The following is a 435,246-nucleotide window of genomic DNA, read 5'->3' as shown; positions in this document are numbered from 1 at the left end:
CCGCTTCCGGGGTCAGCCGGAAAACACCCCTCAATGAAAATCGCGCGACTTGGGCAGGATGCGGACATCGCGTGGATGCCCATGTTTCGCCGCATGGCCGCGCGGCAGTTGCGGATGCCTGACCTCGTCGGCGCGGCAGACGTCGGGGTCGAAGCGCCGGTCGCTTCCCAGCGTATCGAGCATCGCGGTCCGGTCGACGATCCGCGTCGCCATCAGGTGGATCACCCCCTCCTTGCTCCGCTGCACCTCGCCCTCCGCAAGCATCAGTCGCGACGCCATGACGGCGCGGCGATAGCGTTCGAAGTGGCGCGCCCAGAGCAGGATGTTGACGATCCCGCCCTCATCCTCGAGCGTGATGAAGATCGCATTGCCCTTGCCGGGGCGCTGGCGGATCAGCACGACGCCCGCGGTGCGGACGATCGACCCGTTCTTCGCCGCCGCGACCTCAGTCGCGCTCAGCACGCCTTCGCGCGCGAAATCGTCGCGCAGGAACGCCATCGGATGGCCTTTCAGCGACAGCCGTGTCGTCTGGTAATCGGTGAGCACATGCTCGACGAGCGGGGTGGGGGGAAGCTGCGCATCTTCTTCGGTACCGAGCTCGCCCGCTTCGGCCGCGCCGAACAGCGGCAGCACGCCTTGCCGGACGCGCCGCGCGTCCCACAGTGCGGGGCGGCGGTCGAGCCCCATCGAGCGGCACGCATCCGCCTCGGCGAGCAGGCGCAGCGCACGCGACGGCAGGCTCGCGCGGCGCGCGAGTTCTTCGACCGAGGCGAAGGGGGTGCTGCGTGCAAGAGCGATCTGTTTCGCCCACTCCTCCCGAAACCCGTCGACCTGCCGGAAGCCGAGCCGCAGCGCGAGGCTGCCATCGTCCTTCCGCTCAAGGCTGTTGTCCCAAAGGCTCGCATTCACATCGACCTCGCGCACCTCGACTCCATGTTCGCGCGCATCGCGGACAAGCTGTGCGGGGGCGTAGAAGCCCATCGGCTGCGAATTGAGGATGCCGCAGGCGAAGACCGCGGGGTGGTAATGCTTGATCCATGAGGAAACATAGACGAGCCGCGCGAAGGATTGTGCGTGGCTCTCGGGAAAGCCGTAGCTGCCGAACCCCTCGATCTGTTTGAAGCAGCGTTCGGCGAAGTCCTGTTTGTAGCCACGGCGCACCATGCCGCCGATCATCTTTTCGCGGAAATTTTCGATCGTACCGACATTGCGAAAGGTCGCCATCGCGCGGCGGAGGCCGTTCGCTTCTTCGGGGGTGAAGTCCGCTGCGACCATCGCCAGCTTCATCGCCTGTTCCTGAAACAATGGCACGCCGAAGGTGTTCCTCAAGACGTTGCGTAGCTCATCGGGATCATGCGGTGGAGCCGGAGAGGGAAACTCGATCTTCTCCTCGCCATTCCGCCGTCGCAGATAGGGATGCACCATATCGCCCTCGATCGGGCCCGGGCGGACGATCGCAACCTGCACGACCAGATCGTAAAAGACTTTCGGGCGTAGACGCGGCAGCATGTTGATCTGTGCGCGGCTTTCGACCTGGAACACGCCGATGCTGTCGCCTTTTTGCAGCATGCCGTACACTTCGGGATCATCACAATCGATGTCGACTTCCAGCGTGTGGTTGCCGAGGTCATGCTCGCGCATCAGGTCGAAGCATTTGCGGATGCAGGTGAGCATGCCGAGTGCGAGGACATCGACCTTCATCAGCCCGAGTGCGTCGATGTCGTCCTTGTCCCATTCGATGAAGGTGCGATCCTCCATCGCGGCATTATGGATCGGTACCAGCTCGTCGAGCCGTCCTTCGGTGAGCACGAAGCCTCCGACATGCTGCGACAGATGGCGTGGCGCCTTGAGCAGTTCGCCGACGAAGCGGTGCAATCGCTCGATCTCGCCATTGTGCGGGTTCAGGCCAGCCTCGACCAGTCGCTCGACCGGCACCTCGTCGCCCCAGCTACCCCAACTGGTGTCGGCAAGGCGCGCGGTGACATCCTCGCTTAACCCCAGTGCCTTGCCGACCTCGCGGATCGTGCTGCGCGGGCGATAGTGGATGACGGTTGCGGCGATCGCGGCGCGATCACGCGTATAGCGATCATAAATATACTGAATGACCTCTTCGCGGCGCTCATGCTCGAAATCGACATCGATATCGGGGGGCTCGTCGCGTTCGGCCGAGACGAAGCGCGAGAAGAGCAAGTCGTGCTTCATCGGATCGACCGAGGTCACGCCAAGCAGGAAGCAGACGATCGAGTTGGCGGCCGAACCGCGTCCTTGGCAGAGGATCGGCGGGTCTTGTGCGCGGGCGAAGCGGACGAGGTCGTAGACTGTCAGGAAATAATAGACGTAGCGCCGTCTCCGGATCAGGCGAAGCTCGTTCCCAATGAGCTTGCGAACCTTGAGCGGAAGCGGCGTGCCATAGCGTTTCTCGGCTGCGATCTTCACCAGATGGTGCAGATAAGCGAAGGGCTTCCAGCCCGGCGGCACCGGTTCATGCGGATATTCGTAACGCAGGTTGTCGAGCCGGAAATCGATGCGCGCGAGCAGCTTCGTGCTTTCCTTGATCGCTTTGGGATGATCTTTGAAGAGCCGCGCCATTTCGGCAGGCGACTTCAAATGCCGTTCGCCATTGGCGCGAAGGAGCTTGCCGGCTTTCTGCACCGTTGTGCCCTCGCGGATGCTCGTGATGATGTCGTGCAAGGAGCGCTGTGCGATTGTCGCGTACAGCGCGTCATTGGTCGCGAGCAGCGGGACGCCCGTCGCGGCCGACAGGCGCTCGAGTTCGACCAGTCGCCGCGCATCGGCGCCCGACCGTGACATCGTGGAGGCAAGCCATACCGACTTTCGCCGGGCCCGTTTGAGCTTCCGGAGGAAGGCGGCATCGCCGCCGGTTGCGATCAGCAATAGATCGTCGCAATGCTCGAGGAGATCCTCGAGATTGAGGATGCAGTCGCCTTTCTCTGCCCGCAGATTTCCGGTCGAGAGAAGACGGGTCAGGCGGCCCCAGCCGTGCCGACTGACCGGATAGGCGACGATGTCGGGGGTGCCGTCGGCGAAGACAAGTCTTGCCCCGACCACCAGCCGGAAGTTTGCTACGGTTTCGGGCTGCTTGACCTGCAAATCCTTCAGGAACGCCCACGCCCGCACCACCCCCGCAACGCTGTTGCGGTCCGCAATGCCGATACCCGGCATGCCAAGGGCGATCGCCTCCGCTACCATCTCGGCGGGGTGCGAGGCGCCGCGCAGGAAGCTGTAGTTGGTCGCGGCGACCAGTTCGGCGAAACCGGGATTGGACGTTTCGGGGGCAGGCGTATCGCTCATGCGAAGACCCCGTGGATATACCAGCGCGGGTCGTCTTTCTCTTCGTAAAGCCCGTGGCGGAAGAGCCAGAAACGGCGGCCCTGCGCATCCTCGACGCGGTAATAGTCGCGCGTCAGGCCGCCATTGTCTCGGCGGCGCCACCATTCGGCGGCGATGCGCTCGGGGCCCTCGTAGCGGCGCACCGCGTGCGCCTGCCGGCGCCAGCGGAACTGGTGCGGCGGGCCGTCGGGTACCTCGGCGATCACCTCGATCGGCTGCGGCGGGTCGAAGAGGTGGAAGGGGCGCGTCGGGGGTTCGCCGGGATCGGGTTCCTGCCAGGGCAGCGGGGGCGGGGCGTCGGCCGCGGGCAGTTCGAGCTGCGCCTGTTCCGGAATATGCGTATCGGCGGGGCGGAGCCGCCGCACCCGTCCGCGCCCGAGCCGCGTCGCGAGCCGGTCGGCGAGCTCGTCGATCGCGGCGTCCTTCACGGCGCCGCTCTCGAGCTTGAGCTGGCTCGCGCCGAGCGCCTCGAGCCGCGGCACCGCGAGGCGGATCGTGTCGAAGCCGAAGCCGGGGTCGAGCGGGTCGGCGAGGCTGTCCATACGCTCGGCGAAGAGGCGCATCACGAGGCCCGTGTCGCGCGTCGGATGGCCGGTTTCGATCGCGATGCTGCGCGCGAGGCCGTCGCTGCGAAAGAAGGTCGCGCGGAAATGGCGCCCGCCCTTGCCGCGTTCGGACAAATCCCCGACTGCTTCGGCGACGAGCTCGGCAAGGATTCTGGTCGCATGGGCGGTGCTGCCGAGCGGCTCGGCAAAGCGGCGTTCGGCGACCACGGGCGGCGGCGTCACGCGCGGATCGAGCGGACTTGGCGCATCGCCGAGCAGGCGGCGCAGCGCCATCGCGGCATCGGCGCCGAAGCGCGCGGCGATATTCGCCATCGGGCGGCTCGCGAGGTCGCCGATCGTCTTCAATCCCGCGCGGACGAGCGCGGTCGTCGCCTCGGCTTCGAGTTCGAGCGCGGCGACGGGCAGGCGGCGGATCGCCTGCCCTTCGTCGGGAGCGGGGCGCGTCTGGTATCGCGCGAGCGCGCGCGCGGCATCGGCGGTGGGGCCGAGCGCATGGCGCAAGGTCAGGCCGAGGCGCGCGAGGCGGTGCTCGACATCGGCGACCAGCCCGGCCTCGCCGCCGAACAGATGCACCGCGCCCGCGATATCGAGGATCAGCCCGTCGGGGGCATCGAGCGCGACGAGCGGCGTGTAGCGCGCGCAGCCCTGCGCGAGCCGGTCGAGCCAGTTTTGGTCGAGCACCGGATCGTGCGGAACGACCGCAAGCTCGCCGATCTGCGCGCGTGCGTCGGCGAGCGGCATGCCCGGACGCAGCCCGACCGCGAGCGCCGCCGTATCGACGCTGGCAAGGCGCATCGCGCCGCGCTGCTTCACGGCGAAGACGAGCGGCGCGTCAGGCCGCTGCGGCGCCGTGCGAAGCCATCGTTCGGCGGGCAGGAAGGGGAAGAAGAGCGCCAGATAGCGCCGCTTCGTCGGCATTTGGCCCGAAAGCGTTTTCGTCATGGTTCCAGTCCAGTCGCCAGTGCGTGCCGGCGGGGCCGCCGCGCCAGCGCAGCAGTTCGAGGTCGAAGGCGGGCGCGCCGGGAGCATTGGCTTCGAGTTCGCGCGAGGGCGCGGCGGCGACGCTCCAGCGCGTTTCGGCGACACTCGGCGCGGGCGTGGCATTGAGGCGGAGCATCATCAAGGTCGTTCCCGCATCGCGCGCGCCAAGCGCGAGACGGCGGCCTGCGGTCAGGTCGAGCAAAGGGAATTTGCCCCAGCTTTCGACGATCACCGCCGCCGACCCGGCGCAGCGGATCGCATCGTTCGCGCAGGCGAGCAGCATCTTCGGATCGGCGGTCTCGACGAGCAGCAGCCGGTCGGGGTCGCCGCCGAGTTCGGCGATGCCGGGGGCATAGATATGACCGGCGCGCTTGCCCGCGTCACTCGTGCGCAGCCAGATTAGCGGAGCCTTGCCGGGGGTACGCAGCGCGATGAGTGCGGCAAAGGCCGCGGCGCTGGTCGCGTCGAGCACATCGGCGGCGAAAAATTCATGGGTGCGTCCGACCGCGAGCCCGCCGCCGAGCGCATCGTCGAAGGACGCGTGCCCGCTCGCCAGCCAGCCCTCGGCCCGGCGGCTTTCGAGACCGCCATGGGCGGCCAGCCGGGCGATGCGTTTGCGCAGCCCGGCGAGTAGGGGAGACGACTCGCGCATCATTTGTTCCTGATATGTTCTATTAGCGCTTTCGATATGGCGCTTGTCAAGAAGGGTCAGGAAACGGTGTTTTCGGAAAGGGTTAGGGCGCGCCCGTTTGGCTTCCCGCGTTGCTGTCGCCGCCGAGCGCACGGAAGAGCGCGATTCGCGTGCTGACGAGCAGAAGCTGTGTCGCGATCTCGCTGCGCCGCGCCGCATAGAGGCTGCGCTGTGCGTCGAGGCTCGACAGGAAGCTGTCGACGCCGCCCTTGTAGCGGGCGTCGGTGAGCGTCGCGGTGTCGGCGGCGGCGGCGCTGTTCGCGGCGGCAGCGCGGACGCGTTCGGATATCGTGCCCTGCACCGCGAGCGCATCGGCGACCTCGCGGAATGCGGTCTGGATCGCCCCTTCATAGCTTGCGAGCGCGGCGTCGCGCTGCGCCTCGCTGACCGCGACCCCCGCGCGGCGGCCGCCGGCGTCGAAGATCGTCGCCGTGGCATCGCCGCCCGCCGACCAGCTGAACGATCCGCTGTCGAACAGGCTGCCGAGCGCGTTGCTGGCAAAGCCGAGCAGCCCGGTGAGCGAGATCGACGGGAAGAGTTGCGCGCGCGCGACGCCGATGTTGGCGTTGGCGGCGCGCAGGCCATATTCGGCCTCGATCACGTCGGGACGGCGGAGCAGGATTTCCGAGCTGACCCCCGCGGGCAGCGACACGATCGTCGGCGTCACTTCGGCGAGGCTCGCGGGGAGCAGCGCGCGGTCGACATCGCCGCCGACGAGCAGGCGAATCAGATTTTCGTCCTGCGCGAGCGCGGTCCGTTGCTGCGCGATCGAATCCTCGGCGGTCGCGAGGATCTGTTCGGCCTGGCGCAGATCGGTGCGCGGCGCGACGCCGCCGTCGAGGCGCGCTTTGGTCAGCCGTACGCTTTCGCGCGCATTGGCGGCGGTGTCTTCGGCGATTTTGAGGAGGTCGCGGTCGGCGCCATAGGTCGCCCAGGCGTCGGCGAGGTTGGCAATCAGCGCGAGCCGCACCGTGCGCGACGCCGCCTCGGTACCGAGCGCGCGGTTGCGGTCGGCCTCGGTCGCGTTGGCGAGCTTGCCGAACAGGTCGAGCTCGAAGGCGGTGACGCCGCCGCGCAGCGAGAAATCGCCGGCGCCGTTGGTACTTCCACTGTCCGAATAATCCGCACCGGCGCTGATCCCGAGTTCGGGGAATTGCCCCGACCGCGTGACGCGCACCTGCGCGCGCGCCGCGGCGACATTGGCATAGGCGGTGCGGAGGTCGCGGTTGTTCGTCAGCGCCTGTTCGGTCAGCGACTGGAGGCGCGGATCGGTGAAGACGCTTTTGTACGAGAGGATCGGCAGCGCCGCTTCGCTTTGCAGCAGATAGGCGTCGCCCGCGGGCCAGCTTTGCGGGACGGGCGGCGCGGGCAGCACCGTCTTCGGCGCGAGCGAGCAGCCCGCGAGTGCGAGCGTGCTTGCGAGCAGGAGGGCGCGCGTGCCGGTCATGCCGGGACCTCCGCCGCGCCGTCACCCTTGTTCTTGCCGAAGCGCGCGCGCACCGCGGCGAGGCCGTCGCGCACGCCGCGGCGGACGAGAACGAAGAAGAGCGGGATGAAGAAGATCGCGAGGAAGGCGGCGGTGAGCATGCCGCCGATCACCGAGGTGCCGATCGCGACGCGGCTGTTCGCGCCCGCGCCGGTCGCGATCGCGAGCGGCAGAACGCCGAAGATGAACGCGAAGCTCGTCATCAGGATCGGGCGCAGGCGGATACGCGCCGCGGCGATTGCGGCCTCGATCACGCGCTTGCCCTTGCGTTCTTCCTGCTCGGCGAATTCGATCATCAGGATCGCATTCTTCGCCGCGAGCCCCATTGTCGTGAGCAGGCCGATCTGCAGATAGACGTCATTCTCGAGCCCGCGCAAATTCACCGCGAACACCGCGCCGATCAGCCCCAAGGGGATGACGAGCAGCACCGCGAGCGGGATCGACCAGCTTTCGTAGAGCGCGGCGAGGCAGAGGAAGACGACGAGTAGCGACAGGCCATAGAGCAAGGGCGCTTGCCCCGAGGAGAGGCGTTCCTGATAGGAGGAGCCCGACCAGGCGACGCTGGTCCCCGGGATTTCGCCCGCCATCCGCTCCATCTCGTCCATCGCCTCCCCCGAGCTGGTGCCGGGCGCGGGCTGGCCCGAGATTTCGAAGGCGGGCACGCCCTGGAAACGCGAGCTGCTGCTCGGCGTCGTCGACCAGCCGGTCTTGGCGAAGGCCGAGAAGGGCGACATCTGGCCGTCGGCCGAACGCACATACCATTGGCCGAGGTCTTCGGGGCGCGCGCGATAGGGGGCGTCGCCCTGGACATAGACGCGCTTGACGCGGCCCTTGTCGATGAAGTCGTTGACATAGCGACCGCCCCATGCGGCGGAGAGGGTCGCATTCACGTCGGCATTGTCGATGCCATATGCTGTCAGTCGTTGGGTATCGACGTCGATCTTCAGCGTCGCGACGTCGGGAAGGTCGGACAGGCGCACCGAAGTCAGCTTGGGGTTCGCGTTCGCCGCCGCGAGCAATTTCTCGCGCGCTTCGGCGAATTCGGCGCGGCTCATCCCGCTGCGGTTCTGGAACTGCATCGTGAAGCCCGACGAATCGCCGAGGCCGCGAACGGCGCCGGGGACGAGCGCGAAGATCTGGGCATCGCGCAGCCCGCTGAGCGCCTTGCGCGCGCGTTCGGCGATCGCGTCGGCGGTATTTTCCTTGCCCGGCCGGTCGTCCCAATGGGTGAGGTTGACGAAACCCTGCCCGGTGTTCTGCCCCGCCGCGGCGCCGCCGCCGCCGCCCGCGATCAGGAACAGCGCCTGCGTGTTCGCCTTTTCGTGGGTGAGCATATATTTTTCGATTTCGTCGCGGACTTCGAGTGTGCGCGCCTGCGTGGCGCCTGCGGGCAGGCGGAACTGGACCGAAACGCGCCCCTGGTCCTCATTGGGCAGGAAGCCGCTGGGCAGGCGCAGGAAGAGGACGACGAGGAGTGCGAGCAGGATCGCGTAGATGCCGAGGAAGAGCCATTTGCGGTCGACGACCTTGGTCACGCTTCCGACATAGCGATCGACCGAACGGTCGAAGCGGGTGTTGAAGCCGGTCTTGGCGCGCTCGAGGAAGGCGTGGACGCGGGGGAAGCGCCCCCCGTTGCCAGCCGCGTCGCCGTGCGCCTTGGGTTTGAGCAGGGTCGAGGTGAGCGCGGGGCTGAGGATCAAGGCGACGAGTACCGACAGCGCCATCGCCGAGACGATCGTAACCGAGAATTGCCGGTAGATGACCCCGGTCGAGCCGCCGAAAAAGGCCATCGGCATGAACACCGCCGACAGCACGAGCGCGATCGCGATCAGCGCGACCTGCAACTCCTTCATCGACTGGATCGTCGCCTCGCGCGCCGACATGCCCGGATTTTCTTCCATCAATCGCTCGACATTCTCGACGACGACGATCGCATCGTCGACGAGCAGCCCGATCGCGAGCGTGAGGCCGAACAGGGTGAGCGTGTTGATGCTGAAGCCCAGCATATAGAAAATGGCGAAGGTGCCGAGCAGCACGACGGGCACCGCGATCGCGGGGATCAGCACCGCGCGCCAGCTTTGCAGGAAGACGAACATGACGAGGATGACCAGCAAAATGGCCTCGAACAGCGATTTCTGTACCTCGCTGACCGACAGCTTGATGAAGGCGGTCGCGTCGTTGGCGTAGCTGTAGGTCAGCCCGTCCGGGAAATCGGCGGCGAGTTCCTCCATCCGCGCCTTCACCCGGTCGGCGGTTTCGAGCGCGTCCGACCCCGGTGACAGCGAGATCGACATGCCCGCGCCGGGATGGCCGTTGATGCGGCTGACGACGGCATAGCTTTCGGCGCCGATCTCGACGCGCGCGACATCCTTGATGCGCACGGTCGATCCGTCGGGCAGCGTCTTCAAGACGATATTCTGGAACTCTTCGACCGTCTGCATCCGCGACTGCGCGGTGACCGTCGCGTTGAGCATCTGTCCCTGGGGCGAAGGCAGGCCGCCGACGTCGCCCGCGGCGACCTCGCTATTCTGCGCGGTGATTGCCGAAATCACGTCGCTCGGCATCAGCGACATCGCGGCGAGCCGCTGCGGATTGAGCCAGATGCGCATCGCGTGCGGCGCGCCGAAGATATTGACCTCGCCCACCCCTTCGACGCGCGACAGCGGGTCCTGGATGTTCGACGCCATATAGTCGGACACGTCCTGGTTCACGCGCGTGTTGGTCTCGTCATAGACGCCGACGAGCAGCAGCGTGTCCGAGTTCGACTTGGTGACGCGCACGCCTTGCTGCTGGACCTGCTGCGGCAGGCGCGAGACCGCCGATGCGATCTTGTTCTGGACCTGCACCTGCGCGATGTCGGGGTCTGTACCCTTTTCGAAGATCGCGGTGATGTTCGCCTGCCCGCGCGAGCTCGACTGCGAGCTAAAATAGAGCAGGCCGTCGATCCCGGTCAGCTGTTGTTCGAGCACCTGCGTGACGCTGTTCTCGATCGTTTCGGCCGAGGCGCCGGGATAGGTCGCGCGGATATTGACCTGCGCCGGCGCGATGTCGGGATATTGCTCGATCGGCAGCGAAAAGAGCGCGCCCGCGCCGCCGAGCATGACGATGATCGCGAGCACCCAGGCAAAGATCGGCCGGTTGATGAAAAGGCGCGACATCGCCCGCTACTTGCCCTTCGCCGCGGCGGCGTCGCCCTTGGGCGCGCCCACGCGCTGGGCGCTGCTCGCCGCGACCGGACGGATATCGGCGCCCTGCCGCAGGTTGCCGAGTCCCTGCGTGATCACGCGTTCGCCGGGTTTGAGCCCGTCGGTGACGACCCAGTTCGCGCCGGAGGTGCGGTCGGCGACGATCTTGCGCCGCGCCGCCTTGTTGTCCTTGCCGACAAGGTAGACGAAGGCCGAACCGTCGAAATCGCGCTGCACCGCGGGCTGCGGCAGCAGGATCGCCGACGGGTTCACCACCTGGTCGAACAGCGCGGTGACGAACATGCCGGGCAGCAGGATTCCTTTCGGATTGGGGAAGCGCGCGCGCAGCGTGACGGTGCCGGTCGCCTCGTTGACCGTGATGTCGGAAAACTGGACCGTCCCGGCAAAGCCATAGGTGCTGCCGTCTTCCATGCGCAGGCGAACCGAGGTGCTGCCCGCGGTCACCCCGCCGCTTTCGATCGCCTGACGTAGCGCGGTGAGCTCGGCGCTCGACTGCTGCATGTCGACATACATCGGGTCGGTCTGCTGGATCACCGCGAGCGGGGTTGCCTGGCTCGCGCTGACGAGCGCGCCGGGGGTCGCGAGGCTGCGCCCGATGCGACCGCTGATCGGTGCGGTGATCGTCGCATAGCGCAGGTTGATCCGCGCGGTTTCGAGCGCGGCGCTGTTCTGGGCGACCGCGGCGCGCGCCATCCGCGCCTGCGCCAGCGCGTCGGTATAATCCTGCTCGGCGACCGCCTGCATCTTCGCGAGCGGTTCGAGCCGCCGCGCGCGTTCATCGGCGGCCTGCGCGCTTGCGCGGGCGCTGGCGAGATTGGCGGCGGCTTGGTCGACCCCCGCCTGATAGAGGCTTGCGTCGATCTGGTAGAGCGGCTGGCCGGCGCGGACGAAACCGCCCTCGGTGAACAGGCGGCGGCGGATCAGGCCGTTCACCTGCGGCCGCACCTCGCTCGTTTCAAAGGCGACGGTACGCCCGCCGAGCGATGTCGTGACGGGCACCGGCTGCACCGCGACGGTGACATAACCGACTTCGGGGGCGCCGCGTCCGCCCTTTTCCGCTTCGGCCGAGCAGGCGGCCAGCGACAGGGCCACGGCACACAGGGCTCCGGCACGAAGCAGCGGCCTCTTGTCCAGCATAGGGGTCAATCTCGTTTCAAGTCGCAGTCGGGAAGGGAGGTTTTGCGCCTATTCAACCCATTGGCCTGCTGCTGGCAAGCCCAATGGGTGCGATACGACAAATTGCGACAATTTTTCCGGCGCGCCTGCCGGTCGCCAAATAAATTATAGTTGTCATACAACGACATCAGTTGTCATACAATTATTGCTTGACACGGGCTCGGCAAATCCCGCATCATTCGTGACACCGGTTACCAGTTCCGGGCAACGATTATAGAAATGGAAGAGAGCCGCCGGGCGGACCCAAAGGTCCGGTTCATCTGGCGGTATCTCCGAGGGAAATCAGGGGCGAGCGGGCAGCAGGTCCGCCGCCCGCGTGGGAGGATGACGATGGCGATTCGGGCGGCGATTCAGGCAAGGCGGGGCTTTCGGACATGGGCGAAGCTGGCGGGCGGGGCCTCGCTCGCGGCGCTGATGGTGGCGCCGGCACATGCGCAGGATGCGGCGGCTCCGGCGGAGGATGCGATCGTCGTCACCGGTATCCGCGCCTCGCTCGAACAGGCGGCCGACATCAAGCGCGAAGCCGAACAGGTGATGGATGTCATCACCGCCGAAGATGTCGGCAAGCTGCCCGATGCCAATGTCGCCGAAGCGTTGCAGCGCGTCACCGGGGTCCAGATCACCCGCGTCTTCGGCGAAGGCCAGTCGGTGTCGGTGCGCGGCCTGCAGCAGGTCCGCGTCGAGGTCGACGGCCGCACCCTGCTCGGCTGGTCGGCGCGCCTGTCGCCGCCCGAGAATGACCAGCTCGGCCGTTCGTCGGGTCTCGACTCGGTGCCCTCCAGCCTGTTCGGCCGATTGGAAGTGCGCAAGTCGCCGCTCGCGAGCAATGCCGAAGGCGGGCTTGGCGGCACGGTCAACCTCGTGACGCCGAAGCCGCTGTCGTTCAAGGAACCGACGATCTCGGTGCGCGCGCAGGGGGTCTATTCGGAAAACAGCGACAAGTTCGAACCCGCGATCACGGGTTTTGCGACGACCAAATTCGCCGACGGCCGCATCGGCATCATGCTCGCGGGCGAATATCAGAAGCGCACCTCGACGACGCAGACCTTCGAGCGCAACAATTTCCTCAACCGGACCTATACGGGGACCGGCGGCGGCGTGCTGCCGACCCCGGTGCTGCTGCAATATGAGCAGTTCACCGTCGACCGTTCGCGCCTAGGCCTCAACGGCGCGATCCAGTTCGAGGTGACCCCCGAATTCACGATCACCGCCGATGCGCTTTATTCGAAGCTCAAGACCGGACGCCGCCAGGATTTCTTCGCATTTCGCCTTCCGACCGGCAGCAATCCCGTCACCAACCGCGTCGTCGAGGATGGCGTGGTGGTTGCGGGCAATGCCAATGGTACGGTGACCACGGCGGGACAGATCCGCAACGAGCCGACCGAAAGCTTTCTCTATGGGCTCAACGGCAAATATGAGGGCGATAACGGGCTGACGATCGAGGCCGACGGCTATTACAGCAAAGGCACGATCGACCAGACGATCCAGATCATCACCTTGCAGGGGACCGCGCTGGTTCCCGGCGCCTTCGATTTCCGCGACACGACCATCCCGTCGCTGACGCTGACCGGGCCGTTCAATCCGACCAGCTATGCGTCGTACAACCCCGCGAACAACGGCGTCCGCAGCAATCGCCTGATCGGCCTGCTCGAAGAATATACGGGCAAGCTCGACGTCAGTTACGAAACCGGCGGCGGTGTCACGATCGCGGCGGGGGTGCGCTATACCGACCTCCACGCGCGCTCGAACGCGTTCCGCAGCCAGGTCACGCCGACGCGCGCCGAGCTCGAACCCTATCTGAAGCTCGTCGATTCCGGCGATTTCCTGTCGGACATTCCGGGGACCTTCCCGCGCAGCTTCCTCAGCACCGCGCCGACCTTCGACTATGTCTTCACCCGTGCGCAGGCCGCCGAGCCCAATCCCGATCCGAACGGCAAGTCGACCCTGCTGCCCAATCTCCAGCGCGACTATGATTTCAGCGAAAAGACGCTCGCCGGTTATCTGATGGTGTCGGGCGAGGGCGAGATTGCCGGCATCCCCTACAAGGCGAATGCCGGGGTGCGCATCGCGTCGACGCGGCTGTCGGTTGATAGCTATGTCAACGTCGGCACGATCAGCCGGCTCGTCAATGACAAGAACCGTTACACCAACATCCTGCCCAGCGCGAATATCGCCTTCAACGTCACCGACGATTTCCTGATCCGCGTGTCGGGGTCGCAGACGATGCAGCGCGCGTCGATCGCCGACCTTGCGCCCTCGACCTTCTTCAACGCGACGAACCTGTCGGTCACCGGCGGCAATGTGAACCTCGAACCGCCGATCTCGACGCAGGCCGATGTCAGCTTCGAATATTATACGGGCAAGAGCTCGCTGATTTCGGGCGCGGTCTTCTACAAGGATGTGAAGAATTTCATCGCGAGCTTCGTGACGACGGGGGTCGATACCAACCTCGACCCGCAGGGCCGCGAGCTCACCTTCTCGCGCCCCGAAAATCTCGCCAGCGCGAAGATCAAGGGGTTCGAGGTCGGCATCCAGCAGTTCTTCGACTTCCTGCCCTCGCCGCTCGACGGTTTCGGCGTGATCGCGAACTACACTTACTCGGATTCGGAGGACAGCGCCGGCTTCCCGCTCGTCGCGGTGTCGAAGAACAGCTACAATCTCGTCGGGCTGTACGAGAAGGGGCCCTTCTCGGCGCGCATCGCCTATAACTACCGCGACGAGGCGGTGTTCGAATTTTCCGAAGGCCGCCCGAGTTTCGTGGGGTCGCGCTCGCAGCTCGACGCGCAGGTCGGGGTCGACATCACGAAGAATATCGCGCTGTCGCTCCAGGCACAGAATCTGATGCCGAAAAAATCGGCGACGACCGAGTATAGCAATTTCAATACGACCGCGCTCAACAGCTATGCGCTGTCCGAGCGGCGTTTTTCGGTCGGCGTGCGCGCGAAGTTTTAGCAGGGGTCCCCGGACCGGCGGTGCGGGGTCGTGCGCCGCCGGTCTACCGGATCGCAAGGAGTGTTACGGGTCATGATTTCGGGTGTTCGGCGCGCGCGCCTTGTTTCGGTTCTGGCGCTTGGCGCGCTGCTCACGCTCCCGGTTCACGCACAGCCGACGAAATTGCCGAAGATTCTTTCGGACCCGGCAACCGCGGCGGCAAACCCGCTGCCCGATTTCAGCTATGCCGGCTATGGCTTCGGGCTGGCGCCGATCCCCGCCGATGCGGGCACGATCATCGACGTGACCGCATATGGCGCGATTCCGGACGACGAGCTCGACGATACCAAGGCGGTGCTGCGCGCGCTCGCCGCGGCGAACGCGGTCAAGGGCAAGGTGACGCTGCGCTTTCCCAAGGGGCGCACGCAGATCACCGAAGTGCTGCGCATCACGCGCAGCGACATCGTCCTCGACGGTGCGGGCGATGGGCAGGGAGGGAGCGAACTCTGGTTCCCGCGTCCGCTGAAGCTGATCGACCAGAGCCATGATTATGACGAGCTGCGCGATTATCTGGTGCGCGAAAAGAAGCAGCAGGTCGAGCCCGAGCATAATATCGACTATCTGTTCACCGAATATAGCTGGGCGGGCGGGATGATCCTTGTCGCCCCCGAAAAGAGCCGGCCGGTTTCCTATGACGGGACGAAGGATGTGCGCGATCCGGCGCTCGCGACCGGGGTGACGGGCAAGCAGTTCACCCGCACGCTGACGGTCGACAATGCGGCCAAGCTCAAGGCCGGCGACGTCGTGCAGCTGCAATGGTTTTCGGTCGACGGTCCGAATAGCCGGATCCTGAAATCGCTCTATGGCGACACCGACCTGCCGATCGGGTCGCACCACTGGACGTCGCCGAACCGGCCGGTCGTGGCGCAGGCGACGCGCGTCGCGGCGGTGCGCGGGCGAACGGTCACGCTCGGCGATCCGCTGCTCCACGATATCCGCGCCGACCAGCCCGCGGTGGTCGCCGACTGGAAGCACCTCACCAACGTGGGCATCCAGAACCTGCGGCTGCAATTCCCCGATGCGCCGTCGTTCGGGCATCATCTCGAACAGGGTTACAACGGCATCTACATGACCGGCGTGTTCGACGGCTGGGTGAAAGATCTGACGATCGACAGTTCGGACAGCGGCATCCTCACCGACAATGCGGCGAGCCTGACGATCGCCGACATCACGACCACCGGCACGCGCCGCGCGCATTATTCGGTGCATGTCGGCGCGGTGCACAATGTGCTGGTCAAGGATCTGAAGGTCGCAAACCCCGCCGTCCATCCGGTGAGCATCAACACGCGCTCGACGCGGTCGGTGTTCCTGCGCTCGGTCGTCGATGCGCACGCGATCATCGACCAGCACAGCGGGTCGAACCACCAGAATCTGTTCGATGCGATCGAGATGCACATCGATCCGAAGCTGGTGAAGGGCGCGTGGCAGTATCAGTTGTGGGTCGGCGGCGGTGCGCCCTATTGGAAGCCGGGGCACGGGCTCTACAACACGCTGTGGAATGCGAAGCTCGTGATACCCGAAAGCGTGCCGGCCGATGCGACAGTCGCGATCACGAGCGGGCTCGAAGGTCCGGGCGAGCGGATCGTCGGGCTCCACGCCAACCGCAAGATCAGCGTCAGCTACAATCCCGCGCCCTATATCGAAGGCACGGGGCAGGCGGTGGGCGCCGCGCCGTCGCTCTACGAATATCAGCTCGCGCGCCGGCGGCGCTGACGGCTAACGCTCCGGCGCCGCGGCGACCGATTGCCGTTCGACGAAGGTCGAAGCCAGCACCGTGCTGTCGTCTTCGGCACCCTTGGCGCCGGGGCCGAGGAAGTCGGGGACGAGCGTCTGCGCGGCGCGAACGCCCATCTCGCGGATGGGCCAGCGCACCGTGCTGAGCGCGGGCCAGATATGCGTCGCGGTCGGGCTGTCGTCGAAACCGATGATCGAAAGTTCGCCCGGCACCTTGATACCCTTGCCATGCGCGACGCTCATCAGGCCCGCTGCCATCTCGTCGTTCGAACAGAAGACGGCGGTCGGCGGCGCCGACAGCGCGAGGAGCGCTTCGCCGGCTTCGATTCCTGCGGTGTATCGGTAGTTGCCCGGGGCATAGAGTTCGGCGGGAAGGTCGAGACCCGCCTCGGCGAGCGCCTCGCGGAACCCTTCTTCGCGCTCGGCGGCCGACCGGAAGCCGGCGGGGCCGCGCACGAAGCCGATGCGGCGGTGGCCGAGCGCGATCAGCCCGCGTACCGCCTCGGCGACGACCTCGCGGTCGTTCGACGAGATGCAATGTTTCGCATCGTCGATCCGCGCCGACCCGATGCGCACATAACGCACGCCAAGATCTTCGCAGAGCGCGGCGAGATCGTCATTCTCCGAAATCGGCGGCAACAGCATCGCGCCGATCGGCCGCTGCTTTTCGAGAAAGGTGCGGACGTCGTCGAGCATCTTGTCCGACCCGCGATCGACCGGGCGGACGAGCAGCGCGAGGTCGCTGTCCTTGATCGCGTCGAGCACGCCGCGCTGGAAGTTGAGCACGGTCTGCGCGTTCGGATTGTCGTGGAGCAGCGCGATCAGGAAGTTGCGGCGAAAGGCGAGCGCGCGCGCCTGCGGGTTCGGGACGAAGCCGAGTTGCTCGATCGCCTGTTCCACTGCCGCGCGCGTCTTGTCGGTCAGGAATTCGGACCGGTTGATCACCCGGCTCACCGTCTTTTTCGAAACCCCCGCAAGCGCCGCCACGTCGTTGATCGTCGGTTGCTTGCCTCCCGGCCCCTTGCCCCCCGGCCTGTCTTGTGCCGCCATAATCTTCTTTCCCCTGCAAGTCCGGCCGGAGCCGAGCTCGCCTTTTCTGTCTGATGGGCGCTCGAAAGCGTAAAATCAACCGCCCGGCGGGGGTGCCAACACCTCTTGACACCGGTTACCATCAAATCTAGCAAGGCGGCAAGCCAGAAATCTCGAGCGAGGATGTCACCCATGTTTTCCAAGACCTATTACGCCACCCATCCCGTCATGATGGAGGAAGTGTCGAACGCCGAGCTGCGCGATCGCTACCTGATCCAGGACCTGTTCCGCGAAGGCGAGTGCGTCCTCAACTACACCCACGCCGACCGCTTTGTGATCGGCGGGGTCGCCGTCGGCTCGGCGCCGGTCAAGCTGCCCGCGCAGAGCGAGCCGCCGTCGGCCGCGGGCCACCCGTTCCTCGAGCGCCGTGAGCTTGCGATCGTCAACGTGTCGTCGGTGGAAGGCACGGTGACCGTCGATGGCGAGAGCTTCACGCTGGGCAACAAGGATTGCCTCTATGTGACGATGGGCGCGACCGACGTCAGCTTCGCGGGCGAAGGTGCACGCTATTATCTGGCGTCGTGCCCGGCGCACAAGGCGTTCACGACGCGCAAGCTCGGCATCGCCGACGCCAATGCGCTCGACCGCGGCAGCCTTGCCGAATCGAACGAACGCACGATCTTCCAGCTCGTCATCCCGGGCGTCTGTGACAGCGCGCAGCTCGTGATGGGGCTGACCGTGCTCAAGGAAGGCAGCGTGTGGAACACCATGCCCCCGCACATCCACGAGCGCCGCAGCGAGATTTATTTCTATTTCGAACTCGACAATGTCGACACCGACCGCGTGATGCATTTCATGGGCGAGGGCGAAGCGACGCGCCACATCGTGATTCAGAATGAGGAAGCGGTGATCTCGCCGCCCTGGTCGATCCACATGGGTGCTGGCACCAAATCCTACGCCTTCATCTGGGCGATGGCGGGCGAGAACCAGGATTATACCGACATGAACGTCCTCGACATCTGTCAGCTGTCGTAATGGCGGGTCTCTTCGATCTTTCGGGCAAGGTCGCGCTCGTCACCGGCGCCAACACCGGCATCGGGCAGGGGATCGCGCTCGCGCTCGCCGAGGCGGGGGCCGACATCGCCGCCGCGGGCCGCTCGCCGGCCGACGAGACCGTCGGCAAGGTGCGCGGATTGGGGCGGAAGGGCGAAAATTTCGCCGCCGACCTGTCGAGCGTCGGCGCGGTCCAGCCGCTCGTCGATGCGGTGCTCGCCGAATTCGGGCGGATCGACATCCTCGTCAACAATGCCGGCATCATCCGCCGCGCCGACGCGATCGACTTCACCGAGGCCGACTGGGACGCGGTGATGGACACCAATTTGAAGACGCTCTTCTTTCTGTGCCAGAGCGTCGGGCGCCACATGATCGCGCGCGGTTCGGGCAAGATCATCAACATCGCCTCGATGCTGACCTTTCAGGGCGGCATTCGCGTGCCGAGCTATACCGCGTCGAAATCGGGGGTCGGCGGGCTCACCAAGCTGCTCGCGAACGAATGGGCGGCGAAGGGGGTGCAGGTCAATGCGATCGCGCCGGGCTATATCGCGACGAACAACACCGCCGCGCTGCAGGGCGACGAGACGCGCAACCGCCAGATCATGGAACGCATTCCCGCGGGGCGTTGGGGCGACCCCAGCGACATCGGCGGCGCCGCGGTCTTCCTCGCGTCATCGGCGTCGGACTATGTGCAGGGCCATATCCTCGCCGTCGACGGCGGCTGGCTCGCGCGATAACAGGAAAGGCCACCCGCCGGCACGGCCAGGGTGAGCGGGGAGTGAGATGACCGAAGGCCGCCTTGTCTTTTTCGGCGAACTGCTGATCCGCCTCACCGCGCCGGGCAACGAACTGCTGATGCAGTCGCCGTCGCTGGGGCTCCACGTCGGCGGCGCCGAGGCGAATGTCGCGATCGGGCTCGCGCATCTTGGCCATGACTGCGCGATGGTCAGCAAGATTCCGGCAAATGCTCTGGGTCGCGGAGCAGTGGCGGCGGTGCGCGGCGCCGGCGTCGATTGCGCCGCCGTCACGCCTTGTCCGGGCCGCATGGGCGTCTATTTCCTCAGCGTCGGCGCAGGGCTCCGCGCCTCGGAGATCGTCTACGACCGCGCCGGGTCGAGCTTCGCGGCGACGGGGCCGGAGGATTATGATTTCGACCGCCTGCTGGCGGGAGCGGGCCTGCTCCACCTGTCGGGGATCACGCCCGCGCTCGGGCCGCGTTCGGCCGAAGCCGCGCTGGCCGCGGCGCGCGCGGCAAAGCGGCTCGGCGTACCCGTCAGCTTCGACGGCAATTACCGCGCGATGCTTTGGGAAGCGTGGGACAGCGACCCGCGCACGATCCTTTCCGAGCTGATCGGCAGCGCCGACATCCTCTTCGGCAACCACCGCGACCTGTCGCTGGTGCTGGGACGGGAATTCAGCGGCGAGGGCGAAGACCGGCGCCGCGAAGCCGCCGAAGCCGGTTTCGCCGCCTTTCCGGGTCTCAAACTGATCGCCTCGACCGCGCGCCACACGGTCACCGCCGACCATCATCGGATCGCAGCGCGGGTCGACCTGCGCGGCAGCGGCTACCAGACCCCGGAAATCGACGTTACCGGCATCGTCGACCGCATCGGTGCAGGCGATGCCTTTGCCGCCGGGGTGCTGCATGCGCATCGCTCGGGCGGCGATGCCCAGGCGATGGCGGAAAGCGGCCTGGCGCTCACCTGCCTCAAACATTCGCTGCCGGGCGACGCGAGCCTTTTCGGGCAAGCCGACATCGACGCCTTCCACGGCGGCGGGCTGGATGTCCGGCGCTGACATGATCGGCCGCCGGGCGCTACTGGCAACGGCCGGCGGCGCGCTTGTTTTGCCCATGCTTGCCCGCGCAGAGATTTTTACGCCGATCGATCATATCGGTGGGGTCAGCGCGTCCGACGGCCCCTATCGTTCGGGCACGCATCGCAGTTTTGGCGACGGCCAGTCCTGGGCTTTCACGGGAATTCGCTATGGCCGCGCCGAGCGTTTTCGGGCGCCGGTTGCCGTGACGAAGGCCGAGCAACTGCGGGGCGACGTCTTTGGTCCAGCCTGTCCCCAGACCGGCGAAACTTATCGGCCGCAGAGCGAGGATTGCCTTTTCCTCAATGTCTGGACGCCGGAAATCGACAGGCCGGCGAAGCGCCCGGTGATGGTCTATTTTCACGGCGGCGCTTATTCGACGGGCAGCGTCACCGACGCGCTCAACGACGGGGCGGCGCTTGCGGCGCGGGGCGACGTCGTCGTCGTGACCGTCAACCACCGACTGAACGCGCTTGGCTATCTCTATCTCGCACGGCTCGACCCGCGTTTCCCCGACAGCGGCAATGCCGGGCAACTCGACCTGATCCTCGCGCTCCAATGGGTGCAGCGCAATATCGCGGGCTTCGGCGGCGATCCCGGCAATGTCACCCTCTTCGGCCAGTCGGGCGGCGGTGCGAAGATCGCGACCTTGATGGCGATGCCCGAAGCCAAAGGCCTGTTCCGCAAGGCGATCACGATGAGCGGGCAACAGGTCACCGCATCGGGGCCGCTCAACGCGACGAAGCGCGCGCAGGCATTCCTCGATAAATTGGGGCCGGGCGTTGATCCGGCGACCGCGCCGGTGGAGCAACTGGTCGCGGCGCTTTCGGCGGTCGATCCGGTCCTCGGCGGCAGCGTCTATATGGGGCCGGTGCTCGACATGAAGCATCTGGCGCGCCATCCCTTCTGGCCCGACGCCGCACCGCAATCGCTGGGCATCCCGATGATGCTCGGCAATGTCGTGATGGAAACGCGCGCCTTTTATGCGCCGGAAGGAAAGCAGCTTGCAGGGCTGACCTTCGACAACCTCGCCGTGCGGATCGCATCCGAGATGCGGATCGATATCGAACCGTCGTGGGTCGTCGGCCAGTTCCGTGCGCGTTACCCCGAAGCCGAACCTTCCGAATTGTTCCATCGCATCGTCACCGGGGCGCGCAGCTGGCGCGGGCAGGTCGAGGAGGCCGAGGCGCGCGCCCGCGCCGGCCATCCGGCGTTCGTCTACCAGCTCGATTTCGAACAGGCGAAGCACACCGACGATATCGGGCTCAGCTTCGGAACGGTCCCCGATCCCACTTCGGCGCAGCAGGCGATGAGCGACCGGGTGATGGACGCTTTTGTGCGCTTCGCGTGCACCGGCGATCCGGGCTGGCCGGCCTATGATCTGGCGAAGCGGCCGACGATGATCTTCGATACGGAGAGCCGCGTCGAGAATGATCCGCGCAAATGGGAACGCGAATTGTTCGCGCGCGTGCCTTACATCCAGCCAGGTAGCTAGACGATCTTGTGCGAGGCGAGCCAGTTCCACAGCAGCTCGGGCCAGATCGCCACGGGCAGCCCCGCGGTCTTCATCAGCCCGAAGCCATGCGCGCCGCGTTCGAAGAAATGCGCTTCGACCGGCGCCCCGACGGCCCGCGTCGCCTCGCGTAGGCGGACGCTGTTCTCGACCTTCACGACATCGTCGTCCTCGGCGTGGAGCAGCCACAGCGGCGGCTGGCCGGCGCGGACATTGCGCTCGGGCGAATAGAGTTTCTCGCGCGCGTCGTCGGGGTTGGCGCCGATCAGTTTCTCGCGGCTGACGGCGTGCGCGATCGCGGGGTCCATCGACACGACGGGATAGATGGCGGCGAGCGCATCGGGGCGCGCGGACAGTGTGTCGGCCGTGTCGACGGGATCGTAGACCTTCGCACCGAAACGCGTGAGCAGGCTCGCCGCGACCTGCCCACCCGCCGAAAAGCCGCCGAACGTGACGCGCGCCGGATCGATGGCGTCCGTCTTGGCGCGGCTGCGCACCAGCCGCACCGCGCGCTGCGCGTCGGCGAGCGGCACGTCGGCGCCGTTCGCCCAGCCGTCGCCGGGCAGGCGATAGAAGAGGACATAGACGGTGACGCCGCGCGCCCGCAGCCAGCGCGCGAGCTCATAGCCTTCCTTGTCGATCACGACGTAGCGATAGCCGCCGCCGGGCGCGAGGATCACCGCGGCGCCATTGGGTTTCGCCGGGCGGAAGATGTCGAGGCGCGGGCGCGTGATGCCCTGCAGCATCCGGTCGCTGGCGTCCGCGTCGTCGCTGCGCTGGACGACCGCTTCGACGAGTCCGGCGGGTGGTTCGATATGGCCGTCGGGCCAGAGCGCGATACTCGCGTCGGGCGCCAGGCCCGCGGGCCGCGTCCATGCCTCTTTCGCGGCCGCGCTCGCAAAGGGCAGCGCGAGGCTGGCCGTCAGCAGTGTGCGGCGGTCCACCGTCATGGCGCGGGCGCCTTGTTCGGATAGGCGATGATCAGGACCAGCGGCTCGCTCCCCGTCTGGCGGATGCCGACCTTCGCGCCCTTGTAAAGCCACGCGGCGGTGCCGGCCTTCAGCTCTTTCTCTTCGCCGTCCGAATGGACGACGCCGGTGCCCGAAAGGACATAATAAATCTCGTCATGGTCGATCGGATGGACGCCGATCGCGGCGCCGACGTGGAGCGCGCGCTTGCGAAACTCGAAACTGCGCGGCGCGGGGACCGCATCGCTGATCCGGTACGCGGTCGACAGGCCGATCGCGCCGTGCGGCGGCGCTTCTTCGCGCACCGTCGCGGTTTCGTCGATCACGACCATCGCCGGGGCGGCAGCGCCCGCGACGAGCAGCGCGAGCAGGGCGCTCATCGTCAGTTTCCGGTCCGTGACGCGCGGTCGCGCGCCGACAGATTTTCCTGCGGCAGCGGGGCGGTCTGGCCGGGGTAGGTGCCCGACTTCGGCTCCATCGTCGCGAGGTCCCATTCGCTTTCGACGAAGGGCGCGTGCACCTCCTTGACCTTGGGGTAGCCGCTGACTTCCTTCTCGTCGTCGATCACGTCGCCGCGGCCTTCGGCGACGAAAAAGAGCACGCGAATCTCTTCGCCGTCGCGCGCCCAGGGCCGGGCGCCTGCGGTCGACAGCACCGAGGTTTCGACGTCGCGCACGGGCAGGATATTGTATCCGCCGAGCGGCGCGAGCGGTGCCTTCGCGCGAATCAGCTTCGCCTGCGTTTCGCCATAACGGCCGAATTCGGGAAGCGGCGTGCCGTGGCGGTCGACGTGGAGATTGTCCTTGCCATAATATTCGAGGTCGCCGTCGCCGCCGAGCATCAGGAAGGGCAGATCCTTGTCGGTGTCGTTGCCGCCGCGCATCACATTGCCGATCGCGGTGATTTGCCCCGTCACATAATCATGCCCGACCCATTCGAGGTTCATCAGGTTGTAATGCACCGCGCGGTGCTGCGGGTTATAGATCAGGTTGTTGATCATCAGCGCCTGCCCGCCGCCCTTGATCAGCGGGTTGCGCTCGACATTATGCGCCCAGACATTGCGGTAAAAGACGATCCCGGTCGCATTGTCGTGGATCAGCGATCCCTTGCTGTGCTCGCCTTTCGGATGGCTCGCGTCGGCGAGGCCTTCGGCTGCAAGGTTGTTCGAAAAGGTGACGTTGTGGCTCGTGCCCTTGCGCCACTCGTCGACCGTCTTGCCGGTGAAGCGCGGTCCCGACGCCGACATATTCTCGTCGATGCCCCACATCAGCGTGCAATGGTCGACGATGACATTATGCGCCGCGACGGTCGAGAAAGTGTCGGCCTCCCAGCCGCTGCGCTTCGGCTGGCCGTCGACGCCGGTATAGATGCGCAGGTGGCGCATCACGACGTCGTGCGTCTTCACGTCGATGCCGGTGCGGATCAGCGTGATGCCGGGTCCGGGCGCGGTCTGGCCCGCGATCGTCAGATAGGGATGTTTGATCTCGATCGTGCTGCGGCCCATGTCGATGACCCCGCCGACCTCGAACACGATGATGCGCGGTCCGGGAGTTTCGATCGCGGCCTTCAGCGACCCCGGGCCATCGGGTGCGAGGGTGGTGACGCGCAGGATCTGGCCGCCGCGTCCGCCGGGGGTCTGCGCCGCCGGGCCGACCGCGCCGGGGAAAGCGAGCGCCGCCGTTTCGGTTGCAGCCGCTGCGCCCGATGACAGGGAAAGCGCCAGGAAAAGCGCAGTTATCCAAGGCTTTCTGGCCATCCCGTCTCTCCTCATCATTGGGGTATTGACATGTTCGTCACAATCCGCAATCTTTCTGACACCGGTTACCCCAATCGGTCAACGAGAAAATATTTCCAAGGGAGAGGGTCTGATCCGGTTCGCTGCAAAAGACGGCGGCCGCCATCAACCTCTGAAAAATCGACGGATGAAACGGTTGGCCAGATCGTTTTGTCCAGCAAAGTAACCGGTGTCATTCCTTGCGCGAGCGGGGGCAACGGGGCGATAAGGGAGGATGATAATGGCTATTCATGGAGCGCGGGGCGTTCGCACTTTGACCGGGCTGGCGTGCGGAGCGTCGCTCGCCGTATTGGCGGTTTCGCCGGCCTATGCGCAGGACGCGGCACAGGCAGCCGACGAGGCGGTGGCCCCCGAAGGCGAGATCGTCGTGACGGGCTTTCGCGCCTCGCTCGACGCAGCGCTCAATGCGAAGCGCGCCGACGGCGGGATCGTCGACGTCATCAAGGCCGAGGATATCGGCAAATTCCCCGACACCAACCTCGCCGAATCGCTCCAGCGCATTCCGGGCGTCGTGATCGACCGCGACGCCGGCGAAGGCCGCTCGATCGTCGTTCGCGGCCTCGGGCAGGATTTCACCCGCATCCGCATCAACGGGATCGAGGCGCTAGCGACGACGGGCGGCACCGACAGTTCGGGCGGCGCGAACCGCTCGCGCGGCTTCGACTTCAACGTCTTCGCCTCCGAACTCTTCAATTCGATCACCGTGCGCAAGAGCGCGTCGGCGAATGTCGACGAAGGCTCGCTCGGCGCGACGGTCGATCTGCAGGCGGCGCGTCCCTTCGATTATAACGGCCTGCGCATCGCGGGGTCGATCAAGGGGCGCTACAATGACCTCAACGAAAAGATCGATCCGCGCGCCGCGCTGCTGATCTCGAACACCTTTGCCGACGGCCGCTTCGGCGTGCTCGTGTCGGCCGCCTATTCGAAGCGCCGCCTCAACGAAGAGGGCTTCAGCACGGTGCGCTGGGACAATGGTCCGTCGTCGCAGGGTTTTTGCGCCCCGGTCGGGCTGACCTCGCAGGGCACCAACGCGACACAGGCGACGTGCGGCCCCGCCGCGCAAGGCGTCGCCCGCCTGCCGAACACGCCGGCGAACGTCGCGGCCTATAATGCGGCGAACGATCCCAATAATTTCCACCCCCGCCTGCCGCGTTATGGCCGCCTGACGCACGATCAGGACCGCCTCGGCGTCACGGCGTCGGTCCAGTGGGCGCCGTCGGACAATACGACGATCACCGCCGAATTCCTCTACGCGAAGCTGAAGGCGACGCGGCAGGAAGATTTCCTCGAGGCGATTTCGTTCAGCCGCAACGCGGCGCAGGGCGGCAAGCCGCAGACGAGCGTCGTCCAAGCCCAATATGACACCAACGGCGCGCTGCTCTATGGCGTCTACAACGGCGTCGACGTCCGCGCCGAATCGCGCTTCGACAAATTGTCGACGACCTTCACGCAGCCGACGCTGACGATCGAACATGCGTTCAGCGACAGCGTGCGGATCAATGCGCGCATCGGGCGCGCCGAATCGAAATTCCGCAACCCGATCCAGACGACGACGACGCTCGATGCGCTGAACGTCAACGGATACACGCTCGATTTCCGCGAAAGCGATCGCAAGCCGTTCATCGGTTACGGGTTCGACCCCACCAACCCGAACGGCGCGCTCCAGCTCGTCGGCGTGCCGGTGGTCACGTCGGGGACCCAGCCCGCGACGGTGCCGAACACCACGACCAGCGAAATCCGTATCCGGCCGCAGGGCGCGAACAACCGCAACGACGTTCTCCACGTCGACCTGGTGTGGGACATCGTTCCCGACGCGTTCAGCGTCAATATCGGCGGCGACTACAAGAAATATACGTTCGACACCTATGAATTCCGCCGCGTCAACCAGAACGACACGATCTTTGCGCCGGCGCCGGGCAGCAACCTCACGACGATGGTCGAGGGGTTCGGCAAGGGGCTCGGCATGCCCAATGGTTCGATCACCAACTGGCTGATCCCCGACCTGAAGGCGATCGCCGCCGCTTATGACATTTATTGCAACTGCCTGAAGAGCGGACCGGCCGGCGGGCCGGGCGACTTCACCCTGTCGTCGATCACCAACGGCAATGCGCGCGGCAACAACCGCCGGATCGTCGAAAAGGACAAATCGGGCTTCCTGATGTTCGACTTCAAGCAGGATGTCCTCGGCATTCCGGTGCGCGGCAATTTCGGCGTGCGCTATGTCGAAACCGACGTCACCGCGCAGGGCTATCAGGCAGCGGGCGGCGGGACGCTCGTCACCGTCGAGAACCGCTACGAAGACTGGCTGCCGTCGCTCAATCTCTCGGCGAACGTCACCGACGATCTGATCGTGCGCCTTGCCGCCGCACGGGTGATGGCGCGCCCGCAGCTCGGCAACCTCAATCCGGGCGGATCGATCACGACGACCGGCAACCTGTCGGTGACCGTCGGCAACCCGTTCCTCCAGCCGTTCCGCGCCAACACGCTCGATGCCAGCTTCGAATGGTATCACGGCAAGGGCGCGTTCATCGGGCTCGGGCTGTTCTACAAGGATATCGGAACCTATATCCAAAGCCTGCGGAACAATATTCCGTTCAACCAGACGGGCCTGCCGCTCAACCTGCTGCCAGCGAACTTCACCGGCGACGAAATCTTCCAGGTGACGACGCCGATCAACACCAGCGGCGGTCCGCTCAAGGGGTTCGAAATCAACGTGCAGCAGCCGTTCGATTTCCTGCCGGGCTTCCTGAAGCATTTCGGCATGACCGCGAACTACACGCGCGTGAAGTCGAAGATCGATTATCAGGTGTCGCCGACGAGCACGCAGATCATTCGCGACGACCTGCTCAACCTGTCGCCCGAATCGTGGAACGCGACGCTCTATTATGACGACGGCAAGTTCAGTGCGCGCGGCTCGGTTGCCTATCGTTCGGCCTATCTGCAGCGCGTGCCGGGGCAGAACAACAATGACGTCGAGGGCAAGAACAGCACGCTCAACGTCGATGCGCAGCTGACCTACAAGATCAACGACGTCTTCGAACTCACGCTGGAAGGCGTGAACCTGACCGACGAATATAATGATCAGTTCATCAGCCGCGATCGCAACAGCGCGGTGGTCTATAACCACACCGGACGCGAGTTCCTCGCGGGCGTGCGGTTCAAGTTCTGACCGGATGACCTTCGTACCAAAGGGGGGAAGGGCGCAGCTCCTGGTCTGCGCCCTTCTTTTTTGCCCCGCTGCGACGCTCGCGGCACCCGAACCCGACCCGCCGCTCGCCTTTGACGGCGCGGAAGGGGCGGGACGTTTTGCCGCGGGCGGGCGCGGCGGGCAGACCCTGCGCGTGACCAATCTCGACGACGACGGGCCGGGTAGCCTGCGTCACGCGGTCGAACAGGATTTCCCGCGGATCATCGTCTTCGATGTCGCCGGCACGATCCGGCTGAAAAAGGATCTGGTGATCCGCAACCCGCGCATCACGATCAGCGGGCTCGGCGCGCCCGCGGGCGGCATTGCGCTCGCCGACCACAGCCTGATCGTCAACGCCGACGACGTCGTCATCCGCTACATCCGTTCGCGGCTCGGCAGCCAATCGGGCGAGGAGGGCGATGCGATTTCGATCGCCGGCGGGCGGCGCATCATCCTCGACCATGTCTCGGCGAGCTGGTCGGTCGACGAGACGCTGTCGGTGTCGGCGCGCTACGACCGGACGCCGGGGATCTACGACGTCACGGTGCAATGGTCGATCATCTCTGAATCGCTGCGCCGCGCCGGGCACAGCAAGGGCGATCACGGCTATGGCAGCCTGATCCGCGGCGGCCGCGGGTCGCGCTTTTCGTTTCACCACAATCTGTGGGCGCACCACGTCCAGCGGATGCCGCGCCCCGGCAATTACACGCCGGTCGCCGACGATCCCGAAGGCCCGTTGATCGAGTTCCGGTCGAACATCTTCTATAATTGGGGCGGCACCGCGTCGGGCTATAATGCCGACACCGACAGCGCGGCGACCTATGCCTTCATCGACAATTGCTACATCGCCGGACCCGATACGCAGGGCGCCTTCATCTTCCGCGAGGAAAACCCGAACGCGAAGAGCTGGTTTTCGGGCAACAGCCTGAACGGCGCGATTCCCGCCGATCAGTGGAGCCTCGTCAAGGGGCTGCACAATATGCTCGCCAAGGCGCCCGACGTTGCGCCGGTGGCGCGCGACCCGGCGCCGAACGGCTGCGCGGCGGTGCTGGCGCACAGCGGGGCATCGCAGCCGCGCGATACGGTCGACGCGCGCGTCGTCGCCGATGTCGCCGCGCGCCGCGGCCGGATCATCGATACCGAAGAGGCGGTGGGCGGCTGGCCCGACCTGACGCAGAAGCGCTAAAGCGTCACGCCCGATTTCCAGATCGCGATATCGCGCTCTTCGTTGCTCTCGGCCCTCGTCGCCTCGCCCGACGCGGTCGCGACGATCAGGTCGAGCAGCGCGTCGGCGGCGGCGTCGAAACCCGCGTCGAGCACCTGCCCCGCGTCGAAGTCGATCCACCCCGCCTTGCGCGCCGCGAGCGCGCTGTTCGACGCGATCTTCAGCGTCGGCGCGGGGAAACCGAGCGGGGTGCCGCGGCCGGTGGTGAAGAGGATGATCGTCGCCCCCGCGGCGGTCAGCGCGGTCGACGAGACCGCGTCATTGCCCGGCGCCTCGAGCAGGGTCAGCCCGGGCAGCGTCGCCTCGCCGCCATAACGACGGACGTCGACGACGGGTACCTTGCCGCCCTTCTGCACCGCGCCGAGCGATTTTTCCTCAAGCGTCGTGATCCCGCCCGCGATGTTGCCGGGCGAGGGGTTCTCGCTCACCGGCTCACCGTTACGGATGAAATATTGTTTGAAATCCTGCACCAGCCGGACGGTTTCGTCGAAAATCCCGCGCGACACCGCGCGGTCCATCAGCAGCTGCTCGGCGCCGAAAATCTCGGGGATCTCGGTCAGCACGACCTTGCCGCCCGCTGCCGCGACCGCGTCGGCCATGCGCCCGACGAGCGGGTTGGCGGTCAGCCCCGATAGGCCGTCGGATCCGCCGCACTTTACCCCCAGCACCAGCACGGACAGCGGCACGTCTCGCCGCGGCGTCGCGGCACAGGCATCGACCAGTTCGTCGACGAGCGCGAGGCACGCCGCCTCGTCGTCTTCGACCGCCTGCGCCGACAAGGTACGGATATGCGCGCGGCGATCGGGCGGAATCAGGTCGAGCAGCGCGCCGAGCTGGTTGCTTTCGCACCCCAATCCGACGATCAGCACGCCGCCGGCGTTGGGATGCTGCGCGAGCGCCGCGAGCAGCGCGCGCGTATGGCCGAGGTCGTCGCCGAGCTGCGAGCAGCCGAAAGGATGTTTGAAGGCGTGAATGCCATCGATGCGCCCGGCATGGCGCGCGCCCGCGATCCGCGCGACACGCGTGGCGAGATTGCCGACGCAGCCGACGGTCGGGAGGACCCATATCTCGTTGCGCGTGCCGACGCGCCCGTCGGGGCGGGCGTAGCCGCGAAAGGTTGGCGCCGATCCGGTACCGGGGGGTGTTTCGCTCGTGCCGGGCGCATAACGATAGTCGCCGTCGCGACCGAGCGCGGTCGCGAGATTATGGCTGTGGACATGGTTCCCGGGCGCGATGTCGGCGGTCGCGATCCCGATCGGGAATCCATATTTGATCACCGCTTCGCCGCGCGCGATCGGTGCGAGGGCGATCTTGTGCCCGCGTCCGATTGCCACGGAGATGCGGATGTCGGGGTTCGCGAACGGGTCGTCGCCGGCGGCGAGGTCGGTGATCGCGGTCGCGACATTGTCGGCGTCATGGACGCGGATCGCACGGATTCGGCTGTTGCCGGTCATCGCCGCTCAGCGGCGCCCGACGCTGCGGGACGATTTGTCATACATCCGATATTCGCTTGCCTTTGACACCGGTGTCTCTTACACCGCTTCGCGGAAGAGGGAAATGAGAAAGATGCTGGCGACAAGCGATCAAGAGAATGTGGCGCGTGCACTAATCGACGCGCGCGCGGGAAAGACACCGCTTACCGTCTATCCCGGTGCGATGCCGCAGACGATGGCCGAGGCCTATGCGATCCAGGATCGCGCGATCGCGCTCGACGGGCGCCGCGTCGGCGGATGGAAGGTCGGGCGAATCGCGCCCGAGCTGGTCGATCATTATGGCGGCAACCGCCTCACCGGCCCGATTTTCACCGACGAAATCTTCGATGGCGCCGCCAATCCGGCGATGCCTGTCTATGCCGACGGCTTTGCCGCCGCCGAGGCCGAGGTGCTGCTCTGTTTCGGCGAGGTCGGGACGCGCGATTATGACATCGACAGCGTGCGCGAGTGCATCGCCGACGTCCGCACGGGCATCGAGATCGCGAGCTCGCCCTTTCCCGAAATCAACCGCCACGGCCCCGCGGTCACCGCGTCGGACTATGGCAACAACAAGGGGCTGATCCTCGGTCCGTCGATCGCCGACTGGCGTGATGCCGACCTGATCCGCATGCCGGTCGAAATGGCGATCGACGGCGAGACGGTGGGCGCGGCGACGATGGAGGGCATGCTCGACGGTCCCTTCGGCTCGGCGCTGTTCCTGATCGGCATATTGCGCGCGCGTGGCATCGCGATCCCGCCCGGTACCTGGGTATCCGCGGGGGCGATCACCGGTATCCATGAAATCAGGCCCGGCCAGCGCGCCGAAGCGCTGTTCGACGGAAAAATCCGCGTCGGCTGCTCGATCAAAAGCTACTAAGCAACATAACGGGAGAGGTTTATGGCACAGGCATTCGCGGACGGAGGTACGGCGACGCCGGTGCCACGGTCCGGCCGTTACCGCTGGCTGATCGTCGCGCTGCTGTTTGCCGCGACCACGGTCAATTATATCGACCGCACCATGCTCGGCCTGCTCGCGCCGACGCTCGGCACCGAGCTCGGGTGGAGCGAGAATGACTATGGCAACATCGTCACCGCCTTCCAGGCCGCCTATGCGCTCGGCTTCCTCCTGATGGGCTGGCTGATCGACCGCTTCGGGCCGAAGGTCGGTTACGCGATCGCGATCAGCATCTGGACCGTCGGCCATGTCGCGCATGGTTTCGCCTCGTCGGTCGTCTCCTTCATGATGGCACGCGTCATCCTTGGCGTCGGCGAAGCGGGGCATTTCCCGTCGGTCGTCCGCGCGTCGAGCGAGTGGTTCCCGCAAAAGGAGCGTTCCTACGCGATCGGCTGGGTCAACAGCGCGACGACGATCGGGGTGATCCTGACCGCGCCGACGATCTGGCTGTTCATGGTCTGGATGGGTTTCGACTGGCGCCAGACCTTCATCTACACCGGCGTTTTCGGCGTCGTCCTGTTGCTGCTCTGGCTCTGGCTCTACAGCAACCCGCGCGAGAGCGGGAAGGTCAGCGAGGCCGAGCTTGCGTGGATCGAACATGATCCGCCCGAAAAGATCGAACGCCTCGGCTGGAGCGCGATCGTCACCAAGCGCGAAGCGTGGGCCTATGCGATCGGCAAGTTCCTGACCGATCCCGTCTGGTTCCTCATGCTCTTCTGGCTGCCCAAATATTTCAGCACCACCTACAATGTCGACCTCAAGGTCGTGCTGCTCCCGATGATCATCATGTACCTGCTCTCCGACGTCGGCAGCATTCTCGGCGGCTGGGTGTCGTCGAAGCTGATCCAGACCGGGCACAGCGTCAATTTCGCGCGCAAGGCGACGATGCTCGGCGCGGGCTGCTGCGTCCTGCCCCTGCTCTTCGTTTCGGGCCTCGACAACATGTGGCTCGCGGTCGTGCTGATCGGCATCGCGCTTGCGGGGCACCAGGCCTTTTCGTCGACGATCCTCTCGATCCCGCCCGACATGTTCCCGAAGCGGGCGGTGGGCTCGGTGATCGGGCTCGGCGGCTTCGCCGGCGGCGTCGGCGGCATGATCATGGCGAAATCGACGGGGCTCGTGCTCGACGCGACGGGGGGCAATTATACGGTCATCTTCGCCGCCTGCACGGTCGTCTATTTCCTTGCGGTGCTGGCGATCCACCTCCTCAGCCCTCGCCTCGCGCCCGTGACCGTCGAAAGCAAGGCCTGATCCGATGCCGCGTCCGCTGCAGCTGTCCCCCGACCGCCTCTTTCCGTCCGACCCGGCGCAGCGCGACATCGCGCGCCGGCTCTATAAAGAGGTGGCGGGGCTGCCGATCATCAGCCCGCACGGACACACCGATCCGGGCTGGTTCGCGGGCAACGCCCATTTCGGCAACGCGGCGGAGCTCTTGCTCCATCCCGACCATTATGTGTTCCGGATGCTCTATTCACAGGGCATATCGCTGGATGCTCTGGGCATCCGGAACAAGGACGCCGACCCGCGCGAAAGCTGGCGGATTTTCGCGCAAAACTACCATCTTTTCCGCGGCACCCCGTCGCGGATGTGGATGGACTGGGTGTTCGCCGAGGCGTTCGGGTTCGACGTGCAATTCTCCGCCGAAACCTCGGACCTCTATTACGACCGGATCACCGAGGCGCTGGCGACCGACGCTTTCCGCCCGCGCGCGCTGTTCGACCGTTACCGCATCGAAGTGATCGCGACGACCGAAAGCCCGCTCGACACGCTCGAGCATCACGCCGTGATCCGCGCCGCGAATGAAAGCGGCGAATGGGGCGGGCGGGTGATCACCGCCTATCGCCCCGATCCGGTGGTCGACCCCGAGTTCGAGGGGTTTCGTGATAATCTGAGGCGTTTTTCCGAGCTGTCGGGTGAGGATGCGTTCAGCTACGCGGGTTATCTCGCCGCGCACCGCAATCGCCGCGCCTTTTTTTCGGAGATGGGTGCGACCTCTACCGACCATGGCCATCCGACCGCGGCGACCGCCGACCTGTCGGAGACGCAAGCCGAGGCCCTATTCGCGCGCGTCACCGGTGCCGATGTGAGCGCTGCCGATGCCGAATTGTTCCGGGCGCATATGCTGACCGTGATGGCAGGGATGAGCCTCGACGACGGCCTCGTCATGCAGATCCATCCCGGCGCCTTCCGCAACCACAACCCTTGGCTGTTCGCGAACTACGGACGGGACAAGGGCGCCGATATCCCCACCGCGACCGATTATGTCCACGCGCTGCGCCCGCTGCTCGGCAAATATGGCAATGAGGTGGGGCTGACGATCGTCCTCTTCACGCTCGACGAGACGAGCTATGCACGCGAACTCGCGCCGCTTGCCGGCCATTATCCGGCGCTGAAACTCGGCCCCGCCTGGTGGTTCCACGACAGCCCCGAGGGGATGCGGCGGTTCCGCAGCCAGATGACCGAGACTGCGGGTTTCTACAACAGCGTCGGCTTCAACGACGACACGCGCGCCTTCCTGTCGATCCCGGCGCGCCACGACGTCGCGCGGCGGATCGATTGCGGGTTCCTCGCGCAGCTCGTCGCCGAGCACCGGATGGAGGAATGGGAGGCGGCCGAACTCGCGGCCGATCTCAGCTACAACCTCGCCAAGGCGGCCTACAAGCTGTGAGGCTGTCGCCTCGGACCGACCTGCCCGCGGCCGTCGGGCGTCCGGCCTATGACCGCACCGCGCAGGCCGCTGGCATCGTCCATATCGGCATCGGCGCGTTTCACCGCGCGCATCAGGCGGTCTACACCGACGATGCGATGGGCGCGGGCGACCGCGACTGGGGCATCGTCGGCGTGTCGCTCCGCTCGGGCGACGTCGCGGCACAACTGAACCCGCAGGACGGACTCTATACGGTCAGCACGCGCAGCGCAGGGGGCAGTGAATTGCGGCTGATCGGTGCGGTGCAGAAGGTGCTCGTCGCGGCCGACGACCCGCAAGCGGTGATCGACGCCATCGCCGCGCCGGCGACGCATATCGTCAGCTTCACGGTGACAGAGAAGGGCTATCTGCGCCGCGCCGACGGCTCGCTCGATCTTGCCGCGGCCACCGAGCTGTCGAGCCTCTATCGCTTCGTGGGGGCCGCGCTCGCGGTGCGCAAGGCAGCTGGGCTTTCCGGACTGACTTTGCTCAGCTGCGATAATCTCGCGAACAACGGCTCGGTTCTGCGCCGGTTGATGCGCGAATATCTTGGATCTCAACATCCCGACCTCGTGGACTGGTTCGACAGCGAATGCCGATGCCCCGCGACGATGATCGACCGCATCGTCCCCGCGACGACCGACGCCGACCGCGCCGCGGTCGAAGCCACGCTCGGCGCGCGCGACGAGGGGGCGGTGGTTACCGAAGGCTTCAGCCAATGGGTGATCGAGGATGATTTCGCGGGCCCGCGCCCGCGCTGGGAGGCGGTGAGCGCCGAACTGGTCACCGACGTCGCGCCCTATGAAACCGCGAAGCTTAGGATGCTCAACGGCGCGCATTCGGCGCTCGCTTATATCGGCCTCGGCGGCGGGCATGAATTCGTCCATCAGGCGATTGCCGATCCCGCTATCCGTCCGGCCATCGAAAGGTTGATGCGCAACGAAGCGGCGCCGACGATCGACGCCGCGCCGGGGCAGGATCTTGGTGCCTATGCCGACGCCTTGCTCGACCGTTTCGCCAATCCCGCGCTTCACCACCGGCTGGCCCAGATCGCGATGGACGGCAGCCAGAAGATTCCGCAGCGCTGGCTCGAAACGCTGGCGTGGCATCAGGCGCGTGGGCATCGCTGCCCGTCGCTCGAGGCCGCGATTGCGGCATGGATCGCTTTCTTGCGCGGCGACCATCCGATCGACGACCCGCTCGCTGACCGGCTGCGCGAAGCCGCGGCTGGCCCCGATGCAATCGAAAGACTGTTCGGCGACGGCGGCCTGATCACTTCCGACTGGCGCCCCGCCTAAGTCGGAACCAGCAACCCCCGGCTTTCGCGCACCTCGGCGTCAAGCCAGTCGATGAACGCCCGGATGCGCGGCTGCGGTGCGACGTCGCGGTGAAGCGCGAGCCAGAAAGCGCGCGCGATCGCCTGTTCGGGCCGCACGCGCACCAGCGCGGGGTCGCCCGCGGCGAGAAAGCAGGGCAGCACACCGACCCCCGCGCCGCCCGCGATCATCCGCCGCTGCGCGAGGATCGAGGAGGAGCGCACGGTTGCGCGCAGCCCGGGTTCGATTTCGCCCAGATAATCGAGTTCGGGCGCGTAGAGGATATCGGGCATATAGCCGATCACGGGGATGCCTGCGCGCGACAGCGGCGCCGCGGCGACGGTTTCCTGCCAGTCGGGCCGGTCGGCGGGGGCGTAAATGCCGAGGCTGTAATCGGACAGCTTGCGCGTGATCAGCGGGCCTTTTCTGGGCCGCGCGAGCAGCACCGCCATGTCGGCCTCGCGCCGCGACGGATTGAGGAAGCCCGACGACGCGACAAGGTCGATTTCGAGTTCGGGGTGCGCGGCGACGAACCCCGCCAGCCGCGGCGCGATGAAGCTGTTGCCGAATCCTTCCGACACGCTGACGCGGAGTTGCCCCGACAGCGACGACGCATCTTCGCGCGCCGAGTGGATGCGTGCGGCCGCGGCGGCCATCGCTTCGGCGTGCGGGACGAGCGCCCGGCCCGCCGCGGTCAGCACGAAGCCAGACGGTGCACGTTCGAACAGGGTCTGGCCGAGCGCGGTTTCCAATGCGCTCACCTGCCGGCTGACCGTCGTGGCATCGACATGCAGCGCCGCGCTGGCACGCGCGAGCGTGCCGTGGCGCGCGACGAACAGGAAATATTGCAGTCTGTCCCAGTCCATAAGCTGCAAATATGCAGGATATCCCTGCAAGTCTATCCCTTGCAATCGCTCCGTAACTCGGCTGTGGCAGCGGCAACATCTTATGGGAGACTCGAATATGCGACAGATCGACCATCACATCGTCGGCGGCCCCGGCGGCAGTGCCCGCCAGGGCGACGTCTTCGACCCCAACAGCGGCGGTGTGCAGGCGCAGGTCGCGCTCGGCGACGCCGCGCTTCTCGAACGCGCGGTCGCCGCGGCGAAGAAGGCGCAGCCCGCCTGGGCCGCGACGAACCCGCAGCGCCGCGCGCGCGTGATGTTCGAATTCAAGCGCCTCGTCGAAGCGAATATGGACGAACTCGCGCATCTGCTGTCGAGCGAGCATGGCAAGGTGATCGCCGATTCGAAGGGCGACATCCAGCGCGGCCTCGAAGTCATCGAATTCTGCTGCGGCATCCCGCATGTGCTGAAGGGTGAATATACGCAGGGCGCGGGCCCCGGCATCGATGTCTATTCGATGCGCCAGCCGATCGGCATCGGGGCAGGCATCACCCCGTTCAACTTCCCCGCGATGATCCCGCTGTGGATGTCGGGCGTCGCGATCGCGACGGGCAACGCCTTCATCATCAAGCCGAGCGAGCGCGATCCGTCGGTTCCCGTGCGCCTCGCCGAACTCTTCCTCGAAGCCGGGCTGCCCGAGGGCATCTGCCAGGTCGTCCATGGCGACAAGGAAATGGTCGACGCGATCCTCGACCATCCCGATATCGGCGCGGTCAGCTTCGTCGGCTCGTCGGACATCGCGCATTATGTCTACAACCGCGGCGTCGCGAACGGCAAGCGCGTGCAGGCGATGGGCGGCGCGAAGAACCACGGCATCGTCATGCCCGATGCCGACCTCGACCAGGTGGTCAACGACCTGACCGGCGCCGCCTTCGGCTCGGCGGGCGAACGCTGCATGGCGCTGCCCGTCGTCGTCCCCGTCGGCGACGAGACCGCCGAGCGGCTCAAGGAAAAGCTGATCCCCGCGATCGCGGCGCTGCGCGTCGGCGTGTCGACCGATGCCGAGGCGCATTACGGCCCGGTGGTGACGCAGGCGCACAAGGAAAAGGTCGAAGGCTGGATCCAGAAATGCGCGGACGAGGGCGCCGAGCTGGTCGTCGACGGCCGCGGCTTCTCGCTGCAGGGGCATGAGAAGGGCTTCTTCATCGGCCCGACCTTGTTCGACCATGTCACCACCGACATGGAAAGCTACAAGGAAGAAATCTTCGGCCCGGTGCTGCAGATCGTGCGCGCCCCCGATTTCGAAACCGCGCTCGAACTGCCGTCGAAGCACCAGTACGGCAACGGCGTCGCGATTTTCACGCGCAACGGCCACGCCGCGCGCGAATTCGCTGCGCGCGTCAATGTCGGCATGGTCGGCATCAACGTACCGATCCCGGTGCCCGTCGCGTATCACAGCTTCGGCGGCTGGAAGCGCTCGGCGTTCGGCGACACCAACCAGCACGGTATGGAAGGCGTGAAATTCTGGACCAAGGTCAAGACGATCACCCAGCGCTGGCCCGACGGTTCGCCCGACGGCGGCAACGCCTTCGTCATCCCCACGATGGGTTGACGCCGCGTTGTTGCGGCGCTGGCTCCTGCCTCTGCTGATTCTGTTGCTGCTGCCGGCCCCGGCGGCAGCGCAGAAGATGATCGCGCTGTCGTTCGACGATGTGCCGCGCGGGCGCGGCGCCTTCTTCACCCCCGACGAGCGCACGCAGCGCATCATCGCCGAGCTGAAAAAGGCGAAGGCCCCGCAGGCGGCCTTCTTCGTCAACCCGGGCGCGATCGGGCACGGTGACGGCGTCGGCGGCGAAGAGCGCATCGCCGCCTATGTCGCCGCGGGCCATGTCATCGCGAACCATGGCAACAGTCACAAGCGGCTGAGCACGACCGACACCGCGGCCTATCTCGCTGACATCGACGCCGCCGAAGCCTGGCTCAAGGGCCGTCCCGGCTATCGCCCCTGGTTCCGCTTCCCCTTCCTCGACGAGGGCGGGAAGGACAAGGCGAAGCGCGACGCTCTGCGGCAGGGGCTTGCCGCGCGCGGCCTTCGCAACGGCTATGTCACCGCCGAATCGTCCGACTGGCACCTCGAGAGCCTGACGCGCGACGCGGTACGGGCCGGCAAGAAGATCGATCGCACGGCGCTCGGCCAGCTCTACGTCAGCTGGCATGTCGAGGCGGCGGACTTCGCCGACGCGATGATGCGGCGCGTCACCGGCCGCCAGCCGGTGCAGGTGATGCTGCTCCACGAAACCGACCTCGCGGCGCTCCACATCGGCGATCTCGTCCGCGCGCTGCGCAAGGCCGGCTGGACCGTGGTCAGCGCCGATACCGCCTATGCCGACCCGATCGGCACGGAAATGCCCGACACGCCGGTGGCAAATGGCACGCTGACCGAGGCGCTGGCTTGGGCTGCCGGCGTGCCGGCGCCGCGCTGGTACCGCTATAACCAGATCGATCTTGCGACTGCGGCATTCCGTGGCAAGGTCCTCGGCGAAGGGGGCGGTGAATGAAACCCGCACACCGCGCTGCGCATTTCTCCTTTCGAAGGAGATTGTCGATGACCCGCCTGATACTTCCTGCCGCGCTGTTGCTGCTTTCCGCGTGCAGCGGCGGCAAGGACGAGGAATCCGGACCCGAGGCGAGCGCCACGATCGGCCCGCTGCAGAAGGCCGAGCGCCCTGCGCCCGTGGCTGCGCCCGAGACGGTCGACGCGGACCTTCCCGAGGCGGCCGAAGAAAGCCCCGCGAAACCCGAAACCAAAACCGCCGGCGACGGCAAGGCCATCCCGCCCGCGATCCGCGGCCGCTGGGCACTGAAGGCGGCCGATTGCAAGGCGAAGAAAGGCACCGACCTCACCGCGCTGACGATCGACGCCACGAACCTGCGCTTTTACGAATCGCACGGCGAACTGGCGGGCGTTCGCGAGAGCGATGCCGGTCGCATCGTCGCCGATTACAAGTTCAGCGGCGAAGGCGTCGAATGGGATCGACGGATGCAGCTCGACCTCGCCGACGGCGGCAAGACGCTTGTTCGCCGTGATACGGGCGAGGGTGCCGCGGCGGGCGCGATGCGCTATACGCGCTGTGCCGAATGAAGGCTTTTTGAAAGGGAGACTGAAGATGGACATTCGCCTGCTCGCCATTGCCGCCGTCCTGCCGCTTGCCGCCTGCTCGAGCAGCGAGGCGCCTGTCGAATCGACCCCGCCGCCGCCTGCCGAAATGACGTGCAAGGCCGACGCGGCGCAAAGCTATGTCGGACAGGCGGCGACCCCCGACCTGGGCGGTGCGATCCTCAAGGCCACGGGTGCCCGCACCTTGCGTTGGGGCCCGCCGCGCTCGGCGATGACGATGGATTATCGCGTCGACCGTGTGAACGTGATGTACGACGACGCATACAAGATCACGCAGGTCACCTGTGGCTGAGGCGTCTCGCCGCAATCATAGCTCGGCGTCCCCGTTCGAACCGATTTACGGCTATAGCCGTGCGGTTCGGGTGGGGAACCGCATCGACGTGGCGGGCTGCGCGCCGATCGAACCCGACGGCAGCTCGACGCCGGGTGATGCGGGGGTTCAGGCTGCGCGCTGCATTGCGATCATCGGCGAGGCGCTTGAAGCGCTTGGCGGCAGCTATGCCGATGTCGTGCGCACGCGCATGTATATCACCGACGCCGCGGACGCCGATCTGGTTGGCCATGCGCACGGATCGGCATTCAAAAATGTCCGTCCGGCATCGACGATGCTGGTTGTGCCGGCGCTGATCCGGCCCGAATGGAAAGTCGAAATCGAAGCCGAAGCCATCATCGAGAAATGACCATGACCGACCAGTTCCAGCTTACCGACGACCAGCTCGCCATCCAGGATATGGCGCGCAAATTCACCGCCGACCGTATCACGCCCTTCGCCGCCGAATGGGACGAGAAAAGCCATTATCCCGTGGACGTGTGGAAGGCCGCGGGCGAACTGGGTTTCGGCGCGATTTACGTCGCCGAGGAATCGGGCGGTATCGGGCTCGGCCGGATGGAAGCGGCGCTGATCATGGAAGCGATGGCCTATGGCTGCCCCGCGACCAGCGCCTATGTCTCGATCCACAATATGGCGACATGGATGATCGACCGCTTCGGCGGTGCCGAGATCAAGGCGCGTTTCCTGCCGCAGCTCGTGAGCATGGAAAAGATCGCGAGCTATTGCCTGACCGAGCCGGGTTCGGGGTCCGATGCCGCGGCGCTCAAGGCGACCGCGAAGCGCGACGGCGATCATTATGTGCTGAACGGCACCAAGCAGTTCATCTCGGGCGCGGGCTATAACGACATCTATGTCTGCATGGTGCGCACCGGCGAGGAAAAGTCGAAGGGCATCAGCTGCCTCGTCATCGAAAAGGACACGCCTGGGCTGAGCTTCGGCGCACCCGAAAAGAAGCTTGGCTGGAACGCTTCGCCGACCGCGCAGGTGATATTCGAGGATTGCCGTGTGCCGGTCGAAAATCTGGTCGGCGCCGAGGGCGACGGCTTCCGCTTCGCGATGGCGGGGCTCGACGGCGGCCGCCTCAACATCGGCGCCTGTTCGCTCGGCGGCGCGCAGCGCTGCCTCGACGAGGCGATCGCCTATACCAAGGACCGTCAGCAGTTCGGCCAGCCGATCGCCGATTTCCAGAACACCCAGTTCATGCTCGCGGACATGGCGACCGACCTCGAAGCCGCGCGCGCCTTGCTCTACATGGCGGCGGCGAAAGTCACCGCGAACGCCCCCGACAAATCGCGCTTTTCTGCGATGGCGAAGCGGCTCGCGACCGACAATGGCAGCAAGATCGTCAACGACGCGCTCCAGCTCTTCGGTGGTTATGGTTATCTCCGCGACTATCCGATCGAGCGTTTCTGGCGCGACCTGCGCGTCCATTCGATCCTCGAAGGCACCAACCAGGTGATGCGGATGATCGTCGGAAGGGACCTGCTGCGCCAATGACCGAAGATGTATTGATTTCGACCGACATTCGCGTCGGCCGTATCTCGCTCAATCGCCCCAAGGCGATCCACGCGCTCAACCTCGCCATGTGCGAAGCGATGATCGACGCGCTCGTCAAATGGCGCGGTGACGATGCGGTCGAGGCGGTGATCATCGATCATAGCGAGGGTCGTGGTTTCTGCGCGGGCGGCGATATCCGCATGCTCGCGGAAAGCGGCGCGAAGGACGGTACGGAAGCACGCCTCTTCTTCCACACCGAATATCGCCTCAACCACCTGCTCTTCACTTACCCCAAGCCCGTCGTCGCCTTCATGGACGGCATCACGATGGGCGGTGGGGTCGGCATTTCGCAGCCGGCGAAATATCGCGTTGCAACCGAACATACGCGTTTCGCGATGCCCGAAACGGGGATCGGCCTGTTCCCCGACGTCGGCGGCGGCTGGTATCTGCCGCGCCTCGAAGGCCGCGTCGGTGTCTATCTCGCGCTCACCGGCGCGCGGCTCGACGGGGCGGAGTGTTTGGCGCTTGGTCTCGTGACGCACTATCTGCCTGCCGAAAAGCTCGCGGAGGCGAAGGAACGGATTGCGGTCGACCCGGCCCGCATCGGCGGCATATTGGGCGAGCTGTCGGTTACCGCGCCGCCCGCCGCGATCACCCAGCATCTCGAACGGATCAACCGGCTGTTCGCGAGCGATACCTATGAGGACATCCTCGCCGCGCTCGAAGCCGACGGGGGCGAATGGGCGACCAAGGAACTCGCGACGCTCCGCGGCAAGAGCCCCCAAACCTGCAAGGTCGCGCTCCGCCAGCTCAAGGAAGGCGGCGAGATGCACGACTTCGCCGCGCAGATGACGCAGGAATATGCCATCGGCAGCCGCGTCGTCCAGATGCACGACTTTATCGAAGGCGTGCGCGCGCTGATCGTCGACAAGGACAACAGTCCGAAGTGGGATCCGCCGACCCCCGAAGCCGTCACCGACGACTGGATCGACGCGATCTTCGCGCCGCTGCCTGACAACGAGAAATGGACGCCGCTCACCTAAGTTCGTCACCCCGGACTTGATCCGGAGTCCACGCGACCATGGATGCCGGACCAAGTCCGGCATGACGAGAATTTGGAGAATACCGAATGACCTACGAAACCCTCCTCGTCGAAACGCGCGGCGCCGTCACGTTGGTGACGCTCAACCGCCCGCAGGCGCTCAACGCGCTGAACTCGGGCGTGCTCGACGACCTGATCGCGGCCTTTGCGGCATTCGAAGCCGACCCCGGCCAGCGCTGCGCCGTGCTCACCGGATCGGGCGACAAGGCGTTCGCTGCGGGCGCCGACATCAAGGAAATGGCCGACAAGCCCGCGTCCGATTTCTACCTCGAAGATTTCTTCTCGAAATGGACGAGCGACTTCGTGAAAAAGGTCCGCAAGCCGTGGATCGCCGCGGTCAACGGCTTCGCGCTCGGCGGCGGCTGCGAGCTTGCGATGATGGCCGACTTCATCATCGCGTCGGACAAGGCGAAATTCGGCCAGCCCGAAATCAAGCTCGGCGTCGCCCCGGGCATGGGCGGATCGCAGCGGCTGACGCGCGCGATCGGCAAGGCGAAGGCGATGGAAATGTGCCTCACCGGCCGCATGATGGACGGCGCCGAAGCCGAACGCTCGGGTCTAGTCGCGCGCGTCGTCGCGCATGAAACGCTGGTCGATGAAGCGGTGAAGACCGCCACCACGATTGCCTCGATGCCGCCGATGGCCGCGATGGTGAACAAGGACATGGTCAACGCCGCGTTCGAAACGACGCTCGACCAGGGGCTGATCTACGAACGCCGCCTGTTCCAGATCCTCGCCGCGACCGAGGACAAGGCCGAAGGCATGGCCGCCTTCATCGAAAAGCGCGAAGGCGTGTGGAAGGGGCGGTGACATGAAAATCGCATTTATCGGACTCGGCAATATGGGCGGCGGCATGGCCGCGAATCTCGCGAAGGCGGGGCATGAGGTGCGTGCGTTCGACCTCAGCGAAGAGGCGCTCGCGCGCGCGGTCGAAGCGGGCTGCGCGCGCGCCGCATCGGCAGCTGAGGCGGTCACTGGCGCAGAGGCCGTCGTGACGATGCTCCCTGCGGGAAAGCATGTCGCTTCGGTCTATGAAAGCGAAGTCTTCCCGAACGCCGCGCAGGGCACCTTGCTTCTCGACTGCTCGACGATCGACGTCGCGACCGCGCGCGCCAATATCGAGGCGGCAACCGCCAAGGGCCTCGTCGCGGTCGACGCGCCCGTCTCGGGCGGCATCGCGGCCGCCAACGCGGGTACGCTGACCTTCATGGTCGGCGGCACCGATACGGGTTTCGCCGGCGCCGAACCGATCCTCGCCAAAATGGGCAAGGCGGTGATCCATGCCGGCGACGCGGGCGCGGGGCAGGCGGCGAAGATTTGCAACAATATGCTGCTCGGCGCCTCGATGGTCGCGACGTGTGAAACGCTCGCGCTGGCGCAGAAGCTCGGGCTCGATCCGCAGAAATTCTTCGACATCGCGAGCGTGTCGTCGGGGCAGTGCTGGTCGCTCACCAGTTACGCGCCGCTTCCGGGCGTCGGCCCGGCCACGCCCGCCGACAATGATTACAAGGGCGGTTTCGCCGCGGCGCTGATGCTCAAGGATCTCCGCCTCGCGATGGAGGCCGCGGCCAGCGTCGATGCCGACGTCCCCATGGGATCGAAGGCGCGCGAACTCTACGAAGCCTTTGTCGAAGCCGACAAGGACGGCCGCGACTTTTCGGCGATCATCAAGACGCTTCAGTAAAAATCCGCGGTCTCGCCGCCGTCGCGGCGTTCGGTGCGATGCACCTGCGTCGGCGCCTTGCGCTCGCCGGCGCGTATTTCGAGCCGCCCGTCGACCCGCCGCACCTCGGCGGGCGACAGGATGCGCGCGCGGGCGACCGCGACCGCCGTTGCCTGCGGGCCCGCGGGCGGCGCAGCCACCGGCACGCTGCCGGTGAGCAGGAGGACGGCGAGGAACGACATGGCGATCATGCTCTGCCGTAACGGCAGGTCTTGCCAGCGCTTTAACCCTGAATCGCAAGTTTTCGCTCACGCCTGCGGCGTCCACCGGACAAAAGAAAGGCCGCCTGCCCCGCACCGGGACAGACGGCCGTCTTTTCGTAAGCGAAAGGGGCTTAGAAGCCCGTCTTCGCGTCGGCCTTTTCCTTGAGCAGCGGCGCGATCTTGAAACCATGTTTCTCGAGCGCCGCGACGATCTTGTCGGTGCCTTCGAGCCCCGCCCAGAACATCGGGCCGCCGCGATAGACCGGCCAGCCATAGCCATAGATCCACACGACATCGATGTCCGACGCACGCTGTGCCTTGCCTTCGGCGAGGATCAGCGCGCCTTCATTGACCATCGGATAGAGCGTGCGCTCGATGATCTCCTGATCGGTGATCTCGCGCTTTTCGACGCCTGCCTTGGCACGGAACTGCTCGATGATCTCGGCGACGCGCGCGCTTTCCGACGGATTGCGCTTTTCGTCATAGTCGTAGAAGCCCGCCTGCTTCTTCTGCCCCCAGCGGCCTTCGGCGCAGAGCGCGTCGCGGATGCTTTCGATGCGGTTCGGGTCGCGGTGCCAGCCGATGTCGACGCCGGCGAGGTCGCTCATCTGGAACGGTCCCATCGGCATGCCGAATTCGACATGCACCTTGTCGACCTGCGCCGGGGTCGCGCCTTCCATCAGCAGGTTCATCGCCTCGACCTGACGGGGTTTGAGCATGCGGTTGCCGATGAAGCCGTCGCACACGCCCGCGACCACTGCGACCTTGCCGATCTTCTTGCCGATCGCCATCGCCGTCGCCAGCGCGTCGGGCGCGGTCTTTTCGCCGCGCACGACCTCGAGCAGCTTCATGACATTGGCGGGCGAGAAGAAGTGCATGCCGAGCACGTCGCCGGGGCGGCTCGTCGCGGTCGCGATTTCGTCGACGTCGAGGTAGCTCGTGTTCGACGCAAGGATCGCGCCGGGCTTGGCGATCTTGTCGAGCTTGCCGAAGATGTCCTTCTTGACGTCCATATTCTCATAGACCGCCTCGATGATGAGGTCGCAGTCGCCGAGGTCGTCGAGGCTGAGGCTCGGCGTCAGGATGCCCATCATCTGGTCGACCTGCTCGGGCTTGAAACGGCCCTTGGCGGCCGAGGCGTCGTAATTCTTGCGGATCACGCCGACGCCGCGGTCGAGCGCGTCCTGCGCCATTTCGACGATCGTCACCGGGATGCCCTTCTGGAGGAAGTTCATCGAAATGCCGCCGCCCATCGTGCCTGCGCCGATCACGCCGACCTTTTTGATGTCACGGAGCTGCGTGTCCTTGGGCAGGCCGTCGATCTTTGCGGCCTGACGCTCGGCGAAGAAGATGTGGCGCTGCGCGGCCGACTGGCTGCCGAACATCAGCTTCATGAACTGCTCGCGTTCGAAAGCGAGACCCTCGTCGAACGGCAGGCGCGTCGCGGCTTCGACGCAGGCGAGGTTGGCATAAGGCGCCTCGAAACCGCGCCAGCGCTTGGCGTTCGCGGTCTTGAGCTGTTCGATCACGGCGACATCGCCGAACACCGGGCGCTCGCGCGTCGGGCGCGGGCCGTCGGCGATCTTTGCGCGCGCAAAGGCGATGGCGTCGGCGGCCAGGCTGTCCTCGCCTGCGAGTTCGTCGACGAGGCCGAGTTCCTTCGCCTTTGCAGCGGGAAGCGGATCGCCGGTCGAGACCATCGTCGCCGCGGCTTCGACACCGACGACGCGCGGCAGGCGCTGCGTCCCGCCCGCACCGGGCAGCAGCCCGAGCTTCACCTCGGGCACGCCGAGCTTCGCCGACGGCACGGCGACGCGATAATGGCAGACGAGCGCCGTCTCCAACCCGCCACCGAGTGCGGTGCCGTGGATCGCCGCGATAACCGGCTTCGACGCCGCTTCGATGCTGTTGAGCACCGCGTTGAAATCGGGACCGCGCGGCGGCTTGCCGAATTCGCTGATGTCGGCGCCCGCGATGAAGGTCGCGCCGGCGCAGCGCAGCACGATCGCCTTGACGCTGTCATCGGCAAGCGCGGCGCCGAAATTGTCCTCCAGCCCCTGACGGACGTGCCAGCTCAGCGCATTCACGGGCGGGTTGTTGACGATGATGACGGCGACTTCGCCATCCTTTTCCATCGTGACGGAAACGGGTGTGTCTTCGGACATGGGAGAACTCCTTCAATCTATGACCCGTTCGCGCGGGGCGAACGGAAAGGGTGTTGCATTTCAGTCGTCGATGGCGGCGTGGACAAAGGTCTTGACCTCGCGCCGCACGGGATAGGTGGAGGAGGGCATGAGCTGGGTCATGAAGACCATGCAAATCTGTTCGACCGGATCGACGAAGAAACCGGTCGAGAACATGCCGCCCCAGTAAAAATCGCCCGCCGAGCCGGGGATGCCGGCGCGCGCGGGGTCGAGCGTGACCGCGAAGCCGAGGCCGAAGCCGATCCCGGCATTCTCGTCCTCGCTGAAGATGCCGACGCTGTGCTGCGTCAGGTCGCCGCCGCCTGGCAGATGGTTGGCAGTCATCAGCTCGAGCGTCTTGCGGCTGATGATGCGTGTATCGCCGAGCTTACCGCCGCCGAGCAGCATCAGGCAGAAACGGTGGTAATCGTGAAGCGTCGAGGCGAGCCCGCCGCCGCCCGAATGGAAACTGCGGTCCTTTGCCCAGCGGCTGCGCGCGCCGGCGTCGAAATCCTGCTTCTTGTCCTTGGGATGAAAGGCATAGGCATCGGCCAGCCGGTGCTGCTGGTCGGCGGGGACCTTGAAACCGGTATCGACCATGCCGAGCGGTGAGAAGATGCGCTCCTGCAAAACCTGCGCAAAGGGTTTGCCCTCGATCCGCTCGATCACGGCGCCGAGCACATCGGTCGCCATCGAATAATTCCAGTGCGCGCCGGGGTCGAACTGCAGTGGAATCTTCGCGAGGTCGGCGATGAAGCTGTCCATCGTGTAATCGGCATCGAAATCGTCGATCTTTGCCTTGCGATACGCGGCGTCGACCGGGGTCCGCTCCTGAAAGCCATAGGTGAGGCCCGCGGTGTGGCGCAGCAGGTCGACCATGCGGATCGGCGACGCGGGCGGCCGCGTCAGGAAGGGGACGTTGCCGCCGCCCGCGACGAACACGCCGGTATCACGGAACTCAGGACAGAATTTTACGAGCGGGTCCGACAGCGCGACCTTGCCCTCCTCGACCAGCATCATGAAGGCGATGCTGGTGATCGGCTTGGTCATGCTCGCGATGCGGAAGATCGCATCCTCTTTCAGCGCCTCGCCCGGCCGGCCCTCGCCGATGCACGACAAATGCGCGATCTCGCCGCGCCGCGACACGAGCGTCGCCGCGTGCGGCAACCGGCCGGTGTCGACATATTTGGCGGCGAGAAAAGCGGGGATGCGGCCCAGCCGCGCGGTATCGAATCCATGTGCCATGATGATCGGTCTATCAGTGCGAGGTCTGGCCGAGCAACTGGCGCGTCACCGGATGCGAACTGGTGAGGCCGCCATCGACGGCGATCGCCTGTCCGTTGACATAGCTCGCCTGGTCGCTCGCGAGGAAGAGCGCGACATTGGCGAGTTCCTCGGGCTGCGCGGCGCGGCGCAGCGGGTTCAATTGGCCGAGCTTGTGCGTGACTTCCTTCGCCTTGGCATAGTCGAAGGTCGGCTTGGTCATCCCGGTTTCGGTAAGGCCGGGGCAAACCGCGTTGACGCGCACACCGCTGGTCGAGAGCTGCTGCGCCGCGACCTTGGCGAGGTTGATCACGCCTGCCTTCGACGCCGAATAGGCGCCCGGGCCGGCGCCGGAATTGAGTCCGGCGACGCTGGCGGTCAGCACGATCGCGCCGCCGCGCCCCTGATCGACCATCGCCTTGCCCGCATGCTTCACCATCAGCGCGGGGCCGATCAGGTTGACGCGCAAGGTCTCGGCCCAGGCGTCGGGGTCGAAATCGAAGATGCCGCCCATGTCGCCGATGATCCCGGCGTTGGCGAAGGCGACGTCGAGTGCGCCGTAGGTGTCTTTCGCCGCGGCGACGAGCGAGGCGACATCCGCTTCGACGCCCGCATCGATTTCGAGCGCGACGACTTCGCCGCCGGCATCCTTCACCAGCTTTGCCGTATCGTGCACCGCGGCCGTCTTGTCGCCGATGACGAGCTTCGCGCCCTCGGCGGCGAAGCGCAGCGCGCTCGCGCGGCCGATGCCGCTGCCGGCACCCGTGATGATCGCAACCTTGCCGTCCAATGCGCCCATCATGCGCCTCCCGAAATCGTGGCCCCGCCATCGCACACGATGGTCTGGCCGGTGGTGAATGCCCCCGCCTTGCTGGCGAGGAAGACCGCGGCGCCCGCGATCTCGTGCGGTTCGCCGATGCGCTTCAGCGTCGAGGCGGCGGTCGATCGTTTGAGGTTTTCCTCATTTTCCCAGAGCGCGCGCGCCATGTCGGTGCGCACCAGCCCCGGCGCGATGCAGTTGACGCGCACGCCGCGCGGTCCGAATTCGACCGCGAAATTGCGCGCGACCTGCATGTCGGCGGCTTTCGAGATTCCATAGGCGCCGATGATCGGCGATCCCTTGAGCCCGCCGATCGAGCTGATGATGATGATCGATCCTTCGCCGCGTTCGAGCATCTCGGGCGCGACCATCGAAATCAGCCAGTGGTTGGACAAGATGTTGTTGTCCATGATCTTGCGGAACTGGTCGTCGCTGATCCCGAGCCCGGGGCCATAATAGGGGTTCGACGCGGCGTTGCAGACGAGCGTGGTGATCTTGCCGAAGACGCGGCGCGTCTCGGCAACGAGTATTTCCAGCTCTTCCTTCGACGAGATGTTCGCGCGCACCGCGATTGCGGTGCCGTCGCCGAAGCGCGCGTTGATCTCGGCCGCGGTTTCCTCGCACGCGTCGGCCTTGCGGCTCGAAATCACGACCTTTGCGCCCTGTTCGGCCATCGCTTCCGCTGTGGCCTTGCCGATGCCGCGCGACGATCCGGTGATCAGCGCGACCTGCCCGCTCATGTCGAACAGGCTCATGCGCCGGCCTTCTTTGCAAAGTTCCAGGCCTTTTCGGCGAGCGGACGGACGCGTTCGGACATGTCCTTCGCGTGCTGCGAAGAGGCGGTGCCCTCGATCACGCGCTTCTTGATGCCCTGGATGATGCCCGCGAGGCGGAAGAAGTTGTACGCGAAATACCAGTTCATGTCGGGCACGCCGTCGCGCCCCGTGGCGGCGCAATAACGTTCGACCATCTCGTCGAGTTCGGGAATGCCGAGCGCGGCGCGGTCGAGATCCATCACCCCCGACCGCCCGCCATTCTCGGTCACCCACGCCATCGCGACATAGGTGAAATCGGCGAGCGGATCGCCCAAGGTCGACAGCTCCCAGTCGAGCACCGCGAGCACTTCGGGCCGGTCTTTCGCATAGATCATATTGTCGATGCGGTAATCGCCGTGGACGACGCTCGTGCGCGTCTGTTCGGGCAAGGTTGCGGGCAACCACGCGATCAGCTGCTCCATCTCGTCCATCGTCTCGGTTTCGGCGAGGCGATATTGCTTGGTCCAGCGATCGACCTGCCGGCCGAAATAATTGCCGGGCTTGCCGAAATCGGACAGCCCCGCCGCTTCGACATCGACATTGTGCAGCGCGGCGAGCGTGTCGATCATCGCTTCATAGGTGGCGCGGCGGTTTTCGGGGGTCGACCCCGGCATCGCGCCATCCCAGATCGTGTGGCCGTCGACCATCCCCATCACATAGAACCAGCTTCCGACGACATCGTCGTCGGTGCACAGGCCGTATTGGCGCGCGACGGGGAAGCCGGTCTTGTGGAGACCCGCCTGCACCTTGTATTCGCGGTCGACAGCGTGCGCCGACGGCAGCAGCGGGCCGAAGGGCTTGCGGCGGAGCACATAATTGCCCGATGGCGCGCTGATCTTGTAGGTCGGATTCGACTGACCGCCCGCGAACTTGCTCTGCGTCAGCGGGCCGGCGAAACCCTCGACATTCGCTTCCATCCACGCGGTCAGTTTCGCCTCGTCGAGGATATCGGCGCCCTCGGGCGCGACCGTGCCGCTAAAGGCCTTTTGGGCGTCGAGCGTCATTGATCGAATACGATCACCGACCGCGCGGCGTCGCCCTTTCGCATCTTGTCGAACCCTTCGTTGACCTTGGCGAGCGGGATCGTCTCGGCGACGATGCTGTCGAGGTCGAGCAGTCCGCGCAGGTAGAAATCGACGAGGCGCGGGATGTCGACGGGGAAGCGGTTGCCGCCCATGATCGCGCCCTGCAATTTCTTGCCCGAAAGCAGGTCCATCGCGCTGAGCCCGACTTTCTCGGCGAGCGGCATCATCCCGAGGATCGTCGCGGTGCCGCCGCGGCGCAGCGACGCGACCGCGAGGTTCGCCGAGGCCGGACGCCCGACGGCTTCGATCGCGTGATCGACGCCGCCCTTGGTGAGCTCGACGATCTGCTTCGCGGCATCGTCGGCGAGCGCATCGACGACGTCGGTCGCGCCGAGCTTGACCGCCAGCGCGCGCTTTTCGGGCACCGGATCGGCGGCGATGATGCGCCCCGCGCCCGCGATCTTCGCGGCGTTGATCGTGGCGAGTCCGACGCCGCCGCACCCGACGACCGCGACGGTCTCGCCCGGGGTGACCTTGCATGCATTGAAGATCGTGCCTGCACCCGTCGTCACCGCGCAGCCGATGACGGCGGCGCGGTCGAGCGGCATGTCGGGGTCGATCGCGACGCATGCATGTTCGTGGACGAGCATCGTTTCGGCAAAGGCCGAGAGGTTGAGCATCTGGTTCACCGGTGACCCGTCGGGGCGCGTGATACGCGGGGCCGATCCGGCGGGCCGGCGCGTGTCGCCGCCCATGCACAGCGACATGCGGCCCGACACGCAGAATTCGCAGTGGCCGCAGAAGGCGCTGAGGCAGGTGACGACCGCGTCGCCGACCTTCACCGTGCGTACTTCGCTGCCGACCGCCTCGACGATGCCCGCGGCCTCATGGCCGGGGATCGCGGGCAGGGGATGCGGGTAGGCACCGTCGATGAAATGCAGGTCCGAATGACAGAGCCCGCACGCGGCGGTGCGGATGCGCACCTCGTGCGGGCCGCAGTCGGCAACGACGACATCCTCGATCGACAGCGGCTTGCCCGGCTCGATCAGAATCGCGGCTTTGGTCACAATATCTCTCCGAATTCAGATTTTAACGCGAAACGCCGATGTCGCCCGACGAAAAGCCCGGGTCGCTCGCCTCGCTGTGCTTGGCGAATTCGATCCGCGCGATCGCGCGTTCGTGGACCTCGTCGGGCCCGTCGGCGAGGCGCAGGGTGCGCTGGTGCGCATAGGCCTTGGCGAGTCCGAAATCCTCCGACACGCCCGCGCCGCCATGCGCCTGGATCGCATCGTCGATGATCTTGAGCGCCATGTTCGGCGCCTGAACCTTGATCATCGCGATTTCGGCCGCCGCGGTCTTGTTGCCGACCTTGTCCATCATGTCGGCGGCCTTGAGGCAGAGGAGGCGCGTCATCTCGATATCGATGCGCGCGCGCGCCAGGCGGTGCTCCCAGATGCTGTATTCGGCGACCTTCTTGCCAAAGGCGACGCGCGACTGGAGGCGCTTCGCCATCTTGGCGATCGCTTCCTCGGCGACGCCGATCGTGCGCATGCAGTGATGGATGCGGCCCGGCCCGAGGCGCCCCTGCGCGATCTCGAAACCGCGCCCCTCGCCGAGCAGCATCGCGTCCTCGGCGTTGACGCGCACATCCTTCAGCTCGATTTCCATATGGCCGTGCGGCGCGTCGTCATAACCGAAGACGGGCAGGTGGCGGAGGATGTTCACCCCGGGTGCGTCGAGCGGCATCAGCACCATCGACTGCTGCGCGTGGCGCTTCGCGGCAAAGTCGGTCTTGCCCATCACGATCGCGACCTCGCAGCGCGGATCGCCCGCGCCCGACGACCACCATTTGGTGCCGTTGATCACATAATCGTCGCCGTCGCGCTCGATCCGCGTCTCGATGTTCGTCGCGTCGGACGAGGCGACGCGCGGCTCGGTCATCAGGAATGCCGAGCGGATCTCGCCATTCATCAGCCGGCCGAGATATTTGTCCTTCTGCGCGCGCGTCCCGTAACGGTGGAACACCTCCATATTGCCCGTGTCGGGCGCCGAGCAGTTGAACACCTCGCTCGCAAAGCCGACGCGGCCCATTTCTTCGGCGCACAGCGCATATTCGAGGTTCGAAAGACCCGGGCCCTCGAATTCGAACGTCTCGTCGACATGATGGTGCGCGGCCGACTTGGGCGGCATGAACAGGTTCCAGATGCCGGCTTCCTTCGCCTCGGCCTTCAGATCCTCGACGACCTGGATCACCTTCCAGCGGTCGCCCGCTTTGTCCTGTTCATTATAGGTGGGGACGGCGGGACGAACCTTGCGCTCGATGAAATCGCGGACCCGATCGCGCCAATAGACCTGTCGGTCGGTAAGGTCGAAATCCATCTGCGCTTCCTTTCCCTTTACGTTCACGTAAACCATTGGACCGATTCGCCGGCCTTGCCAAGTCCTGCGGCCCGAAAATTACCTCATTTGGTCATTCAACGACACGATCGTTATGGATGTACGCCCGTGGCATCGGGTTCGGCGCGCGCGGCGTCGTCCAGCAGCGCCAGCCGTGCTTCGTGATCGGCGCGCGAGATCGGGAATTTGCGCATCACGATCAGCCCCAACGTGCCGATGACGAGCACCGCGAGTGCGTAACCGAGCGCGAGGTTGCCGAGCACGCCCGTGCCGACCTCGCCCGGTTTCGCATTGGCGGGAAAGGCCGCGAAGGACAGGATCAGCCCGGCGACGAAAATGCCGATGCCGGTCGCGCATTTCTGCATGAAGAAATAGCCCGCGAAGAACAGCCCTTCGGACCGGCGCCCCGTCTCGCTCTGCGACGCTTCGACGACATCGGCCATCATCGACGACGACAGGATCATCAGGATGATCGAGAAGGTGTTCGACACGAACACCAGCGCAAACATCGTCGCGACGCTCGGTTTGCCGGGCAAGCCGGGGAAGACGCCGGCAATCCACGCGAAATAGATGCCGCTGTTGACGAGCAGCGCGATTGCCCCCGCGACGATCGCGCCGTCGCGTTTGCCAAGCTTTGCGGACATCGGCGCGACCAACAGGAAGGCCGCGATCATCGTCCCGAACAGCAGGAAGACATAGGCGACCATCTCGACCTGCGTGAACTGCCAGAAGAATCCGAGCAGGTAATTGTTCATCGAAAAGGTAATGCCCTGATTGACGAAGCCGAACAGCGCCGCGAACACCAGCCACAGGAAAGCGCGGTTCGACAGCGTGTCGCGCATCTCGGCGAGAACCTGCCGCAGCGTTGTCTTCGGTTTGACATCGGCGACGTTCGACACCGCGATGCGTTTGTGCTGCCCCGCCGCCGAAATCATCACCGCGCCCGCCATCAGCAGCGCGCCGGTCAGCGCATAGGGGAAATAGCCGTCGGGATCGACGAGCCCCTTCGCTCCGCCGAAAAATACCCCATAGGCGAGCAGCAGGATCAGCAGCCCGCCGCCCCAGCCGAACAGGAAGCGGTAACGCATGACCGCGGTGCGTTCGTCATAATCGGCGGTGAGTTCGGGGACGATCGCGACCGACGGCACTTCGCACATCGACACGAGCGAGCGCACGATGATCGCAAAGCCGATCAGCCAGGCGACGGTCATCGAGTCGCTCATTTCGGGCGGATGCCACAGCAACATCCACATGATCGCAAGCGGGATCGGCGCGCCGTAAAGCCAGGGCAGGCGGCGGCCCCAGCGGCTGCGCGTGCGGTCGGTCAGTTCGCCGATCACCGGGTCGACAAAGGCGTCGGCGATCAGCGCGACCATGATCGCGGCGCCGACGATCCCGGCGTCGAGCCCGATCACCTGATTGTAGAAGAGCAGCAGGAAGGTCGAAAAGCCGTTGTCCTTGACGCCATAGGCGATGCTGCCAAGGCCGTGCGTCGCCTTCAGCCAGACGGGCAGGCGTTCGGGCTTCGGCGCCGCGATGTGCGCAGTGCTCACGCGCCGGTCCCGGCTTTGGCCGCTTCCTCCATCGCGAGCAGGGCGTCGAACATGCCCGGCGTTTCCTTGTCCCACGCGTGGCGCTGACCGATGGTCAGCCCGCCGTCGACGAGCAGGTGGGTACCCGTCATGAAGCTCGACTCCTCGCTCGCGAGATAGGCGACGGCGTTGGCGATATCCTCGGGCTGGCCGCCGCGCGCCACCGGCTGCGCCTGCGCGCTCATCTCGGCGATCACGGCATTGGCCTGCGTCTTGAACTCGCCCGGAACCTCGAGCGAGGCGGTGAAGATATTGGTGTTGATGAAGCCGGGGCAAATCGCGTTCACGCGGATGCCATATTGTGCGAGGTCGGTCGCCGCGACCTTGCTGAGGTGGAGCACGCCCGCCTTGGCGACCGCATAGGCGATCGGCGAATAGCCCGCGCCCAATGCCGCGACGCTCGCGGTGTTGACGATCGACGCGCCTTTCCGGCCCTTCATGTGCGGCGCGGCGTAGCGGATGCCCATCGCCACCGATTTCAGCACAAGGTCCATCGTCCGGTCCCAGCCTTCGGGGCTGATCTCGTCGATCGGCGCGCGGTCGCCGCCCGCGGCTGCATTGTTGAAGACGATGTCGATCCCGCCGGCTTTTGCTGCGGCGGTGTCCATCAGCGCTTCGATATCGGCCGGTCTGGTGACGTCGCAGCGCACGAAGTCGATCTTGCCGTTCGACTGTTCGGCGAGCGCGCGGCCGCCTGCCTCGTCGATGTCGGCGGCAAAGACATGTGCGCCTTCGCCAGCGAGCTTCAACACTGCTGCTTTGCCGATACCCGACGCCGCGCCGGTGACGACGGCGATCTTGCCTGCGAATCGCATTGACCCATTCTCCCGTTTTCTTTTGCCACTTAGCTTAGGCGCCAAAGGAGGCGCGTCAACGCTGGCCTGACGGACGCTACGGCGCCGTAACGGCAGGCCCGCACCGCCAAGTTGACGCTTGCGTAAAGCAGCGAAGCGGACGTAGATTTGGCCGCAGAAGAGGAGCCAAAAGGATGAGCGAACTGGACGCTTTCCGCGCCGAGGTGCGGGACTGGCTGGAGGCGAATTGCCCCGCCGAAATGCGCGAACCGATCCGCGACGAGGATGACGTATGCTGGGGCGGGCGCAATTTCAAATTCAAGAATGATGCGCAGAAAGCGTGGCTCGATGCCTGCGTTTCCAAGGGCTATACCGTTCCCGACTGGCCCAAACCCTATGGCGGCGCCGGGCTGACCCCCGAACAGACCAAGGTCCTCAAACAGGAAATGAAGCGCATCAAGGCGCGCTCGCCGCTCGACAGCTTCGGCATCTGGATGCTTGGCCCCGCGCTGCTGCAGTTCGGCACCGAGGAACAGAAAGTTCATTATCTGAACCCGATCGCGCGCGGCGAAATCCGCTGGTGCCAGGGCTATTCGGAACCCGGCTCGGGCAGCGACCTCGTCAGCTTGCAGACCTTCGGCGAGGACAAGGGCGATCATTGGGTCGTCAACGGATCGAAGATATGGACCAGCTACGCCGACAAGGCCGACTGGATTTTCTGCCTCGTCCGCACCGACAAGGCGAATAAATATCAGGGCATCACCTTCATGCTCTTCGACATGGAGAGCAAGGGCGTCACCACCAAGCCGATCCTGTTGATCAGCGGCAACTCACCCTTCTGCGAAACCTTCTTCGACGATGTCGAGGTGCCGAAGACGCAGTTCGTCGGCGAAATCAACCGCGGCTGGGACGTCGCCAAATATCTGCTCGGCCACGAACGCGAGATGATCTCGGGCGGCGGCGCGGGCGGCGACATGATCAGCATCGGCGGCGCCTTTGCCAAGGCGTTCGGCAAGAATGCGGCGGGTGAACTCGACGATCCGATCCTGCGCGCCGAAATGGCGGCGTTCGACGTCGATGTCTTCGCGTACCGCGCGATGGGCGAACGTTTCATGGACATGTGGAAGACCGGGCGTGCGCATCCCGCCAGCTCGAACATGATGAAATATGTCGGCACCGAGCTCAACAAGCGCCGCCACGAACTCGTCATGTCGGGCGGCGGCAGCGAAGCGCTCGAATGGGACAGCGAAGAAACCAAGGGCGGCGCGCGCGCTCGCGGCTGGCTGCGCACCAAGGCCAATTCGATCGAAGGCGGGACGAGCGAAGTCATGCTCAACGTCATCGCCAAGCGTATCCTCGACCTGCCCGGAGCCTGACCCATGCCTCTGTATCACAATGACGACCAGGCGATGCTCAAGGACAGCGTCGCCCCCTTCGTGGCCGAACAGGCTCCCGTTTCGCACCTCCGCAGCCTCCGCGACAGCGCCGATGCGACCGGTTTCTCGCGCGACCTCTGGGCGCAGTTCACCGAAATGGGCCTGCCCGGCATGCTCGTTCCCGAGGCGCATGGCGGGCTCGGCATGGGGCATATGGAAGCGGGTATCGTGCTCGAGGAAATCGGGCGCAACCTGACCCCGTCGCCTTTCCTGTCGACCAGCGTCGGCGCGGTTGCCGCGCTTGCGAAGGCGGGCGGCACGCAGGCGGGCCGCTGGCTCCCCGCGATCGCATCGGGTGAGGCGATCGTCGCGCTCGCGATCGACGAGGGCGCCAAGCACCGTCCCGACCGCATAGCGACGACCGCGACGCGCGCCGGCAACGGCTTCCGCCTCGACGGCAAGAAGAGTTTCGTTCTTCATGGGCATGTCGCCGATGTCAGCATCGTCGCCGCGAAGACCGACGGCGGCATCACTTTGTTCGCGGTGTCTAGGGATGCGAAAGGCCTGACTGCCGATCCGCGCCGTCTCGTCGACTCTTCGCTTGCGAGCCATGTCACCCTCGACGGGGTCGAGGTCGATGCCGACGCGGTGATCGGCGAGGTCGATGCGGGCGGCGAAATCCTCGACGCTTTGCTCGCCGCGACGCGCACCGGCGCCGCCGCCGAAATGGTCGGCGTCGGGCAGGGCGCGATGGACATGACGGTCAATTACCTCAAGGAACGCAAGCAGTTCGGCAAGCTGATCGGCGAGTTCCAGGGCCTCCAGCACCGCGCCGCGCATCTTTATGGCGAGATGGAAGTCGCGCGCGCGACCGTGATGAAGGCGCAGCAACTGCTCGACGAGGGCAGCGAAGGCGCGAAACTGATGGTCTCGGTCGCGAAAGCGAAGGCCGGCCGCGCCGCGAACCTCGCGGTGCGCGAAGGCGTGCAGATGCACGGTGGCATCGGCATGACCGACGAATATGACATCGGCCTCTATATGAAGCGCGACCGCGCGCTCGCCGAATTTATGGGCGATGTGCATTATCATATCGACCAGGTCGCCCGCATGAACGGCTACTAAGAGCCAGGAATTTCCAAACCCCGCTCGCCCTGAGCTTGTCGAAGGGCCGTCCTTTCTTTCGGACGCCGCGGGGGAAGAACAGTCCTTCGACAAGCTCAGGACGAACGGAAAAGGATAGCGTTATGAACCTCCAAAACATGTTCGGCCTCGACGGCCGCATCGCGCTCGTCACCGGCGGATCGCGCGGGATCGGCAAGATGATCGTCGAGGGCTATCTCGCCGCGGGCGCCGCGCGCGTCTATATCTCGGCGCGCAAGACCGCGCAGATCGAGGAAGCTGTCGCCGATTTCGAAACGCGCTATCCGGGCAAGGTCATCGGGCTGCCCGTCGACCTTTCGACCGTCGAAGGCTGCCGCGCGCTCGCAAAAGAACTTGAGGCGCGCGAAGAACGCCTCGACATCCTCGTCAACAATGCCGGCGCGGCATGGGGCGAACCGTTCGAGGGTTTCCCCGAGGCGGGCTGGGACAAGGTGATGGACATCAACGTCAAATCGCCCTTCTTCCTGACGCAGGCGCTCCACGGCCTCCTCAAGGCCGGCGGCAGCGCCGAACGCCCCGCAAAGGTCATCAACATCGGCTCGATCGACGGCCAGCGGCTTAACCCGTGGGAAACCTACAGCTATCATGCGTCGAAGGCCGCGATCCTCTACCTCACCAAGCGCCTCGCGGCGCGGCTGGTCACCGACCATATCCTCGTCACCGCGATCGCCCCCGGCGCCTTCCAGTCGGAGATGAACAAGGCGGCGCGCGACCATGGCGATGCGGTCGCAAAAAGCATCCCGGTGAAGCGCATCGGCGTGCCCGAGGATATGGCGGGCGCCGCGATCTTCCTCGCGTCGAAGGCGGGCGATTATGTCGTCGGCGACACGATCACCGTCGACGGCGGGCTCGTCCACGGCGATTTGAAGACCAGCATCGACGCCTGACTTCCCTTTTATCGTCACCCCGGATCAAGTCCGGGGTGACGAAAGAGGAATTTGACTCGGCTGTCTCCAAGGTGTATTATTTCACTAATTCACCAAGGAGATAGTCGATGCGTCTTGCGTTCCTGATTCCCCCGATGATGCTCCTCGCCGCCTGCGGATCGGACGAGAAGAAATCCGGCGACGGCACCCAGGTCTCGATCAACGCTGGCGACGAACATGGCGGGGTCCAGATCAAGACCGGCAAGGACGGTGGGAACATCAAGATCGGCGGCGACGGTGCCGCGATCGACATCGACATTCCCGATTTCGTCGACCTCGATGTCGAAAGCGATTTCGACATCGACGGGGTGAAGCTCTATCCGGGCAGCAAGGTCACGACGGTCGACGTCGATGCGAACGACAGGAATGGCGCCAGCAAGGCGACAGTGAAACTTGGCTTCACCTCACCCGCCGCGCCCGCGAAAGCCGCTGACTGGATGGCGGGCGAATTCGCCAAAAAGGGCGTCAAGGTCACGCGCACCGGCGACACGCTCGCGGGCAAGGACAAGGACGGCGCCGATTTCCGGATCAACTTCGCCCCCGACGGCGCGAATGCCAAGGGCGAGGTGGTGATTACCAAGGTCTGATCAAGGCTTCGATGTGAACCCCGGCGAAAGCCGGGGCCCAGAATTGCAGGGCGTGGCTGACCCCGGCTTTCGCCGGGGCTCACTTACTACCCGCTATTCCGCAGAGCCGTCGCGATCGCGTTGATCGTCAGCTGAATACCCTCGGCGATGCGCGGGTCGGTTTCGCCCGCGCGGTGGCGCTTCATCAGCTCGATCTGGAGCAAGTTGAGCGGCTCGATATAGGGCAGGCGGAGGCGGATCGACGCCTCGAGCGCGGGGTTCTTTTCGAGCAGGCGCGTCTGGCCGGTGATGCCCAAGAGCCCGTCATGCGCGCGGTTCCACCCGTCGCGGATGCGGCCGAAAATCTCGGCATGCCCGTCGATATGCCCCGCCAGTTCGGCATAGCGCGCCGCGATCCCCATGTCGGATTTCGCGAGGACCATCTCCATATTGCCGAGCAGCGCCGCGAAAAAGGGCCAGCCCGCCGCCATGTCGGCGAGCAGCGCCTTGTCCTCGAACGCCGCGAAACCTTCGCCGGTGCCGTACCAGCCGGGCAGCATCGCGCGCGACTGCGCCCAGCTGAACACCCACGGGATCGCGCGCAGATCCTCGATCGCGCTCGACTTCGTGCGGCTCGATGGCCGCGACCCGATCTTCAGCGTCGCAATCTCGGCGATCGGCGTCATCGCGCGGAAGAAATCCTTGAACGCCGGGGTGTCGTAGACGAGCCCGCGATAGGCCGCGAAGGCGCTGTCCGACAGCTGGTCCATCGCCGCGGTGAAGCGCGCCGCATCCTTGTCGCTCGTCGCCTCCGGCTCAAGGCTCGCGAGCAGGCTCGCCGACACCATCGCCTCGAGGTTCGTCGCTGCGCTCGCCGCGGTGCCATATTTCGCCGCGATCACCTCGCCCTGTTCGGTGATCCGGATGCGTCCCTGCACCGTGCCCGCGGGCTGCGCGCGGATCGCGGCAAAGGCGCTGCCGCCGCCGCGCCCGACCGCGCCGCCGCGGCCGTGGAACAGCTGCATCGCGGTGTCGGCTTCCTCGAACACCGGGGTCAGCGCCTGCGACGCCTGATGCAAACCCCAGGTCGAGGTCAGGTAACCGCCGTCCTTGTTCGAATCCGAATAGCCGATCATCACTTCCTGATGCCCGCGCTGCCCGATCTGCGGGCCGATTTCGGGCATTGCGAAATAACGCGCCATGATCGCGGGCGCGCGGTCGAGGTCGGCGATCGTCTCGAACAAAGGCACGACCGTCAGGTTCGACCGGCCCGCCGCCTCGCCGCTCCGCCACAGCCCGGCTTCGCGCGCAAGGACATGGACCTCGAGGAGGTCGGACAGGTCCTGCGCCATGCTGATGATCCACTGGCAGATCGCGTCATTGCCCAGCCGCGCACGCACGTCGGCGGCGGCGTGGACGATCGCGAGTTCGCCCGCGGTCTCCTCGCTCCACTCGTGCCAGGGCGCGGCGAGCGGGCGGTCGCTTTGCAACTCGGCGGTGAGCAGCGCGACGCGTTCCTCTTCGCCCAGCGCCAGATAGTCGGCGCACACGCCCGACACCGCCAGCAATTCGGCGAGCACGCGTTCGTGCACCGCGCTGTTCTGCCGCATGTCGAGCGTCGCGAGGTGGAATCCGAAGACTTCGACGGCGCGGATCAGCCGTCCGAGCGCACCGATGCCGGCGAACTGGCCCTTGCCGCTCGCCGACAGGCCGCCCGCGATGGTGACGAGGTCGCGGCGGAAATCGGCCGGGGTCGCATAGGGTTCGCCGGGCAGGGCCGACGGACGCGGTGGCGCGCGGCCCACGATCTGCGCGTATGTGGCGCACAGCCGTGCATAAATGCCCGACAGCGCGCGGCGATAGGGTTCGTCGCGGCGGCTTGGTGCGGTGTCCCCGCTCGCCTCGGCCAGCGCCTCGACCGCCTCGGGAACCGCGGCGAGGCTCGCCGATACCGACAGCTCGGCGCCGAGCGCGTGGACGCGGTCGATATAATGACCGAGCACCGCGGCGGCGTTGCGCGCGGTCGCCATGTGCATCGTCTCGGCGGTCACGAAGGGATTGCCGTCGCGGTCGCCGCCGATCCAGCTCCCGACACGCAGGAAGCTCGCAGGGCGCTGCCCCAGCTCGGCTTCCCAGCGCGCGTAGAGTTTCGGTACCACGGGCAGGAAGACGTCGCGCAAATAGGTCAGCGCATTGTCGATTTCGTCGGCGACGAACAATTTCTCGGTGCGCAGCGGGCGCGTCTGCCAAAGGAGGACGATCTGCCGCCGGATCGCATCCTCGACGACATCGCCCTCGGGCGTCTCGTCGGCGCCGGCGTCGCGCAGCAGCATCAGCTCGGCGATGCGGTTCTTGTGGTCGAGCACCGACTTGCGCCGCACCTCGGTCGGGTGCGCGGTCAGCACCGGCGCGACGAGCGAGGCGCTGAGCAGCGCCGCGATCGCGTCGCCGTCGATCCCGTCTTCGCGCAGCTTCTCGATCGCCGCCGCGACCGTCGCTTCGGGTTCGGCCGCAACCCCCTGCCGATCCTCGGCAAGGTTGGCGAGCATCGAGAACAGCATGAAACCGCGCACGAAGGCGATCGTGTCGTCGAGGCTCAGCGCGTCGAGCCCCGGATCGATCGCCTCGGCCCCCGCGATGCCGCGGTGCCGGTCGACGCTCGACGAGCGGATATATTCGGTCTGGCGAAACAATTTTTCGCCGCCATAGGCGCGGATGACGTCGCCGAGGATCCGCCCCAGATAGCGGATGTCGGGATTTTGCGAGATCTGGATTGGTGGGCCCATGGACCCAGCTTGCTGCACCTGCGAAGGCGCAGGGTCAAGCCGACGGGCGGGCGCGCATAGCTATGCGCCCGCGCCCGGCTGTTCCGTCAGCGGGTCCGGACCATCACCAACGTGCCCATGTCGATCCGCGGACGGCCGTCGAAGGTCACGCCATTATGCGTGTCGGTGATGAACATCAGCTTCCCCGATGCGTCGGTGATGCGCGCCGAGACCGAATAGCGGCCGCGCGGGTCGATCTTGCGCTCGTCGACGGTCAGCGAAAAGGCGAAGGGCACCTGCCGCCCATCGGCGGTGAACGACTGCTGCGCGATCGTCTTCGACGGCGCGTCCATCAGGCTGACGTCGCTGAGCTGGATTTCGACCTGCGCCGTCGGCGGCAGAGCCATGCGCTCGCGATAGGTGATGCTGCCGGTGACCGACACGGGCGCTTCGGACGGCGGCACGATCGTCGCACAGGCGGCGAGCAGAGGCGCGGCGACTGCGCTGACGGCGAGCATACGGGTGATGCGAACCATGATGTTTCTCCTTTTTTCGATGGTTGGCGGCCGCCTAGTCCCATCGAGGTGAACCCACGCTGTCGCCCCTGTTGTGCGCCCGTCAGCCTTCCAGTTCAACATCCCAGTAGAGCCAGTCGATCCAGCTCGTGTGGAGGTAATTGGGCGGGAAAGCGCGGCCATTGTCCTGCAGCTGCCAGCTCGTCGGGCGCCACGGCTGGCGATAGAGCGGCATATGCGCCTGTTGCGGCGTCCGGCCGCCCTTCTTGAGGTTGCACGGCGCGCAGGCGGTCGCGACATTTTCCCATGTCGTGCGCCCGCCGAGCCGGCGCGGCACGACATGATCGAAGGTCAGGTCCTTGCCCGACCCGCAATATTGGCACGCAAAGCGGTCGCGCAGGAACAGGTTGAAGCGCGTGAACGCCGGATGTTCCGACGGCTTCACATATTGGCGCAGCGCGATGACGCTCGGGATCGGCATCGTCCGCGTCGGCGAGTGAATCTCGCGTTCGTAATTTTCGACGATGGTGACGCGGTCGAGGAACACGGCTTTCACCGCGGTCTGCCAGGGCCAGAGGCTCAGCGGATAATAGCTCAGCGGCGTATAATCGGCGTTGAGAACGAGCGCCGGACAGCTATCGGGATGTCGGGCAAGATCGGGATGGAACATGGCTAAGTAACGCTGCCCCCTTTGCTCGCGGGATGGCGCGCCACTGCCTCCCGCGCGTGACACCATCATTACATGCCCTATCAGATCCTGACGTCAAGGGGGCTTCTGTCCGCAATATATGGAATGATTCACTTTGACTCGGCACAGCATATGGATTCAGGAGGGCGCCGATGCTGACGCGTTTCGCCCCAAGCCCGACCGGCGAGCTTCATCTTGGCCACGCCTATAGCGCGGTGCTGGCGCATGAGGCCGCGCGCGCGGCCGGCGGGCGCTTCCTGATCCGCATCGACGATATCGACGGCAGCCGCTCGCGCGAGGAATATGTCGGCGCATCGCTCGCCGATCTTGCATGGCTCGGGATCGGCTGGGACGGCGACCCGGTGCGCCAGTCGGCGCGGCTGGGCGACTATGCCGCTGCGCTCGACGTGCTTCGCGCGCGGGGCCTTGTCTATCCTTGCTTCTGCACGCGCGCCGACATCGCCGCGAGCCTGTCGGCGCCGCATGGACCGTCGGGCGCTGTCTATCCCGGCACCTGCCGGGGCCTTTCGGATACCGAGCGCCAGCGCCGGATCGCGGCCGAACCGCATTGCTGGCGCCTCGATACGGCGCGCGGGCTTGCGGAGACCGGCGAACTGCAATGGGAGGAGGCGGGGCAGGGGCTGCGGGCCGCCGATCCGCGCGCGCATGGCGATATCGTCCTTGCGCGCAAGGATGCGCCCGCGAGCTATCATCTCGCGAGTACGCTCGACGACGCGGCAATGGGGGTGACGCACATCATCCGCGGCGCCGACCTTGTCGCCTCGACCGACGTCCACCGGTTGCTGCAAGCGCTGCTCTGCCTGCCGACGCCGCTGTACCGCCACCACGCCCTCGTCTGCGGTGCGGACGGGAAAAGGCTGGCGAAACGCGACGCTGCGGCGTCGCTCGCCGCGCTGCGCGCCGCCGGGATCGACGGGCGCACCCTCGCCGCCGATTTGGCCGCCGACCGGCTTCCCGCTGGCTATTCGCTGCAAAATCCCTAAATTGGGGCGCATGGAAATCCTGCTCATCCTTGGCGTCGTGATCGCCGCCGGCTTCGTCCTCTTCTCGCTCGCGCGCGGGCTCTTCTATTTCTCGCAAGGCCACCGCGCCCAGATGGACGGCACCGCCCAGGAGAATCAGGTGATGCAGAACAAGATGATGATGGCGCGCGTCAAATGGCAGGCGATCACGATCATCCTGCTCGTGCTGATCGGCCTTTTCGCCGCGGGCAAGTAAAAGCCGGTCGATGGTCAAGCTCAACAAGATCTACACGCGTACCGGCGACGACGGCACCACCGGTCTCGTCGATGGTTCGCGCATCGCCAAATCCGACGCGCTGATGGCGGCGATCGGCGACGTCGACGAAGCGAACAGCGCGATCGGGGTTGCCGCCGCCGCGCTCGACCCGAAAAGCGACGAAGCCGCAATGCTGGTCCGCATCCAGAACGAGCTCTTCGACCTCGGCGCGGACCTTGCGACCCCGCCCGACATCCAGTTCGGTTTCGGCCCGCACGACATGGCGCTGCGCATCGTGCCGAGTCAGGTCGCGCGGCTCGAGGACGAGATCGATGGCATGAACGATGCGCTCGAAGCATTGCGGAGCTTCATCCTCCCCGGCGGGACCGAAGCGGCGGCGCGGCTCCACCTTGCCCGCGCGGTGACGCGGCGCGCCGAACGCGCGGCCGTGGCGGCGGGGGCGGCGCGCGATCTCAATCCGCTCGCGCTCAATTACCTCAACCGCCTGTCGGACCATCTTTTCGTGCTGACGCGGCATATCAACGCCGCGGCGGGCGGCGACATATTATGGAAACCCGGCGCGACGCGCTGATTGGCTGACGGGACATATGTTCCCTAAATGTTCTAGACATTCCATCGCGCTGTAACCATAATCGGCTCCAACGCGAAACCGAATCGCACCTCGGGGGATTGTCTCACCATGGCCAGCCGCACCGACGCTTCGCCGATCACCGACACGCCGGAGAGCCTCATACGGCGCTTCGCCGCGACCCGCCGCCTGTCGCTCGATCTCGTCCGCACGCTCTCCGACGCCGATGCGAGCGCGCAGTCGATGTCCGATGCCTCGCCCGCCAAATGGCATCTCGCGCACACCACCTGGTTCTTCGAAACTTTCATCCTGCGCGATCATGTCGCAGGCTATCGCCTCTTCGACGAGCGCTATCCCTTTCTTTTCAACAGCTATTATGAATCCGAAGGGCCGCGCCATGCGCGCCCGCGCCGCGGCGTGCTCACGCGCCCGTCGCTCGACGAGGTCTGCATCTGGCGCGCGCATGTCGACGCCGCAGTGCAAAGCGCGCTGTCCGACCTGCCCCCCGCAGCGCGCGCGCTCGTCGAGCTCGGCATCCATCATGAGCAGCAGCATCAGGAGTTGCTGCTCACCGACCTCAAGCATCTCTTCGCGCAGAACCCGCTCGGCCCGGCCGTGTGGGAAATGCGAATCGCGAGTGAAGTTGCGCAGTTTTCCGCGATGAAGTGGATCGCCGGTGCCGAAGGCGTCGTACAGGTCGGGCATGGCGGCACCGGCTTCGCCTTCGACTGCGAAGGCCCGCGCCATGAGGCGTTGCTGACCCCGCACGCGCTCGCCAACCGCCCGGTGAGCAACGGCGAATGGCAGGAATTCATCGCCGACGGCGGCTATCACAGCCCGTCGCTCTGGCTCAGCGACGGCTGGGCATGGGTGCAGGCCGATAATGTCGACGCGCCCGCCTATTGGGACGGCGACCGCCAGTTCACGCTGTCGGGCTGGCGCGAAATCGACCCCGCCGCGCCGGTCACGCACATCAGCTTCTACGAAGCCGACGCCTTCGCGAGCTGGGCCGGTGCGCGTCTGCCGACCGAGTTCGAATGGGAAGCCGCCGCGGCGGCTTTCGACCCGCATGGCGGGCAACAGCTCGACGCGGCGGGGCCGGTGCAGCCGGCCGCGCGCACCGATGACGCCGACCTTGAACAGATGTTCGGCAGCGTGTGGGAATGGACCGGCAGCGCTTATCGTCCCTATCCGCGCTTCCGCGCGGCGCCGGGCGCGGTTGGCGAATATAATGGCAAGTTCATGAGCGGCCAGTTCGTGCTGCGCGGCGGCAGCTGTGCGACCCCGCGCGGCCATCTGCGCGCCTCCTACCGCAACTTCTTCTACCCCCACCAGCGCTGGCAGTTCACCGGCGTGCGGCTAGCGAAGGATCTTTGACATGGGCGTTGTGCGTCAACTTCGGCAGATTTCAGCCGACGATGCGGGCGTCGATGTCGCCTTTCGCGCCGACGTCCGTGCCGGGCTGTCGCAGCAACAGAAGGCGATTCCGGCGCGCTGGTTCTATGACGCGACCGGTTCGGCGCTGTTCGAGGATATCACGGCGCTTCCCGAATATTATCCGACGCGCAGCGAGACCGATCTCCTCACCCGCCACGCCGCCGACATGGGGGTGGCGATCGGGCCGGGCCGCGCGGTGATCGAACTCGGGTCGGGCAGCTCGACCAAGACACCGCTGCTGCTCGATGCGATCGCGCCGGCCGCTTATGTGCCGGTCGATATTTCCGGCGATTTCCTGCGCGACAGCGCGCTCGCGCTCGCGGCGCGTTTTCCGGGGCTCGCGGTCTATCCGGTCGAGGCCGATTTCACCCAGCGCGTCCCCTTGCCCGACGAAATTGCCGACCTGCCCAAGCTCGGCTTTTTCCCGGGCAGTACGATCGGCAATATGGTTGCGCGCACCGCGGTCGACCTCTTGCGCAACTGGCGCTGTGCGCTCGGCGAAGGCGCGCTCCTGCTGATCGGGATCGACCGGATCAAGGATGTCGCGACGCTCGAGCTCGCCTATGACGATCCCGCAGGGGTGACCGCCGCGTTCAACCTCAACCTGCTCGAACGCATCAACCGCGAGCTGGACGGCGATATTCCGGTCGAGAATTTCACCCATCGTGCGATCTGGGACGATGTCCATGCGCGTATCGAAATGCATCTCGTCGCGGCGTGCGACATGGACTTCACCGTCGACGGCCGCGCCTATCATATGGCCGCCGGGGAGACGATCCACAGCGAGAACAGCCATAAATATGGCGCGCGCGATGCGAACCTGTTGTTGCGCGCCTCGGGCTGGACCCCCATCGCGACGTGGGACGACGCCGATCCCGCCTTCGCACTGATCCTCGCCGAAGCGACCGCGTTCCGTTCGGCCCCCTGATGCTGCCTACTTGACGCGTGGGTCCGATACCGTAGGGGCACGGGCACGGTTTCCAAGCGAAAGGACAGCATATGATCGTCGGCGTTATCGGGGCAGGGCAGATGGGCGCGGGTATCGCGCAGGTCTCGGCGGGCGCCGGGCATGACGTGCTCCTTTCCGACATCGACATCGCGCGCGCCGAAGCCGGCAAGACCGGGATCGCCAAGGCGCTCGGCCGCCTCGTCGCGAAGGAAAAAATGACGCAGGCCGACGCCGACGCGCTCCTCGGCCGCATCACGCCGGTTGCCGACCATGCCGCCTTCGCCCCCGCCGAGCTTGTCATCGAGGCGGCAACCGAGCGCGAGGAGATCAAGCGCGCTATCTTTGCCAGCGTCGGCCGGCATCTCTCGGCGACCGCGATCCTCGCCAGCAACACCAGCTCGATCCCGATCACGCGCCTTGCGCAGGCCGCGCCCGACCCGGAGCGCTTCATCGGCGTCCATTTCTTCAATCCGGTTCCGGTTATGGGTCTGATCGAGCTGATCCGCGGCCTCGCGACGAGCGACGACACGCTTGCGAAGGTCGAGGCCTATGGCCGCGGGCTTGGCAAGGAGATCGTCCACGCCAACGATGCGCCGGGCTTTATCGTCAACCGGGTGCTGATGCCGATGATCAATGAAGCGATCTTTGCGCTCGGCGAAGGCGTTGCGACGATGCAGGACATCGACGCCGGTTGCCGTCTCGGGCTCAACCACCCGATGGGGCCAATCACGCTCGCCGACTTCATCGGGCTCGACACCTGCCTCGAAATCATCCGCGTGCTTTACAGCGGCACCGGCGATCCGAAATTCCGCCCCGCGCCGCTGCTCGTCCAATATGTCGATGCGGGCTGGGTCGGGAAGAAGGCCGGTCGCGGTTTTTACGACTGGACGGGTGAGGCGCCCGTGCCAACGCGCTGACGCCAGGAAAAAGGGACCTTCCCCCGATTTTGTGACTGGACGATCCGCGCGGCATTGGCGACGATGCTTTCGGGGTCGGACATCCTTGTCTGTTGGGGGGAAATATATGCGCTTGGTTCTGGCGGCCGCGGCGGCAGCATTTTCGATGGCGGCGGCACCGGCGCACGCCCAGTGGGTTACGATCAAGAATCCGGCGGCTTTCGTAGCGACCCTGAAAGCCATGGGCTATGCGCCCGGCGCGATCAGCAACGTCGATACGACGCCCGAGGTCGATGTCAGCATCGATGGTTTCGGAACGACGCTTCGCCTGGTGGGCTGCTCGGGCGGCGCGGATTGCAAATATATCACGCTCGTCGCGTCTTATAGCGATGTGATCGATCCGCCGGCGGTGTGGGTGCAGAAAATGAACGACGAGTTCGACCTCCTGCGCGTCGGCAGGAACGAAAAGGGACAACTTTATATGTTCGGCGCCTATGTGGTCGAGGGCCTGCCGCGCAGCGAGCTCAAGCGTATTTTCGACTATTGGGTGGCCGACACCTCCGCGATCGGGACCGAAGCGATCAACGGCGGCTATACGAAGAAGAAATAGCGGAGCCGGCCGGGCCTTTATGCGTTGATTCGATGCGCCGTTCGGGCGCGCCAACAGAGGGAAAGACCATGCGCAGAATCTGGTTGATGAGCCTGTCCGTCGCGGCCTTCGCCGTCCCGGTCCATTCATACGCCCAGCAGGGCGCGCCCGAGGACTCGACGATCAAGGATACCGCCAATTCGGTGACCGAGCCGTTCGACGGCAAGGAAGTGCCGCCCAAGCTGCTGGCGATCCAAGGCGATCCCTATTCGCTGGCGGGGCTTGGTAAATGCGCGGCGATCATCCGCGAGGTGGACGAGCTCAACGCGGTGCTCGGTGCCGACGTCAACGAACAGGTCGACAAGAGCCGCGCCAAGAAGCGCGAGGAAACCGCCGGGCGCGTCGCCGGTACGGTCGCGGGGGGGATCATCCCGTTTCGCGGGCTGATTGCCGAAGTCACCGGCGCCAATGCCGAACGGCGGCGCTATGCGCTCGCCGTCTACGCCGGAACGGTGCGGCGCGGTTTCCTGAAGGGCGTCGGGCTCGAGCGCGGCTGCAAGGCGCCCGCCCGGCCCTGATCCGTCACAGCGGCGTGTAGACGACGCGGCAGCTTTCGGGCGCCGAACGCAGCGCGGTGTTCCACGTTACGTCATTGCCGTTGCGCTGCAGCCGCGCGCCGGTCTTGTTTTCATAGATCGCCCCGCCGTTCGACGGGGTCTGTTTGAGCACCATCGAGCCGCGGCCGTTGACGCGGACGATCGCGGTGTTGCCGACATAGTCGACCTTCAGCTTCGTACCGCGGTTGCATTCATAGGTCGTGCCCGTGTTGCGCGGCACCGACGAACAGGCCGCGAGCGCGATGACGGCGGCGCCTGCCGCGAAAATGGCAGTCGGTTTCATATCCGTTCCCCCTCAATAGCCCGAACGGACGCACAGCACGTCGGCGAGATAGACCCGACCGCTCACCGTTTCCATATGTTCGCGCGCCGACCCGTTCCAGCCGATCGAACGGCAGTAATTGTCGGCGGTCTGTGCCGCGCAATTGGCCGTTCCCGACCCATATTCGCACGCAAGGATGCGGGTGTTGCCGCGCGCCGGCTGGGTATGGAATTCGGCGAAATTGCCGCGTGCGACCTGATCGTTCGCGGGCGGCTGCCATCCGCCGCCGCCGCCCGAACCCACCGGCCGGATCGACTGGATCGTCAGCCCGCGCAGCACATTGTTCAGCATCGGCGTATCGCGATCGACCGTCCGGCAATTGCCGCGATAGCGCGATTTCTCGCAGAGCTCCCACCGGCCATTGGGAACGCGGATCGAATTGACCGGCCAGGAAAGGCCGAGGTTCGGCTTCGCCTCGCCGATGAACACCGCCGGGCCGCGATAGCCGGCGTCGCGATAGATGGTCGCCTCGGGCGGGCGGTCGGGACGGTAGCGTTCGGTTTCGACGGTCTGCGCATTCGAGGTGGCGAGGAAACCCGCCCCTATCGACGCCGCAGCCGCGGCAAGGATCGACAAACGATAAGCGGTTTTCATGGCGGCCTCCCTGTTGGCGAACGCGACGTGGGATTTGTTCTGCGGTACAGAATTTACGCTATTCAGGGTCCGCTTGCAAATAATCCCAACCGATGGAGGCGAATACTTGCTCGTGTCGTAACGTTTAGGTCAGGGCGCCTTGGCGGGCGCCGTCGCCGGGGGTGCCGCAACATCGGACTTCGGCGTTTCCGCCGGTGCGGCGACGGGCGTGGCCGGTTCGGGCGCGGGGGTCGCCAGCGGCGGGGCAATGCCCAGCATCAGCCCCGCGAGCGCCGCCGACATCAGGTTCGACAAGCTGCCCGCGAGCAACGCCTTCAGCCCCAGCTTGGCGATCATCGGGCGCTGGTTCGGTGCGAGGCCTCCGGTCACCGCCATCTGGATCGCGATGGAGCTGAAATTGGCGAAACCGCAGAGCGCAAAGGTCGCGATCGCGACCGCTGCCAGCGACATGTCGCCCTGCGCCTTGCCAAGGTCGATGAAGGCGACGAATTCGTTGAGCACGATCTTGCTGCCGAACAGGCCGCCGACCACCGCGCTTTCTTCCCACGGCACGCCCATCAGCCACATGACGGGGCGGAAGATCGCGCCGATCACGGCCTGGAACGACAGGTCGGGATAGCCGAACCAGCCGCCGATCCCGGCGAGCAGCCCGTTGGCGAGCGCGACGAGCGCGACGAAGGCGAGCACCATCGCGCCGACCGCGACCGCGAGCTTGACGCCCGTCTGCGCGCCCTGCGCCGCCGCCATGATGATGTTCGCGGGCTTTTCCTCGTCGTGACTCGCTTCGGGCATGATCACGGGTTCGATGCCGAGGTCCTTCGGATCGTCGGGCATCATGATCTTGGCCATCAGGATCCCGCCCGGCGCCGACATGAAGCTGGCGGCGAGCAGATAGGGCAGCAGCTGCTCGCCGATCATGCTCGCATAGGCGCCGAGGATCGTGCCCGCGACCCCCGCCATGCCGACCGTCATGATCGTGAAGAGCTGCGATGGGCTGAGCCCCGCGAGATAGGGGCGGATGACGAGCGGCGATTCGGACTGGCCGACGAAGATGTTCGCCGCGGCGCCGAGGCTTTCGACCTTGGTGATGCCGGTGATTTTCTGGATTGCCCCGCCGACCCATTTGATCACCAGCTGCATGATGCCGAGATAATAGAGAATCGAGATGAGCGAGGCGAAGAAGATGATCACCGGCAGCGCGGCGATCGCAAAGCTGTGGCCGCCCATTTCTGGCGTGGCGAGCGGGCCGAAGATGAAGTCGGTGCCGGCCTTGGCATAGCCGAGCAGGTTCGAGACGGCGTTCGACATCGCCTGGATCACCGCGCGGCCCCATGGTGTGCCGATGACGAGGACGGCGAATCCGGCCTGGAGCAGGAAAGCGGGCACGACGATGCGGAGCCGGATCCAGCGGCGGTTCGACGAAAAAAGCACGGCGATCGCAAGCAATGCGACGATGCCGACCAAACCGATAAGGCGTTCCATAATGCTGATGCGTCCCCCGCAAGTTAATGGGCCTGAATAACGGGCTTTGGCGCCGGGGCAAGCGCCGCGCGTCGAGCGGTGTTTCTCGGACTTTCCAGCACCCGCAAAACCGACTATCGGGCGGCATGACCGAACCGACCTCGGCGGCGCTGCCGCGCACGCTTTCGCCCTCGCTCTTCCTCTTCTCGATCGTCTATGGCGGCATGGTCGTGCTCGCCGGCGTGCTCGGGAACAAGCAGGTCGCGCTGGGGAGCTGGCTGGCGGTCGAGGCGGGCATATTTGCCTTCCTGATCCTTGTGGCGCTGTCGAGTGCGGTGTCCGAGCTCCACGGACAATCGACCGCGAACCGCCTCGTGCTCTGGGGTTTTGTCCCGCTCGTGCTGTCGATCATGCTGACCGCGCTGGTCCTCGCGCTTCCCGCGTCGCCCGAAATGCAGCCCGAGCGGCTCGCGGCGTTCGACATGATCCTCGGCCAGAGTCCGCGCCTGATGGCGGCGGGAATCGTCGCCTATGGCACATCGCAATTCCTGAACGTCACGATCTTCAGCAAGCTTCGCGGGCGCGAAGGCGCCGGCACCGGAGCGACATGGATTGCGATCCGCGGCGCGATCGCCAGCGCGCTCAGCCAGATCGTCGACACCCTGCTGTTCGTCACGATCGCCTTTTACGGCGTGTTCCCGATCGCCAACCTGATGGGCGGGCAGATGCTCGCCAAGGTTGCGCTGTCGGTGCTCGTCATTCCTTTCGTCATCACCGGCCTGGTCGCTCTCGGCCGCAGCCTCGATGCGAAGAACGCCGGATGATGTCGATGACCGATCCCTCGAAAATGCCCGACCTGCTTGCCAAGGCCGAAACGCTCGTCGAGGCGCTGCCCTATCTGCAGCGCTATGCCGGCGAAACCTTCGTGATCAAATATGGCGGCCACGCGATGGGCGACCCCGAGGCGCAGCGCGACTTCGCCGAGGATGTCGTGCTCTTGAAGGCGGTCGGGATCAACCCGGTCGTCGTCCATGGCGGCGGGCCGCAGATCGGCGCGATGCTGAAGCAGCTCGGGATCGAATCGACCTTTGTCGGCGGGCTGCGCGTCACCGACGCCGCGACCGCCGAAGTCGCCGAGATGGTTCTCGCGGGCAAGATCAACAAGGAAATCGTCAGCTGGATCGCCGCGCTCGGCGGGCGGGCGGTCGGGATTTCGGGCAAGGACGCGAACCTCGTCCTCGCCGAGAAGGTCAGCCGGACCGAGCCCGACCCCAATTCGGGGATCGAGCGCCACGTCGACCTCGGCTTCGTCGGCGAGCCGGTCGCGGTCGACCCGACGATCCTCGTCAACCTGACGAAGGATAATTTCATCCCGATCGTCGCGCCCGTCGCGCTCGGCGCCGACGGCGCGACCTATAATATCAACGCCGACACGATGGCGGGGGCGATCGCCGGTGCGCTCGGTGCGAAACGCTTTTTCCTGCTCACCGACGTCGCCGGGGTGCTCGACAAGTCGGGCGCGCTGCTCACCGACCTCGACCGCCCGGCGATCGAAGAGTTGAAGGGGGACGGCACGATTACCGGCGGGATGATCCCGAAGGTCGAAACCTGCGTCGCCGCCGTCGATGCGGGGGTCGAGGCGGCGGTCATCCTCGACGGGCGCATCCCGCACGCGATGCTGCTCGAAATTTTCACCGCGAGGGGTGCGGGGACGCTCATTCACCGCTAAGAGACGCGGCAAGACCCTTTTTCGGAGAAATCGCCTTGCTTCTCATGCTCCTCCAGATCGTCCACATCATCCTGACGGTCCTGTGGTGGTTCATCATCGCGCAGGCGGTGATGTCGTGGCTGATCGCGTTCAACGTCATCAACACGCACAACCAGTTCGTCGGCCAGCTGTGGACGGTGCTCGACCGGATCACCGAGCCGCTCTATCGCCCGTTCCGCCGCATCATGCCCGATTTCGGCGGGCTCGACCTGACGCCGATGCTCGTACTGATCCTGATCATCATCATCGACGGGCCGGTGCTGAGCTATCTCGCACGACTTGCCTACGCCAACGGGATGGCGTGATGACCGCGGCGCAGGTGATCGACGGCAAGGCGTTTGCCGCCGGCCTGCGGGCGCGGATTGCCGACGTGGTTCCGGCTTTCAAGGCCGCGACGGGTCGCGCCCCCGGCCTCGCGGTCGTGCTCGTCGGCGACGATCCGGCGAGCGCGGTCTATGTCGGGTCGAAGGGCAAGGCGACGGTCGCCGCGGGCATGGAAAGCTTCGAATATCGCCTGCCCGCGACCGCGACGCAGGACGAGGTCGAGGCGCTGCTCGCGCGGCTGAATGCCGACGATGCGGTCGACGGTATCCTGCTGCAATTGCCGCTCCCCGGTCATCTCGACGAACAGGCGGCGGTCGCGACGATCGATCCCGACAAGGATGTCGACGGGCTGACCCCGGTCAGCGCCGGGCGCCTCGCGCTCGGCATTGCCGGGATGGTGCCGTGCACCCCCTATGGCTGTTTGCTGTTGCTCCAGGACCGGCTCGGCGACCTGTCGGGCAAGGATGCAATCGTCGTCGGCCGCTCGATCCTCGTCGGCAAGCCGATGGGGCAATTGCTGCTCGGCGCCAATGCGACCGTGACGATGGCGCACAGCCGGACCAAGGATTTGCCCGACCTCGTCCGCCGTGCCGACATCGTCGTCGCCGCGGTCGGCCGCGCCGAAATGGTCAAGGGCGACTGGATCAAGCCGGGCGCGATCGTCATCGACGTCGGGATCAATCGCCTGCCGCCTGCCGAAGGCGCCGCGAAAGGCCGGCTGGTCGGCGACGTCGATTATGACAGTGTGGCGGCGGTCGCCAATGCGATCACCCCGGTTCCCGGCGGGGTCGGCCCGATGACCATTGCCTGCCTGCTCCGCAACACGCTCGTCGCCGCGCACCGCCGCGCGGGTCTCGTCGATCCGGAGGGGTTTTGATGCGCCGTCTGCTTGTCGCCGCGCTTGGCCTGACGATGCTGGCGGGCTGCGCCGCGCCGCACGACGAGTTCCGCAACCGCCCGCTTGCCGCGAACCCCAGCGCCTTCATCGCTGCCGAAATCGGCTTTGCCCGGCTTGCGCAGGAAAAGGGACAATGGACCGCGTTTCGCGAGACCGCGCATCCCGACGCGGTGATGTTCGTGCCGCAGCGGGTAAAGGCGCGCGACTGGCTGAAGTCGCAGAAGGACCCCGCCGAGGCGGTGAAGTGGCAACCGCACGCGGTCTATGTCAGCTGCGACGGCAATGCCGGCGCGACGACTGGCGCCTGGCAGAAGGGGCCCGCGAACGGCTTTTTCACCACGATCTGGGTGCGCGACGAAAAGGGCCGGATCAACTGGATCCTCGACCATGGCGATGAACTGAAGGCGCCGCGCGAAGCTCCCGATTTCATTGCGTCGAAGCAGGCGGTGTGCGGATCGCGTCCGGCGGTGCCGATCGAAGCCGGGGCCGAGGGTGACGATATGGCGGTGGGCCTGTCGGCCGACCAGACGCTGAGCTGGACCTCGACCGTCCGCGCCGACAAGTCGCGCCGCGTGACGATCCGCCTGTGGGACGGCAAGGATATGGCCACGGTCGTCGACGACCAGGTAGCGGTGCCGAAACAGCCATGATCGACCTTTTCATCTCGGCCTTCGTCACCTTGTTCGTCGTGATCGACCCGCCCGGCTGTGCGCCAATCTATGCCAGCCTGACGACGGGCGCGAGCGCGCAGCAGCGCCGCTCGATGGCGATCCGCGCAACGATCATCGCGGGGCTGATCCTCGTCTTCTTCGCGATGTTCGGCGAAGCCTTGCTGAGCTTCCTCCACATCGACCTCGACAGTTTCCGCATCGCCGGCGGGATCATGCTGTTCATCATCGCGATCGACATGGTGTTCGAAAAGCGCACCGAGCGGCGCGAGCAGCGCGCCGAAAAGCTGATGGCGACCCCCGAAGTCGAGGATGTGTCGGTGTTCCCGATGGCGATGCCGATGCTCGCCGGGCCCGGCTCGATTGCTTCGGTGATGCTGCTGGTGTCGCAGAACAACGGGCTCGACCGCGCTTTCGTCATTTTCGGCGCGCTGTTGCTCGTGCTGCTGCTGACGCTTGCAGCGCTTCTTTCGGCGGGGCCGTTGATGCGCTTGATCGGCAACAAGGGCGAAGCAGTGATCACCCGGCTTCTTGGCGTCCTGCTCGCGGCGCTGGCGGCGCAGTTCGTGATCGACGGGCTGAAGGCGAGCTTCCCGAGTCTGGCATAAAAAGGGGCGCCGCCTTTCGGCGACGCCCTTTGTCTTCCATGGGAATGGAACCTGTTTACCGCGCCGCGTTGACGTCGGCCTGGGTGACCGGCGCGATGCGGATTTCGACACGGCGGTTGCACTGATAATCGGCCTCGCTGCGTTCGGGCGAGCATTTGAGCTGCGATTCGCCATAACCGAGCGTTGCCATGCGCGCGCGCTGAATGCCGCGGCCGGCGAGATAGTCGGCAACCGAGGATGCGCGCCGTTCGGACAGGCCCTGATTATAGCTGTCGCTGCCCGTCGAATCGGTGTGGCCATAGACGTCGATATAGGTGCTCGGATATTCGGCGAGCGTCGAGGCGACATTGTCGAGCGCGCTGCGGAACTGCGATTTCACCATCGCGCTGTTGAGGTCGAAGGTGACGTCGCCGGGCATGTTGAGCACGAGCTGGTCGCCCTGGCGCTCGACGTCGATGCCGGTGCCCGCGGTGCGTTCGCGCAGCTTCTTTTCCTGCTGGTCCATATAATAGCCGACCCCGGCGCCCGCGACCGCGCCGATGCCCGCGCCGACGATTTCCTCGGTGCGGCTGTTGCGCCCGCCGATCAGGTCGCCGAGCAGATAGCCGCCCAGCGCGCCGCCGACGCCGCCGATCGCGGCCTTCGATATCTTGCGTTCGCCCGTTACGGGATCGGTGACACAGCCGGTCAGCGCGATCGCGCCGATGCTGGTCAGGATGGTGAGCTTGATTGCCTTGCTGTTCATTTTTCGCTCCCTTTATTCGGCGGTTGCTTCTGGTCCTGCATATACCACCCGTCCTGCGGATAACATATGGCGGGCAATCTGGTTCCAGAATTTGACTGAATGGGGCCTGAGCCGGAGGGCCCAGCGCGCGCCATTGTGCAACGCGGCGCCTTTCGCTTATAGGGGATACATGACCGAAGCTGACAGGGGCCGGGCGCCGACGCGCCGTACGACCGCCCAATGACCCCTTTTCCCTGGTCGGATGTTGCGATCATCCTGGTCCTCATCCTGCTCAACGGCGTTTTCGCCATGTCCGAACTTGCGATCGTCTCGTCGCGCGACCCACGCTTGCAGGCGGCGGAAAAGCGCGGTAGCCGCGGCGCGAAGATCGCGCGCCAGCTCGCGTCCGACCCGGGGCGCTTCCTGTCGACCGTGCAGGTCGGGATCACGTTGATCGGCGTTCTGACCGGCGCCTATTCGGGGGCCAGCCTGGGCCAGCCGGTGGCAGAACGTCTGCAGGCGCTGTTCGGCCTCGACGCCGAGACCGCCTTGTCGATCGCCTTCGCCGTCGTCATCGCGCTGACGACCTATGCCTCGCTGATCGCGGGCGAACTGGTACCCAAGCAATTCGCGCTGCGCGCGCCCGAACGGATCGCGATCATCGTTGCGCCGATGATGTATTGGCTGTCGAAGATCGGCGCGCCGCTCGTCTGGCTGCTCGACGCCAGCTCGGCGCTCGTCTTTCGCCTGCTCGGCCTCAACCGCGAATCGGAAGATCGCGTGACCGCCGAGGAACTGCACCTGATCGTCGCCGAGGCGTCGAAATCGGGGGTGATCGAGGAAAGCGAGCGCGCGATCATTTCGGGCGTCGTGCGCCTCGCCGACCGGCCGGTGCGCGAGGTGATGACGCCGCGCAAGGATGTCGACTGGGTCGATGTCGCGCTCGACGCGCGCGGGGTGCGCGACAAATTGCTCGAAACCCCGCACAGCCGCCTGCCGGTCGCGCGCGGCTCGGTCGACGATATCGTCGGCGTCGTGCAGGCGCGCGACATCGCCTCGGCGCTGTTCCGCGGCGAGGTGCTCGACCTCGAGCAATTGATGCGTCCCGCGAAGGTCATCCACGACCAGATCGACGCGATGGACGCGCTCGAGGCGCTGCGTGCCGCCGACGTGCCGATGCTGCTCGTCCACGACGAATATGGTCATTTCGACGGGCTGGTGACCCCCGCCGACCTGCTTTCGGCGATCGCGGGCGAGTTTGCGTCGGACCAGGATATCGGCAGCGAGCCCTTCGTCGTCGAGCGCGACGACGGCAGCCTGCTGATCGCCGGGTCGATGCCCGCCGACCAGATGGCCGAACGGCTGGGGATCGAACTCGGCGAAGACCGCGACTATGCGACCGCCGCAGGCCATGTCCTCGCGATCCTGAAGCACCTGCCGACCGAAGGCGAGAAATTCACCGACAGGGGCTGGCGCTTCGAGATCGTCGATATGGACGGGCGCAAGATCGACAAGCTGCTCGTCACCGAGGTCAGCAAGCCGAAGGAAGCGGAAGGCTAAAGCTCGCCGCCGAGCGCGCCATATTTGGCTTCGAACCCGGCCTTGTCGCCGCGTGCGAGATAGCCGGCCTGGTCGACGATAGCGTCGCGCGCGATGCGGCCCTGAAATGCGCCGAGCTGCGGGTCGATGCGGGCGACGTCGGCGTCGGTCCAGTCGGCGATCTGGCGGAAGCTGGTGACGCCGAGTCCGTTGAGCAACACGACGAGCTTCGGCCCGACGCCCTTCAGCAATTGCAGATTGTCGGCCCCCGATTTCGCCGGCGCTGCGGCGGGTTTGGCCGCGGGAGGCGGCGGCGGGACGGTCGGCTCTGCGGGAATGGCGGCGGCTTCGGCGGGCGTCGGCTTCGACGCGGCTTTCTTCGCTGCGGGCTTGGCGGCTGCCTTCGTGGCAGTCTTGGCCGCAGGTTTCGTTGCCGGATCCTTGGCCGCTGTCCTTTTCGCGGCGGGTTTTGCGGCGGTTTTGGGTTTCGCCGCGGGTTTCGGGGCCGGGGGCGGAGCCTCAGCGATCGGTTCGGCGACGGGCGCCGGTTCTGCGGCGGGGGCAGGCGCGGGCGCCTTGGCGGCTGGTTCGGGGGCAGGCGGTGGCGCGGCGGCAACGGGCTGCGCTTTGGGTTCGATCGGCTTGAAGCGCGCGGGTTCGGCCGCAATAATCTCGGGCTTCACCGGTTCGAGCGGTTTGGCAGGCTTTGCCGGCTCGGCGACGGGCGGTGCGATCTCCTGCGGTTTCGACCGGCCGAACAGCCACCACAGCAGCACGACGGCGACAACGAGTCCGACAACCGCGATAATCCAGTTTTCCTGAAGCCAGGTCATGATCTTCTCCGCTTGTGATTGGGGTCCAGCCTATGCGGCCTGCCGTGCCGCGTCCAGCCGCGCTTACTCTGCTTCGCGCGCAACCTCGCGCCAGCCGATGTCGCGGCGGCAAAAGCCGCTGGCGAAATCGAGCTTGTCGACCGCGGCATAGGCGCGCGCCTGCGCCTCGGTGACGGTGCGCCCCGTCGCGGTAACGTTGAGCACGCGCCCTCCCGCGGCGACGATCTGGCCGTCGGTGCGCGCCGTACCCGCGTGAAAGACGCGCACGCCGCCCGCTTCGGCGTCGGCAATGCCGTGGATCGCGCCGCCCTTTTCGGGGGTCGCGGGATAGCCGTTGGCGGCCATCACGATCGTCAGCGCGTAGTCGCTTGTGAAGGCGGGCGGCAGCGCATTGCCGAGCGCGCCGGTCGATGCCGCATGAAGCAGCGCGGCGAGGTCGCCGGCGGTGCGCATCATCAGCACCTGGCATTCGGGGTCGCCAAAGCGGCAATTATATTCGATCAGCTTCGGCCCTTCGTCGGTGAGCATCAGGCCGGCGAAGAGCACGCCGACATAGGGCGTACCTTCGGCGGCGAGCGTGGCGACGGTCGGGCGGATGATGCGGTCCATCACCGCGGCTTCAAGATCGGCGGTGAGCACGGGGGCGGGACTGTACGCGCCCATGCCGCCGGTGTTCGGTCCGACGTCGCCGTCGCCGACGCGTTTGTGATCCTGCGCGCTCCCGAACGCCATCACGTTCGTTCCATCCGACAGCGCGAAGAAACTCGCTTCCTCGCCGGTCATAAATTCCTCGATCACCACTTCGGCACCCGCGCTGCCGAACGCGCCGTCGAACATGTCGTCGATCGCCGCTTCGGCCTCTTCGCGCGTTTCGGCGATGATCACGCCCTTGCCCGCGGCGAGTCCGTCGGCCTTGATCACGACGGGGATCGAAAAACCCTCAAGCACGGCGAGGGCTTCCTCGGCGGAGGTGCAGCGAACATAGGCGGCGGTCGGGATCGAAGCGCGGGCGCACAGATCCTTGGTAAAGCCCTTTGAGCCTTCGAGCCGCGCCGCGGCGGCCGAAGGGCCGAAGGCGGGAATGCCGATTTCCCGCAGGCGATCGGCGAGGCCCGCGACGAGCGGCGCTTCGGGGCCGACGACGACGAAATCGATCGCGTGTGCCTTCACGAAGGCGATCAGCCCGTCGAGATCGTCGACGCCGATCGCAACACATTCGGCATGCGCCTCGATGCCGGGATTGCCCGGTGCGGCATAGAGCTTGGCGCAGCTTGGCGATTGTGCCAACTGCCAGCTGAGCGCATGTTCGCGGCCCCCCGATCCGACCAGCAGGATATTCATGTCAGTCCCTTTTCCCGATACGGCGTCCAACGATGGCACCGAAGCGCGGCTGTTAGCCGAGGCGGTGCCCGGCGACAATGCGCCAGCCTTGTCGGTCAGCCAATTGTCGGCAGCGATCAAGCGCACCGTCGAGGATGGCTTCGCGCGCGTGCGCGTGCGGGGTGAGTTGTCGGGAACGAAACGCGCGGCGTCGGGGCATTTCTATGCGGCGCTGAAGGACGATAATGCGCTGATCGACATGGTGATGTGGAAGGGGCAGGCGGCGCGCCTTGCCTTCCGGCCCGAGGACGGGATCGAGGTGATCGCGACCGGCAAGCTCACCACCTATCCGGGGCGCTCGAAATACCAGCTCGTCGTCGACACGCTTGAGGTCGCGGGCGAGGGCGCGTTGATGCTGCTCTTCGAAAAGCTCAAGGCGCGGCTCGGCGCCGAAGGGCTGTTCGACAGGGAGCGGAAATATGACCGGCTTCCCTATCTGCCGCGCACGATCGGCGTGGTGACCTCGCCGACCGGGGCGGTGATCCGCGACATCCTTCACCGCCTCGCCGACCGCTGTCCGACGCATGTGATCGTCTGGCCGGTGCTCGTGCAGGGCGACGGCGCGGCGGCACAGGTCGCCAATGCCATCCGCGGCTTCGATGGACTTGCACCCGGCGGGCCGGTGCCGCGCCCCGACCTCGTCATCGTCGCGCGCGGCGGCGGTTCGATCGAGGATCTGTGGGCGTTTAACGAAGAGGTGGTCGTGCGCGCGATCGCCGATTGCCGCATCCCGACGATCAGCGCGGTGGGCCACGAAACCGACGTGACGCTCGCCGACTATGCCGCCGACGTGCGCGCGCCGACGCCGACCGCCGCCGCCGAAATGGCGGTTCCGGTGCGCGCCGAACTGCAGGCACAGCTCGCGACATGGAACGGGCGGATCATCGGTGCGGCGAACCGGCATCAGTCGCTGGCAAGCGAGCGGCTGACCGCGCTGGCGCGACACCTCCCGAAGCGCGAGGCGCTCTATGCGCCGCAGCGCCAGCGGCTCGACGATGCCGGCGAGCGGCTCGACCGCAGCCAGCGCCACCGGCTGACGGTGGTTTCCGAACGGCTCGCGACGCGGGGCGCGGCGTTGCGCCCGGCGTTGCTCGCGCGGCGCTGGGACCGCGACCGCGCGCAGCTCGAAGGGCTGGGGCGGCTGCTCGACAGCCTCGATCCGCGCGCGCTCCTCTCACGCGGTTATGCGATGGTGCGGGATAGCGGCGGCGCGATTGTCACGACCGCGGCCAAGGCGCAGGATGCCGGGCATCTGCGGCTCCAGTTCGCCGACGGCGAGCTGTCGGTGCAGGTCGGGGATGGCCCGCCTCCCGCGCCGCGACCGCCGCGCAAGGCCCCCCCGACAGAGCCCAAGCGAGGGCAAGGCGAGCTTTTCTGACGCCGGCGGGGGTGGCCGCGCGCGGCGATGCTGTTATAGTCGCGGCCATGACACCCCGCCAAATGGACCAAGAATCATGCTGATCGCCAGCCGCAACCGCCTCGCCCGCCTCCAGTATGGACCGAACGGGTTCCGCGTCCTTGCCCCCGGCGATCATGTGCTGTGTGCGGTGAGCGGCGCGCCGATCGGCCTCGACGAGCTGCGCTATTGGTCGGTCGCGCGGCAGGAACCCTATGCCAGTGCCGAAATATCGGTGAAAGCCGAACTGGACGCTGCGCGCGAAACATGACGGTCGCGACGGATTGGCGGCGGCATGGGGCGGCGCTGGCGTTGCTGCTCGTCGCTGCCGCGTGCGTGCCGCCCGCCGAGACCGAAGCGAGGCCCGCGCCGCGGCCGGCCGCCGGATCCGTTGCTACTCCGCCGTCGCCGGCGCCGCCGCGCGCGCCGGTTCGTCCCGATTTCACGCTGGCGGGGCTCGCCGAACAAGGCGCGGTCATGGTTGGGCAGGCGCCTAGCGACACGCGTACCGTCACCTTCGACGGTAAAGCCGTTCCCGTTGCCGCCGATGGCCGCTTCCTGGTCGCATTCGATCGCGATGCCGCGCCAAGTGCGCGCCTCGTCGCGACGCTGGCCGACGGCCGCGCGGTCGAGCGCGTCCTCGCCGTCGCGGCGGGCAGCTGGCGGCTCGAGCATATCAACGCCCCCTATCGCGGCAGCGCCTCGAGCGACGCCGATTTCGCGCGGCGACGGCCTGCCGAACTCGCGCAGATCGCCGCAGCGCGCAACACGTCCGTGGAGTCCGACGGATGGCGGCAGGCATTCCGCTGGCCGGTGACGGGGCGCTTGTCGGGCTTCTTCGGGTCGCAGCGCGTGTATCAGGGCAAGCCCGGAACCTATCATAGCGGCACTGATGTCGCGGTCCCCGCCGGCACCCCCTTTGTCGCGCCCGCCGACGGCGTGGTCGTGCTCGCGGCGGCGACGCCCTTCACGCTCGAGGGTCATCTGCTGATCGTCGATCATGGCATGGGACTGAGCAGCGCCTTCCTCCATTGCCAGCGGCTCGATGTGAAGGTCGGCGACCGCGTCGTACAGGGGCAGCCGCTCGGGACGGTGGGCCGGACGGGGCGCGCGACGGGCCCCCATCTTCACTGGGGTTTGAAATGGCGCGACGCGCGCCTCGACCCCGGAAAGCTTGCAGGATCGATGGGCCGGTAGCGCACGGACGGTGCGCCGTGAATTCGTAACCATTGAAACAATATGTCGCGAATGACGCGCTGCAGCATATTGTGTTTCGCCGTTTTCCGCGTTTGTTGCAAATACGTCACAATGGCTTCCGAAACGGCCAATCGCGCCGGGAATTCCCTTTACTCGACATGAACGAAAGGTCATCCCGCACGCTATCGGGGCGTTTGTGTGCCGGCTTTTTGCCGTCATGTCGGGGGTCCGGGTAATTCAATCCACCAGTAGCAAGGGACTGCACTGTGAAGAAAACCCAATATTCCAAGCTGAAGCTAGGCGCTGCGCCGCTCGTACTGAGCGTCGCCCTGGTTTCGGCTCCTGCCTATGCGCAGGACGCCGCCGAAGAGACTGCCGCCGCGCAGTCGGAAATCGTCGTCACCGGCTCGCTGATCCGCAACCCGAATCTGGAATCGGCCTCTCCGGTCAATGTGACGACTGAAGACGAAATCAAGCTGCGCCAGGCGACCAACGCGGAGCTTCTGCTTCGTGAGACCCCCGGTCTCGTTCCGAACCTCGGCTCGAACGTAAATAACGGCTCGGTGGGTTCGGCGCGTGTCGACCTTCGCGGCCTGGGCGCGCAGCGCAACCTCGTTATGCTGAACTCGACCCGCATCGTGCCGTCCAGCACGTTCGGCGCGGTCGACCTTAACAACATCCCTGTCGCCCTGATCGAGCGCGTGGACGTCCTGACAGGTGGTGCTTCGACCACCTATGGCGCCGACGCCGTGACCGGTGTCGTCAACTTCATCACCAAGCGCGACTTTGCCGGTATCGACCTGTCGGCGACCCAGCAGATCAGCGAACGTGGCGACGCGAATCTGTTCAGCACCGATCTCGTCATCGGCGCAAACTTCGACGACGGCCGCGGCAATGCGGTTTTGTCTCTCGGTTATACCGAAGCTGACCGTCTGCTCTTCGGTTCGCGTCCGCAGGGCCAGTGCGTCATCAACTCTTTCTCGGGTATTTGCGGCGGCGACTCTCCGACGGCTTCGCCGACTTCGTTTGCGATTCCGGGTCAGACCAGCAACCTCCAGATCGGCCCCGACGGGCAGAGCCTGGTGCCGCAATATTCGCTCTACAACTTCAACCCGGCAAACATCTACATCACGCCCTATCGCCGCTTCAATATGTACGGCGAAGCGCGCTATGACGTGTCGGATAGCGTGACCGTCTATGGTCGCGGCCTGTTCTCGAAGAATACGGTCGACACGGAAATCGCTTCGTCGGGTATCTTTGGCGAAGAACTGACCGTTGCCGGCAACAACCCGTTCCTGCCGGCCGGCATCCGCGATCAGCTCTGCACCTTGTCGGGCATTGCGCTCGGAGCGGCTTGTAACACCAACGCGGCGATCCCGCTGGGTGCCGTATATCGTCGCTCGGTTGAGCTTGGGCCGCGCAAGTCGCGCTACGTCACCAACATCTTCGATATGAAGGCCGGCGCGACCTTCAATATCACGGACAAGATTTCGTTCGACATCTATGGCGCGTACGGCGAATCGGAAAACACCGAAACCCGTTCGGGTTATGTCGCGAAATCGCGCGTGATCCAGGCCCTTGACGCCGTCGACGCCACGACCTGTACCGACCCTTCGGGCGGCTGTGTCCCGTTGAACATCTTCGGCGGTCTCGGCAGCATTACGCCTGAAATGGGCGCATTCGTCGGCGGTCTTACCAGTTCGATCCAGCAATATTCGTCGCTGGCACAGGTCCATGGCGTGCTGTCGGGTTCGACCGGCTTCGCCCTTCCCTGGGCGAGCGAGGAAGTGTCGTTCGCGGTTGGTGGCGAATATCGCGACTATTTCGCGGCGCAGCGCCCCGACAACCTGGCGCAGGTTCCGGGCGAACTGGGCGGCGCCGGCGGTGCGGTCGTTCCGTTCGAGGGCGGCTACAACGCGACCGAGGCGTTCGGCGAGTTGATCATCCCCCTCGTCAGCGACAAGCCCTTCTTTGACGAACTGACGCTCGAAGGCGGCATCCGCTATTCGCACTATGAGGTGGCTGCTCCGAACAAGCCGAGCTTCAACGCGACGAGCTGGAAGGTCGGTGTGAACTGGGCTCCGGCAGATGCGATCAAGTTCCGTGGTAACTATCAGAAGGCTGTTCGCGCACCGAACATCGGCGAATTGTTCGCGCCGACGAGCACAGGCCTGACGAACCTGGCTACCGATCCCTGTTCGGGAACGAAGCCCGGCACCGTTGGTGGTGCGAACACGGGCGCGCAGAATGACTTGTGGGCCGTCTGTCTCGCGCAGGGCGCAAATCCGGCTGCGCGCGGCACGATCGCCGATCCGGCTTCGGGTCAGGCGAACGTGACGGGTGGTGGCAACACCAATCTGAAGCCTGAAACGGCGAAGACCCTGACCGTCGGTGTTGTGCTGACGCCGCGCGATCTGGTCCCCGGCTTTACGCTGTCGTTCGACTATTACCGCATCAAGGTGACGAATGCGATCACCGCGCCGCTGCCCGATGATATCATCAGCGCTTGCTTTGATAGCATCACGGCAGCTTCGGCGACCGACCCGGCTTGCACGACCATCCGTCGCAACCCGGCTTCGAGCCGTCTGAGCGGTTCCCCCGCGACGACTCCCGGCTTGCCGGCGCCTCTGACCAACGCGGGGCGTTTGCTCACCGACGGTTTCGACCTGGTCGCGAACTACAAGCGCAACATCGGTTTTGCCGATTTGGCGCTTAACTTCTCGGGCAACTATACGAAGAGCGCGAAGTTCGCGGCCTCGCCCACCTCGGGTTACGGCACGAACTGCCCGGGCGTCTACAGCGCCAACTGCGGTCTTTCGGTCGGCCAGCTTCAGCCGAAGTGGAGCTGGAGCCAGCGCACCACGCTGAGCTTCGACAAGATCGACATTTCGCTGCTGTGGCGCCACATGTCGAGCTTCAAATATGAGTTCATCGGAACGCCCGACGAACTGTTTGAGGGGCAGATCACGGGTATCGGTCCGCTCGTCGGCAAGCAGGTGAACCTGAACCGCATTCCGTCGTACGATTATTTCGATCTGACGACGCGCTTTGCGGTGACGGACAACTTCGACCTGACGCTGACCGCATTCAACCTGCTCGACAAGAAGCCGCCGCTCGTCGGCAACCAGGCGGGCACGACGACGGCCGGCAGCGGCAACACCTTCCCGTCGACCTACGACGTGGTCGGTCGCCGTTACAGCGCCACGGCACGTCTGCGCTTCTGATTTCTGTCAGAAGGCAATCATAGGAAGGGCGGATCTGCGGATCCGCCCTTTTTATTTTGTCTTGAGAATATCGGGCGCTGCGACGACCGAAGCGCGCGAGGTCTCCGAATGCGGGCGTCAGGCCACCCAAGCCTTTGGATTTATGGATTATGTACCGTTAGGGCGCGATCGCGGCCGGCAGATGTATCGCTATATCGCGAGCGGCAGCGACCTCGCGTGTCCACGCCGCCACTTTTTCAATCTCATCCCCGTGAATTGGCCGCATTCGTTCATATTCCGCCGCGCGATCCGCCGCATCGAAACGTCGCCCGCTCTTGGAATCGCGCGCGAGCGGGCCAGCTTCAATGGATGCGAGCTGGGCATTCGACAGATCGAGATTGAAATGGCTTGCCACATCGCGAACGGTCCGCTGCGTTTCCGACATGAAGGCGCTGCTGTCGAGTGACCGCACGCGACCGGGATGGTTTGCAATCAGCGTTCCGAACAGGCTTTGCTGTGCAAGCCAGGCCATCGCCGCGATCTGCAAATCGGTCTGTTCGAAGAAATCCGCATCGCTGAAGCCGAGCGATTGAACACAGCCTTGCGCGCGCAGTTTGACGAATAACGTACGCGCCCAGCGTCGCCCATCGAGACCCTTTTTTGCGATCGATATCAGGAAATCCTCCAGCGGGGCGTACATTGCAACCGCTTTGGCCGATGGCTGGATCGCCAACATGGCCATCGCGAGGCCGTTGAGGATGTTCGAGGGTTTTACGATCGCTGCGTGATCGCCGGGGAATGGACGGCCGAGAAGGCGCAGCGCGTCGGTCAATGCCATGGCGATGTCGTCCACCGCCGCACCGCGCAGGCGCCAGCCCGCTATGTCGTTCAGGATCAATGGTTCGCTGAAACTGCTGGCGAACCCGGGGAGGTCGAAACACTTGCCCAGCAGTGTCGAGCAGCAGAAGCCGGAATGAAAGATGAAATGCAGCGGGGCATGTTGGCGAAACGCTTTCACATCCCGTTGGGAGAACGAATGCCATTCGCGAGCGGGCAAATAATCGTCGGTCAGAAATGGAACCGAGGCGCGCTCCTCTCGACTGCAGGGAATGAAACGGAAAGCGCGGCTGCTTTCGTCGAAACGATGCGCCAACCATTCTGGGCCGAGCGGCTCCGGCATCGCCAGAATTCGATCGGTCATTTGCGTTTCAATCTCTGCTGCTTTGCGCCGAAACATGCGCTATGGTCAAGCATGAGCCTGACAGAGCCCGCCGCAGAAGTCCAGTCGCACATTGCCATGATCGCCGATGCCCGCCGTCGCGGCGATCGCATCGCGGAGGTGCGGCATCTTGACGCCGCGCTTCGTCTTTCACCGGGCGACCCCCAACTGCTGAACGCGCGAGGCATGTGCTATCTGCAAGATGGCGCTTGGACGGATGCCGCGGGTCATTTTACCAAAGCTGCGGAGCTTGACCCCAAAGAACCGATATTGTGGATCAACCTTGCGACGGCTCGGCGCGCTATGGGCGATGTCGAGGCGGAACGCGCGGCACTGGATCGTGCCCTTGCTAACGATCGCTTTCAACTCACGGCCTTGCTGCGAAAGGCCGAGCTTGAAGAACGTTTCGGTAAAGAGAGCGATGCGGCCGTGGCGTGGAATGCCGTAATTCAGGTTGCGGGTCAGATACCAGATGCGCCGCCACCCGTCCTGGACGCTATCCAGCGCGGTCAGGCTTTCATGGCTCGGCATGCAAGCGATCTTTCGGAACGCTATGATGCCAACTTTGGCATCGACCGCGCCGCAGATCCCGAAATGCGTCGGTTTAACCGCTGTCTCGACGTCGTACTTGGACGCAAAGGCGTTTATCGAAACGAGTGCCATGGTCTCTACTACCCCTTTCTTCCGGCTGACGAATATTTTGACAGGCGGTTGTTTCCCTGGTTTTCGGCCTTGGAAGCCGCGACTGCCGACATTCGCCGAGAAGGACTCGCCCTGTTCGAAGGAAGCGGGGACGATTTGCGTCCCTATGTGCGGATGGAAGAGGGCTCGCCCGAGAGCAAGTGGACCAGGCTGGATGGATCGCTCGATTGGACCGCCTGTTTCCTGTGGGAATATGGCACGCCAAACCAGCGGGTGCTCGATCGTTGCCCAGCCACTGCAGCGGCGCTTTCCCGCGCCCCGCTCGCCCCGATTCCGGGCAAGGCCCCATCGGCTTTTTTCTCCATGCTCAGGCCCGGCGCTCATATTCCGCCGCACACCGGCGTAACCAATACTCGCGCGATCATTCACCTGCCGCTCGTCGTTCCGTCCGGATGTGAATTTCGCGTGGGTGGGGAGACGCGCGTCTGGAAAGAGGGGGAGGCATTTGCGTTCGACGACACGATCGAGCACGAGGCCGTCAACCGCAGCCGGGAGAACCGCCTGGTGTTGATCTTCGACGTATGGAACCCCCATCTGTCGGAACGCGAATGTGCACTTCTTACCGAATTCTACGCGATGCAAAAATGATGCTATCCCAGAGTTTCGCCTAGCTCAGCGCGGGCGAAAACGAGCGCGTCAGCGTAGTTTTTCCAGCGCCCGGAAGATTGGCTGTTTACCGCTGAGCGGGCTTTCCAATTGCTCGGCGTACGAATGATCGAGGCGCCGCCGGCATCCGCCAAAGCATATCCCGAAATGCCGAGCCCCAGCTTGCGAAATGCCGCGGCCATGATGGAATCGGGATCTTGAACCATCAGATCATAGTCAACGGTCACGATGTCTTCGCCGAACACCGTCTGCCAGTGGGCCATCAGGCGACGATATTGGGCTGCATAATGGATGAGGTCTTCAATTCGATCAGCATAATTAATCGAATCTGCAAAATTAAGGAAAAAAGCGGACAATATATTGTCGAGTATATTCCGGCGCGTATGAAGAATTTTTGCATCCGGGAATAATTTCTTTATCAATCCGATGTGGATGAAATTGTCAGGCCGTTTATCGGTGACATGATGTGCCAACGGGAAATTCGATCGCACACGTTCAAAATATTGCTTGCGCAGATATTGTAACTTTTCTGTGCTGATATGCCGCAAGGCGAAAGGATAGGGCAGAAGATGGTCGTGCACCATCGCGGGGATGAGTTCAAGTTCTCCGCCGATCTGAACCAGCGGGTGGCGGCCGAGCAATTGTTCGATCACGGTCGACCCTGAACGGAACATGCCGCAAACGAAAATCATGCCGACATCGGTATCGGCTGTGACACGATCGGGCCGGACGGGAAACTGGGCAATGAGATCGTCGACGAGTTGCTCTTGCGCTCGTCTATCATAGCGCAGGGGGGTGGGCCGAAGCGCAGCGTTTATGGCATTTGCCTGGGTGATCGCGGCAAACGCCTCGGAATATCGTTCTTCTGCGTCTAGCGCGTTGCCAAGGGCAAAAAGCAGTTCGGCGCGGTCGTCTTCGCTGTCAACGCCCAGACGCAGCCCTTGTTCGAGGTCGTCGATTGCCGCGGCGCCTTCGCCTTTGTGGACACGGATTGCGGACAGCCGCGCTCGCGCTCGGCCGTTACCCGGCGCGATCCGCGATGCTTCACGATAAGCCCTTGCGGCGGCGTCGGCCTTTCCGACATCTTCCATTAGACCGCCGAGATTGAGCCAGGCCGGAAGATAACCGGGGTTCAACGCAATTGCGGCAAGCAATTCCTGTTCGGCCTGATCGATTTGTTCGAGATATTCGGACAGGATGGCCGCCCGGTTGACGTGGGCGGCCTCCGGATCGACCAGGTTCCGCCTTATCGCCTCATCATAAGCGGACAGTGCCTCGGGGTAAGCGCGCAACTGGCGCAGGGCATAGCCAAGATTGAACCAGCCATCGGCGTGATCGGGGTGGAGCGCCACGGCCTGCCGGAGCAGATCCGCGGCATCCGCATAGCGATGTTCGTCGATGCATTTTCCTGCGGCGGCATCGAGCCGCATCCACGATTCCAACAACTTATCCCATTCTTACTCAGGTTTTAATAGAAGCGCCCCGTCGCCCTCGTCGACCTTGATCGTCGACCCGTCCTTCACCTCGCCCTTCAGGATCAGGTCGGCGAGCGGATCCTGCAGATATTTCTGCACCGCGCGCTTCAGCGGCCGCGCGCCGTACACCGGATCATAGCCGACGCGGCCGAGCCATGCCCGCGCAGCATCGGTGAGGTCGAGCGTCACCTTGCGATCGGCGAGCAGCTTCTGGACGCGCGCGACCTGGATGTCGACGATGCCGCCCATATGCTGCTGCGCGAGGCGGTTGAAGAGCACGATCTCGTCGAGCCGGTTCAGGAACTCGGGCCGGAAATGCGCACGCACGACTTCCATCACCGCTGGCTCGGCCTGTTCGACCGGCGCGTCGTCGGGGAGCGCGGCGATCGCCTGGCTGCCGAGGTTCGAGGTCAGGATGATCAGCGTGTTGGTGAAGTCGACCGTGCGGCCTTGTCCATCGGTCAGCCGCCCGTCGTCGAGTACCTGGAGCAGGATGTTGAAGACGTCGGGATGCGCTTTCTCGACCTCGTCGAACAGCACGACCTGATAGGGCCGGCGGCGCACCGCTTCGGTGAGCGTGCCGCCCTCTTCATAGCCGACATAGCCCGGCGGCGCGCCGACGAGCCGCGCGACACTGTGCTTTTCCATGAATTCGGACATGTCGATGCGGACCATCGCATTGTCGTCGTCGAACAGGAACCGCGCGAGCGCCTTGGTGAGCTCGGTCTTGCCGACCCCCGTGGGGCCGAGGAAAAGGAAGCTGCCGAGCGGACGGTTCGGGTCCTGAAGCCCCGCGCGCGCGCGGCGGACGGCGGTCGAGACGGCGCGGACGGCTTCGTCCTGACCGATGACGCGCTGTTCGAGCGTGCTCTCCATGCCGAGCAGTTTCTCGCGCTCGCCTTCCATCATTCGGTCGACGGGAATGCCGGTCCATTTGCTCACCACCGCGGCGATATCGTCGGCGGTGACTTCCTCGCGGAGCATTGCATTGCCCGCGGCCGCCTGCGCTTCCTCGAGCCTCTTTTCGAGCCCGGGGATCGTGCCGTAGCTAAGCTCGCCCGCTTTCGCGAGGTCGCCCGCGCGCTGCGCCTGATCGAGCGCCGAGCGCGCGGCGTCGAGCTCTTCCTTGATCTTCGCCTCGGCGTGGATCTTGTCCTTCTCGGCCTGCCACCTCTGGGTCAGGCCCGCCGATTGCTGCTCGAGGTTGGCGAGTTCGGACTGGAGCGTCGCGAGCCGGTCCTTCGACGCGGCGTCGCTTTCCTTGCCGAGCGCCGATTCCTCGATCTTCATCTGGATGATGCGGCGGTCGAGCGTCTCGATCTCTTCAGGCTTCGATTCGACCTCCATGCGGATACGGCTCGCGGCCTCGTCCATCAGGTCTATCGCCTTGTCGGGCAGGAAGCGGTCGGAGATATAGCGGTTCGACAGCGTCGCCGCGGCGACGATTGCGCCGTCGGTAATCCGCACGCCGTGGTGCAGCTCGTATTTCTCCTTGAGCCCGCGCAGGATCGAGATCGAATCCTCGACCGTCGGCTCGCCGACGAACACCGGCTGGAAGCGCCGCTGGAGTGCCGGGTCCTTTTCGACATGCTTGCGATATTCGTCGAGCGTCGTCGCGCCGATGCAATGGAGTTCGCCACGCGCGAGCGCGGGCTTCAAGAGGTTCGACGCGTCCATCGCGCCCTCGCCCTTGCCCGCGCCGACGAGCGTGTGCATCTCGTCGATGAACAGGATGATCTCGCCCTCGGCCGCCTTCACATCGTCGAGCACGCCCTTGAGGCGCTCCTCGAACTCGCCGCGATATTTGGCACCCGCGATCAGCGCGCCCATGTCGAGCGACAACAGGCGGCGGTCCTTCAGGCTGTCGGGGACGTCGCCGTTGGTGATGCGCAGCGCCAGCCCCTCGGCGATCGCGGTCTTGCCGACGCCGGGTTCGCCGATCAGCACCGGGTTGTTCTTGGTGCGGCGCGCGAGAATCTGGATCGTGCGGCGGATTTCCTCGTCGCGTCCGATGACGGGGTCGAGCTTGCCCTCGCGCGCGACTTCCGTGAGGTCGCGTGCGAATTTCTTGAGCGCTTCATAGCGATCTTCGGCCGAAGCGGTGTCGGCGGTGCGGCCGCCGCGCAGATCGTTGATCGCGGCGTTGAGCGCATCGGCCTTCACGCCCGCGTCGGCGAACACCTTGCCCACCGGCGTGGTGGTCGAAAGCACCATCGCGAGCAACAGCCGTTCGACGGTGACATAGCCGTCGCCGGCCTTGGACGCGACCTGCTCGGCTTGATCGAGCAGGCGCACCGCGTCGTTATCGAGTCCCGGGGTCGCCTGCGCGCCCGAACCCGACACGGCGGGAACCTTGGCGAGCAGAGCGTCGATGCCCTGAACCGCACGCGCGGCGTCGCCGCCGCTCTTCGCGATCAGGCCCGCGGCCATGCCTTCATTGTCTTCGAGCAGCGCCTTGGCGATATGCTCGGGCGAAATCCGCTGATGGTTCATGCGGATCGCAATCGTCTGCGCCGCCTGCAAAAAGCCCTTGGCGCGGTCGGTAAATTTTTCGAGGTTCATTCAGAAAGCCCCTTTCTTGCCGAGCAAGATAGTGTTGCCATTGTGCAACACAAGGGGCCTTCCGATGTTCCGCAAAACTCTATTCGCTCCGCGCGAACTGGTCGAGCAGCCGCACGCCGAAGCCGGTCATGCCCTTGGGAACAAGCGAGGTCGCTTTCTCCGAACGGTTGACCCCGGCGATGTCGAGATGCGCCCAGGGGGTCGCCTCGTCGACGAAAAAGCCGATGAAATGCGCGCCGAGGCTGGCGCCCGGCCCCTGACCCGTCGCAGAATTGCGGATGTCGGCGATGTCCGACTTCATCCGCTCGGCATAATCCTTGTGGAGCGGCAGGCGCCACAGCTCCTCGCCGCTCGCGGTACCGGCGGCGGTCAGACGCGCCGCGAGCGCCTCGTCGCGCGCGAAGAGGCCCGCATAGCTGTTGTCGAGCGCGCCAACGACCGCGCCGGTCAGCGTCGCGATGTTGACGATCGCCTTGGGTTTGTAAGCCTTGGCGACATATTCATTGGCATCGGCGAGGACGAGGCGGCCTTCGGCGTCGGCGTTGACCATTTCGATTGTCTTGCCCGACATGGTGCGGGTGACGTCGCCCGGACGCTGTGCATTGCCGTCGGGCATATTCTCGGCAAGCGCGGCGACGCCGACGACATGGACCGGCGCGCGCGACTTGGCGAGCGAGACGACCGCACCCATCACCGACGCGGCGCCCGACATGTCGCCCTTCATATTGCCCATCCCGGCACCGGGCTTGAGCGACAGGCCGCCCGAATCGAAGGTGATGCCCTTGCCGACGAAGGCGGTGGGTGCGTCGGGCGAACCCGCCCCGCGATAGCGCACCAGAAGCAGTCGCGAGCCGCGCGGGCTGCCTTGGCCGACGCCGACGATCGTTCCCATGCCGAGCTTGCGCATCGCGGCTTCGTCGAGCACTTCGATGCTGACGCCCGCCACGCCGGCGAGGGACTTGCGCACCTCGGTCACAAAGGTTTCGGGGTAGATGACGTTTGCCGGTTCGTTGGCGAGATCGCGCGACAGGCGCACCCCGTCGGCCAGCGGCCTCCAGCGATTGGCGAAGGCGGCCTCCGCGCCCGACGGATTGGCGCCGACGAAGGTCGCGGCGCCGGTCGCGGGCGTTTTCTTGCCGACCGTCTGATAGCGGTCGAACCGATATTGTCCGAGCGCAAAGCCGTAAGCGACATCGGCAGCATTCGCATCGCCATAAGCACCCGCGACAACCACCGGCTGCGCTTCGCTCTTGAGTTCTTGTGCCGCTTTTCCGCCCGCTTCGGCGAGCGCGAGCGACGAGGGCGATACGCCCGCGCCGACGAGGAGGATGCGCGGATGCGCGCCAATACCGCGCAGCGACAGCGTCGAGCCGGCCTTGCCGTCGAAACTTGCCGCGGCGATGGCCGCTGTAATCGCCTGCCTTTCGCCGGCGCCCAGCGTCACGCCGTTGAGCGGCGGCAGCGCCGCGTCGGTCATGACGATGACGAGTGCGGCATCCGCGGGCGCGCTCGCAGCAAAGCCGATCGCGCGCTCGGCGCTATTGCCGATGGTTGCCGGAATGACGCCCGATCCGGCGATCGTCTGGGCCATCGCGGTGGGAGCGAAGGCGAGCGACAGGCAGGCGGAAAGGAGCAGGCTTTTCATGCGCATGTTTGGATATTCCCCGTTGTTCAATAACCTGACCCCTGCATAGCGGCGCAGCGCTCGCCCGCAAATCCGCCTCGACGAACGACAGCTGCTTGCCATCGGACGACATGCCCGCCACATAGCGCTGCGGGCGAGCCGCCGAAGAGGACCAGACATGCTGCGACGGATTTTGCTGGGTTTCCTGTTGCTGCTGGTGATCACCGCCGCATCGCTCGCGCTCTGGGAGCCGCTGACCGCCGAGGCCCCCGCGGCGCCGGCGTTCAAGCCAGGCGATGTCCGCATCGCGCGCGACAAGTTCGGCGTCCCGCATATCTTCGGCAAGACCGACGCCGATGTCGCCTATGGCGTCGCCTACGCTCATGCCGAAGATGATTTTTCGACGCTTCAGGAAGTGCTCGCGATGACACGCGGGCGCGCCGGGGCGATGCTCGGCGAGGATGGCGCGAAGGTCGATTATGCCGAGGCGTTGCTCGGCGTCCGCGCGACGACGAAACGCGACTGGCCGCGACTGCCTTCCGATGTGAAGGCGCTGTTCACGGCCTATGCGGCGGGGCTCAACCATTATGCCGACAAGCATCCGGGCGAGGTGCGCCTGTCGGGCCTGTTCCCTGTGACCGGCGAGGATGTCGTCGCGGGCTTCGTGCTGCGCTCGCCCTTCTTTTTCGGGCTCGATTCGGTGCTCGGCCAGCTCGTCGATGGCAAGGACATGTACCGTGAGGGTGGCCCTGCGCTCGATGCGACGGGCAAGCTTGTCCCGCGCGAGCTGACGCCGGTCGGCACCGATCCCGCCGACAATGGATCGAACGGCATGGCGGTCGGCCCCGCGCGCTCGACCGACGGCGCGACGCGGCTCGTCTCCAACTCGCACCAGCCGTGGACCGGCGGCGTCGCCTGGTACGAACTGGTCGTCCATTCGGAAGAGGGCTTGGACTTTGCGGGCGCGAACTTCCCCGGCTCGCCCTATCCGTTCCTCGGGCATAATAAATATCTCGGCTGGACCAACACGGTGAACCGGCCCGATTTGATCGACGTCTACAAGCTGACCCTCGACGACAGCGGCAAGAATTACCGTTTCGACGGCCAGTGGCGCCCGCTTGAGGAAAAGCGCATCTGGCTGAAGGTCAAGGTCGGTCCGTTCGTGCTGCCGATACCGCGCTCCGTCTATCGATCGGTCCACGGCCCGGTGGTGAAGAATGAAAAGGGCGCGTTCGCGATCCGCTACGCGGGGATCGACCAGGCGAATATGGTCACCCAATATTACCGGCTGAACAAGGCGAAGAGCTTCGCCGAATGGCGCGCGGCGATGGCAGGGCAGGGCGTGCCCGCGACCAATTTCATCTATGCCGATGCGAAGGGCAATATCGGGCTTTTCTATAACGCGATGTTCCCCGACCGGCAGCCGGGGTTCAACTGGCGCGGCGTGCTGCCCGGCGACACCTCGGCGGATTTGTGGACGAAGACGCTGCCGTTCGACCGCGTGCCCGCGCTGGTCAACCCGCGCTCGGGTTATGTGATGAATGCGAACAACACGCCGTGGGTCGCGGCGGGACCGGGCGACGAACTCGACGCCGCAGCCTTTTCGCCGCTGCTTGGGGTCGAGGACGATATGACCAACCGCGCTGTGCGGCTGATCGAGCTGTTCGAGGCATCGGGGCAGATCGACGAAGCGCGGCTGAAGGCGATCAAATACGACACCGCCTATGCGAAGACCGGATATGCGAAGGCGTGGATGGACCGGCTGCTCGCGCTCGATACCAAGGGCGATCCGGCGCTTGCACAGGCACAGAAGCTGCTCCGTCAATGGGACTGGAACCTCGATGGGAAAGGTAAGGGGGACGCGCTGGCGCTGATGCTATTGCGCCCCGCGAACGGCAGCCACTACCAGCGCCGCGCCGAACCCGACCCGCGTACCGTACTGAAAGAGGTCGTCGCGCACCTGCAGGATCATTTCGACGGGCTCGATCCGAAGCTCGGAACGGTGCTGCGACTCCGCCATGGCGAGGGGGCGAACCGTGTCGACCTGCCGCTCGATGGCGGCAACGACACTGTGCGCGCATCGACCTTGTGGGACGCCGAACCCGACGGGCGGCTCAAGGTGCGTCACGGCGACAGCTTCATCATGTTCGTCACCTGGGACCGGGACGGCCGGGTCCGGTCGGAGTCGATCCAGCCGTTCGGGGCAGCGACGACGCGGCCCGACAGCCCGCATTATAATGATCAGGCGCCGCTGTTCGTCGCGCACAAGCTGAAGCCGGTGCTGTTCGATCCGGCGGCGCTGAAGGCCAGCGGGGCGCGATTCTATCGGCCTTGAAAGCCGCGAAACGCTGTCCTAAACCATTGATACAGTGCCGTCCGGCACCCCGCTTTCGACAGGCTGTCCGTGCCTGCACGCTTTCAAGAGGATATCCATGCCCCGTTTCCATCGCTTCGCCCTTGCCTTGGCGGTCACCACCTCGCTTGTCGCTGCGGGTCCCGCGCTCGCCAAGGCGAAAGCCGGCGAGGCCGCGCCGATCGCCGACCTCGTGAAGGCGGTCGACATTCCCTATCAGGCGTTCACGCTCGACAACGGGCTGCGCGTGATCGTGCACGAGGACCGCAAAGCGCCGGTCGTCGCGGTGTCGGTCTGGTATCGCGTTGGGTCGAAGCACGAACCGAAGGGCAAGACGGGCTTCGCGCACCTCTTCGAACATCTGATGTTCAACGGGTCGGAAAATTCGCCCGGCGATTTCTTCGAGCCGCTGCAACAGGTCGGCGCGACCGACAGCAACGGAACGACCAACGTCGACCGCACCAACTATTTCGAAACCGTGCCGACGGGCGCGCTTGACCGCGCGCTGTTCCTCGAAAGCGACCGCATGGGGCATCTGCTCGGCGCGGTGACGCAGGAGAAACTCGATAACCAGCGCGGCGTCGTCCAGAACGAGAAGCGCCAGGGCGACAACAATCCCTATGGCCTGCTGCGCTATGAGATTTTCGAGAATCTCTTCCCGACCGGTCATCCCTATCACCACAGCACGATCGGTTCGATGGGCGACCTCAACTCGGCGAGCCTCGCCGATGTGAAGAAATGGTTCACCGACAATTACGGCCCGAACAACGCCGTCCTCGTGCTTGCGGGCGATGTCGATGTCGCCACAGCAAAGGCCAAGGTACAGGAATGGTTCGGCGACATCCCCCGCGGCCCCGCGGTGCAGATGCCCGCCGTTCCCGTCCCGACGCTGCCCGCGCCGCTCGCGAAGGAGGTCAAGGACCTCGTTCCGACGACACGCATCTATCGCATGTGGGCGATCCCCGGCCTCAACGATCCCGAAGCGGTGCCGCTCCAGATGGCGATGAGCGTGCTTGGCGGGCTGTCGTCGTCGCGGCTGGACAATGCGCTGGTCCGCAAGGACCCCGTCGCCGTCAGCGTATCGGCGGTGGCGCAGCCGTTCGAGGACGCGGGCATCCTGCTTGTCCAGGCCGATGTGAAGCCGGGCGTCGAACCCGCGACCGTCGCGAAGCGGCTCGACGAGGAAATCGCGAGCTTCCTCGCGAGCGGTCCGACTGCCGACGAATTGCAGCGCACCGCGGCTAGCTATCTGGCGGGCACGATCGCGGGACTCGAATCGGTGGGTGGTTTCGGCGGCAAGGCGGTGACGCTGGCCGAGGGCGCGCTCTATTCGAACAATCCGGCTTATTACAAGGTCGAGCTCGACCGGATGGCGAAGGCGACCCCCGATCAGGTCAAGGCGATCGCGAACAAATGGCTCGCCCGCCCGGCCTTTTCGCTGACCTACACCCCGGGCGAGCGCACCGAGGGCGGCGAAAATCGCGGCGGCGCCGTGACCGGCGGTAAGGTGACCGCGCCGGTCCAGCCCGATCGTTACTGGAACGAAGCGCTCGGCGATGTCGGCCCTGACACGGGCGGCGCATCGTCGTTCGCCGACCGTTCGCAGCTTCCTGCAGTCGCCGACCTCAAGGCGCTCGACTTTCCCGCGATCGAGCGCGCCAAGCTCAAAAACGGTGTCGAGGTCGTTTTTGCGCGCCGTACGACGGTGCCGACGGTCAATGTCGCGGTCAGTTTCGACGCGGGCTATGCCGCCGATCCGCACAGCGCTTTGGGCACCCAGTCGCTGATGCTCAGCCTGATGGACGAAGGCACGACGAGCCTCGATTCGATCGCTTTTGCCGAGGCGAAGGAACGGCTCGGCGCGCAGATCGACGCGACGGCTAACGCCGACGAGACGGTGTTCAGCCTGTTCGCGCTAAAGCCCAATCTTCGCGCCTCGCTCGGCCTGCTCGCCGATTACATCCGCAACCCGGCGTTCGACGGCAAGGAATTGGAGCGCGTACGCGCGCAGCAGCTCAACCGGCTCAAGGCCGAGCTGAACAATCCGAACGCCATCGCCTCGCGCATATTGGCGCCGGTGCTGTATGGAGCGGATCATCCCTATGGCATTCCGCCGTCGGGGCTGGGCGATGCGAAATCGGTCACGGCAGCGACGCGCGACCAGCTTGCGGCCTTCCACGCGACGTGGATTCGCCCCGACAATGCGCGCGTCTTCGTCGTTGGCGACACGACGCTCGCCGAGGTGAAAAAGCAGCTCGACGCGACGCTGGGTCAATGGAAGGCACCGGCGACCGCGAAGCCGGTCAAGCATTTCGACATCGCCATCCCGGCGCCGAAGCCGCGTATCCTGCTGTTCGACCGGCCCAAGTCGCCGCAGTCGGTGATCCTCGCGGGCAAGGTGCTCGCTGCCAAGGGCGGCGACGAGCTCGAAGTGCTGCGTTCGGCGAACGATATCTTCGGCGGCAATTTCCTGTCGCGGTTCAACACCAATTTGCGCGAGACCAAGGGCTGGTCCTACGGCGTGCGCAGCCGCATCTCGGGCGACAAGGACCGGCTGACCTGGGTTGCCGCGGCGCCGGTACAGGCCGACCGCACGGGTGATTCGATCAAGGAGCTGCGGAGCGATCTCAAGAGCTTCCTCGGCGACAAGGGCGTGACGAAGGAAGAGCTCGAGCGCACGATCAACGGCAGCGTCCGCGAACTGCCGGGCAGCTTCGAGACCTCGGGCGATGTGCTCGGCGGGCTCCGCCAGATCGTCAAGTTCGGCCGCCCCGACAATTATTACGAAACGCTGCCTGCCACCTATGAGGCGATGACCGCCGCCGAAATCGACGCTGCAGCGCGCAAGGCGCTCAGCACCGACGATCTCGTCTATGTCGTCGTCGGCGATGCCGCAGTGGTGAAACCGCAGCTTGACGGACTGGGCCTGCCTGTGGAAACGGTGTCCCTGTCTAACTAACATCAGTTTCAGTAAGGAGAGCCCATATGTCCCAAGTCGATGGCAGCTATGATTGCGTCACCAAATCGCCGATGGGCGACCAGAAGTCGGTGTTCACCGTGAACAGCGACGGCGGCAGCTTCACCGGCCAGAACGCCGGCACGATGGGTTCGCTCGATGTCGAAAATGGCAAGGTCGACGGCAACAAGCTGACCTGGACCATGAACATGAAGGTGCCGATGCCGATGACGCTCGAATGCGAAGCGACGATCGACGGCGACGCGCTGACCGGCACGATCAAGGCCGGCGCGTTCGGTTCGATGGCGATGACCGGCACCCGCCAGGGCTGAGCCGCCCTCTGCAAACACGCGAAGGGCCGTCCGCTCCTCTATGGGGGCGGGCGGCCCTTTTGCGTTGCATAGCAATGCCCTTTGCCTTGAGGGGCTATCCAAAGCGGTGGGTTAGGCGCATAGGCTGCTGCCATGCACAAACCGGCCCAATCCCCCCAACGGAGCCTGCCGGGCGCCCGTGAAATGGTCGTCATGATGGCGATGGTGATGGCGCTCAATGCGCTCGCTATCGACTCGATGTTGCCCGCACTGCCCGCGATCGGCGAATCGCTGGGGGTCACCGTTGCGAATGATCGCCAGCACGTCATTTCGGTTTACCTGCTCGGCATTGGTTTTGGCTCGCTGCTTTACGGCCCGCTATCGGACCGCTTCGGGCGCAAGGGGGTGCTCGTCCCTGCGCTATTCGCCTATCTGGCGCTGTCGATCGGTTGCGGTCTCGCGACGAGCTTTACCATGTTGCTCGTGCTGCGCTTCATCCACGGGCTGGTCAGCGCGGCGCTCGGCGTCATCGTCGTCGCGGTAATCCGTGACCTGTTCGCGGGCGACGCGATGGCAAAGCGGCTGTCGCTGATCTTCCTCGTCTTCATGATCGTGCCGATCATCGCGCCGACGATCGGCGCAGGGATTGCAGCGGTCGCGGGCTGGCGCGCGATCTTCATCGTGCTGGCGGTGATGTCGATCGTGATGCTGCTCTGGCTCCGCCGGCTTCCCGAAACGCTCGATCCCGCGGACGTGCGGCCGCTCGACCTCAAGACGATGGTCGCGGGCTGGGCGACGGTGACGCGCCACCGCCGCGCGGCGGGCTATATGATCGCATCGGGCATGATGCAGGGGGCGCTTTACGGCTATCTCAACAGCAGCGAGCAGATCATATCCGAAGTGTTCGGCGCGCAGGCGATGTTCCCGCTGATCTTCGCGTGCGTTGCGATCGGCATCGCGATCGCCAATTTCTCGAACGCCGCGATCGTCGAGCGTTTCGGCGCGCGGCGCGTGTCGCAGTCGGCGGTCTTCGCCTTCATGGCGACCTCGATCCTGCAGATCGTCGCGGCGCTGAGCGGGGTCGAGACTTTGTGGATGTTCACCGCGCTGATGATGGTCAACGTCGGCCTTGTCGGTTTCATCGGCAGCAATTTCGGGTCGATCGCGATGGAGGATTTCGGCCATATGGCGGGGGTCGCGTCGTCATATCAGAGCTTTGCGAAGACGCTGCTTGCGGCGACCGTGGGCGCGACGATCGGCCAGCAATATGACGGGTCGACGCTGCCGCTGGCCTATGCCTTCCTGATCAGCGCCGTCGTTGGTCTCGCCCTCGTCTTCTGGGCCGAGCGCGGCAAGCTGTTCACCCGGCCGGGAACCGCACCGAAAAGCCCCTACTGACAAAGAAAAGGGGCCGCCCCGGCATTCGCCCGGACGGCCCCTTCTTCTTATCTTTGGCTGACGCCTCAGTTGATCGGTGCGTGCGGCTCCAGATCATCCTCGTGCACCTCGACAATCCCGCGGCCAAGATGGCTGCGGTTGCGACTGTAGAGATAATAGATCAGCAAGCCGAGCGCACCCCAGATGGGCAGGACCAGCATCGCATCCAGCGGCAGGTTGAGGAACAGGAAGATCGTGCCGGCGATCGTGAGCGGACCGACCAGCCACAAGGCGGGTGTCTTGAACGCGCGCGGTTGGTTGGGGGCGGTCCGGCGCAGGATCATCACCGCGATGGCGACCATCATGAACGCATAGAGCGTACCTGCATTGGCGATGTCGGCAAGCTTGCCGACCGGCAGGAACGCGGCGGCGAAGGCAACCGCGACACCGGTGATCGCGGTGATCACGTGCGGCGTCTTCCACTTCGGATGCACCTTGCTCCACGATTCGGGCAGCAGGCCGTCGCGGCTCATCACGAAGGCGACGCGGGTCTGACCGAACAGCAGGATCAGGATGACTGACGGCAGCGCGACGAAAGCGGCGATGCCGAGCATGTTGCCCACACCCGACCAGCCGATCTGGCGGAGGACGTGCGCGAGAGCTTCGTTCGAGCAGACGAGCGGGAGTTCGTTCGCGGCATAGGTTGCACACTGGCGGGCCAGTTCTTCCGAACCGGCGGGGAAGGGAACACCGTTCGGCCCCATGATCGGCTGGCCGCCGACGGTGCCGATCGCGCCTGCGGCAACGAGGATATAGAAGATGGTGCAGAACAGCAGCGACCCGATCAGGCCGATCGGCACGTTGCGCTGCGGGTTCTTGGTTTCTTCGGCAGCGGTCGAAACCGCGTCAAAACCGACATAGGCAAAGAAGATGGTCGCAGCCGCGCCGACCGCGCCGACGCCCGAGCCAAAGCCGCCGAAGACACCGGCGGGGAGGAAGGGGTTGAACTTGTCGGTGGTGAAATAGTCGCTGGGCAGCGTCAGGATGATGAAGGCGGTGAGCGCGGTGACCTTGATCGCGACGAGGATCGCATTGACGCGCGCGCTTTCGGTGGTGCCGATCATCAGCAGCCAGGTGATGAGGAGCGCGATGACCACGGCGGGAAGGTTGATGAAACCGCCCTCGACGCCGCCGAGTGCCAGCGGTGCGCCGGCAAGGAACGAGGGAAGCTGTATTCCCAGGAATTCGTTCAATATCGTTCCTGTGAAATAGCCGGACCACCCGACCGACACGGCGGAGGCCGCCACAGCATATTCGAGAACGAGCGCCCATCCGACCGTCCAGGCGAGCATTTCGCCCATGGTCGAATAGGTATAGGTATAGGCGGAGCCGGCGACGGGGATCATCGCCGCGATTTCAGCGTAGCAGAGCGCCGCGACGATGCAGATCAGGCCGGCGATCGCGAAAGCGAGCATCAGGCCGGGGCCTGCCTTTTGCGCGCCCGCCGCCGTCAGCACGAAAATGCCGGTGCCGATGACGCAGCCGATGCCGAACAGCGTGAGTTGAAAGGCACCCAATGTGCGGTGAAGCGACTTTTTTTCCGCTGTCGCCAAAATGGCATCCAACGGTTTTACCCGGTCAAATAGCATATTCTTCCCCTTTGGGGCGGCTGAGCTGCCGCCCGTCTCATGGCGGGGCAGACTAGCCGCTCCGCGCGTCAGCGCAACTTAATTTCATAGGGCAGCCGCGGCTTACCGTACGGTAAAGCGGACCCGGTCGATCATCCGCCCGCCCGGATCGACGAGCGCGAGCATGTGGCTGCCCGGGCGCGGCAAGATCTGCTGGCCGGCGTCGGCGTCGCCGAGCGGCTGCTTGTCGAGGATCAGGCGGTATCCGGCAACCGACCCGCTGACGGTGACGGCCAAGCGCTGGCGGTCGATCGGGATGTCGGGGTCGAGCGCGTAGACGCTGCCGCTGACCGGGCTGGTGATGCGCGGGCGGCGGGCGGCCTGCGGTGCCGCCGCCATTTCGGACTGCGCGGTGCCGGTGAGGAAATATTCGCGGCGCGGCGGTTCGCGCGTGCCGGGGAGGGCGACCTGCCGCGCCTCGACGCCGTCGGGCATCGCAGGCGGCTTGCCGGGGTTGCCCGCGTGGAGCGCGAGCATCACATCGCGCCAGACGGGCGCGGCGCCCGAAGTGCCCGACACCGCGCGCATCGAATCGCCTTCGAGATTGCCGACCCAGACCGCGACGGTGAAGCGGTCGGACCAGCCGATGCACCAATTGTCGCGCATGCCTTTCGAGGTCCCCGTCTTGGCGGCGGCCCAGAAGGGGAGGCGCAGCGCGCTGTCGGCGCCGAATGCATCGGCGCGGGCGGAGGCGTCGGCGAGGATGTCGCCGACGATGAAGGCGGCGGCGGGACTCGCGATCTGGCGCGCATCTTTACGATCATCGCGCATATCGACGAAGTGGACGGAGGACCATTTTCCCATATTTGCGAATGTTCTGAAGGCGTTGGCTTGTTCGACGAGCGACACTTCGGCCGAGCCGAGCGCGAGGGAAAATCCGTAATATTCGCCGTCCTCGACGAGGCCGTGATAGCCCAGGGCCCAGAGGCGGTCGCGGAATTGCTGGACGTCGTCGATCACGAGCGCGCGCACCGCGGGGACGTTGAGCGACGAGGCGAGCGCATGACGGACGCTGACCGGCCCCTTGAAGCTGTGGTCGTAATTCTTGGGGACATAGAGCCCCGAGGCGGTGTCGAGCTGGACCGGGCTGTCGTCGAGGATCGATGCGGCGGTGAGCCAGCCATGCTCGATCACCTGCGCATAGAGATGCGGTTTCAAGGTCGAGCCCGCCTGCCGCCGCGCGTTGGCGCCGTCGACCGACGCCGCGGTCGATTTGAGGCCGACGCCGCCGACATAGGCGAGCACCTCGCCGGTAGCATTGTCGAGCACGACGACCGCGCCGTCGCGGACGCGGTCGGAGCCGAGGCCGGCGAGCTGGCGGCGCAGCGCGACGATGGCGGCGGTCTGGATGCGGCGGTCGATCGTGGTCTTGACGCGCTTGCCGGGCTTGTCGAGCAGGCGCACGGCGAGGTGCGGCGCGAGAGCAGGGTCGAAGCGCGCGGCGTGCTCGCCCGAAACGAGCGTTGCGGCGGCGGCGCGGATCGCGGTGCAGTCCTTTGTCTGCGCGACACGGCACGCACGGCGGCCGAGCGCGTCGGCGCCCGCGGCGGGGTTGGGAAGGAGGCCCGCGAAGAGCGCGGCGTCGGTGCGATTCAGTTCGGCGGGTTTCTTGCCGAACAGGCTTTGTGCGCCCGCGCCGATTCCCTGCGCCTCGCCGCGCAGCGGGAGGAGGTTGAAATAGGCTTCGAGCATCTGCTCGTGAGTCCAGTCGGCGGCGAGCGCCTGGCCCGCACGCATCTGGCGGAGCTTGGTGCGCCAGTCGCGCTTGCCGGGTTGCGCGAGGCTGGGGTCGAGAAAGGCGGCGAGCTGCATCGCAAGCGTCGAGGCGCCGCGCGAGCGGTCGCCGGTCCAGCGCGCGCGGATCGCACTCGCGATCGCGAGCCAGTCGACCCCGCCATGCGACCAGAAGCGGCGATCCTCGCTTTGCACGACGGCGGTGCGGACGGCGGGACTGATGTCGTTCAGCGGCACCCATGCGAGGCGGCGGCGCTCGAAATTGACGCGCTCGCTGTCGAGCAACTGGCCGTCGCGGTCGTAGAGCCAAGCCTCGCTGGATTTCCAGCCGGCGCGGACCTTCTCATACTCGGGCATCGCGGGTGGCTTCGTCAGGAGGTGTGCGGCGGTGACGAGGATGAGCGAGGCGAGGGCGAGCCAAGCCAGCGCGTCAAGCCAGCGACGTTTGCGGGATGAATCCATCGTCTAAATTAGCGCGTGCTCCCGCGACGGCGGGAGCCCATCTCCTGCCGGTGCGAGTTTGAGCCGACCGGAGATGGGTCCCCGCCTTCGCGGGGACACACAGATAAAAAAGCGCGCGCGTGTGAAGCCCTCACTGCCCCACACTCGCCACCGTCAGCGGGGCGTTCGGCCATTGGCCGCGGATCGCGGGCGAATACATCGCCTCGACGCGCGTCGGCGGCAGGGTGAAGCGGCCCGACCCGTTGAGGCGAACGACATATTCGACCGCGTGGGTGCCCGCGGGCATCCAGCCGAAATAGCCGCGCCAGCTGTCCTTGCCGCGCTCGACATAGCTCGGCTGCGCGCCCGATCCGCCCGCCTGTTCGGCGAGCATTTCGGACTGACCGCCGAGGTTGCCGACGATCGTCGCGCCGGGCGCGATCGGATCGTTGATGACGACCCATGTCCGGCCCGCGGCCGCGACGACCTCGATCCGCACCTTGATCACATCGCCGCGCGTCAGCCGGTCCTTGTTCGCCGCCTTGACGATGCTGACCGAACGCTTGATCCGGTAGCCCGCGTTGAGCGGTTCCTTCAATGGCACCGCCGCCTTGACGCTGACCGTCGCCCACGGCGTGCCGGTGCCTTCGTGGTTCAGGCTCATGGTCGCGGCATTCAGCGCGACGCGCAGCGGCGAGGGCGCCTCGGCGGGCAGCGGCCAGCTTTGCGAAGCGGTCGCGCCCGCAAGGCTGACATTGGTGACGCCGGTGATCGCGCTCGCCGGATAGAGGGTGGCGAAGCGGCGGACGGTGACGGCGCCCCATGCGTTGGCGGGGGTGGTATCCCAATGGCCCTTGCGCTGGCGCTGCGCGACCCCGACCATCAGCTTGCCCGCGTCATCCTCCCAGCCTTTGCGGCCGAGCACGGCTTCCAATGCCTTGATCGCCATTTCGTCGCCGCTCGTCATCATCCACCAGGGCGCCTTCGCGTCGTCGACGAGGTCGAGGCGCGTGCCTTCGTAGACGAGACGTTTGCGCAGTTCGGCCTCGGCCGCGGTGCGCAGCGCTGGGGCATTCCGCACGCCCGGCGTCTTTTCGATCGCGACGAGCCAGTCGGCGAGCGTGCCGGTCGCCATGTCGATCGGCGCGACGTCGATCGCCGCGACGAGGCTCGCGCTCGACGCATTGTTGCGCGCGAGTGCCGCCAAGGCCGCGATGCGGACGGGGCGGACATCCCATGGACCATAGCCCTTGCGCGTCAGCCGCCCTTCGACGACCGCCTGCAAGGCTTTCACCATCTTCGCTTTCGACGCCTCGGGGATCGCGAAGCCGTTCGCTGCGGTCACGTTCATGACATAGGCGGTAAGCTCGATCGAACCCGTCATGCGTTCGTTCGGCCAGTAGCGGAGCAGCCCGTCGTCATCGAGATAGGTCGGCATCGCGCCTGCGAGCGCCTGCCACCGCCCGACATCGCCGAGCGCGACCGCGCGCGACGTCTGCTGTTCGAAACAGGTGTAGGGATAGGCGGCCATATAGTCGCGTACGCCGGTGAGTGGCGGGGCGAGCGTGCCCGCGAGCGCGATATCGACATAGCCGCCGGGCAGCGCGCCCGCCGGGATCGCGATCGGCAGCGTTGTTGCGGGGCCGACGCGGAAGAGGCTCGCGGCCCAGGTTTCGACGGGCACCGCGGGTTCGACGACCTGTTCGAAGACGAGGCGGTCGCGCGCCTTGCCGCCCTTTGCGACTGCATCGACGGTCCATTGGATGGGGCCGGTCGCCTCGGGCGCGGTCATCGACCAGCTGATCGGCACCGCGCCGCCCGCGGGGATGGTGACGGTCAGCGGCGGCGCCGTCGCGACGGCGGGCGACAGCGTCGGGGTCGCGGTGACCTCCATCGGCTGGTCGGTGCCGTTGCGCAGCGTGAAGCGCGCGTCGTACGTGTCGCCGGTGCGCACCAGTTCGGGCATGCCGGCGAAGACGCCGAGATCCTGCACGGTGCGGACGGTGGTTTCGCCGGTGCCGAAATATTGCGACCCGTCGGTGGCGATCGCGACGAGGCGGAAGCCCGAGAGATTGTCGCTGAGCGGTACGTCGACCATCGCGCGGCCCTTGCTGTCGAGCGGGACATTGCCTTTCCACAGCAGGACGGGGCGGAAGTCCTCGCGCGTCAGGCCCGACAGGTCGCCGCCGCCACCACCGCCGGGTTCGAGCGCCTTGCGGCCGTAATGGCGCTTGCCGACGACCTGCATCTGCGCGGTCGAGGTGAGCACGTCGAGCGTGCGTTCGCCCATCATCGCGTCGATGACCTGCCAGCTTTCGTTCGGCGCGAGCTCGAGCAGCGCCTCGTCGACCGCGGCGAAGGCGACGTCGGCGTTCTTCGGCGCCTTGCCGTCGGGGGTCTTGACCTCGATCGCGACCTTCGCGGTTTCGCGAACCGAATATTTCTCCTTGTCGGCCTTCACCTTGACGCCGAGCTGATGGCCTTCCCAGCCGACCTTGATGCGCGCGATGCCCATGCGGTAGCTCGGTTTGGCAAGGTCGACGAGGGCGGTCGGCGGCGCGCCTTCGCTATTCTCGATCTTGAAGCCGACCGCGCGTTTCATCTGGCGGAACCAGCTTTCGCCGCCTGTCACACGCCCGCGCACCGCCATCACCGAGACATAGACGTCGGGCGCGTAGGTGGCGGGAAGCTTGACCTTCACGACGGGGTTGGTGCCCTTGAGCGGGACGACGAAGCTCGACAGCACGCCCTCGCGTTCGACGGTGACGAGCGCGGTCGCTTCGCGGAAGGGCATGCGGACCTGGAAATTGGCGGTATCGCCCGCGGCATAGCGCGGCTTTTCGGCGATCACGTCCATGCGGTCGCCATTGTCGCCGCCGAACCACCAGTCGTTATCGCCCGCAAGCCAGACCGAGCGGACGGCGCGCGCTTCGTTGCCGTCGGCATCTTGCGCCGTCGCGACGACGGTGACCTCGCCCGAGACGCCGGGTGCCATCGCGCAGCTCGCGCGGCCGAGCCTGTCGGTCGTCGCCGAGCAGGTCGCGTCGAGGCGCGTCGTGCGCATCTGGTTGTCATAGGCGTAGAAGCCACCGATCAGGCGGCGCCGCGCGGTGATGATCTCGCGGTTATAGACCGCGACCGAAATGCGCTTCCCGGCGATCGGCTTGCCGTCGAGATCGAGCGCGATGAAATTGAGGCGGAGGTCATTGTCGCGCATCAGCCAGCCGTCGGTCTTGAGCCCGAGGCGGACGGCGGAGGGATAGAGGGTGATGCGGCGGCTCGACGTCAGCGTCTCCCCATTCGCATCCTCATAATCCATTTCGGCCGCCATCAGCGTCGGTTCGGTGATCGGCTGGTCGACCGTGACATTGGTCGTCGCGGCACCATTGGCGTCGAGCTTGAGCGGCACCGAACGCGCGAGCGGCAGTTCGGCCGACGGTTCGTCGCCGCTGTCGTCGAGCTGGACGACGCCTTCCTTCACCGGCTGGCCGTCGAAATCCCAATCCCTATAATCTTCGGGCGGCGACCAGCTCGCGCGGAAATTGGTGCGCAGTTCGACCGGGATATTCGGCGCGGGGCCGCCCGAGAGATAGCCGACAAACAGGTTGAGCGGGACGGCAGCGGGACGCACGAGCGCAGTCTTTGGTCCGGTGATCGTCGCCTTCATCGTCGGCAGGCGATATTCGTCGACCTTGACCGACTGGCCCGACCAGATCGTCTTGTCCTCGCCGTCATTGTCCTTGGTGACGAAGACGAGCTCATAATCGCCCATCGGCGCCGAGGCGGGGACGTTCCATGTCGTTTCGCCGCTGCCCGTCGCGGGAATCGCGAACGGCATTTCGAATTCGGTGTCCGAACCGCGGTGGACGAGGCGGAGCTTGCCCGCGAGCGCTTCGGGGGTGCGGAAGCCGAGACCGACGGGGCGGCGCAGGATGTGCTTCATGTGGACGGTCTCGCCCGCCTTCACGAGCGCGCGGTCGAAGACTGTGTGGAGGATGTCGCTCCGTTCCGACCAGCCATAGGGGAGGTCGAAGTCATAGGGGCGGATGCCGTTGCCCCAGTCGGTGAGGGTGAAGCTGAAATCGTCGCCCGAGCGCGCGCTGACCATCAGTGCATGGCCCTCGCTGCTCGCCGGGTCGGCGTCGTCGCGGCAGCTCGAATAGGTTTCGGGCTGCGGCAGCCCGCCGGCGAAGGCGAGGCGGCCCGCCTTGTCGGCGGTGCCGCGCGCGAGCAGGCGGCCGGTGCAGCTGTCGGTGACGCGGATTTCGGCGCCCGAAACGGGGAGGCCGCTATTGAGCGACGTCACCCAGGCGAGCGAGCCTTCGCGGCCCCATTTGAAATGCACCGCCATATTGGTGACGAGCGCGGCGGTTGCGACGTAACGCGTCGATTTGCGGCCGAGCAGCGCGGCGCCGAGTTCGGGGCTCGCGATCTCGACGACATGGAAGCCTTTTTCGGCGAGTGGGATGCCGACGACCTCGAACTCCTTGCCGCCAGCCGCGGGCGCGAGCTGCATGTTGCGGCGTTCGCCATCGGCGGGGGCGTCCGCGAAGACTGATTTGGTGCCGGTGTAGTTGACGGTGACCTCTTTCCCCGCGGCATTTTTTTCCTCGCGGTAGTCGGTGTCGTCGGCGTCGGCGACGCGTTTCAGCCAGCGCGCGATCGCGGCATCGTCGTTGCCGACCTTGAGCGCGGTCGCGGGCATTTTGAGGTTCGACTGGACGAGGCTGCTTTCGACCCCGCGCACGGTGACGGGCAGCACGCCGCCCTCGCCGGCTTCGATTATGCCGAATTCGGCGGCGAATTTGACCAGCGGCGGCGCGCGGTCGATGTGGAATTTCAGCGGGAAGTTCGACTGGTTCTGCAGCTTGCGGCCGCTCTGGTCGGTGACGTCGGCGGGGAGCACGAGCGTCGCGTCGACATTCTGCGGCAGCGGGCCGGTGAAGCGGACGCTCGTCAGCCAGGCGTCATTCTTGTCGTCGTCGCCGATCTTCGGCGTCAGTTTCTTGCCGTCGGCGGTGTTGAGCGTCGCGGCGAGGACGGTTTCGCGCGAGACGGGCGACGCGAAGCTGAGCGTCACATCCTTGATCGGATTGCAGCCCGCCTGCGGATTGATGCGGCTGCACGACATCTTCGCGGTGAAGGCGGGGCGCACATCGTGGTCGAAGCGCTGGTCGCGGCCGGCGGTGCGGCCGGGGACGCCGGCTTGGCTGATGCGCGCGTCCCAGACGAGCGCCATCTCGCGGCCCGGGGGCAGCGGGCGGCGGCATTTGACGGGGACGATGCGGTCGAGCGCGGCCTCGCGGTCGGCGCCCGCGGCGGGGAAGCGCTGCGGCAGGCCGGCGTCGTAGGTGAAGGACTGGCGCGACCAGTTGTTGTCGCCGAGCCCGGTCAGAATCTCGGTCGCGGTCGTGCGCGGCAGGACGTCGACGGGAATTTTTTCGCCGATGCCGTCGACCGCGCAATAGGCGAAGCGGCCGACCGAGGCGCGGTCGGCGGCGACGTTGGTCGCGACGAGGAAGATTTGCTGCTCCTCGATATCGCCGTCCGTCCCGCCCGCGAGCACCGCGCGCGCCGAGGGGCCGCCGGTGTCGAGCGCGAAGCGGCTGTTGCCCGCGACCGAGACGCCGCGTGCGGTCTTGAGTCCGTCGCGCAGTTCGACATGACAGGCGAGCCCGCCGGGGAGCGGCTTGTCGAATTCGAGCACCCAGGTGCGCGTGTCGACCCAGCGGCCGGTCGAAGGGAGCTTGCAGTCGTTGGTCGCCGGGGCCGGGGCGCGGGGGTCGCCGAGCGGCACCATGTCTTCGGAGAAACGGAGGGTGAAGCGCGTGATCGTGCCATCGCCGGTGCCCGAACTGCCGGGCGTTGCTAGCGTGACCTGCGGGACGGTGTCGGCGGCGGTCGCGGCCATCGCGAGGGTGAGGGGCAGGACCAGCGCCAGTTTTGCCTTGCCGGCCAATGCCGTAGCGAGCGCGCGCCATCCCTTGCCCATCGTCAACTCCCCGTTTCGGTCCGAACGCTATCCTGCTGGAAACAGGGGACAGAGTCCACCCGTCGCCGCATATCGCCCACGGTTAATCGCGCTTGGGGAAATTGCTGTGACCGCCGTCATAGACAGCGGCGGGATTCAGCGTGCGAGCATCGGTCCGAGGGGCTGTCCCGCGAAAATATGGACGTGGAGGTGCGGGATTTCCTGATGGCTGTCGAGGCCGACGTTAGCGAGCAGGCGGTAGCCGGGCGCGACGAGGCCCTGATCGCGCGCGACCTTGCCCACGGCGCGGACGAAGCCCGCGATTTCGGCGTCGCTGCCGCGCTCCGAAAAATCGTCCCAGCTCACATAGGGGCCCTTGGGAATCACGAGGATGTGCAAGGGCGCCTGCGGATTGATGTCGTGGAAGGCGAGCGCAAACTCGTCCTCGTAGACGGTCTTCGACGGCAGTTCGCCGCGCAGGATGCGCGCGAAGATGTTGGTCTCGTCATAGGGGAGGGTGGCGTCGATCGGCATGCGAGGGGTTCCTATGCGTTGTAGTTACTTTGGGCGGGCGGCCTTTTCGGCGTGGCCCGAGGTGCCGTGGCGGCGGTCGAGTTCGGCGGCGATCATGTCCCACGACAGGCCGCGGTCGGCGAGCAGGATCGAGAGGTGGAAGACGAGATCGCTTGCTTCGCCGACAAGCGCGGCATCGTCCTCGCTGACCGCGGCGATGACCGCCTCGACAGCTTCCTCGCCGACCTTCTGCGCGATCTTGCCACGGCCTTTCGCGGCGAGGCTGGCCACGTACGAGGCCTCGCTTTCGCCCGCCGTGAGCCGGTCGCGAATGACCGCCTCAAGCCGCCCCAGCGTTTCGCCCATTGCCTTGCTCATTGCGCGATCCTTTTGTCCCAATTCTTCGCGAGCGTGCCTAGCCGCGACATGCCGCCGCGACAAGCGGGCGGCGGGCCTTCAAAAACTTACCGCCGCGTAAACCATATAGAAACGCACACCGCCTAGATTCCGAGCCGCCGGGGGGCGAGACAACTTTTAAATCGGACGAAGATTATGAAAATGGACACCACCCCCACGGTGTTTCTGGCCGCAACGGCCTCGGTCATTGCGCTGACGGCGAGCCCGGCGATGGCGCAGGCGAGCGACGAGATCGTCGTCACCGGATCACGCATCGCGAAGAGCGAATTCACCAGCGCCGACCCGATCCAGGTCATCGACCCCGAAAATGCAAAATTGCAGGGGCCGGTCCAGCTCGCCGATGTGCTGCAGCAGGTCCCGGCGGCGCAGGGATCGACCCAGGTCACCTCGGCGATCTCGAACCGTTTCGTCGCCAACGGCGGTAACGACGTGCAGACGGTGTCGCTGCGCGGGCTCGGTGCCGAGCGGACACTGGTGCTGATCAACGGCCGCCGCGCCGGCCCGGCGGGCATCCGCGGATCGGTCGCGCCGTTCGACCTCAATGTGTTGCCGCTGTCGGTGGTGCGGCAGGTCGAGATACTCAAGACCGGCGCCTCGTCGATCTATGGTTCCGATGCCGTAGCAGGCGTGGTCAACATCCTGACCCGCGACGACCTCGACGGGTTCGAGGGCGGCGGCTTCTCGTCGATCACCGAGCATGGCGGCGGCGAGAGCTATGGCGTCGATGCGAGTTTCGGCAAAAAATTCGACCGCGGCCACATCTTTGCGACGGTCGACTATTTTCGCCAGCAGAAGCTGACGCGCCGCGACCGCGGCTTCCTTTTCTGTTCCGAGGAATATCTGAAGCGCGAGGCCGATGGCAGCCGCGCCGACATCGTCGATTTCCGCACCGGCCGCCCGGCGTGCAGCAGCACGCAGGCCAATATGATCGTGTTCAGCGACTTTTCGGGGATCGACCAGAACGGCTTCCCGACCTTTCGCCCCGGGCTGATCGCGCCGAACGGCCAACCGATCTTTGCCGGCCAATATGGCGCCGAGTTCGCGGGGGTCGGCATCCCGATCAACGCCTATAATCCGATCGGGGTGTTCGGCCCCGCCAATTTCTTCGGGGTCAATTTCGACGGCCCGTCGACGGGCGCGCTCAACCAGTTCGAGCCGGCCGAGCAGGATGTGGACGTGTTTTCGGGGCTCAGCCGGGTGAGCGCCTTCGTCGAGGGCGCCTATGACGTGACCGACGGCATCACCGCCTATGGCGAGTTTTTGTTCAGCAACCGCAAGTCGCACAACAACGGCGTCCAGCGGATCGAGCTCGAACAGTTCACCGGCGCGTCGATGCTGCCTTTTGTTCTCTGCGATCCGACGCAGTTCAACTGCGATCCGAATGATCTGGGCGATCCGTTCAACGCCGAGTTCGGCGGCAATCTGATCCTGCGTCCGCGCGTGCTCGTCAAATCGGAAAGCCGCGCCGACGTCGATTATTATCGCGGCGTGTTCGGGCTGCGCGGCGAGGTCGGCGGCGGGTGGAAGTGGGACGTCCACGGCCAGCACAGCCGCTCGGACGCGAGCTATACACAGGACGTCATCTATCAGGACGCAATCGCATCGCAGACCTTGCGCACACGCTCGTGCGCCGGAACGGCGACCGCGATCCGCGGCGTGCCGTGCATCGATATCGACTTTACCGATCCGCGCGTGCTGCGCGGCGATTTCACCCCGGCAGAGCGGGCCTTCCTGACGGGACGCGAAACGGGGCGCACCTTGTTCAAGCAGACCTCGGCCGAGGCGCTGCTGACGGGCAAATTGTTCGACCTGCCCGCGGGATCGGCCGGGGTGGCGGTCGGTGCGAATATTCGCCGCGACGAAATCAATGATACGCCGGGCGAGGCAACGCTGGCCGGCAATGTCGCCAATTTCACGACCTCGGGCATCACCGCGGGCCGCACCGTGTCGAAGGAGCTCTTCGGCGAAATCGAAGTGCCGCTGCTCGAAGGCGTGCCGATGGTCGAGCGGCTGACGCTGTCGGGCGCGGCGCGCTATACGCATGTCGAGGCGACGCGCCGCGACGGGGCGAGCGACAAGTTCAGCGACACGACGTGGAAGGTCGGCGCCGACTGGGCGGTCACCGACTGGCTGCGCTTCCGCGGCACCTGGGGGACCTCGTTCCGCGCGCCCGCGCTGTTCGAACTTTTCCTTGAAAACCAGACGGGCTTCCTCGGCCAGCAGGCGATCGATCCGTGCGTCCAGACCGCAGCAAGGCTTACGGCGGGCGCGATCAGCCAGCGCATCTTCGACAATTGCGCCGCCGACGGCATCGCACCGAACTATGCCGGCGGGATCGGTCCCGCGACGATCGTGTCGGGGGGCGGGATCGGCCAGCTCAAGCCCGAAACCTCGACGGCGAAGACGGTGTCGATCATCCTGACCCCCGATCTGTCGGGGGCGCTGTGGGGCGGGCTGAAGACGCGCCTTGCGGTCGATTATTTCGACATCAAGGTGAAGGATGAAATCACTTTGCTCGGCGCGGGCAATATCCTGCGCGGCTGTTACGATTCGGATGTCGCCGACGAGCCGCTGTGCGGACTTTTCACGCGCACCGCGACCGGTCCCGACCGGCAGAGCATCGCGAGCGTCACCGACCGTTATGTCAATATCAGCCGCCAGCGGAACCGCGGCGTCGACCTGTCGCTCGCGATCGACCAGGATATCGGCAAGCTCGGCGCGCTCGCGTTCCGCGCGCAGATGACCTGGCAGGTCAAGGACAAGGTTGCGCTCTTCCCCGGCACCGAGATCGACGACAATGGCAAGATCGGCAACCCGAAATGGGTCGGCGACTTCAACCTCGGCTGGATGAAGGACGGCTGGACGCTGTTCTACGGGCTCGATGTGACGGGCGCCGCGTCGAACATGAAGGACCTGCTTCGCGCGCAGCGCGGCGATGCGTGCCGCACCTCGGGCTTCCGCCCCGGCGGGCGTTTCTGCCCCGACGTCAGCGTGCCCGCGACCTTCTATCACTCGCTGTCGCTGAGCCGCGATGTTGCCGAGCGCTTCCGCATCACGCTGGGGGTCGCGAACCTGTTCGACACCCCGCCGCCGCGCGTGTCGACCGTCGTTGCTGCGACGCCGCCGGTGATCGGGCAGGCGCCGGCGTTCGGGACGCAGTACGACTATCTGGGGCGGCGTTTCTTCCTGGGGGTGCGCGGCAGCCTGTAAGCCCTCTGGACAAGCCCGCGCTGCTCTGGTGAAGCGCGGGCATGTCCGAGGTCAAACTGCATCCCGACTGGCTCGCGCGCATCGGCGGCGAGTTCGAGCAGCCCTATATGGCGGCGCTGAAGGCGTTCCTTGCGGGCGAACGCGAAAAGGGCAAGGCGATCTATCCGCGTCCGCGCGACTGGTTTGCGGCCTTGGACGCGACGCCGCCGCGGGATGTGCGCGTCGTGATCCTGGGGCAGGATCCCTATCATGGGCCGGGGCAGGCGCACGGGCTGTGCTTCTCGGTCCAGCCGGGGGTGCGCACCCCGCCGAGCCTCGTCAATATCTACAAGGAAATGCAGAGCGACCTTGGCATTCCGCGTGCCGCACACGGCTATTTGAAACATTGGGCGCAGCAGGGTGTGCTGCTGCTCAACAATTGCCTGACGGTCGAGAGCGGCATGGCCGCGTCGCATCAGGGCAAGGGGTGGGAGAAGTTCACCGATGCCGTGGTCGCGGCGGTCGCGGCCGATCCGGCGCCCAAGGTCTTCATCCTGTGGGGCAGCCATGCGCAGAAAAAGGCGGCGAACGTTGCGGGGCTCGGCGCGGGCAGCCCGCATTTGATCCTCCGCGCGCCGCACCCGTCGCCGCTGTCGGCGCACAACGGTTTTTTCGGATCGCGGCCGTTCAGCCAGGCGAACGCGTTCCTCGAAGCGCAGGGGCGGGGCGCGATCGACTGGCGTTTGCCCGACGCGCCCGACATCGCCGCCGCATGAGCCTTCTCGCCGATCCATTGACGCTGTTCGTGCTCGCCATCGCGGTGGTCCTGCTCGGGTTCGCCAAGGGTGGGCTGTCGGGGGTCGGCGCACTCGCGACGCCGCTCGTCGCGCTCGTGCTGCCACCGACGATCGCCGCCGCGCTGCTGCTGCCGATATTGATCGTGCAGGACGTCGTCAGCGTCTGGTCGTTTCGCAAGACGTGGGATGGCTGGGTTATCGCGTGGATGTTGCCCGGCGCCGCGGTGGGCATTGCGGCAGGCTATTTTTACGCCGAGCGCGTCGACGAGGCGAAGCTGATGGCAGCTTTGGGCGCGATCACGTTGGCGTTCGGGCTTTACCGGCTGTGGGTCGAGCGCGGCGGGCGCGTCGTTGCGGCGTCGACGTCGCCGGGCTGGGTCGGCAGCCTGTTCGGGGTCGCGACGGGCTTTACCAGCCAGATCGCGCACGCGGGCGGGCCGCCGTTCCAGATGTGGGTGACGCCGCGGCGGCTGCCGCACCTTGTCTTCGTCGGGACGAGTTCGATCCTGTTCGCCGCGATCAACTGGATGAAGGTACCCGCCTATATCGCGCTTGGCGCCTTCCCGCACGAGGTGCTCGTTGCCGCGGTGCTGCTGATGCCACTCGCGATCGGCTCAACCTTGCTCACCGTGCGCTGGCTGAAACGCATCGACGGTGCGCGCTTCTATGTCCTCATCTATCTGCTGATGGTGCTGCTCGGCGCCAAGCTGGTCTGGGACGGGCTGGCGGGATAACAGGCGACGCGCGTCGGCAAAAGGCGTAGACTGGCCCAGGCGGGCAAAGGCGTCCGCCGCCTTCCAAGGTATTGACCATGGCCAAGAGCCAGAAGAAATCGAGTCGTGAAACCCGCAAACCCAAAGCGGAAAAGCCCAAGAAGCCCAATGCGAGCAATCCGTCGACCAAGGTCGGCGTGGTCGCCGGGCTCGACAATATGAAGAAATAGGCGCGATGGTGCAGGCACGGTGGAATGGCGCGGTGATCGCCGACAGCGACGATACGGTCGTCGTCGAGGGCAATCATTATTTTCCGCGCGGCGCGGTCGACGCGGCGCTCTTGTCGGATAGCGCGACGACGAGCCTGTGCCCGTGGAAGGGCGTCGCGCATTATCACCATGTCACTGCGGGCGGACAGGTGAACAAAGACGCCGCCTGGTATTATCCCGATCCCAAGGAGGCGGCGGGGGCGATCAAGGATCGTATCGCCTTCTGGAAGGGCGTCGAGGTCGGCTGACCGCTTTCGCTTATGTCCACGCCAGTTCAAATCCTCGTCGACGCCGACGCCTGCCCGGTGAAGGACGAGATTTACCGCGTCGCGTGGCGGCACGAGGTCGCGGTGAAGGTGGTGAGCAACAGCCGGCTGCGCGTGCCCGACCATGTGCTGATCGAGCGGGTGGTCGTGTCGGACGGTTTCGACGCGGCCGACGACTGGATCGCCGACAACGCCGACGCGCGGAGCATCGTCGTCACGGCGGACATATTGCTCGCCGACCGCGCGTTGAAGGCGGGCGCGATTGTGCTGGGCCCGAACGGCAAGCCCTTTACCCCGGCGTCGATCGGACCCGCGATCGCGACGCGCGCGATCATGGCCGACCTGCGCTCCGGAATGGGCGACAGGGTGGGTGGTCCGCCGCCCTTTTCAAAGGCCGACCGCTCGCAATTCCTGCAGGCGCTCGATAGCGCGCTGGTCCGGCTCAAGCGCCAGCTATAAATTTCTTTCTTTTCTTTTCAGTCATTTGTGGAATTTTTTCGGGCGAGTGATGCCGATCACGGCCGGCCACGGCGATGCCCGGCATAAGCGGGGCATCGGGAACGCCCCGAACCCAATTCGAACCATATCGACCGATTGAAAAGGAAATGAAGATGACCAAGAAGCTGATCCTCGCCCCCGTCCTTGCGCTCACTGTCCTCGCGTCGGCGACCCCTGCGATGGCGCAGTCGGCGCAGCCCGCACAGGGCAGCATGACGGTGACGTCGAACCCGGTGCAGATCCTCATCGGCCTGCTGCTTCCCGCGGTGCAGAAGGTCCGCGAAGCCGCGGCACGGTAACGATATCCGGTTTTCGTCTTCGGCCCGGCCCACCACGCCGGGCCGGAACACAGCCTTCCCGCCCCTGCGACCCAGGCGGGAGGGCTGACTATTTTCCGGCCGGCTCCGGCGATCAGTTGCCGGCGCGGCGGTGCGTTACGAAGGCGAGCAGGAGGACGACCGAGATCACGCCGACCAGCATGCCCGCGGTCGTCGTGACCATCGTGATCGAGCCTGCCGGATCGTTCGAATTCCACGCGCCGCTTCGTGTCCGTTCGATCATCCACCAGGCGCCGACGATGACGATCAGGTCGAGCAGGACGAGCCCGGCCAGCGCACGCATTGATTTCTTCATGACATTCCCCTCCCCGGTTCCGACACTTTCTTCGTGTCGGATACCTTCCGCGCATGGTAGCTTCGGGTTTCGCGAAATTCCACAGGAGTCGAGACCATGGCGGCACTTCCCACGATCATCCTCGTTCACGGTTTCTGGGGCGGTGCGGCGCATTGGGCGAAGGCGATCGTCGAGCTCGACCGGTTGGGGCATAAAGGCATGCGCGCGGTCGAACTGCCGCTGACCTCGCTCGCGGGCGATGCGGCGCGGACGCGCCAGATCGCGGCGCAGGCCGAAGGACCGGTGCTGCTCGTCGGGCACAGCTATGGCGGCGCGGTGATCACCGAGACGGGGACGGCGCCGAATGTCGCGGGGCTCGTCTATATCGCCGCCTTTGCGCCCGACGCGGGCGAGAGTCCCGGCGCGCTGACGCAGCAGCATCCGCCGGCGGGCGCCGCGAACCTCGCGCCCGATGCCGACGGTTATCTGTGGATCAAGCCCGACAAGTTTCACGAAAGCTTTTGCCAAGACCTCGGCGCCGACGAGGCGCTGGTGATGGCAGTGACGCAAAAGGCGCCGCTCGCCTCGACCTTTGGCGAGGCGGTCAGCGATCCGGCGTGGCGGTCGAAACCGAGCTGGTACCAGATTTCGGGCGCGGACCGGATGATCGACCCTGCGAACCAGAAAGCGATGTCGGACCGGCTCGGCGCGCGCAGGGTGATCACGCTCGACGCGGGACACGCCTCGCTCGCCTCGCACCCGGTCGAGGTCGCGGCGCTGATCGACGAAGCGGCGCGCAGCCTGTAACCGGAGCCTCGCCGATGGCGCGCCAATATACGAATTTCGCCGAATTCTGGCCCTTTTACCTGCGCGAGCACAGCAAGGCGTCGACGCGCGCGCTGCATTATGTCGGGACCAGCCTTGTCGTGCTGATCGCGGTCGCGGCGGTGCTGGGCGGGCGGTGGGGCTGGCTGTTCGCGCTGCCCGTCGCGGGCTATTTCTTTGCGTGGGTCGCGCATTTCGGGGTCGAGAAGAACCGCCCGGCGACCTTTACCTATCCGTTGTGGAGCCTCGCCGCCGATTTCCGGATGTGGGCGTTTTGGTTGACCGGGCGGCTGGGATCCGAACTCGACCGCGCGGGCGTCGTGCGGGAAAATCGATCACACTGACCGTAAGCCCTGTCTGGCATTTGTTGCGAATCATTCTTAACTGGATCGGGTTCGCACCTGCTGGAGACGGGCCATGCCCACCGACCTGATCAAGACCTTCACCTACCTCTCGATCCATCTGACGATCGGGTTCAGCGTCGCCTATGTGATGACCGGATCGCTCGCGCTCGCGGGCGGGATCGCGATCATCGAGCCGTGCATCAATGCCGTGGCCTTCTTCTTCCACGAAAAGGCGTGGAAGCGCGTGGGCGCCCGGCCTAAGCTGCTCGCCGCCTGAGGCATCCGAGTCCCGGGCCGCCTTTCATTCCTGTCCCCTCGAACCAAGGAGTATGTCCATGACCGTCAACCGCGCATCGGCCCGTTACGAAGGCTTTGGCAAGGAAGGCAAGGGATCGATCACCACGAAATCGGGGGTGCTCGACAAGCAGCCCTATGGCTTCGGCACGCGTTTCGAAGGACAGCCGGGGACGAACCCCGAGGAGCTGATCGCCGCGGCGCACGCCGCCTGTTTCACGATGGCGCTGTCGTTCGGCCTCGCGCGCGCGGGCTATTCGGGCGACACGCTCGAAACGAGCGCGGCGGTAACGCTGGAGCAGCAGGACGGGGGCTTTGCGATCACCAAATCGGCGCTGACCATGACCGGCAAGGTGCCGGGGATCAGCGCCGACGAATTCGCGAAGATCGCCGGGGAAGCCGAGAAGAATTGCCCGGTGTCCAAGCTGCTCAACTGCGAGATTACGCTCGAGCACGGCCTCGAAGGCTAAAAACCGGTTGCGTTTCGGCCCATGGCGGCCTGCAAACGGCAGGGCTCCGCGCTTCCGGTGCTCACGTACTGAAGTACGCTGCGCTCCGGTTCACGGAGCCTCGCCATTTTCGGCTCGCCCCGAACCGAAACTCAACCCGTTTTACGCGGCGCGGAGCAGCGGTGCGGGCAGTTCGTCGGCCATGAAGTCGAAGCTGGCCTGCGCGGGCGGCTCGAGCGTCCAGCTTTGCAGCACGCGGTGGCGGCGGTGGCCGACATGGCTTTCGATCAGCACCAGCTCGCGGGGGGTCCAGTTCCACGCCAGCGGTACCGGGTCGAAGCCGCCCGTCGTGCCGTAGCCGAGCGTGACGTGCGGGCGGAGGCCCGATTTGCGATACATCGGATCGATGCCCTGCGCCGCAAGGCGGGCGACAATTGCTTCATAGGTCTGGCGGATGCCGCCGACGCCGCCCGCGGTGACAAGCTCGACGCCGGTTTCGCGCGCGACGATCCGGCCAAAGGGAATCGCGCTTGCGGCCGGCAGGCCGGACGCGAAGGCCCTGGCGACCTGACCCCGCAGGAAGGGCTGCTGTTCCATCGCCTCGGCGATCGTGCAGAGTGTCAGATGATAGAGCTGCGGCTTCAGCCCCGCGAACAGGTCGCCCGAAACGGCCGGCAATTGCCGCGCGAGCCAGCCAGCGCGATCGGCGGCAACCTGAAACCCCAGGAAATAGCGGAACATCGGGTCCATCATCCATCCTCCGAATCGGATCAATGTTCCTATTATGTTCTCATCGTGTTCGAGAGTCGAATCCTCTCTTATTCGGCCTCCATCGCCATGCGCGTCACATGGATATAGGTCGCCTGCCAGCTATCGCCGCTCCGCCGGAAGATGTCGGTGAAGCGGATGCGGACGCGAAAGGGCTTGCCCGCAGAGCGGCCCGAGAGGATCGTTTCGGCGCTCGCGAGACCAGCCTCCGCGCCGATCGGAAGGACGACGCGGTCCTTGAGGGTCACCGGATCATAATCGTCATCGGCGCCCGTCCAGCCGTCGATGAAAAAGGCTTTGCCATATCGCTTGCCGCTACCGTCGATGAAGACGAGATCGTCGGCGACCATGTGTTCGAGCGCGGCGCGATCCTGCGCGATCTGCGCCGCGTCGAACGCGTCGGCGAAGGCACGGAGGTCGGCGGCATCGCTCGCCGGCGCATCGGCTGCAAGGGCTGGCGGCGCACCGATCGCCAACGCGATGGCCATTATTCTTCGCATGGTCTTCCCTTCCTGCGATGCGCCGCGCCGCGATTACTGCGCCGGACGGCAGTCCTTCAGCCAGATGACATGCTTATATTCGTCGAAATCCTCGACCGTGCCGGTCAGCTTGATGCTCTTGTTCGGCTTGAGCTGGAGCGAAAAAGCGGCCTGCCCCGGCGCCATATAGCAGACGATGTCGGTCTTGAACGGCGCCTGGTTGGGCAGGCGGATCGCCTGCTCATAGGGCTGGGGGATCTTGTAGCCGACGCGGAAATCCTTGCCGTCCTTCGTCACATAATCGACGAGGCCGTCGATCGTGAACTGCTTGCCCTTGTAGCGGGTCAATATGCCCGCGGCGTTGCGTTCGGTGTCCTTCGACACCTGCTGCGAGAAACCCAGCGCGCTGATCTTTACCGGCGCGGCGGCGACGGTGGTTGCGGTTGCGCCCTTCTTCGCCGCGGCCGCCCCGGCCTTGCCGCCCTTGATCTGGTTCAGGATTCCGCACATTTCGGCCTTTGCCGCATCGCTGCCGACCGACTGGCCGGCGCGCAGCTTGGCCTCCATGACGACGGTGCCGATCCCGCCGGTCTGCGTCGCGGTGATCTGGATCGGAAAGGCGCGAACATTGCCCGTCATCGGCTGTTCGATGAGCATCGATCCATATTCGGCCTCGTCGGCCATGATGTCATAGCCCTTGGCGGCGACGATACCGCGCATCTGGCCGATCGCGACCGCGGGGGGCAGGTCGGCGACGGTCACCGCCGCGGTGAAGCGCAGCGCGGTGATCGGATTGCCCTTTTTGACGAAGGCTTCCTCGCAGGTCGCGGCATTGGCGGTTCCGGCGGTGAAAAACAGTGCGGCCGGCGCGAGCGCGGCGGCGAGGCGGGAATAAGTCGTGGTGCGCATGGGTGCTCCCTGAAATGTTTATGTTATGCGACTTATGTTGTGTGACGCGTCTGCCGCAGCGAATGCCCGCCTGCAATGGCTAAGTTACCAATATGGTGGCGCTTTAGCCGCGGACGAGCGTCGCGCCGATCGGCGCTTGACCTCAACCGGGCTTGAGCTTTCATAAGCGCGGGACAGTTGATTCGCGAACCGGAGCCTTGTCCATGCTGCATTATCCCGCCGCCCCGCCGTCCGACCCCGCCGATGACGATGCCGATGCGCCCGCCGAGGCCTTCCTGCCGCGCTACCTGGCGCGCATCGGCTATGCCGGGCCGGTGGCGCCGACGCTGGAGGTTCTGGCCGCATTGCAGGCCGCGCATATCGCGGCGATCCCGTTCGAGGCGATCGATGCGCTGACGGGCGCGGGGATCGACATCGGCGCGCCGGCGGTCGACGCCAAGCTGATCGGGCAGCGGCGCGGCGGCTATTGTTTCGAACAGAACAGCCTGTTCCTTCGCGCACTGCTCGCCATCGGCTTCGACGCCGAGGGGCTGCTGGGCCGGGTGCGCTGGATGCTGCCCGACGATGCCCCGCCGACGCCGCGCACGCATATGGTCGTGCGGGTCCGGTTGGGCGGACGCCCCTGGCTTGCCGATGTCGGGTTCGGCGCGGCGGTGCCGCCGCAGCCGCTGGCGATGGACAGCGAGGAGCCGCAGCCGACGCGGCACGAAAGTTACCGCGTCGTGCGGCATGGCGACGCGTGGCAGGTCGCCGCGTCGATCGAGGGCGAATGGCGGACGCTTTACCGGCTCGATCATGTTGCGCCGCCGGCGATCGATTACGAGCTGGGCAACTGGTATACCTCGGCGCATCCCGACTCGCATTTCCGTCACCAGCTGATCGCGGCGCGCACGACCGCAGAGGCGCGTTATGGCCTGCGCGACAACCGGCTGACGGTGCGGCTGACCGACGGGCGTATCGACCGCCGCTACCTGTCCGCCGACGAGATCGAACGCACCTTGGCGGAGATTTTCCTGTTGCCCGTGCGGCCGCACTGGCGCGCCGCCATCGAGCGCGCCGCGACCGCGGAGATCGTCGGCTAGTCGCACCGCGGCTTGACTCGCCCTCGCCCTCGCCTTCTCATGCTCCGACAAGAAAATAGCAGGAGCGGAATGCCATGGCCCTTGTTGCATCGCAGCGGGTTTTCGAGCGCCTGAAGGTCGCACCACTGACGCCATCGATCGGCGCCGAGATTTCGGGGATCGACCTGGGCGAGGAGCAGGACGGGGCGGTGATCGCCGAAATTCGTGCCGTGCTGCTCGCGTATAAGGTGATCTTCTTTCGCGACCAGTTCATCACGCCCGAACAGCATATCGCCTTTGCGCGCCGCTTCGGCCCGCTCGAAATCCATCCCGCGACACCCAAGGACCAGCCCAATCCCGAGGTGCTGCATATCGCGCACGGACCCGATTCGCGTGGGCGCGAGAATGAATGGCATTCGGACGTCACGTGGCGCGCCGAACCGTCGCTCGGGTCGATCCTGCGTGCGATCGAGGTGCCCGAGGTCGGCGGCGACACGCTGTTCGCCGATATGGCGGCGGCGTTCCGCGGCCTGTCGCCGGCGATGCAGGACTGGTGCCGCTCGCTAAGCGCGGTGCACGATATCGCGCGGGTCTTTGCGCGAAGGCTGGGCAAGAGCATCGAGGAATTGCACGAGCAATATCCGCCGCAGCTCCATCCGGTGGTGCGCACGCATCCCGAAACGGGCGAGCAGGCGCTCTACGTCAACACCGCCTTCACCAGCCATATCGAGGGCGTATCGGGGCAAGAGAGCGAATGGCTGCTCGCGCATCTTTACCGCCAAGCCGCGGTGCCCGAAATCCAGTGCCGTTTTCGCTGGCGCGCGGGCTCGATCGCCTTCTGGGATAATCGTGCCGGCCAGCATTATGCGGCGTCGGACTATTTCCCCGCGGTGCGGCGCATGGAGCGGGTGACGATCGCGGGCGACCGGCCATTCTATCGCGACGAACGCTGAGAAAATGGTGGCCGATCCCAAGCCCGTGCTGCTGTCGGGCGGCAATCCGCAAATTCCGAAGGGCTATGGCGACGCGCCGGTGCAGGCCTATATCGCGGCGATGCCGGGGTGGAAGTCGGACGCCTGGCGGCGGCTCGACACGCTGATCGAAAAGACGGTTCCGGGGGTCGCGAAGGCGGTCAAATGGAACTCGCCTTTCTATGGCGCGCCGGGGCAGGGCGGGGAACCGTCGCTCTGGTTCCTGAGCATCCATTGCTTCGACAAATATATCAAGGTTGCCTTCTTTCGCGGCCAGTCGCTCGACCCGGTTCCGCCGGTCGCGTCGAAGAGCGGCGACACGCGCTATTTCCATATCCAAGAGGACGACGAGGTCGACGCGGCGGCGTTCGCCGACTGGGTGAAACAGGCCGCGGCGCTGCCCGGCGAGAAGATGTGAGGAGCAGGATATGGCATCGGAGCTGATCGACGCGAAAATTGCCGGGCTCGGCGACTGGCGCGGGGCGACGCTCGCCAAGCTGCGCGCGCTGATCCACGATGCCGACCCCGAGGTCGAGGAGGTGGTGAAGTGGCAGAAGCCATCGAACCCGTCGGGGGTGCCCGTGTGGGAACATGCGGGGATCCTCTGCACGGGTGAGACATATAAGGACAAGGTCAAGCTGACCTTTGCCAAGGGCGCAGCGCTTGCCGATCCCAAGACGCTGTTCAATTCGAGCCTCGACGGCAATACGCGGCGCGCGATCGACCTGTTCGAGGGTGACGGCGTCGACGAGGCGGCGTTCAGGGCGCTGGTGCGCGCGGCGGTCGAGGCCAATCTTGAAAAGCCCGCGAAAGCGAAAAAGTAGCGCGAAACGGGACCGGCTACGCCGCTCTGCAATATCCGCGTTCGCCGCGGGGCAAGGGCCAGCGGCCGTGGACGATATGGCGCGCCTGACCGGTCACGCTTTCGACAAGCAGCATCTCGGTGGTGGTCCATTCGACCGGACCGATCGCTTCGGCGCCGAATCCGTCGCCGCGATAATTGATCGTGACGTGAAGCTCGGGCGGCAGGTTGAATTCCTTGAAACCATGCTGCTGAAAATATTCGGCAAGCTGCCGCTGAAATTCCCATGCAGCCGTAAGTGGCACCGAACTTCGCAGCGTCGTCGCCCTGCGGCATTCGATCCGGTCGAGCCGCACAGGGAAAGCGCCGGCGCGGAATTCGTCCAACCCGCGGATGACAAGTTCGAGGAAGCCGGCGGGGGCTTTGGCGAGATCGCCAAACACTGCGAGCGTCATATGCAGCAGATCGGCCCCGCGGCGCCCGTCATTCCGGGGCAGGGCGCTTATGTGCGCCGCGATATCGGCCGGCGGCTTGACCATCAGATAGAGAGGGCGTCGTGCGATAATCCTGCGCGGCATGATCGGTTCCTCCTGATGTCGAATCGGCAAGGGCGAGAGGGATCATGCCGATAGAACATATAGGGAACAAATTCAAGCGCGTGGATCGCGGATCAGTCGCAGCCCATGCCTTCCTTGCGGGCGGCCCAGCCGATCGCGCCGTCGACCATGCGCATATGGATCGGGTCGGACCATGCCTCGGCCTTGTGGCCGAGCGCCGAATAGAAAATGCGCGCGCGGCCCTCGCAGCGCCACCAGACGAGCGCGTGTTCGCCCATCTGCAGCTTGGGTTCGAGGCGCATCTTCTTTTCGTCGAGGCGCACGAGAATGTGCGTATCGGCGGCAGGCGGCGCGTCCCAGCTGTAATATTCGTCGGTCCACGGCCAGATCGCGGACAGGTGGCGCGTCGCGGGGTGGCTGCGGTCCGCGGCGATGAGATTGCTCTTCTGGAACTGGTCGGCGCCGCCCGGGTGGCCGGTGAAATTGCCGTTGCCGCGCATCTTCACGAACCAGCCCGGATGGCTGCCGTCGCCCGCGCTGTGGAGGCCGACGAAACCGCCGCCCTTCGCGATCCATGCCTGAAACGCCGCACGCTGGTCGGCCGTATAGATGTCGCCGCTGGCATTGGCGAAGACGATGACGTCGAATTTGGCGAGTTGTTCGGGGTTGAAGACCGCCGCATTTTCGGTGGCAAAGCTGCTCCAGCCGCGCGCCTTCACAAGACGCTCGATCGCGGGCACCGCCTCGGCAATGCTGTCGTGGCGATAGCCGTTGGTCTTGCTGACGACCAGCACCGCGGGGCGCGTCAACGGTGGCAGCTCGGGCGCTACGCTGTCGAAGCTGGGCGCCGGGCGGCGCGGGTCGGGTGCGGGAGGCGCCGCCGTTTGCGCGGCGAGCAGAAGCGCCGCCGAAGCCGCGAATACGAGCTTCATTTCGTTGCCGCGCGCGGCCGCGGGAGTGCGGCGCCGTTCACCATCGGCGGGGCATAGGGACGAACGGTCCCGGTAAAGATGCCCGCAGCGATCGCGGGGTCGGCGGCGAGGATCGCCTCGGCCGCGGCCTGGTCGGGCGCGCGCAGCAGGACGAGGCCCGAATCGGTCCCGACGGGCCCCGCCGTGGCGATACGGCCGTCGCGGAACAGCGCCATCCAATAGTCGAAATGGGGCCGCAGTCCCTGTTCCGAAAAGGGGCGCCCGGGTTTCCAGGCCCGCCCGGGCACCAGCGCGAGCGCAAAGAGCGGCGCGGCGGCCGCCTCGGTCGCCGGAGCCGGAGCTGGGGTGCCGCCCCGCTTCATGTGCCACATCGCGTTGACGATGACCCAGCGTTCGCCGAACTTGCCCATGTGGAAATAGTCGACGAACCACGGCGTCTCGACCCGCACCGCCGCCGCGTCGCCCGCGACGTCGAGGATCCTGCACGCGCGGTCCCACTCGGCCTTCGGGGTCTTGAGCGCGCCGCGCTTCGTCAGGTCGACCAGCTCCTCGCGGCTCATGCGTTGCAGCCCCAGCCGTTCGTCGGGGGTGTCGCCGAGCACGCGGCGCTTGGCGAGGTCGGGGTGGAGCGCGCGCTTGACGCGTTCGGGATCGCCCTCGAGCTGGCCGTCGACATAATCGAAGCAGGTCGCCTCGATCGCGGCGAGATCGGCGGGGGGCGTGGCAGGGACGGGCGTTGCGGTCGCGGCGGCGAGGGTGAGCAGGGTCGTCAGCATGGCGGCGGCTCCGGTCATGGGTTCGGGTGGCGCAGCCTAGCGCGATTTTCCGGTTAGTCGATGATCGGCGCGCCTTCGGCCTGCAGCCGGGCGAGATTGTCTTTCATCGCCTGCAATATTTCGGGCGCGTGCGGGGTCCAGCTTTCGACCTCGCCGACGATGCGCAGCGGGAAACGCGAGCGATAGCTTCGCGTCGGGTTGCCGGGGAATTTCTTGTCGGTGAGGTTGGGGTCGTCGAACCAGTCACCGGTCGGCTCGACGATATAGATGCGCTCGCGGCCGTCCCCGGCGGCGAGTTCGCAGCCCCAGATCGCGGACTCCAGTGCGGCGGAGAAATAGATCCACGACATCGGCGCCGCCTGGTAATTGCTGCCCCGGCCGGCGACGAGCAGGTCGCCGATGGCAAGCTCGGCGCGCGTGCCGTGATAGAAGGTGGCGCCCGCGTCTGGTCCGATCGGGGAGGGGCCGGTGGGGGTAGTGCCGGTCACGGCGTCAATATTCGTTGCGTTCGCTGCGCAGTACCGCCTTGCTGTCCTTCCAGTTCACCTCGGCGGCGGGTTCGTCGGCCTTGCCGGGCGCGAAGAGTTCATAGACGACCGTCCCGTCCTCCTGCGTGCTTTCGATGACGCGCGCGGGGGTGAAGGCGTCGGCCGCGGCGCCGGCGGCGGTACGCACCGGGGCGGGCGCGTCGGCCCAGGCGATGTCGCGCTGCATCTCGACGACGCGATATTTTCCGGCCTCCTCGATCAGGTCGAGCTCGACTTCGCTGCCGTCGGGGCGCGTTCCCTCGACGTCATAGAAGATCTTGCCGCCGCGTTCCTTGCGCTCGGCCTCGGCGATTGTCATGCCGGGGACCTTGGCGAGCACCGCATCGCGCACGCCGGGCGGCAGGTCGGCCGCGGCGACCTTGCTGATGTCGGCGGCAGGGCCGTCGGCGAGCACCGACTTTTCGGGCGCCGCGGCAGGCGCCTCGGCCTTGCCGCATCCGGCGAGCGCCAGCACCGCACCCATCATCAACCCAGCCTGTCCACGCATCGCTGCTCTCCCGATATTGCCTGAGACCGCCAGCCTATCGGCGCCGCGCGGGCAAGTCGAGCCGCGTGCGGTTCGTGCTTGCCTGGTCGCGGCGGGCTGACAGGCAGGGCGCGGGTCGATGGAGGAACTATGTTTCGATCGATCCGTGCGCCGATGGCGGCGCTGACCCTCGCGCTTACCCTTTCGATGCCGCGGCCGACACCGACCGCCATTATGGCGACGCGATCCAGGACTTTCTCTACAACTGGCTGAAACCCCCGGCTTGACGCCGGTCGCCGGGCAAGGGATGTCGGGGCAAAGGGGGAGGGCGTGATGATCGACGATGTGCCGGATATGTTGCTGCGGCATCGCCGCGCGGTGGGGATTGCGGCGATCGTGCTGGCGATCCTGACCTGGACGGTCGACCTGACCGACCTCGTCTATCATTGCCCCTATTGCCGCGTGCAGCGGACGATGATCGGCGCGCTGGGCCTGCTGCTGATGCTGCCCAATCCCGCGCACTGGCTGGTGCGCTATCTGTCGGCGATCTTTGCGCTGTTCGGCCTCGTCGTCGCCAGTACCCAGCATTTTCGTGGCTGGGCAAAGATCATGGGCGGCAAGTTCAGCTGGGGCGAGCAATGGTATGTGAACGCGTGGATGCTGTCGGGCTTTGCGATCTTCATCCTGACCGCGCTGGTGCTGCTGATCTGGCGCTGGCGGCCGGCGCCGAGCGGGGATGCGGGCTGACGCCTATTCGCGGTCGTCCGACGGGTCGAGCCGCACCGTCCACACCGGATGCCCCGCCTCGCTGCGCTCGATGGCGTGGCTGGGGACCATGTCGTCGCCGGTCTCGATCCAGCCGCGCCCGTCGCATTTGGGGCAGGCGTGGCGGATCGAGCGGTGGCTGACGAGGTCGATCTGCGTGTTCCACTGGCCATAGCCCGCGCAGATCGGGCACAGCTGGTCGAGATTACCGCTGCGGTGGCGCCGCGAAATGCCGTCGAGCGCGTGCGGGTCGCCGGGGCCGGTGCAATATATAATGTTCGAGGGGTGCGACATGGGAAATCCTTTCGCGCGCTACGCCCGGCCCGGCCGGAACATCGGGGTCAGGACCGGCGAGGTTCCGGTGCGGATCTCGCCGATGATGTCGAAGCCGAAGCGCCGGTAGAGCGGGATGTTGCGCGGGTTCGAGCTTTCGAGATAGGCGGCGCGGCCGTCGGCGTCGATCACCGCGATCGCCGCCTCCATCAGCGCGGTGCCGAGCCCGCGGCCGCGATGCGCGGGATCGGCGGCGATCAGCGGCAGGTACCAGACCGGCTCGGCCGGGTGGAAGCGGTCCATCTGGCCGACGAGTTCGTCCATTTCGGCCTTCCGGTGCGCCGGCGTCTGTTCGTCCATGATCGCGGCCATGACCTCGCCGTCGGGCTCGACCCCCGGCGGCAGCCAGGTCGCGACCGCCGCGCCGTCGTCGGCGACGAACGCCGTCCCATGCTCGAACGCCGCGCCGCCGAAGGCGCCGAAAAATTCGTGGCGGCGGCTCATATAGGTCGCGGCGTCGGGCGAGGCCCAGCGCGCCACCGGATCGGCGGCAAAGCCGAGCACCAGCGTGTGGAGCAGCCGCGCCCTGTCCGCGGGTATGCCGATACTGATCTTCGCCATGGCTCGCGCTTCCCTTCGTGCCTGTGCCGCGCTCAGTCGCCGGGGGGCGTCAGCGCCCAGCGTCCGTGCTCGACATGCATGGTTTTTCCCACAACGCTTTCGATCAGGAATATTTCCCCGACCGTCCAGCCGATCGGCGGCATTTTCTGTGCGTTCAACCGGTCGCCGCGATAGTTGATCGTGATGTGCGGTTCGGGGGTGGTGCCGTCCATGATCGGCGCCTTTTCGCGCAGCAGATGGTTCACCAGCGCCTTCTGGAACGCCCGCGCCTCGGCCAGCGGATCGCGCGTGCGCAGCGTCACCGCCTTGCGGTTCTCGATCCGGTCGAAGCGGAGCGGGAAGGGGGCCGCGGCGAAGCCGTCCAGCGCGGCGATGGTCGCGGGCAGCCACTCGGGCGGCGCATAGTGGAGGTCGTAGAGCGAGATGAGCGTGACATGGAGCAGGTCGGGGCCGCGTCCGGGGTCGTTGCGCGGCAGGGCGGCGATTTGCGCCTGCACCTCCGGCGGCGGCTTGGCCATGACATAGAGGGGGTTCCGGGCGCGCATGGGTGGGAGTGTAGCACGATGCGGCTGCAAGGCCGATCGGGCTTAGCCAGGAACGTAAATCCAGATGTGGCGAGGCCCGCCCGAAAGCGATCGAAGGCTCTTGGCCGCTTCGGGTTGAACCGGACGTCCGTCGCACGGATTGTCGTAAATCGACGCCATTTCAATAAGGCTTCCCCGCGGCGCGCTATACAGTTCGACCACGCCGGTAATGAGGTTGCGATTGCCCAGCCCGACAGCGCCCCACAAATCGTGCAGTTTCTTGTCTTTTGCGCAGCGATTTTCGGTCTTCAACATCTTGCGGATTTCTTCGACGGCGCGCGGATCGCCGCCGATCGCGGCGCCGGTCAGAAGAATTTCGGCCTTGGTCGCGTCCTTTTCCACGCCCGTGCCATCGCGATACGCCAATCCCAGCGAGTAGCGCGCCGAAACCTCGCCGGCCTCAACTTCCTTGGTCAAGACAGGAATAGCCGCTGCATGGTCGCCGCTTGTGTATAAATTCATGCCCGGCGTTCTTTTTACGCCCGCCGCACAAGCCGAAAGCGCCGCTGTCAGCATAATAGATGCCCCCAGCTTGCCGATCGATTTCATTGCATCCCCCTCGTAATATTCATTTGCTACTGATGCTATGTTGTGCGCTCGTTGTCCAGCGCCTCAGTTAGTGTAGGTCGTAGAGCGAGGTCAAAGTGACATGGAGGAGGTGGTGCCCGCGCGAAGGGTTGTTGCGGGGCAGCGCGGCGATCTGCGCCTACACCTCCGGCGGCGGCTTGGCCATGACATAGTGGGGGTTTCGGGCGCGTATGGGGGGGGCATGGTGTTGGGGGCGAGGCCCACCGCTGTCGGCACCGTGTGGCGCGGAATTTGGGGGTTTAGTAAACCTTCGCTGCAATTCCGCCGTAATCTCGTAATTCTATCGCAACATGCAGCATCGTTTGAATTTTTTTCCGGAGTCACAAGGGCAGGGTGAGTTTCGGCCTGTCTTTTTGGAGGATCGAGCCTGGTCACGGACGGGCGGAGGAAATTCGTAGTGGCGCTCTCTACGTTCCTTTCCGGTTTTGAAAAAACGCAGCTCTTCGTTCAGTTTTTGGTACTCATTTCGAAGTTCGTCCGTCCAATTATCAAACTCCATCAGTAGAAGGTCTTCGGAATTGATATCAGCATACTTGGGAGCATCTATAGCTATTCCGATCACTCGCTGCAGAGAAGGAGATCTTATTTTTGCAGCGGCGCAGGCAATCTCGAGGAGTTTCGTCCTTACCGATCTGTAATCTTCACCATAGGCCTCTTTTTCCACTACTTTCAGTTGTAGGAAAACATACACAGTGCCTTCAAAAAACGATGGCAACAGGGTAAGATTCCGCATGATGGGTGCGTTGTTTTCGGGGAACTCCCGAATTGCACGTAATAAGTGATCTGATAGCGTTCGGCGTACAAACCGAGGCTCCTTTGCCATAAAGGATATCGCGCTTCGTCCCCTGAATGGGTCGCCATTCCCCATAAGTGTTCCGCTGAGCGCGTTCTGGGATGTAATTTGTATCAGGCGGTCCCAAAGGTATGAGCTTTTGTTCGCCTCCATTCGGCGCTTATATGCAGGCGATTTAATGAATCCTGCATATTCCCCTTCTCCAACATGAAAGAAGTTTATATCTGACGTCGATCCAATCTTGTGATCTTTAGAAACTTTGTCAAAATTCAGAAGATAATGAGCAACTAAATCCTCTTCTCCGCAGTAGGTAATAAAATCATGTCGACGAATTGCGTCGACTTTGGAGTTAAGGTAACGTGAAAAATCAAAAATCGTATCAAGTTCGGAGAGGACTACTTTAAGATTCTGAGAATCAAATACGTGGACCGGATTGGTTTTATCTAGGTCAAGGAAGAACGGCTCCGTCATCGGTGCGACCTTGGGTGGGCCATACGCGATAGCCAAGCTGCCCGAAACATTGTCGACGGAATGGGCGCGGCAAGCTTCCATTGCTCCATGGGCGACAACAATTTTGTGAATTCTTGCGTCCGATGGAATTTCAAGCGGGAATTCGACCTGCTTTCGATCATCTAAATATATAGGGCGTCCGGACTTGAGGTAGCGTTCTGCGCCGATGGCCGACTTTATCTGCTTATCAACGACTTCTTTTCTCCATCGAGGCCACTCGACAGACAGGTCGACATCGTTTCTCTTGAGGCGCTGGCTCTCACGATCAAAGAAAACGAGAATGTCTTTATCAAAAACGACGATTAGGTCGCATAGCTCTTTGCCATCTTCCTTGAATGGGTTTGGATAACTCCAAAGCTTCAAGAAAGAACGCTCACATAAATCAGCTAAGTGTCTTTCTGTCGGAGTTACTCCGTCAGATTTAAGAACGGGCACGAATGAACCTCACTATACGATTCAGAAGTTGAAAATTTCCAGCTTCTGAATCGATAGTGATTTTTCGGGTCTTCTTCAATCGTGCTCGCGCCCACCCGCGCCCATGTAAAGCTCGCTTCCCGTTTCCTTGAACAGCTCGCTCATCTCGGCCATGCCCTTTTCGGCTTCCTCGGCTGCGAGGAAGTTTTCGGCGGGCTGGTTCTGCTTGGCCGCGAACTCGCGGACTTCCTGGCTGATCTTCATCGAGCAGAATTTGGGGCCGCACATGCTGCAGAAATGGGCGGTCTTGGCGCCCTCGGCGGGCAGCGTCTGGTCGTGATATTGCTCGGCCGTGTCGGGATCCAAGCTCAGGTTGAACTGGTCGCGCCAGCGGAATTCGAAGCGCGCTTTCGATAGCGCGTCGTCGCGGACCTGTGCGGCGGGGTGGCCCTTGGCGAGGTCGGCGGCGTGCGCGGCGAGCTTGTAGGTGACGACGCCGACCTTCACATCGTCGCGATCGGGCAGGCCAAGATGTTCCTTGGGGGTGACGTAGCAAAGCATCGCGGTGCCGTACCAGCCGATCTGCGCGGCGCCGATGCCGCTGGTGATATGGTCGTAACCCGGCGCGATGTCGGTGGTGAGCGGCCCGAGCGTGTAGAAGGGCGCCTCGCCGCACGCTTCGAGCTGCTTGTCCATATTCTCCTTGATCTTGTGCATCGGGACATGGCCCGGCCCCTCGATCATCACCTGCACATCCTGCGCCCAGGCGCGCTTGGTGAGCTCGCCCAGTGTGTAGAGCTCGGCGAACTGCGCCTCGTCGTTCGCGTCGTAGATGCTGCCGGGGCGCAGGCCGTCGCCGAGGCTGTAGGCGACGTCATAGGCCTTCATGATCTCGGTAATCTCGTCGAAGCGTTCGTAGAGGAAGCTTTCCTTGTGATGCGCGAGGCACCATTTCGCCATGATGCTGCCGCCGCGCGACACGATGCCGGTCATGCGCTTGGCCGCGAGGGGGACGTAAGGCAGGCGGACCCCGGCATGGATGGTGAAATAGTCGACGCCCTGTTCGGCCTGCTCGATCAGCGTGTCGGCGAAGATTTCCCAGGTCAGGTCCTCGGCGATGCCGCCGACTTTCTCGAGCGCCTGATAGATGGGGACGGTGCCGATCGGGACGGGCGAATTGCGGATGATCCATTCGCGCGTGTCGTGGATGTTGCGCCCCGTCGACAGGTCCATGACGGTGTCGGCGCCCCAGCGGATCGACCAGACCATCTTGTCGACTTCGCTCGCGACGTCGGATGCGACCGCGCTGTTGCCGATATTGGCGTTGATCTTGACGAGGAAGTTGCGGCCGATCGCCATCGGCTCGCTTTCGGGGTGGTTGATGTTGCTGGGGATGATCGCGCGGCCGCGTGCGACCTCGTCGCGGACAAACTCAGGAGTGACGTAATCGGGGATGCTGGCGCCGAAGCTTTCGCCGTCGCGCTTATACTCGGCGAGGCGTGCGCGGCCGAGATTTTCGCGCTCGGCGACATATTCCATCTCGGGGGTGATGATGCCGCGGCGGGCATAGTGCATCTGGCTGACGTTCTGGCCCGGCTTGGCGCGCAGCACCTTCTTCCTGACGTTGGGGAAGGCGGGGACGCCGCCGCTGCGGTCGGGGCCGAGCTGGCCATTGTCCTCGGGGCGAACCTCGCGCTGGCTCACTTCCTCGACGTCGCCGCGGCCGAAAATCCAGTCGCGGCGGAGTTCGGCGAGGCCGGCGTTGATGTCGATCGTCGCATTGACGTCGGTGTAGGGGCCGCTGGTGTCATAGACGCGGACCGGGGGCTCGCCCGAATGCGGGTCGAGGTCGATCTCGCGCATCGCGACGCGGATGCCACTGCCGGTCTGCGTCGCGACATGGATCTTGCGGCTGCCGCGGATCGGGCCGGTGGTGACGCCGATCGGGGTTGCGGTGCCCTTTGCGAGGCGGGAATCGATGTCGGCCATGTGCAGTCGCTCCATATGTTCGGAGCGAGAATGGGGATTCCGATTGGGGAATACCGACCCTCCCTCCGCCGGTATTAGCCGGATCAGGTTCAACGGGTCGCGGTTTATTCCGCTCTCAACCGGCCATTACAGACGCGGCTCCCCGGGGATGGACGGGGTTATAGGCGGCGGCGGATGCGCTGTCCATTGATGATGGCGACGCGGCGGTGGTAAAGGGCGACGAGGGAGAGATTTATGCGGATGATCGCGGCGGCTTTGGCGGTGTTGCTGGTGGCGGCGAGCCCGGCGGCGCGTGTCGACGATCTCGGCTGGCTCGCGGGCGACTGGGTGAGCGAGGCCGACGGGCGCTGGACCGAAGAAAGCTGGGCGGCCCCACGCGGCGGCGTGATGCTTGGGCACAGCCGGTCGGGGCGCGGCGAGGCTTTGCGCGAGTTCGAATTCTTGCGGATCGCGGCGGGGGAGGGCGGCGGCCTCGCCTATCTGGCGCAGCCGCAGGGACGCGCGCCGGTCGCGTTTGCGCTGGTGAAGCATGATGCGACGAGCGCGACCTTCGAAAATGCCGCGCATGATTATCCGCAGCGCATCGCCTACGCGCGCAGCGGCGACACGCTGGTCGCGACGATCTCGAAGATCGACGGGTCGAAGGCGCGCAGCTGGACCTATCGGCGGCGCTGATGGACAAGACCGGGCGGCTGTTCGCCATCATCGACGGGCTGCGCCGGCGGCGGCGGCCGGTGACCGCCGAGGTGCTCGCCGAGGAGCAGGGCGTGTCGGTGCGCACGCTCTATCGCGATATCCAGGCGCTGATCGCCTTGGGCGCGCCGATCGAGGGCGAGGCGGGGGTCGGCTATGTGCTGCGCGCCGGGTTTTTCCTGCCGCCGCTGATGTTCACCGCCGACGAACTGGAGGCGCTGGTGCTCGGCGCGCGCTGGGTCGAGGGGCGGCAGGACGGGGCGCTGTCGCGCGCCGCGGGGCTGGCGCTCGCGAAGATCGCGGCGGCGAGCCCCGACGATTTGAAGCAGCGGATCGACGAGGCGGGGCTGTGGCCGGTGAACAGCCGGTGGCGCGAGAGCAATGCGCCGTTGCTTGCCGTCGTGCGCGACGCGATGCGCGCCGAAAAGACGCTGCACATCGATTATGCCGACGAAAAGGGCGCGGCCACCGAACGCGCGATCTGGCCCGCGGCGCTCGCCTATTTCGAGGACAAGCAGATCATCGCGGCCTGGTGCCTGCTGCGGCAGGATTTCCGCAGCTTTCGCATCGACCGCATCGCGGCGGCGCGGATCGGCAACGAGGGTTTCGGTCGGCGGCGCGCGGTGCTGATGGCCGACTGGTGGCGGCAAAGCGGACTGGATGCGGCCTCCTGACATGATCTGTCAGGGGGGCAGGCTAATCCTTTCGGAGTGAGAGGCGTCGCCGGGCGGCGCGCACCAGACCGGAGGATTTTCGATGCTCAAGACCCACCATGGTTCGTGCCATTGCGGCGCCGTCAAGTTCGAGGCCGATATCGATCTCGAGGCGGGGACGGGCAAGTGCAACTGTTCGATCTGCACCAAGAAGCGCAATTGGAGCGCGCAGATCAAGCCCGACGCCTTTCGCCTGCTGACCGATCCCGCGGCGCTTGAGGAATATGTGTTCGGATCGGGGAGCGCGCATCATGTCTTTTGCAAGACGTGCGGCGTCTCCGCCTTTGGCCATGGTTATGTCGAGGAAATCGGCGGCGCCTATTATTCGGTGTCGATCGCGTGCCTAGACGACCTGACGCCCGCCGAAATGGCGGCGCTGCCGGTCCAGCATATGGACGGCGCGGGCAATAATTGGTGGAACCCGCCCGAAGTGACCGCGCATATGTAGGTCAGGCGGTGCGGCGCGCCAGATAAACACCGGCGACCATCAGCGCGATCCCCGCGACGCGCTTCAGGTCGATCGCCGAGCGGATCGCGCCGAACAGGCCAAAATGGTCGATCGTCGCGGCGCTGATCAGCTGGCCGACGAGCACGAAGAAGATCGCGTTGCCGACCCCGAAACGCGGCGCGATGAAGGTCACCGAGATCGCGTAAAAGGCCATGAAGGCGCCGCCGAAATAGAAATGCGCCGGAATGCCGGGCGACAGCCGCACCTGCCCGAGCGTACCGGTGGCGATCGCGCCGGTGACCGCGATGAGCAGGCCGAGGGTGAAGAGGATCACCGACGCCGCCATCGGGCTTTCGAGCCGCGCACCGAGCCCGCCGTTGAGGGCGGCGAGGATCGGGATGCCGACCCCGGTCAGGAACATGATCGTGGCAAAGGCGGGGGCGGCGTTGTTTGCGGTCATCGCTGGGTCTCCTTGGCGGCCTGCGCGGCGCGATAGTCGAGGACGGGCAATCCGCCCAATCCCCAATTGGCGGTCTCGACCTCGTCGATCGTCACGACGGTGGTCGCGGGATTCTTGCCGAGTACACGCTCGAGCAGTCCGGTGACGCCGCCGATCAGCTCGGCTTTCTGTTCGGCGGTCGCGCCCTCGCGGGTTATGCGGATGTTGACGTAGGGCATCAGTTCGCTCCTTCGGCCGGCCAACCCGGCATGTCGGGGAAAGCGGGCAACGCGGCGATGCGGCGGGTCCAGCCATGGATCGCCGGCCAGTCGGCGAGGCCGATCCCTGCGTCCTCCATCAGCGCCAGATAGGGGCTTGCCGCAAGGTCGGCGATGGTGAGCCGGTCGCCCGCGAGCCAGTCGCGGCGTTCGAGATGCGCCTCGATCACGGGCAGGAAACGCGCGGCGACCGCGGCGGCGTGATCCTCGGGGATCGCCATGCCGAACCGCCGCGCGAGGCGGAGGGCGGCGGGACCGTTCGCGATCTCGTTCGCGGCGTGCGAGAGCCAGAGCGCGATCGCGCCGCGTTCCTCTGGGTTCTGGCCATCCCATTCGCCGGGGCGATGGCGCGCGGCGAGGTAGGCGAGGATCGACTGGCTGTCGCGCAGGGTGAGCCCGCCGTCGACGAAGAGCGGGATCTGGCGCATCGGGGTCAGCGCCGCGAAGGCGTCCGACTGGCGCGCCGCGGCGTCGGTCAGCCGCTCGTCCCACGGCAGGCCGAGGAAGGCGAGCGCCATGCGGACCTTGTGCGTGTTGCCCGACAGCGGCGAACCATAGAGGGTGATCATCGACGGTCTCCGGAAGAGGCGGCGCGCAAGGCGGCAATCTCGGCGCGCAGCTGGTTGATCTCGGCCGCCATCGGGCGGACCGCGGCGGAAATTTCGGCTTCGGTGAAGCGCGGGGTGATGTGCTGCGAACAATTCCATTCCCAGCCGACGACATCGACGAAGAAGGCGCGCTCGGGGGTGGCGCGGTAGCCCGCGGGCATCAGCGCGGTGACCGCGGCGGGATCGTCGGCGAGCTCGACGATCGTCGCATGGCCGACGAGCTTCAGCCGGTCGCGGTTCGGATAGTCCATGAGGAAGAGCGAGACGCGGTCGTCGTCGGCCAGATTGGCGGTGCTGATATATTGGCGGTTGCCGCGATAGTCGGCGAAGCCGATGCGGTTGCCCGCGATGTGGCGCAGGAAACCCCCGGGGCCGCCGCGATGCTGCATATAGGGCCAGCCGTCGGCGGTGACGCTCGCCATGTAAAAGCTGTCGCGCAGCGCGATATAGTCCACTTCCTTGGCGGTCAGCACGTCGGGGGTGCCGTCGGCCGCGGCGTCCATCTTGAGATAGGCGGCGCGCGAGCCTTGGCGTTCCTGCACCGCCTTCACCGCGTCGCTGAACATGATGTGCCGGTAATTTTGCGCCATGGCCGTTTCCCTTCGGGGGCGATCTAGGTCGTTGCGTCCTTTGTGATAATGGACGAAGATCGAACGAGTTAATTCCGGAAACTGGAATAATCATGGATCGGCTGCTCACGCTCGAAATGTTCGTCGCGGTGGCTGGCGAGGGCGGGTTCGCCGCGGCGGCGCGCAAGCTCGGCAGCTCGCCGCCCGCGGTAACGCGCGGCATTGCGGCGCTCGAGGCACGGCTCGGGACAACGCTGTTCCACCGCTCGACGCGCGCGGTGGCGCTGACCGATGCGGGGGCGGCGTTTCTCGACCAGGCGCGGCGCATCCTTGCCGAGCTGGCGGGGGCCGAGCGCGAATTGCGCGGGGCCGCGGCCGAACCGCGCGGGCAGCTTCACCTGACCGCGCCGGTGATGTTCGGCCGGCTGCATGTCCTGCCCGTTGTCGGCGACCTGATGGCGCAGCACCGCGATCTCATGGTGCGGATGATGCTGATCGACCGCAACGTCCGCATCGTCGAGGAAGGGATCGATGTCGCGGTACGCGTCGGCCCACTGGCCGATTCGGGGCTGAAGGCGGTGCGGGTCGGCGCGGTGCGGCAGATGCTCGTCGCGAGCCCGGCCTATCTTGCGCGGCGCGGGGCGCCGGCGACGGTCGCCGACCTCGCGGGCCACGAGCTGATCGGGACGATGGGGCCGCGCTGGACGAGCGAGTGGCAGTTCGCGAGCGGGCGGTGGCGGCTCGACGCGCCGCCGCGGCTTGTCGTCAACACCGTCGATGGCGTGCTCGCTGCGGCCGAAGCGGGGCTGGGGATCGCGAACCTGCTGAGTTACCAGCTTGCCGAGCCGGTCGACGCGGGGCGGCTGATTTCGCTGTTGGCGGACGAGCAGCCCCCCGCGCTGCCGGTGCACCTGCTGTTCGAGCCGTCGCGCGCCGCGCTGCCCGCGGTGCGATTGTTCATCGACGCGATGAAGGCGCGGCTGCGGATGGCTGGATTGGGGTGAGGTTATTTCGGGGTAGGGCGGTTTTGGGGTCGGGAGCGGACGTTCGAAGCATGGCATTCCGGTGCGTCGGCTAGATCCCTCCTCGGCAGCCAGTAGCGATGGCGAATGCAGCCAAGTCGTGGACTCCACCCTCTCGGTGCTTCGGAACCCCATGCTCCGCAAACTCCCGATTAAGCCGCTCAAAGCGGCTTCTTAAGTCGGGTCTCTGGTGGATATAGCGGCGCAGCGTTTCATCTGCCAAATCCCGGTAGCCAGTCGAAAGAAGGTAGCTCAATATACCTTCTGGCGAAGGCCAATCTTGCTGCGCAAGCCGTGCGACCTCTTCCACGCCGGTTTCAAAAGTCGCGAAGAGCGGATAAGCGCCTGCTTGGATCGCGGCGGTCAGGTCGCCCGCGATGACCTGCCGTTTCGCTTTGTCTGCAAAGTCCCATTCGGCCCATCCGTTCGGCTCGCAAAGATAGCCGAGCTGCGTTGCGAAAACGGGCAGCGGAAATGGAGCATTAGGGCGAATCCAGTGGCTGCTGTGCTTCTTGCTCCACGCAGTGTAGGTCCGAGAGTAGACGAACGCGTGAACCCATATCGCCGCCCTTCGCCCGGCCACATTGTTGCGGTCGGATTGTATGGTGATCTGGAATCCGAGATCGCCACATTTCCGGACGAACTTCGGCCCGGAAGGGGAGAAAATATAGCCGTCTTCGGCGATGGCTGCTCCGACAGTCTGCAGCCCATCGAGAATCGCCTCTCGCGGCTTCTCTGCGGTTGCGTCTGGGTTTTGCCTGGCGTGAGCCGCAGCCAGCTTTTGCTTCGCGGTAAGCGCGATCATGTCAGCAAACGCACGGGTTTCGGCCATTGGCTCTTAGAACATATGGCGCGATCGTCCGCAATCGGTCGTTAGCCGTCAGAACTGGTATGCAAGCCCGCCGCCAAAGACCCACTGGTCGGCGCTGCCGACGTCGGCGACGATCGGCGATTTCGCGAAGCGCGAGAGCATGCGGCCATATTGTGCGCCGCCGATCAGCGTGAACCCCTTGCGAAGGTCGCCCGACAGCGCATAGGCGCCCGCGACCCCGAGCGTATATTTGCCCGCGGTCGCCTTGCGCCCCGCGGCGTCATAGACGGGGAGTCCGCTCGCGGCGCTGCCCGCGGCGTCGATGTCGTAATAATAGCGGCCGAAGCCCTTCCCGTAGAAATTGACCGACGCCGAAAAGCCCAGATAGGCGCGCTTCGACAGCGGGGTGCCGTAGTCGATCGTCGGCGACGCGGTCCAGCTGCCGTGGCGGCCCGATATGTCCTTCGACGCCGACAGGCGGATGCCGAGCTGGTCATATTCGCTGGTGATCACCCCGGTGTGGGTGACGCCGGCGAACAGCCCCATTTCGACCGCCATCTTGCGCTTGCCGAGCGCCGCGACCTGCGGATCGTCGACCTTGCCGCTGCGGTCGCCGCGCAGGCTGATCGTCGGGCCGAACTTGAAATCGGTCTTTTGCCCGCGCCGCTGGCGGATCAAATCGACCTGGAAATTGGTGCCGCGGGTCGAAAAGGAATAACCGCTGATCCGGCCGCGCAGGTAAAAGGCGGGCAGGGTGCGGCGATCGTCGGAGCCGTTGTAGCGCGGGTTGTTGAGCACTCCCGCCGCGACCGCGAAATAGTCGCGCGACCATTTGCGGTCGGGATCGTCGTCCTGCGGTCGCGCGGGCGGGAGGATGATATTCTCGTCGATCTCGCTGTTCTGGAGATAGCGTGCCGGTTCCTCGATGCCCGGTTCGAGACCCGGAGCGAGGCGCGTGTCGGTGACGGGAACGGCGTCATAGGGCAGGGGCGCTTCTTCGGCGGCGGCGGGGGACGCAAAGGCGACGAAGGCGACGAAGGCAACAAGGGCAAGCGCCGGGATCGAGCGCAATGGACGGCCTGTGCGGAACAACATCGTCAAATCGGGCATGAGCATCCGCATCCTTGTTTTTTTGCCCCCTCTGATCGGGGGTGTAAGTGATTGACCCGCCATTGCAACGGCTTCGTCTTGCCGAAGGATGCGTTTAGCCGCATGGACCTTTCATGCACCGACACGCCTTCGCCGCTTTCATATCCCCCCGCTGTGGCATTGGTTCCCCGGTGAGCGCCGCGTCATGAGCCGCGTGCCGCGTTTTATAGGCTATGCGCTGATGGTGGCCGCGGCGCTTGTCGCGGTCCTGATGAAGCGGGACGGGGTCGAGAACATCGGTCCGCTTCCCGCGGTCGCGGTCGCGCTGTTCCTTGGCATGGTCGGGGTTATGCTCGTGTTCACAGATTTGATGGTGCGCGGCCTTTATGCGCAGGTCGACGCGGCGAAGGCGGCCGCGAACGACAAGGAGACAAAGGGTGACGATGAAATTTGACGTGCGCGCGGGTTGGGCGATGGCGGCGGCGCTGTGCCTGCTCGCACCGGTGAGTGCTTCGGCGGCCGACGAGGCGGTCAGCGAGAGCGACCGCTTTTTCCTCGACGAGGCCGCGGGCGCGTGCCGAGGCGGCGACTTCGCGGCCTTCCTGTGGCCCTTCGCCAACAGCGAAGCCGTGCGTGCACGCTATGGTGCGGGCGGCGTGAAGGATTTTCCGATCGTGATGATCGACTACAGCTATGTGACCAGCGCGTCGGAGCGGCTGTTCGAGGCGAAAGGCGGCGACGCGAGCCAGCTGGTCTATGTCCAGGTCGATTTCAGCACGTCGCCCGACGGAACCCAACGCGTCGACTGGGTACCGGGCCGTTTCGAACCCGGCGAGGGCGACGGTCCCGGCACATTGATCGAAAAGACCGGGCCGGGCGGGGCGCTGCATTTCCGGCGCACGGCGGATTGCTGGCAACTGACCGGGGATATACGGAATCCGGCGCGCGGACGCTGACCCGCGCCTGCCCCTTTTCGTTCGACAGCTTCGGCGCTTAGCTTTATGACGGCGGCATGACCGACCGTCCGCATACGCCGCTGCTCGACACGGTGGATGTCCCCGCCGACCTCCGCAAGCTGAAGCCCGAAGACCTCCGCCAGTTCGCCGACGAGCTGCGCGCCGAGATGATCTCGGCCGTGGGCACGACGGGGGGGCATCTGGGGTCGGGGCTGGGGGTCGTCGAGCTGACGACCGCGCTCCATTATGTGTTCGACACGCCGCGCGACAAGATCGTGTGGGACGTCGGGCACCAATGCTATCCGCACAAGATCATCACCGGGCGCCGCGACCGCATCCGCACGCTGCGCACCGGCGGCGGCCTCAGCGGCTTCACCAAGCGCAGCGAAAGCGAGTACGATCCGTTCGGTGCCGCGCATTCCTCGACCTCGATCAGCGCCGCGCTGGGCTTTGCGATCGCGAACAAGCTGAAGGACGAGCCGGGCCGCGCGATCGCGGTGATCGGCGACGGGTCGATGTCCGCGGGCATGGCCTATGAGGCGATGAACAATGCCGCCGCGGCGGGAAACCGGCTGATCGTCATCCTCAACGACAATGACATGTCGATCGCGCCGCCCGTCGGGGGGCTTTCGGCCTATCTGGCGAAGCTCGTCTCGTCGCGGCCGTTCATCGAGCTGCGCGAGATCGCGCGGCGCTTTGCGCGCAAGCTGCCCGAACCGCTGCACAAGGCGGCGAAGAAGACCGACGAATATGCGCGCGGCATGGCGATGGGCGGGACGCTCTTCGAGGAACTCGGCTTCTACTATGTCGGGCCGATCGACGGGCATAATCTCGAACATCTGATCCCGGTGCTCGAAAATGTCCGCGACAGCGACCATGGCCCGGTGCTGATCCATGCGGTGACGGTGAAGGGCAAGGGCTATGCCCCTGCCGAGGCCGCGGCCGACAAATATCATGGCGTGCAGAAATTCGACGTCATCACCGGGGTACAGGCGAAGGCGCCGCCGGGACCGCCGGCGTATCAGAATGTCTTCGGCGAAACGCTCGCGAAGCTCGCCGACACCGACAAGCGCATCGTTGCGATCACCGCGGCGATGCCGTCGGGCACCGGGGTCGACAAATTCGCGAAGGCGCACCCCGACCGCACCTTCGACGTCGGGATCGCCGAGCAGCATGCGGTGACCTTTGCCGCGGGCCTCGCGGCGCAGGGGATGCGGCCGTTCGCGGCGATCTATTCGACCTTCCTCCAGCGCGCGTATGATCAGGTCGTGCACGATGTCGCGATCCAGAATCTGCCGGTGCGCTTTGCGATCGACCGCGCGGGGCTCGTCGGCGCCGACGGCTCGACGCATGCGGGATCGTTCGATGTGACCTATCTCGCGACGCTGCCCAACATGGTGGTGATGGCGGCGGCCGACGAGGCCGAGCTGGTGCATATGACCTATACCGCCGCCGAATATGACGATGGCCCGATCGCCTTCCGCTATCCGCGCGGCAATGGCACCGGCGTGGCGTTGCCCGAGGTTCCGCAGAAGCTCGAAATCGGCAAGGGGCGCGTCGTGCGCGCCGGCAAGACCGTCGCGATCCTGTCGCTCGGCACGCGGCTCGCCGAGGCGCTGAAGGCGGCGGATACGCTGGAGGCGCGCGGGCTGTCGACGAGCGTGATCGACCTGCGCTTCGCCAAGCCGCTCGACGAGGAGCTGATCCGCAAGACGCTTGCCGCCCACGAGGTGTGCGTGACGGTCGAGGAAGGCAGCGTCGGCGGGCTCGGCGCGCATGTGCTGACGCTCGCGAGCGACGAGGGGCTGATCGATGCGGGCCTGAAGCTGCGCACGATGCGCCTGCCCGACGTCTTCCAGGATCAGGACAAGCCCGAGCTGCAATATGACGCAGCGGGGCTCAACGCGCCGCAGATCGTCGATACGGTGCTGAAGGCGCTGCGCCACAACAGCGCGGGCGTCGAGGAAGCGGGCGCACGGGCTTGAGCGGCAGCACCGTGCTCGCTGCGATGCTGTTGCTGGCTTCGGCGGCGGCCGACGATATGGCCGCGAAGGAAGCCCAACTGGACGAAGCGATGGAATGCCGGGCGTACAGCCAGTTTGCGGCGGTCGCTGTGCCATCGCCCACTGGCGACAAATTTGCCCGTTACTGGGTTACCGAAAGCGAACGACGCGGTGCCAAGCTGGGTCTCAGCAAGGACACTGTCTATATCCGGCATCTGGTGGTCAAGATTGATGCCGACAAGGCGAAACCGATCTGGAAGAAGTGCCTGGACCTGACGCCGAAGAAGGTCTTCAAATAGGGGCAGATATGTCTCCGCCTTGCGCGGATGATGCGGCGAGGGGGTAGACAGGTGAATTTCTTCAACCTCCTGCAATCGCTCGACGAATTGCTCTATGAGGTCATGTCCTGGCTGATCTTTTATCCGATCACGCTGTGGCGCACGCTCATTCATCCGTTGCAGATGATGGATTATTCGGACCTCGAGCAGGGCGATAGCGAAGACCAGCAATATACCGACACGCTGTCGCCGCCGCTGTTCCTGCTGCTGTCGCTGATCATCGTCCATGCCGCCGAACTCGCGCTGATCGGCAATGATGCGGTGGTGACGAGCAAGGTCGGCCTGTCGGCGCTGGTGAGCACCAACACCGACCTGATCATGCTGCGCATCGTGTCGTACAGCCTGTTCGCGGTTCTGATGGCGACGCGGCTGCTGCGCGCGCGCAAGGTCGAATTGACGCGCGAAACGCTGCGTGCACCCTTTTACAGCCAATGCTATGTCGTCGCGCTGCTCGCGATCTTGTTCGGCGCCAGCGAGGTGCTGATCCGGCTGGCACATGTCTGGTCGCTCGTTGCGGGCCTCGTGCTCGCGCTGCTGGCGCTGCTGTGGTTCGGCACGCTGCAGACCGCCTGGTTCGTCCAGCATCTGAAATGCAGCCGGCTGCGTGCGTTCGGCCATGCGTCGCGCGCGATGGTCGAAAGCATCGTCGCGGTGCTGTTGCTGTCGAACCTGTTCAGCTGAGCCGGAGTCAGGACCTAGCCCACCGGGACGATCGTCGCCTGCGCGATGGCGCAGCGGCGCGGTTCTTCGCCGTCGCTTTCGGCCCAGACATCGGCGCGCACGATCGCCTGACGCTTTCCTGCCTTGACCACGCTGCCCTTTGCGCGCAGCCGGCTGCCCTTCGCGGGGGCAAGGAAGTTGATCGTGTAGCTGCCGGTGACGACGTCGCCGATCACGCTCGACGCCGCCCAAGCACAGGCGTTGTCGGCCATCAGTCCGACGATCGCACCATGCGCATAGCCGTGATGCTGGGTCATGTCGGGGCGCAGCGCGAGCAGCAGTTCGGCCTCGCCATCGAAACAGCGCAAAGGTTCGACGCCAAGGAAGGCGGTGAAGCCCGATGCATCGACCGCGACGCTTTTCATATAGGCGACGGCCTCGTCGTTGCTGGCAAAGCGGTGTCCGCGCATGATCCATCCCTTTAAGTCTGCAATGCAGACTTATTGCCGCTTGCATCGCGATGGCGTCAAGTCTTAAATCCAGACTTATGAAGGATTATGTGCCATCGCGTTCGCCCTGTGCCGTCGGCCGCGCGTCGCGGCTGCTCGGCGACCGCTGGGTGCTGCTGATCCTGCGCGAGGCTTTCCTGGGGATCGACCGTTTCGAGGATTTCCTCGGCCGGCTCGACATTTCGCGCGCCGCGCTGACCTCGCGGCTTGGCTGGATGGTGGAAGCGGGGGTGCTCGAGCGCGTGCCCCCCGAAGGCAAGCGCGCGACATACCGGCTGACCCCCTCGGGGCAGGCGCTGCGCCCGACCTATGACGCGATCAAGGCGTGGGGCGACGAATGGCTGCCGCGCGGTGCAAAGGAAAACGGCCCGGGCGATGCCGGGCCGTCGATCTACTGAGGTTTCGAAGTGGGCTCAGGCGGTCGGGATCGCCGCCGAGGCGTCGCGGCCGTCGCCTTCGGGCGCGGCGAGGATGTCGCGCACGACGAGGCCCTTGTCGACGACCTGCGTGTCGGGGCTGCCGACCTGGCTGCGGATGCCGGGGTCGGCGCGCGCGCCGTCGGCGCTGCCGATGATCTGCGTTTCGCCGGGGCTACGCGCCGACGGGCCGCCGAAGAGCGCGCGCAGCGTCTGTTCGGCGGTCGATTCGCCGCCGGGGCGCGCGGTGCCGGGTGCCGGCGGGGTCAGCGAATAATCGGGCGGCACGACGAGCGGCGCCTGGCGCGACACCATCATCTCGTCGGGACGGTCGCGGCTGAACAGGCTGTTCGACCCGCAGGCCGACAGCGTCGTGGCAAGAATCGAGGCGGCCAGGATGGCAGTGGTCCGGTTCACTTGTAATATACTCCTATGCGCCCCGTTACTCGGCGGACGGCTGACCGTCCGGGCTCCCGGCCTTTTCGCCCAAGAGCAGCGCGCGCGCAACCAGCAAAAGCACGCCAATGGTGATGCACGCATCGGCGACGTTGAAGATCATGAAGGGGCGGAAATCGCCGAAATGCAGGTCGGCGAAGTCGACGACATAGCCGAAGCGCACGCGGTCGACGATATTGCCGAGCGCGCCGCCGAGGATCATCGCGAGCGCGATCACATCGCCCTTCGCCTGTTCGCGCGTCATCCAGAAGGCGACGGCGGCGGCGACGATCCCCGTGACCGCGACGAGCGTCCAGCGCGTCGTGTCGGTGCAGCTGGCGAACATCGACAGCGAAATCCCGCAATTCTCCGCCCAGGTCAGGTTGAAGAAGGAGACGACCTCGATCTGCCCCTTGGGTTCGAGCGACAGCGGCACCGTGATCACCCATTTGGTGATCTGGTCGAGGATGAAGGCGACCGCGGCGAAGATCAGGCCGAAGCGCAGGTGCGGGGAACGGGTGCTGCTCATGCCGCGGTCAATACCGTGTCGCAGCGATTGCACAAGGCGCCGTCGGTTTCGACCTCGGGCAGGTGGCGCCAGCAGCGGCCGCATTTGTGGTTTTCGGTGCGGGTGACGGCCAGTTCGTCCCCGGCGCGCGCGACCGACACGATGAAGATTTCCTCGAGCGCCGCAGGATCGAGCGTCGGATCGGGGATCGTGACCTCGGCCTCGAGGCTCGAACGGATCGTCTTTTCGCGGCGATAGGGTTCGATCGCTTCGGTCACCGCCTCGCGCTGGGTGCGGACGCCCGCCCATTTGGCGGCGAGCGCGGCGTCATTCCACGCTGCGTCGACGCTCGGCCATTCGAGCAGGTGGACGCTGGTCGCTTCGGGATAGCGCGTGCCCCACACCTCTTCGCTGGTGAACACGAGTACCGGCGCCGCATAGCGCACGAGCGCGTGGAACAGCACATCGAGCACGCTGCGATAGGCGCGGCGCGTGTCGGTGCCGAGCGGCGCGGCGGGGCCGAGGTCGCAGTAGAGGACGTCCTTGCGGATGTCGAAATAGAAGGCCGACAGATCCTCGTTGCAGAAATCGGCGAGCAGGCGCGTGTATGTGTTGTAGTCGAAGTCATCGACCGCGCGCGCGAGCTTGCCGTCGAGATCGGCGAGCAGCGAGAGCATATAGCGTTCGAGTTCGGGCATCGCCGCGACGTCGGTGATGCGCTCCTCTTCCGAAAACCCGTCGAGTGCGCCGAGCAGGTAGCGGAAGGTGTTGCGGAGCTTGCGATACTGGTCGGCGACGCCGGTGAGGATTTCCTTGCCGATGCGGTGGTCCTCGGTGAAGTCGACCGACAGCGCCCACAGGCGGAGGATGTCGGCGCCATAGTCGCGCATCAGGTCGATCGGGCTGATCGTGTTGCCGAGCGACTTCGACATTTTGAAGCCCTTGGCGTCCATCGTGAAGCCGTGGGTGAGGACGGCCTTGTACGGCGCCTGTCCGCGCGTGCCGCAGCTTTCGAGCAGCGACGACTGGAACCAGCCGCGATGCTGGTCGCTGCCTTCGAGATAGAGGTCGGCGCTGTGCGTCGAGCCGTCGTGGCGGACGAGCGCGGGCCATTTGCCGCTTTCGAGCACGAAGGCGTGGGTGCAGCCCGAATCGAACCAGACGTCGAGAATGTCGGTGATGCGCTCGTAGTTCGCAGCGTCATATTGATCGCCGAGATATTCCTGCGCGCGCGCGTCGTTCCATGCGTCGACGCCGCCCGCCTTCACCGCCGCGACGATACGGTCGTTGACGGCGGGGTCGTTGAGATAATGGCCGGTCTTGCGGTCGACGAAGAGCGTGATCGGCACACCCCACGCGCGCTGGCGGCTGAGCACCCAGTCGGGGCGGCCCTCGACCATCGATCCGATGCGGTTGCGGCCCTTGGCGGGGACGAAGCGCGTGTCGTCGATCGCCTGCATCGCCGCTTGGCGCAGCGTGGGGGCGTCGCACAGCTCTTCCTTGTGCGGATCGAGCGCGCCGCCCTCATTCTCCCAGCGCCGGTCGCTCGGCGTCTTGGGCGAGATGTGCGTCATCACCTTGTCCATCGGCACGAACCATTGCGGGGTGCAGCGATAGATGACCTTGGCTTTCGAGCGCCAGCTGTGTGGATAGCTGTGCTTGTAATCGGCCGAGGCCGCGAGCAGCGCGCCGGCTTCCTTGAGGTCCGAGCAGATCGGTCCGTCGGGGGCGTTGAACTTGGGGTTGATCACGCTTCCCTGACCGGGGAGCCAGCCCCAATCCTCGCGATATTTGCCGTCGCCCTCGACCGCGAACACGGGATCGAGCCCGTTCGCCTTGCAGAGGTCGAAATCATCCTCGCCATGGTCGGGCGACATATGGACGAGGCCGGTGCCGCTGTCGGTCGTGACGAAATCGCCCGCGAGGAAGGGACGCGGGCGTGCGAAGAAGCCGCCGAGCGCGTGCATCGGGTGGCGGGCGATGGTGCCGGCGAGGTCGGAGCCTTTGCCGCGCCAGATTATCGTGCCGTCGCGGCCGGTGCGCGCATAGAATTGCTCGAGGAGCGGTTCGGCCACCAGATATTCGCCAAGGCCATGCATCGCGTCGTCGAACAGCTTCACCGAAACATAATCGACCTCCGGCCCATAGGCCAAAGCCTGGTTGACCGGGATCGTCCAGGGGGTGGTCGTCCAGATGACCGCATAAGCCTCGACCAACTCTTCGATCGGGCTTTCGACAATCTCGAACGCGACATCGATCTGCGTCGAGACGATATCCTCATATTCGATCTCGGCTTCGGCGAGCGCGGTCTTTTCGACCGGCGACCACATCACCGGCTTGGCGCCGCGATAGAGCATGTCGTTGGCGGCGAATTTGAGCAGTTCGCGGACGATCGTCGCTTCGGCCTCATAATCCATCGTGAGGTACGGATGGTCCCAGTCGCCGCCGATGCCGAGGCGCTTCAGCTGCTCGCGCTGGGTGTCGACCCAATGCTGCGCATAGGCGCGGCATTCGGCGCGGAATTCCTCGACCGGAACCTCGTCCTTGTTGAGCTTTTTCTTGCGATACTGCTCCTCGACCTTCCACTCGATCGGCAGGCCGTGGCAGTCCCAGCCGGGCACGTAAGGCGCGTCCTTGCCCTTCAGCGTCTGGGTGCGGACGACCATGTCCTTCAGGATATGGTTGAGCGCATGGCCGATGTGCATGTCGCCATTGGCGTAGGGCGGACCGTCGTGGAGGATGAATTGGTCGCGGCCCTTGCGGCTTTCGCGAATCTGCCCCTCGAGATTGCCCTCGAGCCATTTGGCGAGAATCAGCGGCTCCTTCTGCGGCAGGCCGGCCTTCATCGGGAAGTCGGTCTTGGGCAGGAAGACGGTGTCGCGATAATCGCGCTGTTCGGCGGCGGAGGGCGTATCAGTCATGGTCGCGGCGCTTAGCGCAGATTTGCGTGCGCGCAAAGAAATTGGGCGCAGAATGATCCCCGCTCCGTCACCCCGGACTTGATCCGGGGTCCAGCTTCGAGGCGGTGGTGAGCGGGACCCCGGATCAAGTCCGGGGTGACGAGGGGGTTATGGGCGGGGGAATCTACTTCTGCCGCGGCCGCAGCGCCGGGCCGACCTCGCGGATATCCTCGACCCAGATATAGCCGTTGAAGCTCGCGGGGACTTTCGCGAGTTGCTGCGGCGTCGTCAGCCCCTCGATCGACTTGCCACTTTCATGGGGGCCGAGCACGATCACGCGCGCGCCGACGCTGTCCATCCGCGCGATCAGCCGGTCGGGCCAGCCCCAGAAGGCCCATTGATAGTTGATCGGGATCGCGATCACGCCGTTCCGGCAGCTTTCGGGTACGATCCCGGTCCAGCCATATGTGACATAGTCTTTGGTGCACGCCTTTGCGCCGCCCTTGAGATCGAAGGACCAGTTGGTTGGGAGCAGTTCGCGCATCCGCTTCACCGGGCGGGTGCCGCCGTAGAAGGCGTCGCCGATCTTTTGGCTGTCGCGGCCCGAGGCTTTGAGGATCGCGAACAGCTGGTCGGCCTCGGCGGCGTCGTTCGACTTGAAGTTGAACAGGATCGGGTGGACGGGAAGCGCCGCGAGGCCTTCCTCGACCGTGGGCATCTTGCCGACGCCCTTGCCGCGCAAGGGGAAGCTCTTGCCGCCGTCGGCGGTATAGCCATAGCCGATGTCGAGCGCCTTCAATTGCGCCAGCGTCAGGTCGCGCGTCTCGCCCGTGCCATCGGTGCGGCAATCGACGGTCCAGTCGTGGAACAGCACCATGCGGCCGTCCTTCGTCGGCGCGACGTCGACCTCGACCATCGCGGCGCCGAGCCCGACCGCCCAGCGCATCGATTCGGGGGTATTTTCGAACACCTCATGGCTCGGCGGCAGCGCGTGTGCGGCGGTGCAGGTGTCGCGGCCGGCGGCGGCGCGCTTGTCGTAGAGGTGATAGACGCCGCGGTGCGCGATGAGTTTCGGTTTGCCGGCAGGATCGGGGGCGAGCCAGCTGGCGTTCGAAAGGGTGAGCCAGGCGACGATCGCGGCAAAGACCCAGAGCGCGATTTTGGTGCGACGCTTCATCGGCTTTTTCTTCGGGCCCTCGAGGGCGCTGGCCCAGTCTTCGCTGTTGGTCATCACACCCCCTCGTCATGCCGGACCTGATCCGGCATCCACCCCCGTGCCCCCGTCTTGACCCCGGATCAGGTCCGGGGTGACGAAGGCGCTATAAGTCGCTCAGCAGCCGCTTCGCCTCTTCGCAGTCGGCGGCGATCTGCGCCATCAGCGCATCCATGCTGTCGAACTTCGCCTCGGGCCGGATGAAGGCGTGGAAGGCGACGTCGAGTTCCTGCCCGTAAAGATCCTCGGCAAAGTCGAAGAAATGCGGTTCGAGCAATTCCTTCGGCGGATCGAAGCTCGGGCGGATGCCGAGGTTTGCCGCGCCCTTGAGGATGCGGCCGTCGGGCAGGCGACCGGTGACGGCGTAGATGCCGTAACGCGGGCGCAGATATTGCCCCATGTCGAGGTTGGCGGTCGGAAAGCCCAAAAGGCGGCCGTTCTTGTCGCCGTGCTGCACCTGCCCGCGTATGGTGAAGGGGCGGGTGAGGAGGCGTGTTGCGGTGGCGCAGTCGCCTGCCTGCAACGCTTCGCGGATGCGGCTCGACGAAATCACCTCTTCGGCGTCGTCGACGGGGGCGACCATTTCGGTGAAGAAGCCGAGGCGGCGCGCATGGTCGGCGAGCGTCACGACATTGCCGCCGCGGCCCTTGCCGAAGACGAAATCGGCGCCGGTCACGACCCCCGCGGCGCCGTAGCGATCGAGCAGCAGCCCGGTAATGAAATCCTCCGCCGTCGTCCCCGCGAGCGTCGCGTCGAACGGCAGGACGAGCATCGCGTCGGCGCCCGCGGCGGCGAAGAGTTCCTGCCTTTGGTCGAGCGTCGTCAGGCGGAAGGGCGCGACGTCGGGTTTGAAAAAGCGCACCGGATGCGGGTCGAAGGTCGCGACGATCGCCGGCCGACCCTCGTCCTGCGCGTGGCGCACCGCGCGGCCGACGACCGCCTGATGTCCGGCATGAAATCCGTCGAAATTGCCGAGCGCGATCACCCCGCCGCGCAAGGTTCCGTCGATGCGGTGGTGGCCGTCTAGGCGGATCATCGCGTCGGCGGGGTCAGGGGCACGAGCCCCGCCTTGAGCACGCGGATCGCGTTGCCGCCCATCGCGGCGCGGATTTCGTCGTCGCTGAAGCCTGCGTCGATCAGCGCCTGCGTCACCTGCGCCAGCTTCGACGTGTCGAAGCGCACGGTGGTCGCGCCGTCATAATCGCTGCCGAGCGCGACATGCTGGATCCCGACAAGGTCGCGGACATGCTTCATCGCCTTTGCGATGCTGGCGGGCGAGGTATCGCACACCGCGGCGTCCCAATAGCCGATGCCGACGAGGCCGCCGGTCGCGGCGACACCGCGGATCTGGGCGTCGCTGAGGTTGCGGTTGACCTTGCACGTCGCCTGTACGCCGCCGTGGCTGGAGACGACGGGGCGGCGCGCGATCTTGAGGATGTCGGCGACGCAGGCGCTCGAGCAATGTGCGATGTCGACGATCATGCCCTTCGCCTCCATCGTCTCGACGACCTGCCGGCCGAGCGGGGTGAGCCCGCCTTTTTTGAGGCCGTGCATCGATCCCGCGAGATCATTGTCGAAGAAATGGGTGAGCCCCGCCATGCGGAAGCCCGCGGCGTAAAGCTTGTCGAGATTGGCGATGTTGCCTTCGAGGTTTTGAAGACCCTCGATGCTGAGCATCGCGCCGAGAGGGGCGCCATGATCGGCGACGATGCCGCTCTCGGGATCGTAAAGTTCGGCCAGAGAGGTCAACCCGGGCGCATCGCGGACGATCGAGATGCCATGTGTGCTGAAGCGGTTGGCTTTGCGGTTGTTTTCGCCAAATTTCTTTGCGGCCGCGTCCAGCTTTTGTGCGTGCCAAAGCGACCGTTCGAGCAGCGAGTTCCATGTCCGCAGCGGTTGAAGCTGGGCGATCACCAGCGGGGTGATATTGTCGGTATCGGCGCTGTTGGCGTCGTAATTCTGGCCCCTCGGCGTCTTGGTGACGCTGGAAAAGACCTGCAACATGACATTGCCTTCGTACAGGCGCGGAAAGTCCACATGGCCCTGGTCCGATGACTCGGTGATGTCGCGTTTCCACATCAGGCTGTCGCTGTGCAGGTCGACGATCGACAATGTTTGATGCAGCGCCTTGGCGCGTTCGCTGACCTTCGGAAGCGGCTTGCCGTCGACCTGGTTCATGCTGCGTTCGGCGATGCCGGGAGCGAAGGCGAAGAAGGCGCCCGCGCCGATAAGCAGGACGATCACAATGCGGAACAGCCAACGGCGCATCGGCCTATTTCCTTGTCAGCGTGACGAAGCTGTAGGCCGGGCGGCCCGCGTCGTCGGCGGGATGGTCTTCGCGCGCGCTTTCGTTCCAGTCGGCGGCGGCGGGATAATCGATGATCGCATCGCCCTTGGGTTCGAGCGCGACCTCGGTGAGCTCGATGCGGTCGGCGAGTGGGAGGAACAGCCGATAGATTTCGGCGCCGCCGATCACCATCACATGCGGGGCGTTTGCGAGCCTCAGCGCCTCCTCGATCGTCGCCACCGGCTCGGCGCCCTCGTCCTGCCATTCGGGATCGCGGGTGAGGACGATGTGGCGGCGGCCTTCGAGGATCGCGGGCAGGCTGTCGAAGGTCTTGCGCCCCATGATCATCGGACGGCCCATCGTGAGCTGCTTGAAACGGCGAAGGTCGGCGGGCAGGTGCCAGGGCATCTTGCCGTCGGCGCCGATCACGCCGTTGGCGGCGCGCGCGAGGACCAGCGTGATTTCGGGATGATTCATGCGGGAGAGATTCCAACCCAGGTGGCGTGGCCGAGCTTGCGGCCGTCGCGGACCTCGGCTTTTCCATAGTGATGAACGTGGCAGGCGGGGTCAGCGAGCAGGTCGGGAACGGTTTCGATCCCGCCGCCGATCAGATTGTGCATGACGACCGGCAAGGCCGCGGTTCCGGTGCTGCCGAGCGGCAGGCCGGCAACGGCGCGGATATGGTTTTCGAACTGGCTGACGACCGCGCCTTCGATCGTCCAATGGCCGCTGTTGTGAACGCGCGGCGCCATCTCGTTGAAGATCGGGCCGTCGTCGCTCACGAAAAATTCGCCGGTGAGGACGCCGACATAATCGAGTTCCGCGGCGATCCGGGCCATCAGCGCGCGCGCCTCGTCCTGCTGGTCGAGCACGGCCTGCGGCGGGGGCAGGGTCGAGGTCGCGAGAATGCCGCCCTCGTGAACATTGACGGGCGAGTCCCAGAAGCGGACCTCGCCGTCGATGCCGCGCACGAGCAGCACCGAAAATTCATGCGCGAAGGTGACGAAGCCTTCGAGCACTGCGGCGTGGCGGTCGATCGCCTGCCAAGCGGCATCGGCATCGGCCGCGGTGGCGAGGCGCGCCTGGCCCTTGCCGTCATAGCCCATGCGCACGGTCTTCAGGATCGCGGGGGCACCGATCCGTTCCAACGCCGCGTCGAGCGCCGCGCGGTCGGGCACTGCGGCGAAGGGCGCGGGGCGGCCGCCGAGCCCGGCGACGAAAGTCTTTTCGGCGAGCCGGTCCTGCGCGATTTCAAGGCCTTCGTACCCCGGGCGGACCGCGACATGCCCCGACAGGAAGCGCACCGTGTCGACGGGAACATTTTCGAATTCATAGGTGACGACGTCGCAATGCGCGGCAAAGGCCGCGAGGCGCGGCTCGTCGTCCCACGCCGCCTGCGTGTGATGCGCGGTCACCTCGGCCGCGACGCTTTCCGCGTCGGGGGCGTAGATATGAACCTTGTAGCCGAGCTGCGCCGCCGCGAGGCCAAGCATGCGGCCGAGCTGGCCGCCACCGAGAATGCCGATCGTCGAACCGGGTGGGAGCAAAAGATCAGCCTTCGCGAACGGGGGTGGGGGCGACGCTGTTCGTCTGCGCTTCGCGCCAGCCATCGAGCTTTTCGGCGAGGCCGGGATCGTTGTTCGCGAGCAGCGCGGCGGCGAAGAGGCCGGCGTTGGTCGCGCCAGCCTTGCCGATCGCAAAGGTCGCGACCGGAATGCCGCCGGGCATCTGGACGATCGAATAGAGGCTGTCGACGCCGCTCAGGGCCGCCGACTGGACGGGCACGCCGAGTACCGGCACGCGCGTCATCGATGCGACCATGCCGGGCAGGTGCGCTGCGCCGCCGGCGCCGGCGATGATCGCCTTCAGTCCGCGGTCGGCGGCGCTTTTGGAATAGGCGACGAGGCGATCGGGGGTGCGGTGCGCCGAGACGATCTGCACCTCGTGCGCGATGCCGAATTCCTCGAGGATCTGGACCGCGTGCGCCATCGTCGGCCAGTCCGACTGGCTGCCCATGATGACACCGACTTGCGGCGCGTTCTCGCCCATCACCCGTCCCTCCTGCGGGCGGCGATGAATCGCCGCCGCCCTCCCCCTAGAGCCTGTCTTATCGAGATGGAAGCATCGAGATCGCGTTGGGGGCTGCTGGCAAGGAACGGGGTCCCGCGCGGGCGGGTCGCGCAATTGATGTCGGGCGCGTTTACCGATTGGTATCAAGTCGCGGCTAGGGTTGCCGGACTTAGATCCGTCGGCGTCCGGCCGGCGGAGGGTAGGGCGCGCCGGGGATCAGGCATGGATAGCGTAGGGGGGGCACGGATCGCAGTCGACCAGTTCGGCACCGTATCCGTTGACTCCATCGAGGACCAGCTGCGTGACATACGCCGGGAACGCGACGCGTTGCGCCGCGAAAACCGCGTATTGAAGATCGCCGTCGCCGAACTCGAACGCGTGTCCGAGCGCGATACGCTGACCCCGCTGTTCAACCGCCGCTATTTCCTGACCGCGATCCATCACCGCATGGCGCGCTTCGAACGCCACGCCGAACGCGCTGCGGTCGTCTTCGTCGACGTCAACCAGCTCAAATATATCAACGACAATTTCGGCCATGCCGCGGGTGATTTCGCGCTGCTCGAAATCGCCAAGCGGCTCGCCGCGTCGATCCGCGCGACCGACGTCGCGGCGCGCATCGGCGGCGACGAGTTCGGCCTGATCCTCGACCAGTCGAGCGAGGAGGGCGCACGCGCGCAGGTGACCCGGCTGTGTGAGGTGCTGACCGCTGCCCCGACGCATTATGACGGGCACGAGATTGCCCTGTCGGCCTGTTTCGGCATTGCGATGCTCCAGACCGGCATGACCGAATCGGACATATTGGCCGCTGCCGACCGCGACATGTATCGCAGCAAGCAGAGCCTCGGCGGGCTGCCCGGTCACCGCTAGCCAGCGCTAACCGCGCGTTAACCAAAAAAGCGCATCGTTTCCCGTGCGAACAAGGGGGTGGACGATGCGAAACCAGACCGACCCATATCTCGACATGCAGGACCGGATTACCGGCCAGATCGGCGCGCTCGCCGAAGCGCTGCCGCACTGCGCGCTCGCGCAGATCGTCCAGGGGATCGACGACATCCGCTGCCTCGCGCGCGACAACGGCTTTGCCGCGGTCGAGACGCTGGCGAGCCGGCTCGAATCGGCGGTTGCGGGGGGCGGCTATCGCGCGGCGATCCTGACCTATCTCGACGCGATGAGCGATGCCGCCAGTGCGCCGCGCGGCACCCTTCCGGCGGCCGCGCACGAAGCGTGGCTGGCGTCGGTCGCGGTGCGGCTGGGGCATTGACGCCAAACTGCCGACAATCCAGACGCTATTCATGGATGCAATCATGCTTGCGCTGGTGGCGGTGCTGCTCGCCAATGCCGACGGGCGCAGCGGGATTTTTTTGTCGCGACTGCTGAGCGTTCGCGCCGACCGCCGCGTCACGGTGGTCATCGCGTTCGGCGCCTTCATCATCAATGCCGTCGTTGCCGCGGTCGCGGGGACAATCGCGAACGGGCTGATCGGGCAGGGGGTGGCGGCCCTGCTCGTCGCGCTCGCGATGCTGTCGGCGGCGGTGGCGCTGCTCTGGCGCGTGAAGCTCCTCTCCGATGCGGGTGCCGACGATGCGCCGCTGGCGCTGCTGGCGGGGCGGATGCTCGCCGCGCAGTTCGGCGACCGCAGCCATTTCCTGATCGGCGCGCTCGCCGCGACGAGCGGTGCGGGGCAATGGGCCGCGGCGGGCGGGCTTGTCGGCTGGACGCTTGCGATGCTGCCCTTCCTCGCCTTCGGCCCGGCGCTCGCCGAGCGGCGCGCAGCGCGCATCCTACGCTGGGCGAGCGCGGTCGTCCTGGCGCTTTGGGGCTGCCGCATGGCGCTGGGCGCATTTGGATTGATCGGATGATTGCTTCGACCTGTTAGTTCTTATCGTTTTTATCGATGAAGCTTACCCAAAGCTTCAATGGGAAAGCACCGCTCCTCTTCGCTATATCGGGGGAGCAAAGAAAGGATGCTCCCATGTCCCAGAAAACCGACAATGCTCCCGCCGTCGCCGATGCGCTGAACGCGCTGCTCGCCGACAGTTTCGCGCTCTATCTCAAGACCAAAAACTATCATTGGCACGTGCAGGGTCCGCAGTTTCGCGAACTGCACCTGCTGTTCGACGAACAGGCGGCGCAGATTTTCGCGACGACCGACCTGATCGCCGAGCGCGTGCGCAAGAATGGCGCACCGACCCTGCGTTCGATCGGCGATATCGGCCGCCGCGCGTCGATCCGCGACGATGACAGCGCGGGCCTGGGTGCCGAGGCGATGATCCGCGCGCTCGCCGACGACAACAAGATCCTGCTCGGCCAGCTCAAGGAGGTGAAGGCCGCGGCCGAAGCCGACGGCGATATCGCGACGAGCGGGCTGGTCGACGGCTGGGCCGACGAGACGCAGCAGCGCATCTGGTTCCTCGAGGCGACGCTGGGGTATTGAGCCGGGCGATCCCCTCCCGGCCGCTGCCTCAGCTGGCGTCGTGGAAAATCACCCCCAGCGTATGCCGCCGTCCCGACCGGATTTCGCTGACCCCGTGGCGCATCGCGACGCGGTAATCGCCGCGCGCGCCTTTCACCGGCCGCGCGTTCACCGCAAAGACGACGGCATCGCCCTTCGCCAGCGGCACCACCGCGGCGCGTGACTGCATCCGGGGCCTTTGTTCGGTCAGCACGAACTCGCCGCCGCCAAAGTCGCTGCCGGGTGCCGACAGCAGCACCGCGGCCTGCAACGGAAAGACATGCTCGCCGTACAAATCCTGGTGCAAGCAATTATAGTCGCCCGGCCCATATTGCAGCAGCAGCGGCGTCGGCCGCTGCTGCCCCGCCTCGTGGCAGCGCGCGAGATATTCGGCGTGGTCGGCGGGGAAGCGCACCGCCATCCCCATCCGCTCGTGCCAGCGGTTGGCGATCGGCGCGAGCGACGGATACAGGCGCTCGCGCAGCATCGCGACGAGCGGCGGCAACGGATAGGAAAAATAGCGATATTCGCCGCGCCCGAAGCCGTGCCGCGCCATGAGCACCCGGCTGCGGAACCCCGCCTCCCCGGCATAAAGCCCCGCGATATCGTCGCACTCGGCGTCGCTCAGCAGCCGCGGCAGCACCGCCCACCCCTCGCGATCGAGCGCCGCCGCCATGGCGTCAAGGTCCAGCGCTTCGATACGCGCGCCGATGCGTGTTTCCATCGTCTGTGTCATGCGCCGATCCTGCCATCGCGGCGTCCGGCCCGCGCCCCGTTTCTTGCTTTCAAACCCGCATGCCCATGCCGTGCCACCATCCGCCGCATCCGCGGCACAGCGGGCCTATCGGCGCTTCCCCGCACGCGCGGCTTCGCTCTAGTCGGGCAGGGGGGTGAGCGAGGACAGGAGCAAGGATGATGAGCGCGCTTTCGACCCGGCACGAGCCCGACCCGCTCGGCCCGCCGCCGACCGCGGACGATCAGGCGCTGGGGCTCCAGTTCTGCCGTATCGGCCTTTTGTCGCTGACCCGGCTGCAACTCGCGCTCGAGCGCGGCGACCGATCGCGCGCGATGGAGGCGATCGACGACCTGCACGCGCTCGACGCCGAGGTCGAACGCCTCGTCGGCGCGCTTCCCGTCTCGCCGGGCGACGCGCGGCAGGGGCGCGTCGCGCGCATCCTCAAGGAAGGCAAGATGGCGGTTGCGTTCGAAAAGCTCGCACTCGCCAGCGGGATCAGCGGCCCCGACCTCGCCTCGCGGCCCGCCGTCCCGGATCGCATCGCCCCTGCCCGGCCCGAAACCGAGCCCGCCGGCATCGCCGACTGGCCCCCCGCCGAACCGCGAACGGCGCGCCTCCTGCGGACCTACGGTCCCCGCGCGGTGATCCTCCTCGCGATCGCCGGTGCAACGGCCGCGGCCTTGCTGGCGGCACTCTAGCAGCCGCGCTTCGCGACCATCGCCGCCGGCCAGCGCAGCTCATATGTCACCAGGAACCCGTCGTGATCGGACAGCCGCGGGCCGCTCGCGCCGCCGTCGAACAGCGCCTCGACGCGCACCGGGCGCACCGTCAGCCGCTCGCCGTCGGCGAAGAATTGCAGGTCCTGCGTGTCCATCCACGGCGCATCGCCGTCCCATGACATCTTGACCTCGCATCCCGACGCGGGGTCGACGCACGCCTCGTGCACCAACGTCAGCGGGTGATATTGGGAGAATCCCGCCCAGCGATCCTCCGAATGGCGCATGTTGAAATCGCCCCCGAAAATCAGCGGCGCGGCGAGGTCCTGCGTCCGCGCGATGAAATCCGACGCCGCGATCGCCTGCCGCGCATGCGCTTCGCCGTCGCGCTCCGCCGTCACCCCCGACGCCCCGCGCGAGTTCATATGCGTGTTATAGATGTCGATCGGCACCGGCACGCCGGGCATCGCGATACGGGCGAGCATCACCCCCTTGTTCGACAGGCAGTCGAGCCCGGCGCACGCACGCCGGCCATAGGCACCCCGCGCGCTGTCGACGATCGGATAGCGCGACGCGATCGCCAGCCCGCCGCCGACCAGCTTGATCCCCAGCTCGCCCTTGAGCGGCTTGGCCCTGCCCGCCAGCTTGTCGAGGTCGGCGAAATAGGGCGGCGTCGTCCGGCGCGGTCCCGGCGCGATCGCGGGATAGCCGCTCGCCGCGACCGCGCGCTTCGCCGCGCCGCTGAACATCTCCTGGAACAGGATGACGTCGGGGCCGGTGCCGCCTTCGCGCATCGCCGCCAGCCGTTCGCCGATCGCCTTGAGCTCGGCCGCGCGCCCCTTGCGCGCCGGCCAGCCGAGCCCCTCGAGATTATAGGTCAGCACCGACAGCGTGGCGGTCGCCGTTTGCCCGTCGGCCGCCACCCGCACCGGCGCGGCGGGGGCGGCGTCGCACGCCATCACGCGCAGCGGCGGCTTCGGCCCGCACCCGGCCAGCGCGAGCGCACAGGCCGCGGCCAGCGCGCGGCGGGAAATCGAAACGGGCCGTTTGAAAGTCACCACCCGCCCCTAACGCACTTGGCCGCGATCGTCACCGCCGCAGCGGTTCACAACGCGCCCGGTCATGCTAAGAGCCGGTTTCCAAACCCGAAACGGGAAACAAGATCATGCCCTTCTTCTCCGCCACGGCGCTCATGCCGCTCCTGATGCTTGCCCCCCAGCCCGGCGATCCCGCCGGGGCACCCTGGCGCGGAAAGATGCAATGCACCGTCACATGGAAGGACAGCGGCGGCATCGACGACGCCTGGACATTGGCGGTCGCCAGCGACACGAACAATATGGCGCTCGCGATCGCCGCGCGCGCGACCGCCCGCGATCCGAAGCCGCTGGCAAAGGACGAAACGCGCGAACTCGAACCGCGCAAGGCAGTGCTCGACATTGCGGGGATGGGCGGCCGCGCGGTCGAAGTGACCAGCTTCGCGATCGGCGAAGACCGCATGTGGCACGACATCCCGCTGGGCCATGTCGAAAATCTCGACAAATTCCTCGCCGTCGTCGCCGTGACCCTGACCTTCGAAAACGCCGCGCCGATGGAGGTGGAAATGCGCGACTTTGTCGGCGCACGCGCCTATCTCAAACGCTGCCTCGACCGCTGATTACCGGAAAGCGACCATGAAAAACCGTCTTGCCGCCGCCTTTCTCCTTGCTGCCATCGCCGCCCCCGCCGTGGCCCAATCGGGCATCGACCCCGCGCAGCTCACCGAAACCGTCCGCACCCTCGCCTCCGACCAGTTCCAGGGCCGCGCGCCCGGCACGGTGGGCGAGGAACGCACGATCGGTTACCTGATCGGCCGGCTGCAGGCGCTCGGGCTCGAACCCGCGGGCACCGACGGCGGCTGGACCCAGCCCGTTCAGCTGCTCCACACGCGGCTCGGTACCCCGACGACGCTCGCCTTCGACCGCAAGGGCACGGCGACGCCGCTCGCCTTCGGCACCGACATCTATGTCTCGACGCTCCAGCCGAAGGAGCAGGCCGTCGTCCAGAACGCGCCGATGGTGTTCGTCGGTTATGGCGTATCGGCGCCCGAGCGCGGCTGGGACGATTTCAAGGGGCAGGATCTCAAGGGCAAGGTCGCGGTCTTCCTGATCAACGACCCCGATTTCGTCGCGGCGAAGGGCGAGGATGCCTTCGGCAAGTTCGGCGGCCGGACGATGACCTATTATGGCCGCTGGACCTACAAGTTCGAGGAGGCCGCTCGCCGCGGCGCGGTCGCCGCGCTGATCGTCCACGACACCGACGGCGTCGGTTACGGCTGGAACGTCGTCAAAGCACCGGGCGGCGAAAACTACGGCCTCGTTATGCCCCCTGAAAAGGTGACGAGCCTCGCGCTCCAAGGCTGGATCTCGGGCGAGACCGCGACGAAGCTCTTCGCCGGCGCCGGGCAGGATCTCGCGAAGCTGCGCGTCGCCGCCCGCCGCAAGGATTTCCGGCCCGTCGACCTCGACACCGGCTTCAACGCCGCGATCCCGGTGACGCAGGCGGTGGTGCAGAGCCAGAATGTCCTCGCGAAAATCTCCGGGACGAAACGCCCTGACGAGGTCGTGATGTATGGCGCGCACTGGGACGCCTATGGCGCGGGCGCGCCCGATGAAAAGGGCCGCATCTACCGCGCCGGCGCTAACGACGATGCGCTCGGCGTCGCGGGGCTGTTCGAGATCGCGCGGCGCTTCAAGGCCGCGCCCGCCCCCGACCGCACGATCGCCTTCGCCTTCTGGACCGCCGAGGAGCGCGGGCTGCTCGGCTCGGAAGCCTATGCCCAAAATCCGATCTTCCCGGTCGAAAAGACTGTCGCCAACCTCGGCCTCGACATCCTGCAAACCGCGGGCAGGGCGAAGGACGTCATCCTCGTCGGCAAGGGGCAGGGCAGTCTCGAGGACGATCTCGCGCGCGTCGCCGCGGCGCAGGGCCGCACCGTCAGCGTCGAGAGCCTCCCCGAACGCGGTCTTTTCTACCGCGCCGATCACTTCAGCATGGCCAAGCGCGGCGTCCCCGTCCTCCTCATGATGGGCATCGCGGGCGCCTCCGACCTCGTCGCGGGCGGCAAACCGGCGGGGCAGGCGTGGGTCGATGCCTATACCGGCAAATGCTATCATCAGGCGTGCGACGCGTGGGACGAAAGCTGGAACCTCGACGGAGCGGTTCAGGATATTTCGCTCTTCTACACGATCGGCGACGAACTCGCGCGCTCGGCCAAATGGCCGGGCTGGAAGGACGGCAGCGAATTCAAGGCTATCCGCGACCAGAGCGCCGCGTCGCGGAAATAGCTGGGTGGCGACGATGGTTGGCGACCGGGACGCGTCCATCTCCGCTCTCGTCACCCTCTAACGAGACACGTGGCTCGGCAGACTTGATCCGGGGTCCATGACAACGGCGCGGTTATGGATCCCGGGTCAAGCCCGGGATGACGAACGGCTGGAGGCGACCGATTTCGGCTATGACGGATCGGCCGGCGGAAAGCGCAACGTGGCAGCGATCTGTGCCTCGGCCGCGGTTGCTTCATCGATGAGCAGGCGCAATGCCTTTGCGGTGTCTTCCAAAAGCCCGTCACCAAGGGGCCGCTCGCCATTGATAAAACGGCGGATGGCCCGCTCGTCTATGCCAAGGCGCCGCGAGAATGCAGTGGTTCCGCCAAACAGTTGGACGCAATAAGCAAAATGCTCGCGTCGCTCGTCCACTGAAAATGTCGCGGCCATTGCTTTCCCTCTTCGTCCATCGCCGGTGGCCATAGGCTATCTTGCGGATGAGGCGCAATCGACCGATTGCGGCCGTTCAATCGAGGAGGTCTTGCCCGTAGATATCGAGATCAATGAGCAGGCCTCGCTCTCCAACACGAACAAGGGTTTCGGATTGGAGAGTGAGTCCTTCGTTCCCACTCGCTAGAAACAAACCGCAAAAAATCCTGCCTCGATAGCGCTGTGACAATGACCGCCAAGAAACTAGGTTGTTTGTCAGGCCATTCAGCAGCCAGCTTATCTGGAAATCCAGATTTTCGGGCTCATGGCGGTCGGCCTTCAGTCGCCATGAACCTATGCGAGCGACCTTCTCGACACCTAAGGAAGTCAGCCAAGTCGCGCCCTTTCGAACACCTACTGATGGTTCGCCACCCAGCAGATCGGTTATCTCCGCTGGATCAAGATCATCGCCATAAAACCCAAGCGAGGCGGAAGATTTGTGCACGGTGGTCATGCACGCTGGTAACATGGGGACGTCCGCAATCCACTCCAAACCGGCCCTTCGCGCCGCGCGACGACAGATAACCGCCTTTGCGAAACAGGCAGGCACAACCGACCGCTGAAATAATATTGCGCCCGGCCCGGCGGTGCGCAACAAGCCTCTCATTCGAATAGGAGAATGTGATGCGCCTTGTCGTTGCCCTGATGCTGCTCCCCGTCCTGCCCTTCGCTCCGCTGACCGCGCCCGCCTTCGCACAGGCGGCACCGCAGGCCGGCGTGCAGGATCAGGCGCTGCTCGCGTTCCTCGATCAGGCGTTCGACGAGCGGCTGGCGCTCAGCCCCGAATCGCAGACCCAGCTCGGGCTCAAGACCAACTACGGCAAGCTCGACGATTACACCGACGCCGCATCGGTGCGCGAGCAGGAGCTCGCCGAGCGCCAGCTCAAGGACATGCGCGCACGCTTCAAGCCCGACCAGCTCGGCGAAAGCGCACGCGTGAGCTTTCGCCTGTTCGAATATGAAGTCGAACGCGGCCGCGAATCGCTCCGCTTCCGCAACCTCCGCTTCCCCGTTTCGACCAATGGTAGCCCCGCCGGCGCGATCCCTGTCCTGCTGATCAACAATCACAAGGTCGACAGCGTGCAGGACGCGGAGGCCTATATCGCCCGCCTTCGCGACACCGACCGCGTGATGCGCGAAGTCGCGGCGACGATGCGCGAACAGGCTGCAGCGGGGATCGTCCCGAACAAGGTCAATTTCGCGCCCGCGCGCGCCGACGCGCTGAAGATCGTTACCGGCGCGCCGTTCGACGGCGGCGCCGATTCGACGCTGAGGGCCGACTTCCGCAAGAAGGTCGACGCGCTGAATGCCCCCGCCGCGACGAAGGCGAAGCTGCTCGCTGACGCCAGCGCCGCGCTGACCGGTCCCTTCAAACAAGGCTACACCACGCTCATCGCCGCGATCGACGAGATCGAGCCCCAATCGAAGGGCAATTTCGGCGCATGGAACCTCCCCGATGGCGCCGCCTATTATGCCGACCGCCTCAAAAGCTCGACCACCACGAGCCTGACCGCCGACCAGATCCACGACCTCGGCCTCCAGCAGGTCGCTGCGATCCGCGGCGAGATGGAGGCGATCAAGCGCGAGGTCGGCTTCACCGGCACGCTCGAACAATTCTTCGATCACATCCGCACCGATCCGCGGTTCAAATATCCGAACACCGAGGCCGGCCGCGAAACCTATCTCGCCGACGCACGCGCGGTGATCGCATCGGTGATGGACGCCGCGCCGCGCTATTTCCGCGTGCTGCCGAAGGCGGCGCTCGAAGTGCGCGCGGTCGAGAAATGGCGCGAGCGGACGGCGTCGACCGCCTTCTACAACCCGCCCTCGGCCGACGGCTCGCGCCCCGGCATCTATTATGTCAACCTCGTCGACATGAACCAGACGCAGAAGGTGCAGGTCGCCGGGATCGCCGCGCACGAAGGCGCGCCGGGCCACCATTTCCAGATCGCGCGCCAGCAGGAACTCGCGGGCATCCCGAAATTCCGCAAGTTCGGCGGTTACGGCGCCTATATGGAGGGCTGGGGGCTCTATTCGGAGCGGCTCGCGAACGAGATGGGCGTCTACAAGACCCCCTATGACCGCTTCGGCATGCTGTCGCTGCAGGTATGGCGCGCGATCCGCCTCGTGCTCGACACCGGCATCCATTCGAAGCGCTGGACGCGCGAACAGGCGATCGCTTACTTCAAGGCGAACAGCTCGGTGTCGGACACCGACATCGCACGCGAGGTCGACCGCTATTTCAACTGGCCGGGGCAGGCGACGAGCTACATGGTCGGCCAGCTCAAGATCGCTGAGCTGCGCAAACGCGCCGAAAGCGAACTCGGCCCGCGCTTCGACATCCGCGACTTTCACGAAGCGGTGCTGAGCGAAGGCGCGCTGCCGCTCGATATTCTCGAAGAGCAGGTAACGCGCTATATCGCGGCCAAGCGGTAACAGGATCGGCGGACCCGGAATGAGCGGCGAGAAGATCTTCATCAGCGCGAACGACCTGCTCGCCGACTCCTTCCGGCTCGGGATGCAGGTGCTGGACAGCGGTTTCCAGCCGACGCATCTCGTCGGCATCTGGCGCGGCGGCGCGCCGGTCGGGATCGCGGTGCAGGAACTGCTCGACTATCACGGCCAGCATTGCGACCATATCGCGATCCGTACCTCCTCCTACCACGGCATCGACAAGCAGGACGCGCACGTCAAAGTCTTCGCATTGGGCTATCTGATCGACACGCTGAACCCCGAGGACCGGCTGCTGATCATCGACGATGTCTTCGACAGCGGGCGCAGCATCCGCGCCTTCATCGCCGAGCTGAAGGCCCGCTGTCGCCACAATATGCCGCGCGACATCCGCATCGCGACCGTCTGGTTCAAGCCGGGCCGCAACGTCACCGACCTGCGCCCCGATTTCTTCGTCCACGAAACCGACCAGTGGCTGATCTTCCCGCACGAGGTCGACGGGCTGACGATCGACGAGATCCGCCAGCACAAGCCCGAGGCGGCGATCATCCTGCGCGAAGAGGGGAAATCCGATGGCTGACCGGTTCGCATCGGCCGCAGACCGCGCCGCCTTCATCGCCGGCCTGCCCAAGGCCGAACTCCACCTCCATATCGAAGGCTCGCTGGAACCCGAGCTGATGTTCGAACTCGCGCAGCGTAACGCCGTCGCAATCCCCTTCGCCAGCGTCGAAGAAGTGCGCGAGGCCTATGCCTTCTCGAACCTCCAGGATTTCCTCGACATCTATTATCAGGGCATGGGCGTGCTCCACACCGAGCAGGACTTCTATGACCTGACCGCGGCCTATCTCGCGCGCGCTCACGCCGACGCGGTCCGCCACGTCGAAATCTTCTTCGACCCGCAGGGGCACACGACACGCGGAGTCGCGTTCGAAACCGTGATCGCGGGCATCACACGCGCGCTAGACGATGCGACAGCCAGCTATGGCATGACGTCGAAACTCATCCTGTGCTTCCTTCGCCACCTCAGCGAAGCCGAGGCCGAGGCGACGCTCGACGAGGCGCTTCCCTACCTCGATCGCATCGACGGCGTCGGCCTCGATTCGTCGGAGGTCGGCCATCCGCCCGCGAAGTTCGAACGCGTCTTCGCGCGCGCCCGCGGGCTCGGGCTGAAAATCGTCGCGCACGCGGGCGAGGAAGGCCCGCCCCAATATGTCCACGAAGCGCTCGACCTCCTGAAAGTCGACCGCATCGACCACGGGAACCGCAGCCTCGAAGATCCCGCGCTCGTCGCGCGCCTCGCGGCCGAGGGCATGACGCTCACCGTCTGCCCGCTCTCGAACCTCAAGCTTTGCGTCGTGGGCGACATTGCCGACCATCCGCTGAAAACCATGCTCGATGCGGGCCTCAAGGCGACGGTGAACAGCGACGACCCCAGCTATTTCGGCGGCTATGTGAACGCCAATTACCGGGCCGTCGCCGATGCGCTCGACCTGTCGAAAGACGAGTTGCTCGCGCTCGCGCGCAACAGCTTCACCGGATCGTTCCTCGGCGACGCCGACAAGGCGCGGCACCTCGCCGCGATCGACGCCTACGCCTGACCGGCCTTACGCCGCAATCAGCACCCCATGATAGGCGCGGTCCTCGAACGCGCGCCCGGCCCCCATCGCGACGCAGATCAGCGCATCGTCGGCGACCGCCACCGGCAGGCCGGTCGCACGCGCGATCGCGTCGTCCATCCGGCGCAGCAGCGCGCCGCCGCCGGTCAGCGTGATGCCCTCGTCGATGATGTCGGCCGACAGTTCGGGCGGCGTCTGTTCGAGTGCGGCGCGCACCGCGCTGACGATCTGCCCGACGGGCTCGGCGAGCGCTTCGGCGATCTCTGCCTCGGTCACCCGGACCTCGGCGGGACGGCCGGTGACAAGGTCGCGGCCCTTGACCCCCATGACCATGCCGTCGCCTTTGGGCGGGGTCGCGCAGCCGATCGTCAGCTTGACGCGCTCGGCGGTCATCTCGCCGATCATCAGATTGTGGCGGCGGCGGATCGACGACGAAATCATCTCGTCCATCTTGTCGCCGCCGACGCGCACCGACGTGCTGTACGCAACGCCGCTCAGCGACAGCACCGCGACCTCGGTCGTGCCGCCGCCGATATCGACGACCATCGCGCCCCTCGGCTCGGTCACATGCAGCCCGGCGCCGATCGCGGCGGCGAGCGATTCCTCGATCAGCTGCACCGACACCGCGCCCGCGTTGGTCGCGGCGTCGCGGATCGCGCGGCGTTCGACCATCGTCGACCCCGACGGGACACAGATCACGACATGGCTGCGCTGCGCAAAACGGCTCGCGCCGCCCTGCGCCTTCTCCATAAAATGCTTCAGCATCTGTTCGGCGACGTCGATGTCGGCGATCACGCCATCGCGCAACGGGCGGATCGCCTGGATATTGTCGGGGGTCTTGCCCATCATCAACTTGGCTTCGTTGCCGACGACCTTGACGCGGCGCACCCCGTCACGCGTTTCCAGCGCAACGACCGAAGGCTCGTTCAACACAATGCCCTTGTCCCGCAAATAAACGACAGTGTTCACCGTACCGAGATCGATAGCCATGTTGTGCGCGGCCGACGCAAACCGATTAAAAAACTTCATATGCTGGGCGAATGCCTTCGGAAATGGACGGAATCATCAGACGCGGCTGGCACTTCGGCGCGCCCGGCGTCTGCCCGTTGATCGCTGCGTCCAAGGCGCGGGCGCGTCAACGAAAGCCGCCGCCAATACTGCCAGAACGGTGGTTTCTCAGGCCCGGTTGATCGATCGGTTCAAAATTCGGGACCGTCCGAGCCGGGAACGAGGAATTTCAGCCCGTGCAGCCTGACGACGCTGTCGCCGACGCAGACGGGCGCCGCGATCAGCCGCATCCACCGGCGCGGCGCCTGCGCGGGCCTGATTTCGACGTCGAGCGTGAAACCGCGCCGATGCTTGATCGCATAGGCGCGCAGCTTTTCCATCGCCGCACGCGAGCTTTCGGCATAGAGCGCGACCGCTTCGTGACGCGCGACAGTCACCCCGCGCGGGATGCCGAAAATGTCATAGACTTCGTCCGACCAGCTCAGCCGGTTGTTGTCGGTCAGGTCGCATTGCCATTGGCCCAGCCGCGCGGGCCGCACCGGGACGACGACATCGACCAGGTCCGGAACGGGGTCCAGCGTATCGACCCCATGAAGCTGCCCCAGTTCGAAAAAGCGGTCGCGCTCGTAAAGCGGCCAGCTGTGATGGACAGGCAAGGGATGGGTCGGCTTCAACGCGCTGGTCTTCCATTGGATCGGCCAAGGATAGGCGCCGGCGCTTAACAAGTGATGATCCGGATTTACAGCAATCTCTGTCGCGCCAGCGCGATTCCCGCCAGATTCTGCGTCCGCTTGATATGCCGCACGCTTGGCATGGGTCCGTCGCCGACGAGCGCGAGATAATTGGCCAGATGAGCCGCCGTCCCGTCGCGGGCGCGCACCAAGCCGTTCGCCTGCGCGACCACTGCCGCCGCGTCGCCGAGCAGGATGAAGTTCGTCAGCTCCAGGTCCTGCGCCAGCCGCAGCGCCGCGATCAGCGCGAGCCACTCGGCGTCCATGCTGCTGCCGATCCCCGCGTCGCGCACGACCACGGCGGCGCCGCCCGTTACGACGGCGGTTTCCATCCGCCCCGGGTTTGGGCGGCACCCGCCGTCGAAATAGATCTTGATGCGGCGCTTCGTCATCGCACTGCCTTATCCGCTCAGAATTTCCCGCGCACCGAAAAGGAGAAGATCGGGCCGATCAACCGGTCGCGCTCCTCGACGAAGCTCACCGGGGTTTCGCCGCGCACCCCCGTATAGGCGGTGCGGTCGCGTTTCGACCGGGCATTGGCGATGTTGCGGATCGACGCGCGGACGGTCAGGCCCAGCACATCCTTATGCTCGACAAAGACCGACGCCCAGACCGGCCCTTCCCACACCTTGTCGACCTGCGTGCGGCGATAATTGGGCTGATAGTGCGAATATTCGACATCGCCGCCCCACGCCCAGTCGCTGGCCGGGATATCGTGGCGCAGGCCCAGGCTGATCACCGTGTCGGTGAAGCCGTTCCATTGCCTTTTCTCGCCGGTAAAGGGATCGCGAAGCGAACTTTTCTGGAGCAATAGCTGCGGTTCGAGCTTCATGCCCTTGATCCCCGCGGGATCGAGGTTGATCGTCGCGGTCCAGTCGATCGCGCCCGCCTTTGCCTTTGCGATATTGCCGACCGCCTCGCCGTTGGCGCCGATCGGGATGACGTCGACGCGGTCTTCGACGTCGCGATAGATCAGGATGATCTTGGTCGATCCCCACGCGCCGAACTTCTTGTTGATCTCGGCCTCATAGGTCCAGTCCTGCTGCGGCCGGAGGTCGTTGTTGCTCTCATTCTGGTTCCCGTCGTTCAGGAACGCGCGCGCAAGGAAATCATAGAAGCTGAGCTGGAGCACGCGGCGGCGCAGCTTGACCGAGATGTCGAAATCGGGCGACGGGGTCCACGCGAGCGAAATCGAGCCCTTGGGCCGGAAAAAGCTGCGCGTCAGGCCGTTCATTCCGGTCTGGGTGATCGTCGAATGTTCGGCGCCGGCGATGATCTGGAAATTGAGCTTGTCGGTCAGCTTGCGCCCGAAGCTCAAAAGCCCTTCGTAGCGATCCTCGCTCACCCCGCCGGTACCGCCCTCGAAGGGCTGGTCGACCCATGTCCCCGTGGGACCCAGCGCCGCGATCGACGCCACATTGTCGAGCGTATTGAACGCCGCTTCGCCCGACAACTGCCAGTCGCCGCCGAACATCTTCCACTGATATTCGCCGCGCCCGATCGTCTCGCCGATGTCGCCCGTCTGCGCAAAACGATCGCCGGTCGCAATGCCGCCCGCGGGCGTCGTGACAATCTCTTGCCGGTAGGGTTCGTGGCTGAACCGGCGGAGCCCGATCAGCTTCAACTTGCCCGGCCCCAGCCCGAACTGATAGTCGCCGCTGACTTCGTAATTCCAGCTGTCGGCATTTTCATACACGGTGCGCACCCGGTCGGGCAGGCCGGGACCCGTTCGCACGCCATCCTCGTAATAGCGGTCATACTTGCGCTGATAATGGCCGCCGAGATTGGCCACCGTATCGCCAACAGGGTCCCAGGTGATGCGCCCCGACAGCTTCGGCGTGTCATAATGGGTGTTCCAGATGTCCTTGCGCCGTTCGATGATATTGCCCGCGCCGTCATAGATCAGCGTCGGGCCGCCCGCGCCGCTGCGCGCCGAATCGTCGTTGTTCAGCGCGACCTCATATTCGACCGCGCCGGTGCGGCCGCGCACCGACACGTCGGCGCGGGTGAACAGCGGGTCGGTATAATGCGCGCGAAACTCGGGCTTCCATGAAAACTGCCCCGAAAAGGCGTCGGCGCGATAGACGATATTGGCGACCTGCCCCGACAGGCCGGGGATGTCGAGCGTCGCGCCGTCGACGATCTCGATCCGCTCGACATTGCCCGCGGGGATGCGCGACAATTGGGTATACATGTCGTCGGCCTTGTTCGACGGCCGTTCGCCGTTGAACAGCACATTGCCCGTCGCCTGTCCCAGTCCGCGCAGATTCTCGTTATCGCGGATCTGGAAACTCGGAACCTGGATCAGCATGTCATAGGCGTTTTTCGGCGCGTAGCGCGCGAAGTCGGCGGGGGCATAGACCTGCCGCGCCGCGTTCGAAGCGCTTGCCGCGACCTCGGCCGGCGCGGGCGGCGGGGTGTCGCCCGTCGGCGCCGCCGTTTCCTGCGCCCATGCGGGCGTCGAAAGCGCGGCGGCGATGGCCACAAGGCTCGTCCATCGGATCACTTGCCATTCCCCCCGGCGGCGCGGTTCATCGCCTGCGCATAATCGGCTGTGACCCCCATCGCCTTCATGCTCACGACCTCGTTCGCGCTCAGCTTCCGGTACCCCGCCGCGGCAAGCCCGCGCACATAGGCGCCGTCGACGCCCAGCGCCTTGCACGCGATCGCGTCTTCCACATCGGTCAGCACCAGCGCCTCCGATTTAAGGTCGCGGATATATTGGGGCCGCACGTCGAGCGCCGCCGCCGCGATCAGGTCGTCGGCGTCTTTCGGCCGCACCCCCTCGCGCGTCAGGCCATCGGCGAGGTCGATCGTCGCGTCGACCATCAGCATCGCCAGCAAGGTTGCGCGTCGATCGGGAACAAGCCCGCGTTCGCTCAAGGCGCGCTCGAAACCGGGGTTCGAGGTAAAGCGGCACGCGCCCTTGCCCTCGAACGCGCGCGTCAGCGTGCCGGTGCACGACAGCGTGCCGGCATCGTGCGTCACCGCAAAGCTGACCGGTCCCGGCGTCGCGCGGCCCAGCGCCGCTTGCGCTTCGGTAAAATCGGCACGCGCGCCATCGAGCGTGCGGTCGCTGCTCGACTGCTGGTGTTGGATGCGGACGCGCGGCGCACCCTTCTTTCCGCTGGCGGGTTCGGCGACCCAGCGAACGTCGGTCAGGACGAGCGGGTCGGCGGCCGCGGTCGGCGCCGCACAGGCGAGGATCGACAGCAGCGCGGCGGTGCCGGCAAGATACAGGGCCTTCATTGGTGCACTCCTCCCTCCGTGCGCCAGGCGAGCGTCATCGCTCGCCGCCGCAGCGGCAATTTTGAATCAGGTTTCGATTAGTCGTCCGTCGGTGCGGACGAATGTCCGAACGTCAGTCGCGCGCTGGCGGCCTGGGCGGTTCGGGCGCCTGTGGGAATTCGATCCGTGCGGTCCGGCCATCGCCGCGGCGCGCCTCGATCACCCCGCGCTCCATGTCGACAATCGCAACATTGTCGCCGCGCACGGCTTTCGCGACAGGGCGCGGCGTTGCTGCCGGCCGCGGCTTCGCGACGGGCCGGAACCCGCCCGTCGCGCGCAATTCGATGGCGTCGTCGGCGCTGCGCATCTTCACGCCGGCCTTCTGCATGTCGGTGACGAAGTCGCAATCGATGCCCATCGCCCGGAGCGCGATCACGTCATCGATGCCGATGTCGGGAAAATGCGATTTCATGTCGCGCGCGAATTTCGGTTCGATATGCAGCGCCGACGCGCCGACCAGTTCGTCGATATCGACCCCCGGGAAGATACCGCGCATCGTTTTGATATAGGCCGGATCGACCCCGGCCGCCTTCGCACCGATGATTTCGTCGGCGGTCATCGACCCGTCATGCTCGCGCATCTGCGCGACATATTCGGGGGTCACCCCCACCGCGCGCATGCTCACCAGCTCGTCGGCGCTCAGCGTCTTTGCGGTCGCGGCGGCCGCCGCCGCGTCGTCGGCCGCGTTGCTTTCCGCCGCCGCGGCCGATTGCGAGGTTACAGTCGTCGCCTGACGGGTGATGGTCGAGGCGGCGCCGGCGTGGACTTCCGCCGCCGCCCCGGGCTTGGCCGTCGCCGAAAAGGCGGCGAGCGGCACGGTGATGCCCGCCAGCACGACAAGGCTCATCAGCATCCAGCTCGCGCTCGCCGGGCCGCGTTTCAGGCTGCCGTCGAGGACGCGGGTGATGCGGCGCTTCAGGCTGTCCTTGCCCGGCGCGACGCCATGCGCCGCGAGCAGCGCGCCCTGATTGTCGTGCCGCGCCGCGCCGACCAGCAAAGTCGCATAGTCGGGGCCGTCGATGTCGGCCATCAGCACCGCATCGTCGGCGGCTTCCTCGCGCAATTGATGGCTCTCGCGCGCCAGCATCCACACCAGCGGATTGAACCAGAAGACCGCGCAGGCGACGCGCGCCCCGAGCAGCTTCGCCCAGTCGAGCCGCGCGACATGCGCCAGTTCGTGCGCGATGATCGCCTCGGCCTCGCCCGATGCCGCGACCGCCTTGGGGCTCAGCACGATCGTCGGGCGCAGCACGCCCCAGCTGATCGGCGAGCGCAATTCGTTGCTGACGAGCAGCGCGGTGCCATGCTTGAACCCCATGCGCCGCTGCGCCTCGGCCAGCGCCGACAGCCACGACCGCTCGACCAATATCTCGGCGCGCCCGCGCATCGCGAACAGCCGCACCACCGCAAGCGCCATCACTCCAAACAGCAGTGCGAGCGGGGCAAGATAGAGAAAGGGGGCAAGGTCGCTCCATTCGGCAACGATCGGCGTCGATCCGGCGCTTTCGACCACGACAGGGACTGACGTCGCGGCGGGGGCCGGATCGATCGCCGATCCCCCTGTTGGTACCATTTCGGCGGCCGGCGCGGCGAACCAGGTCGCGGGCAGCGGCGCCCATTGCGGCAGCAAAAGGATCGCCGCGGGCAAGGCGAGCAGCGCCGCGAGTCCCATATGCGCGATCATCGACCGCTCGCCCGCCGAACGCCAGCGCGCGAGGCGGAGCAGCCCCAGCGTCAGCGCCGCGACGACGACCGATTTCCAGGCGAGGCCCAGCAACATGGCGGTGGTCAACATCACCCTCTCCCTTCGCGCGCTTTGGCGATCATCTGTTCGAGTTCGTCGAGTTCGCTATTGCTCATCTCGTCCTGCATGCCGAGCAGGGCGGCGGCGGCGCTCGTCGCCGATCCGTTGAAGAAGACGCGCACGACTTGGCTCAGCGCCGACTTGCGCGCGGTCTTGTCCGACACGCTCGGCGCATAGACGAATCCGCGCTCGGACTGTTCGCGCACGACAAAGCCCTTCGTCTCGAGCCGTTTCAGCATCGCGCGGATCGCCGAGCCCGACAGTTCGTCGGCGAGCGCCTCGCCGATCTCAGTCACCGTCGATGCACCGCGCTCGTACAGGATATCGACAATTTCGCGTTCCCGCGGGGGCAAACTGGACAACATGCGACTCACCTCATGCGCTACATTTGTAGCGTGCTACATTTGTAGCGCATGCTTGGCAAGGGGTTTTGTTCGGATAATACACATCGGGGTGCAGCGGGGGCTTCGGGGGTGGGAAGCGGCCATCGGCACTTGCGTCGAACGTAGGTCAGAGGCACATCGATTCTCGCCGACATATTTTGGGAGCGATAGTCGTATGTGGTTCAAAGCCTTAATCTCTGCTTCCATATTAAACGGCTTGATGGTGGCTTCGCCTGCCCACGCGCAGCCACTCGCAGAGATGGTTTACCACACGATTTTCTTTCGCGAGGCCAGCGGTGATAAGCAGTGGGAGGATTTGCCAATCTCGACGTCGGCAAGTCAAAGCACTCTCCGCCTAATTCCTTCTATCGAAGGAATGTTTGGTATGGTCGAACTGCGATGCGAAGGTTTAGGACGAGATGGGGCTCTTCGGAAATGCGTTGTCCGAACGGAGCCAAATATGGAGGCATACAGGAGGATTGGGGACGCGTTGGCAGCCGATCTCAAATCGGAAAGAACCTACGCGCGAGCAGTTCGCGACAATGTTCGCTTCATCAGTATCCAAGTGCGCCTGTCCAATTCAGCGACACGACTGACAGCCGGCCCCTGTTGGCCACCTAGCTGCCATGCGGTACTCCCGCCGCCACCACCTCCTAAGCTTTAGCGTCGAAGTAGCCATCCTCTCGCGGCAGTGAGGAACGTCTGCAATCGGTCGAAAGCCGTCGATCGCCTTCAACACCGTGACGCCCCAAACAAAAAGGGCGGCCCGAGGGCCGCCCTTTCCGTTTTGGTTGTGCTGCCGATCAGTCCTGATGCGGCTGCAGGTTCACCGCCGCGAACTTGCCGCGGTCGTCGACTTCGATGTCGAAAGCGACGCGGTCGCCTTCGTCGAGGCCCGCCATGCCGGCGCGCTGCACCGCGCTGATGTGGACAAAGGCATCGGCCTGTCCGTCGTCGCGCGCGATGAAGCCGAAGCCCTTCGTCGTGTTGAAGAATTTCACCGTGCCCGAGGTGCGTTCGCCGGTGAGCTGGCGACGGCCGCGGGCGCCGCCCGGAGCCGGACGCTCGCCGCGATCATCACGACGCGGGGCGAATTCCTCGATCGGCAGCGGTTCGCCTTCGATCTTGAGGTCGATCGCCGACACCTTGCCGTTGCGTTCGACGAGCGTGAAGCCGAGCGGCTGGCCCGAAGCCAGGCCCTGAAGCCCCGCCTGCTCGACCGCGCTGATGTGGACGAACACGTCTTCGCCGCCGTCGTCGCGGGCGACGAAGCCGAAGCCCTTCGACGGGTTGAAGAATTTCACCGTGCCATTGCCCTCGCCGACAACCTGCGCCGGCATGCCGCCGCCGCGTCCGCCGCCGAAGCCGCCGCGGTCGCCGCCGCCGAAGCCGCCGCCACCACCGCGGTCGCCGCCGCCGAAGCCGCCGCGATCACCGCCACCGAAGCCACCGCGATCGCCGAAGCCGCCGCCGCGGTTGCCGCCGCCATAGCTGTCGCCGCCGTAGGGTGCAGGTTCGAAGCTGTCGAAATTGCCGAAATCATCGCGCTTGCCGCGTCCACGCTGGCCGCGCCGATCCTTGTTGAAACTCATAGTCTGTTAGTCGCTTTCGGTCGTCCACACCCCATTCAACCGGCTCATTGCGCCGGACGGGGACGCAGTTCACCTCAGGCACGGACTCGCCCCATGCCACCAAGGGCGCAAGATATAGCCTAATTGTCCACAGGCTGCGAACAGAAAATTTCACGAAGGCGATGCCGGATTTTGCACGATTTGCCGCAGCCGTGGCGGCGCCGGTGGTCCCCGCGAAAACCAGTCATTGAGCGGCGGGGCAGCTTGGCCTAAGGCGGCGCTATGACTGTCCATTTCCACGAAGAAGATCTGCCCGAGGGCGTGCTGGGTCCCGGCGCGGTCGCGATCGATACCGAGACCATGGGGCTGAACCCGCTGCGCGACCGGCTGTGCCTCGTCCAGATCAGCGACGGGTCGGGCGACGAGCATCTCGTGCGCTTCAAGCCCGGCAGCACCTATGATGCGCCGGTGTTGAAGGCGATCTTGACTGACCCCAACCGTTTGAAATTGTTTCATTTTGCCCGCTTCGACATCGCGGCGCTGCAACAGGCGCTCGGCGTCGTGACGGCGCCCGTCTATTGCACCAAGATCGCATCGAAGCTGGTCCGCACCTACACCGACCGCCACGGGCTCAAGGAACTGGTGCGCGAATTGCTCGGCCAGGAAGTGTCGAAACAGCAGCAATCGAGCGACTGGGGCGCCGCCGAGCTCAGCGATGCGCAGCGCGATTATGCCGCGAGCGACGTGCGCTTCCTGCACGCGATGAAGGGCATCCTCGACGCGCGTCTCGCGCGCGAAGGGCGCACCGAACTCGCGCAGGCCTGTTTCGATTTCCTGCCGACCCGCGCCGCACTCGACCTCGCCGGCTGGCCCGAGACCGATATTTTCGCGCATAGCTGAAAGTGATTCGCACAAGGCTTTGATGGATGTCCGAACGCGCCGATCTTGACCGCACGATGCGCCAGATGTGGGCGGCCAGCGGGTCGAGCCACGACCGGCTGGTGCGCATCCTGCGTTTCGGCCTGCCGCTCGTGATCGGCGTCGTCGCGGCGGTGCTCGTCTTTTCGCCCTTCACCCAGCGCGCCGAAATCAGCTTCCTCCTGTCCAAGGACAAGGTCGACATGGCGAGCGAGCGGATGAAGGTGACGCGCGCCGAATATCGCGGCCAGGACGCGAAGGGGCAGCCGTTCGCGCTGCTCGCGGGCAGCGCGGTGCAGAAAAGTTCGGCCGAGCCGATCGTGCGGATGACCGACCTGTCGGGGGCGATCAAGCTCGCCGACGGCCCGGCGACGATCGTCGCGCGCGACGGCGCCTATAATATGGAAACCGAAAAGGTCGCGGTGCCGGGGACGGTGCAGGTCAAGAGCGCGAACGGCTATCGCATCGACGCGAGCAATGTCGCGGTCGACCTCAAGACACGCAGCCTGCTGGGGCAGGGCGGCGTCAACGGCAGCCTGAACATCGGGCAATTTTCCGCCAACCAGCTGTCCGCCGACCTCGACCAGCGCATCGTGCGCCTGCAGGGCAATGCGCGGCTGCGGATCAATCAGGGAGTGCTCAAATGAACCGCTTTTGGACCATGAAGAGCATGGCGCTCGCGGGCGCGGGTTTCGCCTTGACCAGTCTCGCGCTCCTGTCGGCGGGCGGCGGTGACGCCGCGCACGCGCAGGCACTCGCCAACCACAACAGCAACGCGCCGGTCGATTTCGCGGCGGGCAGCATCGAGGTGCAGGACCGCGCGGACCGCGTCGTGCTCGCGGGCAATGTCCGCGTCACGCAGGCCGGGCTGACCGTCACCGCGCCGCGGATGACGGTCGCCTATACGCGCTCGGGCGGCACCGACGTCAACCGGCTCGACGCCACCGGCGGCGTGACGGTGGTGAAGGGCGACGAGACCGCGAAGGGCAATGTCGCGATCTATGACCTCGACCGCCGCCTGATCACGATGGTCGGCAATGTCGAACTGCGCCAGCGCGGCAATCATTTGCGCGGCGGGCGGCTGGTGATCGACCTGACGAGCGGCCGCGCGACGGTCGACGGGCGCGGCGCGGCGCGCGGCCCCGACGGCAATCCGGTGCAGGGCGGCACTGGCGGACGCGTCACCGGCACCTTCACGGTACCGGAAAGAAAGCAGTAACCACGCCGATTGACGGATCTGCAACCACGCGCCTTCACCAAGGGCGTGGGACCAGATCACCGCGGAGCCGGGGGGCGGCCGCTCAATGGAAGCGAACCCCCATGCGCTTTTCCCCGCTCGTTCCGCCCCGGCGCCCGTTATTCGGCCGGCGTCAGGAGCCGCCCGCCGCGATCATCCCGACTCCGACATCCGAAGAACGGCGCCTGATCGACCGGATCATTCGTCACGCAGGGTATCGCGAATCGCGCTAGCCCCGTTGGCGGAACGGCATTCGCCCCCTACATGGGGCGTCCATGCCTCCTGACAGCAGCACCTCCGCCGACGCCTCGCGCGAACCGCCCGTCCTCGCGACGCTGAAGCGTTTCCTGCCCTATCTGTGGCCGGCGGGAAATCGCGGGCACAAGATCCGCATCGTCCTCGCCGCGCTGATCGTGCTCGCGTCGAAGGGCGTGCAGCTGTCGATGGGCTTCCTCTATGGCGCCGCGATCGACAAGATGGCGCCGGGAATGGAGGAGGGCGTTGCGCTCGCGATCGGGCTCGTCCTTGCTTATGCGGGCGCGCGCTTTGCCGGGGTGCTGTTCGACAACCTCCGCAATGTCGTGTTCGAACGCGTCGGGCAGGATGCAACGCGCGAGCTGGCAATCGCGACCTTCAGCCACCTCCACGCGCTCTCGCTGCGTTTCCATCTCGCGCGGCGCACGGGCGAGGTGACCAAGGTGATCGAGCGCGGGACGAAGAGCATCGACACGATGCTTTACTTCCTGCTGTTCAACATCGCGCCGACGATCATCGAACTTGCCGCGGTGCTGATCATCTTCTGGACCAAGTTCAGCTTCGGCCTCGCCAGCGCGACCGCGCTGATGGTCGTCGTCTATATCATCTTCACGCGCAAGGTGTCCGACTGGCGCAACGCGCTGCGCACGCGGATGAACGACCTCGACACGCTGACGATCGGGCGCAGCGTCGACAGCTTGCTCAATTACGAGACGGTCAAATATTTCGGGGCCGAGGAGCGCGAGGAAGCGCGCTATCGCGACGTCGCCGACCAATATGCCCGCGCCGCGGTCAAGAGCGAGAACAGCCTCGCCTGGCTGAACATCGGGCAGAGCCTGATCACCAACGCCGCGCTCGCGGGGGCGATGGCGTATACGGTGTGGGGCTGGTCGCAGGGCGAATACAAGGTCGGCGACGTGGTGCTGGTGAACACGTTGCTCGCGCAGCTGTTCCGCCCGCTCGACATGCTCGGCATGGTCTATCGCGTGATCCGGCAGGGGCTGATCGACATGGAGGCGATGTTCCGCCTGATCGACACGCCGTCCGAGATATCCGACGCACCGGACGCATGGCCGCTCGTCGTGAACGGCGGCGCGGTGGCGTTCGAGAATGTCGTCTTCGGTTACGAGCCCGACCGCACGATCCTCAACGGCGTGAGCTTCGCGGTCGGCGCGGGCGAAACGCTGGCGATCGTCGGACCGTCGGGCGCGGGCAAGTCGACGATCGCGCGGTTGCTTTTCCGTTTCTACGACCCCCAGGGCGGGCGCATATTGATCGACGGGCAGGATATCGCCGCGGTCACGCAAAAAAGCCTGCGCGCCGAGATCGGTATCGTCCCGCAGGACACGGTGCTGTTCAACGATTCGATCGGCTACAATATCGCTTATGGCCGCGAAGGCGCGAGCGTCGACGCGATCGCCGCCGCCGCCGAGGGCGCGGCGATCGACGGTTTCATCGCGCTGCTGCCGCAGGGGTATGACACCGAGGTCGGCGAGCGCGGGCTCAAGCTGTCGGGCGGCGAGAAACAGCGCGTCGCGATCGCGCGTACCCTCCTCAAGAACCCGCCGGTGCTGATATTGGATGAAGCGACGAGCGCGCTCGACAGCCGGACCGAGGCCGCGATCCAGGATACGCTCGACCGCATCGCGGCGCGGCGCACGACGCTGGTGATCGCGCACCGCCTGTCGACGGTCACGGGCGCCGACCGGATCATCGTGCTGGAAAGGGGGCGCGTCGCCGAGACGGGGACGCACGACCAACTGCTCGCGATGCGCGGGCTCTACGCCGACATGTGGGCGCGGCAGCAGGCCGAGCGCGACGAGGGCACCGTCGACGCCTGACCGCGTGGATCAGGCGATCAGCCTGTCCGATGCCCAGATATGATAGGGTTCGAGGTCGATCGGAATCGCGTGCGGCACAGGATGGCTGTTGCCGTTGCAGCCGATATCGACGCGGTCGAGGTGACCGGCGTCGTCAACCCACAGCATGATTTCGAGCTGGCGGTCGGCGGTCACGGCGAAATCGGCGTTGAAAACGACCCCGCCCGATCTGGCTTTGCGTGCGAGCGGCGGCGTGCCCGGTTGCACCCGGACGCCGATGCTGTTGCATCCACACGCGCAAAATTCCGCCAGTTCGGCGCCGTCGAACTGCGCCGCCAACCGCGCCGCATTGGGATAAGCGCAGCGGGCGATCACGAAATCGCGCCAATAGGCGGCCTGTTCGGGTCCGTTGGGCATCGCACGAGGCTAGGTCCGGCCGTTCGAATAGGCAATCGCAACTAAATTACTTGCCTTGGGTTGACCCGTTCCGTCCACGCCCTTTACGCAAGGGGTCATGCCACATGACACCAGCCTGATCGGAACCATCGTCGCCGGTCTGGGCGTCGCCTTCCTGATGGGGGCGCTCGCGTACCGGCTCAAAATCTCGCCGATCGCGGGCTATCTGCTTGCGGGGGTGATGGTCGGACCGTTCACCCCGGGGTTTGTCGCCGACACCGGGCTGGCGCTCCAGCTCGCCGAGATTGGCGTGATCCTGCTGATGTTCGGGGTCGGGCTCCATTTTTCGCTGAAAGACCTGCTCTCGGTGCGCAAGATCGCGGTGCCGGGGGCGATCGCGCAGATCGCCGTCGCGACCGCGCTCGGCATGATGCTCGGGCTGTGGCTCGGCTGGTCGGTCGAGGGCAGCATCGTCTTCGGGCTGGCGCTGTCGGTCGCGTCGACCGTCGTGCTGCTCCGCGCGCTGCAGGCGCGCGACATGGTCGAGACCGAAAAGGGACGGATCGCGGTCGGCTGGCTCATCGTCGAGGATCTGGTGATGGTGCTCGCGCTCGTGCTGCTGCCCGCGATGTTCGGGGCGCGCGGCGACGAGGGCGCGAGCGCGGGGTTGCTGCAATCGGCGGCGATCGTGCTGCTCAAGGTCGTCGGCTTCGGCGCCTTCATGTTCGTGATCGCCCGGCGCGTGCTGCCGTGGGTGCTCCACTGGGTCGCGCATTCGGGGTCGCGCGAACTATTCCGCCTCGCGGTGCTTGCGATCGCGCTGGGGGTTGCGTTCGGCGCGGCGGTCATTTTCGACGTGTCGTTCGCGCTGGGTGCCTTTTTTGCGGGGATGATCCTCGGCGAGACGCAGCTTAGCCGCCGCGCCGCCGAAGAGACGCTGCCGCTGCGCGACGCCTTCGCGGTGCTCTTCTTCGTCTCGGTCGGCATGTTGTTTGATCCGATGGTGCTCGTCGAGGAGCCGGGGCCGGTGATCGCGACGGTGGCGATCATCGTTGTCGGCAAGTCGGTAGCCGCCTTTGCGCTCGTCCGCGCCTTTGGCCACAAGTCGCAGACCGCGCTGACGATTTCGGTCAGCCTGGCGCAGATCGGCGAATTCTCGTTCATCCTCGCGGGGCTTGGCGTCGGGCTGAAGGTGCTGCCCGAAACGGGGCGCGACCTGATCCTCGCGGGGTCGCTGCTCTCGATCCTGTTCAACCCGATCCTTTTCTCGCTGGCGGTCAGGCGCCTCCGCGCCGAGGAGCCCGACGAAGTCGCGACGGATGCGGACGATGCGGACGTCCCCGCGTGCAACGCCGGTGTCGTCCTGATCGGATATGGCCGCGTCGGCAGCCACATCGGCAGCCTGATCTGCGGGCGCGGCGAGGGGCTGACGGTGATCGAGGACCAGAAAGACATGGCCGCGGCGGCGCGCGAGGCGGGCGCGACGGTGATCGTCGGCGATGCGACGAAGGAAAGTGTCCTGCGGCAGGCCGGGCTCGACGAAGCGTCGACGCTGCTGATCGCGATCCCCGAGGGGGTCGAGGCGGGGGCGATCGTGCGGCGCGCGCGCGCGATCAATCCGCAGCTCGTCATCGTTGCGCGCGCGCATTCGGACGAGGAAGTGACCGACCTTGTCCGCCGCGGCGCCGACCATGTCGTGATGGCCGAACGCGAGACCGCGTCGCGGATGGCCGAGCGGGCGATGCTGACGCTCGCTTAAGGGCTTCCCCCGCTTCGCCATCTTGCCTATCGCGGCCACGCAATGTCCGCCGACGCTCTCCTTCCTTTGCTCAAATCCACCTTCGGTTTCGATGCCTTTCGCGGGCGTCAGGGCGAGGTCGTGAGCCGGGTGATGGCGGGCGCGCGCACGCTGGCGGTGATGCCGACGGGCGCGGGCAAGTCGCTGACCTATCAGCTGCCCGCGGTCGCTCTGAACGGCTGCGTTGTCGTCGTGTCGCCGCTGATCGCGCTGATGCACGACCAGCTGCGCGGCGCGCGCGCGGCGGGGATCCGGGCGGCGAGCCTCACGAGCGTCGATGCCGACTGGGCCGACACGCGGCAGGCGTATCGCGACGGCCAGCTCGACCTGCTTTACGTGGCGCCCGAGCGCGCGACGGGCGAGGGGTTCCGCACCTTGCTCGAAGCGCAGACGCCGGCGCTGTTCGCGATCGACGAGGCGCATTGCGTCAGCGAGTGGGGGCATGATTTCCGCCCCGATTATCGCCTGCTGCGCCCGTTGCTCGACGCCTTTCCGGCGGTGCCGCGGCTCGCACTGACCGCCACCGCCGACAAGCACACGCGCGAGGATATCCTCGTCCAGCTCGGCATCCCGGCCGATGGGCTGATCCTTGCCGGCTTCGACCGGCCGAACATCCGCTACGCGATCCGCCCGCGCGTGAGCCCGGCGAAACAGCTCGTCGATTTCATCGCCGCCAATCCGGGGCCGGGGATCGTCTATGCCCCGACGCGCAACGGCACCGAGCGGCTCGCCGAGCAGATCGCGGCGGCGACGGGGCGGAGCGTCGCGGCCTATCATGCCGGGCTCGACCCCGAACGGCGCGCGCAGGTGCAGCATGATTTCGTCGCGTCGGAGGACGGCATCGTCACCGCGACGGTCGCCTTCGGCATGGGGATCGACAAGCCCGATGTGCGCTTCGTCGCGCACGCCGGGCTGCCGAAATCGATCGAAAGCTATTATCAGGAAACCGGCCGTGCGGGGCGCGATGGCGACCCCGCCGAGGCGATGATGCTATGGGGCGCCGACGATTTTGCGCGCGCGCGGATGCGGCTTTCGGAATTACCCGAGGCGCGCGTCGCGGGCGAGCGGGTGCGGCTTAATGCGCTCGCGGCGCTGGTGGAGACGGTCGAATGCCGCCGCGCGCTGCTGCTGCGCCATTTCGGCGAGAACCCGCCCGCGCGCTGCGGCAATTGCGACAATTGCCTCGAACCCGCGGCGCAGGTCGATGCGACGGTGCTCGCGCAGAAATTGCTCTCGGCGGTCTATCGCACCGGGCAGAGTTTTGGCGCCGGGCATATCGAGGCGGTGCTGTGCGGGCGGAGCGACGAGCGGATCGCGAGCCGGGGCCACGACAAATTGTCGGTGTTCGGGATCGTCGCGGGCGAGGAGGCGCGGCTGATCAAGCCGCTGGTCCGCTCGTTGATGGCGCGCGAGGCGCTCGATACCACCGAGCATGGCGGGTTGATGCTCGGCCCCGCGGCGCGCGCGATGATGAAGGGCGAGACCGCGGTGCTGATGGCCGAACCGCCGGTGAAGCGGACACAGCGCGCCTCGCGCGGCGGCGCCAGTGCGACGCCGAACCCGGTCGGCGATCCGCTGTTCGACGCGCTGCGCGCGATGCGGCGCGAACTCGCGGCCGAGGCGAATGTACCGCCTTATGTGATCTTCCACGACGCGGTGCTGCGCGCGATGGCGAGCGAGCGGCCTGCGACGCGGAGCGCGCTGGCGGACATCCCCGGCGTCGGGGGCAAGAAGCTCGACGCGTGGGGCGACGCGTTCCTGAATGTGATCCGGCAATTTTGAGCCGATATCGGACCGTGCGGCTGGCCGATTTCGTAAACGGCTAGCCATATTCCGAACGCGGCGCGACCGGTGCGCCGATCGTCGCCACTTCGCTTTCATCGCGGCCGCTCTCCCTTCGCGGCGCCGATCGATGAAAGGATTTCGACCATGAAACACCGACTGATCCTCGCGCTGGTCGCTGGGTGCCTCGCTTGGACGCCGATGGCGGTTCTGGCGTCCGATACGCTCCCGACCGTTCGGGTCGATATGCGCACGCTCGACCTGCGCGCCCCCGCCGATGTGAAGACCGCCGAGCGCCGGATCGAGCGCGCGGTCAGGACCGCGTGCCGCAGCGATGTCGAACATTTGAGCTTCAAGGCGCGGCGAGTGGCCCGCCAGTGCCGCGAGGCGACGCGCGAGCAAGCCATGCGGACATTGCAGGGCCGGCAGCTCCAGCAACTGGCGGCGCAATGACCCGGCACGGTGCGGCCGCGATGGTGGCGCGCCGACGTGGCTTGCAGTAGCAGAAGGCGATGGCATCGCTGATGATCCTCGATCCGATGATTCGTGGCGGCGCCATCGCGCTGTTCCTGCTGTGGATCGCGATATTGGCGCGCGACCATGGGCATGTCCTCCCCGCGCGCGTCGCGATCGCGATGAACCTGTCGATCATTGCCTATCTGCTCGTCCCGGTCTTCAGCCCCGGTGGAACGGCGCACTTTCCCTTCGCCATCTGCGACGCGCTGTCGGTGATGGTGCCGGCTTTCTTCTGGCTGTTCGTGCGGCTGTGGTTCGACGACCAGCAACGGATCGGCTGGCGCAGCTGGCTGCTCGTTGCCGCGTTCGCCGTGCTGCCGCTGACGCAGATCATATTGATGGCCGCGACGGGGACGTTCAGCTTCGAGATATGGGTGCTCGTGCGCATCGGCATGTTCGCCTTTGCCGTGGCGGGCATGTGGATCGCGTGGCGCGGACGCGCGAACGACCTGATCGAGGCGCGGCGCGGATTTCGTGCTGCGCTCGTTTGCGCGATCGGCGGCTTCATCCTGCTCGTGACCTTTATCGAGATGTTCGACGGCCATGGTACGGCGTCCGATCCGGGGCGGTCGGTGACGCTGGTTGCGATCCTGATCGCCACCTTCATCGTATCGGTTGGCCTGTATCGCTTTCGGTTGGCCGAACTGTTCGCGGCGCCGGGGCGGCCGGCGAAGCAGGCGGAACCGCAAGCGACGCCCTCGCCGCTCGCGCAGCGGCTGCACGCGGTGATGGCCGAGGCGCGCGCCTATCGCGCCGAAGGCTTTTCGATCACGATCCTCGCGGCCCAGCTCGGCGAGCCCGAATATCGCGTGCGGCGCGCGATCAACGGCGAGATGGGTTTCCGCAACTTCACCGCGTTCCTGAACAGCTTCCGCCTCGACGAGATCCGCGCCGCGCTCGCCGACCCGGCGCAGCGCGACGTGCCGATCCTGACGATCGCGATCGACGCGGGCTTCGGTTCGCTGGGACCGTTCAACCGTGCGTTTCGCGATGCCGAGGGGATGACGCCGAGCGCGTATCGCGCCGGCCGGCTTGCCGATTCCGGAATCGGCTAGCCGATTTTCGACATTGCGGCGCACTGGTGCGGAAAAGCTGGTCAACGGCGGACATCGATTTGAAGGATGTCCGCATGATTCAAGACCTGCCGCCGCTCGCGATCCTGTTCGAAAAGGGGCCCGCGATCTTCGCCTTCGACTTCGGCCGCTACCTTGTCGCGGCGGGGGTGACGAGCGCGATCGTGTGGGGGCTGCGGCGGTCGAGCCTTGCGGCGCGCAAGATCCAGGCGCGCGAGGCGACGGCAGCCGACCGGCGCCGCGAAGTCCTGCAATCGCTGCAGACCGTCGGTGTCTATCTGTTCGTATCGTTGTTCATTGTCTGGGGCGTCGATAGCGGCGTGCTGCATCGCTTTGACGGCAGTCGCGGCCTGCTCGGCGACATGGCGCTGCTTGCGGCGATCATCGTTGCGCACGACGCCTATTTTTATTGGGTGCACCGTGCGATGCATCATCCGCGGTTGTTCAAGACGTTCCACCGCGCGCATCATCGTTCGGTGACCCCGACGCCGTGGGCGGCCTATAGCTTCGCGATTCCCGAAGCATTCGTGATGATCGCCTTCGTGCCGATCTGGCTGTTCTTCGTCGCGACGCCGGCGTGGGTGATGTTCCTTTGGATCAATTTCCAGATCGTCCGCAATGCGATGGGACATGCGGGGTTCGAACTGCACCCGCGCTGGTGGCTGGCGACGCCGCTGACGCGCTGGATCAACACGACGACGCACCACGACCTGCACCACAGCGGCGGGTTCAACCGCAATTACGGGCTCTATTTCACCTGGTGGGACAAATGGATGGGATCCGAGCATCCGCACTATGCCGAACGGTTCCACACGGTCGTGTCGCGCGCGCCGGTGCGCGAGATCGCGGAGCCTCAGGCCGGCGGCGAAATGACCGAAACGATGTCGCTGCGAAGCGTCCAGCCGAGCCGTTCGTAAAGCGCCCTGCCGTCGGCGGTGGCGACGAGCAGGCGCGTCGTGACGCCGCGGCCCGCGGCGCGGCGGCCGAGTTCTGCCATGATCGCCGAGCCGAGTCCGCGGCGGCCGAATTGCGCCTCGGTGACGATCTGGTCGTAGACGGCGACGGTGCCATGGATGCCCAGAACGCCGCGCGCGGCGAGGGTGCCGTCGGCATCGCGCGCGACCGCTTCGAACCGGTCGGCACCTTCGGCGACCTCGATCGTGAAGTCGGGCGTGGGCCGCGCGGCGGGCAGATCGGTCCCTGCCGCCATCAGCCACATCGGATCGCGCGGCTCCCAGCGCGGCGGGATGTGCGGGAGAATCGCGTCGCGCGGGGCCGCGATATCGACGTAGATATATGGCGCATCGACCGCGGCGAAGGCGGCGGCGACGGCTTCGCCCGACGTGTCGCCGAGGATGAAGCGCCCGGCCTGATCGGGTTTGCCGGCATCGAACCACAAGGCCGGAGACATCGTGGCCGCGACGGGGCGGGCATAGCCGCGCGCCGCGCAATAGCCGAAAGCCCATTGGAAATGATCGTTCATATCACGACCATAAGCGACGCGGGGGACAAGGGAAGCGACAACGCATTTCCGGCTGCACCTTCACGCTTGTCAGCAAGGGCGCGGCGGGAGTAGATCGACGGCATGAGCGATTTTCGAACCCTGTCCGCCGACTATAGCGTCGCCCCGCAGATCAGCATCGAGGATATTGCCGAGGCGAAGGCCGCGGGTTTTGCGATGGTGATCAACAACCGTCCCGATGGCGAAGAGCCGTCGGCGCCGCAGGGCGACGAGATCGCACACGCCGCGGCGGCCGAGGGGCTCGCCTATGCCGCGATCCCGATCGGCCATGCGGGTTTCAGCCATGCGCAGATCGATGCGCTCGACAAATTGCTGCGCGATGCGACGGGGCCGATCCTCGCCTATTGCCGCTCGGGCACACGCTCGACGCACCTGTGGGCGCTGACGCGCGCGCGCGCGGGCGACGATGTCGATGGCATCGTCGAGGCGGCGGCGAAGGCGGGATATGATCTTTCGGGGCTGCGGCCGATGCTGGACGCGCTCGCGGGGGAAAAATGAATCAGGCGGCGTTGATCCAGCTCGGCGCGTCGCTCGTCGCGGTGCTTTTCATCGCCTGGCTGGTCGGGAAGATCGGGCTGGGAAGCGACCCGCGGATTGCAGACGCAGCCCATGCGATCCGGCTCGCCGAAGAGGCCGAGGCGGGGTTCCACGGGGTCGATGTCGCGCGCGACCGCGCGGGCTTTGCCGCGATCGTGCGGAATGCCGAAGGGCGGATGATGCTGGTGCGCGCGCACGGCAATTTCTTTGCGGCGCGGCCGGTCGATGCCAGCGTCGAGGGCCGGCTCGACAAGGATTTCCTGACGCTGACGACGCCGGAGAAAACATTCGGCGCGGTGACGTTGCAATTGGGGAAGGATGCGGGGATGTGGGCGAGCCGGATGCGCGAGTTTAACCGTGGATAAGCTGCCCGATCCGGTCGTCTACGCCGTTCCCGCGTTCATCCTGCTGCTCCTGGTTGAGATGCTGATCTCGCTGCGTGCCGACAAGAGCCGCTACGAAGCGCGCGACACGCTGACCTCGCTCATGCTCGGTACGGTCAGCCAGGTCGCGGGCGCGCTCGTCGGCGCGGCAGTGATCGGCATGTCGGTGTGGGTGTACCAGTTCCACCTGTTCGACATCGGGATCGAGTTCAGCCGCTGGTGGTGGGCGTGGATCCTCTGCTTCTTCCTCGACGATCTGGCTTATTATGCTTTCCACAGGAGCGCACACCGCGTGCGCTGGTTCTGGGCGAGCCATGTCATCCACCACAGCTCGCAGCATTATAACCTGTCGACCGCGTTGCGGCAGACGTGGACGGGTTTCTTCAGCCTGACCTTCCTGTTCCGCCTGCCCTTGTTCCTGATCGGCTTTCCGCCGGCGATGGTGTTCTTCTGCGCGGGGCTCAACCTGATCTACCAGTTCTGGATCCATACCGAGGCGATCAAGCGGTTGCCGAAGTGGTTCGAGGCGGTGATGAACACCCCGTCGCACCACCGCGTCCATCACGGGGTGAACCCGCGCTATCTCGACGCGAACTATGCCGGCGTGTTCATCATCTGGGACAAGATGTTCGGCAGCTTCGTCGCCGAGCGCGACGACGAGCCGGTGCGCTATGGGATCGTCAAGCAGCTCGGCAGCTTCAACATCCTGTGGGCCGCGGTGCACGAATGGGTCGGCATCGCGAAGGACGTCTGGCACGCGCCGTGGAGGCACAAGCTGGGTTATATATGGCGCGAGCCCGGCTGGAGCCACGACGGCAGCCGCGCGACGAGCGCGATGATCAAGGAGCGCTGGGCGATGGGACGGCCGGCCGAAGAACCGGCGGAATGAACGATACACGCCGGCCATATTGGGATGTGCTGGCGTTTGCTGCGGGCGCGGTTCCGATTTTTCTGGCGATCGCCGCGAGCGCGACCGGGCTGCACCATGGCGGTGTCATGATTTTTGTAGGGTCGGCCGGTTCGGAGCTATGGCTGGCTTCGCTTCTGTGCGTTGCTGTTTTTCTGATCGGTGCCGTCGCGGGCTGGCGTTTCGGCAATCGCTGGCTGATCGCCAGCGGGGGCGTGTTGCTTGCGCTCTGCGCCGCGCCTTCGCTGCTCTTGCTGGCAGCTTGCTTCAACGGCAACTGCATTTGAAAGCCGTTGCATCTAGCAGCTTGCCTCGCCCCCTAATGACATTCATGTAAGCACGCGGACGACCGCCAGCAGGCGGCGCGAGGGAGAGTCGCAAGCATGGATCAGTTCGACATCATCGTCATCGGCGGCGGCAGTGCGGGGAGCGCGGCGGCGGGGCGGCTGGCCGAGGATGGATCGCGGACGGTGTGCCTCGTCGAGGCGGGCGGGACCAACGACACTGTGCGCGTCAAGACGCCGGGCTTCATGCCGTTCATCCCCGACGCCTCGAACTATCGTTACGAGACGGTGCCGCAGCCGGGCCTCAATGGCCGAACCGGATACCAGCCGCGCGGGCGCGGGCTTGGCGGGTCGAGCGCGATCAACGCGATGGTCTATATCCGCGGCCACGCCTTCGATTACGACCAGTGGGCCGCGCTCGGCGCGACGGGCTGGAGCTATGCCGACGTGCTGCCCTTCTTCAAGCGCAGCGAAGGCAATGAGCGCGGCGGCGACGAATTCCATGGCAGCGGCGGGCCGCTCAACGTGATGGACCAGCGCTGGCCCAATGTGACGAGCAAGCGCTTCATCGAAAGCGCGGCGTCGCTGCAACTGCCGCGCACCGCCGATTTCAACGGCGCGCAGCAGGAGGGTTTCGGCCTCTATCAGGTGACGCAGAAGGCGGGCGAACGCTGGTCGGCGGCGCGTGCCTATGTCGAACCGCTCCGTGCGCACGGCAATTTCGCGGTGCGCACGGGGGCGCGGGTCGAAAAAATCCTGATCGAGGAGGGGCGCGCGGCGGGGGTCGTGATCCGCCGCGGCGGCAACCGCGAGACGCTCCGCGCACGCGGCGGCGTGATCCTCTCGGCGGGCGCCTTCAACAGCCCGCAGATTTTGATGTTGTCGGGGATCGGGCCGGGCGCGCACCTGAAGGACAAGGGGGTCGAGGTGACCCTCGACCGCGAAGGCGTCGGTGCGAATTTGCAGGATCATATCGACTATGTGTCGAGCTGGGAGACGCGCTCGACCGAGCCGTTCGGCGACAGCCTCGGCGGGACCTGGCGGATGGTGAAGGCGATCTTCGAGCATCGCACCAAACGCACGGGGATCATGACGACCTGCTTTGCCGAGGCCGGGGGCTTCTGGAAATCGCGGCCCGACCTGCCCGCGCCCGATATCCAATATCATTTCGTCCCCGCGATGCTCGAGGATCATGGCCGCACCAAGGTGAAGGGGCACGGCTTTTCGTGCCATGCCTGCGTGCTGCGCCCCGAAAGCCGGGGGACGGTGCGGCTGGCGTCGGGCGACGCCGCCGCGGCGCCCGCGATCGATCCGGGCTTCCTGACCGACGCGCGCGACATCGCGACGCTGCGCGCGGGGGTGCGGATGATGCACCGCATCGCGACCGCGCCGCCGCTCGGCGATTACGCCGGGGTCGACCGGCATACGGTGAATCTCGACGACGATGCGGCGCTCGACGCGCTGATCCGGTCGCGTGCCGATACCGTCTACCACCCCGTGGGCACATGCCGGATGGGGAGCGACGCCGACGCGGTGGTCGATCCGACGCTGAAGCTAAGCGGCATCGACGGGCTATGGGTCGCCGATGCGAGCGTCATGCCGCGGCTTGTTTCGGGCAACACTAACGCGCCGAGCATCATGATCGGCGAGCGCGCGGCCGATTTCGTGAAGGCGGCGTTGAACTAAGCGGTGCAGGCGGCTGCGAGCCGCGCGCCAGTCCTCGTCAGGTCGTAGCGGCTCGCGGGCGGTCTCGCGTCGAGCACTTCGCGCGTCACCAGTCCATGTTTCCCGAGCGCCGTCAGCCCCTGCGACAGCGCACGCGGGGTGGCGGGGGCGAGGAGGCGCGAGAGGGCGTTGAAGCGGTCGTGTCCGGTGCCGATCCCGGCGACGAGGGGCAGGCCCCAGCGCGTTGCGGCGCCGGGCGGCAGGCCGATCGCGCTCTGCGCCTCGGCAATCGTCGCGGCGCGCGTCGCGGCGGCGGCGCCCGTTTCGGTCAATATATATTCGGGGCGGAGTGGATGGCCGTGGCCGGGGTTGCGCTCGACCCAGCCGATCGCCGCTGCGGCCTCGAGCGTCCGTGCGCAGCTGTCGCGGGGTAGCTCCAGCCGGTGGATCAGCTCGACGAAGCGCGCGCCTTTGTGTGCCGCGAGGTCGGCGAGCAGCGGCACCAGCCAGCGATGGCTGCCGAGCTGGACGAGCAGGGGATCGGGTGCGGTTGACGGCATTTGCAACTAACTATACAAACCAGACCTTAGAAGCAAGCGATAGGGGCCGCGCGATTCTCCGCCCCGGTCGGATGTTGCGACAACGGGAGGAAGGACATGGCATTGCAGATCGGATCCGAGCTGACCTGTTCGATGGGGGTCAAGGACATGACCGCGTCGATCGCCTGGTACGAGCGGGTGATGTTGTGCGAGTTGCTCTACCGCGCCGACGAGATCGGCTGGTGCGAGCTCAAAACCCCGATGGCGGGGGTCAATATCGGGCTCAGCCAGGTCGAGAGCGTGGTGCAGGGCGGCGGCGCGACCAATGTGTTCGAGGTCGCCGATATCGCTGAGGCCAAGGCGCATCTCGATGCCGAGGGCGTGCGGCAGGACGGCGATATCCAGCATATCCCGGGGCTGGTGAAATTGCTCACCTTCTATGACCCCGACGGCAACGCCTTCATGTTCTCGCAGTCCGAGATGGCGGCATGACGCCGCTCTGGTGGGCGGCGGCGGTGCTGGTCGCACCGGCGGCGCCCGCCGAAGCCCCGCCACTCTCCCCGACGCTCGCTCCCTGGCACGGCAACTGGGCCGGGGAAGGGCAGGCGTTCGGCAAACCCGCGACCGCGACGCTCGACATCGCGCCCGGAGCGGCGGGAGTGACGCGGCTCACCTATCGCCTGCACGTCGCGGGAAGCGCGCCGATGACCTATTCGGCCGAGGCGACCTATGCCTTCGATGCGAAACGGCGCCTGCGCGGCCAATGGACCGACAGCAGCGGCCGGACGCGCGCCGTCATCGGCGGTGTGAACGCGGCAAAATGGTGGACGCATTGGGGCAGCGCGGACGTCGAGATCGGCCGCTCGACCTATGGTCTCGAGGCCGACGGAACGCTCGTGATCAGCGATTCGGTGCTGCAGGAAGACGGCAGCTGGCGTGTCTTTGCCATGCTGCGCTATCGGCGCACAAAGCCCTGAAAACTGCCGATTTTCGGCGGCATCCATGCTGCGCACAAAAAAAGAGGGCCGGAACTTTCGTCCCGGCCCAGCCTTTCAGGCTCTCCCCTCCTGAAACTGTTGACGCAATGAATGCCATATTAATGTCATGTTGAAAAGGGCAAAATTGCGGCAATGCTGCACAAAATTTGTGCAGCATTTCAGCGCGTAGAAAGGGGGCGAAACATCGCTGCATCGCCCCCTTTTCATGCCGGTCAAAAACCCTTGCGGACCGTGACGCCGAAGGTGCGTGGCTGGTTCGTTGCAAAGCCGAGCCGCGCCCGCCCGCCGCGTTCGCGGTCGAAGGCCAGCAGCGCATTTTCGTCGAGCAGATTGTTCACATAGACCGAGATTTCGAGCTCGTCCGGAAACTCGATCCCCGCGCCGAGGTTCACCAACTGATAGTCGGGCAGTTTGAGGTCGAGTGTCGTTGCCGAGCCGACCGGCGCCCCGCCGAAGGTGAAGCCGTGGACGAAGGTCCGTGGATTGTTTTCCTGGTCGCCCGGCTGGGTATAGCGGCTGCCAACGTGCTGGAAGGATGCGGTGACGAAGGCGTTGGTGTCCGACGATGCATCGATCGGGAAGCTGTACGTCGCGTTCGCCGCCATCTGGAACCTCGGCACCGACGGCAGGCGGTTGCCCTTGCGGATCCCCTCGATCACCGTGCCGTTCGGGCGGGTCAGCGTCGAATCGAATTCGGCCTCGACATAGCTGCCCGACAATCCGAGATCGAGCCCGGCGAGGGGGCTTGCCGTCAGTTCGAACTCGAGCCCCATCGTATGCGCGTCGGCGTTGAACACGATACGCGACGAGCAGCTTCCGGCATCGGCGGTGACCTGCAGATTGTTGATCTTGGTATAGAAACCTGCGGCGTTGAAGGTGATGCCGCCGAACTGTGCCTTCACCCCGCCCTCGTAGTTCCACAAGGTTTCGTCGTCGTATCGCGGCCGCCCGCCGAAGGTCGCGGCATCGGGACCGTTCGGCACGCCGCTGTCGCACAGCGGCAGGTTCAGCGGATCGTTGACCCCGCCGAGGCGGAAGCCTTTCGACGCCTGCGCATTGAGCGTGACGCCGTCGGCGACGTCATAGCTGAGCAGCAGGCGCGGCGAGAAGCCGGTCGACGAGGTCTTGTCGCGCGCGTTGTCGCCGTTCGGGAACAGCCCGCCCGAAACAAATCGGCGGCTTTCGTCGAAGGCATAATAGCGCCCGCCGAGCGTCGCGGTGAGCGCTTCGGTGAGGTCATAGGTCACCTCGCCGAAGATCGCGATCTGCGTCAGATTATAGGGAATGTCGGCATTATAGGGCGAATCGGGCCCGAAACCGTTCGCAAGGTCGGACGATTCGAGCGGAACGCCGGGCGCACGGCAGACCGGGTTGACGGGGCGCGAGCAGAGGCCGGCAAGGAACGGATCGTCATACTGGTCGTAGCCGGGCGTCGGCAGGCGCTGGGTATAGTCGCGTTTGACATGCGCATAATAGCCGCCGACGAGCCACTGGAAGGGGCCGTCGCCTGCCGAGTTCAGGCGCACTTCCTGCGTGAACTGCTTGACCCCGGTGGTGTCGACGAGGTTCGCGGGGAGCAGGATTCCGGCATCGACGAAGCCGAGGTCGGCGGACACGCTGCCCGTCAGCGCGCTTGCGTCGCGGCTGACGAGAATGTCGCGGTCGGTGTAGGTCGTGACCGATGTGACACCCACCGTGTCGCCGTCATAGTTCATCGTCAGGTCGAAAAGCTTGACCTCGTCCTTGAACGCCTCGTCGAGCAGCAGATATTGCTGGCGTTCCTTGAACGTGACCTGCGGCCGCGTCGTCGTGAATTGATTGGCGTAGAGATTATAGACTTCCTGCCGGTTGAAACCGTCGGTCGTGACCTTTTGGTAGAGGAAGCGCGGGGTGATCGACAGGCCTTCGGCCGGTTGCCAGAGCAGCGACACACGGCCGCCATAGCGTTCGCCGCTGTTGACGTCCTCACTCTCGCCGCCGCCTTCGCGCAGCGCATTGATGAAGCCGGCGTATCGCGTGTAATAGCCGACCGCGCGCATCGCGAGATTGGAGCTGAGCGGCAGGTTGATCGCACCCTTCAAATGGCCGCCGATATCGTCGCCGTCGACGAGGTTCACATTGCCTTCGACCTTGCCCTCGACGCGGTCGAGATTGGGCTGGTTGGTGATGTAGCGGAGCGTGCCGCCGACCGATCCCGATCCGAAGAGCGTGCCCTGCGGCCCGCGCAGCGTTTCGACGCGGTTGAGGTCGAAGAGGTCGAGGTCGGGGGTGAAGAGCGACAGCGAGACGACCGATTCGTCGAGATAGACGCCGACCTGTTCCTTCACGCCGGGCTGGTCACGCGCGATCTGGCCCGCCGACACCCCGCGCACCGACACCTGGCTCTGGCCGGGTCCGAGATTCTGGACCGTCAGGCCCGCAACATTGCGCGAGAGATCCTCGACCGTGTTCGCGTTGGCGCGCTCGATCGCCTTTTCGGTCTGCGCGTTGATCGAGAAGGGAACGTCCTGAAGGCTGGCGTCGCGCTTCGTCGCGGTGACGATGATTTCGTTGCCGTCATAGCTATCTTTGGGCGCATCCTGCGCCGCCGCGGGCGGGGTTGTCGCAAGCGCAAGCAGCGACAAGCTCGCGAGCATGTGGGAACGTGCAAGCATCCTTTTTCTCCTCCTGAAAGCCAGCTCTTTGACTGGTCCGGCAGAGGAGTGCGCACCCCGGGGCGAAAGTTGCACGAAATGAACCGGGAAAAAATTTGGCGAGGCGCTGTTGCATCCGGGTCACAGTAAAAAAAAAGGCCGGGACGTGTGTCCCGGCCAGTGGTTCGCAGGAGGAACCTGGGGAGGACCCCGCCGCCGCCGTTTGAAAGGAGAGAGAGCGTGCGGCGACGGGTATCCTGTCTCGTTGTCAGTAGTTGTAGGCGCGCTCCCCATGCTCGCCGAGATCGAGGCCTTCGCGCTCCACCTCTTCGGAGACGCGCCCGCCGGTGACGGCTTTTGCGACAGTGAAGGCGATGGCCGAACCGACCGCCGACCAGAGGACGGCGACGCCGACCGACTTGATCTGGATCCACAGCTGGCTGCCGAGGACATAGTCGTCGCCGGCGGGACCGCCGAGTGCGGGCAGCATCGTGACCGCGGTCAGGATCGAGCCGATCAGGCCGCCGATGCCATGGATGCCGAACACGTCGAGCGAGTCGTCGAAACCGAGCTTGGCTTTGAGCTTCATCACGAACCAGCAGCAGACGATGCCCGCGACCGCGCCGAGCAGGATCGCCCCGAACGGACCCGAGTTGCCCGCGGCGGGGGTGACGGCGACGAGGCCGGCGATCGCACCCGAGCAGGCGCCGAGCAGCGAGCCCTTGTGGCCGAGCGCGCGTTCGGTGAGCATCCAGAAGAGGACGCCCGCGGCGGTCGCGGTGAAGGTGTTGATCAGCGCGAGGCCGGCCGACCCATTGGCTTCAAGCGCCGAGCCGGCGTTGAAGCCGAACCAGCCCACCCAGAGGAGGCCGGTGCCGACCAGCGTCATCGTCAGCGAGTGCGGCGCCATGATTTCCTTCTGGTAACCCGTGCGCTTGCCGATGATCAGGCAGCCGACGAGCGCCGCGATGCCGGCGTTGATGTGGACGACCGTCCCGCCGGCGAAGTCGAGTGCGCCCCAGCCGAAGATCAGGCCGGTCGAGGCATCGTCACCGCCCAGATACCAGACCATATGCGCGATCGGGTAGTAGACGATGGTCAGCCAGACGATCGCGAAGACCATCACCGCCGAGAATTTCATGCGCTCGACGAGCCCGCCGAGGACGAGCGCGACGGTGATCGCCGAGAAGGTCATCTGGAAGGCGATGAACACGAATTCGGGGATCACGACGCCGTCGGTGAAGGTCGCGACGGTCGAATCGGCGGCGACCCCGGCGAGGAACAGCTTGCCCGACGAGATGAACTGGTTGGCGTCGCCGCCGAAGGCAAGGCTGTAGCCGAACATCACCCACATGATCATCGCGAGCGCGGCGACGGCGAGGATCTGCGTCAGCACCGACGCCATATTCTTGGTGCGGACGAGGCCGCCGTAAAAGAGCGCGAGGCCGGGGACGATCATCGCCATGACGAGCACGGTCGAGATCATCATCCACGCGGTGTCGCCCTTGTCAGGCGTCGGCTTGACGGCTTCGGCGACGGCGGGCGCCGCCTCCTGCGCCCAGACGGGCAGCGCGGCGAACAGTGCGAGGCCTGCGGCCCCGGCACCCGCCGCAAATTTGTTTGCGAACGTCATATTTTCCCCCTTCGTCATTACAGAGCCGCCTCGCCGGTCTCGCCGGTGCGGATGCGCACGGCCTGACCCACGTCGAGGACGAAAATCTTGCCGTCGCCGATCGAGCCGGTGCCGGCGCTTTGCTGGAGCGTTTCGACGACCCGCGGCGCGAGTGCGTCGTCGCACACGAGTTCGATCTTCACTTTCGGCACCATGTTGGTGGCATATTCGGCGCCGCGGTAGATTTCGGTCTGCCCCTTTTGCCGGCCGAAACCCTTGACCTCGGTCACGGTCATGCCGGCGATGCCCAGACCGGTGAGCGCCTCGCGCACCTCGTCGAGCTTGAATGGTTTGATGATGGCCAAGATCAGCTTCATGACGCCCCCTTTTGCTAATGGCACGATGTTGCAGTGCAACAGCCGTGCCAAATTGCGCGAGGTGCGCGAAAGTTAACATTTTGTGACGGTTTTGAGCCGGGGCAACGAACAATCGGTCGTTCGCTGGGCAGGCGAGGCAGGTCTTTGCCTAAATTTTAGGCAGGGTCGGTCGCGGCCTTGAACCGCGCCCAGATCGGCAGATGGTCCGATGCGCGCGCGGCGAGCGCGCTGCGATGCACGCCCGCGTCGACCGCCTCGAGATCGGGGGTGGCAAAGATGCGGTCGAGCCGGGCGACCGGGCGGCGGCTGTGAAAGCTGTGGCCGGTGTCGACGAGGCGGTGGTGCGCGCCGAAATCGGCAAGGCAGCCGCCCGTCGGACGCCATTCGTTGCAGTCGCCCATCAGGATCGTCGGCAACTCCTCGCCCTCGGCGACATGGTTCAGGATCGCGCGCGCCTGCTGGCGGCGGCGCAGACCCGAAATGTCCAGATGCATGCCGACGACGCGGAGGCGGGTGTCGCCGATCCGCACGGTCGCCGCGACCGCGCCGCGCGGTTCGAGCGTCGGCAGGTGGAGCGCGTGGCTTTCCTCGACCTCTGCACCCTTGCGGACGAGCAGCGCATTGCCGTGCCAGCCGATCGCATAGGGCCGCCCGTCGAGCAGGTCGACGGGGACATAGTCGCTATGCTCTTCGAACATGTGCGGCGGGATCGCGCTCGCGCGCGTGCCGAAACGGCGGTCGGCTTCCTGCAGCGCGACGATATCGGCATCGAGTTCGCGCAGCACCGAGAGCACCCGGCCGGGATCGCGGCGCCGGTCGAGCCCGATGCCCTTGCGCATATTGTAGCTGGCGACCTTGATCATGACGTGCTTTTCAAGCGCTCAGGCCGCGTTTCCGTTCCCGACGGCCTCGAATTCGGCGATCAGCGCCTGCGCTTCGGCCATATCCTCGTCGAGCACCATGATGCGCACGGGGATGAGTAGTCCGACGCTTTCGGCGATATTCATGCCCGCGTCGAAACAGACGGCGTGCACGCCCGCGCTTTCGAGGCGGCCGCGCAGCAATTCGGCCTCGGCGCCGTTGGGGAGGCGTGCCAGTTCGACCAGCGGCATCAGGCGTCGCCTGCGATGAAACGGTCGGTCGGGCGCGTCGGCAGGCCGTCGATGCTCTTCGTGCGGCCCCTGAATTTTTCGACCCACAGGTCGCGGTCGGCCTGACGGTGATATTTTTGCAGCGTGTCGCGTTCGTGTTGCAATTCCATCATCGGCACGCCCCAGCCGCAGCTCGTCTGCACGCTTTCGACGTCGATGACGAAAATCTGGCGCGTGCCGGGGATGAGGGTGAAATGGGCGGCGAGCGCGTCCCACTCACCATCCTGCGGCAGCACGGGGCGGCCGCGGCCATAGATGCGCAGGATCAGCGCGCTGCGGTCGAAGGCACAGAACATGATCGTGATGCGCCCGTCGGCGGCGAGGTGCGCGTGCGTTTCGTTCCCCGACCCGCCGAGGTCGAGATAGGCGACCTGGGCGTTCGACATGATGCGGAAGCTGTCGGCATAACCCTTGGGCGACAGGTTGATGCGCGCATCGGCGGCGGCGGTCGCGGTGAAATAGACCGGCTGCTTTTCGATGAAGGCGATATGCTTGTCGGTCAGCGTGTCGGTGAATTCGGCCATGGCTCTTCTCCGTGTCGAACCGGCCCTATCACCAATTCTTGCCCTCTTCTATCGCCGCGGCCTCGTCGGCGCGGCTGGTGCGGCCGAGCGCTTCATTGCGGTGCGGGAAGCGGCCGAAGCGGTCGATGATGTCGAAATGTTTCTTCGCATAATCGGCGAACAGGGGGTCGGCGAGCTGGCCCATCAGGCGCAGCGATTCGCGCTGGTCGGCGATATCCTCGCTATGCTCGAAGGGAAGATAGGCGAACTGGCGGCGGTCATCGGGCCAGCGCTGGTCCCAGCCCCTGGCGACGATGCCGCGCGCGATCGCCCGCGCAAGTTCGTCGGTCGCAAAGGCGTCGGCGTGGCCGCGAAACAGGTTGCGCGGCACCTGGTCGAACAGGATCGCCGCGGCGAGCGCAGTGTCGGGATCGGTCAGGAAGCTTGCGGGCGGCTGTGAGCGGAGCGCCTCGTGCCAGCCTTCGGCGAGGTCGCGGACTTCGGCGTCGAATTCGGGGCCGCCGCCGTACCAGTCGCTCATGCCGTGCGTGTCGAACCAGAAGGCGAGGAGTTGCCGGGCCCAGTCGGCGGGGGGAGGGGCGGGCGTTTGGGTGTCATCTGTCATTGCGCGCACAGCGAAGCAATCCGGAGCGATTTACGCAACCCCGGATCGCTCGCTGTACCCGCAATGAAGAGGCTATTCGCCCTTGACGCGCTTGTACGGCACAAACTGGCCGAGCGACACAAAGCCGGTGTAGAAATGGCTGCTGCGGTCGCGCAACTCGACGGCGTCGATGCTGCACAGCTGGCTGCCGATCGTCTTCGTCACGAGGATATCGTCGTCGTCGAGCGATTCGGCGCCGCCTTTCGGCCGGTTGACCCAGAGGGTGCTGCCGACGCGATAGACGATCGCCGTCTTGTCGATGATCTGCGAACTGCGCGCGCTCGAGAGCGAGATGCAATCCTGCGGCTCGCCCGCGACGCGGCCTTCGAGCAGCTTGGCGAGCTGGTCTTCGGGCGCGAGCTTTTCGCGCGCGGTCGCGGCGGGTGCGGCCGCGATTGCGGCGGCGGCAAGAAGCGTCGGGATGAGGTGACGCATGGGTTCGACTCCTGTCTTCATCATACCCTACCCGGCGCCTTCTTACGCCTTGCCGCGTGAACGGGGCCTGACTCGCCGCTGTTTCAGCACGCCCCGTCGGGAAGCGGAATACCGAGCGGGCCCTTGCACTTCTTTTTCTTCGCGGGTTCGGCGGGGGTGCTGCCGCCGGTCGATGCCCCGCCCATGCCGCCGAAATCGGCGCCGACCAGCAACATGGTGTGCGAACGGAAACGCACCTTCGCGGTCCAGTCGATATTCCATACCGCATTGCCCGCGGGCTTTGGCGGATAGGAGAAATTGGCTTCGGGGCCGAAGGCGTTCAAATTGCCCATCAGCATCTCGCCCGACGCCTTCTTGACTTCGGCCGGGATCTGGCAGCTCGTCTGCGAAGGCGGCATCACGATCTTTTTCGTGATCAGGTTCGCGACTACCGAGGGCGGCAACCAGTCCCACAGCCCGCCGCCGAATTCCTTCGACGCGCTGCTCGTCCACCAGACGATGTCGCCGATGTCGTTCTTGCCGCCGCCATTGCCCATGCCGCCGATCGTCCACGCAACATAGCCCGTCGCGCCCGGCACCGCATTCCAGCGGACCATCACCGACTGGTCGCCCTGGATCGCGGTCGAGGCGGAAAGGCCCTGCATATAATCCTGCGCGAGGGTGAAGTTGATGTCGGGACCGATATTGCTCGCGACGCGGTGCGCGCCGATCAGCGACGATCCCGATCCGGGCTGCCGGCCGCCCTTCTTGTTCGGCCAGTCGATATAGGATCGGCTGTTCGCCTTGCTGACTTCGCGGATCACCGGAACTGCGCTCGAAAAGAGGTTCGGCGGAACCTGACCCGCGGCGACCTTCGCGAAATCGATCACCACCGGCTGACCGGGGCCCGCCTTGGCACCGCACCCCCAATAGAGGAGCAGGCGGCCCTTGGGGCGTTCGAAGGTCTCCGTTCCGGGCGCTTCCTTTCCTTCCTCCCAGAAGAGCGGCACCGACTTGCCCATCTTCGCCTGTGGCTGGAAGAAATGGTCGCCCTTCGGCGGCGGAGCGGTGGCCGCATCGTTCGAGCCGAGGCGGAGCAGGAGTTGGTGCGCGACCTTGCTCGACGGATCGCCGCCGAACATCATCCCCATCGCGCCGCCGATGCCGCCCTTGCCCCCCGACATGGCGGCAAAGCCGGACATCGTCGCGACGTCCATTTCATAGCGTTCCTTGGGGCCGGTCGATTTTTGCGCCGAGCCGGGAACGGCGGCGAGCATCGCGGCGACAGCGGCCACGGAAACGAAACGCAGACTCGAACGCATATTACCCTCCCTGTTGCGAGGGCATGCCCCGCGGATGATGCGACCGATTCTTCTTTTGTTGGGGTTTCTATATGCGCGGCGGAGCGGAACGCCAAGTGAGGGCGGTCACAGGGCGCAAATCATCATCCTCGCCCCGGAGTTGATCCGGGGGCCATCGCATCGATGGCGTCATAGATTCCGGATCAAGTCCGGGATGACCAAATGGGAGATCAGGCCGTGCCGCCCACCGTCAGCCCGTTCACCAGCAGGGTCGGCTGACCGACCCCCGCGGGGACGCTCTGGCCGCCCTTGCCGCAGATGCCGATGCCTTCGTCGATCGCCATGTCGTTGCCGATGCCGGTGACCTTGGTGAGCACGCTCGGCCCGTCGCCGATGAGGGTCGCGCCCTTGATCGAGTCGCCGAGCTTGCCATTCTCGATCTTGTACGCCTCGGTGCAGGAGAAGACGAACTTGCCCGACACGATGTCGACCTGTCCGCCGCCGAAGCTTTTCGCGAAAATGCCGTTCTTGACTCGGCTGAGCAGCTCGGCGGGATCGTCATTGCCCCCGCGCATGAAGGTGTTGGTCATCCGCGGCATCGGCGCGTGCGCGAAGCTTTCGCGGCGCCCGTTTCCGGTGGGTTCGACCCCCATCAGGCGCGCGTTGAGGCGGTCCTGCATATAGCCCTTGAGGATGCCGTCCTCGATCAGCACCGTCTCGCCGGTCGGCGTGCCTTCGTCGTCGATCGAAAGCGAGCCGCGGCGGCCGCCACCGACCGGGCTTTCCATCGCGCCGTCGTCGACCACGGTGACGCCGGGCGCGGCGACGCGCTCGCCGATGCGGCCCGAAAAGGCACTGGTGCCCTTGCGGTTGAAATCGCCTTCGAGCCCGTGACCGACCGCTTCGTGCAGCAGCACGCCGGGCCAGCCGGGGCCGAGCAATACGGTGAACTCGCCTGCGGGGGCGTCGACGGCGCGCAGGTTGACGAGCGCCTGCGCCAGCGCCTCGTCGATCGCGCGATTCCATTGCGCGGGTTCGAACAGATGATCGTACATGTAACGGCCGCCGAGGCCGAAATAGCCGGTTTCGCGACGGCCATTTTCCTCGACCACGATCGAGACGTTGAGGCGGACGAGCGGACGGATGTCGGTCGCGAGGAAACCGTCGGCGCGGACGATCTCGACCACCGACCAGCTACCCGCGAGCGCGACCGACACCTGGACGATGCGCGGATCGCGCGCGCGCGCCGCGGCGTCGATTTCCTGGCAGAGCGCGACCTTCTTCGCGAAGGGGATCAGATCGAGCGGATTCGCCTCATCGTAAAGGTGGCGGTTGGTGCGCGGCGGCGGGGCGGCGTGCGCCTGTTTCGCGGGGTCGAGCAAGGCGAGCGTCTCGGCGGCGCGGCGGATCGCGCCGGCGCTGATGTCGCTGGCGTGCGCAAAGCCCGTCATCTCGCCCGACACGGCGCGGAGGCCAAAACCGGCGTCGGTCGAATAATCGGCGGTCTTGAGGCGCCCGTCGTCGAAGCCGAAGCTCTCGGTCGCGCGATATTGCAGGTAGAGCTCGCCGTCGTCGGCTTTCGCGAGCGCTTCGCGCGCGAGCGCCTGCGCCAGATCGGGGTCGAGCGCGTCGGCGCGATAGAGGAAGCGGCGGGGGTCGAGACTGGTCATGGAGCCGATATAGGCACGCGCGCCCCTCGACGCCAGCGGTCAGAGATAATTGACGGTGAGCGTGAAGGTACCGCTGTAGTCGCCCTCGGGCTGGTTCGCAGGGACGGTGAGGGTGCCGCCGATATAATAGGTCTGCACCCCGCTGGGCAGCAACGTCGCGCCGAGCAGCGCGATGCCGCCGCCGCTGGTGCTCGCGGCGCGGACGAGGGTGGCGGTCATCGGCGCCGCGCCGCCGCCCGCGCGCGTGAGCGTGACCGAGGTGCTGCCCGACACGGTGATCAGGAAGATGCCGCCGGTGCCCTGGAATGTCGCGCGCTGCGCCGCCGAGCCCACGGGCGTGACGCCGCCGCTGGTCGTGCGCGCGTTGGTGACGGGGTTGATCGTGACGGTGCCGCCGGTCGCGCCGCTGATCAGCGTGCCGAAATCGAGATCGTCGGTCTTGATCAGCGTGTTCGGGCGGACAACCGCCGCATTGGCGGTCCCCGCCATGTCGGCGGCATGGGCCGGTGCGCATAGCATCGCGCCCGCCGCTGTCGCGGTGATGGTCAGGGCGCGCATCGTGCCCCGATAGTGTCTGGTCCCTCGAATCCCCACAGATTCGGCTCCTGTCTGGCACATTTTATGCCAGCAGGGCCTTCATCAGTGATGCATGGGGTTGGTAAAGCGCCCGTTTACTTCTGGCGGCAGGCTCAGGCTTTGTCGGCAACGCCACCGATCAGGATGAAGCGCCGGTCGCAATAGCCGCAGTCGGCGAAGCCTTCGTCGGTGTCGATTTCGAGCCACACGCGCGGATGGCCGAGCGCCGCATCGGCGAGGCCGTCGCCAGTGCCGTCACAGGCGATGCGGGTCTTGGGTGTGCGGATCGTTTCGGGGGCGGGCTGGGTCATCGATCGCGCCCATAGCAAGCGCGCGAAGGCTCGGCAATCGGGTCTGCACAATCAGTGGAGGGCCGTGACGGCACCGGCGCAGGCACCCTTTCGGGCGCAAGTGGTCCCCCGGTGCCGTCCTCCCCCCACAGAAGGTCTAGAGATAGTTCAAGGTGATCGTGAACGTGCCGCTGTAATCGCCGGGCGCCTGGTTGGCCCCGACCTCGAGCGTGCCGCCGACCGGGAAGTTGTAATTTCCGAGCGGCGAGGTGATCCGGAATCGCGTCGGGGTCGTCGACAGGATCGCGGTCGGGGTGCTGCCGATCTCGAAATCGCGGACGCGCATCCGCACGCCCGGCCCGGTGAGCCAGATCGTGTTCGAACCGAGCGAGATGTTGACCTGGCGATTGAAGCTGCCGAGTCCCGCGAAGCGCGCGGGTTCGCCGGCGTTCCCCGCGAGCGTCACGCCGCCGGTGCGGCTGCGCGATCCGTCGGGTTCGATCGTCACCGTCCCTGCGCTCGCCGACGGGATGATGTCGCCGAAATCGAGGTCGTTGACCTTGAAGAAACTGAGCGGGCGAAGCACGATGGCTTCGGCCTGGGCCGGCGTGTTGGCTTGCGCCAGCGCCGGGGCGGCGGGCACGAGACAAAGCGCAAAGGCGGTCCCAAGAGCGATGGGGCCGCGCTGCATCGGCAGCGGGCAAATGATGTGGCTGGTCCTCACAGCTCCCCTCCTAGCGACGAGTTTCCAATTTAGCGTTAATGCCGCGCTGACAAAAAATTAGCGGGCTTTCGCGACGGCAGGCGCGCGGCTATGGAAGCGGCCATGAGTGAAGCCGCCATCCGCATCGACGCCGTCTCCAAACTTTATGCCGGCGGCAAGCAGGCGCTCGACAATGTCAGTTTCGACGTGCCGCGCGGGCAGATCTTCGGTCTGTTGGGGCCGAACGGCGCGGGCAAGTCGACACTGATCAATATCCTTGCAGGGCTGGTCAACAAGACTGCCGGCAATGCGAGCATCTGGGGCTTCGACATCGACGCCGATCCGCGCAACGCCAAATATTCGATCGGCATCGTACCGCAGGAGATCGTGTTCGATCCTTTCTTCACGCCCTTCGAGACGCTGGAGAATCAGGCGGGGCTTTACGGGGTGCCGAAGGACAAGCGCATCTCGGACGCGCTGCTCGCCGCGGTGCATCTGTCGGACAAGCGCGACGCCTATGCGCGCACGCTGTCGGGCGGGATGAAGCGCCGCCTGCTCGTCGCCAAGGCGATGGTGCATTCGCCGCCGATCATCGTGCTCGACGAGCCGACCGCGGGGGTCGACATTGAACTCCGCCAGCAGCTTTGGGAATATGTGCAGAGCCTCAACGATCGCGGCGTCACCGTGGTGCTGACGACGCACTATCTCGAAGAGGCCGAGGAGCTGTGCGACCGCATCGCGATCATCAACCATGGCAAGCTGATCGCGAACAAGCCGACGCGCGAGCTGGTCGACATGGCGCGCGAGAAGATCGTGGTGGTGACGCTCGACGCCGATGTCACCGAGCTGCCCGCGCATCCCGCGTTCGACAAGGTCGAGCGCGAGGGTGAACGGGGCCTGGCGATCCATTACAACAAGGACCGCGCCAATGCTGGCGAAGTGCTCACGGCGGTCAATGCGATGGGGCACGGCATTGTCGACGTCTCGACGCGCGAAGCCGACCTCGAGGATGTTTTCCTCAACCTGACGCGCAGCGTCGCCTGAGGCTCAGCGCCGCGTCAGGCGCGCGGCGACCCCGAAATGATCCGACGGATATTCGCCGCCCAGCGGCGTATCGCCGATGACGCGCGCGCCGGAAACCGCGAACGCTGCTGAGTCGGCGAAGATATGGTCGATCACGCGCGGTGCGTGACCGCGTGCCGGGTTGAGCGTCGTAGGGGCGGCGGCGGGGGCGAGCGCCGAGGTGAAGCGCGGCGGCCCCATCGCGGCGAGGCCGGGATCGTCGAGGGGCGCGTTGAAATCGCCCATGATGACGAGCGGGGTGCCGTCGGTCGGTAGCCAGGCGAGCAGGTCGGCAAGCTGCTGCGCGCGTACCGCCGCGGCTTCGGGTAGCCAGGCGAGATGGGTGGCGATGATGTCCACGGGCCCGCCTGCGGTCCGGACGCGCACGCGGATCGCGGTGCGATAATCCGACAGCGGTTCGAGCCTGCGGCGCGCGACCTCTATCACCGGCAGGCGTGTCAGGATCGCATTGCCATAGCGCCGGGGTGCACCCTCGGGCTCGGGCGCGACGAAGTGGACCCCGGCGTAGCCAAGGTCGCGGGCGATCGTGTCCGCCTGATTCGGCAGGCCCTTTTTCGCGTCTTCGAGCACTTCCTGCAGCGCGATGACGTCGGCGTCTGCGCCGCGCAGCGCCGCGACGAGCAATGCGCGCCGCGCCGGCCAATGCCCGCCCGCGTCGTGCCAGATATTGAAGGTCGCAACACCGATGCCCACCCTTGCGCGGTCGCGGAAAGGACGCGCGCAGGCGGCGAGCGGGAGCGCCGCGATGGTTGCAAGCAGCGCGCGCCGGTCAAGTTTCGCTTTGTGCATCCTGAAAAATTCCCGTGACCTGCGGTTTCGATCCCCCTGTCATGCGGCGCCTTGCTGTGCAACAGAGGCGCCATGAGTGAATACGACGTCATCATCGTGGGATCGGGCGCTGCGGGCCTCACCGCCGCCATCGCGCTTGCCGACCATTGCCGCGTGCTCGTGCTCGCCAAGGGCGAACTCACCGGCGGCTCGACCGCCTGGGCGCAGGGCGGGATCGCTGCGGTGCTCGACGCGGGCGACACGTTCGAAAATCATATCGACGACACGATGGTCGCGGGCGCGGGGCTCAACCGGCGCGAGACGGTCGAGTTCGTGGTCGAAAATGCCCCGCACGCGATCGAGCGGCTCGTCGAAATGGGCGTGCCGTTCAACAAGGATGCCGAGGCGCTCCATCTGACGCGCGAAGGCGGGCATTCGCACCGGCGGATCGTCCATGTCGATGACGCGACCGGTTGGGCGGTGCAGGCGGCGCTGCTCAAGACCGCCGAGGCGCATCCGAACATCACCCTGCTGCCCGGGCAGGCGTGCATCGACCTCATCACCGGGCGGCACGAGGAACGCTATTCGGGCTCGGGGCGCGTCTGGGGCGTCTATGCGCTTGACGAAAAGAGCGGCAAGGTGCGCGCGCATGTCGGGCGCGCGACGATCCTCGCGAGCGGCGGGGCGGGGCGCGTGTACCAATTTTCGACCGCGCCGCGCGGCGCGACCGGCGACGGCATTGCGATGGCGTGGCGCGCGGGCGCGCGCGTCTCGAACATGGAGATGATGCAGTTCCACCCGACCTGCCTTTATAATCTCGACGTCAAGAATTTCCTGATCACCGAGGCGGTGCGCGGCGAGGGCGGGATATTGAAGCACCCCGTCACCGGGCACCGCTATATGCCCGATTACGATGCGCGCGCCGAACTCGCGCCGCGCGACGTCGTCGCGCGCGCGAACGACGACCAGATCAAGCGGTCGGGGCTCGACTATGTCCACCTCGACATAAGCCATCTCGACCCCGATTTCGTTGCGGGGCATTTCCCGAACATCTACGAGAAACTGCTGACGCTCGGCATCGACATGACGAAGCAGCCGATCCCGGTGGTGCCCGCGCAGCATTATACGTGCGGCGGCATCTTGATCGACCTCGACGGGCGTACCGACCTGCCCGGTCTGTACGCCGCGGGCGAATGCACCGAGAGCGGACTGCACGGCGCCAATCGTCTGGCGTCGAACTCGCTGCTCGAATGTTTCGTGTTCGGCGAGGCGGCGGCGAAAGACATCATCGCGCACTGGGACGAACTCGACGCGCCGCCGGCGATCCGGCCGTGGGACGAAAGCCGCGTGACCGATTCGGACGAAGAGGTGGTGATCAAGCAGAACTGGACCGAAATCCGCCGCTTCATGTGGAATTATGTCGGCATCGTGCGCACGACCAAGCGGCTCGAACGCGCGCAGCACCGGATCAAGATGCTGACCGACGAGGTCGGCGACTATTACGGCCATTTCCGCGTCACCACCGACCTGATCGAGCTGCGCAACCTGCTGCAATGCGCCGAACTGATCGTGCGCAGCGCGCTCCACCGTAAGGAAAGCCGCGGATTGCACTATACGCTCGACTACCCCGACATGCTGCCAGACGCGGTCGATACGGTGCTGATGCCGTAAGGCTCAGTGATTGGCGAAATCGTTGAACTTTGCCGAAAGCTCTACGGTTGCATAGATTTCGAGGAGGCATTGCCGATAGTCGTCGGTCTCTTCGACATATCGAAACTCCATGTTACGAACCTGTGTTTTGGCGTTTCGAAATGCGAGACCAAAAGCCGGATCCTGCTCCAGCGCCTTTCGCGTAGGTCCGCCCCTGGATCTGAAAATGCGCGTTTCGTATCTTGCCAGCTTGAAGGCAAACGGCGCATCGTTGTTTTTACCGCTTACATGTTCCCGATAGCGTTGACGAAGACGATTGGTCCGTCCGACATAAAGGTGGATGCCGTTTTCGGTGAAAAGATAGACTGCGCGAGAGGGGGCGTCGGCGGGCAGGAAGGCGCCTCCGGATATCGGATCGCAAGCGAGGAGCTTCGCCAGACTAACCGGCAAATCCCGAATGATATTCTCAAACCGCGGATGCATCTGTGATCGTCAGCCGCCGACGCCGAGCAGCCGCCCCGCCAGAATCAGCACGATTGCGCCGATGACCGAGGCGAGGCAGCCCGCGCGGCTGAAGTCGCCGCGGCCGCGCGATGTTGCGAGGCCGGCGAGGAGCGAGCCGCCGATGCCGAGCAGGATCGTTGCGAGCCATCCCATCTCGACCGCGCCGGGATAAAAGAAGCGCGCGAGTGCGCCGATGACCAGGCCCGATATGATCGCGCCGATGATATTGATCATGTATTGAATCCTTCGTTCAAAAACCGCTCCGCCAGCGCGGCGTGCAGTGCGGCGCCGCGTGCCATCACGCTCTCGTCGAGGACCATATGGTTGCTGTGCAGTCCGCAGCATTGGCGCCAGTCGCTGCCCGCCTCGCTCGCGCCGAGCCAGAACATCGCGCCGGGAACCTTTTCGAGCACATAGGAGAAATCCTCGGCGCCCATCACGGGGTTATCCATCGTCAGCCACGCCTGCTCGCCGAAGGTCTCTTCGACCACCGACTGGCCAAAGGCGACGGCGCGCGCGTCGCAGATCGTGACGGGGAAGCCTTCGTCGATCGTCACCTCGGCGGTGCAGCCATGCGCCTCGGCGATTGCGGGGGCGAGGCGCTTCAGTTCGCGCGCGACCATCGCGCGGCGTTCGGGCGACAGGGTGCGGATCGTGCCGAGCATCTCGGCGGTCTCGGGGATGATATTGTTTGTCGTCCCCGCTGCGATCTTGGCGATGGTGACGACCGCGGGGTCGAAGACCGAGATGCGGCGCGTGACCATCGTCTGGATCGCGGTGACGATCGAACAGGCGACGGGGATCGGGTCGATGCTGTCGTGCGGCATCGAGGCATGGCCGCCCGCGCCCTTGACGGTGATCGAGAGGACATCGGACGAGGCGAGCAGCGGCCCCGCGCGCCCCGCGAAAATCCCGTGCGGCGCGTTGGGCATGATGTGGAGCGCAAAGGCGGCGTCGGGCAGCGGGTCGATGATCCCGTCGTCGAGCATGAAGCGCGCGCCGTGATGGCCTTCCTCGCCCGGCTGGAACATGAACATCACCGTGCCGGGCAAGCGGTCGCGTGCGGCGCACAGCAGCTTCGCCGCACCGACGAGCATCGCGACATGCGTGTCGTGCCCGCACGCATGCATCGCGCCCGCGATCTCGGAGGTGAAATCGAGCCCGGTGTCCTCGAGCAAGGGCAGCGCATCCATATCGCCGCGCAGCAGCACGGTGCGCCCGTTTGCGGGGCCGCGCAGGATCGCGACCAGTCCCGTGGTCGACGGGCCTTCGCGAAATTCGAGCGGCAGGTCCGCGAGCGCGTCCTTGATCTTCGCGAGCGTCTTCGGGTTCTGGAGCCCGAGTTCGGGCTCGCGGTGGATCGCGCGGCGGAGGTCGACGAGATCGTCCAAGAGGGTTTCGGCCTCGGCGGGCCAGCTATGTGATGGCGTGTCCATGCGGCGACTGTGCCGCGAAGCCCGGCCCATGTCGAGGGACCTCGGAGAGCCCGGGGCGCACGCCCATCGTGTCGGGTGTGCGAACGTCCCACACCAGCCCGAATCGCTCGCACAGGCGGATGAAGGCATAGCCCCAGTCGCTCTGCCCCGGGTGCAGGCCGATGCGTGCGGAGCCGGGATAGGCGTGGTGATTATTGTGCCAGGCTTCGCCCATCGTCGGGATCGCGGCCCAGGGGACGTCGAACGCCTGTACGCCATGCGCGTCGACGGTCCAGTGCTGCGGCCCGCGGTTGTGCGCGAGGTGGCCGACGAGCCAGTGGCCATGGTTGGCGACCGCGACGCGTGCGGCAACGCCCCAGACGACCCAGCTCCAGCCGCCGAACGCGAAAAACAGCAGCGCGACCGGGAGCTGTTGCCAGCGCCATGTTGTTTCGAGCCAGCGATAGAAGGGGTCGCGGTCGAGTTCGGCGAAGTCGAAACGCGGCGGGTGGTCGAGGTCGAGGCGGCAATAGATTTGCCACCAGGCGTCGCGGGCCATGGTCGTGCCGTGCCGGAGGAACGGATGGCAATCGGCCTGCCGCTGCGCCCAGTCGCGCGTGTCGTGCGCGCGGATGATGCCATAGGACCCCGCCATGCCGACGAAGGCGCCGAACCAGACGAGCGCGCGGGTGAACCAGCGGGGCGCCTGGAAGCTGCCGTGGATCATCATCCGGTGATAGCCGACGCTGTGGCCGAACAGCAGCGCGGCGCCGGTGGTGACGAAGAAGAGGATGATCGCGGACGGCGTCGCGAAGAAGGGGCCGGCGATCAGGGCGACCAGCGCCATGCCGCCGTTCCAGATGATGCTCGGCGCATCGGCGCGAACGGTTCCCGCGCGCGGATCGGCGCCGGGCTCGTCGATCAGGAAATTGACGGCATGGGGGTCATCATCGCTGCGCATCACCCGACTCCTCGATCAAAAGAATATAAGTAATTACTTAAATAAATTATTGCTTGTCAAGGGCGCTGGCAATGCCCATTTTGGGGCATATGGAACGGGTTTTTCAGGCACTGGCGTCGACGCCGCGACGCAAGATTCTCGCCTATCTGGCGCATGCGGAACTGAGCGCGGGCGACATTGCTGCGCGGTTCGAGATGAGCAAGCCGGCGGTGTCGCAGCATCTGTCGGTGCTGGAAAATGCCGGGCTGATCGTGAGCGAGAAGCGCGGCCAGTTCGTTTTCTATCGCCTGCTGCCCGACGCGCTGACCAATGTGCTCAACGGCTATGTGCAGGAAGTCTGCCCGGTGTCGCGGCCGCTGAAGGCCGAATCGCGCGCGCTGGCGGACAAGCGGCGCGAGGAGGGTGGCGAGGCCTAGCGCTTGCCCCCGAACAACTGCCGACCCGCGAGATCGAGCATGATTTCCTCGCTGCCGCCGCCGATCGCATTGACCCGCACCTCGCGGTAGATGCGCTCGACCTTGCTGCCCGTGATGTAGCTCGCGCCGCCGAGCACCTGCGCGGCTTCGCGCGCGACGGCTTCGAGCATCCGCGTTGCCTGTACCTTGAGCATCGCAAAGTCGGCGGGGCGGTCCTTGCCGGTCTTGACCTGCCAGGCGCAGAGGTCGACCCACGCCTGCGTCGCCTCGATCTGGCGTTCCATGTCGGCGAGCTTGATGCGGATCGACTGGTGGCCGACGAGCGGTTTGCCGAAGGTCTCACGGTTCTGCGCCCATTCGGCCGCCTCGGCCATCGCGACGCGGGCGTAGGCGCAGCAGCCCATCGCCATGCCGAGCCGCTCCGAATTGAAGTTGCGCATGATGCCGATGAAGCCGGCGTTCTCCTGGCCGATCAGATTTTCGGCGGGGACGCGCACGTCGCTGAAATGGATTGCGGCGGTGTCGCTGCAGCGCCAGCCCATTTTGTCGAGCCTTGTCCGTTCGACCCCCGGCGCATCCATGTCGATCAGGAGGAGCGAGATGCCCGCAGCGCCGGGGCCACCGGTGCGCACCGCGCAGGTCAGCCAGTCGGCGCGCATGCCGCTGGTGATGAACATCTTGCCGCCGTTGACGATATAATCGTCGCCGTCACGGACCGCGGTCGTTTTGAGGTTTGCAACGTCGCTGCCGCCGCCGGCTTCGGTGATGCCGAGCGCGATGATCTTGTCGCCCGCGAGCACAGGCGGGGCGACACGCTGCTTCAACTCTTCCGAACCGAGCGCGAGGATCGGAGGCAGGCCGATGCCGTGCGTCATCAGCGACGCGCCAAGACCGCCCGCGCCAACCGCGGCGAGTTCCTCGGTCAGCACGAGGCCGTGGAAATTGTCGAAGCCTTCGCTGTGCCCGCCATAGGCTTCGGGATAGCGCAGCCCGAGGATGCCCGCGTCCGCGGCTTTCCTGTGGAGTTCGCGCGGCAGTTCGCCTTCGGCCTCCCATCGGTCGATGTTGGGCGCGATCTCGCGCTCGACGAAACGGCGGACGCTTTGCGCCAGCGCCTCGTGGGTTTCGTCATAATAGGGCGAGCGGGCGCGCCAGTCGTCGAAGGCTGTCATGGTGCAATGCTGCGCGGGGTTTACGCGAACGTCAAGGCAAGGCTTGCGCCGTGCGAACAACGACCTAAGGTCGCGTGCCATGAACAAAGCCTCCCTGCTCGCCGGCCTCGCCGCATTCGCCCTGATCTCCACCCCCGCCATGGCGCAGAAATCGCCCGAAGCGGTTGCCGAGGCGGCGCTGAAAAAGGCGCCGGTGTTCGACGGGCATAACGATGTGCCGTGGGAACTGCGCGGGAGCGTCGGCAATGTGATCAATAATTTCGACTTCAACGACACCACCAGGCCCAAGCCCGACGGAAGCGTAATGCACACCGATATCCAGCGGCTGCGCAAGGGGCATGCCGGTGCGCAATTCTGGTCGGTCTATGTGCCCAGCAACACGAACGAGCAGCAGGCGGTGCAGCAGACGATCGAGCAGATCGACGTCGCGAAGCGGCTGATCGCGCGCTATCCGAACGACCTTGGCTTCGCGCGGACCTCGGCCGAACTCGAAAGCCAGATGAAGGCGGGCAAGGTTGCGGGCATGCTCGGCGCGGAGGGCGGCCAGTCGATCGGCTCGTCGCTTGCGGTGCTGCGTGAACTTTATGGCATGGGCGTTCGCTATATGACGCTGACGCACGGCAAGACGACGCCCTGGGCCGACAGCGCGACCGACGCGCCGCAGCACGACGGGCTCACCGATTTCGGCAAACAGGTCGTGCGCGAAATGAACCGCATCGGCATGATCGTCGACCTCAGCCATGTCAGCGAAGCGACGATGAAGGACGCGCTCGAAGTCTCGCACGCGCCGGTGATGTTCAGCCATTCGGGCGTGCGCGCGGTCAACGATCATCCGCGCAACGTGCCCGACAGCGTGTTGCCCGCAGTGAAGGCCAATGGCGGCGTCGTGATGGTCGTTCTCTACGCCGCCTTCCTCGACCCCAAGCTGCGCGCGCATGGCCTGTCGCGGACGGCGGAGAAGGCGCGGCTCGACGCGCTGTACGTCGGCAATCCCGATGCTGTCGCCCCGGCGCTGAAAGCGTGGGACGCGGCGAACCCGGCGCCGCAGACGCCGATCGGGATCGCGGCGGACCATATCGACCATATCAAGAAGACGATCGGCGTCGACCATATCGGGATCGGCGGCGATTATGACGGGATGGATGCGACGCCGGTGGGGCTGGAGGATGTCACGGGTTATCCGCGCCTGTTCGCCGAACTCGCGCGGCGCGGCTATACGCAGGCCGAGCTCGAAAAGATTTCGAGCGGCAACATGCTGCGCGTGCTGAAGGCGGTCGAGGCCTATGCGGCGAGCCAGAAGGGCCAGCCGCCGATCGAGACGCCGGTCGCGAAATAGGGATCAGGTGCGGCGGCGGAACGGCCAGTCGGTCGCGCCGCTCACCCACAGCGCCCACCAGATGATCAGCGGCTGCGCGGCGAGGCGCGGGCCGTGGTACCACCAGCTTAGCGTTTCGCCGCCGATCGCGACATTGGCGAGCGCATGGTGGAAGTTGGCCGGCCAGACGCACAGGGCATAGAGCGCGAGGCCCCAGCCGGCCGCCTTGCGCGTCGCGGGGATCATCAATCCGATCGCGCCCGCGATCTCGGCCATGCCGGTGGCTGCAACCACCAGTCCGGGTGCAGGAACCCATGGCGGCGTGATCGCGAGGAACGGCGCGGGCGTCGCGAGGTGCCGATAACCGGCATAGCCATAGGCCAAGGCCAGCAACCAGCAGAGCGCGGTGCGGGCGCTTGCCCGGCCCGGGCTCAACGCCCGATGGCTTCGAGCATCGCCTCGATGCTGGTGAATTTCTCGCGCGGGTTGCCGTCGAGCGCGGCCTTGACCTCGGCCTCCTCGATCCGGCGCCAGTCGCGAAAGGTGACGGGGATGATGTCGCGGCTCGCGAGCAGCGTGTCGAGCCCCGCCCGGCCCGCCTTGCCCGCGCCGCGCCCGATATCCTCGAGCACCATCTCGCCGATCCGCGCGCCGTCGGGCTTGTTCGTGCCGATCGTCCCCGACGGTCCGCGCCGCGCCCATCCGACGGCATAGAGCCCGGGCAGGATGCGCCCGTCGTCGCTCGCGAAACGCCCACGGCCATGTTCATAGGGCACGCCGGGGATCGGCGGGGTCTGGTAACCGATGCAGCTGATGACGAGCCCGGCGTCGATGGCATAGGTCTCGCCGGTGCCATGGCTCCTGAGGTCGGCATCGAGCGTCGTGCGTTCGACGATGACGCGCTGGACGCGGCCTTCGCCCTCGATCGCGATGGGCATGGCGAAGAAATCGAAATCGATCGTCACCGGCTTGGCGACGGGGTTGGCGACGAAGCTGCGCAAATGCGTCACCGATTTGCGCATCCCGGGTTCGAGCAGCGCGTCGTCGCCCTCGGGCGGCAGGTCGGCGGGGTCGACGCGCGGGCTGGCGCGTTCGAGATGGCCGAGCTCGCCGAGTTCCTTCGGGGTCATCGCAATCTGGTGCGGGCCGCGGCGGCCGAGGATGTGGATATGGCGCACCGCGCTCGCCCCGAGCGCGTCGCGCGCGTGCGCGACGATATCGCTGCCCGCGAATTCTGCCGGGGTCTTGGCGAGGATGCGCGCGACGTCGAGCGCGACATTGCCGTTGCCGATCACCGCGACGCCGGGCGCATCGAGCGGCGGGTTCAGGCCGGCGAAATCGGGATGGCCGTTGTACCAGCCGACAAAGGCGGCGCTGCCGATCACGCCGGGCAGGTCGGCACCCGGAATGTCGAGCGGCCGGTCGTTGGGCGCCCCGGTCGCAAGGATCACCGCGTCGTAAAGCGCGACCAGCTCGTCGATCGTGACGTCGGTGCCGACCGCGACATGGCCGACGAAGCGCACATTGTCGGTGAGCGCGACCCCTTCGTAGCGGCGCGACACCGCCTTGATCGATTGATGGTCGGGGGCCACGCCGGTGCGAATCAGGCCATAGGGGACGGGCAGCCGGTCGATGACGTCGACCGCGATATCGTCGGCTTTCTGTAATGTTTCGGCGGTATAATAGCCCGCCGGGCCAGACCCGACGATCGCGACGTGACGCATCAGCCCACTCCTTATGGGTGTTCTGCGCCGGGGCGCAGCCCCCTTTGTTGTCGCCGCGATGCTAGCGGCGAAATACGTCAGGGCAAGCGGACTTGTTCGGCCCGCCCCAGCGGCCTTGACAGCGGGGGCGCCGGGTCATATTGCGCCCGCCTCGTTGCCCCGTCGTCTAATGGTAAGACTACGGATTCTGATTCCGTCTATTGAGGTTCGAATCCTCACGGGGCATCCAAACTCCTCCTATCGATGAGATCCTCCTGCTTTCGCTTTGCGCTGCGCGGCGCTTCGCCAGGAGATGTCGCGGCAGATGCCCCCTTTTCCCTGCTTGTGCGCCTGCCCGATAAGCCGCGGCTTGTCCGGCGAAAGATTTTCTTCGTCGCAAAAACAGGCCTCCGCCGTTGACGAATCTAAAATCAATCGATTAAGTTGACATTGTCATTCGGGACTGGTCGAGACGAATGACGGGCTCTCCCCCTCGACCCGCGGCTTTTGACCGGGAAGCAGCTTGCTCCGCGTTACCAACGGCTAAAGCGCGTGATGCTCGGGCGACAGCGCCAGGCATTGCGTTCCCCCCAGAAGGGGTATTGCGATGCGTATGTGTAGCACCATCAACTAGATCATCGCCGCGTGCGTGCGCGGGGTAGCGGACCGACCGCGCCCCGCCGTGCACGGCGGCTCTCCATCCTCTCCGGCCGCGCCTCCTCACGCGAGACGTTTGCGGCCTGACGTCCGGCACCCGAGCGCCGGCACGGGGACATATCATGCCTTTGCTGACCCAATCCGACCTGTCGGATCTGGCTCGCTATCCTGCGTCCCTGCGCAGCGCCGCCCGTGCGCTGTGGGGGGCTCAGCTGGCGGCCCGATCGGGCGCGGCGCACCGCGCCACCATCCATCACATCAAAAAGGGGGCGGGAGCACCGCCCGGGGACCATATCTAATGAACCGTTTCTCTCCCGATCATCGTTTGAAGCTTCTTCTCGGCGCCGCGCTGTTGCTGCCTGCCATACCCGCCGCTGCCGCCGAAACCGAAACGGCCTCCGCCGACGGTGCCGCGGTCGACGATGCCGCTGCCAGCGCCGCGGTGGCGACCGCCTCGGCGGCCTCCTATGACGGCGCCGAAATCATCGTGTCGGCGCGCCGCCGCGACGAAAGCGTACAGGACGTCCCGATTGCGCTGTCGGTGGTCGGCGCGTCGCAGCTCGAGGCAACGGGCAATTACTCGCTGACGCAGATCCAGCAGATCGTGCCGAGCCTGCAGGTGTTCAGCTTCAACCCGCGCAACACCAATATCAACATTCGCGGGCTTGGCAGCAATGTCGCGCTGACCAACGACGGGCTGGAGAATGGCGTCGGCTTCTATGTCGACAATGTCTATTACGGGCGCCCCGGCCAGTCGCAGTTCGACCTGGTCGATTTGCAGCAGATCGAGGTGCTGCGCGGGCCGCAGGGGACTTTGTTCGGCAAGAACACGACCTCGGGCGCGATCAACATCACGTCGAAGAAGCCCAGCTTCGATCCCGAATTTTCGGGCGAGGCGAGCGTCGGCGACTATGGCTATTACCAGCTGCGCGCGTCGGCGTCGGGGGCGATTATCGACGACCTGCTCGCCATTCGCATCAGCGGCTCGTCCACCGAGCGCCGCGGCTTCCTTTACAATGACACGCAGAAGGAGCGCGCGCAGGACTATTCGAACTGGAGCGTGCGCGGGCAGTTGCTGTTCACCCCGACGCCCAATCTCGAGGCGCGTATCATCGGCGATTTTTCGCGGCAGAAGCAGAACCATGTCCTCAACGTCTTCGCCGATTATTTCGGCACCTATGACAATGGCGCCGTGATCGCGAACAGCTTTGCCGAGCGCGCGGCGCGCTTTCCCGGCTACAGCTTCCCGACGATCGATCCCTTCGCGCGGCGCGGGGAGGCAAACAGCCATTATCAGTCGAACATGGACGGCTATGGCGTGTCGGGACAGCTCGACTGGGATGTCGGCGCGGCGAAACTGACCTCGATCACCGCCTATCGCTGGTGGGACTGGAACCCTTCCAACGATGGCGATTCGACCTCGCTCCCCGTCATCGTCAAGGCGCAGCAGGCGAACCGCCAGCGCCAGTTCAGCCAGGAAATCCGGCTGGCGTCGGACAGCGACGGCCCGATCGATTATGTCGTCGGCGCCTATTATTTCTGGCAGGTCATCCGCGGCAAGGGCGCGAGCGCATACGGCCCGGCTGCCGCGCTGTGGAACCGCCCCGCGACGTCGCCGATCCCGCTTGCGGCATGGGAGGCCGCGCTCAACGGTTTCGAGGCCAATTCGACCTCGGATCCGCGGGCCAAAAGCTATGCGCTGTTCGGCCAGCTCGACTGGAAATTCACCGACCGGCTGACGCTGACCGCGGGGCTGCGCTACACGCATGAGAAGAAGAGCGGCTCGTTCACGCAGTTCCATGTCGCGGGGACCGACCTGTCGACCCTGCCGGCCGGAATCGCGGCGCAGGCGGCGGCGCTCCGCGCGCAATTCAACCCGGTCACCAGTTACTCGACGGGGTTCAAGGACAACAGCGTGTCGGGGCTCGCCACCTTGTCGTGGCAATTCTTGGACGATGCGCTCGCCTATGCGACTTATTCGCGCGGCAACAAGTCGGGCGGGCTCAACCTCACCAACCTGCCCGCCGGGATCGATCCCGACGTCGCGCCGGAAAAGGTCGACAGCTACGAACTCGGGATCAAGTCGCAATGGTTCGACAAGGCGGTGACGCTCAACGTCGCGGGCTATTGGACCGAGATCAGCGATTACCAGACCGCGATCACCGAGCAGGTGCCGAACACTGTCAACGTTCGGCAATATATCGCGAACATCCCCGGCGTGCGCTCGCGCGGGGTCGAGGGCGACCTGAGCTATGCGCCGTCGGAGCGCGCAAGCTTCTATGCGTCGGTCGCTTATGCCGACACGACGTACAGCGACTACCGGACTGCGCCGCAGGCGCCCGAGCGGCTCAACCAGGGGGGCATTCAGGACCTGACGGGCGAGCAATTGCCCGGCGTGCCGAAGCTCACCTACACGCTCGGCGGCGACGTGTCGGCGCCGCTTGGCAATCTCGGCGGGCGCGACCTGTCGCTCTATGGCCACGCCGATTATTCGCACCGGTCGACCTTCAACACCTCGTCGAGCGACAGCCGTTATGCCGATGTCCCGGCCTATGGCATCGCCAATGCGCGGATCGGCATCCGCACCGACGACGGTCTGTTCGACCTGTCGATCTGGGCGCGCAACCTGTTCGACAAGGATTATTTCCAGACGCTTTCGCCCGCCGTCACCGGCATCGTGACCTCGCTGATCGGCGAACCGCGCACGATCGGTGCGACGCTTCGGACAAAGCTGTGATGGCGGCGCCCGGCCCTTTTGCGCGTGAACCACGCGCCCACCCCATTCGACGACCGCCCGCAGAGGCTCTTGCCGGATACCCCCGCCGTCCAACCCCCAAAGGAGACTGACATGACGGACCTTCACAACAGCTATGCCAATGCGCGCGACAAGACTATCGACCTCGACGTCACCCCGGTGACGGGCACGATCGGCGCGATCGTGAACGGCGTCCAGCTATCGGGCGACCTGCCCGCGGCGACGGTGCAGGCGATCCAGGCGGCGCTCGTGCGGCACAAGGTGCTCTTCTTCCGCGACCAGCAGCACCTGACCGACCAGGAGCATGAGGATTTCGCCGCGTTGCTCGGCGACCCGGTCGCGCATCCGACGGTGCCCGTTGCCGAAGGCTCGCGCTACCTGCTCGAACTCGACAGCAAGGAAGGCTATGCCGCGTCGAGCTGGCACACCGACGTGACCTTCGTCGATGCCTATCCCAAGGCGTCGATCCTGCGCGCGCTGACCATCCCCGAAGCCGGCGGCGACACGCAATGGGCGAACGGCGAGACGGCGTATGAGGGCCTGCCCGAAGTGCTGCGCCAGCTCGTGGGCAACCTGTGGGCGACGCACACCAACCTCTATGATTATGCGTCGATCCTGCAGTCGGCGCCCGATGGCGAAAGCGCGGCGAAGCGGATCAAGGAGCATCGCAACGTCTTCGCCTCGACCGTCTATGAGACCGAGCATCCGGTGGTGCGCGTCCATCCGGTCAGCGGGCAGCGCAGCTTGCTGCTCGGCCATTTCGTGAAGCAGTTCGTCGGATTGAACGCCGCCGACAGCGCGCGGCTGTTCCAGACGTTGCAGGATCATATCACCAAGCCCGAAAACGTCGTGCGCTGGCGCTGGCGCGAAGGCGACGTCGCCATCTGGGACAATCAATCGACGCAGCACCGCGCGACCGCCGACTTCGGGTTGCAGCGCCGGACGCTGCGCCGCGCGACGATTTCGGGCGACGTGCCGGTGGGGATCGATGGGCGGCAGAGCCGCACGGTCCGCAAGGAAAAGGCGGTTCAATACGAACCCGCCTGACGAAATCGGCCGGCGTTTAAGGTTCTCCCTTTCCTTCCTGTGACTGCGCCGGTCCTGTCTGCGGCGCGCCCGGTTCCATTCGCCTGGGCGCGCCGGCCTTTTTTGAAAGAGTGCTCGATGATCCATGGTTCGCGTTTTGCCCGCCTCCTTTTTACCGCGCTGATCGGTGCCGCCGCGACCATCGGCCCCGCACAGGCGAAGGAGCGGCGGCCGAACCTGCTCGTCATCGTCGCCGACGATCTCGGCTATTCGGATCTGGGCGCATTTGGCGGCGAGATACGGACGCCGAACCTCGACAGGCTCGCGCTGAACGGCATCCGGCTCGCGGGCTTCCACACCGCGCCGACCTGTTCGCCGACGCGTTCGATGCTGTTGTCGGGTACCGACAATCATCGCGCGGGGCTGGGCACGATGGCCGAGATGATCCGCCCGAACCAGCAGGGCAAGCCGAGCTATGAAGGCTATTTGCGCAGCGACGTCGCGACGCTCGCCGAGCGGCTCGGCGCGAGCGGCTATCGCACCCTGCTGTCGGGCAAATGGCATCTGGGCCTGACCCCCGAACAGGATCCCCATGCGCGCGGTTTCGAGCGCAGCTTTGCGTTGCTGCAAGGCGGGCACAATCATTTCGGCACCGATGCCGACCCCGAAAAGGGTGGCCGGGCGACCTACACCGAGCAGGGGAAGCGCGTGACGCAGCTCCCCGCCGATTTCTATTCGAGCGACACGTTCGCGGCGCGGCTGATCGAATTCCTGGGCGAGACGCCCGCTGGTGGAAAGCCCGCGCGGCCCTTTTTCGGCTATCTGGCGTTCACCGCGCCGCATTGGCCGCTGCAAGCGCATCCCGAAGACATTGCGCGCTACAAGGGGCGCTATGACGAAGGGTTCGACGTGCTGCGCGCGCGGCGGCTGGCGCGGCAGCGCGAACTCGGTATCCTTGGCCCCGATGTCGCCGCGCATGTCCCGCGCAACCGCGACGGCAGCTGGGATTCGCTGACCGCCGAGCAACAGCGGCTCGCGGCGCGCAACATGGAAATCTATGCCGCGATGGTCGACCGGCTCGACCAGAATGTCGGCCGCGTCGTCGAAGCGCTCCGTGCCTCGGGCGAGCTCGACAACACCGTGATCGTCTTCCTTGCCGACAATGGCGCCGAAGCGCTCGACGTCGAGACCACCGGCGCGCAGATGCTTGCCGCGCAGTTGAAGGGGGCCGACAATGGTTTCGCCAATCGCGGTACGGCGTCGTCGTACCTCACCTATGGCGCGGGCTGGGCACAGGCCGCCACCGCACCGTCGTGGCTGACCAAGGGCTACCAAAGCGAGGGCGGGACGCGCGCGGTCGCGTTCATCAGCGGCGTGGGCATCGAAGCGCGCAAGGGGGCCGAGACGCAATATCTGTCGGTCGCCGACATCGCGCCGACCCTGCTCGACCTTGCGGGCGCCGATGGCAAGGCGACGCAGGTCGCGGGGCGCAAGGTTGTGCCGATTACCGGCCGGTCGTGGGCGGCTTGGCTCAGGAACGCCGATGCGCGCGTCTATGGCTCCGACGACGGCGTCGGCGCCGAGCTGTTCGGTTCGCGCGCCTATCGTCGCGGCGACTGGAAACTCACCGACATCGGTGATGGCGTCTGGCGCCTGTTCGATATCGCGCGCGATCCCGGCGAGACGCGCGACCTGTCGCTCGTCCATCCGGACCGCACGGCCGAGCTTGCGGCGGCTTGGGATCGCTACGCGAAGGAAGTCGGAGTGATCCTCCCCGACGCGATCCCCTATCGGCCATAGGTCGCTCATATCGCGCGCTTCGGCGCGTCGGGGCTTGTCAATTATTTTAGTTGAGTTACTTTCGAGCCTTCCGGGACTTGTTCCGAATCGAACGACCGAAAGGATTGCGCATGGCCACGCAGCTCAACACCCCCGACCTGTTCGAGGCCGCGCGATCGCTCGGCGTGTCGATTTCGCCCGCGACCCCGACGATCGGGGCCGAAATCAGCGGGCTCGACCTCGATCGCCCGCTAACGTCGGCCGAGGGCGAATTGCTGCGCGCGGCCTGGCTGCGCTTCAAGGTCGTCTTCTTTCGCGATCAGGACATCAGCCACGAAAGCCATGTCCGCCTCGGGCGCTTCTTTGGCGAACTCGAAGGGCATCCGGTGATCCCATCGGTCGAGGGCTATCCCGAAATCCTCAAGATCGAGGGCGTCGAGGGCGTCCAGCTCACCGCCGACACGCTCGCGCCGTTCCAGGCGTATAACAAATGGCACACCGACGTGACCTTCCGCGAGAAGCCTTCGATCACCTCGATCCTGCGTGCACGCCACCTGCCGCCGCTCGGCGGCGACACGATGTGGGCCGACACCGCCGCCGCCTATGCCGGGCTGCCGCAGCCGGTGAAGGACCGGATCGAGGGGCTCGAGGCCGAGCATGACATCGTGCGCAGCTTCGGCGGGCGCGTGAGTGAGGAAAAACGCGCGCAACTCGGACGCGACTTCCCGCCGGTGCGCCACCCGGTGGTGCGGTCGCACCCCGAAACGGGCGAGAAGATCCTCTACGTCAACTACACCTTCACCAGCCGCATCGTCGGCTTGCCCGAAGAAGAAAGCGACAGCCTTCTGCGACTGCTCTTCGACCGGATCAAGGTGCCCGAATATCAGGTGCGTTTCCGCTGGACCCCGAACGCCATCGGCATCTGGGACAACCGGTCGACCCAGCATTATGCCGTCGGCGATTACTGGCCCGAATATCGCCTGCTCGAACGCGTTACGGTGTCGGGCGACGTGGTGACGCGTTGATCGAAGCCCAGCTTCATTCGCCGCGCCCGCGTTTCCGCACCGCGACGCGCGTCGCGATCGTCGGGGCGGGCTTCTCGGGCACGCTGCTCGCGATCAACCTGCTCGAACAGCCCGACGTCGAGGTGCTGCTGATCGAGCGCGACCGGCACCGCATGGGCGCCGGGGTCGCGTATAGCAGCACCGAAACCTCGCACCTGCTGAACGTCCGCGCGGGCAATATGAGCGCTTTTGCCGACCGGCCCGACCATTTTTGCGAATGGCTGGCGGCGCGCGGCCTTGGCTGCGAGGCCGCGTTTGTGACGCGCGCGACCTATGGCCGTTACCTGCGCGAAACGCTGCGCGCGGCGATGGAGAAATACGGCCGGCGGCTGAAGCTGGTCGACGACGAGGTGCTCGATATTGCCGAAAAGGGCGGGCAGGTGACGCTCGGCCTCGTCAACGGCGGGCTGATCGAGGCCGACCGCGCGGTGCTCGCGATCGGCAATCTGCCGCCGCACGACCCGCCCGCGATCCATGGCGCGCACCTGCCCTCGCATCGCTATATCGGCGATCCGTGGGCGAGCGCGTTCGAGGAGGGGCTCGACCGGCAGGCGCCCGTGCTGGTGATCGGCACCGGGCTGACCGCGGTCGACGTGATCCTGCGGCTCGTGTCGCACGGTCATGAAGGCCCGATCACCGCGCTGTCGCGCCGCGGGCTGCGTCCGCATCGCCATATCGACGGACTGCCGCGCCCCAAGCCCGTGCTTGCCAAGCCCGCGCCCGACCTTTCCGAGCTGGTGCGCTGGGCGCGTGACGAAGCGCGCGGGCGCGACTGGCGGCTTGTCGTCGATTCGATCCGCCCGATCACGCAGATGATGTGGTCGGCCGCCGACGCCGACAAGCGCGCGCGTTTCCTGCGGCACCTGCGGCCCTTCTGGGACGTCCATCGTCACCGGCTCGCGCCCGAAGTCGCCGACCGGATCGATGCGCTGATCGCGTCGGGCCAGCTCCATTTCCGTGCCGGCAAGATAGCGGATGTCGCTGTCGAGCCCGATGCGCTGGCGGTGTCGTGGCTGCCACGCGGCGAGGCTGAACGAGTCACGACGCGCGCGGCGCGGATGATCAATTGCACCGGGCCGCAAGGCGACCTGTTGCGTTCGTCCGATCCGCTGGTGCGGCGTTTGCTCGGCACGCGGCGTATCCGGCCCGATGCGCTGCGCCTCGGGCTCGACATCGATCGCGACGGACATGTCGTCGACGCCGCCGGGAAGGCGTCCGAACATATATTGGCGATCGGGCCGATGACGCGCGGCGACCTGTGGGAGGTTGTCGCGGTGCCCGATATCCGCAACCAGGTCAGCGCGCTCGCGCGCCGCCTCGTCAACGCGCACTGGACGGGCGGCGAAGGGCTCTAGGCCCGCCCGCAGAAAAAATATCTCGCGTCCGAGCATCCAGCGACGCCACTGGTGCCGTCCAGTTCCTGATCGGCCCCCGCGCCGGTCCGGGCGGCGGCGCCCTGCGGTGGTCGATATGTGCTCCCCGGTGCAGATCATCTCCGCCTTGCCGGAGGCCGCCGCCTGTGGTTTCACCATGCCAAATGCGGCATGACGGAGAAATATGTTGATGGATATTCTGATTGCCGCCGCGGCCGCCGCCGCCACTGCGACCACCCCCGCGGCGGTGCCTCCCGCCGTCACGACGATCACGGTGCCGGCCGGCGAGTCGATCAGCGCCGAACAGGTCGCGGCCTATATCAGCCCGCGCGAAGTCGCCTCCTATGTGCCCGCGCCGCCGCCGACCACCGAGCTGGTCGCGGTCAGCGACGCCTTCTTCAGCTGGCTCGAAAATATCACGGTCGTCGCGCTGTTCGTCGTCGGCTTCTTCCTGCTCGCGCGGCTGCTGCACGCGTGGATGCTGCATCGCTCGATCCGCCGCGCGCTCGAGGCCAAGTCGGACGCGGTGAGCCCGCTGATCGACAAGCTCAACAAGCCCTATGAGCATCTCGGCGGACAGGGCGACAAGGAAACGGCCAGCGGCGGCGACGACCGCAATGCGCTGGTGCTGCTGGCGATCGGCCTCGCGATGGCGGGGTTCGGGATCATCCAGGGGCATGAAGAGCTGATCCGCATTTCGGCCGGCGCGGCGCTCTTTCCCGCCTTTGTCGGTATTGCGCTCCTCGTCCGCCGCCGCCTCGCGCGCGCCGCGGCCCTTGAGGAGCGCAACGCTGCGTGATGAGGCAAGCGCCGATGAAGATTGGGCCCTCAACCAGCGCGTTGCCGGGGGAGATCGCGCCGCTTTCCAGCTCCTCGTGTTGCGACACGAGGCGCGATTGCGCGCCTTCCTGTCCCGCGCTGCCGGGTGCGACGCCGACGATCTGGCGCAGGAAGCCTTTGTCCGCGCGTGGCAGCGCGCGGGCGAATATCGGGGGCAGGGGAGTTATGCGGCGTGGATCATGGGAATCGGCTGGCGCCTGTTCCTCGACCAGCGGCGCACCGCGGGGCGGCGCGAAGACCTGGCAGCGGGCGAGGAGCCTGCGACATCGACCGACCCGCGCCCGGCAAGCGACGCGGCGATCGACGCCGACCGCCTTCTCGCTGCGCTGTCGCCACCGGAACGCGCCGCGCTTACGCTTTGCTTCGGCCATGGCTGGTCGCACGGCGAGGCGGCGGAGATCATGGGCGTACCGCTCGGCACGCTCAAATCGCTGGTCTTGCGCGGACGCGCAAAGGCGCAGAAGATGATCGGCGAAGGAGCGGACGCATGACGAGTCCCGACGAACGCGAAACCGACGCGCTGCTCGCCGCAATGCTGGCGCCGCCCGCCCGCGCGGGCGACCGCGGCTTTGCCGTCGGAGTCGAGCGCGCGATTGACGCGCGAGCCGCCTATACTCGCGCGCGCAGGCGTTTCTGGCGCAGCTTCGCGTTCGAAGCGGCCGCGGTCGGCGCCTTGCTGGCGGCGCTATGGTTGCTGTCGTCGGCGCCCTTGCTCGCGCCCTATGCCGGGTCCGCGCATTGGGGGCTGGCGCCGCCGTTGCTGCTCATCCTGCTGCTGTGGTTCGGGACGCAGCGCTGGCGCCAGACCTGACGCACCGGCTTTAGCCGGCGGGCGTGTCCTCGCCGTCGATGCCCTGATATTTGAGCTGGAGATAGCGTTCGCGCGTCGCGAGCTTGTCGAGTTCGCCCGCGGCGAGGTTCCGCGCGGCATTGCCGATCTCGCTTTCGAGCATCTTTAGCCCGCCAACCAGCGTCTCGTCGGGGGTGCGCCCGGCGTGGGCTTCGGTACGCAGCCCCGCGGGAATGCGCTGATAGCCGGCGACGAGTTCGGGCAGGTCTTCGCCGACGAGTTTGCGGATGTTCGCCGCCGCAGGGCTCGCCGCGTCAAGCGTCTGGAGCTGCGGGGCGAGCAGGTCGAGCTGGACCCCGATGCCGTCGACGAGCTGGCGTGCAGGCGCGGGGAGCGCCGGGCGCTGCGCCTCCAGCCAGATTTCGGTGCGCCCCGCGAGCTGCTTCAGGTCGGCCTTCGGCAAATCGGCCTGGCGCGGTTCGGGGAAGGGCGTCCGGCCGAACAGCACCGCGACGCCGATCAGCAATATGAACAGCGCGAGCAGGCCGGTGAAGCCGAGCGGCTGGATCAGCGCGCCGAAGACCGCGGCGCCGAGCAGCACGATGCCGCCCGCGATCAGCACGCGGCCGAGCTTCTTGTAGAGATGCTGGCGGCGCAGCGCGATGCTCTTGGTTCCGATCGGGCGGCGGCGTTCGCGCGATCTTTCGATCGCCGAAGCCGCCGAAATCCGGACCTTGTCGACTTCGCTCATCGTCATCCTTTAGCCTTCGAGTGCGGCAAGCGGGCTGGCCGCGCCGCTGACGCTCGACTGTGCCTGCGTCGCCCCTTCGGCGCGCGCGATATAGCCCTTCGATTTGACGACTTCGCCTTCGAGCGTGGTGACCGTCGCCTTCATCGTGTCGAGCGCCTTCAGTTTGAAGGTGTCGATCGCGTCCATCGTGTCGTAGATATTCTGGAAGGCGCGCTGGAGCGTCTCGACGGGGATCGTGCTCGACGCGGCCTGTTCGTGGATGCGCGCGGTATTGTCCTTCAGCATCTGCGAGGTGCCGTCGATGATGTTCGCGGTCGTCGTGTTGAGCGCGGTGATCTGTTCGAGCACCAGCTTCTGGTTCGTCATCGCCTGCGCGACGGTGATCGCGGTCTTGAGCGCGCCGACGGTCGTGGTCGAGGCGCGCTCGACCCCCTTCACCAGCTCGACATTATTCTTTTTGACGAGGTCGAGCGCGAGATAGCCCTGCACCGTCACGGCCATCTGCGTCAGCAGGTCCTGCGTGCGCTGGCGCGCATAGAAGAGCGCATTTTCGCGGATGACCTTCGCCTTCGCGGGATTGCTGCTGTCGAGTTCGGCTGCCTTTTCCTCGAGCCGCCGGTCGAGCGTGCCCGCGACGTGGATCATCTGTTCGAGCTTGCCCATCGCTTCCCACAGCTTGCGCCGTTCGACGTCGATCGCGGCATTGTCCATGAGCAGCTCGTCCTTGCCGTTCGACAAGGCGGTCAGGATGCCGCCGATATGCGTCTGTGCGCTGCGGTACTGGGCGAAATAATTGTTGATCTTGCTGCCGAAGATCTTGTCGAAAAAGCCGCGCTTGCTCAGCAGCTTGCCGTTCGCGGACGGGTCGAGTTTCTCGACCGTGGTGCGCAGTTCGATCAGGCTCTGGCCGATGTTGGTGTCGCGGTCCATCGCCTTGATCGGGCGGTCGAGGAAGCGGTTCGACTGGTTCGCCGCGTCGAGCATTTCCTTGCGGCCCATGTTGGTGATCTGGTCGATCCGCTTGCCGAATTCGGGCGAATTTTCATCCTGTGCGATCAGGTCGTCGATAAAGCCGTCGACGCGTTCCTCGAGCTTCGATTTCTGGTCGGTCGACAGCGGCACGAGTCCGGCCGCCTTTTCGGGCGTGATCGGGGGCAGCGGCTCGGGCGGGGTCAGCTTCAGCTCATCGGTCGCGGTTGCCGTTGCAGTCAGTTCGCTCATTCGTCTTCCTTCCAGCCCCAAGTTACGATCCAAGGCCGCTTGCCTATATGGCATGCGGCCCTGTGTTATTCAAGCACTACACCCTGTCCCGCCCGAAGTACCGGCGCGATCCACGCGGACAGGATCAGTTGCGCCATATGATAGACGAGGATCGGGACGAGCACCATGCCGGCGATGGCAGGCGGGAAAAGCGTAGCGGCGAGCGGCGCGCCCACCGCGATGCTCTTTTGCGCGCCCGAAAAGAGCAGGGTGATGCGGTCGGCCCGCGCGAGCTTCAGCAGCCCGCCGAGCGCCCAGGCGCCGCCGAAGGACATCGCGAGCAGCGTGGCGACCGCGGCGAGCACGATGCCGATCTCGCGCCCGTCGAGCAGGCCCCATATCCCCGCGACGACCGCCGCCGAGAAAGCGACATAGACCGCGATCGCGATCGCGGTGCGATCCATGAAGGTCGCAAGCCCTCGGTGCGCGAGCACCCACGGCCGCAGCCAGCGCTGAACGAGCTGCCCCGCGACGAAGGGGACAAGCAGGATCGAGACGATGCGCAGCACTGCCTCCCCGTGGATTTCGCCCGCGCTTCCGGCGAGCAGCGCGAACAGCAGCGGCGAGAGCGCGACGCCGGACAGGTTGAGCAGCGCGGCGGCGACCACGCTTGCGGCGACATTGCCGCCGGCGAGGCTCGACGCGGCGGTTGCCGACTGGACCGTCGAGGGCAGGATGCCGAGGAAGAGAAAGCCGAGCGCGAGCGTTGCGGGGAGCAGCGGCGCCATCGCCGCCTGCGCCGCGAGGCCGAGGAGGGCCATCGCGCCGAAGCAGAAGGCGAGTGCAGCGCCTTGCAGCTTCCAGTTGCGGATGCCGTGCAGCACTTCGTCGCGCGGCAGGCGCACGCCGTTCAGGAAAAAGAGGAAGACGATCGCGGCGGTCGACAGTCCTCCCGCAACCGGCACCGCGGCGCCGCGCACGGGGGCTATGCTCGCGAGCAGGATCGTCGCGAGCAGGACGGGGACGAAGCGGTCGGGAAAGATGCGAGCGAGCATTGCCATGAGCGATGGCGTCGCGACGCGCGCTTGGCAAGGCCGCACGAGACGGTAGACAGGCGCGATGTCCCATATCCTGATCCTCGCCGCCTTGCCCGAAGAGGCCGATGCGCTGTTTGCCCGCGCGGGCGAGCCCGTTGCTGGTCCGTTCGCGGCAAGGCGATTCGACGGTTCCGGGCACCGCCTGACCATCGCGACCTGCGGGCTCGGCAAGGTCAACGCTGCGCTTTGCGCGGGTGTGCTTGGCGCCGACGCCGACCTGCTGCTGATGACTGGCACCTGCGGGTCGCTCGGCGCGGCGCCGGGGGCGTACTGGATCGCCGAGGCGTTGCAGCATGACTATGGCGCCAATCAGCCGGGCCTGTTTCGCCGCTACCGTGCGGGCGAATGGCCGATCGGCGAGGCGGGTGAGGCGCACTTCCGGGCGATGGCCGATCCGGGGCTTGGCCTGCCGCACGCGCGGATCGCGAGCGGAGACAGTTTTGTCGCCTGTCCCGACGCGGCGGCCGATCTCGCGGCGCTCGGTGCGACGCTCGTCGATATGGAGGTTGGCGCGGTGGCGCAGGTTGCGGCGAGGCTCGGCAAGCCATGGGGCGCGATCAAGGCGGTGACCGACGAAGCGAATGGCGACAGCGCGGGCGATTTCCACGTCAACCTCGTCCGCGCCGCGCGCGCGGCGGCGCGGGAAATCGAGCGGCTGGTCGCGATGATCTGACCCGCGCTTCGCCGTTCCGCGCGGGGCGTACTTGTGATAGGCTGGAGCCCGTATCGACCGAGGGAGAGACTCGCCATGCGGTATCGATCTTCACTAGCCTTTTTTGCCGCCTGTGCGGTCTTCGCTGCGCCGATTGCTTTCGCGGCAGGCAGCGGCGGGAGCGGCAGTAGCGCGCCGCCGAGCCAGAGCAGCTACGACCCGACGGTCGATTACAAGAAGGGCGCCGACGCCTTCGCCTCCGGCCAATATGCCGAGGCGGCGAAAGCCTTCAAAAAGGTCGTGTCGGCGGTGCCGAAAAACCCGCAGGCCAATTATCTGCTCGGCGCGAGCTATATGGCGCAGGGCGACTTCTCGCGTGCGGTGAAGCCGCTCGAAGCTGCGGTTCGCTATGACGAGAAGATGGTCGACGCGCGCCGCGACCTTGGCATCACGCAGGCGAAGCTCGGCAAGGCGGAAAAGGCCGACGAACAGCTCGGCGCGCTGAAAGCGATGCAGGAAGGGTGCGCGGGGACGTGCGCCGATTCGGCGAAGCTCGCCGACGCGATCGCCAAGCTCGAGGCGGCGGTCGCCGCGGGGCCGCAGGCGCAAAGCGCGGTCGAGCCCGAGGTGCGGCTCGCCGCGGCCGAAACGCTCGATGCGACCTATGTCGCCGCCGTCGGCCTGATCAACGAGCATCGCTACGAAGCCGCGATCGCAAAGCTCGACGCGGCGCTGTGGGCGGCGGGGCCGCACCCCGATGTGCTCACTTACCTGGGCTTCGCGAACCGCAAGCTGAAGCGCTATGACGCGGCCGAAGCCTATTATCGCGAGGCGCTCGCGATCGCGCCGGCGCATCGTGGCGCGCTCGAATATTATGGCGAACTGAAGCTCGAGCGCGGCGATGTCGCGGGAGCCAAGGCGCATCTCGCGAAGCTCGAGACGATCTGCGGGTTCGGCTGTCACGAGGTCGACGAACTTCGGCGCTGGATCGCGGCGGGGCGCGCATCCGCGAGCTGATCGCGCTCGCGGCGCTGCTCCTCGGCGTGGCGGCGACGCGCGGCGATGCGCCGCCGGTTTTCGAGCAATTGCGCTGGACCGCGCCGGGGGCCGAGCTGGCATTGTTGTCAGGACAGCCCGCGGCTTGCCTTGCGCCCGGCGACGACGCACTGGTGCGGAGCGGACGCGCGCTGTTCGGCGCGCCGACGCTGCTTGGCGGGCAGGCGGCGAAGGCGGGGCTGAGCTGCGCCAGCTGCCATATCAACGGGCGCGGCAATCCGCATTTCCTGCTCGCCGGCGTCTCCGCCTCGCCGGGAACGGCAGACGTCACGAACAGCTTCTTCAGCGCCGTACGCGGCAATGCGCGCTTCGACCCTGTGGTCATTCCCGACCTGGCGATGCCCGGAAAAATCTCGCGTGACCCCGATACGCGCGCGCTCGAACCTTTCATCCGCAATCTGGTGGTCGAGGAATTCGGCGGGCAGGAGCCGACCCCGGCGACGCTCGAAGCGCTGGCCGCCTATGTCCGCGCGGTGCGGCCGTGCACATCCGAACGCACCGCTGCGCGGGGACTGGACGACCAGCTTGGTGCGCTCGACGACGGCATCGCGGGGGCGCAACTGATGATTGGTCGCGGCGACCGGCAAGGCGCGGCGCTGTCGATCGCGGCGATGCGTCATCAACTGGGACTGATCGCCGAGCGCTATGCCGGGCGGGGTTTCGCCCGCGAGCGGGGGGCGCTGCTCACGGCGTCGCGCGAATTGCGCGCAATCGGCGAGATATCCGACCCTGCCCGGTTCGCAGCCGCTCTCGACCGCTGGAAGGTCGCTTTCGACAAGGGCGCGGCGAAACGGTTGCGCCGCGCCGAGGAACGCTCGCTCTACGATACGGGACATTTGGCGCAATCGCTGCGATAGCGCGCGGCTTCGGCAATCATGTTGCGCCGCAGCACCACTTCTGTTAGGGGCGCGGCGTCTCGCGGCGCTCCGGGCGCTGCCCCCTTACATCAAGGCTTATCCGCATGTCTTTGCGCAATATCGCCATCATCGCGCACGTCGATCATGGCAAGACCACCCTCGTCGACCAATTGTTCCGCCAGTCGGGCACCTTCCGCGACAACCAGCGCGTCGAAGAACGCGCAATGGATTCGAACGACCTCGAAAAGGAACGCGGGATCACGATCCTTGCGAAGTGCACCAGCGTCGAGTGGGGCGAAGGCGCCGACCAGACGCGGATCAACATCGTCGACACCCCGGGCCACGCCGACTTCGGCGGCGAGGTCGAGCGCATCCTCTCCATGGTCGACGGCGTCATCCTGCTCGTCGATGCGGCCGAAGGCCCGATGCCGCAGACCAAGTTCGTGACCGGCAAGGCGCTCGCGCTCGGCCTGAAGCCGATCGTCGTCGTCAACAAGATCGACCGCAGCGACGCGCGCGCCGCCGAAGTGCTCGACGAAGTGTTCGAACTCTTCCTTGCGCTCGAAGCCAATGACGAACAGCTCGACTTCCCGATCCTCTATGCCTCGGGCCGCGGCGGCTATGCCTCGGAAAGCCCCGAAGCGCGCGAAGGCACGCTCGAGCCGCTGTTCAAGACGATCGTCAGCCATGTCCCGACCCCGGGCCTGCCCGAAGACGCGCCCTTCACCTTCCTCGCGACGCTGCTCGACCGCGACAATTTCATCGGCCGCATCCTGACCGGCCGCGTCCAGTCGGGCACGGTCAAGGTCAACCAGCCGATCCACGCGCTCGACATGGACGGCAAGGTCATCGAGACCGGCCGCGCGTCGAAGCTGCTCGCGTTCCGCGGGCTCGAGCGCGTTCCCGTCGAGGAAGCCAAGGCTGGCGACATCGTCGCGATCGCGGGCCTCACCAACGCGACCGTCGCGAACACGATCGCCGACACGAGCGTGAGCGAACCGATCGCCGCGCAGCCGATCGATCCGCCGACGCTGTCGATGCGCTTTGCCGTCAATGACAGCCCGATGGCGGGCCGCGAAGGCAGCAAGGTCACGAGCCGCATGATCCGCGACCGCCTCTTCCGCGAAGCCGAAACCAACGTTGCGATCCGCATCACCGAAAGCGCCGACAAGGACAGCTTCGACGTCGCGGGCCGCGGCGAGCTCCAGCTCGGCGTGCTCATCGAAACGATGCGCCGCGAAGGTTTCGAACTCGGCATCAGCCGCCCGAAGGTCCTCTATGGCGAGGACGAGGCCGGCAAGCGCACCGAGCCGTATGAAACCGTCGTCATCGACGTCGACGACGAGCACAGCGGCACGGTCGTCGAGAAGATGCAGGTCCGCAAGGCCGACCTGACCGACATGCGTCCGTCGGGTGGCGGCAAGACGCGCATCACCTTCAGCGGCCCGTCGCGCGGCCTGATCGGCTATCATGGCGAATTCCTGTCCGACACGCGCGGCACCGGGATCATGAACCGCCTGTTCGAGAAATATGGCCCGTACAAGGGCGTGATCGAAGGCCGCAAGAATGGCGTCCTGATCTCGAACGGCAATGGCGAAGCCGTTGCTTATGCCTTGGGCCCGCTCGAAGAGCGCGGCATCCTCTTCGTCTCGCCCGGCGAGGCGCTGTATGAGGGCATGATCATCGGCGAAAATGCGAAGCCCGACGACCTTGAGGTCAACCCGATGAAGTCGAAGCAGCTCACGAACTTCCGTTCGACGGGCAAGGACGACGCGATCCGCCTCACCCCGCCGCGCCGCATGACGCTCGAACAGGCGATCGCCTACATCGACGATGACGAGATGGTCGAGGTGACCCCGAAGAATATCCGCATCCGCAAGGCGCTGCTCGACCCGCACGAGCGTAAGAAAGCGTCGCGCAAGAAGGAAGCGGCGTAAGATACAGACCGGCGGTCCCATCGGCCGCCGGTTTTTCTTTGGGGTTGAGGAGCGCGCCGTGGGACGGTTGATCCTGTTCAACAAGCCGTACGGCGTGCTGTCGCAATTCACCGACCGCGGCACGCCCGAAGCGCGCGCGACGCTCTCCGACTATATCGACGTGCCGGGCGTCTATCCGGCCGGACGGCTGGATCGGGATAGCGAAGGGCTGCTGATCCTGACCGACGACGGCGCGTTGCAGGCGCGGATTTCGTCGCCGAAGCACAAGACGCCCAAAACCTATCTGGCGCAGGTCGAGGGCGAGGCTGACGACGCCGCGCTGGAGGCGCTGCGCCGCGGCGTCATGCTGAACGACGGCCCGACGCGCCCCGCGACCGTCCGCCGTATCGATCCGCCCCAGCTCTGGGACCGCGACCCGCCGGTGCGATACCGAAAGAGCGTCCCCGATTGCTGGATCGAACTCACCATCACCGAAGGCCGCAACCGCCAGGTCCGCCGCATGACCGCCGCGGTCGGCTATCCGACGCTGCGGCTCGTCCGCTGGCGGATCGGGGGGTGGGAGATTGGCGGGCTGGCGCCGGGGGAGTGGCGCGAGGCAATATAATGCCGGCCGCGCCATGCTCCGCCACCCTGCGTTCGGGGTGACGGAGCGCGGCCGGCCTAGCCGTCGATGTCGAGCCCGAGCGCCAGCCGGCCGCTGAGCTCGCGTTGCGCAGGCTCTTGCAGCGGATGGAAGCGCGCGCCCTGGACGTCGCGGAAAGCCCGCTCGATCGTCGTACCCCGATAGAAGGCGCCGCCGCCGGCCAGTTCCAGCGCGAGTTCGGCGGTGCGGATCGCGGCGCGGCCCGCGACCGTTCTCCCGGTCATCACCGCGCTCGTCGTCTCCGGCCCGGGGCTCGCGCTCCCGGCGGTCGCGATCATCGCGGCGAGCGCGGTTTCGGCGGTCCAGAAGGCATTCTGCATCTCGCCCGCCAGCGCGATCAGCGCGGGGCTGGCCGGCTTGCGCTGCGCCGCCGCGAGCGCGGCATCGCGCGCGCCCTCCGCGACGCCGAGGTAGGCCGAATAGATGAGCGGAAAGGCGATCATGCTGATGATGTGGAACAGCGGGTGCCATTTGCCCTGCGGACGGCGGCCCGACACGGCTGCCTCGGCAAGGAAGACGTCCTTCAGTTCGACATCGTGCGACCCGGTCCCGCGCATTCCCATGGTGTCCCACGTGTCGAGGATCGTCACCCCCTCGGCCGCGAACGGCAGCGCGAAGTGGAGGACGGTGGGCTCGCCGGCCGGATCGTCGAGCACCGCGCTCGTCATCAAAAGGTCGCCCGCAGGGCATCCGCTCGAAAAAATCTTGCGCGCGTTGATCCGGTAGCCGCCCTCTACCGGGGTTGCGGTTCCGCTTCCATGGAGCCAGTCCGACCCGCCGCTCGACACGAGGACGAGGTTTTCGGCGGCGACGCGGCGGAGCAGCGCGTCGGTCGGCGCCTGCATATGTTGCCAGCGCCACGCGGCGACGGCGACCTGGTGACAATGCATCGAAAAGGCGAGCGCGGTCGAACCGCACGCGGCCCCGATGCGGCGGACGATGCCGCACAGCTTAGGATAGTCGAGCCCGTCGCCGCCGAGATCGACGGGGACCGCCGCGCCGATCAGCCCGGCCTCGCGGAGCAAGGTATAGTTTTCGGCGACGAAGCGCCCGTGGCGGTCGTGATCCTCGGCCGATGCGGCGATCCTGTCGGCGATCCTTTCGGCGATCGCGTACCAATGGTCCGGGGTTTTACTTTGTGCTGCGATTAACATGGTCATCTCCTGAGCATTCCTTGCTGGCGATGGCATGACGGCTTGCCGGTGCGGCGGATAGTTCAGGAACTGAATCCGCCCGGTACAGAAACTGAACTCGCGTTCCCCGCGACTCCTGAACTATAATATGTGCGGGAGGAGTGTATCATGGCGAACGCCAGTTACGGTCAATTCTGTCCGGTCGCGATGGCGGCGGAGATATTGTGTACGCGCTGGACGATCGTCCTTGTCCGCGAACTGGCGGCAGGATCGACCCGTTTCAATGACTTGCGACGCGGGGTGCCGCGCATGTCGCCCGCTCTGCTGTCGCAGCGGCTGAAGGATCTTGAGGCGGCGGGGATCGTCCATCGGACCCCGGTGGCACGGGAATCGGGCGTATTCGATTACCGGCTGACGCGCGCAGGACAGGAACTGGCACCCGTCGTCGACGCTTTCGGCGTCTGGGGCAAACGCTGGATCGATGGCGACCTGACGCTCGAGCGCCTCGATGTGCAGCTTTTGATGTGGGATATGCGCCGCGGCCTCGTCCTCGACCCGATGCCCGATCGCAAGGTCATCGTGCAATTCCGCTTTGGCGAGCTGGCGGCGGATCGGCGGTCTTGGTGGCTGGTCGTCGAACCCGATCGGGAAACCGAGCTATGTTCGATCGACCCCGGCTTCGACGTCGACCTCTATGTCGCGACGGACCTGCGGACGATGACGGCGATCTGGATGGGCTACGACACGCTCGCCGATGCGGCGAATGCACGGCGGCTGATGCTGACCGGCGACGACGAGCTGTCGGACAGCATCGAATCCTGGCTGGGCCTCAGCCCCTTTGCCAAGACGAAAGCGGTGGCCGCGGTTTCCTGATCTTGCCTTTGCCCCGGGCGCGGCCCGCCTTTCCGGAAGGCGGCCATATCCATTCTTTCGCCGCATTTCCGCGTGATGAAGCGGTTTCAGGGAGGGGGTATTATGACCATGAAACAGATTTCCGCTGCGATCGCGCTGTTCGCCTGCTGCGCGTCGCCTTTGCAGGCGCAGACCTTCGGCGGCGGCGCGCCGATGAACGGCGCTTCGCCCGTCGCGATGGGCGGCTTCATCGGTGCGCGCTTACGGATTCCGCTCGGCGGGAAGCAGGAAGGCGGCGAGAAGCTTCGCGCGAGCCTGACGGTAGTGCCGATGCAGCGGAGCGACGGGACGGCGCTGAAAGGCCCCGCGTGGCGGATCGGCGAAGGGCTCGAGTTCGGCTTTACGGGCGACGATCGCGCGCCGCGGCTTTCGCTGGCGGGGCAGCGGCTGGCGGCGACGCGCTATGCGCCGGGCGGGCGCGCCGCGACGAAGGGGCGCAGCAATATGTCCGATGTCGGCACCGCGGCGCTGGTCGTCGGCGGACTCGCGCTCGTTGCGGGCATCGGGCTGCTCGTCGCGCTCGACGCGTCGGACGATCCTGACCGCTGCTGCGAATAGGCGCGCGGCCGGCGCCCCGAAAATATGTTCAGGCCGTGCAGGTACCGCTCGGCGAACCGCGGATGATCGGGTTGACCTTCGAAGGACGCACCTGAAAAATCGGGCGGACGGCGCGGCGTCGCGCCATCCGCCCGGCTTCCCGGCCGCCACGCGGGCAGCCGGGGGAGGGGTCACTTGGTCGTGTAGCCGCCGTTGACGAGGATCGTCTGGCCGGTCATCCACCAGCCGTCGGATACCAGCATGCGGATCCACGGCACGATATCCTCGATGTCGGTGAGCCCGGTCTTCGAATAGCCCGACAGCGCCGCCGCCGATTTGTGATAGGCCTGCGCATCGGCCTCTTCGGCGGGGTAGAAGAAGGGCGTGTCCATCGGACCCGGACCGATCGCGGTGACCGAAATCCCGCGCGCCCCGAACTCCTTCGACGCGGCGCGGGTGAAATGTTCGACCGGCGCCTTCGTCCCCGCATAGGCGGCGTAGAAGGGCGTGTAGGCGCCGAGCAACGATGTGACGAGCGTGCACACCTTGCCATTGTCGTTCACATGTTTGCCGGCCTCTTTCAGGAAGAAGAAGGCGGTCTTCGAATTGACCGCGGTCATCTCGTCATATTCGCCCTCGCTGATTTCGGTGAAGGGCTTCTTCAGCACCTTGCCGACGGTGTTGATCGCGATGTCGGGGCGCCCGATCGCGGCGATCGTGTCGGCGAACAGCTTTTCCATGGACGCGGCCGACGTGAGGTCGGCCTGGAAGGCGACCGCCTCGGCTCCGGCGGCGCGGATTGCGGCGAGCGTTTCTTCGGTCTCGGCGGCCGAAGCCGGGCTGTTGTAGTGGACCGCGATGGCCCTCGCGCCCTGTTCCGCGAGGTCGCGTGCGATCAGCCCGCCGAGATTCTTGCCGCCGCCGGCGATGAGGACGGTCTTACCCTTGATGCTGTGATCGGCCATTCTGGTCTCCTTGGTCGCTACCTGCCCGAGGCTAAGGTGCTTTCGCCTTGCCCGCTTTCAAATTCCGGCACAGTTTTCGAAAATCGTCAGGACGAGTCGTGGGGACTCGCAAGGTGGGTGATTGACCGAAGCCGCAACCGTCTGGGATGGCATCAGGCCGCGCTCGCCGCGCGATGTCGTCGCACGGCATCAGGTGGGGATCGGCCAGCTTGGCGTGCTGGCCGCCACCGAAAATCTGAAAGCGCCGACCGACTGGGCGTTCGAGGAAGATCATCACACGATCGTCGTCCATCTGGGCGGCCGGCTCGACCGGATGGAATGCGAATTTTCGGTCGGACCCTCGGGGTCGGTGCTGCCGGCGCGCGGCGATATCTGGGTGATCCCGGCGGCGTGCCGCTATGCCGCGCTCGCGCAGGGCGAAAGCGCGGCCTTTGTCGAATTGAGCGTGCCGACGGCGTTGCTCGCCGACGCCCCGCTGGCCGCGCGCGTGCGGCATCGCGACGAGGCGGTTTTCCGTGCGGCGGCCCGGCTGTTCGAACTGGTGCGCGCGGGCGACGATCTGGCCCGGATGGCGGCCCACGAGGTCGGCGATATGCTCGAGCGGCATTTCGGCGAGCGATACGCGCTTCGCGAGCGGCTCCGGGGGTATCGTGCCTTGTCGGCGTCGGATCGCAACTGCCTTGCCGAAGCGGTCCGCGGGCAACTCGATGCGGAACATAGCCTTGCGGCGCTCGCCGCACTCGTCGGCATGGACGTGCGGCGATTTACGTCGGCGTTTCACGACGCCTTCGGGCTGTCACCCTGGCAATATGTGATGCGTATGCGGCTCGACGAGGCGGCACGGCGGCTGTGGTACGGGACGGCACCGGTGACCGAGGTGGCGCTGGCGACGGGTTTCGCATCGTCGAGCCATTTTGCGACGGCCTTTGCGCGGCGGTTCGGCGTGCCGCCGACGCGTTACCGCGCCGCGGCGCGGTAAACCGGACCGGTATCGGGCGTTCGGCACACCCGATACCGGCCGCGGGGGGATCAGAACTTCAGGCGCGCCCCGACATAGAATTGGCGGCCATTGTCATAGATCGCGCGCGGGCGGTCGCGGGTGCCCGAATATTGTTCGATCTTCTCGTTGGTCAGGTTGATCGCGTCGGCGGTGAGCGCGATATTGTCGGTGATATTGACGCTGACCGACGCGTCGAGCGACGAGAGCGCAGCCTGATTGAGCGGCGCCGCGCGGTCGATATCGATGAAGAATTTCGACCGGTAGTTGTACGAGAGTCGCGCGCTGACGAGGTCGTTTTCATAATAGCCCGTCAGGTTGAGCGAGTGCTTCGAATTGCCCGGGATCGGATCGCCATTGTTCGCCTTGGCGTCCGAATAGGTGTAGTTGACCACCGCACCGAAGCCGCCCCAGATCGGGCGCGACACCTGGAATTCGAAGCCCTGGTTGCGTCCGCCGTCGCCATTGCTGCGGCGGTTGATCTGATAGGGGCAGTTGAACAGGTTCGGATTGCCGCCGCCCGCCGCGACGCAGCCCGCGGGCTGCGATCCGGGTACGAAGACGCCGGGCAGGATTTCGGTCGAGGTCGTGTTGACGATGTACGACTGGATATCCTTGTAGAAGGCGGCGAGCGCGACGATCGTCTCGCGGTCGGGATACCATTCGATCGACAGGTCATACTGGTTGGCGCGGTACGGATCGAGGTTCGGATCGCCGCCGCGGCCCGTGAGCAAGGTGCCGTTGAGGTCGACGCCGGGGGTGATGTCGACGAAGTCGGGGCGCGTCACCGTCTTGCCCGCGGCGAAGCGCAGCACGACCTGATCCGACAGGTCGACCGAGAGGTTCGCGCTCGGCAGGATGTCGGTGTAGGAGCGTTTCGCGGTCGACGGGGTGAAACCGCCGAACGGGTTGGTGAACTCGGGGTTCGCGCCGCCGATGATGAAGCCGTCCGAGGTCTGCTTCGTTTCGATCACGCGCACGCCGACATTGCCGCGCCAGCCCTCGCCGCCGAATTTGGCGAGGCCATAACCGCCCCACGCCTTTTCGTTGATCGAATAGCTGTTGCCGGGGACGAGGAAGCGGTCGTTCGAGGGCGACGTCGATGCGCCATAGATGGCACGCAGCTTGGCGGGGTCGACGCGCCAATAGTCGCGCAGCGTACCGGGCGCGGCGATATTGTCGAGGAAGTCGCCGGGCATGCCGCTGCCGGTCGCGAAATCGGCCGAGGTGCATGGGGCGCCATTGCAGCGCAGCCCGGGGGTGAAGACGCCGCCGTTGGTCGCGAAGCGTTCGGCGACGCGGTCGTGATCGGTATATTTGACCCCGAATTTGAGCGCGGTGAGCGGGCCCCATTCGACCTGCTTTTCGACGTCGAGGTAGAAATATTTCTCCTCATCGTCGTTCGTCACCGACTGGATGCGCGCGAAATCGGGACGGATCCCGGCGGGGTTGAGCGGGTTGGGGCTGCCAAAGCTGACTTCGGGGCGGCCGCTGCGCAGATCGTAGCTGAACCGGCCCGGCCCCGCGAACTCGATGAAATTCTCGTTGCTCGTGTCGCCGTTCGCCTTGGTCCAGCCGGCCTTGAAATGGACCGACAGGCTGTCGACAGGGCGCCAGGTCAGGTCGAAGTCGGCCGAGGCGGTCTTGGCGACCGCCTGCCGGTCGATCGCGTCATAGACGACGCCGAAGCCCGTCGTGCCGCCCGTTGCCGACGCAATATTGCCCGCGACCGCGACGCCGTCCTCGACCACGGCACCCGTGATCGCGCCGCCGCCGGCGAGCGCCTGTTCGCCCCACGCGATATAATTCTGGTTGAAGTTGTCGGCGTTGAAGCGCGAGTAGAGCCCGGTGATGTTGACTTCGAGCGTGTCCGACGGGCGGAACTGGATGCCGATGTTGGCGCCATAGCGTTCGCGGTCCTGTTCGAACATCGTCGAGCCGATCAGCGTCGGGACGAGCGCATTCTGCCCGCCGCCGACGGGGAAGGAGCGATAGCCGAAGATTTCGAGGCCGTCGCGGCGCGTGCGGCGCTTCTGATAGATCGCGCCGACGAGGACGCCGAAGGTTTCGTCGGCGTTCTTCCAGCTGATGAGGCCCGAGACCTGCGGGTCGACCTTGCCCGACAGATCCGAATAGGCGGCCTGCGCCGAGGCCGAGAGGGTGAGCGGGTCGAGGTCGAGCGGGTTGCGCGTGATGACGTTGATCGTGCCGCCGACCCCGCCTTCTTCGACGTCGGCCTGCGGGCTCTTGTAGACTTCGAGGCGGCCGATGATCTCGGCGGGCAGGGTGAGGTAGTTGAAGCTGCGCGTCGAGGCGACCTGGTCGAGGATGAACCAGTCGGCGGTTGCGACGCTGTGGCCGTTGAGCAAGGTCTTGGTGAGGTTCGGCGCGGTGCCGCGCAGCGAGACGCGCTCGCCTTCGCCGAACTCGCGGTTGACGACGATGCCGGGCACGCGCTGGAGCGCTTCGGCGACATTCTTGTCGGGGAATTTGCCGACGTCTTCGGCGGTGACGACGTCGGCGATCACGGCGAGGTCGCGCTTGGCGTCGATCGCTTCGCGGAGTGACCCGCGGATGCCGGTGACGACGATTTCGCTCTCGGCAGACGCGTCGGTCGCGGGGGCGGCGGTTTGCGCCTGGGCTGCGCTGGCGGCGAAAAGCAGCGTACCAATGCTGGCCGAAGCGAGCAGATATCTTGCATTGGTCATGTCGAGTCTCCCTTATTTTGATCGAAAATCAATTATTGCTCTGATTTGCGGGGGACATTAGACATACCAATCTATACGTCAAGCTCGTTTCGGCGCGATTATGCCCCGAGACGAACAAAATATGCCGCTCTTTGGTATTCTATTGGTATTATTAGAATGCTTATTAGTAAGCTAACCAATTCCTGACGGCCGCCCGCGCTAGAAATCGGGGAGTGACTGGCTTGCAAAACCCCAGCCCTTGAGGTCGGGCCCCGCCGCGCGGGCGAGCAGCTCGTCGGCATCGCCGATCGTCCATTGCCCGGCCTTTCCGGCGTCGGCAAGCGCATCCCAGCCGATCGGAACCGCAACCGGGGCATTTTCGCGCGCGCGCGCCGAATAAGGCATGATCGCGGTGCTGCCGCGCTGGTTGCGAAGCCAGTCGATGAAGATCTTGCCCTTGCGCTTCGCCTTGCTCATCGTCGCGACGAAACGGTCGGGTTCGGCGAGGCTCAGCGCCTCGGCAAAGCGTTTCGAGAAATCCTTGTGCGCGTCCCAGCTGTGCCCCGGATCGAGCGGCACGACGACATGCACGCCCTTGCCACCCGACAGCATCGCGAAGCTCACCAGCCCGATGTCGGCGAGCTGGCGGCGGATATCGGCGGCGGCCTTCTTCACGTCGGCGAAATCGAGCCCCTCGTCGGGGTCGAGGTCGAACACCATGCGGTCGGGCTTTTCGAGGCTGCCGACATGGCTGCCCCAGCCGTGGAATTCGATCGTCCCCATCTGGACGCAGGCGAGCAGGCCGTCGGCGTCCTCGACGTAGAGATAATCCTCATGCCCGCCGTCCTTCTCCCTGATCGGCACGTGGCGGACATGATCGCCGAACGATCCCGAATCATGCTTCTGGAAAAAGCAATTCTTGCCGCGGCCCTGCGGGCAGCGGACGAGGCTGATCGGCCGGCGTGCGGTGTGCGGGAGCATGATCGGCGCGATTGCTGCATAATAATCCGCAAGGTCGCCCTTGGTCGCCTTCGCTTCGGGGAAGATGATGCGCTCGCGGCTGCTGATCGTGACATCGCTTTCCGGGGCAGGAGCGGGCTGTTTCTTTTCAGGGGTCACCTCTTTTGCCTCCTTGTCGTGGCGCAGGCCGAGGAAGCTTGCGTGGCGGACCGATCCGCTGGCGGTGAATTCGGCGAAGGCGATTTCGGCGACGAGATCGGGTTTGAGCCAGCGGACCTTGTGCGCAGTGGCGGCGTCGACGTCGAGCGGGGCGGTCTTGCGGGATCGGCTCGCGAATTTCTTGGCAAGGTCGGCCATCGTGGCGGCGTCGAAGCCGGTACCGACATTGCCCTTGTAGACGAGCGTATCGCCCTCGCGCTGGGCGAGGAGAAGCGATGCGAAAGGGCGCGCCTTGGTCGAGGAGGGGTTCCAGCCGACGAGTATGAACTCCTGCCGCCGCGTGCATTTGACCTTCACCCAATTTTTGGAGCGGCGGCCCGAATAGGCGGCGTCGGCGCGCTTCGAGATGATGCCTTCCTGCCCCGCGCCGCACATTGCGGCATAGAGCTTTTCCCCGGCGCCGATGACATGGTCGGCGACGGCAACCGGTGGCCTGGCATCGCGGAGCAGCGCTTCGAGCCGCTCCTTGCGTTCGAGATTGCCGAGTTTCGCAAGCGATTTGCCGCCCTCTTCGAGCAGGTCGAAGGCGAAGAGGTGGAGCGCGGTCTTTTCGTCCTGCGCGCCGTGGCCGCGCTTGAGGACTGCCTGCAGCGACGAGAAGTCGGGGTTGCCGTCCTTGCCATAGGCGACGATCTCGCCGTCGATCAGGCACGGCGGCAGGTCGAGCGCGGCGAGGTGGCGGACGAGCGGCGCGAACTTGTCGGTCCAGTCGAGGCCGTTCCTTGTGTAGACGCGCACGTCGTCGCCCGCGGCGGCGATTTCGGCGCGGTAGCCGTCATATTTGATCTCGTGGAACCAGCCGTTGCCCGACGGCACCGCGTCGACCAGCGTTGCGAGCTGGAGCGGGCGGAATTTCGGCGGCTTGCCCCTGGTGGCGGGCTTGGCGACCTTCTTGTTGTGCGCGGCGGCCGCCCGCATCTTTTTCGTGAAGGCCGCGCCCTTGGCACCCTTCAATGATTGCTCGCCGCCCTCGTCGCCCGCGATCTCGGCCATGGTGCGGCCGGTGAGGATGCTCGTGAGCTGCCGGCCGACAAGGTCGTCGGTGCCGCCCGCGAAAGCATCGTCGACCTTGCGGAGCAGCCAGTTCTCGCGCTTTTCGCCGGGGCGCGGTTTCATGCGGACGAGCAGCCATTCGCCCTTCATCCGTGTCCCGTCGAGGGTGAAATGGAGATGGCCCTTGTCGATATCCTTCGCGCTCTTGCCCTCGATGGGCTTCCAGGTGCCGCGGTCCCACAGCATCACCGTGCCGCCGCCATATTCGCCCTTCGGAATGCCACCCTCGAACTCCGCGTAGCTCATCGGATGGTCTTCGGTGCGCACCGCGAGCCGTTTGTCGGCGGGGTCGGCACTCGGCCCCTTGGTCACGGCCCAGCTTTTGAGGACGCCGTCGACTTCGAGGCGGAAGTCGTAGTGGAGGCGGGTGGCGTCGTGCTTCTGGACGATGAAGCGGTTGCGCGTTTGACGTTTTTGGCCCTTCTCCACCTTGCCCGCAGGTTCGGGGGTCAGCGCGAAATCGCGCTTGGCGTTATATTGCGCGAGCGGGTCGGCACGCTTCGCCATCAGATCCGACCTTGCTCAAACAAATCCGTTCGTCCTGAGCTTGTCGAAGGACCGTCCTTTTTCGCGGACGGAGAAAAGGAAGAACGGCCCTTCGACAAGCTCCGGGCGAACGGAGAAAAGGCGTCAGGCACGCTTTCGGGCTGGCGATTTTTTAGCCGGCGCCTTAGTGGCCGCGGCTTTCTTCGCCGGTGCCGCCTTGGCAGGTGCGGTCTTCTTCCCGTCGACCGAGGCCTTGAGCGCCGCCATCAGGTCGATGACGTTCGAGCCGCGGCCGGTGCTGGCGGGCTCCTCGACATCCTCGAGCACGCGCTTGCCCTTGGCTTTTGCTTTCTTGGCGATCACGCGCTTGAGCGCGTCGATATAATGGTTGTGATAGTCGGAGGCGTGGAATTCGCCGCTCTTCTTGGCGATCAAGGTTTCGGCGAGGTCGAGCAGGTCGGCGTCGGGCTTGCTGGCCCCGACGTCGCGGAAATAATTGGCTGCCTTGTTCACCTCGTCGGCGTAGCGCAGCACTTCGAGCACGAGGCCGCGCCCGCACGGGCGGAGCGCGACAAGCTGTTCCTGCCCGCGCAGCGCGAGCTGGCCGAGCCCGACCTTCTTCGTGCGCTTCAGCGCCTCGCGCAGCACGATATAGGCTTCTTCGGCGAGTTCGTCGGCGGGGACGACATAATAGGGCTTGGTATAATAGAGGACGTCGATCGCGTCGGTGTCGACGAACTGGACGAGTTCCAATGTGCGTTTGCTCTCGAGCTTGACCGCCTCGATCTCTTCCTCGTCGAGCAGGACATAATTGCCCTTCGACAGCTCGAAGCCCTTGACGATATCGTCATGGTCGATCGCGCCGATGCCGGGTACGGTCTTTTCATATTTGACCGGTTTGCCACTCGGTTCGTGGATCTGGCGAAAGGTCACCGCGGCGCCCGATTTGGTCGCCGAATAGATTTCGACCGGGATCGACACCAAAGCGAGGCGGATCTGACCCTTCCAATATGCCCGTGCGGCCATCGACGTTCCTTTCGCTGCCCGACTCCAAATGTCCGGGGGGCGCGTGGGGTTCCGTCGGACGCGGCTTAGTAGAGATTGTCCTTGTAATCCTTGTCGAGCCCGCGCTGCATCAGCCCGGGGACCGAGACGAACGCGCCCGCGATGCGCGCGCCGAGGCCCTTGTCCTTGTTGAGCCGGACATGTTCGGCGAACATCTTTGCGGGCTTGATATCGGCGGGTGCGGGCGCGGCGGGCCAGAGCGCGGCGCGGGCGAGGGCGGCGCTGGGCCGGCGTTCGATCACGACATCATCGACGCGTGTTGCGAGCAGCGGCACCTTGCCCTGCACCGCGAAGGTCGCGCGCGCGGTTTCGTCGTCGGTCAGCATCGCGGTGCCGCCAAGGATCGCGACGTCCGCCGAACCGGGGATCAGCAGCGCGGCGGCGATGCGCGGCTGCGCGATGAGATTACGGAAGCTGTCGGTGCGCCGGTTGCCGGGGCGGTCGGCGAACCAGAACTGGTCGCCGTCGAGATGCGCCATCGACCCCGCGGGGTCGCCCTTCGGGCTGAGGTCGGCATGGCCCGCGGCGTCGATCGTCGCGAGCGCCATGAAGCAGGCCGCGGCGGCAAAGGCGGGGATGGCGGCAGGTGCTGCCTCGATCGGATCGGCGGACCAGAAGCACGAGCGGATCAGCGCCTTGGCGCAATGGACATAGCATTCCTCGACCGCGACCTGCACATCGCCGTCCGCCACCGCCGCGACGCGGCCGTTGATGCGAAGCGTCTCGCCGATCCCGGGGACGAGGAACAGCGAGCCGAAGCTGGCGCCCGGCACCGCGAGCGCCGGAGCGTCGAGCGCGGCGAGGGGAATGGCGAGCGTCTTGTCGTCGGCGGCGGCAAAGCCGGCGGCGCCGCCGCCGAGCGTGATCGCGATGCCGTTCGCGTCGCCGAACCCCGCGAACATCAGCGGCGAGGCTTCGAGCCAGCGGCGCGCCGTGGCGTCGACATGATCGATGACCTTGAGGTTCACCGCGGGCGGGGCCTTTCCCATAATGGCCTCGAGGCCCGCGATGCTGTCGACGTCGCTCATCGGCTTTTCCTCTGTTTCCCCGTCGCCATGGCCCGATCGAAAAGCTTTTTGGCCCGAACGATGGACTGCTTCATCGCAGTCTTATTGCAAATCAGTCGCAATTGCCTTAGCGGTTTCGGCAGGACCGATCAAGCTTGAGGGATACGGAAAATGCGCGGATTCAGGGGGCTCGGCCTTCGCACGGGTGCGTTGCTGATGGCGGGGGCGGCGTGGGTGCCGTCGGCCGCGCTGGCGCAAGACAGCGCCGCGGCCCCGGCCGGCACGGTCGAGGAAGGCGGCGTCGAAACGGTGAAGCAGGACGACGGCGGCATCATCGTCACCGCGCGCCGCTTCGTCCCTTCGGGCGCGATCACCGCGAGCAAGACGACCGCGCCGCTGATCGAGACGCCGCAGTCGGAGTCGGTGATCTCGCGCGACCAGATCGACCTGTTGAACTTCGTCGATGTCCAGCAGGCGGTGCGCTATACCGCGGGCATCGTCGGCGAAAATTACGGCCCCGACCTGCGTTTCGACTTCCTGACGCTGCGCGGCTTCGTCCCCGTGCAATATGTCGACGGATTGCAGGCGCCGGTCAGCTCGACGATTTCGAACGTCGGGGTCGATCTCTATGGCTTCGAGGCGGTCGATATATTGAAAGGGCCCGCGGGCGTCCTCTATGGCACGACGCCGCCGGGCGGCATCTATAACCTCACCAGCCGCCGCCCTTCGACGCGCACCAGCGGCGAAATCCAGCTCAAATACGGCACCGACGATTTCAAACAGGCCGCGGGCACGATCACCGGCGAGCTGACCAACGGCGTCAGCGCGCGGCTGACCGGCCTCTATCGCGACCGCGACGGCCAGACCGATTTCGTCACCGCGCGCCGCGCCTATGTCGCGCCCGCGGTCGCGTTCGACATCGGACCCGACACAAAGATTACCGCGCTCGGCTATTATCAGTGGGACCGCGTCGAAGGCGACACGAACGGCTTCCTGCCCGCGGTTGGCGTGCTCGTGCCGAACCCGGTCGGCAAGGTGCGCCGCGGCGTCAACCTCGGCGAGCCCGACTATAATTATTACCGCCGCGAACAGTGGAGCCTCGGCTATGAGTTCACGCACCGCTTCTCGTCGGCGCTGCGCTTCACGCAAAATGCGCGCTGGAGCGATTACAGCGAATATCAGCAGATCATCTATGCGAACGGCCTGTCGGCCGACAACCGCACGGTCACGCGCTCGAACTTCCCCTTCGCCGACGATGTGCAGCAGTTCGCGGTCGATTCGCGGTTCGACGCGCAGTTCGAAACGGGCGCGATCGAGCATCATGTCCTCGCGGGCCTCGACTATCGCAATTATCGCGAGCAGTCGGCGTTCAACTTCCTTCCCGCAACGAACATCGACCTGTTCAACCCGGTATACAGCGCCACGCCGATCCCGGCGCCGACCTCGCTGTTCGACTTCACCAACCAGCGGCTGAAACAGACCGGCGTTTACCTGCAGGACCAGGCGCATATCGGTAAGCTGATCCTGACGCTGTCGGGGCGTCACGACTGGATGACGATCAACAATTATGCGACCGGCGCCGCCTTCCCCGAAGCGAAGGAAAAGAAGTTCACCTGGCGCGCGGGGGCGACCTGGGTGACCGACAGCGGCATCGCGCCGTACATCAGCTATGCGACCTCGTTCCAGCCGCTCGTCGGGCAGACGTTCGGCGGTAACGCCTTCGATCCGAGCGAGGGCAAGCAGATCGAGGCGGGGGTCAAGTTCGACGGCCGCAACATGGGCGACGATTTCAGGATCTTCGCGACCGGCGCCATCTATCGCATCCGGCAGAGCAATGTGCTGACGCAGGATACGGTCAATCCGGGCTTCTCGGTCCAGACGGGCGAGGTCACGTCGAAGGGCCTCGAGCTCGAGGTCGTGGCGCGCATCCGCCAGCAGCTGTCGATCAACGCGTCCTACACCTATCTCGACGCGAAGGTCAGCGAGAGCAACAATCCCGCCGAGGTCGGCGCGCGCCTTGCCGCGCAGCCGCGGCACAAGGCGTCGCTGTTCGTCGACTATACGCATGGCAGCGGTGCGGGCGGCGGGGTCGGCGTGCGCCACCTCAGCAGCAGCAACGGCGTCGTTGCGCTGCCCGGCGCGACGGTGACCACGCCGAGCGGGATCGTCATCCCGGCGACCTTCACCAGCCCCGCGGTGACCTTGTTCGACGCGACGCTGCACTATGACATTCCGGGCTGGCGCTTTGCGGTCAACGGCAGCAATCTGTTCGACAAGCGTTACGCGGGACGCTGCACCGGTCTCGCCGGCTGCTTCTTCGCCGAAGGACGCCAAGTCATTGCGACGGTGACCAAGCGCTTCTGAACCCCGCGTCCACAGGGGGCTTTCGAGGGCTGCGGGGCATGGCTCCGCGGCCCTTTTCGCTTCAGCGGCGGCGCGCCTTCATCGCCCATCCCACCGCGCACACCGGCGCGCCGAGGGCGATCCACGCCGCGGCGTCGCGCCAGCCGTCGCCGGTGAGCGCGACGACCAGTCCCGCGATGCTGAGCAGCGCGAGCAGCAGCGGGACGGCGAAGATCCGACGGAGGCTTTGGGGTTTCTTCATTCGGCGGGAACCGCAGTGCCGCCGCTTTCGACCTCGCGGACGAGCGCGTCGGTCCCCGCGCGGCGCTTGCCGAGCCAGAGGTAAAGGCCCGAGCCGAGCACGACGATCGTGAAGATGGTGAGGACGGCCCAGAGCAGCTTGAGCGGCAGCCCGCCATAATCGCCGAAGTGGAGCGGCTGCGACACGAACAGCGCCTGTGCGTACCAGGGCATGGCGCGCGCGTCGGTGAACTCGCCCGTCTCGGCATCGACGAGCGCGGGGGTGAGCAATCGCTCGGTGAGCGGCGTCGCGCCCTGGAAGAAGATCGCGACATGATGCTTGCTGCTGAAATCGCCGCCGGGAAAGGCGATGAATTGCGGATTGTTGCCCGGCACGGCCTTGCGCGCCGCCGCCATCGCCCTGTCGATCGAACCATAATTTTCGGGCGGCACCGCGCCCTTGCCGTCATAAGCGCGTACCATCTCGGCGAGTTCGGTCGTCTGCCACTGCGCGAAGATCGGGGTCGCGAGCGCGTTGATCACGCCCGTCGCGCCGACGACACTCATCCACGCGAGCGCGACGATGCCGAGCAGGTTGTGGTAGTCGAGCCATTTGAGCCGCGTGCTGCGCGACGTGCGCAGCGTCGCGAAATCGAGCTTGCGCATGAAGGGCGCATAGAGAACGACCCCCGAGATAATCGCGACAACGAAGAGCAGCCCCATCAGCCCGAGGAAGAGCATCCCGGGCAGGCCGAGGAACATGTCGGTGTGGAGCTGGAGGATGAAATGCATCACCCCGCTTTCGTCGACCGCGCCGGTGGCTTCCCCCGTCGAGCGGTCCCAGAGCTGGATCGTCATCTCTGTATCGGGCGAGTCGGGTCGCGGCGCGGTGGTGATCGTCATCGACGGATTGTCGTTGTCGAACGCCATGAACACGGGCACCTCGCCCGGACGCGCCGCGAGCGCCTTGGCGAGCATTTCGTCGAGCGGGCGGAGGCCCGGTGCTTCGCCCGACGACCCGGTGCCGGGCAGGCCATAGCGCGGCGCGGTTTCGGTCAGTGCATCGATTTCGTCATGGAAGATCAGCGGCAGGCCGGTGAGGCACAGCATCAGCAGGAAGGCGGTGCAGATGATGCTCGTCCATTTGTGGACGAGGAACCATGCGCGGATGGTCGATCGTTGCATAAGCTGGCGGGCCGCTGTTATTGCGAGAAGTTCTCAAATGGCCCTATGGCGAGGCCTCGCTTTTGACAACCGGATTCGCGTCTCGCACCGCGTCGTTCGGGCCAGCTATGCCAGCATTCGGGCCGCCCCGGCTGCGCACGCCGATTCACTTTCCTTTCACCCCGCGCGGCGTATAGTGGCGATCGAGGGACCGCTCGCAACGCTGGAGCCACTATGCCCTTGAGCCGCGAGATGCAGCGATTGCGCGCCGAACATGCGGCGCTGGTCACGCTGTCGCGGATCATCCTCGATATGACCCACGCCCCGCATCCCCCGGAGGCGACCGAACTGGCGTCGGCGCGTGGCCTGCTTCGCGAAACATTGGTGCGCCACCTGAAGTGCGAGGATTGGGTGCTCTATCCCCGCCTCAACGCGACGGGCGATCCCGAACTGATGCGGATCACGCGCGAGTTCGAGCTGGAAATGGGCGATCTGGCCGCGGAGTTTGTGGCCTATGACGACAAATGGACGGGCGAGCGGGCCGCGGCGGACTGGCCGGGTTTTTGCCGCGAGACGGCGAGCATCTTCGATATGCTGGCGGTGCGGGTCGAACGCGAGGAACGCGAACTCTATCCGCTCGCCGACAAGCTCTACGCTGCGGCGGCGGTCGATGCCGCGATCAGGGCCGGATCGCCAATTTCCAGCTGAGCGCGACGCGCCAGTCCTGATCATAGCCCGGCACCGGCTGTTTCCACGCATCGGCGAGTTCGAGGCCGATGGTGGCGTTCTCGGCATAGGACAGGCGCACCCCGCCGCCCCAGCTGCCCAGCCGGAAATCGGTGCGCGGGATCGCGGTGCGTGCGAGCAGCGTGACGTCGGCATAGTCGACGAAGCTGTAGATTTCGCTTTTGGACAGCTTGCCGCTGCGCAGCGGGCGCCAGGCGAGCTCGCCGAAACTGGCGAAGCCGCGGTCGCCGTTGACCAGCCCGTCGGCGAAGGCGCGGCCGAAGGTCGCGCCGCCGACGCTGAAGCGCTGCGCGGCGGGCAGGCGGTCGCGCGTCCAGCGGCCGGTCGCGGCGGCGCGGACGACCGCGACCTTGCCAATCGCCTGGTTCGCCTCGACGCTCGCGTCGGCATAGAGGAAGCCGACCTCGCCGACGCCCGGGTCGACGCGCGCACCGGCGAAATCGAGGCCTTTCGCGCCGCCGATGCGGGCGCCGAGGACGGTGCGGTCCTCGCTGAGGCGGAAGGCGAGGCTGCCGCTTGCCGTCCATGTCTTTTCGGCGGCGATGGTCGAGCCGAAGAGCGCGTTCTTCGAATCGAGGTAATCGAGCCGCGCCGCCGCGACGAGGTTGCGCCGCGATGCGCGGATCAGCGGATGGGTGACGCCGATTCCCGCGCTCCATGCCTCGCCGTCGATCGCCAGCCCCTTCGGGCGGGTGCGCAGCGCGGCGCCGGAAATCTCGGCGCGCGTCCCGCCGGCGCCGAGCGGGGTCGAATGGCTCGCGGCGATATAGAGCAGGGATTTGAAGTTGAGCGCCGCGGCGCCGGAGAGGCGCGTTTCGTCGCCGCTGCGCAGCAGGCTGGTGCCGCGCGCGTTCGCCTCGACGATGCCGTCGTTGACGAACTGGCTGGTGCGCGTCGTGAAGCCGAGGCCGAGCGTCGGCTTCTTCGCATCGACCGCGAGATCGAGCGCGACCGCGCCCTGTTCGGTGCCGAGCGCGAGCGAGGGCGTGACGGTGACCCCCGGGATGTCGGCGATATTGCCGAGCACGCGTTCGAAGCGCGCGCGCGGGAGCGGACGCTGGCCGGTAAGGCTCGCGGCCATTTTTGCAACGAGCGGCGCGGGGCCGCTCTCGCGCTCGCCGCTCAATGCCACCGACCCGACATAGCCCTCGGCCGACGCGACGGTGACGACGCCGCCCGACAGATCCTGTTCGGGGATGACGAGGGTGAAGAGCGCGACGCTCGACCGGTTATAGGCGCGCGTCATCGCTGCGGCGAGCTTCGCGAGATTGTCCGCCGAGGCGGGCCTGCCGACAAAGCGTTGCGCCGCGCGGCCGACGTTCGCGGGAACGCCCGCGCCGATGAAGCGGATTTCGCGGATCGTGACGTCGGGCCGCGCCCCGAGTTCGACCTTGCCAAGCGAAAGCGGCTTGGTTTCGGGGTCGGGTAGCGGATCGCGGCTGCGGTCGGGGGCGAGCGGCGGGCGGCCGTCGAGCGGCGTCGCCGCGGGCTGGTTGGTCCATGCCGCGGCGGGGCAGAGCAGGGCTCCAGCTGCCGCCGCGGCACAGGCGATGCGCAGATTGCGCATGGGGCGCAGCGTCAGTTGCCGCGCTTCGGCTTCACGCCGCCGAGGACGCCCCCGACGGTGCCGGTGACGCCGGTGACGAGGCCGGTGACGGGATCGACCGCCGTGCCGCCGCCGGGCGTACCGCCCGTGACCCCGCCGCCGACCTGCGCAAGCGCGCCGGTGGCCGTGGTGACGACGTTGCTGACGAGCGTGACCGGGGTGGCGGTCGGGCTTCCGCCGGGCGTACCGCCCGTCAGCCCGCCGGTCGCGCCGCCGAGCAGGTTGCCGCCGGTGCCGGGCTGGAGCGTGACGAGCTGGCCGCCCGATCCGACGCCGACGGTCAGCAGGCTGCCGTTCTGCTGGCCGGGCGACAAGATGCTCGCGCCGATCAGCGGCGAGGCGCCGGGGCTGCCGATCGCGGTCGCCTTGCCGATCGTCGCGGTGACGAGTTGGCCGGGGGCGGCGGTGAGGCCGTCGACCAGATATTGCTGGCCGCTGCCCGTCTGGACCAGCGCGACGCCGGTGCTCTTCACGACGCCGACAACGGTGCCGACGAGGTTGGTATTGCCCGGCACCTTGCCGTCGACCGCGCTTGCGAGCAGCAAGCCCTTGTCGGCGATGACATTGACGAGGCCGCCCGTCTTGACGAGCACGTTGCCGATCACCGGGTTGGTGGCAGCGGGATCGCCGGTGTTCGCGAGCAGCCCGGTGCCCGCGACCCCGCCGGGGCCGACGAGGCCGCCGACCGCGAGCGCGCCGGCGCTGCCGAGGCCAAGGCCGCTGCCCGCGGGCCCGGCCGGACCCGCCGGACCGGTTGCGCCGGCCGGGCCGGCCGGCCCCGTGGCGCCCGCCGGACCGACGGCGCCCGTGGCACCGCCGCTGCCGACGCTGCCGACACGATAGCTGCCCGACGATTCGCAGGCCGCGAGCGCGAAGCACGCCGGGATGAGAATGAGATGGGCTGGACGAAATTCAAGACAGGACAAAGGCATGAGACATCCCCTTCGTACATGATATCTGGTCCCTGAGCCGGATATTCCTGTCGCGCGAATAAGTTCCCTTCCTTATTGATAAAGTGTAAATAAGCTTGGATCGTAAACCAATAGAATTACGCAAAGCTAGGCATTTTATGGAAATATAGCACTTGGAGTTAACTATAATTTATTTTTACTTTGTGCGTCTTGTCTGCATTGCTCGCTGGCAATCTGTGCCTATTTGAAACAATTTTCGCGGTTGAGCGAAGCTGCGCCGCGTTCCCACGCCGCGCGAGGCCCGCCAAAGGCGTGCGCGGCCCGCGCATCCGACGGGTGGCCCGGTTGGCCAGCGGTGCGGCCGGCCGCGGCTGAGGGCTCTGGCGCCGCCTTTCGATTGACGATCATGGCGTCGTCCAGCTAGGGCCGCGCCATCATTTTTTGGGAAACAAGTTCATGACCGATACGCCCCCCGACCGCATGTCGACCAATCCGCGCTCGCCCCATTTCGACATGGAGGTGCTGCAGCGCGGGATCGGAATCCGCTTCAAGGGCAAGGAGCGCACTGACGTCGAGGAATATTCGATCTCCGAAGGCTGGATCCGCGTCGCTGCGGGCAAGTCGAAGGACCGGTTCGGCCAGCCGATGACGATCAAGCTGTCGGGCGAGGTCGAAGCCTGGTTCGAAGACAGCGCGGCAGGCGAAGACTCCGCTGCCGGCGAAGGTGACAACGTCTAATCACCGAGGCGCCCGCGCATGAAGAAAGCCCCGGAGCGATCCGGGGCTTTTCTTTGCGCGCGATGCGCTTGCAGAATGTCGTTCGGGTTTACTGGCCGAGCGAGGCGGCGACGAATTCGAGGCCGTTGCCGGGTTTCCAGTCGTTCTGCGCCCATACCGGCGCCTTGAAGCTGGGGGCCTTGTTCGGCGTGCCCGCTTCGCCATTGGCATAGATGAAGCCCTGCACCGGGTTGGCGCGCAGGCCAAGGTCGCCGATCGGGGCGTACCACACGCGAACCATGCTCCAGTCGCCATCCGAGCTGACGTCGACGACGCGGACATTGCGCTCGATCTGGCCGCGGCGGCCGTTGATCGGCGACCAGTTCGCATGGTCGATCAGGATTTCGCGGTCGCTGACGATCTTCTTGACCACGGCGACATGGCCGAGCGGCATGCCGCCGGTGCCGGCAAATGCCATCACGGCGCCCTTGCGCGGCTCGTCGCCGCGTTCGTAGGTGCCGGCGGCCTGCGACCACCAGGTCTTGGCATTGCCGCGGATTTCGACGCCCGATTCGGCGCGGGCAAAGGGGACGCACTGGAGATAGCCCTGCGCCGCGGCGGGCGCGCTGACCATCAGGCCGGTGATCATCATCACAGACGCGATGGCGGCTGCCAGGTAACGACGATAGAGCATGGAATGCGACCCCCGATGGCTTGTCTTCAAGCGTTGGAGCGTCTTTGCTATGCCTTGCGCGGGGCACCAACCGCATAGCGACGAGTTGCGCCGTCGGTGCGGTGGATGGGGGAACCTTTTGTTAAGCTGTTCAATTCGTCGTGCGGGCGTTTCGGTTTATCGCCGTCAGGCGGCGACGGTCGCCACATCGTCGGGACGGCGGAACAGCGTGAGCACGTCGCTGGCCGGCATCGGGCGCCCGTAATAATAGCCCTGGATATTGCTGCATCCGAAGCTGCGCAGCGTTTCGACCTCGAGTTCGGTTTCGGCGCCTTCGGCGGTCGTCGACATGCCGAGGCTGTCGGCGAGCGCGACGACGGCGCGGATGATCGCGATCGATTCGATGCTGCCCTTGGCGGCGCCCACGACGAAGCTGCGATCGACCTTGATCGTCGAGAATTGCGTCTTGCGCAGGTAACCGAGCGACGAATAGCCGGTGCCGAAATCGTCGAGGCTGAGGCGGATGCCCAGCCCGATGAGCTGGTCGAGCAATTGCGCCGCGCCGCCGCCATCGCGCAGGAAGACGCTTTCGGTGACCTCGATCTCGAGCCGCTGCGGCGAAAGCCCGCTCTGTGCCAGTGCCGAGACGACGACCGAGGCGAAGCTGGGGTCGGTGAGCTGGTCGGCGGAGACGTTGATCGCGACCTTCAGGTTCGACGGCCATTTCATCGCTTCGTGGCACGCGGTGCGCAGCACCCATTCGCCGATCGGCGAGATCAGGCGCGCATCCTCGGCGAGCGGGATGAAGCGGCCGGGCGAGACATTGCCGAGCTTCTGGTTGTGCCAGCGGATCAGCGCCTCGAAGCCGTTCAGCGTGCCGTCGGTCGCTGTGACCACCGGCTGGTAATAAAGTTCGAACTCGCCGCGCTCGAGCGCGCCGCGCAGTTCCTGCTCCATCACGCGCCGCTCCTCGGCCTGCGCGTGCAATGATGCGACATAGGCGGCGACGACGTTGCCGCCGCGGTCCTTCGATTTGTAGAGCGCAAGGTCGGCGTTGCGGGTCAGCGTTTCGACCGTCGCGCCGTCCTGCGGCCCGATCGCGAAGCCGATGCTGGCGCCGACGAACAGCTGGTGATTGTCGACGACATAGGGCCGGCTGATCGTCGTGATGAGCCGCTTCGCGAGCTCCTCGGCGGCGTCGGCCGACGGCACATTGTGCAGCACGACGGCGAATTCGTCGCCGCCGAGCCGGCCGCACGTCATGCCGCGTTCCATCAGCCCCTTGAGCCGCGCCGCGACCTGCGCGAGCAACTTGTCGCCGACCGGATGGCCGAGCGTATCATTGACCGCCTTGAAACGGTCGAGATCGATCATCAGCAGCGCGCAGCGCGACTTGGCGCCGAGCGCATGGTCGAGCGCGCGGGCGAGATCCTCGTTCAGGCTGAGGCGGTTGGGCAGGCCGGTCAGATTGTCGAAGCGCGCCATCTTGGCGATCTGTTCGGCGGTCGCGCGCTGTTCGGTGACGTCCGAACCGACGCCGCGGAAACCGAGGAACTTGCCCGCCTCGTCGAGGCGCGGCGACGCCGACAATTCCCACCAGCGCGGCATGCCGCCGATCGTGACGGGCACGATCAGGTTCGAAAAGCTTTCGCGCCGTTTCATCCGTTCTGCCATGTCGTGCAGGCTTTTGGGAAACAGCCCGGTTTCCCACGCGTCGCCCGAAAGCGCCTGGAGCAGCGGCAGCCCCTCGATCGCCTCGGCGGTGCCGCCCAGCGCATAGGCGAGGCGCGGCGAGACATGGACGAGGCGGCGGCTGTTGTCGGTCTGCCACAACCAGTCGGCCGAGGTTTCCTCGAACTCGCGGAGCAGCAGGCTGACCGTTTCGGTCTTTTCGTGCAGCGTCTCTTCGGCGCGGCGGAAGCGGATGTGGCTTTGCGCGAAGCGGACGCAGAAGGCACAGAGCAGCAGACCCGCGGCCAGCGCGACCCCCGCGAGTTGCGGCGCGTCCGCGCGGACGAGCGCGACCGCCGCCGACAGGGTGACGGGGCCGATGAACAGCGCGCACGCCATCGGCACGCTGTGCGCGACGATCGCCAGCGTCACCATCATCAGCACCGCGATCGTCCACATCGACAGCACATGGTCGAGCGCGGGGCTGGCGCCCTGCAACCAGAAGGGGCTGCCCCACAGCAGCGCCGAATAGAGCGCGTGGCGACAACACAGCCGATATTCGGCGATCCCCGACAATTTGGGATCGCCGAGCGGCAGGTTCCGGAACTTGCTGTACGACCACAGGCAGAAGATCAGCGCGCAGCCGAACCAGCCGCCAGCGACCGGCGGCGGCACGCTGTGGATCATCGTGAAGGCGGCGACGAGCGCCATGCCGAGGCCCATCAACAGGCGCAGCGACCCGCGGCCGCGAAGCGGCGCGAGCTGGAGCTGGCGGAGATCGCCGAAGTCTTCGTTTCGCGCGCCCAGCCCCAACAGGGTCCGCGCAGGAATGACTTCGGCACCAATTGGGTCGGTCAGCAGGCTTTTCACCCGCCCTGTTTAGCGCGCGGGGGTTACCCGAAGGTAACTATCCGCCCGCCAGCACGCGCTTTTTTTCTCCCGAAGGAGCAAAATCAGCCCGCTTGTTCAGAGGGTTGGTCAGGCCGCCATTGCGAAAGGCTGGATTTCCCCGGCCAGATATTGCGCGCGGGCTTTCGACCGGCTGAGCTTGCCCGAACTTGTCCGCGGCAAGGTGCGCGGCGGGATCAGCTCGATCAGGCAGTTCATGCCGGTGATCGCGCGGACACGGTCACGAATCGTCTCGCGCAGCGCGAGGCGTTCGGCCTCGTCGCTGGTGCGGCACTGGACGAGCACCGCGGGGGTTTCCTCGCCGCCGGGCGCGGTGATCGCGAAGGCGGCGATGTCGCCCGACTTGAACCCGGGGAGCTGCTCCACCGCCCATTCGATATCCTGCGGCCAGTGGTTCTTGCCGTTGATGATGATCATGTCCTTGGCGCGGCCGACGATGTAGATGTAACCATCTGACAAATAACCCATATCTCCGGTATCGAGCCAGCCATCCTTCATGCAGGCGGCGGTCGATTCGGGGTCGCGGAAATAGCCGGTCATCAGCGACGGGCCGGTGCACCATACCTTGCCGACGGTCTGGTCGGGCAGCACGCCCCCCGCTTCGTCGCGGACCTCGATCACCATGTCGCGCGCGGCGCGGCCGCAGTTGACGATCGCGCGGTAGCGCGTCGGCCGGCCCGAATCATTCGCGGCGCCCGACAATTCGGTTTCCTCGACGAGTTCGACGACGATGCCTTCGCCCGGCGGCATGATGCTGACCGCGAGCGTCGCTTCGGCAAGGCCATAGCTCGGCAGGAAGGCGCTCGCCTTGAAGCCGGCGTCGGCAAAGGCGTCGACGAAGCTTTGCATCACGTCGGGGCGGATCATGTCGGCGCCGTTACCCGCGACGCGCCAGCGCGACAGGTCGAAGCGGTCGGCGACATGCGTCTGGCTCGACACGCGGCGCGCGCAGATGTCGTAGCCGAAGGTCGGCGAATAGCTGAGCGTCGTGCCTTCGTTGCGGCTGATCAGGTCGAGCCAGGCGAGCGGGCGGCGGGCGAAATCCTCGGTCTTGAGATAATCGACCGATACCTGGTTGGCGACGGGCGAGAGCAGGCAGCCGACGAGGCCCATGTCGTGATACCAGGGCAGCCACGAAATGCAGCGGTCGCTGTCGCGCACTTCCATGCCGTGGCTGTGCGCCGCGAGATTGTTGAGCAGCGCGGCGTGGGTGACCGCGACGCCGTGCGGAAAGCGCGTCGAGCCGCTGCTGTACTGAAGATAGCAGGTTTCGTCCGACTTCTGCTCGGGCAGCGCGGCGACCGGCGCCGGATTCTGCGCGAAGGCGCTCCAGTCGACGGGTTTGACGCCTTCCTTTTCGGCGGCTTCGACCGCCATCGCGGCGATTTCGGGCGGGAAGAAGAGCATCGTCGGATCGCAGCTCGACAGCTGGACGACGAGCTGGCCGACATAGCTATCGCGGCCGCCGAAGCTCGTCGGCAGCGGCAACGGCACCGGCCAGGCGCCCGCGTAGATCGTGCCGAAGAAGAGCGCGGCGAATTCGGCGCCCGTTTCGGCGATCAGCGCGATGCGGTCACCGGGCTTCACACCCGCGGCGATCAGGCGATAGGCGGTCGCGAGCGCGTCGGCTTTCAATTCGCTGTACGGATAGGGGCGCACGAGCTTTCCGCGCGGATCGTGGAAATTGAGCCCGCGCGTGCCCTTTGCGGCATAATCGAGCGCTTCGCCGACGGTGGCGAAGTCCGAAAAGCGGCGCGGCTGGGCGCAGAAGGTCGGCGTCGACGTCAGCGCGTCGGCCTCGGTAGCAGTGAGATCGGTCATAGGGGGTGCGACATCCCGCGAAACGGGCCGCGCGGCAACAAGCATGTCATCTTTTTGAGCCATGGTTACCGTGCGCGAGCCCTGTGTTGTTAGAACAATCGCCCATTTCCGGGCGTTATGGCCGGATATGGCGGTGTTGATCGTTCTCAATCAGGCCCGACTGTGGCACAAACATGGCATATGCCCAAGCATCGCGCTCACCCCGACCGATCGAAAAGGCCGCTCGGCGCAGCGAAACTCGACGAACTGGCACTCGCCTATGTGGCCCGATTCGCGACGAGCCGGGCCAAGTTGACGCGCTATCTGTCCCGAAAAGTCCGCGAATCCGAATGGATAGATGAAGGTGACGCCATGACGGCGTGCGAGGCGATCGCCGACCGGATGGAGCAATTGCGCTATCTCGACGACCGCCAATATGCGGCGATGCGCGCGGGAGCGATGACGCGGCGCGGGCTGGGGGTGCGGCGGGTCAAGGCGCAACTTTATGTCGACGGGATTGCTCCCCACGATAGCGGCGAGGCGATCGAGACGGCGGAGGGCGCTGCGGTGGCGGCGGCAGTGGGTTTCGCGCGGCGGCGGCGGTTCGGGCCGTTTGCGACGCGCGCGAGCGACGATCCGAAGCTGCGCGAGCGGCAAATCGCCGCCTTTCTGCGCGCGGGGCACAGCATGACGATCGCGCGCCGCATCCTTGCCGTCCCGCCGGGGGACGAGGCCGCGCTGGCGGCGCTGGACGACGAAGCGGGGCTCGATTAGGTCGGGCAATTCACGGGATAAGGATCTGCCGATGCGCGCCATTTTTACCGCCCTTGCACTGTCGCTCGCCCTGCCGATGGCGGCGTGCAGCCGCGATGCCAGCGAGGAAGCGAGCGCCGCGACTATCCCGGTGACGATCACCGCGGCGGGCAAGGCGCATGTCTTCAATGTCGAAGTCGCGCGCACCGACGAGGAGCAGGATCGCGGGCTGATGTTCCGTACCAGCCTGCCCGCCGATGGCGGCATGATCTTTCCGTTCAAAAAGCCGCGGATCGGCAGCTTCTGGATGAAGAACACGCTGATCCCGCTCGATATGATCTTCATCCGCGCCGACGGCAGCATCGACCGGATCGCCGAAAACACCATCCCCGAATCGCTCGAACCCGTCGTCAGCGGGGGCGAGGTTTCGGCGGTGCTCGAGCTTGCCGGCGGTACCGCGGCGCGGCTCGGGATCGACGAGACCGCCAAGGTGACGTGGAAAGACACGAAATAGCGGTGCGCCGCGCGGTTTGCGGCTTGCGGACTGCGACACCTTGCCTGTAAACGCCACGCCATGAGCATCTTGGGCAAGATTTTCACCTGGTGGGACGGCGCGACCGTCGGCACGTTGCTGAACAGCTGGAGCACCGGCGAGAAGGTGGGCGAGGACAGCCTCGGCAACCGCTATTTCCGTGCGAAAAAGGGCAGCCGCCGCTGGGTGATCTATAATGGATCGAATGATGCGAGCCGCGTGCCGCCCGAGTGGCATGGCTGGCTGCACGGCACGCTCGACGAACTGCCGACCGACGTGCTCCCCGCGCCGCGCGCGTGGGAGAAGGAACCGACGGCGAACCTGACCGGCAGCACGGGCGCCTATCGCCCCGCCGGTGCGCTCGAACGCGGCGGGCGCCGCGCCGCCGCGACCGGCGATTATGAGGCCTGGCGGCCCGGCGCCGAGTGAGCGCTGCGGTGCAAAGGCTGACCGCGACGCTGGGACTGGCGGCGATCGCCGCCGTCTCGCTCGGCGCCTGCGACCGGACCCAAGCGACCAAGGCGGGCGGCAGCGACAAGGCGCCGCAGATCGCCAAATCCGAACGCGTGCCGCAGGAAGTCGGCGGCATCGAAGGCGCGACCCCGATGGCCGATCGCGTTGCCGTCGTCGGCCTGCTCAACAAGCGCAACGGCCTCGTCCGCGATCTCGAAATGAAGCCCGGCGATACCGCGCGGGTGGGCCGCGCGATCGTGCGACTGCGCGCGTGCGAGCAGACGGCGCCGTGGGAAGATCCGCCCGAGACGGGCGCGTTCGTGCAACTGACGGTGCAGGACCAGCGCGACGACAAATGGTACCGCGTCTTTTCGGGCTGGATTTTCCGCGAGCGGCCCGACCGCAACGTGATCCAGCACCCGATCTATGACGTCTTCGTCAAAAGCTGTGCGATGACATATCCGGGCGGCGAGCCCGTTGCGCGTTCGGCGCCGAAATCGGGCGCGGCCGCCGCGCCGAAGGCGTCGAGCGCACCCCAGTCGCCCGCGACGAATGGCGGCGACGGTACCGCGACGCCCGTGGCGCCGCCCGTCGTCCCGGCACCGGCCCCCGCCCCTAAGGCCGCGCCGCCGTCACCCCCCGCCAACACCGAATAGAGCCGCGCAAGATAGTCGGCCTGGCGGATTTCGATCGCGCCGAGGCTGGCGAGATGCGGGGTGATGAACTGGCAGTCGAGCAGTTTCCAGCCGCCGGCGATCAGCCGTGCGACGAGGTGTGCGAGCGCAACCTTTGACGCGTCGCGTGCGCGGCTGACCATCGATTCGCCGAAAAAGGCGCGGCCAAGGGTCACACCATAAAGTCCGCCAGCGAGTTCGCCATCGAGCCAGCATTCGACGCTATGCGCGTGGCCGAGCTGGAACAACCGGTCATAGCTCGCGCGGATAACGGGATTGATCCACGTCGTCGGACGATCGTCAGCGGGCGCGGCGCAGAGCGCGACCATATCGGCGAAGGCGGTATCGGTGGTGACGCGGAAGCGGTCCGATACGATCACCTTTTTCAGGCTGTGCGACAGGTGAAAGCCGTCCAGGGGCAGGATCGCGCGCAGCCGCGGTTCGACCCAATGGACCGACGGGTCGTCCGCCCCGTCGGCCATCGGGAAAATACCCTGCGCATAGGCGCTTAGAAGCAGCGCCGGGTCGATGGATTCAAAATGCTTCAGTTTGCTGGCTTCACGAATTTCAGCGTCATGCGGTCCGATTCGCCGATTGCGACATATTTCGCACGGTCCTTGTCGCCTTCGGCCAGCGACGGCGGCAGCGTCCAGACGCCCTTGGGATAATCCTTGGTGTCCTTCGGATTGGCGTTGACCTCGCTGCGGCCGGCGAGCTTGAAGCCCGCGGCTTCGGCGAGCGCGATGACCGTGCTTTCCTTCAGATAGCCCGACTTCTCTTCTTTCGCGCTGTCGTCCTTTTCGTCCAGCCGATGCTCGGCGACGCCGAGCGTGCCGCCGGGTTTGAGCATCGCATAGATTTGGCGGAAGGCGTTCGCGGTGCTTTCGGCGCCGCCCGACCGCCAGTTGTGGACGTTGCGAAAGGTCAGCACGACGTCGGCGCTGCCATCGGGCACTTTGGGGTTGGTTCCGGCGTTCGGAAATTCGGCGAGCTTCACCGCGCCATAAAGATCGGGCTTGGCGCCCTGCCATTCCTTGACCTTGTTCAGGCCGCGTTCCCACGGCGCTGCGGCATAGAGCGTACCGCCGCCCGATTTGGCCAGCGGGGCGAGGATTTCGGTGTACCAGCCGCCGCCAGGCCACAGCTCGACGACCGTATCGCCCGGCTTCACACCGAAAAAGGCCAGCGTTTCGGCGGGGTGGCGATATGGGTCGCGGGCGAGGTTGGCGGGGGTACGGGTGGGCGCGGCGACCGCTGCGGCGATCGCGTCCTGCCCCTTGTGCGCGGCGGGGGCGTGGTGCCCGGCGTGGCCGTCATGCTGCATCGCGGCGGCGGGAACGGCGATCAGGGCGGCGGCACTTGCAACAATCGATAGGACACGCATATGGGCACCTCTCTCCAGGGGAAGACCCCTGTTTGCGAAGGGATGCGCGGCAATGCAAGTGTCGATGCTGTCGGTCGGGATTGCGGCCGCGGCGCTGTTCGGGATCGCCGAGGTTGCCAACTGGCGCCGCAACAACCGGCGCGACGTCGAACAGGTCGGTTTCATGCCCTGGCGCGGGATCGCGCTCGCGTCGGCCGCCGTCGCGCTGTTCGCGACGGCATTCTGGCTGAGCGGCCGCTAGCGCTTAGAGGCAGGCTTCGAGATAGGGCTGGTCGAAGCCGTATTGGCGGGCCTTTTCCAGCGTATAGGGGCGCAGGCCCATCGCGCGATATTCGCCGACGATCTTTCCGTCCTTGTCCTCGTCGAGATATTCGAACTTGAACAATTCCTGCGTGACGATGACGTCGCCTTCCATGCCGATCACCTCGGTGACGTTGGTGACGCGGCGCGAACCGTCGCGCAGGCGCTTGATCTGGACGATCAGGTCGACCGAATCGGCAATCTGCTTCGAGATCGCTTCCTTCGGGATCTTGATGTCGCCCATCAGCACCATGTTTTCCATACGGCCGAGGCATTCGCGCGGGCTGTTCGAGTGGAGCGTACACATCGACCCGTCGTGACCCGTGTTCATCGCGGCGAGAAGGTCGAAACACTCCGCGCCACGAACTTCGCCCATGATGATGCGGTCGGGACGCATACGCAGCGCGTTCTTGACGAGGTCGCCCATGTGGATCGCGCCATTGCCCTCGAGGTTCGCTGGGCGCGTTTCGAGCGGCAGCCAGTGCGGCTGCTGCAGGCGCAGTTCGGCGGCGTCCTCGATCGTCAGCACGCGCTCGCCCGGGTCGATCATCTTGGAGAGGGCGTTGAGCATCGTCGTCTTGCCCGAGCCCGTACCGCCCGAAATGACGATGTTGAAGCGGCTGGCGCCCGCGATTTTCAGCGCGGTGCACATCTTCTGGCTCATCGCGCCCCATTGGCAGAGCATGTCGAGCGTGATCGGCTTGGCCGAGAATTTACGAATCGAGATCGCGGTACCGCGCAAGGACAGCGGCGGGACGATCACGTTGACGCGGCTGCCGTCCTTCAGACGGGCGTCGGCGAGCGGGGTGGTCTGGTCGACGCGGCGGCCGACCATGTTGCAGATACGCTGCGCGATCTGGAACAGATGCTGTTCGTCGCGGAACTGGATCGGCGCGATGACCAGCTGGCCCTTCTTTTCGATGTAGGTCTGGTACGGGCCATTGACCATGATGTCCGAAATGTCCGGGTCCGAAAGCAGCTCTTCGAGCGGGCCGAAGCCGAGCAGTTCGTCGACGAGCACCTTTTCGAGCGCGAACTGTTCGCGGCGGTTCAAGGTGATGCGCAGTTCGGCGAGCACTTCGAGGATGATCGGGCGGAATTCCTCGGTCAGCTCGTCCTTCGACAGCGTCGCCGCGGCCTCGGGGTCGACGCGTTCGAGCAGGCGCGGCAGCACCTGTTCCTTGATCTTGTGGACCGACGCTTCAAACCCTTGCGCCTTTTCGGGTTCGGCCATTTCGGCGGTCGAGCGCTGGTTCAGCCGCTCCATCGCCTCTTCTTCGGGCGACAGGTTCGACGGCATCTGCGGGATGTCGGCGGGCGGCGGGGTGTCGATGGACGGGAATTGCGCGCCGCCGGGCACGCCGGGGCCACCCTGCATCGGCTTCGCCACGCCAAAGGCGGGGCGGCCAGCGGTTCCGGGTCGGCGTCCGAATGCACTCATTCGCTTTGTCCTGCTTTCCTGTCCTGTCGGGCGCGTCGCAGCCGTGGCTGACAACCCCCCATCCGACACGGTGAATAATCCGGAAACTTTGACATTGTCCTAATGCGCCGGGGCGATTGTGGAGCAGGCACAAAAAAGCCCGCATCCGATGGGGATGCGGGCTTTTTGATCGGCCGCGAACGGCGGAACAATCAGCTTGCGATATGCTCGGCGAGGACGGTGAGGCCGGCCTCGTTAACCTCGGCAAAGCCGCCCTCGACCTCGATCACCTCGGGTTCGGCGCCCGCCGTCGCATAGATGGTCAGCGGTCCGTTGCGCAGCGTCGCCATGAACGGCGCATGGCCTTCGAGCACCGAGAAATCGCCCTCGGTACCCGGGACGGTGACCATATGGACGTCGGCGGTCCGCTCGAGGCGGGCGGGGGTGACGAGTTCGAACTTCAGAGCCATGATATGTCCTTAAACCCCTCCCGCCGGGGGAGGGGCTCAACTTTGTTACGCGTCTTCGGCGAGCTTCGCGGCCTTGGCGACCGCTTCGTCGATGCCGCCGACCATGTAGAAGGCCGCTTCGGGCAGGTGGTCATACTCGCCGTCGACGACGGCCTTGAACGACTTCACCGTGTCTTCGATCGCCACGAACTTGCCGGGGATGTTGGTGAAGACTTCGGCGACATGGAACGGCTGCGACAGGAAGCGCTGGATCTTGCGCGCGCGGGCGACGACCAGCTTATCTTCTTCCGAAAGCTCGTCCATGCCGAGAATCGCGATGATGTCCTGCAGCGACTTGTACTTCTGCAGCGTTTCCTGAACGCGGCGGGCGGTCTCATAATGCTCCTGGCCGACGATCGCGGCGGTCAGAACGCGCGAGGTCGAGTCGAGCGGATCGACCGCGGGGTAGATGCCGAGTTCCGAAATCGCGCGGTTCAGCGTCGTCGTCGCGTCCAAGTGGGCGAACGAGGTTGCCGGAGCAGGGTCGGTCAAGTCATCCGCGGGAACGTAAATGGCCTGCACCGAGGTGATCGAGCCCTTGTTCGTCGAGGTGATGCGTTCCTGCAGCGCGCCCATGTCGGTCGACAGCGTCGGCTGGTAACCCACGGCCGACGGAATACGGCCGAGCAGCGCCGACACTTCCGAACCCGCCTGTGTGAAGCGGAAGATGTTGTCGACGAAGAAGAGCACGTCCTGGCCTTCCTGGTCGCGGAAATATTCGGCGATCGTCAGGCCCGAGAGCGCGACGCGGGCACGGGCGCCCGGGGGTTCGTTCATCTGGCCGAACACGAGCGCAACCTTCGAACCCTCGGGGGTCGGGTTGCCGTCCTTGTCCTTGGCGATAACGCCGGCGTCGAGGAATTCGTGATAGAGATCGTTGCCTTCGCGGGTGCGTTCACCGACGCCCGCGAACACCGACGTACCACCATGGCCCTTGGCGATGTTGTTGATCAGTTCCTGGATGAGCACGGTCTTGCCGACGCCCGCGCCGCCGAACAGGCCGATCTTGCCGCCCTTCGCGTAGGGGGCGATGAGGTCGATGACCTTGATGCCGGTGACGAGGATGCTCGTTTCGGTCGACTGGTCGACGAATTCCGGAGCCTTGGCGTGGATCGGTGCGGTCGCGGTGGCGTTGACCGGGCCGCGTTCGTCGATCGGGTCGCCGATGACGTTGAGGATGCGGCCGAGCGTCTGCGGACCGACGGGGACCGAGATCTGCGCGCCGGTGTCGACGACGGGCTGGCCGCGGGTCAGGCCGTCGGTCGCGTCCATCGCGATCGTACGGACGGTGTTCTCGCCGAGGTGCTGCGCGACTTCGAGGACAAGGCGGTTGCCGTTGTTGTCGGTTTCGAGCGCGTTCAGAATCGCGGGGAGCTGGCCGGTGAACTGGACGTCGACGACGGCGCCGATGACCTGTGCGATGCGGCCCGTGGCGGTGCCGGTGCTGGCAGCCTTGGGAGCGGCAGCCTTCTTCGGCGCAGCAGCCTTGGGCGCGGCGGCCTTCTTGGCAGGAGCCTTCTTTTCAGCGGGAGCGGTAGCCATGGTCTTCTTCCTTGGGTTGATCGATTAGAGCGCTTCGGCGCCCGCGATAATTTCGATGAGTTCGGTCGTGATCGCCGCCTGACGCGTGCGGTTGTAAACGATGGTCAGCTTGTTGATCAGGTCGCCCGCGTTGCGCGTCGCATTGTCCATCGCGGTCATCGACGCACCCTGTTCGGACGCGGCGTTTTCAAGGAGGCCCTTGAAGATCTGGATCGTGATGTTGCGCGGCAGGAGGTCGGCGAGGATCGCTTCCTCGTCGGGCTCGTACTCGACGGCCGCACCGCTCGACGCCGGAACGTCGACGGGGGCGGGAACGGGGATCAGCTGCTGGCCGGTCGCTTCCTGAAGGAGCGCCGAACGGAACTTCGAATAGAAGAGATGCGCGACGTCGAAGGCACCGGCTTCGTAAAGTTCCATGACCTTGGCCGAAACCTCGTGCGCCTGTTCGAAGCCGATGTCGCGGATGCCCGTCGTCTCGTAGAGCTCGACGATCTGGCCCGCGAACAGGCGTCCGATGACCGGACGACCCTTGCGGCCGATCAGGTAGAAGATGACCTTCTTGCCCTCGGCTTGCAGTTCGAGCGCCTTGTCGCGCGCGGCCTTGACGATGTTCGAGTTGAACGCGCCCGCAAGGCCGCGGTCGCTGTTGAGCACGACGAGCAGGTGCGTGTCGCTCTTGCCGGTGCCCGAAAGCAGCTTCGGCGCCGAATCCGACGCGCCGACCTTCGACGCGAGGCTCGCGACGACGCCTTCGAGACGTTCGGCATAGGGACGCGCGGCTTCGGCCGCGGCCTGCGCCTTGCGAAGCTTGGCGGCGGCGACCATTTTCTTGGCCTTGGTGATCTTCTGGGTCGACTTGACCGAGACGATGCGCCCTTTGAGTTCCTTAAGCGATGCCATTACGGCCCCTCTTGTTCGTCAGCCCGGCGCTGGGCCGGGCTCACGGTAACTTGGCTTACGCGAAAATCTTGGCGAAGGCGTCGAGCGCCGCGACCAGACCCTTTTTGGCGTCGTCGCCAAGGTCCTTGGTGTCGCGGATCGTCTTCAGCACATCGGCATGGTCGCTACGCAGATAGGCGAGCATCGCCGCTTCGTAGCGCGACACGTCGGCCACGCCGACATTGTCGAGATAGCCGTTGGTGCCGGCGAAGATCGACGCGGTCTGCTCTTCGAACGGCATCGGCTGGAACTGCGGTTGCTTTAGCAGCTGCGTCAGGCGCGAACCGCGGTTGAGCAGCTTCTGCGTCGACGCGTCGAGGTCCGAACCGAACTGCGCGAAGGCTTCCATTTCGCGATACTGCGCGAGCTCGAGCTTGATCGAGCCCGACACCTTCTTCATCGCCTTGGTCTGCGCGGCCGAGCCGACGCGCGACACCGACAGGCCCACGTTAATGGCGGGACGGATACCGGCGTTGAACAGGTTGGTTTCGAGGAAGATCTGGCCATCGGTGATCGAAATCACGTTGGTCGGGATGTACGCCGAAACGTCGCCCGCCTGCGTTTCGATGATCGGCAGCGCGGTGAGCGAGCCCGAACCATTGTCGCTGTTCATCTTCGCGGCGCGCTCGAGGAGGCGGCTGTGGAGATAGAAAACGTCGCCGGGGTAAGCTTCGCGGCCCGGCGGACGGCGCAGCAGCAGCGACATCTGGCGGTAAGCGACGGCCTGCTTCGAAAGATCGTCATAGACGATCACGGCGTGCATGCCGTTGTCGCGGAAGAACTCGCCCATGGTGCAGCCGGTGTAGGGTGCGAGGAACTGCAGCGGAGCGGGCTCCGACGCGGTCGCGGCGACGACGATCGAATATTCCATCGCGCCATTTTCTTCGAGCTGGCGGACGATCTGCGCGACGGTCGAACGCTTCTGGCCGACGGCGACGTAGATGCAATAGAGCTTCTTCGATTCGTCGCTGCCGGCGTTCGCCTGCTTCTGGTTGATGAAGGTGTCGATCGCGACGGCGGTCTTGCCGGTCTGACGGTCGCCGATGATCAGTTCGCGCTGGCCGCGGCCGACGGGGACGAGCGCGTCGAGTGCCTTGAGGCCGGTCTGGACGGGTTCGTGAACCGAGGTGCGCGGGATGATGCCCGGCGCCTTGACTTCGACGCGCATGCGCTTGTCGGCCTTGATCGGGCCCTTGCCGTCGATCGGATTGCCGAGGCCATCGACGACGCGGCCGAGCAGGCCCTTGCCGACGGGGACGTCGACGATCGTGCCGGTGCGCTTGACGGTGTCGCCTTCCTTGATCTCGGCGTCCGAGCCGAAGATCACGATGCCGACATTGTCGGCTTCGAGGTTGAGCGCCATGCCCTGCACGCCGTTGGCGAATTCGACCATTTCACCGGCCTGGACGTTGTCGAGGCCGTGGACGCGGGCGATGCCGTCGCCGACCGAGAGAACCGAGCCGATTTCGCTGACCGTTGCGTCGGTGCCGAAATTGGCGATCTGGTCCTTGATGACCTTGCTGATTTCAGCGGCGCGGATTTCCATGGTTTAGCCTTTCATCGCCTGTGCGAAGCTATTGAGACGGGTACGGATGCTGCCGTCGATCAGCTGGCTGCCCAGCTGGACGACGAGGCCGCCGAGGATGGCGGGATCGACGGTCGTCGCGACGGTGACGTCGCGCCCGACACGGGATTTGAGGTTCGCGGTCAGCTCTTTCAGCTGCGCGGCCGAAAGCGGGTGCGCGCTGGTGACCTTCGCGGTCACTTCGCCGCGATGATCGGCGACGATCGCGTCGAACGCGTCGATCATTTTGGGCAGGTCGGCGAGGCGGCGGTTCTCGGCGAGCACGCCGAGGAACTTCGCGGTCAGCGAATCGAGCTTCATCGCCTTGGCGACCGCGGCGATGGCGTTCGCGGCGTCGGTGCGGCCGACGACCGGGCTGGCGATCAGCGCCGACAGGTCGGCCGAATCGGCGAGACCCGTCCTGAGCGTCGCAAGGCTCTTGGCGACCGCGTCGATCGCGTTCGATTCGCGGGCCAGATCGAACAGCGCGACCGCATAACGGCCCGCGAGGCCCGCCGTGATGTTGCCCTGAATGCCGCCGGAATTCTCCACGCGCGAAAGTCCTTTTCTACGATCCCGAGGGGGATGGCTGCGCGGATTTTCCCGGCATCCGAAAATGCCCCCCGCTGCAAAGTCGGGGCGCGCGTAGCAACGATTTTGCTGCAATGCAAGGCGGGGGTGGGGAGTCTTCTGGCTCCCTCCTCAAACCCGTTCGCCCTAAGCTTGTCGAAGGGCCGTTCTTTCTTCAAAGGTTGAGAGAAAGAAGGATGGGACTTCGACAGGCCCAGTCCGAACGGAAGAGGGGGAAGCACGTGGGCGAGATGATCCGGATGACGATGGACGATGGCGCCGAAATCGCCGTCTATCACACGCAGCCGGACGGTGAACGGCGCGGCGGCCTTGTCCTGATCCAGGAAATCTTCGGGGTCACCGACCATATCCGCGAGCTTTGCGACGAATATGCCGCCGATGGTTATGAGGTGCTGGCGCCCGCGCTGTTCGACCGCGAGCATCCGGGGTTCGACAGCGACTATTCGGGGCCGCAGTTCGAACGCGCGGTGCAACTGGCGCGCGAACTGCACCCGTTCGGGCAAAGCCTGAAGGATGCGCAGACGTGTATCGACGCGCTCAAGGCGAGGGGGCCGGTCTTCATCACCGGCTATTGCTACGGCGGTTCGGTCGCGTGGCGGATGGCGCAGATCAGCCCCGACCTTGCTGCAGCGTCGGCCTATTACGGCAGCCTCGTTCCGACCCAGTTCGCGGACGAGGCGCCCGGGTGCGCGACGGTCGCCCATTTCGGCCGCTATGACGCGGGCATTCCGATGGAAGGCGTCGAGGCGCTGATCGCCAAGGCGCATCCGACCGCGCAGGTCTTCGTCTATGATGCGAACCACGGGTTCAACAGCGACCGGCGCAAGGATTATCACGAGGCGTCGAGCGAGCTCGCGCGCGAACGCACGCTGATGCTGTTCAGGGCGTGCGGGGGTTGACGATCGTTCGGGTGGCCTTGTTCGGATTGCTGGTCATCGCTGCCCTTGTCGCCGCCGCGGGCGCGGTGCTCTATTTCAACCAGCAGAATATCTTCTACCCGGCGCCGCGCGACTATCCGCGCGGATCGCTGCCCGGCTACCGGATCGTCCATACCGAAACCTCGGACGGGTTAAGGCTGAAGGCACTTTACCGCGCCGCGCAGCCGGGCCGGCGCACGATCATCTTCTTTCACGGCAACGGGGATAGTCTGGCGGGGGCGGCCGAAGCGGTGCGGGGCCTCGCCGCCGATGGCATCGGCGTGCTGCTGGTCGAATATCGCGGTTATGGCGGCAATCCGGGATCGCCCGGCGAGGCGGGTTTCTATCGCGATGGCGAGGCCGCGATGCGCTGGCTGGCAAGCGAGGGAGTGGCGGCGTCGCAGACGATCCTCGTCGGAAACTCGATCGGATCGGGACCGGCGACCGAAATGGCGACGCGCCACCCGGTTGCGGCGCTCATCCTTGTATCGGGCTTTTCCAGCCTGCCCGATGTCGCGGGCGCCCATGTCCGCTGGCTGCCGGTTCGCTGGCTCGTGCGCGACCGGTTCGCGAATGCAAAAAAGATCGGGGCGGTCGAGGGCGATGTGCTCATCCTGCACGGCGACCGCGACAATGTGGTTTCGGTCGCCAATGCGCGGCGGCTCCACGCCGCACGCCCCCGTTCGACGCTGACGATCGTGCCCGGCGCCGGGCACGAGCTGGCGTGTAGCGATACGGCGCAGGGGCTGATCGCCGACTGGGTGGATCGCCTGCCCGACTGACGGATCGTCGGGGCCTATCGGCTCAGGGCGCGGCTGCCGGCTTGACCGCCGCGCCGCTCGCCGGCTGGCAGCGATAGACGAGCCGTTCGTTGGGGCTGGCGGGAAGCGCGCTGCGAATCGCGTCCTGCTGCGCCGCGAGGCCCGCGAGTTCGTCGGGGTTGGCGGTGCAGCTCTTGAGCGTGATCGTGGCGCGCGTCTCGCGCGCCTTGGTCATCGTCTCGGCGTCGAGCAGATAGCGTTCGACGCGATAGTCGCGCCCGCTTGCATCGATCGACGCGACGGTGACGGTCGCTTCCTCGTTGGGGACGAGGATGCGCTGCCAGCGGTCGTCGGCTGCGCGCGTATATTGCGTGCGGCCGTTCACGCAGCCGCCCTTGCCGATCGTGATCGGGACATCAGTCGTCGCCGATACGGTGATGCGGCTGCGGTCGGGGCGGATCGTGCAGAGGAAACTGCCCTCGGCAAGCTTCGGCGCGTCGGCCGCTGGGACGGCGGCCGCCTCCTTGTCGATTTCGGCGTGCGCGTCGGGGCGGGTGACGAACAGGACCGCGGCGCCGAGCATCAGCACCGCACCCGCGCCGCCCGCGATCTTCGCGTTGCGGAGGTTCTTCTGGTTGTAGAAGAGCAACCCGGCCCCGCCCGCGAGCGCGCCGATCACGAAGAGCACCCCGGCGAGCGCGATGCGGTTTTCGCGCGAGGCGAGCGCCTCTTCCTCGGCGCGCGCCTGCTTCAACTCGCGGTCCAGCTTGGCGGCGGCTTCCTTGGCGGCATTGGCTTCGGCGCTCGCGCGCGCTTCGGCGTCGATCGCGGCGCGGTCGCGTGCGTCGGCTTCGGCGAGCGACAGGCACGGGGTGCCGATGCTGCCATATTGCTGGTCGGCGTCGGCCAGGAAGCGGGTGAGCTCGCGCCCCGCGATCGCGAAGGCAAAGGGCGAATCGCCGTCGTCGGCGCGGGTGATCGCGGTGTTGATGCCGACGATGCGCCCGCACTGGTCGACGAGCGGGCCGCCCGAATTGCCGCGCGAAATCTTCGCGGTGTGGATCAGCATCGCGACCCCGTCGACCGCCTGCATGTTCGACATATTGCCTTCGCTGCGTGTGGGCGTGCGCGGGGTGATATAGTCGTTGGCGCTGCGCGCGGTCGCGAGGTCGACGTTGCCGGGATAGCCCAGCGCGACGACGTCGGCGCCCGAATCGAGCGGGCCGGTGTAGACCGCCGCGGCGGGCAGGCGCCCCTCGGTAATCTCGATCAGCGCGAGGTCGCGCGCGGTGTCGATCGCGATCAGCTTGCCCGCGAAACTCTTTTTCCCTTCCGACGGGACGACGCCGAGCGCGACGTTGCCGGGGTATTGGACCGCCGATTCGACGACATGCGCGTTGGTGACGATCCGCGTCGGCGAAATCGCGATGCCGCTGCCATGGCCGAAGCCGACGACTTCGCCGTCGACCATCGCGACGGTGACGACGCGCACGACGCTGCGCGACGCGGCGCTGATGTCGTCGGCGGCGCGCGCGGGCGCCGTGGGCGTGAGGGCGAGGGCAAGGAGGGCGAGCAGCAGGGAGAGGAGGCGGGTCATGGCGCGCACACTAGCCGGCCGGGAAGCGAAGGCAAGCGACCTAGATGTAGGGACCCCACATCACCATCCACGCACCGGCGCTGCCCGCGAGGATGACGAGGCTGCTGATGCCGAGCAGCGCCGCCGTGGCTTGCCGCGCGAGCGGGGTGCCGCGGGCGCCGGCGCGCAGATAGAGTTCGGCGATCGCGAGCGGGAGCAGCGAATTGGCGAAGGCGAGGAAAAGGTCGAACGGCCCGTCCATCGCCTTGCCGATCCCCGCGCCGCCGGTCGCGAGTCCCCACGCCATATAGCCGACGCGCATGAACCACACCGCGCTCGCCACCGCGAACAGGCGGATCGCCCAGCGGCGGTGGTCGGCGAAGCGGTGGGTGCGCGCGGCGCGCCAGGCGAGGCCCGCGAAAAGAACGATCAGCAGGGCGTCGAGCGTGATGCCGATCGCACCGACATAGTTCAGCCAGGTTCCGCGGCCCCAGGTCATCCACAGCCCGCCGAGCGCGAGGGTCAGCGCGCTGACCAGATAGAGCCGGCCATTCCAGCGATGCACCGCGGGCCAGCGGCTCCGGATCGCCGGGACGAGCTGGACGAGGCCGCCGAAGGTGATCCCCGCCGCCATCAGCACATGCACCGCGAAGAAGAGATTGCCCGCGGTGTCGCCCGCGACGAAGCCGGTGATGATCGGCTTCCTGTTCCAGTCCGCGAAATTGCCCGTCAGCGTCGGAGGATAATAATAGAGAAGGATGAAGGCGATGAAGAGCAGCTGCCCCGCGGCGATCGCGAGGTAGCAGAAGGTCGCGCTGCGCCCGAGCCAGTCGGTGCGGCGCGCGGGCCTTGCCGGTGCGATCGATGCGTCGATACTGGCCATGGCCCACCCTCCGTTTCCGGCCGGATCGTGAGCCTTTCGCCTTGGTGAGTCAATGATATAATACAGTAACACACAAAGGACCCGTGCTTTGAACGCAAGCATCGGGACGCGGCGCGAATCGCGGCGTGGCAAAGAAGGTCGGACAGCCGAGAAAGGATGTTTTATGACCTATTCGATCGAGGGGCTCAGCCCCGATCAATTCGCCCCCTTGTTCGCGATGGGCGATACCGAACTGGCCGCGATCAATGCGCGCCGTGTGACTGTGACCACCGATCGCGGCTTTCCGTGCCGTATCAGTCTGGAAGACGCGAAGGCGGGCGAGGAGCTGATCCTGCTCCATCACACCAGCCACGATGTCGCAACGCCGTATCGCAGCGCCTATGCGATCTATGTGCGGCCCGGTGTCGCGGCGGCGCGCTATCGCGACGAATTGCCTCCGGTGTTCGAGGGCCGCGCGCTTGCACTCCGGGCGTTCGCCGGCGATGGCATGCTGCGAACCGCGCGGCTCGCGGGACCGGGCGAGGCCGATGATGCGATCCGCGACCTGTTCGCCGACCCGGGCACCTCCTATATCGATGCCCATAACGCCGCCTATGGCTGTTTCGCCGCGCGGATCGAAAGGGATGAGCCATGAGCGCCGACCTGATGACCGACGACGATCGCTGGGCGGCGGTGCTCCGCCGCGACCGCGCGCTCGACGGACGCTTCGTGACCGGGGTGCTGACGACGGGCATCTATTGCCGGCCGAGCTGCGCGGCGCGGCACCCGCACCGTGACAATGTGCGCTTCTTTGCCGACGGTGCCGGCGCCCGCGAAACAGGTCTTCGTCCGTGCAAGCGCTGCCTGCCCGACGATGTCGCGCGCGACGAGGGCGCGGTGCTCGCGGCGATCCACGCGATCAAGGCGAGCGAAGAGCCGCTCGCGCTCGCCGACCTCGCCGCGCGCACCGGCTATTCGCCGACGCATTTCCAGCGCGTCTTCACCCGCCACACCGGCCTCTCGCCCGCCGCCTATGCCCGCGCCCTGCGCGAAGAGCGCGCGCGGCAGGCCTTGAGCGAGGGCGAGCGGGTGACCGACGCGATTTATGACGCGGGCTTTTCGGGGCCGTCGCGTTTCTATGAGAATATGGAGGGACGCATGGGTATGACGGCTTCGGCTTGGGTGAATGGCGGCAAGGGCGCGACGATCCGTTGGGCGGTCGTGCCGACGAGCCTCGGCGACATGCTCGTCGCCGCGACGGCAAAGGGCGTGTGCCGCCTGTCGTTCGACGAGGGGCGCGAGGCGCTCGAAGAGCGCTTCCCCGCCGCAGACCTCATCGAGGGCGGCGATGAATTTTCGGCGCTGCTCGAGCAGGTGGTCGCGGCGGTCGAGGCGCCGGTCGACGGCTTCGACCATATCCCGATCGACGTGAAGGGCACGGCTTTTCAGGAAGCGGTGTGGCGTGAGCTTCGCAAGATCCCCGCGGGCGAAACGCGTAGTTATTCGGATATCGCCGCCGCGGTCGGCAGGCCCAATGCAGTGCGTGCGGCGGGGAGTGCGAATGGCGCGAACAATGTCGCGGTGCTCATCCCCTGCCATCGTGTGGTACGCAGCGACGGATCGCTCGGCGGTTATGCCTATGGCCTGCCGATCAAGGAAGAATTGCTCAAGAGGGAGAGTTTCTGATGTCCGACAAGGTTGCCGAATTTCGCGCGCTTCATATTCCGGGCGACCCGCTGATCCTCGTCAACATCTGGGATGCGGGGAGCGCGAAGGCGGTCGCCGCCGCGGGCGCCAGGGCGATCGCGACGGGCAGCTTCGGCGTTGCGGGCGCGCAGGGCCGCGCCGACGGCGAGGATTTCCCGCTCGCGGATGTGTTCGAGAATCTGGACCGCATCCTGTCGGTCACCGACCTGCCGGTGACGATCGACATGGAGGCGGGCTATGGCGCCAATCCGGCGGCGGTCGGCGTGTCGGTCGGCCGCGCGAAGGCGGCGGGCGCGGCGGGGATCAACATGGAGGACCGCCTGCCCGGCCAGTCTGACCTGCTGCCGGTCACCGAGGCCGTAGCGCGTTACCGCGCCGCGACCGATACCGGCATCTTCGTCAACGCCCGCTGCGACACCTTCCGCGGCGCCGATGCGGCGAAGGACGGCGATACGCTCGTCGCCGCGACGCTCGAACGCGCGCGCGCCTATGCCGATGCGGGCGCGGGGTCGCTGTTCGTGCCCTTCCTGCTCGATCCCAAATGTATCGGCGCGATCTGCGAAGGCTCGCCGCTGCCGGTCAACATCCTGCGCGGCAGGGGCGGACCGACGCACAAGGAACTGGCCGCGCTCGGCGTGGCACGGATCAGCCATGGCCACCAGCCGTGGGCGGCGGCGATGGCGTGGCTCACGGCGCAGGCAAACCAGGTTCTCGGGGGCGAAGAGCCCGATTATTGAGTCGCCGTGTGGTGACTTAGTCCTCGCTCTCGGCGGCGGCGCTCTTGCCTCCGCCGGGGCGCCGGTCGCGAAGCGCTTCGAGTTGCGCCAGCATCACCTCGCCGCGGCCATTGTCGTGCGGGTCGAAGGCGACGGTCTTCGCGAGCCGCAACGCCGGCTCGAAATCGCCCAGATTGGCGAGCGCGAAGGCATAGGAGACGCGAATCTCGATATTCTCGGGCGTCAGCGAAAAGGCACGTTCCAGCCCCTGGATGGCGATGTCGGGCGGGCGCTTGCCTTGCATCACGAAGCTTTCGAAATAGGCATAGAGCGGCACGGCGTCGTTCGGATCGGTGCGGTTGGCGAGCGTGATCGGTCGCCGCGCCGCGCCCCACGCGGCGGGATCGTCGGAGCCCTTGTCGTAGAGCTCATGGATATTGAGCCGGCCGAGCAGCACATTCGCGCGCACATGGTCCGGTTTTGCCGCGAGGACCTTGCCCAGCGCGGTGCGGATCGCGGCGAGGTCGCGCTCCTCCTTCTCCATATCCCACTCGGCGGCGGCAAGTTCGAACTGGAGATCGGGATTGGCGGGCAGTTTTGCCGCCAGCGCGCGCAGGCCGTCGCGCGCCTTTTTTGTCCGCGCCCCGTCGCCGCGCGCATTCATCCGTTCGAGCCGCAGCATGATCACGGCATCCTCGTCGGCGGACAGCGGCGTGATCGTGATGTTCGCCGAGACGGGCACCGGGTCGCGCGTCGTGCGGTAGGACAGCTTGCCCTCGATATAGCGGTTGAGGTCCTTGTCGAGCTGCGCAAGGTCGCCGAACGCCTCGGTCGCGGCCTTTTTCGGGTCGGTCCCGGCGTTGATCGCATTGACATAGCCATTGATCTGGTTCGGCCGCGCCGGGCTATGGAACAACATGTGGGTCAGGATCCACGCGCGCCCGTAATAGACGTCGGTCTGGCCGTTGGTGCGCATCGCGCTCGGGGGCTCCATGATGACGCGCTCGACCGGAATTTTGGGCTGCATCAGCAGGCCATAGGCGCGGCGATAGACGGGCTGGCCGATCATCGCATGGCCCTCTTTGTTGAAATCGACGGTCGAATAATATTCGGCAAAGCCCTCGATGAACCAGCCCGGAAAAGCGGCGCGCAGGTGCCGCTTCATGAAATGGTGGCTATATTCGTGAAACAATATCTGCTGCGACGCCGAAGTGCCTTTGCCCAGACTGTCATTCTCGCGGTTCGACATGGCGAAGGCGCCGTCGCCGTTCTGGCGGTAGAAGCCGCCGATCGGTGCCTTTCGCGACCCCATCGCCAGTTCGGCGACATCTTCGCTCGCGGGGAGGAGATAGATCGGCAGGCGGCTGTCCTCGCCCTGGGTCTCGACCCGGAAGACGAGGCGGAGCGTGGTGTCGAAGCGCTGCAGATTCTGCGCGAACTCGCGCAGCGATTTCTCGTTGCTCTCGCTATAGATGATAAAGCTTTCGGTATCGGCGCGCAGCCATTTTGCTTCGGCCGGGCCGGTCGTCGCAACCAGCGCCCAAACCGCCACGACGCCCCAAACGGCTTTTTTCATTTCTGTGCCCCCGCCCCAAAATATGCAGCGATGCTGCCAGCGGGGCGGGGCAGAGTAAAGCCCTCGTTTCGCTAGACAAAGCTGTAGGGGTCGATGTCGATCGCGAGGCGGGCCTTCGCGGGCCAGTCGACGCTGTTCACCCACTCGCGGATTGTCCCCTGCAGGTCGAAACTGCGCGGGGCGTGGAGCAGCAGGCGGAAGCGATGGCGCCCGCGCAGCATCGCGAGCGGGGCGGGGGCGGGGCCATAGACCGCGAGACCGTCGGCGACCGGCGCCTTCTGCCCCAGCCGCTGCGCCTGCCCGCGCGCAACCTCGATATCCTCCGACGAGATGACGAGTGCGGCGAAGCGGCCATAGGGCGGCGCGCCCGCGAATTTCCGCGCCGCCGCCTCGGCCGAATAGAAACCGTCGCGGTCGTTGGCGACGAGCGCCGCCATAACCGGGGCGTCGGGAACGCGTGTCTGGATCAGCACCTCGCCCGGCTTCACCCCGCGCCCGGCGCGCCCCGCGACCTGCGCGATCTGCTGGAAGGTGCGCTCGGATGCGCGAAGGTCGCCGCCGTCGAGCCCGAGGTCGGCATCGACGACGCCCACCAATGTAAGGTTCGGGAAATGATAGCCCTTGGTGACGAGCTGGGTGCCGATGATGATGTCGACCAGCCCGCCCTCGACATTGTCGACGAACTCGGCGGCCTTTGCGGGCGACCAGAGCGTGTCCGAGGTGACGATGGCGGTACGCGCTTCGGGAAAGCGCAGCGCGACCTCATCGGCGACACGCTCGACCCCGGGGCCGCACGCGACGAGGCTGTCCTCGTCCTCGCATTCGGGGCAGAGCCGCGGCGGCGGCATGACATGCCCGCAATGGTGGCACGCGAGGCGGTGGACGAGGCGATGCTCGACCATCCACGCGGTGCAGTTCGGGCATTGGATGCGATGGCCGCAGGTGCGGCAGAGCGTGAGCGGCGCAAAGCCGCGGCGGTTCAAAAAGAGCAGGCTCTGCTCGCCCTTCGCGAGGCGGTTGGCGAGCGCGTCGACGAGCGGCGGCGCGAGCCAGCGGCCGCGGTCGGGCGGGTCCTGCCGCATGTCGATCGCGGCGAGGTCGGGCAAGGTCGCGCCGCCGAAGCGCGCGGGGAGCTGGATATGGCGATACCGCCCCGCCTCGACCATCGCGAGGCTTTCGAGCGCGGGGGTGGCGCTCGCGAGGATCACCGGCAGCCCCTCGAAATGCCCGCGCATAACCGCGACGTCGCGCGCGTGATAATGGACGCCGTCCTCCTGCTTGAAGCTCGTCTCGTGCGCCTCGTCGACGACGATCACGCCGAGGTTCGCGTAAGGGAGGAAGAGCGCCGAGCGCGCGCCAATGACGATGCGCGCGTCGCCCGATGCAATCGCGTGCCAGGCGCGGCGGCGTTCGGCCGAGCGCAGGCCGCTGTGCCACGCGACGGGCTCGCAGCCGAAGCGCGCGGTGAAGCGCGTCAGCATCGGTTCGGTCAGCGCAATTTCGGGGAGCAGGACGAGCGCCTGCTGGCCCGCGTCGATCGCGGCGGCGATCGCCTCCATATAGACTTCGGTCTTGCCCGACCCCGTGACGCCGTCGAGCAGCAAGGTATCGAACTTCGCGGCGTGCACCGCATCCTTTAGCTGCGCGGCGGCGGCGGTCTGTTCGTCGGAGAGGTCGGGGGGCGCAAAGCCGCTGTCGGGTTCGGGGTAGGGCTGGTCGGCCGAGACGGTGACGGCTTCGAGCGCGCCGGTGTTCACCAGCCCGCGGATCACTGCCTCGCTGACCTCGGCGAGCGCGGCGAGTTCGCGCACCATGCCCTGCCGCTCGCCGATCGCTTCGAGCGCGACGATACGCTGCGGCGTCATCCGCGCCGGGATTTCGCCGGTCGCGCGATATTCGACGATCGGGCGCCGCGCGTCGGCAAAGGCGACGCCGGGCAGCACCATGCGCAGCACCGCGCCCGGCGGCGCGAGATAATAGTCGCTCGTCCATTCGACGAGGCGGCGCAAAGGCGCGGGCACCGGCGGTACGGCCACCACTTCGTAGAGGTTGCGCAGGCGGTTGTCGCCGACCGCCTCGGGCGCGCCGAAACTCGCATCCTCCCACACCACGCCGCCGAGCCGCCGCGGGCCGAGCGGCGCGATCACGACGCTTCCCAGCGGCGCCTCGCTTTCGCGCGGGACGCGATAGTCGAGCGGGCCGAGGGCGGCGGTGAGGAGGAGGACGCGGGCGCGGGTCATGGGGGCGAGCAGGATATAGGGCAGCGGGTAAAATAGGAAAGCGGTGCTGGCGCGATGGCGCGTTCTGCGCTGTCGTAACGGGTCAGCTTGCGAAATAGCCCGAGCGATTTGCGAATGCTTCGACGGCCGCGGGGTCGGAGAAATCGAGCTCGATCATTTCGTGGATGGCGCGCTTCTTGTCGGCGCTCTTCGCATGATAGCGCGCGCAAATCGCATAGCCGACATAATAGCCGAGATCGCGAACGCCGAACGCATTGTCGGTGTTGTTGTAAAGCCAGCCACTATAGTCATTTGCATGCATGTCACGGACAAAGGCTGCCTTGATACGCGCGTCGTTTTCGGGGCCATAGGCGACGTATGGCAGGTCGGGCATGCGGCCCGTGACCTGTTCGGCAACGAAATCGGCAACGCCTTCGTAGATTGCCTGCGACAGAAGGCTTTTCCTGTCCCCACGTTCCTGCGTGTGCACGGCTTCGTGCACGATCAGCAGGTCGAGATTGTCGGCCGGTTTGCTGGCGAAATATCCGCTGAAAAAATGCTGAAGTCCCGGAGGCATTTGGGAGATATCGACGGTCGGATCGCCCATCGCCATTTCGGCGCCGATCAGCACCTTGTCTCCCAGCGTTGTGCCCGCCGAACGCAGGGCCCCGATCTCGAAATAGACGCTCGCGGGCCTGAGGCCCGGATAGAGCTGTCTGAAGCGATCGAGATAGACCGTGACTCTGCCCAGCGACGCCTGCACATTGCCGGTTTTGGGACGCACCGAATCCCAGTATCTGGAATAGGCGCGAATGGCATCGACATAGGTCTGCGCGGTGTAACCCTTTGCTTCCATGAAGGCGTGCAACCCCGGCGTACCGCGATCGAGATAGAGTTTCTGCAACAGGTCGATTTGTCGTGCGGCATCTTCTGTCTGGCGAACCGCGTCATAGGCTTCCCAGAAGCGATCAATATCTTCGGTGACGATCGCGATTTGCGCGGAGGATTCCCGGCTGACCGGGACGGGGGAAGAAGGGGTGGCGACCGCTCCCATGCATCCCGACAATCCCATGAGGATCATCAGACCCGCACCTGCTCGCATCATCAGCCTCCGACCGCAAAAAGCCGCTGTATATCGCCGGGCCGCCCACGCAAGCGGTTTGCCGATCGCTTCCGCCACCCGACGAGCCATATTCAGAGCGTAGCCAGCGCCGCTTTCTTCGCTACCCGCTTCACCGGCTTCGGCCGCCTGAACCAGAAGGTCCACACGGCAAAGCTGCCGAGCATCGTCATCGCGAGGCCCGAGAGAGTGAGCAGGATACGCCAGGTCCAGCCGCCGACCTTCGACGCGTGGATCGGGAAGGCCATGTTGAATGCCTGCGCCCCGCTGGGCATCGCGAGCGCGTCGCGTGCGCCGAGCAGCTCGCCGGTCGCGGCGTCGAACCACAGGGTCGAGCGGCCGTTGGGAAGCCATTCGGCCTGCTGGCGCATCCTGAGGCTGATCGGATCGCCGGGCTTGCGCGGCAGGCTGAGGATGCGGAATTCGGCGTCGGGAAAGCGCCGCCGTCCTTCCGCCAGCATTGCGGTATAATCGGGCTTTCCGGTAAGCGGACCGCCCTTGTATTTCGGTGGCTCGATCGCCTTCGCCGCCTCGGCGGGCGAGCCGAAGGGCGCGATCATCACCATCGCGAAGGGGCGGAAGATCATCATCGTGCCGGTGACGATCGAGATCAGCAACAGCGGCGCGGCGATGATGCCGAGATCGCGGTGGTGCATGACGATCGACGGGCGGCTCATCCGTTTCGGCCACAGGCGAAGCTGGAAGGTCTTGCGCGTGCGCCACCACAGGATCGCGCCCGAAATCACGAAGAACAGGCCGGCGAGCCCCGCGATCCCGATCACCCATTCGCCGCTGTCGCCCGCGAAGAGATGATGGTGGAAATCGAAGATCCACAGCTCGGGCCGCTCCCACTGGCTCGCCCAGCGCGTGACGAGGTCGCCCGACTGGCTGGCATAGGCGCCCGCTTCCTTGCCGAAGCGGAGCTGGTGGAGCCCGAAGCGTTCGTCGGCATAGATGATGCCCTGCGCACCTGGCATCGCCATCAGCTTTTCGGTGGTCGCGGTGACCGTGGCGAGGTCGCCGCGCAGCGGATCGCCGGTACCCGGAAGGCCGATCCACAAATAATCATAGAGCAGGATGGTGCCCGACAGCCCGAGCAGCGCGAGCACGAGGCCGAGAAGGCCGCCGGTCCAACGGTGGAGGGTGTCGAGCAATTTCATCATGCCGGAAGTACCAGATCCTAGAAACGATAGTCCCAGCCGAGCGTGACGGTCCGCCCGCGTCCGGTAAAGAAGCGGGCATTGTCGGTTGCCGCCACGGTCGAGCGGATCGTCTGGCTGTTATAGGTGACATAGTCGACATCGAACAGGTTCGACGCCGCGAGCGTGATCCCGCCGAGGCGCGGCAGGTCGTAACGCAGCACGGCATCCGTGAGCGTGTAGCCCGAAAAAGCGGTATTGGCCGGGGCACCGTCGAATTTGCGGTCGAGATAGAGCCCCGCCTGCAGGCGTGCGGACACCGGCCCGCTGTTGTAGCTGGCCCAGAGGTTGACGCGATCGGGCGAAATATTCGCGCCGTCGAGGTCGATATCGACCTTGTCGTCCTTGTTGCTGTCGGTGCGGCCGGACAGATGGGCATAGCCGGTCCCGAGCTTCAGCCCGTCGACCGGAAGCTCGACCGCAAGATTGATCTCGAAACCCTGGATTTCGATGCGCTGGCGCTGGACGTCATAGACGCCCGCGCTGTTCATGACCAACAGCCCGCCATCTTTCGATGTCGACCAGAAATAGGACGCGCTGGCATCGAGCGGCCCGCGCTTGATTTCGATGCCGACCTCGCGATTGTTCGAAATCACGGGGGTGACATTGACATCCTCGATACGGAAATTCGGCTGGGTCCTGCCATTGACCGACCGCAGGATTCGGCCGACGTCGGCAATCGAATAGCCTTCGGCATAGCTGGCATAGGCCCGGATGCCTTCTGCCGGCTCGACGATCACGCCGCCATTGATCAGCAGATCGTCAAAATTGCGGGTGCCGCCGCTGACGCGGGCCGAATTATAGGAGGCGAGCGTCACAAAATCGTCGACCTTGAGCTGGCCATTTTCCCAGCGCGCGCCGCCGGCAACGCGGACGGCGCCGTCGAACAGCTTCAGATTGGCCTGACCGAAGGGGGCGAGCGTGCGGAAGGTGGTGGGCGGGACCCAATAGCGCGCCGTCGCGATCATCTCCTGCTGGGTCTTGTCCCACATCGAGTCGAAGCCGAGCGTGAGGTTGAGCGCATCAAAGAATTGCCGCTCGTAGCTGACGCGTGCGCCCAGTTTGCGCGAGCGGTTCGCCGACTGGTCGAACAAGGTGCCGATGGGGGCGATGCTGGCGTCCTGGAAGGTGGCGCTTATATCGCCGCCGAAAATATCGCGCGACCGGTTGAAAAAGGCCTGGAAGACCAGGTTGCCGCCGCCGAGATCGGTATCGGTCAGCGTCAGGTTGACCGTTTCGACGCGGTTGGAGGCGGCTTCACCCTGTATGTCGCCGCGCCGCGAGCTGGTGGGAAGGCCCGTCGCCCGATTGCCCGCGACCTGCACCCAGTCGCCATTGCCCTCGAGGTTGAAACGCGTGGCGAACAGTTCGAGGCGGGCGGTCGACGACAGGTCATAGCCCAGCCGCGCAAAGAAGCTGAGGCTCTTGCTGTCCTGCACATCGCCCTGCGTATTGTCGATGCCGACGCGGCGGCCCGCGCCGTCATAATAGAGGCCGCGCGTTTCATAGGCGACACCGCCGGTCACATCGAACGCGCCCTGCCGGTAGGACAGCAGCCCGCCAAGCTTGCCGCCGAAGCTGTTGTTTTCGAAATTGCCCGTCGATCCCTGGACCAGCGCGCGGCCGGAGAGGCCGTCTTCGCGCGGAGCCTGGACCACCACCTGATTGACCACGCCGCCGGTTGCGCCGATCCCCTGCAGGGCGTTCGACCCATAGATCAACTCGACGCGATCGAGGAAAAAGGGGTCGATCGTATAGCCATCGCGCGATCCGTCGCGGATCGGGGTCGATTGCGGGATGCCGTTGATCGCATAGAGCGGCGAGCGGCCGCGAAGCGTTTCGCCCGAGCCCGAGAGTTTCTGGCGCGTCGGCGAGAAGCTGGGTGTCAGGTTCGCGACCGCATCGATGACCGAGCCGGATACCGCAACCTGTTGATCCAGGCTGTCCTTGGAAATGACGTCGATCGTCAGCGGCAGCGCATTGGGGGGCAGGATCGTGCGCGCGGCGGTGACGACGATCGCCTCGCCGCTCGCGGCACCCTCGTCGACGGGGGCGGTGTCCTGCGCGAAGGCGGGCGACGACAGCGCGGTGGTCAACAACGCGGCGGCGGCAATTTTGCGAATCATTCTCAACTCCTGTTCGCACGGGCCGCTAATGAGAGCAATTCGCATAAGCAAGGAAAAAGCCGCGGAGCAGCGACCATTTGTTCATTTCGCCCAGGTCCGTGGAAAAATCGCCACAGTGCCGAAAAGCGCGCTATCAGCTTGCCGATGCGGGAAAAGGAACTGCGCTTCGCCCTGATTTGCTACGGCGGCATCAGCCTTGCTGTCTACATGCACGGCATCACGAAAGAAGTGTGGCGGCTCGCCGCGGCGTCGCGCGCGTTCCACGACGGCGCCCCGCTGACCGGTGCGGGCGCGGTCTATGGCGACTTGCTGGCGGAGATCGCGGCGCGCAGCAATGTGCGGCTGCGCGTGCTCGCCGACATCGTCGCGGGGGCGAGCGCGGGGGGCATAAACGGCATCTTCCTCGCGCGCGCGCTGGCGACGGGGCAATCGCTCGAGCCGCTCACCGACCTGTGGCTCGACAGCGCCGACGTCGACCGGCTGATCGATCCCGACGCGCGGCCGCTGTCGGCGGCGACCAAATTCTGGGCGGTACCGATCGCCGGCTGGATGATGAAAAAGCGCGGCAACGCCATCGACCGCACCGTCGGCGAAGGCGCGCAGGACGAGGTGCGCGCGAAGCTGTCGCGCTTCGTCCGCGCGCGCTGGTTCGAACCGCCCTTCGGCGGCGAGACCTTCACCAACCTGTTGCTCGATGCGTTCGACGCGATGGATGCGGGGCCGCGCGGGCCGGTGCTGGTGCCGGGCGGACAACCCGTCGACCTGTTCGTGTCGGTCACCGATTTTGCCGGGCACAGCGTGCCGCTGGCGCTCAACAGCCCGGCGCGCGTGACCGAGGACGAGCACCGGCTGATGCTGCATTTTCGCGAGGACAGCCGGACGGGCGCGCGGCTCGACGACGTGCCTGGGCTGGTCGGGGCGGCGCGCGCGACGGCGAGCTTCCCCGGCGCCTTTCCTCCCTTCACGCTGCGCGAACTCGACCGGGTGCTGGACAAGCGGCAGATCGCATGGCCGGCGCGCGATACCTTCATCCGCACGCAGCTTCCCGCGGGCGGCGAAGGCGATCCCGCCGACCGCGTGCTGATCGACGGGTCGGTGCTCGCGAACGCGCCCTTCCGGCCCGCGATCGCGGCGCTCAAGCAGCGCCCGGCGCGGCGCGAGATCGACCGCCGCTTCGTCTATATCGATCCCAAGCCCGATTACCGGTCGATCAGTTTCGGCAAGCCCGCGGCCGAAGAGGCGCAGTTGCCGGGCTTCCTCCCCACGATCCTCGGCGCGCTGTCCGAAATCCCGCGCGAACAGCCGATCCGCGAGAATGTTGAGGCGATCGAGGGCATGTCGCGTCGCATCCGGCGGATGCAGCATATCGTCGATGCGATGAAGGTCGAGGTCGAGGAACAGGTCGCTGCGCTGTTCGGCACCACCTTCTTCCTCGACACCCCGACGGTCGCGCGGCTCGAAAAATGGCGCGCCAAGGCGCAGGATCAGGCGGCGGCGCGCGCGGGCTTCGCTTTTGCGCCCTACGGCCACCTCAAGCTGTCGGCGGTGATCGAGGAGATGGCGAGCCTGATTGACCGCCTGTTGCCGCCCGAGGGCGCGGTCCATCAGGCGAACCGGCGCCTTGCGCTGTGGGACGAGGCGCGCGCGCGCGGTCTCGACCGGATTTCGGGCAAGAGGGGCGCGGGCGCCAGCAGCGACGCCATCGTCTTTTTCCGCACCCACGATCTCGGTTTTCGTATCCGCCGCCTTCGTTTCCTCGCGCGCGAACTCGACACCGCGGTCGAGGCGACGCGCGACGGGCGCGACCCGGTGTGCGAGGATATGCGCGAGGCGATCTTCACCGCGCTCGGCCTCTATCTCGACCGGCAGGGTGACAGCTGGCTCGCCGATCTCGACCTGCCCGCCGATGCCGGGCCCGGCGACTGGATCGACGCGATCGCCGCGCGGCGCGACCTGCGCACGGTCGACAACGAGGCCGATGCGCTGATCGCCGCGGGGCTGTCGGCGATGCCGAAGGACGACCGGCGGACGCTGCTGCTCGCCTATTTGGGCTATCCCTTTTACGACATCGCGACCTTGCCGCTGCTGCAGGGCGAGGGATTCGACGAGTTCGACCCGATCAAGATCGACCGCATCTCGCCTTCGGACGCGACCGCGATCCGTACCGGCGGCGCCGCGGCGATGCTGAAGGGGGTCGAATTCAACAGCTTCGGCGCCTTCTTCAGCCGCGCGTACCGTGAGAATGACTATCTGTGGGGGCGGCTCCACGGCGCCGACCGGCTGATCGACATCGTCGCGAGCAGCGTGACGGGCGACGGCGCGCTGGCGGGGGCGGATCTGAAAGCGATCAAGCGCCGCGCGTTCCTCGCGATCCTCGACGAGGAGGAGGGAAGGCTGCCCAAGGTGAAGGGATTGATTGCGGAGTTGAGGGGCGAGATCGGGTAGGCGCGTTAACGCGCTAGACAATTAATCGCTCTCAGCTTTCGCCACGTGCATCAAGAAGGGCTTGTCGGCGCTTTGCGTCATTTAACCAAGCGTTACAGCGGACGCGAAACTCCTTCATTGTTTCGGTCGGTGCGGGGATAGGCGTGTTTTCAACGACCGCGATGAGTGCACTTACTATGCGAGCGGTTTCGGAAGGAGGTGTCTTCTCCCAGCGCGCATTTTCTGCCTCTCGCTGCTCCTTGCGTTCTCTGGCTTTTCCACGATTTTCGCGCTCTCGGTAGATCTGGCTGGCGGCCGCTTCCATGGCTTTGGTGGGTTTGAATGGGCGCGTGGTATCCGGCACCGTTATTACAGAGCCGGCGTTGAATTCGCGCCTTGGAGGGTTGCCATGCCTTAACTTCGTCATCCCTCATCTTTCGATCTAGGCTAATCCGTCAGATCGTCCCACATTTCCTTGATGCGGCCGAAAAAGCCCTGGCTCGCCGGGCATTCCTCGCCCGTTTCGGTCTCGCGGAACTCGCAGAGCAGCTCCTTCTGCCGCGCGGTCAGCTTCGTCGGTGTCTCGACGTCGATCTGGACGACAAGGTCGCCGTGGCCGCGGCCGTTGAGCACCGGCATGCCGGCGCCGCGCTGGCGGAGCTGCTTGCCCGACTGGATGCCCGCGGGGATCGCGATGTCATGCTTCTGGCCGTCGAGACCGGGGATGGCGATCTCGCCGCCGAGCGCCGCGGTGGTGAAGCTGATCGGCGCGCGCGTGAACAGCGTCGTGCCCTCGCGCTCGAACACCTTGTGCCGCGCCATGTGGAGGAAGATGTAGAGGTCGCCCGGCGCCGCGCCGCGCGCACCGCTCTCGCCCTCGCCCGACAGGCGGATGCGCGTGCCTTCGTCGACCCCGGCCGGGATGTTGACGGTCAGCGTCTTGCGCCGGTCGACGCGGCCTTCGCCATGGCAGCTGTTGCACGGGTCGGCGATGACCTCGCCCGCGCCCTGACAGGTCGGGCAGGTGCGCTCGACCATGAAGAAGCCCTGCTGCGCGCGCACCTTGCCGTGGCCGGCGCAGGTTTGGCAGCGGTTGGTCTGCGTGCCGGGCTTGGCGCCCGAGCCGTCGCACGTGTCGCAGCGCGCCGCGACATCGACCTGGATTTCGCGCGTGACGCCCGAAAAGGCGTCCTCGAGCTTGATTTCCATGTCGTAGCGCAGGTCCGCGCCGCGCGCGGGGCCGCGCTGCTGGCGTCCGCCACCGAAGGCCGATCCGAAGATCGATTCGAAAATATCGCCGATGTCGCCGAAATCGGCATTGCCCCCGCCGCCGAAACCGCCCGCGCCATTGACCCCGTCCTTGCCGAACCGGTCGTAGGCCGCACGCTTCTGCGGGTCCTTCAGGCAGTCATAGGCTTCGCTGATCGCCTTGAAACGCGCCTCGCTGTTGTCGCACCCCGGATTCTTGTCGGGGTGATATTTCATCGCAAGCTTGCGGTAGCTCGCCTTCAGCGCGGCATCGTCGGCGGTGCGCTCGACTTCGAGCAGTTCGTAATAATCGATGTCGAGTGACATAGGTCAACAGGCCCCGTCCGGCCTGCCGGGCCCGCGGGTGGCGGGTCCGGCAGGGGGAGTTTCTTACTTCTTGTCGTCTTCGACTTCGGAGAATTCGGCGTCGACGACGTCTTCGTCGGTCTTCGCCGCACCGGCATCGTCGTCGGCGCCGGGGGATGCGGCCGACTGCTGCTCCTTCTCGTAGATCGCCTGACCGAGCTTCATCGCGACCTGCGCGAGCGCTCCGGCCTTTTCGGTCATCGCGGCGGCATCGCCGCCTTCGACCGCGGTCTTGGCTTCGGCAACCGCCGCCTCGATCTCGGACTTGAGGCCCGCGTCGACCTTGTCGCCATGCTCGCGGAGCTGGCTTTCGGTCGAGTGGATCAGGCTTTCGGCGTTGTTCTTCGCCTCGGCCGCCTCACGGCGCGTCTTGTCCTCTTCGGCGAACTGTTCGGCGTCCTTGACCATCTGGTCGATGTCCGCGTCGCTGAGGCCGCCCGAAGCCTGGATCTTGATCTGCTGTTCCTTGCCGGTGCCCTTGTCCTTGGCGTGGACCGACACGATGCCGTTGGCGTCGATGTCGAAGGTCACTTCGATCTGCGGCACGCCGCGCGGTGCGGGCGGGATGCCGACGAGGTCGAACTGGCCGAGGATCTTGTTGTCCTGCGCCATTTCGCGCTCGCCCTGGAACACGCGGATCGTCACCGCCGACTGATTGTCGTCGGCGGTCGAATAGACCTGCGACTTCTTGGTCGGGATCGTCGTGTTGCGGTCGATCATCTTGGTCATGATGCCGCCCAGCGTTTCGATGCCGAGCGAGAGCGGGGTCACGTCGAGCAGCAGCACGTCCTTGACGTCGCCTTGCAGCACGCCCGCCTGGATCGCGGCGCCGATCGCGACGACTTCGTCAGGGTTCACGCCGGTGTGCGGTTCCTTGCCGAAGAAATCCTTCACGACTTCACGGACGCGCGGCATGCGCGTCATGCCGCCGACGAGCACGACTTCGTCGATCTCGCTCGCCGAAATGCCGGCGTCCTTGATCGCTTTCTTGCACGGTTCGAGCGTGCGCTTGACCAGCTCTTCGACCAGCTTTTCAAGGTCGGCGCGCGTGATCGTCTTGACGAGGTGCTTCGGCCCATTGGCATCGGCGGTGATGAAGGGCAGGTTGACCTCGGTCGACGCAGCGGTCGACAGTTCGATCTTTGCCTTTTCGGCGGCTTCCTTCAGGCGCTGCAGCGCGAGCTTGTCGCCGCGAAGGTCGATGCCTTCGTCCTTCTTGAAGCCGTCGGCGAGATATTCGACGATCTTGCTGTCGAAATCTTCACCGCCGAGGAAGGTGTCGCCGTTGGTCGACTTCACTTCGAACACGCCGTCGCCGACTTCGAGGATCGAGATGTCGAAAGTGCCGCCGCCAAGGTCATAGACGGCGATCGTCTTGTTCTCGGTCTTGTCGAGGCCATAGGCGAGCGCGGCCGCGGTCGGCTCGTTGATGATGCGCAGCACTTCGAGGCCCGCGATCTTGCCGGCGTCCTTGGTCGCTTGGCGCTGGGCGTCGTTGAAGTAAGCGGGAACGGTGATGACCGCCTGCTCGACCTTTTCGCCAAGATAGGCCTCGGCGGTTTCCTTCATCTTCTGGAGGATGAAGGCCGAAATCTGCGACGGCGAATAATCTTCGCCGCCCGCCTTGACCCAGGCGTCGCCGTTGGCGCCCTTGACGATCGTATAGGGGACGAGTTCCATGTCCTTCTTGGTCATGGGGTCGTCGAAGCGGCGGCCGATCAGGCGCTTCACCGCAAAAACCGTATTTTCGGGGTTGGTGACGGCCTGGCGCTTCGCCGGCTGGCCGATCAGGCGCTCGCCATCCTTCGCAAAGGCGACGATCGACGGGGTCGTGCGCGTGCCTTCGACATTTTCGATAACCTTGGGTTTTCCGCCTTCCATCACCGCGACACAGCTGTTCGTGGTGCCGAGGTCGATCCCGATCACTTTAGCCATTTGTTACTCGTCCTTGTTGCTTCTCAGGCGCCCTGAAAAGGCACGCCATCCATGGGTTCTATGGGCGCGATATAGGTGCGCTAATCCTTGGCACAAGGGCTTTCAGGGCTTATCGAGGGCGGGAAATGACGCGCTTTTACGGAGTCCTCCCAAAATGAAACCTTTTGCGATCCTTGCACTTGCCGCCACCGCGCTGACCCTGACGGGCTGCGGCGAAAATCTGGTCGGTGCAAAGCCGCTCAATGTCGTCAGCGGGCATATCGTGATGGGCGCGACCCCCGACCGTCCCGCGGTTGGCTATTTCCGCGTCCAGGGCGGGCCGCAGCCGGTCCAGCTCGTCGCGGTGACCGCCGACCTCGCGCAGCGAGTCGAGATGCACGAAAGCGTCAAGGAGAATGGCGTCGTGACGATGAAGCCGCTGCTCCGCGCCGATGTGCCGGCGAAGGGCGAGCTGGTGTTCAAGCAGGGCGGCAAGCATCTGATGATCTGGGGCATCAACGGCGCAGCGGTGCGCGCGGGCAAGCTGCCGATGGCGTTCGTCTTCACCAACAACAATAATGAGCGCATCCTCTTCGACATGGTGATCAAGCCCGCCGAAGGCGCTGCTGCGACCGACCATGGCGCGATGGATCATGGTTCGATGGACGCCGCGACGGAAAAGGGTGCCGAAAAGGCCGCCCCGGACGCCGCGAAGAAATAAGCATCGGTGCCGCGTCCGTCGCGACCCCTGACACATGGCGAAATCGCACTCGCCCGGACGGTGTTCGGCGACGCGATCGCCTATGATCGCGTGCGGGTGAACCACCACAAGTGGATATTCTTCCAGCCGCGGCATATCGTCATGGCGCCGATGGGCAGCCTGCACTTCAACCCGCACGGCGATCTCTATTGCGACGATTTCGCCGCGGCGTCGCAGCGATTGCAGGGGCTGTTCATCCACGAAATGACGCATGTCTGGCAGGCGCAGACGCGGGGGCGCTGGTATCTGGTGCTGATGCGCCATCCGTTCGCGACCTACAGCTACAGCCTCAAGCCCGGCTGGCTGCTCGAACGCTACGGGCTCGAACAGCAGGCGGAGATCGTCCGCCACTACTGGCTGCTCACGCAGGGCATGGTCGTCGGCGGCGCGCCGGGGGCCGACGCCTATCGCGCGATCCTGCCCTCATCGTGGGACACCCGCATAGATGGATGATTTCGAATTCGTCTTCGCGCTCTACAGCCTGCTGCTCGGCCTTTCGATGGTCGAGCTGCTCGGCGGACTCGGCCGCGCGATCGAGACGCGTTTTGCGGCAGAGGACAGCCGCGAAACCTTTGCGATCGGCTGGCTGACCCCCCTGCTCGCGATCTTCGTGATGCTCGACCTGCTCTCCTTCTGGAGCGCGGCGTGGGTCGCGCGCGGCGATATCGCGGTGTCGAGCACCGCGCTGCTCGGGGTCGCGGCGTTCGCCAGCATCTATTTCCTCGCCGCGCGGCTGGTCTTCCCGTCGCATCCCGAGGGGTTTGCGAACCTCGACACGCATTATTTCCGCGTCCGGCGGGTCATACTCGGCCTGCTGCTCGTGCTGCTGGCGGCGCAGCTCGGCTATTATGCGTCGCAGCCCGACCTCGCCGCCGCGCTTGCGCGTCCGGTCGCATGGGTCATGACGGTCGTGCTCGTCGCGCTGATGGTCGCGGCGATGTGGGTGAAGGATCGCCGCTGGAGCATCGCGATCCTCGCGGCGTTGATCCTGCGCTACGTTGTGATCTATCTCTTGTAAGCGTGGCAGCAATTAGCGGCTAGCCAGAGGGGCGGCGTTCGTCCTATGTTCCGCTTATGGATTCCACCTTGCTCGTTGTCGCCCTCGTTGCCCTCGCCCTTGGCGGACTGATCGGCTGGCTTTTTGCCGGGCGGCAGGCGGGCGCGCTCAAGGCCGAGCGCGACGGGCTTTCGGAGCGGTTCCGGACTGCGGTCACCGACCTTGCGGCAGAGGCCGAGGCGCGCAAGGCCGCCGATATCCAGCTTGCGGCCTTGCTCAGCGAACAGCGCGCGCGCGACGAGGCGCATGACGCGCAAATCGCGCAATTGAAGGATGCGCAGGCGGCGCTGACGGCGCAGTTCCGCGAGGTCGGGCAGGTGATGCTCGATGGGGCGCAAAAAGCCTTCCTCGATCGCGCCGAGGCGCGCTTCAAGGAGAGCGAGGCGACCGCGGGGCAGAATCTGAAGGCGCTGCTCCATCCGGTCCACGACCGGCTCGAAAAATATGAGGCCGCGGTGGCGAAGGTCGAGGCCGAGCGCCGCGATGCCTTCGGCCTTCTCCACGGCCAGATCGCGGCGATGCGCGAGGGGACCGAACGTGTGTCGAGCGAGGCGGCGAAGCTCGTCAACGCGCTGCGCAATGCGCCGAAGGCGCGCGGGCGCTGGGGCGAACAGCAACTGCGCAACGTGCTCGAAAGCTGCGGCCTTTCCGAACATGCCGATTTCCAGACCGAGGTGAGCGTCAATGACGGCGACGGCGGGCGGCTGCGTCCCGATGTCGTCGTGCGTGTGCCCGGCGGGCAGAATCTCGTGATCGACGCCAAGGTATCGCTCAACGCCTATCAGGACGCGTTCGGCGCGGTCGAGGAGCGCGAGAAGGCGGCGCATCTCGTCGCGCACGCCGCGGCGATGAAGGCGCACGTCAACACGCTCGGCGCCAAGGCCTATTGGAACCAGTTCGACGACACCCCCGATTTCGTCGTGATGTTCGTGCCCGGCGAACATTTCCTTGCCGCCGCGCTCGATCAGGACGCGGGCCTTTGGGACTATGCGTTCGAGCGCAAGGTGCTGCTCGCGACCCCCACCAACCTGATCGCGATCGCGCGCACCGTCGCGGCGGTGTGGCGGCAGGAAAAGCTCGCCAACCAAGCGCGCGAGATCGCGGCGCTGGGCAAGGAGCTCTATGCGCGCATGTCGGTCATGGGGTCGCACATCGCGCGCGTCGGCAAGAATCTCGATCAGGCGACGGGCGCGTATAACGCCTTCGTCGGCAGCTTCGAATCGCAGGTGCTCACACAGGCGAAGCGCTTCGAGGCGCTCGATATCGAAACCGGCGACAAGGAAATTCCGGTGCTGCCGGTCGCGGAGCAGGCGGCGCGGCCGCTCGCGAAGCTCGCGTCGGCGCCTGCTGCGGTCAATGACGCGGGCGAATAGGGCGGCTGTTCAGATTATCTGCTTGAGCACGGCGGTCTGGCCGCCCGATCCGGTGAGGATCAGCGTGCCGTCATCGGCAAAGGTCAGGGCGACCGGCGCGGCCATCAGCTTGAAGAAGGCGGCTTCCTGCGTCATGCCGGCGCCCGGACACGCCATTTCGGTCGCCATCAGCGGCCCGGCCTTCAGCGTCGTGCCGTCGACCGCATAGCGTCCCGAAAAGCGGTTGCAGCCCGCGCTGCCGGTCAAGAGGTCGCCGTTGAATTGGAGTACGGTCGGCCGGTCGGCCGCGACGGCAATCCCGCCGATCGACACGAATGTCCAGTGCGTTCCCGCGATCCCGGCCGCGGGGGGCAATATCTTGCCGCCACACCCCTTCAACGTCTTGCCGTCGGCGACGACCGTCACCGTGTCGGCGTAGCGCCGGTCGCTCATTCCGTCGCTGCATTCGCCGCGCACGACATCGACGGTGAGCCGGTCGGTGGCATAGCGCTTGCCGCCCGCGCTCGGCTTCGCGCCGGGGTTCGCGACCATGATCTTCGTCTCGCCATAGTCGCCGTCATAGTTGAGGCGCGACGGCGTGATCTCGAGCGTCCAGCCCGGTTCGGTACCGAGCGCCATATAGGCGGCAGCCGGCGTGTCGCCGGGGGTTTGCGGCGGCGTTTCGGTGGCGGGGACGCACGCGGCGAGCGCGAGGAGGGAAAGGGCGGGGAGGGTGAACCTGATCATGCGATATCTCCTAATCGAAGCGGAGTGATCGGCTGATGAACGGCGCTGCCGCCTATCGGTTCCGCCGCTGGTTCAGCACCTCATACGCCATCACCGCGGTCGCGACCGCGGCGTTGAGGCTGTCGGCCTTGCCCATCATCGGCATCTTGACGCGCACATCGGCGGCGGCGGCATAGTCGGCCGGCATACCCTGCGATTCATTGCCGGTGAGGATGAAGGTCGGCGCAGCATAGCGCACCGCCTGATAATCCTCGGTATCGCCGCCGAGCCATGTCGCGACGAGCTGGCCAGCACCCTGTCGCAGCCAGGGGAGGAACTCGTCCCAGCGCGTCACCACCAGCTTTTGCGTGAAGATCGCCCCCATGCTCGCGCGCACCGCCTCGACCGCATAGGGGTCGGTGCTCTCGTCCAGGAGGATCAGCCCGCCCGCGCCGACCGCATCGCCGGTGCGCAGCATCGTGCCGAGATTGCCCGGATCGCGCAGTCGCTCGGCGACGAGCCAGATCGGCGCGGCATCGCGGTCGAGATCGGCGAGCGTGGTTTGCGGTTCGGCGTAGATGCCGACGACGGTCTGCGGATTATCCTTGCCCGACAGCTTCGAGAGGATCGCGCCCGTCGTGTCGATCACCTCGCCGCCCGCCGCCAGCGTATCGGCTGCCAGCGCCGCCGCGAGCGGATGCGCGTCGCCCTCGGGGCCAAGAAACAGCCATAAGGGGAGGATGCCCGCCTCGCGCGCCTCGGTCGCGATACGTAGCCCTTCGGCGAGGAACAGGCGCTCCTCGCGGCGGTGGCGTTTCTCGCGCAGCAGGCGCATCCGCTTGATCAGCGGATTGGACAGGCTTTCGATTGTGGTGCGACGACCGGTCATCCGGTCAATCCTCGCCGAAGCTGTCCTTGACCAGCCCGACGAGCTTCAGGAGCGCCGCGTCGGCGCCGTCGCCCCGCGTGTGGATCGTGATCGAATCACCCTTCGCCGCGCCGAGCATCATCAATCCCATGATCGAGGTGCCGTTGACGCGCGATCCGCCTTTTTCGACCTCGACCGATACGCTTTCGGGCAGGCGGCTGACGAAGGTGACGAACTTGGCGCTCGCCCGCGCATGGAGGCCGCGCTGGTTGGTGATTTCGACGGTCTCGGAATTTTCGTTCAAGGGCCTACTCCCAGCATTTCCGATGCGACCGAAATATATTTCTGGCCGGCTTCCTTCGCCGCGATCACCGCGGCGCGAAGTTCCATCGTCTTGCGCGCGCTTTCGAGACGGATCAGCATCGGCAAATTCACCCCGGCGATCACTTCGGTGCGCCCTGCTTCGAGCAGGCTGATCGCGAGGTTCGACGGCGTGCCTCCGAACAGGTCGGTCAGCATGACGACGCCGCGGCCTTCGTCGACGGCGCGAATCGCGTCGGCGATTTCCTTGCGGCGCATCTCCATATTGTCGTTGGGGCCGATGCACACGGTCGCGACCGCGCGCTGCGGACCGACGACATGCTCCATCGCGCGCACCATTTCTTCGGCAAGGCGACCGTGGGTCACCAGGACCATTCCCAGAAGCGGCAAAGCCTTATCGTTCGGCATGCAGTCGTCGACCCTTATGTTTTGCCGCCGGGTGCGGGAGACGCGGGCGGGGGCCTGCCCTCAAGCCCATCTTGCGGGGCAGAGTCAAGGTTGCGGTGGGTCACTGTCAGCTCGTGGCCCGCGTCGCGTAGCGTTTGGGCAACACGCGCGGCGACATGGACGGACCGGTGGCGGCCGCCGGTGCATCCGAATGCGATGGTGACATAGCTTTTGCCCTCGGCGCGGTAACGCGGCAGCAGGGTCAGGATCAGCTTCTCGATCTGCGCGACGCTGTCTTCATAGGCGGGGTCGGCCTTCACATAAGCGGCGACGTCGGCGTCCAGCCCGGTGCCGGGCTTCAGCTTCGGGTCCCAGTGCGGGTTGCGCAAATAGCGCATGTCGAACACGAGGTCGGCGTTGCGCGGCAGGCCGCGCGCGAAGCCGAAACTCAATATGTTGAGCACCGGTTCGCCCTCGCCAGCGTCGCCGAAGCGCTGGCGCACCTCCTGCTGCAGGTCGTTGCTGCTGTAATTGGTGGTGTCGACGACATGTTCGGCCCAGCGGCGCAGCGGCTCCATCACCTCGCGCTCGCGCGCGATGCCGTCGGCGGCGGGGCGGTCCTCGGCCATCGGGTGGCGCCGCCGCGTTTCGGAGAAGCGGCGTTCGAGTTCGGCGCCGGCGCAGTCGAGGAACAAGGTCTCGACGTCGTGCGTCCCTTCCTGGCGCAATTCCTTGATCCGCTTGACGAGCAGCGCGGGCCGGAAGCCGCGGCTGCGGCTGTCGATGCCGACGGCGATCGGCCGACTCGCTTCGTTGCGCTTCACGGGGGCGTCGATCAGCGCGTCGAGCAGTGCGAGCGGCAGGTTGTCGACGACCTCCCACCCCAGATCCTCGAGTACCTTGAGGACGGTCGACTTGCCCGCACCCGACAGGCCGGTAACGAGCAGCAGGCGCGGTTCGGCGGCGTCGGTCATGCGCCGGGCGCCAGCCGTTCGAGGGCGAGCATGATCTTGATCGGCGCCGACGCCTCGAACGCCGACAGCAGCAATGCGGGCAGCGGGTGGCCCGCGACCATTTCGACCTGGTTCACCGCGGGCATGCGGTCGTAGCGGTCGGTCAGCCGCACTGCGAGCGCCAGCGGCACGCGCGCGGTCCACGGACGTTCGATGATGCCGATCCCGCGCACCTCGAGCTTGCCCGCGAGCGTCTCGGGCGGGCTGCACCAGAGGCGGTCGCGCTCGAACCAGATGTCGCATCGATCGTCGGCGACGAGCTTTGCGCCACGATCGATCAGTCGCAGCGCAAGGTCCGACTTGCCCTGTCCCGAATTGCCGAGGATCAGCACGCCGCCGTTGCCCGCCGCGACGCAGCTGGCGTGGATATTGACGATTTCGGTTCTGGTCCGGCTGGGAAGCATGGCGCATGGCTTACCGGCGACGATGCGGTGCTGCAAGGCGATAGGATGAGTGCGTCAGCCCGCCTGGTGGCCGCCTTCGCGCGCGGGAAGGGTGATCAGCAGGCTCGCGCCCGGCTTGCCGTCGTCGCGATCCTTGGCGCTGATCGTCCCGCTATGCCCCTCGACGATCGTTCGCGCGATCGCGAGGCCGAGCCCGCTGTGCCGCCCGAAGGCGCCCGGCGGACGTTCGCTGTGAAAACGGCGGAAAATGGCGTCGCGCTGCGCGGGTTCGATGCCGGGGCCGTCGTCGTCGACCTTCACATGCACCTCGTCGCCGAGGCGCGTCGCCGAAATGCAGACGAGACCCGTTTCGGGCGAAAAGCTGATCGCATTGTCGATGACATTGTCGATCGCGCGCTCGAGCCGGTGGCCGTCGCCCATCACCACCGTCGTTCCCTTGCGCGGGCGGGCGAAGGCGATGCGCGGGTGCGGCGCGTCGGCATCGATCCGCGCCGCGCGCGATGCGAGCATCGATTCGATCATCATGCCGACGTCGATCGGTTCGAACAAAGTGCGCGACAACTGCGCGTCGACGCGGCTCGCCTCGCTGATGTCGCTGACCAGCCGGTCGAGGCGGCGCACATCCTCGTCGGCGATTGCGAGGAGTTGCGCGCGCTGCTCGTCGCTCTTGACGCGCCCCAGCCCCTCAATTGCCGAGCGAACCGAGGCGATCGGGTTCTTGAGCTCGTGCGTCACGTCGGCGGCGAAATGCTCGCCCGCATCGATGCGTTCGCGCAGCGCCTGCGTCATGTCGCTGAGCGCGCGCGCCAGCGTGCCGATCTCGTCGCGGCGGCTTGGCAGGCGCGGCACGACGACCTCACGCGCGCGGCCGAGGCGGACGCGCACCGCGGCGCGCGCGAGGCGGCGGAGCGGCCGCACGATCGTCCGCGCGAGGAACAGCGAGAGGAGGGTCGATGCGAGCAGGACCATCGCGACGACGATCGCGATGCGGAAGCGTTCGGCGCGCACCGTGCGCGTGATGTCGCGCGCGTTGAGCGTCATCAGCACCGTCTGCGGTTCCTCGAAGTCGACGACGCGCGCGGCGCTGAGCAGCGGGGTGCGTTCGGGGGCATAGCGGAAACGGCTTGCTACGCGGTCGCTGGCCTGCGCCTCGACGACTTCGGGCCACGATTGCGCCCGATCGACGCGGGGTTCGTGGAAATCGGGATAGGAGGGCGCGCCGACGATCCAGTCGATACCCCGGTCCATCGCGCGTGCGGCGTCGCGCTTCCACGGTTGCAGGTCGGGATCGCGCAGCGTGTAGGTTGCGGGTCCGCTCGCAAAGCTGTCCGAGAGGCGCTGCCCGTCGGCGGCATAGAAGCGCAGCCGCGATTCGGTCGCTTCGGCAAATTCGCTGATCAGGCGCTCGCGCTGGTCGGGGCGCGCGGCCTCGAGCGCGCTGTCGAGCATCGCGAGCTGGTCCTTCATCACCTCGATGCGCGTATCGACGAGGCGGCTGCGATAGGTGTCGAGATAATAGAAACCACCCGCAAGCAGCGCCACGGCGAGGATGTTGACCGCCAGGATGCGCGTCGTCAGCGACCAGCGCGCCGACCAGACGAGCGGCGATTCCTCCTGCTCGGCGATGCTGGCGTCGGGTTTCAGCCGGTCGAGTTTCTGGGCATCAGCTGTCATCGGCAAAACGATACCCCGCACCATAGAGGGTGGCGATCGCGTCGAATTCGGGATCGACTTCGCGGAACTTGCGGCGCAGGCGCTTGATGTGGCTGTCGATCGTGCGGTCGTCGATATAGACATCGTCCTGATAGGCAGCGTCCATCAACTGGTTGCGGCTGCGCACGATGCCGGGGCGCGACGCCAGCGTTTCGAGGATCAGGAATTCGGTGACGGTCAGCGTGACGTCCTTGCCGTCCCAGCTGACCTTGTGCCGCGCCGGATCCATTTGCAGCCGCCCGCGCGTGATCGGGTCGGCCACCGGCTCGTCGTCGCCTTCGGAGGTGTTGCGGTTCAGCTCGACGCGGCGAAGGATCGCGCGGATGCGCGCGATCACCAAGCGCTGCGAAAACGGTTTGGCGATATAGTCGTCGGCGCCCATCGCGAGGCCGAGCGCCTCGTCGATCTCGTCGTCCTTGCTGGTCAGGAAGATGACGGGAAGCTGGCTCTTTTCGCGCAGCCGGCGCAGCAATTCGAGCCCGTCCATGCGCGGCATCTTGACGTCGAAGACCGCGAGATCGGGCGGGTTGTCGATCAGCGGCTTCAGCGCGGCTTCGCCGTCCGAATAGACGCGCGTCACAAAGCCTTCGGCCTGCAGCGCAATCGACAGCGATTGCAATATGTTGCGGTCGTCGTCGACCAGCGCGATGGTTGCCGTCATGCTCTTTCCGTTGGCGGGCCTTGGGGAGCGATTAGCCTATCCGGCGCCCAGCGACAACAGCGGCGCAATGCCACCGGTTCCCGCGCCCCGCATTCGTCGCAGGCGCCGCCCGGCCGCGCTTTAATCTTTTGACCTCCCCCGCCAACAGAGCTAACGCGGCCGGGATTTCGGAATCGGCGGTCACGTCGGCACCCATGTAAATGCGGGCCAGCCCATTAGCACGCTAAGCATTGCATAGGTATGCAACGACGCCGCCGGACAGGAGAGGCGAAGCAAATGACCAAGGTTGTGATCGGCACCAACACCGTCGAGACGAAGGCGGATGTCGCCGAAAACTGGGGCGCCGCGCAGCTTGTCGAGGATGCGGTCCGCCACAATGAGGGCGTGCTGGCGAAGGACGGCCCGCTCGTCGTCGCCACCGGCAAGCACACCGGCCGCAGTGCGAAGGACAAGTTCATCGTCCAGGACGCCGAGACGGCGGACACGATCTGGTGGGGCAAGACCAATGTGCCGATGACGCCCGATCATTTCGCGGCGCTGAAGGCCGATTTCCTCGCGCACCTCGCCGAGCGTCCGCGCCTGTTCCGCCAGCAGCTGTTCGGCGGGTCGCAGCCCGAGCACCGCGTCGGGGTGCAGGTGCTCACCGAATTCGCCTGGCACAGCCAGTTCATCCGCACGCTTCTCTGCCGCCCGACGGCCGAGGAGCTCGCGAGCTTCGACGCCGAATATACGATCATCGACCTGCCGAGCTTCCGCGCCGATCCGGCGAAGCATGGCTCGCGCACCGAAACCGTCGTGGCGGTCAATTTCACCGAAAAGCTCGTGCTGATCGGCGGCACCGCCTATGCGGGCGAGATGAAGAAGTCGGTGTTCGGCATCCTCAACTATCTGCTCCCGGTAAAGGGCGTGATGCCGATGCATTGCTCGGCGAACATCGGTCCCAAGGGCGACACCGCGGTCTTCTTCGGCCTGTCGGGTACGGGCAAGACGACGCTGTCGGCCGACGCTTCGCGCACGCTGATCGGCGACGACGAACATGGCTGGTCGGACACCGCGGTCTTCAACTTCGAGGGTGGTTGCTACGCCAAGATGATCCGCCTCTCGCCCGAGGCCGAGCCCGAGATTTTCGCGACGACGAAGCGTTTCGGCACCGTGCTCGAAAATGTCGTGATCGACCCCGTCACGCGCGAACTCGACTTCGACGATGCGAGCCTCGCCGAAAACAGCCGCGGTTCGTACCCGATCGACTTCATCCCGAACACGTCGGACCATAATATGGGTCCGGTGCCGCAGAATATCATCATGCTCACCGCCGATGCCTATGGCGTGCTGCCCCCGATCGCGAAGCTGACCCCCGATCAGGCGATGTATCACTTCCTGTCGGGCTATACCGCGCGCGTCGCGGGGACCGAGATCGGCGTCACCGAGCCCGAGGCGACCTTCTCGACCTGCTTCGGCGCGCCCTTCATGCCGCGCCACCCGTCGGTCTATGGTAACCTGCTCAAGGAACGCATCGCCAAGGGCGGCGTCCAGTGCTGGCTCGTCAACACCGGCTGGACCGGCGGGATGGCGACGATGGACGGCATCAAGCGCATGCCGATCAAGGCGACGCGCGCGCTGCTCAACGCCGCGCTCGACGGCAGCCTGAACGATGCCGAATTCCGCAAGGACCCGAATTTCGGCTTCATGGTTCCGGTCGCGGTCCCGGGCGTCGACAGCGGCTTGCTCGATCCGCGCGAAGCCTGGGCCGACAAGGCGGCCTATGACCGCACCGCGCAAACGCTCGTCGGCCAATTTATCGACAATTTCGCGCAATTTGCGGAGCATGTCGACGAAGGCGTCCGTCAGGCCGCGCCGCAGGCCGCCGTCGCAGCATAATTGACCCGGATCGCTTCCGGGTGGCAGATCACCCGGAAGGACCGGACAATGACCACCGACCATAAACCCCGCCTGTTCGCAGGCGACCATGAAATCCGCGCGCTCGGCGAAGGGCTGCTCGCGTGCGCCTTGCCGCGCGAGGCGTGGACGCACGAGGCGCATCTCGGCGCCTGCCTGTGGCTGCTCAGCGAGCGCCCCGACATCGACATCGACGCCGAGATCGCGGGTATCATCCGCCGCTTCAACGAGAGCGTCGGCGGGGTGAACGACGACGGACAGGGTTATCACGACAGCATCACCCGCGCCTATGTCGCGGGGGTGCGGCGGTTCCTGTCGGACACGACCGAGACGGGGCTGGCGGCGCGTGTCAACGCGATGCTGCACTCCGATGTCGGCCGCCGCGATTGGCCGCTGCGCTTCTACAGCCGCGAGCTGCTTTTCTCGATCCCGGCGCGGCGCGGCTTCGTCGAACCCGACCTCGCGCCGCTACCCGCCTGAAGCGTGATCATTCCATCGAATCGTCATCCCGGCGAAGGCCGGGATCTCACCGGTGCGTTATTCCGATAGGGCGAGATCCCGGCCTTCGCCGGGATGACGGGATAAGGAAGGCGATGTTTCCGCCCAACGCGATCACACTCTAAAGCGCCATCCCCGGCGTCCAGTCGCTTTCCGCGAGGAAGGCGGCGGGGTCGCGCATCTCGATGATCGCCTTGATCGCCGCCGCCTTGTCGGGGGCGCGGTTGTAATAGCTTTTGGCGACGCGATAGCCGACCCAATAGCCAAGGTCGCCGGGCCAGCCATCGGCGCCCTGCCGGTTGTAGAGCCAGCGCGAGCCGATCGCCCGGGCGTCCTTTTCGGCAAGGAAAGCGGTCTCCAGCTCCTTCTCGCGCCCCTTCGCCCATATATGAAGCAGCGGATAGCCGACCGAGCCGCTCATCTGCTCGGCGACAAATTCGGCTGCGCCCTCGACGAGTGCGGCGCGTAGCACCGTTTCTTCGCGATCCTCGATCTGTGCGAGCGGCTGCTGCGCGTGGACATATTCGTGCGCGATGACATGGACGAAGCGGTCCTCGTCGTCGGCTTCGATGAACTTCGCCGCGCACAGGGCTTCGAGACCGATGTAGAGCCCCTTCGCGTTGGCGGTCCCCGCGGTCGTAGCGCGGCCGATCGCGACGGTGATCGGCGGAAAGCGCGCGGCGGGATAGATTTGCGCGAGTCGATCAGTCGCGGCGACAAGGCGTGCGCGCACATCGGGCAGCTTTGCGGCGCAGCCCCGCGCGTCGGCAAAGACATGCGGCTTGTCGCGCAGCGCCGCGGCGAGCTTTTCCGGAGTAATCCGGCGCAGCGCCATGAACTCGACCAGCCCCGGCGACGGATCGGCGAGGTAGCGCGCGGCGAGCTGTTCGGGTTGCGCCGCGAGCGCCGGATCGTCGGCGAGCGCGAAGAAGCGATCGACGTCCGACGTCACGATCGCGACGCGTGGTGGCGCCTCGGCGGCGTGGCTGTTGAAGCCGAGGAACAGCCCGGTCAGCGCGATCGCGATGCGCCGCATCAGCCCTTCGCGCCCCGCACATATTCGGCGACATTCTGCGCGAGCACGTCGAGCGGGACGTTGCCGCCCTTGACCACGACATCGTCGAAATCGCGGAGGTCATATTTGGCCCCGAGCGCTTTTTGCGCCAGCCCGCGCTGGCGGACGATCTCGCTGTGTCCGACCTTGTAGCCGCACGCCTGTCCGGCCCAGCTGCAATAACGGTCGACCTCGCTCGCGACCTCGAGCGGGTTCGAGCCGTTTTCGCGAACGAAGAACTCGACGCCCTGCTCGCGCGTCCAGCGCTTGGCGTGGAGGCCGGTGTCGACGACGAGGCGGCACGCGCGGAACGCGAGCGACTGGAGATAGCCGAGGCGTCCGACCTCGAAATCGTCGTAGAGGCCGAGCTCGTCGGCGAGCTGCTCGGCGTACAGGGCCCAGCCTTCGCTATAGGCGTTGAAGGCCAGCATCGTGCGGATCAGCGGCATCGAATGCGCATATTCCCCCTGCCAGGCATGGCCCGGGATCGCCTCGTGCATCGCGAGGTCCGGCAGCGAATATTTGCTGTGCAATTCGGTCGTGCGGAGGTTGATCCAGAAGCGTCCCGGAATGCTGCCGTCGATCGACCCCGCGCCGCCATAGGCCGCGGGTGCGCCGGGTTCTTCGGCGAGCGGCAGGCGCTTCACCTCGACATTGCCCTTCACCAGCGTGCGGAAGGCGCGCGGCAGCTCGGCGCGGATCTTGCCGAGCCAAGTCTGGATATAGGCGACGATTTCGGCGCGCCCCGCATCATTGTCGGGGAATTTGTAGCGCGGGTCCTTGGCGAGCGCGTTCATCCGGTCGCCGACCGATCCTTGCGTATAGCCGAGCTTTTTGAGGATCGGGTCCATCCGCCCGTGGAGTTCGGCGAGTTCGGCGCGGCCCATCGCGTGAATCTCGTCGGGGGTCATGCGTGTCGTCGTCGAGGCGCGCAGGCCCCAGGCATACCATTCGTCGCCGCCCGGGCGCGCCCACATGCCCGCGTCCATCGTCGCCTTCGGCCGCTGCGCCTTCAGCTCGGCGAGCTGACGTTCGAGCGCGACCGCGACGGGCCCCTGCACGATCTTCGCCGAGCGCGCATTCCAGTCGCCGGCGACCTTCGCCGCGCCGGTACGGCGGACGAGACTTTCGACCATCGACCCGCCCGCCCTGGCGTCGGCGATCGTCGCTTCCATCTGCTTGACCGCCTTGTCGATCAGGAAGGCAGGGGCGATCAGCCCTTGTCCGCCGGCGGCCTTCAGTCGCTCGGTCTCGCCGTCGAGTACGCCCGGAAAGGCGTTGAGGCGCGACAGATAGGCTTCGGCATCGGCCGACGTCTTCACCGGATGATCGCTGTCGAGAAACTTCGGGACGTCGAGATAGGCCCCGACATTCTGGATCACGACATAGGGCGTGTTGCGCCAGCCGCCGACCGCGACGTCGCCATAGGGCAGGGCAAAGCCCGTGAGCGCGACGTCATAGGCGCTCTCGACGACCGCAAGGCTGGTACGTGTCGCGTGGTCGAGCCCCGCCTTGTCGAACGCGCGGACGCGCGCGACGTCGGCCTTCAGCGTATCGGCGAGCGCCGTCACCCCCGCGGCCGAGCGATCGCCGAGTTGCCCGCGCATCTTCGCGCGCGCGCCGGTGTCGATGCCGAGCGAGGTCGCGCCTTCGGGCGACTGCGCGAGTAAATTGTCGGCGACCGAATCGAGGAGCTTCTGCGCGTCATTTTTGGGTGCGGCCTGCAGCGCCGCGGCGGGGCCGGCAAAGGCGAGACCTGCGGTGCCCGCGCCGAGCGTGACGAGCGTCTGGCGGCGGTTGAAGGGGGTGGAAAGCGGATTGGACACGGGCGGCTCCCTGCGACTTGTTTCTTGTGAAACCTGTCTAGGCGGCGCGGCGCGGCGGTCAATGAAAAGGGGGCGGGAAAGCCGATGCTTGCCCGCACCGTCGAAAATTATCGCGCGTTCGTCAGTCGGTGAGGTCGGCGGGCACCTTGCCGCCGTTCGCCGCGAGTTCGCGCATCACGGCCTTGTGCAGCCAGATGTTCATTTCGGCACTGCCGTCGAGTTCGCCGGTGTAGCCGAGCTCCTGCGCCAGCTCCTTGCGGTTGGCGAGGCTCGAATCGATCCCGAGCAGCTTCATCAGGTCGACGATCGACGTGCGCCAGTTGAGGTCCTGCCCGGCCGTCGCGGCCTCGGCCGTCAGGATCGCGTCGACGTCGACCGGCGTGGCAGCGGCGGTCGCCATCGCGCTCGTTGCGGCGTCGAGCGCGGCGCCGACGGGGTTGGGTGCGGCCGGTGCGGCGGGCTCTGCGGCGACGGCTTTCTTGCCGAAAATGGCGTCCTTGATCTTGCCGAAAATGCTCATCGATTTGCTCCCACTAAATAATCGGTTCAACCCGAAGGGGGTGAGTCGAACCACAGCAAGCTAGGACTATGCATTTGAGAATGACAGTCAAAAGACCGACTCGTCCTTCGACCGCGCGCTGCTATACTCCTTCGCGGCGGCGCGGGTTCGCTCTGCGCCCGAGCGGGAGTATGATGACATGAATCTTACCGACATATTGGCGCAGGCCGGCGGTATCGAATCGATGGCGAACCAGCTGGGCATTCCGCCCGCGATGGCCAAACAGGGCGCCGATGCGCTGCTTCCCGCGATCCTCGGCGGCTTCAAGAAACAGGCGCAGGCGGGCGGTGGCGGAGCCGCGGGACTTGAGGGGCTGGGCGGGCTTCTGGGCCAGCTCGGCGGCGGCGGTCTCCTCGATTCGGTGCTGGGATCGGCGCCGACCCCGGTCGAGCAGGGCAATGACGTGCTCGGCCAGATTTTCGGATCGAAGGATGTGAGCCGCACCGTTGCCGGACAGGCGGCTGAGCAGACCGGGATCGATTCGGGCATCCTCAAGCAGATGCTGCCGATCCTCGCGATGATGGCCGCTGGCTATATGGCGAAGCAGGGCGGTCAGGGCGGCGAGAGCGGCGGCGGTCTGGGCGGTATGCTCGGCAATGTGCTCGGCGGCGCGATGGGCGGCGGTGCGGCGCCTTCGGCGGGCGGGCTCGGCGGCCTTGGAAAGATGCTCGACATGGATGGCGACGGCAATCCGCTCGACGACATCATGGGCATGGTGAACAAGATGCGCGGGTGACCGCTGATCCCCTCCCGCAGGCGGGAGGGGAAGCATCATGCGGCCATCAGGCGCAATTCCTCGCGGAAATCCTCGTCCACCCCGATGCGGCTTCGCATCGGGGTGACGGCGCCATCCGAATCGGCGTCGCCTTCTTCGAACAAGGCGCACGCCGCCTCGCCGCCGCGCGCGAGGCTGAAACGCTGTGCGACCTTGCCCGTCGGCCGGAACCCGAGCTTGCGCAGCACCGCGCCCGATGCCGGATTGTCGAGGAAGTGGCCTGCCGACAGCTTCGGCAGGTTCATCGCACGCGCGATGTGGACGAGTTGGCGCCCGGCCTCGGTCGCGAAACCGAGGCCCCAATATGGGCGCGCGATCCAGTAGCCCATTTCGGGCGCGCCCTCGGTGTCCGGCGAAATGCCGCAACCGCCGACAAGGCGCGGCGCGCCGCCGGTACGGGCGAAGATCAGGAAGCGCGGCTGGTCGGGATCGAGCGGCTTGCTCAAAAATTCCTGCGCCTGCGCCTCGCCATAGGGCCAGGGGGCGGTCGCGAGATTGCGGACCACCGCTTCCTCGCCGATCGCCCTCGCGAGCGCGGGGGCGTCTTCCAGCCAGCCGGGCCGCAGCAACAGTCTTTCGGTACGCGCGAACATGTCTTCTAACTCCCAATGCCTGTCGCCTTGGCGCCAGATGGTGACGCTTTGACGACATTCGATATGGAGGGAGATGGACGGCCCCGTTTTCGCGCCCGACCGTCTCAAGTGACGGATTTCGGACAAGAAAAAAGGGAGACAAGGGGGTGACCCGTCTCCCTCTTTTCGAACTTTGTTCCCGCTTGAGGCGGAAAGGACCGTTCCGGGTCATCCCTGTGGACGACCCTGGAAGATCGTCCTTATTCGGCGGCTTCCGCCATGGCGTCGACCGACACATATTTGCGGCCAAGCTTGCCATCGTGGAATCGGACCTGGCCGTCCGCGGTGGCGAACAGCGTGTGGTCCTTGCCCATGCCAACGTTGACACCCGGGTAAACCTTGGTGCCGCGCTGGCGCACGATAATGTTGCCGCCGATCACTTCCTGACCGCCGAACTTCTTCACGCCAAGGCGGCGGCCGGCTGAGTCGCGACCGTTGCGCGAAGAACCGCCTGCTTTCTTATGTGCCATGACTGATGCTCCTTAATTCGTTCGTTCGAGAGGCCGAGCGGCGTTGCCGCGCTCAGGCTTCCTTCTTGGGGGCTGCCTTCTTGGCAGCGGGCTTCTTTTCGGCGGCGGCTTCGGCCTTGGGAGCAGCAGCCTTCTTGGGCGCGGCTTCCTTGGCGGGCGCAGCAGCCTTGGCTTCGGCGGCCGGAGCGGCCTCTGCCTTCGGAGCGGCTTCCTTCTTCGGCGCGGCCTTCTTGGCATCGCCGACGGCGAGGATGCGCAGCAGCGTCAGCGACTGGCGGTGACCGTTGCGGCGACGGTAGTTGTGCCGGCGGCGCTTCTTGAAGACGATGACCTTTTCGCCGCGCGTCTGGGCGATGATCTCGGCCGAAACGACGAGGCCTTCGGCGCTCTTCACTTCGCCGCCGTCACCGGCCAGCAGGATGTCGCCCAGCGACACGGTGTCGCCAGCTTCGCCGTCGATCTTTTCAACGGCGATCTTGTCTCCAGCGGCGACGCGATACTGCTTGCCGCCCGTGCGCACGATTGCGAACATGGTCTTCCATCCAATCAGAAACTAAAACACCCACGCTGCCAGTCACCCGCCGAAGCAGGCGATTTTTCCGGCATGCGGGAAAGTCAGCGCCACTAGCGAGCCAGCGCGCCGCTGTCAACCGCATATTTCCGCGCTTTTTGTCCAAAAGTGCGGTGCGGTGCCGAATATCGCCGATGACGCCGATTCGGCGCTTGCTGGACCGGCTGTCGCCCCATATCAGGGGCGGCGATGAAGCGCGCGTTTCTTTTGTTATCGCTGACAGCGGCCGTATCGCTGCCGCTCGCGGGCTGCGCGGCCGCGCCGGGCGGTGACGCCCCGTCGCTGGCGAAGCGACCGGTCGAGGGGCGATTCGACATTGCGCCGCCTGCGGTCGTCGTGGCGCCGCCGGGTCCGCTGCCCACCGACCTCGCCGGCCGCCTCGCGCGCTGGGAATCGGATGCCGCCGCCGGCCAGCAGGGCTTTGCCGCCGAGCGCGGCACGGCTGCCTCCCTCGTGTCGGCCGCGGCGGGTGCGCCCGTCGCCAGCGAGCGCTGGGTCGTCGCGCAACAGGCGATCTCGCGGCTGAGCGCGGCCCGCGCGCCGCTCACCGCCGCGCTCGCCGATATCGATCGCCTCTATCTCGAACGCAGCATCGACGAACAGGTCGATGGCCTGCCCGATATCTATGCGCTCCGCGACCGGCTCGCCGACCTCGCGTCGACGCAGGATGCGGTTATCGAGGCGCTGAACAGCCAGCTGCCGGGGCAATAGTTCCGGATCGGCCTACTGGTTCAGCCCGTGCTTTTTCAGCGCGTGGCGAATCTGGTCATAGCTTAGTCCCAGCGCTTCGGCCGCGACCTTCTGGTTGAAGCGGCAGCGCGCCATCGTGTCGGCAAGGATCGTCTTCTCATATCCGTCGACCGCGGCGCGCAGGTCGCTCACGGGGCCGGGGGGCGGCGCGAGCGCTGGTGCGGCATCGGTCGCGGTCGCTCCCGGTGCTTCGGTCTTCGCGGCGGGTTTGCGCGTCACCGGCTGCCAGGGGCTGGCGAAGGGGTCGAAGCTCAGCGCATCGACCGGCTTTTCGGGGTCCGCCCAGCGATAGATCGCGCGTTCGATCACATTGCGGAGTTCGCGGACGTTACCCGGCCAGTCGTGCCCCTCCATCGCCGCGAGCGCGCGCGGGCCAAAGCCCGGCCATTCGTCCCAGCCGAGCACCGCCGCCATGCGCTGGCCGAAATAGGTCGCGAGCACCTCGATATCGCCTTCGCGCGCGCGCAAGGGGGGCAGGGTGATGACTTCGAACGACAGCCGGTCGAGCAGGTCGGCGCGGAAGCGGTTGTCGTCGACGAGCGCGGGCAGATGCTCGTTCGTCGCGGCGACGATGCGGACGTCGACGCGGATCGGGCGCGACGACCCGACGCGCGTGACCTCGCCATATTCGACCGCACGCAGCAGGCGCTCCTGCGCGCCCATCGACATCGTCGCGAGCTCGTCGAGGAACAATGTGCCGCCGTCGGCCTCCTCGAACCGGCCCGCGCGCGTACGCGTCGCGCCGGTGAAGGCGCCCGCCTCATGCCCGAACAATTCGGATTCGATCAGCGTTTCGGGCATCGCGGCGCAGTTCATGATGACATAGGGCCGGTCCCAGCGCGTCGACAGGCGATGCAGGCGCTCGGCGATGAGCTCCTTGCCGGTGCCGCGCTCGCCGATCACCAGCACCGGGCGGTCGAGCGACGCGGCGAGGCTCGCGCGTTCGACCGCATCCTGGAAGGCTGCCGACTGGCCGATGAATTGCGTTTCGCGCTCCATTCCCAATCATTGGCAAATTTTCCCGCTGATTGGCAAGGGGAATCGGTCTTGCCCGTGAATCCGGCGTGAAGTTGCGCAGTTTTCCGCCAGTTCGCGCAATTGGCACGCCTCCTGCAAAGATTTCATCGAACCGGCGCATCACGCTCCGGTGCAGCGAAAAACAGGAAGGTTGACCCATGAAGACGATGTTTGCCCAGGCCGCTACGTTCGCGCTCAGCGCGGTGGGTGCACTGGCGATTTTCGTCGGTGCGATCGACCAGCCTGCGATTGCCGCCAGCCTTGCCGGTTCCCCGGCCGGCCCGCTGACGGTCGCTGCTTCCACCCCGGCGGTCAGCGCTCTGGCCTGACCGGCACTGGTGCCGGGGCACTCTCCCCCCTTGCCCCGCCCCGGCACCAGCCTTTCTTAAAAAGACAATGGTCTCAAGTTTTCGACAGGAGTTTCAAATGGGTATTTTCTCACGAACCCGCGACATCATCGCCGCCAACGTCACCGACCTGCTCGACCGGGCCGAAGACCCGGAAAAGATGATCCGCCAGATCATCTTCGAGATGAACGAAACGCTCGTCGAAGTCCGCGCCTCCGCCGCCCGCACGATCGCGGACCAGAAGGAAATGCGCCGCCACATCGCCAAGCTCGAAAGCCTGCAGGACAGCTGGAAGGAAAAGGCCGAACTCGCGCTGTCGAAGGACCGCGAAGACCTCGCCACCGCCGCGCTCGTCGAAAAGCAGAAGGCCGGCGACATGGCCGACCGCCTGAAGGCCGAGATCGCCGTTCTCGACGACGCGCTGACCGGCTATGAAGCCGATATCGCGAAGCTGCAGAAGAAGCTTTCGGAAGCCCGTGCGCGCCAGTCGAGCGTCGTCAACCGCCTCGAAAGCGCCGAGAACCGCTACAAGCTGCGCGAAATGACCAACGGCGACCGGGTCGAAGACGCTTTCTCGCGCTTCGAAGTGCTCGAACGCCGCGTCGACGAAGCCGAAGGCCGCGCCGATGCGCTCAGCCTCGGTTACAAGAAGTCGCTCGACGAAGAGATCGCCGAGCTGCAGGCCGCCGACAAGGTCGCCGACGAGCTCGCCGCGCTGAAGGCCGCACAGGCCAAGAAATAAGGAGCCGGACCGATGGAAGAAGTCATCATTGTCCCGATCGTCATCGGAACGCTCTTCCTCGGTCTGCCCTGGCTCATCCTCCACTACATAACGAAGTGGAAGCAGGCCAAGACGCTGACCGGAGAAGATGAACAGCTGCTCGACGAACTTTACGATACCGCACGGCGCCTCGAAAACCGCCTGCACACCGTCGAACGCATCATCAGCGCCGACCATCCCGACTTCCGCCCCGCGGTACGCAGCGATGAAGAACTGGCGCAAATCGAAAACTATAAGACCAGGAGGAACTGAGATGTCTGCCAGCCGCACGAAATTCTATCTCGACAAGCAGAACGCGAAATGGAGCGGTGTGTGCTCGGGGATCGCGGACTATAGCGGGATCGATGTCCTCTGGGTCCGCGTCGGGGCAGTGCTCCTCACCCTGATGGGCGGTTTCCCCTGGACGCTGATCGCTTACTGGATGGTCGCCTGGATGGGCACGCCCAAACCCTTCGCGCTCTACGGCTCGAACGAGGAAGCGAAATTCTGGCAGGGCGTCCGGTCGAACCCCAGCGCGTCGACCCGCGATATCCGCTCGCGCTTCCGCGACATCGACCGCCGGCTTGCCGACATCGAGCAATATTACACCAGCCACAACCGCCGCCTCGCCGACGAGATCGACGCGCTGCGCTGATCCCGGCCGGGCGGGCCAAAAGCAACAGGGAGAAGATTGATGAATTTCGGTGGCACCACTTTCGTCCTTGCCATCATCGCATTGTCGATCGGCGGCTGGATGTTCACCACCTGGATCCGCGCCAAGCACGGCTATCCCGTCGAGAATGAATGGGGCGGCACGGTTCATCGAACCGACCCCGACGCTGATCGAAAAATCGCGCTGCTGACTGATGACAACGCCAAGCTGGCGGGGCAGGTCAGCCGGCTGGAAGAACGGATTTCGGTGCTCGAACGCATCGCGACCGAAAATAATGGTCAGGCGGCGGAGCTCGCCAACCAGATCGACCGCCTGCGCTGAGAGGATTTAAGACATGAATCTGGATGTCCTGAACACCATCGCCCCCGTCGCCGCGATCGTCGGCCTGGCCGGGGTCGCGGGATGGGTCTTCACCACCTGGCTGCGCGTCAAGAACGGTTACCCGCTTGAAAACAGCTGGGGCAAGGCGGTTTATCCGAAGACCAGCGACGAGGCGATGGAACGCGTCAAGCTGATCAGCCAGGAAAATGCCCAACTGCGCGCCGAGCTCGGTTCGGTGAAGGATCGCCTCGCGGTGATCGAGCGCATCGTCACCGACGAGAGCCACCGGCTGAGCCACGAGATCGAAGCGCTGCGGCGCCCCTCGAACTGAAGGAACGAACATGGAAGCCATCTTCATCCTCTTCATCGTCGTCGGGCTGCCCGTCACGCTCGGCATCGGTTACGCCGCGTACGAGCGTCACCTGAAGTTCAAGGAACGGCAGTTCAAGGCGATCACCAACGAGACGGCCGAAAAGGCCGCACAATATGCGGCGCAGACCGAACGGCTGGAGGCGCGCGTCCGCGTTCTCGAGCGCATCGTTACCGACAAGGGAATTGATGTCGCCGACGAGATCGAAAAGCTGCGCGACGCCCCGCTGAACTAAAACAAAGATATACGGAAAGGAACCTCCCCATGGGCCCGTTTGAAATGGTTGTCGGCATCGTCCTGATCGTGACCATCGGCAGCATCGTTCGCGCCAAGCACGGCATCCGCCGCGATCACAAGGGCGGCGACTATTTCGTCGCCACCGACAATAGCGAAACCAAGGCGCTGCAGGCCGAAATCCGCGCACTCAAGGATCGCATCCAGGTGCTCGAACGCATCGCCACCGACAACAACCGCGCCGTCACCCTCGACCAGGAAATCGAGAAGCTGCGCGACAGCAGCAAAATCTGAACGCTGGCAAAGGAGCAACGCTCATGGCCTTCATCACCCCCGACTTCACCGCCGCCGCCGTCGCGCTGACCGCGCTGAGTATCGTCAGCCTGGTCGCGCTGCGCGGCTGGCGCGACTGGATCCAGCTCAAGCGCGAGGAACTCGCCGCGGGCCACGCGCCGCTGGCGCAGGACCCGGGCGTACCGCACGCCGGGTCGCGGATCGAGATTGCCGACCTCAAGGAACGGCTGCGCAAGCTCGAAGCGATCGCGGCAGGGGTCGACCTCTAATCCACCCCCATAATATCGCGCACCGGCCCGCTCCCCTGTCAGTCGCCATCCGTCCGGCGGCTGACAGGGGAGCGGGCCGGTGTCGTTTCAGGCCCCCTTCCAACCGGACGGCTTCTGTGCGAGGGGCGCGGCCATGCGCAGCCTGACCGATATCTTCGACGAATATGATTTCCTCGACGGCGACGATCGCTATCGCCTCCTGATCGAACTCGGGCGCACGCTCGAACCGATGCCCGACGCGCTCAAGACCGACGCGACGCTCGTGCGCGGTTGCTCGGCCAGCGTCTGGGTCTATCCGGTGCCGCGCGAAGACGGCCAGCTCCATTTCCTCGCCGACAGCAATGCCGCGATCACCAAGGGCATCGTCGCGCTCGTCCTCGCCGCGGTGCAGGACAAGCCCGCAGCCGAGGTGGCGGCGATGGACGTCGCGGCGGCGCTCGCCCCCTTCGACCTCACGCGCCAGCTTTCGTCGAACCGCACGCAGGGCGTGCCCAACATGATCGCGCTCGTCCAGGACACCGCGCGGCGTATCGCCGCGGGCTGATCGCCGCACCGCCGCCGCCTCGCGGGGCGGCTGCCTTACCCCCAAAGAAAAAGGGCGCGGAAGTTGCCTCCCGCGCCCCGTTTCGTGTCTGCCGTCAGACTTAGAAGGCCACAACCATCGAACCGATGAAGGTCCGCGGGGCGCCGATCTGGGTGAACGGAACCGTGTTGTCCGCCAGCTGGCCATCGAAACCGCCGACATAGAGCTTGTCGAACACGTTGGTGATGTTGAGCTGGAGGTAGACCTTGTCGCCAAGACCCGCCCAATCGAGCTTCAGGCGCGCGTCGAGGTCGACCAGCGTGTAGCCCGGTGCCTTCGCACCATAGACCGCCGTGTTAGCACGGCCATCGACCGTCTGCAGCAGCGGCAGATTCTGGTCGTTCACGTAACGCGGGCCGGTGTACTTGGCCTGCGCACCCAGCGAGAGCGGACCGATATCGCCCTGGACGCGGCCGCCGAGGGTGAAGGTCGGCGAACCCGATTCGCGCTTGCCCTTGGTCAGCGCGAAGGCCGGGGCGCCCACGGTGGTGCAGAGGAACTGGCCAGCGGTCACCTGCGCCTGGGTGCAGATGCCGTTCTGGACATTGTCCTTGATCTTCGACTTCAGGTACGAACCGAACGCATAGACCGAGAATTCGGGGATCGGACGGACCGAAACGCTGGCGTCGATACCATATTTGTCGACGCGGCCGAGGTTACGATAAACGTTACGCTCGGTTTCCGGGTCGAACGACGAGGCGAGGCGATCGTTGAAGATCGTGTACCACACGCCGGCCTGTGCCTGGATCTGGCTGGTGCGGTAACGCAGGCCAAGGTCGAAGTTGTCGGTGGTTTCCGGAACCGGGTTCGCCGATTCGGTGTCGTTCGGGAAGAAGAACGCGTTGTACAGGTTGTCCGTACCCGGGACCTGCACGCCCTTCGAATAGTTCGCGAAGACGCTCATGTCGTCGGTCACGTCATAGGTCAGGCCGACGTTCGGCGTGAACTTGTTGTACTTGCGGATACGCTGCTGCGGACCCTGGACCGGCGAGGTGACGCCCGGACCCGTGCTGACCGTCGGGTTGGCGGCGAGCCAGGCGGCGAGGCCGGCGGTGTTGGTGCCGAAGCATTCGACGAAACCGGTCACGCTCGACGTGGCGCAATAGTTGGTCAGGTCGCGCTTGAACATCTTGTACGAACCGCCTGCCTGCACGGTCAGCGCACCGAATTCGCCGCGATATTCGCCGCCGAACAGGTTCAGCGTCGCGATCGACTTGCGGTCACGCTTTTGCAGGACGTTGCCGTTCACGTCGACGAGCGGATCGTTGACCGCGAACGGGTCGGTCGGCTGGCCGTCGAGGCGCAGCATGTTGGTTTCGCCGGTCTGGCGGTGACGCGCGCGTTCATAGCTGTAGAAAACGCGGAACGTGTGGTCGCCCATTTCATAGCGCAGGCCGGTGATCAGGCCGTAGCGGTTGGTCTGCGTCTGGCTCGGCGCGAGCACGCGAACCGTGTCGAGCAGGTCGCCGTCACCGTTGAGGTCGCGGCCGAAATAGGGCGTGCCGCCGATATAGCCGGTCTGGCAGCTGACGAACGGGCCGTTGGGCGTCGTGTTGCAGTTCGAGTTGGTCGGCGTGGTGCCCACGAACGGGTTGGGGTTCACGTCGCGGCGTGCTTCCTGCGCGACGACGGTGCCGCCGCCATTCGCCTTGGTGTACTGGAAGCTCGGGTCGACCGTCAGGACCAGCCCTTCGGCGAGCGTGAAGCGCGAATTTACGCGGATGTTGCCGGTGTTCGACGGGTTCATGCGTTCGTCGAAGGTCGAGCCGCAGCTGTTCGCGACGTCGGCCTGACCCGCGCGGGCGACCGTGTTGATCTGGCAACGCGCGATGCCATAATCGCGGTCGTCCTTGTCCTGCGGGAAGATGTTGGGGACGAAGTTCGTCGCGTTATTGTTGAAATTGCGCAGCGGGACCGAACCGAAGAAATTGTTGCGGTTCTCGTTATAATGGCCCGACACCGCGACGAAGTCGCCGTCTTCGCCGATCGGCTGATAGATCTTGCCGTTGAACTGCTTCTTGTTGATGCGGCCACGGTGCGCTTTCAGGACGGGGCCGTCGACATTGCCGAACACGGTGTCGTTGGTCGCCGAGCTGCCCGAGATGAAGGCGCGCGTGCCCCACGGGGTCAGCACGCCGGTGTCGACCATGCCGAAGATGCGGAAGAAGTTGAAGTCACCGGCCGAACCGACGACCTTCACGCCGAACTCTTCGCTCGGGGTGCGCGTGCGATAGTTGACGGTCGAACCCGAAGCGGCGGCGGTCGGGCTGTCGACGTCGGTCGAACCGAGGTTGACGTTGACCTGGTCGATCAGCTCGGGGTCGAGCTGCTGGTTCGAATAGAGCGCATAGTTGCCCGAATCGTTGAGCGGCACGCCGTCGAACGTCTGGCTGATGCGCGTGTTGTCGAAACCGCGGATCGACATCTTGCCGCCGGCCGAACCGAACGGGTCGTTGTTCTGGAAGCTGACGCCCGGAAGCTGGTTGATCAGGTCGTTGACGGTCTGGCCGGGCGTCTGGCGCTCGATGAATTCCTGGGTCAGGACGGCCTTGGCCTTCGTCGTGTCGGGCGTGATCACGCCGCCGACGCCCTGGTTCGTGCGCGAACCGGTGACGATGATCTCGTTTTCGAAGTCCTGCGAGCCCGTCGACTGGGCGAGGGCGGGCGTGGACAGCAGCGCGACCGGGATCAGCGCAACGCTGGCGGCAAGCGTGTGACGGAATTTCATTTCAGGATTTCCCCTTTGGTGGTGCATTCGGCAGGCGCACAAATGGGGCGCGCCAAACCTGCGAGCGCCCCTGAAGCCCGCATGTGGCACGATTGTGACAGCAATTGTGACAGTGCAACCCGCGAGCGGCGCGGCGGCCGGGGAAGCGCTAAAAAAGCGCGAATTTGCGTAGGGCTTCCGGATTTATCCACAGGCGTGGATGCGTTTTTTCCGGCAACTGTTGCTGCAATGCAACATAAAGGGCGCCCCGAGGGGCGCCCCTTTGCGACTCAGGCGGCGTCGCCGGCCGCTTCTTTGGTCTTGTCCGCATAGACGCGCACGGGGTCCTTGCGGCCCTCGACGACATCCTTGTCGACGACGATCTCGACGACATCGGCAAGGTCGGGCAGGTCGAACATCGTGTCGAGCAGGATCGCCTCGACAATCGAGCGCAGCCCGCGCGCCCCGGTCTTGCGTTCGATCGCCTTTTTCGCGACCGCGACCAGCGCATCGTCGGTGAAGGTCAGCGCGACCTCTTCGAGGTCGAACAGCTTCTTATACTGCTTGACCAGCGCATTCTTGGGCTCGCCGAGGATCTTGACCAGTGCGTCGACGTCGAGATCCTCGAGCGTCGCAATGACGGGCAGGCGGCCGACGAATTCGGGGATCAGGCCGAACTTCAGGAGATCCTCGGGCTCGATCTGCTTGAGCACTTCGCCCGAACGGCGCTCGTCGGGGCCGGCGACATGCGCGCCGAAACCGATCGACTTGCCCTGGAGGCGGTCGCCGATGATCTTTTCGAGGCCGCTGAACGCGCCGCCCGCGATGAACAGGATGTTCGTCGTGTCGACCTGCAGGAACTCCTGCTGCGGATGCTTGCGGCCGCCCTGCGGCGGAACGCTCGCGGTCGTGCCTTCCATCAGCTTGAGCAGCGCCTGCTGCACGCCTTCGCCCGACACGTCGCGCGTGATCGACGGGTTTTCGGCCTTGCGGCTGATCTTGTCGATCTCGTCGATGTACACGATGCCGCGCTGCGCCTTTTCGACATTATAGTCGCTGGCCTGCAGCAGCTTCAGGATGATGTTCTCGACATCCTCGCCGACATAGCCGGCTTCGGTGAGCGTCGTCGCATCGGCCATGGTGAAGGGCACGTCGAGGAAGCGCGCGAGCGTCTGTGCGAGCAAGGTCTTGCCGCTGCCGGTCGGGCCGACGAGCAGGATGTTCGACTTCGCCAGTTCGACGTCGTCGCCGCGGCCGCTGTTCGCGAGGCGCTTGTAATGATTGTGCACCGCGACCGACAGCACGCGCTTGGCGGTGTTCTGGCCGATGACATAGGCGTCGAGATGCTGGCAGATTTCCAGCGGGGTCGGCACCGCACCGTCCTTGCGCGCGGCGACGCCGCCCTTGATCTCTTCGCGGATGATGTCGTTGCACAGCTCGACGCATTCGTCGCAGATGAACACGGTCGGCCCTGCAATCAGCTTGCGGACTTCGTGCTGCGACTTGCCGCAGAAGGAGCAGTAAAGGGTGCTCTTGCTGTCCGAGCCACTCAATTTCGTCATAAAACTTCCTATGGCATGCCCAAAAGGGGCAACGCCGCCTTTATCCTAGTCCCCGGTCACCCAATTACAATATGGCAATTGGGTGACATGGGTACAATGTCCCGCGTAGCGCCGGAGGGCGAAGCGGTCGTCAAGAAACGCGGTTAAGGAGCCTTTTCGGCCTTGCGCGGCACCGGCCCGCTCCCCCACCCGGCCTCCCATTTCAGGATACTCTGTGGAGGCCGGGTGGGGGAGCGGGCCGGTGCCGAACCCGGTCGCATCAGGGCGTCGGGCCTTCGCTTACATCCTTCGGCGCTTCGTCGCCGGGAAGGCCGGGACGGCGATCGTAGACATGGTCGACGAGGCCGAATGCCTTGGCTTCATCGGCTTCGAGGAAGGTGTCGCGGTCCATCGCCTTTTCGATCTCTTTCAGCGACTTGCCGGTATATTTCACATAGAGGTCGTTCATCCGCTTGCGGATGCGCAGGATTTCCTTGGCCTGGATCTCGATGTCCGACGCCATGCCGCGCGCGCCGCCCGACGGCTGGTGGACCATCACGCGCGCATTGGTCAGCGCGACGCGCATCCCGGGCTCGCCCGCGGCGAGCAGGAAGCTGCCCATCGACGCCGCTTGGCCGATGCACACCGTGCCGACGCGCGGACGAATATACTGCATCGTGTCGTGAATCGCCATGCCCGCCGTGACGACGCCGCCCGGCGAGTTGATGTACATATAGATGTCCTTCTTCGGATTCTCCGATTCGAGGAACAGCAATTGGGCGACGATCAGCGAGGCCATATTGTCCTCGACCTCGCCGGTGACGAAGACGATCCGTTCGCGCAGCAGGCGGGAGAAAATGTCGAAGCTGCGTTCGCCGCGGCTCGTCTGTTCGACGACGACGGGAACCAGGGCTGCGAGCGGGTCGATCATTGGGATTTCGTCCTTATGTTTCCGGGATGCCGTGCCGAGAACCGGCGGGCTGGCCCCTCCGACGTCCTACATCGTCGCCAAGCGGAGCTCTTTCAAGGGGGCAAAAAGAAGGGGCGGGAAAGTCCCGCCCCGTTCCGTTTGTTCGATTTCGGGTCAGTCGCCCTCGCCGGGTTCGGGCGAGAAGAGCGTCTCGAACTTGTTCTCGACACCCTTGAACTCGTCGGCGTCCGCGGGGGTTTCCTTCTTGACCGTGATGTTCGGCCATTCGGCGCTGAACTTGGCGTTCACCTCGAGCCACTTTTCGAGGCCGCTCTCGGTGTCGGGCAGGATCGCCTCGGCGGGGCATTCGGGTTCGCACACGCCGCAGTCGATGCATTCGTTCGGGTTGATGACGAGCATATTCTCGCCCTCATAGAAACAGTCGACGGGGCACACCTCGACACAGTCCATATATTTGCACCGGACGCAGGCATCGGTGACGACATAGGTCATGGGCTTTCGGCTCCCTCAGATGACGGCAATCGGGCCGTCAGGCTCTCCATATGGGCTCGCCTCTATGCCGCGTGACGGCGGTGCGTCAACGCTAAGCGACAGTTGCGAATCACTCTCATTGAATAGGACGGTCGGGGTCTTCGGGGTGCAAAGCATTTCCATCGGCGTCGATAGCCATTGGTGCGGGCGGCAAAACGCCGGGATCGAGCCGCTGGTAACAAGCCTGCGCCTCGGGCGCGGGGCCGCGGCGCAGCGGCAGTGACAGCAGGCGAAGCACCTCGATCCGCTCGCCAACCGGCAGAACGAGCGTCGACCCGGCATGCACCGCGCACGACGAACGCGTGATGCGCCGCCCATCGAGCCTTATATGTCCCGCTTCGACCATCGCCTGCGCGATGCTGCGCGAGCGCGCGAAGCGCAGGAACCACAGCAGCTTGTCGAGCCGGATGCTTCCTGCGGCGCCCGGGCTTGCCATCAGTCTTTGCGTGCGTCCGCGAGGAGCGCGGCGAGGCCCGCAAAGGGGCTGTTCGGCGACGGACCGCGACGAGGCTGCCGGTCGGGGCGATCGGGGCGCGGCGGGCGCGGGGCGTCGACGCGCACTTTGTCCGGCTCGCCGCGCTTGCCCTTCGCCTGATGCGCGGGCGGGCGCCTTGTTTCGCCGTTCGCGGCGCGCGTCGGCGCGTCGGCACTCTTGCGATGCGGATGCGGTTTGCGGCGCGGGCGTTTTTCGGCCGCCTTGCGCAGTCCCGACCAGCGCCAGCGCTGCAGCGCGGGTTCGCCAATGCTGCGGAAGCCGAAGCTGCCGAGCAGCGCGCGGCGTGTCTCCTCGTCGAGTCCGAGCGAAGTGGCGAGCGCCGGGTCGATGATGAAGCCGGGCGGCGGCGCGGCGCTGACGCCCTCATGCTCGTCGTTCGCATGATCGTCATGATGATCGTCGCGGCCGACCAGCGGCGCGGTCGGCGGTGCCGCGGCCTGCATCCGCGCGGCATGCGCCTGACGCGCGAGTTTTTCGGCCATGTCGATGCGCAGCCAGCCCGACGCACAGCGGCGGAAACCCGCGATGACCAGCCCGGCGTGGCTGCCCGCCTTTTGCAGCACCGCGCCGTGCGGCGGCAGCGCAGGAACCGGCGCGCCCTGCTGCGCCGCCGTCAGCGCGGCGCGCCAGCGCACCGCCTCGGGCTTGAGCAGCAGCGGGTGGAAGAGATCGAGCGAGCCGATGGTGAAGCCGAGCTTGCGCAGCTGCGGGCGCTCTTCGGGCGTCAGCGCGTTGAGCTGATCCTCGACCATAGCACGGCCGATCGTCCCGCTGTTGTCGGTGAGCGCGGCGAGCAGCGCGCGCACGCGCGGCGGGGTGAAGAGGTCGCCCGCCGCCTCGCCCATCGCGGCGAGCGGTCCCGCGTGGCGCGCGAGCTGCTGCGCGACGAAGCGCTGGAGCCGTTCGGAAATCGCCTGCACCTGATGCAGTTCGAGCCGCCGTAGCGATGGGTCGACCTGGATCGCCGGCTGGACGAGCGTCGGCCCGCGCGCGAGCGTCGCGATCGCGTGGCCGTGCCAGGCGAGGCGCGGCGCGGTCCCCGGCTCGGCGATCAGCGACAGCGCGCCGTCGTCGCCCTCGGCGAGCGCGGTCGCGCGGCGCGCGAGTTCGGCGCGCAGATGCTTTTCGGCCGCCGCAAGCAGCATGCGGTGGTCGCTCGCTTTCGCCACCGGATCGACCTTGAACTGGAAGCCCTTGAGCGTTCCGATCGCCTCGCCGTCGACCGCGACGGTGCCGTCGGCGCCGACCGCGACGGGCAGCGCGGCATTGCGCTGTCCCGCGTCGCGCAGCAGCAGCGCGAGCCGCCGGTCGACGAAACGCTGCGCGAGCGCCGCGTGCAGCGCGTCGGACAGGCGCGATTCGAGCGCCTGCGTTTGCTCGGTCCACCCCGCCGCGCCCGCGATCCAGTCGCCGCGCTGCGCGATGAAGCAGAGCGTGCGCACCGCGGCGATGCGGCTTGCGAGCTGGTCGATGTCGCCCTCGACGTCGTTGAGCCGCGCAAGGCGGCGCGCGAACCAGTCGGGATCGATCATCCCGTCGCCGCTCGTGCGCCATTGCCACAGCTTGAATATGGTGCGGCTATGGTGCTCGGCGCCCAATTGTTCGAAATCGGGGAGGCCGCAGACGTCCCACAATCGCTGGACCGCGTCGAAATCGCCGCCGCGTGCGCGCACCTCCATATCACCCGCCAGATGCTTGAGCACCGCGATGTCGACCGCCTCGGGCGCGGCGCGCAGCATTGGCTGGTCCGGCGGCTGCGCCAGGTCGGACAAAAGCTGGTCGAGCGAGCCGAAGCCCGGGGTCGGGTTGCGCCAGAACAGGCTCGCGAGCGGCGGGAAATGATGTCCCTCGATTGCGTGGATTTCCTCAGGCGTGAAGCCGCCCTGCGGCAGCCCGACGGTGCCGAAGCCGCCGTCCTGCTGGTGACGCCCGGCGCGCCCCGCGATCTGCGCCATTTCCGAAACCGTCAGGCGGCGGAGGCGGCGCCCGTCGAATTTCTGCAGGCTCGCAAAGGCGACATGCTGGACGTCGAGGTTGAGCCCCATGCCGATCGCGTCGGTCGCGACGAGATAATCGACTTCGCCCGCCTCGAACATCGCGACCTGCGCATTGCGCGTCTTGGGGCTGAGCGCCCCCATCACGACCGCGGCGCCGCCCGAAAAGCGGCGCAGCATTTCGGCGATCGCATAGACTTCCTCGGCCGAGAAAGCGACGATCGCCGAGCGTTTGGGGAGGCGCGAGAGCTTCGACGACCCGGCGTAGCTCAAGGTCGAGAAACGCGGCCGGGTGATGATCTCGGCCTCGGGCACCAGTCCCTTGACCAGCCCGCGGATGCTCGCCGAGCCGAGGATCATCGTTTCCTCGCGCCCGCGCGCGCGCAGCAGCCGGTCGGTGAAGACATGCCCGCGCTCGGGGTCGGCGCCAAGCTGCGCCTCGTCGATCCCGACGAAGGCGACGTCGCGCTCGACCGGCAGCGCTTCCATCGTGCCGAGCAGGTAGCGCGCATCGGGCGGCAGGATTCGCTCTTCGCCGGTGACGAGTCCCACCTGCGCGGCGCCCTTGATCGCGACGACGCGGTCGTAAACTTCGCGCGCGAGCAGGCGCAGCGGAAAGCCGATCATGCCGCTCGAATGGGCGGTCAGGCGCTCGACCGCCAAATGGGTTTTGCCGGTGTTGGTGGGGCCAAGGACAGCCTTGACCGGCTGGGAGGAGGGTGACGTCATTTTCTTGGGAGCCAAGCTGGCATGGGTGCGGGCGCGGCGCAACAGCCGATCGCCTCGTGGCAGGATGGAGGCCGATTTTTTCCACACTGTTGCATAATATCCCGACCCCGCCACGCCTTGCCGCAATGCGCCGCGGCAAATCCGCCATTAAATTGACTTTAACGACCTTTCTTTACAGACAACGGCTCGAAAACATCATTCGGCAGCCGGGTATAAGGGAGGCTGGCCGAGCGGGGGTTGCAATTTGTTCCAGCGTCACGAACCCATCGCGGGGATGTCCGGCAACGCGGCCGCCCTCACGATGTCGCAAGCGATCCCGCTGCGGCGCGCCGTTGCCGACGCCGAACCGCAGCTTGGCTGGCGCGACCGGCTGGCGCAGCTCGACCTCGTTCCCGACCTTGGCGACAATATCGGTTCGGCCGAGTGGTGGCGCGGGCTTGCCACATTAACCCTGCTGTGCGGGACCGCGATCGCGACCTTCCCCGGCATCCAGCCGCTCGAAGTCGGCGGCATGCCCGCGCTCGACGCCGCCGATTTCAACGAAGCGCGCGCGCAAATGATCGTGCCGCTCGCGTTCGGCGGCGACACCGGGCGCCATATGGCGGCGACCGATGCGGTCCGTCCGCTGACCCAGACCCCCGAACGACCGCAGATCGAACTCACCGCCACGCTTGGCAGCGGCGACAGCTTCGCGCGGCTGCTCGAACGCTCGGGCGTCGGCAGCAGCGAGGCGCAGGCGCTCGCGAACCAGGTTTCGGGTGCGGTGCCGCTTGCCGATATCGCGCCGGGCACGCGCATCGACCTGATCCTCGGCCGCCGCGCCGCGCGCACGATGCCGCGCCCGGTCGAGGCGCTCGCGATGCGCGCACGCTTCGATCTTCGCATCGAGATGGAGCGACAGGGCGGGCAGCTTGTCATGCGGCGCATCCCGATCGCGGTCGATGCGACGCCGCTGCGCATCCGCGGCCGCGTCGGCGACAGCCTGTACCGATCGGCGCGCGCCGCTGGCGCGCCGCCGCAGGCGATCCAGTCGTACCTGCGCGTCATCGGCCAGCAGATTTCGGTCGGCAGCGGCATCCGCTCGAACGACGAATTCGACATCATCGTCGATTATCGCCGCGCCGAAACGGGCGAGAGCGAGACGGGCAAATTGCTCTATGCCGGACTGATCCGCGGCGGGAAATCGAAGCTGTCGATGCTCGAATGGAATACGGGCGGCCGCGCCCAATGGTATGAGGCGTCGGGCGTCGGGCAGCAGCGCGGCGGCATGGCACGCCCGACCAACGGGCGCGTCACTTCGACCTTCGGGATGCGCCGCCACCCGATCCTTGGCTACAAGCGCATGCACAGCGGGATGGACTTCGGCGGCGGTTATGGCGCGCCGATCTATGCGGTGACCGACGGGGTGGTGACGATTGCCGGGCGCCACGGCGGCTTCGGCAATTATGTGAAGCTCAACCACGGCAACGGCCTCGGCACCGGCTATGGGCATATGAGCCGTATCGCAGTACGCCCCGGCCAGCGCGTAAATCGCGGTCAGGTGATCGGCTATATCGGCTCGACCGGCCTCTCGACCGGCCCGCATCTCCATTACGAGCTCTATCGTAACGGCCGCGCGGTGAATCCGTCGTCGGTGACCTTCGTCACCCGCGCGCTGCTCGAGGGCAAGGATCTCGCCGACTTCCGGGCGCGTATCCGTACGCTGACGTCGATCGCGCCCGGCGCCGCGCTGGCCCCGGTGGCGGCGAAACAGATCGAGGGACCGAAGCTCGGCAGCCTCGCCGACACGGCATCGAAGCGGGCCGGCGACCGCATCTGACCCCGCATAAAAAGCGGCAATACCCATTTGCCCCGCGGCCAAGCGCCGCTATGCACCCCGCATGACCCAAGCCGCTTTCCCCGACCTGCGCCTCCGCCGCACGCGCCGCACCGGCTGGAGCCGTGCGATGGTGCGCGAAACCCAGCTGTCGCCCGCCAATCTCATCTGGCCGCTGTTCGTCTGCGACGGATCGGGCACCGAAGAACCGATCGCGAGCCTGCCCGGCGTGTCGCGCTGGTCGGTCGACCTGCTGGTCGAACGCGCGAAGGATGCGGTCGCCGTGGGCATCCCGTGCCTCGCGCTTTTCCCTTATACGCAAGCCGACCGGCGCAGCGAAGACGGCAGCGAAGCGCTCAATCCCGATAACCTCATGTGCCGCGCGACCGCGGCGATCAAGCAGGCGCTCGGCGACGATATCGGCGTGCTCACCGACGTCGCGCTCGACCCTTATACCAGCCACGGGCAGGACGGGCTGATCGACGGCGCCGGCTATGTGCTCAACGACGAGACGGTCGAGGTGCTCGTCGGGCAGGCGCTTAATCAGGCGCGCGCCGGCGCCGACATCATCGCGCCCAGCGATATGATGGACGGCCGCATCGGCGCGATCCGGCAGGCGCTGGAGGCCGAAGGCTTCGGTCATGTCCAGATCATGAGCTATGCCGCGAAATACGCGTCGGCTTTCTACGGCCCGTTCCGCGACGCGGTCGGCTCGCGCGGGCTGCTGAAGGGCGACAAGAAGACCTATCAGATGGACCCCGCGAACAGCGAGGAAGCGCTGCGCGAAGTCGCACAGGACCTCGCCGAGGGTGCCGACAGCGTGATGGTGAAGCCCGGGCTGCCCTATCTCGACATCGTGCGTGCGGTGAAGGACAATTTCGCGGTTCCCGTCTACGCGTACCAGGTGTCGGGCGAATATGCGATGATCGAGGCCGCCGCCGCCGCCGGTGCGGGTGACCGCGATGCGCTCGTCCTCGAAACCCTGCTCGCGTTCCGCCGCGCGGGCGCGTCGGGGGTGCTCAGCTATCATGCGCTCCACGCGGCACGGCTGCTCGGCGCCTGATCGCGTGACCGTTTCTGCATCGCCGCGGCGCTGGCTGTTCGTGCTGACGATCCTCGTCGGCAGTTTCCTGCTGTTCCTCGTCCAGCCGATGGTCGCGCGGATGGTGCTGCCCAAGCTCGGCGGCGCCCCCGCCGTGTGGAACAGCGCAATGCTCGTCTATCAGGCGCTGCTCCTCGGCGGCTATGCCTATGCGCACTGGCTCGGGCGCTTCACCGTGCGGCGTCAGGCGATCATCCACCTCGCGTTGTTCCTTGTCGCCGCGCTGTGGCTTCCGATCGGCATCGCGCAGATCGCGCCGCCCGGCCCGGGGCAGGAGGCGCTGTGGGTGCCTTTGCTCCTGCTCGCTTCGATCGGCCCCGTCTTCTTCGTCGTCTCGGCGCAGGCGCCGTTGATGCAGCGCTGGTTCGCCGCCGACGCGCGCGCGGGCGATCCCTATTATCTCTATGCCGCCTCGAACCTCGGCAGTTTCGCCGGCCTCATCAGCTATCCGGCGCTCGTCGAACCGACGATGCCGCTCGCGGCGCAAAGCTGGGGCTGGACCGCGGGCTATGCCGCGCTCGTCCTGCTCGTCGCGGGCGCGGCCGCAGCGCGCTGGCACGGCGCCGCGGAAAGCCATGTCGCCGCCACATCCGAACCGCGCCCGACGCTGCGGCGCCAGATCCACTGGCTGCTGATCGCGGCGGTGCCGTCGGGGCTGATGCTGTCGACCACGACGCATCTCACCACCGATATCGTTGCGATGCCTTTGCTCTGGGTGCTGCCGCTCGGGCTCTACCTGCTCAGCTTCGTGATCGCCTTTTCGACGATGGAGCGGCCGACGCAGGTCATCACGCTGCTCGCGCCGGTCGTGTTGCTCTCGGTGGGCGGGCTCGGGCTGCTGAGTTCGGGCGGCGGGTCGATGATGGTCGCGCTCGCCAGCCTCGCGATGCTGTTCATCGTCGCGACTGCGCTGCACGGCTATCTCTATCATCTCCGCCCCGCGCCGCAACATCTGACGCTCTTCTACCTGATCATGTCGGCGGGCGGGGTGCTCGGCGGGCTGTTCGCGGCCCTGTTCGCGCCGCTCCTCTTCGACTGGGTGTATGAGCATCCGTTGCTGATCCTCGCTGCGGCGATGCTGCTGCCGCTGCCCGCGCTCTTCCCGTGGGACAAGTGGCTGGGGCTCGAGGTGAAAACGACGCGTGTCGTTGCGGTCCTGCTCGTCGTGATCGCGGCTTTTGCGAGTTGGCATATGGTTGCGAACTGGACGGGCCGGCTCGACGGCGCGGTGGCCGGCTGGGGCATTGCGATCTTCGTCATCGGAATGCTCGTCATCGGCTGGCGCTGGGCTTTCGTATCGGTGCTCGCGCTCCTGATGATCGGGGTCGGCGGCTGGGACACGATCCAGGAAAGCTTTACCGGCGCGCGCGTCCGCAGCTATTTCGGCGTCTATACAGTCACCGACTATCCGGCATCGAACCAGCGCCGCCTCGCGCACGGCACGACGCTCCACGGTCTCCAGCGCACCGACGCCGCGCATCGGCGCGACCCGACCACCTATTACGGGCATCAGTCGGGGGTCGGGTTGACGCTCGACAAGGCCGAAGCGCTGGCGGGGCCGAACGCGTCGGTCGGGATCGTCGGTTTGGGGGCGGGCACGCTCGCTTGCTACCGCAAACCGGGGCAACGCTGGACGATCTTCGAAATCGACCCCGTGATGGTCGATATCGCGCGCGACCCTGCGAAATTCACCTTCCTGTCCGATTGCGCCGGCGACACGCCGATCGTTATCGGCGACGCACGGCTTCAGCTCGCGAACCAGCCGGCGGGGCGTTTCGACATCATCGTCATCGATGCTTTCTCGTCCGACGCGATCCCGCTGCACCTGCTGACCCGCGAAGCGATCGGCATTTATGCGCGCGCGATGAAGCCCGACGGCATCCTGCTCATCCATATCTCGAACCGTTTCTTCGGGCTCGAACCCGTGCTGGCGGCAGAGGCGAAGGCGCGCGATTGGACGAGCGCGATCCGCATGGACCCCGGCCCGATCGGCGACGAATATGGCGACCTGACCGGATCGAACTGGGTCGCGCTGACCGCGACGCCGGAGCGGATGCAGCAATTGACGGGCGGCCTTCGCCCGCGCAAGGATTCACGCGATCTCGATACCTGGGTGCCGCTCGAGGCGCGGCCGAATTTCGAACGCTGGACCGACGATTATGCCTCGACGCTGCCGGTCCTGCTCTGGAAGAATATCATCGGAGGGCGCGACGAATGACCCGCAACGACGTCAGCATCATCACCGTCAATGGCAAGACGCCGCAGATCAACCCCAGCGCCTTCATCGCGCCGGGGTGCCGGATCATCGGCGACGTGACGATCGGTCCCGATGTCAGCATCTGGTATAATTGCGTGCTGCGCGCCGACGTCAGCCGCATCGTCGTCGGTGCGCGATCGAACATCCAGGACGGCAGCATCGTCCACTGCGACGGCCCGATGCCGCACCGCCCCGAAGGTTTCCCGACGATCATCGGCGAAGATGTGCTGATTGGCCATCTCGCGATGGTGCATGGCTGCACGCTCGCCGACCGGGCGTTCGTGGGGCTCAAGGCAACGGTGATGAACGGGTGCCGCATCGGCAGCGACGCGATGCTCGCCGCGGGTGCGCTGCTCACCGAGAATAAGGAAATCCCGACCCGCGAACTATGGGCGGGATCGCCCGCGCGCCGCGTGCGCGAGATCGACGATGCGCAGGCGGCGGGGATGCAGCTCGGCGTCGCGCATTACGTGATGAACGGGCGGATGCACAAAGCGGCGATCGAGGGCTGAAACGAAAAGGGCGCCCCGGTCTCCCGGAGCGCCCCTTTGCAATCTTTGCCAGCCGGCTTAGCTGAAGTTCACCATTGCATAGAGCATCGGGATCGACAGCAGGGTGTTGGTCCGCGAAAAGATCATCGCGGTCTTGGCGGCTTTCGCCTTGGCCGCATCGTCGGCTTCGACGATACCCAGCGCCTTTTTCTGGTTCGGCCAGATCACGAACCAGACGTTGAACGCCATGATCAGGCCCAGCCACATGCCGACGCCGATCAGCTTGTATGGGTCCTGCAGGCCGAGCGCGGGCGCGAGATATTTGGCGTGGCCGGCGATCGCGACGCCCAGTAGCACGGTGATCAGCGCCGCCCAGCGGAACCAGAACAGCGCGGCGGGCGCGATATGCTTGCCGACCGCAGGCTTCAGTTCGGCCGGAATCTTCGGCATCGTCGGAATCTGGACGAAGTTGAAATAGTAAAGCAGGCCGATCCACAGCACGCCGAAGAAGGTGTGCAGCCAGCGCATGATCGCATTGCCCGCGGCGACTCCGTCCTCGAAATTCTGGCCGTTGAGGCACAGCATCAGGATGATCGCGAGCACGAGCCCCGCGCCGAGCACGGCGTGCAGGTTTCCGAAAAATTTGTCCATGGCAGTTCCCCCTTGTTATCGCGGCGCCGCGTGCGACCCGGAGCCGGTGACGCAGCTATGCCAGCGCAGCGGGGAAATGCATCAACTTTTGTCGGTTGCGGCCTCTTCGGGAACGGCGAGGCCGTTCTTCAGCATCACCGGAACCTGGCTGAAGGTGAAGAGGAAGGAGAGTGCGGTGACGCCCCAGACCTTGATCGTCAGCCACAGGTCGAAGCTCATCTGCTTCGCCTGGATCAGCTCGTACATCACATGATTGGCGATGCCGAGCGCGGCAAAGAAGATCCCCCAGTTGCGCGACAGCAGCAGCCAGCCGCGGTCGGTGAGCCCCTCGAGCGCCGACTGCAGCAGATATTTGAGCATCGGCCGCTTGAACCAGTATCCGCCGAGCAGCAGCGCCGCGAAGGCGCCATAGATGATCGTCGGCTTCATCACGATGAAGCGTTCGTCGTGGAACCAGATCGTCAGCGCGCCGAAGCCGAGGACGAGGATGCTCGACATCCACAGCATCGGCGAAATCTTGCCGAGCTTCCATTTCGACACGGCCATCGCGATGACGATCGCGACCATGAAGGCGACGGTGCCCTTGATCGCTGCGGTCGTCGCGGCGAACGCGCCTTCGCCGCCCGACGAGAATTTATAGGCGAGGAAGAAAACGAGCAAAGGCCCGAAATCGATCACGAAGTTGAGCCAGCCATGCTTCGCCGGCGGGGGCGCGGGGACGGTTTCGGGACCGCCCGGGAGCTGGTCGATCTGGTCGAGCTGATCGCTCATCGGATATTTCCTGCAATAATGCCCGCGATCTCGTCCGCGTCGAACGGACGAAGGTCGTCGATGGTTTCGCCGATACCGATCGCGTGGATGGGAAGCCCGTGGCGCTCGGCCGCGGACACGAGCACGCCGCCGCGCGCGGTGCCGTCGAGCTTGGTCATCACGAGGCCGGTGACGCCGGCGACTTCGCGGAACACGTCGATCTGTGACAGCGCATTCTGCCCCGTCGTCGCGTCGAGCACGAGCACGACGTCGTGCGGCGCCGCCGGATTGAGGCGCCCGAGCACGCGTTTGATCTTCGCAAGCTCGTCCATCAGCTCGCGCTTGTTCTGGAGCCGCCCGGCGGTGTCGACGATCAGCACGTCGATGCCGGTCGCGGTCGCCTGCTTCACCGCGTCGAACACGATGCCCGCGCTGTCGCCGCCTTCGGGGCCCGCCATGATCGGCACGCCGAGCCGTTCGGCCCAGACCTTGAGCTGGCCGATCGCGGCGGCGCGGAACGTGTCGCCCGCGACGAGCATCACGCCATAATCCTGTTCCTGGAACAGGTGCGCGAGCTTGGCGATCGTCGTGGTCTTGCCCGATCCATTGACCCCGATCACGAGGATGACCTGCGGGCGCGGGAAGGCATCGATGTCGAGCGGTTCGGCGACGGGGCGCAGCACCGCGGCGATTTCTTCGGCGACGACCTTGCGCAGTTCCTCGGTGCCGTTCGCGGCGATGTCGCGGCGTTCGGCGAGGCGGCCGCGGATGCGGTCGGCCATTGCGGGGCCGAGGTCGGCGGCGATCAGCGCCTCCTCGATCCGGTCGAGATCATCCTCGTCGAGCCGCGCCTTGCCGGTCAGCCCGGCGAGATTTTCGCCGAGCCGTTCGGACGTCCGGCGGAATCCGCCGAGCAGTCGTTCGCTCCAGCTTTGGCCGGTCATGCCGCGATATCCTTTGTTTGGGTGGGGATGGCGACCATCCGGTCGCCGTCGCGCGCGGTCAGGCGCACGTCGATAATGGTGCCGGGCGCCGCGGGTGCAGCGAGCGCTACGGCGGCGAAATTCTCGGCGTGGCCGGTCATACCGTCGCGCTCGACGAGCATCGAGGCGGTGCGGCCGATCTGGGTGCCGAGCCAGTCCTGCCGGCGCCGCGCATTGGCTTCGCGCAAGGCTGCGGCGCGCTCGCGGGCCATCGTACGCCCGACCTGCGGCATCCGTGCGGCGGGCGTCCCGGCGCGCGGGCTGTACGGAAAGATGTGGCCAAAGACGATGTCGCAATCGTCGATCAGCGCCAGCGAGTTCGCGAACATCGCTTCGTCTTCGGTCGGAAAGCCCGCGATCAGGTCGGCGCCGATCGCAATTTCTGCGCGCGCGGTCTTGAGCTGTTCGATCAAGCGCACCGCATCGGCGCGGCGATGGCGGCGCTTCATGCGCGTCAGCACCATATCGTCGCCCGCCTGCAGCGACAGGTGGACATGCGGCATCACGCGCTTTTCCTGCGTCAGCAAGGCGAACAGCGCGTCGTCGATCCGGTCGGGGTCAAGCGACGAGAGGCGGAGGCGCTCGACCGGCAGCGCGAGCAGCGCCTCGACCAGCGTTGCAAGGCTGGTGCCGCTGTCGTCGCCGTAACTGGCGAGGTCGACCCCCGTGAGGATGATCTCGCGCTGGCCGCGGTCGAGGGCCGTGCGGGCGGAGGCGAGGACGTCCTCCACGGTTGCCGACCGCGCCGTCCCGCGCGCCAGCACAGTCGCGCAAAAGGTGCAGCTGTGCGAGCAGCCCGTCTGCACGCCGAGAAAGGCGCGCGCATGATCGGCGCCCGAAAGCGCCGGCGCATAGGGGCGGGAGTTGGGAAATGCTGTTTCGCCGCCATAGCTCTCCGCAAGCCCCTTGGCGTCATTGGGCACCACCCGCGCACCCATCGCGGCGAAGGTCTCGCGCTCCAGCTCCGCCGCGCACCCGGTCACGACAACCTCGGCGCCCGGCAGCTCACGCAGCGCGCGCCGCACGGCCTGCCGCGCCTGCCGCACCGCCTCGTCGGTCACTGCACAGCTGTTGAAGACGATCGTGCCCTGTGCGCCCGCAGTCTTGATGGCGGACCGGATGGCCTCGCCCTCGGCGATGTTCAGCCGGCAACCGAAATTGACGACCTCTTGGCGGTCGACGAGGGATACGCTCATCCGAACTGCGCCCAGTCGGTCTCGCCCTCGTACACACGTGTCGCGGCGCCGCTCATCACGATCGGCTCGCCCGGCGCCCAGCGGATGATCAGGTCGCCGCCGGGCAGCGACACCGTGACCGGCGACTGGACAAGCCCCGCGCGGATCGCCGCGACCGCCGTCGCGCACGCGCCGGTGCCGCACGCCTGCGTCAGCCCGACGCCGCGTTCCCAGACGCGCAGCTGCAACTGGTTCTCGCCGTCGAGGCTCGCGACGTTAACGTTGACGCGCTCGGGGAACAGCGGGTCGGTCTCGATCCGCGGGCCCAGTTCGTCGAGCCGTACTGCATCGGCTTCGGGTACGAAGAAGATGATATGCGGATTGCCGACATTGACCGCGGCGCCATGTTCGAGCTCGTCCCACGCGACGGGCATGTCGCGCGTGTCCATCGGCATCGCGAGCGGTATATGCTCCCAGTCGAACACGGGTTCACCCAGCGTCACCTCGGCGCCGCCGTCGGCGGGGGTGACGCGCAGCATGCCGCCCAGCGTCTCGATCACCGCGGGTTTGCCGATCAGCGTCGCGACGCAGCGCGTCGCATTGCCGCACGCCTCGACCTCGCCGCCGTCGGCGTTGAAGATACGCATCTTCACGTCGGCGCTGGCCGACGGTTCGAGCAGGATCAGCTGGTCGCACCCGATTCCATGGCGCCGGTCGGCGATCGCATGCGCGCGCGCCGGCGTCATCTCGACGCTGCGCTCGCGCGCGTCGATCACGACGAAGTCGTTGCCGAGGCCGTGCATCTTGGTGAAGCGGTCTGCCATAGCTCGCGCATGTAAGGGCGCGCGCGCGCGAAGTCTAGCGATGCGGCGGGATTACGCCGTCTTGCGCAAGGGTTCCTGTTCGCCCGTCTCGGGGCCCGCGGGCGGCACCGCCGGCGCGCGGAGCAGGCCGCGGTCGGCGAGCAGGCGTTCGGTATCGGCGGCCGAGGCGGCGCGGCCGAAATACCAGCCCTGACCCTTGGCGCAGCCGAGCCGCGTCAGTTCGATCGCGGTCGCTTCGTCCTCGACGCCCTCGGCGGTGATCGGCATCGCGAGGCTTTCGCCCAGCCGGACGATTGCGACGACGATCGCCTGCGCGTCGGGGCTGCCGCGCATCGCGGCGACGAAGCTGCGGTCGATCTTGATCCGGTCGAACGGCAGCGCGCGGAGGTGCGACAGCGAACTGTAACCGGTACCGAAATCGTCGAGGCTGAGCGAGACGCCCTGATTCTTGAGGCTGGTGACGATCGAGCGCACGAGCGGCAGATTCTCGAACAGCGAGCTTTCGGTAATCTCGACCTCGAGCTGGCTGGCCGGGAAGCCGACCTCGACGAGCAGCTTGGTGAGCTTCTGGCTGAACCACGGATCCTTGAGCTGCTGCGGCGAGATATTGACCGCGAGCAGGATCGACGGGTCCCAGCGCTTCGCGGTTTCCATGGCGTTGCGGATGACGAGCAGCGACAATTCGCCGATCAGGCCGCTTTCTTCGGCGACCGGGATGAAGCGTTCGGGCGGGATCATCCCATATTCGGGCGATTCCCAGCGCATCAGCATCTCGAAACCGATCAGGCGGCCGCTGGCGATGTCGACCTGCGGTTCGAAGTGCGGCACGAACTCGCCGCGCGGCATGCCCTCGCGAATCCCGGTCTCGATCTGGTTGCGCACCTGCACCGCCATTTCCATGCCGGGTTCGAACCAGATGTGGCGGTTTCGTCCCTCGTCCTTGCCATGATACATCGCGATGTCGGCCTGGCGGACCATCGTTTCCATCGTCATGCTTGCGTCGTCGGCGAGCGAGATGCCGAGCGAAGCGCCGATACGGATCTGCTGCGCGTCGTGTGCCACCGAGTTGTCGAGCGCCATGACGAGTTCGGCGGCCAGCGCGTCGATATCGGCGCGCGCGGCGGGTTCGAAAACGAGCATCGCGACAAATTCGTCACCGCCGAGCCGCGCCTTGGTGGCGTTGGGCGGCAGGACGGCAGAGATGCGCTCGGCCGCGACCTGGAGCACGCGGTCGCCCGCGGCATGGCCGTGAATGTCGTTGACGGTCTTGAAATGGTCGAGGTCGAGCAGGAACAGCGCGACCTGGCGCTTTTCGGCGATCGCGCCCGCGATCATCTGTTGCCCCGTCGCGAGCAGCGCGCGGCGGTTGAGGAACCCGGTCAGCGGGTCGGTGTCGGCGAGGTAGCGGGCGCGCTGTTCGGCCTCGGTGCGCTCGCGGATTTCGCGGTTCAGGTCTTCGTAGCGGCGCCAGCCAAAAAGGATCAGCGCGATGTTGAGCACGAGCGCCGCGGCGAGGGCCCGGTCGGGGCCGCCACCGAGGCCGATCAGCGCGCGCACCGCCGCCTGCATCACATTGCTGCCCGTGCCGACGAACAGCAGGATCGCGGCGACGACGATGCCCCCTGCTATGATGTCGCGTTTGGCGCCCTCGCTGCGGTCGAATTGCTTCGGCGTCGATGTCATATGAATTTTCCCCACCATTGCGCGCTTTATGGCGCCGAAGCGGTGAAATTTGGGTTAAGTGCGCCGGCCCCGGCGTTGCGAAGCGTCGGCCTGCTCTCTCGCATGCTTGCTTTTGACGGTGCTTTTGCGTAAAGGCCGCCGCGTCCGCACGCATCTTGCGTTCGGGCATATCGATGTCCGCGACGGAAAGTCTGTCCACGGATAGCCGCTGGTTGGCGAGGTTTCGCTCACCGGCGTCTTTTGCGTTGCGGGCCTCGAAACGAAGGATTTGAGGCGCATGTTCGACAGTCTGAGCAATCGGCTTGGCGATGTTTTCGGGAAGCTCCGCGGCCGCGGCGCGCTGACCGAGGCCGACGTGCGCGCGGCGATGCGCGAAGTGCGAATCGCCCTGCTCGAGGCCGATGTCGCGCTGCCCGTCGTGCGCAGCTTCGTCGATCAGGTCACCGAACTCGCGATTGGCCAGAATGTCCTGCGCTCGGTCACCCCGGGGCAGCAGGTCGTCAAGATCGTCAGCGACGCGCTGACCGAGATGCTCGGTTCGGAAACCGCCGAGCTCGAACTCGCCGTCACGCCGCCCGCCGTGATCATGATGGTCGGCCTTCAGGGCTCGGGTAAGACGACGACCACCGCGAAGATCGCGAAAAGGCTGAAGGACAAGGAGCGCAAGAAGGTGCTGATGGCGTCGCTCGACGTCAATCGCCCCGCCGCGCAGGAACAGCTCGCCGTCCTCGGCCAGCAGATCGATGTCGCGACGCTGCCGATCGTCGCGGGCCAGCAGCCGGTCGAGATCGCGCAGCGCGCGCTGCAGGCCGCGAAGCTGCAGGGCTATGACGTCCTGATGCTCGACACTGCGGGCCGTCTCCACGTCGACCAGCAGCTGATGGACGAGATGCAGGCGGTGTCGCGTACGGCGAACCCCGCCGAAACCCTGCTCGTCGTCGACAGCCTGACGGGTCAGGACGCGGTGCAGGTCGCGCAGCGCTTCACCGATCAGGTGCCGCTGACCGGCGTCGTGCTCACCCGCATGGACGGGGACGCGCGCGGCGGCGCCGCGCTCTCGATGCGCGCCGTCACCGGCAAGCCGATCAAGTTCGCGGGCACCGGCGAAAAGCTCGACGGGCTCGAACTCTTCCAACCCTCGCGTATCGCGGGCCGCATCCTCGGCATGGGCGACGTCGTCAGCCTCGTCGAACGCGCCGCCGAAACGATCCAGGCCGAAGAGGCCGAGGCGATGGCCGCGAAGATGGCCAAGGGCCAGTTCGACCTCAACGACCTCCGCACCCAGCTTAACCAGATGCGCCGCATGGGCGGCCTCGGCGCGCTCGCCGGCATGATCCCGGGCATCAAGAAGGCGCAGGCGCAGATGGCTGCGGGCGGCGCCGACGACAAGATGCTCGTCCATTTCGACGCGATCATGGGGTCGATGACCCCGAAGGAGCGCGCGAAGCCCGAAATCCTGACCGCGAAGCGCAAGATCCGCATCGCCAACGGATCGGGTACGACGGTGCAGCAGGTCAACAAGGTGCTCAAGATGCACCAGGAAATGTCCAGCGCGATGAAGAAGATCCGCAAGATGGGCGGATTGAAGGGCCTCGGCGCGCTGTTCGGCAAGGGCGGCGGCATTCCCGGAATGGGCGGCGGCGGAGGCCTCCCCGGCCTCGGCGGCGGCGGCGCGATCCCGCCCGAACTCGCCAATCTGATGAATAAAAAGAAATAATCGACCCGACTTTAAACGTTAAACTCTGAAGGAAAATATCATGGCAACCTCCATTCGCCTCGCACGCGGCGGTTCGAAAAAGCGTCCCTATTACAAGATCGTCGTCGCCGATTCGCGCAGCCCGCGCGACGGCCGCTTCATCGAGCGTATCGGCAGCTACAACCCGCTGCTCGCCAAGGACAATCCGGAGCGCATCAAGCTCGACGCCGACCGTGCGAAGCACTGGGTCTCGGTTGGTGCGCAGCCGACCGACCGCGTCGCCCGCTTCCTCGACGCCGCTGGCGTCCTCGAGCGCGCTGCCCGCAACAACCCGAACAAGGGTGTCCCCGGCGAAAAGGCCAAGGAACGCGCCGAAGAAAAGGCGCAGAAGCTGGCTGACGCCGAAGAAGCCGCAGCCGCTGCTGCCGCCGCTCCGGCCCCGGAACCCGAAGCCGAAGCGCCCGCCGCTGAAGAAGCTGCTGCTCCCGAAGCGGCAGAATCGGATGCGACCGGCTCGGTGAAGAGCGAAGAAACCGCCGAAGCGGTTGCCGAAGCCGTCGCCGACGAAGTTCCGGCCGACGCGACCGCCGAAGACGCGACCGCGATTGCCGAAGAAGTCGCCGAAGGCGGCCCGGTTGCCGAAGAAGCGCCCGCTGCCGAAGCCGGCGAAGAAAAGGCCGAAGGCTAAGCCTTGGCCGACGCGAATCGCCCCGTCACCCTCGCCGCCATCGCCGGCGCGCACGGGGTGCGGGGCGAGGTGCGTCTCAAACTGTTCGGCGAAGGCGCGGAGGCTCTCCGCGCCTTTTCCGTTTTCGACGCGGGTGACCGCAAGCTCACCCTCAAATCGGTGCGCCCCGCCAATCAGGGCGCGGTCGCGACCTTTGCCGAGGTCAATGATCGCAGCGCTGCCGAGGCGCTGCGCGGCACGGTGCTGACCGTCCCGCGTTCGGCGCTGCCGCCCTTGGGCGAGGGCGAATATTACCACCACGACCTGCTCGGCCTGCCGTGCGTGTCGACCGACGGCGCTGCCATCGGCCATGTCGCCGCAGTCGAGAATTTCGGCGCGGGCGACATTCTCGAAATCGAGAAACCCGACCGCAAGCGCTTCATGGTACCGATGACCGCGCAGGCGGTGCCGGCATGGACTGACGACGGCGTGACGATTGACGCGGCGTTCGTCGAATAAAGAGTCGCTGAACCAATAATCCGTTCGCCCTGAGCTTGTCGAAGGGCCGCTCTTCCTTTCTATGTTGCGAAGGAAGAGCTGTGCTTCGACAAGCTCAGCACGAACGGAGGTTTTGATGCACGCAAGATTTGGTCTCCTCCTCGCGACAGCACTAACCGTTGCGTCCCCTGTCACCGCACAGGACGTGGCGCCCCAAACCCTCGACCAGCTCGCCCCCGAAATCGACGCGCTCTTCGCCAGGTTCCAGGCCGATCAGCACGTCCCCGGCGTCGTCTATGGCGTCGTCAAGGACGGCAAGCTTGCCTATGTGAAGGGCCTTGGCGTCCAGAACATCACCGACAAGCGCCCCGTCACCCCCGACAGCCTGTTCCGCATCGCCTCGATGACCAAGGCCTTCACCGCGCTGTCGATCCTGAAGCTGCGCGACGACGGCAAGCTCCGCCTCGACGATTTGGCCGAGCAATATGTGCCCGAAATGAAGAGCTGGACCTATCCGACGAAAGACAGCCCGCGCATCCGCGTCCGCGACCTGCTCCAGCATGTCGGCGGTTTCGTCACCGACGATCCGTGGGGCGACCGGCAGCAGGTCTTGCCGCAGGACGCGTTCACGAAGATGATCGCCGCGGGCGTCCCGTTCAGCCGCGTCCCGCAGAGCCAACATGAATATTCGAACTTCGGCTATGCGTTGCTCGGCCGCATCGTCGCCAATGCCTCGGGCATGGAATATACCGACTATGTCCGGCAGACGATCCTGACCCCGCTCGGCATGACGAGCAGCGGTTTCGACGCGCCGAAGGCGCCCAAGGCGCGCTATGCGCTTGGTTATCGCTGGGAAAATGAGCGCTGGACCGCCGAGCCCGAAATGGTCGACGGCGCGTTCAACGCGATGGGGGGCTTGCAGGTCAGCGCAAACGATTATGCCAAATGGGTCGCCTTCCTGCTCGCGGCCTGGCCCGCGCGCGACGATGCCGACAATGGGCCGGTCAAGCGGTCGACGGTGCGTGAGATTGCGCAGGGCCTGAACTTCACCGCGGTGGTTAATCGCACCGGCGCGAGCGGCGCAGAGGCGTGCAAGCTGTCGAGCGCTTACGGCATGGGCTGGCGCGTCGCGCAGGATTGCGATCTCGGCCTCACGCTCGCGCACGGCGGCGGCTATCCGGGCTATGGCAGCCATGTGATGCTGATGCCCGATTACGGCGTCGGGGTCTTCGCGCTGTCGAACCGCACCTATGCCGGGCCGTCGGGGCCGGCGTGGGATACGGCGGTCGCGATGGACAAGGCGGGGCTGCTTGAAGCCCGCGCCGTGCCCGTTTCACCGTCGGTATCAGCGATGTTCGAGGCTGCAAGGGCGGCTTATGCGGCAGGGCATCTCGGTCCGCTTCAGGGCCGGCTTGCGATGAACTTCCTGCTCGATCGCTCGGCCGAAAACTGGAAGGCCGAATTTGCGAAGTTCAAGGCAGAAGTGGGCGAATGCCCGGCCGCCGAACCGCTCGCGCCGCTGGGTGCGATGTCGACCGCTTTCCGGCTCAATTGCGAGAGGGGGAAGCTCGACGGGCAATTGCTGCTTGCGCCGACGATGCCCGCAACGCTCCAGGCGCTACGTCTTCGCGTCGTGCCGCCGGAACAGCCGTGATGCGGACGCGGTGAGGCCTTTTGCAAGGGACAGCCCCACCGCGTTTCGCCCCCGATCTTTCGGGGATCGGGTAAACTAGCGCGCCCGGCTTCGGGCGTGCATCTCGCGGGCGGACCATTCGCCGAGGCGCCGCACGGCGCCCGCGATCCGCTTGAAGCCGCGGGTGATATCGGCGCTGAAATGATCATGACCGTCATTCCAGGCGCGCATGAACTGCTCGTCTTTCATCGTTCATCTCCTTTCGCTTGATGCAGCGGTAATGCCCTGTCGGGCGCGGCGCCGCCAACAAAAGGCGTAGACCATATCATAAGCAGGGCTTATAAGGTCGTATGCCCAAACTGCCGCCTCTCGCTGCCATCCGCACCTTCGAAGCGGCCGGGCGCTTGCAGAATTTCTCGCGCGCCGCCGAGGAGCTGGGGCTCACGCAGGCGGCGGTGAGTTATCAAATCCGCCAATTGGAAGACCGGCTCGGCCGCGCGCTTTTCGTGCGTGAAAAGGGGCGCGTGCGGCTTTCCGAAACCGGGCAGCGACTGCTCCCCGCGATCACCGGCGCCTTTGCCTCGATGGGCGATGCGTTTGCCGCGCTCGGCAGCGACGAGGCCGATGTGCTGACGATCGACGCGATGGCGACCTTTGGTGGCACTTGGCTCAGCGGGCGGATCGGCGGGTTCCAGCTCGCCTATCCCGACCTTGCGGTGCGGATGTCGATGAACAACGAGCTGATCGATTTCGATGCCACCAATGTCGATGTCGCGATCCGCGTCGGGCGCGGTCACTGGCCCGGGCTGCGCGCCGACTTTCTCTATCGGAGCCACGTCACGCCGATCTGCGCGCCAAGCTTTCTTGAAGCCAATCATATCGAGCGGCCCGAGGATATGCTGCGCGTCGAGCGGCTCGCGCCCAATGATCCCTGGTGGGCGGGGTGGCTCGCGGCCGCCGGGATCGACACCGTTCCGCCGCGGCAGCGCCGCGGGATCGAACTCGACAGCCAGCTGCAGGAGGCGAGTGCGGTGCAGGGCGGCTACGGCATCGCGCTGATGACCCCGTTGCTCTGGCGTGCCGAACTCGATGCCGGGCGGCTCGTCCGGCCCTTCGATGCGCTCTACCAGCCCGGCACCGCGCACTATCTCGTCCACCGCGAGAACCGCGTCGGGGTGCGCAAGATCGAGCGCTTCCGCGAATGGTTGCATGCCGAACTCGACAAGGATCGCCACCTGCTGCCCGAGGCGCTATGGCGGCCGCTCGATTGAACGGCGCGCTGCGGCGTTGATCCGCCGGACACCGAATGACCTATCTGCTTGCGATCTTGTCGATTTACACCGCGCTTGTTGCACTGGCGGTCTTTTGGGTGTGCCGGCGCCGCTGGTCTGCCTGGCGGCGCGCGCTGCTCGCGGTCGCCGTGGCGCTCGGCCTGCCGCTGGCCGGGGTCGGCCTGCTATTCGGCCTCGACTGGCACGGGTCGGGGTGGGGGGTCGCGCTGATTATTGCCGCGATCCTCGTCGCTGGCGTCGCCGGGCTGGCGGTCGGGTGGCTTGCCCATGCGATCGGCGCGGCACCGGACCGGCCCTGATGATGGATCGCCACCCGCATCCGGAAGCGCTATGGAACCCGCTGCCATGACCTTCACCGCCGTTCCCCTCACCCTTTACCCCGACATGTTCCCCGGTCCGCTGGGGCACAGCATGGCGGGGCGCGCGCTCGAAAGCGGGACGTGGAATTGCGCACCGGTGCAGATTCGCGACTTTGCGACCGACAAGCACCGCACTGTCGACGACACACCGGCGGGCGGCGGCGCCGGCATGGTGCTCAAGGCCGACGTGCTCGCGGCCGCAGTCGACCATGCGATTGCGGCTCACCCCGGCCTGCCGGTCCTCGCGATGACCCCGCGCGGAGCGCCGATCACGCAGGCGCGCGTGCGCGCGCTTGCGGCGGGTCCGGGGGCAATCATTCTTTGCGGCCGCTTCGAGGGATTCGACGAACGCATCTTCGACGCGCGGCCGGTCGAGCAAGTGTCGATGGGCGACATCATCCTGTCGGGCGGGGAGATGGGCGCGCTGTTGCTGCTCGACGCTTGCATTCGGCTGCTTCCCGGCGTAATGGGCGCGGCTTCAAGCGGGGACGACGAATCGTTCGAAAACGGTTTGCTCGAATATCCGCACTATACCCGGCCCGTAAATTGGGAAGGGCGCACGATCCCCGAAGTGCTGCGATCGGGGGATCATGCGAAGATCGCGGCCTGGCGGAAACAACAGGCGGAAGATCATACACGGTTACGCAGGCCGGACCTTTGGGAGCGTCATATCGATGCTCGGGACCGACCTGCCTCTGGCGCGCGGCGAAAAGAAAAGGACTAGAGGACATGAACCTCATCCAGACGATCGAAGCCGAAGAAATTGCCAAGGCTGCAAAGACGATTCCGACCTTCCGTCCCGGCGACACGCTGAAAGTCGGCGTGAAGGTGGTCGAAGGCGAACGCACCCGCGTCCAGAATTTCGAAGGCGTGTGCATCGCACGCTCGAACAAGGGAATGGGCTCCAACTTCACCGTGCGCAAAATGTCGTTCGGCGAAGGTGTCGAGCGCGTGTTCCCGCTCTATTCGCCCAACATCGATTCGATTACCGTCGTCCGCAAGGGCGCTGTCCGTCGTGCGAAGCTTTACTATCTGCGTGGTCGCACTGGTAAATCGGCACGTATTGCGGAACGCCGCGAATACCGGTCGGAAGCCGGCGAAGGCTAAGGAGAGCTTCTCCTCTACAAAGCCGAAACAGCTTTCAAAAACGACCGGTTCCGCCAACAGGCAGAGCCGGTCGTTTTCTTTTGGGCAAAGCGAATTTGATGCAAGCGTCCGTCCTCCCGTTCCAGCCGACACGGCGCGCCTTCATCGGCGCGGTGCTCGCCTTTGGCGTGTCGGGCGAGGCGATGGCGCTCAGCAATGCGCAGCGCATCGTCGCGGCGGCGCGGCGGCAGGTCGGCGTCACGCTGTCCTATGACCCGGCCTATACCGTGCTGCGCTTCCCGAACGGCGACGTCGACCGCGCGAAGGGCGTGTGCACCGACGTCGTGATCCGTGCCTTTCGCGATGCACTCGGCGCCGATCTGCAGGCCCTTGTAAACGCCGACATGCGCGCCAACTTCGGGGCTTATCCGAAAAACTGGGGACTGGGGCGCCCCGACCGCAATATCGACCATCGCCGCGTGCCCAACCTCGCGACCTATTGGCGGCGGCAGGGTGCGTCCTTGCCCGTCACCGACGATCCCGCCGACTGGCGGCCGGGCGACATCTTTACCCAGATGGTCGGCGGCCGCCTGCCGCACACCGGCATCGTGTCCGACCGCAAGGATACGACCGGCGTGCCGCTCGTGCTTCACAATATCGGCGGGGGCACGCGCGAGGAGGATGCGCTGTTCAAGCATAAGCTGACCGGCCATTTTCGCTGGAAAGTTTGAATTATTATAACGTTTTCAACCGAGTATTTGCACTGAGGAGTGAATAAATGGGTTATCGTATCGTAGTCGCCGGAGCCACGGGCAATGTCGGGCGCGAAGTGCTCGCCATTCTCGCCGAGCGCGAATTTCCCTACGACGAACTGGCGGCGGTCGCATCGTCGCGCAGCCAGGGCGACGAGATCGAAATCGGCGATACCGGTAAAACCGTGAAGTGCCAGAATATCGAGAATTTCGACTGGTCGGGCTGGGACATGGCGATCTTCGCGATCGGCAGCGACGCGACCGCGATCCACGCGCCGAAGGCGGCCGCGGCGGGCTGCGTCGTGATCGACAACAGCTCGCTCTACCGCATGGACCCCGACGTGCCGCTGATCGTGCCCGAGGTGAACCCCGACGCGATCGACGGCTATACCAAGCGCAACATCATCGCGAACCCGAACTGCTCGACCGCGCAGATGGTCGTCGCGCTGAAGCCGCTCCACGATGCCGCCAAGATCAAGCGCGTCGTCGTCTCGACCTATCAGTCGGTGTCGGGCGCGGGCAAGTCGGGCATGGATGAACTGTGGAACCAGACGCGCCAGATCTTCGTCGGCGACGAAAAGGACATCCAGAAGTTCACCAAGCAGATCGCCTTCAACGTCATCCCGCACATCGACAAGTTCCTCGACGACGGCTCGACCAAGGAAGAGTGGAAGATGGTCGTCGAGACCAAGAAGATCCTCGACCCGAAGATCAAGGTGACCGCGACCTGCGTCCGCGTCCCCGTCTTTGTCGGCCACTCGGAAGCGATCAACATCGAGATGGAGGATGAACTGTCGGCCGAGGACGCACAGCGCATCCTGCGCGAGGCACCCGGCGTCGTGCTCCACGACAAGCGCGAGGACGGTGGTTACATCACCCCCGTCGAATGCGTCGGCGACTTCGCGACCTTCGTGTCGCGCGTCCGCGAAGACCCGACGGTCGAAAACGGCCTCAACCTCTGGTGCGTCAGCGACAACCTCCGCAAGGGCGCGGCGCTGAACGCGGTGCAGATCGCCGAACTGCTCGGCCGCCGGCACCTCAAGAAGGGCTGAGCCCGAACCTCTCTCCGTTCGCATCTCGACTTCGGGATGCGAACGGGTAGGGATGAGGGCATGACGAGCCCCTATGCCTTCTCCCATGCCCTCTGCCGCGCACCCGCGCGTTCGGCGGTCAAGGGCATCCGCGCCGACGGCGGACCCGATCCCGATTTTTACGGTCTCCTCGCCGAGCATGAGGCCTATGTCGCGACGCTGCGCGAACTTGGCCTCGCGGTCGAAGTCCTCGAACCCCTCGACGACTGCCCCGACGCGCTGTTCACCGAAGATGTCGCGTTGACCTTCCCCGAGGGCGCGATCCTGCTCCGCCCCGGCGCGCCGAGCCGCGCGGGCGAGGTTGCGTATATTCGCGCTCCGCTCGCGGCGCACCACAGCCGCCTCCTCGAAATGACCGGCCCCGGCTATGCCGATGGCGGCGACATCCTGCGTCTTGCCGACCGCGTGATCATCGGCCTTTCGGCGCGCACCGACCGCACCGGCGCCGAAGAACTCGCGGGGCTGCTCGGCAAGCTCGGCTACCCTGCCGAGATCGCCGAAACGCCGCCCGGCGTCCTCCATTTCAAGACCGGATGCGGGCTGATCGACGACCGCACGATCTTCGCCGTCTCCGCGCTGGCCGATTGTCCGCAGTTCGCTGGGCTGGAGGTCGTCACGACCCCGCCCGGTGAAGAACCCGCGGCGAATATCCTGCGCATCCGCGACACGGTCCTCGTCGGTGATCGCTGGCCCGCAACGCACGCTTTGCTCGGCGCGCGCGGCGTCGCGATCCGTCCGCTGCCGACCGACCAGATCGCGCATATCGACGCGGGGCTCAGCTGCATGTCGCTGCGCTGGTGAGCGCCGCCACCCCGCCCGCGCAGCGCCGCCTGATCGGCCTGCTCCTTGTGCTGTTGCTCGTCGCGCAGATCGATCAGCCCTATCCCGAAGTCGCGCTGCTCCAGCACATCCCGACGATGCTGCTGATCGTCGCCGCGCCATGGCTTCTCCGCCGCTGGCCGCTGTCGACCGCGTCGGTTGCGTGCATTGTGGCGTTCATGGCGCTGCATACGCTCGGCGGGCGCTACGCGTACAGCAATGTCCCCTATGACGACTGGGCGCGCGCGCTGACCGGTGCGACCCTCTCCGACGCCTTCGGCTGGACGCGCAACCATTATGACCGGCTCGTCCATTTTGCCTTCGGCGCGCTGTCGGTGATCCCCGTCGCCGAAATCGCGCGGCGGTGGGGCGGGCTCGGCCCGCGCGGCGCGGCGTTGACCGTGCTCGGTTGGGTTTTGGCAATATCCTGCCTCTACGAAATCTTCGAATGGCTGCTCACCATCGTCGCGGCGGGCGAAACCGCCGACCGCTATAATGGGCAGCAAGGCGATATCTGGGATGCGCAAAAGGATATGGCGCTTGCGACCCTGGGTGCGATACTGGTGCTGGCAATCCCGCGCCGCGACAGGAGACAGGCATGCGCAAGTTCATAACCCTCGCGATGATCGGCCTGCTCGCCGCGTGCAAACCCGCCGCCGACAAGGCCCCGGTTGACGCCGATCCCGTCGCGCCCGCGGTGCCTGAGGCAAAGGCCGACGGCCCGAACGCGGCAACCACCGCGGTCAGCCTCGATGGCGAGGGGCTGCGCTTCGTCGACAAGACCACGGGCAAGATGAGCCTGCTCGCCTTCGGCGTTCCGCGCGCGCAGGCCGAAACCGCGCTCGCCAATGTCGCGGGCAAGGAGGACGACCGCAGCACCAACGAGGAATGCGGCGCGGGTCCGATGGAATTCACGCGCTACGACGCGATGACGCTCAACTTCCAGGACGGCAAGTTCGCCGGCTGGTTCCTCGGCAACGAACCCGGCGCGAACCTCTATTCGACGATGAGCGGGATCGCCATCGGCACCACGCGCGTCAAGGCCAAGGAATCGGTGTCGATCGTCGACCTCGAGGACAGCACGCTCGGCGAGGAATTCAGCATCGGTACCGGCGACAAGGTCATCGGCGGCATGTTCGCCGCGCCCGGCGATGCGGCGAAGATCGACGCGCTGTTCGCGGGCGTGAACTGTTTTTTCCGCTGACTCGGATTTGAAAACGGCCGGTAATCCATGGATTACCGGCCGTCTTAGGCTTTCGCCGAATTCCCGGCAGGATTCGAACCTGCCTCCTCCACCTTGCGAAAGGGGTGCACCAATCCAGCTGTGCTACGGGACCACAATATTGTATAAATGAGCATGGATCGCTCGCGTTCAAGGGCCGTGATCAACTAAATTTCCTAATGTCCCATATCCGCCGCCGACGCCTTCGGCCCACCCGGCTTCGGCGGACGGAGCAGCACCACCAGCGGCACCGACAGCAAAGTCACCCACATCATCAACCAGAAATCGTCGATATAGGCGATCATCGCCGCCTGCCGGTTGATCTCGGCATTGACCATCGCCAGCGCCGCGTCGCCCGCGATGCCGAAGCGGTCGGCGGTCGACGGGTCGAGCAGGCTGACCGAACTGTTGGTGACATGCGCCGCAAGGTCCGCGTGGCTCGTCTGGATGTTCGAGCCGAGCAGGGTGGTGACGACCGAGATGCCGACCGACGCGCCAAGGCTGCGAAGGAGGTTGAGCAGGCTCGACCCGTCGGTGCGGTGCTGCGGCGCGATCGTTGCGAACGCCATCGTGTTGAGCGGGATGAAGATGAGGCCCATGCCGATCCCCTGCACCAGCCCGCTGACGATCACCGGCTGCATTCCCATCGCGAGCGACCAGTGGCTCATTTGCCAGAGCGAGTAGGCGGCGGTGAGCAGCCCGGTGCCGACCAGCCAGCGCGCGTCGATCTTGCCGAGCAATTGCCCCGCGACCCACATGCTCATCAGGATGCCGACCCCGCGCACCGCGAGCACCCAGCCTGTGTCGATCACCGGCCAGCCGAACAGATTCTGGAGCATCGGGGGAAGGAGCGCCATCGATGCGAACATCACGACGCCGATCACGACCATGAAACCCATCGCGGTGACGAGGTTGCGGTCGGCGAGCATCTTGCGGTTGAACAGCGTATCGCCGCGCGCGGTGAACAGATGGACGAAGAACATCCAAAGGCACGCGATGGCAACGCCGCATTCGATCCAGATTTCCACGCTGTTGAACCAGTCCTCGTGCGCGCCGCGGTCGAGCATCAGCTGCAGAGCGGCGAGGCCGAGCGCGAGCATCGAGAAGCCGAAGAGGTCGAAGCGCCGGTCGCTCTTTCGCGTCGCGGGCAGCAGCGCCCACATCATCGCGAGGGTGAGCAGGCCGACGGGCAGGTTGACGTAGAAGACCCAGCGCCAGTTGACGCTTTCGGTCAGCCAGCCGCCGAGCACGGGACCGAGGATCGGGCCGATCATGATCCCCATTCCCCAGATCGACATCGCGCGCGCATGGCGTTCGGGCGGGTTGATGTCGAGCATCACCGACTGCGACAGCGGGCCGATAAAGGCGGCGCTGATCCCTTGCAGGAAACGGAAGGCGACCATCTGTTCGAGCGACTGCGCCGCACCGCACGCCATCGACGCGACGATGAAACCCGCGACCGCGGCGAGGAACAGTTCGCGGCGCCCGATGCGGTCGGCGAGCCAGCCGGTGATCGGCATCGCGATCGCCGAGGCGAGGATATAGCTCGTCAGCACCCACGTTACCGTCTCGCTCGTCGCGCCGAGCGCCGACTGCATGTGCGGGATGGCGACATTGGCGATCGTCGTGTCGAGGATCTGCATGATCGACGCGCCCATGACCGCGACGGTCAAAAGGCCGCGATGGCGGACGCGCTCGTGCAGCGGGATCGCGTCGTCGGCCGGCGCCGACGCGGCGGCAGCCCGGCGGGGGAGGGCGTTGCTCGCCACGGGGCTTACTTCGTAAACACCCGCACGTCGGCCGACAGCCCCGCGATCATGTCGCGTGCGGGTTTTTCGTCGAAGGCGATGCGGACGGGCACGCGCTGCGTCACCTTGACCCAGTTGCCGGTCGCATTCTGCGCGGGCAGCACCGAAAATTCGCTGCCGGTGCCCGCGCCGATCGTCAGCACATGGCCGCGCACCTTCACGCCCGGATAGGCGTCGAAGCTGATCTCGGCGCGCTGGCCGACGCGCATGTTCGCGAGGTCGGTCTCCTTGAAATTGGCCTCGACCCACGGATGCGCGGTGTCGACGAGGGTGACCGCGGGCAGCCCCGCAACCATCATCTGGCCGATCTGGAGCCGGTCCGACTGCGCGACGCGGCCGGCGCTGGGCGCGCGGACGGTCGTGCGGCCGAGGTTCACCTGTGCCTGCGAGCGCTGGACGCGCGCCGCCTCGACCTGCGGGTTGACCCCGCTCGACGGTCCGGCGGCGAGCTTGGTCCGCGCTTCGGCGGCAGCGGCTTCGGCCTGACGGACGCTCTCGCGCGCTTGGCTGAGCGCGTGGCGCGCCGCGTCATAAGCGGCCTTGGTCGTGAAGCCCTTTTCCATCAGCGCCGCTTGCCGGTCGAAGGTCACCTGCGCGAATTTGACGTCCTCGCGCGCCGCGGCGATGTCGACGCTCGACGTGTTCGCGCTCGCCGACAGGTTGCCGACCTCGACTTGTGCGGCGTCGATCGCGGCTGTGGCCTGTGCGACGTTCAGCGCATAGGGTTCGCCGTCGATCCGGAACAGGAGTTGCCCCGCCGCGACCTGCTGTCCGTCGCGCACCGCGACCTCGGTGATCCGCCCACCGACTTCGGCGGCGACCGACACCTTGTCCATCTGGACATAGGCGTTGTCGGTCGACACCGACCCGCCGCTCGTCAGCCACCAGCCGGCGCCGCCCGCGACCAGCAGCGCAGGCAGGCCGAACATCAGCACGCGTGTGCGCCAGCTTGCTTTCGGCGCCACCTCTGCCGTCGGTGAGGGCAAGGGATCGGGCTTCGGCGCGGCCTTGGGCGCCGCGGCTTCTTCGGCCTTCGGGCGGGAGGGGGAGAGCTGGTCCATCAGGCGGTCTCTTTTTCTTTTTGGCAGATGCGGCGGGAGAGGTTGGCGCGGACGCGCTCGACAAGGTCGATGAGCTGGTCGCGCTCGGCGTCGCTCAGCCCCTCGGTCGCCTCGGCGGTCAGCGCGTCGGCGGTGTCGCGCATCCCGCCGAGCAGCTCGCCCGCGCGCGGGGTCAGGTAGAGCTGCCAGGCGCGGCGGTCGGCGGGATCGGCGCGGCGCTCGACCAGCTCGGCCTCGACCAGCCGGTCGACCATGCGCGACAGCGTGATCGGTTCGACTTCGATCAGCTCGGCGAGCGGTCCCTGCCGTATCCCCTCGTGCCGCTTCAAATATGTAATGAGGCGCCATTGCAGCGCGGTGATGCCGCTGCCCTTCGTGCGCGCGTTGAACGAACGCCGGAACAGGCGCGCGGTATCGTTCAGCAGGAATCCGATCGTCTCGCTCATAGACTAGGATATAATAGCAATTGCTACTATATTCAACATATGGCTGACCGTGCCAACAACCTCGAATGTGGTGTAAATTTTCTTTACACTGCTTGCGCTGCGCGTGTTTTTGGGCAGGATGCGTGAATGAGTCTGACTGCTGACCTCTTCTGGTCCTTCCGCTCGCCGTACAGCTACCTCGCTATCGGCCGTTATCGCGCGCTGGCCGCCAGCCACGATGTGACGATCAACCTGCGCCCGGTTTATCCGCTCGCGATCCGCCAGCCCGATTTCTTCGAACGCAACCATCCCAACTGGCTGAGCTATACGGTGCGCGACATGATCCGCGTCGCACAGTTCCACGGCATTCCCTTTGGTCCGCCGCGCCCCGACCCGATCGTGCAGGATATCACGACGCGCGCGATCGCGGCCGAGCAACCGTATATCTATCGCCTGACGCGGCTCGGGCAGGCGGCGTCGCGGCGCGGCAAGAGCCTCGGCTTTGCGCATGAGGTCGGGCAGCTGATCTGGGGCGGGGCGCAGGACTGGCACCTTGGCGACCATCTGGCGGGCGCGGCGAAGCGCGCGGGCCTCGACCTCGCCGAACTCGATGCCGAAGCGGTGAGCGACGCAGAGGTGCTCGATAATGAAATCGCCGCCAACCAGGTCGCGCTCGAAATTGCGGGCCATTGGGGAGTGCCGACTTTGGTGTTCGATGGCGAGCCCTTCTTCGGACAGGACCGCATCGAAATGGCGAAATGGCGGATGGAGCAGAAAGGCTTGCGTCCGCGCTGATCGGTGCTTGCCGAACCACGGCCCTGGAGCGCATAGCCGGCCTATGACGACCGAACCCCGATTTTTCGACGCGCGCGACGGCGTGCAACTGGCGTGGCGTGAAATGGGTGAGGGGCGCCCGCTGTTGCTGCTCCACGGCCTGTTTTCGAGCGGCGAGGTCAACTGGATCAAATTCGGCACCGCGGCACGCGTCGCTTCGGAAGGGTATCGCGTGATCATGCCGGACCTGCGCGTCCACGGGTCGAGCGATGCGCCGCACGACGAGGAATTTTATCCTTCCGACGTGCTGGTGCACGACCTCGAGGATCTGGTGGCGCACCTCGGCCTGACCGATTTCGACCTCGGCGGCTTTTCGCTCGGCGCGCGGACGAGCGTGCGCGCGGTGGTTGCGGGGATGAAACCCAAGCGGCTGATTCTCGGCGGCATGGGGCTCGCGGGGCTCGCCGGCTGGCAGCGGCGCGGCCGCTTCTTCAAGCGCGTCATCGCCGAATATGAGACCGCGAAGCGCGGCGACGACACATGGCTGTCGATCCAGTTCATGAAGACGATGAAGGTCGACCGCATCGCGGCGGGGCATTTGCTCGACAGCTTCACCGATACCTCGCCCGACGCGCTCGCGGCGCTGACGATGCCGACGCTCGTCGTGTGCGGCGCGGATGATCAGGACAATGGCTCGGCGCCCGAACTTGTCGCGGCACTCGCCGATGCGCAGCTCGCGACGATCCCGGGGACGCATATGTCGAGCGTCACCCAGCCCGAACTGGGCGAGGCGATCGCGGCTTTCCTGACGGCTTGACCGGACTCGCGCGAAGCGCCTAGCTGTCGCCATGCGCCGCAGAGCGCGGCAAATATTCCAGAGGACGCACCCCATGAAAGCCATGATTTCGACGCTGTCGCTTGCCCTGTCGCTCGCGGTGGCGACCCCTGCCTTTGCGCAAGCGGCCCCCACCGCCGCCGATGCCGACGCCTTCATCGCGTCGGTCGAAAAGGATCTGTTCGACTATACGGTCGAGGCGAGCCAGGTGAACTGGGTCAACAGCACCTATCTGACCGAAGATACCGATGCGATGGCGTCGCGGATCAACGCGGTCGGCACCGAAAAATCGGTCAAATATGCGCTCGAAGCCGCAAAATATATGAACGTCGCGGGTCTCAGCGCCGACACGAAGCGTAAGCTCGATATCCTGCGCACCGGCATCGTGCTGCCTGCGCCGACGACGCCGGGCGCCGCGACCGAGCTCAACACGATCGCGACCGACCTGCAGTCGCAGTACGGCAAGGGCCGCGGTACGCTGGACGGCAAGGAAATCTCCGGCTCGGATATCGAGGCCGCGATGGGCGACCTCAAGCACACGCCGGCGCAGTTCGCCGAAATGTGGACGAGCTGGCACGACAAGGTCGGCGCGCCGATGAAGGACGACTATGCGAAGATGGTCGGCATCGCGAACGCCGGCGCGAAGGAACTGGGTTTCGCCGACACCGGCGCGATGTGGCGTTCGGGTTACGACATGCCGCCCGAGGAGTTCGCCAAGGTCACCGAAAAGATCTGGCAGGACATGAAGCCGCTCTATGTCGCGCTCCACACCTATGTGCGCTGGAAGCTCAACGAGAAATATGGCGACGGGGTGCAGCCGAAGACCGGCGCGATCCGTGCCGACCTGCTTGGCAATATGTGGGCGCAGGAATGGGGCAATATCTACCCGCTCGTCGCCCCCGCGGGGACCGGCGATCTCGGCTATGACATCGGCGACCTCTTGACCGCAAAGGGCAAGACCCCGCTCGACATGGTCAAGGCGGGCGAGAATTTCTATTCCTCGCTCGGCATGGCGCCGCTGCCCGAAACCTTCTGGAAGCGCAGCCAGTTCCTCAAGCCCGCCGACCGCGAGGTCGTGTGCCACGCCTCGGCATGGGACGTCGATAACAAGGACGATATCCGCATCAAGATGTGCATCAAGGTGAACGGTGATGACTTCATCACGATCCACCACGAACTCGGCCACAATTATTACCAGCGCGCGTATAACAAGCAGCCGTTCCTTTACCTCAACGGCGCGAACGACGGCTTCCACGAGGCGATCGGCGATTTCGTCGCGCTGTCGATCACGCCGCAATATCTCGTCGACATCGGGCTGCTCGACAAGGCGAAGGTGCCGAGCGCCGACAAGGATATCGGCCTCCTGCTCCGTCAGGCGATGGACAAGGTCGCCTTCCTGCCCTTCGGCCTGCTCGTCGACCGCTGGCGCTGGGGCGTCTTCGACGGCTCGATCCAGCCCGCCGACTACAACAAGAAATGGACCGAGCTGCGCACCCAATATCAGGGGATCGTCCCGCCGGGCGCGCGGCCGGCGAACGCGTTCGACGCGGGCGCGAAGTTCCACATCCCGGGCAACACGCCCTATACGCGCTATTTCCTCGCGCGCGTGCTGCAGTTCCAATTCTATCAGGCAGCGTGCAAGCAGGCCGGCTGGAAGGGGCCGCTCCACCGCTGTTCCTTTTATGGCAACAAGCAGGTCGGCGCGAAGCTGAACGCGATGCTCGAAATGGGCGCGTCGAAGCCCTGGCCCGACGCGCTTCAGGCCTTCACCGGCAGCCGCGAGATGTCGGGCAAGGCAATGGCCGACTATTTCGCACCGCTGAAGACCTGGCTCGACCAGCAGAACAAGGGCAAGCCGCAAGGCTGGTAAGCCATAACATCGACAAATGCCTGTGGCCGGGAAGGAAACTTCCCGGCCATTTTCATTTGGCTTCGACTGCCTGCTTGAAGCGGGCAAGCTTCGCAGCCGCGGCGGCGGCGTGCGGGCCGATCCAGCGGTCGTGGATGTCCTGGATCGGTATCGCGTCGAGATGGTTCCAGCGCTCGCGGCCGCGGCGCTCGGCGATCACCAGACCGGCATCCTCCAGCACCTTGAGATGCTGCATCACCGTACAGCGATCGAGGTCGGGGAAATGCGCGCACAGCGTCCCGGTGGTGAGCGGCTGATCCTTCAAATCGTCGAGGATCTGGCGGCGGATGTGCGATGCCAGAGCCTTGAAAACGCGATCATATTCTTCGTGGATTGACATGTTATAAATTTATAACATAAAATCCCTCCGACTCAAGCGGAGAATGGTCATGGAGCTGAAATTCAGGGTCGCGGCGCGGATCGCGAAGCCGGTGCATGAGGTGTTCGAGGCGGTCGCCGACCCCGCAAAGCTGTCGAACTATCGACGGGCGGCGCCAAGGGGCGGCTGGAGACCGGTGCGACGGTCGAATGGGACTTCCACGATTTTCCGGGCGCCTTCCCGGTCTATGTGATCGAGGTCGTGGCGGACGAGAAGATCGTGCTCGAATGGCAGGCAAGCGAGGGCGAGGCGCACAATATCGAAGGCAGTGAGCCCAAGGACGCGGACTATCGCACGCGCGTGACGATGAATTTCAAGGGCCTCGACGACGGGCGCACATTGGTCGAGATCGCCGAGGAAGGCTGGCGCGAGAACCAGGCCGCGCTCGGGGCGTCCTACGGCAATTGCCAGGGCTGGTCGCAGATGCTCTGCGCGCTCAAGGCGTGGATTGAGCACGGGATCAACCTGCGCGAGGGCATGTACAAATAGGGCTGCTTCATTCCGGAATTTCGAAGCGCAGCGGGCGCGAGCCAATGGGGGCGCCCGTGTTGGCGTCGACCACCAGCGGGCGGACGGCTTCGCCCGTTTCGGCGTCGAGGTGGCGGCTGAGTGCGCCGCCGCCATTATGTTTCCGCCCCCACGCGCCGATCGCCATCAGGATCGGCAGGAAGTCGCGGCCCGCGTCGGTCAGCAGATATTCGTCGCGCGGCGGGCGCTCGCTGTAGCGCCGTTTCTCGATCAATCCCGCATCGGAGAGCGCCGACAGGCGCCGCGCCAATATGTTCGGTGCGATGCCGAGGCTCGTGCGAAGCTGCTCATAGCGGGTCAGGCCGCGCTCGATATCGCGCAGGACCAGCATGCTCCAGCGATCGCCGACGCGCATCAGCCCGCGGTCGACGGGACAGGTGCCCAAATTATTTTCATCCTCGCTCATTGAACTCATATGGGGCAGTCACTATCATTTTGCAAGCGACTCGCTCCGGGCCGCCTCACAAGGAGCAATGATATGACTATCCAGAGTGGAGCGGCCCTGATCACGGGCGCCTCGACCGGCCTTGGTGCCGTCTATGCCGACCGCCTCGCCCGGCGCGGGCATGATCTGATCCTCGTCGCGCGCAATGGTGCGCAGATGGAAGAGCTCGCCGCGAAGCTGCGCGCCGAGACGGGCGTCGCGGTCGATGTGGTCGCCGCCGACCTCACCAAGAGCGATGATGTAACGCGGATCGAGCAGCGCCTGATCGACGATACGGCGATCACCCTGTTCGTCAACAACGCCGGCATGTCGCTGAACGGCGGCACGCTGGAGAATAGCGCCACCGAAATCGAGACGATCATCGCGCTCAACATCACCGCCGCGGCGCGGCTCGCAATCGCTGCGGGCAAGGCGTTCGACGCGCGCGGGAAGGGGGCGATCGTCAATATCGCCTCGGTCCTCGCGCTCGCGCCCGAAACCTTCGAGGGCGTCTACAGCGGGTCGAAGGCGTTCCTGCTCAACCTCAGCCTGTCGCTTGCCAACAGCCTCCGTGGACGGCAGGTGCATGTTCAGGCGGTGCTGCCCGGCGCCACACGCACCGAAATCTGGGAGCGCTCGGGCAAGGACGTCGACGCCTTTCCGGCGGAGATGGTGATGGATGCCGGCGACCTCGTCGATGCCGCGCTGCTCGGTCTCGACCGCGGCGAGGAGGTCACGATCCCGCCGCTCGCCGACGAAGGCCAGTGGGATGCCTATCATGCGGCGCGGCTCGCGATGGGGCCGGGGCTGTCGCGGCGCGATGTGGCGCCGCGTTATCTGGTCAGCGAAGCGGTTTGAGGGAGAGCTTCCGACCGATTGCAGACGTTCAACTAGATGATTCGGGGGATGCCGGGCTTTCTATCGTCGGGGTGTTCCCCGATGATGATTAGATCGAGCAACATCTCAAACCTATCGGCGACAGGAAGCTCGTCGTGAACCGACGCGAGATAATCTGATCGGCTTCGAATGGTTGCGGACGCTTGCCGCAGCGAACGAAGGATTTGCTTCGAAACGACGCTCACTTCTCGAAGATCTCGGGCTTTGTCCGAAATATGATTATAGAGCACTTCGAACGCCGCGCCGTCGAATGTGTCGGCGGTTAAGAGCCTGCCAGTGGCGCGCTCTTCCAACTGCTCAAGTTCAAGATCATAATCGTTGGCGTTCATGCCGATTGCGTAACAACAAATATGTCCGCTTCCCACCCCAAAGCGGTCATTTACGCGTTGCGCGCCATCAGCCCGCCATCGACCGGGATGATCGCGCCGGTGATATAGCTTGCAGCGGGGAGAACGAGACTGAGCGTGATATGCGCGACTTCCTCGGGCTCTCCGTAGCGGCGTAGCGCGGTGCGGCGCCGCGCGAACACCGCCTTGTCTTCCTCTGCGACCTTGTCGGTCATGCCGGTGCGGATCGGGCCGGGGCATATGCAGTTGACCGTGATGCCCTCCTTGCCGAGATCGACCGCAAGGCCGCGGGTCAGGCCGGTGACCCCGGTCTTCGCCGCCACATAGGGCGTATCGCCGGGTGTCGCGCCGAGGCCCTCGGTCGAGGCGATGTTGACGATGCGCGCCGCGTCGCTCCGGCGAAGGAACGGCAGCGCGGCACGCACCATGCGCTGGTGCGCGGTCAGCATCACCGCGAGCGCGCGGTGCCAGATCGCCTCATATTCATCCTCCGCGTCGAGCGGGGCGAAACTGGAGACGCCGGCATTGTTGATCAGGATGTCGATGCCGCCGAAATGCGCGGCGATGTCGGCGACGGTGCGTTTGATCGCCTCGCCATCGGCGACATCGAGCGCGAAGGCCCTGGCGTTCGAGCCGGCTTCGGCGGCAACGGCCTCGCACGCGGCGAGGTCGAGGTCGGTGACCGCGACCTTCGCGCCTTCGCTCGCGAGGAGCAGCGCGGTCGCGCGGCCCATGCCGCTCGCCCCGCCGGTGACGATCGCGACGCGCCCCGCGACCGATCGCGACAGCGACGGCGTCCCGCTCAACGGAACGGCGGCTCGTTGAACGCCCGCAACTTACGACTATGCAGTTTGGCGCCTTCGTCGCGCATCGTCTCGCACGCGCGGATGCCGATCTGGAGGTGCGCGGCGATCGCTTCCTCGTAGAAGCGGTTCGCCTGTCCGGGCAGCTTGAGTTCGCCGTGGAGCGGCTTGTCGCTGACGCAGAGCAGGGTGCCGTAGGGCACGCGGAAGCGATAGCCCTGCGCCGCGATGGTGGCGCTCTCCATGTCGATACCGATCGCGCGCGACTGCGAGAAGCGCAGCGCGCTGTCGGTGTAGCGCAGCTCCCAGTTGCGGTCGTCGGTGGTGACGACGGTGCCGGTGCGCATCCGCTTCTTGAGGTCGGCGCCGCTGGTGCCCGACACCGATTCCGCTGCCGTCGCGAGCGCGACCTGCACTTCGGCGATCGGCGGGATCGGGATTTCGGGCGGCAGGACGCTGTCGAGGATATGATCGTCGCGCAGGTACGCGTGCGCGAGCACATAATCGCCGATGCGCTGGCTGGGGCGGAGCCCGCCGCAATGGCCGATCATCAGCCAGGCTTCGGGACGCAGTACCGCGAGATGGTCGCAGATCGTCTTGGCGTTCGAGGGGCCGACGCCGATGTTGACGAGCGTGATGCCGCCGCCATCAGGGGCGATCAGGTGATAGGCGGGCATCTGGTGTCGCCGCCAGGCGCTGTCGGCGACGAGTGCGCTGGCGTTGACGCCCGGCTGGTCGACATAGAGGCCCGCGGCGCCCGCGAGCGCGGTGTAGCGGCCTTGCCCGACCTGCGCGCCCGCCCAGGCGACGAATTCGTCGACATAGCGATGATAGTTGGTGAACAGGATGTAGCGCTGGAAATGCTCGGGCGCGGTGCCGGTATAGTGGCGGAGGCGCGCGAGGCTGAAGTCGGTGCGCAGCGCGTCGAACAGCGCGAGCGGCTGGTCGGCGGCCGGGTCGGCGCCGAACAGGCCGTCGGCAAGCTCGTCGCCGATGTCGGCGAGTTCGGTCGTCGGGAAATGGCGCGCCAGTTCGAGCGGGGTGACCCCGCCCATGTCCGAGCCGTCGCTGGCGTCGAGCACATAGGGGAAGGGGATCTGCTGACCGGTGCGCGTCACTTCGAGTGTGACGTCGTAGTGGCGCGCGAGCAGGGTGAGCTGGTCGCGCAGATAATCGGCGAACAGGTCGGGGCGCGTCACCGTGGTGACGAAGGTGCCTGCGCGCTCGAACTGGCCGAAGGCGAGGTTGTGCGCGGTCTGGCCCTCGCGCTGCTCGCCCGTCGTGGTCAGGCGGATTGCCGGATAGTCGAACAGGCCGGTCGCGGCGGCATCGGCCGGCGGCAGCGTGCGGTCGCGAACATAGGCGGCAATCGCCGATTTGAGATTGGAGACCGACGTGCGGAACGCGGTCTGAAGTTCGGCGATGATGTCGTCGACGAGCGCGGTGGGGTCGGTGGTGTCTTGCGATGAGCTGGATGTCATCGCGGTGGTGTTGCACGAAAATATGACAAAAGGGAAGGGGCCGGGGAATAGAAGGCGGCGCGGCCTTTCGAGCCGCGCCGCCGCCCCCTTTTGTTACATCTTGAAGCTGGCGCGGACGTAATAATAGCGTCCGGGCAGATCATAAGCGGTCGGATCGAAATTGTTGAGATCGCAACTGATACAACCCGGCGCCTTGACGTTGAACAGATTGTTCACGCCGAGCGCGAAACCGAAGGCGTCGCGATCCTCCGCCGGGAACCAGCGTAGCTGGAAGTCGGTGTAGAAACGCGCCTTCAGCTTGTTGTCGTTGGCCAGCGGTTCGCGGATCGCCGAAACATAACGGCCGGTCAGCGTCGCGCCGATCGACGTGCCGTCCCAGTCGAGGATGCCGACCGACTTCCATTTGGGAAAGGCCTGGCTGGGGCTGCCCTGTTCGGTTCCTTCGCGGCTGACGACGAGCTGGCCGTCGGCGGTCGGCACGATCACGTCATATTTCGTCAGGATCGTGTTGTTCCAGGTGAAGGCGAAACGGCCGGCGGCGGTTTCCTGTGTCCGGTAGGTCAGGTTGGCGTCGATCCCCTTGGTGCGGATGCCGGCGATATTCTGGAGCAGGCCTTCGACAAAGGTCAGCTGGCCGCCCGACGCGCGGGTGACGAGCGCGCAGGCATCGGCGTCATTTTGCCCGACGCATTGCGCCAGCGTGATTTCGGCATTCACCGACTGGATCGCGCCCTTGATCTTGATGTCGTAATAATTGGCCTCGAGCGACAGGCCGGGGACGAATCCCGGACTATAGACGCCGCCGAAGATCCAGCTGCGCGAGCTTTCGGGTGCGAGAGCCTGGTTGCCGCCGACGAGGACCGAGATTTGCGGATTGGCCTGCGCATAGCCCGCCGCGGGGACGCCCTGCGCGATGCAGTTGGCGCGGACGGTCGTGTTGTTGTTCCAGTTCTGTCCCGCGGTGGTCGAGGTCGAGCAGGGATCGTTGATCGACTGGTCGAAGCGCGACTGGGTGCCGAACAGTTCGCCGATCGAAGGAGCGCGGAAACCCTCGGCATAAGAGGCGCGCAGGCGCAGGTCCTGCACCGGCTTCCAGTTGACCCCGCCCTTCAATGTCGTCGTCGAGCCCGAGGTCGAATAGTCCGACCAGCGCACCGCGCCGGTGAATTCGAGCAGGTCGAAGAAGGGAGTGTCGGACAGGACCGGGGCGCTGAGTTCGGCATAGGCTTCTTTGACGTCATAGCTGCCGCGCGTCGGCAGCGCCGGAATGTCCGAACTGAAACCCGCCGCGACGATCGGGTCGGGATCGAAGCTGCCCTTGAGCTTGCGATACTCGGCCCCGATGGCGATGCCGAGCGGCCCGCCCGGCAGGTCGAACAGGCTGCCGGTGATGTTGGCCGAGGCGCTGAAGGTCGACTGGCGGCTGCGGTCGCGCTGGGTGAACATCACATAGTCGAGCATCGGCTGGGTGATCGACCCGACGCCCCCGAAGATGTTGAACGGCACGCAGTCGCCGGTGCAGGCGGCGACGGGGCCGAGCGCGCGGCGCAGGCGATCCGAATTGATGTTGCCGAACATCGTCTGCTTCGCCTTGTTGCGGCCATAGGCGGCGTTGATGTCCCAATACCATTTGCGTCCGCCGCCGATGTCGAAGCTGCCGTCGAGCGTCGCGACGCCATAGAGGGTCGTCACCGTCTGATTGAAGCGGCGTGGGCCGCCCTCGACGAAGCGGCGATAGACGAGATCGGTGTTGCTTGCGTCGAGCGTTACCCCGAACGGGTTGAACGGGTTGGTGGCATCGACGGTGATCGCGTCGAGCACCGGCGTCAGCCCCGCGGCGGGGCCGAATCCGAAGGGCAGCGGCGCAGCCTGGTTCTTCGATTTGCGCTGGTTCCAGATCCCGCGAACCGAGAAATTGATGCTGTCCGAAATTTCCTGCCGGGCGTTGATAAAGGCGCCATAACGTTCGACCGGAATCTGCAGGTAGTTGAACGGGCCGAAATTGAAGCGATCGGCGTCGGTGAAGGCCTTGAAATCGCTCGCCGGGTCAGTCGGATTGCCCGCATTATACACGGGGTTGCGGCCGATCACCGGGCCGCGCAGCGTCAGGTCGTTGCCGAAGACGATAAAGCGCCCGAGCGGCACGAAACCCGAGCAGCCGCCGTCGAGGCAGGTGTTCGAATAGGGCGCGGGAAAGCGCGAAATCGCGCGGCTGCCCGCGAGGACGCCGTCCTGGTGGACATAGTTGGCGCCGACGACAATCTGCGTCGGGCCGCGGCCGTTGCCCCAGCTTAGCTGCGCGCTCTTGGTAAAGCCGTCGCCCTGCCCATAGCCGCCGACCTGCGCGCTGGCGCGCAGCCCCTCCTGGCTTTTCTTGGTGATGATGTTGACGACGCCGGCGATCGCGTCGGACCCGTAAATCGCCGAAGCGCCGTCCTGCAGCACCTCGATCCGCTCGATCGCGCTTTCGGGGATCGAATTGAGGTCGGTCGAGCCGGGCACACCGCTCGCCGACGCGCCATTCACATAGCGGATGCCGTCGACGAGCACGAGCACGCGGCGCGAGCCGAGGTAGCGGAGGTCGATTTCGGCGGCGCCGGCGCCCACGCCCCCGCCATCGGGTGGATTACCGAGGTTTCCGCTGTTGTTGAACTTGCTGTTGAGACCGCCGCCCGAACTCGGCAGGCGCTGGAGCACGTCGTTGACCGAATTGAGGCCGGTCTTCGCGATATCTTCCTGTCCGACGTAGACGATCGGCGCATCCTGATCGAGCGGGTCGCGGCGGATGCGCGAGCCGGTGACGACGATGGTGTCGCCCGAGGTTTCGGCCGTGCTGTCCTGCGGTGGCGCCGCCTGCTGGGCGTGACCCGGTGCGGCGTTTGCAAGCGCGGCCGCGACGGCGATATGCGCCGCCCCGGACCGGGCGAAATGCTGAAATCCTTTCATAATCCTCTCCTCCTGTCGTTTTCAGGCCGTTGCGGCCGGCTGCCATTTTTTGCAGCCGGTTCAGCAACGCCCGGAAAGCGGACAAGGATGAGAGGAAACGCCCGCCGGACGAGATTAATCCGGCACTGTGGCACGAGGGCAACAGGCCCCGGCCGGCGGGCGAAGCGGCGCCTTAGAGCTGTTCGAGCATATGGTCGGCGCTCGACACCTTGAATTCGCCGGGCGCTTCGACGTTGAGCTGTTCGACGACGCCGTCGTTGACGATCATCGAGAAGCGCTGGCCGCGCTTGCCCATGCCGAACGCCTTGCCGTCCATGGTCAGGCCGACCGCTTCGGCAAAATCGCCATTGCCGTCGGCAAGCATCGTCACCGCGCTACCGGCATTCGCATTCTTGCCCCACGCGCCCATGACGAAGGCGTCGTTGACCGCGGTGCAGACGATCTCGTCGACGCCCTTGGCCTTCAGTTCGTCGGCCTTGTCGACGAAGCCCGGCAGGTGCTTTGCCGAGCAGGTCGGGGTGAAGGCGCCGGGAACCGAGAAGAGCGCGACCTTGCGGCCCTTGAAATAATCGGCGGTGCTGACCTGTTCGGGGCCGTTTTCGGTGACCTTTACGAAGGTCGTGTCGGGGAGCTTGTCTCCGGTCTGGATCGTCATGGTCGGCATCCTTTTCGTTGAGGGGGCTATGGTGGCGGTGACATTGGGTGGCCCGACGCGGGAGTCAAGCGCCGGCGGCTGCTTTGCCGTCGCGCGTATCGCTTGACTGGACCCTGGCGCCGTGATTCCTGCGGCACCATGTCCAGAGGGATGGGGGATGGAATGCGATTGATGCCCATGGGCCGCCTTGCGGCCGCAATACTCGCGGCAACGGGGGCGATGGCCGGTCCGGCCGCCGCGGCGCCGAAAAACGGGCGGATCACGCTTCCGGTCATCGTCGATCCGGCTACGCCCGACAGCGGCGAACCGGTCGAGGTCGCTGCCCAGCAATTGTTCGGGAAGCAGACGGCGCATGTCGCCTCGCTCGTACGCCTCGCCGCCCCGGTCCAGCTGATGATCAAAAAGACGCCGGTCACGCTGGCGCCGGCCGACGGGCTCGCCGAATATCGGGGTTATTTGGGGAAAGAAACGTTCGCGCTCTTTTGTACCGCCCGTGCGGCGAAGCCGGTCGCGGCCCTCCTGTGCCTCGCCGACCGCGACGGTGACGGGCGCTTCGACCAGTTCTGGACCGGCACCGCCGCGAATCCCGCGCTCGCCGTCCCCTTCCCGAACATCCGGTTCCAGTCGGATATCGAACCGGCCGCCTATCAGCCAATGCAACCGTCGGAAGCGGACGCCATGGCGATCGGCTTCGTCGGATCGGGGGGCAATGTCTGGACCGGAAAGCGCGAATTCTTCGTGCGCGTCGAACGCCCGGGGGCCAGCGTATTGCTGTTCGAGAGCCGCGCGACGGGCACGGCGAAAAACGGGCCGGTCGACATCGCGCTGTACGACGCGATCATTCATCTGGTCGGGGACAGCCGCGATGCCTTTCGGCTGAAGGTCGCAAAGCCGCTTGGCGGCGGGACCTATCAACTGTCGGTCGGCTATCCGACGCAGACGATCTGGATCGCCGTCCCCGGCGGATAGGCGCCGGTGGCATCGCGCGACTGGACGGCGCGGCCCGCCTCCGGCATGATGGCGCGATGAACACGGACCCCACCTGGTTCACCGGCCAGCTGCTGCTCGCGCTGCCCGGAATCGGCGACCCCCGCTTCGAGCATTCGGTGATCGCGATGATCAGCCATGACGAAGAGGGCGCGATGGGGATCGGCGTCGGCGATCCGATCGACGGGATGACCGTCGGCGCGGTGCTCGACCAGCTCGAAATCGAACATGATGTGCCGCTCGACCAGCCGGTATTCCTCGGCGGGCCGGTGGAGCCGTCGCGCGGCTTCGTTCTCCACAGCCTCGACTGGGGCGGGCATGAGGCGGTGCAGGTCGGCGATCGCTGGATGGTGTCGAGTTCGCACGACATATTGCGCGCGATCGGCGAAGGGCGCGGCCCGTCGCGCTGGCTCGTCGCGCTCGGCTATGCGGGCTGGTCGCCGGGGCAGCTCGAAGGCGAGATGGTTCGCCACGGCTGGCACGTCACCCCCGGCAGCGACGGCCTGTTGTTCGAAACGCCGCCCGCCGAAAGGTGGCAGGCGGCGTTTGCCGAAGCGGGAGTGGACGCCCGCTTGCTGACAACCGAAGGCGGCGAAGCCTAGCGCGCGAGCGCGAGCAGCGGCTTGCCGGTGTTGAGATTGGCCAGAGCGGTGCGCGCGGCCCAGCGCGAGTCGACATAATTGCCGTTCGCGAGTTCGACATCGTAGCGGATCGGGCTGCCGATCGCCGAATCATAGGCGGCGGCGGCTTCGGCGGTGCGACCCAGCCGGGCGTAAGCGGTGCCGAGATTGATGAGGCGCGAGGGGTCGCGCCGGTCGAGCGTCGTATCGCCGGTGAGCTTGTCGAGCGCGGCCCGATTTTCGCCGGCCTTGAGCTCGGCATAGGCGACCGGAAGCACCGAATCATCGACTTGCGGCGCGGTGACAACGACGATCGATTGCGCCGCAGCGGGACTCGCGAAGGCGAGGGCAACGAGCGGCAGCAGATATTTTTTCATTGCGGTATCTCCCCGAAAACTTTCGTCGATTTTCTCGCGCATACGGAAAATTGTCAATATTTCCGGGTATTTGTAACATGGTTGTCACAATAGCAAATTAAGCTAATCGCAAGGCGCATTATAAGTCAGATTTTTCAGAATCTTGGCTTTGGCGACTCTGTGTCACAATCGGATGCTCCCGATTGTCACAATCGAAGCGCGTGAAAATTATTTTCGCGGGCGGTGCATTTTTGCGCCGTCGATTCGGCTGTCTGCGGGTGCCGATGGATGGTGCTTTGCAAGCGATATAAAGAAAAGTTTATATTTGATCGCGGGGCCGCTTTCGGATAGGGCGCCGGGCATGTTTTTCGTGGCCGCTCGCCTGCGGTCGAACTCGCCTGACTGGAGAATACCCGTGGCCACTCTCGCCGCCGACACCCGTGATTATGTGATTGCCGACATCGGCCTCGCCGATTTCGGGCGCAAGGAAATCAACATCGCCGAAACCGAAATGCCGGGCCTGATGGCGCTGCGCAGCGAATTCGGTGCCGCGCAGCCGCTGAAGGGCGCGAAGATCGTCGGCTCGCTGCACATGACGATCCAGACCGCCGTGCTGATCGAGACGCTGACCGCGCTCGGCGCCGAAGTCCGCTGGGCGACGTGCAATATTTTCTCGACGCAGGACCATGCCGCCGCCGCGATCGCCGCGTCGGGCGTGCCGGTGTTTGCGGTGAAGGGCGAAAGCCTCGCCGATTACTGGGACTATGTCGGCCGCATCTTCGACTGGGGCGTGGAAGACGGCACGACCTGCAACCTGATCCTTGACGATGGCGGCGACGCCACGATGTTCGCGCTGTGGGGCGCGAAGCTCGAAGCCGGGCAGGAGATGCCGGCGCCCGAGAATGAGGAAGAGATCGAGATGCAGCGCGCGCTCAAGGCGTTTGTCGCGGCGAACCCGGGCTACCTCACCAAGACGGTCAAGGCGATCAAGGGCGTGTCGGAAGAAACGACGACTGGCGTCCACCGCCTGTATCACATCGCCAAGAAGGGCGAACTGCCCTTCCCCGCGATCAACGTCAACGACAGCGTCACCAAGTCGAAGTTCGACAACCTCTATGGTTGTAAAGAGTCGCTCGTCGACGCGATCCGCCGCGGCACCGACGTGATGCTCGCGGGCAAGGTCGCCACGGTTGCCGGCTTCGGCGACGTCGGCAAGGGTTCGGCCCAGTCGCTCCGCAACGGCGGCGCGCGCGTCCTCGTCACCGAAATCGACCCGATCTGCGCGCTGCAGGCGGCGATGGAAGGCTTCGAGGTCGTGACGATGGACGAAGCCGTCAAGCGTTCGGACATCTTCGTCACCGCGACGGGCAACGCCGACGTGATCACCGCCGAACATATGGCGGCGATGAAGAATATGGCGATCGTCTGCAACATCGGCCACTTCGACAGCGAGATCCAGATTGCGGCGCTCGCGAACTACAAGTGGACCGAAGTGAAGCCGCAGGTCGATCTCGTCGAATTCCCCGACGGCAAGCAGATCATCATCCTGTCGAAGGGCCGCCTCGTGAACCTCGGCAACGCGACGGGTCACCCGAGCTTCGTGATGTCGGCGAGCTTCACCAACCAGACGCTCGCGCAGATCGAGCTGTGGACGCGCAGCGAGCAGTATAAGAACGATGTGTACGTCCTGCCGAAGCATCTCGACGAAAAGGTCGCGGCGCTGCACCTCGAAAAGCTGGGCGTGCAGCTGAGCCAGCTTACCAAGAAGCAGGCCGACTATATCGGCGTGCCGGTCGAAGGGCCGTTCAAGCCCGACCATTATCGTTATTGATCAATATGACGGACCTGTGACATTTTTGGCACAGGTCCGTCATTTATGGCGGCCAGACCGCTAAAGTGCATGGAATGTTGAACACTCATCCTTAAGAATTCGCGGAGCAGGGGGGCTTTACGTCGAAATTCCGGGGAGTTCGAATATGAGCAAGTTCAGCAGGGGTGCATTGGGCCTGTGTGTTTCCACCATCGCGTTGGCCGTGTCGGCCGGTGCGGCGCACGCGCAGGAGAGCGAAGCCATCGCTCCCGAGAATGTCGAAGCAAGCGAGGATGGCACGACGATCATCGTGACCGGCTCGCGAATTTCGCGTCCCAATTTCGACACGGTCGAACCGTCGGTCGTGATCAGCGCCGACCAGATCGAATCCCGCGGTTTCGAAACGCTCGGCCAGGCGCTGAACGAACTGCCGGCCTTCGGTGTCCCGGGTAGCAGCCCGGTCGGCGCCGCCCAGTCGAGTTTCGGGCCCGGGCAAAGCTTCGTCAACTTTCTGGGCCTCGGATCAGAGCGCACGCTGACGCTGGTCAACGGCCGTCGCTTCGTCGGTTCGAACACCGCGTCGATCTTTGGTCCGACGGGGCAGGGCGGCAATCAGGTTGATCTCAACGTCATTCCGACCAAGCTCATCGAACGCGTCGAAACGATCGTGATTGGCGGCGCACCGATTTACGGGTCCGATGCCATCGCGGGCACGGTCAATGTCATATTGAAGCGCGACTATGAGGGCGTCGAACTCGACGCGCAGTACGGTATTTCCGGCCGCGGCGACGCAGCCAACTATCGCTTCCGCGGGCTTGCCGGCAAAAACTTCCTCGACGGCCGGGCCAATGTCACGATTTCCGGCGAGTATAACAAGGGCAGGGGTTTGCTGCAGACGGACCGCCCCCGCCTCTATGACGGCGGATTCTACGGTCGTCCGAACGACCCCAACTCGCCGTTCGACAATGTGATCTTCCGCGACCGTCGCATTCCGACGATTTCCGAATTCGGCATCCCGACGCTGTTCGACTTCATTCCGCTCAGCCCGGGGCAGATCGCCGGCATCCCCGGGAATCTCCCGCAAGCTGGATTCGTCGATGCCCAAGGCAACCCGCTACGCTTTGACGCAACCGGCAATTTGATCCCGATCGATTTTGGTACTTCTTTTGGTCCGATCAATGCCAGCGGAAACCCGACATCGTTGGACATCAACTCGTCGGGCGGCAACGGCTTCAGCCTCGTGCCGCTTTCGAACCTGTTGACGGACACCGAACGCTATAGCGCCAACCTGCTGCTGAGCTTCGATCTCACCGACAATATCCGGGTGTTCGGCGAGGGCTGGTACAGCCGCAGCAGGGGCGTCAACCTGCGCGATCAGCCCGAATATAACAGCTATCTGTTCGGTTATGCGGGCGACCCCGCCGGCGCGATCGTCATGAGCACCGATAACCCGTTCCTGACCCCGCAGGCGCGCGCGATCATCCAGGCGCAGGCGCTGGGTGATACCTTCCTGTTGCAGCGGGCGAACACCGACGTGATTTCGGGCCGCTCGACCGGCAATGTCGAGATCCAGCGCTATGTTCTGGGCGTCGATGGCAAATTCAACGGTCTCGGCGGGCGCGAATGGTCCTTCGAAATCGTCGGCAATTATGGCCGGTCGGAGACCAACGGCAAAGTACCGGCGATCGTCACGCAGAATTTCTTCAACGCGGTCGATGCGGTGGACGAGGGCCTCTTCAATGGCGGTCCGGCAAACGGCAATATCATCTGCCGCCCGGGCGCGGTGAATTCGGCGGCCGAGACGGTCAGCTCCACCTGCGCTCCGCTGAACCTTTTCGGCGCGCAGACGTCGCAGGCGGCGCGCGATTATGTCACCGCGATCACCCGCCCTGTGTCGATCAACAAGCAGAAGATCTTCACGGCTTCGCTGACCGGGCCGCTGTTCTCGCTCCCGGGCGGCGATTTCTCGTTCGCGATCGGTTATGAGCATCGCGCGGAATCGCAGGACTTCGATCCGGGTGCATTCCACCGCGGCGACGACGATCCCGATCCGTTGACCGACGCCGACGGCGACGGTGATCCGACCAACGATCGCGTCCCGTTCGGCCAGTCGGTGATCATCCAGCCGCTCAGCGGCAAGTACAATACGGACGAAGTGTTCGGCGAGCTTCGGGCCGCGCTCGTGGGGCCGTCGAACAATGTCCCGCTGATCTATTCGCTCGAGTTGCAGGGCGCGGCACGTTATGTCGATCACTCGACGGCGGGCGGCGACCTGACTTGGACGGCGGGTGCCAGCTGGCAACCGATCCGCGATATCACGATCCGCGGTAATTATACCCGGGCCATTCGTGCACCGTTCATCACCGAAGCGTTCAACCCGTCGAGCAGCTTCTTCGATTTCGCCGACGATCCGTGCGATCAGTTCCTCCAGGATGAAGGCCCGGCTCCGGCTACGCGTGCCGCCAATTGCGCGGCCGACGGAATTCCGGCGAACTTCGACGCGACGTCGGACGATGCCAGCTTCCTTCAGGCCGTGGTGGGTAATCCCAATCTGAAGAATGAAAAATCGAGCGCGTGGACGATCGGTGCGGTGTTGCGTCCGAGCTTTATCCCGCGCCTTTCGATCTCGGTTGACTATGTCGACATCAAGGTGCGTGACGTGATCACGCAGCTCGAAGCAAATGACATCGTCGCAAACTGTTATGATTCCAGTGATTTCCCGAACTCGGAATTCTGCGACCGGTTTACGCGTGACGCCACCAACCAGCTCGACTTCATTTCGACGGGCTATTTCAACGCGGCGGAGCTGCGGTACAAAGGCATTCTGGCGGCGCTCGACTATCGCGTCGCCACGCCGTTCCTCGGCGCCGATTCGAATATCGGGCTGAATGCCAGCTATCAATATCTCGACACGCTGACGTCACGCGCCGATGCGAATTCGGCCTCGGCGACCAACAATGGCGAGGTCGGATATTCGCGGCATCAGGCCGTTGCGACGATCGACTATAACAACAAGGGCTTCAGCACCTTCCTGCAGGCCAATTACACCGGTCCCGCCGTGTTCGATGCCGATGCCAGCGAGACGTTCCAGGACCCGAACGGGGTCGGTAGCTTCGTCTATTTCAACGCGGGCATGACTTATCGGATCGACAAGGCTTTCTCGATCCGCTTCGTGGTCGACAATCTGTTCGACCGCAAGCCGCCGTTCCCGTCGCCGACCGGCGGCGGTACGGTCACATATTTCCCGGGTGTGCTAGGTCGCTATTTCCGCGTCGGAGCCAGTATCGGCTTCTGATTGCTGTCGGCGAAACGGGAAGGGGCGCGCCGGAAACGGCGCGCCTTTTTCTATGGGGCCGGATTGCCGATCGTCACGGCGCCGATCATGTCCACCGTGGCTGGGCCGATCGTCATCGGGTTGCGAACGCCGGGAAGCAACGCGACGTCGAACATTTCGGTGAATTTGCCGCCCAGCAATATCGAGTGATCGACGTTCCCGGTTCGGGTGTCGATAATCAGCACACCGCATTTCGCTGCCAGGCCGCGCTCTTCCAGCCCTTCCTGAATTGCGAGTTCCCTGAACTTGTCTTCGCGGGCCAGCGAGACGGTAACGATGGCCCAGTTGCCGTGAAAGGCGAGGCCGCGCAGGAAGCCCGGGCAGAAGGCGACATCGTCCTGCTTGCCGTTGGCGGGGTCGACCCGGACGATTTGTCCGCGCCCGGAATCGAGTAGCCAGAGCGCACCGTCGTGGACACGAGGACTGTGGGGCATCGTCAAACCGCTCACCACAACCTCGTCGCTCGCGACGTCGATGACGGCGCCGCCGCGCTGCCGAATGGCGCGCCAGCCGTCCTTTTCGTCGGAGATTCCGGCAAGCGTCACGAAGCGCGGTCTGCCGCCGTCCATCGCCAGCCCGTTCAGATGACATCGGTCTTCGGGTGCCAGCGCCGAAATGAATTTGGGCTGCCACACGGGTCGGAAGCTGTGCACGTCGTCGATCGTCGCGAGGCACGAGTAGCGCGAATTGACGAAAATAATCTGGCCGGCCGTATCAACGGACAGTTCGTGTGTATCGAGATAGCCGACGGTGTGCGCGGTGCGCGGGACCAGCGCCATATCGAAAGCGTTGTTCGCATAATGGCCCGGACGCAGCATGTTTTCCAGCCGCCAGATCTGGAACATCGATGCGACGATCAGTCTTCCCCGGTCGTAGCAGAGCCCGGTCGCGCGCGCATATTGTTGCTGGTTGAATGACAAGCGCAGATCTGGACCGACGCCGGCGACGATCAACTGGCCAGTCTGATAGGAGGTAAAAGCCAGCGAGAGTTTTTGTGCCAGCATCCAGTCGGCGAGGCCGGCGGAAATCGAAATCGGAGCATCCCCGGGATCGTGTCGCGCGGGATCGGCAATGGTGGCAGCCAATTCCGACAGTTTCTTGTCCTGCACATATCCTCCCTGGCCGGGAAGCGCCGACCCGATGGTTGTCCGCCTCTTCCTGCCGCTCTCGCCTACGTCAGGTCTGGCATTGCTGCAAAGATTTATGGTTCCTGCCGTTCGTTGAAGCTCGACCGCTCGCTCACGAGATCGCGGACATCGGGGCGCTCGACGCCGGACGATTGAAACCGTCGGGGACAGTCGATAGGGCGGGCAGATGGCTCACCGCTCGGCCCCCTATCATTCTGTCGTTTCGGCGCAGGCTTCATGACGCTTTCCTCGGGATCCTTGTTCGCGCTGGGCCTGTTCGCCGCGCTCTGGCTGCTCGCCGGATTGTGGGCGACCGTGCGCGGGATCGCAATGCAGCGGCGCTCGGCGTTCGTCGCGGGGCAGACCGAACGGCTCGCGAGCCTCGTCGAGGCATCGCCGCAGCTTCCGGTGATCGTCCGCGCCGACTGGCGGATCGAGGCAAGCGAGCGGCTCGGACGCTGGCTGGGGCTCGAACGCGGCCCGCGCAATTTCGACGAGCTGCGCGGACTCGGCAGCGGGCTCGACGTGCAGGGGCATGACGCGCTACGCCAGGCGATCCTCGGCGCGCAGCGCGGCGCGAAGCCTTTCGTGCTGAGCCTGAAGCCCGAGGCGAGCAATCGCACGATCATTGTCCATGGCGCCGCCGCGCCGCACGCGGTCGGCGGCGCGGGCAGCGTGCTGCTGTGGCTGAGCGACGCGACCGACGGGCAGCAGGCGCTCGCACTCGCACGCAGCGAGCGCGACGAGGCGATGGCCGCGTTCGAGGCGCTGTCGGGGCTGATCGAGGCGGCGCCGTTCCCGATGTGGTTTCGCGACACCGACCTGAACCTCGCACTCGTCAACAGCGCCTATGTCCGCGCGGTCGAAGCGAAGAGCGCGGTTGCGGTGATCGATGGCGGGATCGAATTGTGCGAAACCGTTGCCGGCGTCAGCGCCGCCGAGGCCGCCGACGAAGCGCGCATCGCCGGATCGGCGCAGGTTCGCACGATCCCGGTGACGATCGAGGGCGAGCGGCGGATCATGCGCGTCGTCGACGTGCCGCTGGCTCCCGAAGGCGGCCGGGTGATCGGGATCGCGGGCTATGCGATCGATATCCAGGAACTTGAAAGCGAGCGCGGTGCGCATCGCCGCTTCGTCGATACCCAGCGCGAACTGCTCGACCGGCTGTCCGCGGCGGTCGCGCAATTCGGCCCCGACCAGGGGCTGGCCTTCGCCAACCTGCCGTTCCGCCGCCTGTTCGCGCTCGAGGCCGAGGATGTCGCCGAGGCGCGGCCGTTCGCGCGGCTGCTCGACGCCTGGCGCGAAGGCGGACGGACGCCCGAGGTGCGCAACTATCCCGAATGGCGGCAGGCGCATGTCGACTGGTTCGCGCAGGCCGAGGCGAGCGAAGAGGATTGGTTGCTGCGCGACGGCACCCACCTGCACGTCGTCGCACAGCCGACCCCCGATGGCGGGTTGTTGCTGATCGCCGAGGACAAGACCGAGCAGGTGCAGCTTGCGGGCGCGCGCGACACGCTGCTGCGCGTGCGCACCGCGACCTTCGACAATCTGTTCGAGGCGGTCGCGGTCTTCGCCCCCGACGGGCGGCTGCATCTGTGGAACCAGCGCTTCCGCCGCCTGTGGGGCATCGACGAGGGCACGCTCGCGGCGCATCCGCGCGTCGATGCGCTGATGGGCGGGCTGGCCGACCGGCTCGCGAAACCGAACCAGATCAGCATCGTGCAGGAGGTCATCCGCGCCGCGACGCTGGAACGCCAGCAGCGCGTCGGCGAGGTCCGCTTCGCCGACGGGCGGCATTTCGATTTCGCCTCGATCCCGCTGCCGGACGGCAATGCGCTGCTGATCATGCTCGACATCACCGCGAGCCGGAAGATGGAAGGGGCGCTGCGCGAACGCAACGAGGCGCTCGAAGCCGCCGACAAGGCGAAGACCGCCTTCCTGTCGCGGATGAGCTATGAACTCCGCACGCCGCTCACCTCGATCGGCGGCTTCGGCGAAATGCTGCAGGCGGGCTATGCGGGCAAGCTCGCCGACCAGCAGCGCGCCTATATCGACGCGATCATGGATTCGGTCGCCGTGCTCTCCCGCCAGATCGACAATGTGCTCGACCTTGCGCAGGGCGAGGCGGGAACGCTCGCGGTCGAACGCGCGCCGGTCGATATCGCCGCGCTGCTTGAAGGTGCGCTCGCCGATGCGAAGGGGTTTGCCGACGGCGAAAAGGTCGAGCTGGTCGGCAATATCGCGGCGGACCTCGGGCGCATCGAGGGCGACGCGCCGCGGCTGTCGCGGCTCGTCGCGGGGCTGCTCGACAATGCGGTGCGCTTCACCGCGCCGTCGCGCAAGTCGGGCGCGCGCGTGCTGCTCCACGCCGACGGCGACGCCCGCGGCATCGACATCATCGTGTCCGACAACGGTCCCGGAATGCCCGAAGCGGCGGCGGCGGTCGCGAAGGGCCAGCAGGCGGGGACCGCGACCGGGGGCATCGGCCTCGCGCTCGCGCGCCAGCTCGTCGCGGCGCATGGCGGGACGATGGAAGTGGTGAGCGAGCAGGGGCAGGGCACGCTCGTGCGGATCAGCCTGCCGCGCGGCGCATGACGGATTTCTCTGTGCAATATGACCTCGGCGACGCCGGGCGTATCGGCGCGGCGATCGGGGCGGCGCTCGCGGCGGGCGATGTCGTGCTGCTGTCGGGCGGTCTCGGCGCAGGCAAGACGACGCTCGCGCGCGCGATGCTGAAGGCGCGGGGGCTTGCGGGCGAGGCGCCGAGCCCGACCTTCGCGATCGTCCAGCCCTATGCGCCGCCCGAGGTCGACCTGCCGATCGCGCACGTCGATCTCTACCGGATCGAAGGCGAGCACGAACTGATCGAACTCGGCCTCGACGACTATCTTTACGACGGCGCGCTCCTGATCGAATGGCCCGAACGGCTGGGCGGCGAAGGCTGGCCGGACGCGCTGCTGCTCGGGATTTCGGGGGAGGGCGACGCGCGCGTCTTGACAGCGTCGGTGCCGCCCGCTTGGGGAGCAAGATGGCCGCTCCGATGATTCCGCCCGCCCATGCCCCGGCTTTCCTTGCCGCGCATGGCTGGGGCGATGCCCAGATTTTGCCGCTCGCCGGCGACGCGTCGTTCCGCCGCTATTTCCGCGTCGTCGACGGCGACCGGCAGGCGGTGCTGATGGATGCACCGCCGCCGCACGAGGACCCGCGGCCGTTCATCGCGGTCGCCGAATATCTGTGCGATCAAGGGCTCAACGCGCCGACGATTATCGCGCGCGATCTCGATCGCGGGCTGCTCCTGATCGAGGATTTCGGCAACGTGCGGCTGCGCGAGACGGTCGACGAAAAGCTGCACACCGAGGCGGACTATTACGCGGGCCTGACCGATCTACTGGTCCATCTCCACGCGCAGCCGGCGATGGACGGGCTGCCGGTGCACGGCCTCGAACAATGGCTCGACGAAGTGATGCTGTTCAGCGACTGGTATTGCCCGGCGCTGGACATCGACGTCGATCGCGACGCCTTCCGCGCGGCGTGGGAACAGGTGCTGGCGCCGGTCGAGGCCGATGGCCTGCCGCGCGTCACCGTGCTGCGCGATTTCCATGCCGAGAATATCATGCTGGTCGAAGGGCGGGACGGCATCGCGCATTACGGCCTGCTCGATTTCCAGGACGCGCTCGTCGGGCACCCGGCCTACGACCTCGCCTCGGTGCTCGAGGATGCGCGGCGCGACGTGAGCCCGGCGGTCGAGACGGCGATGCTTGCGCGCTATCAGTCGGTGACGGGGCGGAATATCGAGGCCGCCTATTGGGCGCTCGCCGCGCAGCGCAACACGCGCATCCTCGGCGTTTTCGTTCGCCTGTGGAAACGCGACAACAAGCCGCATTACAGGGGCTTCCAGCCGCGCATGTGGGGTCTGCTCGAACGCGACCTCGCGCACCCCGCGCTTGTCCCCGTCCGGCAATGGTTCGACGCCAATGTCCCCGCTTCGAAACGGGCGGAGGCGTGGAAATGAGCGTGAAGATCGAAAGCGCGATGGTGATGGCGGCGGGGCTCGGCAAGCGGATGCGTCCGCTGACCGCGACGCGGCCCAAGCCGTTGGTGCGCGTCGCGGGCAAGGCGCTGATCGACCACAGCCTCGACCGGATCGAGGCGGCGGGGGTCGGGCACGTCGTCGTCAATGTCCATTATCTGGCCGACGCGCTCGAAGCGCATCTCGCGGCGCAGAAGCGCAAGTTCACGATCGCGATTTCGGACGAGCGCGGCCTGTTGCTCGAAACCGGGGGCGGGATGGTCAAGGCGCTGCCGCAGCTCAGGGGCGACCCGATCCTGATCGTCAACAGCGACAATATCTGGACCGACGGGCCCGAGGACAGCATCCGGCACCTCGCACGCCACTGGGACGGCGAGCGGATGGATGCGCTGCTGCTTCTGATCCGGCAGGCGAGCGCGACGGGGCATGGCGGACGCGGCGATTTCCATATGGACCCCGCGGGACGTCTGTCACGCCGCAAGCCCGGTCGGATCGCGCCCTTCGTCTATACCGGCATCCAGCTCATCTCGCCGCGCCTGCTCGACGGCGCGCCCGAGGGCGCCTTTTCAACGAACATCCTGTGGGATCGCGCGATCGCTGCCGGGCGGCTCTATGGCCTGTCGCACATGGGGCAATGGTTCGACGTCGGCACCCCGGCGAGCATCGCGCCGACCGAAGCCGCGCTAACGGATGGCTGACGGCAAGCCCACCGTCTTCTCCATCCCGGTCCACCGGGCTTTCGCCGATGCGCTCGCTGCCGGACTGATCGACCGCTTTGCGGATGGCGCGCTGGGGCTGGCCGAGGGGCTGGTCCTGCTGCCTAGCAATCGGGCGCGCGGCGCGGTGCAAGCGGCATTTGTACGCGCGGGAGGGCAGGGCCTGCTGATGCCGCGGCTCGCGGTGGTCGGCGACGCCGACCTCGATGAATCGGTCGCACTCGCGCTGGACCCGATCGACGATGCTCCGGTTCCGCCGGCGATCGATCCGCTACGCCGCCGCCTGCTGCTCGCCGAACTGATCGAGCGGTACACGCCCGCGGGCGAACCGCCGATTGCCGGGGCGGCCGCGTTCCAGCTTGCCGACGGACTCGCGCGGGTGATCGACCAGCTGCATTATGAGGAAGCGCGGGTCGCCGACCTCGTCGATCTCGACCTCGGCGCCTTTGCCGGGCACTGGCAGGCGTCGCTTGGGCGGCTGCGGCTGCTCGTCGACCATTGGCCCGCGGTGCTTGCGAAAACCGGCAGCATCGACCGCGCCGAGCGGCGCAACCGGCTGCTCGACCGCGTGACCGCGGGGTGGCGTGCCGTGCCGCCCGCGCGCTTTGTCGTTGCGGCGGGGATCACGACCGCAGCACCCGCGATCGCGCGGTTGCTGCGGACCGTCGCGAACATGGAGCGGGGGATGGTCGTGCTGCCCGGGGTCGATCAGGTCATGACGGTGGAGGAGTGGCAGGCGCTGGGTCCGACGCGGCCCGACCTTGAAGACCCCGCGCGACCGCTGGAGACGCATCCGCAATATCATCTGAAGCTGCTGCTCGATCGCATGGGCATGGCGCGCGACGAGGTGGCCGAATGGGAGGCGGTGTCGGCGTTCGACGGCCCCGCGGCGCGCACGCCGTTCGTTTCGCTGCTTTTCGCACCGGCCGATTATACCGCGCAGTGGCAGGCCGCGGGCGACCTGTCGGCGGCGACCGCGGGGATATCGGGCGCGGTGTTCGCCGACGACGGGCAGGAGGCGCAGGGGATCGCGCTGCTGATGCGGCACGCGGTCGAGACGCCGGGGCGCACCGCGGCGCTGGTGACCCCTGATCGCGGGCTCGCCGAGCGCGTCGCCGCGGCGCTTGCGCGCTGGGGAATATCGGTCGACGATAGCGCGGGGCAGCCCTTGTCGCGCACCCCGCCGGGGGCGCTGCTTTTGCTGCTCGCAAAGCTGGCGGCGGACTTCGATCCGGTCGCGCTGGTGTCGCTGCTGGGGCATCCGCTGGTGCGCAAGGGTGAGGGGCGGACGCTGTGGCTCGATCAGTTGCGTCGCCTCGACCTTCTGCTCCGCGAACCGGGGCTGACGCCGGGATGGGATGGCGTGAGCGCGCGCATCGCCGCGCGTGCGGCCGATCCGAAAGCGCGCGGCCATGGTCGTGCGGTGGAATTGCAGCCGTGGTGGGACGAAGTGTCGGAAACGCTCGGAGCGGCGCTCGCGCCCTTCGCATCGGCATCCGCGCCGCCCGCGACCTTGCTGGCGGCGCTGCAAAAGGGCGTCGAGTGGCTCACCGGCGATGCGGTGTGGGCGGGGCCGGCGGGCCGAATGCTCGCCGAGCTGTTCGACCAGTGGGCGCTCGCGCGCGGTGACGGTCCGGCGCTGGTCGATCCCGCCGATTTTCCCGACATGCTGGGACAATTGCTCGGGCAGGCGAGCGTGCGGCCGCCCTATGGCGGGCATCCGCGGCTTTTCATCTGGGGGCTGCTCGAGGCGCGGTTGCAGCGTGCCGACCTGATGATCCTCGGTGGGCTCGACGAGGGGCGCTGGCCCGCGGCGACGCAGCCCGACCCCTGGCTCGCGCCGGGCATCCGGCGGTTGCTCGGCCTGCCGGCGCCCGAGCGCCAGCAGGGGATGGCGGCGCATGATTTCGCCAGCGCGCTCGCGGCGCGCGAGATCGTCGTCACGCGCGCCGGGCGGAGCGGCGGCGATCCGGCGGTCGCGTCGCGCTTCTGGCTGCGGCTCGCGGCGCTTGCGGGCGATCTGCCCGACCCCGCACCCGACGGGACCCCGCTGACGCGGCTCGCGGCCGAGCTCGACGTGCCCGGGGGAGGCGCGCAGCCGGTCGGGAAACCCGCACCGAAACCGCCTGCCGAAGATCGCCCGCGGCGGATCAGCGTCACCGCGGTCGATCGGCTCGCGCGCGATCCCTTTGCCTTCTACGCCAACCAGATGCTCGGCCTGTCGGCGCTTGATCCGCTGAGCGCCGCGCCCGATCCGCGCTGGCGCGGGACGCGTGTGCATAAATTGTTTGAGGATTGGGTGCGCGGCGGCGCGACGCACGACGGGTTCGAGGCCGAGCTCGCCGCGCTGGCGGGCGACCCGGCGCTCGACGCCATCGCACGCGCCTTCTGGCTGCCGCGCATCGAACCCGCGCTGCGCTGGGCCGCCGGGCGGGTGTGGGACGCGGGCGAACGCAAGCCGCTCGCGGTCGAGGCGCAGGGCGAGATCGGGGTCGACGGGGTGACGCTTCACGGCAAGGCCGACCGGATCGACCGCGACGAAGAGGGCAGGCTCGCGATCGTCGATTATAAATCGGGCGGGGCGCCGAGTGCGAAGGCGGCGTTCGACAAGCTCGACAACCAGCTCGGCCTGCTCGGGCTGATCGCGCGCGAAGGCGGCATGAAGGGCGTCGAGGCGGCGCCGGTCGAAGCCCTCGAATATTGGAGCCTGCGGCCCGACCGCCGCGCGGGCGGTGCTGGCAAGGTGTCGAATACCTATGGATCGCGCAGCGACCTCAAGACCGCCGAAGCGGCGATCGATCACGCCGCCGACGCACTCGCGGCACTCGCGGCGCTCTATCTGTTCGGCGATGCGCCCTTCGTTCCGGGCGAGGCGGCCGGATACGGTGATTACGACCAGCTGATGCGCCGCGACGAATGGTTCGGACGCGGCGAGGAAGGCGCATGACCAGAGCTTCCGGCCTTGCGGAGCTGGATGCGCGGCAGGGCGCCGCCGCCGACCCCGAAAGCCATGTGTGGCTTGGCGCGTCGGCGGGGACAGGAAAGACGCAGGTGCTGTCGGCGCGTGTGCTGCGGCTGATGCTCGACGGCGTGTCGCCCGAGGCTATCCTGTGCATCACCTTCACCAAAGCCGGCGCCGCCGAGATGGCGCACCGCATCCACGAGCGGCTTGCGGCGTGGGTGCGGATGGACGACGGCGACCTCAGGCTCGACCTGCGCGCGCTGGGGCTGGCATGGGACCGGCCGGGGTTGATGGCGCGTGCGCGGTCGCTGTTCGCGACGGTGATCGACAGCCCGGGCGGCGCGATCCGGGTGCAGACGATCCACAGCTTCTGTCAGACCCTGCTCGCGAGCTTCCCGCTCGAGGCCAAGCTGCTCCCCGGCTTTCGCGCGATCGAGGAGGATGAGGCAGCGGCGCTACAGCGGCAGGTGCTCGGCGAGCTGCTCGAAGAGGGTGACGAGCGCGGGCCGCTGCGCGAGGCGGCGGCGATGCTGTCGCGGCGGCTGGGGCAGGAAGCGGCGCTGTCCTTTCTGTCGAGTTGCGCCGCGGTGTTTGGCGGGCCGCGCGCGGCGTTGCCGCCGTCGGCGCATGATTTGCGCGCGGCGTTCGACCTGCCGGCGGGCGATGCCGATGCGTGGATCGCGGACGCGCTTTCGGCGGGCGCGATCGCCGAGGCCGATATCCGCGCGGTCGCGACGAGCGGCGCCGATTGGGGGACGAAGACCGGGCTCGCCTGCTCGGACCTCATGGTCGGCTGGCTGATCGCCGATGCGGCCGCGCGCGCGGCGATGCTGGGCGAACTCATCGGCTGCTTCCTGACGGCGAAGGGCGAGCTGCGCGCCGATTTCGCGGGCGACAAGGGCCGGATGACCGATTGCGTCGACAGCGCGGTGCGGATCGTCGATGCGGCGCAGGTCTTGCTCGGCACCGCGACCGCGATGCGTGTCGCCGACGAACTCGCGGCGGCGTGGAAGTTCGGCAGCCGGTTTGCCGAGGGTTATGCGCTGGCGAAACGCGAGCGCGGGCTCGCCGATTTCGACGACCTGATCACGCTCGCGGGATCGTTGCTGCGCGTCAGCAGCTTCGGCGAATGGGTGCGCTTCAAGCTCGACCAGCGCACCGACCATATCCTCGTCGACGAAGCGCAGGATACGAACATGCGCCAGTGGGGTATCGTCCTGTCGATGGCCGAGGAGTTTTTCGCCGGGGCTGGCGCGAAGGAGGAGCGTATTCGCACGCTCTTCACTGTCGGCGACCGCAAGCAGGCGATCTTCGGTTTCCAGGGGACCGAGCCCAAGGCGTTCGCGACCGCGCGCGACATGTTCCACGCGATGGGCGAAATCGGCGGACAGCCGTTCCGGCAGGTCAATCTTGTCTCCAACTATCGGTCGACCCCCGCGGTGCTGGCTGTGGTCGATGCCTGGCTTGCAGCCGGGGGCGCCGAGGCGATGGGGCTCGACGGCGAGGAGCCGCCGCACCGGCCGTATCGCGAGGTCCATGCGGGACAGGTCGAACTGTGGCAGCCACTACCGGTCGGCAAGGCGCTCGACGCCGAAGCCGAGGAGGGCGGCGACGAGGACGGCGGCGACGCGAGCGCGCCCGCCTCCGACCCCGCCTCGATGCGGCTCGCGCGCGCGATCGCGGGCGAGGTGCAGGACTGGGTCGCGCACGGCAAGGACGGCCGGCCGGTTGCGCCGGGCGATATCATGATCCTCGTGCGCCGCCGCCGCGACCTTGCGGCGCGGATCGTCGCGCGCTTGCAGTCGCTGCATGTCCCGGTCGCGGGGGTCGATCGCTTCGCGTTGACGCAGCCGCTGGCCGTGCAGGACCTGATCGCGGCGATGCGCTTTGCGGTGCAGCCGCTCGACGACCTCAACCTCGCGTCGCTGCTCGTGTCGCCGCTGATCGGCTGGTCGCAGGACGAGCTGTACGCGCGCAGCCACAAGCGCGGGCGCGCCGCGCTGTGGGAGCATCTGCGTGCGGTCGAGAGCGCTATTCCCGCGACGACGATGGCGGCGCTGCGCCACCTGCTCGGCATGGCCGATTTCACGACGCCGTTCCGCTTTCTCGAGACGATCCTGTCGGGGCCGATCGACGGGCGGCGCAAGCTTACCGCGCGGCTGGGGCGCGAGGCGCGCGACCCGATCGACGAACTGCTCAATCAGGCGCTCGCTTTCGAACAGCGCGAGACGGTGTCGCTGCTCGGCTTCCTGACCGCGGTCGAAAGCAGCGGCGCCGACATCAAGCGCCAGACCGAAGCGCGCAGCGATGTCGTTCGCGTGATGACGGTGCACGGGTCGAAAGGCTTGCAGGCGCCGATCGTGATCCTCGCCGACGCGACCGACGATGCGGGGATCGGGCACCGGCCGTTCAGCGTCGACGTCGCGGGGTGGGAGAAACTGCCCGTGTTCGCGGTGCCCGCCGACGAACGACACGGCAAGCTCGCCGCGGCGTATGACGCGGCGGCGCGGGCGGCGGCAGAGGAGCATTGGCGGCTTTTCTATGTCGCGATGACGCGCGCCGAAGAAATCCTGATCGTCGCGGGGGTGACGAAGAAGGCTGACCGGACGATTCCCGAAGCGAGCTGGCACGCGGCGGTCGGGGATGTGCTGTCGGGCATGGGGAGCGAATGGGAGGACGCCGGGCCGGTGTGGGGCCGGCGCCGCATCCACCGCGCGAACGCCGGCAAATGGGCGAAGAAGGAGAAGGCGGCGAAGGTCGCAGCGCCCGCGCTGGCGCTGCCAGGGTGGGCCACGCGGCCCGCGCCCGAGGAAGCGCGTCCGCCGCGTCCGCTCGCGCCCTCGGCGCTCGGCGAGGATGATGTCGCGGTGCCGCCGCAGGGGACAGCACGCGTCGCCGCGGTCGAGCGCGGGCTGCTGCTTCACGCGTTGTTCGAGCGGTTGCCGCCGGTCGCGATCGAGCGGCGGCACGCGGCGGCATCGCGCTGGCTCGCGGCGCAGGCGCCCGCGCTCGACGAGGCGGCGCGGGAGGCGATGGTCGGCGAGGTGCTCGCGGTGCTCGATCACCCGGTGCACGCCGCCCTTTTTGGCCCCGGCAGCCTCGCCGAAGTGCCGTTGTCGGCGGTGGTCGACGGGATGGTCGTCGCGGGGATCGTTGACCGGTTGCTTGTCACCGACGAGGCTGTGACGGTCGTCGATTACAAGACGGGGCGTCATGTGCCCGAAAGCGCCGGGACGGTGGCGCCCGCCTATTTGCGGCAGATGGCGGCCTATCGCGATGCGCTGCGCGTGATCTTCCCCGGCCGCCGGGTCGAGGCTGCCTTGCTCTATTCCGCCGGACCGCAATTGATTGTGCTCGGCGATGCCGTGCTCGACGCACACAAGCCCGGCTTGGCGGCAACCAAGGCGAATTTGCCGGGTTCAGCCCTTGAGCCGGGCGCGCCGACGCCTTAGCTTGGCACCAACAGAGTTTCAGGAGTTCAGACTATGGGTACCAAAGCCATTACCGACGCCAGCTTCCAGGCTGACGTGCTCGACAGCGACACCCCGGTGCTCGTCGATTTCTGGGCCGAATGGTGCGGCCCGTGCAAGATGATCGGCCCGTCGCTCGAAGAAATCTCGGACGAACTCGCGGGCAAGGTCGTTATCGCCAAGCTCAACATCGACGACCATCCCGACGCGCCGAGCAAATATGGCGTGCGTGGCATCCCGACGATGATCCTGTTCAAGAATGGCGAGATCGCCGACACCAAGGTTGGTGCGGCGCCGAAGAGCGCGCTCAAGGGATGGCTCGAAGGCGCGCTGTAAGGCGTCGTGATTGCGCTGGCTTTCGCGCTTGGGCTGCCGCTTGCTTTCGCTGCGGCGGGCGATGGCACGGACAGATGTTTCGACCGTTCGATATCCAACGGCCACCCCGTGATGATCTATCGCGGTGACCGGAAATGCCACGATTTCAGTGCCCCGGCGACCGTGTCCGGTCTGTGGGTAGACGAGTTCGAAGGGCAGCGCCTGATCCCCCAAGGGCGGACTTTGGAGGATGCCGAGCGGGTGCGGCGCGACGTGCGCTCACGTCGTATCTGGTTCTCGACGGACGATGAAACGCGATGGGATGCTCCCGCACCCAAGCGCGGTGGCGGCGGAAGCCAGGTCTACCGGATACGCGTGACGGGGCGTTATGCGCTCAAAGCCGATCCGGCGGCACCCGGCGGCTTCGGACATTTTGGTGTTAGCGACGGCTTGTTCCTTGCTGACCGTGTCATATCGGTCGACCGTCTGGGGGCTGCCGGCCGCTAGCTCCTGTAATCGGCGTTGATGCTGATGTAACCGTGCGTGAGGTCGCACGTCCAGACGGTCGCGCGGCCTTCGCCGAGGCCCAAGTTGGCGCCGACGCGGATGTCCTGACCCTTCAGATGCGCCGCGACCGGCGCTTCGTCATAGCCGTCGACGGGCAAGCCGTCCTTCGCGACCCAATGATCGCCGAAGCGGATTGCGAGGCGGTCGCGATCGGCGGGTTCGCCCGCCTTGCCCACCGCCATCACGACGCGGCCCCAGTTGGCGTCCTCGCCCGCGATCGCGGTCTTCACGAGCGGCGAGTTGGCGATCGCCAGCGCGACGCGCTTCGCGCTGTCGTCGCTCACCGCGCCGGTGACCTGAATCTCGATGAATTTCGATGCGCCTTCGCCGTCGCGCACGACTTGCTGCGCGAGGTCGAGTGCGACGCTGCGGATCGCGGCGTAGAGCGCGTCGGCGCCCGGATCGTCGCGCGTGGTGAGCGTGGCGTTGCCCGCTTGCCCGGTCGCGAAAAGTAATACCGTGTCGCTGGTCGAGGTGTCGCTGTCGACGGTGATGCTGTTGAACGTCCCGCCGGTCGCCTCGCTCAGCATCTCCTGCAACAGCGCGGGCGCGACCGCGGCGTCGGTGAAGATATAGCCGAGCATCGTCGCCATGTCGGGCGCGATCATGCCCGATCCCTTGACGATGCCCGCGACATGGACGGTCGTGCCGCCGACGATGGCGCTGGCGCCCGAACCCTTGGCGAAGGTATCGGTGGTGCCGATCGTTTCGGCCGCCGCTTCCCACGAACAGGATTCGGCGGTGAGCGCGGCCTCGACCCCGGCGCGCGCCTTGTCCTTGGGGAGCGGTACGCCGATGACGCCGGTCGAGCTGACGAAGACTTCGCCTTGTTCGCAGCCGAGGTGGCCGGCGACCTGCGCCATGATCTGTTCGACCGCCTCGCGCCCGCGGTAGCCAGTGAAGGCGTTGCTGTTGCCCGCGTTGACGATCAGCGCGCGGCCCTTGCCGCCCTTCACCTGTTCGCGGCCGAGTTCGACTTCGGACGAGCAGCAAACATTGCGCGTGAAGACGCCGGCGACGGTCGTGCCGGGCGAGAGTTCGACATAGGTGAGGTCGCAGCGGTCCCAAGTCTTGTACTGCGCGCGCGCGACGCGGCGCGTCACCCCGGCGATGTCGGGGAGGGCGGGAAACGAGTCGGGGGCGAGCGGCGAGCGGGTGGTCATGCCCGCCCGCTTAACCGCTACGCCCCCGACGTCAATCAGGCTTTGGGACCGATCAGGCGGGAATGCCGCTGATCGACTTCACTTCCATGAAATCCTTGAGGCCGAACACGCCGCCTTCGCGGCCGTTGCCCGACGCTTTGTAGCCGCCGAACGCCGCGCCCGGACCGGGGCCCCACGCATTGACCGCGACCATGCCGGCGCGCAGCTTCGGCGCGATTTCGGCTGCCTTGGCGGGGTCGCCCGAAACGACGGCCGAGAGGCCATATTCGGTGTCGTTGGCGATATCGACGGCTTCGTCGAGGTCGCCATAGGCCATGATCGTCGCGACGGGGCCGAAGATTTCCTCGTTCGCGATCCGCATGTCGCGCGTGACGCCCGAGAAGACCGTCGGCTTGATATAATAGCCGCGGTTGACGTTCGAGGGCAGGCCGGTGCCGCCGGTTTCGAGCGTCGCGCCTTCGTCGATCGCCGACTGGATCAGCCCCTGGATCTTGTCGAACTGCGCCTTGTTGACGACGGGGCCGATATGGCCGCCTTCGCTCTGCGGATCGCCGACCGACGTGCCGTCGAACATCGCCTTGATGACGCCGACGGCTTCGGCCTCGCGGTCCTTCTGGACGAGGATGCGCGTCGGCGCGATGCAGCTCTGGCCGGTGTTGACCAGCACGCCCTGCACCGTCGGGGGCAGCACCGCGGCGAAATCGGCGTCGGGCAGGACGATGTTCGGCGACTTGCCGCCGAGTTCCTGATGGACGCGCTTGACGGTATCGGCGGCCGCCTTGGCGACGAGGATGCCGGCGCGGGTCGATCCAGTGAAGCTCACCATTTCGATGCCGGGATGCGCGCTGATCGCGTTGCCGACGGTCGGGCCGTCACCTTGCACGAGGTTGAACACGCCGGCCGGAACGCCCGCGGCTTCGAGGATTTCGGCGAAGATTACCGCATTGCCGGGGCATTCTTCGGAGGGCTTAAGCACCATCGTGTTGCCCGCGGCCAGCGCCGGAGCGACCTTCAATGCGATCTGGTTGAGCGGCCAGTTCCACGGCGTGATCATGCCGACGACGCCGATCGGCTCATATGCGATGACGCCCGCGGCATATTTTTCGGTGAAGCTGAAATCCTTCAATGCGGCGATCGTGCCGAGGAAGCCGCCGATGCCGGCGCCGACCTGCGCGGTGCCCGCGAAGCTGACGGGGGCGCCCATTTCCGAAGCCATCGACTTGGCGAGGTCACCCGCGCGCTTCTTATATTCCTCGACGATGCGATTGAGCAGGTCGAGGCGTTCTTCGCGCGTCGTCTGCGAGAAACTCTTGAACGCTTCCTTTGCCGCGGCGACGGCATCGTCGACGTCGGCTGCGGTGCCGAGCACGACGGTCGAGGCCGCTTCTTCGGTCGCGGGGTTGATCACGTCGTGGAGCTTGCCGCCCTTGCTGTCGACCCAGCGGCCGCCGATGTAATTCTGCTTGAGGTGCGTTTCGGTGCTCATCATTCTTCTCCCATCGGCGGTCAATTCCGTCTCGGATTGCTACCTAATCACTGTGCCCGACGAATCAAGCGCGGCCAACTGCCAAAGACGGCAGTTTAACGTTTTTCAGCAGAAAGGCGTGACATCAGGATGGCAGCGCGTGTCGCCTGCCGGCCGATGCTCGGAATGTCGACGGCTTCGCCCGGGGCATGGTCGCCGGTGCTGTACGGCCCGAGTCCTGCGAGCCCGTCGACGTCGGCGGCGACGAAACTGATGTCGCCTGCCCCGCGCTTCAGCGGATCGAGCGGTGCCATTTCGTCGAGGCCAAGGTCGCGGTTTACGCCGTTGAGCTTCGCGAGCAGCGCGCGGTTGCCGTCGGTCGGCGCCATCGACGGATAGCCGCCGGGATCGAACGCGATCTTCGCGTCGGTGCCGGGGGCGTGCTCGGCGACGATCGCCGCCATCTTCGCCTTCACGCGGGCGATCTGTTCGGGTGACAGCGCGCGGAGGTCGCCGCGTGCGACCGCGATCGGTGCGATGATGTTGGTCTTGCCGTTCACCGTGGCGCGGATGCCGCCCGCGTCGAGTTCGGCCTGCTGCCCGCCCGCGATCAGCCCGACGTTGAAGGTCAGGTTCGGTTCGGGAAGCTCGGTGCGGAAACGGTGGATGATGCGCGTGAGTTCATAGATCGCGCCGTCGCCCGCCGCGGCGCTGAAGATGCCCGAGCTGTGCGCGCTCTTGCCCGTCGCGGTGACCGTCCAGCTGTCTGACGAGCGGCGCGCGACCGATCCCATGTCGGCGCCGTTATCGCGGACGAGCCCTTCGAAATCGAGCGCGACGTCGCTGCGCTTGCCCGCGGCGACCAGGTCGGCGCGCGCTTTCTCGATCGGCGTGCCCGAATCCTCCTCGTCGCCGGTCATGTGGATTTCGATATTGGCGTCCTTGAGCGTCCCCGCAGCCTTCATCGCGCGTAACGCCGCGACGATGACAACCATGCCGCCTTTATCGTCGCCCGCGCCGGGACCTTCGCCCATATCGCCCTTGCGGACAAATTTCTGGAAGGGAGAGTCGGGTTCGAACACCGTGTCGAGATGCGCGATGAGCAGCAGGCGTTTCCCGTCGGGCTTGCCCGTGTGCGTCGCGATCAGGTGACCGGCGCGACCGGTGTCGCGCATCGGTTTCCATTCGACCTTGAAGCCGAGCGGTTCGAGTTCGGCGCGCATCATCGCCCCGACCTTTTCGACGCCTTCCAGATTCTGCGATCCGCTGTTCTGGTTCACGAGCTTTTCGAGCAGCGCGAGGCTGCGCGCCTGTTCGGCCGCAACCGTCTTCGCCATGCCGCTCTCGGCTTTGGACAGCTTGGCCTGCGCAGCTGGTGCGAGCGCGAGATGAAGGGCGACGAGGGCGGCAAAAGGCAGTGATTTCATGGGGAGACTCCTCTGGACGTCGCCCTTGTGGCGCCTCGTTTGTCGCGCCGCAAGCGATCAGCCGGGGCGCACCATGAAGATGTCGCCGCCGAGGCTGACGAGGAAGAGGTTGCCCGCGCTGTCCTCGCCGAACGAGGCGATCGAACGGAGCGTTCCGGCATCGGGCGTGAAATCCTCGTTCCGAAGCGCGAAGCGCGAGGAGTCGAGCGTCTTGCGGTCGGCGAAGCTGGCGAAAGGCAACGACCAGATGTTGTTCGATATGAAGTCGGCGAAGACATAATGACCCCGCAAGGCCGTTACCGGACCCCGGTAGACATAACCGCCGGTGATCGAATTGCCCTGTCGCGGGCCGCTGCCGTGCCGATATTCGGCGACGGGATTGAAGCTTTCGTTGACCGGTCCGCTCGACAAGTAAAGCTGCGTCCCTTCCTGGTCGGGCCAGCCGAAATATTTGCCGGATTGTGTCGTCGCGACCATGTCGATTTCTTCGATCATGTCTTGACCGACGTCGCCAATGAGCAAGGTGTTCCCGTGGAAAGAGGCGCGGAAGGGATTGCGGAGGCCGAACGCATAAACATAAGGGTCGCCGATTTTGAAGGATATGTTGCCGGGTGCCGGGGCGTAGTCGCTGCCGCTCGCTCCCACCGTGAAGCGCAATATCTTGCCGCGTTTGGAAAATGTTTGCCGCGCGTCGGACGGGATGCCGCCATCACCGGTGGCGACATAGACGAAGCCATCCGGCCCGAAGCCGATCCAGCCGCCATAGTGAATGCTGGACGGATGAGGCGTGCTCAACACCGTATCATAGACCGTGGACGAATCGGGCCGGCCGAGCGTGTAACGACGCACCTGAAACGCGCCATCGGATGCCGAGACGACAGCGAAAAGCCGCTGCGACGCGGCATGGTCGGGATAGGCGGCCAGCCCGAGCAGCCCGCGTTCGCCGTCGGTCGAAATGTCGGTGATGTCGAGCACGAGCGTCCGGCTGCCGGTGGCGGGGTCGAAGCGGTACACATTGCCGCCCTTTTCGACGACATAGACGCGGCTGTCGCCGGGGATCGGCGCGACATAGAGCGGCTGGTCGAAGCCGGTACCGACGCGTACGACCGCTATGCCATCGCGCGTGTCGGTGACGGTGATGTTGACCGCCTGCGTCGCGACGGCCTTCCCGTCGCTGACCCGCAACTGGACGGCATAGACATTGTCGCCATTCGCATCGGCGGGTGCGTCATAGTCGGGCGCGGTGTTGAAACGCAGCCCCCCCGCCGTCGTGATCGAAAACAGCGCCGCATCGGCGCCGCCGTCGATGGCAAAGGTCAGCGGGTCGCCATCGGGATCGGTCGCCATCGCCTGATAGGCGGCGACCGTGTTTTCCGGGATACTCGCGGTCTGGAGCGAGGTGAAGGCCGGAGGGGTGTTGGCCGCGGGTGGCGTGCCGCCGCCGTCGTTGCTGCCGCCGCAAGCGCTCAGCAGCAGGGGTGCGAGGAGAAAGGCGCGCATCCGCATGATCGAAAACCCCTTTTTGCGTTCTTTTGTTCGCGCAAGGGTGCCACTCGTGGACGAAGGAGGCAAGTCTGGTACCCCTTCGACGATGGGCTCCTCAGCCGGGTTCCTTCACCTCTTCGAAATCGTCGAGCTTTTCCAGCGCATCGCGCGCGACTTTCTGGAGCGCGAAGCGGTTGACCGCGAGCCCCTTCGCGTCGTCGCCGGAGAGCTCGTCGATCGTGAAGGCGACGCGGGTGCGATCGGGCGCCAGATCCTCGAAGGTGAATTTCAGCCCCGTTGCGAGCGCGCCGTCGTCGATGCTGTAGATCAGGTGCGCCTCGCGTGGGATTTCCATCGCGACGGCGACCTTGACCTTATAGGCATCGGGCCGTTCCTTGGGGACCAGCTGGGCAAATCCGGGTTCGCCCTTTTCCGCCACGAGTTCGTAGAGCCGCGTCGAGCCGCCGTTGGTGACGAGGGGCAGGCCGGCAAAGGCGCTGCCGTCGCCGAACATCTTTGCGAACACTTGCTCGCGCGGCGCAGCGACGGTCCGCGTCTGATTGGCCAGTTCGGCAACCTTCCCGCAGCCGGTGGCGAGCAGGAACGCCAAGGCCGGTATCACCATACGCAACATCGAAAATCCCCCCGGAAAAGAAGGTTTTTTTAGCGCGCACGCCTTACCAAAGCGTAATCGCCGTCGCCTCGACGGGCAGCATGTAAAGAGTGTTTGACACGTCAACGTTCCTTCTGTAAAGAGTTCTTTACAGGCAGGGAGCGGGGCGTTGGAAAATCGGGTTCGCGAATATCGGGAAGGGGCGGGCTGGAGCCAGGGTGAACTTGCCCGGCGCCTCGGCGTATCGCGCCAGACGATCAACGCGGTCGAAACCGACAAATATGACCCCAGCCTGCCGCTTGCGCTGCGCATGGCCCGCCTGTTCGGGCTCGAGGTGCGCGAATTGTTCGTCGACCATTGGACGCCGGAGATCGAAGAATGAACAGCATGACCGAGGATAAGCCCGCGAAGTGGAAGCGCACGGGAATGCAGATGCTCGTCGGCGCGCTTGTCGGGGGCGGGGTTATGGCGGCGGTGCTCGCGGCCGCGGGATCGGACCTGCTCGACGCAATGGGGCCCTCGCGCGTGGCGCTGGGCGCGGTCGGCCTCGTCTATGCGCTGATGGCTGCACTCGTCGGCTTCGGCCTTGCGGCGCCGCAGGCTGGCGCGAAACTGCTCAATGTCGCCGATGCTGAGGAATTGCGCGAGGAGCGGCGCGGCATGATGCGGTCGACCATCACGATGGCGGTGCTCGGCGCGGCGCTCGTCCTGCTGGCACTGGCGCGCGGTCCGGGTTTCGCGGCGGGTGTCGTCCCGGCGGGCCTCGCCATGGGAGTGCTGCTCATTGTCTTCGCCGCCGGTGCGGTCGCGTCGTGGCGCTGGCGGAATGATTTCGACGAGCTCAACCACCAATTGGGTCTCGAAGGTTGCTTCTGGGCCTTTTGCCTCAGCTGGGTGCTGCTCACCCTCTGGGGCGCGGCCGATTTCCTCGGCTGGGGCGCGGTGCTGACCCCGATCGACGTCGTCACGACGCTGTCGGCGATGATGCTGCTCGGCGCGTTCGTCGCGATCGGGCGGCGCGGGATGATGACCCGCTGATGTGAAAAAGGGCGCCCGGTTCCCCCGAACCGGACGCCCTTTCCCTTGGCAACGCCGATCCTGCGGATCAGGCGCTGTAGTACATGTCGAACTCGACCGGGCTCGGGGTCTGCTCGAAACGATAGACCTCGTCCCACTTCAGTTCGACATAGGCTTCGATCTGGTCCTTCGAGAAGACGTCGCCCTTCAGCAGGAAGTCATGGTCGGCCAGCAGGCTGTCGAGCGCTTCGCGCAAGCTGCCGCAGACGGTCGGGACTTCGCTCAGTTCCTCGGGCGGCAGGTCGTACAGATTCTTGTCCATCGCGTCGCCGGGGTGGATCTTGTTCTGGATGCCGTCGAGGCCCGCCATCAGAAGCGCCGAATAGCAGAGATAGGGGTTCGCCATCGCGTCGGGGAAACGGAACTCGACGCGCTTCGACTTGGCGCCTGCGCCGTACGGGATGCGGCACGAGGCCGAGCGGTTGCGGCTCGAGTAAGCGAGGAGCACCGGGGCTTCGAAGCCCGGGACGAGGCGCTTGTAGCTGTTCGTCGTCGGGTTGGTGAAAGCGTTGAGCGCCTTGGCATGCTTGACGACGCCGCCGATGAAATAGAGGCACATGTCGCTGAGGCCGGCGTAGCCGTTGCCCGCGAAGAGCGGCTTGCCCTTTTCCCAGATCGAGATGTGGGTGTGCATGCCGCTGCCGTTGTCGTCCTTGATCGGCTTCGGCATGAAGGTCGCGGTCTTGCCATAGGCGTGCGCGACCTGGTGCACGACGTACTTGTAGATCTGCATGCGGTCGGCGGTTTCGGTGAGCGTGCCGAAAGTCAGGCCGAGTTCGTGCTGCGCGGCGGCGACTTCATGGTGATGCTTGTCGCAGGGCAGGCCCATTTCGAGCATCGTCGAGACCATCTCGGCGCGGATGTCGACGGCGCTGTCGACCGGCGCGACGGGGAAATAGCCGCCCTTGGCACGCGGACGGTGCGCGAGGTTGCCGCCTTCATAGCTGCGGCCGGTGTTCGTCGGCAGTTCGATATCGTCGATTTCGAAGCCCGACTTGTTGTAGCCGGTTTCGAAACGCACGTCGTCGAACATGAAGAATTCGGCTTCGGGGCCGACATAGACGGTGTCGCCGATACCGGTCGAGGCGACATAGGCCTCGGCGCGCTTCGCGGTGGTGCGCGGGTCGCGGGCATAGCCTTCGCCGGTCGACGGCTCGACGATGTCGCAGAAGATCACGAGCATCGGGGTGGCCGAGAAGGGATCGTCATAGACGGCGTCGAGGTCGGGCTTGAGGATCATGTCGCTCTCGTTGATCGCCTTCCAGCCTTCGATCGACGAACCGTCGAACATCAGGCCGTCTTCGAGTTCGTCCTCGCCGAGGATCGAGGCGACCATGGTCAGGTGCTGCCACTTGCCCTTGGGGTCGGTGAAGCGCAGGTCGACCCATTCGATGTCGTTTTCCTTGATCCGCGCGATGATATCCTTGGGCTTCGTAGCCATCGTCTATGCTTCCTTCTTGCGAAATGGTCCGGCGTGCCGGGGTGTGTTGGGGTTCCAAAAACCGTGAAAGATTAAAGGGCGTCCTCATTGCGTTCGCCGGTGCGAATGCGGAGCGCGGTTTCGACCGGAATGACAAAGATCTTGCCGTCGCCGATGCGGCCGGTCTGCGCGGCGGCGGCGATCGCCTCCACGACGCGTTCCGCCATCGAGTCCTCGACGATGACTTCGAGCTTCACCTTGGGCAGGAAGTCCACGACATATTCGGCGCCGCGATAGAGTTCGGTATGACCCTTCTGGCGGCCGAAACCCTTGGCTTCGGTGACGGTGATCCCGCTGACACCCACTTCGTGCAGCGCTTCCTTCACTTCGTCGAGCTTGAACGGCTTGATGATCGCCTCAATCTTCTTCACGCTTCTTGTCCCCCTTTGGGCTGGCCGCCGCCCCTTGCGCATCGAGCCGGATCAGCTGGGCTGGCCCGGTTCGTCGAGTCGGTGCGGTGTCCCGCCATCTTGCACCAATCAAAAGCCGTGCCAATTGGCGAATCGCGGGGTTTTGGTAAGAAATTTGAAACGAAAAGAAGCTGCTGCCCAAGGGGTGGGCAACGGCTTCTTTTGGATGCCTAAATTTTGGGCAGTCAGCGTCCCATCGGCGCGGAGGCATCGGGCAAATTGGCCTTGGTCCAGTTCGACCGCTCGATGACATAGGCGCGAATCGCCTCGACATCGGCGGGTGTCAGCACCCGCGCGAAGCTCACCATACCGCGATCCTTCAAGGCGCCGTCGATGATCACCGACTTCCACGCATCGGCATTGGCGAGCGTACCCGAGACGCGAAGATCGGGGGTGAAGCCGTTGCCGATCGCGCTGTCGCCGTGACAGACGATGCAATAGCGGCCGAAATGCGCCTTGCCCGCGGCGACCTGCGCCGGGGTGCCGATCATCGCAGGTGGATTCCACGCGAGCGCGGTCGAAGCGGGCGGCGCGGGGAGCTTTATCGTGCCGCCGACCTTCATCACGACGAGGCGCGGGATATTGGGCACCTTGCGCGTCACGCCGCCCGCGACCCCGGCGACGAGCGGGAAGGCGCCGCCCTTGCTCGTCTGGAAAGCGACATATTGCACCCCGCCGACGCGGAAGGTCGACGGCGCGCTGACGATCCCCGACTGCATGTCGAGGTCGAGCAACTGCTTGCCGGTGTCGGCGGCATAGGCGCGGAAGCGGCCCGTGCTCGTCCCCTGAAAGACAAGATTGCCCGCCGTCGTCATCGTGCCGCCGTTCCACGCGGCGGGATGGTCCACGCTCCACGCGACCTTGCCGGTGCGCGGGTCGAAGGCGACGAGGCGGCCCGTCGTGGCGGCAACCGCCGCCTTGAACGCGGCCTTGTCGTCGGGGAGCAGAGTCTTGTTGAGCGACGTTCCGACGTTGAACCCCAGCACCTTCCTTTTGTCGAGTTCGTCCATGTCGGCGAGATAGCCCTGCGGGATCTGCTGCGCGGGGATATAGACGAGGCCCGTTGCGGGGTTGAAGCTCATCGGATGCCAGTTGTGCGCGCCGAGCGCGCCGGGGATCGCGATGAAGGGCTTGCCCGTCTTGTAGAAGCGCGCCTCGGGATTTTCGATCGGGCGGCCCGTGGCGAGGTCGTAGCCGCTCGCCCAGTTGATCCCGTCGACGAAGGGTTTGGCATCGATCAGCTTACCGTTTGCGCGATTGATCGTGAAAAAGAAGCCGTTCTTCGGCGCATGGTACAGCACCTTGGTTGGCGTGCCGTTCACCGCCTGCTCGGCGAGGATGATCGGCTGGGTTGCGGTATAGTCCCACGTCTCCGCGGGGGTCTCCTGATAGTGCCATTTATATTTGCCGGTCGAGGCGTCGAGCGCGACGACCGAGGAGAGGAACCAGTTGTCGCCTTCGCCGTTCGAGCGCGTGCCGTGATTCCACGGGTTGCCGTTGCCGACGCCGAGATAGATCTGGTCGAGATCCTTGTCGTAGACGATCGCGTCCCACACGGTACCGCCGCCGCCCGAGGTCTGCCATTCACCCTTGTCGGACCAGGTCGCATTGGCCTTCGACGCGAAGATGTCGTCGCTGGCCGCGCCGTCCTTTTCCTTCTTCGGGTTGGGGGCGGTGTAGAAGCGCCAGCGTTCCTTGCCGGTGTCGGCGTCATAGGCGGTGACATAGCCGCGCACGCCGAACTCGGCGCCGCCGTTGCCGATCAGCACCATATCCTTCACGACGCGTGGTGCGCCGGTGATCGTGTAAGGCTTCGACGTGTCGAAGGTCTGCGTCGACCACAGTTCCTTGCCGGTCTTTTTGTCGAGCGCGATCAGGCGGCCGTCGAGCGCGCCGACGAACACCTTGTCGCCCCAGACGGCGACGCCACGGTTGACGACGTCGCAGCAGGCGCTGACTGCTCGCTCACCCGGAACCTTCGGATCGAATTTCCACAAGGGCTTTCCGGTCGCGGCATCCCAAGCGCTGACCTTCGACCAAGCGTGCGTCACATACATCACCCCGTCGACGACCACCGGCGTGGCTTCCTGCCCGCGCGCATCGTCGAGGTCGGCGGTCCACGCGATGCCGAGGGTGCCTACATTCTTGTCGTTGATGTCGGTGAGCGGGCTGAACCGCTGTTCGTCATAGCTGTAGCCGATGGCGCCCCAATTATCGCCGTTTCCACCGGTCTTGAGCAGGGTCTCGCTGACCTTTTCGGCATCGTCGAGCGATCCGCCGCTGGCACTCTCATTCTTCGATGCGTTGCATGAAGCCATTGCCAGTGCCGCGCAGCCCAGCAGCGCGGCCGTAAAGACCCGTTTCGCCATCCCTTGCTCTCCCGTTCGACGCCTATCGTTGACGTTAACGTCAAGACTGCGCCCGAAGGCGCAAGGGTGCAAGCGGGAAAATGGGGGCGGGGGCTGGCTTACAGCCAGGGCGGCGCGTTCAGGCCCTTGGGGCTGGCGGTGAAAATTTCGCAGCCCGTCTCGGTGATGCCGATGCTGTGCTCGAACTGCGCCGAGAGCGAGCGGTCGCGGGTGACCGCGGTCCAGCCGTCGGCGAGCATCTTCACCGCATATTTGCCGGTGTTGATCATCGGCTCGATCGTGAAGAACATGCCGGGGCGAAGTTCGGGGCCGGTGCCGGGGCGGCCAGCGTGGACCACTTCGGGCGCGTCGTGGAACATCTGGCCGAGGCCGTGGCCGCAGAAATCGCGGACGACCGAATAGCGGTGGCGTTCGGCGTGGGTCTGGATTGCGTGCGCGACGTCGCCCATGCGGTTGCCGGGCTTCGCCTGCTCGATACCGAGCATCAGGCATTCATAGGTCACCTCGACGAGGCGCTTCGCCTTGATCGGCACGTCGCCGACCAGATACATGCGGCTCGTGTCGCCGTGCCAGCCGTCGACGATGCTGGTAACGTCGATATTGACGATATCGCCCTCGCGCACCGGCTTGTCGTCGGGAATGCCGTGGCAGACAACATGGTTGATGCTGGTGCAGCAGCTGTGCGTGAAGCCGCGATAGCCCAAGGTCGCGGGAATGCCGCCGCCCTCTAACATCATCGTGCGGACGAGGTCGTCGATCTGTGCGGTCGTCACGCCCGGCTGGACGAAGGGGACGAGCGCGTCGAGGATTTCGGCCGACAGGCGGCCCGCCTTGCGCATCCCGGCAAAGCCCGCCGCATCGTGGAGCTTGATCGTGCCGTCGCGCACGGGGGTGGGGCTCGCCGCATCGCCGGCGGTTACGGAGACATAGTCGTACATGGGGGTGATATAGTCGCTGGGGCCTCAAAAAGCGAGGGGCGGCACCATGGCCGCCCCTTCACCTTTATTCTGCGGCCTTCTCGGCCTTGCCCTTCGCCTTGCCCTTGCTCGCCTTGGGAGCGGCAGGGGTGATTTCGAAGGTCAGCGGGTTGCCGACATGCGCGTCGTCGCCCGTCTTCATCTTCACCTTGACCTCGCCGCCGTGGACGAGCTTGCCGAAGAGCAGTTCCTCGGCGAGCGGCTGCTTGATCTTTTCCTGGATCAGGCGGCCCATCGGACGCGCGCCATAGAGTTTGTCATAGCCCTTGCCGGTCAGCCATTCGCGCGCCGCATCGTCGAGCTGGATATGGACGTTGCGGTCGGCGAGCTGCATTTCGAGCTGCAGGATGAACTTGTCGACGACGCGTGCGACCACTTCGGGCGGCAGGTAGCCGAACGGCACGATCGCATCGAGGCGGTTGCGGAATTCGGGAGTGAAGAGATTCTTCACCGCTTCCTCCTGCACATCCTCGCGAGTGAACGCGCCGAAGCCGATGCCTTCACGCGCCATGTCGCTGGCGCCCGCATTGGTCGTCATGATCAGGATGACGTTGCGGAAGTCGACCGTCTTCCCGTGATGATCGGTCAGGCGGCCATGGTCCATCACCTGCAACAATATGTTGAACAGGTCGGGATGCGCCTTTTCGATTTCGTCGAGCAGCAGCACGCAATGCGGGTTCTGGTCGATCGCATCGGTGAGCAGGCCGCCCTGATCGTAACCGACATAGCCCGGAGGCGCGCCGATCAGGCGGCTGACCGAATGGCGTTCCATATATTCCGACATGTCGAAACGCTGGAGCGGAATGCCCATGATCGACGCGAGCTGCTTCGCGACCTCGGTCTTGCCGACGCCGGTCGGGCCGCTGAACAGATAGTTGCCGATCGGCTTTTCGGGATCGCGCAGGCCCGCGCGGCTGAGTTTGATCGCCGACGACAGCACCTCGATCGCGGTATTCTGGCCGAAGACGACGCGCTTGAGGTCGGTTTCAAGGCTCGCGAGCGTCGCCTTGTCGTCGGTCGACACCGATTTGGGCGGGATGCGCGCCATCGTCGCGATGACCGCCTCGATCTCCTTGGCGGTGATCGTCTTCTTGCGCTTCGACGGGGCGACGAGCATCTGCATCGCGCCGACCTCGTCGATCACGTCGATCGCCTTGTCGGGCAGTTTGCGATCATTGATGTAGCGCGCCGACAGGTCGACCGCGGCGTTGATTGCATCCTGCGTGTAACGCACCTGATGATGCGCCTCGAACGCGCTGCGCAGGCCCGCGAGGATCTTTTTCGTGTCTTCAAGGGTCGGTTCGACCACGTCGATCTTCTGGAACCGACGGAGCAGCGCGCGGTCCTTTTCGAAGTGGTTGCGGAACTCCTTGTACGTCGTCGAGCCGATGCAGCGGATGACGCCGCCCGACAAGGCGGGTTTCAGGAGGTTCGACGCGTCCATAGCGCCACCGCTCGTCGCACCCGCGCCGATGACCGTGTGGATCTCGTCGATGAACAGGATCGCGTGCGGCAGGCCTTCGAGTTCGGTGACGACCTGTTTCAGCCGCTCCTCGAAATCGCCGCGATAGCGCGTGCCGGCAAGCAGCGCGCCCATGTCGAGCGAATAGATGACCGCGGGCAGCAGCACTTCGGGCACGTCGCCCTCGATGATCTTGCGCGCGAGACCTTCGGCGATCGCGGTCTTGCCGACGCCGGGATCGCCCACATAGAGCGGGTTGTTCTTGCTGCGGCGGCAGAGGATCTGGATCGTGCGATCGACCTCGGCGCTGCGGCCGATCAGCGGGTCGACCTTGCCGCCTTTCGCCTTTTCGTTGAGGTTGACGGTGAACTGGTCGAGCGCGGTTTCCTTCTTGTTCTTGCCTTCGCTCTTGTCCTTCGCCTCTTCCTTTTCCTCCGGCTCGGCCTGCGGTGAGGGCTTGCCGCCCTTGCCGACGCCGTGGCTCAAATAGGAGACGGCATCGAGGCGCGTCAGGTCCTGCTGCTGCAGGAAATAGACGGCGTAGCTTTCGCGTTCGGAGAAGAGCGCGACGAGGACGTTGGCGCCTGTCACCTCATCCTTGCCCGACGACTGGACGTGCAGGATCGCGCGCTGGACGACGCGCTGGAAACCGCTCGTCGGCGACGGATCGCTGTGTCCCTCGACCTTCAGGCTGTCGAGTTCGGTATCGAGATAATGGACGACCGCCGATTGCAGGTCGTCGAGCGCGACGCCGCACGCACGCATCACTTCGGCGGCATGATCGTCGTCGATCAGCGCATAGAGCAGATGCTCGAGCGTCGCATATTCGTGATGACGCTCCGAAGCGGCCTTCAGCGCGTTATGGAGGGTCTTTTCGAGGCTTTCCGAAAAGGACGGCATGGTCATTCATCTCCTTGCGGGGGCCAGGCCGGGGAGAGCGGCCCCCTTAGAAATGCAACGTGGCGATGCCGCCGCCCCACCGCAAGGGAAAAGCGGTCGGCTTTGTGAAATTACGATGACGGGGTTGTATTATGGTTAACGTAGCGTTGATTTCTGCGCTACCTTTCGGAGTAGCTGATCGCTGCAGAGCCGTTGGTGTAATTTTCGATGATGATGAACCGGGCGATTTTTGCTCGCCCGCGGGCCGCGCCTTCAAATACGTCGCCCTTGGCACCGTCTCTATCGCCGCCGGTAATCCTGACGAAACGGTTTTGCTTGACCATATCGCGCGCAATGCCGGCAATTTGTTCGTATCCGGCGCCAACATAATCCAGCGTGCAGCGCTTTTCGGCCGGGTCGTATGAAACAGTCAGATTTCCTTTGCCGCCATCGCCTTTGAACCACAAGCTACGGCCAGGGACGAGTGGAGCGGTGGCTTCAAAGCCCAACTTCGACAGTTCTTCGGTCGGCGGTGCCGCTTCGGTTCCGATCAGGCGGGGGCACAAATAGAAAGCGCCATTTACGGTTGTGTGAATCGGCGATTCCGGAGCTACCTGCGCATGTGCGGATGCAGGCAAGAATAACAACATCGGCACGTAGGCAAATGGCCGCCCTATCTGTGGAAATTCCATCTACCCCTCCCCGGAAAGACATCGTTTCCTTGGGGTAATTTGAAAATGAATGATAGTTCAATATATTCATTCAAATGCGGCCGGCGGTTCCGACGCTAATTCTCGCCCGCCCGATCAACCATATCCATGAAATCGCGCGCCAGATCGCGCTCCCCTTCGTCCTCGAACGCGACATCGAGGTCGGGTGCCACGCCCAGCATATACATCAGCGTCCAGAGCGCGAAGCGGCGGCCGGGGTTGGTTTCGAGGCCGAAGTCGACGCGCATGCGTTCGGTGCCCGCGGCGTGCGCCTCGGGGTGGATCGCCGCGATGTCGGCGGTGCCGAAATAGCGGCGGAGCTGGTCGTCGAAATCCATGTCGCCCTTTTGGCGCATTAGCATTGCTTGGCAAGGTCGCATGGCAAAATCGGGCGATCCGGGGACCCGCCCGGTTGTCTTTGGCCAAGCGCCCCGATAGGGCGGCGGCTGTGAAGACCAGCATCGACATCGGGACAGACGGCACGGGGCAGGGCGTGCGCATCGACGTGCAGGAACTGCTCGCAACGCGCCTGCTCGTGCAGGGCAATTCGGGGTCGGGCAAGTCGCACCTTTTGCGCCGTATCCTTGAGGAAAGCGCCGAGCTGGTGCAGCAGATCGTGATCGATCCCGAGGGCGACTTCGTGACGCTTGCCGACGCGTACAGCCATGTCGTGATCAACGGCGGCGACTATAATGAGCGCGAGATCGCGGCGATGGGCGCGCGCATCCGCGAACATCGCGCGTCGATCATCCTCAGCCTCGAATCGCTCGATATCGAGGCGCAGATGACCTGCGCGGCGGCGTTCCTCAACGCGCTGTTCGATGCGCCGCGCGAGCATTGGTTCCCCGCGCTCGTGGTGGTCGACGAGGCGCAGATGTTCGCGCCGAGCGTCGCGGGCGACGTCGCCGACAATGTCCGCCGCGCGAGCCTTGGCGCGATGACCAACCTGATGTGCCGCGGGCGCAAGCGCGGCCTCGCCGGCGCGATCGCCACGCAGCGGCTGGCGAAGCTCGCGAAGAATGTCGCCGCCGAGGCGAGCAACTTCCTGATGGGGCGCACCTTCCTCGATATCGACATGGCGCGCGCCGCCGACCTGCTCGGCATGGAGCGGCGGCAGGCCGAGACGATCCGCGACCTCGAACGCGGCCATTTCCTCGGGCTCGGCCCGGCCATCTCGCGGCGGCCGATCGCCGTGCGGATCGGGTCGACGCAGACCTCGACGCGGCTGGGCACGCACGGGCTGATGCCGCTGCCGTCGGCCGGCGGTGAGGATATGCGCTCGATGCTCTTCACCGAATTGGAAGCACCGGCGCAGCCCCGCTTCTTCGCGCCCGAACCCGAACCGGTCGCGGCGAGCGAGGTGCTCGAGCGGATCGCCGCGAGCGAGCCGCTTCACGAGGATGCCGATGCGCCGCCGGTGCTCGATATCCTCGAAGCGGTCGAGGAAGCCGAGCAGAGCGATGCGGTGGTGATCGAGACGCTGCAGGAGATGCTTTCGGACGCTGACTGCGCCTTCCAGCCCGAATCCTTCCTCTATCAGGATTTTTCGGTGCGTTGCCGGATGCAGAAGCTGAAGAAGGTGCCGCTCGACCTTGCCACCTTCCGCCGCCGCTTTGCGCTCGCAAAAGGGGGCGTGTTCGACCCCGCCGAGCCGCGCTGGCGCGAGATGCTGGCCGTCGCCGACCGGCTGCCGCACGACATGTTCGCGCCGTTCCTCCAGATCGCGCGCGCCGCGATGGACGGCGAACCCTGCCCCGACGACGAGATCCTCGGCCGCGCCTATGGCAGCCGCTCACCGGGGCGCATCCGCCGCCTTGTCGAATATATGGAAAAACAGGGCGTGATTGTCGTGCGCGCCGATTTTGGCGGGCGCCGCTCGATCGGCATCCCCGAACTCGGGCTCAGCACCGAAGCCGAATAGGGCGACGGCCTCGTCCCGTCGCGGTTTCGCCGCGACCCGGCATGTTAACGCCGAATTAGTCACCTAAAGTCTTGGGGTCGGACCCGGATCGGCGCAATCCTTGCCGCAGGTTCGCGCCTAGAACAGCGGATGCCAGCTCTCTTGGGTGGGTGGATCGTCCCGACAATCCCGTAAACCACAGGAGAGACTGCCATGCCTCGTCACGGCGTATATCCGCGCGACATCGTTCCGCCGCGCTCCAAATATTCCGACGCCGGCCGCTTTGGCCGCATGTTCGGCGAATTGCCGCCCTTTGCCGCCGACACCCCCGATGTCCGCGCCGCGCTGATGGAAATCGGCAAGGCCGGGGGCATCATGGATGCCAAGGACAATCTGACCAAGACCCCCGCCGAGCTGATCACCAACCCGGCGCTGTCGGCAAAGAACAGCGACAATCCGACGCTGACCGCGGGCTTTACCTTCCTCGGCCAGTTCCTCGACCACGACATGACGTTCGACCCGACCTCGAGCCTCGAGCGGCAGGTCGATCCCGAACAGATCGCCAATTTTCGCACCCCCAGCCTCGGGCTCGACAATGTCTATGGTGCGGGGCCGGGCGGAAGCCCGCATCTCTATGACACGCAGGGCGGCAAGGGCGGCAAATTCCTGCTCGAACCCACGGGCACCGCGAACAAGTTCGACGTGCCGCGCAACAGCCAGAAGGTCGCGCTGATCGCCGACCCGCGCGACGACGAAAACCTCATCATCGGGCAGCTTCAGGTCGCCTTCCTGAAGTTTCACAACGAGGTCGTCGACTATGTGAAGACCAAGATCAAGCTGACGGGATCGGACGAGATTTTCGCCGAGGCGCAGCGGATCGTGCGCTGGCATTATCAGTGGATCATCGTCCATGAATTTCTGCGGAAGACATGCGGCGATGCGGTGGTCGACGATGTGCTGACCAATGGCCGTAAATATTACAGCTGGCACAACGAGCCCTATATCCCGGTCGAATTCTCGGTCGCGGCATATCGTTTCGGGCACAGCCAGGTGCGGCCGTCGTATCGCGCCAATTTCACCGGCAACGGGGGCAATCCCTTTTTCGCGATGATCTTCACGCCGACGCCGTCGGACCCGAACGATCCCGACGATTTGTCGGGCGGCTGCCGCGCGCCGCGGCGCTTCGTCGACTGGCCAACCTTCTTCGATTTCAGCGACGGCAATGTGAAGCCGAACAAGAAGATCGACACGACCCTGTCGACGTCGCTGTTCCGCCTGCCGGGCTCGGTCGTGCCGAACCCCGATCCGAAATCGAACCCGGCGTCGCTGGCGCAGCGCAACCTGCTCCGCCACCTGACCTTCTCGCTGCCGTCGGGGCAGCGGGTGGCGCGCGCGATGAAGCTGCCCGAATTGTCGAAGGGCGACCTTGCTGACCTGAAACCCCACGGCTTCGACGACCGCACGCCGCTCTGGTTCTATATCTTGCGCGAGGCGCAGGTGACGCAGAATGGCGAGCGGCTGGGGCCGGTCGGGGCGCGGATCGTCACCGAGGTGTTCCTCGGGCTGCTGCAGGGCGACAAGGGATGCTACCTCTCGCAGGATCCCGAATGGCAGCCCTTCCTGCCGACCGTCGACGCATCGAAGAAGGGCGACGATTTCCGGATGATCGACCTGCTCCGCTACGCCGAGGTCTCCTAGGAGCAAAAAAGGGGGGGCGAAGGCGCCGGCGCTCCGTCGCGGGGCGTCGGCGATCTTCGGGGTGGAATTCACCCCTTCCTGAAGAGAGCTTCGGCCGCGGCCTTCTGGCTCGTCGCGGCGCTGCGGTGCGCCTTGATGCGCGCAATCTCGCCTTCCAGCACCGCGATGCGGTCGTCGAGTTCGTCGACCGAAAGCGGATCGAGCGGTTGCTTGATCAGGGCCGCGAGCACATCGTCGCGGCGGCGGGGAAGGTCGTCATCGTCCATGGCGCATCCTCTCTCTCGCTGGTCCCTGCGGCCGAAAAGGCGCGCGACTGTTGACCGGCGCCGTCCGACTGTCAATAATGCGGCGCGAGGGATGTGGGACCTTTTGAAAAGTGGGGGAATTTAGCGTGACCAGCTTGCCGTCGAGCATGACCGCCGTCGCCATCAATGCGCCGGGCGGTCCCGAGGTGCTGCAACCCGTCGAGCGACCGGTGCCGCAGCCCGGCCCGGACGAGGTGCTGATCCGCGTCGCCGCCGCGGGGGTGAACCGCCCCGACGTGCTGCAACGCATGGGTTATTACCCGCCGCCGCCGGGCGCTTCGGACCTCCCGGGGCTGGAGATCGCGGGGACGATCGTCGCGGTCGGCCCGGGGGGCGATCCCGAACATCTGGGGCAGGCGGTGTGCGCGCTCGTCGCGGGCGGCGGCTATGCCGAATATTGCGTCGCGCCGGCCGGAAGCTGCCTGCCGGTTCCGAAGGGCTTTTCGATGGAAGAGGCGGCGGCGCTGCCCGAAACCGTCTTCACCGTGTGGCATAACCTCTTCGAGCGCGGCTATGTACGCGATGGCGAGACCGTGCTGGTCCATGGCGGCACCAGCGGCATCGGCACGACAGCGATCGGCCTTTGCAAGCTGTTCGACATCAAGATCATCGTGACGTGCGGCAGCGCCGATAAATGCGCTGCTGCGACCGCGCTCGGTGCCGATCTGGCAATCGATTATTCCAGCGAGGACTATGTCGAGGCGGTCAAGACCTTCACCGGCGGCAAGGGCGTCGACGTCGTGCTCGACATGGTCGGCGGCGACTATCTGCCGCGCAACCTCGCCTGCCTTGCCGAGGACGGGCGCCATGTCACCATCGCCTTCCAACGCGGCGCGAAGATCGAGATCGACATCGCCGACGTGATGCGCCGCCGCCTGACGCTGACCGGCTCGACGCTCCGCGCGCGCAGCGCCGGGTTCAAGGCGCTGCTCGCCGATGAGATCCATCGCACGCTGTGGCCGCGGCTGGGCGAGGGCGGGTGGAAGCCGGCGATGGACCAGAGCTTCCCGCTCGCCGACGCGAGCGCCGCGCATGCGCGGATGCAGGCGGGCGAGCATGTCGGGAAGATCGTGCTGACGGTGGGATGAGGCCGCCCGGCGGTTGACAAAGACAGCGACGGTGACCACCGGCGAGGCGAACGCAGCGGCGTTCGTTTCCGGAAAGGTGGTTATGGCTGGTCGTTCGCTTTTTCTCGAGGACCTCGAAATCGGGCAGGTCTGGACCGGCGGTCCGATCGAGATGACCGAGGCGGACATCGTCCGCTTCGCGCGCGAATATGACCCGCAGCCGATGCACATCGACGCCGAAGCGGCAGCGAAGGGGCGCTTCGGCGGCCTGATCGCGAGCGGCTGGCATGTCGCGTCGGTCGTGATGCGCGAATTCGTCGATGCGGCGCCGTTCGGCGACACGCCGCTGCTCGGTCTCAAGGTCGACGATCTCCAGTGGCGGAGCGCGGTGCGCCCCGGCGACCGGCTGTCGATCCGGCGCGAAATCATCGATGTCCGCCGGTCCGGCAGCAAGCCCGATCGCGGGGTGCTGACGATGCGGATGACCGTCACCAACCAGCGGGGCGAGGTCGCGATGTCTTTCGTCAACCTGATCCAGATACCGGCGAGGCCCGGCGACAGCGCGGGCTGAAACGAGAGGGCCCCATGACTGATCGGCCGGTCCTTCACAAATATACGGCCAGCGGCAATTGCTGCTATTGAGGGAAGGAAATCCCGTGCTTGTTCCTGAAGACCACGAGTTTCTGGTCTTCCTTCTGCGCGAACGCCCCGTTCTTTTTCCGCGCAAGGAAGCCTATGATTTTAACGACGGCTTCAGGCCGCAGCACCGGCAATGCCAACTCACAGCTATCCACCTGTTCCAATCGCAAGGCCTTGATATGATTTCGGGGATATGTTGGCTCGACGTCCATGGAAAGCTCTATCCCTGGCCCCATGTGGTCAATTTACAAGGCGATGAGCTGGTTGACTATTCGCATGGCATTGCCGAGCCGTCTTTTGGATTTTCTCCAATGACGAATGATGAAGTCGAGCAACGATTCAATCGGATTACGGCAGCATATGATATTGAAGAGTTTGACGATCGGGTCAAACCGGGCTGGGGCGACCCGCTGGCACAGCTTCTATCGGACGAATGGTATGTCAGGCTGCGCGACAATGCCGGGCGGCGCTGAATCCCTGCACTTGCCCCACCGGCCAAACAGGTCTACATCAGCCGCCGAATGGCCGCCCCGCGAGGGGCGGCCCTTATTATTTCCGCTTGGAGACTTTCGTCATGGCCACTGCCGACGCTACCCCGTTGATGCCGCACGCGACCGCCGCCTGGCTGGTCGACAACACCGGCCTGACCTTTGCCCAGATCGCTGAATATTGCGGCATCCACATCCTCGAAGTGCAGGCGATCGCCGACGAGACCGCCGCGACCAAATATACCGGCCGCGATCCCGTCCGTGCGCACGAACTGTCGATGGAAGAAATCGAAAAGGGCCAGAAGGACCCGAACTACAAGCTCAAGATGAGCGTGCAGGCGCAGGACACGATTCGCCGTACCCGCGGCCCGCGCTACACCCCGGTCAGCAAGCGTCAGGACAAGCCCGACGGCATCGCGTGGATCCTGAAGAACCACCCCGAAGTGTCGGACGGCGCGATCGGCAAGCTGATCGGCACGACGCGCAACACGATCGGCGCGATCCGCGACCGCAGCCACTGGAACAGCGCAAACATCGTGCCCAAGGACCCGGTGACGCTCGGCCTGTGCTCGCAGCGCGAACTCGATGCGCTCGTCGCCAAGGCGGCGAAGAAGGCGGGCATCAAGGCGCCCGAGGACAGCCGTTTCGAAGGCGATCGCGAAGCGCTGCTCGAGGAACTGCGCGCCGAGCGTACCGCCGCAAATGAGGCGCGCGCCGCCGAGGAAGCCGAAGCCGACGGCGAAGCCTGAGGCATGGCGGCGGCGGACGAGGACAATATCCCGGCGGCCAGCGGCTCGCCGGATGCGTCGCTGACCCAGGACGACAGCTTTACCGCGACGAGCCATGCGGGGCTGACCTATCCGTGGGGCGAAGCCGCGCCGGGACCGGGCGAGACGATCCGCATCGCGAACGGCATCAGCTGGGCGCGCATCCCGATGCCGGGGTCGCTCGGCCATATCAACAGCTGGCTTCTGGACGACGGCGCCAACGGTGAAGAGGGCGGCGTTGCGGTCGTCGATACCGGCATCTGCCTCACCATGTGCTCCGACGCGTGGAAGGCACTTTATGCCGGCGCGCTGAGCGACAAGCGCATCACGCGCGTCATCGGCACGCACCTGCACCCCGACCATATCGGCCTCGCGGGATGGATCGCGAAGAAGCAGGATGTGAAGCTGTGGATGACGCGCGGCGAGATGCTCACCGCGCGCGCGATCGTCGCCGATTCGTCCGACACCGCCCCCGACGAGGTGCTGACGCAGTCGCGCGCCGCGGGCTGGGACGAGGCGGCGATCGAGGCGTCCAAGGCGCGCGGCTGGAATATGTTCCAGCGCATGATCTTCACCCTGCCGCGCTCCTATGTGCGGATCAAGGATGGCGACCGCCTCGACATGGGCGGACACCAGTGGCGCGTCGTCACCGGGTCGGGGCACAGCCCCGAACATGCGTGCCTGTGGAACGAGAAAGAGGGCGTACTCGTCTCGGGCGACCAGGTGCTACCGCGGATCAGCTCGAACGTCTCGGTCAACATTACCGAACCCGACGCCGATCCGCTCGGCGAATGGCTCGCGTCGATCGACAAATTGCTCGCAACCGTCCCCGCCGACGTCGTCACCTGTCCGGCGCATGGCGAGCCCTTCAAAGGGCTCCACGTGCGCCTGATGGCGCTGCGCGACGAGCACCGGATGCGGCTCTACAACCTCGCCGAGGCCGCCGCGAAGGCGCCGATGCGCGCGGTCGACAGCTTCCCGTTACTCTTCAACCGCCCGATCGGTGAGCATAATCAGGGGCTCGCGACGGGCGAGGCACTCGCGCATCTGAAGCGGCTCGAGGTCGAAGGCCGGGTGCAGCGCGAGGATCGCGACGGGGTGTGGTGGTATCACGGCGTCGCCTGATGCGCGCATTCGGTTTCTTGTTGGGCGCCGCGGTTCTGGCGGTGACGGCTCCCGCTTCGTCGAGCGAGCCGACTGCCACCGATCAGGCAAATGACGAGATCGTCGTTACCGCGCGCCGCTCGGGCGCGCCAATGTGGACGATCGAGACGCGCACCGGGGTCGTCATCCTCGTCGGCGAGATTGCCGGAGTCCCGAAGGCGACGCCGTGGCGGCCCGAACGGCTCGAAGGCGCGACCGACCGCGCGCAGCGGGTGATCCTCGGCACCAAGGCGAAGGTATCGCCGGGCGACATCTTGCGGCTGATCTTCAAGGGCGGTGGGCTCACCAGATTGCCGAAAGGGCGCGTTGCCGGCGACTATCTGACCGCGGCCCAGATGAAGCGGCTCCACGCGCTCGAAACGCGTTTCGGCCAGGATTATGCGCGCGGGAATTTCCTGATGACGGCGTTCGACCTGCTGTCGAAAAGGCTGTCGTTCAACAAGGACACCGCCGACGACGCCTCCGACGTCGTGCGCAAGGCGGCGCGGCAGTCGAAAATTCCGACGCAGCCCGTCGGCGAGGTGCGCGGCGAGGATATGCTCGACAATCTGTTCGCCGCGGCGCCCGAAACGCATATCCCGTGCCTCGAAGCCGCGATGGCGGCGACCGAGGCGGACGGCGACGTCGTGATCGAGCGCGGCCGCGCATGGACCGAATTCGACGTCCCCGCGGTGATGGCGAGTCCGCTCGAAGAAGCGCTCGGACGCTGCTGGCCGTGGACGAACGACAGCTTCGGCCCCGAGCTGCGCCAGACGTGGGTCGGTGCGATCCGCGGCGCGACGGCGCAGCCCGGCGTCACGCTGGCGGTGGTGCCCTTGCGTATCCTTGCCGAAAAGGACGGCGTGCTCGACCAGCTCAAGGCACAGGGCCTGCCGATCGCCGGTCCCGCCTGGTAGGCTGCGGCTTATCGCGGTCTTTGCATGATCCAGCTGAACGCCATCGCATTGAAGATGGTGTAGAGGCCATAAAGCATCAGCGCGGTGAACCAGTTCCGCGTTGCGATCGCCATCGCGCCGACGAGCAGCAGGAATTCGAAGACGTACGTGATGTTCGGCCCGACCTTGTCCGCGAGCGGCCTCACCATCTGCTGGATCAGCGGGTCGTCGCTTTCCATGAAGGCGCGGTGCATTGCGAAATTGCCGACCCCGGCACAGAAAATGGCGATGAGCGCGATTACCATAGGTTTGCAAATGGGGGACGCGGGGTGGAAATGCCAGCAACATTCGGGTTATAGGGGCGCACCGTTCGCGCACCGGCCCCGCGCGACCGATCGAACGAACCCGGCTTCTGCCCCCAGAGAAGGACGTCTTCGGTGACAGCTCTCCCCCGCCTGGCCGCGCTTTGCCTGCCGTTTGCGCTCGCCGTACCGATGGCGAACGCGATGCAGGATCCGGCAGACTCGCTCCAGCCGAACCCCTTGCTCGTCGATCCGGTGCTGGCGAACCCGATCCCGACGGTTCTTGTGCCGCTCGATCCCGAACTGCCCGTCGCGGTGCGCGCGATGATCGACGCCGCCTTCGCGACCGGCGATAATGACGATGTCGAAGCCGTGGCCAAATTCGCCCGGCGGACCAATCCCGGCAATATCGGCGAAATCGATGCGCTGCTCGCTTATTATCGTGCCGGGCATCCGCCGGAAACGCCGCCCGACCCGGTGGGCAATATGCTCGCGGCCGCGATAGCGAGCGCCAGGGATGCCGATGTCGAGGCGGTCGGCAAGCTTGCGAAGGAAACCAATCCCGAAAATGCGGCGGAGATCGAGGAACGGCTGCTCGCCTATCGCGCCGAGCGCAAGCGGCTGCGGGACGAGGCGGCGGCGGCCGAGCGCGCAAAGCTGGCGGCGGCGAAATTCTGGCAGAACTGGAAGGGCGAGGGACAGATCGGCGCATCGCAGAGCAGCGGCAACACCAATTCGGTCGGGCTGAGCGCCGGCGTCGCGCTCGCGCGCAAGGGGATCGACTGGACATACAGGTTTCGCGCGCAGGCCGATTACCAGCGTACCAACGGCAAGACGTCGGTCGAGCGCTATCTGACCGAGCTTGAGCCGCAATACAGGATCGACGACCGCACTTTCGCTTATGGCCTCACCCGCTGGGAACATGACCGGATCCTCGGATATGACACGCGCTGGAACCTGTCGGGCGGGCTCGGCTACAAGGTAATCGACAGCAAGAAGATGACGCTCAGCCTGAAGGGCGGGCCGGCGTTTCGCCAGACCGATTTCGTGAACGGCGGCGAGGATACCGAAATGACGGCGCTGGCGGGTCTCGATTTCGGCTGGCAATTGTCGCCGACGCTGCGGTTGACGCAGGTCGCCTCGACGATCATCGGCGAGGCCAACAGCTCGACCAGCTCGCAGACCGCGCTCAACGCCAAGCTGACCGGCGCGCTGTCGGCGCGCATCGCCTATTCGGCGCAGATCGACACGAGCCCGCCGCCGGGGATCGAAAAGGTCGACACGCAGACGCGCTTTACTTTGGTGTACGGCTTCTAGGCGGGGCGGCGATCAGCTTCCGTCGAACGCGTCGGCGCTCCCGATTTCCTGTCCGTCGGCGAGCAGGCCGATGCCGGGGACATGGTTGAACTCGATTCGGATGCCGTCGGGATCCTCGAACAGGATCGAATAATAGCCGGGCGCCCACGGCTCTTCCTGCGGCGCATGGACGATATGGATATCGTCGCGACCGGTCAGGAAGGTGCCGACGGCGTCGACAGCGGCGCGGTCGCGCATCCGGAAACAGGCATGGTGCAGTCCGGGGGCGCCCTGATCGAAGCGCTTTCCAGCATTCTCCGGGCTGCCCGTGCGGATGCCGATCGCGGTGCGGCCGCCGACGCCATAGAGCATATAGTCGCTGTCGAGCACGACCTTGAGACCCAGATAGCGGATCATGTCACGCCAGAAGGCCGTCGAGCGCGCAAAGTCGCCCGCGGTCAGGATGACGTGTGCGACGCCGTTGAGGTCGCTCATCTGCCGCTCCCTATTTGATTGCCGCCAGCACGTAGAGGAATTCGGCAAAGCCCATCGTCGCATCGACGAGCCCCGCGACTTTCGGGTTGGTCGAATCGATCAGGAAGTATTCGTCGGGGGCGTGCGCGCCCGAACCGTGGCCGATGCCGAAATGTGCAGCGGGGATCGACACCGGCGGCGCCGTGAAGGTCGACCCCGGCCAGCTGCCCGCCATGCGCGGGTTGAGGCTCGTTGCGACGCCGAGCTTCTTGTAGGTTGCGAGTTCCGAGCGCACGAGGCGGCTGTCCTCGGCGACCTCGGTCGGGTCGTAGCCGCCCGATACATTCACCTCGACATCGGTGAAGCCATGTTTGTCGAGATGCGCGCGCAGCTTCTTTTCGGCCTCGGCGCGCGTCTGGTTGGGAACGAGGCGGAGGTCGAGCTTGGCGACCGCCTTGCCGGGCAGGATCGTCTTGCCGCCGGGGCCGGTATAGCCCGCGACGAGCCCCTCGATATTGACCGTTGGTTCCTGCGCGAGGCGGATCAGCGCGTCGTCGTAGGAGAGGTTGTCGATCCAGTGAGTGACGCCGAGCGCGGCCTTTTGCTGCGCTTCGTCGCCCGCCTTTGCAGCTTCGCGGATCAGCGTCTTCTCGCGCTCGGTCAGCGGGCGGACATTTTCGAACCAGCCCTCGATCGCGGGCTTGTTGCCACCCTCGGTAACGAGCGTCTGGAGAGCCTGCACGAGGCGCCATGCGGGCGAATCGACCATGGCCTTCAGGCTCGAATGCACGTCGCCCTTCGGCCCGCGGCCCCATTTCTCGCCGCTCGCGATCAGTTCGAGTTCGATGATCCCCTTCGATCCGAGGTTGACCGTGACGTTGCCCGTCTTGCCCTGCGAGGCGAAGGGGATGAAAATGCCCTCGCATTTCTTGAGCGCGGCAAGCACGTTCGGCTTGGTCGCGATCTGGCGGAAGTGCGGCGACCCGATCTCCTCCTCGCCTTCGCATACGAGCACGATGTTGACGGGAAGCTTGCGCCCCGCGGCGCGGATCGCGTGGAGTGCGGCAAGGAAAGCGGCCTCGGGGCCTTTCTGGTTCACCGCGCCGCGGCCCATGATCGCCTGCCCGAATCCGGGGCGCTCGACCATCTTGCCCTCGAGCGGCGGCGACGACCATTCGGCCGGATCGAACTGTTTGACGTCGTACATGAAATAAATGCCGAGCGTGCGCTTGGCGCCGACGTCGATCGTGCCGAACACGCCGGGGTGGCCGTCGGTGGGTACGATCTCGACATTTGTGAAGCCAGCGTCTTTCGCGAGTTCGGCCATATAGGCGGCGCCTTCGGGCATGCTGCGGTCTTCGGCGGCGATCGAGGGCAGGGCGATCCAGTCGCGGATGCGCTTGATCGAGGCCTGCTTGCCGGCCTCGGCCGCCTTGCGGATGTCCGCCATGCTTCCCGACTGCGCCCAGAGCGGAAGGGGCTGCATGAACGCTGCGCCCGCGCCCAGCATCGCGGTGCCGCGAAGCATGTCGCGGCGGTTCAGTCGGTCAAGCTCCCGGAAATCCATCACAAGTCCCCTGCTGCTTCGAATGCGAAGCAATGTGCCGCATCGGCGGCGAAACGCAAGGCCGCGGCGGGGACTTACCGTTACGTGATGGGACGGGCGTCGATTTCTTCGGCGAGGAAGGCAAGAATCTTCGCCTTGTCGTCGGCGGGACGCGGCTGCGCGCGAAACGCCGCGAGCCCGCCAAAGATCATCAGAAGCGGGATGCCCGCGAAGAAGGTCGCGAACAGCCCGGCGCCGGGAATGTAGAGATAGGCGAGGACGCCGCCGATCACGAACAGCGACAGAAAGCCGACCCACACATAAGGGAAATAACGCGCCTCGGGCGGCGTCCCGAAGGTGCCGGTGATCCGCGTGCCGCCCTTGTAGGATTCCATGACGGCGTCGAGCACGGGTTCCATGTTGGTGCGCGCGGCGCGCTGGCGATAACGCAGCGTCATCTCGCGTTCGCTACCTTTGCCGAACACGCGCGCCTTCGCGCCGGGCATCGGGTCGTCCATGATCCGCTTGAGCGTGCGCGCAATCTGCTCGGGCGAGTGGGGCGCGTATAGGTCGATGGGTTCCCGATTCGCCATGGATCAGCCTATGTCGCCATGGTCATCGCGTCGGAACCGCCGAGGCGGGTCATGACAAGCCCCCGCTTCTGCTATTCGGACTCAGCCGCCAGAGTGAAGCCCGGTAGCGAGCGTGTCTCGCGGTATCCGGCATGGTACATGTCCATATATATTGTGCTCGCCGCGGGCTCGCTGCCTTCGCAGCGCACACTGTAGCTATCGACAATATTGCCGAAGACCCCAATGCCCATGTTGCCGATGCGGTTGAATTCCGGTGCTTTGCCGTCGCTGCAGCGAAGCTGCGCGAGATAGGCGCGCTGTCCCTGCGGCATTGCCGCGCGCACCGGATTTTGTTCGCTGCCAAGCGGATGGGCGTCGGCCTTTTCGATCGCCTTTTGAAGCTTCTTGCCCTTTGTGGCCGATTTGCCCGCCATCATGTCGGCGAACGGGTCCCCCGCCCGCGCCGGGGCCGAAGCGCATAGCACCGCCGCACACGCCGCAAGGGCCAGAGCCCCCATTCTCAATCCTGTCATTTTCTCTTTCCCCCCGCTTTGGCGCTCACGCCTTCTCCAGCAACCCCTCATCCTTGATCCGCTTCTGCCACAGCTTCGGGGCATTGACATGGACATTCTGACCCTCGCTGTCGACCGCGACAGTGACGGGGAAGTCATTCACCTCGAACTCGTAGATCGCCTCCATGCCGAGGTCGGCGAAGCCGACCACCTTCGATCCCTTGATCGCGCGCGCGACGAGATAGGCGGCGCCGCCGACCGCCATCAGATAGGCGCTCTTGTGCTTCGCGATCGCCTGCGTCGCGGCGGGACCGCGTTCGGCCTTGCCGACGCAGGCGAGCAGGCCCTGATCGAGCATCATGTCCATGAACTTGTCCATGCGCGTCGCGGTCGTGGGGCCGGCGGGGCCGACGATTTCCTCGCCGACCGGGTCGACCGGGCCGACATAGTATATGACGCGACCCTTGAACTCGACCGGCAGCTCTTCGCCCTTCGCGAGCATGTCGGCGATACGCTTGTGTGCGGCGTCGCGGCCGGTGAGCATCTTGCCGTTGAGCAAGATGCGGTCGCCCTGCTTCCAGCTTGCGACGACTTCGGGGGTGAGGTTGTCGAGGTCGACGCGGATCGCCGCCTTGTCGGGCGCCCAGTCGATCTGCGGATAGTCGGCGAGCACCGGCGGTTCGAGGAAGGCGGGGCCGCTGCCGTCGAGCGTCATATGCGCGTGGCGCGTGGCGGCGCAGTTCGGGATCATCGCGACGGGCTTCGACGCGGCGTGCGTCGGCCAGTCTGCGATCTTGATATCGAGCACCGTGGCGAGCCCGCCGAGGCCTTGCGCGCCGATGCCGAGTGCGTTGACCTTTTCATAGAGCTCGATGCGCAGTTCCTCGGTCGGGTTCGACGGCCCGCGCGCAAGCAGTTCGGTCATGTCGATCGGGTCCATCAGCGATTGCTTGGCGAGCAGCATCGCTTTCTCGGCGGTGCCGCCGATGCCGATGCCGAGCATCCCCGGCGGGCACCAGCCGGCACCCATCTGCGGCACCATTTCGAGCACCCAGTCGACGATCGAATCCGACGGGTTCATCATCTTGAACTTCGACTTGTTCTCGCTCCCGCCGCCCTTCGCGGCGACGTCGATATGGACCTTCGCGCCCGGGACCATTTCGACGTTGAGCACCGAGGGGGTGTTGTCCTTGGTGTTCACGCGGCTGAACGCCGGGTCGGCGAGGATCGAGGCGCGGAGCTTGTTGTCGGGGTGGAGATAGGCCTTGCGCACGCCCTCGTCGACGACCTGTTGCAGGCTGCGAGGTGAGTCGAGGCGGCAGTCCATGCCCCATTTGATGAAGACGGTAACGATGCCGGTATCCTGGCAGATCGGGCGATGCCCCTCGGCGCACATGCGGCTGTTCGACAGGATCTGCGCCATCGCGTCCTTGGCGGCGGGCGACACTTCGCGTTCATAGGCGGCACCGAGCGCGCGGATATAGTCCATCGGATGGAAATAGCTGATGTACTGGAGCGCGTCGGCGATCGTTTCGATGAGGTCGTCTTCGCGGATGATCACGGTGTTCATGTGCAGCCTTTCGCCCTTTTTCGGGATTCGCGGCCTCCCTAGACCTGCACGGCCGGGGTGGACAAGGGGTCAGGTGCGGCGGCGGCCGAACACCGGGCGGGCGCGGGGGGCGGTTGGGGCGTCGCCCGGTTCGACGCCAGTGGTCCCCCGATCGACGAGCGGAAGTTCGCGCGCGAACGCTTGCCAACTGCCCGCCGCGGCGAGCGCGAGCAACAGCAGCCAGCCACCCGCGGCCGACGGAACCAGCGCCCAGGCGAAAGCGGCGGGGGTGATGATCGCCATCACCGTCGGGATCGCGGCCAGGATCGCGATCGTCCCGAACAAGGCCCACCAGCGGCCGAGCCGCGTTGCGGCCGCGCCGATGGCGACATTGGTCGCAGCAAGCAGCAGGAATTTCGCCGCGACGGGATAGGGCAGGCTCGCCATCGCGGGTGAATAATCGCCGGCGGTGAAGGCGGCCTGGATATCGAAGAGTAGCCAGTTTTCATAAGCGTCGCACAGTGCCGCGGCGACCGGCAGCGCCGACGCGGCGAGGATCGCGCGCACGCGAAGCTCGCGCCACAGCGCGATGCAGCCGCTGGCAAGGAAGCCGGCGTAGAGCAGCATATAAAGATAGTCGCGCTCGTTTCCGGTGCGCATCGCGGCGAGGCGCGTCACCTGCTGCGGATCGGTGAAAAATCCGAAGATCGCTTCGAGGTCGGCCTGGCCGCCGGCGAATTCGAAGGCGAGGACCGGCGGGCCATAGCCCGGCGCGATGTCATGCCCCGTCTGCGGGAAGACCTGCGTCAGGTGCAGGCCGAAGAGGAGGGTGGCGATGCCGAATGCCAGCGCCCCATACCACCAGCGCGTGGGCGCGGGCGGACGCGTCCGCTGTGCCTCGATCCAACGCTGGAGCCCCCCGATCACGCGCTAGCTGTCCGGCGGAGCGCGGCGGCTCACCTTATTGGCACTCGGCGCATTTGCCGCGCACCTCGATCACCGGGCGTTCGGCAGCGAAGCCCGTCGCCTCGGCCGCGGCGCGGACACCACCCGAAATCTTGTCGTTATCGACATGCACCGCGGTGCCGCAAGTGTCGCAGATCAGGAAGATGCAGTCGTGGAGGCAGCCGGGGTGACTGTTCGCGACAAAGGCATTCGCGCTTTCGACGCGGCGCACGAGGTTGTTCGCGACGAACAGGTCGAGGATGCGATAGACGCTGTTCGGCGCGACGCGCTTGCCGCGCTTTTGCGAGACGATGTCGGCGATTTCATAGGCGCTTGCGGGCTTGCCGATTTCGGCGACGGCGTCGAAAATCTGCGCGCGCATGTCGGTCCACGCTTCGCCCGCGCCTTCGAGCGCGGTCTGCGCCGCCTTGGCGAGCGAGGCGCCGCTGGCCTCGACGTGCGGATGATCATGCTTGCCCATTGGCGTTTCCTCATGCGCGGATAATTCCGCGCTAACTACGGTTCAATGTAGGCTCTTTATGGGGTGCCCGCAAGCGGCGGACGGGTCCGTTCCGGCGCGGGCGTCAGTGCCGCGCGCGGCGGTTGAGGTCGTGACCCAAGGCGACGACGGCGACGCCGATCATCGTCGCGAGCACTTCGCTGCCGTCGTGCGGCCGCGACAATGCGCCCGCCATCATGCCGAGTCCGAAGCTGCCGACCGCGAAGGGCATCATATAGCCGTGGCTCAATACGCCCGACACGAGCGTGATGAGTGCAAAGCCGATCGCGATGATCAGCCCGATCTCGTGGAACAGGTGATTGTCGAGAAACACCCCGCCGACCGAGGCGATCGACGCGAAAAACACGGTCGTTGCGAGGCAATGGACGAGGCACAGCCCCGACAGGCCCATCGCGAGCTGGTCGCCGCTCAAGGAGGTCAGTGGCCGCGAATCGCGCGCAGCCCGGACCAGCGCGCCGAGGCGCGTCAGGACAGGGGCATGGCTGGCGACGTGCGTCACCCGATTCTCCGTTCAACGATTGCGGCGCCTGATATGGCATAACATGACCAAGGTTACAATATTACATACGCGAATCTTTTTGACTGGCCCCGCGCACGGGGGCAGTCGGTTTCGCAACAAAACTGGTGGGGAGGGTGCGCATGAGCCTTTTGTCGGAGCCGCTGACGCTGCCGTGCGGCGCGATCTTGCCCAATCGGATCGCAAAGGCGGCGATGACCGAAGGGATGGCGACCCCCGACGGCCGTCCGACCCCCGAACTCGACCGGCTTTACGGCCTGTGGTCCGATGGCGGAGCGGGCTTGCTTATCGGCGGCAATCTGGTGATCGACCGCGACCATCTCGAGCGGCCGGGCAATGTCGTGATCGACGCGGTGCCCGACGCCGATATGAGGGCGCGGCTGGGGCGCTGGGCTGCTGCGGCGACGCGCGGCGGCAATCATTTCTGGGCGCAGCTCAGCCACAGCGGGCGGCAGACGCCGGCGGTGGTCAATCGCCATCCCAAATCGGCGTCCGGCGTCCGGCTGGGTCTTCCGGGCGGGCAGTTCGGCGAGCCCGAACCGCTGACGCGCGACGAGATAGCCGATCTGGTGGGCCGCTGGGCGACGGCTGCCAAGGCGTGTCGGGATGCGGGCTTCACCGGGGTGCAGGTGCACGCGGCGCACGGCTATCTGATGTCGCAATTCCTGAGCCCGCTTTCGAACCGGCGCACCGACGATTATGGTGGCAGCCTCGAAAATCGCGCGCGCCTGTTGCTCGATGTGATCGCGGCGATCCGCGCCGCGACGGGGCCAGCCTTCCCGATCTCGGTCAAGCTCAACAGCGCCGATTTCCAGAAAGGCGGATTCGCGTTCGAGGATAGTCTGACCGTCGCGGGGTGGCTGGAAGCTGCAAGCGTCGACCTGATCGAGATTTCGGGCGGCACCTATGAACAGCCGAAGCTGCTCGGGATCGAGGGGATGGAGGAAAGCGCGCCGCAGAATGTCGCGCCATCGACCCTCGCGCGCGAGGCCTATTTTGTCGATTTCGCGCTCGCGATGCAGGCGCGGGTGTCGGTGCCGCTGATGGTCACCGGCGGGTTCCGTTCGCGCGCCGCGATGGAACAGGCGCTCGATCGCGGCGCCGCCGATGTGATCGGGCTTGGCCGCCCGATGTGCCTGTTGACCGACGCGCCGAAGCGACTGCTCGTCGGGGATGAGTCATTGCCGCGCTACGAGGACGGCCTTGCGCTCGTGCCCGGCTGGCTCGGCTTCCTGAAGCGCTTCCCGATGGTCAAGGCGATCGACGGCTTCGCGGGCATCTACTGGTTCTACCAGCAGCTCTGGCTGCTCGGCTACACCGGGCAGGTTGACGAAAAAATGAGCGTCTTTTCGGCGTTCCGCACGCTCGAAGCGCGTAACAAGGCGATCATGAAGGCGCGGGGCTAGTTGCCTCCGACCCTCCCGTCGTCACCCCGCGAAGGCGGGGGTCCAGCTTGTTCAGGCGTTGAGAGTGTCGAACAGATCGAGCCATTCGGGATTCCCCCCTTCAATCAGGCGGAGTTTCCAATCGCGGTTCCATTTCTTCAACGCCTTTTCCCGGGCAATGGCATTTCCGATATCGTCGTGCTGTTCGACGTAGACCAGACGATCCAGCCCATAGCGTTTGCAAAAATCAGAACCATCGCCGGTGCGGTGCTGGAAAATGCGGGTGGCGAGCTGGGATGTCACCCCGATGTAGAGGGTGCCGCGATAGCGGTTGGCCATAATGTAAACGTGACCGCCTTTGGGCATTGCGAACACCTCAAAAAGCTGGACCCCCGCTTTCGCGGGGGTGACGTGGAGATGTTTACGCCCCTTCCTCGGCCCTGAGAGCCTTCCGGTCGAGCTTGCCGATCATCGTCTTTGGGAGGTTCAGCCGCACCTCGACTGCGATCACCCGCTCATGCTTGCCGAGCTGCGGATTGAGCCATGCGGCGAGCGCTTCGCCGCTCACCTGAAACCCGTCCTCCAGTGTCACGAAGGCCTTCGGCGCTTCGCCGCGATAGGCGTCGGGGACGCCGAGCACGATCGCTTCTTTCACAGCGGGATGCTCGTAGAGATGCGCTTCGATCACGCTTGGATAGACCTTGAACCCGCCGACCGCGATCATGTCCTTCAGCCGGTCGACGATGCGGATATAGCCATCGGCTTCGACCACCGCGACGTCGCCGGTGCGCAGCCAGCCGTCTTCGGTGAAGCTGTCCTTGTCGGCGTCGGGACGATTCCAATAGCCCTGCATGATCTGCGGCCCCTTGACCGCGAGCTCGCCGGGCTCGCCGTCGGGAGCATCCTTTGTCGGGTCCTCCTTGTCGAGCAGCCGGATATGCGTCGCGGGCAGCGGCTGGCCGATCGTGCCGGGCTTGACCGGACCCTCATAGGGATTGGTCGCGACGACCCCCGAGCTTTCGGTGAGGCCATAGCCCTCGACGAGCGACGCCCCCGTTGCGGCGACGAATTTCTCGCGCAGCTCGGCGGGCATCGGCGCGCCCCCCGAAATGCAGACGCGCAGCGAGGAGAAGTCGGTTTTGGCGAGGTCGGGATGGTCGAGCAGTGCCTGATACATCGTCGGCACGCCGGGGAGCGCAGTCGTTTTTGTCCGGGTGATCGCTTCGAGCGCCTGTTTGGCGTCGAAGCGCGGCAGCATCGTGATCGTCCCGCCGTTGAGCACGGTGCGGTTGAGCACGCAGGTGTTCGCAAAGACATGGAAGAAAGGCAGTACGCCGAGGATGCGGTCGTCGGCATCATGGTCGGGGTCGATCGCATTCACCTGCCGCGCGTTCGCGGTCAGGTTCTGGTGGGTCAGTTCCGCGCCCTTGGGTGTCCCGGTCGTGCCGCCGGTGTACTGGATCAGCGCAATATCCATTTCGGCGTCGATCTCTACGGGGTCGGGGCGCCCGTCGTTGTCGGTGAGCGCCGAGAAACGGACGACGCGCGGGTCGGCGGGCAGCGCCGCGACTTCGCTGCGTTTGAACAGGCGGTAGAGCACCGACTTCGCCGCGGGGAGGCCGCCCGCGACCGAGCCGACGACGAGTGTCTTGAGGCTCGATCCGTCGAGCACCTTGAGCGCAGTGGGGAGCAGGGCCGCTGCGCTGACCGTGAACAACAGCTCGGTGCCCGAATCTTCGACCTGCGCCTCGAGTTCGGCGACGGTGTAGAGCGGCGAGAAATTGACCACCGTCGCCCCGGCGATGAGCGCGCCATAATAGGCCGCGACATAATGGGGGACGTTGGGAAGGAAGAGCCCGACGCGGTTGCCCTTGCCGATCCCGCGCTGCTGGAGCCCGCGCGCGACGCGGGCGGCGCCGCGCGCGACCTCGGCATAGCCGAACCGGCGGCCCATGAAATCGAGCATCGGTGCATCGCCGCGCCGCGCGACGCTGGCGGCGAGCATGTCGGGCAGCGACAGCGGCGGAAATTCCTGATCCCAGGCCGTGGGGTGGCGATAATCGATCGACCAGGAAAAGTGGCTATCCATGCGGGCGGACGTCCTTTGAAACGGGAGAGGGCTTCCTGACACTAGGGTCAGTAAGCGCATATCGCAACCGGGCTCGCTTGCGGCGCGGCGCCGCTGCGGCTAGGCAGCGCATATCGTTATCGCCAGGGGTTTTGCCATGTTGCAGCTATCATCGCGCGTCGCCGCGTCGCTCGTCCTTCTTGCCTGCGCCGCCGCCGTGCCGGCCGCCGCCAAGGACAAGTTGCCGGCGGGCGTTCCGACCCAGATCAAAGAGCTTTACGCGTGTCGCGACATCACCGATCCGGCGGCGCGCCTCGCCTGTTTCGACCGCGAGGTCGGCGAGTTGTCGGCGGCCGACCAGGCGCGCGAAATCACCTTCACCGACCGCGAGACGGCCAAAAAGGCCCGGCGCGGGCTGTTCGGTTTCAACTTCCCCAAGCTCGGCGGAATTTTCGGCGGTGACGAGGACGAAGTCAAGGAAATCGAAACGACGATCCGTTCGGTCAGCGTGGACCGCTCGGGCAAATATACGCTTACGATGGAAGACGACGCGGTGTGGGTACAGCTCGACGGGAGTAGCCCGCGCCAGCCGAAGCCGGGGCAGAAGGTCAAGATCAAGGTCGCGACGATGGGCAGCTATTTCGCGACGATCGAGGGCGGCCGCACGATCCGCATGAAGCGCGACCGCTGATCGCGGCCGGCGCGCCATCGAACCCTGCGAAATAGCGATGGCCGACGGCGACGCGATTCCCGTTCCGGGCCCGGACTGCCCACCTTTCGTGCTGCTCGACGATGCGCGCGCCGAAGGCGCGGCGGCGGCGCGATTGTTCGTCGATCCCGTCGACGTGCTGACGGCGCATTCGGCGGCCGAGGTCCCGGCGCTGCTATCGGCGCTCGAAGCGGCGCAGGGCCGCGGGCTCCACGCTGCGGGCTATCTCACCTATGAGGCGGGCAAGGCGCTTGCACCGGCGTGGCGCGGTGCGGTCGATGCCGCAGCGGGCGTGGTTCCGCTAGGCTGGTTCGGGTTGTTTAACAAGGTCCGCCGGATCGATGCCGACAAGGTGGCGGACCTGCTCCCCGATCCGGCGTCGGCGTGGATCGGCAAGGTCGCGCCACGCGTCGCGCGTGCCGACTATCTGGCTGCGGTCGAGGCGGTGCTGGACCTTATCCGAGCGGGCGACATCTATCAGGCGAACTTCACTTTCCGCGCCGACGTCCCCGTGCTCGGCAATCCGCTCGCGCTTCATGCGCGGCTACGGCGGACGGCGCGTGCGGGTTATGGCGGGGTGATCTGGACCGGGGAGCGGGCGATCGTGTCGCATTCGCCCGAGCTGTTTTTTGCGCTGCGCCGGGGCGAGGTGATGGCGCGGCCGATGAAAGGGACCGCGGCGCGGCTGGCGGACCCCGACGCCGATGCCGTGGCGGCGCGCGCGCTTGCCGAAGACCCCAAACAGCGCGCCGAAAACCTGATGATCGTCGACCTGATCCGCAACGACCTGTCGCGCGTCGCGGTGCCGGGGTCGGTCGCGGTCCCCGACCTCTACCGCGTCGAAAGCTTTCCGACGATCCACCAGCTCGTTTCCGACGTCAGCGCGCGCCTGCCCGAAGGGGTCGGTGCGGTCGACGTGCTACGCGCGGCTTTCCCCTGCGGATCGATCACCGGCGCGCCGAAGGTCCGCGCGATGGAGATCATCGACGCGCTGGAAGGCGATGCGCGAGGCCTTTATACCGGATCGATCGGCTTCATCGAGCCGGGGGGCGATGCGGCGTTCAACGTGGCGATCCGGACTTTGGTGTTACCGCAAAGCGGCTTGCGCGATAATGTGCCTTGCGCCACGCTGGGACTGGGTTCCGGTATCGTCGCCGACAGCGTTCCGGCCGAAGAGTGGCGCGAATGTCTGGCCAAGGGGGAATTTGTGGGCGCAGCGGGGGAAAGCTTCGACCTTATCGAGACGATGTTCTTCGACCCCGTCGAGGGCGTGCAGCGGCTCGAGGGGCATCTGGCGCGGATGAAGGCGAGCGCCGAGGCATTGGGGTTCACCTTCGACCGGCACGGTGCGCGCAACAGCCTGCAATCGGCGACCTTCCGCGTACGCAGCGCGGCGCGGGTGCGGATGCGGCTCGCGCCGTCGGGCGCGCTCGCGGTCGAAGTGTCGCCACTGCCGCGGCTCGCCGAACTGCCAGTACCCGTTGCGGTGCGCCCCGCGCCGATGGCCGCCGACGATTTCCGCCTTGCGCACAAGACCAGCCAGCGCGCCGCCTATGACGCCGCGCGGCGCGAAAGCGGCGCCGCCGAGGTCGTCTTCGTCGACGAGCCGGGTTTCGTCACCGAGGGGAGCTGGAGCAATGTCTTCGTCGAGCGCGAGGGCCAGTTGCTCACCCCGCCGCTCGCGCTCGGGCTGCTTCCCGGCGTGCTGCGCGCCGAACTGATCGACAAGGGGCGCGCGGTCGAATCGCACCTGCGGCTCGCGGATCTCGACGACGGATTTTTCATCGGCAACTCGCTGCGCGGGCTGATCCCGGCACGGCTCGCGGACGCTGCGGCATCCCCAATAGGCTGACCTGCCTGCAGCATAGGTAAATTATCAAGCTGCGCGCTTGCGAATATGCGTTAGAGGCTTTAGGCGCGGCCGCGCGCAATTTCCTGTCCTTTTGCAGCCCGAACCGCGCAAGCCACGGAAGATATCGTCATGTCGCTGAAGCCCCATGTCTCCGCCGCCCTCAACCGCATCCAGCCGTCGGCCACGCTCGCGATGACCGCGCGCGTCTCGGCGCTGAAAGCTGCGGGCGTCGATGTCATCGGCCTCAGCGCGGGCGAGCCCGATTTCGATACTCCCGACTTCGTCAAAGAGGCGGCGATCGAGGCGATCCGCAACGGGCAGACCAAATATACGCTCGTCGACGGCACCGTGGCGCTCAAGGAAGCGATCCGCGGCAAATTCCGCCGCGACAACGGCCTCGAATTCGGGCTCGACCAGATTTCGGTCAACGTCGGCGGCAAGCACACTTTGTTCAACGCCCTCGTTGCCACCGTCGACAAGGGCGACGAGGTGATCATCCCCGCGCCCTATTGGGTCAGCTATCCCGACATCGTCGCCTTCTGCGGGGGCAAGCCGGTGATCGTCGAGGGCAGCGCGGCGCAGAACTACAAGATCACCCCGGCGCAGCTCGACGCCGCGATCACCGAAAAGACGCGTTGGGTGATGCTCAACTCGCCGTCGAACCCGTCGGGCGCCGCCTATTCGGGCGAGGAACTCGATGCGCTCGGCGAAGTGATCCGCCGCCATCCGCACGTCATGGTGATGACCGACGATATGTACGAGCATGTCTGGTACGCCGATTTCGCGTTCACCACCTTTGCCCAGCGCTGCCCCGACCTGATCGACCGCATCCTGACGGTGAATGGCTGCTCGAAAGCCTATGCGATGACCGGCTGGCGCATCGGTTACGCAGGGGGCCCCGCGTGGATCATCAAGGCGATGGGCAAGCTCCAGTCGCAGTCGACGTCGAACCCCTGCTCGATCGCACAAGCCGCCGCGGCCGCCGCGCTCGGCGGGCCGCAGCAGTTCCTCGACGATCGCAACGCGGCGTTTCGCAAGCGTCGCGACATGGTCGTCGCGATGCTCAACGACGCGCCCGGACTCAACTGCCCCGTCCCCGACGGCGCCTTCTATGTCTATCCCGACGCGTCGGGCTGCATCGGCAAGAAGACGCCCGACGGCAAGCTGATCGACAGCGACGAAGCGCTGATCGACTATTTTCTCGACAGCGCCAAGGTCGCAGCGGTGCATGGCGGCGCCTTCGGCCTGTCGCCGGCGTTCCGCGTCTCCTACGCGACGTCGGAAGCGGTGCTCAAGGAAGCTTGCGTGCGTATCCAGCAGGCGTGCGCCGCGCTCAGCTAAGCGGCATTTCAAGCGCGCAAGATTATTTTGTACCGATCGGTCTTGTAATCGCGGCGACGGCGACTATTTGAACCTGAACGGCGGTTAACCGCCCGGTTCACCGGATGGTAAGTCATTCTCGTTAGGGTGACTGCCATCACTGCACGGCTGGTCGGGGCGCTCCATATCGTCGGTGTAACCAAAGCGGTCAAAGCCGCGAATCGACAAGATATGAAAAGAGGCCCATATGCTCTCCATGCTTCGCTCCGACTGGTTCCTGACCATGCTCGCCGGCTTCGCGATTGGCGCGACCTACATCGTGCTCAATCAGCCGGCGCTGCCGATCCCGGCGTGACGCCACTGCGGCGTCCGCTGGCCCTTCGCGCCGCCGCGGCGCTGATGGCCGGCGCGATCGTCGCACAATGCGCGCCTGCGCAAGCCGAAAGCGTCGTCAAGCTGCCCGCGGCGCTGGTCGACCCGGCGGTGAATGCGAAGCGCGCGACCGCGGTGCTCGCCGGCGGCTGTTTCTGGGGCGTCGAAGGCGTCTTTTCCAACGTCAAGGGCGTGATTTCGGTCGAATCGGGCTATCATGGCGGCAGTGCCGCGACTGCCAAATATGAGCTGACACACGATGGCACATCGGGCCACGCCGAGGCGGTTCGCATTGTCTATGACCCGTCGCAGGTCAGCTATGGCACCTTGCTGCGCATCCTGTTTTCCGTAGTCGCCGATCCAACGCTCAAGAATCGCCAAGGCCCCGACACGGGGCCGCAATATCGCGCCGCGATCGTCCCCCTCGACGCGAGTCAGCGGCAGGTCGCGACCGCCTATCTGGCGCAGATCGGCGGCGGCAAATATTTCGCCAAGCCGATCGTCGTGCCGGTCGAAGCGTATAAGCGCTTCTATCCTGCCGAGGCGAACCACCAGGATTTCCTGCGCCGCAATCCGAAGAACGGCTATATATTGCGCTGGGACGCGCCCAAGCTCGCGGCGCTGAAGCGGCTCTATCCCGACATGGTGCGGGCGAAGTCCGCACCCTGACGACGGCGTGCGCGGCAAGCCTGCACCCTGAAAATCGGCCGGGTTCCGCCATTGGTCGCGGTAGAAGAATCATTCACCGCAAAACGCTGGTCCGCTGCACGTGCCTGCGGGACGGATGGCGTACCCGAATGGGGTCGGGACACTATATAAAGTCGCAAGTGCGGGGTTCGAATGAAGTTCAGGTTATCCGGCAAGCCGCTCCTCGCTGTGTCGATGAGCGCCGCGGTGCTGGCGGGCTGCGTCAGCAGCGCCGCGATCGTTCCGCAGCCGCGCGCGCAACAGCCAGCGGCCGTGCGCGGTCCGGCCGGTGCGGTCACCGTGCCGATCGGGCAGCCCGTACGCTCGCAGATGCCGCGCCCTGCCGGTCCGCTCGACCCCGGTTTCCGCCGTGCACCGGCGGGCCTCAACGACCGCATCTATGAATTGTGGCGCGCCTTCCCCGGCAAGACCGGCATTGCGGTCCAGCGAATCGACGGCGAATGGTCGCTATCGCAGCGCGGCGCCGAGCTTTTCCCCCAGCAGAGCGTGTCGAAGCTTTGGGTCGCGCTGACCGTGCTCGACGCCGTCGATCAGGGCCGGTTGACGATGGACCAGCGCGTCCGCATCGGCCCCGAGGATCTGGTGGTCTTTCATCAGCCGCTCGCGGCGCGCGTACGCGCCGAGGGTTCGGTTACGATGAGCGTTCGCGATCTGATCGAGACCGCGATCACCCACAGCGACAATCTTGCTAACGACAGCCTGCTGCGCACCGTCGGCGGCCCCAACGCCGTGCGCGCCTTCATCGCCAAGAAGGACCTGGGTTCGATCCGCTTCGGCCCCGGCGAGCGTCTGCTGCAGGCGGGCACTGCCGGGCTGGCGTGGCAGCAGAGCTATTCGGTCGGCCGCAACTTCGAGACCGCGCGCGCCGCACTGCCCGCCGCGGCGCGACAGACCGCGATGAACAATTACCTCGCCAACCCGGTCGACGGGGCGAGCCCCGCGGCGATCGCGAGCGCATTGACGCGCCTCGCCCGCGGTACCCTGTTGTCGCCCGAATCGACCGAATATCTGCAAGGCGTGATGAGCCGCACGAAGAGCGGGCCGCGCCGCCTGAAGGCCGGGCTGCCGCCGGGCTGGCAATTCATGCACAAGACCGGGACCGGTCAGAATCTGGGCGGCATGACCGCGGGTTACAACGACATCGGTATCGCGACGGCGCCCGACGGCACCCGTTATGCGATCGTCGTGATGATGGGCAGCACGACATCGGGCATCCCCGCGCGTATGGCGCTGATGCAGTCGGTATCGTCCGCCGTCGCCGAATATCACGGAAGGTAATCCCCGATGAAGCTTGCTGCCCTGCCGCTGCTTGCGTTGTCGCTCGCGCTCGCCGGATGCGCGACGCCCGAGACGCGGCTGCGCACCGGACTCAACAATGCCGGCCTGTCGAAGGCGATGTCGGCGTGCATGGCCGAACGCATGGTCGACCGGCTCTCACTGCTTCAGCTCCGCCGCCTGTCGGCGCTCGGTAGCCTCAAGGACAAGCGCGTCACCGACCTCTCGCTCGACCAGTTTTTCCATAAGGTCCGCGCGCTCAAGGACCCCGAAATCCTGACCGTCTCGACCAGCTCGGCGGCGCTCTGCGCGCTGCGCTAGGTCAGTCCCCGGGGAAGCGCACGACGAGGTTCGGCGGCGGAAAGCTGTTCCGTACCGCTTCGGATCGATCGGTGGGCGGCCATGTTTCGCCGCGAAAAAAAAAAGCAATCGCATCATATTGCCCCAGCCGCGTGAGCGACGTGATGACATAGGGCTGCCCTTCGGCGCCAAGAATCGACGCGCGGTCGGCGAGGTGGAAATGCAGGTGCGGGGCGCTCGCCTGCCCGGTGAAGCCGAGGAAGCCGACGACTTGTCCGGCCTTGACGCGATCGCCGACCGCGACCGGCGCGCCCTGCTTCAGATGTTCGTAAATGGCGATACGGCCGCCGCCGATGTCGAGCATGGCGAAATTGCCGCTTGCGTCGGCGATTCCGGGCCGTGGCCTGCCCGATATTGTGGCGGGGTCGGGCACGTCATCGCGCAGCGCGACGATCGTACCGTCGGCGACCGCGAGCACCTCGGCACCGAAGCCATGATGATTTGACGGGATGTCGGCATCGCCCGACGACAGTTTTCCGCTCGTGTCGACTTTCATCCAGTCGATCGCAAAGCGGCCGGGCAGGGTGGCGGATCCTTCGGTGGCATAGAAGACGCGGCGGTGTCCGCGCTCCATGCCGGGATCGTAGACTGCGACCCACGGCCCCCCGCGCAGCGGCGGGGCGAGGCGCGGGAGCGCCGACTCGGGGGTCGTCGCCGCGCCGGAAATGGAGAAACTGGCCCCGTCGCCGCCGATTTTGCCGAGCGTCAGCCGGTGCGAGATCGCCCCGCGCGAAAAGGTGGCCGGAACGGGCGCGTTGACATAAATTACCGCGCGGCGGCCCGGTTCGATCACCCGCGGCCCGGCTTCACCCTTCGGTCCGACGATTGCGATCGCCGCGGCCAGTTCATCGCCGTCATAGGTCTTGATCGGTGCGCGCGCTTCGATGACCAGCCCGTCGACGCGGAGCGGAAGGCTGGCAAAATTGGTGAGGTGCAGTTCGTAGACGAGCTGGTCCGCGGCGCCGATCCGAACGATTTTCGGCGTGTCGGCGACCGTAATGTCAAGCGCCTGGGTGGTTTGCGCGGCGGTCGCGGCCGGGCCGGCGAGCGCCAGCAACGCCAAAACAAGAAGCTTTATCCGCATCTTCGGCTCCCTCATCCCGATCCCCCGCGCTCCCCGGTTATCAGCTCGGGCCGGGGGCGTCATCCCGAAGACGGACCGGCCCGCCGACAGCCTTTGCCGTGCACAAGAATATCTGGGGCCCCCGGGGGTAGCCTTGCGCGCGAACTTGTGCTTATGCGGCGCCAAACTTCTCCCCGCTCCAGAGTCGAAAGGCCCGGCAGACCTCATGAACATCCACGAATATCAGGCGAAAGAACTGCTCGCGAAATTTGGCGTCGCTGTCCCCAAGGGCATTGCCGCGATGACCGTCGAGGAAGCCGTCGCGGCGGCGAAGCAGCTCCCCGGGCCGCTCTATGTCGTGAAGTCGCAGATCCACGCGGGCGGCCGCGGCAAGGGCAAGTTCAAGGAACTCGGCCCCGACGCAAAGGGCGGCGTCCGCCTCGCCAAGACGATCGAGGAAGTCGAGGCGCATGCCAAGGACATGCTCGGCAACACTCTCGTGACGATCCAGACCGGCGAAGCCGGCAAGCAGGTCAACCGTCTCTACATCACCGACGGCGCCGACATTAAGCAGGAATTCTACCTCGCTTTGCTCGTCGACCGCGCCACGAGCCGCATCGCGGTCGTCGCCTCGACCGAAGGGGGCATGGACATCGAAACCGTCGCGCACGACACGCCCGAAAAGATCCACACGATCGTCGTCGACCCCGCCACCGGGCTCCAGCCGCACCACGGCCGCAGCGTCGCCGCGGCGCTCGGCCTCTCGGGCGACCTCGCCAAGCAGGCCGCCAAGACCCTCGCCGGGCTGTATGACGCGTTCCTCGGCACCGACGCCGAACAGATCGAAATCAACCCGCTCGCCGTGTGCGAAGGCGCGAACGGCGACGAACTGCTCGTCCTCGACGCCAAGGTGGCGTTCGACAGCAACGCGATGTTCCGTCACAAGGACCTTGCCGAGCTGCGCGACCTGACCGAGGAAGACCCGGCCGAAGTCGAAGCGTCGGAATATGACCTCGCCTACATCAAGCTCGACGGCAACATCGGCTGCATGGTGAATGGCGCCGGTCTCGCGATGGCGACGATGGACATCATCAAGCTCAACGGCGAATTCCCCGCCAACTTCCTCGACGTCGGCGGCGGCGCTTCGAAGGAAAAGGTGACCGCGGCGTTCAAGATCATCCTCAAGGACCCTGCCGTGAAGGGCATCCTCGTCAACATCTTCGGCGGCATCATGAAGTGCGACATCATCGCCGACGGCATCGTCGCCGCGGCGAAGGAAGTGAACCTGTCGGTCCCGCTCGTCGTCCGCCTCGAAGGCACGAACGTCCAGCAGGGCAAGGACATCCTCGCCAATTCGGGCCTGCCGATCGTGGCGGCCAACGATCTGGGCGATGCGGCCAAGAAGATTGTCGCCGAGGTGAACAAGGCGGCGTGATAATCCAACCCTCCCTCGCACCCGCGGGGGAGGAGTAGGGACTGCTGGTTGACGTTTACGTAAACGCCAATTATGGCGCAGTGCACAATTCTTCGAGAGGAGCTGTTGAAGCTATGAAAATCCTCGTCCCCGTAAAGCGGGTGCTCGATTACAACGTCAAGCCGCGGGTCAAGGCCGACGGCACGGGCGTTGACCTGGCCAATGTCAAAATGTCGATGAACCCGTTCGACGAGATCGGCGTCGAAGAGGCCATCCGCCTGAAGGAAAAGGGCGTCGCGACCGAGATCGTCGCCGTCAGCGTCGGCCCGGCAAAGGCACAGGAAACGCTCCGCACCGCGCTTGCCATGGGCGCCGACCGCGCGATCCTCGTGCAGACCGACGATGCCGTCGAGCCGCTCGCGCTCGCGAAGATCTTCAAGGCGATCGCCGACGCCGAACAGCCGGGTCTCGTGATCCTCGGCAAGCAGGCGATCGACGACGACAACAACCAGACCGGCCAGATGCTTGCTGCGCTGACGGGCTGGGCGCAGGGCACCTTCGCCAGCGCGGTCAACGTCGAGGGCGACAGCGTGAGCGTCACCCGCGAAGTCGACGGCGGCCTTGAAACGGTGAAGCTCAAGCTTCCCGCGATCGTCACCACCGACCTTCGCCTGAACGAGCCGCGCTATGCCTCGCTGCCGAACATCATGAAGGCAAAGTCGAAGCCGCTCGATACCAAGTCGCCCGCCGACTACGGCGTCGACACGGCGCCGCGCGTCAAGACGGTCAAGGTTTCGGAACCGCCCGTCCGCTCGGCCGGCGTCAAGGTCGCCGATGTCGATGAACTGGTTGCCAAGCTCAAAGCGCTGGGAGTGCATTCATGAAAACGCTCGTTTGGGTCGAACATGACGGCAGCGCCGTCAAGGACGCCACGCTCGCCGCGGTGACCGCCGCTTCGAAGCTCGGTGAAGTCCATCTCCTCGTCGCCGGTTCGGGCGTCGATGGCGTCGCCAAGGAAGCCGCGCAGATCGCCGGCGTCCAAAAGGTCCACGTCGCCGACAACGCCGCTTTCGGTCATAACTTGCCCGAAAATGTCGCACCGCTTGTCGCCGACCTCATGGCAAGCCACGACGCGTTTGTCGCGCCCGCGACGACCACCGGCAAGAATATCGCGCCGCGCGTCGCCGCGCTGCTCGACGTGATGCAGATTTCGGAAATCCTGTCGGTCGAGGGTCCGAAGACCTTCACCCGCCCGATCTATGCCGGCAACGCGATCGCGACCGTCGAATCGTCGGACGCGAAGCTGGTCCTGACCGTCCGTGGCACCGCCTTCGACAAGGCCGCCACCTCGGGCGGTTCGGGCACGGTCGAAGCCGTCTCGGCTGGCGGCGACGCCGGCATTTCGAGCTTTGTCGGCGCCGAAATCGCCAAGTCGGAGCGCCCCGAACTGACCTCGGCCAAGATCATCGTGTCGGGCGGCCGTGCGCTGGGTTCGAGCGAAAAATATGAGGAAGTCATCGTCCCGCTCGCCGACAAGCTCGGCGCCGCGCTCGGTGCTTCGCGCGCCGCGGTCGATGCGGGCTATGTCCCCAACGACTATCAGGTCGGCCAGACCGGCAAGATCGTCGCGCCGCAGGTCTATTTTGCGATCGGCATCTCGGGCGCGATCCAGCATCTCGCCGGGATGAAGGATTCGAAGACGATCGTCGCGATCAACAAGGACGAAGACGCCCCGATCTTCCAGGTCGCGGACTTCGGCCTCGTCGCCGATCTCTTCAATGCCGTCCCCGAACTGACCGGCAAGATCTGACCGGCAGGCGAAATGGCCGGTAACTACCCCGGAGTGCCCGGACTGGGCGACGCGCCGTTCAATGCCGGCGGTCGCCGCGCGGCGTGGAACGAGGATCATCACGATGCGGTCGAGGGCGACGACGCCCTCGACCGCTCGCTGATTCTGGCGAGCGTCGCGCGCGACGCGCGGCTCGACAAGAAATTCCTGCTGCTGATCATCCTTGCAGCGATGATCGCGACGCTGGGCCTGCTGCAAAGCTCGACCGCGGTCGTGATCGGCGCCATGCTCGTGTCGCCGCTGATGGGGCCGATCATGGGAATCGGCTTTGGGCTCGCGACGCTCGAAACCAATCTGATCCGCCGCTCGCTCGTTACTCTCGCCGCGGGCACCGCGGTCGCGATCCTCGTCGCGATGCTTATCATCTGGCTGTCGCCGATCAAGGACGTGACCCCCGAACTCCGCGCACGAACACAGCCCACCCTGCTCGACCTCGGCGTCGCGGTCGTCGGCGGCATTGCCGGCGTCTATGCGATCATGCGCAAACTGTCGGGCGTGATGGTCGGCGTCGCGATCGCGACCGCGCTTGTGCCCCCGCTGTCGACTGTCGGCTTCGGCCTCGTCACCGGCCGGTTCGACTTTGCCATGGGGGCGGCCTTGCTGTTCCTCACCAACACGCTCGCCATCGCCTTTGCCGCGACGATCGTCGCCCGCCTCAATCATTTCGGCCCGTCGCTGACCCCGCAGCATACCGCGATGCAGGTGGTCGGGATTGTGGCGACGCTCGGCATTCTTTCGATTCCGCTCGCGCTGACCCTCAACAGCCTTGCCGGTGAAGTGCGCGCGCGGTCGGTCGTCCAGACCGAACTCCGCGCGCTGCTCGGTGAAGGCGACCGCGTTGACAGCCTGAATGTACGGATGGAACGCGATGCGATTGCCATCGACGGCGTGGTCCTGGTCGATCGCTATGCGGCGCAGCTCGACAACCGGCTTGCCGCCAAAATCGGCAGCGAACTCGACCGCGACGTCCGCGTCGGCATGGTCCAGCTCCGGCAGCAAACCAATGCCGCGGTGCAGGTCGAGGAGCAACTCAATCGCCGTCTCTCGGCGCTTGAGCAGCGCGAGGAGGACAGCCGCGCGATCCTAGCCGGGCTGACGGTCGGTGCGTTGCTGCCGCGTGACCGGGTGCTGATCGATGCGCAGGCACGCCGTGTCGTCGTCCAGCGCGACCGCGAGGCCGAGAGCGTCGAGGTCGCCGCGGCGATCGATCGCATCATGGCGTCGGTACAGGCGGGCTATCCGCAATGGCTGGTCCAGAACGGCAGCCTCACCGTCGCAGAAAATCCTGCGGCAGAAACGACCGCAGCCGAATAGCCCTTCGCCCGCAGACCTATTCGGGTTGACCTGTCGCGTGCGATCCCATGTGATGGCGCCGAACCCGGCGGATGTCCGGGACAGGGGAGAGGGATATGCGCGGCAAGCGACTGGTACTGGCAATGATGTTGGCGAGCATCGGTTTAGCGGCGGCGGCACAACCGGTACAGGCGCAAACCGCGCCAGCCCCGACGCTCAAGATCGACAAGGCGCGGATCGATGCGGCGCTGAAGGCGATGGTCGCTGACGGCCGCGCCGCGGGCACGTCGGCGCTAATCTGGCAGGACGGGCGCGAGGTCTATTTCGGAACCGCCGGCATGGCCGACCGCGAAGCGAAGCGCCCGATGCGCCGCGACACGATCGCGCAAATCTATTCAATGACCAAGCCCGTCACCGGCGTCGCGTTGATGCAGCTGTGGGAGAAGGGTTATTTCCGCCTCGACGACCAGCTATCCAAATATCTCCCCGAATATAAGGATATGCAGGTCTATGGCGGCACCGATCGGGCCGGCGCCGTCTTCTATCGCCCGCTCGACCGGCCGATCACGGTGCGCGACATTCTGCGTCATACGGCGGGTTTCGCTTATGGTCCGGGGCCGACCGAAGCGCATCGCGCCTATGTCGCCGCCGATCCGCTCGCACTGACGATCCCGCTCGCCGAGGCGAGCAAGCGCCTGGCGGGCGTGCCCCTGCTGTTTCAGCCGGGCACGCAGTGGGAATATAGCATTGCGGTCGACGTGCAGGCGGCGCTGGTCGAGAAGCTCTCGGGCCAGCCCTTCGCCGCCTATGTCCAAACCCATATTTTCGAACCGCTGAAAATGACCGACACCGCGTGGCGCCAGCCCGATGCGCGGCTACCGCGCTTCGCCGCGATGAATGTGAAGACGGACGGCAAGCTCACCCAGCAGGACGCGGCGACCGCCCGCAAGGTCAACTTCGAGGATCATGCGCTGACCCCCGGCGGCTTCGGCCTCGCCTCGACGCTCGACGATTATCAGCGTTTCGCGCGGATGCTACTGAACAAGGGCGAGCTCGACGGTGCGCGCATCCTCAAACCCTCGACCGTGAATCTGATGGCGACCGATCAGCTCGATCCCGCGATCAAGGAGCGCGCGTGGCTTCCCGACAAGGGCGCGGTTGGCTTCGGTTTCGATTTCGCGGTACGCAAGGCGCCGCCGCAGACGCACCAGGAAAATCGCGGCGCGACAGGTGAGTTTTTCTGGGACGGGATGGCGTCGACGCTGTTCTGGGTCGATCCGGCGAACCGGCTGACCGCGGTCTTCTTCGTCCAGACGATCCCCTATGACGGCACGCTGCATCGCGATTTCCGCGGCGCGGTCTATGGGGCCGATTACAAAGGGCCGGCGGGCGACTGATTGTCATCGGAGTGTCATCGACATAGCCTTGGGCGGAACGAGGAGAATCTGCGATGGCCCAACCCGACAAACGCATCCTGCTCGCCGAAGGCCTCGCGGCGGGCGACGACGATGGCGCGCTTCACGCGCGCCTTGTCGCGGCGGGTGTCTCGGCGGCGGCGGCGAAATATGAGGTCGACCGGCTGGCGAAAGACCCGATGGCGGCGATGCTGCGGCGGCAGGCGGCGCGGATGGCGAAGCAGGGCTGGCTGCTCGCCAATCAGGAGCGGTTGGCGCGCGAGGCCGAGGGGGGCTTTGCGCTCGACACGCTCGACAACCCCGAAGCCGACGCTTTCTATCACCATCATTATGAAGCGAACCGGCCCGCGAAGCTCACCGGCCTTATCGATCACTGGCCCGCGCTGGCGCGCTGGTCGCTCGACCATTTCGCGAACGTGGGGGGCGATGCCGTCGTCGAGGCGCAGGTCGAGCGCGAACGCGATCCCGATTATGAACTTGCGAAGGACGACCATCGCCGCCTCGTGCGTTTCGGCGAACTGATCGAATGGCTTCGGGCGGATACACCGAGCAATGACATCTACCTTACCGCCTATAACAGCGGTACCAATGCCGAGGCACTGGCGCCGCTGTGGGACGATATGGCGCCGATCGCACTGCTCGATCCGCGTCCGCGCGACGGCTTTTTCTGGCTCGGGCCGCGCGGCACGCTGACGCCCTGGCACCACGATCTCACCAACAACCTGCTCGTGCAGGTAATGGGCCGCAAGCGCGTACGGATGGCGCCGCCATGGGCGTTCGCGCGGATGCGCAACAGCCGCCATTGTTTCTCCGACTGGGGCAATGAAGCGCTGCCGGCCGGCCCCGGCGATGCGAGTAGCCCGCCGGTGCTCGAAACGATCATCGGCCCCGGCGAGGCGATCTTCCTGCCTGTCGGCTGGTGGCATCAGGTCGAAGCGCTCGACCTCTCGGCGAGCATGAGTTTCACGAGCTTTCGCCGGCCCAACACGCACGTCGAGGACTATGCCTCGTGGGGCGAACTCTAGGCGAATACAGGGGCTTGCGTTCGCGGCGCAGGTCGGCAAGATGGCGTGCATGGGGAGAACAGGGCGCGATCGGGCGATCTTCGTTTTGCTGGCGGCGCTGGCGCTGCCCGGCGTGGGCACGGCAAAAGAGCCGCTGCGGCTGAAGCCCAGTTCCAAATGGAATGTCCATTATGCTGAGGACAGCTGCCGCATGGCGCGCAGCTTCGGCGAGGGCGACCAGAAGGTCGTTCTGATGATTGACCGGTACCAGCCCGGCGATGCACTGCGGCTGAGCTTTATCGGCAAGCCGGCCTATACGCGTATGAACGAGGGCGTTGTGCGGCTTCGTTTCGGACCCTCCGAAACCGAGCAGGAGGTGCAATTCTATCCCGGCACGCTCTCCGACAGGACGCCGACTTTGATCATACGCGGCGGGGTGCGAGTCGTGCCGCGTTCACCCGAAGAAATCGCCGCCTATGAAGCGTCGATCAAGGCGAAGCGCTTCGACTTCGAATGGTCGGATATCACGCCCGAGCAGGAAGCCGCCGTCACTTATGTCGAGGTGTCGCGCGCGATCCGGCACCCCTTCCTCCTCGAAACCGGATCGCTCGGTCCGCCGCTTGGGGCGCTCGAAAAATGTACCGACGAATTGCTCGGCCATTGGGGCATCGATGTCGCGAAACACGCCGCGTTGTCGCGCAAGGTGAAGCCGAAGGGCAACCCGGGCAACTGGGTCACGTCGCGCGACTATCCGACCGATATGTGGATGCAGGGAAAGCGCGCCATCGTCCAGTTCCGGCTGAACGTTGATGCCGCGGGCAAACCGACGGCGTGCCATATCCAGCAATCGACACGGCCGAAGGCGTTCGACGATGCGGTCTGCAAGGCGATCATGCGCAACGCCGAATTCGAACCCGCGCTCGATGCGTGGGGCAGCCCGATCGCCTCCTATTGGCTGAACTCGGTGACGTTCCACATGTAGGCGGCGGCCCGCCCACCGGTCTTGTCACAGCTTGCCGCGCTTTTGGCGCTTTCTTGATCGCGGGCCCCGCTGACGCGTTTGCCGGGTTGCACTCACGCCGGATCGCCCGCACGATCCCTGCATGACGACATTTTCAGATTTGCTGAGTGTTTTGATGACGCGTGTTTCGGGTGTTGGCGTGTTGTCGGGGCTGTCGCGGTTGTCCGGCGGTGCGAACATGGAGAGTTTTGCGTTCGAGTGGGCGGGGGAGGCTTATGTGCTGCGTCGTGCGCCGTCGGCGGCGTATATGGCGGACCGCCCGTTCGGGCATGTGGACGAGGCGGCACTGGTGCGGGCGGCGTTCGATGCGGGGGTGAAGGCGCCCGAAGTCGTCGGCGTGCTGGAGGATGGCGACGGGCTGGGCACGGGCTATGTGATGCGCCGCGTGATGGCCGAGGTGTCGCCGGCGAAGATCTTGGCCGATCCGCCGCCGTCGCTGCTCGCCGACCTGGGGCGCGAGCTCGCGCGCATTCATGCGATCCCGATGGACCGCGTGCCCGATGCGATCCCGCTGATGGATACGGGCGCGGCGCTCGCCGAACTTCGCTCGCGCTTCCTGTCGTACGGCGGCGACCGGCCGGTGATCGCGCTGGCGATCCGCTGGTGCGAGGATCATCTGCCCGAGGCGGCCCCGCCGGTGCTCGTGCACGGCGACTACCGCATGGGCAATGTGATGGTGGATAGCGAAGGGCTGGCCGCGGTGCTCGACTGGGAGCTTGCGCACCGCGGCGATGCGCATGAGGACCTCGCGTTCGGCTGCATGAGTGTGTGGCGCTTCGGCCAGCTCGACAAGCCGGCGTTCGGGGTCGGGAGCCTCGACGATTACTTCGCGGCCTATGAGGCGGCGGGCGGGGCGAGGGTCGACCCGGCGCGCTTCCGCTTCTGGCTGGTCTACCGGACGCTCTGGTGGGCGCTCGGCTGCCTGCAGATGGGGCAGATGTGGCGCAGCGGCGCCGATAAAACCGTCGAGCGCGTCGTGATCGGGCGGCGCACCGCCGAGCAGGAGCTCGACCTCGTGCGGCTGCTCGAAGCGGAGGCGCCCGAAGCCGAGCAGGCCGCCGCCTTGCCTCCGTCGGAGCCGGTCGTACCGGAACCCGCAGGCGAGCCGACGAACCGCGAGATCGTACAGGCGGTGCGCGACTGGATCGAAGGCTCGATCAAGCCCGGGGCGCAAGGCCATGCCAAGTTCGAGGCGGTGGTCGCGATGAACGCGCTCGGCATCGTGCTGCGCGACCTCGATGTCGGGGTGCGCGCCGAGGATGCGGCGCTGGCCGATGCCTTGCTGTCGGGCACCACGACGCTCGCCGAGCCCGGGCTGCTCGCACGGCTGCGGCGCGCCGTGCTCGACAAATGCGCGGTCGACAGCCCCAAATATGCCGCGCTCGCGGCGGCGCGCGCCGACTGGCGCGGATAACAGGACAAGGGAGAGAGACATGGATTTTGCGGTTCCGGCCGACTTGCAGGCGTACCTCGCCGAACTCGACGCGTTTATCGACGCCGAGATCAAACCGCTCGAGCTGGCGGACGACAATATCCGCTTCTTCGACCACCGGCGCGAACATGCGCGCACCGACTGGGACAATCAGGGGCTGCCGCGCCACGACTGGGAAGAGCTGCTCAAGGCGGCAACGCGCAAGGCCGATGCCGCGGGGCACTGGCGCTTCTCGGCGCCGAAGAAGTACGGCGGCAAGGACGGATCGAACCTGTGGATGGCGGTGATCCGCGAGCATCTCGCGGCGAAGGGCCTCGGCCTCCACAACGATCTCCAGAACGAGCACAGCATCGTCGGCAACTTCCCCTTCGTCGAAATGTTCGAGCAGTTCGCGACGAGCGACGAGCAGAAGCAGGAGTTCATCCTCGGCGGGTTCGAAGGCAAGCGCCGCACGGCGTTCGGGCTCACCGAGCCCGACCATGGATCGGACGCGACGTTTATGGAGACGCGCGCGGTCAGGGAGACGCGCGACGGCGTCGACGGCTGGCTGATCAACGGCGAGAAGATGTGGACGACGGGGATGCATGTCGCGACGCACTGCGCGACCTTCTGCCGCACCAGCGGCGACGACGGCAGCGCGAAGGGCATCACCT

418 protein-coding genes, 1 tRNA gene, 2 pseudogenes and 1 riboswitch are annotated in these 435,246 nt (G+C 65.9%); of the genes and pseudogenes, 215 read left to right on the top strand and 206 right to left on the bottom strand.

Annotation, left to right across the window (positions count from 1 at the left end):
• Positions 1-30 precede the first annotated feature (30 nt).
• The 6 genes from ACIPPQ_RS12225 to ACIPPQ_RS12200 form a co-directional block, all read right to left on the bottom strand.
• Positions 31-3,312: an error-prone DNA polymerase gene (locus ACIPPQ_RS12225; RefSeq protein WP_446544351.1), complete on the bottom strand. Its 3,282-nt coding sequence runs from the start codon at positions 3,310-3,312 to the stop codon at positions 31-33.
• Entirely contained in the window at positions 3,309-4,859 is a 1,551-nt protein-coding gene (locus ACIPPQ_RS12220; protein WP_446544350.1) for a Y-family DNA polymerase, read from the bottom strand. The genes ACIPPQ_RS12225 and ACIPPQ_RS12220 overlap by 4 nt, the downstream gene beginning before the upstream one ends.
• Entirely contained in the window at positions 4,750-5,550 is an 801-nt protein-coding gene (locus ACIPPQ_RS12215) for an ImuA family protein (protein ID WP_446544349.1), read from the bottom strand. Before ACIPPQ_RS12215 ends, ACIPPQ_RS12220 begins: the two co-directional genes overlap by 110 nt.
• An 82-nt stretch (positions 5,551-5,632) precedes the next feature.
• Entirely contained in the window at positions 5,633-7,036 is a 1,404-nt protein-coding gene (locus ACIPPQ_RS12210; RefSeq protein ID WP_446544348.1) for an efflux transporter outer membrane subunit, read from the bottom strand.
• Positions 7,033-10,233, bottom strand: a complete 3,201-nt coding sequence (locus tag ACIPPQ_RS12205; RefSeq protein ID WP_446544347.1) for an efflux RND transporter permease subunit — start codon at positions 10,231-10,233, stop codon at positions 7,033-7,035. Before ACIPPQ_RS12205 ends, ACIPPQ_RS12210 begins: the two co-directional genes overlap by 4 nt.
• Positions 10,234-10,239: 6 nt before the next feature.
• A complete protein-coding gene (locus tag ACIPPQ_RS12200; RefSeq protein WP_446544346.1) occupies positions 10,240-11,418 on the bottom strand; it encodes an efflux RND transporter periplasmic adaptor subunit in 1,179 nt (392 codons plus the stop codon).
• Positions 11,419-11,787: 369 nt separating this feature from the next.
• Between ACIPPQ_RS12200 and ACIPPQ_RS12195 the strand changes: the two genes are divergently transcribed.
• Positions 11,788-14,409, top strand: coding sequence for a TonB-dependent receptor (locus ACIPPQ_RS12195; protein ID WP_446544345.1), 2,622 nt, complete (start codon positions 11,788-11,790; stop codon positions 14,407-14,409).
• Positions 14,410-14,481: 72 nt separating this feature from the next.
• Positions 14,482-16,161 (top strand): hypothetical protein, encoded by a 1,680-nt coding sequence (locus ACIPPQ_RS12190; protein WP_446544344.1) that lies wholly within the window; start codon positions 14,482-14,484, stop codon positions 16,159-16,161.
• A 3-nt stretch (positions 16,162-16,164) separates the two neighbouring features.
• On the opposite strand, the gene ACIPPQ_RS12185 is transcribed toward ACIPPQ_RS12190, so the two are convergent.
• Positions 16,165-17,232: a LacI family DNA-binding transcriptional regulator gene (locus ACIPPQ_RS12185; protein ID WP_446544343.1), complete on the bottom strand. Its 1,068-nt coding sequence runs from the start codon at positions 17,230-17,232 to the stop codon at positions 16,165-16,167.
• 171 nt (positions 17,233-17,403) lie between these two features.
• Here ACIPPQ_RS12185 and kduI point away from each other — a divergent pair, with 171 nt between their 5' ends.
• Genes kduI through ACIPPQ_RS12165 form a run of 4 tightly spaced genes read left to right on the top strand, consistent with a single transcriptional unit; the run spans position 17,404 to position 21,574 of the window.
• Complete coding sequence (kduI, locus tag ACIPPQ_RS12180) at positions 17,404-18,246, top strand: 5-dehydro-4-deoxy-D-glucuronate isomerase (protein ID WP_446544342.1); 843 nt, start codon at positions 17,404-17,406, stop codon at positions 18,244-18,246.
• The gene (gene kduD / locus ACIPPQ_RS12175) at positions 18,246-19,001 is read left to right on the top strand and encodes a 2-dehydro-3-deoxy-D-gluconate 5-dehydrogenase KduD (protein WP_446544341.1); all 756 of its coding nucleotides are present in this window, start codon (positions 18,246-18,248) and stop codon (positions 18,999-19,001) included. Before kduI ends, kduD begins: the two co-directional genes overlap by 1 nt.
• Before the next feature lie 46 nt (positions 19,002-19,047).
• Positions 19,048-20,061: a sugar kinase gene (locus ACIPPQ_RS12170; protein ID WP_446544340.1), complete on the top strand. Its 1,014-nt coding sequence runs from the start codon at positions 19,048-19,050 to the stop codon at positions 20,059-20,061.
• Positions 20,048-21,574, top strand: coding sequence for a carboxylesterase/lipase family protein (locus ACIPPQ_RS12165; protein ID WP_446544339.1), 1,527 nt, complete (start codon positions 20,048-20,050; stop codon positions 21,572-21,574). Before ACIPPQ_RS12170 ends, ACIPPQ_RS12165 begins: the two co-directional genes overlap by 14 nt.
• Here ACIPPQ_RS12165 and ACIPPQ_RS12160 read toward each other — a convergent pair.
• From ACIPPQ_RS12160 to ACIPPQ_RS12150, 3 genes are read right to left on the bottom strand one after another with little or no spacing between them, the layout of a single operon-like run.
• On the bottom strand, positions 21,571-22,542 hold the full coding sequence (locus tag ACIPPQ_RS12160) for an alpha/beta hydrolase (RefSeq protein WP_446544338.1): 972 nt from the start codon (positions 22,540-22,542) through the stop codon (positions 21,571-21,573). The genes ACIPPQ_RS12165 and ACIPPQ_RS12160 overlap by 4 nt on opposite strands.
• Entirely contained in the window at positions 22,539-22,940 is a 402-nt protein-coding gene (locus tag ACIPPQ_RS12155) for a cupin domain-containing protein (protein WP_446544337.1), read from the bottom strand. The genes ACIPPQ_RS12160 and ACIPPQ_RS12155 overlap by 4 nt, the downstream gene beginning before the upstream one ends.
• Before the next feature lie 2 nt (positions 22,941-22,942).
• Positions 22,943-24,316: a pectate lyase family protein gene (locus ACIPPQ_RS12150; RefSeq protein ID WP_446544336.1), complete on the bottom strand. Its 1,374-nt coding sequence runs from the start codon at positions 24,314-24,316 to the stop codon at positions 22,943-22,945.
• Positions 24,317-24,575: 259 nt separating this feature from the next.
• On the opposite strand from ACIPPQ_RS12150, the gene ACIPPQ_RS12145 reads away from it, so the two are divergent.
• Complete coding sequence (locus ACIPPQ_RS12145; RefSeq protein WP_446544335.1) at positions 24,576-27,524, top strand: TonB-dependent receptor; 2,949 nt, start codon at positions 24,576-24,578, stop codon at positions 27,522-27,524.
• Positions 27,525-27,528: 4 nt separating this feature from the next.
• Entirely contained in the window at positions 27,529-28,728 is a 1,200-nt protein-coding gene (locus tag ACIPPQ_RS12140; protein ID WP_446544334.1) for a pectate lyase family protein, read from the top strand.
• Here the strand turns inward: ACIPPQ_RS12140 and ACIPPQ_RS12135 are convergent.
• Positions 28,725-30,221, bottom strand: coding sequence for a UxaA family hydrolase (locus ACIPPQ_RS12135; RefSeq protein ID WP_446544333.1), 1,497 nt, complete (start codon positions 30,219-30,221; stop codon positions 28,725-28,727). The two genes, ACIPPQ_RS12140 and ACIPPQ_RS12135, sit on opposite strands and share 4 nt — an antisense overlap.
• Before the next feature lie 103 nt (positions 30,222-30,324).
• Between ACIPPQ_RS12135 and ACIPPQ_RS12130 the strand changes: the two genes are divergently transcribed.
• The 4 genes from ACIPPQ_RS12130 to ACIPPQ_RS12115 are packed head-to-tail and all read left to right on the top strand — an operon-like array spanning position 30,325 to position 35,178.
• Positions 30,325-31,116, top strand: a complete 792-nt coding sequence (locus ACIPPQ_RS12130; RefSeq protein ID WP_446544332.1) for a 2-keto-4-pentenoate hydratase — start codon at positions 30,325-30,327, stop codon at positions 31,114-31,116.
• Positions 31,117-31,137: 21 nt separating this feature from the next.
• Positions 31,138-32,445, top strand: a complete 1,308-nt coding sequence (locus ACIPPQ_RS12125) for an MFS transporter (protein ID WP_446544331.1) — start codon at positions 31,138-31,140, stop codon at positions 32,443-32,445.
• Positions 32,446-32,449: 4 nt separating this feature from the next.
• Positions 32,450-33,862, top strand: a complete 1,413-nt coding sequence (gene uxaC, locus ACIPPQ_RS12120) for a glucuronate isomerase (RefSeq protein WP_446544330.1) — start codon at positions 32,450-32,452, stop codon at positions 33,860-33,862.
• Positions 33,859-35,178 (top strand): mannitol dehydrogenase family protein, encoded by a 1,320-nt coding sequence (locus ACIPPQ_RS12115; protein WP_446544329.1) that lies wholly within the window; start codon positions 33,859-33,861, stop codon positions 35,176-35,178. The genes uxaC and ACIPPQ_RS12115 overlap by 4 nt, the downstream gene beginning before the upstream one ends.
• Here ACIPPQ_RS12115 and ACIPPQ_RS12110 read toward each other — a convergent pair.
• Positions 35,175-36,062, bottom strand: coding sequence for a LysR family transcriptional regulator (locus ACIPPQ_RS12110; RefSeq protein WP_446544328.1), 888 nt, complete (start codon positions 36,060-36,062; stop codon positions 35,175-35,177). The genes ACIPPQ_RS12115 and ACIPPQ_RS12110 overlap by 4 nt on opposite strands.
• Positions 36,063-36,159: 97 nt before the next feature.
• Here ACIPPQ_RS12110 and ACIPPQ_RS12105 point away from each other — a divergent pair, with 97 nt between their 5' ends.
• From ACIPPQ_RS12105 to mmsB, 9 genes are all read left to right on the top strand, one after another.
• Complete coding sequence (locus ACIPPQ_RS12105; RefSeq protein WP_446544327.1) at positions 36,160-37,653, top strand: CoA-acylating methylmalonate-semialdehyde dehydrogenase; 1,494 nt, start codon at positions 36,160-36,162, stop codon at positions 37,651-37,653.
• A gap of 10 nt (positions 37,654-37,663) precedes the next feature.
• Complete coding sequence (locus ACIPPQ_RS12100) at positions 37,664-38,599, top strand: polysaccharide deacetylase family protein (RefSeq protein WP_446544326.1); 936 nt, start codon at positions 37,664-37,666, stop codon at positions 38,597-38,599.
• A gap of 47 nt (positions 38,600-38,646) precedes the next feature.
• Positions 38,647-39,183, top strand: a complete 537-nt coding sequence (locus tag ACIPPQ_RS12095) for a hypothetical protein (RefSeq protein WP_446544325.1) — start codon at positions 38,647-38,649, stop codon at positions 39,181-39,183.
• A gap of 25 nt (positions 39,184-39,208) precedes the next feature.
• Positions 39,209-39,511 carry an I78 family peptidase inhibitor gene (locus ACIPPQ_RS12090; RefSeq protein WP_446544324.1) on the top strand — a complete coding sequence of 101 codons (303 nt, stop codon included), beginning with the start codon at positions 39,209-39,211 and terminating at the stop codon, positions 39,509-39,511.
• Positions 39,504-39,899, top strand: a complete 396-nt coding sequence (locus tag ACIPPQ_RS12085) for a RidA family protein (RefSeq protein WP_446544323.1) — start codon at positions 39,504-39,506, stop codon at positions 39,897-39,899. Before ACIPPQ_RS12090 ends, ACIPPQ_RS12085 begins: the two co-directional genes overlap by 8 nt.
• A gap of 2 nt (positions 39,900-39,901) precedes the next feature.
• The gene (locus tag ACIPPQ_RS12080; RefSeq protein WP_446544322.1) at positions 39,902-41,047 is read left to right on the top strand and encodes an acyl-CoA dehydrogenase family protein; all 1,146 of its coding nucleotides are present in this window, start codon (positions 39,902-39,904) and stop codon (positions 41,045-41,047) included.
• Positions 41,044-42,090 carry an enoyl-CoA hydratase/isomerase family protein gene (locus ACIPPQ_RS12075; RefSeq protein WP_446544321.1) on the top strand — a complete coding sequence of 349 codons (1,047 nt, stop codon included), beginning with the start codon at positions 41,044-41,046 and terminating at the stop codon, positions 42,088-42,090. Before ACIPPQ_RS12080 ends, ACIPPQ_RS12075 begins: the two co-directional genes overlap by 4 nt.
• A gap of 86 nt (positions 42,091-42,176) precedes the next feature.
• Positions 42,177-42,959 carry an enoyl-CoA hydratase-related protein gene (locus ACIPPQ_RS12070; RefSeq protein WP_446544320.1) on the top strand — a complete coding sequence of 261 codons (783 nt, stop codon included), beginning with the start codon at positions 42,177-42,179 and terminating at the stop codon, positions 42,957-42,959.
• A gap of 1 nt (position 42,960) precedes the next feature.
• Complete coding sequence (mmsB, locus tag ACIPPQ_RS12065) at positions 42,961-43,833, top strand: 3-hydroxyisobutyrate dehydrogenase (RefSeq protein WP_446544319.1); 873 nt, start codon at positions 42,961-42,963, stop codon at positions 43,831-43,833.
• On the opposite strand, the gene ACIPPQ_RS12060 is transcribed toward mmsB, so the two are convergent.
• From ACIPPQ_RS12060 to ACIPPQ_RS12015, 10 genes are all read right to left on the bottom strand, one after another.
• Positions 43,827-44,054 (bottom strand): hypothetical protein, encoded by a 228-nt coding sequence (locus tag ACIPPQ_RS12060; RefSeq protein ID WP_446544318.1) that lies wholly within the window; start codon positions 44,052-44,054, stop codon positions 43,827-43,829. The genes mmsB and ACIPPQ_RS12060 overlap by 7 nt on opposite strands.
• 152 nt (positions 44,055-44,206) lie before the next feature.
• Positions 44,207-46,240, bottom strand: a complete 2,034-nt coding sequence (locus ACIPPQ_RS12055) for a 3-hydroxyacyl-CoA dehydrogenase NAD-binding domain-containing protein (protein ID WP_446544317.1) — start codon at positions 46,238-46,240, stop codon at positions 44,207-44,209.
• Between the two features lie 60 nt (positions 46,241-46,300).
• The gene (locus tag ACIPPQ_RS12050) at positions 46,301-47,503 is read right to left on the bottom strand and encodes a serine hydrolase domain-containing protein (RefSeq protein WP_446544316.1); all 1,203 of its coding nucleotides are present in this window, start codon (positions 47,501-47,503) and stop codon (positions 46,301-46,303) included.
• A 13-nt stretch (positions 47,504-47,516) separates the two neighbouring features.
• The gene (locus tag ACIPPQ_RS12045) at positions 47,517-48,320 is read right to left on the bottom strand and encodes an SDR family NAD(P)-dependent oxidoreductase (protein WP_446544363.1); all 804 of its coding nucleotides are present in this window, start codon (positions 48,318-48,320) and stop codon (positions 47,517-47,519) included.
• Positions 48,320-49,096: an SDR family NAD(P)-dependent oxidoreductase gene (locus ACIPPQ_RS12040; protein WP_446544315.1), complete on the bottom strand. Its 777-nt coding sequence runs from the start codon at positions 49,094-49,096 to the stop codon at positions 48,320-48,322. The genes ACIPPQ_RS12045 and ACIPPQ_RS12040 overlap by 1 nt, the downstream gene beginning before the upstream one ends.
• Positions 49,093-50,160 carry a phosphotransferase family protein gene (locus tag ACIPPQ_RS12035; RefSeq protein WP_446544314.1) on the bottom strand — a complete coding sequence of 356 codons (1,068 nt, stop codon included), beginning with the start codon at positions 50,158-50,160 and terminating at the stop codon, positions 49,093-49,095. Before ACIPPQ_RS12035 ends, ACIPPQ_RS12040 begins: the two co-directional genes overlap by 4 nt.
• The gene (locus ACIPPQ_RS12030) at positions 50,157-51,248 is read right to left on the bottom strand and encodes a Zn-dependent alcohol dehydrogenase (RefSeq protein WP_446544313.1); all 1,092 of its coding nucleotides are present in this window, start codon (positions 51,246-51,248) and stop codon (positions 50,157-50,159) included. The genes ACIPPQ_RS12035 and ACIPPQ_RS12030 overlap by 4 nt, the downstream gene beginning before the upstream one ends.
• Positions 51,249-51,270: 22 nt before the next feature.
• A complete protein-coding gene (locus tag ACIPPQ_RS12025) occupies positions 51,271-52,560 on the bottom strand; it encodes an acyl-CoA dehydrogenase family protein (protein WP_446544312.1) in 1,290 nt (429 codons plus the stop codon).
• 110 nt (positions 52,561-52,670) lie between these two features.
• Entirely contained in the window at positions 52,671-54,131 is a 1,461-nt protein-coding gene (locus ACIPPQ_RS12020) for an MFS transporter (RefSeq protein WP_446544311.1), read from the bottom strand.
• Positions 54,128-54,985, bottom strand: a complete 858-nt coding sequence (locus ACIPPQ_RS12015; RefSeq protein ID WP_446544310.1) for an SDR family NAD(P)-dependent oxidoreductase — start codon at positions 54,983-54,985, stop codon at positions 54,128-54,130. Before ACIPPQ_RS12015 ends, ACIPPQ_RS12020 begins: the two co-directional genes overlap by 4 nt.
• A 173-nt stretch (positions 54,986-55,158) precedes the next feature.
• On the opposite strand from ACIPPQ_RS12015, the gene ACIPPQ_RS12010 reads away from it, so the two are divergent.
• From ACIPPQ_RS12010 to ACIPPQ_RS11995, 4 genes are all read left to right on the top strand, one after another.
• Positions 55,159-56,340, top strand: coding sequence for an acyl-CoA dehydrogenase family protein (locus ACIPPQ_RS12010; RefSeq protein WP_446544309.1), 1,182 nt, complete (start codon positions 55,159-55,161; stop codon positions 56,338-56,340).
• Positions 56,341-56,343: 3 nt separating this feature from the next.
• Positions 56,344-57,462: an acyl-CoA dehydrogenase family protein gene (locus ACIPPQ_RS12005; RefSeq protein WP_446544308.1), complete on the top strand. Its 1,119-nt coding sequence runs from the start codon at positions 56,344-56,346 to the stop codon at positions 57,460-57,462.
• Positions 57,463-57,584: 122 nt separating this feature from the next.
• Positions 57,585-58,388 (top strand): SDR family oxidoreductase, encoded by an 804-nt coding sequence (locus ACIPPQ_RS12000; RefSeq protein WP_446544307.1) that lies wholly within the window; start codon positions 57,585-57,587, stop codon positions 58,386-58,388.
• Between the two features lie 107 nt (positions 58,389-58,495).
• On the top strand, positions 58,496-59,014 hold the full coding sequence (locus tag ACIPPQ_RS11995) for a hypothetical protein (RefSeq protein WP_446544306.1): 519 nt from the start codon (positions 58,496-58,498) through the stop codon (positions 59,012-59,014).
• An 86-nt stretch (positions 59,015-59,100) separates the two neighbouring features.
• Here ACIPPQ_RS11995 and ppc read toward each other — a convergent pair whose 3' ends face one another.
• The 3 genes from ppc to ACIPPQ_RS11980 all read right to left on the bottom strand — a co-directional run bounded on the left by ppc (position 59,101) and on the right by ACIPPQ_RS11980 (position 62,943).
• Entirely contained in the window at positions 59,101-61,779 is a 2,679-nt protein-coding gene (gene ppc, locus ACIPPQ_RS11990; RefSeq protein ID WP_446544305.1) for a phosphoenolpyruvate carboxylase, read from the bottom strand.
• Between the two features lie 86 nt (positions 61,780-61,865).
• The gene (locus ACIPPQ_RS11985) at positions 61,866-62,294 is read right to left on the bottom strand and encodes a YbaY family lipoprotein (protein WP_446544304.1); all 429 of its coding nucleotides are present in this window, start codon (positions 62,292-62,294) and stop codon (positions 61,866-61,868) included.
• An 82-nt stretch (positions 62,295-62,376) separates the two neighbouring features.
• Positions 62,377-62,943, bottom strand: coding sequence for an HNH endonuclease (locus ACIPPQ_RS11980; RefSeq protein WP_037553138.1), 567 nt, complete (start codon positions 62,941-62,943; stop codon positions 62,377-62,379).
• A 170-nt stretch (positions 62,944-63,113) separates the two neighbouring features.
• On the opposite strand from ACIPPQ_RS11980, the gene gluQRS reads away from it, so the two are divergent.
• The 8 genes from gluQRS (at position 63,114) to ACIPPQ_RS11940 (ending at position 69,238) form a co-directional block, all read left to right on the top strand.
• The gene (gene gluQRS, locus ACIPPQ_RS11975) at positions 63,114-63,965 is read left to right on the top strand and encodes a tRNA glutamyl-Q(34) synthetase GluQRS (protein WP_446544303.1); all 852 of its coding nucleotides are present in this window, start codon (positions 63,114-63,116) and stop codon (positions 63,963-63,965) included.
• A 10-nt stretch (positions 63,966-63,975) separates the two neighbouring features.
• A complete protein-coding gene (locus ACIPPQ_RS11970; RefSeq protein ID WP_446544302.1) occupies positions 63,976-64,200 on the top strand; it encodes an HIG1 domain-containing protein in 225 nt (74 codons plus the stop codon).
• A 10-nt stretch (positions 64,201-64,210) separates the two neighbouring features.
• Positions 64,211-64,792, top strand: a complete 582-nt coding sequence (locus ACIPPQ_RS11965; protein WP_446544301.1) for a cob(I)yrinic acid a,c-diamide adenosyltransferase — start codon at positions 64,211-64,213, stop codon at positions 64,790-64,792.
• Positions 64,793-64,900: 108 nt separating this feature from the next.
• A complete protein-coding gene (gene egtB, locus ACIPPQ_RS11960; protein ID WP_446544300.1) occupies positions 64,901-66,166 on the top strand; it encodes an ergothioneine biosynthesis protein EgtB in 1,266 nt (421 codons plus the stop codon).
• A gap of 1 nt (position 66,167) precedes the next feature.
• A complete protein-coding gene (gene egtD, locus ACIPPQ_RS11955; RefSeq protein WP_446544299.1) occupies positions 66,168-67,154 on the top strand; it encodes an L-histidine N(alpha)-methyltransferase in 987 nt (328 codons plus the stop codon).
• A gap of 71 nt (positions 67,155-67,225) precedes the next feature.
• Positions 67,226-68,092: a 3-hydroxyacyl-CoA dehydrogenase NAD-binding domain-containing protein gene (locus ACIPPQ_RS11950; RefSeq protein WP_446544298.1), complete on the top strand. Its 867-nt coding sequence runs from the start codon at positions 67,226-67,228 to the stop codon at positions 68,090-68,092.
• A 106-nt stretch (positions 68,093-68,198) separates the two neighbouring features.
• Entirely contained in the window at positions 68,199-68,681 is a 483-nt protein-coding gene (locus ACIPPQ_RS11945) for a hypothetical protein (protein WP_446544297.1), read from the top strand.
• A gap of 68 nt (positions 68,682-68,749) precedes the next feature.
• Positions 68,750-69,238, top strand: coding sequence for a hypothetical protein (locus ACIPPQ_RS11940; protein WP_446544296.1), 489 nt, complete (start codon positions 68,750-68,752; stop codon positions 69,236-69,238).
• A gap of 4 nt (positions 69,239-69,242) precedes the next feature.
• Here ACIPPQ_RS11940 and ACIPPQ_RS11935 read toward each other — a convergent pair whose 3' ends face one another.
• From ACIPPQ_RS11935 to ACIPPQ_RS11925, 3 genes are all read right to left on the bottom strand, one after another.
• Positions 69,243-69,560 carry an MliC family protein gene (locus ACIPPQ_RS11935; protein ID WP_446544295.1) on the bottom strand — a complete coding sequence of 106 codons (318 nt, stop codon included), beginning with the start codon at positions 69,558-69,560 and terminating at the stop codon, positions 69,243-69,245.
• A gap of 12 nt (positions 69,561-69,572) precedes the next feature.
• Complete coding sequence (locus ACIPPQ_RS11930) at positions 69,573-70,193, bottom strand: beta/gamma crystallin-related protein (RefSeq protein WP_446544294.1); 621 nt, start codon at positions 70,191-70,193, stop codon at positions 69,573-69,575.
• Positions 70,194-70,322: 129 nt separating this feature from the next.
• Positions 70,323-71,675: a NupC/NupG family nucleoside CNT transporter gene (locus ACIPPQ_RS11925; protein ID WP_446544293.1), complete on the bottom strand. Its 1,353-nt coding sequence runs from the start codon at positions 71,673-71,675 to the stop codon at positions 70,323-70,325.
• A 125-nt stretch (positions 71,676-71,800) separates the two neighbouring features.
• Here ACIPPQ_RS11925 and ACIPPQ_RS11920 point away from each other — a divergent pair, with 125 nt between their 5' ends.
• Genes ACIPPQ_RS11920 through ACIPPQ_RS11895 form a run of 6 tightly spaced genes read left to right on the top strand, consistent with a single transcriptional unit; the run spans position 71,801 to position 75,920 of the window.
• Positions 71,801-72,478, top strand: coding sequence for a queuosine precursor transporter (locus tag ACIPPQ_RS11920; protein WP_327456211.1), 678 nt, complete (start codon positions 71,801-71,803; stop codon positions 72,476-72,478).
• The gene (argB, locus tag ACIPPQ_RS11915; RefSeq protein ID WP_446544292.1) at positions 72,475-73,383 is read left to right on the top strand and encodes an acetylglutamate kinase; all 909 of its coding nucleotides are present in this window, start codon (positions 72,475-72,477) and stop codon (positions 73,381-73,383) included. The genes ACIPPQ_RS11920 and argB overlap by 4 nt, the downstream gene beginning before the upstream one ends.
• Positions 73,384-73,427: 44 nt before the next feature.
• Positions 73,428-73,727 carry a YggT family protein gene (locus ACIPPQ_RS11910; protein WP_062185958.1) on the top strand — a complete coding sequence of 100 codons (300 nt, stop codon included), beginning with the start codon at positions 73,428-73,430 and terminating at the stop codon, positions 73,725-73,727.
• Positions 73,727-74,623, top strand: a complete 897-nt coding sequence (gene folD, locus ACIPPQ_RS11905) for a bifunctional methylenetetrahydrofolate dehydrogenase/methenyltetrahydrofolate cyclohydrolase FolD (protein WP_446544291.1) — start codon at positions 73,727-73,729, stop codon at positions 74,621-74,623. The genes ACIPPQ_RS11910 and folD overlap by 1 nt, the downstream gene beginning before the upstream one ends.
• Positions 74,623-75,294 (top strand): hypothetical protein, encoded by a 672-nt coding sequence (locus ACIPPQ_RS11900; RefSeq protein WP_446544290.1) that lies wholly within the window; start codon positions 74,623-74,625, stop codon positions 75,292-75,294. The genes folD and ACIPPQ_RS11900 overlap by 1 nt, the downstream gene beginning before the upstream one ends.
• Complete coding sequence (locus tag ACIPPQ_RS11895; RefSeq protein ID WP_446544289.1) at positions 75,291-75,920, top strand: MarC family protein; 630 nt, start codon at positions 75,291-75,293, stop codon at positions 75,918-75,920. The genes ACIPPQ_RS11900 and ACIPPQ_RS11895 overlap by 4 nt, the downstream gene beginning before the upstream one ends.
• Positions 75,921-75,975: 55 nt before the next feature.
• Here ACIPPQ_RS11895 and ACIPPQ_RS11890 read toward each other — a convergent pair whose 3' ends face one another.
• Positions 75,976-76,665 (bottom strand): OmpA family protein, encoded by a 690-nt coding sequence (locus tag ACIPPQ_RS11890; RefSeq protein WP_327456201.1) that lies wholly within the window; start codon positions 76,663-76,665, stop codon positions 75,976-75,978.
• Positions 76,666-76,884: 219 nt separating this feature from the next.
• Between ACIPPQ_RS11890 and ACIPPQ_RS11885 the strand changes: the two genes are divergently transcribed.
• Positions 76,885-78,204: a hemolysin family protein gene (locus ACIPPQ_RS11885; protein WP_446544288.1), complete on the top strand. Its 1,320-nt coding sequence runs from the start codon at positions 76,885-76,887 to the stop codon at positions 78,202-78,204.
• Here ACIPPQ_RS11885 and ACIPPQ_RS11880 read toward each other — a convergent pair.
• Both ACIPPQ_RS11880 and purD read right to left on the bottom strand, forming a co-directional pair.
• Positions 78,201-79,016: a hypothetical protein gene (locus ACIPPQ_RS11880; RefSeq protein WP_446544287.1), complete on the bottom strand. Its 816-nt coding sequence runs from the start codon at positions 79,014-79,016 to the stop codon at positions 78,201-78,203. The two genes, ACIPPQ_RS11885 and ACIPPQ_RS11880, sit on opposite strands and share 4 nt — an antisense overlap.
• 63 nt (positions 79,017-79,079) lie before the next feature.
• Complete coding sequence (purD, locus tag ACIPPQ_RS11875) at positions 79,080-80,357, bottom strand: phosphoribosylamine--glycine ligase (protein ID WP_446544286.1); 1,278 nt, start codon at positions 80,355-80,357, stop codon at positions 79,080-79,082.
• Here purD and xseA point away from each other — a divergent pair.
• From xseA to ACIPPQ_RS11855, 4 genes are all read left to right on the top strand, one after another.
• Positions 80,356-81,774: an exodeoxyribonuclease VII large subunit gene (xseA, locus tag ACIPPQ_RS11870; protein WP_446544285.1), complete on the top strand. Its 1,419-nt coding sequence runs from the start codon at positions 80,356-80,358 to the stop codon at positions 81,772-81,774. The genes purD and xseA overlap by 2 nt on opposite strands.
• Before the next feature lie 76 nt (positions 81,775-81,850).
• On the top strand, positions 81,851-82,063 hold the full coding sequence (locus ACIPPQ_RS11865) for a DUF2093 domain-containing protein (RefSeq protein WP_446544284.1): 213 nt from the start codon (positions 81,851-81,853) through the stop codon (positions 82,061-82,063).
• On the top strand, positions 82,060-82,989 hold the full coding sequence (locus ACIPPQ_RS11860; protein WP_446544283.1) for a M23 family metallopeptidase: 930 nt from the start codon (positions 82,060-82,062) through the stop codon (positions 82,987-82,989). The genes ACIPPQ_RS11865 and ACIPPQ_RS11860 overlap by 4 nt, the downstream gene beginning before the upstream one ends.
• Before the next feature lie 266 nt (positions 82,990-83,255).
• Positions 83,256-86,213, top strand: coding sequence for a TonB-dependent receptor domain-containing protein (locus ACIPPQ_RS11855; protein WP_446544282.1), 2,958 nt, complete (start codon positions 83,256-83,258; stop codon positions 86,211-86,213).
• A 157-nt stretch (positions 86,214-86,370) separates the two neighbouring features.
• On the opposite strand, the gene ACIPPQ_RS11850 is transcribed toward ACIPPQ_RS11855, so the two are convergent.
• A complete protein-coding gene (locus ACIPPQ_RS11850) occupies positions 86,371-87,393 on the bottom strand; it encodes a hypothetical protein (RefSeq protein ID WP_446544281.1) in 1,023 nt (340 codons plus the stop codon).
• 51 nt (positions 87,394-87,444) lie between these two features.
• Here ACIPPQ_RS11850 and ACIPPQ_RS11845 point away from each other — a divergent pair, with 51 nt between their 5' ends.
• Entirely contained in the window at positions 87,445-88,701 is a 1,257-nt protein-coding gene (locus tag ACIPPQ_RS11845) for an aspartyl/asparaginyl beta-hydroxylase domain-containing protein (RefSeq protein WP_446544280.1), read from the top strand.
• A 2-nt stretch (positions 88,702-88,703) separates the two neighbouring features.
• On the opposite strand, the gene ACIPPQ_RS11840 is transcribed toward ACIPPQ_RS11845, so the two are convergent.
• The 3 genes from ACIPPQ_RS11840 to ACIPPQ_RS11830 form a co-directional block, all read right to left on the bottom strand.
• Positions 88,704-90,149: a sulfotransferase gene (locus ACIPPQ_RS11840; RefSeq protein ID WP_446544279.1), complete on the bottom strand. Its 1,446-nt coding sequence runs from the start codon at positions 90,147-90,149 to the stop codon at positions 88,704-88,706.
• Positions 90,150-90,176: 27 nt separating this feature from the next.
• Positions 90,177-92,756: an ATP-dependent chaperone ClpB gene (clpB, locus tag ACIPPQ_RS11835; RefSeq protein ID WP_446544278.1), complete on the bottom strand. Its 2,580-nt coding sequence runs from the start codon at positions 92,754-92,756 to the stop codon at positions 90,177-90,179.
• 79 nt (positions 92,757-92,835) lie between these two features.
• Positions 92,836-94,401 carry a leucyl aminopeptidase gene (locus tag ACIPPQ_RS11830; protein ID WP_446544277.1) on the bottom strand — a complete coding sequence of 522 codons (1,566 nt, stop codon included), beginning with the start codon at positions 94,399-94,401 and terminating at the stop codon, positions 92,836-92,838.
• Between the two features lie 157 nt (positions 94,402-94,558).
• Here ACIPPQ_RS11830 and ACIPPQ_RS11825 point away from each other — a divergent pair, with 157 nt between their 5' ends.
• The 4 genes from ACIPPQ_RS11825 (at position 94,559) to ACIPPQ_RS11810 (ending at position 101,398) form a co-directional block, all read left to right on the top strand.
• Positions 94,559-96,715 (top strand): acylase, encoded by a 2,157-nt coding sequence (locus ACIPPQ_RS11825; RefSeq protein WP_446544276.1) that lies wholly within the window; start codon positions 94,559-94,561, stop codon positions 96,713-96,715.
• Between the two features lie 97 nt (positions 96,716-96,812).
• The gene (locus ACIPPQ_RS11820) at positions 96,813-99,692 is read left to right on the top strand and encodes a M16 family metallopeptidase (RefSeq protein ID WP_446544275.1); all 2,880 of its coding nucleotides are present in this window, start codon (positions 96,813-96,815) and stop codon (positions 99,690-99,692) included.
• A gap of 26 nt (positions 99,693-99,718) precedes the next feature.
• A complete protein-coding gene (locus tag ACIPPQ_RS11815) occupies positions 99,719-100,021 on the top strand; it encodes a hypothetical protein (RefSeq protein ID WP_446544274.1) in 303 nt (100 codons plus the stop codon).
• A 132-nt stretch (positions 100,022-100,153) separates the two neighbouring features.
• On the top strand, positions 100,154-101,398 hold the full coding sequence (locus ACIPPQ_RS11810) for a multidrug effflux MFS transporter (protein WP_446544273.1): 1,245 nt from the start codon (positions 100,154-100,156) through the stop codon (positions 101,396-101,398).
• A 65-nt stretch (positions 101,399-101,463) separates the two neighbouring features.
• On the opposite strand, the gene ACIPPQ_RS11805 is transcribed toward ACIPPQ_RS11810, so the two are convergent.
• The 5 genes from ACIPPQ_RS11805 to ACIPPQ_RS11785 form a co-directional block, all read right to left on the bottom strand.
• The gene (locus ACIPPQ_RS11805; RefSeq protein ID WP_446544272.1) at positions 101,464-103,026 is read right to left on the bottom strand and encodes an amino acid permease; all 1,563 of its coding nucleotides are present in this window, start codon (positions 103,024-103,026) and stop codon (positions 101,464-101,466) included.
• A 102-nt stretch (positions 103,027-103,128) separates the two neighbouring features.
• Entirely contained in the window at positions 103,129-105,261 is a 2,133-nt protein-coding gene (gene pbpC / locus ACIPPQ_RS11800) for a penicillin-binding protein 1C (RefSeq protein WP_446544271.1), read from the bottom strand.
• A 130-nt stretch (positions 105,262-105,391) separates the two neighbouring features.
• Positions 105,392-111,232, bottom strand: coding sequence for an alpha-2-macroglobulin family protein (locus tag ACIPPQ_RS11795; protein ID WP_446544270.1), 5,841 nt, complete (start codon positions 111,230-111,232; stop codon positions 105,392-105,394).
• Between the two features lie 135 nt (positions 111,233-111,367).
• Positions 111,368-111,745 (bottom strand): histidine triad nucleotide-binding protein, encoded by a 378-nt coding sequence (locus ACIPPQ_RS11790; RefSeq protein ID WP_327456153.1) that lies wholly within the window; start codon positions 111,743-111,745, stop codon positions 111,368-111,370.
• 24 nt (positions 111,746-111,769) lie between these two features.
• Positions 111,770-112,102 (bottom strand): phosphoribosyl-ATP diphosphatase, encoded by a 333-nt coding sequence (locus tag ACIPPQ_RS11785; protein ID WP_446544269.1) that lies wholly within the window; start codon positions 112,100-112,102, stop codon positions 111,770-111,772.
• Positions 112,103-112,282: 180 nt separating this feature from the next.
• Between ACIPPQ_RS11785 and ACIPPQ_RS11780 the strand changes: the two genes are divergently transcribed.
• The 7 genes from ACIPPQ_RS11780 to ACIPPQ_RS11750 all read left to right on the top strand — a co-directional run bounded on the left by ACIPPQ_RS11780 (position 112,283) and on the right by ACIPPQ_RS11750 (position 118,172).
• The gene (locus ACIPPQ_RS11780; protein ID WP_446544268.1) at positions 112,283-115,351 is read left to right on the top strand and encodes a TonB-dependent receptor domain-containing protein; all 3,069 of its coding nucleotides are present in this window, start codon (positions 112,283-112,285) and stop codon (positions 115,349-115,351) included.
• Positions 115,352-115,392: 41 nt separating this feature from the next.
• Entirely contained in the window at positions 115,393-116,106 is a 714-nt protein-coding gene (gene ung / locus ACIPPQ_RS11775; RefSeq protein ID WP_446544267.1) for a uracil-DNA glycosylase, read from the top strand.
• Complete coding sequence (locus tag ACIPPQ_RS11770; protein ID WP_446544266.1) at positions 116,103-116,861, top strand: sulfite exporter TauE/SafE family protein; 759 nt, start codon at positions 116,103-116,105, stop codon at positions 116,859-116,861. The genes ung and ACIPPQ_RS11770 overlap by 4 nt, the downstream gene beginning before the upstream one ends.
• A gap of 77 nt (positions 116,862-116,938) precedes the next feature.
• Positions 116,939-117,070 (top strand): hypothetical protein, encoded by a 132-nt coding sequence (locus tag ACIPPQ_RS11765; protein WP_446544265.1) that lies wholly within the window; start codon positions 116,939-116,941, stop codon positions 117,068-117,070.
• A 5-nt stretch (positions 117,071-117,075) separates the two neighbouring features.
• Complete coding sequence (locus ACIPPQ_RS11760) at positions 117,076-117,357, top strand: DUF427 domain-containing protein (protein WP_446544264.1); 282 nt, start codon at positions 117,076-117,078, stop codon at positions 117,355-117,357.
• Between the two features lie 12 nt (positions 117,358-117,369).
• Positions 117,370-117,834 (top strand): YaiI/YqxD family protein, encoded by a 465-nt coding sequence (locus ACIPPQ_RS11755; protein ID WP_446544263.1) that lies wholly within the window; start codon positions 117,370-117,372, stop codon positions 117,832-117,834.
• A 152-nt stretch (positions 117,835-117,986) separates the two neighbouring features.
• Positions 117,987-118,172: a hypothetical protein gene (locus ACIPPQ_RS11750; RefSeq protein ID WP_446544262.1), complete on the top strand. Its 186-nt coding sequence runs from the start codon at positions 117,987-117,989 to the stop codon at positions 118,170-118,172.
• A gap of 112 nt (positions 118,173-118,284) precedes the next feature.
• On the opposite strand, the gene ACIPPQ_RS11745 is transcribed toward ACIPPQ_RS11750, so the two are convergent.
• Positions 118,285-118,506: a hypothetical protein gene (locus ACIPPQ_RS11745; RefSeq protein ID WP_446544261.1), complete on the bottom strand. Its 222-nt coding sequence runs from the start codon at positions 118,504-118,506 to the stop codon at positions 118,285-118,287.
• A gap of 96 nt (positions 118,507-118,602) precedes the next feature.
• Between ACIPPQ_RS11745 and ACIPPQ_RS11740 the strand changes: the two genes are divergently transcribed.
• From ACIPPQ_RS11740 to ACIPPQ_RS11725, 4 genes are all read left to right on the top strand, one after another.
• Positions 118,603-119,292: an alpha/beta hydrolase gene (locus tag ACIPPQ_RS11740; protein ID WP_446544260.1), complete on the top strand. Its 690-nt coding sequence runs from the start codon at positions 118,603-118,605 to the stop codon at positions 119,290-119,292.
• Between the two features lie 14 nt (positions 119,293-119,306).
• Entirely contained in the window at positions 119,307-119,654 is a 348-nt protein-coding gene (locus tag ACIPPQ_RS11735; protein WP_446544259.1) for an Mpo1-like protein, read from the top strand.
• 73 nt (positions 119,655-119,727) lie between these two features.
• A complete protein-coding gene (locus ACIPPQ_RS11730; protein ID WP_446544258.1) occupies positions 119,728-119,931 on the top strand; it encodes a DUF2061 domain-containing protein in 204 nt (67 codons plus the stop codon).
• A 58-nt stretch (positions 119,932-119,989) separates the two neighbouring features.
• Complete coding sequence (locus ACIPPQ_RS11725) at positions 119,990-120,418, top strand: OsmC family protein (RefSeq protein ID WP_446544257.1); 429 nt, start codon at positions 119,990-119,992, stop codon at positions 120,416-120,418.
• Positions 120,419-120,559: 141 nt separating this feature from the next.
• On the opposite strand, the gene ACIPPQ_RS11720 is transcribed toward ACIPPQ_RS11725, so the two are convergent.
• The 3 genes from ACIPPQ_RS11720 to ACIPPQ_RS11710 form a co-directional block, all read right to left on the bottom strand.
• On the bottom strand, positions 120,560-121,147 hold the full coding sequence (locus ACIPPQ_RS11720; RefSeq protein WP_446544256.1) for a hypothetical protein: 588 nt from the start codon (positions 121,145-121,147) through the stop codon (positions 120,560-120,562).
• A gap of 68 nt (positions 121,148-121,215) precedes the next feature.
• Complete coding sequence (locus ACIPPQ_RS11715) at positions 121,216-121,653, bottom strand: nuclear transport factor 2 family protein (RefSeq protein WP_446544255.1); 438 nt, start codon at positions 121,651-121,653, stop codon at positions 121,216-121,218.
• Between the two features lie 45 nt (positions 121,654-121,698).
• On the bottom strand, positions 121,699-122,553 hold the full coding sequence (locus tag ACIPPQ_RS11710; RefSeq protein WP_446544254.1) for a hypothetical protein: 855 nt from the start codon (positions 122,551-122,553) through the stop codon (positions 121,699-121,701).
• A gap of 203 nt (positions 122,554-122,756) precedes the next feature.
• Between ACIPPQ_RS11710 and ACIPPQ_RS11705 the strand changes: the two genes are divergently transcribed.
• The 4 genes from ACIPPQ_RS11705 (at position 122,757) to ACIPPQ_RS11690 (ending at position 125,409) form a co-directional block, all read left to right on the top strand.
• Complete coding sequence (locus ACIPPQ_RS11705) at positions 122,757-123,635, top strand: arylamine N-acetyltransferase family protein (protein WP_446544253.1); 879 nt, start codon at positions 122,757-122,759, stop codon at positions 123,633-123,635.
• Between the two features lie 74 nt (positions 123,636-123,709).
• Positions 123,710-124,567: a TauD/TfdA dioxygenase family protein gene (locus tag ACIPPQ_RS11700; RefSeq protein WP_446544252.1), complete on the top strand. Its 858-nt coding sequence runs from the start codon at positions 123,710-123,712 to the stop codon at positions 124,565-124,567.
• Between the two features lie 4 nt (positions 124,568-124,571).
• Positions 124,572-125,003 carry a DUF1801 domain-containing protein gene (locus ACIPPQ_RS11695; protein ID WP_446544251.1) on the top strand — a complete coding sequence of 144 codons (432 nt, stop codon included), beginning with the start codon at positions 124,572-124,574 and terminating at the stop codon, positions 125,001-125,003.
• 10 nt (positions 125,004-125,013) lie between these two features.
• Complete coding sequence (locus ACIPPQ_RS11690; protein ID WP_446544250.1) at positions 125,014-125,409, top strand: DUF1801 domain-containing protein; 396 nt, start codon at positions 125,014-125,016, stop codon at positions 125,407-125,409.
• 16 nt (positions 125,410-125,425) lie between these two features.
• Here the strand turns inward: ACIPPQ_RS11690 and ACIPPQ_RS11685 are convergent, their stop codons facing one another.
• From ACIPPQ_RS11685 to ACIPPQ_RS11665, 5 genes are all read right to left on the bottom strand, one after another.
• Positions 125,426-125,965: a 2'-5' RNA ligase family protein gene (locus ACIPPQ_RS11685; RefSeq protein WP_446544249.1), complete on the bottom strand. Its 540-nt coding sequence runs from the start codon at positions 125,963-125,965 to the stop codon at positions 125,426-125,428.
• A 92-nt stretch (positions 125,966-126,057) separates the two neighbouring features.
• Positions 126,058-126,876 (bottom strand): ThuA domain-containing protein, encoded by an 819-nt coding sequence (locus tag ACIPPQ_RS11680; RefSeq protein ID WP_446544248.1) that lies wholly within the window; start codon positions 126,874-126,876, stop codon positions 126,058-126,060.
• Complete coding sequence (locus ACIPPQ_RS11675) at positions 126,873-127,652, bottom strand: nuclear transport factor 2 family protein (RefSeq protein ID WP_446544247.1); 780 nt, start codon at positions 127,650-127,652, stop codon at positions 126,873-126,875. Before ACIPPQ_RS11675 ends, ACIPPQ_RS11680 begins: the two co-directional genes overlap by 4 nt.
• Positions 127,653-127,705: 53 nt before the next feature.
• A complete protein-coding gene (gene arr, locus ACIPPQ_RS11670; RefSeq protein ID WP_446544246.1) occupies positions 127,706-128,140 on the bottom strand; it encodes an NAD(+)--rifampin ADP-ribosyltransferase in 435 nt (144 codons plus the stop codon).
• Positions 128,141-128,144: 4 nt separating this feature from the next.
• A complete protein-coding gene (locus tag ACIPPQ_RS11665) occupies positions 128,145-128,687 on the bottom strand; it encodes a hypothetical protein (protein WP_446544245.1) in 543 nt (180 codons plus the stop codon).
• 309 nt (positions 128,688-128,996) lie between these two features.
• Between ACIPPQ_RS11665 and ACIPPQ_RS11660 the strand changes: the two genes are divergently transcribed.
• The gene (locus ACIPPQ_RS11660) at positions 128,997-129,413 is read left to right on the top strand and encodes a hypothetical protein (protein ID WP_446544244.1); all 417 of its coding nucleotides are present in this window, start codon (positions 128,997-128,999) and stop codon (positions 129,411-129,413) included.
• Between the two features lie 3 nt (positions 129,414-129,416).
• Here ACIPPQ_RS11660 and ACIPPQ_RS11655 read toward each other — a convergent pair whose 3' ends face one another.
• The 6 genes from ACIPPQ_RS11655 to thiC form a co-directional block, all read right to left on the bottom strand.
• Positions 129,417-129,725, bottom strand: a complete 309-nt coding sequence (locus ACIPPQ_RS11655) for a hypothetical protein (protein WP_446544243.1) — start codon at positions 129,723-129,725, stop codon at positions 129,417-129,419.
• A gap of 18 nt (positions 129,726-129,743) precedes the next feature.
• A complete protein-coding gene (locus ACIPPQ_RS11650; RefSeq protein ID WP_446544242.1) occupies positions 129,744-130,325 on the bottom strand; it encodes a GNAT family N-acetyltransferase in 582 nt (193 codons plus the stop codon).
• Positions 130,326-130,357: 32 nt separating this feature from the next.
• Positions 130,358-130,843 (bottom strand): 2'-5' RNA ligase family protein, encoded by a 486-nt coding sequence (locus ACIPPQ_RS11645; RefSeq protein ID WP_446544241.1) that lies wholly within the window; start codon positions 130,841-130,843, stop codon positions 130,358-130,360.
• A gap of 69 nt (positions 130,844-130,912) precedes the next feature.
• Entirely contained in the window at positions 130,913-131,458 is a 546-nt protein-coding gene (locus ACIPPQ_RS11640; RefSeq protein WP_446544240.1) for a hypothetical protein, read from the bottom strand.
• A gap of 319 nt (positions 131,459-131,777) precedes the next feature.
• Positions 131,778-133,235 carry a YecA family protein gene (locus tag ACIPPQ_RS11635; protein ID WP_446544239.1) on the bottom strand — a complete coding sequence of 486 codons (1,458 nt, stop codon included), beginning with the start codon at positions 133,233-133,235 and terminating at the stop codon, positions 131,778-131,780.
• Between the two features lie 75 nt (positions 133,236-133,310).
• Complete coding sequence (thiC, locus tag ACIPPQ_RS11630; RefSeq protein WP_446544238.1) at positions 133,311-135,203, bottom strand: phosphomethylpyrimidine synthase ThiC; 1,893 nt, start codon at positions 135,201-135,203, stop codon at positions 133,311-133,313.
• 43 nt (positions 135,204-135,246) lie between these two features.
• Positions 135,247-135,358: riboswitch (TPP riboswitch) on the bottom strand.
• Positions 135,359-135,437: 79 nt separating this feature from the next.
• Between thiC and ACIPPQ_RS11625 the strand changes: the two genes are divergently transcribed.
• The 3 genes from ACIPPQ_RS11625 to ACIPPQ_RS11615 all read left to right on the top strand — a co-directional run bounded on the left by ACIPPQ_RS11625 (position 135,438) and on the right by ACIPPQ_RS11615 (position 137,057).
• A complete protein-coding gene (locus ACIPPQ_RS11625) occupies positions 135,438-135,878 on the top strand; it encodes a DUF6265 family protein (protein WP_446544237.1) in 441 nt (146 codons plus the stop codon).
• Positions 135,878-136,570 carry a helix-turn-helix transcriptional regulator gene (locus ACIPPQ_RS11620; RefSeq protein ID WP_446544236.1) on the top strand — a complete coding sequence of 231 codons (693 nt, stop codon included), beginning with the start codon at positions 135,878-135,880 and terminating at the stop codon, positions 136,568-136,570. The genes ACIPPQ_RS11625 and ACIPPQ_RS11620 overlap by 1 nt, the downstream gene beginning before the upstream one ends.
• An 82-nt stretch (positions 136,571-136,652) precedes the next feature.
• The gene (locus tag ACIPPQ_RS11615; protein WP_446544235.1) at positions 136,653-137,057 is read left to right on the top strand and encodes a GFA family protein; all 405 of its coding nucleotides are present in this window, start codon (positions 136,653-136,655) and stop codon (positions 137,055-137,057) included.
• Between the two features lies 1 nt (position 137,058).
• Here the strand turns inward: ACIPPQ_RS11615 and ACIPPQ_RS11610 are convergent, their stop codons facing one another.
• Genes ACIPPQ_RS11610 through ACIPPQ_RS11595 form a run of 4 tightly spaced genes read right to left on the bottom strand, consistent with a single transcriptional unit; the run spans position 137,059 to position 138,972 of the window.
• On the bottom strand, positions 137,059-137,517 hold the full coding sequence (locus tag ACIPPQ_RS11610) for a DMT family transporter (protein WP_446544234.1): 459 nt from the start codon (positions 137,515-137,517) through the stop codon (positions 137,059-137,061).
• Entirely contained in the window at positions 137,514-137,735 is a 222-nt protein-coding gene (locus tag ACIPPQ_RS11605; protein WP_446544233.1) for a 2-hydroxymuconate tautomerase family protein, read from the bottom strand. Before ACIPPQ_RS11605 ends, ACIPPQ_RS11610 begins: the two co-directional genes overlap by 4 nt.
• A complete protein-coding gene (locus tag ACIPPQ_RS11600) occupies positions 137,735-138,343 on the bottom strand; it encodes a glutathione S-transferase family protein (protein ID WP_446544232.1) in 609 nt (202 codons plus the stop codon). Before ACIPPQ_RS11600 ends, ACIPPQ_RS11605 begins: the two co-directional genes overlap by 1 nt.
• A complete protein-coding gene (locus ACIPPQ_RS11595) occupies positions 138,340-138,972 on the bottom strand; it encodes a pyridoxamine 5'-phosphate oxidase family protein (RefSeq protein ID WP_446544231.1) in 633 nt (210 codons plus the stop codon). Before ACIPPQ_RS11595 ends, ACIPPQ_RS11600 begins: the two co-directional genes overlap by 4 nt.
• Positions 138,973-139,064: 92 nt before the next feature.
• Between ACIPPQ_RS11595 and ACIPPQ_RS11590 the strand changes: the two genes are divergently transcribed.
• The gene (locus tag ACIPPQ_RS11590) at positions 139,065-139,955 is read left to right on the top strand and encodes a LysR substrate-binding domain-containing protein (RefSeq protein ID WP_446544230.1); all 891 of its coding nucleotides are present in this window, start codon (positions 139,065-139,067) and stop codon (positions 139,953-139,955) included.
• Between the two features lie 70 nt (positions 139,956-140,025).
• On the opposite strand, the gene ACIPPQ_RS11585 is transcribed toward ACIPPQ_RS11590, so the two are convergent.
• A complete protein-coding gene (locus tag ACIPPQ_RS11585; protein ID WP_446544229.1) occupies positions 140,026-140,805 on the bottom strand; it encodes a hypothetical protein in 780 nt (259 codons plus the stop codon).
• 48 nt (positions 140,806-140,853) lie between these two features.
• On the bottom strand, positions 140,854-141,894 hold the full coding sequence (locus ACIPPQ_RS11580; RefSeq protein WP_446544228.1) for a MipA/OmpV family protein: 1,041 nt from the start codon (positions 141,892-141,894) through the stop codon (positions 140,854-140,856).
• Between the two features lie 193 nt (positions 141,895-142,087).
• On the opposite strand from ACIPPQ_RS11580, the gene ACIPPQ_RS11575 reads away from it, so the two are divergent.
• The 5 genes from ACIPPQ_RS11575 to ACIPPQ_RS11555 are packed head-to-tail and all read left to right on the top strand — an operon-like array spanning position 142,088 to position 145,851.
• Positions 142,088-142,327 (top strand): hypothetical protein, encoded by a 240-nt coding sequence (locus ACIPPQ_RS11575; protein WP_446544227.1) that lies wholly within the window; start codon positions 142,088-142,090, stop codon positions 142,325-142,327.
• Positions 142,311-142,829, top strand: coding sequence for a hypothetical protein (locus ACIPPQ_RS11570; protein WP_446544226.1), 519 nt, complete (start codon positions 142,311-142,313; stop codon positions 142,827-142,829). Before ACIPPQ_RS11575 ends, ACIPPQ_RS11570 begins: the two co-directional genes overlap by 17 nt.
• 56 nt (positions 142,830-142,885) lie before the next feature.
• Entirely contained in the window at positions 142,886-144,814 is a 1,929-nt protein-coding gene (gene dxs, locus ACIPPQ_RS11565) for a 1-deoxy-D-xylulose-5-phosphate synthase (protein ID WP_446544225.1), read from the top strand.
• Positions 144,811-145,131 carry a hypothetical protein gene (locus tag ACIPPQ_RS11560; protein ID WP_446544224.1) on the top strand — a complete coding sequence of 107 codons (321 nt, stop codon included), beginning with the start codon at positions 144,811-144,813 and terminating at the stop codon, positions 145,129-145,131. The genes dxs and ACIPPQ_RS11560 overlap by 4 nt, the downstream gene beginning before the upstream one ends.
• A gap of 51 nt (positions 145,132-145,182) precedes the next feature.
• Positions 145,183-145,851 (top strand): hypothetical protein, encoded by a 669-nt coding sequence (locus ACIPPQ_RS11555; protein ID WP_446544223.1) that lies wholly within the window; start codon positions 145,183-145,185, stop codon positions 145,849-145,851.
• A gap of 14 nt (positions 145,852-145,865) precedes the next feature.
• On the opposite strand, the gene ACIPPQ_RS11550 is transcribed toward ACIPPQ_RS11555, so the two are convergent.
• Positions 145,866-146,300, bottom strand: coding sequence for a PaaI family thioesterase (locus tag ACIPPQ_RS11550; protein ID WP_446544222.1), 435 nt, complete (start codon positions 146,298-146,300; stop codon positions 145,866-145,868).
• A gap of 89 nt (positions 146,301-146,389) precedes the next feature.
• Between ACIPPQ_RS11550 and ACIPPQ_RS11545 the strand changes: the two genes are divergently transcribed.
• The gene (locus ACIPPQ_RS11545) at positions 146,390-146,737 is read left to right on the top strand and encodes a winged helix-turn-helix transcriptional regulator (RefSeq protein ID WP_446544221.1); all 348 of its coding nucleotides are present in this window, start codon (positions 146,390-146,392) and stop codon (positions 146,735-146,737) included.
• A gap of 15 nt (positions 146,738-146,752) precedes the next feature.
• Here ACIPPQ_RS11545 and ACIPPQ_RS11540 read toward each other — a convergent pair whose 3' ends face one another.
• From ACIPPQ_RS11540 to purE, 9 genes are all read right to left on the bottom strand, one after another.
• Complete coding sequence (locus ACIPPQ_RS11540; protein ID WP_446544220.1) at positions 146,753-147,172, bottom strand: DUF3035 domain-containing protein; 420 nt, start codon at positions 147,170-147,172, stop codon at positions 146,753-146,755.
• 25 nt (positions 147,173-147,197) lie between these two features.
• On the bottom strand, positions 147,198-147,719 hold the full coding sequence (gene lspA / locus ACIPPQ_RS11535; protein ID WP_446544219.1) for a signal peptidase II: 522 nt from the start codon (positions 147,717-147,719) through the stop codon (positions 147,198-147,200).
• Positions 147,716-150,619, bottom strand: coding sequence for an isoleucine--tRNA ligase (gene ileS / locus ACIPPQ_RS11530; RefSeq protein ID WP_446544218.1), 2,904 nt, complete (start codon positions 150,617-150,619; stop codon positions 147,716-147,718). The genes lspA and ileS overlap by 4 nt, the downstream gene beginning before the upstream one ends.
• Positions 150,620-150,782: 163 nt before the next feature.
• Positions 150,783-151,829 (bottom strand): glycerophosphodiester phosphodiesterase family protein, encoded by a 1,047-nt coding sequence (locus tag ACIPPQ_RS11525; RefSeq protein WP_446544217.1) that lies wholly within the window; start codon positions 151,827-151,829, stop codon positions 150,783-150,785.
• Between the two features lie 88 nt (positions 151,830-151,917).
• Positions 151,918-152,847: a bifunctional riboflavin kinase/FAD synthetase gene (locus ACIPPQ_RS11520; RefSeq protein WP_446544216.1), complete on the bottom strand. Its 930-nt coding sequence runs from the start codon at positions 152,845-152,847 to the stop codon at positions 151,918-151,920.
• On the bottom strand, positions 152,844-154,079 hold the full coding sequence (locus ACIPPQ_RS11515) for a dipeptidase (protein ID WP_446544215.1): 1,236 nt from the start codon (positions 154,077-154,079) through the stop codon (positions 152,844-152,846). The genes ACIPPQ_RS11520 and ACIPPQ_RS11515 overlap by 4 nt, the downstream gene beginning before the upstream one ends.
• 4 nt (positions 154,080-154,083) lie before the next feature.
• On the bottom strand, positions 154,084-154,575 hold the full coding sequence (locus ACIPPQ_RS11510; RefSeq protein WP_446544214.1) for a dihydrofolate reductase: 492 nt from the start codon (positions 154,573-154,575) through the stop codon (positions 154,084-154,086).
• Positions 154,572-155,645 carry a 5-(carboxyamino)imidazole ribonucleotide synthase gene (locus ACIPPQ_RS11505; RefSeq protein WP_446544213.1) on the bottom strand — a complete coding sequence of 358 codons (1,074 nt, stop codon included), beginning with the start codon at positions 155,643-155,645 and terminating at the stop codon, positions 154,572-154,574. Before ACIPPQ_RS11505 ends, ACIPPQ_RS11510 begins: the two co-directional genes overlap by 4 nt.
• 4 nt (positions 155,646-155,649) lie before the next feature.
• Entirely contained in the window at positions 155,650-156,147 is a 498-nt protein-coding gene (purE, locus tag ACIPPQ_RS11500) for a 5-(carboxyamino)imidazole ribonucleotide mutase (protein ID WP_446544362.1), read from the bottom strand.
• Between the two features lie 243 nt (positions 156,148-156,390).
• On the opposite strand from purE, the gene ACIPPQ_RS11495 reads away from it, so the two are divergent.
• From ACIPPQ_RS11495 to ACIPPQ_RS11480, 4 genes are all read left to right on the top strand, one after another.
• Positions 156,391-157,035, top strand: coding sequence for a GGDEF domain-containing protein (locus ACIPPQ_RS11495; RefSeq protein WP_446544212.1), 645 nt, complete (start codon positions 156,391-156,393; stop codon positions 157,033-157,035).
• 64 nt (positions 157,036-157,099) lie between these two features.
• A complete protein-coding gene (locus ACIPPQ_RS11490; RefSeq protein ID WP_446544211.1) occupies positions 157,100-157,429 on the top strand; it encodes a hypothetical protein in 330 nt (109 codons plus the stop codon).
• Positions 157,430-157,472: 43 nt separating this feature from the next.
• A complete protein-coding gene (locus ACIPPQ_RS11485) occupies positions 157,473-158,027 on the top strand; it encodes a hypothetical protein (protein WP_446544210.1) in 555 nt (184 codons plus the stop codon).
• Positions 158,028-158,140: 113 nt separating this feature from the next.
• Positions 158,141-158,602, top strand: a complete 462-nt coding sequence (locus tag ACIPPQ_RS11480) for a Dps family protein (RefSeq protein WP_327451298.1) — start codon at positions 158,141-158,143, stop codon at positions 158,600-158,602.
• A gap of 28 nt (positions 158,603-158,630) precedes the next feature.
• Here ACIPPQ_RS11480 and ACIPPQ_RS11475 read toward each other — a convergent pair whose 3' ends face one another.
• Positions 158,631-159,356: a 2OG-Fe(II) oxygenase gene (locus ACIPPQ_RS11475; RefSeq protein WP_446544209.1), complete on the bottom strand. Its 726-nt coding sequence runs from the start codon at positions 159,354-159,356 to the stop codon at positions 158,631-158,633.
• 176 nt (positions 159,357-159,532) lie between these two features.
• Here ACIPPQ_RS11475 and ACIPPQ_RS11470 point away from each other — a divergent pair, with 176 nt between their 5' ends.
• A complete protein-coding gene (locus ACIPPQ_RS11470) occupies positions 159,533-160,054 on the top strand; it encodes a hypothetical protein (protein ID WP_446544208.1) in 522 nt (173 codons plus the stop codon).
• Here ACIPPQ_RS11470 and ACIPPQ_RS11465 read toward each other — a convergent pair.
• On the bottom strand, positions 160,051-161,130 hold the full coding sequence (locus ACIPPQ_RS11465) for an endonuclease/exonuclease/phosphatase family protein (RefSeq protein ID WP_446544207.1): 1,080 nt from the start codon (positions 161,128-161,130) through the stop codon (positions 160,051-160,053). The genes ACIPPQ_RS11470 and ACIPPQ_RS11465 overlap by 4 nt on opposite strands.
• 107 nt (positions 161,131-161,237) lie before the next feature.
• On the opposite strand from ACIPPQ_RS11465, the gene ACIPPQ_RS11460 reads away from it, so the two are divergent.
• Positions 161,238-161,726, top strand: coding sequence for a hypothetical protein (locus tag ACIPPQ_RS11460; protein WP_446544206.1), 489 nt, complete (start codon positions 161,238-161,240; stop codon positions 161,724-161,726).
• 16 nt (positions 161,727-161,742) lie between these two features.
• Positions 161,743-163,395 carry a M20/M25/M40 family metallo-hydrolase gene (locus ACIPPQ_RS11455; protein WP_446544205.1) on the top strand — a complete coding sequence of 551 codons (1,653 nt, stop codon included), beginning with the start codon at positions 161,743-161,745 and terminating at the stop codon, positions 163,393-163,395.
• 168 nt (positions 163,396-163,563) lie between these two features.
• Here the strand turns inward: ACIPPQ_RS11455 and ACIPPQ_RS11450 are convergent, their stop codons facing one another.
• Together ACIPPQ_RS11450 and ACIPPQ_RS11445 are read right to left on the bottom strand one after the other, a co-directional pair.
• Positions 163,564-163,857: a helix-turn-helix domain-containing protein gene (locus ACIPPQ_RS11450; RefSeq protein ID WP_446544204.1), complete on the bottom strand. Its 294-nt coding sequence runs from the start codon at positions 163,855-163,857 to the stop codon at positions 163,564-163,566.
• A gap of 43 nt (positions 163,858-163,900) precedes the next feature.
• Positions 163,901-164,317 (bottom strand): DUF4279 domain-containing protein, encoded by a 417-nt coding sequence (locus ACIPPQ_RS11445; protein WP_446544203.1) that lies wholly within the window; start codon positions 164,315-164,317, stop codon positions 163,901-163,903.
• Positions 164,318-164,487: 170 nt separating this feature from the next.
• Here ACIPPQ_RS11445 and ACIPPQ_RS11440 point away from each other — a divergent pair, with 170 nt between their 5' ends.
• From ACIPPQ_RS11440 to ACIPPQ_RS11430, 3 genes are read left to right on the top strand one after another with little or no spacing between them, the layout of a single operon-like run.
• Positions 164,488-166,299, top strand: coding sequence for a DUF885 domain-containing protein (locus tag ACIPPQ_RS11440; RefSeq protein WP_446544202.1), 1,812 nt, complete (start codon positions 164,488-164,490; stop codon positions 166,297-166,299).
• Between the two features lie 19 nt (positions 166,300-166,318).
• Positions 166,319-166,894 carry a phosphoribosyltransferase gene (locus tag ACIPPQ_RS11435; RefSeq protein WP_446544201.1) on the top strand — a complete coding sequence of 192 codons (576 nt, stop codon included), beginning with the start codon at positions 166,319-166,321 and terminating at the stop codon, positions 166,892-166,894.
• On the top strand, positions 166,887-167,912 hold the full coding sequence (locus tag ACIPPQ_RS11430) for an adenosine deaminase (protein WP_446544200.1): 1,026 nt from the start codon (positions 166,887-166,889) through the stop codon (positions 167,910-167,912). Before ACIPPQ_RS11435 ends, ACIPPQ_RS11430 begins: the two co-directional genes overlap by 8 nt.
• Positions 167,913-167,918: 6 nt before the next feature.
• On the opposite strand, the gene mreB is transcribed toward ACIPPQ_RS11430, so the two are convergent.
• The 8 genes from mreB to ACIPPQ_RS11390 all read right to left on the bottom strand — a co-directional run bounded on the left by mreB (position 167,919) and on the right by ACIPPQ_RS11390 (position 176,736).
• Complete coding sequence (gene mreB / locus ACIPPQ_RS11425) at positions 167,919-168,959, bottom strand: rod shape-determining protein MreB (protein ID WP_446544199.1); 1,041 nt, start codon at positions 168,957-168,959, stop codon at positions 167,919-167,921.
• A 170-nt stretch (positions 168,960-169,129) separates the two neighbouring features.
• Entirely contained in the window at positions 169,130-169,612 is a 483-nt protein-coding gene (locus tag ACIPPQ_RS11420; protein WP_446544198.1) for a hypothetical protein, read from the bottom strand.
• 65 nt (positions 169,613-169,677) lie between these two features.
• Positions 169,678-170,061: a reverse transcriptase-like protein gene (locus ACIPPQ_RS11415; RefSeq protein ID WP_446544197.1), complete on the bottom strand. Its 384-nt coding sequence runs from the start codon at positions 170,059-170,061 to the stop codon at positions 169,678-169,680.
• Positions 170,062-170,078: 17 nt separating this feature from the next.
• Positions 170,079-172,175: a TonB-dependent receptor plug domain-containing protein gene (locus ACIPPQ_RS11410; protein WP_446544196.1), complete on the bottom strand. Its 2,097-nt coding sequence runs from the start codon at positions 172,173-172,175 to the stop codon at positions 170,079-170,081.
• The gene (locus ACIPPQ_RS11405) at positions 172,172-172,918 is read right to left on the bottom strand and encodes a hypothetical protein (protein ID WP_446544195.1); all 747 of its coding nucleotides are present in this window, start codon (positions 172,916-172,918) and stop codon (positions 172,172-172,174) included. Before ACIPPQ_RS11405 ends, ACIPPQ_RS11410 begins: the two co-directional genes overlap by 4 nt.
• A gap of 112 nt (positions 172,919-173,030) precedes the next feature.
• Positions 173,031-174,752, bottom strand: coding sequence for a M56 family metallopeptidase (locus ACIPPQ_RS11400; protein ID WP_446544194.1), 1,722 nt, complete (start codon positions 174,750-174,752; stop codon positions 173,031-173,033).
• Positions 174,752-175,126, bottom strand: coding sequence for a BlaI/MecI/CopY family transcriptional regulator (locus ACIPPQ_RS11395; RefSeq protein WP_327451276.1), 375 nt, complete (start codon positions 175,124-175,126; stop codon positions 174,752-174,754). Before ACIPPQ_RS11395 ends, ACIPPQ_RS11400 begins: the two co-directional genes overlap by 1 nt.
• An 821-nt stretch (positions 175,127-175,947) precedes the next feature.
• Positions 175,948-176,736: a cold-shock protein gene (locus ACIPPQ_RS11390; protein WP_446544193.1), complete on the bottom strand. Its 789-nt coding sequence runs from the start codon at positions 176,734-176,736 to the stop codon at positions 175,948-175,950.
• A gap of 261 nt (positions 176,737-176,997) precedes the next feature.
• Between ACIPPQ_RS11390 and ACIPPQ_RS11385 the strand changes: the two genes are divergently transcribed.
• The 4 genes from ACIPPQ_RS11385 (at position 176,998) to ACIPPQ_RS11370 (ending at position 180,966) form a co-directional block, all read left to right on the top strand.
• Positions 176,998-177,615, top strand: a complete 618-nt coding sequence (locus ACIPPQ_RS11385) for a ribonuclease D (protein WP_446544192.1) — start codon at positions 176,998-177,000, stop codon at positions 177,613-177,615.
• A gap of 26 nt (positions 177,616-177,641) precedes the next feature.
• Positions 177,642-178,280, top strand: coding sequence for an LPS export ABC transporter periplasmic protein LptC (lptC, locus tag ACIPPQ_RS11380; RefSeq protein WP_446544191.1), 639 nt, complete (start codon positions 177,642-177,644; stop codon positions 178,278-178,280).
• Positions 178,277-178,852, top strand: a complete 576-nt coding sequence (locus ACIPPQ_RS11375; RefSeq protein WP_446544190.1) for an LptA/OstA family protein — start codon at positions 178,277-178,279, stop codon at positions 178,850-178,852. The genes lptC and ACIPPQ_RS11375 overlap by 4 nt, the downstream gene beginning before the upstream one ends.
• Positions 178,853-179,145: 293 nt before the next feature.
• Positions 179,146-180,966, top strand: coding sequence for an ABCB family ABC transporter ATP-binding protein/permease (locus ACIPPQ_RS11370; protein ID WP_446544189.1), 1,821 nt, complete (start codon positions 179,146-179,148; stop codon positions 180,964-180,966).
• Positions 180,967-180,975: 9 nt separating this feature from the next.
• Here ACIPPQ_RS11370 and ACIPPQ_RS11365 read toward each other — a convergent pair whose 3' ends face one another.
• Entirely contained in the window at positions 180,976-181,362 is a 387-nt protein-coding gene (locus tag ACIPPQ_RS11365; protein ID WP_446544188.1) for a hypothetical protein, read from the bottom strand.
• Positions 181,363-181,459: 97 nt separating this feature from the next.
• Here ACIPPQ_RS11365 and ybaL point away from each other — a divergent pair, with 97 nt between their 5' ends.
• From ybaL to ACIPPQ_RS11340, 5 genes are all read left to right on the top strand, one after another.
• Positions 181,460-183,100, top strand: a complete 1,641-nt coding sequence (gene ybaL, locus ACIPPQ_RS11360; protein ID WP_446544187.1) for a YbaL family putative K(+) efflux transporter — start codon at positions 181,460-181,462, stop codon at positions 183,098-183,100.
• A gap of 42 nt (positions 183,101-183,142) precedes the next feature.
• Positions 183,143-184,921, top strand: coding sequence for a DNA helicase RecQ (gene recQ, locus ACIPPQ_RS11355; protein ID WP_446544186.1), 1,779 nt, complete (start codon positions 183,143-183,145; stop codon positions 184,919-184,921).
• Positions 184,922-185,068: 147 nt separating this feature from the next.
• Complete coding sequence (locus ACIPPQ_RS11350) at positions 185,069-185,374, top strand: UrcA family protein (RefSeq protein WP_446544185.1); 306 nt, start codon at positions 185,069-185,071, stop codon at positions 185,372-185,374.
• Positions 185,375-185,433: 59 nt separating this feature from the next.
• Positions 185,434-186,492 (top strand): helix-turn-helix domain-containing protein, encoded by a 1,059-nt coding sequence (locus ACIPPQ_RS11345; protein ID WP_446544184.1) that lies wholly within the window; start codon positions 185,434-185,436, stop codon positions 186,490-186,492.
• Positions 186,493-186,566: 74 nt separating this feature from the next.
• The gene (locus ACIPPQ_RS11340; protein ID WP_446544183.1) at positions 186,567-187,427 is read left to right on the top strand and encodes a sterol desaturase family protein; all 861 of its coding nucleotides are present in this window, start codon (positions 186,567-186,569) and stop codon (positions 187,425-187,427) included.
• On the opposite strand, the gene ACIPPQ_RS11335 is transcribed toward ACIPPQ_RS11340, so the two are convergent.
• On the bottom strand, positions 187,364-187,993 hold the full coding sequence (locus ACIPPQ_RS11335; RefSeq protein WP_446544182.1) for a GNAT family N-acetyltransferase: 630 nt from the start codon (positions 187,991-187,993) through the stop codon (positions 187,364-187,366). The genes ACIPPQ_RS11340 and ACIPPQ_RS11335 overlap by 64 nt on opposite strands.
• Before the next feature lie 102 nt (positions 187,994-188,095).
• Here ACIPPQ_RS11335 and ACIPPQ_RS11330 point away from each other — a divergent pair, with 102 nt between their 5' ends.
• The 5 genes from ACIPPQ_RS11330 to ACIPPQ_RS11310 all read left to right on the top strand — a co-directional run bounded on the left by ACIPPQ_RS11330 (position 188,096) and on the right by ACIPPQ_RS11310 (position 191,829).
• Complete coding sequence (locus ACIPPQ_RS11330; RefSeq protein ID WP_446544181.1) at positions 188,096-188,530, top strand: TIGR01244 family sulfur transferase; 435 nt, start codon at positions 188,096-188,098, stop codon at positions 188,528-188,530.
• On the top strand, positions 188,527-188,934 hold the full coding sequence (locus ACIPPQ_RS11325) for a hypothetical protein (protein ID WP_446544180.1): 408 nt from the start codon (positions 188,527-188,529) through the stop codon (positions 188,932-188,934). Before ACIPPQ_RS11330 ends, ACIPPQ_RS11325 begins: the two co-directional genes overlap by 4 nt.
• Positions 188,927-189,841 (top strand): sterol desaturase family protein, encoded by a 915-nt coding sequence (locus ACIPPQ_RS11320; protein WP_446544179.1) that lies wholly within the window; start codon positions 188,927-188,929, stop codon positions 189,839-189,841. The genes ACIPPQ_RS11325 and ACIPPQ_RS11320 overlap by 8 nt, the downstream gene beginning before the upstream one ends.
• Positions 189,838-190,146 carry a hypothetical protein gene (locus ACIPPQ_RS11315; RefSeq protein WP_446544178.1) on the top strand — a complete coding sequence of 103 codons (309 nt, stop codon included), beginning with the start codon at positions 189,838-189,840 and terminating at the stop codon, positions 190,144-190,146. Before ACIPPQ_RS11320 ends, ACIPPQ_RS11315 begins: the two co-directional genes overlap by 4 nt.
• A gap of 96 nt (positions 190,147-190,242) precedes the next feature.
• Entirely contained in the window at positions 190,243-191,829 is a 1,587-nt protein-coding gene (locus ACIPPQ_RS11310; RefSeq protein WP_446544177.1) for a GMC family oxidoreductase, read from the top strand.
• On the opposite strand, the gene ACIPPQ_RS11305 is transcribed toward ACIPPQ_RS11310, so the two are convergent.
• The gene (locus ACIPPQ_RS11305; RefSeq protein WP_446544176.1) at positions 191,826-192,368 is read right to left on the bottom strand and encodes a winged helix-turn-helix transcriptional regulator; all 543 of its coding nucleotides are present in this window, start codon (positions 192,366-192,368) and stop codon (positions 191,826-191,828) included. The genes ACIPPQ_RS11310 and ACIPPQ_RS11305 overlap by 4 nt on opposite strands.
• A 96-nt stretch (positions 192,369-192,464) precedes the next feature.
• Here ACIPPQ_RS11305 and ACIPPQ_RS11300 point away from each other — a divergent pair, with 96 nt between their 5' ends.
• Together ACIPPQ_RS11300 and ACIPPQ_RS11295 are read left to right on the top strand one after the other, a co-directional pair.
• On the top strand, positions 192,465-192,839 hold the full coding sequence (locus ACIPPQ_RS11300) for a VOC family protein (protein ID WP_446544175.1): 375 nt from the start codon (positions 192,465-192,467) through the stop codon (positions 192,837-192,839).
• On the top strand, positions 192,836-193,324 hold the full coding sequence (locus ACIPPQ_RS11295; protein WP_446544174.1) for a hypothetical protein: 489 nt from the start codon (positions 192,836-192,838) through the stop codon (positions 193,322-193,324). Before ACIPPQ_RS11300 ends, ACIPPQ_RS11295 begins: the two co-directional genes overlap by 4 nt.
• A gap of 233 nt (positions 193,325-193,557) precedes the next feature.
• Here ACIPPQ_RS11295 and ACIPPQ_RS11290 read toward each other — a convergent pair whose 3' ends face one another.
• The 13 genes from ACIPPQ_RS11290 to ACIPPQ_RS11230 all read right to left on the bottom strand — a co-directional run bounded on the left by ACIPPQ_RS11290 (position 193,558) and on the right by ACIPPQ_RS11230 (position 205,260).
• Positions 193,558-195,999, bottom strand: a complete 2,442-nt coding sequence (locus ACIPPQ_RS11290) for a TonB-dependent receptor (protein WP_446544173.1) — start codon at positions 195,997-195,999, stop codon at positions 193,558-193,560.
• Between the two features lie 247 nt (positions 196,000-196,246).
• A complete protein-coding gene (locus ACIPPQ_RS11285) occupies positions 196,247-197,611 on the bottom strand; it encodes an ammonium transporter (protein WP_446544172.1) in 1,365 nt (454 codons plus the stop codon).
• A gap of 17 nt (positions 197,612-197,628) precedes the next feature.
• On the bottom strand, positions 197,629-197,967 hold the full coding sequence (locus ACIPPQ_RS11280; RefSeq protein ID WP_003043080.1) for a P-II family nitrogen regulator: 339 nt from the start codon (positions 197,965-197,967) through the stop codon (positions 197,629-197,631).
• Between the two features lie 155 nt (positions 197,968-198,122).
• Entirely contained in the window at positions 198,123-198,830 is a 708-nt protein-coding gene (locus ACIPPQ_RS11275; protein WP_446544171.1) for an endonuclease/exonuclease/phosphatase family protein, read from the bottom strand.
• Between the two features lie 18 nt (positions 198,831-198,848).
• Entirely contained in the window at positions 198,849-199,079 is a 231-nt protein-coding gene (locus tag ACIPPQ_RS11270; protein WP_446544170.1) for a putative signal transducing protein, read from the bottom strand.
• The gene (locus tag ACIPPQ_RS11265) at positions 199,079-199,642 is read right to left on the bottom strand and encodes a pyridoxamine 5'-phosphate oxidase family protein (protein WP_446544169.1); all 564 of its coding nucleotides are present in this window, start codon (positions 199,640-199,642) and stop codon (positions 199,079-199,081) included. The genes ACIPPQ_RS11270 and ACIPPQ_RS11265 overlap by 1 nt, the downstream gene beginning before the upstream one ends.
• Positions 199,643-199,670: 28 nt before the next feature.
• On the bottom strand, positions 199,671-200,246 hold the full coding sequence (locus ACIPPQ_RS11260; protein WP_446544168.1) for a DUF924 family protein: 576 nt from the start codon (positions 200,244-200,246) through the stop codon (positions 199,671-199,673).
• Positions 200,247-200,318: 72 nt separating this feature from the next.
• Positions 200,319-200,720, bottom strand: a complete 402-nt coding sequence (locus ACIPPQ_RS11255; RefSeq protein ID WP_446544167.1) for a hypothetical protein — start codon at positions 200,718-200,720, stop codon at positions 200,319-200,321.
• 83 nt (positions 200,721-200,803) lie between these two features.
• Positions 200,804-202,021 carry a hypothetical protein gene (locus ACIPPQ_RS11250; RefSeq protein WP_446544166.1) on the bottom strand — a complete coding sequence of 406 codons (1,218 nt, stop codon included), beginning with the start codon at positions 202,019-202,021 and terminating at the stop codon, positions 200,804-200,806.
• A 209-nt stretch (positions 202,022-202,230) separates the two neighbouring features.
• The gene (gene tldD, locus ACIPPQ_RS11245) at positions 202,231-203,670 is read right to left on the bottom strand and encodes a metalloprotease TldD (RefSeq protein ID WP_446544165.1); all 1,440 of its coding nucleotides are present in this window, start codon (positions 203,668-203,670) and stop codon (positions 202,231-202,233) included.
• Positions 203,671-203,709: 39 nt separating this feature from the next.
• On the bottom strand, positions 203,710-204,228 hold the full coding sequence (locus ACIPPQ_RS11240; RefSeq protein WP_446544164.1) for a DUF4402 domain-containing protein: 519 nt from the start codon (positions 204,226-204,228) through the stop codon (positions 203,710-203,712).
• A gap of 131 nt (positions 204,229-204,359) precedes the next feature.
• Positions 204,360-204,557, bottom strand: coding sequence for a zinc-finger domain-containing protein (locus tag ACIPPQ_RS11235; RefSeq protein WP_248454814.1), 198 nt, complete (start codon positions 204,555-204,557; stop codon positions 204,360-204,362).
• A 136-nt stretch (positions 204,558-204,693) separates the two neighbouring features.
• Positions 204,694-205,260 carry a DUF4402 domain-containing protein gene (locus ACIPPQ_RS11230; RefSeq protein ID WP_446544163.1) on the bottom strand — a complete coding sequence of 189 codons (567 nt, stop codon included), beginning with the start codon at positions 205,258-205,260 and terminating at the stop codon, positions 204,694-204,696.
• 102 nt (positions 205,261-205,362) lie between these two features.
• Between ACIPPQ_RS11230 and ACIPPQ_RS11225 the strand changes: the two genes are divergently transcribed.
• Positions 205,363-206,283: an ABC transporter ATP-binding protein gene (locus tag ACIPPQ_RS11225; RefSeq protein ID WP_446544162.1), complete on the top strand. Its 921-nt coding sequence runs from the start codon at positions 205,363-205,365 to the stop codon at positions 206,281-206,283.
• A 3-nt stretch (positions 206,284-206,286) separates the two neighbouring features.
• Here ACIPPQ_RS11225 and ACIPPQ_RS11220 read toward each other — a convergent pair whose 3' ends face one another.
• The gene (locus ACIPPQ_RS11220; RefSeq protein WP_446544161.1) at positions 206,287-207,111 is read right to left on the bottom strand and encodes an endonuclease/exonuclease/phosphatase family protein; all 825 of its coding nucleotides are present in this window, start codon (positions 207,109-207,111) and stop codon (positions 206,287-206,289) included.
• A gap of 72 nt (positions 207,112-207,183) precedes the next feature.
• Here ACIPPQ_RS11220 and nadB point away from each other — a divergent pair, with 72 nt between their 5' ends.
• The gene (gene nadB / locus ACIPPQ_RS11215) at positions 207,184-208,761 is read left to right on the top strand and encodes an L-aspartate oxidase (RefSeq protein WP_446544160.1); all 1,578 of its coding nucleotides are present in this window, start codon (positions 207,184-207,186) and stop codon (positions 208,759-208,761) included.
• A gap of 3 nt (positions 208,762-208,764) precedes the next feature.
• Here the strand turns inward: nadB and ACIPPQ_RS11210 are convergent, their stop codons facing one another.
• From ACIPPQ_RS11210 to ACIPPQ_RS11195, 4 genes are read right to left on the bottom strand one after another with little or no spacing between them, the layout of a single operon-like run.
• Positions 208,765-209,223: a GIY-YIG nuclease family protein gene (locus tag ACIPPQ_RS11210; protein WP_446544159.1), complete on the bottom strand. Its 459-nt coding sequence runs from the start codon at positions 209,221-209,223 to the stop codon at positions 208,765-208,767.
• Positions 209,224-209,232: 9 nt separating this feature from the next.
• On the bottom strand, positions 209,233-209,478 hold the full coding sequence (locus ACIPPQ_RS11205) for a GlsB/YeaQ/YmgE family stress response membrane protein (protein WP_446544158.1): 246 nt from the start codon (positions 209,476-209,478) through the stop codon (positions 209,233-209,235).
• Entirely contained in the window at positions 209,475-210,680 is a 1,206-nt protein-coding gene (locus ACIPPQ_RS11200; protein WP_446544157.1) for a M20 metallopeptidase family protein, read from the bottom strand. Before ACIPPQ_RS11200 ends, ACIPPQ_RS11205 begins: the two co-directional genes overlap by 4 nt.
• Entirely contained in the window at positions 210,661-211,620 is a 960-nt protein-coding gene (locus ACIPPQ_RS11195) for an acyl-CoA desaturase (RefSeq protein WP_446544156.1), read from the bottom strand. Before ACIPPQ_RS11195 ends, ACIPPQ_RS11200 begins: the two co-directional genes overlap by 20 nt.
• 71 nt (positions 211,621-211,691) lie before the next feature.
• On the opposite strand from ACIPPQ_RS11195, the gene ACIPPQ_RS11190 reads away from it, so the two are divergent.
• Complete coding sequence (locus tag ACIPPQ_RS11190; protein WP_327451203.1) at positions 211,692-212,036, top strand: metalloregulator ArsR/SmtB family transcription factor; 345 nt, start codon at positions 211,692-211,694, stop codon at positions 212,034-212,036.
• On the opposite strand, the gene ACIPPQ_RS11185 is transcribed toward ACIPPQ_RS11190, so the two are convergent.
• Positions 212,033-213,208, bottom strand: a complete 1,176-nt coding sequence (locus ACIPPQ_RS11185) for an acyl-CoA dehydrogenase family protein (protein ID WP_446544155.1) — start codon at positions 213,206-213,208, stop codon at positions 212,033-212,035. The two genes, ACIPPQ_RS11190 and ACIPPQ_RS11185, sit on opposite strands and share 4 nt — an antisense overlap.
• 79 nt (positions 213,209-213,287) lie before the next feature.
• On the opposite strand from ACIPPQ_RS11185, the gene ACIPPQ_RS11180 reads away from it, so the two are divergent.
• Complete coding sequence (locus ACIPPQ_RS11180) at positions 213,288-214,544, top strand: dipeptidase (protein WP_446544154.1); 1,257 nt, start codon at positions 213,288-213,290, stop codon at positions 214,542-214,544.
• A 3-nt stretch (positions 214,545-214,547) separates the two neighbouring features.
• Here the strand turns inward: ACIPPQ_RS11180 and ACIPPQ_RS11175 are convergent, their stop codons facing one another.
• On the bottom strand, positions 214,548-214,958 hold the full coding sequence (locus ACIPPQ_RS11175) for a DoxX family protein (protein ID WP_446544153.1): 411 nt from the start codon (positions 214,956-214,958) through the stop codon (positions 214,548-214,550).
• Positions 214,955-216,247, bottom strand: a complete 1,293-nt coding sequence (locus ACIPPQ_RS11170) for an FAD-dependent oxidoreductase (RefSeq protein WP_446544152.1) — start codon at positions 216,245-216,247, stop codon at positions 214,955-214,957. The genes ACIPPQ_RS11175 and ACIPPQ_RS11170 overlap by 4 nt, the downstream gene beginning before the upstream one ends.
• Before the next feature lie 155 nt (positions 216,248-216,402).
• Between ACIPPQ_RS11170 and ACIPPQ_RS11165 the strand changes: the two genes are divergently transcribed.
• The 9 genes from ACIPPQ_RS11165 (at position 216,403) to ACIPPQ_RS11125 (ending at position 226,531) form a co-directional block, all read left to right on the top strand.
• Positions 216,403-216,476 (top strand) — tRNA-Gln (locus tag ACIPPQ_RS11165).
• A 705-nt stretch (positions 216,477-217,181) separates the two neighbouring features.
• Positions 217,182-219,620, top strand: a complete 2,439-nt coding sequence (locus tag ACIPPQ_RS11160; protein WP_446544151.1) for a TonB-dependent receptor — start codon at positions 217,182-217,184, stop codon at positions 219,618-219,620.
• Positions 219,621-219,731: 111 nt separating this feature from the next.
• Positions 219,732-220,685: a TauD/TfdA dioxygenase family protein gene (locus ACIPPQ_RS11155; RefSeq protein ID WP_446544150.1), complete on the top strand. Its 954-nt coding sequence runs from the start codon at positions 219,732-219,734 to the stop codon at positions 220,683-220,685.
• Positions 220,686-220,802: 117 nt separating this feature from the next.
• A complete protein-coding gene (locus tag ACIPPQ_RS11150; RefSeq protein ID WP_446544149.1) occupies positions 220,803-222,464 on the top strand; it encodes an arylsulfatase in 1,662 nt (553 codons plus the stop codon).
• 110 nt (positions 222,465-222,574) lie between these two features.
• On the top strand, positions 222,575-223,468 hold the full coding sequence (locus ACIPPQ_RS11145) for a TauD/TfdA dioxygenase family protein (protein ID WP_446544148.1): 894 nt from the start codon (positions 222,575-222,577) through the stop codon (positions 223,466-223,468).
• Positions 223,465-224,862: an FAD/NAD(P)-binding protein gene (locus ACIPPQ_RS11140; RefSeq protein WP_446544147.1), complete on the top strand. Its 1,398-nt coding sequence runs from the start codon at positions 223,465-223,467 to the stop codon at positions 224,860-224,862. The genes ACIPPQ_RS11145 and ACIPPQ_RS11140 overlap by 4 nt, the downstream gene beginning before the upstream one ends.
• A 208-nt stretch (positions 224,863-225,070) precedes the next feature.
• Positions 225,071-225,679, top strand: a complete 609-nt coding sequence (locus ACIPPQ_RS11135; protein WP_446544146.1) for a hypothetical protein — start codon at positions 225,071-225,073, stop codon at positions 225,677-225,679.
• Positions 225,606-226,211, top strand: coding sequence for an RNA polymerase sigma factor (locus tag ACIPPQ_RS11130; RefSeq protein ID WP_446544145.1), 606 nt, complete (start codon positions 225,606-225,608; stop codon positions 226,209-226,211). Before ACIPPQ_RS11135 ends, ACIPPQ_RS11130 begins: the two co-directional genes overlap by 74 nt.
• Positions 226,208-226,531: a hypothetical protein gene (locus ACIPPQ_RS11125; protein WP_446544144.1), complete on the top strand. Its 324-nt coding sequence runs from the start codon at positions 226,208-226,210 to the stop codon at positions 226,529-226,531. The genes ACIPPQ_RS11130 and ACIPPQ_RS11125 overlap by 4 nt, the downstream gene beginning before the upstream one ends.
• Before the next feature lie 10 nt (positions 226,532-226,541).
• On the opposite strand, the gene ACIPPQ_RS11120 is transcribed toward ACIPPQ_RS11125, so the two are convergent.
• The 3 genes from ACIPPQ_RS11120 to ACIPPQ_RS11110 form a co-directional block, all read right to left on the bottom strand.
• Entirely contained in the window at positions 226,542-227,267 is a 726-nt protein-coding gene (locus tag ACIPPQ_RS11120) for a hypothetical protein (RefSeq protein ID WP_446544143.1), read from the bottom strand.
• A 3-nt stretch (positions 227,268-227,270) separates the two neighbouring features.
• The gene (locus ACIPPQ_RS11115) at positions 227,271-228,482 is read right to left on the bottom strand and encodes a toxic anion resistance protein (RefSeq protein WP_446544142.1); all 1,212 of its coding nucleotides are present in this window, start codon (positions 228,480-228,482) and stop codon (positions 227,271-227,273) included.
• A gap of 65 nt (positions 228,483-228,547) precedes the next feature.
• The gene (locus tag ACIPPQ_RS11110; protein ID WP_446544141.1) at positions 228,548-229,522 is read right to left on the bottom strand and encodes a bile acid:sodium symporter family protein; all 975 of its coding nucleotides are present in this window, start codon (positions 229,520-229,522) and stop codon (positions 228,548-228,550) included.
• A 58-nt stretch (positions 229,523-229,580) separates the two neighbouring features.
• On the opposite strand from ACIPPQ_RS11110, the gene ACIPPQ_RS11105 reads away from it, so the two are divergent.
• From ACIPPQ_RS11105 to ACIPPQ_RS11085, 5 genes are all read left to right on the top strand, one after another.
• Positions 229,581-230,231, top strand: a complete 651-nt coding sequence (locus ACIPPQ_RS11105; RefSeq protein ID WP_446544140.1) for a 5'-methylthioadenosine/S-adenosylhomocysteine nucleosidase family protein — start codon at positions 229,581-229,583, stop codon at positions 230,229-230,231.
• Between the two features lie 75 nt (positions 230,232-230,306).
• Positions 230,307-231,227: a tetratricopeptide repeat protein gene (locus ACIPPQ_RS11100; protein WP_446544139.1), complete on the top strand. Its 921-nt coding sequence runs from the start codon at positions 230,307-230,309 to the stop codon at positions 231,225-231,227.
• A 26-nt stretch (positions 231,228-231,253) separates the two neighbouring features.
• Positions 231,254-232,123, top strand: a complete 870-nt coding sequence (locus ACIPPQ_RS11095; RefSeq protein WP_446544138.1) for a hypothetical protein — start codon at positions 231,254-231,256, stop codon at positions 232,121-232,123.
• A gap of 104 nt (positions 232,124-232,227) precedes the next feature.
• On the top strand, positions 232,228-234,060 hold the full coding sequence (typA, locus tag ACIPPQ_RS11090) for a translational GTPase TypA (protein WP_446544137.1): 1,833 nt from the start codon (positions 232,228-232,230) through the stop codon (positions 234,058-234,060).
• A gap of 58 nt (positions 234,061-234,118) precedes the next feature.
• The gene (locus tag ACIPPQ_RS11085; protein ID WP_446544136.1) at positions 234,119-234,664 is read left to right on the top strand and encodes an rRNA large subunit pseudouridine synthase E; all 546 of its coding nucleotides are present in this window, start codon (positions 234,119-234,121) and stop codon (positions 234,662-234,664) included.
• Between the two features lie 56 nt (positions 234,665-234,720).
• Here ACIPPQ_RS11085 and ACIPPQ_RS11080 read toward each other — a convergent pair whose 3' ends face one another.
• The gene (locus tag ACIPPQ_RS11080; protein WP_446544135.1) at positions 234,721-235,857 is read right to left on the bottom strand and encodes an acyl-CoA dehydrogenase family protein; all 1,137 of its coding nucleotides are present in this window, start codon (positions 235,855-235,857) and stop codon (positions 234,721-234,723) included.
• Positions 235,858-236,004: 147 nt separating this feature from the next.
• Here ACIPPQ_RS11080 and ACIPPQ_RS11075 point away from each other — a divergent pair, with 147 nt between their 5' ends.
• Together ACIPPQ_RS11075 and ACIPPQ_RS11070 are read left to right on the top strand one after the other, a co-directional pair.
• Positions 236,005-236,709 (top strand): winged helix-turn-helix transcriptional regulator, encoded by a 705-nt coding sequence (locus ACIPPQ_RS11075; RefSeq protein WP_446544134.1) that lies wholly within the window; start codon positions 236,005-236,007, stop codon positions 236,707-236,709.
• A 102-nt stretch (positions 236,710-236,811) separates the two neighbouring features.
• The gene (locus ACIPPQ_RS11070) at positions 236,812-237,306 is read left to right on the top strand and encodes a hypothetical protein (protein WP_446544133.1); all 495 of its coding nucleotides are present in this window, start codon (positions 236,812-236,814) and stop codon (positions 237,304-237,306) included.
• A gap of 170 nt (positions 237,307-237,476) precedes the next feature.
• Here the strand turns inward: ACIPPQ_RS11070 and ACIPPQ_RS11065 are convergent, their stop codons facing one another.
• Complete coding sequence (locus ACIPPQ_RS11065) at positions 237,477-238,250, bottom strand: SDR family oxidoreductase (RefSeq protein WP_446544132.1); 774 nt, start codon at positions 238,248-238,250, stop codon at positions 237,477-237,479.
• A gap of 121 nt (positions 238,251-238,371) precedes the next feature.
• Between ACIPPQ_RS11065 and ACIPPQ_RS11060 the strand changes: the two genes are divergently transcribed.
• Positions 238,372-239,229 carry a helix-turn-helix domain-containing protein gene (locus tag ACIPPQ_RS11060; RefSeq protein WP_446544131.1) on the top strand — a complete coding sequence of 286 codons (858 nt, stop codon included), beginning with the start codon at positions 238,372-238,374 and terminating at the stop codon, positions 239,227-239,229.
• Positions 239,230-239,279: 50 nt separating this feature from the next.
• On the opposite strand, the gene ACIPPQ_RS11055 is transcribed toward ACIPPQ_RS11060, so the two are convergent.
• The 4 genes from ACIPPQ_RS11055 to ACIPPQ_RS11040 form a co-directional block, all read right to left on the bottom strand.
• Positions 239,280-241,955: a TonB-dependent receptor gene (locus tag ACIPPQ_RS11055; RefSeq protein ID WP_446544130.1), complete on the bottom strand. Its 2,676-nt coding sequence runs from the start codon at positions 241,953-241,955 to the stop codon at positions 239,280-239,282.
• A gap of 198 nt (positions 241,956-242,153) precedes the next feature.
• A complete protein-coding gene (ligD, locus tag ACIPPQ_RS11050) occupies positions 242,154-244,673 on the bottom strand; it encodes a DNA ligase D (protein WP_446544129.1) in 2,520 nt (839 codons plus the stop codon).
• A gap of 123 nt (positions 244,674-244,796) precedes the next feature.
• On the bottom strand, positions 244,797-245,678 hold the full coding sequence (gene ku, locus ACIPPQ_RS11045; protein WP_446544128.1) for a non-homologous end joining protein Ku: 882 nt from the start codon (positions 245,676-245,678) through the stop codon (positions 244,797-244,799).
• A 65-nt stretch (positions 245,679-245,743) separates the two neighbouring features.
• The gene (locus tag ACIPPQ_RS11040; protein WP_446544127.1) at positions 245,744-246,745 is read right to left on the bottom strand and encodes a pyridoxamine 5'-phosphate oxidase family protein; all 1,002 of its coding nucleotides are present in this window, start codon (positions 246,743-246,745) and stop codon (positions 245,744-245,746) included.
• Positions 246,746-246,895: 150 nt separating this feature from the next.
• On the opposite strand from ACIPPQ_RS11040, the gene ACIPPQ_RS11035 reads away from it, so the two are divergent.
• The gene (locus tag ACIPPQ_RS11035) at positions 246,896-249,088 is read left to right on the top strand and encodes a TonB-dependent siderophore receptor (protein WP_446544126.1); all 2,193 of its coding nucleotides are present in this window, start codon (positions 246,896-246,898) and stop codon (positions 249,086-249,088) included.
• Between the two features lie 61 nt (positions 249,089-249,149).
• Here the strand turns inward: ACIPPQ_RS11035 and ACIPPQ_RS11030 are convergent, their stop codons facing one another.
• Positions 249,150-249,329 (bottom strand): hypothetical protein, encoded by a 180-nt coding sequence (locus ACIPPQ_RS11030; RefSeq protein WP_446544125.1) that lies wholly within the window; start codon positions 249,327-249,329, stop codon positions 249,150-249,152.
• Positions 249,326-250,492 carry a PepSY-associated TM helix domain-containing protein gene (locus ACIPPQ_RS11025; RefSeq protein WP_446544124.1) on the bottom strand — a complete coding sequence of 389 codons (1,167 nt, stop codon included), beginning with the start codon at positions 250,490-250,492 and terminating at the stop codon, positions 249,326-249,328. The genes ACIPPQ_RS11030 and ACIPPQ_RS11025 overlap by 4 nt, the downstream gene beginning before the upstream one ends.
• A gap of 213 nt (positions 250,493-250,705) precedes the next feature.
• On the opposite strand from ACIPPQ_RS11025, the gene ACIPPQ_RS11020 reads away from it, so the two are divergent.
• Positions 250,706-251,179 carry a hemerythrin domain-containing protein gene (locus tag ACIPPQ_RS11020; RefSeq protein WP_446544123.1) on the top strand — a complete coding sequence of 158 codons (474 nt, stop codon included), beginning with the start codon at positions 250,706-250,708 and terminating at the stop codon, positions 251,177-251,179.
• On the opposite strand, the gene ACIPPQ_RS11015 is transcribed toward ACIPPQ_RS11020, so the two are convergent.
• Both ACIPPQ_RS11015 and ACIPPQ_RS11010 read right to left on the bottom strand, forming a co-directional pair.
• The gene (locus ACIPPQ_RS11015) at positions 251,151-252,785 is read right to left on the bottom strand and encodes a ShlB/FhaC/HecB family hemolysin secretion/activation protein (protein WP_446544122.1); all 1,635 of its coding nucleotides are present in this window, start codon (positions 252,783-252,785) and stop codon (positions 251,151-251,153) included. The genes ACIPPQ_RS11020 and ACIPPQ_RS11015 overlap by 29 nt on opposite strands.
• 11 nt (positions 252,786-252,796) lie before the next feature.
• The gene (locus tag ACIPPQ_RS11010) at positions 252,797-253,756 is read right to left on the bottom strand and encodes a hypothetical protein (RefSeq protein WP_446544121.1); all 960 of its coding nucleotides are present in this window, start codon (positions 253,754-253,756) and stop codon (positions 252,797-252,799) included.
• A 435-nt stretch (positions 253,757-254,191) separates the two neighbouring features.
• Here ACIPPQ_RS11010 and ACIPPQ_RS11005 point away from each other — a divergent pair, with 435 nt between their 5' ends.
• Positions 254,192-254,473 carry a DUF3297 family protein gene (locus tag ACIPPQ_RS11005; RefSeq protein ID WP_446544120.1) on the top strand — a complete coding sequence of 94 codons (282 nt, stop codon included), beginning with the start codon at positions 254,192-254,194 and terminating at the stop codon, positions 254,471-254,473.
• Between the two features lie 88 nt (positions 254,474-254,561).
• Here ACIPPQ_RS11005 and ACIPPQ_RS11000 read toward each other — a convergent pair whose 3' ends face one another.
• From ACIPPQ_RS11000 to ACIPPQ_RS10990, 3 genes are all read right to left on the bottom strand, one after another.
• Positions 254,562-255,104, bottom strand: coding sequence for a CHAP domain-containing protein (locus tag ACIPPQ_RS11000; RefSeq protein WP_446544119.1), 543 nt, complete (start codon positions 255,102-255,104; stop codon positions 254,562-254,564).
• A gap of 207 nt (positions 255,105-255,311) precedes the next feature.
• A complete protein-coding gene (locus ACIPPQ_RS10995; protein ID WP_446544118.1) occupies positions 255,312-257,666 on the bottom strand; it encodes a putative bifunctional diguanylate cyclase/phosphodiesterase in 2,355 nt (784 codons plus the stop codon).
• A gap of 108 nt (positions 257,667-257,774) precedes the next feature.
• A complete protein-coding gene (locus ACIPPQ_RS10990; protein ID WP_446544117.1) occupies positions 257,775-259,526 on the bottom strand; it encodes a fatty acyl-AMP ligase in 1,752 nt (583 codons plus the stop codon).
• A gap of 180 nt (positions 259,527-259,706) precedes the next feature.
• Between ACIPPQ_RS10990 and ACIPPQ_RS10985 the strand changes: the two genes are divergently transcribed.
• The 4 genes and pseudogenes from ACIPPQ_RS10985 to ACIPPQ_RS10970 form a co-directional block, all read left to right on the top strand.
• Positions 259,707-260,279 carry a regulatory protein RecX gene (locus ACIPPQ_RS10985; RefSeq protein WP_446544116.1) on the top strand — a complete coding sequence of 191 codons (573 nt, stop codon included), beginning with the start codon at positions 259,707-259,709 and terminating at the stop codon, positions 260,277-260,279.
• Between the two features lie 31 nt (positions 260,280-260,310).
• Complete coding sequence (locus ACIPPQ_RS10980) at positions 260,311-260,772, top strand: DUF192 domain-containing protein (protein ID WP_446544115.1); 462 nt, start codon at positions 260,311-260,313, stop codon at positions 260,770-260,772.
• A 60-nt stretch (positions 260,773-260,832) separates the two neighbouring features.
• Entirely contained in the window at positions 260,833-261,219 is a 387-nt protein-coding gene (locus tag ACIPPQ_RS10975) for an NADH:ubiquinone oxidoreductase subunit NDUFA12 (RefSeq protein ID WP_327451093.1), read from the top strand.
• 176 nt (positions 261,220-261,395) lie between these two features.
• A pseudogene (locus ACIPPQ_RS10970) lies at positions 261,396-261,632 on the top strand (DUF2155 domain-containing protein); the annotation flags it as partial.
• A gap of 35 nt (positions 261,633-261,667) precedes the next feature.
• On the opposite strand, the gene aat reads toward ACIPPQ_RS10970, so the two are convergent.
• Positions 261,668-262,465 carry a leucyl/phenylalanyl-tRNA--protein transferase gene (gene aat, locus ACIPPQ_RS10965; protein ID WP_446544361.1) on the bottom strand — a complete coding sequence of 266 codons (798 nt, stop codon included), beginning with the start codon at positions 262,463-262,465 and terminating at the stop codon, positions 261,668-261,670.
• Positions 262,462-263,301: a class I SAM-dependent methyltransferase gene (locus tag ACIPPQ_RS10960; RefSeq protein ID WP_446544114.1), complete on the bottom strand. Its 840-nt coding sequence runs from the start codon at positions 263,299-263,301 to the stop codon at positions 262,462-262,464. Before ACIPPQ_RS10960 ends, aat begins: the two co-directional genes overlap by 4 nt.
• A 52-nt stretch (positions 263,302-263,353) precedes the next feature.
• Here ACIPPQ_RS10960 and ACIPPQ_RS10955 point away from each other — a divergent pair, with 52 nt between their 5' ends.
• Positions 263,354-263,542, top strand: coding sequence for a hypothetical protein (locus tag ACIPPQ_RS10955; RefSeq protein ID WP_446544113.1), 189 nt, complete (start codon positions 263,354-263,356; stop codon positions 263,540-263,542).
• A gap of 3 nt (positions 263,543-263,545) precedes the next feature.
• On the opposite strand, the gene ACIPPQ_RS10950 is transcribed toward ACIPPQ_RS10955, so the two are convergent.
• The 6 genes from ACIPPQ_RS10950 to ACIPPQ_RS10925 form a co-directional block, all read right to left on the bottom strand.
• Positions 263,546-265,042 carry a CpaF family protein gene (locus tag ACIPPQ_RS10950; RefSeq protein ID WP_446544112.1) on the bottom strand — a complete coding sequence of 499 codons (1,497 nt, stop codon included), beginning with the start codon at positions 265,040-265,042 and terminating at the stop codon, positions 263,546-263,548.
• Between the two features lie 191 nt (positions 265,043-265,233).
• Positions 265,234-265,491 (bottom strand): ATP synthase F1 subunit epsilon, encoded by a 258-nt coding sequence (locus ACIPPQ_RS10945; RefSeq protein WP_446544111.1) that lies wholly within the window; start codon positions 265,489-265,491, stop codon positions 265,234-265,236.
• 45 nt (positions 265,492-265,536) lie between these two features.
• Positions 265,537-267,072 (bottom strand): F0F1 ATP synthase subunit beta, encoded by a 1,536-nt coding sequence (gene atpD / locus ACIPPQ_RS10940; protein ID WP_225940784.1) that lies wholly within the window; start codon positions 267,070-267,072, stop codon positions 265,537-265,539.
• 24 nt (positions 267,073-267,096) lie between these two features.
• Entirely contained in the window at positions 267,097-267,972 is an 876-nt protein-coding gene (locus ACIPPQ_RS10935; RefSeq protein WP_327451080.1) for a F0F1 ATP synthase subunit gamma, read from the bottom strand.
• Positions 267,973-268,027: 55 nt separating this feature from the next.
• Positions 268,028-269,557: a F0F1 ATP synthase subunit alpha gene (atpA, locus tag ACIPPQ_RS10930; protein ID WP_446544110.1), complete on the bottom strand. Its 1,530-nt coding sequence runs from the start codon at positions 269,555-269,557 to the stop codon at positions 268,028-268,030.
• Positions 269,558-269,560: 3 nt separating this feature from the next.
• Positions 269,561-270,127 carry a F0F1 ATP synthase subunit delta gene (locus ACIPPQ_RS10925; protein ID WP_446544109.1) on the bottom strand — a complete coding sequence of 189 codons (567 nt, stop codon included), beginning with the start codon at positions 270,125-270,127 and terminating at the stop codon, positions 269,561-269,563.
• 269 nt (positions 270,128-270,396) lie between these two features.
• Between ACIPPQ_RS10925 and ACIPPQ_RS10920 the strand changes: the two genes are divergently transcribed.
• A complete protein-coding gene (locus ACIPPQ_RS10920) occupies positions 270,397-271,065 on the top strand; it encodes a dienelactone hydrolase family protein (RefSeq protein WP_446544360.1) in 669 nt (222 codons plus the stop codon).
• Positions 271,062-271,865 (top strand): alpha/beta hydrolase, encoded by an 804-nt coding sequence (locus tag ACIPPQ_RS10915; protein WP_446544108.1) that lies wholly within the window; start codon positions 271,062-271,064, stop codon positions 271,863-271,865. The genes ACIPPQ_RS10920 and ACIPPQ_RS10915 overlap by 4 nt, the downstream gene beginning before the upstream one ends.
• Before the next feature lie 22 nt (positions 271,866-271,887).
• On the opposite strand, the gene ACIPPQ_RS10910 is transcribed toward ACIPPQ_RS10915, so the two are convergent.
• Together ACIPPQ_RS10910 and ACIPPQ_RS10905 are read right to left on the bottom strand one after the other, a co-directional pair.
• Complete coding sequence (locus tag ACIPPQ_RS10910; protein ID WP_446544107.1) at positions 271,888-273,441, bottom strand: S1C family serine protease; 1,554 nt, start codon at positions 273,439-273,441, stop codon at positions 271,888-271,890.
• 40 nt (positions 273,442-273,481) lie between these two features.
• On the bottom strand, positions 273,482-274,303 hold the full coding sequence (locus tag ACIPPQ_RS10905) for a DUF2306 domain-containing protein (RefSeq protein ID WP_446544106.1): 822 nt from the start codon (positions 274,301-274,303) through the stop codon (positions 273,482-273,484).
• 163 nt (positions 274,304-274,466) lie between these two features.
• Here ACIPPQ_RS10905 and ACIPPQ_RS10900 point away from each other — a divergent pair, with 163 nt between their 5' ends.
• Genes ACIPPQ_RS10900 through ACIPPQ_RS10890 form a run of 3 tightly spaced genes read left to right on the top strand, consistent with a single transcriptional unit; the run spans position 274,467 to position 276,726 of the window.
• Positions 274,467-274,937: a DUF1203 domain-containing protein gene (locus tag ACIPPQ_RS10900; protein WP_446544105.1), complete on the top strand. Its 471-nt coding sequence runs from the start codon at positions 274,467-274,469 to the stop codon at positions 274,935-274,937.
• A complete protein-coding gene (gene ada, locus ACIPPQ_RS10895) occupies positions 274,934-275,968 on the top strand; it encodes a bifunctional DNA-binding transcriptional regulator/O6-methylguanine-DNA methyltransferase Ada (RefSeq protein WP_446544104.1) in 1,035 nt (344 codons plus the stop codon). Before ACIPPQ_RS10900 ends, ada begins: the two co-directional genes overlap by 4 nt.
• On the top strand, positions 275,968-276,726 hold the full coding sequence (locus ACIPPQ_RS10890; protein WP_446544103.1) for an isocitrate lyase/PEP mutase family protein: 759 nt from the start codon (positions 275,968-275,970) through the stop codon (positions 276,724-276,726). The genes ada and ACIPPQ_RS10890 overlap by 1 nt, the downstream gene beginning before the upstream one ends.
• A 16-nt stretch (positions 276,727-276,742) precedes the next feature.
• Here ACIPPQ_RS10890 and ACIPPQ_RS10885 read toward each other — a convergent pair whose 3' ends face one another.
• From ACIPPQ_RS10885 to ACIPPQ_RS10865, 5 genes are all read right to left on the bottom strand, one after another.
• Positions 276,743-278,281: a hypothetical protein gene (locus tag ACIPPQ_RS10885; RefSeq protein WP_446544102.1), complete on the bottom strand. Its 1,539-nt coding sequence runs from the start codon at positions 278,279-278,281 to the stop codon at positions 276,743-276,745.
• 71 nt (positions 278,282-278,352) lie between these two features.
• Positions 278,353-280,521, bottom strand: a complete 2,169-nt coding sequence (locus ACIPPQ_RS10880; protein ID WP_446544101.1) for a primosomal protein N' — start codon at positions 280,519-280,521, stop codon at positions 278,353-278,355.
• Positions 280,522-280,603: 82 nt separating this feature from the next.
• Positions 280,604-281,605, bottom strand: coding sequence for a DUF2268 domain-containing putative Zn-dependent protease (locus ACIPPQ_RS10875; RefSeq protein ID WP_446544100.1), 1,002 nt, complete (start codon positions 281,603-281,605; stop codon positions 280,604-280,606).
• Between the two features lie 89 nt (positions 281,606-281,694).
• Positions 281,695-282,780, bottom strand: coding sequence for a PepSY-associated TM helix domain-containing protein (locus ACIPPQ_RS10870; RefSeq protein WP_446544359.1), 1,086 nt, complete (start codon positions 282,778-282,780; stop codon positions 281,695-281,697).
• A gap of 20 nt (positions 282,781-282,800) precedes the next feature.
• Positions 282,801-284,945, bottom strand: a complete 2,145-nt coding sequence (locus ACIPPQ_RS10865) for a TonB-dependent receptor (protein ID WP_446544099.1) — start codon at positions 284,943-284,945, stop codon at positions 282,801-282,803.
• 144 nt (positions 284,946-285,089) lie between these two features.
• On the opposite strand from ACIPPQ_RS10865, the gene ACIPPQ_RS10860 reads away from it, so the two are divergent.
• Positions 285,090-287,390 carry a patatin-like protein gene (locus tag ACIPPQ_RS10860; protein WP_446544358.1) on the top strand — a complete coding sequence of 767 codons (2,301 nt, stop codon included), beginning with the start codon at positions 285,090-285,092 and terminating at the stop codon, positions 287,388-287,390.
• 31 nt (positions 287,391-287,421) lie between these two features.
• Here ACIPPQ_RS10860 and ACIPPQ_RS10855 read toward each other — a convergent pair whose 3' ends face one another.
• The 3 genes from ACIPPQ_RS10855 to dnaK form a co-directional block, all read right to left on the bottom strand.
• Positions 287,422-287,796: a hypothetical protein gene (locus tag ACIPPQ_RS10855; protein WP_446544098.1), complete on the bottom strand. Its 375-nt coding sequence runs from the start codon at positions 287,794-287,796 to the stop codon at positions 287,422-287,424.
• Between the two features lie 20 nt (positions 287,797-287,816).
• Positions 287,817-288,944 (bottom strand): molecular chaperone DnaJ, encoded by a 1,128-nt coding sequence (dnaJ, locus tag ACIPPQ_RS10850; protein ID WP_446544097.1) that lies wholly within the window; start codon positions 288,942-288,944, stop codon positions 287,817-287,819.
• Between the two features lie 63 nt (positions 288,945-289,007).
• The gene (dnaK, locus tag ACIPPQ_RS10845) at positions 289,008-290,918 is read right to left on the bottom strand and encodes a molecular chaperone DnaK (protein WP_446544096.1); all 1,911 of its coding nucleotides are present in this window, start codon (positions 290,916-290,918) and stop codon (positions 289,008-289,010) included.
• A 154-nt stretch (positions 290,919-291,072) separates the two neighbouring features.
• Here dnaK and ACIPPQ_RS10840 point away from each other — a divergent pair, with 154 nt between their 5' ends.
• From ACIPPQ_RS10840 to ACIPPQ_RS10825, 4 genes are read left to right on the top strand one after another with little or no spacing between them, the layout of a single operon-like run.
• Positions 291,073-291,618, top strand: coding sequence for a copper chaperone PCu(A)C (locus ACIPPQ_RS10840; RefSeq protein ID WP_446544095.1), 546 nt, complete (start codon positions 291,073-291,075; stop codon positions 291,616-291,618).
• Positions 291,619-291,624: 6 nt separating this feature from the next.
• Entirely contained in the window at positions 291,625-292,110 is a 486-nt protein-coding gene (locus tag ACIPPQ_RS10835; RefSeq protein WP_446544094.1) for a vgr related protein, read from the top strand.
• Positions 292,103-292,675, top strand: coding sequence for a hypothetical protein (locus ACIPPQ_RS10830; RefSeq protein WP_446544093.1), 573 nt, complete (start codon positions 292,103-292,105; stop codon positions 292,673-292,675). The genes ACIPPQ_RS10835 and ACIPPQ_RS10830 overlap by 8 nt, the downstream gene beginning before the upstream one ends.
• Positions 292,676-292,731: 56 nt before the next feature.
• A complete protein-coding gene (locus ACIPPQ_RS10825; RefSeq protein ID WP_446544092.1) occupies positions 292,732-294,087 on the top strand; it encodes a DNA recombination protein RmuC in 1,356 nt (451 codons plus the stop codon).
• 9 nt (positions 294,088-294,096) lie between these two features.
• Here the strand turns inward: ACIPPQ_RS10825 and ACIPPQ_RS10820 are convergent, their stop codons facing one another.
• Genes ACIPPQ_RS10820 through ACIPPQ_RS10785 form a run of 8 tightly spaced genes read right to left on the bottom strand, consistent with a single transcriptional unit; the run spans position 294,097 to position 300,159 of the window.
• The gene (locus ACIPPQ_RS10820) at positions 294,097-294,813 is read right to left on the bottom strand and encodes an META domain-containing protein (protein WP_446544091.1); all 717 of its coding nucleotides are present in this window, start codon (positions 294,811-294,813) and stop codon (positions 294,097-294,099) included.
• A gap of 52 nt (positions 294,814-294,865) precedes the next feature.
• The gene (locus ACIPPQ_RS10815) at positions 294,866-295,681 is read right to left on the bottom strand and encodes a TrmH family RNA methyltransferase (RefSeq protein WP_446544090.1); all 816 of its coding nucleotides are present in this window, start codon (positions 295,679-295,681) and stop codon (positions 294,866-294,868) included.
• 4 nt (positions 295,682-295,685) lie between these two features.
• Positions 295,686-295,964: an HPr family phosphocarrier protein gene (locus ACIPPQ_RS10810; RefSeq protein ID WP_037513592.1), complete on the bottom strand. Its 279-nt coding sequence runs from the start codon at positions 295,962-295,964 to the stop codon at positions 295,686-295,688.
• A complete protein-coding gene (locus tag ACIPPQ_RS10805; protein WP_327451349.1) occupies positions 295,961-296,356 on the bottom strand; it encodes a PTS sugar transporter subunit IIA in 396 nt (131 codons plus the stop codon). Before ACIPPQ_RS10805 ends, ACIPPQ_RS10810 begins: the two co-directional genes overlap by 4 nt.
• 47 nt (positions 296,357-296,403) lie before the next feature.
• Positions 296,404-297,342, bottom strand: a complete 939-nt coding sequence (gene rapZ / locus ACIPPQ_RS10800; RefSeq protein WP_446544089.1) for an RNase adapter RapZ — start codon at positions 297,340-297,342, stop codon at positions 296,404-296,406.
• On the bottom strand, positions 297,339-297,785 hold the full coding sequence (locus ACIPPQ_RS10795; RefSeq protein WP_327451028.1) for an HPr kinase/phosphorylase: 447 nt from the start codon (positions 297,783-297,785) through the stop codon (positions 297,339-297,341). The genes rapZ and ACIPPQ_RS10795 overlap by 4 nt, the downstream gene beginning before the upstream one ends.
• A gap of 54 nt (positions 297,786-297,839) precedes the next feature.
• Positions 297,840-299,459 (bottom strand): ATP-binding protein, encoded by a 1,620-nt coding sequence (locus tag ACIPPQ_RS10790; RefSeq protein ID WP_446544088.1) that lies wholly within the window; start codon positions 299,457-299,459, stop codon positions 297,840-297,842.
• The gene (locus ACIPPQ_RS10785; protein WP_446544087.1) at positions 299,449-300,159 is read right to left on the bottom strand and encodes a response regulator; all 711 of its coding nucleotides are present in this window, start codon (positions 300,157-300,159) and stop codon (positions 299,449-299,451) included. The genes ACIPPQ_RS10790 and ACIPPQ_RS10785 overlap by 11 nt, the downstream gene beginning before the upstream one ends.
• 276 nt (positions 300,160-300,435) lie before the next feature.
• Here ACIPPQ_RS10785 and ACIPPQ_RS10780 point away from each other — a divergent pair, with 276 nt between their 5' ends.
• Positions 300,436-302,037 carry a phosphoenolpyruvate carboxykinase gene (locus tag ACIPPQ_RS10780; protein WP_446544086.1) on the top strand — a complete coding sequence of 534 codons (1,602 nt, stop codon included), beginning with the start codon at positions 300,436-300,438 and terminating at the stop codon, positions 302,035-302,037.
• A 48-nt stretch (positions 302,038-302,085) separates the two neighbouring features.
• Positions 302,086-302,535, top strand: coding sequence for a hypothetical protein (locus ACIPPQ_RS10775; protein WP_446544085.1), 450 nt, complete (start codon positions 302,086-302,088; stop codon positions 302,533-302,535).
• Positions 302,536-302,674: 139 nt separating this feature from the next.
• Here ACIPPQ_RS10775 and ACIPPQ_RS10770 read toward each other — a convergent pair whose 3' ends face one another.
• The 3 genes from ACIPPQ_RS10770 to ACIPPQ_RS10760 form a co-directional block, all read right to left on the bottom strand.
• The gene (locus ACIPPQ_RS10770; protein WP_446544084.1) at positions 302,675-303,589 is read right to left on the bottom strand and encodes a DUF2268 domain-containing putative Zn-dependent protease; all 915 of its coding nucleotides are present in this window, start codon (positions 303,587-303,589) and stop codon (positions 302,675-302,677) included.
• On the bottom strand, positions 303,589-305,433 hold the full coding sequence (locus ACIPPQ_RS10765) for a DUF885 domain-containing protein (RefSeq protein WP_446544083.1): 1,845 nt from the start codon (positions 305,431-305,433) through the stop codon (positions 303,589-303,591). The genes ACIPPQ_RS10770 and ACIPPQ_RS10765 overlap by 1 nt, the downstream gene beginning before the upstream one ends.
• Before the next feature lie 121 nt (positions 305,434-305,554).
• Positions 305,555-305,953, bottom strand: a complete 399-nt coding sequence (locus ACIPPQ_RS10760) for a DUF3597 domain-containing protein (protein WP_446544082.1) — start codon at positions 305,951-305,953, stop codon at positions 305,555-305,557.
• A gap of 178 nt (positions 305,954-306,131) precedes the next feature.
• On the opposite strand from ACIPPQ_RS10760, the gene ACIPPQ_RS10755 reads away from it, so the two are divergent.
• Entirely contained in the window at positions 306,132-306,728 is a 597-nt protein-coding gene (locus tag ACIPPQ_RS10755; RefSeq protein WP_446544081.1) for a DUF937 domain-containing protein, read from the top strand.
• Between the two features lie 35 nt (positions 306,729-306,763).
• Here ACIPPQ_RS10755 and ACIPPQ_RS10750 read toward each other — a convergent pair whose 3' ends face one another.
• The 3 genes from ACIPPQ_RS10750 to rplU all read right to left on the bottom strand — a co-directional run bounded on the left by ACIPPQ_RS10750 (position 306,764) and on the right by rplU (position 308,401).
• On the bottom strand, positions 306,764-307,360 hold the full coding sequence (locus tag ACIPPQ_RS10750; protein WP_446544080.1) for a GNAT family N-acetyltransferase: 597 nt from the start codon (positions 307,358-307,360) through the stop codon (positions 306,764-306,766).
• Between the two features lie 239 nt (positions 307,361-307,599).
• The gene (gene rpmA, locus ACIPPQ_RS10745) at positions 307,600-307,869 is read right to left on the bottom strand and encodes a 50S ribosomal protein L27 (protein ID WP_037513604.1); all 270 of its coding nucleotides are present in this window, start codon (positions 307,867-307,869) and stop codon (positions 307,600-307,602) included.
• 52 nt (positions 307,870-307,921) lie between these two features.
• Complete coding sequence (gene rplU, locus ACIPPQ_RS10740; RefSeq protein ID WP_446544079.1) at positions 307,922-308,401, bottom strand: 50S ribosomal protein L21; 480 nt, start codon at positions 308,399-308,401, stop codon at positions 307,922-307,924.
• A 228-nt stretch (positions 308,402-308,629) separates the two neighbouring features.
• Here rplU and ACIPPQ_RS10735 point away from each other — a divergent pair, with 228 nt between their 5' ends.
• The gene (locus ACIPPQ_RS10735; RefSeq protein ID WP_446544078.1) at positions 308,630-309,151 is read left to right on the top strand and encodes a hypothetical protein; all 522 of its coding nucleotides are present in this window, start codon (positions 308,630-308,632) and stop codon (positions 309,149-309,151) included.
• Between the two features lie 12 nt (positions 309,152-309,163).
• On the opposite strand, the gene pspF is transcribed toward ACIPPQ_RS10735, so the two are convergent.
• Positions 309,164-310,189 (bottom strand): phage shock protein operon transcriptional activator, encoded by a 1,026-nt coding sequence (pspF, locus tag ACIPPQ_RS10730; RefSeq protein WP_446544077.1) that lies wholly within the window; start codon positions 310,187-310,189, stop codon positions 309,164-309,166.
• 176 nt (positions 310,190-310,365) lie between these two features.
• Here pspF and ACIPPQ_RS10725 point away from each other — a divergent pair, with 176 nt between their 5' ends.
• From ACIPPQ_RS10725 to ACIPPQ_RS10680, 10 genes are all read left to right on the top strand, one after another.
• Positions 310,366-310,536, top strand: coding sequence for a hypothetical protein (locus ACIPPQ_RS10725; protein WP_327451003.1), 171 nt, complete (start codon positions 310,366-310,368; stop codon positions 310,534-310,536).
• Positions 310,537-310,633: 97 nt separating this feature from the next.
• Positions 310,634-311,296 carry a phage shock protein PspA gene (pspA, locus tag ACIPPQ_RS10720; protein ID WP_446544076.1) on the top strand — a complete coding sequence of 221 codons (663 nt, stop codon included), beginning with the start codon at positions 310,634-310,636 and terminating at the stop codon, positions 311,294-311,296.
• 12 nt (positions 311,297-311,308) lie between these two features.
• Positions 311,309-311,587, top strand: coding sequence for an envelope stress response membrane protein PspB (gene pspB / locus ACIPPQ_RS10715; protein WP_446544075.1), 279 nt, complete (start codon positions 311,309-311,311; stop codon positions 311,585-311,587).
• A gap of 1 nt (position 311,588) precedes the next feature.
• Complete coding sequence (pspC, locus tag ACIPPQ_RS10710; RefSeq protein ID WP_294031779.1) at positions 311,589-311,969, top strand: envelope stress response membrane protein PspC; 381 nt, start codon at positions 311,589-311,591, stop codon at positions 311,967-311,969.
• Between the two features lie 39 nt (positions 311,970-312,008).
• On the top strand, positions 312,009-312,308 hold the full coding sequence (locus tag ACIPPQ_RS10705) for a hypothetical protein (protein ID WP_327450994.1): 300 nt from the start codon (positions 312,009-312,011) through the stop codon (positions 312,306-312,308).
• A 13-nt stretch (positions 312,309-312,321) separates the two neighbouring features.
• Positions 312,322-312,639, top strand: a complete 318-nt coding sequence (locus ACIPPQ_RS10700) for a hypothetical protein (RefSeq protein WP_446544074.1) — start codon at positions 312,322-312,324, stop codon at positions 312,637-312,639.
• Positions 312,640-312,649: 10 nt separating this feature from the next.
• Positions 312,650-312,913 (top strand): hypothetical protein, encoded by a 264-nt coding sequence (locus ACIPPQ_RS10695; RefSeq protein WP_294031774.1) that lies wholly within the window; start codon positions 312,650-312,652, stop codon positions 312,911-312,913.
• Between the two features lie 29 nt (positions 312,914-312,942).
• Positions 312,943-313,206, top strand: a complete 264-nt coding sequence (locus ACIPPQ_RS10690; protein ID WP_192647240.1) for a hypothetical protein — start codon at positions 312,943-312,945, stop codon at positions 313,204-313,206.
• Positions 313,207-313,229: 23 nt separating this feature from the next.
• Positions 313,230-313,475: a hypothetical protein gene (locus ACIPPQ_RS10685; protein ID WP_062185136.1), complete on the top strand. Its 246-nt coding sequence runs from the start codon at positions 313,230-313,232 to the stop codon at positions 313,473-313,475.
• 133 nt (positions 313,476-313,608) lie between these two features.
• A complete protein-coding gene (locus tag ACIPPQ_RS10680) occupies positions 313,609-314,019 on the top strand; it encodes a SufE family protein (protein WP_327450985.1) in 411 nt (136 codons plus the stop codon).
• Between the two features lie 100 nt (positions 314,020-314,119).
• Here the strand turns inward: ACIPPQ_RS10680 and ACIPPQ_RS10675 are convergent, their stop codons facing one another.
• The 6 genes from ACIPPQ_RS10675 to ACIPPQ_RS10650 form a co-directional block, all read right to left on the bottom strand.
• A complete protein-coding gene (locus ACIPPQ_RS10675) occupies positions 314,120-316,786 on the bottom strand; it encodes a TonB-dependent receptor (RefSeq protein WP_446544073.1) in 2,667 nt (888 codons plus the stop codon).
• 269 nt (positions 316,787-317,055) lie between these two features.
• Positions 317,056-318,327: an ATP-dependent Clp protease ATP-binding subunit ClpX gene (gene clpX / locus ACIPPQ_RS10670; protein WP_327450980.1), complete on the bottom strand. Its 1,272-nt coding sequence runs from the start codon at positions 318,325-318,327 to the stop codon at positions 317,056-317,058.
• 259 nt (positions 318,328-318,586) lie between these two features.
• On the bottom strand, positions 318,587-319,237 hold the full coding sequence (gene clpP, locus ACIPPQ_RS10665) for an ATP-dependent Clp endopeptidase proteolytic subunit ClpP (protein ID WP_327450978.1): 651 nt from the start codon (positions 319,235-319,237) through the stop codon (positions 318,587-318,589).
• Between the two features lie 153 nt (positions 319,238-319,390).
• The gene (gene fdxA / locus ACIPPQ_RS10660; RefSeq protein ID WP_192647234.1) at positions 319,391-319,729 is read right to left on the bottom strand and encodes a ferredoxin FdxA; all 339 of its coding nucleotides are present in this window, start codon (positions 319,727-319,729) and stop codon (positions 319,391-319,393) included.
• Positions 319,730-319,844: 115 nt separating this feature from the next.
• Positions 319,845-320,204: a S4 domain-containing protein gene (locus tag ACIPPQ_RS10655; protein ID WP_446544072.1), complete on the bottom strand. Its 360-nt coding sequence runs from the start codon at positions 320,202-320,204 to the stop codon at positions 319,845-319,847.
• Complete coding sequence (locus ACIPPQ_RS10650; RefSeq protein ID WP_446544071.1) at positions 320,204-322,987, bottom strand: helicase-related protein; 2,784 nt, start codon at positions 322,985-322,987, stop codon at positions 320,204-320,206. Before ACIPPQ_RS10650 ends, ACIPPQ_RS10655 begins: the two co-directional genes overlap by 1 nt.
• Positions 322,988-323,261: 274 nt before the next feature.
• On the opposite strand from ACIPPQ_RS10650, the gene ACIPPQ_RS10645 reads away from it, so the two are divergent.
• From ACIPPQ_RS10645 to ACIPPQ_RS10630, 4 genes are all read left to right on the top strand, one after another.
• Positions 323,262-324,806: a M23 family metallopeptidase gene (locus ACIPPQ_RS10645; protein ID WP_446544357.1), complete on the top strand. Its 1,545-nt coding sequence runs from the start codon at positions 323,262-323,264 to the stop codon at positions 324,804-324,806.
• A 61-nt stretch (positions 324,807-324,867) separates the two neighbouring features.
• Positions 324,868-325,866, top strand: a complete 999-nt coding sequence (gene hemB, locus ACIPPQ_RS10640) for a porphobilinogen synthase (protein WP_446544070.1) — start codon at positions 324,868-324,870, stop codon at positions 325,864-325,866.
• Between the two features lie 4 nt (positions 325,867-325,870).
• On the top strand, positions 325,871-328,123 hold the full coding sequence (locus tag ACIPPQ_RS10635; RefSeq protein WP_446544069.1) for a spermidine synthase: 2,253 nt from the start codon (positions 325,871-325,873) through the stop codon (positions 328,121-328,123).
• A complete protein-coding gene (locus tag ACIPPQ_RS10630; RefSeq protein WP_446544068.1) occupies positions 328,120-328,674 on the top strand; it encodes a gamma carbonic anhydrase family protein in 555 nt (184 codons plus the stop codon). Before ACIPPQ_RS10635 ends, ACIPPQ_RS10630 begins: the two co-directional genes overlap by 4 nt.
• A 57-nt stretch (positions 328,675-328,731) precedes the next feature.
• On the opposite strand, the gene ACIPPQ_RS10625 is transcribed toward ACIPPQ_RS10630, so the two are convergent.
• The 6 genes from ACIPPQ_RS10625 to ACIPPQ_RS10600 all read right to left on the bottom strand — a co-directional run bounded on the left by ACIPPQ_RS10625 (position 328,732) and on the right by ACIPPQ_RS10600 (position 334,719).
• On the bottom strand, positions 328,732-329,304 hold the full coding sequence (locus tag ACIPPQ_RS10625; RefSeq protein WP_446544067.1) for a urate hydroxylase PuuD: 573 nt from the start codon (positions 329,302-329,304) through the stop codon (positions 328,732-328,734).
• A gap of 81 nt (positions 329,305-329,385) precedes the next feature.
• Positions 329,386-330,075, bottom strand: a complete 690-nt coding sequence (locus ACIPPQ_RS10620; RefSeq protein ID WP_446544066.1) for an inner membrane-spanning protein YciB — start codon at positions 330,073-330,075, stop codon at positions 329,386-329,388.
• Complete coding sequence (gene ftsY / locus ACIPPQ_RS10615) at positions 330,072-330,998, bottom strand: signal recognition particle-docking protein FtsY (protein ID WP_446544065.1); 927 nt, start codon at positions 330,996-330,998, stop codon at positions 330,072-330,074. Before ftsY ends, ACIPPQ_RS10620 begins: the two co-directional genes overlap by 4 nt.
• Positions 330,995-332,233, bottom strand: coding sequence for a MiaB/RimO family radical SAM methylthiotransferase (locus ACIPPQ_RS10610; RefSeq protein WP_446544064.1), 1,239 nt, complete (start codon positions 332,231-332,233; stop codon positions 330,995-330,997). Before ACIPPQ_RS10610 ends, ftsY begins: the two co-directional genes overlap by 4 nt.
• On the bottom strand, positions 332,230-333,036 hold the full coding sequence (gene dapF / locus ACIPPQ_RS10605; RefSeq protein ID WP_446544063.1) for a diaminopimelate epimerase: 807 nt from the start codon (positions 333,034-333,036) through the stop codon (positions 332,230-332,232). The genes ACIPPQ_RS10610 and dapF overlap by 4 nt, the downstream gene beginning before the upstream one ends.
• Positions 333,037-333,087: 51 nt before the next feature.
• Positions 333,088-334,719 carry a putative bifunctional diguanylate cyclase/phosphodiesterase gene (locus ACIPPQ_RS10600; RefSeq protein ID WP_446544062.1) on the bottom strand — a complete coding sequence of 544 codons (1,632 nt, stop codon included), beginning with the start codon at positions 334,717-334,719 and terminating at the stop codon, positions 333,088-333,090.
• Positions 334,720-334,996: 277 nt separating this feature from the next.
• On the opposite strand from ACIPPQ_RS10600, the gene ffh reads away from it, so the two are divergent.
• From ffh to ACIPPQ_RS10580, 4 genes and pseudogenes are all read left to right on the top strand, one after another.
• Complete coding sequence (gene ffh, locus ACIPPQ_RS10595; RefSeq protein WP_446544061.1) at positions 334,997-336,436, top strand: signal recognition particle protein; 1,440 nt, start codon at positions 334,997-334,999, stop codon at positions 336,434-336,436.
• Positions 336,437-336,476: 40 nt separating this feature from the next.
• Positions 336,477-336,926: pseudogene (gene rpsP, locus ACIPPQ_RS10590) on the top strand (30S ribosomal protein S16); the annotation flags it as partial.
• 180 nt (positions 336,927-337,106) lie between these two features.
• Positions 337,107-337,601 carry a ribosome maturation factor RimM gene (gene rimM / locus ACIPPQ_RS10585; RefSeq protein WP_446544060.1) on the top strand — a complete coding sequence of 165 codons (495 nt, stop codon included), beginning with the start codon at positions 337,107-337,109 and terminating at the stop codon, positions 337,599-337,601.
• Positions 337,602-337,785: 184 nt separating this feature from the next.
• Complete coding sequence (locus ACIPPQ_RS10580; protein WP_446544059.1) at positions 337,786-339,234, top strand: serine hydrolase domain-containing protein; 1,449 nt, start codon at positions 337,786-337,788, stop codon at positions 339,232-339,234.
• A gap of 75 nt (positions 339,235-339,309) precedes the next feature.
• Here the strand turns inward: ACIPPQ_RS10580 and ACIPPQ_RS10575 are convergent, their stop codons facing one another.
• Positions 339,310-339,462, bottom strand: a complete 153-nt coding sequence (locus tag ACIPPQ_RS10575) for a hypothetical protein (RefSeq protein WP_327450943.1) — start codon at positions 339,460-339,462, stop codon at positions 339,310-339,312.
• A gap of 101 nt (positions 339,463-339,563) precedes the next feature.
• Here ACIPPQ_RS10575 and ACIPPQ_RS10570 point away from each other — a divergent pair, with 101 nt between their 5' ends.
• The 9 genes from ACIPPQ_RS10570 to ACIPPQ_RS10530 all read left to right on the top strand — a co-directional run bounded on the left by ACIPPQ_RS10570 (position 339,564) and on the right by ACIPPQ_RS10530 (position 345,816).
• The gene (locus ACIPPQ_RS10570) at positions 339,564-340,484 is read left to right on the top strand and encodes a LysR substrate-binding domain-containing protein (RefSeq protein ID WP_446544058.1); all 921 of its coding nucleotides are present in this window, start codon (positions 339,564-339,566) and stop codon (positions 340,482-340,484) included.
• A gap of 35 nt (positions 340,485-340,519) precedes the next feature.
• A complete protein-coding gene (locus tag ACIPPQ_RS10565) occupies positions 340,520-340,804 on the top strand; it encodes a hypothetical protein (protein WP_446544057.1) in 285 nt (94 codons plus the stop codon).
• 46 nt (positions 340,805-340,850) lie between these two features.
• Positions 340,851-341,588 carry a tRNA (guanosine(37)-N1)-methyltransferase TrmD gene (gene trmD / locus ACIPPQ_RS10560; protein ID WP_446544056.1) on the top strand — a complete coding sequence of 246 codons (738 nt, stop codon included), beginning with the start codon at positions 340,851-340,853 and terminating at the stop codon, positions 341,586-341,588.
• A 5-nt stretch (positions 341,589-341,593) separates the two neighbouring features.
• Positions 341,594-341,971: a 50S ribosomal protein L19 gene (gene rplS, locus ACIPPQ_RS10555; RefSeq protein WP_062185076.1), complete on the top strand. Its 378-nt coding sequence runs from the start codon at positions 341,594-341,596 to the stop codon at positions 341,969-341,971.
• Between the two features lie 98 nt (positions 341,972-342,069).
• Positions 342,070-342,681 (top strand): DUF1287 domain-containing protein, encoded by a 612-nt coding sequence (locus ACIPPQ_RS10550; protein WP_446544055.1) that lies wholly within the window; start codon positions 342,070-342,072, stop codon positions 342,679-342,681.
• A 47-nt stretch (positions 342,682-342,728) separates the two neighbouring features.
• Complete coding sequence (locus ACIPPQ_RS10545; protein WP_446544054.1) at positions 342,729-343,754, top strand: aspartate-semialdehyde dehydrogenase; 1,026 nt, start codon at positions 342,729-342,731, stop codon at positions 343,752-343,754.
• A 60-nt stretch (positions 343,755-343,814) separates the two neighbouring features.
• On the top strand, positions 343,815-344,594 hold the full coding sequence (locus tag ACIPPQ_RS10540; RefSeq protein WP_446544053.1) for an arginine deiminase family protein: 780 nt from the start codon (positions 343,815-343,817) through the stop codon (positions 344,592-344,594).
• Positions 344,591-345,226 carry a DUF2238 domain-containing protein gene (locus ACIPPQ_RS10535; RefSeq protein ID WP_446544052.1) on the top strand — a complete coding sequence of 212 codons (636 nt, stop codon included), beginning with the start codon at positions 344,591-344,593 and terminating at the stop codon, positions 345,224-345,226. Before ACIPPQ_RS10540 ends, ACIPPQ_RS10535 begins: the two co-directional genes overlap by 4 nt.
• Positions 345,211-345,816 (top strand): hypothetical protein, encoded by a 606-nt coding sequence (locus ACIPPQ_RS10530; RefSeq protein ID WP_446544051.1) that lies wholly within the window; start codon positions 345,211-345,213, stop codon positions 345,814-345,816. Before ACIPPQ_RS10535 ends, ACIPPQ_RS10530 begins: the two co-directional genes overlap by 16 nt.
• A gap of 194 nt (positions 345,817-346,010) precedes the next feature.
• Here ACIPPQ_RS10530 and ACIPPQ_RS10525 read toward each other — a convergent pair whose 3' ends face one another.
• From ACIPPQ_RS10525 to ACIPPQ_RS10515, 3 genes are read right to left on the bottom strand one after another with little or no spacing between them, the layout of a single operon-like run.
• Entirely contained in the window at positions 346,011-347,603 is a 1,593-nt protein-coding gene (locus ACIPPQ_RS10525) for an MDR family MFS transporter (protein WP_446544050.1), read from the bottom strand.
• 5 nt (positions 347,604-347,608) lie between these two features.
• Positions 347,609-348,703, bottom strand: a complete 1,095-nt coding sequence (locus ACIPPQ_RS10520) for an HlyD family secretion protein (RefSeq protein WP_446544049.1) — start codon at positions 348,701-348,703, stop codon at positions 347,609-347,611.
• A complete protein-coding gene (locus ACIPPQ_RS10515) occupies positions 348,703-349,149 on the bottom strand; it encodes a MarR family winged helix-turn-helix transcriptional regulator (RefSeq protein ID WP_446544048.1) in 447 nt (148 codons plus the stop codon). Before ACIPPQ_RS10515 ends, ACIPPQ_RS10520 begins: the two co-directional genes overlap by 1 nt.
• Before the next feature lie 126 nt (positions 349,150-349,275).
• On the opposite strand from ACIPPQ_RS10515, the gene ACIPPQ_RS10510 reads away from it, so the two are divergent.
• From ACIPPQ_RS10510 to ACIPPQ_RS10500, 3 genes are all read left to right on the top strand, one after another.
• Positions 349,276-349,923, top strand: coding sequence for a DsbA family protein (locus ACIPPQ_RS10510; protein ID WP_446544047.1), 648 nt, complete (start codon positions 349,276-349,278; stop codon positions 349,921-349,923).
• 43 nt (positions 349,924-349,966) lie between these two features.
• The gene (locus ACIPPQ_RS10505) at positions 349,967-350,719 is read left to right on the top strand and encodes an alpha/beta fold hydrolase (RefSeq protein WP_446544046.1); all 753 of its coding nucleotides are present in this window, start codon (positions 349,967-349,969) and stop codon (positions 350,717-350,719) included.
• A 73-nt stretch (positions 350,720-350,792) separates the two neighbouring features.
• Positions 350,793-352,607 carry a M2 family metallopeptidase gene (locus tag ACIPPQ_RS10500; RefSeq protein WP_446544045.1) on the top strand — a complete coding sequence of 605 codons (1,815 nt, stop codon included), beginning with the start codon at positions 350,793-350,795 and terminating at the stop codon, positions 352,605-352,607.
• 52 nt (positions 352,608-352,659) lie between these two features.
• Here ACIPPQ_RS10500 and ACIPPQ_RS10495 read toward each other — a convergent pair whose 3' ends face one another.
• Positions 352,660-352,986 (bottom strand): ArsR/SmtB family transcription factor, encoded by a 327-nt coding sequence (locus tag ACIPPQ_RS10495; RefSeq protein WP_446544044.1) that lies wholly within the window; start codon positions 352,984-352,986, stop codon positions 352,660-352,662.
• A 165-nt stretch (positions 352,987-353,151) separates the two neighbouring features.
• On the opposite strand from ACIPPQ_RS10495, the gene ACIPPQ_RS10490 reads away from it, so the two are divergent.
• Positions 353,152-353,514, top strand: a complete 363-nt coding sequence (locus ACIPPQ_RS10490) for an SRPBCC domain-containing protein (protein WP_446544356.1) — start codon at positions 353,152-353,154, stop codon at positions 353,512-353,514.
• A gap of 7 nt (positions 353,515-353,521) precedes the next feature.
• On the opposite strand, the gene ACIPPQ_RS10485 is transcribed toward ACIPPQ_RS10490, so the two are convergent.
• Positions 353,522-353,968, bottom strand: a complete 447-nt coding sequence (locus tag ACIPPQ_RS10485; protein ID WP_446544043.1) for a winged helix-turn-helix transcriptional regulator — start codon at positions 353,966-353,968, stop codon at positions 353,522-353,524.
• 63 nt (positions 353,969-354,031) lie between these two features.
• Here ACIPPQ_RS10485 and ACIPPQ_RS10480 point away from each other — a divergent pair, with 63 nt between their 5' ends.
• Positions 354,032-354,835: an SDR family NAD(P)-dependent oxidoreductase gene (locus tag ACIPPQ_RS10480; protein WP_446544042.1), complete on the top strand. Its 804-nt coding sequence runs from the start codon at positions 354,032-354,034 to the stop codon at positions 354,833-354,835.
• 32 nt (positions 354,836-354,867) lie between these two features.
• Here the strand turns inward: ACIPPQ_RS10480 and ACIPPQ_RS10475 are convergent, their stop codons facing one another.
• From ACIPPQ_RS10475 to ACIPPQ_RS10455, 5 genes are all read right to left on the bottom strand, one after another.
• On the bottom strand, positions 354,868-355,203 hold the full coding sequence (locus ACIPPQ_RS10475) for a hypothetical protein (RefSeq protein WP_446544041.1): 336 nt from the start codon (positions 355,201-355,203) through the stop codon (positions 354,868-354,870).
• A gap of 50 nt (positions 355,204-355,253) precedes the next feature.
• Positions 355,254-356,027: an SDR family NAD(P)-dependent oxidoreductase gene (locus tag ACIPPQ_RS10470; protein WP_446544040.1), complete on the bottom strand. Its 774-nt coding sequence runs from the start codon at positions 356,025-356,027 to the stop codon at positions 355,254-355,256.
• Positions 356,024-357,505: an AMP nucleosidase gene (locus ACIPPQ_RS10465; protein ID WP_446544039.1), complete on the bottom strand. Its 1,482-nt coding sequence runs from the start codon at positions 357,503-357,505 to the stop codon at positions 356,024-356,026. The genes ACIPPQ_RS10470 and ACIPPQ_RS10465 overlap by 4 nt, the downstream gene beginning before the upstream one ends.
• 93 nt (positions 357,506-357,598) lie before the next feature.
• The gene (locus tag ACIPPQ_RS10460; protein WP_446544038.1) at positions 357,599-360,451 is read right to left on the bottom strand and encodes a TonB-dependent receptor; all 2,853 of its coding nucleotides are present in this window, start codon (positions 360,449-360,451) and stop codon (positions 357,599-357,601) included.
• 172 nt (positions 360,452-360,623) lie between these two features.
• On the bottom strand, positions 360,624-361,106 hold the full coding sequence (locus tag ACIPPQ_RS10455; RefSeq protein ID WP_446544037.1) for a redoxin family protein: 483 nt from the start codon (positions 361,104-361,106) through the stop codon (positions 360,624-360,626).
• Between the two features lie 171 nt (positions 361,107-361,277).
• Here ACIPPQ_RS10455 and ACIPPQ_RS10450 point away from each other — a divergent pair, with 171 nt between their 5' ends.
• Positions 361,278-362,075: a hypothetical protein gene (locus ACIPPQ_RS10450; RefSeq protein ID WP_446544036.1), complete on the top strand. Its 798-nt coding sequence runs from the start codon at positions 361,278-361,280 to the stop codon at positions 362,073-362,075.
• Between the two features lie 56 nt (positions 362,076-362,131).
• On the top strand, positions 362,132-362,695 hold the full coding sequence (locus ACIPPQ_RS10445) for a YqgE/AlgH family protein (protein WP_327450891.1): 564 nt from the start codon (positions 362,132-362,134) through the stop codon (positions 362,693-362,695).
• Here ACIPPQ_RS10445 and ACIPPQ_RS10440 read toward each other — a convergent pair.
• The gene (locus ACIPPQ_RS10440) at positions 362,692-363,090 is read right to left on the bottom strand and encodes a hypothetical protein (protein ID WP_446544035.1); all 399 of its coding nucleotides are present in this window, start codon (positions 363,088-363,090) and stop codon (positions 362,692-362,694) included. The two genes, ACIPPQ_RS10445 and ACIPPQ_RS10440, sit on opposite strands and share 4 nt — an antisense overlap.
• 394 nt (positions 363,091-363,484) lie before the next feature.
• Here ACIPPQ_RS10440 and ahcY point away from each other — a divergent pair, with 394 nt between their 5' ends.
• Positions 363,485-364,900 (top strand): adenosylhomocysteinase, encoded by a 1,416-nt coding sequence (gene ahcY / locus ACIPPQ_RS10435; protein ID WP_446544034.1) that lies wholly within the window; start codon positions 363,485-363,487, stop codon positions 364,898-364,900.
• 145 nt (positions 364,901-365,045) lie between these two features.
• Positions 365,046-368,174 carry a TonB-dependent receptor domain-containing protein gene (locus ACIPPQ_RS10430; protein WP_446544033.1) on the top strand — a complete coding sequence of 1,043 codons (3,129 nt, stop codon included), beginning with the start codon at positions 365,046-365,048 and terminating at the stop codon, positions 368,172-368,174.
• A 50-nt stretch (positions 368,175-368,224) separates the two neighbouring features.
• On the opposite strand, the gene ACIPPQ_RS10425 is transcribed toward ACIPPQ_RS10430, so the two are convergent.
• Complete coding sequence (locus ACIPPQ_RS10425) at positions 368,225-369,322, bottom strand: TIGR03032 family protein (protein WP_446544032.1); 1,098 nt, start codon at positions 369,320-369,322, stop codon at positions 368,225-368,227.
• A gap of 255 nt (positions 369,323-369,577) precedes the next feature.
• Between ACIPPQ_RS10425 and ACIPPQ_RS10420 the strand changes: the two genes are divergently transcribed.
• Genes ACIPPQ_RS10420 through ACIPPQ_RS10385 form a run of 8 tightly spaced genes read left to right on the top strand, consistent with a single transcriptional unit; the run spans position 369,578 to position 381,340 of the window.
• Positions 369,578-371,935 (top strand): PAS-domain containing protein, encoded by a 2,358-nt coding sequence (locus ACIPPQ_RS10420; RefSeq protein WP_446544031.1) that lies wholly within the window; start codon positions 369,578-369,580, stop codon positions 371,933-371,935.
• Positions 371,932-372,384 carry a tRNA (adenosine(37)-N6)-threonylcarbamoyltransferase complex ATPase subunit type 1 TsaE gene (gene tsaE, locus ACIPPQ_RS10415; protein WP_446544030.1) on the top strand — a complete coding sequence of 151 codons (453 nt, stop codon included), beginning with the start codon at positions 371,932-371,934 and terminating at the stop codon, positions 372,382-372,384. Before ACIPPQ_RS10420 ends, tsaE begins: the two co-directional genes overlap by 4 nt.
• Positions 372,381-373,352 (top strand): aminoglycoside phosphotransferase family protein, encoded by a 972-nt coding sequence (locus tag ACIPPQ_RS10410; protein WP_446544355.1) that lies wholly within the window; start codon positions 372,381-372,383, stop codon positions 373,350-373,352. The genes tsaE and ACIPPQ_RS10410 overlap by 4 nt, the downstream gene beginning before the upstream one ends.
• Complete coding sequence (locus ACIPPQ_RS10405) at positions 373,349-374,068, top strand: nucleotidyltransferase family protein (protein ID WP_446544029.1); 720 nt, start codon at positions 373,349-373,351, stop codon at positions 374,066-374,068. The genes ACIPPQ_RS10410 and ACIPPQ_RS10405 overlap by 4 nt, the downstream gene beginning before the upstream one ends.
• The gene (gene addB / locus ACIPPQ_RS10400; RefSeq protein WP_446544028.1) at positions 374,061-377,033 is read left to right on the top strand and encodes a double-strand break repair protein AddB; all 2,973 of its coding nucleotides are present in this window, start codon (positions 374,061-374,063) and stop codon (positions 377,031-377,033) included. Before ACIPPQ_RS10405 ends, addB begins: the two co-directional genes overlap by 8 nt.
• Positions 377,030-380,500: a double-strand break repair helicase AddA gene (gene addA / locus ACIPPQ_RS10395; RefSeq protein ID WP_446544027.1), complete on the top strand. Its 3,471-nt coding sequence runs from the start codon at positions 377,030-377,032 to the stop codon at positions 380,498-380,500. The genes addB and addA overlap by 4 nt, the downstream gene beginning before the upstream one ends.
• 33 nt (positions 380,501-380,533) lie before the next feature.
• Positions 380,534-380,854, top strand: a complete 321-nt coding sequence (gene trxA, locus ACIPPQ_RS10390) for a thioredoxin TrxA (RefSeq protein ID WP_327450870.1) — start codon at positions 380,534-380,536, stop codon at positions 380,852-380,854.
• Positions 380,855-380,860: 6 nt separating this feature from the next.
• On the top strand, positions 380,861-381,340 hold the full coding sequence (locus ACIPPQ_RS10385) for a hypothetical protein (protein ID WP_446544026.1): 480 nt from the start codon (positions 380,861-380,863) through the stop codon (positions 381,338-381,340).
• Here ACIPPQ_RS10385 and argJ read toward each other — a convergent pair.
• The 5 genes from argJ to ACIPPQ_RS10360 all read right to left on the bottom strand — a co-directional run bounded on the left by argJ (position 381,337) and on the right by ACIPPQ_RS10360 (position 387,574).
• Positions 381,337-382,563 (bottom strand): bifunctional glutamate N-acetyltransferase/amino-acid acetyltransferase ArgJ, encoded by a 1,227-nt coding sequence (gene argJ / locus ACIPPQ_RS10380; RefSeq protein WP_446544025.1) that lies wholly within the window; start codon positions 382,561-382,563, stop codon positions 381,337-381,339. The genes ACIPPQ_RS10385 and argJ overlap by 4 nt on opposite strands.
• A 52-nt stretch (positions 382,564-382,615) precedes the next feature.
• Positions 382,616-384,049, bottom strand: coding sequence for an aldehyde dehydrogenase family protein (locus ACIPPQ_RS10375; RefSeq protein ID WP_446544024.1), 1,434 nt, complete (start codon positions 384,047-384,049; stop codon positions 382,616-382,618).
• Positions 384,050-384,144: 95 nt separating this feature from the next.
• On the bottom strand, positions 384,145-385,455 hold the full coding sequence (locus ACIPPQ_RS10370) for a M20/M25/M40 family metallo-hydrolase (RefSeq protein ID WP_446544023.1): 1,311 nt from the start codon (positions 385,453-385,455) through the stop codon (positions 384,145-384,147).
• Between the two features lie 57 nt (positions 385,456-385,512).
• Complete coding sequence (locus ACIPPQ_RS10365) at positions 385,513-386,961, bottom strand: PQQ-dependent sugar dehydrogenase (protein ID WP_446544022.1); 1,449 nt, start codon at positions 386,959-386,961, stop codon at positions 385,513-385,515.
• A 94-nt stretch (positions 386,962-387,055) separates the two neighbouring features.
• The gene (locus ACIPPQ_RS10360) at positions 387,056-387,574 is read right to left on the bottom strand and encodes an SRPBCC family protein (protein WP_446544021.1); all 519 of its coding nucleotides are present in this window, start codon (positions 387,572-387,574) and stop codon (positions 387,056-387,058) included.
• A gap of 148 nt (positions 387,575-387,722) precedes the next feature.
• Here ACIPPQ_RS10360 and ACIPPQ_RS10355 point away from each other — a divergent pair, with 148 nt between their 5' ends.
• Together ACIPPQ_RS10355 and ACIPPQ_RS10350 are read left to right on the top strand one after the other, a co-directional pair.
• A complete protein-coding gene (locus ACIPPQ_RS10355) occupies positions 387,723-387,935 on the top strand; it encodes a helix-turn-helix transcriptional regulator (RefSeq protein ID WP_327450856.1) in 213 nt (70 codons plus the stop codon).
• A gap of 5 nt (positions 387,936-387,940) precedes the next feature.
• Positions 387,941-388,591 (top strand): hypothetical protein, encoded by a 651-nt coding sequence (locus ACIPPQ_RS10350; RefSeq protein WP_446544020.1) that lies wholly within the window; start codon positions 387,941-387,943, stop codon positions 388,589-388,591.
• Between the two features lie 67 nt (positions 388,592-388,658).
• On the opposite strand, the gene glnA is transcribed toward ACIPPQ_RS10350, so the two are convergent.
• The 7 genes from glnA to ACIPPQ_RS10315 all read right to left on the bottom strand — a co-directional run bounded on the left by glnA (position 388,659) and on the right by ACIPPQ_RS10315 (position 397,255).
• Positions 388,659-390,071: a type I glutamate--ammonia ligase gene (gene glnA / locus ACIPPQ_RS10345; RefSeq protein WP_062176552.1), complete on the bottom strand. Its 1,413-nt coding sequence runs from the start codon at positions 390,069-390,071 to the stop codon at positions 388,659-388,661.
• 71 nt (positions 390,072-390,142) lie between these two features.
• On the bottom strand, positions 390,143-390,481 hold the full coding sequence (locus tag ACIPPQ_RS10340) for a P-II family nitrogen regulator (protein ID WP_037518110.1): 339 nt from the start codon (positions 390,479-390,481) through the stop codon (positions 390,143-390,145).
• Positions 390,482-390,705: 224 nt separating this feature from the next.
• Positions 390,706-392,889, bottom strand: a complete 2,184-nt coding sequence (locus tag ACIPPQ_RS10335; RefSeq protein WP_446544019.1) for a PQQ-dependent dehydrogenase, methanol/ethanol family — start codon at positions 392,887-392,889, stop codon at positions 390,706-390,708.
• Positions 392,890-392,987: 98 nt separating this feature from the next.
• Positions 392,988-393,827, bottom strand: a complete 840-nt coding sequence (map, locus tag ACIPPQ_RS10330) for a type I methionyl aminopeptidase (RefSeq protein ID WP_446544018.1) — start codon at positions 393,825-393,827, stop codon at positions 392,988-392,990.
• A gap of 64 nt (positions 393,828-393,891) precedes the next feature.
• Positions 393,892-396,228: an ATP-dependent Clp protease ATP-binding subunit ClpA gene (gene clpA / locus ACIPPQ_RS10325; protein ID WP_446544354.1), complete on the bottom strand. Its 2,337-nt coding sequence runs from the start codon at positions 396,226-396,228 to the stop codon at positions 393,892-393,894.
• 158 nt (positions 396,229-396,386) lie between these two features.
• Positions 396,387-396,899, bottom strand: a complete 513-nt coding sequence (locus ACIPPQ_RS10320; protein ID WP_446544017.1) for a hypothetical protein — start codon at positions 396,897-396,899, stop codon at positions 396,387-396,389.
• Between the two features lie 95 nt (positions 396,900-396,994).
• Positions 396,995-397,255, bottom strand: coding sequence for a hypothetical protein (locus tag ACIPPQ_RS10315; protein ID WP_327450841.1), 261 nt, complete (start codon positions 397,253-397,255; stop codon positions 396,995-396,997).
• 110 nt (positions 397,256-397,365) lie between these two features.
• On the opposite strand from ACIPPQ_RS10315, the gene ACIPPQ_RS10310 reads away from it, so the two are divergent.
• Entirely contained in the window at positions 397,366-398,838 is a 1,473-nt protein-coding gene (locus ACIPPQ_RS10310) for a helicase HerA domain-containing protein (protein ID WP_446544016.1), read from the top strand.
• 192 nt (positions 398,839-399,030) lie between these two features.
• Positions 399,031-400,515, top strand: coding sequence for a peroxidase family protein (locus tag ACIPPQ_RS10305; RefSeq protein ID WP_446544015.1), 1,485 nt, complete (start codon positions 399,031-399,033; stop codon positions 400,513-400,515).
• A gap of 68 nt (positions 400,516-400,583) precedes the next feature.
• Here the strand turns inward: ACIPPQ_RS10305 and ACIPPQ_RS10300 are convergent, their stop codons facing one another.
• On the bottom strand, positions 400,584-400,781 hold the full coding sequence (locus ACIPPQ_RS10300; protein WP_446544014.1) for a DUF1192 domain-containing protein: 198 nt from the start codon (positions 400,779-400,781) through the stop codon (positions 400,584-400,586).
• Positions 400,782-400,927: 146 nt separating this feature from the next.
• On the opposite strand from ACIPPQ_RS10300, the gene ACIPPQ_RS10295 reads away from it, so the two are divergent.
• The 6 genes from ACIPPQ_RS10295 (at position 400,928) to ACIPPQ_RS10270 (ending at position 405,841) form a co-directional block, all read left to right on the top strand.
• Complete coding sequence (locus ACIPPQ_RS10295; protein ID WP_446544353.1) at positions 400,928-401,908, top strand: NAD(P)H-quinone oxidoreductase; 981 nt, start codon at positions 400,928-400,930, stop codon at positions 401,906-401,908.
• Between the two features lie 82 nt (positions 401,909-401,990).
• Positions 401,991-402,458, top strand: a complete 468-nt coding sequence (locus tag ACIPPQ_RS10290) for a MaoC family dehydratase (RefSeq protein ID WP_446544013.1) — start codon at positions 401,991-401,993, stop codon at positions 402,456-402,458.
• A gap of 85 nt (positions 402,459-402,543) precedes the next feature.
• A complete protein-coding gene (locus ACIPPQ_RS10285; protein ID WP_446544012.1) occupies positions 402,544-402,999 on the top strand; it encodes a hypothetical protein in 456 nt (151 codons plus the stop codon).
• A gap of 101 nt (positions 403,000-403,100) precedes the next feature.
• Entirely contained in the window at positions 403,101-403,763 is a 663-nt protein-coding gene (locus ACIPPQ_RS10280) for a cell cycle transcriptional regulator TrcR (protein ID WP_446544011.1), read from the top strand.
• Between the two features lie 3 nt (positions 403,764-403,766).
• Entirely contained in the window at positions 403,767-404,906 is a 1,140-nt protein-coding gene (locus ACIPPQ_RS10275; protein ID WP_446544010.1) for an MBL fold metallo-hydrolase, read from the top strand.
• A complete protein-coding gene (locus tag ACIPPQ_RS10270) occupies positions 404,906-405,841 on the top strand; it encodes a TraB/GumN family protein (protein WP_446544009.1) in 936 nt (311 codons plus the stop codon). Before ACIPPQ_RS10275 ends, ACIPPQ_RS10270 begins: the two co-directional genes overlap by 1 nt.
• A gap of 8 nt (positions 405,842-405,849) precedes the next feature.
• On the opposite strand, the gene ACIPPQ_RS10265 is transcribed toward ACIPPQ_RS10270, so the two are convergent.
• Positions 405,850-406,125, bottom strand: coding sequence for a hypothetical protein (locus ACIPPQ_RS10265; protein ID WP_446544008.1), 276 nt, complete (start codon positions 406,123-406,125; stop codon positions 405,850-405,852).
• A gap of 132 nt (positions 406,126-406,257) precedes the next feature.
• On the opposite strand from ACIPPQ_RS10265, the gene ACIPPQ_RS10260 reads away from it, so the two are divergent.
• Positions 406,258-407,439 (top strand): DUF481 domain-containing protein, encoded by a 1,182-nt coding sequence (locus ACIPPQ_RS10260; RefSeq protein ID WP_446544007.1) that lies wholly within the window; start codon positions 406,258-406,260, stop codon positions 407,437-407,439.
• Between the two features lie 12 nt (positions 407,440-407,451).
• Here ACIPPQ_RS10260 and ACIPPQ_RS10255 read toward each other — a convergent pair whose 3' ends face one another.
• The 8 genes from ACIPPQ_RS10255 to ACIPPQ_RS10220 all read right to left on the bottom strand — a co-directional run bounded on the left by ACIPPQ_RS10255 (position 407,452) and on the right by ACIPPQ_RS10220 (position 414,035).
• The gene (locus ACIPPQ_RS10255; protein ID WP_446544006.1) at positions 407,452-407,913 is read right to left on the bottom strand and encodes a VOC family protein; all 462 of its coding nucleotides are present in this window, start codon (positions 407,911-407,913) and stop codon (positions 407,452-407,454) included.
• 10 nt (positions 407,914-407,923) lie between these two features.
• Positions 407,924-409,459 carry a M20/M25/M40 family metallo-hydrolase gene (locus ACIPPQ_RS10250; protein WP_446544005.1) on the bottom strand — a complete coding sequence of 512 codons (1,536 nt, stop codon included), beginning with the start codon at positions 409,457-409,459 and terminating at the stop codon, positions 407,924-407,926.
• Between the two features lie 80 nt (positions 409,460-409,539).
• Positions 409,540-410,031, bottom strand: a complete 492-nt coding sequence (locus ACIPPQ_RS10245; RefSeq protein WP_446544004.1) for a hypothetical protein — start codon at positions 410,029-410,031, stop codon at positions 409,540-409,542.
• 71 nt (positions 410,032-410,102) lie between these two features.
• Complete coding sequence (locus tag ACIPPQ_RS10240; protein ID WP_446544003.1) at positions 410,103-410,528, bottom strand: hypothetical protein; 426 nt, start codon at positions 410,526-410,528, stop codon at positions 410,103-410,105.
• Positions 410,529-410,568: 40 nt separating this feature from the next.
• Positions 410,569-412,092 (bottom strand): fumarate hydratase, encoded by a 1,524-nt coding sequence (locus ACIPPQ_RS10235; RefSeq protein WP_446544002.1) that lies wholly within the window; start codon positions 412,090-412,092, stop codon positions 410,569-410,571.
• Positions 412,093-412,161: 69 nt separating this feature from the next.
• On the bottom strand, positions 412,162-412,998 hold the full coding sequence (locus ACIPPQ_RS10230; RefSeq protein WP_446544001.1) for a hypothetical protein: 837 nt from the start codon (positions 412,996-412,998) through the stop codon (positions 412,162-412,164).
• Between the two features lie 34 nt (positions 412,999-413,032).
• Positions 413,033-413,497: a Fur family transcriptional regulator gene (locus ACIPPQ_RS10225; protein WP_058539930.1), complete on the bottom strand. Its 465-nt coding sequence runs from the start codon at positions 413,495-413,497 to the stop codon at positions 413,033-413,035.
• A gap of 103 nt (positions 413,498-413,600) precedes the next feature.
• Positions 413,601-414,035: a MerC domain-containing protein gene (locus ACIPPQ_RS10220; RefSeq protein ID WP_446544000.1), complete on the bottom strand. Its 435-nt coding sequence runs from the start codon at positions 414,033-414,035 to the stop codon at positions 413,601-413,603.
• A gap of 140 nt (positions 414,036-414,175) precedes the next feature.
• Here ACIPPQ_RS10220 and ACIPPQ_RS10215 point away from each other — a divergent pair, with 140 nt between their 5' ends.
• The gene (locus tag ACIPPQ_RS10215) at positions 414,176-415,459 is read left to right on the top strand and encodes an NADH:flavin oxidoreductase/NADH oxidase family protein (protein ID WP_446543999.1); all 1,284 of its coding nucleotides are present in this window, start codon (positions 414,176-414,178) and stop codon (positions 415,457-415,459) included.
• 51 nt (positions 415,460-415,510) lie between these two features.
• On the opposite strand, the gene ACIPPQ_RS10210 is transcribed toward ACIPPQ_RS10215, so the two are convergent.
• The gene (locus ACIPPQ_RS10210; RefSeq protein ID WP_446543998.1) at positions 415,511-415,804 is read right to left on the bottom strand and encodes a GIY-YIG nuclease family protein; all 294 of its coding nucleotides are present in this window, start codon (positions 415,802-415,804) and stop codon (positions 415,511-415,513) included.
• A 55-nt stretch (positions 415,805-415,859) separates the two neighbouring features.
• The gene (locus ACIPPQ_RS10205) at positions 415,860-417,527 is read right to left on the bottom strand and encodes a long-chain-fatty-acid--CoA ligase (protein ID WP_446543997.1); all 1,668 of its coding nucleotides are present in this window, start codon (positions 417,525-417,527) and stop codon (positions 415,860-415,862) included.
• 136 nt (positions 417,528-417,663) lie between these two features.
• On the opposite strand from ACIPPQ_RS10205, the gene ACIPPQ_RS10200 reads away from it, so the two are divergent.
• The 6 genes from ACIPPQ_RS10200 to ACIPPQ_RS10175 all read left to right on the top strand — a co-directional run bounded on the left by ACIPPQ_RS10200 (position 417,664) and on the right by ACIPPQ_RS10175 (position 424,063).
• Positions 417,664-418,197: a hypothetical protein gene (locus ACIPPQ_RS10200; RefSeq protein WP_446543996.1), complete on the top strand. Its 534-nt coding sequence runs from the start codon at positions 417,664-417,666 to the stop codon at positions 418,195-418,197.
• Positions 418,198-418,234: 37 nt separating this feature from the next.
• Positions 418,235-420,067 (top strand): aminodeoxychorismate synthase component I, encoded by a 1,833-nt coding sequence (gene pabB, locus ACIPPQ_RS10195; protein ID WP_446543995.1) that lies wholly within the window; start codon positions 418,235-418,237, stop codon positions 420,065-420,067.
• Positions 420,068-420,196: 129 nt separating this feature from the next.
• Positions 420,197-421,408, top strand: a complete 1,212-nt coding sequence (locus ACIPPQ_RS10190) for a pyridoxal phosphate-dependent aminotransferase (protein ID WP_446543994.1) — start codon at positions 420,197-420,199, stop codon at positions 421,406-421,408.
• A 378-nt stretch (positions 421,409-421,786) separates the two neighbouring features.
• Positions 421,787-422,428: a peptide-methionine (S)-S-oxide reductase MsrA gene (msrA, locus tag ACIPPQ_RS10185; protein WP_446544352.1), complete on the top strand. Its 642-nt coding sequence runs from the start codon at positions 421,787-421,789 to the stop codon at positions 422,426-422,428.
• A 171-nt stretch (positions 422,429-422,599) separates the two neighbouring features.
• Positions 422,600-423,745: a class A beta-lactamase gene (gene bla / locus ACIPPQ_RS10180; RefSeq protein WP_446543993.1), complete on the top strand. Its 1,146-nt coding sequence runs from the start codon at positions 422,600-422,602 to the stop codon at positions 423,743-423,745.
• Between the two features lie 6 nt (positions 423,746-423,751).
• Entirely contained in the window at positions 423,752-424,063 is a 312-nt protein-coding gene (locus ACIPPQ_RS10175) for a hypothetical protein (RefSeq protein ID WP_327450795.1), read from the top strand.
• A gap of 1 nt (position 424,064) precedes the next feature.
• Here the strand turns inward: ACIPPQ_RS10175 and ACIPPQ_RS10170 are convergent, their stop codons facing one another.
• On the bottom strand, positions 424,065-425,186 hold the full coding sequence (locus tag ACIPPQ_RS10170; RefSeq protein WP_446543992.1) for a M23 family metallopeptidase: 1,122 nt from the start codon (positions 425,184-425,186) through the stop codon (positions 424,065-424,067).
• Between the two features lie 205 nt (positions 425,187-425,391).
• Here ACIPPQ_RS10170 and sucC point away from each other — a divergent pair, with 205 nt between their 5' ends.
• The 9 genes from sucC to ACIPPQ_RS10125 form a co-directional block, all read left to right on the top strand.
• Positions 425,392-426,600 (top strand): ADP-forming succinate--CoA ligase subunit beta, encoded by a 1,209-nt coding sequence (sucC, locus tag ACIPPQ_RS10165; RefSeq protein ID WP_446543991.1) that lies wholly within the window; start codon positions 425,392-425,394, stop codon positions 426,598-426,600.
• 113 nt (positions 426,601-426,713) lie between these two features.
• Positions 426,714-427,463, top strand: coding sequence for an electron transfer flavoprotein subunit beta/FixA family protein (locus ACIPPQ_RS10160; protein WP_446543990.1), 750 nt, complete (start codon positions 426,714-426,716; stop codon positions 427,461-427,463).
• Entirely contained in the window at positions 427,460-428,389 is a 930-nt protein-coding gene (locus ACIPPQ_RS10155) for an electron transfer flavoprotein subunit alpha/FixB family protein (RefSeq protein ID WP_446543989.1), read from the top strand. Before ACIPPQ_RS10160 ends, ACIPPQ_RS10155 begins: the two co-directional genes overlap by 4 nt.
• A 12-nt stretch (positions 428,390-428,401) precedes the next feature.
• A complete protein-coding gene (locus ACIPPQ_RS10150; protein WP_446543988.1) occupies positions 428,402-429,742 on the top strand; it encodes a DUF389 domain-containing protein in 1,341 nt (446 codons plus the stop codon).
• 95 nt (positions 429,743-429,837) lie between these two features.
• On the top strand, positions 429,838-431,118 hold the full coding sequence (locus tag ACIPPQ_RS10145) for a serine hydrolase domain-containing protein (protein ID WP_446543987.1): 1,281 nt from the start codon (positions 429,838-429,840) through the stop codon (positions 431,116-431,118).
• 53 nt (positions 431,119-431,171) lie between these two features.
• On the top strand, positions 431,172-432,161 hold the full coding sequence (locus ACIPPQ_RS10140; RefSeq protein ID WP_446543986.1) for a cupin-like domain-containing protein: 990 nt from the start codon (positions 431,172-431,174) through the stop codon (positions 432,159-432,161).
• 49 nt (positions 432,162-432,210) lie between these two features.
• Positions 432,211-433,122 (top strand): energy transducer TonB, encoded by a 912-nt coding sequence (locus tag ACIPPQ_RS10135; protein ID WP_446543985.1) that lies wholly within the window; start codon positions 432,211-432,213, stop codon positions 433,120-433,122.
• 121 nt (positions 433,123-433,243) lie between these two features.
• Complete coding sequence (locus ACIPPQ_RS10130) at positions 433,244-434,575, top strand: phosphotransferase (protein WP_446543984.1); 1,332 nt, start codon at positions 433,244-433,246, stop codon at positions 434,573-434,575.
• A 19-nt stretch (positions 434,576-434,594) separates the two neighbouring features.
• Positions 434,595-435,246: acyl-CoA dehydrogenase family protein (locus tag ACIPPQ_RS10125; protein ID WP_446543983.1), on the top strand; the 652-nt coding region annotated here is incomplete at its 3' end.

Source organism: Sphingopyxis sp. LARHCG72, assembly GCF_052871675.1.
Note: the sequence above shows the minus strand (reverse complement) of the source record. Positions and strands in the feature narration are given on the sequence as shown.

Bases quoted from the DNA above. Each gene is read 5' to 3' on its own strand.
- ACIPPQ_RS12225 (WP_446544351.1), bottom strand. From the start codon at position 3,312: ATGAGCGATACGCCTGCCCCCGAAACGTCCAATCCCGGTTTCGCCGAA.
- ACIPPQ_RS12220 (WP_446544350.1), bottom strand. From the start codon at position 4,859: ATGACGAAAACGCTTTCGGGCCAAATGCCGACGAAGCGGCGCTATCTG.
- ACIPPQ_RS12215 (WP_446544349.1), bottom strand. From the start codon at position 5,550: ATGCGCGAGTCGTCTCCCCTACTCGCCGGGCTGCGCAAACGCATCGCC.
- ACIPPQ_RS12210 (WP_446544348.1), bottom strand. From the start codon at position 7,036: ATGACCGGCACGCGCGCCCTCCTGCTCGCAAGCACGCTCGCACTCGCG.
- ACIPPQ_RS12205 (WP_446544347.1), bottom strand. From the start codon at position 10,233: ATGTCGCGCCTTTTCATCAACCGGCCGATCTTTGCCTGGGTGCTCGCG.
- ACIPPQ_RS12200 (WP_446544346.1), bottom strand. From the start codon at position 11,418: ATGCTGGACAAGAGGCCGCTGCTTCGTGCCGGAGCCCTGTGTGCCGTG.
- ACIPPQ_RS12195 (WP_446544345.1), top strand. From the start codon at position 11,788: ATGGCGATTCGGGCGGCGATTCAGGCAAGGCGGGGCTTTCGGACATGG.
- ACIPPQ_RS12190 (WP_446544344.1), top strand. From the start codon at position 14,482: ATGATTTCGGGTGTTCGGCGCGCGCGCCTTGTTTCGGTTCTGGCGCTT.
- ACIPPQ_RS12185 (WP_446544343.1), bottom strand. From the start codon at position 17,232: ATGGCGGCACAAGACAGGCCGGGGGGCAAGGGGCCGGGAGGCAAGCAA.
- kduI (WP_446544342.1), top strand. From the start codon at position 17,404: ATGTTTTCCAAGACCTATTACGCCACCCATCCCGTCATGATGGAGGAA.
- kduD (WP_446544341.1), top strand. From the start codon at position 18,246: ATGGCGGGTCTCTTCGATCTTTCGGGCAAGGTCGCGCTCGTCACCGGC.
- ACIPPQ_RS12170 (WP_446544340.1), top strand. From the start codon at position 19,048: ATGACCGAAGGCCGCCTTGTCTTTTTCGGCGAACTGCTGATCCGCCTC.
- ACIPPQ_RS12165 (WP_446544339.1), top strand. From the start codon at position 20,048: ATGTCCGGCGCTGACATGATCGGCCGCCGGGCGCTACTGGCAACGGCC.
- ACIPPQ_RS12160 (WP_446544338.1), bottom strand. From the start codon at position 22,542: ATGACGGTGGACCGCCGCACACTGCTGACGGCCAGCCTCGCGCTGCCC.
- ACIPPQ_RS12155 (WP_446544337.1), bottom strand. From the start codon at position 22,940: ATGAGCGCCCTGCTCGCGCTGCTCGTCGCGGGCGCTGCCGCCCCGGCG.
- ACIPPQ_RS12150 (WP_446544336.1), bottom strand. From the start codon at position 24,316: ATGGCCAGAAAGCCTTGGATAACTGCGCTTTTCCTGGCGCTTTCCCTG.
- ACIPPQ_RS12145 (WP_446544335.1), top strand. From the start codon at position 24,576: ATGGCTATTCATGGAGCGCGGGGCGTTCGCACTTTGACCGGGCTGGCG.
- ACIPPQ_RS12140 (WP_446544334.1), top strand. From the start codon at position 27,529: ATGACCTTCGTACCAAAGGGGGGAAGGGCGCAGCTCCTGGTCTGCGCC.
- ACIPPQ_RS12135 (WP_446544333.1), bottom strand. From the start codon at position 30,221: ATGACCGGCAACAGCCGAATCCGTGCGATCCGCGTCCATGACGCCGAC.
- ACIPPQ_RS12130 (WP_446544332.1), top strand. From the start codon at position 30,325: ATGAGAAAGATGCTGGCGACAAGCGATCAAGAGAATGTGGCGCGTGCA.
- ACIPPQ_RS12125 (WP_446544331.1), top strand. From the start codon at position 31,138: ATGGCACAGGCATTCGCGGACGGAGGTACGGCGACGCCGGTGCCACGG.
- uxaC (WP_446544330.1), top strand. From the start codon at position 32,450: ATGCCGCGTCCGCTGCAGCTGTCCCCCGACCGCCTCTTTCCGTCCGAC.
- ACIPPQ_RS12110 (WP_446544328.1), bottom strand. From the start codon at position 36,062: ATGGACTGGGACAGACTGCAATATTTCCTGTTCGTCGCGCGCCACGGC.
- ACIPPQ_RS12105 (WP_446544327.1), top strand. From the start codon at position 36,160: ATGCGACAGATCGACCATCACATCGTCGGCGGCCCCGGCGGCAGTGCC.
- ACIPPQ_RS12095 (WP_446544325.1), top strand. From the start codon at position 38,647: ATGACCCGCCTGATACTTCCTGCCGCGCTGTTGCTGCTTTCCGCGTGC.
- ACIPPQ_RS12090 (WP_446544324.1), top strand. From the start codon at position 39,209: ATGGACATTCGCCTGCTCGCCATTGCCGCCGTCCTGCCGCTTGCCGCC.
- ACIPPQ_RS12080 (WP_446544322.1), top strand. From the start codon at position 39,902: ATGACCGACCAGTTCCAGCTTACCGACGACCAGCTCGCCATCCAGGAT.
- ACIPPQ_RS12075 (WP_446544321.1), top strand. From the start codon at position 41,044: ATGACCGAAGATGTATTGATTTCGACCGACATTCGCGTCGGCCGTATC.
- ACIPPQ_RS12070 (WP_446544320.1), top strand. From the start codon at position 42,177: ATGACCTACGAAACCCTCCTCGTCGAAACGCGCGGCGCCGTCACGTTG.
- mmsB (WP_446544319.1), top strand. From the start codon at position 42,961: ATGAAAATCGCATTTATCGGACTCGGCAATATGGGCGGCGGCATGGCC.
- ACIPPQ_RS12060 (WP_446544318.1), bottom strand. From the start codon at position 44,054: ATGTCGTTCCTCGCCGTCCTCCTGCTCACCGGCAGCGTGCCGGTGGCT.
- ACIPPQ_RS12055 (WP_446544317.1), bottom strand. From the start codon at position 46,240: ATGTCCGAAGACACACCCGTTTCCGTCACGATGGAAAAGGATGGCGAA.
- ACIPPQ_RS12050 (WP_446544316.1), bottom strand. From the start codon at position 47,503: ATGGCACATGGATTCGATACCGCGCGGCTGGGCCGCATCCCCGCTTTT.
- ACIPPQ_RS12045 (WP_446544363.1), bottom strand. From the start codon at position 48,320: ATGGGCGCATTGGACGGCAAGGTTGCGATCATCACGGGTGCCGGCAGC.
- ACIPPQ_RS12040 (WP_446544315.1), bottom strand. From the start codon at position 49,096: ATGAGCCTGTTCGACATGAGCGGGCAGGTCGCGCTGATCACCGGATCG.
- ACIPPQ_RS12035 (WP_446544314.1), bottom strand. From the start codon at position 50,160: ATGACGCTCGACGCCCAAAAGGCCTTTAGCGGCACGGTCGCGCCCGAG.
- ACIPPQ_RS12025 (WP_446544312.1), bottom strand. From the start codon at position 52,560: ATGGATTTCGACCTTACCGACCGACAGGTCTATTGGCGCGATCGGGTC.
- ACIPPQ_RS12015 (WP_446544310.1), bottom strand. From the start codon at position 54,985: ATGCGATTCGCAGGCAAGATCGCCGTCGTCACCGGCGCGGCGTCGGGT.
- ACIPPQ_RS12010 (WP_446544309.1), top strand. From the start codon at position 55,159: ATGAGCGAACTGGACGCTTTCCGCGCCGAGGTGCGGGACTGGCTGGAG.
- ACIPPQ_RS12005 (WP_446544308.1), top strand. From the start codon at position 56,344: ATGCCTCTGTATCACAATGACGACCAGGCGATGCTCAAGGACAGCGTC.
- ACIPPQ_RS12000 (WP_446544307.1), top strand. From the start codon at position 57,585: ATGAACCTCCAAAACATGTTCGGCCTCGACGGCCGCATCGCGCTCGTC.
- ACIPPQ_RS11995 (WP_446544306.1), top strand. From the start codon at position 58,496: ATGCGTCTTGCGTTCCTGATTCCCCCGATGATGCTCCTCGCCGCCTGC.
- ppc (WP_446544305.1), bottom strand. From the start codon at position 61,779: ATGGGCCCACCAATCCAGATCTCGCAAAATCCCGACATCCGCTATCTG.
- ACIPPQ_RS11985 (WP_446544304.1), bottom strand. From the start codon at position 62,294: ATGGTTCGCATCACCCGTATGCTCGCCGTCAGCGCAGTCGCCGCGCCT.
- ACIPPQ_RS11980 (WP_037553138.1), bottom strand. From the start codon at position 62,943: ATGTTCCATCCCGATCTTGCCCGACATCCCGATAGCTGTCCGGCGCTC.
- gluQRS (WP_446544303.1), top strand. From the start codon at position 63,114: ATGCTGACGCGTTTCGCCCCAAGCCCGACCGGCGAGCTTCATCTTGGC.
- ACIPPQ_RS11970 (WP_446544302.1), top strand. From the start codon at position 63,976: ATGGAAATCCTGCTCATCCTTGGCGTCGTGATCGCCGCCGGCTTCGTC.
- ACIPPQ_RS11965 (WP_446544301.1), top strand. From the start codon at position 64,211: ATGGTCAAGCTCAACAAGATCTACACGCGTACCGGCGACGACGGCACC.
- egtB (WP_446544300.1), top strand. From the start codon at position 64,901: ATGGCCAGCCGCACCGACGCTTCGCCGATCACCGACACGCCGGAGAGC.
- egtD (WP_446544299.1), top strand. From the start codon at position 66,168: ATGGGCGTTGTGCGTCAACTTCGGCAGATTTCAGCCGACGATGCGGGC.
- ACIPPQ_RS11950 (WP_446544298.1), top strand. From the start codon at position 67,226: ATGATCGTCGGCGTTATCGGGGCAGGGCAGATGGGCGCGGGTATCGCG.
- ACIPPQ_RS11945 (WP_446544297.1), top strand. From the start codon at position 68,199: ATGCGCTTGGTTCTGGCGGCCGCGGCGGCAGCATTTTCGATGGCGGCG.
- ACIPPQ_RS11940 (WP_446544296.1), top strand. From the start codon at position 68,750: ATGCGCAGAATCTGGTTGATGAGCCTGTCCGTCGCGGCCTTCGCCGTC.
- ACIPPQ_RS11935 (WP_446544295.1), bottom strand. From the start codon at position 69,560: ATGAAACCGACTGCCATTTTCGCGGCAGGCGCCGCCGTCATCGCGCTC.
- ACIPPQ_RS11930 (WP_446544294.1), bottom strand. From the start codon at position 70,193: ATGAAAACCGCTTATCGTTTGTCGATCCTTGCCGCGGCTGCGGCGTCG.
- ACIPPQ_RS11925 (WP_446544293.1), bottom strand. From the start codon at position 71,675: ATGGAACGCCTTATCGGTTTGGTCGGCATCGTCGCATTGCTTGCGATC.
- ACIPPQ_RS11920 (WP_327456211.1), top strand. From the start codon at position 71,801: ATGACCGAACCGACCTCGGCGGCGCTGCCGCGCACGCTTTCGCCCTCG.
- argB (WP_446544292.1), top strand. From the start codon at position 72,475: ATGATGTCGATGACCGATCCCTCGAAAATGCCCGACCTGCTTGCCAAG.
- ACIPPQ_RS11910 (WP_062185958.1), top strand. From the start codon at position 73,428: ATGCTCCTCCAGATCGTCCACATCATCCTGACGGTCCTGTGGTGGTTC.
- folD (WP_446544291.1), top strand. From the start codon at position 73,727: ATGACCGCGGCGCAGGTGATCGACGGCAAGGCGTTTGCCGCCGGCCTG.
- ACIPPQ_RS11900 (WP_446544290.1), top strand. From the start codon at position 74,623: ATGCGCCGTCTGCTTGTCGCCGCGCTTGGCCTGACGATGCTGGCGGGC.
- ACIPPQ_RS11895 (WP_446544289.1), top strand. From the start codon at position 75,291: ATGATCGACCTTTTCATCTCGGCCTTCGTCACCTTGTTCGTCGTGATC.
- ACIPPQ_RS11890 (WP_327456201.1), bottom strand. From the start codon at position 76,665: ATGAACAGCAAGGCAATCAAGCTCACCATCCTGACCAGCATCGGCGCG.
- ACIPPQ_RS11885 (WP_446544288.1), top strand. From the start codon at position 76,885: ATGACCCCTTTTCCCTGGTCGGATGTTGCGATCATCCTGGTCCTCATC.
- ACIPPQ_RS11880 (WP_446544287.1), bottom strand. From the start codon at position 79,016: ATGACCTGGCTTCAGGAAAACTGGATTATCGCGGTTGTCGGACTCGTT.
- xseA (WP_446544285.1), top strand. From the start codon at position 80,356: ATGTCAGTCCCTTTTCCCGATACGGCGTCCAACGATGGCACCGAAGCG.
- purD (WP_446544286.1), bottom strand. From the start codon at position 80,357: ATGAATATCCTGCTGGTCGGATCGGGGGGCCGCGAACATGCGCTCAGC.
- ACIPPQ_RS11865 (WP_446544284.1), top strand. From the start codon at position 81,851: ATGCTGATCGCCAGCCGCAACCGCCTCGCCCGCCTCCAGTATGGACCG.
- ACIPPQ_RS11860 (WP_446544283.1), top strand. From the start codon at position 82,060: ATGACGGTCGCGACGGATTGGCGGCGGCATGGGGCGGCGCTGGCGTTG.
- ACIPPQ_RS11850 (WP_446544281.1), bottom strand. From the start codon at position 87,393: ATGACCGATCGAATTCTGGCGATGCCGGAGCCGCTCGGCCCAGAATGG.
- ACIPPQ_RS11845 (WP_446544280.1), top strand. From the start codon at position 87,445: ATGAGCCTGACAGAGCCCGCCGCAGAAGTCCAGTCGCACATTGCCATG.
- ACIPPQ_RS11840 (WP_446544279.1), bottom strand. From the start codon at position 90,149: ATGCGGCTCGATGCCGCCGCAGGAAAATGCATCGACGAACATCGCTAT.
- clpB (WP_446544278.1), bottom strand. From the start codon at position 92,756: ATGAACCTCGAAAAATTTACCGACCGCGCCAAGGGCTTTTTGCAGGCG.
- ACIPPQ_RS11830 (WP_446544277.1), bottom strand. From the start codon at position 94,401: ATGAAAAGCCTGCTCCTTTCCGCCTGCCTGTCGCTCGCCTTCGCTCCC.
- ACIPPQ_RS11825 (WP_446544276.1), top strand. From the start codon at position 94,559: ATGCTGCGACGGATTTTGCTGGGTTTCCTGTTGCTGCTGGTGATCACC.
- ACIPPQ_RS11820 (WP_446544275.1), top strand. From the start codon at position 96,813: ATGCCCCGTTTCCATCGCTTCGCCCTTGCCTTGGCGGTCACCACCTCG.
- ACIPPQ_RS11815 (WP_446544274.1), top strand. From the start codon at position 99,719: ATGTCCCAAGTCGATGGCAGCTATGATTGCGTCACCAAATCGCCGATG.
- ACIPPQ_RS11810 (WP_446544273.1), top strand. From the start codon at position 100,154: ATGCACAAACCGGCCCAATCCCCCCAACGGAGCCTGCCGGGCGCCCGT.
- ACIPPQ_RS11805 (WP_446544272.1), bottom strand. From the start codon at position 103,026: ATGCTATTTGACCGGGTAAAACCGTTGGATGCCATTTTGGCGACAGCG.
- pbpC (WP_446544271.1), bottom strand. From the start codon at position 105,261: ATGGATTCATCCCGCAAACGTCGCTGGCTTGACGCGCTGGCTTGGCTC.
- ACIPPQ_RS11795 (WP_446544270.1), bottom strand. From the start codon at position 111,232: ATGGGCAAGGGATGGCGCGCGCTCGCTACGGCATTGGCCGGCAAGGCA.
- ACIPPQ_RS11790 (WP_327456153.1), bottom strand. From the start codon at position 111,745: ATGCCGATCGACGCCACCCTCCCCTATGACGAGACCAACATCTTCGCG.
- ACIPPQ_RS11785 (WP_446544269.1), bottom strand. From the start codon at position 112,102: ATGAGCAAGGCAATGGGCGAAACGCTGGGGCGGCTTGAGGCGGTCATT.
- ACIPPQ_RS11780 (WP_446544268.1), top strand. From the start codon at position 112,283: ATGGACACCACCCCCACGGTGTTTCTGGCCGCAACGGCCTCGGTCATT.
- ung (WP_446544267.1), top strand. From the start codon at position 115,393: ATGTCCGAGGTCAAACTGCATCCCGACTGGCTCGCGCGCATCGGCGGC.
- ACIPPQ_RS11770 (WP_446544266.1), top strand. From the start codon at position 116,103: ATGAGCCTTCTCGCCGATCCATTGACGCTGTTCGTGCTCGCCATCGCG.
- ACIPPQ_RS11765 (WP_446544265.1), top strand. From the start codon at position 116,939: ATGGCCAAGAGCCAGAAGAAATCGAGTCGTGAAACCCGCAAACCCAAA.
- ACIPPQ_RS11760 (WP_446544264.1), top strand. From the start codon at position 117,076: ATGGTGCAGGCACGGTGGAATGGCGCGGTGATCGCCGACAGCGACGAT.
- ACIPPQ_RS11755 (WP_446544263.1), top strand. From the start codon at position 117,370: ATGTCCACGCCAGTTCAAATCCTCGTCGACGCCGACGCCTGCCCGGTG.
- ACIPPQ_RS11750 (WP_446544262.1), top strand. From the start codon at position 117,987: ATGACCAAGAAGCTGATCCTCGCCCCCGTCCTTGCGCTCACTGTCCTC.
- ACIPPQ_RS11745 (WP_446544261.1), bottom strand. From the start codon at position 118,506: ATGAAGAAATCAATGCGTGCGCTGGCCGGGCTCGTCCTGCTCGACCTG.
- ACIPPQ_RS11740 (WP_446544260.1), top strand. From the start codon at position 118,603: ATGGCGGCACTTCCCACGATCATCCTCGTTCACGGTTTCTGGGGCGGT.
- ACIPPQ_RS11735 (WP_446544259.1), top strand. From the start codon at position 119,307: ATGGCGCGCCAATATACGAATTTCGCCGAATTCTGGCCCTTTTACCTG.
- ACIPPQ_RS11730 (WP_446544258.1), top strand. From the start codon at position 119,728: ATGCCCACCGACCTGATCAAGACCTTCACCTACCTCTCGATCCATCTG.
- ACIPPQ_RS11725 (WP_446544257.1), top strand. From the start codon at position 119,990: ATGACCGTCAACCGCGCATCGGCCCGTTACGAAGGCTTTGGCAAGGAA.
- ACIPPQ_RS11720 (WP_446544256.1), bottom strand. From the start codon at position 121,147: ATGGACCCGATGTTCCGCTATTTCCTGGGGTTTCAGGTTGCCGCCGAT.
- ACIPPQ_RS11715 (WP_446544255.1), bottom strand. From the start codon at position 121,653: ATGGCCATCGCGTTGGCGATCGGTGCGCCGCCAGCCCTTGCAGCCGAT.
- ACIPPQ_RS11710 (WP_446544254.1), bottom strand. From the start codon at position 122,553: ATGCGCACCACGACTTATTCCCGCCTCGCCGCCGCGCTCGCGCCGGCC.
- ACIPPQ_RS11705 (WP_446544253.1), top strand. From the start codon at position 122,757: ATGCTGCATTATCCCGCCGCCCCGCCGTCCGACCCCGCCGATGACGAT.
- ACIPPQ_RS11700 (WP_446544252.1), top strand. From the start codon at position 123,710: ATGGCCCTTGTTGCATCGCAGCGGGTTTTCGAGCGCCTGAAGGTCGCA.
- ACIPPQ_RS11695 (WP_446544251.1), top strand. From the start codon at position 124,572: ATGGTGGCCGATCCCAAGCCCGTGCTGCTGTCGGGCGGCAATCCGCAA.
- ACIPPQ_RS11690 (WP_446544250.1), top strand. From the start codon at position 125,014: ATGGCATCGGAGCTGATCGACGCGAAAATTGCCGGGCTCGGCGACTGG.
- ACIPPQ_RS11685 (WP_446544249.1), bottom strand. From the start codon at position 125,965: ATGCCGCGCAGGATTATCGCACGACGCCCTCTCTATCTGATGGTCAAG.
- ACIPPQ_RS11680 (WP_446544248.1), bottom strand. From the start codon at position 126,876: ATGAAGCTCGTATTCGCGGCTTCGGCGGCGCTTCTGCTCGCCGCGCAA.
- ACIPPQ_RS11675 (WP_446544247.1), bottom strand. From the start codon at position 127,652: ATGCTGACGACCCTGCTCACCCTCGCCGCCGCGACCGCAACGCCCGTC.
- ACIPPQ_RS11665 (WP_446544245.1), bottom strand. From the start codon at position 128,687: ATGCGTGGACAGGCTGGGTTGATGATGGGTGCGGTGCTGGCGCTCGCC.
- ACIPPQ_RS11655 (WP_446544243.1), bottom strand. From the start codon at position 129,725: ATGTCGCACCCCTCGAACATTATATATTGCACCGGCCCCGGCGACCCG.
- ACIPPQ_RS11650 (WP_446544242.1), bottom strand. From the start codon at position 130,325: ATGGCGAAGATCAGTATCGGCATACCCGCGGACAGGGCGCGGCTGCTC.
- ACIPPQ_RS11645 (WP_446544241.1), bottom strand. From the start codon at position 130,843: ATGGCCAAGCCGCCGCCGGAGGTGCAGGCGCAAATCGCCGCCCTGCCG.
- ACIPPQ_RS11640 (WP_446544240.1), bottom strand. From the start codon at position 131,458: ATGAAATCGATCGGCAAGCTGGGGGCATCTATTATGCTGACAGCGGCG.
- thiC (WP_446544238.1), bottom strand. From the start codon at position 135,203: ATGGCCGACATCGATTCCCGCCTCGCAAAGGGCACCGCAACCCCGATC.
- ACIPPQ_RS11625 (WP_446544237.1), top strand. From the start codon at position 135,438: ATGCGGATGATCGCGGCGGCTTTGGCGGTGTTGCTGGTGGCGGCGAGC.
- ACIPPQ_RS11620 (WP_446544236.1), top strand. From the start codon at position 135,878: ATGGACAAGACCGGGCGGCTGTTCGCCATCATCGACGGGCTGCGCCGG.
- ACIPPQ_RS11615 (WP_446544235.1), top strand. From the start codon at position 136,653: ATGCTCAAGACCCACCATGGTTCGTGCCATTGCGGCGCCGTCAAGTTC.
- ACIPPQ_RS11610 (WP_446544234.1), bottom strand. From the start codon at position 137,517: ATGACCGCAAACAACGCCGCCCCCGCCTTTGCCACGATCATGTTCCTG.
- ACIPPQ_RS11605 (WP_446544233.1), bottom strand. From the start codon at position 137,735: ATGCCCTACGTCAACATCCGCATAACCCGCGAGGGCGCGACCGCCGAA.
- ACIPPQ_RS11600 (WP_446544232.1), bottom strand. From the start codon at position 138,343: ATGATCACCCTCTATGGTTCGCCGCTGTCGGGCAACACGCACAAGGTC.
- ACIPPQ_RS11595 (WP_446544231.1), bottom strand. From the start codon at position 138,972: ATGGCGCAAAATTACCGGCACATCATGTTCAGCGACGCGGTGAAGGCG.
- ACIPPQ_RS11590 (WP_446544230.1), top strand. From the start codon at position 139,065: ATGGATCGGCTGCTCACGCTCGAAATGTTCGTCGCGGTGGCTGGCGAG.
- ACIPPQ_RS11585 (WP_446544229.1), bottom strand. From the start codon at position 140,805: ATGGCCGAAACCCGTGCGTTTGCTGACATGATCGCGCTTACCGCGAAG.
- ACIPPQ_RS11580 (WP_446544228.1), bottom strand. From the start codon at position 141,894: ATGCCCGATTTGACGATGTTGTTCCGCACAGGCCGTCCATTGCGCTCG.
- dxs (WP_446544225.1), top strand. From the start codon at position 142,886: ATGACCGACCGTCCGCATACGCCGCTGCTCGACACGGTGGATGTCCCC.
- ACIPPQ_RS11550 (WP_446544222.1), bottom strand. From the start codon at position 146,300: ATGCGCGGACACCGCTTTGCCAGCAACGACGAGGCCGTCGCCTATATG.
- lspA (WP_446544219.1), bottom strand. From the start codon at position 147,719: ATGAGCAGCACCCGTTCCCCGCACCTGCGCTTCGGCCTGATCTTCGCC.
- ileS (WP_446544218.1), bottom strand. From the start codon at position 150,619: ATGACTGATACGCCCTCCGCCGCCGAACAGCGCGATTATCGCGACACC.
- ACIPPQ_RS11525 (WP_446544217.1), bottom strand. From the start codon at position 151,829: ATGACCAACAGCGAAGACTGGGCCAGCGCCCTCGAGGGCCCGAAGAAA.
- ACIPPQ_RS11520 (WP_446544216.1), bottom strand. From the start codon at position 152,847: ATGATCCGCCTAGACGGCCACCACCGCATCGACGGAACCTTGCGCGGC.
- ACIPPQ_RS11515 (WP_446544215.1), bottom strand. From the start codon at position 154,079: ATGCGCCGTTGGCTGTTCCGCATTGTGATCGTCCTGCTTATCGGCGCG.
- ACIPPQ_RS11510 (WP_446544214.1), bottom strand. From the start codon at position 154,575: ATGAATCATCCCGAAATCACGCTGGTCCTCGCGCGCGCCGCCAACGGC.
- purE (WP_446544362.1), bottom strand. From the start codon at position 156,147: ATGGGCGAGAACGCGCCGCAAGTCGGTGTCATCATGGGCAGCCAGTCG.
- ACIPPQ_RS11495 (WP_446544212.1), top strand. From the start codon at position 156,391: ATGGATAGCGTAGGGGGGGCACGGATCGCAGTCGACCAGTTCGGCACC.
- ACIPPQ_RS11490 (WP_446544211.1), top strand. From the start codon at position 157,100: ATGCGAAACCAGACCGACCCATATCTCGACATGCAGGACCGGATTACC.
- ACIPPQ_RS11485 (WP_446544210.1), top strand. From the start codon at position 157,473: ATGCTTGCGCTGGTGGCGGTGCTGCTCGCCAATGCCGACGGGCGCAGC.
- ACIPPQ_RS11480 (WP_327451298.1), top strand. From the start codon at position 158,141: ATGTCCCAGAAAACCGACAATGCTCCCGCCGTCGCCGATGCGCTGAAC.
- ACIPPQ_RS11475 (WP_446544209.1), bottom strand. From the start codon at position 159,356: ATGACACAGACGATGGAAACACGCATCGGCGCGCGTATCGAAGCGCTG.
- ACIPPQ_RS11470 (WP_446544208.1), top strand. From the start codon at position 159,533: ATGATGAGCGCGCTTTCGACCCGGCACGAGCCCGACCCGCTCGGCCCG.
- ACIPPQ_RS11460 (WP_446544206.1), top strand. From the start codon at position 161,238: ATGCCCTTCTTCTCCGCCACGGCGCTCATGCCGCTCCTGATGCTTGCC.
- ACIPPQ_RS11455 (WP_446544205.1), top strand. From the start codon at position 161,743: ATGAAAAACCGTCTTGCCGCCGCCTTTCTCCTTGCTGCCATCGCCGCC.
- ACIPPQ_RS11450 (WP_446544204.1), bottom strand. From the start codon at position 163,857: ATGGCCACCGGCGATGGACGAAGAGGGAAAGCAATGGCCGCGACATTT.
- ACIPPQ_RS11445 (WP_446544203.1), bottom strand. From the start codon at position 164,317: ATGACCACCGTGCACAAATCTTCCGCCTCGCTTGGGTTTTATGGCGAT.
- ACIPPQ_RS11440 (WP_446544202.1), top strand. From the start codon at position 164,488: ATGCGCCTTGTCGTTGCCCTGATGCTGCTCCCCGTCCTGCCCTTCGCT.
- ACIPPQ_RS11435 (WP_446544201.1), top strand. From the start codon at position 166,319: ATGAGCGGCGAGAAGATCTTCATCAGCGCGAACGACCTGCTCGCCGAC.
- ACIPPQ_RS11430 (WP_446544200.1), top strand. From the start codon at position 166,887: ATGGCTGACCGGTTCGCATCGGCCGCAGACCGCGCCGCCTTCATCGCC.
- mreB (WP_446544199.1), bottom strand. From the start codon at position 168,959: ATGAAGTTTTTTAATCGGTTTGCGTCGGCCGCGCACAACATGGCTATC.
- ACIPPQ_RS11415 (WP_446544197.1), bottom strand. From the start codon at position 170,061: ATGACGAAGCGCCGCATCAAGATCTATTTCGACGGCGGGTGCCGCCCA.
- ACIPPQ_RS11405 (WP_446544195.1), bottom strand. From the start codon at position 172,918: ATGAAGGCCCTGTATCTTGCCGGCACCGCCGCGCTGCTGTCGATCCTC.
- ACIPPQ_RS11400 (WP_446544194.1), bottom strand. From the start codon at position 174,752: ATGTTGACCACCGCCATGTTGCTGGGCCTCGCCTGGAAATCGGTCGTC.
- ACIPPQ_RS11395 (WP_327451276.1), bottom strand. From the start codon at position 175,126: ATGTTGTCCAGTTTGCCCCCGCGGGAACGCGAAATTGTCGATATCCTG.
- ACIPPQ_RS11390 (WP_446544193.1), bottom strand. From the start codon at position 176,736: ATGAGTTTCAACAAGGATCGGCGCGGCCAGCGTGGACGCGGCAAGCGC.
- ACIPPQ_RS11385 (WP_446544192.1), top strand. From the start codon at position 176,998: ATGACTGTCCATTTCCACGAAGAAGATCTGCCCGAGGGCGTGCTGGGT.
- lptC (WP_446544191.1), top strand. From the start codon at position 177,642: ATGTCCGAACGCGCCGATCTTGACCGCACGATGCGCCAGATGTGGGCG.
- ACIPPQ_RS11375 (WP_446544190.1), top strand. From the start codon at position 178,277: ATGAACCGCTTTTGGACCATGAAGAGCATGGCGCTCGCGGGCGCGGGT.
- ACIPPQ_RS11370 (WP_446544189.1), top strand. From the start codon at position 179,146: ATGCCTCCTGACAGCAGCACCTCCGCCGACGCCTCGCGCGAACCGCCC.
- ACIPPQ_RS11365 (WP_446544188.1), bottom strand. From the start codon at position 181,362: ATGCCCAACGGACCCGAACAGGCCGCCTATTGGCGCGATTTCGTGATC.
- ybaL (WP_446544187.1), top strand. From the start codon at position 181,460: ATGCCACATGACACCAGCCTGATCGGAACCATCGTCGCCGGTCTGGGC.
- recQ (WP_446544186.1), top strand. From the start codon at position 183,143: ATGTCCGCCGACGCTCTCCTTCCTTTGCTCAAATCCACCTTCGGTTTC.
- ACIPPQ_RS11350 (WP_446544185.1), top strand. From the start codon at position 185,069: ATGAAACACCGACTGATCCTCGCGCTGGTCGCTGGGTGCCTCGCTTGG.
- ACIPPQ_RS11345 (WP_446544184.1), top strand. From the start codon at position 185,434: ATGGCATCGCTGATGATCCTCGATCCGATGATTCGTGGCGGCGCCATC.
- ACIPPQ_RS11340 (WP_446544183.1), top strand. From the start codon at position 186,567: ATGATTCAAGACCTGCCGCCGCTCGCGATCCTGTTCGAAAAGGGGCCC.
- ACIPPQ_RS11335 (WP_446544182.1), bottom strand. From the start codon at position 187,993: ATGAACGATCATTTCCAATGGGCTTTCGGCTATTGCGCGGCGCGCGGC.
- ACIPPQ_RS11330 (WP_446544181.1), top strand. From the start codon at position 188,096: ATGAGCGATTTTCGAACCCTGTCCGCCGACTATAGCGTCGCCCCGCAG.
- ACIPPQ_RS11325 (WP_446544180.1), top strand. From the start codon at position 188,527: ATGAATCAGGCGGCGTTGATCCAGCTCGGCGCGTCGCTCGTCGCGGTG.
- ACIPPQ_RS11315 (WP_446544178.1), top strand. From the start codon at position 189,838: ATGAACGATACACGCCGGCCATATTGGGATGTGCTGGCGTTTGCTGCG.
- ACIPPQ_RS11310 (WP_446544177.1), top strand. From the start codon at position 190,243: ATGGATCAGTTCGACATCATCGTCATCGGCGGCGGCAGTGCGGGGAGC.
- ACIPPQ_RS11305 (WP_446544176.1), bottom strand. From the start codon at position 192,368: ATGCCGTCAACCGCACCCGATCCCCTGCTCGTCCAGCTCGGCAGCCAT.
- ACIPPQ_RS11300 (WP_446544175.1), top strand. From the start codon at position 192,465: ATGGCATTGCAGATCGGATCCGAGCTGACCTGTTCGATGGGGGTCAAG.
- ACIPPQ_RS11295 (WP_446544174.1), top strand. From the start codon at position 192,836: ATGACGCCGCTCTGGTGGGCGGCGGCGGTGCTGGTCGCACCGGCGGCG.
- ACIPPQ_RS11290 (WP_446544173.1), bottom strand. From the start codon at position 195,999: ATGCTTGCACGTTCCCACATGCTCGCGAGCTTGTCGCTGCTTGCGCTT.
- ACIPPQ_RS11285 (WP_446544172.1), bottom strand. From the start codon at position 197,611: ATGACGTTCGCAAACAAATTTGCGGCGGGTGCCGGGGCCGCAGGCCTC.
- ACIPPQ_RS11280 (WP_003043080.1), bottom strand. From the start codon at position 197,967: ATGAAGCTGATCTTGGCCATCATCAAACCATTCAAGCTCGACGAGGTG.
- ACIPPQ_RS11275 (WP_446544171.1), bottom strand. From the start codon at position 198,830: ATGATCAAGGTCGCCAGCTACAATATGCGCAAGGGCATCGGGCTCGAC.
- ACIPPQ_RS11270 (WP_446544170.1), bottom strand. From the start codon at position 199,079: ATGCCGCTGGTCGAACTGGCACGCCTCCCCAACGGCGCCGAGGCCGAA.
- ACIPPQ_RS11265 (WP_446544169.1), bottom strand. From the start codon at position 199,642: ATGGCCGAATTCACCGACACGCTGACCGACAAGCATATCGCCTTCATC.
- ACIPPQ_RS11260 (WP_446544168.1), bottom strand. From the start codon at position 200,246: ATGACAGATGACACCCAAACGCCCGCCCCTCCCCCCGCCGACTGGGCC.
- ACIPPQ_RS11255 (WP_446544167.1), bottom strand. From the start codon at position 200,720: ATGCGTCACCTCATCCCGACGCTTCTTGCCGCCGCCGCAATCGCGGCC.
- ACIPPQ_RS11250 (WP_446544166.1), bottom strand. From the start codon at position 202,021: ATGCGTTCGAGTCTGCGTTTCGTTTCCGTGGCCGCTGTCGCCGCGATG.
- tldD (WP_446544165.1), bottom strand. From the start codon at position 203,670: ATGACCAGTCTCGACCCCCGCCGCTTCCTCTATCGCGCCGACGCGCTC.
- ACIPPQ_RS11240 (WP_446544164.1), bottom strand. From the start codon at position 204,228: ATGCGCGCCCTGACCATCACCGCGACAGCGGCGGGCGCGATGCTATGC.
- ACIPPQ_RS11235 (WP_248454814.1), bottom strand. From the start codon at position 204,557: ATGACCCAGCCCGCCCCCGAAACGATCCGCACACCCAAGACCCGCATC.
- ACIPPQ_RS11225 (WP_446544162.1), top strand. From the start codon at position 205,363: ATGAGTGAAGCCGCCATCCGCATCGACGCCGTCTCCAAACTTTATGCC.
- ACIPPQ_RS11220 (WP_446544161.1), bottom strand. From the start codon at position 207,111: ATGCACAAAGCGAAACTTGACCGGCGCGCGCTGCTTGCAACCATCGCG.
- nadB (WP_446544160.1), top strand. From the start codon at position 207,184: ATGAGTGAATACGACGTCATCATCGTGGGATCGGGCGCTGCGGGCCTC.
- ACIPPQ_RS11210 (WP_446544159.1), bottom strand. From the start codon at position 209,223: ATGCATCCGCGGTTTGAGAATATCATTCGGGATTTGCCGGTTAGTCTG.
- ACIPPQ_RS11205 (WP_446544158.1), bottom strand. From the start codon at position 209,478: ATGATCAATATCATCGGCGCGATCATATCGGGCCTGGTCATCGGCGCA.
- ACIPPQ_RS11200 (WP_446544157.1), bottom strand. From the start codon at position 210,680: ATGGACACGCCATCACATAGCTGGCCCGCCGAGGCCGAAACCCTCTTG.
- ACIPPQ_RS11195 (WP_446544156.1), bottom strand. From the start codon at position 211,620: ATGCGCAGCGATGATGACCCCCATGCCGTCAATTTCCTGATCGACGAG.
- ACIPPQ_RS11190 (WP_327451203.1), top strand. From the start codon at position 211,692: ATGCCCATTTTGGGGCATATGGAACGGGTTTTTCAGGCACTGGCGTCG.
- ACIPPQ_RS11185 (WP_446544155.1), bottom strand. From the start codon at position 213,208: ATGACAGCCTTCGACGACTGGCGCGCCCGCTCGCCCTATTATGACGAA.
- ACIPPQ_RS11180 (WP_446544154.1), top strand. From the start codon at position 213,288: ATGAACAAAGCCTCCCTGCTCGCCGGCCTCGCCGCATTCGCCCTGATC.
- ACIPPQ_RS11170 (WP_446544152.1), bottom strand. From the start codon at position 216,247: ATGCGTCACGTCGCGATCGTCGGGTCTGGCCCGGCGGGCTATTATACC.
- ACIPPQ_RS11160 (WP_446544151.1), top strand. From the start codon at position 217,182: ATGAACCGTTTCTCTCCCGATCATCGTTTGAAGCTTCTTCTCGGCGCC.
- ACIPPQ_RS11155 (WP_446544150.1), top strand. From the start codon at position 219,732: ATGACGGACCTTCACAACAGCTATGCCAATGCGCGCGACAAGACTATC.
- ACIPPQ_RS11150 (WP_446544149.1), top strand. From the start codon at position 220,803: ATGATCCATGGTTCGCGTTTTGCCCGCCTCCTTTTTACCGCGCTGATC.
- ACIPPQ_RS11145 (WP_446544148.1), top strand. From the start codon at position 222,575: ATGGCCACGCAGCTCAACACCCCCGACCTGTTCGAGGCCGCGCGATCG.
- ACIPPQ_RS11135 (WP_446544146.1), top strand. From the start codon at position 225,071: ATGGATATTCTGATTGCCGCCGCGGCCGCCGCCGCCACTGCGACCACC.
- ACIPPQ_RS11125 (WP_446544144.1), top strand. From the start codon at position 226,208: ATGACGAGTCCCGACGAACGCGAAACCGACGCGCTGCTCGCCGCAATG.
- ACIPPQ_RS11120 (WP_446544143.1), bottom strand. From the start codon at position 227,267: ATGACGATGAGCGAAGTCGACAAGGTCCGGATTTCGGCGGCTTCGGCG.
- ACIPPQ_RS11115 (WP_446544142.1), bottom strand. From the start codon at position 228,482: ATGAGCGAACTGACTGCAACGGCAACCGCGACCGATGAGCTGAAGCTG.
- ACIPPQ_RS11110 (WP_446544141.1), bottom strand. From the start codon at position 229,522: ATGGCAATGCTCGCTCGCATCTTTCCCGACCGCTTCGTCCCCGTCCTG.
- ACIPPQ_RS11105 (WP_446544140.1), top strand. From the start codon at position 229,581: ATGTCCCATATCCTGATCCTCGCCGCCTTGCCCGAAGAGGCCGATGCG.
- ACIPPQ_RS11100 (WP_446544139.1), top strand. From the start codon at position 230,307: ATGCGGTATCGATCTTCACTAGCCTTTTTTGCCGCCTGTGCGGTCTTC.
- typA (WP_446544137.1), top strand. From the start codon at position 232,228: ATGTCTTTGCGCAATATCGCCATCATCGCGCACGTCGATCATGGCAAG.
- ACIPPQ_RS11080 (WP_446544135.1), bottom strand. From the start codon at position 235,857: ATGTTAATCGCAGCACAAAGTAAAACCCCGGACCATTGGTACGCGATC.
- ACIPPQ_RS11075 (WP_446544134.1), top strand. From the start codon at position 236,005: ATGGCGAACGCCAGTTACGGTCAATTCTGTCCGGTCGCGATGGCGGCG.
- ACIPPQ_RS11070 (WP_446544133.1), top strand. From the start codon at position 236,812: ATGACCATGAAACAGATTTCCGCTGCGATCGCGCTGTTCGCCTGCTGC.
- ACIPPQ_RS11065 (WP_446544132.1), bottom strand. From the start codon at position 238,250: ATGGCCGATCACAGCATCAAGGGTAAGACCGTCCTCATCGCCGGCGGC.
- ACIPPQ_RS11055 (WP_446544130.1), bottom strand. From the start codon at position 241,955: ATGACCAATGCAAGATATCTGCTCGCTTCGGCCAGCATTGGTACGCTG.
- ligD (WP_446544129.1), bottom strand. From the start codon at position 244,673: ATGGCGAAGCGTGCCGACCCGCTCGCGCAATATAACGCCAAGCGCGAT.
- ku (WP_446544128.1), bottom strand. From the start codon at position 245,678: ATGGCCGCACGGGCATATTGGAAGGGTCAGATCCGCCTCGCTTTGGTG.
- ACIPPQ_RS11040 (WP_446544127.1), bottom strand. From the start codon at position 246,745: ATGAGCGACGTCGACAGCATCGCGGGCCTCGAGGCCATTATGGGAAAG.
- ACIPPQ_RS11035 (WP_446544126.1), top strand. From the start codon at position 246,896: ATGCGCGGATTCAGGGGGCTCGGCCTTCGCACGGGTGCGTTGCTGATG.
- ACIPPQ_RS11030 (WP_446544125.1), bottom strand. From the start codon at position 249,329: ATGAAGAAACCCCAAAGCCTCCGTCGGATCTTCGCCGTCCCGCTGCTG.
- ACIPPQ_RS11025 (WP_446544124.1), bottom strand. From the start codon at position 250,492: ATGCAACGATCGACCATCCGCGCATGGTTCCTCGTCCACAAATGGACG.
- ACIPPQ_RS11020 (WP_446544123.1), top strand. From the start codon at position 250,706: ATGCCCTTGAGCCGCGAGATGCAGCGATTGCGCGCCGAACATGCGGCG.
- ACIPPQ_RS11015 (WP_446544122.1), bottom strand. From the start codon at position 252,785: ATGCGCAATCTGCGCATCGCCTGTGCCGCGGCGGCAGCTGGAGCCCTG.
- ACIPPQ_RS11010 (WP_446544121.1), bottom strand. From the start codon at position 253,756: ATGCCTTTGTCCTGTCTTGAATTTCGTCCAGCCCATCTCATTCTCATC.
- ACIPPQ_RS11005 (WP_446544120.1), top strand. From the start codon at position 254,192: ATGACCGATACGCCCCCCGACCGCATGTCGACCAATCCGCGCTCGCCC.
- ACIPPQ_RS11000 (WP_446544119.1), bottom strand. From the start codon at position 255,104: ATGATGATCACCGGCCTGATGGTCAGCGCGCCCGCCGCGGCGCAGGGC.
- ACIPPQ_RS10990 (WP_446544117.1), bottom strand. From the start codon at position 259,526: ATGACCGATCTCACTGCTACCGAGGCCGACGCGCTGACGTCGACGCCG.
- ACIPPQ_RS10985 (WP_446544116.1), top strand. From the start codon at position 259,707: ATGCCCAAGCATCGCGCTCACCCCGACCGATCGAAAAGGCCGCTCGGC.
- ACIPPQ_RS10980 (WP_446544115.1), top strand. From the start codon at position 260,311: ATGCGCGCCATTTTTACCGCCCTTGCACTGTCGCTCGCCCTGCCGATG.
- ACIPPQ_RS10975 (WP_327451093.1), top strand. From the start codon at position 260,833: ATGAGCATCTTGGGCAAGATTTTCACCTGGTGGGACGGCGCGACCGTC.
- ACIPPQ_RS10960 (WP_446544114.1), bottom strand. From the start codon at position 263,301: ATGCGTGTCCTATCGATTGTTGCAAGTGCCGCCGCCCTGATCGCCGTT.
- ACIPPQ_RS10955 (WP_446544113.1), top strand. From the start codon at position 263,354: ATGCAAGTGTCGATGCTGTCGGTCGGGATTGCGGCCGCGGCGCTGTTC.
- ACIPPQ_RS10950 (WP_446544112.1), bottom strand. From the start codon at position 265,042: ATGAGTGCATTCGGACGCCGACCCGGAACCGCTGGCCGCCCCGCCTTT.
- ACIPPQ_RS10945 (WP_446544111.1), bottom strand. From the start codon at position 265,491: ATGGCTCTGAAGTTCGAACTCGTCACCCCCGCCCGCCTCGAGCGGACC.
- atpD (WP_225940784.1), bottom strand. From the start codon at position 267,072: ATGGCTACCGCTCCCGCTGAAAAGAAGGCTCCTGCCAAGAAGGCCGCC.
- ACIPPQ_RS10935 (WP_327451080.1), bottom strand. From the start codon at position 267,972: ATGGCATCGCTTAAGGAACTCAAAGGGCGCATCGTCTCGGTCAAGTCG.
- atpA (WP_446544110.1), bottom strand. From the start codon at position 269,557: ATGGAAATCCGCGCCGCTGAAATCAGCAAGGTCATCAAGGACCAGATC.
- ACIPPQ_RS10920 (WP_446544360.1), top strand. From the start codon at position 270,397: ATGATCCGGATGACGATGGACGATGGCGCCGAAATCGCCGTCTATCAC.
- ACIPPQ_RS10910 (WP_446544107.1), bottom strand. From the start codon at position 273,441: ATGACCCGCCTCCTCTCCCTGCTGCTCGCCCTCCTTGCCCTCGCCCTC.
- ACIPPQ_RS10905 (WP_446544106.1), bottom strand. From the start codon at position 274,303: ATGGCCAGTATCGACGCATCGATCGCACCGGCAAGGCCCGCGCGCCGC.
- ACIPPQ_RS10900 (WP_446544105.1), top strand. From the start codon at position 274,467: ATGACCTATTCGATCGAGGGGCTCAGCCCCGATCAATTCGCCCCCTTG.
- ada (WP_446544104.1), top strand. From the start codon at position 274,934: ATGAGCGCCGACCTGATGACCGACGACGATCGCTGGGCGGCGGTGCTC.
- ACIPPQ_RS10890 (WP_446544103.1), top strand. From the start codon at position 275,968: ATGTCCGACAAGGTTGCCGAATTTCGCGCGCTTCATATTCCGGGCGAC.
- ACIPPQ_RS10885 (WP_446544102.1), bottom strand. From the start codon at position 278,281: ATGAAAAAAGCCGTTTGGGGCGTCGTGGCGGTTTGGGCGCTGGTTGCG.
- ACIPPQ_RS10880 (WP_446544101.1), bottom strand. From the start codon at position 280,521: ATGACCCGCGCCCGCGTCCTCCTCCTCACCGCCGCCCTCGGCCCGCTC.
- ACIPPQ_RS10875 (WP_446544100.1), bottom strand. From the start codon at position 281,605: ATGATGCGAGCAGGTGCGGGTCTGATGATCCTCATGGGATTGTCGGGA.
- ACIPPQ_RS10870 (WP_446544359.1), bottom strand. From the start codon at position 282,780: ATGAAATTGCTCGACACCCTCCACCGTTGGACCGGCGGCCTTCTCGGC.
- ACIPPQ_RS10865 (WP_446544099.1), bottom strand. From the start codon at position 284,945: ATGATTCGCAAAATTGCCGCCGCCGCGTTGTTGACCACCGCGCTGTCG.
- ACIPPQ_RS10860 (WP_446544358.1), top strand. From the start codon at position 285,090: ATGCGGGAAAAGGAACTGCGCTTCGCCCTGATTTGCTACGGCGGCATC.
- ACIPPQ_RS10855 (WP_446544098.1), bottom strand. From the start codon at position 287,796: ATGACGAAGTTAAGGCATGGCAACCCTCCAAGGCGCGAATTCAACGCC.
- dnaJ (WP_446544097.1), bottom strand. From the start codon at position 288,944: ATGTCACTCGACATCGATTATTACGAACTGCTCGAAGTCGAGCGCACC.
- dnaK (WP_446544096.1), bottom strand. From the start codon at position 290,918: ATGGCTAAAGTGATCGGGATCGACCTCGGCACCACGAACAGCTGTGTC.
- ACIPPQ_RS10840 (WP_446544095.1), top strand. From the start codon at position 291,073: ATGAAACCTTTTGCGATCCTTGCACTTGCCGCCACCGCGCTGACCCTG.
- ACIPPQ_RS10830 (WP_446544093.1), top strand. From the start codon at position 292,103: ATGGATGATTTCGAATTCGTCTTCGCGCTCTACAGCCTGCTGCTCGGC.
- ACIPPQ_RS10825 (WP_446544092.1), top strand. From the start codon at position 292,732: ATGGATTCCACCTTGCTCGTTGTCGCCCTCGTTGCCCTCGCCCTTGGC.
- ACIPPQ_RS10820 (WP_446544091.1), bottom strand. From the start codon at position 294,813: ATGATCAGGTTCACCCTCCCCGCCCTTTCCCTCCTCGCGCTCGCCGCG.
- ACIPPQ_RS10815 (WP_446544090.1), bottom strand. From the start codon at position 295,681: ATGACCGGTCGTCGCACCACAATCGAAAGCCTGTCCAATCCGCTGATC.
- ACIPPQ_RS10805 (WP_327451349.1), bottom strand. From the start codon at position 296,356: ATGGTCCTGGTGACCCACGGTCGCCTTGCCGAAGAAATGGTGCGCGCG.
- rapZ (WP_446544089.1), bottom strand. From the start codon at position 297,342: ATGACCGACGCCGCCGAACCGCGCCTGCTGCTCGTTACCGGCCTGTCG.
- ACIPPQ_RS10795 (WP_327451028.1), bottom strand. From the start codon at position 297,785: ATGCTTCCCAGCCGGACCAGAACCGAAATCGTCAATATCCACGCCAGC.
- ACIPPQ_RS10790 (WP_446544088.1), bottom strand. From the start codon at position 299,459: ATGACAGCTGATGCCCAGAAACTCGACCGGCTGAAACCCGACGCCAGC.
- ACIPPQ_RS10785 (WP_446544087.1), bottom strand. From the start codon at position 300,159: ATGACGGCAACCATCGCGCTGGTCGACGACGACCGCAACATATTGCAA.
- ACIPPQ_RS10780 (WP_446544086.1), top strand. From the start codon at position 300,436: ATGACCAAGGTTGTGATCGGCACCAACACCGTCGAGACGAAGGCGGAT.
- ACIPPQ_RS10775 (WP_446544085.1), top strand. From the start codon at position 302,086: ATGACCACCGACCATAAACCCCGCCTGTTCGCAGGCGACCATGAAATC.
- ACIPPQ_RS10770 (WP_446544084.1), bottom strand. From the start codon at position 303,589: ATGCGGCGCATCGCGATCGCGCTGACCGGGCTGTTCCTCGGCTTCAAC.
- ACIPPQ_RS10760 (WP_446544082.1), bottom strand. From the start codon at position 305,953: ATGAGCATTTTCGGCAAGATCAAGGACGCCATTTTCGGCAAGAAAGCC.
- ACIPPQ_RS10755 (WP_446544081.1), top strand. From the start codon at position 306,132: ATGAATCTTACCGACATATTGGCGCAGGCCGGCGGTATCGAATCGATG.
- ACIPPQ_RS10750 (WP_446544080.1), bottom strand. From the start codon at position 307,360: ATGTTCGCGCGTACCGAAAGACTGTTGCTGCGGCCCGGCTGGCTGGAA.
- rpmA (WP_037513604.1), bottom strand. From the start codon at position 307,869: ATGGCACATAAGAAAGCAGGCGGTTCTTCGCGCAACGGTCGCGACTCA.
- rplU (WP_446544079.1), bottom strand. From the start codon at position 308,401: ATGTTCGCAATCGTGCGCACGGGCGGCAAGCAGTATCGCGTCGCCGCT.
- ACIPPQ_RS10735 (WP_446544078.1), top strand. From the start codon at position 308,630: ATGAAGCGCGCGTTTCTTTTGTTATCGCTGACAGCGGCCGTATCGCTG.
- pspF (WP_446544077.1), bottom strand. From the start codon at position 310,189: ATGGAGCGCGAAACGCAATTCATCGGCCAGTCGGCAGCCTTCCAGGAT.
- ACIPPQ_RS10725 (WP_327451003.1), top strand. From the start codon at position 310,366: ATGAAGACGATGTTTGCCCAGGCCGCTACGTTCGCGCTCAGCGCGGTG.
- pspA (WP_446544076.1), top strand. From the start codon at position 310,634: ATGGGTATTTTCTCACGAACCCGCGACATCATCGCCGCCAACGTCACC.
- pspB (WP_446544075.1), top strand. From the start codon at position 311,309: ATGGAAGAAGTCATCATTGTCCCGATCGTCATCGGAACGCTCTTCCTC.
- pspC (WP_294031779.1), top strand. From the start codon at position 311,589: ATGTCTGCCAGCCGCACGAAATTCTATCTCGACAAGCAGAACGCGAAA.
- ACIPPQ_RS10705 (WP_327450994.1), top strand. From the start codon at position 312,009: ATGAATTTCGGTGGCACCACTTTCGTCCTTGCCATCATCGCATTGTCG.
- ACIPPQ_RS10700 (WP_446544074.1), top strand. From the start codon at position 312,322: ATGAATCTGGATGTCCTGAACACCATCGCCCCCGTCGCCGCGATCGTC.
- ACIPPQ_RS10695 (WP_294031774.1), top strand. From the start codon at position 312,650: ATGGAAGCCATCTTCATCCTCTTCATCGTCGTCGGGCTGCCCGTCACG.
- ACIPPQ_RS10690 (WP_192647240.1), top strand. From the start codon at position 312,943: ATGGGCCCGTTTGAAATGGTTGTCGGCATCGTCCTGATCGTGACCATC.
- ACIPPQ_RS10685 (WP_062185136.1), top strand. From the start codon at position 313,230: ATGGCCTTCATCACCCCCGACTTCACCGCCGCCGCCGTCGCGCTGACC.
- ACIPPQ_RS10680 (WP_327450985.1), top strand. From the start codon at position 313,609: ATGCGCAGCCTGACCGATATCTTCGACGAATATGATTTCCTCGACGGC.
- ACIPPQ_RS10675 (WP_446544073.1), bottom strand. From the start codon at position 316,786: ATGAAATTCCGTCACACGCTTGCCGCCAGCGTTGCGCTGATCCCGGTC.
- clpX (WP_327450980.1), bottom strand. From the start codon at position 318,327: ATGACGAAATTGAGTGGCTCGGACAGCAAGAGCACCCTTTACTGCTCC.
- clpP (WP_327450978.1), bottom strand. From the start codon at position 319,237: ATGATCGACCCGCTCGCAGCCCTGGTTCCCGTCGTCGTCGAACAGACG.
- fdxA (WP_192647234.1), bottom strand. From the start codon at position 319,729: ATGACCTATGTCGTCACCGATGCCTGCGTCCGGTGCAAATATATGGAC.
- ACIPPQ_RS10655 (WP_446544072.1), bottom strand. From the start codon at position 320,204: ATGGCAAGCCCGGGCGCCGCAGGAAGCATCCGGCTCGACAAGCTGCTG.
- ACIPPQ_RS10650 (WP_446544071.1), bottom strand. From the start codon at position 322,987: ATGACGTCACCCTCCTCCCAGCCGGTCAAGGCTGTCCTTGGCCCCACC.
- ACIPPQ_RS10645 (WP_446544357.1), top strand. From the start codon at position 323,262: ATGTCCGGCAACGCGGCCGCCCTCACGATGTCGCAAGCGATCCCGCTG.
- hemB (WP_446544070.1), top strand. From the start codon at position 324,868: ATGACCCAAGCCGCTTTCCCCGACCTGCGCCTCCGCCGCACGCGCCGC.
- ACIPPQ_RS10630 (WP_446544068.1), top strand. From the start codon at position 328,120: ATGACCCGCAACGACGTCAGCATCATCACCGTCAATGGCAAGACGCCG.
- ACIPPQ_RS10625 (WP_446544067.1), bottom strand. From the start codon at position 329,304: ATGGACAAATTTTTCGGAAACCTGCACGCCGTGCTCGGCGCGGGGCTC.
- ACIPPQ_RS10620 (WP_446544066.1), bottom strand. From the start codon at position 330,075: ATGAGCGATCAGCTCGACCAGATCGACCAGCTCCCGGGCGGTCCCGAA.
- ftsY (WP_446544065.1), bottom strand. From the start codon at position 330,998: ATGACCGGCCAAAGCTGGAGCGAACGACTGCTCGGCGGATTCCGCCGG.
- ACIPPQ_RS10610 (WP_446544064.1), bottom strand. From the start codon at position 332,233: ATGAGCGTATCCCTCGTCGACCGCCAAGAGGTCGTCAATTTCGGTTGC.
- dapF (WP_446544063.1), bottom strand. From the start codon at position 333,036: ATGGCAGACCGCTTCACCAAGATGCACGGCCTCGGCAACGACTTCGTC.
- ACIPPQ_RS10600 (WP_446544062.1), bottom strand. From the start codon at position 334,719: ATGACATCGACGCCGAAGCAATTCGACCGCAGCGAGGGCGCCAAACGC.
- ffh (WP_446544061.1), top strand. From the start codon at position 334,997: ATGTTCGACAGTCTGAGCAATCGGCTTGGCGATGTTTTCGGGAAGCTC.
- ACIPPQ_RS10575 (WP_327450943.1), bottom strand. From the start codon at position 339,462: ATGAAAGACGAGCAGTTCATGCGCGCCTGGAATGACGGTCATGATCAT.
- ACIPPQ_RS10570 (WP_446544058.1), top strand. From the start codon at position 339,564: ATGCCCAAACTGCCGCCTCTCGCTGCCATCCGCACCTTCGAAGCGGCC.
- ACIPPQ_RS10565 (WP_446544057.1), top strand. From the start codon at position 340,520: ATGACCTATCTGCTTGCGATCTTGTCGATTTACACCGCGCTTGTTGCA.
- trmD (WP_446544056.1), top strand. From the start codon at position 340,851: ATGACCTTCACCGCCGTTCCCCTCACCCTTTACCCCGACATGTTCCCC.
- rplS (WP_062185076.1), top strand. From the start codon at position 341,594: ATGAACCTCATCCAGACGATCGAAGCCGAAGAAATTGCCAAGGCTGCA.
- ACIPPQ_RS10550 (WP_446544055.1), top strand. From the start codon at position 342,070: ATGCAAGCGTCCGTCCTCCCGTTCCAGCCGACACGGCGCGCCTTCATC.
- ACIPPQ_RS10545 (WP_446544054.1), top strand. From the start codon at position 342,729: ATGGGTTATCGTATCGTAGTCGCCGGAGCCACGGGCAATGTCGGGCGC.
- ACIPPQ_RS10540 (WP_446544053.1), top strand. From the start codon at position 343,815: ATGACGAGCCCCTATGCCTTCTCCCATGCCCTCTGCCGCGCACCCGCG.
- ACIPPQ_RS10530 (WP_446544051.1), top strand. From the start codon at position 345,211: ATGCGCAAGTTCATAACCCTCGCGATGATCGGCCTGCTCGCCGCGTGC.
- ACIPPQ_RS10520 (WP_446544049.1), bottom strand. From the start codon at position 348,703: ATGGACCAGCTCTCCCCCTCCCGCCCGAAGGCCGAAGAAGCCGCGGCG.
- ACIPPQ_RS10515 (WP_446544048.1), bottom strand. From the start codon at position 349,149: ATGAGCGAGACGATCGGATTCCTGCTGAACGATACCGCGCGCCTGTTC.
- ACIPPQ_RS10510 (WP_446544047.1), top strand. From the start codon at position 349,276: ATGAGTCTGACTGCTGACCTCTTCTGGTCCTTCCGCTCGCCGTACAGC.
- ACIPPQ_RS10505 (WP_446544046.1), top strand. From the start codon at position 349,967: ATGACGACCGAACCCCGATTTTTCGACGCGCGCGACGGCGTGCAACTG.
- ACIPPQ_RS10500 (WP_446544045.1), top strand. From the start codon at position 350,793: ATGAAAGCCATGATTTCGACGCTGTCGCTTGCCCTGTCGCTCGCGGTG.
- ACIPPQ_RS10495 (WP_446544044.1), bottom strand. From the start codon at position 352,986: ATGTCAATCCACGAAGAATATGATCGCGTTTTCAAGGCTCTGGCATCG.
- ACIPPQ_RS10485 (WP_446544043.1), bottom strand. From the start codon at position 353,968: ATGAGTTCAATGAGCGAGGATGAAAATAATTTGGGCACCTGTCCCGTC.
- ACIPPQ_RS10480 (WP_446544042.1), top strand. From the start codon at position 354,032: ATGACTATCCAGAGTGGAGCGGCCCTGATCACGGGCGCCTCGACCGGC.
- ACIPPQ_RS10475 (WP_446544041.1), bottom strand. From the start codon at position 355,203: ATGAACGCCAACGATTATGATCTTGAACTTGAGCAGTTGGAAGAGCGC.
- ACIPPQ_RS10465 (WP_446544039.1), bottom strand. From the start codon at position 357,505: ATGACATCCAGCTCATCGCAAGACACCACCGACCCCACCGCGCTCGTC.
- ACIPPQ_RS10460 (WP_446544038.1), bottom strand. From the start codon at position 360,451: ATGAAAGGATTTCAGCATTTCGCCCGGTCCGGGGCGGCGCATATCGCC.
- ACIPPQ_RS10455 (WP_446544037.1), bottom strand. From the start codon at position 361,106: ATGACGATCCAGACCGGAGACAAGCTCCCCGACACGACCTTCGTAAAG.
- ACIPPQ_RS10450 (WP_446544036.1), top strand. From the start codon at position 361,278: ATGCCCATGGGCCGCCTTGCGGCCGCAATACTCGCGGCAACGGGGGCG.
- ACIPPQ_RS10445 (WP_327450891.1), top strand. From the start codon at position 362,132: ATGAACACGGACCCCACCTGGTTCACCGGCCAGCTGCTGCTCGCGCTG.
- ACIPPQ_RS10440 (WP_446544035.1), bottom strand. From the start codon at position 363,090: ATGAAAAAATATCTGCTGCCGCTCGTTGCCCTCGCCTTCGCGAGTCCC.
- ACIPPQ_RS10430 (WP_446544033.1), top strand. From the start codon at position 365,046: ATGAGCAAGTTCAGCAGGGGTGCATTGGGCCTGTGTGTTTCCACCATC.
- ACIPPQ_RS10420 (WP_446544031.1), top strand. From the start codon at position 369,578: ATGACGCTTTCCTCGGGATCCTTGTTCGCGCTGGGCCTGTTCGCCGCG.
- tsaE (WP_446544030.1), top strand. From the start codon at position 371,932: ATGACGGATTTCTCTGTGCAATATGACCTCGGCGACGCCGGGCGTATC.
- ACIPPQ_RS10410 (WP_446544355.1), top strand. From the start codon at position 372,381: ATGATTCCGCCCGCCCATGCCCCGGCTTTCCTTGCCGCGCATGGCTGG.
- ACIPPQ_RS10405 (WP_446544029.1), top strand. From the start codon at position 373,349: ATGAGCGTGAAGATCGAAAGCGCGATGGTGATGGCGGCGGGGCTCGGC.
- addB (WP_446544028.1), top strand. From the start codon at position 374,061: ATGGCTGACGGCAAGCCCACCGTCTTCTCCATCCCGGTCCACCGGGCT.
- addA (WP_446544027.1), top strand. From the start codon at position 377,030: ATGACCAGAGCTTCCGGCCTTGCGGAGCTGGATGCGCGGCAGGGCGCC.
- trxA (WP_327450870.1), top strand. From the start codon at position 380,534: ATGGGTACCAAAGCCATTACCGACGCCAGCTTCCAGGCTGACGTGCTC.
- argJ (WP_446544025.1), bottom strand. From the start codon at position 382,563: ATGACCACCCGCTCGCCGCTCGCCCCCGACTCGTTTCCCGCCCTCCCC.
- ACIPPQ_RS10375 (WP_446544024.1), bottom strand. From the start codon at position 384,049: ATGAGCACCGAAACGCACCTCAAGCAGAATTACATCGGCGGCCGCTGG.
- ACIPPQ_RS10370 (WP_446544023.1), bottom strand. From the start codon at position 385,455: ATGAAATCACTGCCTTTTGCCGCCCTCGTCGCCCTTCATCTCGCGCTC.
- ACIPPQ_RS10365 (WP_446544022.1), bottom strand. From the start codon at position 386,961: ATGCGGATGCGCGCCTTTCTCCTCGCACCCCTGCTGCTGAGCGCTTGC.
- ACIPPQ_RS10360 (WP_446544021.1), bottom strand. From the start codon at position 387,574: ATGTTGCGTATGGTGATACCGGCCTTGGCGTTCCTGCTCGCCACCGGC.
- ACIPPQ_RS10350 (WP_446544020.1), top strand. From the start codon at position 387,941: ATGACCGAGGATAAGCCCGCGAAGTGGAAGCGCACGGGAATGCAGATG.
- glnA (WP_062176552.1), bottom strand. From the start codon at position 390,071: ATGGCTACGAAGCCCAAGGATATCATCGCGCGGATCAAGGAAAACGAC.
- ACIPPQ_RS10335 (WP_446544019.1), bottom strand. From the start codon at position 392,889: ATGGCGAAACGGGTCTTTACGGCCGCGCTGCTGGGCTGCGCGGCACTG.
- map (WP_446544018.1), bottom strand. From the start codon at position 393,827: ATGTACGACTATGTCTCCGTAACCGCCGGCGATGCGGCGAGCCCCACC.
- clpA (WP_446544354.1), bottom strand. From the start codon at position 396,228: ATGCCGTCCTTTTCGGAAAGCCTCGAAAAGACCCTCCATAACGCGCTG.
- ACIPPQ_RS10320 (WP_446544017.1), bottom strand. From the start codon at position 396,899: ATGGAATTTCCACAGATAGGGCGGCCATTTGCCTACGTGCCGATGTTG.
- ACIPPQ_RS10315 (WP_327450841.1), bottom strand. From the start codon at position 397,255: ATGGATTTCGACGACCAGCTCCGCCGCTATTTCGGCACCGCCGACATC.
- ACIPPQ_RS10305 (WP_446544015.1), top strand. From the start codon at position 399,031: ATGCCTCGTCACGGCGTATATCCGCGCGACATCGTTCCGCCGCGCTCC.
- ACIPPQ_RS10300 (WP_446544014.1), bottom strand. From the start codon at position 400,781: ATGGACGATGACGACCTTCCCCGCCGCCGCGACGATGTGCTCGCGGCC.
- ACIPPQ_RS10295 (WP_446544353.1), top strand. From the start codon at position 400,928: ATGACCGCCGTCGCCATCAATGCGCCGGGCGGTCCCGAGGTGCTGCAA.
- ACIPPQ_RS10290 (WP_446544013.1), top strand. From the start codon at position 401,991: ATGGCTGGTCGTTCGCTTTTTCTCGAGGACCTCGAAATCGGGCAGGTC.
- ACIPPQ_RS10280 (WP_446544011.1), top strand. From the start codon at position 403,101: ATGGCCACTGCCGACGCTACCCCGTTGATGCCGCACGCGACCGCCGCC.
- ACIPPQ_RS10275 (WP_446544010.1), top strand. From the start codon at position 403,767: ATGGCGGCGGCGGACGAGGACAATATCCCGGCGGCCAGCGGCTCGCCG.
- ACIPPQ_RS10270 (WP_446544009.1), top strand. From the start codon at position 404,906: ATGCGCGCATTCGGTTTCTTGTTGGGCGCCGCGGTTCTGGCGGTGACG.
- ACIPPQ_RS10265 (WP_446544008.1), bottom strand. From the start codon at position 406,125: ATGGTAATCGCGCTCATCGCCATTTTCTGTGCCGGGGTCGGCAATTTC.
- ACIPPQ_RS10255 (WP_446544006.1), bottom strand. From the start codon at position 407,913: ATGAGCGACCTCAACGGCGTCGCACACGTCATCCTGACCGCGGGCGAC.
- ACIPPQ_RS10250 (WP_446544005.1), bottom strand. From the start codon at position 409,459: ATGGATTTCCGGGAGCTTGACCGACTGAACCGCCGCGACATGCTTCGC.
- ACIPPQ_RS10245 (WP_446544004.1), bottom strand. From the start codon at position 410,031: ATGGCGAATCGGGAACCCATCGACCTATACGCGCCCCACTCGCCCGAG.
- ACIPPQ_RS10240 (WP_446544003.1), bottom strand. From the start codon at position 410,528: ATGGGGGCTCTGGCCCTTGCGGCGTGTGCGGCGGTGCTATGCGCTTCG.
- ACIPPQ_RS10235 (WP_446544002.1), bottom strand. From the start codon at position 412,092: ATGAACACCGTGATCATCCGCGAAGACGACCTCATCGAAACGATCGCC.
- ACIPPQ_RS10225 (WP_058539930.1), bottom strand. From the start codon at position 413,497: ATGGGCAAGCATGATCATCCGCACGTCGAGGCCAGCGGCGCCTCGCTC.
- ACIPPQ_RS10215 (WP_446543999.1), top strand. From the start codon at position 414,176: ATGAGCCTTTTGTCGGAGCCGCTGACGCTGCCGTGCGGCGCGATCTTG.
- ACIPPQ_RS10210 (WP_446543998.1), bottom strand. From the start codon at position 415,804: ATGCCCAAAGGCGGTCACGTTTACATTATGGCCAACCGCTATCGCGGC.
- ACIPPQ_RS10205 (WP_446543997.1), bottom strand. From the start codon at position 417,527: ATGGATAGCCACTTTTCCTGGTCGATCGATTATCGCCACCCCACGGCC.
- ACIPPQ_RS10200 (WP_446543996.1), top strand. From the start codon at position 417,664: ATGTTGCAGCTATCATCGCGCGTCGCCGCGTCGCTCGTCCTTCTTGCC.
- pabB (WP_446543995.1), top strand. From the start codon at position 418,235: ATGGCCGACGGCGACGCGATTCCCGTTCCGGGCCCGGACTGCCCACCT.
- ACIPPQ_RS10190 (WP_446543994.1), top strand. From the start codon at position 420,197: ATGTCGCTGAAGCCCCATGTCTCCGCCGCCCTCAACCGCATCCAGCCG.
- msrA (WP_446544352.1), top strand. From the start codon at position 421,787: ATGGCCGGCGCGATCGTCGCACAATGCGCGCCTGCGCAAGCCGAAAGC.
- bla (WP_446543993.1), top strand. From the start codon at position 422,600: ATGAAGTTCAGGTTATCCGGCAAGCCGCTCCTCGCTGTGTCGATGAGC.
- ACIPPQ_RS10175 (WP_327450795.1), top strand. From the start codon at position 423,752: ATGAAGCTTGCTGCCCTGCCGCTGCTTGCGTTGTCGCTCGCGCTCGCC.
- ACIPPQ_RS10170 (WP_446543992.1), bottom strand. From the start codon at position 425,186: ATGCGGATAAAGCTTCTTGTTTTGGCGTTGCTGGCGCTCGCCGGCCCG.
- sucC (WP_446543991.1), top strand. From the start codon at position 425,392: ATGAACATCCACGAATATCAGGCGAAAGAACTGCTCGCGAAATTTGGC.
- ACIPPQ_RS10160 (WP_446543990.1), top strand. From the start codon at position 426,714: ATGAAAATCCTCGTCCCCGTAAAGCGGGTGCTCGATTACAACGTCAAG.
- ACIPPQ_RS10155 (WP_446543989.1), top strand. From the start codon at position 427,460: ATGAAAACGCTCGTTTGGGTCGAACATGACGGCAGCGCCGTCAAGGAC.
- ACIPPQ_RS10150 (WP_446543988.1), top strand. From the start codon at position 428,402: ATGGCCGGTAACTACCCCGGAGTGCCCGGACTGGGCGACGCGCCGTTC.
- ACIPPQ_RS10145 (WP_446543987.1), top strand. From the start codon at position 429,838: ATGCGCGGCAAGCGACTGGTACTGGCAATGATGTTGGCGAGCATCGGT.
- ACIPPQ_RS10140 (WP_446543986.1), top strand. From the start codon at position 431,172: ATGGCCCAACCCGACAAACGCATCCTGCTCGCCGAAGGCCTCGCGGCG.
- ACIPPQ_RS10135 (WP_446543985.1), top strand. From the start codon at position 432,211: ATGGGGAGAACAGGGCGCGATCGGGCGATCTTCGTTTTGCTGGCGGCG.
- ACIPPQ_RS10130 (WP_446543984.1), top strand. From the start codon at position 433,244: ATGACGACATTTTCAGATTTGCTGAGTGTTTTGATGACGCGTGTTTCG.